The organism is Lysobacter sp. A378 (genome assembly GCF_054052125.1).
Genome location: NZ_JBSVRK010000002.1, coordinates 629706 through 1091078, shown reverse-complemented (window position 1 = coordinate 1091078; position 461373 = coordinate 629706). Strand labels below are relative to the sequence as shown.

Annotated in this window: 383 protein-coding genes, 9 tRNA genes, 1 other RNA gene and 6 pseudogenes (2 of these 399 running past the window's edge); 225 read left to right on the top strand and 174 right to left on the bottom strand. The window is 64.3% G+C overall.

Annotated features, from left to right (window positions below; genetic code table 11):
* The 8 genes and pseudogenes from ACW7G1_RS10840 to radA form a co-directional block, all read left to right on the top strand.
* A protein-coding gene (locus tag ACW7G1_RS10840) for a hypothetical protein (RefSeq protein WP_456979721.1) crosses the window boundary here: on the top strand, nt 1-1366 show its 3' portion. Its footprint begins 344 nt before the window's first position; 1366 of the gene's 1710 nt are visible here — the last part of the coding sequence; its start codon lies beyond the left edge, outside the window; the stop codon is at nt 1364-1366.
* 229 nt (nt 1367-1595) lie between these two features.
* Nucleotides 1596-1838: pseudogene (ispH, locus tag ACW7G1_RS10835) on the top strand (4-hydroxy-3-methylbut-2-enyl diphosphate reductase); the annotation flags it as partial.
* Between the two features lie 36 nt (nt 1839-1874).
* Nucleotides 1875-1950 (top strand) — tRNA-Thr (locus ACW7G1_RS10830).
* 292 nt (nt 1951-2242) lie between these two features.
* Nucleotides 2243-3529 (top strand): Vi polysaccharide biosynthesis UDP-N-acetylglucosamine C-6 dehydrogenase TviB, encoded by a 1287-nt coding sequence (gene tviB, locus ACW7G1_RS10825; RefSeq protein WP_456979720.1) that lies wholly within the window; start codon nt 2243-2245, stop codon nt 3527-3529.
* Nucleotides 3530-3593: 64 nt separating this feature from the next.
* Nucleotides 3594-4604: an NAD-dependent epimerase gene (locus ACW7G1_RS10820; protein WP_456979719.1), complete on the top strand. Its 1011-nt coding sequence runs from the start codon at nt 3594-3596 to the stop codon at nt 4602-4604.
* The gene (cysD, locus tag ACW7G1_RS10815; protein ID WP_456979718.1) at nt 4597-5508 is read left to right on the top strand and encodes a sulfate adenylyltransferase subunit CysD; all 912 of its coding nucleotides are present in this window, start codon (nt 4597-4599) and stop codon (nt 5506-5508) included. Before ACW7G1_RS10820 ends, cysD begins: the two co-directional genes overlap by 8 nt.
* A complete protein-coding gene (gene cysN / locus ACW7G1_RS10810; protein WP_456979717.1) occupies nt 5508-7394 on the top strand; it encodes a sulfate adenylyltransferase subunit CysN in 1887 nt (628 codons plus the stop codon). Before cysD ends, cysN begins: the two co-directional genes overlap by 1 nt.
* A gap of 77 nt (nt 7395-7471) precedes the next feature.
* A complete protein-coding gene (gene radA, locus ACW7G1_RS10805; protein ID WP_456979716.1) occupies nt 7472-8899 on the top strand; it encodes a DNA repair protein RadA in 1428 nt (475 codons plus the stop codon).
* A 34-nt stretch (nt 8900-8933) separates the two neighbouring features.
* Here the strand turns inward: radA and ACW7G1_RS10800 are convergent, their stop codons facing one another.
* Entirely contained in the window at nt 8934-9725 is a 792-nt protein-coding gene (locus ACW7G1_RS10800; protein ID WP_456979715.1) for a cytochrome C assembly family protein, read from the bottom strand.
* Nucleotides 9722-10849 carry a tellurite resistance/C4-dicarboxylate transporter family protein gene (locus tag ACW7G1_RS10795; protein ID WP_456979714.1) on the bottom strand — a complete coding sequence of 376 codons (1128 nt, stop codon included), beginning with the start codon at nt 10847-10849 and terminating at the stop codon, nt 9722-9724. The genes ACW7G1_RS10800 and ACW7G1_RS10795 overlap by 4 nt, the downstream gene beginning before the upstream one ends.
* A 106-nt stretch (nt 10850-10955) precedes the next feature.
* On the opposite strand from ACW7G1_RS10795, the gene ffh reads away from it, so the two are divergent.
* The 6 genes from ffh (at nt 10956) to ACW7G1_RS10765 (ending at nt 15201) form a co-directional block, all read left to right on the top strand.
* Nucleotides 10956-12320 (top strand): signal recognition particle protein, encoded by a 1365-nt coding sequence (gene ffh / locus ACW7G1_RS10790; RefSeq protein ID WP_456979713.1) that lies wholly within the window; start codon nt 10956-10958, stop codon nt 12318-12320.
* Between the two features lie 172 nt (nt 12321-12492).
* Nucleotides 12493-12777 carry a 30S ribosomal protein S16 gene (gene rpsP / locus ACW7G1_RS10785; protein ID WP_456979712.1) on the top strand — a complete coding sequence of 95 codons (285 nt, stop codon included), beginning with the start codon at nt 12493-12495 and terminating at the stop codon, nt 12775-12777.
* Nucleotides 12778-12815: 38 nt separating this feature from the next.
* Complete coding sequence (rimM, locus tag ACW7G1_RS10780) at nt 12816-13331, top strand: ribosome maturation factor RimM (RefSeq protein ID WP_456979711.1); 516 nt, start codon at nt 12816-12818, stop codon at nt 13329-13331.
* Between the two features lie 85 nt (nt 13332-13416).
* On the top strand, nt 13417-14196 hold the full coding sequence (gene trmD, locus ACW7G1_RS10775) for a tRNA (guanosine(37)-N1)-methyltransferase TrmD (RefSeq protein ID WP_456979710.1): 780 nt from the start codon (nt 13417-13419) through the stop codon (nt 14194-14196).
* 77 nt (nt 14197-14273) lie between these two features.
* The gene (gene rplS / locus ACW7G1_RS10770; protein ID WP_456979709.1) at nt 14274-14702 is read left to right on the top strand and encodes a 50S ribosomal protein L19; all 429 of its coding nucleotides are present in this window, start codon (nt 14274-14276) and stop codon (nt 14700-14702) included.
* Between the two features lie 94 nt (nt 14703-14796).
* Nucleotides 14797-15201, top strand: a complete 405-nt coding sequence (locus ACW7G1_RS10765; RefSeq protein WP_456979708.1) for an RNA-binding S4 domain-containing protein — start codon at nt 14797-14799, stop codon at nt 15199-15201.
* Nucleotides 15202-15270: 69 nt separating this feature from the next.
* On the opposite strand, the gene ACW7G1_RS10760 is transcribed toward ACW7G1_RS10765, so the two are convergent.
* Both ACW7G1_RS10760 and mutS read right to left on the bottom strand, forming a co-directional pair.
* Nucleotides 15271-15870: a DUF937 domain-containing protein gene (locus ACW7G1_RS10760; protein ID WP_456979707.1), complete on the bottom strand. Its 600-nt coding sequence runs from the start codon at nt 15868-15870 to the stop codon at nt 15271-15273.
* A gap of 59 nt (nt 15871-15929) precedes the next feature.
* Complete coding sequence (gene mutS, locus ACW7G1_RS10755) at nt 15930-18497, bottom strand: DNA mismatch repair protein MutS (RefSeq protein ID WP_456979903.1); 2568 nt, start codon at nt 18495-18497, stop codon at nt 15930-15932.
* Between the two features lie 326 nt (nt 18498-18823).
* On the opposite strand from mutS, the gene ACW7G1_RS10750 reads away from it, so the two are divergent.
* From ACW7G1_RS10750 to ACW7G1_RS10710, 9 genes are all read left to right on the top strand, one after another.
* Entirely contained in the window at nt 18824-21460 is a 2637-nt protein-coding gene (locus ACW7G1_RS10750) for a TonB-dependent receptor (protein ID WP_456979706.1), read from the top strand.
* Nucleotides 21461-21567: 107 nt separating this feature from the next.
* Nucleotides 21568-22071: a CinA family protein gene (locus ACW7G1_RS10745; protein ID WP_456979705.1), complete on the top strand. Its 504-nt coding sequence runs from the start codon at nt 21568-21570 to the stop codon at nt 22069-22071.
* Between the two features lie 77 nt (nt 22072-22148).
* Nucleotides 22149-22817, top strand: coding sequence for a transcriptional repressor LexA (gene lexA / locus ACW7G1_RS10740; RefSeq protein ID WP_456979704.1), 669 nt, complete (start codon nt 22149-22151; stop codon nt 22815-22817).
* A 176-nt stretch (nt 22818-22993) separates the two neighbouring features.
* Nucleotides 22994-24100: a recombinase RecA gene (recA, locus tag ACW7G1_RS10735; RefSeq protein ID WP_456979703.1), complete on the top strand. Its 1107-nt coding sequence runs from the start codon at nt 22994-22996 to the stop codon at nt 24098-24100.
* Nucleotides 24101-24120: 20 nt separating this feature from the next.
* A complete protein-coding gene (locus ACW7G1_RS10730) occupies nt 24121-24663 on the top strand; it encodes a regulatory protein RecX (protein ID WP_456979702.1) in 543 nt (180 codons plus the stop codon).
* Nucleotides 24664-24853: 190 nt separating this feature from the next.
* Complete coding sequence (gene alaS / locus ACW7G1_RS10725; protein WP_456979701.1) at nt 24854-27523, top strand: alanine--tRNA ligase; 2670 nt, start codon at nt 24854-24856, stop codon at nt 27521-27523.
* 128 nt (nt 27524-27651) lie between these two features.
* The gene (gene csrA, locus ACW7G1_RS10720; RefSeq protein WP_456979700.1) at nt 27652-27876 is read left to right on the top strand and encodes a carbon storage regulator CsrA; all 225 of its coding nucleotides are present in this window, start codon (nt 27652-27654) and stop codon (nt 27874-27876) included.
* A 63-nt stretch (nt 27877-27939) separates the two neighbouring features.
* Nucleotides 27940-28031, top strand: a tRNA-Ser gene (locus ACW7G1_RS10715).
* Nucleotides 28032-28096: 65 nt separating this feature from the next.
* A tRNA-Arg gene (locus ACW7G1_RS10710) sits at nt 28097-28173 on the top strand.
* A 63-nt stretch (nt 28174-28236) separates the two neighbouring features.
* On the opposite strand, the gene ACW7G1_RS10705 is transcribed toward ACW7G1_RS10710, so the two are convergent.
* On the bottom strand, nt 28237-29910 hold the full coding sequence (locus tag ACW7G1_RS10705) for a GMC oxidoreductase (RefSeq protein ID WP_456979699.1): 1674 nt from the start codon (nt 29908-29910) through the stop codon (nt 28237-28239).
* A 177-nt stretch (nt 29911-30087) separates the two neighbouring features.
* Between ACW7G1_RS10705 and ACW7G1_RS10700 the strand changes: the two genes are divergently transcribed.
* Genes ACW7G1_RS10700 through ACW7G1_RS10690 form a run of 3 tightly spaced genes read left to right on the top strand, consistent with a single transcriptional unit; the run spans nt 30088 to nt 33361 of the window.
* A complete protein-coding gene (locus tag ACW7G1_RS10700; protein WP_456979698.1) occupies nt 30088-31482 on the top strand; it encodes a TIGR03013 family XrtA/PEP-CTERM system glycosyltransferase in 1395 nt (464 codons plus the stop codon).
* A 26-nt stretch (nt 31483-31508) separates the two neighbouring features.
* The gene (locus tag ACW7G1_RS10695) at nt 31509-31793 is read left to right on the top strand and encodes an acyl carrier protein (RefSeq protein WP_456979697.1); all 285 of its coding nucleotides are present in this window, start codon (nt 31509-31511) and stop codon (nt 31791-31793) included.
* A complete protein-coding gene (locus tag ACW7G1_RS10690; protein ID WP_456979696.1) occupies nt 31790-33361 on the top strand; it encodes a class I adenylate-forming enzyme family protein in 1572 nt (523 codons plus the stop codon). The genes ACW7G1_RS10695 and ACW7G1_RS10690 overlap by 4 nt, the downstream gene beginning before the upstream one ends.
* Nucleotides 33362-33379: 18 nt before the next feature.
* On the opposite strand, the gene ACW7G1_RS10685 is transcribed toward ACW7G1_RS10690, so the two are convergent.
* Genes ACW7G1_RS10685 through ACW7G1_RS10655 form a run of 7 tightly spaced genes read right to left on the bottom strand, consistent with a single transcriptional unit; the run spans nt 33380 to nt 41247 of the window.
* Nucleotides 33380-34486 carry a hypothetical protein gene (locus tag ACW7G1_RS10685; protein WP_456979695.1) on the bottom strand — a complete coding sequence of 369 codons (1107 nt, stop codon included), beginning with the start codon at nt 34484-34486 and terminating at the stop codon, nt 33380-33382.
* 8 nt (nt 34487-34494) lie between these two features.
* Nucleotides 34495-35445: a hypothetical protein gene (locus ACW7G1_RS10680; RefSeq protein WP_456979694.1), complete on the bottom strand. Its 951-nt coding sequence runs from the start codon at nt 35443-35445 to the stop codon at nt 34495-34497.
* Nucleotides 35442-37145: an HAD-IIIC family phosphatase gene (locus tag ACW7G1_RS10675; protein WP_456979693.1), complete on the bottom strand. Its 1704-nt coding sequence runs from the start codon at nt 37143-37145 to the stop codon at nt 35442-35444. Before ACW7G1_RS10675 ends, ACW7G1_RS10680 begins: the two co-directional genes overlap by 4 nt.
* A 29-nt stretch (nt 37146-37174) precedes the next feature.
* A complete protein-coding gene (locus ACW7G1_RS10670) occupies nt 37175-37474 on the bottom strand; it encodes a hypothetical protein (RefSeq protein ID WP_456979692.1) in 300 nt (99 codons plus the stop codon).
* Nucleotides 37475-37520: 46 nt separating this feature from the next.
* Nucleotides 37521-39449: an asparagine synthase (glutamine-hydrolyzing) gene (asnB, locus tag ACW7G1_RS10665; protein WP_456979691.1), complete on the bottom strand. Its 1929-nt coding sequence runs from the start codon at nt 39447-39449 to the stop codon at nt 37521-37523.
* Nucleotides 39450-39451: 2 nt separating this feature from the next.
* Nucleotides 39452-40216, bottom strand: coding sequence for a J domain-containing protein (locus ACW7G1_RS10660; RefSeq protein ID WP_456979690.1), 765 nt, complete (start codon nt 40214-40216; stop codon nt 39452-39454).
* Nucleotides 40213-41247 (bottom strand): polysaccharide deacetylase family protein, encoded by a 1035-nt coding sequence (locus ACW7G1_RS10655; RefSeq protein ID WP_456979689.1) that lies wholly within the window; start codon nt 41245-41247, stop codon nt 40213-40215. Before ACW7G1_RS10655 ends, ACW7G1_RS10660 begins: the two co-directional genes overlap by 4 nt.
* 274 nt (nt 41248-41521) lie before the next feature.
* On the opposite strand from ACW7G1_RS10655, the gene ACW7G1_RS10650 reads away from it, so the two are divergent.
* Genes ACW7G1_RS10650 through ACW7G1_RS10640 form a run of 3 tightly spaced genes read left to right on the top strand, consistent with a single transcriptional unit; the run spans nt 41522 to nt 46389 of the window.
* A complete protein-coding gene (locus ACW7G1_RS10650) occupies nt 41522-44284 on the top strand; it encodes a right-handed parallel beta-helix repeat-containing protein (protein ID WP_456979688.1) in 2763 nt (920 codons plus the stop codon).
* A gap of 33 nt (nt 44285-44317) precedes the next feature.
* On the top strand, nt 44318-45388 hold the full coding sequence (locus ACW7G1_RS10645; protein WP_456979687.1) for a Gfo/Idh/MocA family protein: 1071 nt from the start codon (nt 44318-44320) through the stop codon (nt 45386-45388).
* Nucleotides 45385-46389 (top strand): NAD-dependent epimerase/dehydratase family protein, encoded by a 1005-nt coding sequence (locus ACW7G1_RS10640; protein ID WP_456979686.1) that lies wholly within the window; start codon nt 45385-45387, stop codon nt 46387-46389. The genes ACW7G1_RS10645 and ACW7G1_RS10640 overlap by 4 nt, the downstream gene beginning before the upstream one ends.
* Here ACW7G1_RS10640 and ACW7G1_RS10635 read toward each other — a convergent pair.
* The gene (locus tag ACW7G1_RS10635) at nt 46368-47588 is read right to left on the bottom strand and encodes a glycosyltransferase (protein WP_456979685.1); all 1221 of its coding nucleotides are present in this window, start codon (nt 47586-47588) and stop codon (nt 46368-46370) included. The two genes, ACW7G1_RS10640 and ACW7G1_RS10635, sit on opposite strands and share 22 nt — an antisense overlap.
* Before the next feature lie 251 nt (nt 47589-47839).
* On the opposite strand from ACW7G1_RS10635, the gene ACW7G1_RS10630 reads away from it, so the two are divergent.
* The 11 genes from ACW7G1_RS10630 to ACW7G1_RS10580 all read left to right on the top strand — a co-directional run bounded on the left by ACW7G1_RS10630 (nt 47840) and on the right by ACW7G1_RS10580 (nt 60851).
* A complete protein-coding gene (locus ACW7G1_RS10630; RefSeq protein ID WP_456979902.1) occupies nt 47840-49351 on the top strand; it encodes an oligosaccharide flippase family protein in 1512 nt (503 codons plus the stop codon).
* Nucleotides 49352-49366: 15 nt separating this feature from the next.
* Nucleotides 49367-50485, top strand: coding sequence for a glycosyltransferase family 2 protein (locus ACW7G1_RS10625; protein ID WP_456979684.1), 1119 nt, complete (start codon nt 49367-49369; stop codon nt 50483-50485).
* Between the two features lie 121 nt (nt 50486-50606).
* Entirely contained in the window at nt 50607-51881 is a 1275-nt protein-coding gene (locus tag ACW7G1_RS10620; protein ID WP_456979683.1) for an O-antigen ligase family protein, read from the top strand.
* Complete coding sequence (locus ACW7G1_RS10615; RefSeq protein ID WP_456979682.1) at nt 51878-53101, top strand: glycosyltransferase; 1224 nt, start codon at nt 51878-51880, stop codon at nt 53099-53101. Before ACW7G1_RS10620 ends, ACW7G1_RS10615 begins: the two co-directional genes overlap by 4 nt.
* A gap of 112 nt (nt 53102-53213) precedes the next feature.
* A complete protein-coding gene (locus ACW7G1_RS10610) occupies nt 53214-53462 on the top strand; it encodes an acyl carrier protein (RefSeq protein WP_456979681.1) in 249 nt (82 codons plus the stop codon).
* An 8-nt stretch (nt 53463-53470) separates the two neighbouring features.
* Nucleotides 53471-55045 (top strand): class I adenylate-forming enzyme family protein, encoded by a 1575-nt coding sequence (locus ACW7G1_RS10605; RefSeq protein ID WP_456979680.1) that lies wholly within the window; start codon nt 53471-53473, stop codon nt 55043-55045.
* The gene (gene nadE / locus ACW7G1_RS10600) at nt 55042-56034 is read left to right on the top strand and encodes an NAD(+) synthase (RefSeq protein ID WP_456979679.1); all 993 of its coding nucleotides are present in this window, start codon (nt 55042-55044) and stop codon (nt 56032-56034) included. Before ACW7G1_RS10605 ends, nadE begins: the two co-directional genes overlap by 4 nt.
* Nucleotides 56024-57109, top strand: coding sequence for a hypothetical protein (locus tag ACW7G1_RS10595; protein WP_456979678.1), 1086 nt, complete (start codon nt 56024-56026; stop codon nt 57107-57109). Before nadE ends, ACW7G1_RS10595 begins: the two co-directional genes overlap by 11 nt.
* 15 nt (nt 57110-57124) lie before the next feature.
* Nucleotides 57125-58342 (top strand): GNAT family N-acetyltransferase, encoded by a 1218-nt coding sequence (locus ACW7G1_RS10590; RefSeq protein ID WP_456979677.1) that lies wholly within the window; start codon nt 57125-57127, stop codon nt 58340-58342.
* Nucleotides 58339-59604: a glycosyltransferase family 4 protein gene (locus tag ACW7G1_RS10585; RefSeq protein WP_456979676.1), complete on the top strand. Its 1266-nt coding sequence runs from the start codon at nt 58339-58341 to the stop codon at nt 59602-59604. The genes ACW7G1_RS10590 and ACW7G1_RS10585 overlap by 4 nt, the downstream gene beginning before the upstream one ends.
* Nucleotides 59601-60851 (top strand): pyridoxal-dependent decarboxylase, exosortase A system-associated, encoded by a 1251-nt coding sequence (locus tag ACW7G1_RS10580; RefSeq protein ID WP_456979675.1) that lies wholly within the window; start codon nt 59601-59603, stop codon nt 60849-60851. Before ACW7G1_RS10585 ends, ACW7G1_RS10580 begins: the two co-directional genes overlap by 4 nt.
* Before the next feature lie 27 nt (nt 60852-60878).
* Here ACW7G1_RS10580 and ACW7G1_RS10575 read toward each other — a convergent pair whose 3' ends face one another.
* Genes ACW7G1_RS10575 through ACW7G1_RS10555 form a run of 5 tightly spaced genes read right to left on the bottom strand, consistent with a single transcriptional unit; the run spans nt 60879 to nt 66036 of the window.
* On the bottom strand, nt 60879-61703 hold the full coding sequence (locus ACW7G1_RS10575; RefSeq protein WP_456979674.1) for an acyltransferase: 825 nt from the start codon (nt 61701-61703) through the stop codon (nt 60879-60881).
* 48 nt (nt 61704-61751) lie between these two features.
* Nucleotides 61752-63074, bottom strand: a complete 1323-nt coding sequence (locus ACW7G1_RS10570; RefSeq protein WP_456979673.1) for a hypothetical protein — start codon at nt 63072-63074, stop codon at nt 61752-61754.
* Nucleotides 63061-63825 (bottom strand): polysaccharide biosynthesis protein, encoded by a 765-nt coding sequence (locus ACW7G1_RS10565; RefSeq protein ID WP_456979672.1) that lies wholly within the window; start codon nt 63823-63825, stop codon nt 63061-63063. The genes ACW7G1_RS10570 and ACW7G1_RS10565 overlap by 14 nt, the downstream gene beginning before the upstream one ends.
* Before the next feature lie 7 nt (nt 63826-63832).
* Nucleotides 63833-65416: an XrtA system polysaccharide chain length determinant gene (locus ACW7G1_RS10560; protein ID WP_456979671.1), complete on the bottom strand. Its 1584-nt coding sequence runs from the start codon at nt 65414-65416 to the stop codon at nt 63833-63835.
* Nucleotides 65416-66036 carry an XrtA/PEP-CTERM system exopolysaccharide export protein gene (locus tag ACW7G1_RS10555; protein ID WP_456979670.1) on the bottom strand — a complete coding sequence of 207 codons (621 nt, stop codon included), beginning with the start codon at nt 66034-66036 and terminating at the stop codon, nt 65416-65418. The genes ACW7G1_RS10560 and ACW7G1_RS10555 overlap by 1 nt, the downstream gene beginning before the upstream one ends.
* Nucleotides 66037-66216: 180 nt before the next feature.
* On the opposite strand from ACW7G1_RS10555, the gene galE reads away from it, so the two are divergent.
* On the top strand, nt 66217-67317 hold the full coding sequence (galE, locus tag ACW7G1_RS10550) for a UDP-glucose 4-epimerase GalE (RefSeq protein ID WP_456979669.1): 1101 nt from the start codon (nt 66217-66219) through the stop codon (nt 67315-67317).
* 52 nt (nt 67318-67369) lie between these two features.
* Here galE and ACW7G1_RS10545 read toward each other — a convergent pair whose 3' ends face one another.
* The 6 genes from ACW7G1_RS10545 to ACW7G1_RS10520 all read right to left on the bottom strand — a co-directional run bounded on the left by ACW7G1_RS10545 (nt 67370) and on the right by ACW7G1_RS10520 (nt 72334).
* Nucleotides 67370-68203 carry an alpha/beta hydrolase family protein gene (locus ACW7G1_RS10545; RefSeq protein ID WP_456979668.1) on the bottom strand — a complete coding sequence of 278 codons (834 nt, stop codon included), beginning with the start codon at nt 68201-68203 and terminating at the stop codon, nt 67370-67372.
* Nucleotides 68203-69045, bottom strand: a complete 843-nt coding sequence (gene thiD / locus ACW7G1_RS10540; protein ID WP_456979667.1) for a bifunctional hydroxymethylpyrimidine kinase/phosphomethylpyrimidine kinase — start codon at nt 69043-69045, stop codon at nt 68203-68205. Before thiD ends, ACW7G1_RS10545 begins: the two co-directional genes overlap by 1 nt.
* A 60-nt stretch (nt 69046-69105) precedes the next feature.
* Entirely contained in the window at nt 69106-69777 is a 672-nt protein-coding gene (locus tag ACW7G1_RS10535) for a YoaK family protein (protein WP_456979666.1), read from the bottom strand.
* Nucleotides 69778-69781: 4 nt separating this feature from the next.
* The gene (locus ACW7G1_RS10530) at nt 69782-71179 is read right to left on the bottom strand and encodes a PhoH family protein (RefSeq protein WP_456979665.1); all 1398 of its coding nucleotides are present in this window, start codon (nt 71177-71179) and stop codon (nt 69782-69784) included.
* A 76-nt stretch (nt 71180-71255) separates the two neighbouring features.
* Nucleotides 71256-71729, bottom strand: coding sequence for a peroxiredoxin (locus ACW7G1_RS10525; RefSeq protein WP_456979664.1), 474 nt, complete (start codon nt 71727-71729; stop codon nt 71256-71258).
* A 44-nt stretch (nt 71730-71773) separates the two neighbouring features.
* A complete protein-coding gene (locus ACW7G1_RS10520; RefSeq protein ID WP_456961771.1) occupies nt 71774-72334 on the bottom strand; it encodes a glycine cleavage system protein R in 561 nt (186 codons plus the stop codon).
* 197 nt (nt 72335-72531) lie between these two features.
* Between ACW7G1_RS10520 and dapA the strand changes: the two genes are divergently transcribed.
* Together dapA and ACW7G1_RS10510 are read left to right on the top strand one after the other, a co-directional pair.
* Nucleotides 72532-73434: a 4-hydroxy-tetrahydrodipicolinate synthase gene (gene dapA, locus ACW7G1_RS10515; RefSeq protein ID WP_456979663.1), complete on the top strand. Its 903-nt coding sequence runs from the start codon at nt 72532-72534 to the stop codon at nt 73432-73434.
* A gap of 14 nt (nt 73435-73448) precedes the next feature.
* A complete protein-coding gene (locus ACW7G1_RS10510) occupies nt 73449-73991 on the top strand; it encodes a hypothetical protein (protein ID WP_456979662.1) in 543 nt (180 codons plus the stop codon).
* 36 nt (nt 73992-74027) lie between these two features.
* Here ACW7G1_RS10510 and fdxA read toward each other — a convergent pair whose 3' ends face one another.
* The gene (gene fdxA, locus ACW7G1_RS10505) at nt 74028-74351 is read right to left on the bottom strand and encodes a ferredoxin FdxA (protein WP_456979661.1); all 324 of its coding nucleotides are present in this window, start codon (nt 74349-74351) and stop codon (nt 74028-74030) included.
* 78 nt (nt 74352-74429) lie between these two features.
* Nucleotides 74430-74505: transfer RNA gene (locus ACW7G1_RS10500), tRNA-Glu, on the bottom strand.
* A 132-nt stretch (nt 74506-74637) separates the two neighbouring features.
* Here ACW7G1_RS10500 and pcnB point away from each other — a divergent pair.
* The 5 genes from pcnB to panD all read left to right on the top strand — a co-directional run bounded on the left by pcnB (nt 74638) and on the right by panD (nt 78748).
* The gene (gene pcnB / locus ACW7G1_RS10495) at nt 74638-75987 is read left to right on the top strand and encodes a polynucleotide adenylyltransferase PcnB (protein ID WP_456979660.1); all 1350 of its coding nucleotides are present in this window, start codon (nt 74638-74640) and stop codon (nt 75985-75987) included.
* Entirely contained in the window at nt 75984-76517 is a 534-nt protein-coding gene (gene folK, locus ACW7G1_RS10490; RefSeq protein WP_456979659.1) for a 2-amino-4-hydroxy-6-hydroxymethyldihydropteridine diphosphokinase, read from the top strand. Before pcnB ends, folK begins: the two co-directional genes overlap by 4 nt.
* Nucleotides 76518-76532: 15 nt before the next feature.
* Nucleotides 76533-77360, top strand: coding sequence for a 3-methyl-2-oxobutanoate hydroxymethyltransferase (gene panB / locus ACW7G1_RS10485; RefSeq protein ID WP_456979658.1), 828 nt, complete (start codon nt 76533-76535; stop codon nt 77358-77360).
* 15 nt (nt 77361-77375) lie between these two features.
* On the top strand, nt 77376-78251 hold the full coding sequence (gene panC / locus ACW7G1_RS10480) for a pantoate--beta-alanine ligase (protein ID WP_456979657.1): 876 nt from the start codon (nt 77376-77378) through the stop codon (nt 78249-78251).
* A gap of 113 nt (nt 78252-78364) precedes the next feature.
* On the top strand, nt 78365-78748 hold the full coding sequence (panD, locus tag ACW7G1_RS10475; protein WP_456979656.1) for an aspartate 1-decarboxylase: 384 nt from the start codon (nt 78365-78367) through the stop codon (nt 78746-78748).
* Between the two features lie 33 nt (nt 78749-78781).
* On the opposite strand, the gene queG is transcribed toward panD, so the two are convergent.
* Entirely contained in the window at nt 78782-79888 is a 1107-nt protein-coding gene (gene queG / locus ACW7G1_RS10470; protein WP_456979901.1) for a tRNA epoxyqueuosine(34) reductase QueG, read from the bottom strand.
* Between the two features lie 52 nt (nt 79889-79940).
* Between queG and ACW7G1_RS10465 the strand changes: the two genes are divergently transcribed.
* The 6 genes from ACW7G1_RS10465 (at nt 79941) to ACW7G1_RS10440 (ending at nt 87462) form a co-directional block, all read left to right on the top strand.
* Nucleotides 79941-81434, top strand: coding sequence for an NAD(P)H-hydrate dehydratase (locus ACW7G1_RS10465; RefSeq protein WP_456979655.1), 1494 nt, complete (start codon nt 79941-79943; stop codon nt 81432-81434).
* Nucleotides 81431-81889 (top strand): tRNA (adenosine(37)-N6)-threonylcarbamoyltransferase complex ATPase subunit type 1 TsaE, encoded by a 459-nt coding sequence (tsaE, locus tag ACW7G1_RS10460; protein ID WP_456979654.1) that lies wholly within the window; start codon nt 81431-81433, stop codon nt 81887-81889. The genes ACW7G1_RS10465 and tsaE overlap by 4 nt, the downstream gene beginning before the upstream one ends.
* Nucleotides 81890-81995: 106 nt before the next feature.
* Complete coding sequence (locus ACW7G1_RS10455; RefSeq protein ID WP_456979653.1) at nt 81996-83510, top strand: N-acetylmuramoyl-L-alanine amidase; 1515 nt, start codon at nt 81996-81998, stop codon at nt 83508-83510.
* Nucleotides 83511-83603: 93 nt separating this feature from the next.
* The gene (gene mutL / locus ACW7G1_RS10450; RefSeq protein ID WP_456979652.1) at nt 83604-85475 is read left to right on the top strand and encodes a DNA mismatch repair endonuclease MutL; all 1872 of its coding nucleotides are present in this window, start codon (nt 83604-83606) and stop codon (nt 85473-85475) included.
* A 1-nt stretch (nt 85476) separates the two neighbouring features.
* Nucleotides 85477-86436 carry a DUF1684 domain-containing protein gene (locus tag ACW7G1_RS10445; protein ID WP_456979651.1) on the top strand — a complete coding sequence of 320 codons (960 nt, stop codon included), beginning with the start codon at nt 85477-85479 and terminating at the stop codon, nt 86434-86436.
* 30 nt (nt 86437-86466) lie between these two features.
* Nucleotides 86467-87462, top strand: a complete 996-nt coding sequence (locus tag ACW7G1_RS10440; protein ID WP_456979650.1) for a TraB/GumN family protein — start codon at nt 86467-86469, stop codon at nt 87460-87462.
* On the opposite strand, the gene rnfB is transcribed toward ACW7G1_RS10440, so the two are convergent.
* From rnfB to ACW7G1_RS10425, 3 genes are all read right to left on the bottom strand, one after another.
* On the bottom strand, nt 87416-87847 hold the full coding sequence (gene rnfB, locus ACW7G1_RS10435) for an Rnf electron transport complex subunit RnfB (RefSeq protein WP_456979649.1): 432 nt from the start codon (nt 87845-87847) through the stop codon (nt 87416-87418). The genes ACW7G1_RS10440 and rnfB overlap by 47 nt on opposite strands.
* Before the next feature lie 19 nt (nt 87848-87866).
* Nucleotides 87867-89969: a methionine--tRNA ligase gene (gene metG / locus ACW7G1_RS10430; RefSeq protein WP_456979648.1), complete on the bottom strand. Its 2103-nt coding sequence runs from the start codon at nt 89967-89969 to the stop codon at nt 87867-87869.
* 171 nt (nt 89970-90140) lie between these two features.
* The gene (locus tag ACW7G1_RS10425; protein ID WP_456979647.1) at nt 90141-90572 is read right to left on the bottom strand and encodes a DUF2147 domain-containing protein; all 432 of its coding nucleotides are present in this window, start codon (nt 90570-90572) and stop codon (nt 90141-90143) included.
* A gap of 560 nt (nt 90573-91132) precedes the next feature.
* Here ACW7G1_RS10425 and ACW7G1_RS10420 point away from each other — a divergent pair.
* Nucleotides 91133-93223: an alpha/beta hydrolase family protein gene (locus tag ACW7G1_RS10420; protein WP_456979646.1), complete on the top strand. Its 2091-nt coding sequence runs from the start codon at nt 91133-91135 to the stop codon at nt 93221-93223.
* 500 nt (nt 93224-93723) lie between these two features.
* Here ACW7G1_RS10420 and ACW7G1_RS10415 read toward each other — a convergent pair whose 3' ends face one another.
* Nucleotides 93724-96543 carry a TonB-dependent receptor plug domain-containing protein gene (locus ACW7G1_RS10415; protein WP_456979645.1) on the bottom strand — a complete coding sequence of 940 codons (2820 nt, stop codon included), beginning with the start codon at nt 96541-96543 and terminating at the stop codon, nt 93724-93726.
* Between the two features lie 272 nt (nt 96544-96815).
* On the opposite strand from ACW7G1_RS10415, the gene apbC reads away from it, so the two are divergent.
* Both apbC and dcd read left to right on the top strand, forming a co-directional pair.
* The gene (gene apbC, locus ACW7G1_RS10410) at nt 96816-97829 is read left to right on the top strand and encodes an iron-sulfur cluster carrier protein ApbC (RefSeq protein ID WP_456979900.1); all 1014 of its coding nucleotides are present in this window, start codon (nt 96816-96818) and stop codon (nt 97827-97829) included.
* A 72-nt stretch (nt 97830-97901) separates the two neighbouring features.
* On the top strand, nt 97902-98474 hold the full coding sequence (gene dcd / locus ACW7G1_RS10405; RefSeq protein ID WP_456979644.1) for a dCTP deaminase: 573 nt from the start codon (nt 97902-97904) through the stop codon (nt 98472-98474).
* 14 nt (nt 98475-98488) lie between these two features.
* Here the strand turns inward: dcd and ACW7G1_RS10400 are convergent, their stop codons facing one another.
* Together ACW7G1_RS10400 and ACW7G1_RS10395 are read right to left on the bottom strand one after the other, a co-directional pair.
* A complete protein-coding gene (locus ACW7G1_RS10400) occupies nt 98489-98914 on the bottom strand; it encodes an HIT family protein (protein WP_456979643.1) in 426 nt (141 codons plus the stop codon).
* Nucleotides 98911-99573: a dienelactone hydrolase family protein gene (locus tag ACW7G1_RS10395; RefSeq protein ID WP_456979642.1), complete on the bottom strand. Its 663-nt coding sequence runs from the start codon at nt 99571-99573 to the stop codon at nt 98911-98913. Before ACW7G1_RS10395 ends, ACW7G1_RS10400 begins: the two co-directional genes overlap by 4 nt.
* A gap of 96 nt (nt 99574-99669) precedes the next feature.
* Between ACW7G1_RS10395 and rimO the strand changes: the two genes are divergently transcribed.
* Together rimO and ACW7G1_RS10385 are read left to right on the top strand one after the other, a co-directional pair.
* Nucleotides 99670-101016, top strand: coding sequence for a 30S ribosomal protein S12 methylthiotransferase RimO (gene rimO / locus ACW7G1_RS10390; RefSeq protein ID WP_456979641.1), 1347 nt, complete (start codon nt 99670-99672; stop codon nt 101014-101016).
* Nucleotides 101017-101127: 111 nt separating this feature from the next.
* On the top strand, nt 101128-101805 hold the full coding sequence (locus tag ACW7G1_RS10385; RefSeq protein WP_456979640.1) for a hypothetical protein: 678 nt from the start codon (nt 101128-101130) through the stop codon (nt 101803-101805).
* A gap of 66 nt (nt 101806-101871) precedes the next feature.
* On the opposite strand, the gene greB is transcribed toward ACW7G1_RS10385, so the two are convergent.
* Nucleotides 101872-102375: a transcription elongation factor GreB gene (gene greB / locus ACW7G1_RS10380; protein WP_456979639.1), complete on the bottom strand. Its 504-nt coding sequence runs from the start codon at nt 102373-102375 to the stop codon at nt 101872-101874.
* A complete protein-coding gene (locus tag ACW7G1_RS10375; protein ID WP_456979638.1) occupies nt 102375-102497 on the bottom strand; it encodes a hypothetical protein in 123 nt (40 codons plus the stop codon). The genes greB and ACW7G1_RS10375 overlap by 1 nt, the downstream gene beginning before the upstream one ends.
* Between ACW7G1_RS10375 and ACW7G1_RS10370 the strand changes: the two genes are divergently transcribed.
* Nucleotides 102496-103986, top strand: coding sequence for a rhomboid family intramembrane serine protease (locus ACW7G1_RS10370; RefSeq protein WP_456979637.1), 1491 nt, complete (start codon nt 102496-102498; stop codon nt 103984-103986). The two genes, ACW7G1_RS10375 and ACW7G1_RS10370, sit on opposite strands and share 2 nt — an antisense overlap.
* Here the strand turns inward: ACW7G1_RS10370 and ACW7G1_RS10365 are convergent.
* The 3 genes from ACW7G1_RS10365 to ACW7G1_RS10355 all read right to left on the bottom strand — a co-directional run bounded on the left by ACW7G1_RS10365 (nt 103976) and on the right by ACW7G1_RS10355 (nt 107436).
* Nucleotides 103976-105271 (bottom strand): tetratricopeptide repeat protein, encoded by a 1296-nt coding sequence (locus ACW7G1_RS10365; protein ID WP_456979636.1) that lies wholly within the window; start codon nt 105269-105271, stop codon nt 103976-103978. The two genes, ACW7G1_RS10370 and ACW7G1_RS10365, sit on opposite strands and share 11 nt — an antisense overlap.
* Nucleotides 105272-105328: 57 nt before the next feature.
* The gene (locus ACW7G1_RS10360) at nt 105329-105835 is read right to left on the bottom strand and encodes a copper resistance protein NlpE (protein WP_456979635.1); all 507 of its coding nucleotides are present in this window, start codon (nt 105833-105835) and stop codon (nt 105329-105331) included.
* 71 nt (nt 105836-105906) lie between these two features.
* Nucleotides 105907-107436, bottom strand: coding sequence for a helicase HerA-like domain-containing protein (locus ACW7G1_RS10355; protein ID WP_456979634.1), 1530 nt, complete (start codon nt 107434-107436; stop codon nt 105907-105909).
* Between the two features lie 130 nt (nt 107437-107566).
* On the opposite strand from ACW7G1_RS10355, the gene ACW7G1_RS10350 reads away from it, so the two are divergent.
* Nucleotides 107567-109138 (top strand): transglycosylase SLT domain-containing protein, encoded by a 1572-nt coding sequence (locus ACW7G1_RS10350; protein WP_456979633.1) that lies wholly within the window; start codon nt 107567-107569, stop codon nt 109136-109138.
* A gap of 7 nt (nt 109139-109145) precedes the next feature.
* Here the strand turns inward: ACW7G1_RS10350 and asd are convergent, their stop codons facing one another.
* Nucleotides 109146-110006 carry an archaetidylserine decarboxylase gene (gene asd, locus ACW7G1_RS10345; RefSeq protein ID WP_456979632.1) on the bottom strand — a complete coding sequence of 287 codons (861 nt, stop codon included), beginning with the start codon at nt 110004-110006 and terminating at the stop codon, nt 109146-109148.
* A 3-nt stretch (nt 110007-110009) separates the two neighbouring features.
* Nucleotides 110010-110657 (bottom strand): SCO family protein, encoded by a 648-nt coding sequence (locus tag ACW7G1_RS10340; RefSeq protein ID WP_456979631.1) that lies wholly within the window; start codon nt 110655-110657, stop codon nt 110010-110012.
* Nucleotides 110658-110742: 85 nt separating this feature from the next.
* Here ACW7G1_RS10340 and prmB point away from each other — a divergent pair, with 85 nt between their 5' ends.
* From prmB to pnp, 36 genes are all read left to right on the top strand, one after another.
* The gene (prmB, locus tag ACW7G1_RS10335) at nt 110743-111705 is read left to right on the top strand and encodes a 50S ribosomal protein L3 N(5)-glutamine methyltransferase (RefSeq protein WP_456979630.1); all 963 of its coding nucleotides are present in this window, start codon (nt 110743-110745) and stop codon (nt 111703-111705) included.
* A gap of 3 nt (nt 111706-111708) precedes the next feature.
* Nucleotides 111709-112812: a chorismate synthase gene (gene aroC / locus ACW7G1_RS10330; protein ID WP_456979629.1), complete on the top strand. Its 1104-nt coding sequence runs from the start codon at nt 111709-111711 to the stop codon at nt 112810-112812.
* A 28-nt stretch (nt 112813-112840) separates the two neighbouring features.
* Complete coding sequence (locus ACW7G1_RS10325; RefSeq protein ID WP_456979628.1) at nt 112841-113884, top strand: aspartate-semialdehyde dehydrogenase; 1044 nt, start codon at nt 112841-112843, stop codon at nt 113882-113884.
* 95 nt (nt 113885-113979) lie between these two features.
* Nucleotides 113980-115764 carry a type IV pilus assembly protein FimV gene (locus ACW7G1_RS10320; protein ID WP_456979627.1) on the top strand — a complete coding sequence of 595 codons (1785 nt, stop codon included), beginning with the start codon at nt 113980-113982 and terminating at the stop codon, nt 115762-115764.
* A gap of 23 nt (nt 115765-115787) precedes the next feature.
* Nucleotides 115788-116582 (top strand): tRNA pseudouridine(38-40) synthase TruA, encoded by a 795-nt coding sequence (gene truA, locus ACW7G1_RS10315; RefSeq protein ID WP_456979626.1) that lies wholly within the window; start codon nt 115788-115790, stop codon nt 116580-116582.
* A 10-nt stretch (nt 116583-116592) separates the two neighbouring features.
* Complete coding sequence (locus ACW7G1_RS10310; RefSeq protein WP_456979625.1) at nt 116593-117252, top strand: phosphoribosylanthranilate isomerase; 660 nt, start codon at nt 116593-116595, stop codon at nt 117250-117252.
* 111 nt (nt 117253-117363) lie between these two features.
* Nucleotides 117364-118650, top strand: coding sequence for a tryptophan synthase subunit beta (gene trpB, locus ACW7G1_RS10305; protein ID WP_456979624.1), 1287 nt, complete (start codon nt 117364-117366; stop codon nt 118648-118650).
* The gene (trpA, locus tag ACW7G1_RS10300) at nt 118647-119459 is read left to right on the top strand and encodes a tryptophan synthase subunit alpha (protein WP_456979623.1); all 813 of its coding nucleotides are present in this window, start codon (nt 118647-118649) and stop codon (nt 119457-119459) included. Before trpB ends, trpA begins: the two co-directional genes overlap by 4 nt.
* Nucleotides 119460-119536: 77 nt before the next feature.
* A complete protein-coding gene (gene accD, locus ACW7G1_RS10295; RefSeq protein WP_456979622.1) occupies nt 119537-120427 on the top strand; it encodes an acetyl-CoA carboxylase, carboxyltransferase subunit beta in 891 nt (296 codons plus the stop codon).
* A gap of 27 nt (nt 120428-120454) precedes the next feature.
* Complete coding sequence (gene glmM, locus ACW7G1_RS10290) at nt 120455-121837, top strand: phosphoglucosamine mutase (protein WP_456979899.1); 1383 nt, start codon at nt 120455-120457, stop codon at nt 121835-121837.
* A gap of 44 nt (nt 121838-121881) precedes the next feature.
* The gene (locus tag ACW7G1_RS10285) at nt 121882-122829 is read left to right on the top strand and encodes an isopenicillin N synthase family dioxygenase (RefSeq protein WP_456979621.1); all 948 of its coding nucleotides are present in this window, start codon (nt 121882-121884) and stop codon (nt 122827-122829) included.
* Between the two features lie 106 nt (nt 122830-122935).
* Nucleotides 122936-123688: a triose-phosphate isomerase gene (gene tpiA / locus ACW7G1_RS10280; protein WP_456979620.1), complete on the top strand. Its 753-nt coding sequence runs from the start codon at nt 122936-122938 to the stop codon at nt 123686-123688.
* 43 nt (nt 123689-123731) lie between these two features.
* Nucleotides 123732-124172 (top strand): preprotein translocase subunit SecG, encoded by a 441-nt coding sequence (gene secG / locus ACW7G1_RS10275; RefSeq protein ID WP_456979619.1) that lies wholly within the window; start codon nt 123732-123734, stop codon nt 124170-124172.
* 131 nt (nt 124173-124303) lie between these two features.
* Nucleotides 124304-124388: transfer RNA gene (locus ACW7G1_RS10270), tRNA-Leu, on the top strand.
* A gap of 90 nt (nt 124389-124478) precedes the next feature.
* Nucleotides 124479-124835 (top strand): NADH-quinone oxidoreductase subunit A, encoded by a 357-nt coding sequence (locus ACW7G1_RS10265; protein ID WP_456961725.1) that lies wholly within the window; start codon nt 124479-124481, stop codon nt 124833-124835.
* Nucleotides 124826-125404 (top strand): NuoB/complex I 20 kDa subunit family protein, encoded by a 579-nt coding sequence (locus ACW7G1_RS10260; RefSeq protein WP_456961724.1) that lies wholly within the window; start codon nt 124826-124828, stop codon nt 125402-125404. The genes ACW7G1_RS10265 and ACW7G1_RS10260 overlap by 10 nt, the downstream gene beginning before the upstream one ends.
* Nucleotides 125397-126125, top strand: a complete 729-nt coding sequence (locus tag ACW7G1_RS10255) for an NADH-quinone oxidoreductase subunit C (protein ID WP_456979618.1) — start codon at nt 125397-125399, stop codon at nt 126123-126125. The genes ACW7G1_RS10260 and ACW7G1_RS10255 overlap by 8 nt, the downstream gene beginning before the upstream one ends.
* Nucleotides 126126-126223: 98 nt before the next feature.
* The gene (locus ACW7G1_RS10250) at nt 126224-127453 is read left to right on the top strand and encodes an NADH-quinone oxidoreductase subunit D (RefSeq protein WP_456979898.1); all 1230 of its coding nucleotides are present in this window, start codon (nt 126224-126226) and stop codon (nt 127451-127453) included.
* Nucleotides 127454-127481: 28 nt separating this feature from the next.
* Complete coding sequence (nuoE, locus tag ACW7G1_RS10245; protein ID WP_456979617.1) at nt 127482-128009, top strand: NADH-quinone oxidoreductase subunit NuoE; 528 nt, start codon at nt 127482-127484, stop codon at nt 128007-128009.
* An 8-nt stretch (nt 128010-128017) separates the two neighbouring features.
* On the top strand, nt 128018-129373 hold the full coding sequence (nuoF, locus tag ACW7G1_RS10240) for an NADH-quinone oxidoreductase subunit NuoF (RefSeq protein WP_456979616.1): 1356 nt from the start codon (nt 128018-128020) through the stop codon (nt 129371-129373).
* The gene (gene nuoG / locus ACW7G1_RS10235) at nt 129370-131631 is read left to right on the top strand and encodes an NADH-quinone oxidoreductase subunit NuoG (RefSeq protein ID WP_456979615.1); all 2262 of its coding nucleotides are present in this window, start codon (nt 129370-129372) and stop codon (nt 131629-131631) included. The genes nuoF and nuoG overlap by 4 nt, the downstream gene beginning before the upstream one ends.
* A gap of 5 nt (nt 131632-131636) precedes the next feature.
* Nucleotides 131637-132698 carry an NADH-quinone oxidoreductase subunit NuoH gene (gene nuoH, locus ACW7G1_RS10230; RefSeq protein WP_456979614.1) on the top strand — a complete coding sequence of 354 codons (1062 nt, stop codon included), beginning with the start codon at nt 131637-131639 and terminating at the stop codon, nt 132696-132698.
* A 9-nt stretch (nt 132699-132707) separates the two neighbouring features.
* Entirely contained in the window at nt 132708-133196 is a 489-nt protein-coding gene (nuoI, locus tag ACW7G1_RS10225) for an NADH-quinone oxidoreductase subunit NuoI (RefSeq protein ID WP_456979613.1), read from the top strand.
* A gap of 8 nt (nt 133197-133204) precedes the next feature.
* Nucleotides 133205-133858, top strand: a complete 654-nt coding sequence (locus ACW7G1_RS10220) for an NADH-quinone oxidoreductase subunit J (protein ID WP_456979612.1) — start codon at nt 133205-133207, stop codon at nt 133856-133858.
* A 5-nt stretch (nt 133859-133863) separates the two neighbouring features.
* Entirely contained in the window at nt 133864-134181 is a 318-nt protein-coding gene (gene nuoK / locus ACW7G1_RS10215) for an NADH-quinone oxidoreductase subunit NuoK (RefSeq protein ID WP_456979897.1), read from the top strand.
* Between the two features lie 13 nt (nt 134182-134194).
* Entirely contained in the window at nt 134195-136252 is a 2058-nt protein-coding gene (gene nuoL, locus ACW7G1_RS10210; protein WP_456979611.1) for an NADH-quinone oxidoreductase subunit L, read from the top strand.
* A 40-nt stretch (nt 136253-136292) separates the two neighbouring features.
* On the top strand, nt 136293-137792 hold the full coding sequence (locus tag ACW7G1_RS10205) for an NADH-quinone oxidoreductase subunit M (protein ID WP_456979896.1): 1500 nt from the start codon (nt 136293-136295) through the stop codon (nt 137790-137792).
* A 53-nt stretch (nt 137793-137845) separates the two neighbouring features.
* A complete protein-coding gene (gene nuoN, locus ACW7G1_RS10200; protein ID WP_456979610.1) occupies nt 137846-139288 on the top strand; it encodes an NADH-quinone oxidoreductase subunit NuoN in 1443 nt (480 codons plus the stop codon).
* Nucleotides 139289-139503: 215 nt separating this feature from the next.
* Nucleotides 139504-139580: transfer RNA gene (locus ACW7G1_RS10195), tRNA-Met, on the top strand.
* A gap of 216 nt (nt 139581-139796) precedes the next feature.
* The gene (locus ACW7G1_RS10190) at nt 139797-140423 is read left to right on the top strand and encodes a ribosome maturation factor RimP (RefSeq protein ID WP_456979609.1); all 627 of its coding nucleotides are present in this window, start codon (nt 139797-139799) and stop codon (nt 140421-140423) included.
* Between the two features lie 4 nt (nt 140424-140427).
* Nucleotides 140428-141915, top strand: coding sequence for a transcription termination factor NusA (gene nusA, locus ACW7G1_RS10185; protein ID WP_456961713.1), 1488 nt, complete (start codon nt 140428-140430; stop codon nt 141913-141915).
* 122 nt (nt 141916-142037) lie between these two features.
* On the top strand, nt 142038-144614 hold the full coding sequence (gene infB / locus ACW7G1_RS10180; protein ID WP_456979608.1) for a translation initiation factor IF-2: 2577 nt from the start codon (nt 142038-142040) through the stop codon (nt 144612-144614).
* A 4-nt stretch (nt 144615-144618) separates the two neighbouring features.
* Nucleotides 144619-144984, top strand: a complete 366-nt coding sequence (rbfA, locus tag ACW7G1_RS10175; protein WP_456961711.1) for a 30S ribosome-binding factor RbfA — start codon at nt 144619-144621, stop codon at nt 144982-144984.
* 32 nt (nt 144985-145016) lie between these two features.
* Nucleotides 145017-145955 (top strand): tRNA pseudouridine(55) synthase TruB, encoded by a 939-nt coding sequence (truB, locus tag ACW7G1_RS10170; protein WP_456979607.1) that lies wholly within the window; start codon nt 145017-145019, stop codon nt 145953-145955.
* Nucleotides 145956-146143: 188 nt separating this feature from the next.
* Nucleotides 146144-146404 carry a 30S ribosomal protein S15 gene (rpsO, locus tag ACW7G1_RS10165; RefSeq protein ID WP_456961709.1) on the top strand — a complete coding sequence of 87 codons (261 nt, stop codon included), beginning with the start codon at nt 146144-146146 and terminating at the stop codon, nt 146402-146404.
* Between the two features lie 137 nt (nt 146405-146541).
* Nucleotides 146542-148650 (top strand): polyribonucleotide nucleotidyltransferase, encoded by a 2109-nt coding sequence (gene pnp, locus ACW7G1_RS10160; protein WP_456979606.1) that lies wholly within the window; start codon nt 146542-146544, stop codon nt 148648-148650.
* Nucleotides 148651-148794: 144 nt separating this feature from the next.
* Here pnp and ACW7G1_RS10155 read toward each other — a convergent pair whose 3' ends face one another.
* From ACW7G1_RS10155 to dinB, 5 genes and pseudogenes are all read right to left on the bottom strand, one after another.
* Entirely contained in the window at nt 148795-152076 is a 3282-nt protein-coding gene (locus ACW7G1_RS10155; protein WP_456979605.1) for an error-prone DNA polymerase, read from the bottom strand.
* Nucleotides 152077-152239: 163 nt separating this feature from the next.
* Entirely contained in the window at nt 152240-153664 is a 1425-nt protein-coding gene (locus ACW7G1_RS10150) for a Y-family DNA polymerase (protein WP_456979604.1), read from the bottom strand.
* 315 nt (nt 153665-153979) lie between these two features.
* Nucleotides 153980-154585 (bottom strand): annotated as a pseudogene (gene imuA / locus ACW7G1_RS10145) (translesion DNA synthesis-associated protein ImuA); the annotation flags it as partial.
* Complete coding sequence (gene lexA, locus ACW7G1_RS10140) at nt 154585-155217, bottom strand: transcriptional repressor LexA (protein WP_456979603.1); 633 nt, start codon at nt 155215-155217, stop codon at nt 154585-154587. The pseudogene imuA and the gene lexA (ACW7G1_RS10140), both read right to left, overlap by 1 nt.
* A gap of 359 nt (nt 155218-155576) precedes the next feature.
* The gene (dinB, locus tag ACW7G1_RS10135) at nt 155577-156668 is read right to left on the bottom strand and encodes a DNA polymerase IV (protein ID WP_456979602.1); all 1092 of its coding nucleotides are present in this window, start codon (nt 156666-156668) and stop codon (nt 155577-155579) included.
* A gap of 228 nt (nt 156669-156896) precedes the next feature.
* Between dinB and ACW7G1_RS10130 the strand changes: the two genes are divergently transcribed.
* The 6 genes from ACW7G1_RS10130 to ACW7G1_RS10105 all read left to right on the top strand — a co-directional run bounded on the left by ACW7G1_RS10130 (nt 156897) and on the right by ACW7G1_RS10105 (nt 160964).
* On the top strand, nt 156897-157517 hold the full coding sequence (locus tag ACW7G1_RS10130) for a CDP-alcohol phosphatidyltransferase family protein (protein ID WP_456979601.1): 621 nt from the start codon (nt 156897-156899) through the stop codon (nt 157515-157517).
* A 60-nt stretch (nt 157518-157577) separates the two neighbouring features.
* Complete coding sequence (gene phaE, locus ACW7G1_RS10125) at nt 157578-158954, top strand: class III poly(R)-hydroxyalkanoic acid synthase subunit PhaE (protein WP_456979600.1); 1377 nt, start codon at nt 157578-157580, stop codon at nt 158952-158954.
* A 1-nt stretch (nt 158955) separates the two neighbouring features.
* Nucleotides 158956-160062 carry a class III poly(R)-hydroxyalkanoic acid synthase subunit PhaC gene (locus ACW7G1_RS10120; RefSeq protein ID WP_456979599.1) on the top strand — a complete coding sequence of 369 codons (1107 nt, stop codon included), beginning with the start codon at nt 158956-158958 and terminating at the stop codon, nt 160060-160062.
* Nucleotides 160063-160141: 79 nt separating this feature from the next.
* A complete protein-coding gene (locus tag ACW7G1_RS10115; protein WP_456979598.1) occupies nt 160142-160345 on the top strand; it encodes a PspC domain-containing protein in 204 nt (67 codons plus the stop codon).
* Nucleotides 160346-160383: 38 nt separating this feature from the next.
* Nucleotides 160384-160812 carry a hypothetical protein gene (locus ACW7G1_RS10110; RefSeq protein WP_456979895.1) on the top strand — a complete coding sequence of 143 codons (429 nt, stop codon included), beginning with the start codon at nt 160384-160386 and terminating at the stop codon, nt 160810-160812.
* 65 nt (nt 160813-160877) lie between these two features.
* Nucleotides 160878-160964: transfer RNA gene (locus tag ACW7G1_RS10105), tRNA-Leu, on the top strand.
* A gap of 73 nt (nt 160965-161037) precedes the next feature.
* On the opposite strand, the gene ACW7G1_RS10100 is transcribed toward ACW7G1_RS10105, so the two are convergent.
* The 12 genes from ACW7G1_RS10100 to ACW7G1_RS10045 are packed head-to-tail and all read right to left on the bottom strand — an operon-like array spanning nt 161038 to nt 170164.
* On the bottom strand, nt 161038-161631 hold the full coding sequence (locus ACW7G1_RS10100) for a cysteine dioxygenase (RefSeq protein ID WP_456979597.1): 594 nt from the start codon (nt 161629-161631) through the stop codon (nt 161038-161040).
* Nucleotides 161632-161684: 53 nt separating this feature from the next.
* Nucleotides 161685-162818, bottom strand: coding sequence for a homoserine O-acetyltransferase MetX (metX, locus tag ACW7G1_RS10095; protein ID WP_456979596.1), 1134 nt, complete (start codon nt 162816-162818; stop codon nt 161685-161687).
* 19 nt (nt 162819-162837) lie between these two features.
* A complete protein-coding gene (locus ACW7G1_RS10090; RefSeq protein ID WP_456979595.1) occupies nt 162838-163848 on the bottom strand; it encodes a tetratricopeptide repeat protein in 1011 nt (336 codons plus the stop codon).
* Nucleotides 163842-164282 (bottom strand): cytochrome c-type biogenesis protein, encoded by a 441-nt coding sequence (locus ACW7G1_RS10085; RefSeq protein ID WP_456979894.1) that lies wholly within the window; start codon nt 164280-164282, stop codon nt 163842-163844. Before ACW7G1_RS10085 ends, ACW7G1_RS10090 begins: the two co-directional genes overlap by 7 nt.
* 14 nt (nt 164283-164296) lie before the next feature.
* Nucleotides 164297-164869, bottom strand: a complete 573-nt coding sequence (locus ACW7G1_RS10080; RefSeq protein ID WP_456979594.1) for a DsbE family thiol:disulfide interchange protein — start codon at nt 164867-164869, stop codon at nt 164297-164299.
* Entirely contained in the window at nt 164866-166815 is a 1950-nt protein-coding gene (locus ACW7G1_RS10075; protein ID WP_456979593.1) for a heme lyase CcmF/NrfE family subunit, read from the bottom strand. Before ACW7G1_RS10075 ends, ACW7G1_RS10080 begins: the two co-directional genes overlap by 4 nt.
* Before the next feature lie 2 nt (nt 166816-166817).
* Entirely contained in the window at nt 166818-167306 is a 489-nt protein-coding gene (ccmE, locus tag ACW7G1_RS10070) for a cytochrome c maturation protein CcmE (protein WP_456979592.1), read from the bottom strand.
* Nucleotides 167303-167494, bottom strand: a complete 192-nt coding sequence (gene ccmD / locus ACW7G1_RS10065; protein WP_456979591.1) for a heme exporter protein CcmD — start codon at nt 167492-167494, stop codon at nt 167303-167305. The genes ccmE and ccmD overlap by 4 nt, the downstream gene beginning before the upstream one ends.
* Complete coding sequence (gene ccmC, locus ACW7G1_RS10060; RefSeq protein WP_456979590.1) at nt 167491-168264, bottom strand: heme ABC transporter permease CcmC; 774 nt, start codon at nt 168262-168264, stop codon at nt 167491-167493. The genes ccmD and ccmC overlap by 4 nt, the downstream gene beginning before the upstream one ends.
* 5 nt (nt 168265-168269) lie before the next feature.
* Nucleotides 168270-168959 (bottom strand): heme exporter protein CcmB, encoded by a 690-nt coding sequence (ccmB, locus tag ACW7G1_RS10055; RefSeq protein ID WP_456979589.1) that lies wholly within the window; start codon nt 168957-168959, stop codon nt 168270-168272.
* On the bottom strand, nt 168956-169615 hold the full coding sequence (gene ccmA / locus ACW7G1_RS10050; RefSeq protein WP_456979588.1) for a heme ABC exporter ATP-binding protein CcmA: 660 nt from the start codon (nt 169613-169615) through the stop codon (nt 168956-168958). The genes ccmB and ccmA overlap by 4 nt, the downstream gene beginning before the upstream one ends.
* Nucleotides 169616-169654: 39 nt before the next feature.
* On the bottom strand, nt 169655-170164 hold the full coding sequence (locus ACW7G1_RS10045) for a DUF3293 domain-containing protein (protein WP_456979587.1): 510 nt from the start codon (nt 170162-170164) through the stop codon (nt 169655-169657).
* A 161-nt stretch (nt 170165-170325) separates the two neighbouring features.
* Here ACW7G1_RS10045 and ACW7G1_RS10040 point away from each other — a divergent pair, with 161 nt between their 5' ends.
* From ACW7G1_RS10040 to ACW7G1_RS09995, 10 genes are all read left to right on the top strand, one after another.
* Complete coding sequence (locus ACW7G1_RS10040; protein WP_456979586.1) at nt 170326-171495, top strand: pyridoxal phosphate-dependent aminotransferase; 1170 nt, start codon at nt 170326-170328, stop codon at nt 171493-171495.
* Between the two features lie 152 nt (nt 171496-171647).
* Entirely contained in the window at nt 171648-172946 is a 1299-nt protein-coding gene (locus ACW7G1_RS10035; protein ID WP_456979585.1) for a serine hydrolase domain-containing protein, read from the top strand.
* Between the two features lie 20 nt (nt 172947-172966).
* Nucleotides 172967-173764, top strand: a complete 798-nt coding sequence (locus tag ACW7G1_RS10030; protein ID WP_456979893.1) for an amidohydrolase — start codon at nt 172967-172969, stop codon at nt 173762-173764.
* A gap of 178 nt (nt 173765-173942) precedes the next feature.
* Nucleotides 173943-175502: an NfeD family protein gene (locus tag ACW7G1_RS10025; protein ID WP_456979584.1), complete on the top strand. Its 1560-nt coding sequence runs from the start codon at nt 173943-173945 to the stop codon at nt 175500-175502.
* Nucleotides 175499-176263, top strand: a complete 765-nt coding sequence (locus ACW7G1_RS10020) for a slipin family protein (RefSeq protein ID WP_456979583.1) — start codon at nt 175499-175501, stop codon at nt 176261-176263. Before ACW7G1_RS10025 ends, ACW7G1_RS10020 begins: the two co-directional genes overlap by 4 nt.
* A gap of 31 nt (nt 176264-176294) precedes the next feature.
* Nucleotides 176295-177014 (top strand): hypothetical protein, encoded by a 720-nt coding sequence (locus ACW7G1_RS10015; protein ID WP_456979582.1) that lies wholly within the window; start codon nt 176295-176297, stop codon nt 177012-177014.
* Between the two features lie 56 nt (nt 177015-177070).
* On the top strand, nt 177071-177400 hold the full coding sequence (locus tag ACW7G1_RS10010) for a thioredoxin family protein (RefSeq protein ID WP_456979581.1): 330 nt from the start codon (nt 177071-177073) through the stop codon (nt 177398-177400).
* Between the two features lie 201 nt (nt 177401-177601).
* A complete protein-coding gene (locus tag ACW7G1_RS10005) occupies nt 177602-178174 on the top strand; it encodes an OmpA family protein (RefSeq protein WP_456961680.1) in 573 nt (190 codons plus the stop codon).
* 171 nt (nt 178175-178345) lie between these two features.
* The gene (locus ACW7G1_RS10000) at nt 178346-178678 is read left to right on the top strand and encodes a YnfA family protein (RefSeq protein ID WP_456979892.1); all 333 of its coding nucleotides are present in this window, start codon (nt 178346-178348) and stop codon (nt 178676-178678) included.
* 79 nt (nt 178679-178757) lie between these two features.
* A complete protein-coding gene (locus ACW7G1_RS09995; protein WP_456979580.1) occupies nt 178758-179336 on the top strand; it encodes a COG4315 family predicted lipoprotein in 579 nt (192 codons plus the stop codon).
* A 189-nt stretch (nt 179337-179525) separates the two neighbouring features.
* Here ACW7G1_RS09995 and ACW7G1_RS09990 read toward each other — a convergent pair whose 3' ends face one another.
* On the bottom strand, nt 179526-180134 hold the full coding sequence (locus ACW7G1_RS09990; protein WP_456979891.1) for an FMN-dependent NADH-azoreductase: 609 nt from the start codon (nt 180132-180134) through the stop codon (nt 179526-179528).
* A gap of 153 nt (nt 180135-180287) precedes the next feature.
* On the opposite strand from ACW7G1_RS09990, the gene ACW7G1_RS09985 reads away from it, so the two are divergent.
* Nucleotides 180288-181211 (top strand): LysR family transcriptional regulator, encoded by a 924-nt coding sequence (locus tag ACW7G1_RS09985; protein ID WP_456979579.1) that lies wholly within the window; start codon nt 180288-180290, stop codon nt 181209-181211.
* Between the two features lie 56 nt (nt 181212-181267).
* Here the strand turns inward: ACW7G1_RS09985 and arsH are convergent, their stop codons facing one another.
* Nucleotides 181268-181993, bottom strand: a complete 726-nt coding sequence (gene arsH, locus ACW7G1_RS09980) for an arsenical resistance protein ArsH (RefSeq protein WP_456979578.1) — start codon at nt 181991-181993, stop codon at nt 181268-181270.
* Nucleotides 181994-182035: 42 nt separating this feature from the next.
* On the opposite strand from arsH, the gene ACW7G1_RS09975 reads away from it, so the two are divergent.
* The 5 genes from ACW7G1_RS09975 to dsbG all read left to right on the top strand — a co-directional run bounded on the left by ACW7G1_RS09975 (nt 182036) and on the right by dsbG (nt 185713).
* On the top strand, nt 182036-182374 hold the full coding sequence (locus ACW7G1_RS09975; RefSeq protein ID WP_456979577.1) for an ArsR/SmtB family transcription factor: 339 nt from the start codon (nt 182036-182038) through the stop codon (nt 182372-182374).
* Nucleotides 182371-182883 (top strand): arsenate reductase ArsC, encoded by a 513-nt coding sequence (locus ACW7G1_RS09970; protein WP_456979576.1) that lies wholly within the window; start codon nt 182371-182373, stop codon nt 182881-182883. The genes ACW7G1_RS09975 and ACW7G1_RS09970 overlap by 4 nt, the downstream gene beginning before the upstream one ends.
* A complete protein-coding gene (gene arsB, locus ACW7G1_RS09965; protein WP_456979575.1) occupies nt 182876-183958 on the top strand; it encodes an ACR3 family arsenite efflux transporter in 1083 nt (360 codons plus the stop codon). Before ACW7G1_RS09970 ends, arsB begins: the two co-directional genes overlap by 8 nt.
* Nucleotides 183959-184049: 91 nt before the next feature.
* Nucleotides 184050-184946 carry a redoxin family protein gene (locus tag ACW7G1_RS09960; RefSeq protein WP_456979574.1) on the top strand — a complete coding sequence of 299 codons (897 nt, stop codon included), beginning with the start codon at nt 184050-184052 and terminating at the stop codon, nt 184944-184946.
* Nucleotides 184946-185713, top strand: coding sequence for a thiol:disulfide interchange protein DsbG (gene dsbG / locus ACW7G1_RS09955; RefSeq protein WP_456979573.1), 768 nt, complete (start codon nt 184946-184948; stop codon nt 185711-185713). The genes ACW7G1_RS09960 and dsbG overlap by 1 nt, the downstream gene beginning before the upstream one ends.
* A gap of 65 nt (nt 185714-185778) precedes the next feature.
* On the opposite strand, the gene ACW7G1_RS09950 is transcribed toward dsbG, so the two are convergent.
* The gene (locus tag ACW7G1_RS09950) at nt 185779-187182 is read right to left on the bottom strand and encodes a GntP family permease (RefSeq protein WP_456979572.1); all 1404 of its coding nucleotides are present in this window, start codon (nt 187180-187182) and stop codon (nt 185779-185781) included.
* 172 nt (nt 187183-187354) lie between these two features.
* On the opposite strand from ACW7G1_RS09950, the gene ACW7G1_RS09945 reads away from it, so the two are divergent.
* Both ACW7G1_RS09945 and ACW7G1_RS09940 read left to right on the top strand, forming a co-directional pair.
* Nucleotides 187355-189604 (top strand): TonB-dependent receptor, encoded by a 2250-nt coding sequence (locus tag ACW7G1_RS09945; RefSeq protein ID WP_456979571.1) that lies wholly within the window; start codon nt 187355-187357, stop codon nt 189602-189604.
* 101 nt (nt 189605-189705) lie between these two features.
* Entirely contained in the window at nt 189706-193080 is a 3375-nt protein-coding gene (locus tag ACW7G1_RS09940) for a PAS-domain containing protein (RefSeq protein WP_456979570.1), read from the top strand.
* Between the two features lie 33 nt (nt 193081-193113).
* Here ACW7G1_RS09940 and ACW7G1_RS09935 read toward each other — a convergent pair whose 3' ends face one another.
* A complete protein-coding gene (locus ACW7G1_RS09935; RefSeq protein ID WP_456979569.1) occupies nt 193114-193779 on the bottom strand; it encodes a response regulator transcription factor in 666 nt (221 codons plus the stop codon).
* A 119-nt stretch (nt 193780-193898) separates the two neighbouring features.
* On the opposite strand from ACW7G1_RS09935, the gene ACW7G1_RS09930 reads away from it, so the two are divergent.
* Nucleotides 193899-195719 (top strand): 3-hydroxybutyrate oligomer hydrolase family protein, encoded by a 1821-nt coding sequence (locus ACW7G1_RS09930; protein WP_456979568.1) that lies wholly within the window; start codon nt 193899-193901, stop codon nt 195717-195719.
* 64 nt (nt 195720-195783) lie between these two features.
* On the opposite strand, the gene ACW7G1_RS09925 is transcribed toward ACW7G1_RS09930, so the two are convergent.
* The 3 genes and pseudogenes from ACW7G1_RS09925 to ACW7G1_RS09915 form a co-directional block, all read right to left on the bottom strand.
* Nucleotides 195784-197316: a pseudouridine synthase gene (locus ACW7G1_RS09925; protein WP_456979567.1), complete on the bottom strand. Its 1533-nt coding sequence runs from the start codon at nt 197314-197316 to the stop codon at nt 195784-195786.
* Nucleotides 197317-197479: 163 nt separating this feature from the next.
* Nucleotides 197480-198041 (bottom strand): annotated as a pseudogene (gene scpB / locus ACW7G1_RS09920) (SMC-Scp complex subunit ScpB); the annotation flags it as partial.
* 66 nt (nt 198042-198107) lie between these two features.
* Nucleotides 198108-199013, bottom strand: a complete 906-nt coding sequence (locus tag ACW7G1_RS09915; protein ID WP_456979890.1) for a segregation and condensation protein A — start codon at nt 199011-199013, stop codon at nt 198108-198110.
* Nucleotides 199014-199382: 369 nt separating this feature from the next.
* On the opposite strand from ACW7G1_RS09915, the gene ACW7G1_RS09910 reads away from it, so the two are divergent.
* From ACW7G1_RS09910 to ACW7G1_RS09865, 10 genes are all read left to right on the top strand, one after another.
* Nucleotides 199383-199682, top strand: a complete 300-nt coding sequence (locus tag ACW7G1_RS09910; protein ID WP_456979566.1) for a YciI family protein — start codon at nt 199383-199385, stop codon at nt 199680-199682.
* A gap of 100 nt (nt 199683-199782) precedes the next feature.
* The gene (locus ACW7G1_RS09905) at nt 199783-202797 is read left to right on the top strand and encodes a TonB-dependent receptor domain-containing protein (protein ID WP_456979565.1); all 3015 of its coding nucleotides are present in this window, start codon (nt 199783-199785) and stop codon (nt 202795-202797) included.
* Nucleotides 202798-202800: 3 nt separating this feature from the next.
* The gene (locus tag ACW7G1_RS09900; RefSeq protein ID WP_456979564.1) at nt 202801-204549 is read left to right on the top strand and encodes a glucoamylase family protein; all 1749 of its coding nucleotides are present in this window, start codon (nt 202801-202803) and stop codon (nt 204547-204549) included.
* A 25-nt stretch (nt 204550-204574) separates the two neighbouring features.
* A complete protein-coding gene (locus tag ACW7G1_RS09895) occupies nt 204575-205927 on the top strand; it encodes a sugar ABC transporter substrate-binding protein (RefSeq protein WP_456979563.1) in 1353 nt (450 codons plus the stop codon).
* Nucleotides 205924-206802: a carbohydrate ABC transporter permease gene (locus tag ACW7G1_RS09890; RefSeq protein WP_456979562.1), complete on the top strand. Its 879-nt coding sequence runs from the start codon at nt 205924-205926 to the stop codon at nt 206800-206802. Before ACW7G1_RS09895 ends, ACW7G1_RS09890 begins: the two co-directional genes overlap by 4 nt.
* 19 nt (nt 206803-206821) lie before the next feature.
* Nucleotides 206822-207643 (top strand): carbohydrate ABC transporter permease, encoded by an 822-nt coding sequence (locus ACW7G1_RS09885; protein ID WP_456979561.1) that lies wholly within the window; start codon nt 206822-206824, stop codon nt 207641-207643.
* Between the two features lie 14 nt (nt 207644-207657).
* Complete coding sequence (locus ACW7G1_RS09880; protein ID WP_456979560.1) at nt 207658-210963, top strand: discoidin domain-containing protein; 3306 nt, start codon at nt 207658-207660, stop codon at nt 210961-210963.
* Between the two features lie 107 nt (nt 210964-211070).
* The gene (locus ACW7G1_RS09875) at nt 211071-212222 is read left to right on the top strand and encodes an SPFH domain-containing protein (protein ID WP_456979559.1); all 1152 of its coding nucleotides are present in this window, start codon (nt 211071-211073) and stop codon (nt 212220-212222) included.
* 17 nt (nt 212223-212239) lie between these two features.
* Nucleotides 212240-213547 carry a TFIIB-type zinc ribbon-containing protein gene (locus ACW7G1_RS09870; RefSeq protein WP_456979558.1) on the top strand — a complete coding sequence of 436 codons (1308 nt, stop codon included), beginning with the start codon at nt 212240-212242 and terminating at the stop codon, nt 213545-213547.
* 2 nt (nt 213548-213549) lie between these two features.
* On the top strand, nt 213550-213819 hold the full coding sequence (locus ACW7G1_RS09865; RefSeq protein ID WP_456979557.1) for a hypothetical protein: 270 nt from the start codon (nt 213550-213552) through the stop codon (nt 213817-213819).
* Nucleotides 213820-213834: 15 nt separating this feature from the next.
* On the opposite strand, the gene ACW7G1_RS09860 is transcribed toward ACW7G1_RS09865, so the two are convergent.
* Complete coding sequence (locus ACW7G1_RS09860) at nt 213835-215193, bottom strand: GH1 family beta-glucosidase (protein ID WP_456979556.1); 1359 nt, start codon at nt 215191-215193, stop codon at nt 213835-213837.
* Between the two features lie 143 nt (nt 215194-215336).
* Between ACW7G1_RS09860 and ACW7G1_RS09855 the strand changes: the two genes are divergently transcribed.
* The 7 genes from ACW7G1_RS09855 (at nt 215337) to gyrA (ending at nt 228409) form a co-directional block, all read left to right on the top strand.
* Nucleotides 215337-216440 carry an ABC transporter ATP-binding protein gene (locus ACW7G1_RS09855; protein ID WP_456979555.1) on the top strand — a complete coding sequence of 368 codons (1104 nt, stop codon included), beginning with the start codon at nt 215337-215339 and terminating at the stop codon, nt 216438-216440.
* Between the two features lie 274 nt (nt 216441-216714).
* Nucleotides 216715-220218 (top strand): chromosome segregation protein SMC, encoded by a 3504-nt coding sequence (smc, locus tag ACW7G1_RS09850; protein WP_456979554.1) that lies wholly within the window; start codon nt 216715-216717, stop codon nt 220216-220218.
* 51 nt (nt 220219-220269) lie between these two features.
* Entirely contained in the window at nt 220270-221022 is a 753-nt protein-coding gene (zipA, locus tag ACW7G1_RS09845) for a cell division protein ZipA (RefSeq protein WP_456979553.1), read from the top strand.
* 37 nt (nt 221023-221059) lie between these two features.
* Complete coding sequence (ligA, locus tag ACW7G1_RS09840; protein WP_456979552.1) at nt 221060-223462, top strand: NAD-dependent DNA ligase LigA; 2403 nt, start codon at nt 221060-221062, stop codon at nt 223460-223462.
* A gap of 7 nt (nt 223463-223469) precedes the next feature.
* Nucleotides 223470-224453 carry an EF-P lysine aminoacylase EpmA gene (gene epmA, locus ACW7G1_RS09835; protein ID WP_456979551.1) on the top strand — a complete coding sequence of 328 codons (984 nt, stop codon included), beginning with the start codon at nt 223470-223472 and terminating at the stop codon, nt 224451-224453.
* A 7-nt stretch (nt 224454-224460) separates the two neighbouring features.
* Nucleotides 224461-225519 carry an S-methyl-5-thioribose-1-phosphate isomerase gene (gene mtnA, locus ACW7G1_RS09830; RefSeq protein ID WP_456979550.1) on the top strand — a complete coding sequence of 353 codons (1059 nt, stop codon included), beginning with the start codon at nt 224461-224463 and terminating at the stop codon, nt 225517-225519.
* Nucleotides 225520-225751: 232 nt separating this feature from the next.
* Complete coding sequence (gene gyrA, locus ACW7G1_RS09825; RefSeq protein WP_456979549.1) at nt 225752-228409, top strand: DNA gyrase subunit A; 2658 nt, start codon at nt 225752-225754, stop codon at nt 228407-228409.
* Between the two features lie 115 nt (nt 228410-228524).
* Here the strand turns inward: gyrA and ACW7G1_RS09820 are convergent, their stop codons facing one another.
* The gene (locus ACW7G1_RS09820; protein WP_456979548.1) at nt 228525-229004 is read right to left on the bottom strand and encodes a redoxin family protein; all 480 of its coding nucleotides are present in this window, start codon (nt 229002-229004) and stop codon (nt 228525-228527) included.
* Nucleotides 229005-229142: 138 nt separating this feature from the next.
* On the opposite strand from ACW7G1_RS09820, the gene ACW7G1_RS09815 reads away from it, so the two are divergent.
* Nucleotides 229143-230063 carry a DnaJ C-terminal domain-containing protein gene (locus tag ACW7G1_RS09815; RefSeq protein WP_456979547.1) on the top strand — a complete coding sequence of 307 codons (921 nt, stop codon included), beginning with the start codon at nt 229143-229145 and terminating at the stop codon, nt 230061-230063.
* 50 nt (nt 230064-230113) lie between these two features.
* On the opposite strand, the gene ACW7G1_RS09810 is transcribed toward ACW7G1_RS09815, so the two are convergent.
* The 10 genes and pseudogenes from ACW7G1_RS09810 to purB form a co-directional block, all read right to left on the bottom strand.
* Nucleotides 230114-230479, bottom strand: coding sequence for a response regulator (locus tag ACW7G1_RS09810; RefSeq protein WP_456979546.1), 366 nt, complete (start codon nt 230477-230479; stop codon nt 230114-230116).
* A gap of 58 nt (nt 230480-230537) precedes the next feature.
* Nucleotides 230538-231530 (bottom strand): YhdH/YhfP family quinone oxidoreductase, encoded by a 993-nt coding sequence (locus ACW7G1_RS09805; RefSeq protein WP_456979545.1) that lies wholly within the window; start codon nt 231528-231530, stop codon nt 230538-230540.
* Between the two features lie 71 nt (nt 231531-231601).
* Entirely contained in the window at nt 231602-232195 is a 594-nt protein-coding gene (locus tag ACW7G1_RS09800; protein ID WP_456979544.1) for an LOG family protein, read from the bottom strand.
* An 88-nt stretch (nt 232196-232283) separates the two neighbouring features.
* The gene (lpdA, locus tag ACW7G1_RS09795) at nt 232284-233714 is read right to left on the bottom strand and encodes a dihydrolipoyl dehydrogenase (protein WP_456979543.1); all 1431 of its coding nucleotides are present in this window, start codon (nt 233712-233714) and stop codon (nt 232284-232286) included.
* 17 nt (nt 233715-233731) lie between these two features.
* Nucleotides 233732-234964 carry a dihydrolipoyllysine-residue succinyltransferase gene (gene sucB, locus ACW7G1_RS09790; RefSeq protein ID WP_456979542.1) on the bottom strand — a complete coding sequence of 411 codons (1233 nt, stop codon included), beginning with the start codon at nt 234962-234964 and terminating at the stop codon, nt 233732-233734.
* A gap of 72 nt (nt 234965-235036) precedes the next feature.
* Nucleotides 235037-237853 carry a 2-oxoglutarate dehydrogenase E1 component gene (locus tag ACW7G1_RS09785; RefSeq protein WP_456979541.1) on the bottom strand — a complete coding sequence of 939 codons (2817 nt, stop codon included), beginning with the start codon at nt 237851-237853 and terminating at the stop codon, nt 235037-235039.
* A gap of 176 nt (nt 237854-238029) precedes the next feature.
* The gene (locus tag ACW7G1_RS09780) at nt 238030-238470 is read right to left on the bottom strand and encodes a GNAT family N-acetyltransferase (protein WP_456979540.1); all 441 of its coding nucleotides are present in this window, start codon (nt 238468-238470) and stop codon (nt 238030-238032) included.
* Nucleotides 238470-239663 (bottom strand): annotated as a pseudogene (locus tag ACW7G1_RS09775) (JmjC domain-containing protein); the annotation flags it as partial. The pseudogene ACW7G1_RS09775 and the gene ACW7G1_RS09780, both read right to left, overlap by 1 nt.
* Entirely contained in the window at nt 239660-240580 is a 921-nt protein-coding gene (gene bla / locus ACW7G1_RS09770) for a subclass B3 metallo-beta-lactamase (RefSeq protein ID WP_456979539.1), read from the bottom strand. The gene bla and the pseudogene ACW7G1_RS09775, both read right to left, overlap by 4 nt.
* Before the next feature lie 3 nt (nt 240581-240583).
* Entirely contained in the window at nt 240584-241960 is a 1377-nt protein-coding gene (gene purB, locus ACW7G1_RS09765) for an adenylosuccinate lyase (protein WP_456979538.1), read from the bottom strand.
* Nucleotides 241961-242050: 90 nt separating this feature from the next.
* Between purB and ACW7G1_RS09760 the strand changes: the two genes are divergently transcribed.
* Nucleotides 242051-243442 (top strand): class II fumarate hydratase, encoded by a 1392-nt coding sequence (locus ACW7G1_RS09760; RefSeq protein ID WP_456979537.1) that lies wholly within the window; start codon nt 242051-242053, stop codon nt 243440-243442.
* A 76-nt stretch (nt 243443-243518) separates the two neighbouring features.
* Here the strand turns inward: ACW7G1_RS09760 and ACW7G1_RS09755 are convergent, their stop codons facing one another.
* The 7 genes from ACW7G1_RS09755 to ACW7G1_RS09725 are packed head-to-tail and all read right to left on the bottom strand — an operon-like array spanning nt 243519 to nt 248230.
* Nucleotides 243519-244124 (bottom strand): DUF2884 family protein, encoded by a 606-nt coding sequence (locus tag ACW7G1_RS09755; RefSeq protein ID WP_456979536.1) that lies wholly within the window; start codon nt 244122-244124, stop codon nt 243519-243521.
* A 27-nt stretch (nt 244125-244151) separates the two neighbouring features.
* A complete protein-coding gene (locus ACW7G1_RS09750; protein WP_456979535.1) occupies nt 244152-244931 on the bottom strand; it encodes a DUF4097 family beta strand repeat-containing protein in 780 nt (259 codons plus the stop codon).
* A gap of 47 nt (nt 244932-244978) precedes the next feature.
* Nucleotides 244979-245605, bottom strand: a complete 627-nt coding sequence (locus tag ACW7G1_RS09745; protein ID WP_456979534.1) for a DUF2884 family protein — start codon at nt 245603-245605, stop codon at nt 244979-244981.
* A gap of 40 nt (nt 245606-245645) precedes the next feature.
* Nucleotides 245646-246707, bottom strand: a complete 1062-nt coding sequence (locus tag ACW7G1_RS09740) for a hypothetical protein (protein WP_456979533.1) — start codon at nt 246705-246707, stop codon at nt 245646-245648.
* Nucleotides 246704-247615, bottom strand: coding sequence for an ABC transporter ATP-binding protein (locus ACW7G1_RS09735; RefSeq protein WP_456979532.1), 912 nt, complete (start codon nt 247613-247615; stop codon nt 246704-246706). The genes ACW7G1_RS09740 and ACW7G1_RS09735 overlap by 4 nt, the downstream gene beginning before the upstream one ends.
* The gene (locus ACW7G1_RS09730) at nt 247612-247986 is read right to left on the bottom strand and encodes a GntR family transcriptional regulator (protein ID WP_456979531.1); all 375 of its coding nucleotides are present in this window, start codon (nt 247984-247986) and stop codon (nt 247612-247614) included. The genes ACW7G1_RS09735 and ACW7G1_RS09730 overlap by 4 nt, the downstream gene beginning before the upstream one ends.
* A 4-nt stretch (nt 247987-247990) precedes the next feature.
* On the bottom strand, nt 247991-248230 hold the full coding sequence (locus ACW7G1_RS09725; RefSeq protein WP_456979530.1) for a hypothetical protein: 240 nt from the start codon (nt 248228-248230) through the stop codon (nt 247991-247993).
* Between the two features lie 195 nt (nt 248231-248425).
* Here ACW7G1_RS09725 and ACW7G1_RS09720 point away from each other — a divergent pair, with 195 nt between their 5' ends.
* The 5 genes from ACW7G1_RS09720 (at nt 248426) to ACW7G1_RS09700 (ending at nt 252696) form a co-directional block, all read left to right on the top strand.
* Nucleotides 248426-249394: an FKBP-type peptidyl-prolyl cis-trans isomerase N-terminal domain-containing protein gene (locus ACW7G1_RS09720; protein ID WP_456979529.1), complete on the top strand. Its 969-nt coding sequence runs from the start codon at nt 248426-248428 to the stop codon at nt 249392-249394.
* Nucleotides 249395-249520: 126 nt separating this feature from the next.
* On the top strand, nt 249521-250306 hold the full coding sequence (locus ACW7G1_RS09715; RefSeq protein ID WP_456979528.1) for an FKBP-type peptidyl-prolyl cis-trans isomerase: 786 nt from the start codon (nt 249521-249523) through the stop codon (nt 250304-250306).
* 45 nt (nt 250307-250351) lie between these two features.
* Nucleotides 250352-251731, top strand: a complete 1380-nt coding sequence (locus tag ACW7G1_RS09710) for a UDP-glucose dehydrogenase family protein (RefSeq protein WP_456979527.1) — start codon at nt 250352-250354, stop codon at nt 251729-251731.
* Nucleotides 251728-251970: a SlyX family protein gene (locus ACW7G1_RS09705; RefSeq protein ID WP_456961615.1), complete on the top strand. Its 243-nt coding sequence runs from the start codon at nt 251728-251730 to the stop codon at nt 251968-251970. The genes ACW7G1_RS09710 and ACW7G1_RS09705 overlap by 4 nt, the downstream gene beginning before the upstream one ends.
* A 39-nt stretch (nt 251971-252009) precedes the next feature.
* Nucleotides 252010-252696: a DUF2058 domain-containing protein gene (locus tag ACW7G1_RS09700; RefSeq protein ID WP_456979526.1), complete on the top strand. Its 687-nt coding sequence runs from the start codon at nt 252010-252012 to the stop codon at nt 252694-252696.
* A 209-nt stretch (nt 252697-252905) separates the two neighbouring features.
* On the opposite strand, the gene metH is transcribed toward ACW7G1_RS09700, so the two are convergent.
* The 3 genes from metH to ACW7G1_RS09685 are packed head-to-tail and all read right to left on the bottom strand — an operon-like array spanning nt 252906 to nt 257721.
* Nucleotides 252906-255596 (bottom strand): methionine synthase, encoded by a 2691-nt coding sequence (gene metH, locus ACW7G1_RS09695; protein ID WP_456979525.1) that lies wholly within the window; start codon nt 255594-255596, stop codon nt 252906-252908.
* Between the two features lie 20 nt (nt 255597-255616).
* Complete coding sequence (locus ACW7G1_RS09690; RefSeq protein WP_456979524.1) at nt 255617-256723, bottom strand: homocysteine S-methyltransferase family protein; 1107 nt, start codon at nt 256721-256723, stop codon at nt 255617-255619.
* A complete protein-coding gene (locus ACW7G1_RS09685) occupies nt 256720-257721 on the bottom strand; it encodes an ArsR/SmtB family transcription factor (protein WP_456979523.1) in 1002 nt (333 codons plus the stop codon). Before ACW7G1_RS09685 ends, ACW7G1_RS09690 begins: the two co-directional genes overlap by 4 nt.
* A 130-nt stretch (nt 257722-257851) precedes the next feature.
* Between ACW7G1_RS09685 and ACW7G1_RS09680 the strand changes: the two genes are divergently transcribed.
* The 4 genes from ACW7G1_RS09680 to ACW7G1_RS09665 all read left to right on the top strand — a co-directional run bounded on the left by ACW7G1_RS09680 (nt 257852) and on the right by ACW7G1_RS09665 (nt 266102).
* On the top strand, nt 257852-259033 hold the full coding sequence (locus ACW7G1_RS09680) for an acyl-CoA dehydrogenase family protein (RefSeq protein ID WP_456979522.1): 1182 nt from the start codon (nt 257852-257854) through the stop codon (nt 259031-259033).
* Between the two features lie 214 nt (nt 259034-259247).
* On the top strand, nt 259248-264275 hold the full coding sequence (locus ACW7G1_RS09675; RefSeq protein WP_456979521.1) for an NAD-glutamate dehydrogenase: 5028 nt from the start codon (nt 259248-259250) through the stop codon (nt 264273-264275).
* Between the two features lie 106 nt (nt 264276-264381).
* Nucleotides 264382-265155, top strand: a complete 774-nt coding sequence (locus ACW7G1_RS09670) for an NAD kinase (RefSeq protein ID WP_456979520.1) — start codon at nt 264382-264384, stop codon at nt 265153-265155.
* A 41-nt stretch (nt 265156-265196) separates the two neighbouring features.
* Nucleotides 265197-266102, top strand: coding sequence for a 5'-nucleotidase (locus ACW7G1_RS09665; RefSeq protein ID WP_456979519.1), 906 nt, complete (start codon nt 265197-265199; stop codon nt 266100-266102).
* 31 nt (nt 266103-266133) lie between these two features.
* On the opposite strand, the gene ACW7G1_RS09660 is transcribed toward ACW7G1_RS09665, so the two are convergent.
* From ACW7G1_RS09660 to asnS, 14 genes are all read right to left on the bottom strand, one after another.
* Nucleotides 266134-266691: a DUF2939 domain-containing protein gene (locus ACW7G1_RS09660; RefSeq protein WP_456979518.1), complete on the bottom strand. Its 558-nt coding sequence runs from the start codon at nt 266689-266691 to the stop codon at nt 266134-266136.
* Between the two features lie 3 nt (nt 266692-266694).
* Nucleotides 266695-267381 (bottom strand): DUF2461 domain-containing protein, encoded by a 687-nt coding sequence (locus tag ACW7G1_RS09655; protein ID WP_456979517.1) that lies wholly within the window; start codon nt 267379-267381, stop codon nt 266695-266697.
* Nucleotides 267378-268853: an exodeoxyribonuclease I gene (gene sbcB / locus ACW7G1_RS09650; protein ID WP_456979516.1), complete on the bottom strand. Its 1476-nt coding sequence runs from the start codon at nt 268851-268853 to the stop codon at nt 267378-267380. The genes ACW7G1_RS09655 and sbcB overlap by 4 nt, the downstream gene beginning before the upstream one ends.
* Nucleotides 268854-268857: 4 nt before the next feature.
* Nucleotides 268858-270267, bottom strand: a complete 1410-nt coding sequence (locus ACW7G1_RS09645) for an FAD-dependent oxidoreductase (RefSeq protein ID WP_456979515.1) — start codon at nt 270265-270267, stop codon at nt 268858-268860.
* A gap of 103 nt (nt 270268-270370) precedes the next feature.
* The gene (kynU, locus tag ACW7G1_RS09640) at nt 270371-271645 is read right to left on the bottom strand and encodes a kynureninase (RefSeq protein ID WP_456979514.1); all 1275 of its coding nucleotides are present in this window, start codon (nt 271643-271645) and stop codon (nt 270371-270373) included.
* Nucleotides 271646-271685: 40 nt separating this feature from the next.
* Nucleotides 271686-272696 (bottom strand): amidohydrolase family protein, encoded by a 1011-nt coding sequence (locus ACW7G1_RS09635; protein ID WP_456979513.1) that lies wholly within the window; start codon nt 272694-272696, stop codon nt 271686-271688.
* A 22-nt stretch (nt 272697-272718) separates the two neighbouring features.
* Nucleotides 272719-273264 carry a 3-hydroxyanthranilate 3,4-dioxygenase gene (locus tag ACW7G1_RS09630; protein WP_456979512.1) on the bottom strand — a complete coding sequence of 182 codons (546 nt, stop codon included), beginning with the start codon at nt 273262-273264 and terminating at the stop codon, nt 272719-272721.
* A gap of 3 nt (nt 273265-273267) precedes the next feature.
* Nucleotides 273268-273693 carry a RidA family protein gene (locus ACW7G1_RS09625; RefSeq protein WP_456979511.1) on the bottom strand — a complete coding sequence of 142 codons (426 nt, stop codon included), beginning with the start codon at nt 273691-273693 and terminating at the stop codon, nt 273268-273270.
* A gap of 1 nt (nt 273694) precedes the next feature.
* On the bottom strand, nt 273695-274357 hold the full coding sequence (can, locus tag ACW7G1_RS09620) for a carbonate dehydratase (protein ID WP_456979510.1): 663 nt from the start codon (nt 274355-274357) through the stop codon (nt 273695-273697).
* A gap of 6 nt (nt 274358-274363) precedes the next feature.
* Nucleotides 274364-275788 (bottom strand): aldehyde dehydrogenase, encoded by a 1425-nt coding sequence (locus tag ACW7G1_RS09615; protein WP_456979509.1) that lies wholly within the window; start codon nt 275786-275788, stop codon nt 274364-274366.
* Nucleotides 275789-275818: 30 nt separating this feature from the next.
* Nucleotides 275819-276607, bottom strand: coding sequence for an SDR family oxidoreductase (locus ACW7G1_RS09610; RefSeq protein ID WP_456979508.1), 789 nt, complete (start codon nt 276605-276607; stop codon nt 275819-275821).
* A gap of 1 nt (nt 276608) precedes the next feature.
* Nucleotides 276609-276917: a hypothetical protein gene (locus tag ACW7G1_RS09605; protein WP_456979507.1), complete on the bottom strand. Its 309-nt coding sequence runs from the start codon at nt 276915-276917 to the stop codon at nt 276609-276611.
* The gene (locus ACW7G1_RS09600) at nt 276914-277219 is read right to left on the bottom strand and encodes a hypothetical protein (protein ID WP_456979506.1); all 306 of its coding nucleotides are present in this window, start codon (nt 277217-277219) and stop codon (nt 276914-276916) included. The genes ACW7G1_RS09605 and ACW7G1_RS09600 overlap by 4 nt, the downstream gene beginning before the upstream one ends.
* Nucleotides 277220-277248: 29 nt before the next feature.
* Nucleotides 277249-278649, bottom strand: coding sequence for an asparagine--tRNA ligase (gene asnS / locus ACW7G1_RS09595; protein ID WP_456979505.1), 1401 nt, complete (start codon nt 278647-278649; stop codon nt 277249-277251).
* A gap of 141 nt (nt 278650-278790) precedes the next feature.
* On the opposite strand from asnS, the gene ACW7G1_RS09590 reads away from it, so the two are divergent.
* The 6 genes from ACW7G1_RS09590 (at nt 278791) to ACW7G1_RS09565 (ending at nt 283021) form a co-directional block, all read left to right on the top strand.
* Entirely contained in the window at nt 278791-279129 is a 339-nt protein-coding gene (locus ACW7G1_RS09590; RefSeq protein ID WP_456961592.1) for a HesB/IscA family protein, read from the top strand.
* Between the two features lie 172 nt (nt 279130-279301).
* Complete coding sequence (gene rpsF, locus ACW7G1_RS09585) at nt 279302-279775, top strand: 30S ribosomal protein S6 (protein ID WP_456979504.1); 474 nt, start codon at nt 279302-279304, stop codon at nt 279773-279775.
* 26 nt (nt 279776-279801) lie between these two features.
* Entirely contained in the window at nt 279802-280032 is a 231-nt protein-coding gene (gene rpsR, locus ACW7G1_RS09580) for a 30S ribosomal protein S18 (protein ID WP_456961590.1), read from the top strand.
* Between the two features lie 63 nt (nt 280033-280095).
* The gene (rplI, locus tag ACW7G1_RS09575; protein ID WP_456979503.1) at nt 280096-280548 is read left to right on the top strand and encodes a 50S ribosomal protein L9; all 453 of its coding nucleotides are present in this window, start codon (nt 280096-280098) and stop codon (nt 280546-280548) included.
* A gap of 223 nt (nt 280549-280771) precedes the next feature.
* Nucleotides 280772-282196, top strand: coding sequence for a replicative DNA helicase (locus tag ACW7G1_RS09570; RefSeq protein ID WP_456979502.1), 1425 nt, complete (start codon nt 280772-280774; stop codon nt 282194-282196).
* Between the two features lie 123 nt (nt 282197-282319).
* A complete protein-coding gene (locus ACW7G1_RS09565) occupies nt 282320-283021 on the top strand; it encodes an OmpA family protein (protein WP_456979501.1) in 702 nt (233 codons plus the stop codon).
* 130 nt (nt 283022-283151) lie between these two features.
* Here ACW7G1_RS09565 and ACW7G1_RS09560 read toward each other — a convergent pair whose 3' ends face one another.
* Together ACW7G1_RS09560 and ACW7G1_RS09555 are read right to left on the bottom strand one after the other, a co-directional pair.
* Nucleotides 283152-285620, bottom strand: a complete 2469-nt coding sequence (locus ACW7G1_RS09560; RefSeq protein WP_456979500.1) for a membrane-bound PQQ-dependent dehydrogenase, glucose/quinate/shikimate family — start codon at nt 285618-285620, stop codon at nt 283152-283154.
* A gap of 77 nt (nt 285621-285697) precedes the next feature.
* Nucleotides 285698-286954 (bottom strand): carbohydrate porin, encoded by a 1257-nt coding sequence (locus ACW7G1_RS09555; protein WP_456979499.1) that lies wholly within the window; start codon nt 286952-286954, stop codon nt 285698-285700.
* A gap of 258 nt (nt 286955-287212) precedes the next feature.
* Here ACW7G1_RS09555 and prpB point away from each other — a divergent pair, with 258 nt between their 5' ends.
* On the top strand, nt 287213-288097 hold the full coding sequence (prpB, locus tag ACW7G1_RS09550; protein WP_456979498.1) for a methylisocitrate lyase: 885 nt from the start codon (nt 287213-287215) through the stop codon (nt 288095-288097).
* A 51-nt stretch (nt 288098-288148) separates the two neighbouring features.
* Here the strand turns inward: prpB and ACW7G1_RS09545 are convergent, their stop codons facing one another.
* Nucleotides 288149-289039: a LysR substrate-binding domain-containing protein gene (locus ACW7G1_RS09545; protein WP_456979497.1), complete on the bottom strand. Its 891-nt coding sequence runs from the start codon at nt 289037-289039 to the stop codon at nt 288149-288151.
* A 113-nt stretch (nt 289040-289152) separates the two neighbouring features.
* On the opposite strand from ACW7G1_RS09545, the gene ACW7G1_RS09540 reads away from it, so the two are divergent.
* From ACW7G1_RS09540 to ACW7G1_RS09485, 12 genes and pseudogenes are all read left to right on the top strand, one after another.
* Nucleotides 289153-290181, top strand: a complete 1029-nt coding sequence (locus tag ACW7G1_RS09540; protein WP_456979496.1) for a glutathione S-transferase family protein — start codon at nt 289153-289155, stop codon at nt 290179-290181.
* Between the two features lie 16 nt (nt 290182-290197).
* Nucleotides 290198-290815, top strand: a complete 618-nt coding sequence (locus tag ACW7G1_RS09535; protein WP_456979495.1) for a LysE family translocator — start codon at nt 290198-290200, stop codon at nt 290813-290815.
* Between the two features lie 48 nt (nt 290816-290863).
* Complete coding sequence (locus ACW7G1_RS09530; protein WP_456979494.1) at nt 290864-291571, top strand: NADPH-dependent FMN reductase; 708 nt, start codon at nt 290864-290866, stop codon at nt 291569-291571.
* Nucleotides 291572-291646: 75 nt separating this feature from the next.
* The gene (locus ACW7G1_RS09525; protein WP_456979493.1) at nt 291647-291793 is read left to right on the top strand and encodes an arylamine N-acetyltransferase; all 147 of its coding nucleotides are present in this window, start codon (nt 291647-291649) and stop codon (nt 291791-291793) included.
* A gap of 19 nt (nt 291794-291812) precedes the next feature.
* Nucleotides 291813-292425: pseudogene (locus ACW7G1_RS09520) on the top strand (arylamine N-acetyltransferase family protein).
* A 272-nt stretch (nt 292426-292697) separates the two neighbouring features.
* Nucleotides 292698-295004, top strand: a complete 2307-nt coding sequence (locus tag ACW7G1_RS09515) for a hypothetical protein (protein ID WP_456979492.1) — start codon at nt 292698-292700, stop codon at nt 295002-295004.
* 146 nt (nt 295005-295150) lie between these two features.
* Complete coding sequence (gene sigJ, locus ACW7G1_RS09510; RefSeq protein WP_456979491.1) at nt 295151-296092, top strand: RNA polymerase sigma factor SigJ; 942 nt, start codon at nt 295151-295153, stop codon at nt 296090-296092.
* Nucleotides 296089-296562, top strand: a complete 474-nt coding sequence (locus ACW7G1_RS09505) for a carboxymuconolactone decarboxylase family protein (protein WP_456979490.1) — start codon at nt 296089-296091, stop codon at nt 296560-296562. Before sigJ ends, ACW7G1_RS09505 begins: the two co-directional genes overlap by 4 nt.
* A gap of 147 nt (nt 296563-296709) precedes the next feature.
* On the top strand, nt 296710-297354 hold the full coding sequence (locus ACW7G1_RS09500) for a hypothetical protein (RefSeq protein WP_456979489.1): 645 nt from the start codon (nt 296710-296712) through the stop codon (nt 297352-297354).
* A gap of 60 nt (nt 297355-297414) precedes the next feature.
* Nucleotides 297415-298215 (top strand): hypothetical protein, encoded by an 801-nt coding sequence (locus ACW7G1_RS09495; RefSeq protein ID WP_456979488.1) that lies wholly within the window; start codon nt 297415-297417, stop codon nt 298213-298215.
* 83 nt (nt 298216-298298) lie between these two features.
* Nucleotides 298299-298565, top strand: coding sequence for a hypothetical protein (locus ACW7G1_RS09490; RefSeq protein ID WP_456979487.1), 267 nt, complete (start codon nt 298299-298301; stop codon nt 298563-298565).
* Complete coding sequence (locus ACW7G1_RS09485) at nt 298558-299382, top strand: arylamine N-acetyltransferase family protein (RefSeq protein WP_456979486.1); 825 nt, start codon at nt 298558-298560, stop codon at nt 299380-299382. Before ACW7G1_RS09490 ends, ACW7G1_RS09485 begins: the two co-directional genes overlap by 8 nt.
* A gap of 14 nt (nt 299383-299396) precedes the next feature.
* On the opposite strand, the gene ACW7G1_RS09480 is transcribed toward ACW7G1_RS09485, so the two are convergent.
* Nucleotides 299397-300518, bottom strand: coding sequence for an alpha/beta fold hydrolase (locus tag ACW7G1_RS09480; RefSeq protein ID WP_456979485.1), 1122 nt, complete (start codon nt 300516-300518; stop codon nt 299397-299399).
* Between the two features lie 190 nt (nt 300519-300708).
* A complete protein-coding gene (locus tag ACW7G1_RS09475; RefSeq protein ID WP_456979484.1) occupies nt 300709-301575 on the bottom strand; it encodes a helix-turn-helix domain-containing protein in 867 nt (288 codons plus the stop codon).
* A 125-nt stretch (nt 301576-301700) separates the two neighbouring features.
* On the opposite strand from ACW7G1_RS09475, the gene ACW7G1_RS09470 reads away from it, so the two are divergent.
* Complete coding sequence (locus tag ACW7G1_RS09470) at nt 301701-302570, top strand: NAD(P)-dependent oxidoreductase (RefSeq protein ID WP_456979483.1); 870 nt, start codon at nt 301701-301703, stop codon at nt 302568-302570.
* Nucleotides 302571-302727: 157 nt separating this feature from the next.
* On the opposite strand, the pseudogene ACW7G1_RS09465 reads toward ACW7G1_RS09470, so the two are convergent.
* From ACW7G1_RS09465 to ACW7G1_RS09445, 5 genes and pseudogenes are all read right to left on the bottom strand, one after another.
* Nucleotides 302728-302902, bottom strand: a pseudogene (locus ACW7G1_RS09465) (DUF2268 domain-containing putative Zn-dependent protease); the annotation flags it as partial.
* A gap of 109 nt (nt 302903-303011) precedes the next feature.
* Nucleotides 303012-304817: an efflux transporter outer membrane subunit gene (locus tag ACW7G1_RS09460; RefSeq protein ID WP_456979482.1), complete on the bottom strand. Its 1806-nt coding sequence runs from the start codon at nt 304815-304817 to the stop codon at nt 303012-303014.
* Nucleotides 304810-307980: an efflux RND transporter permease subunit gene (locus ACW7G1_RS09455; RefSeq protein WP_456979481.1), complete on the bottom strand. Its 3171-nt coding sequence runs from the start codon at nt 307978-307980 to the stop codon at nt 304810-304812. The genes ACW7G1_RS09460 and ACW7G1_RS09455 overlap by 8 nt, the downstream gene beginning before the upstream one ends.
* 168 nt (nt 307981-308148) lie before the next feature.
* A complete protein-coding gene (locus tag ACW7G1_RS09450) occupies nt 308149-309420 on the bottom strand; it encodes an efflux RND transporter periplasmic adaptor subunit (protein WP_456979480.1) in 1272 nt (423 codons plus the stop codon).
* Complete coding sequence (locus ACW7G1_RS09445) at nt 309417-310226, bottom strand: SDR family NAD(P)-dependent oxidoreductase (RefSeq protein WP_456979479.1); 810 nt, start codon at nt 310224-310226, stop codon at nt 309417-309419. Before ACW7G1_RS09445 ends, ACW7G1_RS09450 begins: the two co-directional genes overlap by 4 nt.
* A gap of 375 nt (nt 310227-310601) precedes the next feature.
* Here ACW7G1_RS09445 and ACW7G1_RS09440 point away from each other — a divergent pair, with 375 nt between their 5' ends.
* Nucleotides 310602-311636 carry a LysR substrate-binding domain-containing protein gene (locus ACW7G1_RS09440; RefSeq protein ID WP_456979478.1) on the top strand — a complete coding sequence of 345 codons (1035 nt, stop codon included), beginning with the start codon at nt 310602-310604 and terminating at the stop codon, nt 311634-311636.
* A 50-nt stretch (nt 311637-311686) separates the two neighbouring features.
* Here ACW7G1_RS09440 and ACW7G1_RS09435 read toward each other — a convergent pair whose 3' ends face one another.
* The gene (locus tag ACW7G1_RS09435) at nt 311687-312112 is read right to left on the bottom strand and encodes a hypothetical protein (protein ID WP_456979477.1); all 426 of its coding nucleotides are present in this window, start codon (nt 312110-312112) and stop codon (nt 311687-311689) included.
* 98 nt (nt 312113-312210) lie between these two features.
* On the opposite strand from ACW7G1_RS09435, the gene zwf reads away from it, so the two are divergent.
* From zwf to tkt, 5 genes are all read left to right on the top strand, one after another.
* Nucleotides 312211-313617 (top strand): glucose-6-phosphate dehydrogenase, encoded by a 1407-nt coding sequence (gene zwf, locus ACW7G1_RS09430; RefSeq protein ID WP_456979476.1) that lies wholly within the window; start codon nt 312211-312213, stop codon nt 313615-313617.
* 72 nt (nt 313618-313689) lie between these two features.
* On the top strand, nt 313690-314802 hold the full coding sequence (tal, locus tag ACW7G1_RS09425) for a transaldolase (protein ID WP_456979475.1): 1113 nt from the start codon (nt 313690-313692) through the stop codon (nt 314800-314802).
* Complete coding sequence (gene pgi, locus ACW7G1_RS09420; protein ID WP_456979474.1) at nt 314799-316460, top strand: glucose-6-phosphate isomerase; 1662 nt, start codon at nt 314799-314801, stop codon at nt 316458-316460. Before tal ends, pgi begins: the two co-directional genes overlap by 4 nt.
* Nucleotides 316460-318112: a phosphoglucomutase (alpha-D-glucose-1,6-bisphosphate-dependent) gene (gene pgm, locus ACW7G1_RS09415; RefSeq protein ID WP_456979473.1), complete on the top strand. Its 1653-nt coding sequence runs from the start codon at nt 316460-316462 to the stop codon at nt 318110-318112. The genes pgi and pgm overlap by 1 nt, the downstream gene beginning before the upstream one ends.
* A gap of 20 nt (nt 318113-318132) precedes the next feature.
* Complete coding sequence (gene tkt / locus ACW7G1_RS09410) at nt 318133-320181, top strand: transketolase (RefSeq protein WP_456979472.1); 2049 nt, start codon at nt 318133-318135, stop codon at nt 320179-320181.
* 233 nt (nt 320182-320414) lie between these two features.
* Here the strand turns inward: tkt and ACW7G1_RS09405 are convergent, their stop codons facing one another.
* From ACW7G1_RS09405 to ACW7G1_RS09385, 5 genes are all read right to left on the bottom strand, one after another.
* Nucleotides 320415-321206: a DUF6491 family protein gene (locus ACW7G1_RS09405; RefSeq protein WP_456979471.1), complete on the bottom strand. Its 792-nt coding sequence runs from the start codon at nt 321204-321206 to the stop codon at nt 320415-320417.
* A gap of 140 nt (nt 321207-321346) precedes the next feature.
* Entirely contained in the window at nt 321347-322111 is a 765-nt protein-coding gene (gene pgl / locus ACW7G1_RS09400; protein ID WP_456979470.1) for a 6-phosphogluconolactonase, read from the bottom strand.
* Nucleotides 322108-323013: a phosphogluconate dehydrogenase (NAD(+)-dependent, decarboxylating) gene (gene gnd / locus ACW7G1_RS09395; RefSeq protein WP_456979469.1), complete on the bottom strand. Its 906-nt coding sequence runs from the start codon at nt 323011-323013 to the stop codon at nt 322108-322110. Before gnd ends, pgl begins: the two co-directional genes overlap by 4 nt.
* Nucleotides 323010-324497: a mercuric reductase gene (locus ACW7G1_RS09390; RefSeq protein ID WP_456979468.1), complete on the bottom strand. Its 1488-nt coding sequence runs from the start codon at nt 324495-324497 to the stop codon at nt 323010-323012. The genes gnd and ACW7G1_RS09390 overlap by 4 nt, the downstream gene beginning before the upstream one ends.
* A complete protein-coding gene (locus ACW7G1_RS09385) occupies nt 324494-325801 on the bottom strand; it encodes a glucoamylase family protein (protein WP_456979467.1) in 1308 nt (435 codons plus the stop codon). Before ACW7G1_RS09385 ends, ACW7G1_RS09390 begins: the two co-directional genes overlap by 4 nt.
* Before the next feature lie 87 nt (nt 325802-325888).
* Here ACW7G1_RS09385 and ACW7G1_RS09380 point away from each other — a divergent pair, with 87 nt between their 5' ends.
* Nucleotides 325889-329917 (top strand): GH36-type glycosyl hydrolase domain-containing protein, encoded by a 4029-nt coding sequence (locus ACW7G1_RS09380; RefSeq protein ID WP_456979466.1) that lies wholly within the window; start codon nt 325889-325891, stop codon nt 329915-329917.
* Nucleotides 329918-330040: 123 nt separating this feature from the next.
* Nucleotides 330041-332452 (top strand): catalase, encoded by a 2412-nt coding sequence (locus tag ACW7G1_RS09375; RefSeq protein ID WP_456979465.1) that lies wholly within the window; start codon nt 330041-330043, stop codon nt 332450-332452.
* A gap of 70 nt (nt 332453-332522) precedes the next feature.
* On the opposite strand, the gene ACW7G1_RS09370 is transcribed toward ACW7G1_RS09375, so the two are convergent.
* Nucleotides 332523-334256 (bottom strand): sulfotransferase, encoded by a 1734-nt coding sequence (locus tag ACW7G1_RS09370; protein WP_456979464.1) that lies wholly within the window; start codon nt 334254-334256, stop codon nt 332523-332525.
* Between the two features lie 394 nt (nt 334257-334650).
* Between ACW7G1_RS09370 and ACW7G1_RS09365 the strand changes: the two genes are divergently transcribed.
* Nucleotides 334651-346824, top strand: coding sequence for an autotransporter-associated beta strand repeat-containing protein (locus ACW7G1_RS09365; protein WP_456979463.1), 12174 nt, complete (start codon nt 334651-334653; stop codon nt 346822-346824).
* Nucleotides 346825-346862: 38 nt separating this feature from the next.
* Nucleotides 346863-347630, top strand: a complete 768-nt coding sequence (locus ACW7G1_RS09360; protein ID WP_456979462.1) for a SapC family protein — start codon at nt 346863-346865, stop codon at nt 347628-347630.
* A gap of 95 nt (nt 347631-347725) precedes the next feature.
* On the opposite strand, the gene ACW7G1_RS09355 is transcribed toward ACW7G1_RS09360, so the two are convergent.
* The 9 genes from ACW7G1_RS09355 to ACW7G1_RS09315 all read right to left on the bottom strand — a co-directional run bounded on the left by ACW7G1_RS09355 (nt 347726) and on the right by ACW7G1_RS09315 (nt 357747).
* Nucleotides 347726-348208 carry a type II toxin-antitoxin system HicB family antitoxin gene (locus ACW7G1_RS09355; protein WP_456979889.1) on the bottom strand — a complete coding sequence of 161 codons (483 nt, stop codon included), beginning with the start codon at nt 348206-348208 and terminating at the stop codon, nt 347726-347728.
* Nucleotides 348205-348393, bottom strand: coding sequence for a type II toxin-antitoxin system HicA family toxin (locus tag ACW7G1_RS09350; protein ID WP_456979461.1), 189 nt, complete (start codon nt 348391-348393; stop codon nt 348205-348207). Before ACW7G1_RS09350 ends, ACW7G1_RS09355 begins: the two co-directional genes overlap by 4 nt.
* A 287-nt stretch (nt 348394-348680) precedes the next feature.
* Nucleotides 348681-349019 carry a hypothetical protein gene (locus ACW7G1_RS09345; RefSeq protein WP_456979460.1) on the bottom strand — a complete coding sequence of 113 codons (339 nt, stop codon included), beginning with the start codon at nt 349017-349019 and terminating at the stop codon, nt 348681-348683.
* A 164-nt stretch (nt 349020-349183) separates the two neighbouring features.
* Nucleotides 349184-349423 (bottom strand): TraX family protein, encoded by a 240-nt coding sequence (locus tag ACW7G1_RS09340; RefSeq protein WP_456979888.1) that lies wholly within the window; start codon nt 349421-349423, stop codon nt 349184-349186.
* A gap of 79 nt (nt 349424-349502) precedes the next feature.
* On the bottom strand, nt 349503-350342 hold the full coding sequence (locus ACW7G1_RS09335; protein WP_456979459.1) for a DUF4238 domain-containing protein: 840 nt from the start codon (nt 350340-350342) through the stop codon (nt 349503-349505).
* Between the two features lie 385 nt (nt 350343-350727).
* Nucleotides 350728-352968, bottom strand: coding sequence for a DEAD/DEAH box helicase (locus ACW7G1_RS09330; RefSeq protein ID WP_456979458.1), 2241 nt, complete (start codon nt 352966-352968; stop codon nt 350728-350730).
* 6 nt (nt 352969-352974) lie between these two features.
* On the bottom strand, nt 352975-354273 hold the full coding sequence (locus ACW7G1_RS09325) for an ATP-binding protein (RefSeq protein ID WP_456979457.1): 1299 nt from the start codon (nt 354271-354273) through the stop codon (nt 352975-352977).
* Nucleotides 354270-356714, bottom strand: coding sequence for a tellurite resistance TerB family protein (locus ACW7G1_RS09320; protein ID WP_456979456.1), 2445 nt, complete (start codon nt 356712-356714; stop codon nt 354270-354272). The genes ACW7G1_RS09325 and ACW7G1_RS09320 overlap by 4 nt, the downstream gene beginning before the upstream one ends.
* 136 nt (nt 356715-356850) lie before the next feature.
* Nucleotides 356851-357747 carry a BRCT domain-containing protein gene (locus ACW7G1_RS09315; RefSeq protein ID WP_456979455.1) on the bottom strand — a complete coding sequence of 299 codons (897 nt, stop codon included), beginning with the start codon at nt 357745-357747 and terminating at the stop codon, nt 356851-356853.
* A gap of 451 nt (nt 357748-358198) precedes the next feature.
* On the opposite strand from ACW7G1_RS09315, the gene ACW7G1_RS09310 reads away from it, so the two are divergent.
* The 6 genes from ACW7G1_RS09310 (at nt 358199) to ACW7G1_RS09285 (ending at nt 364097) form a co-directional block, all read left to right on the top strand.
* Nucleotides 358199-359128 (top strand): DUF6216 family protein, encoded by a 930-nt coding sequence (locus ACW7G1_RS09310; RefSeq protein ID WP_456979454.1) that lies wholly within the window; start codon nt 358199-358201, stop codon nt 359126-359128.
* Between the two features lie 504 nt (nt 359129-359632).
* Nucleotides 359633-360403 (top strand): SDR family NAD(P)-dependent oxidoreductase, encoded by a 771-nt coding sequence (locus tag ACW7G1_RS09305; protein WP_456979453.1) that lies wholly within the window; start codon nt 359633-359635, stop codon nt 360401-360403.
* Between the two features lie 60 nt (nt 360404-360463).
* Complete coding sequence (gene wrbA / locus ACW7G1_RS09300) at nt 360464-361066, top strand: NAD(P)H:quinone oxidoreductase (RefSeq protein WP_456979452.1); 603 nt, start codon at nt 360464-360466, stop codon at nt 361064-361066.
* A 150-nt stretch (nt 361067-361216) separates the two neighbouring features.
* Nucleotides 361217-362104: a DUF2306 domain-containing protein gene (locus ACW7G1_RS09295; RefSeq protein ID WP_456979451.1), complete on the top strand. Its 888-nt coding sequence runs from the start codon at nt 361217-361219 to the stop codon at nt 362102-362104.
* Nucleotides 362105-362232: 128 nt separating this feature from the next.
* Entirely contained in the window at nt 362233-363315 is a 1083-nt protein-coding gene (locus ACW7G1_RS09290; protein WP_456979450.1) for a sensor histidine kinase, read from the top strand.
* On the top strand, nt 363315-364097 hold the full coding sequence (locus ACW7G1_RS09285) for a LytR/AlgR family response regulator transcription factor (protein ID WP_456979449.1): 783 nt from the start codon (nt 363315-363317) through the stop codon (nt 364095-364097). The genes ACW7G1_RS09290 and ACW7G1_RS09285 overlap by 1 nt, the downstream gene beginning before the upstream one ends.
* A gap of 140 nt (nt 364098-364237) precedes the next feature.
* On the opposite strand, the gene ACW7G1_RS09280 is transcribed toward ACW7G1_RS09285, so the two are convergent.
* Nucleotides 364238-365134 carry a LysR family transcriptional regulator gene (locus ACW7G1_RS09280; RefSeq protein WP_456979448.1) on the bottom strand — a complete coding sequence of 299 codons (897 nt, stop codon included), beginning with the start codon at nt 365132-365134 and terminating at the stop codon, nt 364238-364240.
* 252 nt (nt 365135-365386) lie between these two features.
* Here ACW7G1_RS09280 and ACW7G1_RS09275 point away from each other — a divergent pair, with 252 nt between their 5' ends.
* The 3 genes from ACW7G1_RS09275 to ACW7G1_RS09265 all read left to right on the top strand — a co-directional run bounded on the left by ACW7G1_RS09275 (nt 365387) and on the right by ACW7G1_RS09265 (nt 367392).
* The gene (locus tag ACW7G1_RS09275) at nt 365387-365992 is read left to right on the top strand and encodes an isochorismatase family protein (protein ID WP_456979447.1); all 606 of its coding nucleotides are present in this window, start codon (nt 365387-365389) and stop codon (nt 365990-365992) included.
* 66 nt (nt 365993-366058) lie between these two features.
* Complete coding sequence (locus ACW7G1_RS09270; RefSeq protein WP_456979446.1) at nt 366059-366946, top strand: pirin family protein; 888 nt, start codon at nt 366059-366061, stop codon at nt 366944-366946.
* A gap of 8 nt (nt 366947-366954) precedes the next feature.
* Nucleotides 366955-367392: an OsmC family protein gene (locus ACW7G1_RS09265; protein WP_456979445.1), complete on the top strand. Its 438-nt coding sequence runs from the start codon at nt 366955-366957 to the stop codon at nt 367390-367392.
* A gap of 376 nt (nt 367393-367768) precedes the next feature.
* On the opposite strand, the gene ACW7G1_RS09260 is transcribed toward ACW7G1_RS09265, so the two are convergent.
* Together ACW7G1_RS09260 and ACW7G1_RS09255 are read right to left on the bottom strand one after the other, a co-directional pair.
* The gene (locus tag ACW7G1_RS09260; protein WP_456979444.1) at nt 367769-368074 is read right to left on the bottom strand and encodes a GNAT family N-acetyltransferase; all 306 of its coding nucleotides are present in this window, start codon (nt 368072-368074) and stop codon (nt 367769-367771) included.
* A gap of 171 nt (nt 368075-368245) precedes the next feature.
* Nucleotides 368246-368980, bottom strand: coding sequence for a hydrolase (locus ACW7G1_RS09255; RefSeq protein WP_456979443.1), 735 nt, complete (start codon nt 368978-368980; stop codon nt 368246-368248).
* A gap of 311 nt (nt 368981-369291) precedes the next feature.
* Here ACW7G1_RS09255 and ACW7G1_RS09250 point away from each other — a divergent pair, with 311 nt between their 5' ends.
* The 4 genes from ACW7G1_RS09250 to ACW7G1_RS09235 all read left to right on the top strand — a co-directional run bounded on the left by ACW7G1_RS09250 (nt 369292) and on the right by ACW7G1_RS09235 (nt 372319).
* Complete coding sequence (locus ACW7G1_RS09250; RefSeq protein ID WP_456979442.1) at nt 369292-370191, top strand: LysR family transcriptional regulator; 900 nt, start codon at nt 369292-369294, stop codon at nt 370189-370191.
* Nucleotides 370192-370592: 401 nt separating this feature from the next.
* Entirely contained in the window at nt 370593-370844 is a 252-nt protein-coding gene (locus ACW7G1_RS09245; RefSeq protein ID WP_456979441.1) for a pirin-like C-terminal cupin domain-containing protein, read from the top strand.
* A gap of 164 nt (nt 370845-371008) precedes the next feature.
* Nucleotides 371009-371749 (top strand): SDR family NAD(P)-dependent oxidoreductase, encoded by a 741-nt coding sequence (locus tag ACW7G1_RS09240; protein WP_456979440.1) that lies wholly within the window; start codon nt 371009-371011, stop codon nt 371747-371749.
* Between the two features lie 219 nt (nt 371750-371968).
* Nucleotides 371969-372319, top strand: coding sequence for a nuclear transport factor 2 family protein (locus tag ACW7G1_RS09235; RefSeq protein ID WP_456979439.1), 351 nt, complete (start codon nt 371969-371971; stop codon nt 372317-372319).
* 110 nt (nt 372320-372429) lie between these two features.
* Here ACW7G1_RS09235 and ACW7G1_RS09230 read toward each other — a convergent pair whose 3' ends face one another.
* The gene (locus ACW7G1_RS09230; RefSeq protein WP_456979438.1) at nt 372430-373059 is read right to left on the bottom strand and encodes a CGNR zinc finger domain-containing protein; all 630 of its coding nucleotides are present in this window, start codon (nt 373057-373059) and stop codon (nt 372430-372432) included.
* 194 nt (nt 373060-373253) lie between these two features.
* Between ACW7G1_RS09230 and ACW7G1_RS09225 the strand changes: the two genes are divergently transcribed.
* From ACW7G1_RS09225 to ACW7G1_RS09215, 3 genes are all read left to right on the top strand, one after another.
* On the top strand, nt 373254-374108 hold the full coding sequence (locus tag ACW7G1_RS09225) for an alpha/beta fold hydrolase (protein ID WP_456979437.1): 855 nt from the start codon (nt 373254-373256) through the stop codon (nt 374106-374108).
* 121 nt (nt 374109-374229) lie between these two features.
* On the top strand, nt 374230-374805 hold the full coding sequence (locus ACW7G1_RS09220; RefSeq protein ID WP_456979436.1) for a TetR/AcrR family transcriptional regulator: 576 nt from the start codon (nt 374230-374232) through the stop codon (nt 374803-374805).
* Complete coding sequence (locus tag ACW7G1_RS09215) at nt 374802-375779, top strand: NAD-dependent epimerase/dehydratase family protein (protein ID WP_456979435.1); 978 nt, start codon at nt 374802-374804, stop codon at nt 375777-375779. Before ACW7G1_RS09220 ends, ACW7G1_RS09215 begins: the two co-directional genes overlap by 4 nt.
* A 19-nt stretch (nt 375780-375798) precedes the next feature.
* On the opposite strand, the gene ACW7G1_RS09210 is transcribed toward ACW7G1_RS09215, so the two are convergent.
* Nucleotides 375799-377232 carry an aldehyde dehydrogenase family protein gene (locus ACW7G1_RS09210; RefSeq protein ID WP_456979434.1) on the bottom strand — a complete coding sequence of 478 codons (1434 nt, stop codon included), beginning with the start codon at nt 377230-377232 and terminating at the stop codon, nt 375799-375801.
* A 56-nt stretch (nt 377233-377288) separates the two neighbouring features.
* Nucleotides 377289-378935 (bottom strand): acetolactate synthase large subunit, encoded by a 1647-nt coding sequence (locus ACW7G1_RS09205; RefSeq protein ID WP_456979433.1) that lies wholly within the window; start codon nt 378933-378935, stop codon nt 377289-377291.
* A 195-nt stretch (nt 378936-379130) separates the two neighbouring features.
* On the opposite strand from ACW7G1_RS09205, the gene ACW7G1_RS09200 reads away from it, so the two are divergent.
* Genes ACW7G1_RS09200 through ACW7G1_RS09190 form a run of 3 tightly spaced genes read left to right on the top strand, consistent with a single transcriptional unit; the run spans nt 379131 to nt 382522 of the window.
* Entirely contained in the window at nt 379131-379757 is a 627-nt protein-coding gene (locus ACW7G1_RS09200; RefSeq protein WP_456979432.1) for a glutathione S-transferase family protein, read from the top strand.
* The gene (locus ACW7G1_RS09195; protein ID WP_456979431.1) at nt 379754-380710 is read left to right on the top strand and encodes a DUF5996 family protein; all 957 of its coding nucleotides are present in this window, start codon (nt 379754-379756) and stop codon (nt 380708-380710) included. The genes ACW7G1_RS09200 and ACW7G1_RS09195 overlap by 4 nt, the downstream gene beginning before the upstream one ends.
* A 3-nt stretch (nt 380711-380713) precedes the next feature.
* The gene (locus ACW7G1_RS09190) at nt 380714-382522 is read left to right on the top strand and encodes a monovalent cation:proton antiporter-2 (CPA2) family protein (RefSeq protein WP_456979430.1); all 1809 of its coding nucleotides are present in this window, start codon (nt 380714-380716) and stop codon (nt 382520-382522) included.
* 47 nt (nt 382523-382569) lie between these two features.
* On the opposite strand, the gene yedA is transcribed toward ACW7G1_RS09190, so the two are convergent.
* Nucleotides 382570-383487: a drug/metabolite exporter YedA gene (gene yedA / locus ACW7G1_RS09185; RefSeq protein ID WP_456979429.1), complete on the bottom strand. Its 918-nt coding sequence runs from the start codon at nt 383485-383487 to the stop codon at nt 382570-382572.
* A gap of 173 nt (nt 383488-383660) precedes the next feature.
* On the opposite strand from yedA, the gene ACW7G1_RS09180 reads away from it, so the two are divergent.
* Nucleotides 383661-384695: an NADP-dependent oxidoreductase gene (locus ACW7G1_RS09180; RefSeq protein WP_456979428.1), complete on the top strand. Its 1035-nt coding sequence runs from the start codon at nt 383661-383663 to the stop codon at nt 384693-384695.
* Nucleotides 384696-384819: 124 nt separating this feature from the next.
* A complete protein-coding gene (locus tag ACW7G1_RS09175; protein WP_456979427.1) occupies nt 384820-386481 on the top strand; it encodes a c-type cytochrome in 1662 nt (553 codons plus the stop codon).
* On the opposite strand, the gene ACW7G1_RS09170 is transcribed toward ACW7G1_RS09175, so the two are convergent.
* The 5 genes from ACW7G1_RS09170 to ACW7G1_RS09150 are packed head-to-tail and all read right to left on the bottom strand — an operon-like array spanning nt 386468 to nt 391568.
* On the bottom strand, nt 386468-387496 hold the full coding sequence (locus ACW7G1_RS09170) for a hypothetical protein (protein WP_456979426.1): 1029 nt from the start codon (nt 387494-387496) through the stop codon (nt 386468-386470). The two genes, ACW7G1_RS09175 and ACW7G1_RS09170, sit on opposite strands and share 14 nt — an antisense overlap.
* Before the next feature lie 17 nt (nt 387497-387513).
* Nucleotides 387514-388626 (bottom strand): GNAT family N-acetyltransferase, encoded by a 1113-nt coding sequence (locus ACW7G1_RS09165; protein ID WP_456979425.1) that lies wholly within the window; start codon nt 388624-388626, stop codon nt 387514-387516.
* Nucleotides 388627-388640: 14 nt separating this feature from the next.
* On the bottom strand, nt 388641-389849 hold the full coding sequence (locus ACW7G1_RS09160) for a hypothetical protein (RefSeq protein ID WP_456979424.1): 1209 nt from the start codon (nt 389847-389849) through the stop codon (nt 388641-388643).
* Nucleotides 389842-390726 carry a ThiF family adenylyltransferase gene (locus ACW7G1_RS09155; protein ID WP_456979423.1) on the bottom strand — a complete coding sequence of 295 codons (885 nt, stop codon included), beginning with the start codon at nt 390724-390726 and terminating at the stop codon, nt 389842-389844. Before ACW7G1_RS09155 ends, ACW7G1_RS09160 begins: the two co-directional genes overlap by 8 nt.
* Nucleotides 390723-391568 (bottom strand): hypothetical protein, encoded by an 846-nt coding sequence (locus ACW7G1_RS09150; protein ID WP_456979422.1) that lies wholly within the window; start codon nt 391566-391568, stop codon nt 390723-390725. Before ACW7G1_RS09150 ends, ACW7G1_RS09155 begins: the two co-directional genes overlap by 4 nt.
* A gap of 634 nt (nt 391569-392202) precedes the next feature.
* On the opposite strand from ACW7G1_RS09150, the gene ACW7G1_RS09145 reads away from it, so the two are divergent.
* The 4 genes from ACW7G1_RS09145 to ACW7G1_RS09130 all read left to right on the top strand — a co-directional run bounded on the left by ACW7G1_RS09145 (nt 392203) and on the right by ACW7G1_RS09130 (nt 395965).
* A complete protein-coding gene (locus ACW7G1_RS09145; RefSeq protein WP_456979421.1) occupies nt 392203-393588 on the top strand; it encodes a M28 family metallopeptidase in 1386 nt (461 codons plus the stop codon).
* Between the two features lie 25 nt (nt 393589-393613).
* On the top strand, nt 393614-395053 hold the full coding sequence (locus ACW7G1_RS09140) for an RNB domain-containing ribonuclease (protein ID WP_456979420.1): 1440 nt from the start codon (nt 393614-393616) through the stop codon (nt 395051-395053).
* Between the two features lie 100 nt (nt 395054-395153).
* The gene (locus ACW7G1_RS09135) at nt 395154-395375 is read left to right on the top strand and encodes a hypothetical protein (RefSeq protein ID WP_456979419.1); all 222 of its coding nucleotides are present in this window, start codon (nt 395154-395156) and stop codon (nt 395373-395375) included.
* Nucleotides 395372-395965: a DNA-3-methyladenine glycosylase gene (locus tag ACW7G1_RS09130; RefSeq protein ID WP_456979418.1), complete on the top strand. Its 594-nt coding sequence runs from the start codon at nt 395372-395374 to the stop codon at nt 395963-395965. The genes ACW7G1_RS09135 and ACW7G1_RS09130 overlap by 4 nt, the downstream gene beginning before the upstream one ends.
* A 15-nt stretch (nt 395966-395980) precedes the next feature.
* Here ACW7G1_RS09130 and ACW7G1_RS09125 read toward each other — a convergent pair whose 3' ends face one another.
* The 4 genes from ACW7G1_RS09125 to ACW7G1_RS09110 form a co-directional block, all read right to left on the bottom strand.
* On the bottom strand, nt 395981-397363 hold the full coding sequence (locus tag ACW7G1_RS09125) for a replication-associated recombination protein A (RefSeq protein WP_456979417.1): 1383 nt from the start codon (nt 397361-397363) through the stop codon (nt 395981-395983).
* A gap of 81 nt (nt 397364-397444) precedes the next feature.
* Nucleotides 397445-398182 carry a hypothetical protein gene (locus tag ACW7G1_RS09120; protein WP_456979416.1) on the bottom strand — a complete coding sequence of 246 codons (738 nt, stop codon included), beginning with the start codon at nt 398180-398182 and terminating at the stop codon, nt 397445-397447.
* 139 nt (nt 398183-398321) lie between these two features.
* Nucleotides 398322-398942: an outer membrane lipoprotein chaperone LolA gene (gene lolA / locus ACW7G1_RS09115; RefSeq protein WP_456979887.1), complete on the bottom strand. Its 621-nt coding sequence runs from the start codon at nt 398940-398942 to the stop codon at nt 398322-398324.
* Between the two features lie 113 nt (nt 398943-399055).
* The gene (locus ACW7G1_RS09110; RefSeq protein WP_456979415.1) at nt 399056-401419 is read right to left on the bottom strand and encodes a DNA translocase FtsK; all 2364 of its coding nucleotides are present in this window, start codon (nt 401417-401419) and stop codon (nt 399056-399058) included.
* Nucleotides 401420-401638: 219 nt separating this feature from the next.
* Here ACW7G1_RS09110 and trxB point away from each other — a divergent pair, with 219 nt between their 5' ends.
* From trxB to infA, 4 genes are all read left to right on the top strand, one after another.
* On the top strand, nt 401639-402595 hold the full coding sequence (trxB, locus tag ACW7G1_RS09105) for a thioredoxin-disulfide reductase (protein ID WP_456979414.1): 957 nt from the start codon (nt 401639-401641) through the stop codon (nt 402593-402595).
* A 9-nt stretch (nt 402596-402604) separates the two neighbouring features.
* The gene (locus ACW7G1_RS09100) at nt 402605-403807 is read left to right on the top strand and encodes a GNAT family N-acetyltransferase (protein ID WP_456979413.1); all 1203 of its coding nucleotides are present in this window, start codon (nt 402605-402607) and stop codon (nt 403805-403807) included.
* Nucleotides 403776-404519 (top strand): leucyl/phenylalanyl-tRNA--protein transferase, encoded by a 744-nt coding sequence (aat, locus tag ACW7G1_RS09095; RefSeq protein WP_456979412.1) that lies wholly within the window; start codon nt 403776-403778, stop codon nt 404517-404519. Before ACW7G1_RS09100 ends, aat begins: the two co-directional genes overlap by 32 nt.
* Nucleotides 404520-404633: 114 nt before the next feature.
* Nucleotides 404634-404852, top strand: coding sequence for a translation initiation factor IF-1 (gene infA / locus ACW7G1_RS09090; protein ID WP_036193457.1), 219 nt, complete (start codon nt 404634-404636; stop codon nt 404850-404852).
* A gap of 73 nt (nt 404853-404925) precedes the next feature.
* On the opposite strand, the gene clpA is transcribed toward infA, so the two are convergent.
* Both clpA and clpS read right to left on the bottom strand, forming a co-directional pair.
* On the bottom strand, nt 404926-407205 hold the full coding sequence (clpA, locus tag ACW7G1_RS09085) for an ATP-dependent Clp protease ATP-binding subunit ClpA (RefSeq protein WP_456979411.1): 2280 nt from the start codon (nt 407203-407205) through the stop codon (nt 404926-404928).
* A gap of 74 nt (nt 407206-407279) precedes the next feature.
* The gene (clpS, locus tag ACW7G1_RS09080; protein ID WP_456961486.1) at nt 407280-407606 is read right to left on the bottom strand and encodes an ATP-dependent Clp protease adapter ClpS; all 327 of its coding nucleotides are present in this window, start codon (nt 407604-407606) and stop codon (nt 407280-407282) included.
* Nucleotides 407607-407711: 105 nt separating this feature from the next.
* On the opposite strand from clpS, the gene ACW7G1_RS09075 reads away from it, so the two are divergent.
* The 4 genes from ACW7G1_RS09075 to acnA all read left to right on the top strand — a co-directional run bounded on the left by ACW7G1_RS09075 (nt 407712) and on the right by acnA (nt 412857).
* Nucleotides 407712-408191, top strand: a complete 480-nt coding sequence (locus ACW7G1_RS09075; protein ID WP_456979410.1) for an NUDIX hydrolase — start codon at nt 407712-407714, stop codon at nt 408189-408191.
* Complete coding sequence (gene mnmA / locus ACW7G1_RS09070; protein ID WP_456979409.1) at nt 408188-409306, top strand: tRNA 2-thiouridine(34) synthase MnmA; 1119 nt, start codon at nt 408188-408190, stop codon at nt 409304-409306. The genes ACW7G1_RS09075 and mnmA overlap by 4 nt, the downstream gene beginning before the upstream one ends.
* Nucleotides 409303-409929, top strand: a complete 627-nt coding sequence (gene hflD, locus ACW7G1_RS09065; RefSeq protein ID WP_456979408.1) for a high frequency lysogenization protein HflD — start codon at nt 409303-409305, stop codon at nt 409927-409929. Before mnmA ends, hflD begins: the two co-directional genes overlap by 4 nt.
* 159 nt (nt 409930-410088) lie before the next feature.
* On the top strand, nt 410089-412857 hold the full coding sequence (acnA, locus tag ACW7G1_RS09060) for an aconitate hydratase AcnA (RefSeq protein ID WP_456979407.1): 2769 nt from the start codon (nt 410089-410091) through the stop codon (nt 412855-412857).
* Nucleotides 412858-412904: 47 nt separating this feature from the next.
* Here acnA and ACW7G1_RS09055 read toward each other — a convergent pair whose 3' ends face one another.
* The 5 genes from ACW7G1_RS09055 to ACW7G1_RS09035 form a co-directional block, all read right to left on the bottom strand.
* Nucleotides 412905-414659, bottom strand: coding sequence for a serine hydrolase (locus ACW7G1_RS09055; RefSeq protein ID WP_456979406.1), 1755 nt, complete (start codon nt 414657-414659; stop codon nt 412905-412907).
* The gene (locus ACW7G1_RS09050) at nt 414619-416199 is read right to left on the bottom strand and encodes a serine hydrolase domain-containing protein (RefSeq protein ID WP_456979405.1); all 1581 of its coding nucleotides are present in this window, start codon (nt 416197-416199) and stop codon (nt 414619-414621) included. The genes ACW7G1_RS09055 and ACW7G1_RS09050 overlap by 41 nt, the downstream gene beginning before the upstream one ends.
* Nucleotides 416192-417421 carry a dipeptidase gene (locus ACW7G1_RS09045; RefSeq protein ID WP_456979404.1) on the bottom strand — a complete coding sequence of 410 codons (1230 nt, stop codon included), beginning with the start codon at nt 417419-417421 and terminating at the stop codon, nt 416192-416194. The genes ACW7G1_RS09050 and ACW7G1_RS09045 overlap by 8 nt, the downstream gene beginning before the upstream one ends.
* A gap of 121 nt (nt 417422-417542) precedes the next feature.
* Nucleotides 417543-420560, bottom strand: a complete 3018-nt coding sequence (locus ACW7G1_RS09040; protein ID WP_456979403.1) for a TonB-dependent receptor — start codon at nt 420558-420560, stop codon at nt 417543-417545.
* A gap of 35 nt (nt 420561-420595) precedes the next feature.
* Nucleotides 420596-422134, bottom strand: coding sequence for a transglutaminase-like domain-containing protein (locus tag ACW7G1_RS09035; RefSeq protein ID WP_456979402.1), 1539 nt, complete (start codon nt 422132-422134; stop codon nt 420596-420598).
* A 179-nt stretch (nt 422135-422313) separates the two neighbouring features.
* Here ACW7G1_RS09035 and ACW7G1_RS09030 point away from each other — a divergent pair, with 179 nt between their 5' ends.
* The 4 genes from ACW7G1_RS09030 to ACW7G1_RS09015 all read left to right on the top strand — a co-directional run bounded on the left by ACW7G1_RS09030 (nt 422314) and on the right by ACW7G1_RS09015 (nt 427506).
* The gene (locus ACW7G1_RS09030; RefSeq protein WP_456979401.1) at nt 422314-423777 is read left to right on the top strand and encodes a C40 family peptidase; all 1464 of its coding nucleotides are present in this window, start codon (nt 422314-422316) and stop codon (nt 423775-423777) included.
* A gap of 22 nt (nt 423778-423799) precedes the next feature.
* Nucleotides 423800-424912 carry a dipeptide epimerase gene (locus ACW7G1_RS09025; protein ID WP_456979400.1) on the top strand — a complete coding sequence of 371 codons (1113 nt, stop codon included), beginning with the start codon at nt 423800-423802 and terminating at the stop codon, nt 424910-424912.
* A 3-nt stretch (nt 424913-424915) separates the two neighbouring features.
* Nucleotides 424916-425767 carry a MurR/RpiR family transcriptional regulator gene (locus ACW7G1_RS09020; RefSeq protein WP_456979399.1) on the top strand — a complete coding sequence of 284 codons (852 nt, stop codon included), beginning with the start codon at nt 424916-424918 and terminating at the stop codon, nt 425765-425767.
* 65 nt (nt 425768-425832) lie between these two features.
* Nucleotides 425833-427506 (top strand): long-chain fatty acid--CoA ligase, encoded by a 1674-nt coding sequence (locus ACW7G1_RS09015; RefSeq protein WP_456979886.1) that lies wholly within the window; start codon nt 425833-425835, stop codon nt 427504-427506.
* Nucleotides 427507-427597: 91 nt separating this feature from the next.
* Here the strand turns inward: ACW7G1_RS09015 and lysS are convergent, their stop codons facing one another.
* The 3 genes from lysS to ACW7G1_RS09000 form a co-directional block, all read right to left on the bottom strand.
* Nucleotides 427598-429136 carry a lysine--tRNA ligase gene (lysS, locus tag ACW7G1_RS09010; RefSeq protein WP_456979885.1) on the bottom strand — a complete coding sequence of 513 codons (1539 nt, stop codon included), beginning with the start codon at nt 429134-429136 and terminating at the stop codon, nt 427598-427600.
* Between the two features lie 56 nt (nt 429137-429192).
* Nucleotides 429193-430321 (bottom strand): peptide chain release factor 2 gene (prfB, locus tag ACW7G1_RS09005; protein ID WP_456979398.1). Its coding sequence is split into 2 segments (ribosomal slippage): nt 429193-430245 and nt 430247-430321, totalling 1128 coding nucleotides; the frame shifts between segments, so codons are not numbered across the junction.
* Nucleotides 430244-430471: a hypothetical protein gene (locus tag ACW7G1_RS09000; RefSeq protein WP_456979912.1), complete on the bottom strand. Its 228-nt coding sequence runs from the start codon at nt 430469-430471 to the stop codon at nt 430244-430246. The genes prfB and ACW7G1_RS09000 overlap by 78 nt, the downstream gene beginning before the upstream one ends.
* Before the next feature lie 26 nt (nt 430472-430497).
* Between ACW7G1_RS09000 and ACW7G1_RS08995 the strand changes: the two genes are divergently transcribed.
* Nucleotides 430498-431787: an O-acetylhomoserine aminocarboxypropyltransferase/cysteine synthase family protein gene (locus tag ACW7G1_RS08995; protein ID WP_456979397.1), complete on the top strand. Its 1290-nt coding sequence runs from the start codon at nt 430498-430500 to the stop codon at nt 431785-431787.
* Nucleotides 431788-431817: 30 nt separating this feature from the next.
* On the opposite strand, the gene recJ is transcribed toward ACW7G1_RS08995, so the two are convergent.
* From recJ to grpE, 9 genes are all read right to left on the bottom strand, one after another.
* A complete protein-coding gene (gene recJ, locus ACW7G1_RS08990; protein WP_456979396.1) occupies nt 431818-433542 on the bottom strand; it encodes a single-stranded-DNA-specific exonuclease RecJ in 1725 nt (574 codons plus the stop codon).
* Complete coding sequence (locus ACW7G1_RS08985) at nt 433539-434492, bottom strand: phosphoglycerate mutase (RefSeq protein ID WP_456979395.1); 954 nt, start codon at nt 434490-434492, stop codon at nt 433539-433541. Before ACW7G1_RS08985 ends, recJ begins: the two co-directional genes overlap by 4 nt.
* A 1-nt stretch (nt 434493) precedes the next feature.
* Nucleotides 434494-434970, bottom strand: coding sequence for a transcription elongation factor GreA (gene greA, locus ACW7G1_RS08980; protein WP_456979394.1), 477 nt, complete (start codon nt 434968-434970; stop codon nt 434494-434496).
* A 107-nt stretch (nt 434971-435077) separates the two neighbouring features.
* Entirely contained in the window at nt 435078-438329 is a 3252-nt protein-coding gene (gene carB, locus ACW7G1_RS08975) for a carbamoyl-phosphate synthase large subunit (protein WP_456979393.1), read from the bottom strand.
* 1 nt (nt 438330) lies between these two features.
* Nucleotides 438331-439482 (bottom strand): glutamine-hydrolyzing carbamoyl-phosphate synthase small subunit, encoded by a 1152-nt coding sequence (gene carA / locus ACW7G1_RS08970; RefSeq protein ID WP_456979392.1) that lies wholly within the window; start codon nt 439480-439482, stop codon nt 438331-438333.
* Between the two features lie 168 nt (nt 439483-439650).
* Entirely contained in the window at nt 439651-440382 is a 732-nt protein-coding gene (dapB, locus tag ACW7G1_RS08965; RefSeq protein WP_456979391.1) for a 4-hydroxy-tetrahydrodipicolinate reductase, read from the bottom strand.
* A 46-nt stretch (nt 440383-440428) separates the two neighbouring features.
* Nucleotides 440429-441556: a molecular chaperone DnaJ gene (dnaJ, locus tag ACW7G1_RS08960; RefSeq protein ID WP_456979390.1), complete on the bottom strand. Its 1128-nt coding sequence runs from the start codon at nt 441554-441556 to the stop codon at nt 440429-440431.
* 128 nt (nt 441557-441684) lie between these two features.
* A complete protein-coding gene (dnaK, locus tag ACW7G1_RS08955) occupies nt 441685-443616 on the bottom strand; it encodes a molecular chaperone DnaK (RefSeq protein WP_456979389.1) in 1932 nt (643 codons plus the stop codon).
* Nucleotides 443617-443768: 152 nt separating this feature from the next.
* Nucleotides 443769-444296 (bottom strand): nucleotide exchange factor GrpE, encoded by a 528-nt coding sequence (gene grpE / locus ACW7G1_RS08950; RefSeq protein ID WP_456979388.1) that lies wholly within the window; start codon nt 444294-444296, stop codon nt 443769-443771.
* 192 nt (nt 444297-444488) lie between these two features.
* Here grpE and recN point away from each other — a divergent pair, with 192 nt between their 5' ends.
* A complete protein-coding gene (recN, locus tag ACW7G1_RS08945; protein ID WP_456979387.1) occupies nt 444489-446171 on the top strand; it encodes a DNA repair protein RecN in 1683 nt (560 codons plus the stop codon).
* A 36-nt stretch (nt 446172-446207) separates the two neighbouring features.
* Here the strand turns inward: recN and fur are convergent, their stop codons facing one another.
* Nucleotides 446208-446609, bottom strand: a complete 402-nt coding sequence (gene fur, locus ACW7G1_RS08940) for a ferric iron uptake transcriptional regulator (RefSeq protein ID WP_456961460.1) — start codon at nt 446607-446609, stop codon at nt 446208-446210.
* Between the two features lie 146 nt (nt 446610-446755).
* On the opposite strand from fur, the gene ACW7G1_RS08935 reads away from it, so the two are divergent.
* Nucleotides 446756-447139 carry an outer membrane protein assembly factor BamE gene (locus tag ACW7G1_RS08935; protein ID WP_456979884.1) on the top strand — a complete coding sequence of 128 codons (384 nt, stop codon included), beginning with the start codon at nt 446756-446758 and terminating at the stop codon, nt 447137-447139.
* A 12-nt stretch (nt 447140-447151) separates the two neighbouring features.
* Here ACW7G1_RS08935 and ACW7G1_RS08930 read toward each other — a convergent pair whose 3' ends face one another.
* Together ACW7G1_RS08930 and ACW7G1_RS08925 are read right to left on the bottom strand one after the other, a co-directional pair.
* Nucleotides 447152-447472, bottom strand: coding sequence for an RnfH family protein (locus ACW7G1_RS08930; RefSeq protein WP_456979386.1), 321 nt, complete (start codon nt 447470-447472; stop codon nt 447152-447154).
* Complete coding sequence (locus tag ACW7G1_RS08925; RefSeq protein WP_456979385.1) at nt 447469-447900, bottom strand: type II toxin-antitoxin system RatA family toxin; 432 nt, start codon at nt 447898-447900, stop codon at nt 447469-447471. Before ACW7G1_RS08925 ends, ACW7G1_RS08930 begins: the two co-directional genes overlap by 4 nt.
* Before the next feature lie 58 nt (nt 447901-447958).
* Between ACW7G1_RS08925 and smpB the strand changes: the two genes are divergently transcribed.
* A complete protein-coding gene (gene smpB / locus ACW7G1_RS08920; protein ID WP_456961457.1) occupies nt 447959-448468 on the top strand; it encodes an SsrA-binding protein SmpB in 510 nt (169 codons plus the stop codon).
* A 49-nt stretch (nt 448469-448517) separates the two neighbouring features.
* Here the strand turns inward: smpB and ACW7G1_RS08915 are convergent, their stop codons facing one another.
* Nucleotides 448518-450647 (bottom strand): CHASE domain-containing protein, encoded by a 2130-nt coding sequence (locus ACW7G1_RS08915; RefSeq protein ID WP_456979384.1) that lies wholly within the window; start codon nt 450645-450647, stop codon nt 448518-448520.
* Between the two features lie 187 nt (nt 450648-450834).
* Here ACW7G1_RS08915 and ssrA point away from each other — a divergent pair.
* Nucleotides 450835-451188, top strand: a transfer-messenger RNA (tmRNA) gene (gene ssrA, locus ACW7G1_RS08910).
* A 179-nt stretch (nt 451189-451367) separates the two neighbouring features.
* Here ssrA and ACW7G1_RS08905 read toward each other — a convergent pair.
* The 4 genes from ACW7G1_RS08905 to ppsR form a co-directional block, all read right to left on the bottom strand.
* A tRNA-Glu gene (locus tag ACW7G1_RS08905) sits at nt 451368-451443 on the bottom strand.
* A 64-nt stretch (nt 451444-451507) separates the two neighbouring features.
* Nucleotides 451508-451583 (bottom strand) — tRNA-Ala (locus ACW7G1_RS08900).
* A 44-nt stretch (nt 451584-451627) separates the two neighbouring features.
* Nucleotides 451628-452134, bottom strand: a complete 507-nt coding sequence (locus ACW7G1_RS08895) for a DUF1249 domain-containing protein (protein ID WP_456979383.1) — start codon at nt 452132-452134, stop codon at nt 451628-451630.
* A 23-nt stretch (nt 452135-452157) separates the two neighbouring features.
* Nucleotides 452158-452979: a posphoenolpyruvate synthetase regulatory kinase/phosphorylase PpsR gene (gene ppsR, locus ACW7G1_RS08890; RefSeq protein ID WP_456979382.1), complete on the bottom strand. Its 822-nt coding sequence runs from the start codon at nt 452977-452979 to the stop codon at nt 452158-452160.
* Nucleotides 452980-453112: 133 nt separating this feature from the next.
* Between ppsR and ppsA the strand changes: the two genes are divergently transcribed.
* On the top strand, nt 453113-455491 hold the full coding sequence (ppsA, locus tag ACW7G1_RS08885; protein ID WP_456979381.1) for a phosphoenolpyruvate synthase: 2379 nt from the start codon (nt 453113-453115) through the stop codon (nt 455489-455491).
* 95 nt (nt 455492-455586) lie between these two features.
* Nucleotides 455587-456459 carry a mechanosensitive ion channel family protein gene (locus ACW7G1_RS08880; RefSeq protein WP_456979380.1) on the top strand — a complete coding sequence of 291 codons (873 nt, stop codon included), beginning with the start codon at nt 455587-455589 and terminating at the stop codon, nt 456457-456459.
* Here ACW7G1_RS08880 and orn read toward each other — a convergent pair.
* Nucleotides 456426-457007, bottom strand: a complete 582-nt coding sequence (gene orn, locus ACW7G1_RS08875; RefSeq protein ID WP_456979379.1) for an oligoribonuclease — start codon at nt 457005-457007, stop codon at nt 456426-456428. The two genes, ACW7G1_RS08880 and orn, sit on opposite strands and share 34 nt — an antisense overlap.
* 60 nt (nt 457008-457067) lie before the next feature.
* Here orn and ACW7G1_RS08870 point away from each other — a divergent pair, with 60 nt between their 5' ends.
* Nucleotides 457068-457559 (top strand): DUF2721 domain-containing protein, encoded by a 492-nt coding sequence (locus tag ACW7G1_RS08870; RefSeq protein ID WP_456979378.1) that lies wholly within the window; start codon nt 457068-457070, stop codon nt 457557-457559.
* Between the two features lie 18 nt (nt 457560-457577).
* Here ACW7G1_RS08870 and tadA read toward each other — a convergent pair whose 3' ends face one another.
* The 4 genes in view from tadA to folD are tightly spaced (at most 34 nt apart) and all read right to left on the bottom strand, a layout consistent with a single transcriptional unit that may run on beyond the window.
* Nucleotides 457578-458045: a tRNA adenosine(34) deaminase TadA gene (gene tadA, locus ACW7G1_RS08865; RefSeq protein WP_456979377.1), complete on the bottom strand. Its 468-nt coding sequence runs from the start codon at nt 458043-458045 to the stop codon at nt 457578-457580.
* The gene (gene guaA / locus ACW7G1_RS08860) at nt 458042-459610 is read right to left on the bottom strand and encodes a glutamine-hydrolyzing GMP synthase (protein WP_456979376.1); all 1569 of its coding nucleotides are present in this window, start codon (nt 459608-459610) and stop codon (nt 458042-458044) included. The genes tadA and guaA overlap by 4 nt, the downstream gene beginning before the upstream one ends.
* Before the next feature lie 34 nt (nt 459611-459644).
* A complete protein-coding gene (gene guaB / locus ACW7G1_RS08855) occupies nt 459645-461102 on the bottom strand; it encodes an IMP dehydrogenase (RefSeq protein WP_456979375.1) in 1458 nt (485 codons plus the stop codon).
* Between the two features lie 27 nt (nt 461103-461129).
* Nucleotides 461130-461373: the 3' portion of a bifunctional methylenetetrahydrofolate dehydrogenase/methenyltetrahydrofolate cyclohydrolase FolD gene (folD, locus tag ACW7G1_RS08850; protein WP_456979374.1), read on the bottom strand. 671 nt of this gene lie beyond the right edge of the window; 244 of the gene's 915 nt are visible here — the last part of the coding sequence; the start codon falls outside the window, past its right edge; the stop codon is at nt 461130-461132.

Sequence of the window (461373 nt, the reverse complement as noted above, 5' to 3'; positions counted from 1 at the left end):
CGCGTTCATTCGTCCGGCGGGGTTTAGTCGATGGAACGCCAGACGCTTCATTGAAACATTATACCGAGCCATTCTTAAGGGCTCCCCGGAGGAGCTTCCGGAAATCGCCGACGAGTTGACCCGTTCCGCTAAGTCCCTGATCCGGCATTCTTGGCAAAGTTGGGAGCTAAGAGCGTATCACGACCACCGAAAGGGGCGGAAGGAATCTGCGCAAGATCGCATCCTCAGAGTGCGCTGTTACGCCTACGACGTGTTGCTGATGATTGCAGATAGGAAGTTCTGTCGGCATGTAGTTCAATCTTCACCGATTATGGCGCTTGCCCTATTCGAGGAAATCGCGGCACAGGAGAAGTTCGATCTCCCCCTCGATACGTTTGCCAAGAACATCACCTCAGAAGCTATAGCTAATCGGGATTCGTTTGCTTATCACGAGGTTGAGGGGTACTACACGGGCTACGTTGGCTATCACAAGCCGCTAACTAAGGCGTTGTATGGAAACTACGCAGTTGTCGACTCGCTCGGCCGAGTGTTTGATGTCGATTATCGGGAGAGGGGCCGCTGGGATGCAGATCAATGGAAAACGTTCTGCCGCCTGGTCCTGGTTACCTTCAAGAGTTACATCGAGAGTGGTTCCGGGAATCAACATTCTTCCGTGCTCTCCGGAGTGGTTCGTGAAATTCAGAGCTCACTTGGTGGTCTATACAAGCTCAACGGAGCAAGTTCCGATTGGTGGACGGAAGATAGCATCCAGCAGCTAAACGGGACTGTGGATTTTGCTATCGAGGCGATAAAGATCCTCGACACCAGAAATGATGCTGTTTACACAACCCTTCGGCGTAGAAAGGGAGACCACCACCGAGACGTCTATGACCTTATTGCCGGGCTAGTGTTTGAAGTGGTCTTCGAGGCATCCTCGATCAAGGAGCCACAGGACTTGTGCTGGGCTGTGCAACACAACGCAGTATGGAGCAAGTTCTTTGAATCATTTTCTCCGGATGGGCCTGCCGCTAGGATTGTCAAGCACAAGGTGCGCCGGCTGATCTATGACGAGATCGCGAGGATGGGCGATTGGCCAAATTTCAAAGGGGCCAGGGTACTTAGCATGGCTTTGAATGTGCTGGGTTTAACTGATCATGGCAGTGATTTTGGGAAGCCAGCCAAAGCTCTGCGCAAAGCAGTTCTAAGGTGGACCAAGGAGCACTACGCGCAAATTGCAGCAGAGAGCCCGCGCGTCGCAGCATCCTGCCTTGTTGACGGCTTGACCTATGACGCCGAGGGGCCGCGGCTTATCAAGATAGGCATGCAAATACTGGATAGGGAGCCGTCGCGGCAGGTGTTGGAACTGAATCCGGCTCCCGTTACGTAAACAGTCATTGGGCATGCCCAAACGGCAACGGCGACTCCAGCCGCTAGCCCCGCGACAGCTTGATCCGGCGTGCTGCGAACGCGATCCGGCCGTGTGGTGCCACGGATGCGGACCGTCCGCACTTGTCGACTTCGACCCGCAGCGACCGGCTTACCAGGCACTTAGCACAGCAGGCGGGCTTGTCCTCGCGCGCTGTAGTCGCGGATCATCCGTATCGGCCCAACATGTGGCCGAGCGCGAGGGCGTCCAGTCCCACCTGATCGACGGCGCCGACGAGATCGACCCGGCCTGGCTGGTCGGTCGCCAGCAGATCGGCATCACCGCTGGCGCCTCCGCCCCGGAAATACTGGTGCAAGGCGTCATCGAGCGCCTGCGCCAGTTGGGTGCCGGCAACCTCAGCGCCTTGCGCGGCGAGCCGGAAAACATGGTCTTCGCCCTGCCCAAGGAGCTGCGGCTCAAACCTGTTGATTGACCCTGCAACCCCGGTAACACTACAATCCAGCCCCTTGCCGGAATAGCTCAGTTGGTAGAGCGGCGCATTCGTAATGCGTAGGTCGTAGGTTCGATTCCTATTTCCGGCACCATGTTGTTGCCGCGGCTTTTTCGGCCGTCGGTGAACGATCCGAAGGCTGCGGCCTTGCCGGATCCCAAGACCCGCTGCGGCGGGTCTTTTCGTCGAGGGCGTGCTTGGCGCCCACTGGAAAATGTCCCTGCCATCATCGGCCTGACGCCGAGCCGACAGTCGAATCAAGATGCGTTGCTTTCTTGGCGGTGCCAGGTTGGCCGGGGTCGGGACGATCATGCCGTTTGTGAAGTAACGCATAATCGATCGTGGCGCAGCCTGCGTCACGGCATGCGGCCGAACGGGGACAGACCATGCAGCACCGCTTCGCGCTGGACACAGCGAACATCGCCATCGTCGGCCTGGGCTACGTCGGCCTGCCGCTTGCGGTGGAGTTCGGCAAGCAGTACGACACGGTTGGGTTCGACACCAACGGGGCGCGGGTGGATGCGTTGGCTGCTGGTCACGACAGCACGCTGGAGGTGGAGCCGGAGCTGCTGGCATCGGCCACGCGGCTGGGCTTTACGTCGCAACTTGACGGTATTGCGCGCTGCAGCGTCTACATCGTCACCGTGCCGACCCCGATCGACGCGGCCAAGCGACCGGACCTGACGCCGCTGATCAAGGCCAGCGAGGCGATCGGCAGCGTGCTGCGCGACGGCGATACCGTCATTTACGAGTCCACCGTCTTCCCCGGCTGCACCGAGGAAGTCTGCGTGCCGATCCTGGAACGGGTGTCGGGGCTGAAGTTCAACCAGGGCTTCTACTGCGGCTACTCCCCCGAGCGTATCAACCCCGGCGACAAGGCCCACCGCGTCACCAACATCCTCAAGGTGACCTCCGGTTCCACGCCCGAAGTCGCCAGCTTCGTCGACAGCCTGTATGCCAGCATCATCACCGCCGGCACCCACAAGGCCAGCAGCATCAAGGTCGCCGAGGCCGCCAAGGTCATCGAGAACACCCAGCGCGACCTCAACATCGCGCTGGTCAACGATCTCGCGATCCTGTTCAACAAGCTCGGCATCGACACGCTGGAGGTGCTGGAGGCGGCCGGCACCAAGTGGAACTTCCTGCCGTTCCGGCCCGGCCTGGTCGGCGGCCACTGCATCAGCGTCGACCCGTATTACCTGACCCACAAGGCGCAGGAGGTCGGCCACCATCCGCAGGTGATCCTGGCCGGTCGCCGCACCAATGACGGCATGGGCGGCTACGTGGCCGACCAGGTGATCAAGTTGATGGTGCGCAAGGGCATCAACCCGGTGCGCGCGCGGGTGCTGGTGCTGGGGTTGGCGTTCAAGGAGAACTGCCCGGACCTGCGCAACACCCGGGTGGTCGACATCGTGGCGGCGCTGCAGGACTACAGCGCGCAGGTCGACGTGTTCGATCCGTGGGTGGATGCCGCCCAGGCGCAGCACGAATACGGCCTGACGCCGGTCGCCACCCCAGAGCAGGGTGCCTATGACGCGGTGGTGCTGGCGGTCGCCCATGATGAGTTCCGCGCGCTCGGAGCCGACGGCATCCGCGCACTCGGGAAACCCGGTTCCGTCGTCTACGACGTCAAATACGTGTTGCCGCGCGAATCGGTCGACGGCCGTCTTTAAGGACCCGCACCGGTAACCGGGATGCCGGGGCGGTAAACAAACCAATGAAAAAGAGTGGATTACATTGAAAATTCTGGTCACCGGAACCGCCGGCTTCATCGGCTCGCACGTTGCGCTCAAATTGCTTGAACGCGGCGATGAGGTCATCGGCATCGACAACCTCAGCGACTACTACGACGTGACGCTGAAGCAGGCGCGGTTGGCGCGGTTTGCCGACCACCCGCGCTATACCCACATCCAGGCCGACCTGGCCGACCGCGAGGCGGTCGAGGCGGCGTTTGCGACCCACAAGCCGCAGCGGGTGGTCAACCTGGCGGCGCAGGCGGGCGTGCGTTATGCGGCGCAGAACCCGCACGTGTACGTCAGCAGCAACGTCACCGGGTTCTTGCACATCCTGGAAGGTTGCCGGCATCACGGCGTCGAGCACCTGGTGTTCGCCTCGACCAGTTCGGTCTACGGCGCCAACACCACGATGCCGTTCTCCGAAGACCAGTCCACCGAGCATCCGTTGACGCTGTATGCGGCGACCAAGAAGGCCAACGAGATGATGGCGCACAGTTACGCGCATCTTTATGGCATCCCGAGCACGGGGCTGCGGTTCTTCACCGTGTATGGCCCGTGGGGGCGGCCGGACATGGCGCTGTTCCTGTTCACCAAGGCGATCCTGGCCGGCGAGCCGATCAAGGTGTTCAACCACGGCCACCACAAGCGCAGCTTTACCTACGTCGATGACATCGTCGAGGGCATCGTCCGCGCACTCGACAATCCGCCCGTGGCGAATCCCGATTGGAATGCCGCCGCGCCGGACCCGGCGACCAGCAACGCGCCGTACCGGTTGTTCAACATCGGCAACGAGGACACCGTCGAGTTGCTGCGCTATATCGAAGTGCTGGAGCAGTGCCTGGGCCGCAAGGCGAAGATGGAATTGCTGCCGTTGCAGGCCGGTGACGTGCCCGACACCGAAGCCGATGTATCCGCGTTGGTCCAGGCCGTGGACTACCGGCCGCAGGTGTCGGTGGAGGAGGGCGTGGCCAATTTCGTGGAGTGGTATCGGGGCTATTACACCCATGCCTGATGCACCCGGCCTCTCCCATCTCGACCGGCTTGAGGCCGAAAGCATCCACATCCTTCGTGAACTGGCTTCGGAGTTCCAGAATCCGGTGATGATGTATTCGGTCGGCAAGGACAGCTCGGTGCTGTTGCATTTGCTGGTCAAGGCGTTCCATCCGGCCCGGCCGCCGATCCCGCTGCTGCATGTGGATACCGGCTGGAAGTTCCGCGAGATGATTGCTTTCCGCGACCGTCGTGTGAGGGAGGCAGGGATCGAGCTGCACGTGCATACGAACCCCGACGGGGTCGCCCAGGGCATTGGTCCGATCAGCCACGGCGCGACCGTGCATACCGACGTGATGAAGACCCAGGCGCTCAAGCAGGCGCTGGATAAATGGGGCTTTGACGCGGCCATTGGCGGTGCCCGCCGGGACGAGGAGAAATCGCGCGCCAAGGAGCGGATCTTCAGCTTCCGCAACCGGCAGCACTACTGGGACCCGAAGAACCAGCGCCCCGAGCTGTGGAACCTTTACAACACCCGGATCCACAAGGGCGAGTCGGTACGCGTGTTCCCGATTTCGAACTGGACCGAGCTGGATGTCTGGCTGTACATCTTCCGCGAGAACATCCCGGTGCCCTCGCTGTATTTCGCCCGGGAACGTCCGGTGGTGGAGCGCGATGGCGCGCTGATCATGGTCGATGACGACCGGCTGCCATTGCGGCCCGGTGAGACGCCGATGACGAAGAAAGTCCGGTTCCGGACCCTTGGCTGCTACCCGCTGACCGGCGCGATCGAGTCCGAGGCCACCACGCTGGAGGCGATCATCGCCGAGATGCTTGTGTCCATCACCTCCGAGCGCCAGGGACGGGTGATCGATCAGGACCCATCGGCCTCGATGGAGAAGAAGAAACAGGAGGGCTACTTCTGATGAGCCTGCCTGACCGCGACCAGGCCGCCATCGCCGCCTACCTGCAACAGCACGAAACCAAGAGCCTGCTGCGCCTCATCATCTGTGGCAGCGTCGATGATGGCAAGAGCACGCTGATCGGGCGACTGTTGCATGACACCCGGTGCCTGCTGGACGACCAGGTGGCCGCGCTGGCCGCCGATAGTCGCAAGTTTGGTACCCAGGGCGAAGGGGTCGACTTCGCGCTTCTGGTCGATGGCCTGGCCGCCGAGCGCGAGCAGGGCATCACCATCGATGTCGCGTACCGGTTTTTTTCCACCGACCAGCGCAAGTTCATCGTTGCCGACTGCCCCGGCCACGAGCAGTACACCCGCAACATGGCCACCGGCGCGTCCACCGCCGACGTGGCGATCATGGTGGTGGATGCGCGCAAGGGCCTGCTGACCCAGACCCGTCGACACAGTTATATCGTTTCGCTGCTGGGCATCCGCCACGTCGTGCTGGCGGTCAACAAGATGGATCTGGTGGATTACGACCAGAAGGTCTTCGATGAGATCGCCGCGAGCTATCGCGTGCTGGTCGGTCAATTGGGCATTCCCGATGTCACCTGCATCCCGCTGTCGGCGCTCAACGGAGACAACATGCTGGAGCGCTCGGCCGCGACCCCGTGGTATCAGGGCAGTCCGCTGTTGCCGCACCTGGAAACCGTCGACGTCAGCGACGTGACCCGGACCGGCGGCTTCCGCTTGCCCGTGCAATGGGTCTGCCGCCCGGACCAGAACTTCCGTGGATTTGCAGGCACCGTGGTTTCCGGCCCGGTGGTGGTGGGTGACGAAATCGCGGTGTTGCCCTCTGGCCAGCGTTCGCGGGTGGCCGCGATCGTCACCGCGGGCGGCGACCTGGATTTCGCCCGGCCCGGCCAGGCGGTGACCCTGACCCTGGCCGACGAGATCGACGTGAGCCGCGGCGATGTCATTGCGGCGGCCGGCAACCTGCCGGAGGTCGCCGACCAGTTCGCGGCGCACATGCTGTGGCTCGGCGAGACGTCATTGTTACCGGGTCGGCGTTATTGGTTGAAGATCGGCACCCGCACGGTTGGCGCCCAGGTCACCGGGATCAAGCACAAGGTCGACGTCAACACCCAGGAGGAGCTGGCTGCGAAGACGCTGGAGCTGAATGAAGTGGGCTACTGCAATCTTTACCTTGACCAGCCGATCGCCTTTGAAAGTTATGCCGACAGCCACGAGTTGGGTGGCTTCATCCTGATCGACCGCCAGAGCAATGCCACGGTCGCTGCGGGGACGCTCGCCTTTGCGCTGCGACGTGCTTCCAACATCCACTGGCAACACCTCGACGTCGACAAGTCGGCACGTTCGCGGATCAAGGATCAGCAATCGCGGTGCGTCTGGTTCACCGGACTGTCCGGATCCGGCAAGTCCACGATTGCCAACCTGGTGGAGAAGCGCTTGCTGGCGATGGGTCACCACACCTACCTCCTGGATGGGGACAACGTCCGCCACGGCCTCAACAAGGATCTGGGCTTTACCGATGGGGACCGGGTCGAGAACATCCGCCGGGTGGCGGAAGTGGCGAAGTTGATGGTCGATGCGGGCCTGATCGTGCTGGTCAGTTTCATCTCGCCGTTCCGTGCCGAACGACAGATGGCCCGCAGCATGTTCAACGAAGGCGAGTTCCTGGAGGTGTTCGTGGACACGGCGCTGGAGGTCGCGGAACAACGCGACGTCAAAGGCCTGTATGCCCAGGCGCGCGCGGGAAAGATCCCCAACTTCACCGGGATCAGCTCGCCCTACGAGCCGCCCGCGCGGCCGGATGTCCACTTGCATACCGCGCAGATGGCCCCCGAGGCACTCGCCGAGGGCCTGGTGGCGAAGATCGTCGAGGAATGAAGCGGCGGGCCCCCAATCTCATACCTTGCGACGCGTGCAGGCTAAAGTAATGGCCGGTCCATCAGGTCTTCGCGTCCATGTCCTCGTTCCCCAGTAAGTCATCTGCCAAGCAGGCTCCCAAGGCCAAGGTCGCCTACGTGTGTTCCGAGTGCGGGGCCGACCACAACAAGTGGCAGGGGCAATGTGCGGCGTGTGATGCGTGGAATTCGCTGAGCGAGTTCGTGATCGAGTCGGCGGCGTCGTTGAAGGGGGCGGCCTCCGCACCTTCGCGGCGCAGTGGCTGGGCGGGCAAGGTCGATCCGCCCAAGGTGACGGCGTTGAAGGATGTCAGTCACACAGGCGAGGCTCGGGTCTCCACCGGAATCGTCGAGCTGGACCGGGTGCTGGGCGGCGGGATGGTGCAGGGGTCGGTGGTGCTGGTCGGCGGCGACCCGGGTATCGGCAAGTCGACCCTGCTGCTGCAGGCGGTTTCAAAAATGGCCGGGTCTTTGCCGGCTTTGTACGTCACCGGCGAGGAGTCGCTGGCCCAGGTGGCAGGCCGTGGCGCGCGCCTGGGCTTGTCGCTGGACGGGGTGTACGCGTTGGCCGAAACCGGGGTCGAGCGGATCCTCGAGCAGGCCGTGGAGACTCAGCCCAAGCTCATCGTCGCCGACTCGATCCAGACCTTGTGGACCGAGTCGTTGAACGCCGCGCCCGGCTCGGTCAGCCAGGTCCGCGAAAGTGCGGCGCGACTGGTGCGCTATGCCAAGGAGACCGGCACCGCGGTATTCCTGGTCGGCCACGTGACCAAGGAGGGCGGCATCGCCGGCCCGCGGGTGCTGGAGCACATGGTCGATGCGGTGCTGTACTTCGAGGGTGAGTCGGGCAGCCGGTTCCGGGTCCTGCGCGCGTTCAAGAACCGCTTCGGTGCGGTCAACGAGCTGGGCGTGTTCGCGATGGGCGACAAAGGCCTGCGCGAGGTGTCCAATCCTTCGGCGATCTTCCTGTCCGGCAGCAGCACGCCGCAACCCGGCAGTTGCGTGATGGTCACCCGCGAGGGCACGCGGCCGTTGCTGGTGGAGGTGCAGGCGCTGGTGGATGCGTCGCCGTTGTCGAACCCGCGGCGGGTCGCGGTCGGCATGGACCAGAACCGGATGGCGATGCTGCTGGCGGTGCTGCACCGGCACGGCGGAGTGGGTGTGGGTGACCAGGATGTGTTCGTCAATATCGTCGGCGGCATCCGCGTGCAGGAGACGGCGGCGGACTTGCCGGTATTGCTCGCGGTATTGTCCTCGTTGCGTGACAAGCCGCTGGCGGAGCAGACGATTGCCTTCGGCGAGGTCGGCCTGTCCGGCGAGATCCGCCCGGTGCCCAATGGTGAGGACCGGCTGAAAGAAGCCGCCACCCACGGTTTCAAGCGCGCGATCGTGCCCAAGGGCAACGCGCCCAGGAGCGGCAAGATCGGCGGCATGCAGGTGGTTGCGGTGGAGCGGCTGGCCGAGGCGGTGGACGCGGCAACAACGTAGGGTGCAATAGCGAAGCGCATTGCCCCGCCCTGCCTTACGCGCCCACAACCCCCAATACCAACTCCAGCACGAACTTGCTGCCAAAAAACGACAGCACCAGCAACACCATCGCCGTCAATGTCCAGCGCACCGCGACCGCGCCACGCCAGCCATAGCGCCAGCGGCCCATCAGCAGGCCGCCGAAGGCCACCCACGACAGCACGCTGAGCACGGTCTTGTGGACCAGATGCTGCGCAAACAGGTTGTCGACGAACAGCACGCCGGTCAGCAAGGTCGCCGAAAGCAGCACGAAGCCCACCTTGATGGTGCGGAACAACAGGATCTCCAGCTCCGCCAGGGGCGGCAACGCGCGCAGCAGGCCATGGATCCTGCGCCGGCGCAGCGCGCGTTCCTGCAACCACAGCATCACTGCCAGCAGCGCGGCGATCGCCAGGGTGGCGTAGGCGAGCAGGGCGGTCCAGGCGTGCAGTTGCAGGCGCCAGCCGAGCGGTTCCGGCGGCCGATGTCCGTGGAGGTGGTACCCGGTCAGGACGATCGCGGCGAGCGGGAAGACCACCACGCCGAGCGCGGCCATCCGCCCCTTCATGCCGACGATGACGGTCAGCGCCGCCATGCCCAGGCTGACCAGCGACAGGGCGGCATAAAAATGCATGTCCGCGCCGCCGGTGCCGCGCCACGCCAGCAGGTGCGCGCTGGCATGCAGTGCCACGGCAACGATGGCCACCCACCACCAGCTGTTGCCCGGCCGTTCGCCATGCCTGATGCCGATCACCAGCAGCCCGGTGGCGATGAAGTACAACACGACGGCGATGAGAACGATTGTCATCGCGGAAGTGTCGCATAGCCATGGCGGCGGCGTACCAGCAACCGGTGCAATACGCCGACGAATGCCGCCGCCCATGCAAACAGGGAAATGACCATGAACGTCATCGGCAGCCAAGCCAGGAATTGCAGGTCCAGCGCGAGGATCATCTCGTGGGTGCCGGCGGCGTACATGCCCAGCGGGAACACAGCGCCCCAGTACAGCGGGTCATAACGCAGCGAGGTCCGGTTGATGACGTAGCGCCACACCCCCAGCACCAGCAGCATCGGAATCCACCAGGTGCCGGTGGCCCAGTAAAACACCGTGAACCCTTTCAGGAAGGGCAGCATCGACAGCAGCAGGGGCGCGTCGGTTGCGTTGACCACCAGCAGCGAGCCGGCCAGGGTCGAGATCGCCATCGCGCCCATGTTGATCCAGTACGGCGGCTCCAGGTCGGTGGGTCGCAAGGCAAAGAATGTGTAGCGATAGAAGATCAGCGACATCATCCAGATGTAGAGCATCCCGCCCCACAGCCACATCGACAGGGCCAGGAAGTTGAATTCCAGTTGCCACGGCGGCCCGATGTAGCCGGCGAGCAGGGCGCTGAGCACGGCCACCGACTGGGTGGCCACCACCGCCAGCAGCCAGCCGCCATTGATGCCGCGATCCAGGGTCGGCTTGGCCTTCTTGACCGTGAGCAGCGCGAAGATCGTGTAGGTGAAGCCCAGCCACAGCAGGCACGCCAGCGCCCACGCGAGCAGCCCGCCGATGATGCTGTTGCCGATGACCAGGCATTGGCTACCCAGTACGCTGGTCGCCGCGATGATGGTGAAAAATCCGGGCCCGCGAAGATGGTCGCCCAGGTCGCGACGGAAGGCTTGCGGGTAACGGGCCAGCCGGGTCAGGTACAAGCACCACAACACGACGTAGAGGATCGCGTTCAGCGCGAACAGCCCTTGGCCGATGCGCGGCAACCCAAGCAGGTGGCAAGCCAGCGAAACGATGCCGGTCGCCATGACCATGCCGAAGTAGGCGGGCGACAGGCCTGCCAGGCCGGTGGCGCCGGTCAAACCCGCCGGTGGCAGGGACGGGTCCGGGGCGGTGGGCAAACCGGGCGTGACCGGGGGAGTGGGTGGGGTCGGGTCCATCGTGATGCCTGCGGGATACCCGTTTATGTTCGCATGGCGCCGGGAGATCCGCCCCTCGGGCTATACTTTCGGCCCGCTTTTGTTTCCTTTCCGCAGGTAGTGCCGCATGTTCGAATCCCTGACCCAGCGCCTGTCCGGCACCATCGAGCGCTTGCGTGGCCGCGGCCGCCTGTCCGAGGAGAACATCCGCGAATCGCTGCGCGAAGTCCGCATCGCGTTGCTGGAAGCCGACGTTGCGTTGCCGGTGGTGCAGGCGCTGATCGAGCGGATCAAGGTCCGCGCGGTCGGCCAGGAAGTGCTGAAGTCGCTGACTCCGGGCCAGGCCCTGATCAAGGTCGTGCGCGATGAGATGACCACGGTGATGGGCTCGCAGGCCAGCGAACTCAACCTCAACGTGCCCGCCCCGGCGGTGATCCTGATGGCCGGCCTGCAGGGCGCGGGCAAGACCACCACCGTGGCCAAGCTCGCCAAGCACCTCAAGGACAAGCGCAAGAAGAAGGTGATGGTGGTGTCGGCCGACGTCTATCGCCCGGCAGCGATCGAGCAGTTGAAGACCCTGGCCGAACAGGTCGATGTCCTGTTTTTCGCGTCCAGCGCCGACCAGAAGCCCGAAGCGATCGTGCGCGCGGCGATGGAGGACGCACGCAAGTCCTACGCCGATGTGTTGATCGTCGATACCGCCGGCCGGCTGGCGATCGACGAGGCGTTGATGGCCGAGATCAAGGCGCTGCATGCGGTGGCCAAGCCGGTCGAGACCCTGTTTGTGGTCGATTCGATGACCGGCCAGGACGCGGCAGCCACGGCCAAGGCCTTCGGTGAGGCGCTGCCGCTGACCGGCGTGGTGTTGACCAAGACCGATGGTGACGCGCGCGGCGGCGCGGCGTTGAGCGTGCGCTATATCACCGGCAAGCCGATCAAGTTCATCGGCGTCAGCGAGAAGCCCGACGGCCTGGACGTGTTCCATCCCGAGCGCGTCGCCAGCCGCATTCTCGACATGGGCGATGTGTTGTCGCTGGTCGAGCAGGTCGAGCAGCAGGTCGACCAGGACAAGGCGCAAAAGCTCGCCGAGAAGGTCGCCAAGGGTAAGAAGTTCAACCTGGACGACATGCGCGACCAGCTTGAGCAGATGCAGAATATGGGCGGCATCACCGGCTTGATGGACAAGCTGCCCGGCATGGGCCAGATCCCGGACTCGGTGAAGGCGCAGGTCACCGGCAAGGAAGTCCCGCGGCTGGTGGCGATCATCAACTCGATGACCAAGAAAGAGCGTCGCAACCCGGCGTTGCTGAATGGCTCGCGGCGCAAACGCATCGCTGGTGGTGCCGGAGTGACCCCGGCCGACGTCAACAAGCTGATGAAGCAGTACCAGCAGATGGAAAAGATGATGGGCAAGCTGGGCCGTGGCGGCATGAAAGGCATGATGCGCGGCATGAAGGGAATGATGGGCGGACGCGGCGGCATGCCCTTCTAAGCGCCGTACAAGCTTCTGATTACCTTCTCCCGTTTACGGGAGAAGGTGCCCGAAGGGCGGATGAGGGCTTGCGACAAGCAAGCAAAGACTTCCCCTGGCGCCGCAGACCCCTATATAATCGCAGGCTTACCTCGCCACCCTGGCGACTGGGCACCACAGGACACAACAGATCATGGTCAAGATTCGACTGGCTCGCGGCGGCGCCAAGAAGCGCCCCTTCTACCACATCGTCGTCACCGACAGCCGCAGCGCCCGTAACGGCCGCAACATCGAGCGCGTCGGTTTCTACAACCCGGTTGCTGCCGGTGGCGAGAAGCGCATCGAGCTGAACACCGAGCGCGTCCAGCATTGGCTGGGTACCGGCGCGCAGCTGACCGAAAAGGTCGCCGTGCTGTATCGCGAAGCATTGAAGTTGGCCGATGCGCCGGCCGAAGCGCCAGCTGCGACCGTCGCCTGAGTTGCAGGTCGCGCGTCCTGCGCGCGACCGCTTGAATGATGAACGACTCCGGGCGCCGCATCCTCCTTGGCAGGGTGCTTGGCGCCCTTGGTTTGCGCGGTGAAGTGAGGCTCGAGTCGTGGACCGAGCCACGGGCCGCAATCTTCGGCTATCAGCCCTGGACCTTGCGCGATGCGCATGGCAATGAGCGTGAGATCAGCGGTGTGCAAGGTCGCGAGACCGGCAAGCACGTGGTCGCGGTCTTTCCCGGTGTCAGCGATCGCGATGGCGCCGAACTGCTGAAGGGCCTGGAAATCCACGTTCCCCGCGACGCATTGCCGACGGCGAAACCCGGCGAATTTTACTGGGCGGATCTGGAAGGGCTGGGCGTCGTGACCGTCGATGGCGTCGACCTGGGCCGAGTCTCACACCTGTTCTCGACCGGCGCCAACGACGTCCTGGTGGCCCGCGATGCCGAGCGCGAACGGATGATCCCCTTCGTGCAACCGCAATACGTCACGGCGATCGACATCGCGGCGGGAGTGATCACCGTCGATTGGGACCCGGAGTTTTAACGCGATTCGTGGCCTCAACCACCCGCGAACCCCTTTCGCACGCCGCCGTGTCACACCGCGGGCCAACAACCCTTACGATCATTGCATGCGCATCGACGTCATCAGCCTGTTCCCCGACTTCATCGCCCAATGCGCCGCGTTTGGCGTGACCGGTCGGGCGGGAGAACGCGGCCTGCTATCGCTGCATGGCTGGAACCCGCGGGATTACGCCGAGGGTAGCTATCGCCGCGTCGATGACCGCCCATTTGGCGGCGGTCCCGGGATGGTGATGTTGATCGACCCGCTGCGCGCCGTCCTGCGCGCTGCTCGTGCCGCCGATCCGGCACCCGTCAAGACGATCTATCTGACCCCGCAGGGCGTGCCACTCACCCAGGCCAAGGTGCACGAGCTGGCTGAGCGCGACCGGATCGTGCTGCTGTGCGGGCGGTATGAAGGGATCGATGAGCGCGTGGTGGAAGCCGAGGTCGACGAGGAGATATCGATCGGCGATTACGTCCTGTCCGGCGGCGAACTGGCCGCGGCGGTGCTAATCGACGCGGTTGCCCGGTTGCAGGAAGGCGCGTTGAACGACGCCGAGTCCGCCGTCCAGGACAGCTTCGAGGATGGCTTGCTCGATTGCCCGCACTACACACGTCCGGTGGAGCATGAGTTGGGAGCAGTGCCGCCGGTGCTGTTGTCGGGCAACCACGCCCACATCGCCAATTGGCGACGGCAACAATCATTGTTGCGGACATTGCAACGCCGGCCGGAGTTGCTCGACAAGGCAGACCTGTCGCCGGCCGATCGACAGTTTCTCGCCACCTTGCGCGACCGTCACGGCCCTTCCCGCCATGGAGTGGCATCCGGGCGGAAATCCCCGCTATAATTGCGGGCTTAGCTGTTATCACGCCAGACGCGGGTCCACGTGCACTCGCGCTACAACTACTCCAACAGGCCAAGTCCATGAACAAGCCCTCGATCCATACGCTGCTGCAAGAGTTTGAATCCGAGCAGATCAAGCGCGAGCTGCCGGTATTCGGCCCCGGCGATACCATCGTCGTCAACGTCCGGGTCAAGGAAGGCACGCGCGAGCGCGTCCAGGCCTATGAGGGCGTGGTCATCGCGAAGAAGAACAACGGTCTGAACTCGGCGTTCACGGTGCGCAAGATCTCCCACGGCTTCGGCGTCGAGCGCGTATTCCAGTCCCATAGCGCGGTGATCGACTCGGTCGAGGTCAAGCGCCGTGGCAAGGTTCGCGCTGGCAAGCTGTACTACCTGCGTGGTCTGGAAGGTCGCAAGGCGCGCATCAAGGAAGATCTCGCTGGCGCTGCCAAGTTCAAGGCAGAGGCGAAGGCCGCTGCGGCCGCCGCCACCGCGGAAGCCGCCAAGTAATCCGATTCGGTCTCGTATCGATTCCCGGAAAAGCCACCTTCGAGGTGGCTTTTCTGTTTTTGGATCCGGCCTGTTTGGGCTACATTCGTCTGCGATGACCACTGATCAATCCGCTGCGACCGTCCGTCTCGACTTGTGGTTGTGGGCGGCCAGGTTCTACAAGAATCGCGCGCTGTCAAAACAGGCCGTCGAGACCGGCAAGGTCCAGGTCGATGGGCAGCGGGCCAAGCCGGCGCGTGCGCTACGGGTCGGCGACGCGCTGCGGATTACGCGTGCCGAAGAAACCTTCGAGGTGACGGTGCGGGCGCTGAGTGGCAAGCGTGGCGCGGCCAGTGTGGCGCAGGGTCTGTACGAGGAGTCCGAAGCCTCGCAACTGGCCCGGGCCGAACTCCGGGCCGTGCGAGCGGCGACGCGGACCGGCTACGAGGCGCCCAGGTCCAAGCCCGACAAACGCGCCCGGCGATTGATCCGGGCGCTGGGGGATATCGACTCGCTGTAACCCGCGTCGGGCGACACCACGCGGCGTGGTATCACGCTGGGCAATGTCGCGCCGGGTAACGTCGCGCCGTCAGCGCTTGCCGCCGAACAGCGAGCCGCCGATCTTCAACAGATCGGACAGGCCGGCTTGGCCATCGCCGTCCTGGTCAAGCACCGCTCCGAGCAGGCCGCCGCCGATGCCGCCCTGTTCGCGGATCTGCGCCTGTTCCTGGCCCAGCAGGCCCTCCAGTGCTTGTGGTGTGGCCGCCGCGTTGCCGCCGCTGCCCATCTGCTTGGCGAGGAAGGCCATCACCAGCGGGGCGAGCATCTTCAACAGCGATCCGGCGCGGTCGCCATCCAGTCCGGTGACGGCGCCCAGCCCCTGCGCGGCCGTCTGTTGGCGTCCGCCCAGTACGTGTCCGAGGATATCGCCGCCGTTGCCGCCTCCGCCCATAACACTGCCCAACACGCTGCCCAGGTCCAGCCCGCCGTGATCGCGTTGCAGCGCACCCAGCAGTTGTTGTGCGCCTTGTGGCTGGCTGGCATTGCGGCCCAATGCGCCCATCAGCAGCGGCAACGCCGCCGACACCGCGCTGGCAGTCTGTTCGGTGTCCAGACCGAGCTTCTGGCTCAACTGGGACATGGGCTGGCCTTGTAACTGCTGCAGGAGATCGTTGGTCAGGGTGGTCATGGGAGGGTTACCTGTGGGGTCGGAAGATCCATCCTAACGGCGAACGCATGCCCGCGACGTCACGTCAGCGACTTGATCCGGTACAACGCTTCGAGTGCCTGTTTGGGGCTCAGGTCGTCGGGATCGAGCGTCGCCAGCGCATCCAGGGCGGCCGAGCGCGGCGCGAACAAGCCGGCCTGTTGCGGCTGTTCAAGCGCGGCGGCGGACATCGAGGGCTTGGGAGCATCGCGACTTTGCTGTTCCAGCTCGGCCAACCGCCCGCGCGCCTGCTTGATCACCGATCGTGGCAGTCCCGCCAACGCCGCAACCTGCAAGCCGAAGCTGCGGTTGGCCGGCCCGTCCTTCACCGCATGCAGGAATACCAGCGTGTCGCCGCCATCGCGGTCGCGATGCTCGACCGCATCCAGGTGCACGTTGGCAATGCCGCTACCGCCGGTGTTGTTGGGCTCGCCGGCCAGGGCGGTCAACTCGAAATAGTGGGTCGCAAACAGGGTGTAGGCGCGGTTGTGGTGGGCGAGATGGCGCGCACAGGCCTCCGCCAGCGCCAGCCCGTCGTAGGTTGAAGTGCCGCGCCCGATCTCGTCCATCAGGACCAATGACTGGGCGCTGGCGTGGTGGAGGATGTAACTGGTCTCGCTCATCTCGACCATGAAGGTCGACTGGCCGCGAGCGAGGTCGTCGCCGGCGCCGATGCGGGTCAGGATGCGGTCGATCGGGCCGATCACGGCACGTGACGCGGGAACGAAACTGCCGATGTGGGCCAGCAGCACAATCAGCGCGTTCTGGCGCATGTAGGTGCTCTTGCCGCCCATGTTGGGACCGGTGATGACCAGCATCCGGCGGTCTTCATGCAGCATCAGGTCATTGGGCTCGAACGGCTCGCTGCGCACCGCCTCCACCACCGGGTGGCGACCGCGTTCGATGCTGATGCCGGGCTGGCTGGACAACTCCGGCTGTGACCAGTCCAGTGCCTGCGCGCGCTCGGCCAGGCAGGCCAGCACATCCAGCTGCGCCAACGCGGCCGCGCAGCGCTTCAGTGGTTCCAGTTGCCCGGCGAGGATGTCCAGCAGCTGCGCGTACAGCAATCGTTCGCGCGTCAACGAGCGCTCGCGGGCCGACAACACCTTGTCCTCGAACGCCTTGAGCTCCTCGGTGATGTAGCGCTCGGCGTTGGTCAGGGTCTGGCGCCGGGTGTAGTGGGTCGGTGCCTTGGCGGCGTGGGCCTTGCTGACCTCCAGGTAATAGCCGTGCACGCGGTTGTAGCCGACCTTCAGGGTCGGGATGCCACTGGCCTCGCGTTCGCGCGCTTCCAGGTCGACCAGGAACTGGTCAGCGGTCGTGGACAGCGTGCGCAACTCGTCCAGCTCGCTGTCATAGCCAGCAAGGAACACACCGCCATCGCGGGCCAGCACTGGCGGCTGATCGACGATCGCGGACTGCAGCAGGTGGGCGTGCTGGTCATGCTCGCCAAGCTCGGCGGTCAGCTCGTTGAGCAGCGGCGAGTCCAGCGGCGCGAGCACGCCGCGCAGCTCCGGCAGCAGGCCCAGTCCGTCGCGCAGGGTCGACAGGTCGCGTGGGCGCGCGCTGCGCAGGGCGATGCGGGTGAGGATCCGTTCCAGGTCGCCAAGGGCGCGGAACCGCTCGCGCACGGACTGATCGGTTGCTGATTCAACCAGCGTCTGGATGGCCTGGTGGCGGTGGCGCAGGGCAGGGTGGTCGCGCAACGGACGGTGCAGCCAGCGTCGCAGCAGACGCCCGCCCATCGGGGTGACGGTGGAGTCGAGCACGCCGAGCAGGGTGTGTTGGTTGTCGCCATCAATGCGCGAGTCCAGCTCCAGGTGACGGCGGGTCGCGGCATTCATCGCGATGGCGCCGTCGCCGGACTCGACCGCTATCGATGTCAGGTGCGGCAGGCGCTGCTTCTGGGTTTCCTCGACGTAACCGAGCAGCGCGGCCGCGGCGGAGATCGCCAACGGCCTGTCTTCCAGTCCAAACCCGGACAGGTCATGCACGGCGAAGAACTTGAGCAACTGGCGACGGCCACTGTCGGTATCGAACAGCCACGGGGCTCGCAGGCGCATGCCGCGACGCCCGGTCACGAATTCCGGCCAGCCATCTTCGTCGGGACACAGGGTCTCGGCGGGATCCAGCCGTGCCAGCTCGGCTTCCAGGGCGTCCGCCGTGGTGACTTCGTTGACCAGGAAACGGCCGCCGGCGAGATCGGCCCAGGCGACCCCGTAGCCGTGCTTGTTGCGTGACACCGCCAGCAGCAGCGTATCGCGACGCTCGCTCAGCAACGCCTCATCGGTGACCGTGCCGGGGGTGACGATGCGCACGACCTTGCGCTCTACAAGCCCCTTGCTCGCCGCCGGGTCGCCAATCTGCTCGCAGATGGCCACCGACTCGCCCAATGCCACCAGCCGCGCCAGATAACCTTCGGCCGCATGGTGGGGCACGCCGGCCATCGGGATCGGCTGGCCGGCCGAGTTGCCGCGCTGGGTCAGGGTGATGTCGAGCAGCCGCGCCGCCTTGCGGGCGTCGTCGTAGAACAGCTCGTAAAAATCGCCCATCCGGAAGAACAGCAGGACGTCGGGATGCTCTGATTTCGCGCTGAAAAACTGGCGCATGAGCGGTGTGTGGGCGTCGTTGTCGCGGGCGGTTGCGGTGTTCGAGATGGGCACGGATTTCCGGGGTCTGGCGGTGGGGCCGGATGGCGCTCGAGGTAATCGGCCATGGGTTGGCAAGTATGCCAGCCGGTGGTCGCCAGCCGCCGCCAAGACTCGTTATGTGACACCGTTCCGTTGCGTATGGAACGTGCTACGGTTCGCCTGCGGGCTTCCATCACGCCGCCATTGGCCAAGTCCCCCACGTGGCCAGTGGTGACAGTGGCCCGTACATTGCCGCCGCGAAGACGGCGCGCACTTGACTTGATCGCCGTTTGGGAGGGGACACCATGGGAACTGCAAGGCCTGCACGTACGTTGCTTGCCACATCGGTTTTAGTAGCGCTGGCGACACTGGCCAACGCGCCGGTGATGGCGCAGGAAGCACCAGCCGAACCGGTTTCGGCCACGACGACGACCAACGACGAACGCGCCACTACGCTGGCCGGTATCACCGTCACCGCCCAGAAGCGCGAGGAAGCCCTGCAGGACGTGCCGATCGCGATCACCGTGTTGCCCGAGCAGTTGCTGCAGGACACCGGGGTGCGCGATATCAAGGACCTGCAATTGCTGGTTCCCGGTCTGACCGTCACCAGTACCCAGAGCGCCGTGCAGACCACCGCGCGGATCCGCGGCATCGGCACGGTGGGTGACAACCCGGGGCTGGAATCGTCGGTCGGGGTGGTGATCGATGGCGTGTACCGGCCGCGTAACGGTGTCGGTTTTGGCGACCTCGGCCAGATCGAGCGCATCGAGGTGTTGAAAGGCCCGCAAGGCAGCGTGTTCGGCAAGAACACCTCGGCTGGTGTGATCAACGTGATTACCCGCCGGCCCAGCTACACCACCGAGGTCGAGGGCGAGCTGACCTTCGGCAACTACAACGCGCTCGGCGCGGCGGCCTCGTTCAACTCGCCCATTGGTGAGAACGCCGCGTTCAACATCTATGCCGCCAAGCGCAAGCGCGACGGGTTCATGGACGTGCACACCGGCGGCGGTCCGCGCACCGAGACCGAGGACTACGACCAGAACTTCCACTCGTTGCGCGGCCAGTTGCTGTTCGAGCCGAGCGACACCTTCGACATCAACTTCATCGCCGATTTCACCAGTCGCGAGGAAAACTGCTGCACCGGCGTCACCATCGCCCGCAATCCCACCCCGGGACTGCCATACAACGCGCCGATGCAGGTGATCAATGCACTGGCCGGCGGCGAAGGTGTCAGCCCGACCGTGGATCCGTTCGCGCGGGTCGCCTACAGCAACCGCAGCACCGAGCAGGACATCAAGGACAAGGGCATCTCGGCCGAGGCCAACTGGGTGACGCCGTGGGCCGGCGGCGCCGAGTTGACCTCGATTACCGCCTTTCGCAGCTGGGAGGCGATCAACGGGCTGGACTTCGACTTCAGCAGTGCCGACATCCTGTATCGCAAGGCCGACCCGGACGAGTCGTTCACCGGCTTCGAGACCTTCAGTCAGGAATTTCGCCTGACCGGCGCGACCGACAGTGTCGACTGGATGGTGGGGCTGTTCTATGCCAACGAGGACCTGGACCGCAACGACTCCTACCGGATCGGCGCGGCCTACGAGCCCTACTTGTCGACCCTGGTGGGCAGTCAGGTATTGGGCGCGGTCGCTGCCGGCCTGGCGCCGATGGGGCTGACGGTGGACATGTCGAACCCGGCGTTGTTCATGTCGCAGGTCAGCGGCCAGCCATTCGGGACCAACTTCGCCGGTCTTGGCGCGCTGGACCTGTATGAGCAGGAGTCGCGTGCGCTGGCGTTGTTCACCAACAACACCTGGCACGCCACCGACGCGTTGGACCTGACCCTGGGCCTGCGCTACACCCGCGAGGAGAAAGACCTTTCGTCGATCTACAGCAACCCCAATGGCTCCGTGGGTTGCGGCGCGGCCCTGGCCAACCCGGGTGGGCGCGTAGGCGCTGCGATCGCCTCGCGCATCAACGGCTTCGCGAGTTTGCCGCCGGAAACCCAGGCGGCGTTGCTGGGTGCCGTGGTCCCCGGCGCGGCGCCGCAGGTCGCCGGTTACATGTGCCTGCCCTGGGCCAATGCCCTGCATAACGGTCGGGTGACCAATCAGTCGCGTGACGAAAGCGAATGGTCCGGAACGGTGAAGGCCGCTTATCGCTGGAACGAGCAGGTGATGACTTACTTGTCGGCCGCGCGCGGCTACAAGGCCGGCGGTTTCAACCTGGACCGGGTGCAGTCGTCCAATGGCCTGTCCAGCGGCACCAATGGGATCACGCCGGTCGACGACACCTCGTTCCCGGGTGAGTTTGTCGACAGCTATGAGTTGGGTGCACGTACCACCTGGGCCGGCGGCGACCTGTTGCTCAACGCGACCTTGTTCCATCAGACCTACACCGACTTCCAGCTCAACAGCTTCCTGGGTACCAGCTTCGTGGTGCGGGCGATTCCGGAAGTCGTGTCGCAGGGCGTCGACGCCGAGATGATCTGGCAGACCGGCATTGACGGGCTGCTGTTGCAGGGCGGGTTGATGTACGCCGATACCCAGTATGGCAACCATCCGCTGCCGGATGACGACCTGGCCTTGTTGCCCGGCAGTCGTGCCAGCTTCGCGCCGCTGTGGTCGGGCACGGCCTCGGTCACCTACGAGCAGGATATCGGGGCCAACCTGATCGGCCGTTTCAACATTGGCGCCAAGCACACGTCCGACTCCAACACCGGCTCCGACCTTGATCCGCAGAAGGTGCAGCGCGCCTACACGACCGCCAACATGCGCGTGGGCATCGGTGCCAGCGACCGCAGCTGGATGCTGGAGCTGTGGGCGGACAACCTGACCGATGAGGACTACATCCAGGTCGGCTTTGACGCGCCCTTGCAGGCGGACGCGTGGAACGCCTTTCCCGGGGCACCGCGCACCTACGGCATGACCTTGCGCGTACGTTACTGACAGGAGTGACTGACCGGCGGGGTTGATTTGAACCCGCAGGAGCGGCTGATCGCGCTCCTGCGGCTTTTTGTTACGTGGCGATGGCGTCCGCCCGCTATAGTCCGTCCATGAGCAAAGACGCCTCCGACGCCGCCCTTCATCGACTCGCCGGGAAAGTTGCCGCGGCGGCACGCCAGCATCACCATCGACTGGTGACCGCCGAGAGCTGTACCGGCGGCTGGATCGCCAAGACCCTGACCGATATCCCGGGTTCCTCGGAGTGGTTCGAGTGCGGCATTGCCGCCTATAGCTACGAGGCCAAGCAGGCGATGCTGGGAGTGCAGGCCAGCACCCTGGAGGAATATGGTGCGGTCAGTCGCGAAACCGCGATCGAGATGGTCTCCGGTGCCCTGGTGCATTCCGGAGGAAGTCTTGGCGTGGCGGTGACCGGCATTGCCGGCCCTGGCGGCGGGATCGAGGACAAACCGGTTGGAACAGTCTGGATTGCCTGGAAGCGCCGGGGCGGGTATCCGACCGCACTGGTGTTCCATTTCGACGGCGACCGCGAGGCGGTGCGTCGACAGACCGTCGCGGCGGCGCTGCACGGGCTGCTCGACCTGGCTGCCGCCTGACCCGTCGCGCCGCCGGCAACGCCGGATATCGGGCAACGCTTGCATCGTCATGATCATCGTTAGTAGTATTACTGCTAATGAACGCGCTCACTGAAACCCAGCAAGCCATCCTTGCCTTGATCGTCGATAGCATCGCCGAGGAAGGGGTGCCGCCGTCACAAGTCGAAATCGCCCGGGCGATGGGTTTTGCCGGCGTACGGGCGGCGCAATACCATCTGGACGCTCTGGAGCAGGCAGGGGCGATAAGCCGGTTGCCTGGCAAGGCCCGCGGGATCCGGGTGCTTGGCCCGGCCGTGCCCGAAGGCAGCGATAACAGCGGCAACGGCAATGCCAGGGGCATGCCGGGGCCGGCGGTGGAAGAAGCGTTGCGGCTGCCGGTGCTGGGACGGGTCGCCGCAGGCACACCGATTGGTGCGGATATCGGGTCCGATGACTACGTACTGATGGATCGCAACATTTTCTTCCCGTCGCCGGACTACCTGCTCAAGGTCCAGGGTGACTCGATGCGCGACGAGGGGATTTTCGATGGCGACCTGATTGGCGTCCATCGCACCCCGGAGGCGCGAAACGGGCAGATCGTCGTTGCCCGCATCGACGATGAAATCACGGTCAAGCTGCTGAAGGTCGGCAAGGACCGGATCCGGCTGTTGCCACGCAATCCCGATTACCAGCCCATCGAGGTCCAGCCGGACCAGGACTTTGCCATAGAGGGGCTGTATTGCGGATTGGTGCGTCGTGGCAGATAAACCACCGCTGATTCCGAGCCGGGGCGCGGCGCTTTCCGACCCGAAGACGGCGCCGGGGATGATAGGCCGGTACCGCGAACCAATCTTAGTGTCGTAGTCGTGGCTGTGTCGCAATCCGTGCGACCGGCCCCACGTAGTCTGGATCCACTCAACTGATGGCAGCAAGGAAACCCACAATGGACGAGAACAAGAAGCGAGCTCTTTCCGCGGCACTGGGGCAGATCGAGAAGCAGTTCGGCAAAGGCTCGGTCATGCGCATGGGCGACCGGGTGGTCGAAGCGGCCGAGGTGATCGGCACCGGCTCGTTGATGCTGGATATCGCGCTTGGCATCGGCGGCCTGCCCAAGGGACGGGTGGTTGAGATCTACGGCCCGGAATCCTCCGGCAAGACCACCTTGACCCTGCAAGCGATCGCCGAGTGCCAGAAGGCCGGCGGCACCGCTGCGTTCATCGATGCCGAGCACGCACTCGACCCGATCTATGCCGCCAAACTGGGTGTCAACGTCGACGACCTGCTGCTGTCGCAGCCCGACACCGGCGAGCAGGCGCTGGAAATCGCCGACATGCTGGTACGGTCGGCGGCGGTCGATATCGTGGTGGTCGACTCCGTCGCCGCGCTGACCCCTCGTGCCGAGATCGAGGGCGAAATGGGCGCCCAGTTGCCCGGCCTGCAAGCTCGTCTGATGAGCCAGGCATTGCGCAAGCTGACCGGCAACATCAAGCGTTCGGGCACGTTGGTGATCTTCATCAACCAGTTGCGTATGAAGATCGGCCAGATGATGCCCGGCCAGAGCCCCGAGGTGACCACGGGTGGCAACGCCCTGAAGTTCTACGCCTCGGTGCGCCTGGACATCCGCCGCATCGGAGCGGTCAAGAAAGGCGATGAGATCATTGGCAACCAGACCAAGATCAAGGTGGTCAAGAACAAGCTGGCACCGCCGTTCAAGCAGGTATTCACCGAGATCCTGTACGGCGAAGGCATCTCGCGCGAGGGCGAGTTGATCGAAATGGGCCTGGAGGCAAAGCTGGTCGACAGGGCGGGCGCCTGGTACAGCATGGGTGAGGAGCGTATCGGCCAGGGCAAGGAGAACGCCCGTCAATACCTCAAAGACAACCCGGCACTGGCCGAGGGCCTGGAGGCGGCGCTGCGCAAACTACTGGTGCCGGCGGAGGCCAACCCGGCGTTGGCTGATGCGGGATCGGACGATAAGGCGGACGATGCCGTGAGTCGCAAGCCGGCGAAATCCGCCAAGGCCGGTAAAGCGGAGAAAGCGGAGGCCTGATCGCCTCTTACGACAGAATCATGCAGGACGAACGCCCTGACGACGATGGCCGCGATGGCGGCCTGTTTGACACCGGCACCGGCTCGGCGGCTGGAGCGGGTCGAGGCCGCAAGCGCCCGCCGGCCAGCGTGACCGACCGGGCGCTTGGCCTGTTGACGCGCCGCGAGCACTCGCGCAAGGAGCTGATCGCGAAGTTGACCTCGCGAGGGCTTGATGCGGACGAAGTCCTGGTCGTCGTGGACAAGCTCACCGAGGCGGGCTGGCAGGATGACGGCCGCTTTGCGGAAAGTCTGGTCCGGGCTCGCGTTGGGGGGAGCTACGGGCCAATCCATATCCGCGCCGAACTGCGTACGCACGGGCTGGACAGCGATGCCATCCTTACGGCGATGGATACCTTTGAAGGCGACTGGACCGAAAATGCCCGTGACCTGGTCCGTCGCCGCTACGGCGATACGGTCCCGGAGGACCTGTCGCTACGTCGCAAGGCAGCGGACATGCTGATGCGCCGCGGATTCCCCGGTGATGTGGTGAGGGCGGCGACTCGTTACGATCCAGACGATTAGGTGCAGTGCCCGATGCGCGCTGGCTGGCGGCTCACCGTCGCAGGGCAAGGAGAGGCCATGTTCGTGTCGAGGTTCGGCCCCTGATACGCTTGGCGGCTTCGCGCAGTTGTCTCTGCGGCCCGGAGCCCTCATCTTGCGGGGACCGGCGCAGCGCCAGCGTGCCCAGCCCTTCGACAGCCGTGGCAAGTTAATGAATAACGCTACCCATCCCAGTACCAACGATATCCGTCGCGATTTCCTCGAATTTTTCCGCGAGCGCGGACATACCATCGTGCCCTCCGCGCCGCTGGTACCCGCCAACGACCCGACGTTGTTGTTCACCAACTCCGGCATGGTCCAGTTCAAGGACGTGTTCCTGGGAAGCGAAAAGCCCGGTTACGTGCGTGCGGCCGACGTCCAGCGTTGCCTGCGTGCCGGAGGCAAGCACAACGACCTGGACCAGGTCGGCTACACCGCGCGCCATCACACGTTTTTCGAGATGCTCGGCAACTGGTCGTTCGGCGATTACTTCAAAGAAGACGCGATCAAGTGGGCCTGGCAGCTGTTGACCGAAGTCTGGAAGCTGCCGCCGGAGCGGCTGCTTGCGACCATCTATCACACCGACGACGAAGCGTTTGAGATCTGGAACAAGCAGATCGGCCTGCCGCCCGAGCGGATCATCCGGATCGGCGACAACATGGGTGCGCCGTTCGCCTCCGACAATTTCTGGCAGATGGCCGATACCGGCCCGTGCGGCCCCTGCACCGAGATCTTCTACGACCACGGCCCGGCGCACTTCGGCGGCCCCCCGGGCTCGCCCGACGAAGACGGCGACCGCTTCATCGAGATATGGAATCTGGTGTTCATGCAGTTCGACCGCCAGCCCGACGGCAGTCTCGCCCCGCTGCCGGCGCCCTGTGTCGACACCGGCATGGGCCTGGAGCGCCTGGCCGCGATCCTGCAGGGCAAGCACGGCAACTATGAGATCGACCTGTTCCAGCACCTGATTGCCGCCGCTGGCCGACTGACCGGCACGACCGACCTGGACAACAAGTCATTGCGGGTGATTGCCGACCACATCCGGGCCTGCAGCTTCCTGATTGTCGATGGCGTGCTGCCATCCAACGAAGGCCGCGGCTACGTGCTGCGCCGGATCATCCGGCGTGCCCTGCGCCATGGCTGGATGCTCGGCCAGAAGGAGCCGTTCTTCCACCGCATGCTCGGCCCGCTGATCGAGGTCATGGGCGACGCCTACCCGGAGCTGATCCGGGACCGGGTGTTGATCGAGCGGTCGTTGCTGGCCGAGGAGGAGCGTTTCGCCGAGACGCTGGACTCGGGCATGCGCATATTCGATGAGGTTGCCGCGCGCTCCACGGACGTCATCCCAGGCGCCGATGCTTTCCGCCTGTATGACACCTACGGATTCCCGGTCGACCTGACCGCCGATATCGCGCGTGAACGCGGCTTGACGATCGAGATGGCGGGTTTTGATGCGGCCATGGCGCACCAACGCGAGATGGCGCGTGCGGCGGGGAAATTCGGCAATGCCACCACATTGCCAGCCGAGCTGGCGGCGCGTCTGTCGGCCACCGAATTTCTTGGCTATGACCGTCTGGAGGAGCGCGATCTGGAAGTGGTCGCGCTACTCAAGCAGGGCCGCCCAGTGGAATCGATCCAGGCTGGCGACGACGCCGTGGTGATCCTGGGCCGTACACCGTTCTACGCCGAAAGTGGTGGACAGGTCGGTGATGCCGGTGCTCTGGTCCTCGGCGATGCCCTGTTCGACGTGCATGACACGCTGAAGTTTGCCGGTCAGTTCCACGGACATATCGGCACGCTTGCGGCCGGTACCCTGGTGCGCGGTGACAAGGTGGCCGGGTCGGTCGACCAGGCCCGTCGCGGCGCGACCGTGCTCAACCATTCCGCCACTCATCTGTTGCACGCCGCGTTGCGCAATGTGCTGGGCACCCACGTGGTGCAGAAAGGCTCGCTGGTGGCGCCGGAGCGGTTGCGCTTTGACTTCTCGCACATCCAGCCGGTCACCAACGACGAGTTGGCCGATATCGAGCGGCGGGTCAATGCCGAGATCCGCGCCAACCATGAAGCGGAAACCCACCAGATGGACATGCAGTCGGCATTGGATTTCGGTGCCATGGCGTTGTTCGGCGAGAAATACGGCGATCAGGTGCGCGTGCTGCGGATGGGCGATACCTCAACCGAACTGTGCGGCGGGACCCATGTGTCGCGTACCGGCGACATCGGTGTGTTCAAGATTGTTTCCGAAGGCGGGGTGTCGTCCGGCGTACGTCGGATCGAAGCGCTGACCGGGCAGGGCGCGCTGGACCACATTGCCGGTGAAGAGCAACGTCTGGGTGATCTGGCCCACCTGCTGGGCGGGAGTCCAGCCGAGCTGGCCGACAAGGTGCGGCATTTGCTGGAGCGGCAGAAAAAGCTCGAGCGCGAACTGGACGCAATCAAGGCCAGCGCCGCTTCGGGCGCAACCGCCGACCTGGCGGGATCGGCCGTGGACGTGGTGGGGGTCAGGGTCCTTGCGGCGCGGCTGGAGGGCTTTGATGCCAAGGCATTGCGCGACGCCCTGGACCGGTTGAAGAACCAGCTGGGTGACGCGGTGATCGTCCTGGCCGGTGCCAAAGGCGGCAAGGCGGCATTGGTGGCGGGCGTCAGCGGCAGCGCGTTGGGCAAGGTCAAGGCGGGGGAACTGTTGGGGCATATCGCGGGTCAGATCAATGGCAAGGGCGGCGGACGGCCAGACATGGCGCAGGGCGGGGGCGAGGACAGCCCGTCACTGGCCGCGGCGCTTGCGGGTGTACCCGTATGGGTCGGTACGCGTTTGGGACTGAACGAATCCCTCGACCCATGACTTTCTTCGCTTGCGGACTTTGTCCGGTCAAGCAGATAATTTCCGTTTACTGAAACTGGAAGCGCCTGGCGTAATTGCGTAGGCGTAACCTACCGGGCACGATGTACCGGTACAAGGAGACTTTACCCATGCTAATTTTGACCCGTCGCGTCGGTGAGACCCTGATGATCGGCGACTCGGTGACTGTCACCGTGCTCGGGGTGAAGGGCAACCAGGTGCGAGTCGGCATCACCGCTCCCAAGGATGTTGCAGTCCACCGCGAAGAGATCTACCAGCGCATCCAGCGCGGCGAAGAGCCCGAGGTGCGTGGCGAAGAAGCCGAGGTGGATACGGGGAAAAGCGAAACAGACTGACAAAAAGTTTGCCCCCGGTTGGGTGAGCCGTTATGCTTCCCGCCCGCACATCGTGTGTGTCGCGGAGAGTTGCCCGAGTGGCTGAAGGGGCTCCCCTGCTAAGGGAGTATGGGGGTTAAACTCCATCGAGGGTTCGAATCCCTCACTCTCCGCCAATTTGCAAAAGCAGCGCCGGAAAATTTGACGAGATTGAGAATGATCGTCATAATTCTCCGACTGCGCGCCCGTAGCTCAGCTGGATAGAGCACCAGGCTACGAACTTGGGGGTCGGAGGTTCGAATCCTTCCGGGCGCACCATACAAAACGGACAAGGGCCGATGAGTGTTGACTCATCGGCCCTTGTCCGTTTTGCCTCGTGGATCACGCAAGCGCAGCTTCGGGACGCGTGGCCAGTTGGGTGTGCAGGTGCTCGGCCAGGCGGACCGCCAGGGCGACGATGGTGAACGTCGGGAATGCCCAGCCGCCGGTGGGGAATACCGAACTGCCCGCAACATAGAGGTTGTCTATTCCATGGACGCGGCATTGGCGATCGACCACGCCGCGCCGGGGATCGTCATCCATGCGGGTTGTGCCCAGGTGGTGGGCCGAGCCGGACAACGGTAGACGCGGCGGGGCGTGGCCCGGCTTTAGCCACGGCTCCATCTCGAACACGCCACCGCATGCCTTGGCAAGCGTGTCGCCAAACAACGAGGCCGCTATTTGGTAAGTACGGATGTCCAGCTCGGTCAGCTGCCAGTCGACACAGACCTTGCGTTGATTGAGGGCGTCGAGGTCCGTCCCCAGGGTGATGCGGCTGTCGGGGTTGGGGGCTTGTTCAAAGAATCCGATCAGGTCCACGCGGCGACTGGGGACGGTAGCGCGCCGACTCGCCTTGCGTATCAATGCGGCGGCAATGTCTTTACTACCCAGTGCCGTCCGTATCGCCAGCCGCGGGAGGCCGTGGGTTGGTTTGGTACGGAAGATGGGCTCCTCGCCGTTGTTGCGGGAAGATAGTCGCCTGCCCAAGGCAGTGCTTTCATCTTCCGGCTGCGGGTGCAGAGCAGCGCGAAACTCGCGTAGCGCCTGGATCCCGGCGGGCACGGACTCTTCTACTGCAAAAGGCCGTACCCGCGCGCCGAGGATCCGGTGGTCACGCTGGGCCTGTCGAGACAGGCATATCTCCGGGTGAGCCGGCACGGCGGTCTTCGACGGAGACGAGCTGTTGTAGGGACGGGTCAGGATCTCCGGCGTGTCGGTGCGGATCGTCCCCAGTTTTCCGCTGGGATGATCCATGAAATAACGGCCGACAAGATCGTTCTGGTTACCCAGTCCCGATGGCATTACGGAGTCTGACAACAACAGCAGGCGCGCGTTCTCGATGCCGCCGCAGGCCAGGACATACTGGCGTGCGCGGATCCGCGTGACGTGGCCGTTCAACGAAGCAACTCTTGCCACCTGGACCTGCTTTGCTTCGTCGTCGGTTTCCAGTTCCAGCAAGTTCGCGTGCAGCAGCACCCGGATGTTGTCCGCCTGCTCGAACTGGCGCCGGTAGGACTCCCCCGGCAGGACCGGGCTGATCGTGTATATCTGGTTGGCGAGTACGTCCGGGTCAAACGGCAGGGGTGGAACCTTGGGCTGGCTCAGGAAGCAGGCCTCTGCCAGATCCTGATTGTCGAGCTGGCAGAACGAACGTGCCCGCATGAAATAAGGCTCAAGATCGGCATGCGAGACAGGCCAGCCGCTGTGGGCCATCCATTCGCGCGCGTCCATCCCGTCCATGGGAATGCAGCCGCCGCCCCACAGGGTGCAACTTCCGCCGAATACCCGCATCCGGCCGCTGGCTGGATCGAGCTCCGGATTGCCGACTGACGAGCCGTCGTACAGCGCCTGATTGCGTTCCGTGCCCTCCAGTCCGCCGCTTTCGAGCACACACACTTGCAGTGGGGTGCCAAGGAACTCACGTGCGATCGCGAGCCCGGCCGCACCACCACCAACAATGCACAGGTCGGTCTCGACGTGTTCCGGACACGTCCCAGTGTTGAAGTCGATGATCATGCAGCGTCTCGTCGTAGTGGCCTCCCAGAAAAACGCGGGTCGACGTCGGTAGCGGCCAGTCCGGCAGCGCCCCTTGCGTCGGTGACCGGACGCCGGCGCCATTGGCGTTGGTTGAAGGTGAGTCGGGACAGTCGATGCGATGTTGCGGGGGAAAACCATGAAGCGGACATCTGGGTAATGAAGAGCGTATCGGCAAGCCGTGCCCGGCTGGTGATTCGGGGCCTGTGGCTGATGGAGCTGTCAATCTTGTTGCTGTCGGTCAACGCAGCGGTCTGGTTGCGCTTCATGGACGAGCCTGAAAGCCGTGCGATGTTCGTGCAGACGGCGCCATTTCGGACCTTGCTGGTCGCCATCGTGCTGACCGCGTCGATGGCGGCATTTGCCCTGTACCGCGAGCACGGACGGCTCAACCGAAAGGAGTTCGGTCTGCGTCTGGTGGCGTCGTTCGCATTCGGTGGCGTTGCGTTGCTGGTGCTGTACTACGCCGTGCCGCGTACGTACATCGGGCGCGGCGTGCTGACCATCGCGTTGATGCTGGGCCTGGTCACCATCTACGCGTTCCGCATGTTTACCCGGTACCTGTTTGGCGCCGAGTTGTTCAAGCGGCGGGTACTGGTGCTGGGTGCGGGGTACAACGCCCAGCTGATCAACACCAGCATGCGTCGGCGCAGCGACCGCGAGTCGTTTGCGATTGAAGGATTCGTGCCGCTACCGGGACAGCCACTGGTGGTGCCCAAGGAACTGCGGATCGACGTGGGCAATGTGCTGTGGGAAACGGTCAAGGCACTGAACGTGCACGAGATCGTGATCGCTCCGGACGAGCGTCGCGGCGGGTTGCCCATGGATGACATGCTCGCTTGCGCGCAACGGGGCGTGAGGTTGACGGCCTTGCCGGATTTCTTCGAGCGCGAGGCGGGCCTGCTCAATTTGAACGTGGTTGATCCTTCGTCATTGATCTTCTCCGGTGGGTTCGACCACTCACTGCCGCGACGGCTGAGCAAGCGGTTCTTCGATCTGGTGGCGGCGACGTTGCTGTTGCTGGTGGCCTGGCCGGTGATGCTGGTCGTTGCAGTGTGCGTGTGGCTGGAGTCGGGCTCGCCGATCCTGTACCGGCAGACCCGGGTTGGAGAGGCCGGCCGGAGTTTCCAGCTGGCCAAATTCCGCAGCATGCGCGCCGATGCCGAAGCCGATGGTGTCGCCCGCTGGGCCACCACCAATGACAGCCGGGTCACGCGGGTAGGGGCCTTTATCCGCCTGACGCGACTGGACGAGTTGCCGCAGTTGTTCAATGTATTGCGCGGCGATATGAGCTTTGTGGGGCCACGGCCGGAGCGACCGCAGTTTGTCGAGCAGCTCGATGAGCAACTGCGCTACTACGCCGTGCGCCATTCGGTGAAGCCGGGCCTGACCGGCTGGGCTCAATTGCGCTATCCCTATGGCGCCTCGGTCCACGACGCGGGCGAGAAGCTCAAGTTCGACCTGTTCTACGTCAAGAACCAGGGCTTGTTGTTGGACCTGATGATCATGCTGCAGACCGTGGAAGTGGTGCTGTTCCGGCGTGGTGCCAGATAGATGGAACCCCGTTGAAATCCCGATACATGAATGAGGAATCCTGCGTGGAAGTTACCGAAAGTCGTGTCAGGCAGTTCGTGCACCTGTCGTTCCCGTCGGCACTGCCCGGAGAGGAATATTCATCAACGCAGAGCTTGATCGAGACCGGGGTCATGGACTCGATGGGCGTGCTGGTGATGGTCACCTGGCTGGAGGAGGAGTTCGGGATAGTCGTCGATGACGAGGATGTCATTCCGGACAATCTCGACAGCATCGCCAACCTGGGAAATTACGTGGACCGCAAGCTGGCCGAGATGAGCCTGGCCGGATGAGCCGGTACGAAGATCACCTGGCCCAGGCGGCGCGCGGCAATCCTGGCAAGGCGGCGATTATCCAGGGTGATCGCCGCATCGGGTACGCCGAGTTGGATATCGCGGCGGATCGATTTGCCGCGGCGCTGACCGGCGAGGCCACCATGGCCAACGGCGAGCGGTGCGTGATCTTCATGGATAACCGCATCGAGGCTGCGGTTGGCGTGTTTGGCACGCTGAAGGCGGGTGGCGTGTTTTGCGTCATCAACCCGACCACCAAGGCCGATAAACTCGGCTTCGTGCTGGCCGATTGCGAAGCCTCGGTACTGTTCACCCAGGCCAGTTTGGCGGCAACCGCGCTGGAGGCTGCCAGACAGGCCCCCAGCGTGCGCCGTGTGGTGGTCGTCAACGAGCCGGCGACGCAACTGCCCCCTGGCACGGTGGACTACGGCAGCTTTGTCTCGCGCGCAGCTGGGCGGCTACCGGGGTCGGCCGGCATCGACATCGATCTGGCGATGCTGGTTTACACCTCCGGGTCCACCGGCCTGCCAAAAGGCGTGATGATGACGCACAAGAACATCGATCACGCCGCGACTTCCATCACTACCTACCTGCAAGCGCGCAGCGACGACGTGGTGCTGAGTGTGCTGCCGCTGTCGTTCGATTACGGCCTGTATCAGCTGCTCATGTGCGTGAAGATGGGCGCGACGCTGGTGCTGGAGAAGTCATTCGCCTTTCCGCAGAAGGTCCTGCCACAACTTGCAAGCAGGCAGATCACCGGTTTCCCGATGGTGCCGACGATGGCGGCGTTGATCGTGCAATTGCGCAACTTCAATCCCGATTGGGCGCGCAGCGTTCGTTACCTGACCAACACCGCGGCGGCGCTGCCCCCCGCCCACATCCGTCGGTTGCAGGAGATCTTTCCGCAGGCGCGCATCTACTCCATGTACGGGATGACCGAATCCAAGCGCTGCACCTGGCTGCCGCCGGAGCAGCTCGCCGTCCGGCCCGACAGTGTCGGCATCGCCATTCCCGGCACCGAGGTCTGGGTGGCCGATGAGCAGGGCAAGGCGGTGCCGCGGGGCATGGTCGGCGAGTTGGTCGTGCGCGGCGGTCACGTGATGCAGGGCTACTGGAACAATCCGCAGGCGACCGCCAAAGCGCTGAAGCCCGGCCGCTACCCCTGGGAAAAAGTCCTGCACACCGGGGACTTGTTCCGCATGGATGCCGAGGGCTATCTGTACTTCGTCGGGCGCAAGGACGAGATTCTGAAATCCCGCGGCGAGAAGGTCAGCCCCAAGGAAGTGGAGAACGTGCTGTATGCGCTGCCGGGCGTGCGCGAGGCGGCGCTGGTCGGGGTGCCCGACGAGATCCTTGGCCAGTCGCTCAAGGCCATCGTGGTGACCGATGGGACGGATATCGATGCACGTGCAGTCATCGCCCATTGCCGCGCCCACCTCGAGGAGTTCATGGTGCCGCGTGAAGTCGAGTTCCGTGACGCGCTGCCCAAGACCGGTACCGGCAAGATCCGTCGCAGCGTGCTGCAGGCCGAGGCAGAAGGCACAGCGCTGCCGCTGGACGGCGAGTAAGGCTGCAAACCGTACCGGTCAGATGTGGATCGGGCCGTCGCCGTCGCCACGGGTTATGTGCACGCGGGCGATATTTTCGTTCCAAGGCGACAGGGCCGATGCCAGTGCCTTGGAGGCCAGGAATCCGTAGTTCGACGGCCCCGGGAGGAAACCGCGTGCGCGTAATGCCTTGCACCACGCTGCATGGCGTTGGTTGCTGACGATCAGGTCGACGCCGCGCGCCCGGAGGTGGTCGGTGGCGGCATGTACGACGTCAGTCTCCTCGCCCGGCAGCGCGAGACAGTCCACGATCGTTCCCAGCCGCATGTTGTCGAACTGCTTGTGGCCGGCCAGCTGGGTGTCGAAAACGATCGCCCAGCCCAGGTCGCGACCGGCACGTGACACTCGCAGGCGTATGGGCTTGGGATTGGTCGAGGGATACAGCGTGTTCAAGCCATCCGCATCGCGCAGTGCAATCAATGCGTAGTCGCCGCGTGCATGCCGCCAGATGTCATCGGCCCAGACATCGAAGTGGTCGACGACTTCGACCGTGCAGCGATGCCGGCCCGGTCTTGTCAGCACAAGGTGCAACAGCCTCAGCGCCACGCCACCGATGCCCGTAGCCGCGGCCAGGTCCAGCATCCGGCGGCGCGTGGTGGTTGTGCGCAGGATGCGGATATTGCGCAGGAACGACGACGGACGGATCACGCGGAAAAAGAACGGCACCAGTTGGCTGCTCCAGCCCATGCTGGCCAGCACCTTGGGCAGCGGCGTGTGGATGCCGCCCATGCCGAGCGCATAGAGGCGCTTGTGGCGGCGCGTTGCGGTGGTGAGGATCTCCACGCTGACACGGCTGAAGGTGGGATCGATGCTGCCCTCGGACAGGGGCAGCTGCAGGTTCTTGACGTCCTGAACCAGGGCGCCGTTGAGCACGAACGGCTGGTGTTTGATCAGGTATCCGCCACGGACGGTATCGTCTTCCACCACGACGAACCCTTCCATGTAGGTCGGCCCTCCGGGGGCCCGCGGCGGCCAGGGGATCCGGCACGACGCGGGAAACTGGAACGCCGAGCCACCGCGGCGCAAGCGCTTGTTGAATCGCGCGACGGCCGCCTGGTGATGCTCGTTGTAGGACTCGATGGTCACCAGCGCCCTCAGGACGTGCCGTGACTGAGCTTGTGCGCCAGCCAGCGACGCTCCAGCTGGCCACGTTGACGACGTGCCAGCGGGTGGATGCCGCCGCGGGTCGTGGCGATATGGTCGAGCAGGGTGGAGACGGGAACGAACCAGCCACCGCGCCGGGAAAGACGCGTAATCAATTCGACAAAGCGTGGGTTGAGTGCTCCGTCGCTGACGAAGCCCTTGCCGAAATGGGTGTACATGATGCAGGCGCCTCCTTCCTCCACCAGCTCGTCCTGGGCCCCCTCGGACAGGGCGTTGTTGAACAGCGTGACTTTTGCGCCCTCCGACGAGGCGAACCAGGCCTTGACCCAGGGCCGATCGGCGTCGAAATAGGGCATCCACGGGCAGGTCTTCAAGGTGTTCAATCCCGGAAACGTGAAGTTGCGGACGTAGTCGACCTGCTCCAGGCACATATCGCCCCAGAAGTGCGGGTCACCCTGCACGTGGCCACCGAAGCCACGCTGGCGGAAGCGGGTCAGGGCGTCATACACCAGACGATGGGTATTGCTGACGCGGGCACTGCCCCAGTACATGCCATCACGGCAGTCGGTGTGGGTGGCCAGCGATCGCGGTGGGCCGCCGAAAAACTCCGAAAACTTCCCCAGCCCCGCGCGAACCTCTTCGCGTGTGGAGCTGTGGTAAGTGACGTTGTGCAGGCCGATCTCGAAGCCTTCGCGCTGCAACTGTTGCACCCAGGCCAGGTAGGCCGGGTCGGCGCACGTCGAGCCTCCGACGACACTGGGTTGGCGCGTGCCCTGCAGGGGCCACACCGACTTCGTCGTTCTCAGTCCGAGATCTCGCAGCAGCGCATAGACATGCGGCGCGTTGTCCAAGGTGCTTCGATCGGTGTCGTCAAAAATGCTGAACGCGAAACGGTATCCCTCCGGCCACTTGATGCGGGCGAGCTCGGATCCGGTATTCATTGCCTCGAAGCCTCCGGCCTACCGTGGACGAGCTTGACCGCATCGGGCTGCGGGTAGGCATCGCTGGTAGCAAACGTGAAGCGCGTTGTTCCGTGGCCATCGAGGCCGGATCTCCCGAGGAACTCCAGGCATGGAAGGTTCTTCGCAGTAGGCAGCAGCTCCAGGACGACTTTGGTTGCCCCCAGGTCACGGCCGCGTGCGACTACCCACGCCAGCAGCGTCTCCTCGATCTTGCGTCCCATGACCCTGCAGCTGAGGACATAGTCGGCAACCACGCAATTTTCGCCCTGCAACGAGAAGCTCGCGATGCCGGTGATGCCCGAGTCACCCAGCCGGTCGGCAACACGGAACGCCCACAGGTGGTTTCCCGGCTGTGCCGCCCATTGGCTGGTTTCGCGCTCCGTCAGGCGGCGGGTGCGCAGGTTCATCTGATTGGTCTTGTTGAGCAACTGCACCACCCGGGTCAGGTTGGCGTCGGTCAGGGGCTCGACGGTGACGGTGGTGTCGAGTCCACGCAGCCAGGTATCGATGTCGCCGGCCTCCAGGCGCTCGGCTTCACGGTGCCTCTGGGCCTGATAAAGCCCGGTGCGTGCCGAGTCCTCCACGGTATGGTGCAGCCGGTCAAAACAATCCAGCTTGCGCAGGGTGCATGCATACAACATGGGGTCCTTGGGCCAGTCCGGGACCAGTACCTCCGGCAGTGCAGTACGCACGCGCTCGCGTTCGACCGGGTTGTCGTCGAGGAACACCACCGATTGCAGGCCGATCCGGAGTTCGTTGGCGAGGTCGGCAATGTTCTGCGCCTTGTCTTGCCAGTTGATCCTCCAGCCGGCGAAATCTTCCAGCCCCAGGCGCATTTCCGGATGGTTGCCGATGGCCGCGAGCGCGACAGATTCGGTGTTCTTGCTGGCGATGCCGAGAACGATGCCGCGCCGGGTCATCGACTTGAGGGCCTGCTGGAACTCCACGAACGCCTCTCCGGCTGGATCGTGGCCACCGAGCAGCAGGTTCTCCCATCCAAGATCGCCGACGACACCGCCCCAGAGCGTGTCGTCCAGGTCGAGCACGATCAGTTTGCGCGTACCGCCATGCAGGGTGGCGAGCGCGGCGCGGATGTCCCGGGCCGCCTCCGCGAATACGTCGTTGCCGAAGGGAACCTTGCCCATGAACCACAGCTTCGGCGCATACGCGCGAGGTCCGGCGGCGAGTAGCCAGCGCTGCGCGTCGAGGACGAACACGTTGTCGTGAACCTCCAGGCGTTCGGCCAGGCGCAGGTTCATCCGTGCCAGCGTGGCCTGGATGCCGCGGTCGCTGCGATAGTCGAGCGGCCCCCAGCCTCGCTCCGCCGAGGGCGCCACCCATGTGGGCACGAGGATGATCCGGCTTCGTCCCGCCGAGCGCGCCACCAGCGCTGCGTAACGGTCCACCTCGGCGAGCAGTGCTTGCAGGGAGAAGCCGGCGAACGACAGGACGTCCGAAAACATCGGTATGACGGCCTGTGGCCGTGTCCAGATCACCGTGCATTCGGGCGTCGGTTGCCAAGCCGGACTGCGGACGTCGACGAGCATTTGCTCGACTTGCCCGAACGGCCCGGCGGCGGCGCTGAACGACGGCCAGCATTCCGCCGCCTCAAGGTAGTTGATGAGGATCTGGACGTTGAAGTCCGACAGCACCAGGCAGTGGTTCGTCTGGTCAGGCATGGCTCGTTGCTACCTCCATTATTGCGGGGTCACTGATGCTCAAGCCGCATTGCGATATCGCCTGCGAGGGTGTCCAGCGTCCGGAATGGGTTGCGCTCAAGCGGCATGCCGATCCCGTCGGCCAGCACGAACTCGACCCCGGTCTCATCGTGGATGCGCTCCTCAGCATCGACGATGAAGCTCATCAGGGTCAGTGATTCGACGGTGCTGTCGGGGCCGACGAGCGGGAAGTCCGGTGACTTCGACAATTGCCGGGTTTTCGGCAGCTGTGTGTTGATCGCATCGATGGAGCGATGGAGCAGGTCAACGATCGCTTCTTGGCTTCTCATGGTTTCTCATGCTGTTGGGGGAGTGGACGGATGTGGCGCGCAGGCATCACTTGCGTTGTGACAACAGCAATGTCGACACGATGCCGACGAAGGCCTGGTTGTCGGCGAAGCCGGTGACCTTGCCGGCGCGCGCCTTGGCATACAGGCGTGTTACGGCCGCGGTATCGAACAGTCCGGTGGACCTCAGGTGCGTGGGATCAAGCAGCGCGGCAACGTAGTCCAGCGGGCGGCCGTCGACGAAGAAACTCTGGCTGTCCGGTGCGCGGTAGGGTTGTTTGGTGCGGGCGAGGATGTTGGCTGGCAACAAGTCGCCGAGCGCTTTGCGCAAGATCGCCTTTTCGGTGAGCCCCTGGATCTTCCACGCTGGCGGCAGGCGGTTGGCGAATTCGACCAGCGTGTGGTCCAGGTAGGGGAAGCGGCCTTCGATCGAGCCGGCCATTGCCACCCGGTCGCCCTGGCTCGACAGCAGGTAGCCGGCGAGCAGCGTCTTGGCTTCGACGTATTGGTCGCGCGCCAGGGGCGCCCAACGCATCATGTTGTCGGGCAGCCGCGATTCGGCGAATCCGAGCGCGTCCCAGTCGCCGGCGCTGGCGCGTAATTCCGGCGAAAGAAACGACAGTGCGCGTTGCGAGGTGGTCCATCGCGGCACGTGGGCGAACACGGGTCGATCGATATGTTGCAGGCCCTGGCCGAAGAACGCCGCCGCCAGTGCCGGATTGGCGGCGGGCGAGTTCTCGAGATAGCCATACAGCCGGCCCAGCAGTTTGGGACGCAGTTTCGAATCTGGCTGGCGGGCCCAGAAGCGACGTACCTTGGCTTCCTTGAACAGGTCATATCCGCCGAACACCTCATCGGCGCCCTCACCAGTCAGAACGACCTTGTAGCCATGCTCCCGTACCGTTTTGGCGAGCAGCATCAGGGGCACCCCGGCGGTGCGCAGGACCGGCGTCTCGGTGTGGGCGATAAAGCGCGGGAACGCGTCCCCGATATCGCGCGCGCCCACCCGCAGCGTGGTGTGCTCGGTGCCCAGGTGTCGGACCATCGCTTGCTGATGGACGCTCTCGTCGAACTCGGGCTGATCGAAGGCGACCGAAAACGTGCGGACCGGGTTGTTGGTGAAGGTGCGGGCGAGGGCAACGATGCCGGACGAATCCAGGCCACCGCTGAGGTAGGCACCCACCGGCACATCCGCGCGCAGCTGCAGTCGGATGGCGTCGATCAGGCGCTCGCGCAGTTCCGCCGCAGCCTCGTCGATGCTGCGCCAGGGGACAGCGGGACAGGATTGTCCGGTCTCGGGGAATGTCCAGTCCCAGTAGCGGTTGAGGGAGCTTCGACCGTCCTGCTCGATGGTCATCAGATGACCGGGTGGCAGGCTGTGTACATCCTCGTACACGGTGTCCGGATCAAGCGGCGCCCAGTAGCTGAAGGTCTGGACAAGTCCACGTGCAGACAGTTGCGCCTTTTCGGGCACGGCGGCGAACAATGCCTTCATTTCCGACGCGAACCACAGCGCGTTGCGGGCACGGGTGTAGTACAGCGGCCGGATCCCGAAGCGGTCGCGAGCCAGCACCAGGCGGCGTCGCGTCGCGTCCCACAGTGCGATCGCGAACTGCCCATTGAGGTGCTGCACGAAATCATCGCCGTAGCGGTCGTAGAGGTGCACGATCACTTCGGTATCGGATCGGGTGTAGAAGCGATGACCCTTTGCTTCCAGCTCGGCGCGCAGTTCGAGGTAGTTGAAGATCTCGCCGTTGAAGACCGTCCACACCGTGCCCTGCGGGTTGTGGATCGGTTGCGCGCCGGTCGCCATGTCGATGATTGACAGTCGCGCGTGCGCCAGGCCGATCCCGGCGTCCACGTGATAGCCGAAGCCGTCGGGTCCGCGGTGGCGCAGGGTGCTGATCATGCCCTCGATCGTGGCGTGCTCCTGCCCGGCCGCAACCGGGTGACCCACGTATCCGGCCAGGCCGCACATCGTCAGGCGGTCCCGGAATGACGCGCAAACGACGCCGCGACCGGCAGCGCCGTGGACTTGTGTTGGAGCTCGACCAGGCAAGCGCCTGGTCGCCTGGTCAGCTGCTTGTCCTGGAGAGGCGCCGGCCGTGGGTGGGCGACCGGTAGCGGGTGCAGTGGGGAGCTGTACCAGTCGACCACCTGGCCGCACTCGAAGCGCACCCACGAGGGGCCATAAACCCAGTGCTCACCATGGCTGGTGTCAACGATGGGTGGGCCGGCGAGCTCGGTAACCGCGTCGGGCTCCATCCCCAATTCGACGAGGGTGGGGACGGGCGGGGTGGAATCCCCGCGGACGGAGGAGGAAGCCTGTCGGGCGGACGTGGTGCCCGTATCGAGGCCGGGGATCAGGTTCCACAGGGGGGTGATCGCCACCAGGCTGAGTACAAGCAGCAACCAGCGATTGGGCCGTTGGTGGAGCGCCACGGGCGGTCGTTCACGCCTGGCTTGGAGTACGCGTTGCGGATCGGCAGCCATGGTGGAAAAATCCGGCACTGCCGCGGGTGTCGTCCCCGGGAGCCGACCATGCCGGCGATAAAAACCGAGCGCTGCCGAGTAGTGCAGGTTCAGTGCCTTCAGTCCCTCGGAGTCATGCTCACCGTCGCCCATCCGGTCCGGGTGCAGTTCCGCGACCCGGCGACGATAGGCCTGCTTGAACGCCTGCAGCGTGCAGCCAGGCTCCACTCCCAGCTCCCGGTACAGCTTCAGGAAGTCGGTGTCGTCGCTCATAGCGGTCCCCGGAGATGATCGCGCGGGGCTTCGGTGCTTCGGCAAAATACCTGGGGCAGCGCCACCATGGCGTGGAACAGGCTGCTTTCCATGCCAGCCTCGATGGCGACGCGGGGCATGTCGTGCCGGGACGATTCGCGGGTGGCGATTCCGCCGTAGTAGGAAAATGCCAAACGCACCCCGGCCTCGTCCAGGCAGCGACGGGTGTGTTCATCGAATGCGTCCCGACCGCCTACCGGGTACGCAAAATAGTCCATGGGCTGGTCCAGCTCCTCGCGCAAGCGCGCGGCACAGCCAGAGATTTCCTCGCGTTGCTGCTCAAGTGGCAACCGCGACAAAACCGGGTGGTGCATGGTGTGGCCACCAATGGTCATCCCGTGAGCCGCCATGTCACGGATCATGTCCCAATCCATCCAATGGCCCGCCACCGGCCCTGCCGCGCTATTGCAGCCCGCCTGTTCGCGCAGCGTGGCCAGGAACCCCGCCGCGTCCTCGCCCTGCAGGGATTTGTAGGTCTTCAACAGCGTGCGGATGATGGCGTCATGATTACCGTCTTCCAGCGACAGCGGGCCCGGTAGCCAGTCACGCAGCTCCAGCTGCCGCGCGGGGGTGGTGCGGACCAGCATCGCGATTTCGTCCCACCACGGCAGGCAGGGGCGGTCGATGAAACCGGTGGCGATGAAGAACGCTGCCGGGAGCCCATGCTGGCGAAGCAACGGGTAGGCGAGCTCGTAGTTGTCGAGATAGCCGTCGTCGAAAGTGATGGCGACATGGCGGCCGCCGGGCTGTTCCAGCGCCGATTCGATCTCGTCCAGCGCGATGACGTCGCTATGGGTCTTGAGCAACGACAGCTGGTTATCGAAAGCGGTACAGGACGCACTCCACAGCGCGCGATCATGGACCGAGGCACTGCCGTCGCCAACACGGTGGTAGTTGAGTATCAGCACGCCCTCCCAGGGCAGCGCCGTGGACACCAGCCGCCGCAGGCCGGGGGCTGCCAGCAGTCTCGCCGCTTGAACTTTCTTTCCCATTGCACCCTCCAGCGCATGCGCGACTGTCCGGTGTCTGTGCCGTGTTGGATCGTCGTCATGAAGGTGGAACGGAAAAACGCGCAGATACCGGCAACATGTACCGGCACCTGTCGCCACGCGTGTCGCGCAGACACTACGAAGGCCGGTGCCGCCCGCGTTCGACGTTCCTGAAGCCATGCACAGAGCACACCAACCCACCAATCTCCGTTCGCTCCGATGGCAAGGCCGGCGCGGCCATCGTGGCTGGCGCGGATCGATACCCTTTCGCGCACTGTTGACCGGGTTGCTCTGCCTTGCAGGGCTGGCGGCAGGACCAGCGGCGGCGACCGAGTGGTTTGTATCCCCGACGGGTAATGACGCCACCGGCGACGGCCGCCTGCAGTCGCCGTTCCGGACCATCAAGCACCTGCTTTCGCAGAACGAAGGTATCGCGCGCCGGGGCGACACGATCATCCTGCGTGGCCCGCCGGGCAACAACACCTACAACGAGTGTGATGTGCGGTTACGGGTAACGCTGACGCTGCAGTCCTACCCGGGCGAGCGGGCGCATATCCATTGCGATATCCACACCCCCGACAGCGTGACCATCCAGATCGACCCGGACGCCTCGGGCAGTGCATTGAGAAACCTGGAGATCAGTGGCGGTAGCGTCTATGGCGTGATGATGCAGACCAACTGGTACCAGGGGGACGACGAGGGCGGGACCGGTGCTTCCCACATCGTGCTGGAAGACCTGGTGATCCACGATACCGGCCGCGACGGCATCAAGATCACGCCGAAATCGAACAACGTGACGATCCGGCGCACGGAGATCTACAACACCGGTGCGATCTATCCGCCGGGAACGCCGACCGACGACATGAACGCTGACGGCATCGACAATGTCAACGGTTCGGCGATGGTGGTGGAGGACAGCTACCTCCACGACATTGCCACCACCGGCCTGTACTTCAAGGGCGGCGCGGCGGACGTGGTAGTCCAGCGCAACCGGATCGAGGACACCGGCGCCGCGGGAATCCTGGTCGGCTTCGACACCAGTCCGGAGTACTTCGACATCAGCATCAACCCGCGCTATTACGAGTCGATTCGCGGGGTCGTGCGCAACAACGTCATCCGCAACACCGCCTATGCGGGCATCGGCTTGTATGCGGCCAAGGACGCGGTCGTTGCCAACAACACCATCATCGACGCCGCCCGTGTCGGCCATGCAGCGCTGTACTTCGGCATCAGCTTCCAGGATTGGGGGTCCCATGCCGGTCGCCCACCCAGTGTCAATCCGCGCCTGGTCAACAACCTGGTGCAGATGCAGGGGGGGAGCTGCATCGAGATCCGGCAGTCACGCGAGCTGGGTGGCCTGTCGGGACTGGAAGGCTCGCCGGGCAGCAACTGGAACGGGTTCGAGCGCGGCGGCTGCCGTTTTGTCGACAACCGCACCGGGTCGGGAGTGATGCAGGCGTCTACGGGCTCGCTGGCTCAATGGCGGGAGCGAACCGGCTCCGATACCGACAGCCTGCTGGCCAGCTTCCCGCTTGACCCCAAAGGCAAGCCATTGGCGGGCAGCGCCGCGGTGGACGCCGGCACCACCGTGGCGGAAGTTCGTGATGACATCGAAGGCGTCAAGCGCATGGCGCCATACAACATCGGCGCCTTTGAAAGTGTCGCGCTGGTGCCTGCCGGTGGGCCGCCCGTCGCCCGGGTACCCGCAGGGAGCAGCGCCGCACCCATGGCCGAGCCGCCACTTGCGGCGCTCGTAGCGCCCGCCGTGCTCGCGCCCAGGAAGCAGCGAAGTTTGATGTCCTTGTTGCCCTGGCTGTTGCCCTTGGGCCTCTTGCTCGCGTCCGTGGCATACGCCATCGGCCTCATCCGCAAGCGCAACGTCATGGGCTGGTTGCTGGCCTACCTGCGCCAGGACTGGCGCGAACCCGTGCCGGCCGGTACCACGCGGCACCTGCTGTTCTGCTTTGTCGACCATTACGAGCCGGCTTGGCAAAAGCCCGGCCTGGCGGTCGAGCGCGCGCGCGTTGCGCGTTGGCGTCAGGACCTGCCGGCGTTATGCGCGCATCATCGTGACGCCGATGGCAGGGCCCCGGTGCATACCTTCTTCTACCCCGAGGAGGAGTACCGGCCCGAACACATCAATGCCTTGGTGGAGCTGTGCCGGCAGGGACTTGGCGAGATCGAGATCCACCTGCACCACGATGACGATACCGAAGCCGGGCTGCGTGAAAAGCTGTCGCGATTCACCGAGGTCCTTGCCAGCCGGCATGATGCTTTGCCACGCGATCCTTTCACCGGCCAGCCACGCTGGGCGTTCATCCATGGCAACTGGGCGCTGGACAATTGCCACCCAAGCGGTCGCCATTGCGGTGTGGACAACGAGCTGGCGGTATTGCGCGAGCAGGGCTGCTATGCCGACTTCACCCTGCCGGCGGCGCCTGATCCCTGCCAGACCCGGACGATCAACCGGATCTATTACGCGAAGGGCGATCCGGGCAGGAAAAAGTCGCATGACACCGGCGTGCCGGTGCGGGCCGGGGGCGTGGAGCAGGGCGACCTGATGATCATCCAGGGACCGCTGGGGTTGCGTTGGAGGAGTCGCAAGTTCGGCATCTTCCCGCGCATCGAGAATGCTGACGTGCGCGCTGGTTGCCCGCCCACCCGTGAGCGCATCGACGGTTGGGTGAAAACCGGGATCCACGTCGTCGGCCGGCCCGAGTGGATCGTGGTCAAGGTGCACACCCACGGCGCCGAGGACGACGACATGGAGACCTTGCTGGGTAGCGCCATGGACGACGCCTATGCGTATATGGAGTCGCGCTACAACGACGGCCACCAGTGGAAGCTCCACTACGTCAGTGCGCGAGAGACCTACAACATCATCAAGGCGGCCGAACGTGGCCATCGCGGTGACCCGGGCCGCTATCGCGACTTCGAGATTCCACGTCCGGCGTACGGATCCGGCCAGGGCGAGGCCCGGCCGGCGGACGTTGCTCCGGCAAGCAACGAACGCTGCAGTGCTGCCGCCAGTGGGCATTGAATCGCACAAGGACCGGGAGCAGGGGAAGTGCGCATGAGGGTGGGAATCGTGGGCTGTGGAAAGATCGCCGACGGCCACGCAGAGCAGCTGCGGACGGTCGCCAGGGCGGATCTGGTCGCCGCCTGCGATCGCGAACCGTTGATGGTGGAGCAGTTTGCGCAGCGCTGGCCGGGGATTGCGCGCCACACAGACTTCGAGCGGATGGTCCGCGAGGAGCGACTGGACGTGGTGCATCTGGCGACGCCACCGGACTCACACGTGGCGCTGGCCTGCGCTGCGTTGGACATGGGCTGCCATGTGTTCGTGGAAAAGCCCTTTGCTCTGGATGCAAAAGGCGCGGCGCGCATCCTGGACGCGGCGCGTGCCGCAGGCAAAAAGGTCAGCGTCAACTACCTGTACAACTTCGAATCCCCGGCGCTGGAGCTGCACAAACTGATTGATGGCGGAGCGCTGGGCAGCGTCGTCCACCTGGAAACGGCCCTTGGCTACAACCTCGCCGGGGACTACGGCATCGCGGTGATGTCCGACCCGATGCACTGGGTCCACCGGCTGCCCGGCAAGCTGTTCCACAACGTGCTCGATCACGTGCTGGCCAAGCTGGTGGCACACATTGACGATGACTTCACGGTGCAGGCAACGGCCCTGAGACGGAGGGCGGCGACCGGTAACGAGGCCATTGATGCGATGCCCGACGAACTGCGCTTCCTGCTGCAAGGCAGCAACGGCGTTACCGCATCGGGCATGGTGAGCTCGCATGCCCGTCCGGTTTCGCACACGCTGAAGGTCTACGGCAGCCGCGACACGGTGGAGCTGGACTACGCGTGCCGCACCCTCGTGCGCAGCGCCCGCCAGACCCAGCCCAGCTCGCTTGGCCGACTGTTTCCGCCGTGGGTGCAAGCCGCGCGCTTCGGCGGTAATGCCACGCGCAACCTGGGGGCGTTCTGGCGTTATCAGTCCCATTATTTCCAATGCATGCGGGTTTTGCTGGAAGCGTTCTACCTCGCCATTGAAGACAACAGCGCCGATCCGATCGCGCATGCCGAGATACTGCGGGTGGCAAAAATGATCGACGCCATTGTCGCGGCGCTGGAGGTGCGCCCGTGAGGGTCCTGCTGACGGGTGCAGGCGGCTTTCTCGGGCGGCGCCTGGCGCGGAGCTTGCTGGAGGAGGGCATCACCGACCTGAAGGTCCACTTTCGTCATTCGGCGCCCGAGGACTTCGTCGCCGAGTTGAGGCAGGGCTACCCGGGTGCCCGCATCGACGTCGTGCTGGGCAACCTGCTCTACGGCCACGATGCCATCGGGCTGGTGCAGGACGTGGATTGCGTGGTGCATGCGGCGGCGGGGATGCGTGGTTGTCCGGCGGACATGTTTGCCAACACGGTGGTCGGCACGCGCAACCTGCTGGACGCTGCAGGCGTCGCCGGCGTGCAGCGCATCGTATTGGTCAGCTCCTTCTCGGTGTATCGGACCGAGGCCCTGGCGAAGGGTGCGGTGCACGACGAATCGGTGGAGGTCGAGACGGTCGGCATCGACAAGGGCCCCTACGCGTACGCCAAGACGCGGCAGGAGCACTTGCTTGCGGAGTACCGCACGCGCCAGGGCTTCAAGACCGTGGTGCTGCGCCCCGGGGTGATCTACGGCCCCTGTGGTGGCGCGCTGTCGTCGCGCATCGGGATCCGGGCGCTCGGTTTGTTCTTCCACCTGGGACGCAAGGCCACGTTGCCGCTGACCTATGTCGACAACTGTGCGGATGCGATTGCCCGGGCCACGGTGTCCGGCGTGGATGGATGTGCCTACAACATCGTTGACGACGAGCTGCCCAGTTGCAGCCAATACCTGCGCGCCTACCAGGCCGCCGTTGGCCGGATGCGGGTGCTGCCGGTACCGTACTGGCTGTTCATGCTGGGCTCGAAGCTGCTGGTTCGCTACAACCGGGCGTCAAAAGGACAGTTGCCGGCGGTGTTCACGCCCTACGTCGTGCGCTCCATGTACCGGGACTTCCGCTATCCGAATGCGGCACTGAAACGCCTGGGCTGGGAGCAGCGGGTCACGACCGCCGACGGGTTGCAACGCAGTTTCCGCTACTTCTCGCAACGCTCCTGATGGCCTGACGCCACGGTATAGAGATCGTCGTGGCTGCGGCGCATGGCCTCTATCGAGCCGCTTTCACGAACCCAGTCCCGCGCAGCCATGCCCAGGCGGGCGCGCAACCCGGGATCGCCAAGCAGGTCTTCCATGACGACGCGCGTCGCATCGCGATCATCGGACGGCACCAGGCGCCCGGTGTGCCCGTCGGTGATGATCTCCGGGTTGCCGCCGACTTCGGTGGCAACGATGGCCAAACCGGCCGCGCAGGCTTCCAGCAGCGCAATCGACAAGCCTTCGGTCAGCGAGGGAAGCGCGAAGATATCGAACGCGGGCAGCAGTTGGGCGACGTCGTTGCGGGCGCCGGGGAAATGCACGCGGTCGCTGATCCCGAGCGTGTCCGCAAGGCCCTCCAGCTCCGCCCGCAAAGGCCCGTCGCCCACCAGTGCCAACTGGAGCGCAGGGCAGGTCGCGGCCAGTGCCGGCATCAGATCCAGTAGCAGCCGGTGGTTCTTGAGCGCGACCAGCCGGCCTACCGAGCCGATCAGCATCGCATCCGGCGCAACCCCCAGGACCGCGCGCGCCGCGGCACGTGCGGCCGGCCCGGACACGTAACGTTTCGTGGGAATGCCGTTGAGCACGACGGCGCTGCGTTCAGCGGAGACGATGCCGCGATCGACGAAGCGCTCACGCACCTGCATGCCTACCATTGCCACCCGCGCGGTACGCAACAGCGACAGGCGGTACAGCCAGCGCAGGCGTCGGTTGGCCAGTCGCGAGCCCATGTTGTGACAGGTATTGACCAGCACCGGTCGACAATGACGACGGCGATGAGGCCATATCAGCGCCAGCGCGGCGTAGTAGTTGGGGACAAAGTTATGGGTATGGACGACATCGGCGTCGCAACCGTTCACGGCGCGACGCAACGCACGCAGTACGCCGATGTCGAATGTGCGTCGCTTGCCGGCAACGATGACCCGGACTCCGGCGGCATCCAGGTCGGCCTCGAAGCTCCCGCCGGCGGCGATGCTGAGTACGACGACCCGGTGGCCATGGGCAGCCTGCTCGATGGCCAGGTCGGTAACGACCCTCTCCAGTCCGCCCAGTTCCAGTGAATCCACGACGTGGACGATACCCAGAAGGCGGCCGCTGACCGCAGAATGGGCCGGGTCTGCGCCACCGACCACTGTCGGGGTCCGGTAGGCATCAATGCTCAATACATGCTCCGCGCGGTGAGGATCTGCGAAGCATAGCCAAATGCCGTTCGACGGCAACCAGTGCGGAACCGCGTGCGGCGGCAGCTGCGTTCCTGCGGTGCCTTCACGACGGGAGCGTGGCCGGCGGGGGCGTCGCCGTGCGTTTGTCACAGTAGGCTCCGCTTGAATTGCGATCACATCCCTTGTCGCACCAGCACATAAACAAGCAGACAAACCAGCAGTTCAGCGGTCTCGCCGCAATTCGCGGTGCGATGATGGTGATGGGGTCAACGTATGTCACCTACGCACTGGGGCTGCTGGCCAGCATCATCGTTGCACGGGTGCTGGGGCCCGACGATTTTGGGCGCTACGCCTACGTCGTCTGGTTGGCCGGTCTGCTGATCATGATCGGCAACAACGGCTTGAATGCTTCGACGATCCGCTTCGTCTCCGAAAGCCTGGGGCGCCAGTCACCCGGGTCGGCACGCGCCGTCCATGGCTGGGCACGGCGCCGCCAATACGCATGCCTGATGTTGGTTGCCGTGGCCTTCGCGGCGTTGTTTCCATTCTCGATGCCGGACGGTTGGGAAGGACACGCATGGGTCTTCGTCGCACTGACATTGTGTGCAGCGATCCCGAAGGCGCTGTTCCTGTTCGACGCCTCCGTTGGCAAGGGCTACGGCCGTTACGAGGTCGAGGCGCTGTCGGCCGTGGTGATGAGCATCATCAACATCATCGCCGTGCTGGTACTCATGCAGATGGGGGCCGGGCTTATCGGTTACATGGCGCTGTTTGCGGCGACCAGCGTGGGCTACGCGGTGTCGTCACGGCTACGGCTGCGTGCACGTGGCCTGCATCCCACCCGGGCCCCGGTGCCCCCCGAGTTGCTGGCGCGGTTGCGCCCCCATCTGTTCTGGACGTTGATCCTCGCGTTGGCCTACGCATTCAACAACAAGTCCATCGAGACCTATCTGCTGAACGATCTTGTGGGCGCGGCGGCGGTCGGCTATTTCGCGATTGCCGGTGCGCTGACCAAGGGGGGCATGGAGATGTTGTCCTCCGGTTTGTCGACGGTGCTGATGCCGATGATGGCGCACGCGTATGGACAGGGACGCGACGAGCGCGCCGGGCTGATCATGGCCAGCGCGATGCGCTATTTCTCGTTCATCGGTCTATTGCTGGCCGGCATCGGCGTGTTGGTGGCGGCACCCGCGGTCACGCTCCTGTACGGAGATGCCTACGCTGGAGTGATCCTTCCCTTCCAGATCATGATTGCGGTGGCCGGGCTGACGCTCGCCGATGGCGCTCTCAACGCACTGCTTTCCACCACCGACAACCAACGCATCCGCGTCGTCTTCGTCGCCGTGTCGCTGGGCATCACCGCTGCCCTGGCTTTCTGGTTGATTCCCCGTTTTGGGCTGATGGGCGCAGTGATCGCACACGCCGGCTCACGACTCATCGTCTTCATCGCCATTGCCTGCGGAATCAGCCGGATGATGCGCATGCATGTGCCGTGGCGCGAACTGGCCCGACTGCTGCTCGCCGCCGTGGTTGCCGCGATGGTCGCTGCGGTGCCGATGATCATGGTGCCGGGGCAATGGATCGGTTGGGTGGCAAGTGTCCTGTACGCCGTTGTTTTTGTTTCCGGCAGTGTTGTTTTCGGGGCGTGGCGGGCGCCCGATGCGGCGCAACTGCTTGGGTTCCTGGCGCAGTACCCGCGTCTGCACGCCCGCCTGGCGGGGCCCATTGGGCGCTGGGCGCAGGGGTTGCCGAATGGGCATTGACGGGAGCCGGAAGCGATGAGCATCGTCTTCTGGGGCTGCGCGGCGCTGATCACGTTCACCTATGTCGGATATCCCGCGTGGGTGCATGTGCTGGCAAAACTCCGGCCCCAGCCGGTGGCGAGATCGCCCATCACCCCGACTGTCACCGCCATTGTTTGTGTGTATGACGGTGAAAAACGGGTGCGTGCCAAGCTGGAGAACCTGCTGTCGCTGGATTATCCCTCGGCATTGCTGGATGTCGTGGTGGTCTGCGATGGCTGCACGGACCGGACGGCCGATGCCTGCCGCGCCATGGACGCCCGGCGCGTGCAGGTGCTCGAGTTCAGCCGTCGCCGTGGCAAGGCGGCGTGTCTCAACGACGCCGTCGCGGCGGCGAGTGGGGACATCCTGCTGATGGTCGACGTGCGCCAACGCATCGAACTGCTGGCACTGCGGGCACTGGTGGCCTGTCTGGCCGATCCCATGGTGGGTGCCGTGGGCGGGGAGTTGCGTTTCGAGCACCCCGGCACCGGGTTTGCCGCCAGCGTGGATGCCTACTGGCGCTATGAAAAGGCCATTCGGCATGCGGAAAGCCAGGCCGGTTCGGTGGTGGGAGTGAGTGGCGCGCTGTACGCGGTGCGCAGGGAGCTTTTCGTCCCGTTGCCCGAGGGCACGGTGCTGGACGATGTGCTGGTTCCGATGCAGGTGGTCCGGCAACGCCGGCGGGTGGTGTTCGAGCCGGGCGCGCGGGCCTGGGACCACGCCTCGGACTCGGTTGCAGACGAGCGACGGCGCAAGGTCCGCACGCTCGCTGGCAACCTGCAACTGGTACAACTGGCGCCATGGCTGGCCAACCCGCTGCAGAACCCGATCTGGTTCCGTTTCAGTTGCCATAAGCTGCTGCGCCTGGTGGCGCCGTGGGCGCTGTTGTTGATGCTGGTTGCGGTTGCTGCGCTGGCTTCGCAGCATCCGTTCTATCGGGCATGCCTGGTCGCCGCGGCGCTGGTTGCGGTGGTAGTGGCGGCGGCTCCGGCGGTACCGCGACTGGCGTCGATGTGGCCGGTCAGGCTGCTGGTTGCCTTCGTTCACATGAACCTGTATTCCGCGCAGGCGACCGTGGCATTCGTTCGCCGGCGGACGCTGCATCTGTGGTGACCCCGCGCGGCAGTCGCTTGCGTTGTCCCTGCGTGTCGATGGAGGTATCGCGTGCGGCGCGGCCCGATTCGGCGCGAGCCCGTGGAGTACGGGCGGATGGTTCTGCGGGAGACGCCTGACATTGGTTCCTTTCATTTTCATCGTGGCTTACCTGGTGCTCGTGCTGGTACGTCCCCAGGAGTATCCGCAATGGGCGCAGACGGGCATTCCGTTCCTGCCGATCGCGTTGGTGACGGCGCTGCTGGCATGGCTGCCGTCCAGTGACAAGCGTTTTGACGAACCCCAGTACGTGCTGCTGGCGCTGCTGCTGGTGGTCACCAGCCTGTCGGTTGCCATCAACGGCTGGACCGGCGGCGCGGTGGAGCATTTCAACGTGTTCGCCCCGACGCTGGTCGCGTTCGTCCTGCTTGCCAACACAACCCTGACCCGCAAACGGGTGGTGTTCGTCATTGGTGTGTTTACGGCCTGCGCCGTGCTGCTGGCAATACATGGCATCAAGCAGTCCGCGACCGGGCTGGGCTGGACCGGGATGCCGCTGGTCGATGACGGCCGCATCCAGTACGTCGGTATCTTCAGCGACCCCAATGATCTGGGCATGCTGTTTGTGATCTGCATGCCCATGGCCGTCTATCTCGGCGGCCGTGGCGGATTGTTGGGTTTGCGGCGACTGGTCTGGATGACGGCCGCGGGCTTGCTGCTGTACGGAATCTATCTCACCAACTCGCGTGGCTCGTTGCTCGCGCTGGTAGTGATGAGCGGGGCCTACCTGTGGCAGCGACGCGGGCCGGTCACCGCGTTGGTGCTGGCCGCGGTCTGCCTGACGCTGTTGAAACTGCTGCCGTCACGACTGGATCAGCTCGACGTTCAGGAGCAATCCGCGAGCGGTCGCGTGGAAGCGTGGTACGAAGGGATGCAGATGTTCATTGCCAACCCCGTGATCGGTGTCGGCACGGGTCGGTTTACCGATTTCAACGCGCTCACTGCACACAACTCGCTCATTCTGGTGCTGGCCGAGAACGGGTTCATCGGTTTCATCATCTGGTTTGCCTTCATGGGCTACTGCTTCTGGATGATGGTTCGGATCCTGCGTCACGTACCCGAGTTGGTAGACGATGAGGACGCGCTCGAGTGGCAGCGCGACCGCACGATTGCAATGACGTTGCTGGTGTCGCTGGTGGGGTATGCCGCCACCGCGTTCTTCCTCAGCCGCAGCTACGTCATGCTGCCGTACCTGCTGGCCGCGCTGGTCGTGGCGCATTTCACCGGCGTACGGGAGCGGTTCCCGGACATCCGGCCATTCCACCTCAGCCAGGACCTGCTTCGCTGGTTGCTGCTGGGCTGCGTCGCGGTCGTGGGGTTCTACGTGATGCTCAAGATACTGCTGGCAATGTCATGACCAGCGCACAGCGAGTGCCTGAGGCAGCGGCATCCCGCGACAAGCCGTCCACGCTTCGCATCGCCCTGGTGACGCCGATACTGCCGGTACCCCATGACAAGACCCGGGGCCGCTACATTCACGAGACCGCGCGCGCGCTGGCCCGGCTGGCCACGGTGCGGGTGTTCCTGCCACAGGTGCGCTATCTGCGCTTGCCCGGGCTGGCACCGCGCAGCTTCCTGCATGGCGAGGTTGGCGCGGACTACCAGCTCGATGGCATTGAGCTGGAACCCTATACCTACCCGGGGGTGCCCGGGCTTTCGCGAGCCACCAATGGCGTTGTCGGTGCCCATGCGCTGACCCCGCGGCTGCGTGCATTCCGGCCTGACGTGGTACTCGCGTACTGGGTATATCCCGATGGCTACGCGGCGCTCCACGCAGCGCGACGGTTGGGTGTGCCTTGCATCGTCGGCGCGCGTGGCTCGGATATCCACGTGCGATCGGGTGTCAACGCCTACCTGACACGCAAGGTGCTCGCCGGCGCGGACGCGGTGCTCACCGTCAGCCAGGCCATGCGCGCCGCTGCCATCGACACCTTTGGCGCGCCGGGCTCCAAGGTGCGCACGATCGTCAACGGCATCGATACCCAGGTGTTTCATCCCCGTGACCGCAGCACCATGCGCACGCGCCTGGGAATCGAGCCTGACGCGCGGCTGGTCACCTATGTGGGGAGGTTCGTCGAATCCAAGGGCCTCATCGAGCTGTTGCAGGCATTCGCCGCCATCGCCGGGCGCGATCCGCGCGTGCGCCTGGCGCTGGTCGGCGACGGTGTGATGCGGACACAGCTGCCGGAGCTGATCCGTGGCCATGCACTGGAGTCGCGCGTGTACCTGCCGGGCAGCATGGAGCCGACCGGCGTCGCGGAGTGGATCGGCGCCTCCGACGTGCTGACGCTGCCGAGTTGGTCGGAGGGCTACCCCAACGTGGTGGTCGAAGCCATTGCGTGTGGATGCCCGGTGGTGGTGAGTGATGTCGGTGGCGCGGGGGAGATCGTCAACCCGCGCAGTGGCATCCTGGTGCCGCCCCGCGATCCGGCGGCGCTGGAACGGGCGTTGGACACGGCATTGGCAAGCGACTGGGATCGCGCGGCAATGGCAGTGTCGATGCGACGTGGCTGGGATGACGTCGCCACTGACACCCTGGCCGCTTGCGAGCAGGTACTGGCCGGCCGCGGCCCCTGAGCGACGCGCTCGAGCGGCGGCAAACCCAAACGGCTGCAAATACGAGTGTCGGCCGGTTGCCGCAGCGGATGTCGTTCTACTTTGTACCTGATGCTGCGAGCCACCGACTGCAATGGACTTCAAGAGTACGATCAAGCCCTTCATCCTCGGCAACTTCCTGTTTACCGAGGACACCAGCGCCCTTGCCGATGACACGTCACTGATCCGTGGTGGAATCGTGGATTCGACCGGGATCCTCGAGCTTATCGAGTTCATGGAGACGACCTACGGCATCCGCGTCCAGCCTGCGGAGATGGTCCCGGCAAACTTTGATTCGCTCGACACCATCAGTGCGTTCCTGTCCCGAAAGATGGCGGCGTGAGTCACACGATGCAACCGCTTGCCTCACGCTTGCTTGCCACCGCCCGATCCGACCCGCACCGGGTTGCGATCGTGGATGGCGAGCGCCGGGTGACCTACGGGGAACTGGCGGATGGTGCGAAGCGTTTCGCCGGATGGCTGCGGGCGCGCGGACTGGGCGCCGGCGAGCGTATCGCCATGGCGCTGCCCAACTGCACCGAAGCCGTCATCGCCTGCTACGGCAGTTGGTTGGGCGGCTGTGTGGCGGTGCCGCTGAATGTGCAGGCCCGAGGACACGAACTGGGCGCCTGGCTCCGTCATGCCCGGCCGAAGGTGCTGGTTCACGAGGCCGGAAACAAGGAAGTCGATGCGGCGCTGGCTGCGGTCGGCTCTGCGCCATTGCGCATCGTATTGGGCGCGGGAGAAGTACCGGCCGGCGGCATCGTTTGGCAGCAGGTGCTTGAATCTGCACCAGCGCTGTCGACCGCACACATTGTCGAACCGGTTGCGACCATCCTGTACACGTCCGGCACTACCGGCTCACCCAAGGGGGTGACCCTGACCCACGCGAACGTGGCCGCCAATACCGGCGCCATCGTCAGCTATCTGGAGCTGACCCGACGCGACAGCACGGTCACGGTACTGCCGTTCTATTACTCCTATGGCGCATCGGTGCTGCACACGCATCTGGCGGTCGGCGGTCGCGTGGTACTTGAGCCGAACCTGGTGTTCCCGGTCGTGGTCGTGGAAACCATCGAGCGTGAGCGGGTCACCGGATTTTCCGGCGTCCCATCGACATTCTCGTTGCTGCTTGAACGGGTGCCCCTTGCCGAGCACGACCTGTCCTCATTGCGGTATCTCACCCAGGCCGGCGGGGCAATGCATCCGGCGCTCATCAAGCAGGTGCGCGAGGCTATCCCGCAGGCGCGATTGTTCGTGATGTATGGCCAGACCGAGGCCACCGCACGTCTGGCATGGCTACCGCCAGAGCGTCTGGATGACAAGCCCGGATCAGCCGGCAAAGCGATCCCCGGTGTGCAGGTTGAAGTGCGTGACGACGCCGGCCGGACGCTGCCGCCGGGTGCCGCAGGTGAAGTCTGGGCGCGCGGCGACAACGTCATGGCCGGCTACTGGAACGACCCGGTCGCCACCGCACGGGTACTGCGCGACGGTTGGCTGCGCACCGGTGACATGGGGCATATCGATGACGAGGGCTATCTGTACCTGGACGGGCGACGCAGCGACATGATCAAGACCGGGGCGCACCGCGTGCACCCGCTGGATGTGGAAGAAGTCGTGTGCGAGTTGCCCGGGGTCGTTGATGCCGCGGTCGTCGGCGTCGATGAGCCAACGCTGGGACAGGTCATCAAGGCCTTCATCGTGGTCGGTGACGGCGCGCGGGTGGATGCCGACCTGGTCCGTGGCCATTGCCGCCAGCGCCTGGCGACCTACAAGGTTCCCCGGCACGTGGAGTTTGTACCGGCATTGCCAAGGACTGCTTCCGGCAAGGTCCGGCGCGCCGTACTGGTCGATCCCTCATTGGCCGAGCGGTCATGGACGGGGCCGACATCAGCTGTGTCGTCCGCCGTGCAGGAGGTTCCGTGAAACCGCTGACTTTCGATGTGCTCAAGATCGACCTGGAGCGCGAAGCGGCGCGTATCGCCGCCCGCGTGCGTGAGGTTACCGCTGGCGTGTTGCACAAACGTGGGCTGGTGGTGGCGATTTCCGGTGGCATCGACTCGTCGTGCTGCGCGGCGCTGGCGGTGCGTGCGCTTGGACCGGAACGCGTGTTTGCGTTGATCCTGCCGGAGCGTGACTCCCATGACGACAGCGCCGTCCGGGCCGGCATCCTTGCCGGGCATCTGGGCATCCGCGCATTGACGGTGGATATTGCCCCGGCGCTGGAGGCCATCGGCTGTTACGCCGAGCGCGATGCCGCGGTGCGTCGTGCACTGCCCGCCTATGCGGATGGCTGGCGCTTCAAGATCGTGATCGATGGCGGAGTCGAGGGCCGCGTCAACATCTTCAAGCTGGTCGCCGAGGCACCGGACGGGACGATACATGAGTGTGCGCTCGGCCTCTCGGAATACCTGCAGATTGTTGCGGCGACCAACTTCAAGCAACGCATCCGCAAGACCCTGGAGTACTACCACGCGGACCGGCTCAATTATGCCGTGGTCGGCACCCCCAACCATCTGGAGTACGACCAGGGCTTCTTCGTGAAAAACGGCGATGGCTCCGCGGACATCAAGCCGATTGCCCACTTGTACAAGACCCAGGTCTACGCGATGGCGCGGCATCTCGGCCTGCCAGAGCGGGTCTGCGACGTGGTGCCGACGACCGACACCTACAGCCTCGCGCAGGGACAGGACGAGTTCTATTTCGCGTTGCCCTACCGGGAAATGGATCTAGCGCTTTGGGCGCGCGACCATGGCTATCCGGCCGGTGAACTGGGGCGTGCGCTGGACATCGACGTGGCACGGGCGGAGTCGATTTACGCCGACATCGACAACAAGCGCCGCACGACCCGCTACCTGCATGAGCCGCCGGTGCTGGTTGGCGCCATGGACGTGGAGCAAGGACATGGGCGTTGAGTGCGCCGTTGCGCCCCCGGCGTACTCGATATGTGCTGCCGACAGCGCCGATGATGCCCGCAGCGCGACGATCCAGGCCTGGCGCGGCAACCTCAGTGGTTGCGACGAGCTGCAGGGGGAACGCTTTGACGCGCTGTTCACCCGCTCGCCGTTTGGCGTGCCCGCGCTGCGCTTCATCGTTGATGGATCCAGCGGTCGCCGGGTAGGCGTGGCGGCTTTGGCGCCACGGCTGATGAGCCTGGGTGGCGACGAGGTCCGCGTAGGCGTGGTGTCCCATCTGGCCATCGATCCGGAGCACCGCTCGCTGGGCCCGGCCTTGATGCTGCTCGATGAACTGCTTGCCGTGGGAGCAGGGCGCTTCGACTTCATATATGGACTGCCGCGAAACAGTGAAGGCGCCGATGCCGCGCTGAGGCGGGCGGGGCTGAAGCCGGTCGGCGTGATGGAGCGGCATATAAAGCTGGTGCGGCATGGTTTCTATCTGGCGCGCCGGTTGCCGGCCCTGCTGGCTCCCGTGGCGCGCATTGTCGGTTGGATCGCCGATGTGGGCGATCGGTTCCGCGGGGTGTCGCCGGGGTCGACCCACGAGACCGAATGGGTAAAGGTCGTGGACGGACGCATGGACCAGATCTGGGCGACCTCCGGGCCCGGTACGGCGCTGACGGCCACGCGCGATGCCCGGATGCTGGGCTGGCGGTTTGACCAGTCGGCCGATCCCATCACGCGTTACCTTGTGGTCAGTGATGCCGTAAGCGGCGAGGCACGCGCCTGGTTCGCCTGTGACGTGGATCCCCAGTGGCCGCATATCCTGGATGTGCAGGACTTCTGGTCGGCGGAACCCGGCGGGACGCCGACGCGGGCATTGGTGGAGTCGCTGGTTCGCCAAGCGCGGCGTGACGGATATTCGGCGATCAGTATCCATATCTGTGGCCCGGACACTTCGATCAGTTCGTGGCGATCGGTGGGGTTTGTCGAGCGCGGGCGGCAACAGATCTTTGGTTGCTGGTTGAACCAGGGCTTGCGTGCAGGTGGGCCGCCCGATCTGCATTTCACCAATATCGACCTGGATGGTTAGGAGTATCGCCAGAGCATGGACATGTTGATTGCCAGCCGTCGTGTAGCACCTGCCCGGGCAAGCGTCGCCACTGCGTCGGCGGTGCGTGGTGAATTACTCGACGTGGACCGGTATCCGGGGCTCGCCGTCGATTGGATGCGTTTGGAGTCCCAGTGCGACGCTTCCCCCTTTACCTCCTGGGCGTGGGTATCGACGTGGCTCGCGATGCTGCCAGGCACCTGCCGCCCACTGGTGTTCCGGGCCTCCGACGAGACCGGGGTGTTTGCGCTGTGCTTGTTGGTGAAGGCGCCCGAGCGCGGCGTGGGTCGCTTGTTTGGCAGCCACTCGTTGTTGCTGCAGGAGACCGGCGATGCCCAGGTTGATCAGGTCACCATCGAGTACGCCGGCCTGCTGGTGCGCGCCGGCGCCGAAGCCCTCGGGTATGCGACGCTGTTCGAGTCCATCGAGCGCCTGGGTGGGAGCTGGCGTCGGTTGAGGATCAGTGCCACCGCCCAAGCCGACGCCATCCTGTCTGCGCTGCCGGCCGGCCTGGATGCGGCAAGTGTCGACGCACGCCCATCGTACTTCGTTGACCTGGCTGCGCTGCGGGCGTCGCAGCGCAGCTATCACGCCAGTCTCGGCGCCAGTACCCGCGGGTCGCTCAACCAGACCCGGCGGGGTTACCACGCACATGGCGAGTTGTGTGCACAGGTCGCGGGGGATGCGAATACCGCCCTGGCCTGGCTCGATGAACTCGCCGATCTGCACACCCGATACTGGAACACCCGGGGCAAGCCGGGTTCGTTCTCAAGCGCGTTCTTCTGCCAGTTCCATCGCGCCCTGGTGGGCGCTGGCACGGGCACTGGTTTCACCCGGTTGACCCGCGTCAGCGCCGGACCGCTCATCGTTGGTTATGTCTACAACCTCGCTTGGCGTGATCGGATTTATTACTACAACAGCGGCCTGAACTACGGCGCGCTGCCCAAGCACGACCGTCCCGGGCTGGCTGCATTGCACGCAACGATCGAGCAGGCGCTGGCCGAGGGATGGGATCAGTTCGACTTCCTCGCCGGTGCCCAGGAGTACAAGCGCCGCCTGGCCAGCGACGCGCGCAGGCTTCACTGGGTTGACATCCGGCGCCATGGCGCGCGGATGTCCGGTGAGCGCCTGACCGCGAGGTTGATGAAGAAAAACACATTTGGCAGGTCGCTGGCGAATGCGCGGGCGACAGATGCCGGGCAGCCGGACGCATGAATGACGCATTGGGCAAGAGCCAACAAGTTGACCAGCAGGAGATGATCATGCCGGACGGGGACAGGCAGCCGCGCGTACGCCGCGTGCTCTACCACCATCGCACCCAGGGCAAGGCCGTGGAGGGCGTGCACATTCGCGGCATCACCGATGCCTTGCGCGCGCAGGGGGTTGAAGTCGACATCATCTCGCTGCCGGGCGCCGATCCGTACTCGTCACCCAAGGCCATGTCGCCGACACGCCAGGGCAAGCCCTGGATGGGCGCGGTGACCCACTTGCCGGAGCCGTTGTTCGAGCTGGTCGAGATTGCTTACAACCTGGTGGCCGGGTGGCGGATCCGTGCGTGGCTGCGCCGCAACCCCGATGTGGACTTCATCTACGAGCGCTACTCGTTGTTCATGTTCGAGTCGATACGGATCGCCCGCAAACGCGGGATCCCGATCATCCTGGAGGTCAACGATTCGGCGACGGCGGTGCGGGTCCGTCCACTGTTTTTCCAGAAACTCGCCACCGCCGTCGAACGCTGGGTGTTGCGCAATGCATCGGGATTGGTGTTCGTATCGGGCATTTTCCGTGACCGCGCCCAGGCGGCACACGGTGAGATTGCGCCGGCCATCGTGACCCCGAATGCGGCCAACATCGACAAGTTCACCTTCACCGCGACCCAGCGGGACGAGGCGCGCAAGCGACTGGGACTGGAGGGGCACACGGTCTGCGGTTACCTGGGGGCATTCGTGCCGTGGCATGCGATCGATGCCTTCGTGCACCGTATTGCCGGCCGCCTTGCCGAGGCGCCGAGCCTGAAGCTGCTGCTGGTGGGTGATGGTGCGACCTATCCCGCGCTCAAGGAATTTGTCGATTCGCACGCGCTTGGATCGCAGGTGGTACTGACTGGCCGGGTCCCGCATGACGAGGTGCCGGGTCTGCTCGCGGCGATGGACATGGCCATCCTGCCCAGCGCTGGTGACTACACCTCGCCGGTCAAGTTGTTCGAGTTCATGGCTTGCGGCGTGCCGCCGGTAGCCCCGGACTTCGCGCCTATCCGTGAGGTGCTGGTCGAAGACAAGACGGGTTGGATGTTCAATGCGGGTGATCTCGACGCGGCCGTTGAACGGGTGCTGGTGCAGAGCCGTGACGCCGCCGGGTTGACGCGTGTCGGTGCGAATGCGCGTGCCTACGTCGCGGCCAACCGGCAGTGGCATCACAATATCTCCCAACTGCTCGACTTCCATGCCGCCCTGGCCGGCAAGGCCGTGTCCGCGTGACCGGCGCTTCCAGGAAACCCGACCCCGCGGACGAATGGCCTCGGGACAGCGCCGGGGAGCTGGTGCTTGCCGGTGGCCAGCCGCTGTCACGGGTGGTGGCAGCGGTCGGCGGAACGCCGTGCTATCTGTATGACCGGACGCGTTTGAGCGAGCGAGCAAACGGGCTGCGGGCGTTGCTGCCCCCGCAGGTGCAGCTGCACTATGCGATGAAGGCCAACCCGATGCCGGCGCTGGTGTGCCATATGGCGGGTCTGGTCGATGGTATTGATGTGGCCTCCGCCGGCGAGCTGCGGGTGGCGCTGGATTCGGGCATGTCCGCGCAGCACATCAGTTTCGCCGGGCCAGGCAAGTCCGATCGCGAGTTGTTGCAGGCGCATGCGGCCGGCATCCTGGTCAATATCGAGTCATTCCGTGAGGTCGGGATACTGGCGCGTGCCAGTGAGGCCGATGGACGACCGGCACGCGTCGCGGTGCGGGTCAACCTGCCGTTCGAGCTCAAGGCCTCCGGCATGAAGATGAGCGGCGGTGCGCGCCAGTTCGGGGTTGATGCGGAGCTGGTGCCGGAGCTGCTGGCCGAGATTGCCACCGCCGGACTGGCGTTCGAAGGTTTTCACATGTTTGCCGGCTCGCAGAACCTGCGCCAGGCGGCCATCGTCGAGGCCCAACTGCGTAGCTATGAGCAGGCTCTGGAATGGCAGGACTTGCTACCGGCACCCGTGCGCAGCCTGAACCTGGGAGGCGGCTTCGGCATTCCCTATACCGCCGGCGAATCTCCACTGGATCTGGCGCCGGTGATCGATAACCTGGCAACACTGGGTGCGCGCGCGGAAGCCGACATGCCTGGCGCTCACCTGGTCATTGAGTTGGGCCGTTACCTGGTCGGCGAAGCCGGGCTGTACGTTACCCGCGTGGTTGACCGCAAGATCTCGCGTGGCCAGGTGTTCCTGGTGGTCGATGGTGGCATGCACCACCATCTTGCGGCGTCAGGCAACTTTGGCCAGGTGTTGCGAAGGAACTATCCCGTCTCGATCAACCCCGTTTCGATCAAGGGGCAGGCTGGCGAGCGTGAAATCGCCAGCGTGGTTGGCCCGCTATGTACGCCGCTGGACCTGCTTGCCGATCGCATGGACCTCGCCGTTGCGCAGGTGGGTGATCTGGTGGTGGTGTTCCAGTCCGGCGCATACGGACGCAGTGCCAGCCCACGTGCGTTCCTGGGGCATCCCGACGTAGTAGAGGCGCTGGTCTGAGGAGCGAGTGGCAGCGTGGGTGGCGCGCTACGACGATTGCGCTGACGGCCGGCACAACGGCGCCGCTGGCGCCGCCGCACGGCCGGTAGCCGCTGTGGGCTTTGTCGGCGCGGTCGCGGGTACCAGATGCTCCCGCCCGGGCGGCGGCGCCAGCGTCGCGATGCGCCGGGCCGGATTGCCGGCGACCACCGTGTACGGGTGGATGACACCCGAGACCACCGATTGCGCCGACACGATGCTGCCCTCGCCAATCTCTGTGCCTGGCATCACCAGCACGCCGGTGCCAATCCAGACGTTGTCGTGGACCCTGATCGGCTTGACGTCGTCGAAGCTGGGCCCATCGCCGGCCTTGCGTTGACCCGGGTCGGACGGATGGCCACCGGAGTCCCGGAAGGTGACGCCGCCGGCAACCTGCACGTGTGAGCCGAGCCGGATCTCGCGGCCGACCACGAACAGGACGTCGTGTGACAGGTCGGTGTGGTCACCGATCACCAGCCGCGGCAGCTCAACGAAACTGGCTGCGAAATGGATGCCCAGCTTCCCGCTGACGTGGACATGATCGCCCAACACCAGCTCCCCGCTGCCCTGCACCCAGGGCACGAATATTCCCGCGGTGACACCCTTGCCCACGCGCGTGCAATAGGCCTTCAACAATGGCTCTGCGACAAGTACGCGTCGCAGGAAAAACACGCCGCCGCGCAGCATCAGGAACAGCCACAGATACGGTCGCACCAGCACCCGTGGAGCGGGCAGGGTGATGCGATGTGCGCGTCGACGCAGCGTCCGAAGTGTTGCCGCTGCCGGGTGTGGAGACTTCCTGACCCAGTGGCGAAACGAGGCAAGCGATTTCATGTTATTCCATCCTGCAGGCAGCTGTGGCGTGGCATCGAGGGAGCCCACCTACCGGTTGCGGTAGATGACCCTCAGGTACCAGACGTTCTGCTCCGCGTCGGCGGTCTCCACCGGGCTATTTCGCTCGTAGCGGTAATAGCTGAGGGCCGTGCTCCAGTGCCGCGACCACTGTTTGTCCAGGGTCAGTGAAAGATGGCGGGTGTCGTCGATACGGTCGATCTGACCATAGTCGACACGCTCGAAATTCACGTAGGACGACAGCGTCAGCGTGGGGCGGAAGCGATAGTCGACGCCGATCATGACGCCGCGGTTGTCTTCGTCATAGTTCAGCGCGTCGGGGTAGGTGATTCGCTCCGCGTAGGGCTCGATGAGGAACGTGGCACGGGTGCCATCGTAGGCATAACCCAACGCGATGCGTTGTTGCCGGTAGACCGCCGCGGTAATCGTGTCACCGTTGATCAGCACACGGTCCGGAATGGTTGTCCCACCGCCGATATCACCGATGGCGGCCGTGGCGGCGTCGGTAAACTGGTCGGCGGCAAACAAGGTGAAGCTGCTGCGCTCGCTCGGGTGCCAGGTGAGTTCACCGCGAGCCAGGGGGTTGGAGCGGTGGCCGGTGTGTTGATAGTCCAGGCGTGAGTAGCCCAGGTCCAGACCCAGCTCGACGCTCGGAAAGACACGCTCATAACGGACATACAGGTCGTTTCGCCTGTGGTCCAGGGCAGCAAGGTCGTCGTCGAAGTCGACATCCTGCGTCTGGGCGTTGAATGACAACGTACTGGCCGGACCAAGGTCCTTGGCAGCGCGCAGCGCCAGGCCCCAGCGCTGTGAGTTGAACTGGGGGGTGACTTCCGCGTCGGTATCGATGTAACGCGCTTCAAGCTGGCCCCGCATCGTCGGGCCGATGTTGAACATCAGGGTCGGACCCAGCGACAGGATGTTGACTTGCTGGCGGTTGTCGGGCGCGTCGGTGGCGAAGCGGTCGATCGGCTGCAGCTCAAGGCTGTCCTCAATGGTGAAGCTCAGGCGGTCCGGGATCATCAGCCAGTTCAAGCGGCCCGCCAGTATCCCTTCCACGCTGTCGGAATAAGCATGGTCCTGGAACATGCGGTAGTCGACACGACCGTCGAGGCTCGCCTGGATCGTCGACGTATCCTCCGTGGCCCGGAAGCCGATTCCGGTGCGCCAGATTTGCTGCTCGACCGGGTTCACTGCGTCCAGGCGCACGTTGTCGTCGTGCTCGATGCCAGCGTCGATGGCGTAGTCGACGCGTGCGGCATAAGCGTTGCCAGAGATTATCGCCACCAGGGCCGCGGCGATCACCCGGATCCGCATCCTGTGCTCCCCGGCCGAGCCGTCACGGCAGATCATTGAATACAATCCCGGCGAGCTTGGCCGGGTCGAAATTTGCGGCTGCCTCCTCGATGTTGCTGATGGTGACCTTGCCGTATCCCGCGACCAGTACCACCAGGTCGGCAAGCTCGGACAGGATCCGTGCATCCGGGGAGTTCAGGACCGAAGGGCCATCCAGGATGATGTAGCGATTGGGGCCGCTGCTACGCAACGAGTCGATCAGCGTGCGTGCGCGATGGGAGGTGAAATACTCGCCTGAAATCTCGTGTGTACCGCCGTTCGGGATCAGGTGCAAACGCGGGATCCCGGTCGGGTACTGGATCTGCGACAGCTCGGTGGCGCTGTCCTGGAGGTAGTCCATCAGCCCCCCGCTGGCGGCGCTCACGCCAAGAGCGGTGTGCTGGCTCGGATGCAGAGCGTCGCAATCAACAAGAAGAGCGGTCTTGGCCTCGTCGAACGCGAATGCCAGCGCCAGGTTGCGTGCCACGAAACTGCCGCCGCTGCAGCGGCCTACAGGCACCACCAGGGTGACGAAGCTCTGGTTGCCACCCAATGTCAGCAGGCGCGTTCGCAGATCGCGGAAGGCGTCCGCCTGGACCCGGATCGAATCCTGGCGATGGATCAGCCTGCGATCTTCCAGCGACCTGACGCTGAGGGGTTGTACCTCGGCGACTCGGGTGAGCGAGTGCAACTCGTCGTCGCCATCGCGGGCAGATACGAGCTCCTCGCGTCGTTTCACAGGCAGTTCCGGAGTATCGATGAAGTTCATTGCGATCTCATCCGTTGCTCATCTTGAAGGCATAGGTGGCGACATAGGCGAGCACCACGATCAGGATCATGGTCACGCTGCCAAATTGGCCGTAGAAATCATGGCGCCGCTCGCGAGGTGTCGGGTACGCCGGGATGGCGGTCAGCAGTGGGTAACGGCTGTACTTCTCGATCAGGTGCGCGGAGCGAATGCGCGGGTCGAAGCGTGCGAGCAGAAAGACCAGACCGATGGGCAGGGCGATGGCCAGCAGCAGGCCAGCGGCGGCGATATGCATGAGCCGCATGCCTGATGGCCGCAATGGCATGATCGCCGGATCCTGGACCTTCAGGGTCAAGCCGCGGTTGGCCTCGTCCAGGCCCATGGACACGCGGGCGTTCTCACGTCGACGCAACAGATCCTGGTAGATCTCGCGGTTGACTTCGTAATCACGGGTCAGCTCGGCCAAGGCACCCTCGGAGGCGGCAATGCGACGGCTGCGGTCCAGTTCTTCGGCGAGCATGGATTGGGCCGCGGTCAGGCGTGAGCTGGCCGCGGCACCTTCGCGACGTGCCTGTGCCAACTGGCTGCGCAGTTCCTGATAAAGCGGGTTGGCCTGGGCTTCCGCGGACTCGATGCCCGGTATCGGGGGATCCACGCGCATCTGCTCGTGCTCCAGGTTGCGCCGGATGTCGTCCATCTGGTGGGTGACGCGAACGACGTCGGGATGCTGCTCGGTGAAGCTCAGCATGAGTCGATCGCGCTCGGCTTGCAGTTCAATGAACTGGCTGCGCAGCAGGTTTGCACGGGTTTGTCCGGGGGTGACGGCGGACTCGCCCGACAGTTGCGAGACCAGCGACGCCTCCAGCGACTCCTGCTCCTGCAGGGCCATACGGGTCTGTTCCAGTTGGGTGCGCAGCGAGACAATTCGCGCGTTGACGTCAGTCGCGCTGCCAGGTTGCGCGTCGACGTTCCGCGACCGGTACTGCTGCAGGTTGTCTTCCGCGCCGGTGAGCTTGGCGTGGTAGTCCTGGACCTGGTTGTTGATGAATTCGTAAGCATCCCGGCTCTCGCGCGCTTTGGTGGCGAGTGCCTCGGTAATCAGCATCGAGCCGAACGCCTCGGTTACCTCGAACGCGCGCTGTGGGTCGGAATCCTGATAGGTGACCTCGACCAGGTCGGGACGCGGGCTTCCGATCAGGGTGCGCTTGCGGATCTCCTCCATCAGGCGCTCCTGCTCTACCGGACTGGGATTGGCCTGGTTCCAGTTGCCGACATCCAGGATCTGTTCCAGGATCTTGCGGCTGAAAAGGATCTGGCGTGCCATCCCGGCACGATCCGCAACGCCGGTCGACACCGCGCGTCCCTCCAGCAGCGGTTGGATGATGTCGCTGTCCTTGGCCAGGATGGTGACCGACGCCGAATAGTTCCTGGGGATCACGAAAAGCCCGACCACCAGGGTCAGCAGCGCGACCGCGGCGAAAATGGAAACCAGCAGTAGCAGACGCTTGCGCGCCTCCTTGAGCAGGATCGGAAGCAGTTCGCCGGGCGTGAGATCGCCTGGCTTGCGTACGGTTGGCGGGCGTCCGGGCCCGGAGAGTGCGCGGGTGGTCATCAGAACACCCGCTCCGGCACGGTGATGATGTCGCCGGGGGCCACCCGGTAGTTGGTCGTCAGGTCGCCACGGTTGAGGATGCGATCAAGGTTCACGTCATAGGCGATGCTGGTGTCGTCGCTGTTGCGCCGGTACAGCTCGGCACGGTCGGAGGCGGCGAATTCGGTGGTGCCACCGGCGGCAAGCACGGCGTCCAGCACGGTCATGCCTTGACGGTAGGGAATGGAGACCGGTTGGCGCACCGCGCCAGTCACGCGTACCCGTGAAAGGTATTCGTGGCTACGCAGGTCGGTCAGGATCACCGCCACTTGCGGTGTGCGCACGTAGGCGGCGAGTTTTTCCTCGATGTCCGCCGCCACGTCCGACGGGGTCCGCCCACCAGCGCGAACGTCGCCGACCAACGGCACCGAGATCTTGCCATCCGGGCGCACCGGCGCGGTAATGCCGAGCTCGGGATTGCGCCAGACCGTGACCTGGACGATGTCATCCACGCCGATCAGATAGTCATCCACGGCGGCCTGGGTGCGGTCGGGCGGTGGAGTGGGGTTGCCGCCTCCCGAGGCGCAGGCGGACAACACCGCGACCAGCAGCAGGACAAGGAAATGTCGAACGATCTGCATGTACGTTTCCAAAAGATCCGGTTATCAAGCAACAACGCCAATCAGGCGCCGGGCAGGTCACCGGTTTTCGCGCGGCAGTCGTGTTCAGGGGCCGCTGGACTGTGGCGGCGTCGCCGGTAGCCGCTATTTCCCGGGATTCGCGTTACTCCCGATACCTGCCACTAGCTCCAGGAAGTCCAGATGCGGATCCTCGTCTGCGGCGGCGCCGGGTATATCGGAAGCCACACCTGCGCCGTCCTCATCGGTCGCGGCCACGAGTTGGTGGTCGCCGACAGTTTCATCAACAGCTCGCCCCGGGTGCTGGGACGTTTGGGCACCATCGTCGGCAGTGCTCCGGCCTGCCACCGGGTCGACCTGCGCCAACGCGAGGCCGTCGCCGGGCTGTTTGCCACCCACCGTTTCGACGCAGTCGTCCACTTTGCCGCGCTCAAGGCCGTGGGGGAGTCCTGCGAGCGGCCGCTGGATTACTTCGACAACAACATCTGCGGCACGATCCACCTGTTGCAGGCGATGCGGGATGCCGGCGTCGGCCGCCTGGTGTTCAGCTCATCGGCGACGGTCTACGGCGACCCCGAGTCGGTGCCGGTCCGTGAGGACGCGCCGCTGCGGGTGACCAACCCGTATGGCCGCAGCAAGTTGGTGATGGAGCAGTTGATCGAGGACTTGTGCGAACGCGATTCGAGCTTCCGCGCGGTCAACCTGCGCTACTTCAATCCCGTCGGAGCCCATCCCTCGGGCCTGATGGGCGAGGATCCCGGCGGCGTGCCAAACAACCTGATGCCCTATATCTCGCAGGTCGCAGTCGGTCGACGCAAGCAACTGGCGGTATACGGTGGCGACTGGCCGACCATCGATGGCACCGGCGTACGCGACTACATCCATGTCATGGACCTGGCCCGTGCCCACGCCGATGCGCTGGAATTCATGGTCCGCGAGGACCGCAGCGCGACCATCAACCTCGGCACCGGCCACGGCATCAGTGTCCTGCAGCTGGTCAAGGCATTCGAGCGTGCATCGGGCAAGCGGGTTCCTTACCAGATCGTTGATCGGCGAATCGGAGACGTGGCCGAGGTGTATGCGGATCCGGGCCTGGCTCGGCAGTTGTTGGGTTGGCGCGCCGAACTCGGCGTCGACGCGATGTGCCAGGACGCCTGGCGCTGGCAATGGATGAACCCGGACGGCTATGCGGACAGTGATGCGGTAGCCCACACGGAACGGCTCGTGGTTGCACACCCCGCAATGGGGACGCCACGTCCGGTCGAGGTGGCATCGTTGCGCTGAGTTTCCGGGGTCGGATGTGGGTCGCCACGCCGGTTGCGGGCGGACACGTCGGTCAGTCGAGCAATGCGGACGCAACCGCGCCGGGCTGCTTCATCCACTGAAAATGGTCCGCGGCAACTCCGAGCGCCTGCTCGCCAAGTTTGTCGACCGTCGCGTCGGCCTGCGGCATCTTCGACAGCAGGAAACGCAGTGACGTGCACGGGGCCAGCCAGTCGTGCGTCAACACCACCGCGCGGATTCGTGGCGTGGAGATGGCCAGTGCCGTCTCCAGGTCAATGTCCAGGCCGCAAGCAGCATAACGTCCGCTGAGTGCGGACCGCGACCAGTCTGCGATTACGCCTCGGGCTTCCAGGCCGCCAAAACCGATGCGGCGACCGGGCAGGGCACCGCACCGGTCTGCCAGCCATGGCAGGAAGCGGTAGGCCAGCGGCAACCACCAACGCGTGGGCGGCGGGAATGCCCGCCAGTACGGTGCGCCGCTGGCAACCAGCCATAGTTGGCGCTTGACGTCCGGCGTCATCGCGATCCGGCAACTGGCGAGTTGACCACCGAGGCTGTGCCCGCCGATGATCGCCGGCAACCCGGTCGCCACGAGTTTCATCAACGCAGCCTCACTGGCGGGCAGGTCGCTATCGAGCAACTCCCGATAGCCCCAATCACACTTGTTTCCGGCGCGCCGGTTGCTGCTGCCGTGGCCACGCCACTCGTGCAGGAATACCGCGATGCCGCGCGTGGCCAGGGCTTCGGCCAACGGCAGGTAATGGCGCGTGGCCACGCCCAGTGCCGGCAGCCATAACAGGCTGGCGACCGGGTCGTCGGGGATGCGCGCCAGCAGGTTCCAGCGGTGGCCATCATCGGTCTGGACTGGCAGTTCCAGCGCCTGCATCAATGTCCACCGCCAGCATCGGCGCGATTGAATACGGTCGCGGTGAAGTGATCCAGCACCACGATATCGCTGTGCCCCGGCCGGTACCCGCCGCGCAGCGCGAGATGCACGTAGTCCGATGCATCGATGCACGCCTGGACCAGGGTCTTGCCCAGGGCGAGGTTGGCGGCGATCGCAGAGGCGAGCGTGCAGCCGGTGCCATGGGCTTCGAGCGTCAGGCGCGGGTGCCGGATCGGGGTGATGGTGTCGTTGGCGGCAAGCAGGTCGATGACATCGCCGCCGTCGTCCAGATGTCCGCCCTTGAGCAATACCGCGTTTGCTCCGGTGGACAACAACTCGTCGCAGGCCGCCCGCATGGCTTCCAGGGTGGTAATCGGGTGGCCGAGCAGCAGCTCCGCCTCGGGCAGGTTTGGAGTGATCAGGCTGGCGATCGGCATCAGCCGGTTATGCAGCGCGTCCAGGGCGGCGGGCTCCAACAGACGTGCGCCGGAGGTGGCGACCATCACCGGGTCCAGCACGATGTGCCGTGGGCGGTAGTGCTCCAGCGCATCGGTGACCGCGTGGATGACTTCTGCGTTGGCCAACATTCCCAGTTTGACCACGCCGATGCGGAAGTCATCAAAGCAGGCATCGATCTGGGCACGCAGGAAGCCGGTGTCGGGGACGTGTACCGCGGTCACTCCGCGGGTGTGTTGCGCCGTCAGCGCAGCGATCGCGCTCAGGCCGTGGACGCGGTGTGCGGCGAAGGTCTTCAGGTCCGCCTGGATGCCGGCGCCGCCGCCGGAGTCGGAGCCGGCGATCGTGAGTACGCAGGTCGGGCGAAGGTCTTGGTCGATGGTCATGGCGCCATTGTCGCGGATTCTGCCGCACGCGGCCGGGTGCGGGGATGGTGCGCCTGGTCGCTACAGCGCCGCGGGGGGATGGGTATGCCGGTAGATGGCATACGCCACGCCGGTGCAACCGGTCAGGATCACCGGCAAATACAGCGCGCCATAGTCGAATCGTGCGAACAACCATGCGCCCAGCAAGCCGCCGATGAAGAAAAAGCCGATGATCAGCACGCACAACGCCAGCCGCCGTCGACCCAGCGCGAGCCCGCGAATGGCATGGCCGAGCATGATTCCCAGGTCGGTAAACATCCCGCTCAGATGACTGGTCCGGATGAGCGCGCCGCTGTAGGTAGTCGTCATCGCGTTCTGCAGGCCGCAGGCCATGGCGGCCAGCAGGGGGCCAGCCAGGTGTTGCTGGCGGAACAGCGGGATCGCCGCAAGCAACATGACCGACTCGATCGTCAACACCACGCCGTAGCGCCGCCCCAACTGCAGGGTGCTGTCCTGGACGATCAGGCCACTCAACATCGCACCCACTACATAGGCGACGATCATGCCGGCCAGGTGGGTGGTGGCCAGGGTGTCGCCGGCGACCAGTGCCGCACCCAGCAACGAGGTGTTGCCGGTGAGGTGGGTGATGGCTTGCTGCTGGTAGCCCAGGAAGCCGATCACGTTGACGATGCCCGCCACGCAGGCCAGGGCCGCCGCGCCGACCCAGACCCACGTGGCAAATCGACTTGCCACCGGGCTACATCACCTCGGAGGCATAGTCGGCCAGCCGCGAACGCTCGCCCCGGCGCAAGGTGACGTGGGCGCTGTGCGGCCAGTGCTTGAAGCGATCCACCGCGTAGGTGAGGCCTGAGGTGGTTTCGGTCAGGTAAGGCGTGTCGATCTGTTCGACGTTGCCCAGGCAGATGATCTTGGTGCCCGGGCCGGCGCGGGTGATCAGGGTCTTCATCTGCTTGGGGGTCAGGTTCTGCGCCTCATCCAGGATCAGCCACCGGCTCAGGAAAGTGCGCCCCCGCATGAAATTCAACGAGCGGATCTTGATCCGGCTGGCAAGCAGGTCGTTGGTCGCCGCACGCCCCCAGCTGCCGCCTTCCTGGTTGTGCGTGAGCACTTCGAGGTTGTCGGTCAGCGCGCCCATCCAGGGCGTCATCTTCTCCTCCTCGGTACCGGGCAGGAAGCCGATGTCATCGCCGACGCTCACCGTTGCGCGGGTCATGATGATCTCCCGGTAGCGTTGCTGGTCCATTGTCTGGGCCAGCCCGGCGGCGAGTGCGAGCAGGGTCTTGCCGGTACCGGCGGTGCCCAGCAAGGTCACGAAGTCGATCTCCGGATCCATCAGCGCGTTGAGCGCGAAGTTCTGCTCGCGGTTGCGCGCGGTGATTCCCCATACCGCGTGCTGGCCGTGGCGGAAATCATCCACGATCCGCAGCACAACCTTGTTCTCGTCGACGCCGGTGACCTTGAGTTCGGCCTCGTCGTTGCCCGGCAGATGCAGGAACTGGTTGGGATACCAGTCATCACCGTCCACCCGGGATATCTCGTAATAGGTGCGGCCGCCGTCGGTCCAGGATCGCAGATCCTTGCCGTAGCGCTTCCAGAAATCCTCCGGCAGCTCGGTTGCGCCGGTGTAAAGCAGGCTGAAGTCATCCAGCGCGCGGTCGTTCTCGTAGTCCTCCGAGATGATGCCGGCAATGGCGGACTTGATCCGCAGGTTGATGTCCTTGGAAACGAACACCACCGACGCTTCCGGCTCGGCCTCGGTCAACGCCAGGATCGCGCCGAGGATCGCGTTGTCGGGTACTACCGCGCCGAAACGTTTGCCGGCATCGAAATTATCGGTCTGGAAGCGCAGGCATCCGATGTTGCCGGCGTCACGCAGCTTCAAGCCGTGCGGCTGTACCAGCGGGATCCCGGACGCAATCCTGTCGCTGCCTTCGGCTTCGATCAACTCGTTGAGGAAGCGGCTTACCTGGCGCGCGTTGCGGCTGGCGTCGGTGGTGCCCTTCTTGCCGTTGTCGAGCTCCTCGATGACCTGCATCGGAAGGTAGACGTCGTGTTCCTCGAACTTGAACAGCGCGGTCGGGTCATGCATCAGCACGTTCGTGTCGAGCACGTAGATCCGCTTGCCTTTTGTCATCGCGAGCTCCGGGTGGGAAGTAATGACGGCACACGCCCGCGAGGCGGGGTGGCGACGTAGCATGAAGCGGGACGGGTCACCGGGTGACGGCAGCCTTGAGCTCGTCGAGTACGGCCGCGGCGTGGCCCGGTACCTTGACCGGTTGCCATGACCGGGCGATGACGCCCTCCGGGTCGATCAGGTAGGTGCTGCGCACGATCCCCATCACCTTGCGCCCGTACATGTTCTTTTCCCGGATCACGCCGAACGCGTTGCACACGGCCTCGTCCTGGTCGCTGACCAGGTCGAACGTGAAACCCTGCTTGGCACGGAAGTTCTGGTGCGACTTCACCGTATCGCGCGACACTCCGAGCACGGTCGCGCCGAGCTTGGCGAATTCCGGCAGCAGTGCGGTGAAGTCGTTGCCCTCGGTGGTGCAGCCGGGGGTGCTGTCCTTGGGGTAGAAGTACAACACCAGCCACTGGCCCTGATACTCGGCAAGGCTCACGGTCTGGTCGTTGGACAGCTTCAACGGCAGGTCGGCGGGAACGTTGTCACCGGTATCAAGCATCGATGTGACTCCTCAGGATTTCATCGGGTCAGGACTTTATTGGGTCAGAACTTCATCGGATCGAGGATCGCATCAAGGTTCAGGTGATCGCAGAACTCCAGGAAGTCATCACGCAACGCGGCAATGTGCATGCTCGCCGGCACTCCGATGGTGATCTGCGCGGAGAACATCTCGGCGCCCGTTTGCATGGCCCGGTACCGGGTGCAATGCAGGCTCTCGATGGTGATGCCCTGGCGATCGAAGAAATCCGACAGTTGGAAGGTGATGCCCGGCTTGTCGGCCGCGACCACCTCGACGATATAAGGCAACAGGTTGGTCTGTACCTGCTTCTCGTCGGTGCGATACCAGACCAGTTTGATTTTCTCCTCACGCTCCAGCCGGACCAGCATCGCTTCCAGCTTGGCCACCGCATCCCAGGAGCCCAGCGCAAGCGCGGTCACCGATACGTCGCGACCCACGGTCGACAGGCGTGCATCGATCAAGTTGCAGCCGCTGTCGTTGATCCGCCGGGAGACCGGCAACAGGGGGGATTCCGGATGTGTCGACCAGGCATTGATCAACAGGTGGTTTTCGTTCGGTGACGGCCGGGGGTTGGGGTCGGTCAAGGCATCGCCTGCAAGGAAGGTGACTGGCTTCGGCGCGACGCGCGGACTGCATCGCCCGGAGGCTGAACGGCGGACCGCAAACGGGCCGTGGCTGGAAGCAGCATACTTGCCCGTGCTTTCGCGCCGCAAGTAACATCAATTTGCGACAGCCCTTTTTGATGGCACCTCGCCACTGGCCCATGACAGGACATCGAGACTTGCGACTTTCCGGCAGCATCACCGCGTTGGCGACACCTTTTGGCGCTGATGGCGAACTTGACCTGGATGCGTGGCGACGCCTTGTCCGGACGCAGTTGGAAGCCGGGACCCAGGCGGTCGTGGTGGCTGGCTCGACCGGGGAAGCGGCCGCGTTGTATGACGCGGAGTTCGACCTCCTGTTGCGCACCGCCGTGGAAGTGGTCGCCGGGCAAGTCCCGGTCATCGCGGGCACCGGGCAGTCCAACACCGCCAAGTCGATCGAGCAGACCCGGCGCGCCGGGGCATTGGGCGCCGACCTGGCATTGGTAGTGACTCCCCCGTACGTCCGTCCGACCCAGGCCGGCCTGGTCGCCCATTACCGTGCGATTGCCGACGACGGCGCCTTGCCGGTGATGCTCTACAACGTACCGGGACGCACCGGCAGCGATATGCTGCCCGAGACCGTGGCGGCGCTGGTCGGCCATTCGCGCATCATCGGCGTCAAGGAGGCACAGCCGGAGCCGGGACGCATGACGGACTTGCTGGCCCTGCAGTCGGCGGACTTCGTGGTGTTCAGCGGCGACGACCGGACCGCTTGCCGGGCGATGCTGGCCGGTGCCGACGGCGTTGTATCGGTCGCTTCCAATGTATTGCCGCGTGCCTTCCGGCGCCTGTGTGAGCTGGCGCGCCACGACAAGCAGGCGGCGGCGCAGGCCTGGGACGAGCGGATGGCGGCGGTGTACAAGTTCCTCGGCGTGGAGTCCAACCCGATCCCGATCAAGGCCCTGCTTGCCGCGCAAGGCGTGGGTTGCGGCCTGCGCCTGCCACTGCTGTCACTATCGCCATCCCATCATGAGACTGCAGCCAGGATTGCTGCGATCATCCGCGAACTTGAACTGGCCTGCGACCCCGTCGCGGACTGACCTGGAGATTGCCCATGCGTTCCACCATTTCGTTGTCCCAAGCCGCCGTCGCCGGCATTTTGCTGGTTGGCCTGGCCGCCGGTTCCGGCTGCAGCTGGTTTTCCAAGACCGATGAGCTGTATGCCCAGCAAACCCGTCCGTTGGAAGTGCCGCCCGACCTTGACTTGCCGCGTACCGGCGCGGCGGTGGACATGCCGGTTGGCTCGGCAACGGCGTCGGACACCGTCGCGGCAGCAGCCGCCAGTCCGGGCTCGACTGCGGCACCGGCACAGACGGGCTCGGTTGGAGCCGGGTTTGTGGTTCCGGGCAGTCGTGACGAGGTTTTCGCCCAGGTCGACGCGGCGCTGGCTGAAGTCGACGGGGTGACCGTTGCCAGCCGGGCCAAGTTGCTGGGGGCGTTTGACGTGAACTACCGCGACAGCAACTTCCTGGTCCGGGTGAGTGAAACCGAAGCCGGTGCGTATGTGTCCGCGGTTGATCCGCGTGGCATGCCGGCGGTCGACGAGGCGCCGGTAGCGCTGATCACCGCGTTGAAGGCGGCGTTGGGCGGCCAGTAACCGGGGCGCAAGCGGGGGCGGCGCTTGTTGGCCGCCTCAGCGCTCAAGCAGTGGCAGTTTGCCGGTCTTGTCGTCCCATTCGGCCGCGTCGGCCGGGGCGTCCTTGCGCTGGGAGATCACCGGCCATTGCTTGGCAAGCTCGGCATTGAGCTGCACGAACCCCTCCTGCCCACCGGGGACGTCGTCCTCGGGGTAGATGGCATTGACCGGGCACTCCGGCTCACACAGGGTGCAATCGATGCATTCGTCCGGGTCGATCACCAGGAAGTTCGGCCCCTCGTGGAAGCAGTCCACCGGGCACACCTCCACACAATCGGTGTACTTGCACTTGATGCAGCTCTCGGTAACGACGAAGGGCATTGGTCGGACTCCCCGTTTGGTCGGGCTCAAGGGCGGAAAAGAAGAAAGCCCGTACATCGCTGCACGGGCTTTCGGTATTGGTGCTCCCTACGAGATTCGAACTCGTGTTTTAGCCGTGAGAGGGCCACGTCCTAGGCCTCTAGACGAAGGGAGCAAGCCCGCACCGGACTCTCACCGTTGTGCGGCCTGCTAGTATATGGCGCGCCGTAGCCATCGGCAACGGCTATTCATGAAATATTTCCCGGATCCTCCCAACTGTCCTCCCAACTGCGGCGACGCCCGCCTGATGCCAGACAAAAATCAACTTCCCGTTCCCGCCCTGCGGGTCATCCCTCGCGATCAGCACAACGTATCGCGCAAGGACATCAGCCCCAATGCCCTGCGGGTGCTTTACCGCCTGCGCGACGGTGGTTTCGCTGCCTACCTGGTCGGCGGCGCCGTGCGCGACCTGTTGGCCGGCCGCGCGCCCAAGGACTTCGACATCGCCACCGCGGCGACACCCGAACAGGTCAAACAGCTGTTCCGCAACTGCCGCCTGATCGGTCGCCGGTTCCGGCTGGCGCATGTGGTGTTTGGTCGCGAGATCATCGAGGTCGCCACCTTCCGCGCCAACACCGACGATGGCAGCGGCGACCGCGAGCAACACGAAGGCGGCCGCCTGCTGCGTGACAACGTTTACGGCACCATCGAGGACGACGCGGTCCGCCGCGACTTCACCGCCAACGCGCTGTATTACGGCATCGAGGATTTTTCGGTGCGCGATTACACCGGCGGCTTCGAGGATGTGCAGAACCGCCTGATGCGGCTGATCGGCGATCCGGAAACACGCTACCGGGAAGACCCGGTGCGAATGCTGCGCGCCGTCCGGCTGGCCGCCAAGCTGGGCTTCCAGATCGAGCCCGCCACTGCTGCGCCGATCCGGCCGCTGGCACCGCTGTTGGCCGACTCGGCACCGGCGCGCTTGTTCGAGGAGTGCTTGAAGCTGTTCTTGTCCGGCCATGCGGTCGAGAGCTTCCTGGGCCTGGAAAAACACGGCCTGCTGCCGATGCTGTTGCCCGAAAGCGCTGCCGCACTGACGGCCAACCGCAGTGGCGCGCTGCGCAAGATGGTACTCGACGGCCTGCGCGGAACCGACCAGCGTGTCGCGGATGGCGAGCCGGTGTCGCCGGCGTTCCTGTTTGCCTTGCTTCTTTGGCCGGCGTATTGCCGGACACTGATGGCATTGCAGGCGCAAGGGGTGCAGGCGATCGAGGCCCAGCGTCGCGCCGCCGATCGGGTCACCGTGCACGAGCTGGCGATGGTCGCCTTGCCGCGCCGGTTCTCGATCCCGATGCAGGAAATCTGGCTGCTGCAGTCGCGCTTCTCACTTCGCCAGGGCAAGCGGGTGTCGCGGATGCTCTCCCACCCGCGTTTTCGCGCCGCGTTCGACTTCCTCACGCTTCGGCTCGGGGTGTCGGACGAGCACGCCGAGGATGTCGATTTCTGGCTCCAGGCCCAAAAGGAGTACGGGCCGTTGTTGGCAACCCAGCACGACGGGGACGACGAACCATACGCAGGTGACTCGGCCGACGCCGGCAAACCTTCCAAGCCACGGCCACGACGGCGCAGTCGGCGCACGGCGGCTGCCGACGAATGAACCCCGGCGTCGCGGTGTTCGTTGGCCTTGGCAGCAACCTGGGCGACAGCGCCGCCATCATCGGGTCCGCCCTGGGCGCGCTGGACGCCTTGCCCGGCACCCGTGTATTGAAGGTCTCGCGCCTGTATCGCACCCCGGCGTGGGGACTGACCGCGCAGCCGGATTTCCTCAACGCAGTGGCGTGGCTGGAAACCACATCGGCCGCGCAATCACTGCTGGCGGCGATGCTGGGCATCGAACGCGACGCCGGCCGGACACGCCGCGATGATGGCCGCGACCGCTGGGGCCCGCGCACACTGGATCTCGACCTGTTGTTATATGGCGACCAGGTGATCGATCAACCCGGCCTGCAGGTTCCGCACCCGCACCTGCATGAGCGTGCGTTTGCGCTGCTGCCGCTGGTGGAGATCGCGCCCGATGCCCGGATTCCCGGCCGGGGTCTGGCGCGTGAGCTGCTCGCCGTGATGGCCACCGACGACATCGAAGCGCTACCGTATGCACTCCCGCCGCGAACTGACGCGGCTCGTTAAGCGAAGAGCGCAATCATGTATACCTCCGCCGCCGTTCCGGCTGACCGCAAGCCCTGGACCGTGCCGTTGCTGCGCGCGGCCAAGAACGATGACCGCAAACTGGTGATGCTGACCTGTTACGACGCCGGGTTTGCCCGCGTGCTGGACGCCGCAGGTATCGACCTGGTGCTCATTGGCGACTCGCTGGGCATGGTCGTACAGGGGCAAGACAGCACCCTGCCGGTGACGGTCGATGACATTGCGTACCACACCGCCTGCGTCCGACGTGGTTTGGCGACCGCCTTGCTGGTGGCCGACATGCCGTTCCAGTCCGACGCCACGCCGCTGCGTGCGCTGGATGCGGCGACCCGGTTCCTGCAGGCCGGTGCGGCCATGGTCAAGATCGAAGGCGCCGGCCCCAAACTCGACGTGATCCGTTACCTGGTGGAGCGCGAGATACCGGTGTGTTCCCACCTCGGCCTGACCCCGCAGTCGGTGCTGCGGCTGGGCGGGTATCGGGTGCAGGGCAGGGATGACGCGGCGGCGGAGCAGTTGCTCGAGGATGCACGCGCCGTTGCTGCGGCCGGCGCGGAGTTGCTGGTGCTCGAGTGCGTGCCAACCCCGGTGGCGGCCCGCATCACCGCCGAGTTGGAAATCCCGACCATCGGCATCGGCGCCGGCCCGCAATGCGATGGACAGGTGCTGGTGCTGCACGACATGCTCGGCCTGGCCGGCGGCTCGCGTCGGCCCAAGTTCGTCAAGGATTTTCTCGCCGAGGGTGGATCCGTCCTCGGCGCGATGCAGGCGTATGCGGCCGCGGTACGCGAAGGTCGGTTCCCCGACGCCGCGCATTCCTACGCCTGACGGGTTGCAGACGCGATGATCGAGACCGTCACGGAACTGTCCGCGCTGCGCGAGCGCGTCGGTGAGTGGAAGCGCGCGGGCCTGCGGGTCGGCTTCGTGCCGACCATGGGCAACCTGCACCCCGGCCACCATTCGCTGGTGAAACTCGCCGGGCAGAGTGCCGACCGGGTGATCGCCAGTGTGTTCGTCAATCCGACCCAGTTCGGTCCCGACGAGGACTTCGATCGCTACCCGCGCACCGCCGATGCCGATGCGGCCGGGCTGGACGCCGCGGGCGCCGACCTGATGTGGCTGCCATCGGTTCCGACCATGTACCCGTATGGCGTCGAGGCCACCGTGCAGGTACGGGTACCCGGCGTGACCGAAGTGCTGGAGGGTGCGCGTCGCCCGGGCCATTTCGACGGTGTATCGACCGTGGTGTCGCGTCTGTTCAATCAGGTCCAGCCGGACGTGGCGGTATTCGGAAGCAAGGACTACCAGCAGTTGGCGGTGATCCGTTACCTGGTCCGTGACCTGGCATTTCCGGTCGAGCTGCTGGCGGCTCCCACCCTGCGTGAGACCGACGGGCTGGCGATGAGTTCGCGCAATCAATACCTGTCGGCCAGTGAGCGTCCGGTCGCGGCGCAGATCCAGTCGTGCCTGCAGGCCATGCGGCACGCCAGCCAAGCCGGGCAGGCTCGGGAAACGGTGGAGTCCGATGCCGTGCATCGCCTTGCCCAAGCGGGCTTCGAGGTGGATTACGCGGTCCTCAGGCGCCCCGACCTGACCGTGCCGACGCCCACGCAGTCGGCGCAGTCACCCGGTACCGATGACCCGGATGCCCGGGTCGCGCTGGTTGCCGCGCGCCTGGGCAGCACCCGGCTGATCGACAACCTCGAATTCAGGCGCTGATCGCAACCGCTGTTTGGCATGCAGTGTTTGGCGTGCACTCATGTTGCGCCGCGCCATCGACTGGTAAACTTCAATGCCCCGAAACACCTGCGCGCCGCGTTGGAGTCATCGCAATGCAACTGAACCTGCTCAAGGCCAAGATCCACCGTGCCACCGTCACCCATGCCGAACTGCATTACGAAGGTTCGTGCGCGATTGATGGCCGGTTGCTGGATATTTCCGGCATCCGTGAGTACGAACAGATCCACATCTTCAACATCAACAGCGGGCACCGCTTCATCACTTATGCGATCCGTGGCGAGGAAGGCAGCGGGGTGATTTCGATCAACGGTGCGGCCGCGCATCGCGCGAAGCCCGGCGAGCTGGTGATCATCTGTGCCTACGCCGAATTCGACGAGGCCGAAGCGGCAAAATACAAGCCGACCCTGGTCTATGTCGACAGTGACAACCAGCTGACCCATACCAACAACTCGATCCCGACCCAGGCGGTTGCCTGACCCGCTTGTCGGGTCGTTGGCAACCTCGTTCGATCAGTCCGGCGCGGCGGTCAGCGCTCGGGTGGCATGACGCTGCAATGCCCACTGGACGTGTTCGCGGATCAGTGGGTCTTCGCTGTCGCGGCGTGATTCCAGCGCGGCCAGCACCTGCGGTGTCGACGGTGCGTTGCCCAGCGCGACGGCGATATTACGCAACCAGCGCTGGTGACCGCTGCGGCGGATTGCCGAGCCTTCGGTGCGTTGCAGGAACTCTTCCGGTGTCCACGCAAACAGCTCTGCCAGGCTGGCCTGGTCCAGATGGTTGCGGGCGCGGAAGTCGGGCTCGTCGGTGCGCTTGGCGAACTTGTTCCACGGACACACCAGTTGGCAGTCGTCGCAACCGAAAATGCGGTTGCCGATCGGTTCGCGAAACTCCAGCGGGATCGACCCTTCATGCTCGATGGTCAGGTAGGAGATGCAGCGCCGCGCGTCGAGCCGGTAGGGCGCGGTGATCGCACCGGTCGGGCAGACATCGATGCAGCGCGTGCAGGTGCCGCAATGGGCGGTGGCCGGTTCGCCAATGGGCAGGGGCAGGTCGAGGTAGATCTCGCCCAGGAAAAACCACGAGCCGCCATTCTTGTCGATCAGGCAGGTGTGCTTGCCGATCCAGCCCAATCCGGCGTTCCGCGCCAATGCCCGCTCCAGCACCGGGGCGGAGTCGACGAACACCCGGTGGCCGAACGGGCCGACCAGCTCGGCGATCCGCGTCGCCAGCCGCTGCAGGCGTTGGCGCATGAGCTTGTGGTAATCGCGGCCCAGCGCGTAGCGGGCAACGTAGGCGCGCTCACCATCGTCCAGGGTCTGCCAGGCCTCTTCGTCGTCGCGACGTCCGTAGTCGAGGCCGACCGATACCACCCGCAAGGTGCCCGGAATCAGCTCGGCCGGGCGTGATCGCGCGTCACCATGGCGCGCCATCCATTCCATCGATCCGTACAGGCCCTTTGCGAGCCAGTCACGCAGGTGGGCCTCGTCATCGCCCAGTTCGATGCCACTGATGCCGCAGTGCTGGAACCCGAACTCGCGGGCAAGCTCGCCGATACGCTGGGCGACAGCGGAGTAGTCGGGCGCCGGCGCAGCGTCACTGGGCGTGGCCGGGGGCAGGGCGGTGGGCAGTCGGGTGCGGGTCACGGCTTGCCAAGTATAGAATCGCTGCATGCTTGCTGCCGCCGCCCTGTTTTCCGTCGCCGCCGTGCGCGAGGTCGAGGCCCGCGCGCTGGCCGGCTTGGGCGACAGTGCCGAGTTGATGCAGCGCGCCGGTCAAGGCGCATGGCGAGTGGTGCTGCAGCGTTGGCCGGCGACCCAGTTGTTGTTGGTGGTATGCGGCCCAGGCAACAACGGTGGCGATGGGTACGTGCTCGCCCACCATGCCAGGCAAGCGGGCAGGCAGGTCCAGGTGGTGCGGTTGCCAGGTCATTCGCCGAGGACCGATCCGGCGCGCCTCGCCAGCGCGGCCTATCTGGCCAGTGGCGGCAAGGTGGTCGAGTTTGAAGACGCGCTGCCGGCGGCCGAGCTGGTGGTGGATGCGTTGTTCGGAATCGGCCTGGCACGGCCGCCCGAGCCGCTGGCGGCGGCGTTGATCAGGGCGATCAACCGGCATCCGTCGACGGTGCTTTCACTGGACGTGCCCAGCGGTGTGGATTCAGCGACCGGCGCGGTGGAGGGCGAAGCGGTTGATGCCGCATGCACGCTGGAGTTCATCGCTTCCAAGGCGGGCCTGCGCACTGGTGCGGCACGTGATCACGTCGGCAAACTGCAACGCTTCTGCCTCGGGCTGGACGACGGATTGTTCGAGGGGATCACCCCGATGGCCGAGCGCCTGCAGGCCATCGATCTGCAACGATGGCTGCCTCCGCGCCGCCGCGACAGCCACAAGGGCCGCAATGGCCGGGTGCTGTGCATCGGCGGCGAGCACGGTCATGGCGGGGCGATCATGCTCGCCGCCGAGGCGGCGCTGCGCAGTGGCGCCGGCCTGGTCGACGTGGTGACCCGCAGCGCGCATGTGGCTGCTTTACTGGCGAGGTTGCCGGAGGCCATGGTCCACGGTCATGCCGATGATGCCGACGCGCTGGACAGCCATTTTATCGCCAGTGCCGACGTGGTCATGGCGGGTCCCGGCCTGGGGCAGGGCGACTGGGCGCGTGCGTTGCTGCAGCAGGTTCTGCAATCACCCAAGCCGTTGGTGCTGGACGCCGATGCGCTGAACCTGATCGCCGAGCAGTCGCTTGCGACCCCAGCCAATACGGTGCTTACCCCGCATCCGGGTGAAGCGGCGCGCTTGCTGGATTGCGATACCGCCGATATCCAGCGGGATCGATTTGCCGCCGCCACCGCGCTGGCGACGCAGTTCGACGCCGTGGTGGTACTGAAGGGAGCCGGCAGCATCGTTGCCGCACCAGGCCGGACGCCGCGCCTGATCGATGCCGGCAATCCCGGGATGGCAGTTGGCGGCATGGGCGATGTGTTGAGCGGGGTTATCGCCGCGTTGCGCGCGCAAGGCCTGGAGGCCTTCGATGCCGCCAGTTGTGGCGCGCTGCTGCATGCCGCTGCCGGAGATGCCGCAGCCGCCCGGGACGGTGAGCGCGGACTGTTGCCGAGCGACCTGATGCCCTGGTTGCGCGAGCTTGCCAACCCCGAGCTGACAAGATGAGCCTGCTCTGGTTGCCCAACCCGGCCAGTACCGATCAGCTTGGCTGGTCGCTTGCGGCGTCCCTGCCGCCGCAAGCGGTGGTGCACCTGCGCGGAGAGCTGGGTGCCGGAAAATCCAGTCTTGCCCGTTCCCTGCTGCGGGGGCTTGGCGTGCAGGGGGCAATCCGCAGCCCCACCTACACTCTGGTTGAGCGGTATCCGTTGCCTGGCGGCGGTGAGGCCTGGCACCTGGACCTGTATCGGATTGGCGATCCCGGCGAACTGGAATACCTGGGTCTGGATGGCGAAGACCCGGTGCTATGGCTGGTGGAGTGGCCGGAACGGGGCAGCGGTCACCTGCCGTCGCCGGACCTGTTGATCGAGTTGGCGGTGCAGAAAGATGGCCGGAGCGTGCAGTTGCTGCCGCAAACGCCGGTGGGGCAGGCTTGGCTGGATCGGATGGAAAAAAGCCCATGAACCCAGATCAACTCCTGAACGTTTCCACAAGAGTATGCGGCAGGTGTCGGATTCTTAAGGGAAAAAGTACTTGCAATCGTGGGGAAGCAGTGATTGACTAGCGCCCATGCGAGTCGATGGCGCCACCTTCAAGAATTTCCTGCTGGGTTTGACGCTGGTATCGGCGTCGGCTTGGGGCATCGCGGGCGCCAGCCAGGTTCAGGGCGTGCAGTTGAGCAATGGTGCGACCGGCACCCGTGCCGAGATCGCGTTGGACAAGGCAGGTGAGTTCAACATCATCAGCCTGGCCGGCCCGGACCGGCTGGTGATCGACCTGCCAGCCTCGTCGCTGTCGGCAAACCTGCAGGTTCCGGCCGGCACCGGCGTGGTCACGGCCGTCCGTACCGGTCAGCCGGTTCCCGGCACCGTCCGGATTGTCTTTGATCTTGGCCAATCGATTACCGCGATCACGCCACGGATTGAATCGGGTCCTTCAGGCCCGCGTTTGGTAGTGCAATGGCCGGGCGACGGTGCGGCAGCGCTTGCGTCTACTCCTGCGCCGATCAACAAGCCGGACGTCGCGCCGCAGGCAGTGGTCGACAATGTTGTCGTTGCCCAGGCTGTCGCCGCTCCCGTTTCCGACGCGCCAGCGGTAGACCAGACGGCAGCATCCGCCGAGGCGACCAGTCGCTTGATATCGCAAATTGCGGCGCGCGTCGCTGCTGCCGAACCGACGACCGCAGCCGCAGCCGCGGTTCCGACCACGGTTGCCACCGGTATTCCTACCCGGGTGGCCACTGGAAAACCTGCGGTCCCAGCGGCTCCCGCCCGAGCGGCGAGCGATCCGGTCAAGACCCTGGAGCAGATCATGCAGGGTCGCGGCATGCGCCCGCTGGTGATCGCGATCGATCCCGGGCACGGTGGCCAGGATCCCGGCGCGATCGGCAAGAATGGCACGCGTGAGAAGGATGTCGTGCTGGCGATCAGCAAGGAGCTGGCGCGCCAGATCGACGCCACGCCCGGCTTGAAGTCCTACCTGACCCGGGATAACGACGTGTTCATTCCGTTGAACAAGCGTGCCCGACTGGCACGCGCGGCCAAGGCCGACTTGTTCATCTCGATCCACGCCGATGCCGCGGAGAACCGCGGCGCTGACGGCTCTTCGGTCTACGTGCTGTCGCTGCGCGGTGCCTCTTCGCAGCGCGCACGCTGGTTGGCCGACAAGGAAAACTCCTCCGACTTGGTGGGCGGGGTGCGCCTGGCCCAGACCAACAATACTTTGGCTTCGGTACTGCTCGATTTGACCCAGAGTGGCCATATGAAGGCCTCCGCGGACGCCGCCGAGGAGATCCTCGATGGCCTAAAGCGGGTAGGCAACATCCACAAGCCGCACATCGAGCGCGCCAACTTCGCCGTGCTGCGGACCTCCGACATGCCGGCGATGCTGGTGGAGACCGCCTTCATCTCCAACCCGGCCGAAGAGATCCGTTTGCAGCAACCCGCGTTCCAGCGCAAATTGGCGGGCGCGGTGCTCGACGGCGTCAATACATTCTTCACCCGGCAGCCACCGCCGGGCACGATGTATGCCGCTCGGGCGGCTGTCACGACGGCTTCGGCAGGAGCCGCTGGCGGCAGTCCGTAGCGGGAGCCCGCAGTCCCAGCCGGGAGCCCGGTTGGCGACGACACTCGGTTATGATCGAAGGTCTGCCAGCCCACTCACGGACCCACCGCCACAGTGCCGATCCAGCCGCTTCCAGACACACTGATCAACCAGATTGCGGCGGGCGAGGTCGTCGAGCGTCCTGCCTCGGTGGTGAAAGAGCTGGTCGAGAACGCTCTTGACGCCGGTGCCCAGCGGATCGACATCGACCTTGAGGAAGGCGGTGCCCGGCTGATCCGGGTCAGGGACGACGGTGCCGGCATTTCCGCCGCGGAGCTGCCGCTGGCCATCTCGCGTCATGCCACCAGCAAGATCGCGTCCCTTGATGACCTGGAGCGCGTGTTGACGTTGGGCTTCCGCGGCGAGGCGTTGCCATCGATCGCATCGGTCAGCCGGTTCACCCTGATCTCCCGGACTACCGGGGCCGAACACGGCTCGATGCTGGAAGTCGACGGTGGCCGGGTCGGTGAAGTCGGCCCGAAGCCGCACCCGCAAGGCAGCACAGTCGAGGTCCGCGACCTGTTCTTCAACGTACCGGCACGGCGCAAGTTCCTGCGTGCCGAACGGACCGAGCTGTCCCATATCGAGGAGTGGCTGCGGCAACTGGCGTTGGCTCGCCCCGATGTCGAGCTGCGTGTATCACATAATGGCAAGCCGTCCCGGCGCTGGAAAGGCGACGTGGACATGCTCGACAAGGCAGGGCTGTCGGACGCACGTTTGCACGAGACCCTGGGCGAGGAATTTGCCAACAACGTCCTGCCACTGGACCATCAGGGGGCCGGTTTGCGCCTGCATGGCTGGATTGCGCAGCCGTCCTACAACCGGGCCAGTACCGACCAGCAATACCTGTACTGCAACGGTCGCGCGATCCGTGACCGCAGCATTGCCCATGCGGTCAAGCAGGGTTACGCCGATGTGCTGTTCCATGGGCGCCAACCTGCCTACGTATTGTTCCTGGAGCTCGACCCGGCCAGGGTCGATGTCAACGTGCACCCGGCCAAGCATGAGGTGCGTTTTCGCGATTCGCGACTGATCCACGATTTCGTCTACCGGACCGTGCAGACCGCCCTCGCCGGGACGCGTGCCGGTCTGGCAGGCTCGGCCATGACAGGAGCATCGGCGGGGGGCGATGGCACGGCGGCCGGTGCCCACCAAGGCCTGGGGTTTGCGCCGCGCTGGCATCCGCCGCAGGCACCGCTGGGGCTGCAGGTGGCCGAAGCGCGTGCCGGTTTCGCGACGCTTTATGGAAGCAGCGAATCAAGCGCTGCGTCGGCGTCGCCCGGTGCCCAGCTACCGGGGTCGGCATTCCCCGCCGGTGGTTTCCTGCCAGCCAGCAGTGAGGCGACGCTGCCACCACTGGGCCATGCGATCGCCCAGTTGCACGGGATCTACATCCTCGCCCAATCACGTGACGGGTTGATCGTGGTCGACATGCACGCCGCCCATGAGCGCATCGGGTACGAGCGGCTCAAGCGTGCGCACGATGGCGAAGGCCTGCGCAGCCAGCCGCTGCTGGTGCCTGCGACGCTGGCGGTATCGGAGCCCGAAGCCGATGTCGCCGAGAGCGAAGCGGCGACGCTGGACGCGCTCGGGTTTGAAGTGACCCGCGCCGGTCCGCAGTCGCTGACCTTGCGATCGGTGCCGGCGTTGCTTGCGCACGGGGATGTCGAGGCATTGTTGCGCGATGTCATCGGCGACCTGCGCGAGCACGGTGGTGCTTCGCCGCTGGGCGGGATACGGGTCGCCGCGGCGCGCGACGAATTGTTGTCGACCATGGCCTGCCACGGTGCCGTGCGCGCCAACCGGCGCCTCACCCTGCCGGAGATGGATGCGTTGCTGCGCGAGATGGAAGTCACCGAACGATCCGGCCAGTGCAATCATGGCCGGCCCACCTGGGCGGCGTTCAACCTGTCCCAGATCGATCACTGGTTCCTGCGCGGACGCTGAAATGCCAAAACTCCACCACATGTTCGTGCTGTTGTGCCTGACCACCCTGGGCGTGGCCCTGGGTGGTTGCGAGCGCAGTAATCTGTCTCCCACCAATGACGAGGTTTCGATGTCCGCCGAAGAGTTTGCCTTCAAGCAAAGCCAGCAAGCCTGGCGTCAGCAGCGTCGTGCCGGGTTGGTAGCGGCCGATGGCTGGACCAGTCTGGTGGGCCTGCACTGGATCGAACCGGGCGCGCACTACCTGGGCAGCGATGCGGACAACGGCATGCGCCTGGCAATGGGCCCGGAGCACATCGGCATGATCGAGTTGCGTGACGACCGCGTCCGCCTGGTGCCCGAGGCGGGGGTGGCATTGACGGTTGACGGTGAACCGTTGACCGGTGAGGCCTGGCTGCGCGCGGACGATGATCCTGCCGGCCCGACCACGCTGGGGTTCGACGAAGGTGATGGCCGCGCGGTGGTGATCAAGCGCAATGATCGTCTTGCGTTGCGCGTCCGCCATGCCCAGGCGCCCACAAGGACCGGGTTTGCCGGATTGGAGTATTGGCCGGCAGACCCCGAATGGGTGGTGCCGGCACGATTCGTTCCGCACCCGGCAGGACAGACGATGGAGATTGCCAACATCATCGGTGCATTCGATGAGGTGGCCAATCCGGGGCTGGTCGAATTCGAGCGTGACGGTGTGAGCTACCAGTTGGAAGCCATCGACGAGGGCGGTGACACATTGTTCCTGGTCTTCGCCGACCGCACCAACGGGCACGGCAGCTACGGCGCCGGTCGCTTTGTGTATGTCCCCAAGCCGGACGCTGACGGCCGACTGGTCGTTGACTTCAACCAGGCCTACAACCCGCCCTGCGCCTTCACCGCATTTGCCACCTGCCCGTTGCCGCCGCTGGAAAACCGGCTGGACCTGGCGGTGACCGCCGGGGAGAAATCCTATGTCGCCGGTGACGCTCCCTGAAACCCGCCGCGCCACAAGCCGAGTAGCGACATGCAACCATTGAAGACCGTGCTGGCCGGGCTGCTGGCGGTGTGCGCCACGGTGTCGGCGGGAGCCGTCAGTACCGTCGAGGTGCTGCCGGACACCTTGCCGCCGCCGTACAGCCCGCCCGTGCCGCTGCTGTGGAAAGTCTCCGACGCCGACAACGCGATCTACCTGCTTGGATCGTTCCACCTGCTGAAGCAGGATGACTACCCGCTGTCGGGCGATATTGATGCGACGTATGAGCTGGCGGACAGGATCGTATTCGAGGTTGCACCTGCCGAGCTTGATGACCCGACGACGGGGCAAAAATTCCTTGAGGCCGCCGGCTATGAGGACGGACGCGTGCTCGCCGACGTGTTGCCGCCGCGACTGCGCGAGAAGCTGCACCGATTGTTGGCCCGGCAGGGCAGCGGGCTCGAACAGGTAAACCAGTACGACCCCTGGTTCGTCAATTTGTCGCTGATGCTCGGCTTGTCACGATCGTTGGGCTTCAGCGCCGAGCTGGGGCTGGATCGTCATTTGATGGAGCGCGCGGCCAGCTCCGGCAAGCCGACCTCCGGGCTCGAATCGATTGATGACCAGTTGCAGGCACTGGACGCCGCGCCGATGCAAGAGCAGCTGATCGGGCTGAAGGATTTTCTCGACCGCCCGCAGGAGATGCCCGCGATGCTGGCCGATCTGCACCAGGCCTGGCGCGACGGCGACATGGAAGCGCTGGATGCCCTGACCCGGCAGGAAATGCTGGAAAAGACCCCGCAGACGTACCGGGCCATCAACCAGGAGCGCAACCTGTCGTGGCTGCCCCAGCTACGGCAGATGCTCGATGAGAATCATCATGATGATGTCATGGTGGTGGTCGGTGCCTTGCACCTGCTCGGGGACGATGGCGTCGTGGAGCTGCTGCGCGATCACGGTTACCAGGTCGAACGTATCTGCTCGGCTTGTGACGCCGCGCTCAGCGACTCGATTCCGCCGCCAGAGGGGCCACAAACTCCATCGTGATGCAATCCACCGGGCAGGCCGGCACGCACAATTCGCAACCGGTGCATAGCGGCTCGATCACCGTGTGCATGTACTTGGCGCCGCCCACGATCGCATCGACCGGACAGGCCTGGATGCATTTGGTGCAGCCGATGCAGTCGTCCTCGATGACCAGCGCGACCTGGGCCGGTGTGTGCTCGCCGCGATGCCGGTCGAAGGCCTTGGGCTCGACGCCAAGCGCCCGGGCCAGAGCCAGTGCGCCGGCATCGCCGCCGGGAGGGCAGCGGTCGATATCCGCATCGCCTGCCGCCATCGCCTCGGCGTACGGCCGGCAGCCCGGATAACCGCATTGGCCGCACTGGGTTTGCGGCAACAGGCGGTCGAGTCGCTCGGTCAGGTCGGCCATGGCGTTGCCTGGAACGTTATCAACGCACCGGCATGCCAGCCTGCGCGCTGCTGTCGGCATCCAGCAAGGCCAGCGCGTCGGCGTCGAAACCGGCGGAGAGGATCATGCCCTCGCTCATCCCGAACCGCATCTTGCGCGGCGCGAGGTTGGCGATGAACACCACGTTGCGGCCGACCAGTTTGCCTGGCTCCGGGTACGACGCGCGGATGCCGGAAAAGATCTGCCGGGTGCCCAGATCGCCGCTGTCGAGCTCAAAGCGCAGCAGCTTGTTAGAGCCTTCGACCAATTCGCAGGCCAGCACCTTGCCGATGCGCAGGTCGAGCTTGGCGAAGTCGTCGATGCCGATAGTCGCGACCTGCGCGGCGGCCTGCGATGCATCGGGCGTTGCCGGCTTCGCGGCAGCGGCCGGAGCGGGCTGGGCGATGGATGTCGGCGTTACGTCCGCCGGGGTTTGCGGCGCATCGGTCGCTTTCATGGAATCCTTGCTGGCTTCTGTCATGGCATCGATCAGCTTCGGGTCAATCCGGGTAAACAACGGTGAATAGGCGTGGATGCGGTGGCCGACAAGTGGCGCGTCCAGCGTGCGCCAATCCGTTACCGGTGCATCCAGGAAGGCTTCGGCTTGAGTGGTGACCCGGGGCAGCACCGGCTTGAGCGCGGTGTTGAGCACGCGGAACAGATTCAAGCCCTGGCTGCACACCGCCTGCAGTTGCGCGTCCTGCCCCTCCTGCTTGGCGATCACCCATGGCTTGTGGTCGTCGATATACCGGTTGGCCTCGTCGGCTAGGGCCATCGTCATCCGCAGCGCGGTGGCAGCTTCGTTGCGGTGGTAGGCGGCTGCGATCGGCACCAATTGCTCGACGAAACGCGCGTACATCGCCGGGTCGGGCAGGGCATCGGCGAGCTGACCGTCGAAGCGCTTGCTGATGAATCCCGCGCAGCGGCTGGCGAGGTTGACGAACTTGCCGACCAGGTCGGCGTTTACCCGCTGGGTAAAGTCGGCCAGGTTGAGATCCAGGTCGTCCACGCCGCCGGAGGTCTTGGTTGCGAAGTAGTAGCGCAGCGCTTCCGGCTCCAGGCCGACATCGAGGTAGGTACGCGCCATCACGAAGGTGCCGCGGGACTTGGACATCTTGGCGCCATCCACGGTCAGATAGCCGTTGACGTGCAGCCGCGTGGGCGCACGGAAGCCCGCGCCGTGCAGTACCGCCGGCCAGAACAGACCGTGGAAGTTGACGATGTCCTTGCCGATGAAGTGGTGCAGTTCCGATTGGCTGTCGCGGGCAAGATAGCTGAAGAAATCCAGCCCCTCACGCTCGCACAGCGCCTGGAAGCTGGCCAGGTAGCCGATCGGCGCGTCGATCCAGACATACAGGTACTTGCCCGGATGGCCGGGGATCTGGAAGCCGAAGTAGGGCGCATCGCGGGAGATGTCCCAGGCGCGCAGGCCGCCGTCGGCGTCCAGCCATTCCTGCAGCTTGGCCTTCACGCCCGGATTGGCGACATCCCCGGACAGCCAGTCGCGCAGGAAGGCATCGAAATCGCCCACCTCGAAGAAGAAGTGTTCCGACTCACGCAGCTCCGGCTCTGCGCCGCTGACCACCGAGCGCGGCTCCTTCAGCTCGGTCGGCGAATAGGTCGCCCCGCAGTGCTCGCAGTTGTCGCCGTACTGGTCGGGCGTATTGCAGTTGGGGCAGATGCCTTTGACGAAGCGGTCCGGCAGGAACATCCCCTTGACCGGGTCGTACAGCTGGGCAACCGAGCGCCGCTTGATGTGGCCGTTGTTGTCGAGCTTGGTGTAGATCGCCTCGGTCAAGGCGCGGTTGCGCGGGGAGTTGGTCGAGTCGTAATGATCAAAGGCCACCCCGAAATCCGCGAAGTCGCGCTCATGGCTGGCCTGGATGCCGGCGATGTAGGCTTCCGGCGTCATTTCGGCCTTCTCCGCGGCCAGCATGATCGGCGTGCCGTGGGTGTCGTCGGCACAGACGAAATGGGCGGTGCTCCCGGACAGGCGCTGCGCGCGCGTGAAGATGTCGCCCTGGATGTAACCAACCAGATGGCCCAGATGCAGGGGGCCGTTGGCATAGGGCAGGGCGCAGGTGACGAGGAGCTCGCGGGACATGGGCAGGGATGGCGGTGACGGAACCCTTATTGTCGCATGCGCCAGCGGTGACCCGACCGCTCGGCAACGGTCAGCTCACGCCGATCAAACCGGCGGCTGACCCAACGAAGACGGCCCGCAAGAGCGGGCCGTCGGGGTGTAAAGCGTGCGCGTAAACGCTTGCGATCTGCGTTACTTGCGGACCCAGGTCTGGGTGCGGCCAAGCAGGGAGAAGCCCATGAAGCCGCGGACCTCCAACTTGGTGCCGTCACCGTTGGGTTGCAACTTCAGCGAGTAGACCTTGCCCTTGGCCGGGTCGAGGATCTTGCCGCCTTTCCAGATATCGCCGTCCTGCTTGGCATCCCACAGGATCACCATTCCCTCGATCGGCTGGTTCTTGCGTTCGCCGTCGCACTCGCTGCAAATCGGGTTGTCGCCCTGTGCGGACTGCATCACTTCGAGCACCCGGCCGGAGAGCGTGCCATTGTCGGCCTGGTAAATTTCCACCGTCGACTTGGCCTTGCCGGTGTCATCGTCGATGGTCGTCCAGGTGCCGACCGGGCTTTGCTGGGCGAGAGCAGACAGCGGCAGTACCAGCAGTAACGCGAGCAACTTCATACGCATATTGTTTCCTCCGGAAGCAGGGGACAGTGCCGATCTTTATACCGCATCCGGTCGGAAGCCCGCGATAAGCAGTCGCTGCGGTTCATCAAGTGTCGCGATTGAAGGCGGGAAGCGGCACCGCCAGCGCCGAGCTGCTGCATCGGGGGGCGGATTCAACTTTGAAGTGCACGGTGATCGTGGTTGAAGAATATCTCGCTTGGCGTCAAGTAGCTCAGCCGCGGACTCCAGCCGATCCGGCAAAGCCGCTGCGACGGGCGACCAAGGTCACCCGCATGCCGGTTCCGCAAGACGAGCGTGGCTGTGAGCGATCGATCCGGCGTAAAGCGTGTCAGCCGCGATTGCGTCGCAGCTCGCGACCAATGGTGCTGGATGGCAGCTAATCGTCTCGGCGATGCATTTGTGTGAAATTTCCTGCGATGCAGGGCGGTGATCTGGTAGCGTTGCTCCAAGGTCAGGTATCAATAGCTCATGTGCAACTCCACTTGCCGGTGAAGTGGCGCAGGCTACGGCATCTGGCCCGCTTCAACTCAGGGGAGTTTCACTTCGCGGTTTAATTCACCGTGTGCGAGTTCAACGCGCGCGTCTTCCTGCGCAGCGTGACGCGGATGTTTGCTATGGCGCTGGGAAATCAGGTTCAAAAAACAGGGGAGAAAAAAATGATCAAGTCGTATCTGGCTATGCTGACGCTCGGGCTGGCTGCCATTGGTGGGCAGGCATTGGCCGCATCGCCGTCGATAGAGGATTTCGTGCGTCATCCGGCATACAGCGCCGTGAAGATATCGCCAACCGGTGAATACCTTGCCATGACGGTGGACCGAGGCGAACAGGACGTGCTTACGATCCTGCGCACTGGGGATCTTTCGCTTGTCCACGTCAACCAGCTGCCGAACGACAAGAGTGTTGGCAGTTTCTACTGGACCAGTCCCGAACGCTTGATGTTCAACGCGGTCCGCAAGGTTGGTAGCTACGCGCGGCCTTTCGGTACCGGCGAATGGTATGGCGTCGACGCAGACGGCAGTCGACCCAGGCCGCTGGTATTTTATGGCGCTCGCGACGTGACCCAGCGCGGGAAGCAGATCGGAAATAAACGTTTCAGTCTGCTTGATACCTTGAAAGCGAATGACGACGAAGTGTTGATGGAGGCCAATTACCAGCGTTCCGCGAACGGAGCGGGAACCGAGGTAGTGCTGTTTGATACCTTGTCGGGTCGCCACAAGACCATCGCTCGCGCGCCCCGGGAGAACTGCGGTATCGCACTGGATGCACAGGACCAGCCGCGATTTGCCGTTTGCTATGACCAGGAAAACGCGGCGGGGGAGTTCGATACCGAGACCGAGCTTTACAGATTGTCCGATGCGGGTGACTGGTCGCTGATCAATAGCTCCAAGGATTCGGGCAAGATGCTCACCATTGCGGGCACGGCCGAAGACGGCCGTGTCTATGCCTTCCAGCGGGAGGGAGGCGGAACGCAGGCGTTCGGAACCCTTGATACCGCTACTGGCGTATTTCATGACCTTTTTCACGATCCCGTATCGGACCCGGCGAAGTTTATCAGCGCTGCTGACGGCGACACCGTGATCGGGGTTGTTACTGAAGCCGGTGCGCCCAAGGTCGAATTGATCGACGAGGCGCACCCTGATGCAGCAGTTTATGCGTCCCTTGTGGCGGCATTTCCTGGTCAGTTTGTGGATTTTTCCAGCGCTACACAGGATGGCAAGCAGATCGTGGTTTCCGTTTCCAGCGACCGTAATCCGGGTGAGCTCTATCTTTTTGACCGCGACACAGGCAAGGCGCGTTTCCTCATGCAGGGTCGCCGCTGGCTTGACCCCGAGCAGATGGCCAGCGTCAAGCCGTTCTCGTTGACTACCCGGGACGGGCTGGAGATCTACGGGTACCTGACCATTCCAAACGGATCGGATGGCAAAAACCTGCCGATGATCGTGAATCCGCATGGCGGGCCGATGGGTCCTCGCGACAACTGGGGGTTCAACTCGGAGGCACAGTTGCTGGCGAGTCGGGGCTACATGGTCATGCAGATCAACTATCGCGGCTCCGGTGGGTTTGGCAAGGGGTTCGAGGATATGGCCTATGGCGAATGGGCCGGTGGCATCATGAATGACATCATTGACGCTACCCACTGGGTTGTTGAGCAGGGGTACGCCGATGAGGATCGCATCTGCATCTATGGCGGCAGCTTTGGAGGCTATGCGTCGTTGATGGCGCCGGTACGGGCCCCCGGATTGTTCAGTTGTGCCTTCGGCTACGTAGGTATGTACGACGCGCAGATCCAGATGACCAAGAGTGATACGAGTGAGCGTGAAGAAGGGCGCAAATACATGTCGCGTGCCTTTGGTGCGACCCGCGCGGAACAAGATGCCATGTCGCCGGTCAACCATGCCGAGGCGATCGATCTGCCGGTATATCTGGCCGCCGGTGCCCGTGATCCCCGTTGCCCGCCCGAGCACACCGAAGCGATGTATAAGGCATTGGTAAAAGCCGGCAATACCCCTGAGGGAATGATCATTCAATCAGGTGAGATGCACGGTTTCTACAAGGAAGAAAGCAATCTGAAACTATATACTGAGATGCTTGATTTCTTCGATCGACATATTGGAGCAGCCGGGGACGGAGTGGTCTCGACGGCCAACTAAGAAACCTGGCGATAAGCCCGAACAAAAAAAGCAAGCGTGAGCCTAATGCCAGTCAGCTAAGCTGACTGGCATTTTTCGTGGAGTACTTCTGGGGTCGGCGTTTGACTTCACGCGGGGAAGGTCGTCGTCGTCGTGGTGGCAAGAGATAGACGCGCGCTTGATGCCGGAATCGGGCCAACCGCTTGGGAAAGGCGCCGGAGGCTTCCAGCGGAACGTATCGCAGCTCGGCCTGAATCCCTGGAAGCTGATCCGGGTCGGCGGCACGCCAGCTCCTCTGTCGCCTGCTGTATTTCCCCGCTCGGTGGTATCGGACGTCGACCAGTGATCGAACGCGTCGGGAGACAGGTCACCCACCGCATCAAGGTGGGCTTGCAGGGCAGTCGTCAAGGCAAGAGGCTCATGGAAAACCATGAGCCTCTTGGGTCATTCCCGCTGCGTCAATGCCTTAACTTACTGGCATTAGGCGTGAGCCGGGCTTTTCTTTGTTGCGTCGAACGAAATCAGTTGAACCGGTAATCCAACTGGAAGAACACCTCGCGGCCAATTGGCTGGTAGGCACGCCAGAAGAACGGATAGCTGTTGTAGGTATCGTCTTCCGGGTGCAACTCGTCAAGCACGTTATTAACGAAGACGCCAGCAGTCAGGTTGTCCGTCAGCTTCTTCTGCACGTTCGCATTCCAGATGACATGCGAACCGATACGACCGGTCTCCGCCCAGTTCGGCAGTGATCCCCAGCGGTAGCCATACACAGAGGCATTCCAGTCATCCCGTTCCCAGCCAACCTGCCAATTCACCCGACTGCGGAAGTTGAAGAACTGGCGATGGTCACGTGTATTTCGCACATCGTCACCCGGGAACTCCTGGTCTTCCAGCTTCAGGACGTGGGTCCAACCAAGCTGCAGGTTCCAATCGCCGTGACGGTCGGTGTCAATCTGGTAACGCCATTTGGCGTCGATACCCGAGGTCTTGACGCGTGCCTGGTTGAACGGCACCGAACGGAACTGGTCGATTTCGTTGTCATTGACCGCATCGGTTCCGAGACGGTCGATCAGGCTCAGGTAGTAATTACAGCCCGTCGAGCCGCCATCCACGGGGGACCCGTCACGCGTCTCTCCGAGACGGCAATCCGCTTCGTTGCGCAGCAGGTAACCGGTGTCGATGTCCGAGACACCGCCTTCGAGGGTTATGTCGTACCAGTCGACGCTGATCGACATGTCGTCCACCACGTCCCACACGATGCCGATGGTGGTGGAGTCGCCCTCCTCCTCTTGCAATTCCGTACTACCGGAGCGTAGACCAAAGACCGAATAGGAATAGTCGTTGTCACCGGCGCAGGAGTTGTCCGCACTTGCGGGCGCGGTGGGATCCAACCCGTCCCGGCGGCAACGGTATTCATCAAGGACGGTCTGGTAGAAGCCCGACTCATCTGCGTAGACGTAATGCATGTCCGGCGCGCGGAAGCTGACGGCATGACTGCCGCGGACAAGGAAGCTCTCGAACGGACGCCATTCCAGGCCAGCTGACCACGTAGCCGCATCGTCGACGGCGGTCATGTCGTCGTACTTGTCGTAGCGACCTGCGAGGCTGGCTTTCAACGTACTGAAGATCGGCACGCTGAACTCCAGGCCCACCGCGTAGCGATCGCGCTCACCACCACCGCCGGTGCCGGTCAGGTTGTAGATGGGCTCATCACCGGCATAGTCCGGAGCGATACGCGCATCCGGCGTAACCCGGTATTCCTGCGAAGCGCCCTCGATGACTGCCGCCATTCCGAGTGGGCCGGCGGGGAGTTCAAACAGGTCTCCTGTAAGCACGAATGAGGCTTGGGTGACCTTGGACTCAGCGGCGGTCCTGACCCGGGTGTTCAGGGAATTGAAAGTCGCCGCGTCCATGGGGTTGAAATAACGATCCTGGTTCAGGTTGTAGATCGGGTATGCACCCAGGATCGGGTCCACCCCTGGCAACTGCTCGCCAAGGAAGTAGTCCCTCACGTTGTTTTCCAGGAAGCGCGGTCGGTCGATGTCGACCTCGTAGCGCGCATGGGACACTGTGGCATCCCAGTCGAACCGGCCGTCGAATATTGTTCCCCGCAGACCGGCAGCCAGGTCGATCGACCGCTCTTCGAACATGGTCGACTGGCTGCCAACTCCACCTACTTCATCGGGGGTGAATATGCGCTGGGTATTTACCAGCGTATCGAGGCTGGGATCGTAGAAGTAACCGCTTTGCCAGAATTGGGTGGAGCCGGCAACGATCGCGTCTGCGGAGTTGTAGCTGAGTTGGCCCCATGCCTGGAGGTCGTTGCCGAAGTCATAGGTGCCATACAGGTAGGCCGAGTAATTTCGGTCGGAGTTGCGGATTGCCTGCGTTGCCGGATATCCGTAGTAGTAGCAACGGTCCGGTGAATCGCTATTCAGTGCGAACGTCTCGAATTCGCTGAAACGGCCACAGGTCTCCTCGATGCCGGCCGGGAAGAGGTGTTCTCCGGTAAATCCGTCGACCAACTGCACGCCGGCGACTGCGGTGGCTTCGGACGGATCGACCGACGGGTCATCCCGGTACGAATCCATGAAGTCGCGCTGTGATGCGAAGATCGCTTCGCGCTCCAGGTACTCGAACGCATAGGTCAGACTCCAGGCATCCCCCAGCTTGCCACCCACCCACTGCACGCGGCCCGTATCACCACCACCCCGGGTGGTCGTGCCGCCGCGCACGGTTACGAGGTCTCCCTCGTAATTGGTCTTCATGATGATGTTGACCACGCCCGCTACCGCGTCGGAGCCATAAATCGCTGATGCGCCGCCGGAAAGGATTTCGATCCGTTCGATCGCCGCGGCGGGGATCGCATTGAGGTTCACTGCGTTGGATTGGCCGTTGTACGGCATCGGGTAGTCCGCTGCACGGCGACCGTTGATCAACACCAGTTGGTAGCCGGGCCCCAGGCCACGCAAGTTGAGGAAGCTGGCGTTGGGTGTGAAGCCGCTCTGGTTCAGTTCATTCTGGACGGAGCCGGTGAACTGGGTGAGCGTGCTCAATGCGTCGTAGACGGTGCTGAAGCCCTGGGTCTCCAGATCTTCGGCCGTGATAACCGTGACCGGTGCCGGGCCTTCGATGTCCACCCGTTTAATGCGCGAGCCGGTTACGACGACCGAGTTCAGTTGCACCGGGTCCTGCTCCGACACCGTGGTTTCCGCTGCTTGTTCGTTTTGATCCGTGTCGACGTCCTGGGCGGAAACCGCACCGGTGATCGGCATCAGCAGCGCAGCAAACAGCGCGGCGCTCAACCGGCTGCGTTGCAGCCTCGAGTTCTTGAATCGCATTCAACTTTCCCCTAAGTGGCTGTAATCAGTTGGTTTTATGCCGACTTCTCGTCACTGACCGGTCCCCCAAAGCACCGATGTCCGACCTTAACATGAGGTTAATAGCTCTGTCATGTAGCTGGTATATGGCCGGTGGGCGAGTGTCTACGCCGACTTGATCCATGTCAGCGCCCCTTTCGCGATGACTGTCACAATAGCGGGCCACCTGACTGGAGACCGCCGTGATTGACCAACTGCAGCGCTGCATCGCCGCGCTTCCGCTGCCAGGAACGATCGTGACACTTGAGAACACCGGCGTGCGGGTACGGGTCGCGCAGACCGACAGCAGCGTTGCGGTGGCGATCGACCTCGGGGTTCCGATCGCCTGGCTGCGCGATGAGCTGGAGGCGGCGGTCAAAGCGCTGCTGGCCGAGCAAGGCTTGTCCTTGACCCGGTTGGAGCTGACCCAGCGCATCAGCAGCCACGCCGTGCAGCCGAAGTTGTCGCCGTTGCAGAAGGTTCGCAACGTGATCGCGGTGGGTTCGGGCAAGGGCGGCGTGGGCAAGTCGACCACAGCGGTAAACCTGGCGCTGGCATTGGCGGCCGATGGCGCGAAGGTCGGGGTGCTGGATGCCGATGTCTACGGCCCCAGCGTGCCGATGATGCTGGGCATCAGTGGCCGCCCGGACAGCCCGGACGGCAAGTCGATCGAGCCAATGCGGGCCCATGGTGTAGAGGCGATGTCGATCGGCTTCCTGGTTGAGCAGGACACCCCGATGATCTGGCGCGGGCCGATGGCGACGTCGGCGTTGTCCCAGTTGCTCAACGAAACACGCTGGAGCGACCTGGATTACCTGATCGTCGACTTGCCGCCAGGTACGGGCGATATCCAGTTGACCCTGGCGCAGAAGATCCCGGTGGCTGGCGCGGTCATCGTTACTACTCCGCAGGATGTGGCGACGCTGGATGCCAAGAAGGCACTGAAGATGTTCGAGAAGGTCGAGGTGCCGGTGCTGGGCCTGATCGAGAACATGGCCGTGCACGTGTGCAGCAATTGCGGTCATGCGGAACACGTGTTCGGTGAGGGCGGCGGTCAACGCATGGCCAGCCAGTACGACGTGCCGCTGTTGGGCAGCCTGCCGCTGGAGCGCTTGATACGCGAGCAGGGCGATGCCGGCGTGCCCGTCGTGCTCGCCCAGCCGGACTCGGCGGCAGCGAAGGCCTATCGCGATGCGGCTCGCCAGATCGCGGTGCGACTGGCCATGCGGCCGCGGGTTACTCCGTCGATCTCGGCGTCGCTGTTGTAGGCCTTACAATCATCGGCTTTCGCCCGACGGGTTGCTCCGCGGGCTTGGCCCGACCGCACGGGGAAGTACTGCATGAGCATCAAATCCGACCGCTGGATCCGGCAGATGGCCGAGCAGCAGGCAATGATCGAGCCATACGAATCCGGCCAGGTGAAGCAGGTCAACGGCGAGCGCATCGTCAGCTACGGCACGTCGAGTTACGGCTACGACGTGCGCTGCTCGCGCCAGTTCAAGGTCTTCACCAACATCAATTCCACCATCGTCGACCCGAAGAACTTCGACCCACGCAGTTTCGTGGACATCGAAGCGGACGAATGCATCATCCCGCCCAACTCGTTCGCGCTGGCCAGCACGGTCGAGTATTTCCGCATCCCGCGTGACACCCTGGTGGTGTGCCTGGGCAAGAGCACCTATGCGCGTTGCGGGATCATCGTCAACGTGACCCCGCTGGAGCCGGAGTGGGAAGGCCACGTGACCCTGGAATTTTCCAACACCACCCCGTTGCCGGCTCGCATTTATGCCAACGAGGGCGTCGCGCAGATGCTGTTTTTCCAGGCCGACCCCGACGACGTCTGCGAGACCTCGTACAAGGACCGTGGCGGCAAGTACCAGGGCCAGCGCGGAGTCACCCTACCGCGCACCTGAGGGCTCGGCCGCGGTCAGTCCGGCAGGACGGCCTGCAATTGCCGGATTCGGGCAACCAGCTTTTCTGGCGAGTAGGGCTTTGCGCTGACCGTTCCCCAGACCGGCCGTGGCCACGCGATGTCGCTTTCAAAGCGTGCGACCACATGCACGTGCAATTGCGAGACCTGGTTGCCGAGGGCGGCGACGTTGAGCTTGTGGGGCCGGAAGGCCTGCTGCAGCGCCCGGCTGGCGAGGTCGATTTCGCGGGTCAGTTGGGCTTGCTGGTCGGCGTCCAGGTCGATCCACTCCACCATGTGTTCGATCCGTGGCACCAGGATCAGCCAGGGGTGGTTGGCATCGTCCATCAGGCGCAACTCGCTCAGCTCCAGCATCGCGACGGGATGGGTGTCATCGGCCAGCCGTGGGTCGAGCTGCCAGCCGTGGTCTTGTCGGTGGCTCATCGCAGGTTCTCCGCGAAAAATTCCGTGGTGCGTTGCCAGGCCAGGGTTGCGCTGGCAGGCTCGTGGTCATCGCGCATCTCGCAGTTGAAGCCGTGTCCGGCCGGGTAGACGTGGACCGTTGCGCCGGGATGCTTGTCACGGTGCAACTGCACGTCAGCGGCGGAGATGTTGCGGTCGCGCTGGCCGAAGTGGAACTGCATGGGCGCGCGTAGCGGCTCATCGAGGAACGGCACGTTGCGGGCCCCGTAGTAGCTGACCGCAGGCAGCCCGAGGCGGGTATTGGCGAGCAGGGCGACGGTGCCACCCCAGCAAAATCCCACCGCGCCGGTACGCAAACCCTCGCTCTGCAATTGGTTGGCGGCGGCGGCGACCATGTCGACTGCCGTCTCCATACCCACGGCATTGACCAGCTTTCGGCCACGGGCGATGCCCGCCGCGTCGTAATCCAGTTCCACCGATTTCTCGACCGGATCGAACAGCGCGGGGGCCACGGCGATGAACCCGGCCTGCGCTATTTGCTCGGCAACATGACGGATATGGCGGTTGACACCAAAGATCTCCTGAATCACCACCACCGCGCCGCGTGACGGTCCGGCAGGCTCGCAGCGCCAGGCACGTACGGGACCGTGGGTGGTTTCCAGATCAATCCAGCGGTTCATGTCGGCTCCGTTCAGCTTGGCTGGGTGGTCTTCCGGGTTGATTCTAACGCCAAGGTTATAATTCGCATCGGAAAACCCTCCCTACCTGGTCGCAACATGCCCCTGCAAGACACGCTGTCCAAAACCCCGAAAGTCGGCTTCATCAGCCTTGGTTGCCCCAAGGCGCTGGTCGATTCCGAGCGCATCCTCACCCAGTTGCGGGTGGAGGGTTACGATCTGGTGCCCAGTTATGACGATGCCGACGTGGTGGTGGTCAACACCTGCGGCTTCATCGATTCGGCCGTGGCCGAGTCGCTGGACGCGATTGGCGAGGCGATGGCCGAGAACGGCAAGGTGATCGTGACCGGCTGCCTGGGCAAGCGCGCCGAGGTGATCCGCGAGGCGCACCCGGGCGTGTTGTCGATCAGCGGCCCGCAGGATTACGACAGCGTGCTGACCGCGGTGCATGCCGTCGTGCCGCCACGTCACGACCCGTTCATCAGCCTGGTGCCGGACACCGGCATCAAGCTGACGCCGAAGCATTACGCCTACCTGAAGATTTCCGAGGGCTGCAACCACCGTTGCAGCTTCTGCATCATTCCCTCGATGCGCGGCAACCTGGTGTCGCGGCCGATCGACCAGGTGCTGCGCGAGGCCGAGAAGCTCGCGATGGGCGGGGTCAAGGAACTGCTGGTGATCTCGCAGGACACCTCGGCCTATGGCGTGGACGTGCGCTATGCCGAGCACGAGTGGCGCGGCAAGCGCTACCAGACCCGGATGAAAGCGCTGTGCGAAGGGCTGGGTGAGCTGGGGCTGTGGACGCGACTGCACTACGTGTACCCGTATCCGCACGTGGACGAGATCATTCCGCTGATGGCAGAGGGCAAGATCCTGCCGTACCTGGATATCCCGTTCCAGCACGCCAGTCCGCGGGTGCTGAAGCTGATGAAGCGTCCGGGAGCAATCGACAAGACCCTGGCGCGCATCCAGAACTGGCGCGAGGTTTGCCCCGAACTGACCATCCGCTCGACCTTCATCGTTGGCTTCCCCGGCGAGACCGAGGCGGAGTTCGAGGAGTTGCTGGACTTCCTCGACGAGGCGCAGCTTGATCGCGTTGGTGCGTTTGCCTATTCGCCGGTCACCGGGGCCAAGGCGAACGAACTGCCGGACCCGGTCGACGAGGACGTGAAGCAGGAGCGACTGGCGCGTTTCATGCAGCGCCAGGCCGGGATCTCCGCGCAGAAGCTGGAAGCCAAGGTCGGCAGCGTGCAGCGGTGCATCGTTGATGCGGTCGATGGCGAACTGGCCATTGCCCGCTCGATGGCCGATGCGCCGGAAATCGACGGCGTGGTGCAGATCCAGAACGGCTACTTCGCCGGCCTGAAGCCGGGTGATTTTGCCGATGTGGAGATCATGGGCAGCGACGAGCATGACCTGTTTGGCGAGGTTTCCTTCGGGGATTGAGCTACCGGTGGCCTGACACCGGCGCACACCGCGTATCTGCTTATGTAGGGTCGACAATGCACGCACCGGGCCATGGCCTGGCGCGTGCCGACCGCATGCCGTGGAGGCAGCATGAAGTGGTTGCTGGTGCCCTGTGTGGCCTGCTGTGCCGGTCTGCTGTGGCCGGCGCTGGCGTACGGCGCGGCGGCCATCGGCGATGAGGACCTTCGGGTTTATCTGGGCGCGTTGGAGCTGGGGGCGCGGCTGGACGTGGACCTCACTGGCGATGGGCGGGCGGAGCTGGTCTATGTCGCCACCGACAGCAACGAGCGGGTGCTGGGCGTCATCGATGGTCGCGGGGATCCCGCACGCCTGGGTGCGCACTTGCTGGGTGAGGCCCCGCTGGCGGCCACGCCACAATCCCCGGTGTCGCTCAGTGTCGATAACGGGCAGCTGCTGGTGGAGCAGTTCGCCGGTGAGGGCACCGTCAGCGTGAGCAGCTACCGCTATCGTTATGACGCTGCGGTGCAAAAGCTGCGGCTGATCGAGTTGGCCGTCGAGCAGTACGACGATGCAGCCAGGCAGGGAACCCTGCGTATCAGCTGGGACCTGGACGCCGGCGAGCAGGTGGTGGTGCACAGCGAGCCGGCGACGCTCGACAACGGCCAACAGGTCTATGTCTACGGCCCCGAATTGCGCTCTATCCGTCTGGCTGCGCCGATATATCTGTCCGGTACGCCGGACCCGCTGGCGTTGTTCGAGTTTGAGGGCCGGCGGGAAATGCTCGTGTCGAGCGACCGTAAGCATTGATGCGTGAAACACGCACGATGGTGCACGACGGGTAGCCTCCAGGCCGTGGGCGGGGAGCCGCTGCGGTCAGTCCGGGTACTGCACCCGTACGATCACCAGATGCTGCGGCCCCGCCGGTAGTTGCACCTGGATCTCGTCGTCCGGGCACTTCTTCAGCATTGCCCGGGCGAGCGGTGAATCGATGCTGATCCATCCCCGCTTCGCATCGGTTTCGTCGGGACCGACGACGCGGTAACGGAAGCTCTCGCCGCTGTCGGCGTCTTCGACATCGACCGTGGCGCCAAAGTACACCGCGTCCGGGTTGGATGGCGTGGATTCCACCACCCGCAGTGCCGGCAGTCGCTTGCTGAGGTAGCGGACGCGCCGGTCGATCTCGCCGAGCTGCTTCTTGCGGTAGGTGTACTCCGCATTCTCCGAGCGATCACCCTCGGCAGCGGCGGCCGCGAGCGCCCTGACCACCTCCGGGCGCTGGAATCGCCACAGCTGCTCCAGCTCGGCCTTGAGCCGATCATGGCCCTGGCGGGTGATCAGGGCAGTACTGCTTGCTGCGGGAGGACGCCAACGGCCCATCAGGACTCCATGCGGTCGGTGAAGAAGGTTGCAGGGCGGACGACCATCCCGGCGCGGTGGCTTGCGCTTTGACGGTTGAATCGCGGAATCTTGCGTCCTGCCCGGCCATTGTCGTCTTTCATGCTGATCCTGCCACTCCATCGCCCGCTCACCCGCGCCACGTTCCCGTTCGTGACGGTGGTGTTGATCGCGATCAATGTGCTGGTGTTCCTTGGTTGGCAAGTCGGCGACAACGCCACGATGCTGCGCGCGCAGCAACATTATCTGGATGCGGATCTCGGACGTTACGAAGTCCCGGCCTACGAGCGCCATTTACTCGCGACCAGCCAGGCGGATGCGCTGGCGGAATTCGAGCGGGTGTCGACATTGGCGCGACCGGCCTACGTGGCCAGGATCACGCTGCCCGACGTCGCATTTGTCGCCATGCTGCAGTCGGGCGAGGGGTTCGACCAGGTTGCCGACTTCCAGGCGTGGCAGCCGCTGCGGGTGGAGTACGACGCGTTGCTGGGCGAGGTATTCACCCTGCGCCACCTGCTGCGCAGTTCCGAGGTCGACCCGTGGCGGATGTTGAGTTCGGCGTTCCTGCACGGCGGGCTGATGCATCTGGTTGGAAACATGCTGTTCCTGCTTGCACTGGGATTGTTGGTCGAAGGTGCGATTGGCTCGGGTCGTTTCCTGGGTGTGTACCTGCTTGGCGCGCTCGCCTCCAGTGCAGTGTCGCTGTTGTGGCGCTGGGGCGAAGCCAGTGGCGGCCTGGGTGCATCGGGCGCGGTGGCGGCATTGATGGGCGCGTTCTGCGTGGTCTGGGGCCGCCAGCCGGTGCGCTTCTTCTACTGGTTCGGGGTGGTATTCGACTACGTGCGCGCGCCGGCAATCTGGTTGCTGCCGCTGTGGCTGGGCTGGGAGGTCTACAACCTGCTGGTCAATGAAGATCTCGGGGTCGGGTTCGACGCCCACGCGGGCGGGATCATCAGCGGCGCATTGATGGGGGTGGTGCTGGTGGGCCTGGGTCAGGTGCGCAACGGGTTCATCGGCAAGGATGATGCGGCCGCACTACCTGATGATCGCTGGGAGCGCGCGCAAGCCGATCTTGGCCGTATGCGATTGCTGCAGGCCGAAACGCTGCTGCTGGAGTTGACGCGGGAACAACCCGAACGGTTCGAGGTGCGGCTGGCGCTTTATCGAGTCGCGTGCAATGGCAAGCAAGCCGGGGCGGTGGCGCAACGCGCGACCGGGCTGCTCCAGCTCCCTGTTGTCGATGCCGATGAAGTCGCGGCGCAGCGCACCGTGCTGCTGGAATTGGACAGTGCCGGGATTGTCCTGGAGCAGGGTTTGCGCATGACGCTCGTGCGGCGCTGGCTGGAGGCCGGTGAACTCGACGCCGCCGAGGCGGGGCTGGCGCCCGTCGGCGTGGCCGAGGAGGCACCGGAGCACGCGCGGTTGTGGTTCCAGCTGGCACTGGCCCGGCGCGATGAGCATCAGGCCGAGGCCTATGTCCGGGCGTTGCAGGTGCTGGTGAAGCGTTACCCGCAACAGCCGCAGGCAACCAAGGCGCAGTTCCTGCTGGCCGGCTTGGCGGCGGGCAGTGGAGATGGGGCGTTCACGACATGACTGCGGAGCTGCCTTGACTGTTTGCAGGCACCTGCAAGGCGGTCAGCGCGGCCTCGATCCTGGTCAGCAACTCGTCGTCCCCGCTGTCCTGGCAGCGCTCGCGCGCCTGCTGCAGCAATGCGCGTGCCTCTTCGTCGCGGTCCATCCTGTCAACCATCAGCAGCGCCGAGTCCAGACCCCAGCGCGGTGCAGCCTGGTGCCGTGGATGGGCACGTAGCAGCGACTGCAGACAATCGAGCGCAAGCTGATTCTGGCCGGCGAGGCGGGCACGCTCAATCAGGTGCTCGGCATGTTCGACCTGCGTCGGCACGAAATCGGGATTGGCGTCGAGCGACTCGCGCAACAAGCCCAGTGCGCGCCGATCCTGTTTCTCCAGCAACAGCACATTGAGGTACTCGCGCGCATGCTCCGATACTGCGGCAGCATCGCCGTTGCCGAGCAGCAGGCGACGGTACAGATCGTGGGTTTCAATACTGACCGCACGGCTGCGAATCTCGCCACGCAGCAGTTCCAGCGCGGTGTCGAGTTGGCCGTCCTGCACGTAGCCTTCGGCCTCGGCCAGAAGGTCGGCGTCAGGGGTGTGGCGACCCGGCAGCGCCTGTGGGCCAACTGGCTGGTAGCCCAGTACTTCGTGGTACTGGTAGACCAGATAACCCATCAGGTGGAAGGCGGCGAACAGACCCCAGAACGCGACCGCAGTCGTCGCCAGGTCGACCAGCACCGGCGGCATTACTTTGGCGAGCCAGACGGTCGCGGTGAATTTGCTGGCCTGGATCACGAACAGCAAGCCGACCACCGCCAGGTATGGCCAGCCGATCCGCTGGACCAGGCGCAAGGGAGTCGCCGGGTTGAGTGCATGAGGCAGGCTGCCGTCGATGGCCAATGACATCACGCAACCGGGTTGCAGGAACGCGATGAAGGCGATCGTTGCCAGGCCGATGCCCGGGCCGCCAACCTCCATCGCGATCACGATTACCAGCAGGAAGACGAGGTGCATGAGCAGCAGTCGCAGGACGACGCCGTTGTCGACCCCGAGCATCCCCTCGGGCGCTTCCATGCGTCCGTCGGCAGTGGCCTGCAGGATCTCGAACGCGTACTTGTAGGCTCCAACCCAGACCAGGATCAGGACCACCCAGCCGATCACTGGGATCAATCCGAGCAAGCTGGCAAAGGTCAATGCCAGCAGGCTGTATAACGCGGCTCCGCGCACCGGGTACGAGCTGATTTCGCGCAGGCGATGCCAGAAGGGTACCGCGGGCGCGGGAGGGACGGGAGCAGGTTGCACGGGTTTTACTCCTTGGCAGGCGCTGGCATCAGCTGGTGTGGAAACACGCAGTCGCCGTCAGTTTGCGGCCTGGCGGTCGAGGCTGTAATCCAGTCCGCTTTCCGCCAGGTTGCCCGACGCATCAAGCAAGGTGATCTCCTGCTGCGAGGTGATCGCAAACAGCCGGTCCGGCTCGGACTTGCTGTTGGGATCCAGGCGGATCTGCTCGGCCAGGACCGTCCAGGTGCCATCCGTACTGACCGGTGCGCCGTCCTCGTCCTGGTAGGTCTCGCTCAACTCGTAGCTGCCGTCGGCGTTGAGCACCAGAGTGGTTTCGATGCCCGGGCAGCTGGCGCACGGCAGGGTGGCACTGAACGTGCCGGCAAAACCGCGCATGTCGAAGTTGGCGTTGTCGGAGGGCTGGTTGTCGGAGGGCATGTTGTCGCCGGTGGAAACGACATCGACTGCGGCCGGCGTGGTTTCGGTGACGGCGGGCGTGTCCGCGGCCGGCTCGGCCGACGGGGGTTTGCAGGCGGCGACAGTGAGCACGGTCAGGCAGGCGAGGGCAAGCAGCGACTTGGTCATGTAGTGACTCCTTTCGGTGGGAACTTGATGCGGGTGAACGTACTTGCGCGTAAGTGAATCAAACGCCGACGTCAGCGGCGGCCGCCGAAGATGCCGCCGAGCAGGCCACGCAGGATCTTGCGGCCGATCTGGTTGCCGACCGTGCGCGCGGTCTGCTTGGCCATGGTCTCGACCATGCCCTGGCGACGCTTGGTGCCGAACACGGCGTTGCGGATGGCCGTGCCGAAACCGCCTTCATCATCCTCGACCGCCTTGGCCGGCGGCGCCTCGGCTTGCTCGGTCGCCGCTTCCGCCTTGCCGGCCAGTATTTCCATCGCCGATTCGCGATCGACGCGCTGGTCGTACTTCGCGCCGACCGGGCTGCTGGCACGGACCTGGGTGCGTTCCAGTTCGCTGATCGCCCCCATGCGGCAGCGGGGGGGCGCGATCAACGTGCGTTCCACCGGCATCGGGATGCCCTTGTCCTGCAGCGTCGATACCAGTGCCTCGCCGGTGCCCAACTGGCCAATCGCCTCGGCGACGTCCAGCGCCGGGTTGCTGACGAAGGTCTGCGCCGCGGTCCGCACCGCCTTCTGGTCGCGCGGGGTGAAGGCGCGCAGGGCATGCTGCACCCGGTTGCCGAGCTGGCCGAGGATGTCGTCGGGCACGTCGTCGGGGAACTGCGAGCAGAAGTACACGCCCACGCCCTTGGAACGGATGATCCGTACCACTTGCTCGACCCGCTGCTGCAGCGCCTTGGGCGCATCCTCGAACAACAGGTGTGCCTCGTCGAACACGAACACCAGCTTGGGCTTGTCCAGGTCGCCGACTTCGGGCAACTGCTCGAACAGCTCCGACAACAGCCACAGCAGGAAGCTGGAGTACAGCCGGGGTTTCAGGATCAGGGTCTCGGCACACAGGATGTTGATCACCCCGCGACCGTCGGTGGTGGTGCGCATCAGGTCGCTCAGCTCCAGCGCCGGTTCGCCGAAGAACATCTCACCGCCGTCGGACTCCAGTCGCAGCAGCGCGCGCATGATCGCGCCAATCGACGCGGTGTTGACCAGCCCGTACTCGGTCGAGATGGCCTTGCGCTGCTCGGACACCAGGTTGAGCAGCGCACGCAGGTCGGGCAGGTCGAGCAGCAACAGCCCGCGGTCGTCGGCCAGCTTGAAGGTGATGTCGAGCACGCCCGACTGGGTGTCGTTCAGTTCGAGCATGCGCGACAACAGGGTCGGGCCGATCTCGCTCACGGTTGCCCGGACCGGATGGCCGGACTTGCCGAACAGGTCCCAGAGCACCGTCGGGTTGCCTTCGTTGACGTAACCGTCGATACCGATCTGGTCGAGCCGGGCCTGCAGCTTGTCGCTGGTCGTGCCGGGCATGGAAAGTCCGGCCACGTCACCCTTGACGTCGGCCATGAACACCGGCACCCCGATCCTCGAAAACCCCTCCGCCAGCGTCATCAGCGTCACGGTCTTGCCGGTGCCGGTCGCGCCGGCGACCAGGCCATGGCGGTTGGCGAGCCGTGGCTGCAGGAATACCTGGCCACGGTTTTCTGGCAATGAATCGGGCGTGGTGACGGCTTTGCCGACCAGGATCGGCGCGGGGATGGGTGGCATATCGACTTCCTTGGTGGATTGCGGTTGATTCTATGGCTTGCGGCGGGTCACCGGAATTGCTGTGTCCCTGCAATTGCGACATCCCATCGGCCCGACTACTCTGAAGCACGAATCCCTCTTGTTGCCATCCATGTCCGTGAATGCCTGTTTTCCGCGCGCTGCGGCGCTGCTTGTCGTCTCCTTGTTGGTGTTGGTCCCGTTGGATGCAGGCGCGATTTCCAGTCGGGACCAGGCGGCCGTTGATGACATCCATCAGCGCATGCAAGTGGCGGAGTCCGGCTACCGTGACGCGCTGGTCAAGATCGGCAACGCCGACCCGGCGGGTCCTGTACAGGCCAATACGGCGCTGGAAGACATGGAGGACGTGGTTGTGGCTTGCGCGGCGCAGCGGGGGTGCTCGGTGCCGTCGTTGCTGACGTCCTACGAGCGTCTGCTCAAGCTCAACGCCGACCTGGAAGCCGATGAGGACCTGCTGGTCGAGGAGTCTCTGGCGCAGCGGGAGGTCGGGCACCACATCGCCCCGTCGGTTCTGCCCACCGCCCCCGGCACGGTGTCCGGCGACGTGCCGGAAGCCGCCCGTGCTGCCAGCTTGCTGGGGGCCGACAATGGCCACCACTTCGACCGGATGGTCCAGTACAACCCGGCCGTCCAGGAGGGGATCCGACGCTGGTTGACCGACATGCGCGGCGCGTTCCTGACCAGTTTTGAGAATTACCAGTACATGCGCCACCTGATGTGGCCGCAGTACCAGCGTGCCGGACTGCCGGAGGCGTTGTTGTTCGGCATCCTGGCCAAGGAGTCCAACGGCCGCGTGCATTCCACCTCGCGCGCTGGCGCGGCCGGGCCGATGCAGTTCATGTACGCCACCGGCCAGCGTTTTGGCCTGGGCGACGACGGCACCGGCTTCGATACCCGCTACGACCCGTATGCGGCCTCCGAGGCCAGCGTCGCCTATCTCAACGAGCGGATGGGTGAGCTCAATCGTGATATCGAACTGGCGCTGGCGGCGTATAACGGCGGCGAAGGGCGGGCGCGGCGAATCCACCAGGCCAACCCCGGCAAAAGCTTCTGGCACGAGGATGTCTACCATCAGTTTCCGCCGGAGACACGGGACTACGTGCCGATGGTGATTGCGGCAGCCTGGCTGTTCCTGCATCCCAGGGAGTACGGGTTGACCTTGCCGAAGCTTGATCCGGAGCCCTCACAGCTGCGGCTGGAACAGCCTGCGTCGATCTACCAATTGACCATTTGCCTGGGCAATCGGCGCGCGCGCGAGGGCTACATGCGGGTATTGCGCAACCTCAACCCGCGTTATCGCGCCGATGACTGGCTGCCCGCCGGCACCGTCCTGGAGGCCACCAACCGGATCGTTGGCTTGTACAAGCGCCAGTGCGTGGATGGCCGGCTTGCGGACGTGGCGCGCGAACTGGTGGCCAGTGACCCGGCAATGGCCATCGTGAGCGGGCAGGTTGCGCCTGCGGCCCAGATGGGACCGTTGGTGCCTGCTGCGGTTTCGTCAGCGCTCCCGGTAGCGGCGGACGCGCCACGGCACTACCAGGTCCAGCGCGGCGAGACAGTGGCCTCGATCGCGAAGAAGTTCCAGTGTGACGTGGGTGAACTGGTGCGGGCCAACGACATCAAGGGTCCGCAACATCGGCTTCGTCCCGGGCAATCGCTCGCCCTTGCCGGTTGTCGCGGCTGACAGAAACTCAGCCGCGCAGGGTCGCCAGCCGCTGGCCAAGCCGTACCGGCGACTCCGCCAACAGCCCCGGCGCCAGTTCGGCGACACCGGGCGGCAGCAACACGATCACCGTTGAGCCGTAGTTGAACCGGGCCATTTCCTCGAAGCGTGCCACGGTAATGTTCTCGCCGCGGTAGTCCTTGTGCTTGATGGCGTGGCCGTAAGCCGGGATCTCCTCGCCGCTCCACACGGTCTCCACCCCCGACACCAGCATCGCGCCGACCATCACCATGGCCATCGGGCCGAACTCGGTGTCGAAATGGCAGGCCAGCCGCTCATTGCGGGCAAACAGGCGCGGCACGTGTTGCACTGCGGCCGGACCGACGCTGAACAACCGTCCCGGTACGTGCACGGTCTCGCGCAACTGCCCGCTCCATGGCATGTGCACGCGGTGGTAGTCCTTCGGCGACAGGTACACGGTCGCAAACAGGCCGCCGTCGTATGCCCGCGCCGCCTGCTCGTCACCCAGCAGTTCCGCGGCAGTGAAGGACTGGCCCTTGGCCTGGAAGATCCTGCCGGCATCCTCACCCGCGCTGCCGATTGGCCCGCATTGGCTGATGCGCCCGTCCGCCGGCATCAGCAACGCGCGCGGATCGGGATCGGCCACGCGGACCCCCGGCTTCAGGGCGCGGGTAAAGAATGCATTGAAGGTCGGGTAGGCACTCGGATCCGACTGCAGCGCCTCATCGAGATTGACCCCGAACCTGCGCGTTACCGTGTCGATCAGCCACTGCTTGGTGCGTGGATGGTCGGAGTAGGCGATCCGTCGTGCCAGCCCGGAAAGCAGGCGATGCGGCAGCAGGTGGGTGACGCGGGTGGCCAGGCTCATCGCTCAGGGTGCCGCGGCGCTGGTGAGCGCGGCCATGTCGGCGGCGATCGCATTGGGTTCGAAGGGTGGTTGCAGTACACCGGCCATGCGTCCCTGGGGATCCAGCACCGCCATCGTGGCGCTGTGGTCGACCGAGTACTGGTTGGAGGGCGCGCCATCTTCCGGTGGCACCTTGGCGAACACCAGGCTCAACGAGCGGGCGAAATTCTCCAGCGCCGGGATGTCGGCAGTGGCGGCAAGCGTGTCGCGGTGGAACGCATTGGCGTACTCGCCAATCCGGTCCGGGGTATCGCGCTCGGGATCGACCGAGATAAACAGCACCCGCGGGCGGATCGCGTCGGGGATCGACTCCCATTGCTGCTGCGCCTGCGCCATCTGGGTCAGGGTCAGCGGGCAGACGTCCGGGCAGTGGGTGAAACCCAGGAATACCAGGGTCCAGTGGCCCTTCAGTTCGCCGGGCACCAGCTGGGTGGCGTCGGACTGGCGCAGGCTGAAGTCGGGCAGGGTGCGTGGCGGATCGAACAGGCTCACCGCCCGGGTCTCCGGCCAGGACGGAGAACCCGACTGGCTGAAATAGCTTTGCGAGGCCCACAAGCCCAGCCCCATGGCGACTGCGATGACGAGGATGATGATGGTGTTGCGGTTGAACATGGTTGACCGTCTTGAGGCGAAGGCAACGCCCATGATAGCGGGCCGTAGCGGCTATAATTGCCCCCCATCCGTCGAACCCTTCGCCATGACCGTCGAACGCGCCGATTTCGGCTCCGCCTGCTTCGAGCAAGTCTCGATCATCGACCTGATCCGTTTTGGCGGTAGCCGCTTCGGCCACGCCGGCCTCGCGTTCGGCCACAGCTACGACAACGCCCTGGATGAGGCGACCCAACTGGTACTGCACGCGCTGCGGATGCCGCACGACCTGAGCCCGGTGTATGGCGCCTCGCGGGTGACCAGCGACGAGAAGCGCGAGGTGCTGGCGCTGTTCGAGCGTCGCATCAACGAGCGTATCCCGGCGGCCTACCTGACCGGTGAGGCGTGGTTTGCCGGGCTGAGTTTCAAGAGCGATCCGCGCGCGCTGGTACCGCGTTCGCCAATTGCCGAACTGATCGAGGCCAGCTACGAGCCCTGGTTGGGTGGGCGCGAGATCCATCGGGTCCTGGATCTGTGCACCGGCTCGGGCTGCATCGCCATTGCAACGGCCCACTACCATCCGCAGTGGCACGTCGACGGGGTCGACATCGACGACGACGCGCTGGCACTGGCGACCGAGAACAAGGCGCGCCTGCTGGCCGACAATGTCACCTTGCGCAAGTCGGACCTGTTCCGTGACCTGGACGGCGAGGTCTATGACCTGATCGTGACCAACCCTCCCTACGTGACCAACGACGAGACCGACGCGCTGCCGGCCGAGTACGTCCACGAACCCGAGCTGGGCCTGCGGGCCGGCGACGATGGGCTGGACCTGGTGCTGGAGATCCTGTGCGATGCGCCCAGACATCTTTCCGAAGCTGGCGTACTGGTGTGCGAGGTGGGGGAAGCGGAGCATGCCCTGGTGGCGCTGCTGCCGGAGTTGCCGCTGGCGTGGGTCGAGTTCAAGGTGGGCCAGATGGGCATCTTCGTGGCCGAGCGCGCGGATCTGCTCGCCCACCATGCGAGGATCAAGGCCTTGGCCCATGTCCGGCGTCGGGTCAGCACGGAGTAGCCATTGGCCAGCAACACCTTCGGGAAATTATTCGCGGTCACCACCTTCGGCGAGAGCCACGGGCCGGCCATCGGTTGCGTGATCGATGGGTGCCCGCCCGGCATCGCGATTGCCGCGGACGACTTCCGTCACGATCTCGCCCGTCGCGCCACCGGCAAGAGCCGCCATACCTCCGCCCGGCAGGAAACCGACGAGATCGAGATCCTCTCGGGCGTGCATGAAGGGGTCACCACCGGGACCCCGATCGCGCTGTTGATCCGCAACACCGATGCGCGCAGCAAGGATTACGCGAAGATCGCCGAGCAGTTCCGTCCCGGTCACGCCGACTACACCTACTGGCAGAAATACGGCATCCGCGACCCGCGCGGTGGCGGTCGCTCGTCCGCGCGTGAGACCACCATGCGGGTCGCCGCCGGGGTGATCGCCAAGAAGTGGCTGGCTGACCGATACGGCGTGCGGGTGCAGGGACTGCTGTCGCAGATCGGTGATATCACGCCCGACGCCATTGACTTGTCGGTAGTCGAAGACAACCCGTTCTTCTGGCCGGATGCCGCGCAGGTGCCGGCGCTGGAGGCGTACATGGACGCGCTGCGCAAGTCCGGTGATTCGGTCGGTGCGCGGATAGACGTCATCGCCGACGGGTTGCCACCGGGGTGGGGCGAGCCGATCTACGGCAAGCTCGATGGCGAGTTGGCCGGCGCGTTGATGAGCATCAATGCGGTCAAGGGCGTGGAGATTGGCGACGGGTTCGCCTGCATCGGGCAGAAGGGCACCGAGCATCGCGACGCCATCCGCCAGTCGGGGTTCGAATCCAACCACGCCGGCGGAATCCTTGGCGGCATCAGCACCGGCCAGCGCCTGCGTTGTTCGGTCGCGTTCAAGCCCACGTCCAGCCTGCGCCTGCCGGTGGACAGCGTGGACGTGCATGGCGACCCGGTGGAGGTGGTCACTACCGGCCGCCACGACCCCTGCGTCGGCATCCGTGCCACGCCGATCTGCGAGGCGATGGTCGCGCTGGTGCTGATCGACCAGGCGCTGCGCCACCGTGCGCAATGCGGCGATGTCGGCGATGTTTCGCCGCGCATCCCGGGCGCCGCGTCCGAATGATGTTCCTTCCTACTTCCCAGGTAATTCGATGAGCAAGACCGTGAACGTAGCTGTCGTTGGCGCCACCGGCGCTGTCGGCACCGCGATGCTGAAGATCCTTGCCGAGCGTCAGTTCCCGGTCGGTCAGCTGCATGCATTGGCCAGTGAGCGCTCCGCTGGCGAGAAGCTCGAGTACGGCGCCCGCCAACTGGTCGTGCAGGATCTGGCCACGTTCGATCCGGCCGGGGTGGATATTGCCCTGTTCTCCGCCGGCGGCGAGGTGTCGAAGCTCCATGCGCCCAGATTCGTCGCTGCCGGCGCGGTGGTGATCGACAACTCATCGGCATTCCGCCAGGACGACGACGTGCCGCTGGTGGTGTTCGAGGTGAATCCGCAGGCCGCGCGCAGCCGGCCACGCGGGATCATCGCCAATCCGAACTGCTCGACCATGCAGATGCTGGTGGCCCTGGCGCCGATCCACCGTGCCGTGGGCATCGAGCGCATCAACGTGGCGACCTACCAGTCGGTGTCGGGCACCGGCCAACATGCGCTGGAAGAGTTGGGCCGGCAAACCGCCGGGATGCTCAATTTTCGCGAGGTCGAGGCGAAGGTCTATCCGGTGCAGATCGCGTTCAACGTGATTCCACAGGGTGGCGAGTTCACTGACAACGGCTACACCACCGAAGAGATGAAGCTGGTCTGGGAAACCCGCAAGATCCTCGACGATGACTCGATCGGGGTGAACGCGACCGTGGCCCGGGTACCGGTCTTCTTCGGCCACTCCGAGGCCTTGCATATCGAGACCGGTTCGAAGCTGACGGCGGCAGATGCGCGCAAGCTGCTGCAAGACGCGCCCGGGATCGAGGTGGTCGACGAGCCGGTGGATGGCGGTTACCCGACGGCGGTGACCCACGCCTCCGGCACCGATCCGGTGTATGTCGGTCGCATCCGCGAGGACATGTCCCATCCGCGCGGGCTTTGCCTGTGGGTGGTGGCGGACAATATCCGCAAGGGTGCGGCGCTCAATGCCGTCCAGCTGGCCGAGTTGGTCATGGCCGAGTTGGCATCGGGCGAGCTGGCACAAGGTGAATAAGTTGGTGATCACGCGGCCATGCGCATTGCCGGCAGTGCGCGCGGCCGTTAGAGTCGCGATCAGCGGTTAGTCGGGGGGTGACGGTGAAGCGATTCATGCGCGTGGTACTGGTAATGATGCTGGCGCTGGCCAGCAGCTCGGTGGCTGCGCTGGGCCTGGGCCAGATCGAGGTGAAGTCCAAGCTGGGCGAGCCGTTGCTGGCGGAGATTTCAATCATCTCCAACGATCCGAGCGAACTGGAGCAGTTGCGGGTCGGGTTGGCGTCGCCGGAAACGTTTGCACGCGTGGGGCTCAGCCCGCCCGAAGGGGTGGTTGCGGGACTGCAGTTCGTGTCCGCGCTGGATGCTGCCGGCAACCCGGTGATCCGGGTGACCAGTACCCAGCCGATCACCGAATCGCTGCTGACTTTCCTGGTCGAGGTCGACTGGGGCCAGGGCCGGATGGTCCGCGAGTACTCGACGCTGCTGGACGCGCCGCGCACCGTGTCGGCACCGTTGCAGCCACAGGTCAACGCACCGGTGGTGACGCCGTCCAACACGATCTTGCGTCCGTCCGAATCCGCGGCACAGGGCGAGGCTCCGGATGCCGCCGCCAATGCGAATGCCACGGCCGCGGAGCCGGCAGAGCCGGCCAATGCGATCGCAACGACGCCCACGTCTGTCGCGACCACGGCCGTGCCCGCTGCGCCTGCGGCCAGACGCAACCCCGCCGAGGTCCGGGCCGGAGATACGTTGTCGGAGATCGCACAGCAGCTGGATCTTGGCGGCAATCTCAACCAGACCATGATCGCGCTGTTACGGTCCAATCCGGAGGCCTTCATCGGCGGCAACATCAACCTGCTCAAACAAGGCGTGGTGTTGCGGATCCCCGATGCCGCCGAGGTGTTGGACATCGACGCTGCCCAGGCGATGGCGAAGGTCCGCGAACAGACCCGGGCCTGGCGGATGGCCAGCCAGCCGGTGCCACAACCGACCCTGGTCGATGGTGAAGGCGAACCCGACCCGGCCTCCGCCGCGGAGGCAACGACGACGTCGGCCGCAGCCAGCGGTGCGCGGCTGCAAATCGTTCCGCCGGGCGCCAGTGACGCGACCCGGACGGGGCCACAATCGGGCATCAGTGCCGGAGGCGAAGGCGACATGGTGCGACAACAACTGCAACAGACAACCGAGACGCTGGCCGCACGCGATGCGCAACTGGCAGACATGGAGAGCCGGATCGCTGAACTCGAACAGCTTCAGGTCGACCAGCAGAACTTGCTGACCATGAAGGACAGCGAGTTGACCGCGGTGCAGCAGCAACTTGCACAGGCCCAGGCGGCCGAGGCTGGCGGTGCGGTTTCCGGGTTGCCCTGGATCCTGGCCGGCATTGGGTTGCTGGTGCTGGTATTGCTGGGCGCCTGGTGGTCGCGTCGGCGTGCCGTCGCGGTACCGAAGTTCCGTGTGCCTTCGACCACGGCCCAGGCGCCATCGACTTTGGCCAGCGGTTTCCCCGATAGCCGGAGTCCATCCCGGTCCGATAGTGCGCCGGACGAGCCGAAACCGCTGAACCACAATGCGGTCGCCGGTTCCCAGCCGTCGCCGCCAAAGGTGCCGGTGGGTTCAACTGACTCGTCATCGGTGGCCGGGGCCGCGGCAGTGCCGGTCTGGCATGCGGGGTCGGGTGATCAAAAACTGAATCGTCCTTCATCCGCGCCCGCTACCGACACGGATTTCGATGTCGATGCGCCCGGGTTGGAACGACTGGAGCTGGCTCGTGCCTACCTTGAGCTGGGTGACCGCGACAGCGCCCGCCAACTGCTGGACGAGCTGGTGCTCAGCGGTGACGAGGCTACCCGCCAGCAGGCGGCGCAACTGCTGCGCGAGATCGGCCAGGAGCGGTGATTCCGGAACCGTTACCGACCTCGTTGCAACGTTGGGCGCTGGGTCTCGAGTACGACGGTGGCGGGTTTTCCGGCTGGCAGCGGTTGAACAAGCCCGGCCAGCCCGAGCGACGTAGCGAGCCGACCATCCAGGCCGCGCTGGAGAAGGCCTTGTCGTTTGTCGCCGACGTGCCGATCACGGCGGTCTGCGCGGGCCGGACCGACGCCGGGGTGCACGCGTCCGCCCAGGTGGTCCACTTTGATGGTCCCGCGCAGCGCGAGCCCCGTAGCTGGGTGCTGGGCACCAGCAGCCGGCTCCCGCCCTCGGTCTGCGTACGCTGGTGCGTGCCGGTTCCGTTCGAGTTCCATGCCCGCTACTGTGCCCGCGCCCGGCGCTACCAATACCGGATACTCAACCGCACGATGCGGCCCGCCCTGCATCGCCAATACCTGAGTTGGGAGCGCCTGCCGCTGGACGCCGGGGCGATGCATGAGGCGGCCCAGGCACTGCGGGGCATGCATGATTTTTCTGCGTTCCGGACCGTGCACTGCCAAGCCCCGCATCCGCGACGTGATTTGCAGGACATCAGCGTCACCCGACACGGCGACATCGTGACGATCGAGGTGCAGGCGAATGGATTTCTGCACCATATGGTCCGCAATATCGTTGGCAGCCTGTTGCCGGTAGGCCGTGGCGAGCGGCCGGGAGAATGGATCGCGCAATTGCTGGCCGGCCGCGATCGCGCGCTGGCCGGCCCGACGGCCCCTTCCGCCGGGTTGGTTTTTCTCGGGCCACGCTACCCTGCACAATGGTTGCTTCCTGCCGAAGTCACATTGTGAGGGCCGTATCGTGAGCCGCATCCTGTTCCGCACCCGCGTGAAGTTCTGTGGCCTCACCCGCCCCGGTGACGTGCGGTTGGCGTGCGAGCTGGGTGCCGATGCGATCGGGTTCGTGTTTGCCAGCCAAAGCACGCGTCGGGTTGCGCCGCAGCAGGCGCGCGCGATGCGGCAGGCGCTGGCGCCGCTGGTCGATGCGGTCGCGTTGTTCAGTGACAACCCGGCCGATGAAATCCGCCAGGTCGTGCGCCAGGTCCGCCCGAGCCTGCTGCAATTTCACGGCAGCGAGGACGACGTCTTCTGCAGCGCCTTTGGCGTCCCGTACCTGAAGGCGATCCCGATGGGCAGTCCGATTGCGCGGGAGCATCCGGTGATGCTGCATCGCAGCTATCCCTCTGCCGCCGGCTTCCTGTTCGACAGCCACGACGTCGGCGGCGCCGGTGGCAGCGGCAAGGTATTTGACTGGCGGCGGATTCCGGCCGGTGTGCAGAAGCCATTCGTGCTCGCCGGCGGGTTGTCGGCCGACAACGTATTCGACGCGATCCAGGCCGCCTTGCCGTGGGGCGTGGACGTGTCCAGCGGCATCGAGAGCGCGCCGGGTGTGAAAGATGGCGACAAGATGCGACATTTCGTGGAACAGGTCCGGCGTGCTGACTGTTTCCAACCAGAGTGACCCAGCCAGAGTGACCAGCCAGGCTGATACCAGCCAGACTGACCTGCGCCAGCTGGCGCGGTGACCGATTACCCTCCCGGCGATGACGCCGGGCCTAAAGACGAGCGATAAATGCCCCTCCAATCTCCCCCAGGCCGGTTCGCTGCCATCGCGGCGATAAACCCTTCCAGCCCCACCTCTGCGGCGCCCCCTGACGCCGTTGATTACCACGCCTTTCCTGACGCATCCGGACATTTCGGCCGCTTCGGCGGGCGCTTCGTGGCCGAGACCCTGGTCGGTCCCTTGCAGGAGCTGGCAGCCGCCTATGACGCCGCCCGCATCGACCCGGATTTCGTGGCCGAGTTCGAGCGCGACCTGGCCCATTATGTTGGCCGGCCCAGCCCAATCTACCACGCACAGCGGCTGAGCCGCGAGGTCGGCGGTGCGCGCATCCTGCTCAAGCGCGAGGACCTGAACCACACCGGCGCGCACAAGATCAACAACACCATCGGCCAGGCACTGCTGGCCAGCCGCATGGGCAAGACCCGGATCATCGCCGAGACCGGTGCCGGCCAGCACGGCGTTGCATCGGCCACCGTGGCGGCCCGTCTGGGGCTTGAATGCGTGGTCTACATGGGCGCGACCGACATCGAGCGGCAGAAGATCAATGTCTACCGGATGCAGTTGCTTGGCGCGACAGTGGTGCCGGTGAGCAGCGGTTCGGCGACCTTGAAGGACGCCCTCAACGAGGCCATGCGCGACTGGGTCACCAACGTCGCCGACACGTTCTACATCATCGGCACCGTCGCCGGACCCGACCCGTACCCACGCATGGTGCGCGACTTCAACGCCGTGGTCGGGCGCGAGGCGCGCGAGCAGATGCTGGCCGAGTACGGTCGCCTGCCGGATGCCATCACCGCCTGCGTCGGCGGAGGCAGCAACGCCATCGGGATTTTCCATGCATTCCTGAATGACCCGGGGGTGCGGATCGTCGGTGCCGAGGCGGCGGGCGAGGGCATGGATACCGGTCGCCATGCCGCGTCCCTGGCGGCGGGACGGCCGGGGGTGCTGCACGGCAACCGCACGTATCTGTTGTGCGATGACGATGGCCAGATCATCCCCACCCATTCGATCTCGGCCGGCCTGGACTACCCGGGCGTCGGCCCGGAGCACGCGTTCCTGAAGGAAACCGGGCGCGCCGACTATATCGGCGTCACCGATGACGAGGCGCTGCAGGCCTTCCACCAGTTGATCCGTACCGAAGGCATCCTGCCGGCGCTGGAGTCCAGCCATGCGGTCGCCCAGGCGGTGAAGCTGGCGCGGGAGCTGCCCAAGGACGCGATCGTGCTGTGCAACCTGTCCGGTCGCGGCGACAAGGACGTGCACACCATCGCGGCGCGCGAGGGGATGGTGCTATGAGCCGTATTGCAAGCCGTTTTGCCAAGTTGAAATCCGACGCCCGTAAAGCGCTGGTGCCCTTCATCACCGCCGGTGATCCGTCGCTGGAGGCGACCTTGCCGGTGATGCACGCCCTGGTGGCCGCCGGGGCCGACGTGATCGAGATCGGCGTTCCATTTTCCGACCCGATGGCTGATGGACCGACCATCCAGCACAGCTCCGAGCGTGCGCTTACGCGTGGCGCCGGGATGGATTATGTCTTCGAGACGGTGCGGCGGTTCCGCGAAACCGATGATGAGACGCCGGTGGTGTTGATGGGCTACCTCAACCCGGTCGAGGTCCGTGGGCCCGAGCGCTACGCCGCCCAGGCTGTGAGCGCCGGCATCGACGGTGCGTTGCTGGTTGACCTGCCGCCCGAGGAGGCCGCCGAGTACCGGCTCGCGTTTGCGGCGTGCGGACTGGACATGATCCTGCTGGCGGCGCCCACGACCTCGCCGGCACGCATGGATCAACTGTGCGAGCTGGCGACCGGGTATCTCTACTACGTCAGTTATGCCGGCGTCACCGGGGCCGACCATCTGGATTCGGGCGCGGCCAGTGAACGCCTGGGTGCCATCCGGGCACGCGGCACGGTGCCGGTAGTGGCCGGCTTCGGCATCAAGGATGCGGCCAGCGCTGCGGCAATGGCGAGCCAGGCCGACGGTGTCGTGGTCGGCAGCGCACTGGTCGCGGCGATGTCAGGGGCGGACGACCCGGCCGACGCGGCGCGGCGCGCGGGCGCCTTCCTGGCGCCGTTGCGGCAGGCTATCGATGGATCGGGTCCGGCCTGAGGGCGCGCTGCGCTAAACTCGCATGTTGGCCGGCGACCCCGGCTCCCGCCACCCGCTACAGGAAATCTCGTAAACGCATGTCCTGGCTCAAGAAATTAATGCCGTCCGGCATCCGGACCGATGCCGCTGCTGCCAAGCGTCGCAGCGTGCCCGAAGGCTTGTGGGAAAAGTGCGACCGGTGCGGCGCGGTGCTGTACCGGCCGGAACTGGAGGAGAACCTGGAGGTCTGCCCAAAGTGCAACCATCACCGGGCGATCCGTGCCCGGGTACGGCTCAAGGCCTTGTTCGACCCTGGCAGCACCAGCGAGATCGCCGCCGAGCTTGCGCCGGTCGATGTGCTCAAGTTCAGGGATCAAAAGAGGTACTCGGACCGGCTCAAGGCCGCACACAAGTCCACCGGCGAACGCGACGCGCTGGTGGCCTTGCGCGGCACGCTCAAGCAGCGTCCGCTGGTCGCCTGCGCGATGGACTTCGCCTTTATGGGCGGCTCGATGGGCTCGGTCGGCGGTGAGCGCTTCGCCCGCGCCGCCGAGCAGGCGCTGGCCGATGGCTCGCCCCTGGTGTGTTTTTCCTCCAGTGGCGGCATGCGCATGCAGGAAGGCCTGTTCTCGTTGATGCAGATGGCCAAGACCTCCGCGGCGCTGGGGCGCTTGCGTGAAGCCGGGCTGCCCTACATCTCGGTGATGACCAATCCCAGCTTCGGCGGCGTGTCGGCGTCGTTCGCGATGCTTGGCGACATCAACATGGCCGAGCCGGAGGCGTTGATCGGTTTCGCCGGCCCGCGCGTGATCGAGCAAACCGTGCGCGAGACGCTGCCTGAGGGCTTCCAGCGCGCCGAGTTCCTGCTTGAGCACGGTGCGATCGACCAGATCTGCGACCGTCGCGAGATGCGCGACCGGCTTGCCGACTTGTTGGCGATGATGATGAAACAACCCCAGCCGCAGGACGATGCCGAAGTCGTGGCATGACGTCACATGGCATGACGTGAGTGAAATCTGATGAGTCGTAAATATTTTGGTACCGACGGCATCCGTGGCCGGGTCGGCGAGGGCGCTATTTCCGCCGACTTCGTACTGCGGCTGGGCAACGCTTACGGGTTTGCGCTCAAGCGCGCGGCGCAGGGCGAGCGCGCGTGGCGCAAGCCGGTGGTGATCATCGGCAAGGACACCCGGATCTCGAACTACATGTTCGAGGCCGCGCTGGAGGCGGGTCTGGTCGCGGCCGGCGTCGATGTGCAGTTGATGGGGCCGATGCCGACCCCGGCGGTCGCCCACCTGACCCGCTCGATGCGCGCTGACGGCGGGATCGTGATCTCCGCGTCGCACAACCCGCATTTTGACAATGGCATCAAGTTTTTCTCCGCACATGGCGAGAAGCTGGACGACGCGACCGAGTTGGCGATCGAGGCCTCGCTGGAGGAGCCCTTCAGTACCGTGCCCTCGGAGGAACTGGGCAAGACCGAGCGCACCCGCGACGCGATCGGTCGCTACGTGGAGGCCTGCAAGAACTCCGTGCCCAAGGGTTTCGACCTGGGCGGCATGCGCATCGTGGTGGATTGTGCCAACGGTGCGACCTACCAGCTGGCCCCGTTGGTGTTGCGTGAGCTGGGTGCCCAGGTTGACGCAATCGGGGTCGAGCCCAACGGCCTGAACATCAATGACGGGGTCGGTTCGACCCACCCGCAGGCGCTGGCCCGACGGGTGCGCGAGACCGGCGCGGTGCTGGGCATTGCGTTTGATGGTGACGGTGACCGGGTGATGTTCGTCGACCGCCAGGGCGAGGTTTGCGATGGTGACGACCTGCTCTACGTGTTGGCCAATGACTGGCGCCAGAGCGGTCGCCTGCGCGGCCCGGTGGTCGGTACGGTGATGACCAATTACGGACTGGAGCGCGCGTTCGAGAGTGAAGGGATTGGTTTTGTCCGGGCCAAGGTCGGCGATCGCCACGTACACCAGCAACTGGTCGCGCATGGCGGGGTGCTGGGCGGGGAAGCTTCGGGCCACCTGCTGTGCCTGGACCAGAGCGGTACCGGCGATGGCATCGTCAGCGCGTTGCAGGTGCTGGAGGTGCTGCATCGTCGTGGTGTCGAGCTGGCCCAAGCGTTGGCCGGGCTGGAAAAGGTGCCCCAGCGGACCGTCAATGTCCGCTTCAGCAATGGCACCCGTCCTGCCGAGGCGCCATCGGTGCAGGCGGCATTGGCCGACGCGCAGCTGGCGGTAAAAGGGCGCGGACGTGCATTCCTGCGGCCCTCGGGCACCGAGCCGGTGGTTCGGGTCACCGTCGAGGCCGATGGTGCCGAACTCGTGCAATCCACGCTCGACCGCCTGGCCGAGGCCGTGCGCCAGGCCGCGAAGCAGGGCAGCCCCCAGGAAAAGTAGTTCGCGCTGCGTTCCACACAGCGCTTCATTGCAATGGACAGGACATGAGCCAGACCCGCATCCCCGTTTTCGACATCCGACGCTTCGATGATCCGGCGCAACGTGACGGATTCGTCGCGCAGCTCGGCGATGCCTACCGCGAATGGGGTTTTGCCGGGATTCGCGGCCATGGCATCCCGGCTGACCGGATCGCCGAAAGCTACGACGTGTTCCAGCGCCTGTTTGCGCTGCCCGACGACGTCAAACGCGGGTATCACGTCGCGGGCGGCGGCGGCGCGCGTGGCTACACGCCGTTCGGCGTCGAGACCGCAAAGGGCGCCGTCCATCATGACCTGAAGGAGTTCTGGCATATCGGTCGCGAGATCCCGCGCGACTCCAGGTACGCAGGCGTCATGCCGCCCAATATCTGGCCGTCGGAGATTCCCGAGCTGCATCGGATCGCCTATGGCCTGTATCAGTCGCTTGACCGGCTGGGCGCGAAGGTGCTCAGCGCGTTGGCGTTGCATATCGACCTTCCGGCGGATTGGTTCGACGACAAGATCGACTCCGGCAATTCGATCCTGCGGCCGATCCACTACCCCCCGATCACCTCTGTCCAGGTGCCCAACGTGCGCGCGGGTGCGCACGAAGACATCAACCTGATCACGTTGCTGGTGGGTGCCAGCGCCGCAGGCCTGGAGGTGCTCTCACGCAGCGGGCAATGGGTGCCGTTCACCGCTGAGGCCGACACCATCGTGGTCAACATTGGCGACATGCTGCAGCGTTTGACCAACCACGTGTATCCCTCGACCACCCATCGGGTGGTGAACCCCATGGGAGAGGCGGCGCGCCAGCCACGCTACTCGGTTCCATTCTTCCTGCACCCGAATCCCGACTTCCTGATCGACGTGTTGCCCGGCACGATCAACGCCGACAACCCCAGCCGTTATTCCGAGCCGATCAGCGCGCAGGGTTACCTGGACCAGCGTTTGCGTGAAATCAATTTGAAGTAGTCCCGTCGCTGGCTGGTCCCGCAACCGGCGCAGTGGGTACTGGGGTAGAATCGCGTTCTTCAAAACCGCGGTTTTTACAATCGCGGCTTTCAACATCGGAGTTGGCATGGCTCGTCGCAAGATCGTTGCAGGGAACTGGAAGTTGCACGGTGATCGTCATTTCGCCGCGGAATTGCTGGATGCCATCAGCGCTGCGAGCGTGCTGCCCGGGGTCGAGCGGATCATCCTGCCGCCCATGCCTTATCTGGGTGAACTGGTGACTCGCTATGCAAGCCGCGGATTGGCATTTGGCGCACAGGACGTCAGTCGCAACCAGAAAGGTGCGTACACCGGTGAGGTTTCCGCGGCAATGCTGGTCGATGTCGGCGCGCGCTATGGCCTGGTGGGTCATTCGGAACGGCGCCAGTACCACAACGAAACCAGCGAGCTGGTCGCCGAAAAGTTCCTTGCGGCCAAGGCTGCCGGGCTTGCTCCGATCCTCTGCATCGGCGAGAGCCTGAGTGAGCGGGAGGATGGGCAGACCGAGTGGCGGCTGCAAGAACAGCTGGCCCCGTTGCTCACCGACGGTGCCGGTGCGTTCGATGGCGCGATCGTGGCCTACGAGCCGGTATGGGCCATTGGTACCGGCAAGACCGCGACTCCGGAGCAGGTGCAGGCGGTTCATGCATTCATCCGTAGCGAAGTCGCTGCCCACGATGTTAGAATCGCTGACTCGCTGCCGATCCTGTACGGCGGCAGCGTGAAGGCCGACAATGCCGCCGCACTGTTTTTACAGGCGGACGTCGATGGCGGCCTTATTGGCGGCGCCGCACTGGCAGCTGCCGACTTCAACGCCATCGCGGCTGCGTTGGTGCCCTGACCGGTTCCGGTTCACCCCGGACGATTGACTGAAGAGCTTTCCGATGCTGTTGTTCCTCAACGTCATCTATTTGATTATCGCGATCGCCATGATCGCCATGATCCTGATGCAACGCGGCGCAGGTGCGCAAGCGGGCGCAGGGTTTGGCGGCGGTGCGTCGGCGACCGTGTTCGGCGCGCGCGGTGCATCGAGTTTCCTGTCCAAGTCGACCAAATGGCTGGCCATCACGTTTTTCTGCATCAGCATGTTCATGGCGTGGCAGGCTACCAAGGTGCTCGGCCCGGCCGCGGCAAGTCAGGATCTTGGCGTGATGTCGCAGGTGCCGGTTGCGCCCGCACTGCCCCAGGAGAATGCGGCCGTTCCCGCGCCCATTCCCGCAGCGCCGGAGCAGGCGACACCCGTGCCCGTGCAGGCCCCGATCGATGCCGACGGCGTGCCAGCAGTCCCCGCCGACGCAGAGACACCGAAACCCGTCGGCAACTGAGGCAGCGCGATACAATTGGAGCAAAGTGACGTCCGGCATGGAGCGCCGGGTGTCCGGTCATGATGACCAAAAACCGTCGTTGCCCAGTGATGGGGCGCGGAGTCAGGGATGAAGGAGGTTTTGGAGATTGTGCCCAGGTGGCGGAATTGGTAGACGCACTACCTTGAGGTGGTAGCGGCTTAGGTCGTGGGGGTTCGAGTCCCCCCTTGGGCACCACTCCAGTTTGCATTAGTCAACGGTACCTACGCAGTCTGGTGCCGCCGAGCCAAGTCCGCGTTCGCGCGGCGTAGCCGAGAGAGAACGGAAGTGCTGGGCGAATATCTGCCGACCCTGTTGTTCCTTATTGTCGCCACCGGTATTGGCGTGGTGCTGTTGGTCGCCGGCTACGTGCTCGGCCCCAGGCGCCCGAGTCTGGCCAAACTGTCTCCTTATGAATGCGGATTCGAAGCATTCGAAGATGCGCGCATGCAGTTCGACGTGCGCTACTACCTGATCGCGATCCAGTTCATCATCTTCGACCTGGAGATCATCTTCATCGTGCCGTGGGCAACGGTATTCCGGGATCTTGGCCTGGTCGGCCTGGTCGAGATGGCGATCTTTGTCAGCATGTTGCTGTTGAGCTTCATCTATGTTTGGAAGAAAGGGGCGCTGGAATGGGAGTGAGTGAGACCATCTCGGGTCTGATGCACAATCCGGTACCGGTAGGGCGCCTGGATGACATCCTGCTCCCCGAGGCTGACAACCCGTTGATGCAGCAGGGTTTCGTCACCACCAACCTGGATGCGCTGTGGAACTGGGCGCGAACCGGGTCGATGTGGCCGGTGTCGTTCGGCCTGGCCTGTTGCGCGGTGGAAATGATGCACGCCGGCGCGGCGCGCCTGGACCTGGACCGTTACGGCGTGATCTTCCGCCCGTCACCGCGCCAGTCCGACGTGATGATCGTGGCCGGCACGCTGGTCAACAAGATGGCCCCGGCGCTGCGCAAGGTCTACGACCAGATGCCCGACCCCAAGTGGGTGATCTCGATGGGCAGCTGCGCCAACGGCGGCGGCTACTACCACTATTCCTACTCCGTCGTGCGCGGGTGCGACCGTATCGTGCCGGTGGACATCTACGTGCCGGGTTGCCCGCCAACGGCCGAGGCGCTGGTGTACGGCATCCTGCAACTGCAGAAGAAGATCCGTCGTGGCACCAACTTTGGTGGGGCCAAGCAGGGTGTGCGGGATGAATGAGTCCGTTGCAGCCTATGCCGATCGCTTGCGCGAGCGTTTCGCCGATGGCCTGGTGACGGTGGCGGAGCCGCGTGGCGAGATCACCCTGGATGTCGATCCGACCCAGTGGCTGGCGGCGGCGCTGGCGTTGCGCGACGAGTTCGGTTTCGAGCAGTTGACCGATGTCAGCGGCGTCGACTACCTGAGCTACGGCAGCGATGAGTGGAATACCGAAGCCACGTTCGAGGGATTCTCGCGCGGCGTCGAAGGCAAAGGCCCGGGGCGCTTTGTCTGGGGCGAGTCGCCCAACGGTGCGGCCGACGCGCCGGATCGCCGGTTTGCCGCGGTCGCCCACCTGTTGTCCTACCAGCACAACCGACGGCTCCGCCTGCGCACCTTTGCCGCGGACGACGCGATGCCGGTCGTGGACTCGCTGACCTCGGTCTGGGCGGGCGCGAACTGGTTCGAGCGTGAGGCGTTCGATCTGTTCGGCATCATTTTCGAGGGCCACCCGGACTTGCGCCGGATCCTTACCGATTACGGCTTCATCGGTCACCCGTTCCGGAAGGACTTCCCGCTGATCGGCAACGTCGAGGTCCGCTACGACGCGGAGAAGAAGCGCGTGATCTACGAACCGGTATCGATCGAGCCGCGGGTATTGGTGCCGCGGGTGATCCGCGACGACTCGCGCTACCAGACCGCTGTCAGTGAATCGGCGGCCCGTCGCGAGGTCAAGCCATGAGCACGCCCACCCACCAGATGCCGCTGGTCAACCAGACCCGACTCGACCCCAGCCCCATTTCCGGGTTGAAAGGCAGCCCGGAGATCCGCAACTACACCATGAACTTCGGCCCGCAGCATCCGGCCGCCCATGGTGTACTGCGCCTGATCATGGAAATGGACGGCGAGGTCGTGCAGCGTGTCGACCCGCATGTGGGCTTGCTGCATCGCGGTACCGAGAAGCTCGCCGAGTCCAAGCCGTTCAACCAGTCCATCGGTTACATGGACCGGCTCGACTACGTGTCGATGATGTGCAACGAGCACGCCTATGTGCGGGCGATCGAAACCCTGCTGGACATCGAGGTGCCGGAGCGCGCGCAGTACATCCGCACCATGTTCGACGAGATCACCCGGCTGCTGAACCACCTGATGTGGCTGGGCTCCAACGCCCTCGATCTGGGTGCGATGGCGGTGATGCTGTACGCGTTCCGCGAGCGCGAGGAGCTGATGGATTGCTACGAGGCGGTGTCCGGGGCGCGCATGCATGCGACCTACTACCGCCCCGGCGGTGTCTTTCGCGACCTTCCGGGGCAGATGCCGCGTTACAAGGAGTCGCCGTGGCGCAAGGGCGCCAAGCTCAAGCGCTTCAATGACTGGCGCGAAGGCTCGATGCTCGATTACCTGGAAGCGTTCTGCAACGACTTCCCGCATCGCGTGGACGAGTATGAAACCCTGCTGACCGACAACCGGATCTGGAAGCAGCGCACGGTCGGAATCGGCGTGATCAGCCCGGAGCTGGCCAAGGCCTGGGGCATGACCGGCGTGATGTTGCGCGGCTCGGGTGTTGCCTGGGACCTGCGCAAGAAGCAGCCGTACGCGAAGTATGCGGAGATGGATTTTGATATCCCGCTGGGCACCGAAGGTGATTGCTACGACCGTTACCTGGTCCGTATCGCCGAGATGCGTCAATCGACCCGGATCATTCAGCAGTGCGTCAAATGGCTGCGGGTGAATCCCGGCCCGGTGATGGTCGACAACTACAAGGTGCGGCCGCCAGAACGCGAGGAAATGAAGGAGTCGATGGAAGCGTTGATCCATCACTTCAAGTTCTTCACCGAGGGTTACTGCGTGCCCGCTGGCGAGACCTACTGCGCAGTGGAGGCACCCAAGGGCGAGTTTGGCTGCTACCTGGTATCGGATGGCGCCAACAAGCCTTTCCGGGTCAAGTTGCGCGCGCCTGGTTTCGCGCATCTGTCGTCAATGGACACGGTCGTCCGGGGCCATATGCTGGCCGACGCCGTGGCGATGATTGGTACCTATGACCTCGTGTTCGGCGAGGTGGATCGCTGACCGTGGCGATCGCTGAGGATTTGAAAGCATGAAAGCGACTGGAAATTTCGAGGCGTGCAAGAACGTCGACCCGATGGTTGCGTTGTCGGATGACACCCGCGCGCACATCGATCACTGGGTGGCCAAGTTCCCGCCCGAGCGCAAGCGTTCGGCCGTGATCCAGGGGTTGTTCGCCACCCAGGAGCAGAACCGCGGCTGGCTGAGCGACGAGCTGATCTGCGCGGTGGCCAAGTACCTGGGCCTGCCGCCGGTGCATGCCTACGAAGTGGCCAGCTTCTACTCGATGTTTGCCCTGGAGCCGGTGGGCCGCAACAACGTCGCCATCTGCACCAACATCAGTTGCTGGCTCAACGGCGCCGAGGACCTGGTTGCCCACGCAGAGAAGAAGCTGGGCTGCAAACTGGGCGAATCCACTGCCGACGGCCGCGTCTTCCTCAAGCGCGAGGAAGAGTGCGTCGCCGCGTGCTGTGGCGCACCGGTGATGCTGGTCAACGGCCATTACCACGAGAAGCTCGACGCGGAGCGCCTCGACGCACTGCTTGACGGGCTGGAGTGAGAGGCGGCATGGCACATCACGATTATTCCAAGGGCTACGGTCCGGTCGGTCCTGCTCCGCAGGAGCACAGTGTCGTTTACACGACGCTTCACTACGACACGCCGTGGTCGTATGACAACTACCTCAAGACTGGCGGTTACAGCGCCTGGCGGAAGATCCTCGATGAGAAGATCGCGCCGGCCGACGTGGTCGAGATGGTCAAGCAGTCCGGTCTGCGGGGACGCGGCGGCGCGGGCTTTCCGACCGGCCTGAAGTGGAGCTTCATGCCCAAGGGCGACGAGGTCCAGAAATATATCCTGTGCAATTCCGATGAATCCGAGCCGGGCACCTGCAAGGATCGCGACATCCTGCGTTTCAACCCGCATTCGGTGATCGAGGGCATGGCGATCGCCTGCTATGCGACCGGCTCGACGGTGGCCTACAACTACCTGCGCGGCGAGTTCCACCATGAGCCGTTCGAGCGTATCGAGCAGGCGCTGAAGGACGCCTACGACAACGGCTGGCTGGGCAAGGACATTCTTGGCTCGGGCATCGATATCGACATCCATAATGCCTTGGGTGCGGGTGCCTATATCTGTGGTGAAGAAACCGCATTGATGGAGTCGCTGGAAGGCAAGAAGGGCATGCCGCGCTTCAAGCCGCCATTCCCGGCCAACTTCGGCCTGTACGGCAAGCCGACCACGATCAACAACACCGAGACCTACGCCTCGGTGCCGACCATCATCCGCAACGGTCCGGAATGGTTCCTCAACCTGGGCAAGCCGAACAATGGCGGCGCCAAGGTGTTCTCGGTGTCCGGCCACGTCGCCAAACCGGGCAACTACGAGATCCGCCTGGGTACACCGTTCTCCGAGTTGCTGGAGATGGCCGGGGGCATTCGTCCAGGCCACAAGATCAAGGCGGTGATCCCCGGTGGCTCCTCGATGCCGGTACTGCCGGGCGAGACCATGATGGGTGTGACCATGGATTACGACGCGTTGCAGAAGGCCGGCTCCGGCCTGGGCTCCGGCGCGGTGATCGTGATGGACGAGACCGCCTGCATGGTGCGCGCCTGCCAACGCATCGCGCGGTTCTATTACAAGGAAAGCTGCGGTCAATGCACGCCATGTCGCGAAGGCACCGGCTGGATGTACCGCATGATCAGCCGCGTCGTCGACATGCGCGCGACCGTGGAGGATCTCCAGGTGCTGCGCGAATCCGCCGGACAGATCGAGGGGCACACCATCTGTGCATTCGGTGAAGCCGCTGCATGGCCGGTGCAGGGGTTCCTGCGCCATTACTGGGCGGAGTTCGAGTACGCCATCGTGAACAAGCGTTTCCTGGTGGATGACCAGCGCGACGGGCGCGTGGAGAAGGTGGCATGAGCGCCGAAGCGGAAAACACCAGCGTCGCCCCGGTAGTGCCGGAAGGGCATGTCGCGATCGAGATCGATGGCGTCGCGACCACCGCGCCGAAGGGTTCGATGATCATCCAGGCCGCGGACAAGATCGGCATTCCGATCCCGCGGTTCTGCTACCACGACAAACTGTCGATCGCGGCGAACTGCCGGATGTGCCTGGTGGACGTGGAGAAGATGGGCAAGCCCGCGCCGGCCTGCGCCACGCCGGTCATGGATGGCATGAAGGTCCGCACCCGCAGCGAGAAGGCGTTGAAATCGCAGCGCAACGTGATGGAGTTCCTGCTGATCAACCATCCGCTGGACTGCCCGATCTGCGACCAGGGTGGCGAATGCGAGTTGCAGGACCTGTCGCTCGGTTACGGCCGCTCGGTGAGTCGTTTTGCGGAACGCAAACGCGTGGTCGCCGATGAGGACATCGGGCCGCTGGTGGCGACCGAGATGACCCGTTGCATCCATTGCACCCGGTGCGTCCGATTTACCGCCGAGATTGCGGGGACCTACGAGTTGGGTGGCATGTATCGCGGCGAGGACCTGCAGATCGGGACCTACGATGGCAAGCCGCTGACCACCGAGTTGTCCGGCAACGTCATCGACGTGTGTCCGGTCGGTGCGTTGACCAACAAGCCGTTCCAGTTCCGCGCCCGCGCCTGGGAGATGCAGGCGCGCGAGTCGCTGGGTTACCACGACGCGCTGGGCAGCAACTTGTTCCTGCACGTGCGCCGTAGCGAGGTGATGCGCAGCGTGCCGCGCGACAACGACATGGTCAACGAGTGCTGGCTGTCGGATCGCGATCGCTATTCACATCAGGGCCTGTACGCGAGTGACCGCGCACTGGAACCGATGATCAAGGACGGTGGCCAGTGGCGTGATGCCACATGGGAGGAGGCGCTGGCGAAAGCCGCGACCATCCTGCGTGACAACGCGGCCGACCAGTTGGGGATGCTGGTGCACCCTGCGACCACCAATGAGGAGGGCGCTTTGCTGGCCCGTCTTGGCGACTTGCTCGGGACGGGCAATATCGATCACCGCCTCAGTCAACGCGACCTGTCCGACGCCGCGATCGCCGATGTCTTCCAGATGCAGGTCGCCGATGTCGAACAGGCCGACCTGGTGGTTATCGTCGGCGCCAACCTGCGGCACGAACTGCCGTTGGTGAACGCACGGGTTCGCAAGGCGTGGCAGAACGGCGCCAAGGTCCACGTGGTCAACCCGGTTGATTTCGACCAGACCTTCGACCTTGCCGGCAAGCAGATCGTGGCACCGTCCAGGCTGGCTGCAGCGCTTGCCGATACCGGGCTGCGCGATGTGGCCAAGGCGGCTTCGCGTGCGGTGGTGTTTATTGGCGCGCTGGCCGAGAACAGCCAGTACGCCTCCGCGATCCGGGCCGCCGCAGCCGATTTTGCGGCAGCGACCGGTGCGCGCCTGTGCCGGATTCCGCAGGGTGCCAATGCCGTCGGGCTGGCCGATCACGGCGTGTTGCCGACCGCACGCGACGCCGGCGCCATGCTGCGCGAGCCGCGTACCGCCTACCTGCTGTACGGGGTTGAGCCGGGCCTGGATTTTGCCGATACCGCCGCCGCCTTGAAGGCGTTGGGAAGCGCGCAGGTCGTCGCGTTCAGCCATTTTGCGTGCGAGTCGACCCGTGCGGTCGCCGACGTGATCCTGCCGATCGGTCTGTTGCCCGAAATCGACGCCACCCTGACCAACGTCGATGGCCGTGAACAAGCGGCGGTAGCGGCTGGCAAGCTCCCGGGCCAGGCGCGTGCCGGCTGGCGCGTGTTGCGTGCCCTGGGCGGTCAACTTGGCGGGGACTCGGTTGCGCAAGGCTTTGAATTCACTGATCTGGCTGGCTTGCGCGCGAGCATGGTCAAACGCGAGGTCAAGCCGGTTGCCGGCCAGGGCCTGTCCGTCGATGCTTCCGGTGAGGGTCTGGAGATTGCCACCAGTGTGGCGATCTATCGCTGCGATGCGGTCGTGCGCCGCGCTTCCGCGCTGCAGGCCCATCCGCTTAATGTGGGTCCGCGAGCGATGATCCATCCTTCCGACGCCGGGCAACTGGGACTGGAAGACGGTGCCACCGGCAAGTTCAACACCAATGCGGGCACGGCCACCTTGCCTGTGCTGGTCAGCGACCAGGTCGCGGCCGGCACGGTGTGGATTGAAAGCGGTTACGGCGCCACCGCACCCATGGGCGCCGGGCGCGCCAAGGTACGGGGAGCGTGAGCGTGATGAATGACCTGATCACTCCGTTCCACGGCTGGCTGAGTTCCTTCGGGGCGGTAGGGACCGTCGCCTGGCTGGTATTGATGATCCTGGCCATCACGGTGCCACTGATCATTGCGGTGGCGTTCTATGTGCTCTGGGAGCGCAAGCTGATCGGCTGGATGCATGTCCGTATCGGGCCCAAGTACGTCGGTTTCGGCGGTCTGTTGCAGACGTTCGCCGACGTGTTCAAGCTGCTGTTCAAGGAGTTGTTGCAGCCGTCAGCGGCCTCGCCGTTCCTGTACAAGTTGGCGCCGATGCTGGCGCTGATTCCGGCGCTGGCGGCGTGGGCGGTAATCCCGTTTGACGCCCAGGTCGTGCTGTCCAACGCCAACGCGGGCCTGCTGTACCTGTTGGCGATGACCTCGATGGGGGTCTACGGCGTGATTCTTGCCGGCTGGGCGACCAACTCGAAGTACGCGCTGTTGGGTGCGATGCGCGGCGCGGCGCAGATGGTCGCCTACGAGATCGCAATGGGCTTCGCGCTGGTCGGGGTGATGGTGGCCGCCGGGAGCTTGAACCTGACCGAAATCGTGATGGCGCAGTCCGGTAGTGCGGGCCTGTTCGAGTGGTTCTGGTTGCCGTTGCTGCCGTTGTTCGTGATTTATTTCGTGTCCGGCGTGGCCGAGACCAACCGGCTGCCGTTCGACATGGTCGAGGGCGAGTCGGAAATCACCGGCGGCCACCTGGTCGAATACTCCGGCGCCGGTTTCGCGCTGTTCTTTCTGGCCGAATACGCGAACATGATCCTGATCAGCTTCCTGGTCTCGATCTTCTTCGTTGGTGGCTGGCTGAGCCCGCTGCAGGGTCTGGGCATTCCGCTGTTGTCGGTGGATGGCTGGTGGTGGCTGTTTGCGAAGGTGTTCTTCTTTGCCAGCTGCTTCATCTGGTTCCGCGCCTCGTTCCCGCGCTATCGCTACGACCAGATCATGCGCCTGGGCTGGAAGGTATTCGTTCCGCTGGCGATCTTCTGGATCGTCGTGGTCGCGCTGATGGCGTATTTCGGCGTGTTCGTGCCGGGGCAATAAGGTAGAGCCATGACTCGCATCGTTTCCTTCTTCAAAAGCCTGCTGCTCATCGAGCTGTTACGTGGCATGGGATTGACCCTCAAGTACGCGTTCAAGACCAAGTACACGTTGATGTATCCGATGGAAAAGACGCCGCAGTCGCCGCGTTTCCGGGGCATCCATGCACTGCGCCGGTATCCCAACGGCGAGGAGCGTTGCATCGCCTGCAAATTGTGCGAGGCGGTATGCCCGGCACTGGCGATCACGATCGATTCGGAGAAGCGCGAAGACGGCAGCCGCCGCACCACGCGCTATGAGATCGACCTGTTCAAATGCATCTATTGCGGCTTCTGCGAGGAGTCCTGCCCGGTGGATTCGATCGTGGAAACCCATATCCACGAATACCACTTCGACCAGCGCGGCCAGAACGTCCTCACCAAACCGCAGCTGTTGGCCATCGGCGACCGGCTTGAAGCCGAAATCGCAGAACGTCGTGCCACCGACGCACCCTTCCGCTGAGTGCCCCCATGGATTTTGTCTTCATAGCCTTCATTGTTTTTTCCCTTGCGGCGATCGCGGCGGCAACCGCCGTCATCAGTGTCCGCAATCCGGTGCATTCCGCGCTGTCGCTGGTACTGACATTCTTCTCGGTGGCTTGCGTGTGGATCATCGGCGACGCCGAGTTCCTCGGTGTGGCGCTGGTGCTGATCTATGTCGGCGCGGTGATGGTGCTGTTCCTGTTCGTGGTGATGATGCTGGACATCGACATCATCCCGCTGCGCGAGGGGTACGTGCGCTATCTGCCGGTCGGGTTGCTGGTTGCGGTAGTGATGCTGGTGGAGATGCTGGTACTGATCGGTGCGAAAGCGCTGATGGACACGCCGTTCCCGGTCGATGGCGCGGCCGCCGCCGGCCTGCCCAATACCGAATGGCTGGCGCACGCGTTGTTCACCGAATTCCTGCTGCCGTTCGAAACCGCGGCGGTGATCCTGACCGTGGCGGTGATCGCGGCGGTAACGCTGACGCTGCGCCCGCCCCGTGAAGGCGGCAAGAAGCAGAACCCCGGCGACCAGGTGCGGGTGCGGGTTGCCGACCGGCTGCGCGTGGTCAAGATGGACGCGGTCAAACCGCGACCGCTGGATGACGTCGATAGCACGGGCAATCCCGGGGAGGGCAAGTAATGGATATGTTCGCTTCAGGCTTGGCGCTGGGCCACTTCCTCACTCTGGGAACCGTGCTGTTCTGCATCTCCGTGGCCGGGATATTCCTCAACCGCAAGAACGTCATCGTGTTGCTGATGTGCATCGAGCTGATGCTGCTTTCGGTCAACATCAACTTCGTGGGGTTCTCACGTGAGCTCGGTGACCCGTCTGGCCAGGTGTTCGTGTTCTTCATCCTGACCGTGGCCGCGGCAGAGGCCGCCATCGGCCTGGCGATCCTCGTCACGCTGTTCCGTAACCGGCGCACGATCAATGTCGCCGAAATTGACTCGTTGAAGGGCTGATCGGATGTCGGGTATGGAGTTCGCCATTTCCAAGTGGGTGCTGCTGGCCATCGCGCTGGCACCGCTGTTGGGCACGATCATCGCGGGCTTCTTTGGCCGCAGGATCGGTCGCACCGGTGCACACAGCGTCACCATTGCCGGGCTGGCGGTGAGTTGTGCGCTGTCGGGGTGGGTGCTGTGGCAACTGGTCGGGCAGGGCGCGGCGCCGTTCAACGAGAACCTCTACACCTGGTTCAAGGTCGGCGGGTTCGAGGCACACATCGGCTTCATGGTCGACACGCTGACCGCGATGATGCTGGTGGTGGTGACCTCGGTATCGCTGCTGGTGCATATCTACAGCATCGGCTACATGGCCGGCGACGACGGTTATCAGCGCTTCTTCAGCTACATCAGCCTGTTCACCTTCTCGATGCTGATGCTGGTGATGAGCAACAACTTCCTGCAGCTGTTTTTTGGCTGGGAAGCGGTGGGCCTGGTGTCATACCTGCTGATCGGCTTCTGGTTCAAGCGTCCCAGTGCGGTGTTCGCCAACCTCAAGGCGTTCATGGTCAACCGGGTGGGTGATTTCGGCTTCATCCTGGGTATTGCCGCGGTGGCGTGGCATTTCGATTCGCTCGATTACGCGACCGTGTTTGCCAACGCGCCAAGCCTGGTAGGGGAGTCCATTGCGGTCTTCGCCGGCCATGAGTGGTCGATCGCGACGGTGATCTGCATCTGCCTGTTTATCGGCGCGATGGGGAAATCGGCGCAGGTTCCGTTGCATGTGTGGCTGCCGGACTCGATGGAAGGCCCGACCCCGATCTCGGCGCTGATCCACGCCGCGACGATGGTCACCGCGGGCATCTTCATGGTGGCCCGGATGTCGCCGCTGTTCGAGTTGTCCGATACCGCGTTGCAGCTGGTCCTGTTCCTGGGCGCGACGACCGCGTTTTTCACCGGCCTGATCGGCATCGTGCAGAACGACATCAAGCGCGTCATCGCCTATTCGACGCTGTCGCAGCTGGGCTACATGACGGTTGCGCTGGGCGTGTCCGCCTACAGCGCGGCGGTGTTCCACCTGATGACCCATGCGTTCTTCAAGGCGCTGCTGTTCCTGGCGGCCGGTTCGGTGATCATCGGCATGCACCATCAGCAGGACATGCGCCGGATGGGCGGGCTGAAGAAGTACATGCCGATCACCTACTGGACCATGTTGCTGGGGACGTTGGCGCTGGTCGGTACGCCGTTCTTCAGCGGCTTCTACTCCAAGGACACCATCATCGAGGCGGCGCACCACGCCAGCCAGCATGGTGGATGGATTGCCCAGTACGCCTATTGGGCCGTGCTTGCGGGCGCATTCGTGACCGCGTTCTACAGCTTCCGTCTGCTGTACCTGACCTTCCATGGCGAGGAGCGGTTCCGTAATGCGCCTCCGGCGCACGAGGCCGGGCATGATGACCATGGCGAGGAGCACGGCAGCCACGAACCACACGAGTCACCGTGGACGGTGACCGTGCCGCTGATCGCGCTGGCGGTTCCTTCGGTGGTGATCGGATTCTTCACCGCGGGTCCGGTGTTGTTCGGGACCAATTGGAATGGGGATATCGGGCAGCTTCCATTCTTCCTCGGCTCGATCGACGTGGCGGCGGCGCGTGACGTGGTGGCAACGCTTGCCAGCCAGGTCTGGCACGGCCCGGTTGCATTCGCGCTGCACGGGTTCATGGCGCCGACGTTCTGGCTCGCGTTTGCCGGTTTCGCGCTGGCTACGGTGATGTATCTGTGGAAGCCCGAGCTGCACGCCAAGGCACGCAGGGTCTTTGCGTGGCCGGTCCGGGTATTGGAAAACAAATACGGTTTCGACACGCTGTGGATCAAGGGACTTGCCGGTGGAAGCGTCCAGTTGGGCAAGGCGTCACGAATGATCGACAGCCGGTTGATCGATGGCGTTGCCGTCAATGGCAGTGTTCGCGTAGTCGAGCTGATCGCCAACCTGAGCCGCCGGATCCAGTCCGGCTTCCTGTACCACTACGCTTTTGTGATGATTATCGGCTTGATCGTGTTGCTGGCCGCACTCATCCGCAACCTGATCTGAGAAGGACCGCGACGTGACCCCAGAGCCTTTACACAGCGCGCTGCCTTTGCTGAGCATGATTGTCTGGTTGCCGATCATCGGCGGCCTGCTGACCCTCGCATTGGGCAATGAACGCGCCAACGCCGCGCGCTGGTTTGCCACCGCGGTGGCGACCGTCACCCTGGCGTTGAGCGTGTTGCTGTTCACCGGGTTTGATGCTGGCACCGCTGCGATGCAATTCGTGGAGAACAACGCCTGGATCCCGGCTTTTGATGTGCGCTACCACCTCGGGGTTGACGGATTCTCGGTCCCGCTGATCGGATTGACCGCCCTGACATCGATGCTGGTGCTGGTCTATGCCTGGAGCGTGGACAAGCGCGTCAGCCAGTACTACGCATCGTTCCTGATCCTGGAAGGCTTGATGATCGGGGTGTTCAGCGCGCTGGACTCGATGCTGTTCTACGTGTTCTTCGAGTGCATGCTGATCCCGATGTTCATCATCATCGGCGTCTGGGGCGGGCCGCGCCGCGTCTACGCCGCGATGAAGTTCTTCCTGTACACGTTCCTCGGCTCGCTGTTCATGCTGATCGCGCTGATCTACCTGTACATGAAGGGTGGCAGCTGGCAGATCGCCGACATGGTCCAGTTGCAGCTGTCGGCGGGCGAACAGACCTGGATTTTCTTCGGTTTCCTGCTCGGGTTTGCGATCAAGATCCCGATGTTCCCGGTCCATACCTGGCTGCCCGACGCCCACGTCGAGGCGCCGACCGCCGGCTCGGTGATCCTGGCCGCGATCATGTTGAAGATCGGTGGCTATGGCTTCCTGCGTTTTGCCTTGCCGATCGTGCCCGACGCCGGCGCCGAGTGGGCCTGGCTGATGATCGCCTTGAGTCTGATCGCGGTAATTTATGTCGGACTGGTCGCCCTGGTCCAGGAGGACATGAAGCGGCTGGTGGCGTACTCGTCGGTCGCGCACATGGGCTTCGTGACCCTGGGTACCTTCATTGCCTTCGGACTTGTCCGCGACTTCGGCGACATGGACGCCGCGCGGCTGGGCCTGCAGGGCGCGATGGTGCAGATGGTCAGTCATGGCTTCATCTCGGCGGCCCTGTTTACCTGCATCGGCGTGCTGTACGACCGCCTGCACACGCGCAGCATCAAGGATTACGGCGGCGTCGCGGTGATGATGCCGATGTTTGCGGTGTTCTATGTGCTGTTCGCGATGGCCAACTCCGGCTTGCCCGGGACGTCGGCGTTCGTGGGCGAGTTCATGGTCATCCTGGCCAGCTTCCAGAGCAATCCGTTGATCGCGCTGGGAGCAGCACTGACGTTGATCATCAGCGCCGGCTACAGCCTGTGGCTGGTCAAGCGCGTGCTGTGGGGACCGGTGGTCAACGAGCCGGTCAAGACCATGAAGGACATCGGCGCCCGCGAGTTGTTCGTGCTGGGCGTGTTCGCGGCCGGAACCTTGTTTATTGGCGTATGGCCGAAGCCGTTGACCGACATGATGGAACCGTCCATCGCCAACCTGGCGATGCAGATCGCTGCCTCCAAACTGTAGACACGCCCAGTCGGGCGCTCGTGCCATAAGCACCGACCTATCAGAGATTGCCAATGATCCACGTACGCTCCGCCGCCGAATTGATGCCGTTGTTGCCGGAACTGGTGCTGGTCGGCGGCGCTTTCGCGCTGCTGATGCTCGACCTGTTCCTGTCCGACCGCCGCCGGGTGATGGTTCATGTCCTGGCGATGGTGTTGTTGCTGGTCACCGCTGGCCTGATCGCCTGCGGCGTCGGCGGCCACGCCACGGTGTTCAGTGGCATGTTCGTGCGCGACACCATGGCCGATGTACTGAAGGTCGGCATCGCCATTGCGACCGCGTTGTCGATGGTCTATCTGTGGCCCTACATGCGCGATCGCGGCATCTACAAGGGCGAGATGTCGGTGCTGATGCTGTTTGCAGCGCTGGGCATGATGCTGCTGGTCTCCGCCGGCAGCCTGGTGATGATCTACGTCGGGCTGGAAATGCTGGCGTTGTGCTCGTACGCGCTGGTGGCGATCGACCGCGACAACCCGCTGGCCTCGGAGGCGGGAATCAAGTACTTCGTGCTGGGTTCGCTGGCATCGGGCCTGCTGCTGTACGGCCTGTCGTTGATCTACGGCGCCACCGGCACGCTGGACCTGGATGCCATCGCGCTTGCCGCGCAGACCACCTCGTCGCAGACAATGCTGGTGACCGGCGTGGTGTTCGCGGTAGTCGGCATCGGTTTCAAGTTTGGCGCTGCTCCGTTCCACATGTGGCTGCCCGACGTCTACCACGGTGCGCCCACCCCGATCACCCTGTTCATCGGCTCGGCGCCCAAGCTGGCGGCGTTCGGGATGACCTTCCGCCTGCTGGAGCAGGGGCTTGGACCGGCAGATGACCACTGGCGGATCATGCTGGCCGCGCTGGTGGTGCTGTCGCTGGCGATCGGCAACCTCGGCGCGCTGATGCAGAGCAATTTCAAGCGCATGCTCGCTTACTCGACCGTCTCCCACGTCGGCTTCCTGCTGATGGGCTTTGCCGGGGCAGGGGCGATTGGCTTTGCCGCGGCGATGTTCTACGCGATCAGCTACGCGCTGATGGCCGCGGCGGCCTTCGGTGCGATCGTGGTGCTGTCCAGCCGTGGTTTTGAAGCCGATGAACTGGCGGACTACAAGGGGCTCAATGCCCGCAATCCGTGGATGGCCGGGATGGTCCTGCTGGTGATGTTCTCGTTGGCCGGCGTGCCGCCCTTCATTGGCTTCTGGGCGAAGCTGGCGGTGTTGCAGGCGGCGATCCAGGGCGACATGTTCTGGCTGGCCATCGTCGGCATCGTGTTTGCGGTGATCGGCGCGTTCTACTACTTGCACGTGGTCAAGATGATGTACTTCGATGAGCCGGTCGGCGAGATGCCGCCGCCGTCGCAGAACCGTCCGTTGCGGATCGTGTTTGGCGTCAATGCGGTCGCGCTGTTGGTGCTTGGCCTGGCTTGGAGCCCGATCATGGAGTGGTGCCAGCGCTCATTCGGGCCCTGATTGCCGGGGTTTGGCCGCGTTTCCGCACTTGCGGGACGCGCTTGTGCGACAAGTTTTGCAACAAGTGCGTGGGTCGGTTAAGCTCTGCCTCCCCCAACCGGGGCGAGGCCATGAAATGGGGCCCCGGGTTGGATCGGCGCTAGTAGTGTCGAGCAAAGAAAAAGCCTGATCGGGCTTGCGAAGTTCAAAGTCCGCCGCTATCATGGGCGGCCTGATGCGGGGTGGAGCAGTCTGGCAGCTCGTCGGGCTCATAACCCGAAGGTCGCAGGTTCAAATCCTGCCCCCGCTACCAGCTTCGGCCGGGACTGCAGTGTTTGGGCAGTTCGCTGAAAGCCTCGTTTAGAGGCTTTCTTTTTTGGCCAACAGCTCGGGCTTGGTGACGCGTTCTGCTCGCGCGTCACACCGACATCCAGCGGTACGGACAAGGGGCCCAATGGGCCCTTTGTTGCATTTGCAGTATTGACTCGCGGATCGACGCGCCAGTTGCCAATCGCAGGAGTAGGAACGCGTGACGGACAAAGCGGCCGAAATCTCTCAATTGCTGGCCCCCACGGTTGCTTCGTTGGGTGTCGAGCTATTGGGCATCGAGTACCTCCCGTCCCCGGGTGGGGCGGTTGTCCGGCTGTATATCGATTTGCCCGCGAGCGAGCTGGCCAGCGGTGACGCCCAAGCGGGTGACGATGGCACCGATGACGGTGCGCCACGAGCGGTCTCCATCGAAGACTGTGAGGCCGTCAGCCGCGAGGTTTCCGCCCAGCTCGACGTGGAAGATCCGATCAGCGGCAACTACACCCTGGAAGTGTCTTCCCCCGGGCTTGACCGGCCGTTGTTCACCGCCGCGCATTTCACCCGCTTTATCGGTGAAACTGCGAAGGTTACGTTGCGGCTGCCGCAAGACGGTCGTCGTCGCCTGACCGGTGTGATTTCACAGGTCACCGACGACGACATGACCTTCCTGGTCGACGGCGCGCCGCTGGTGATCCAGCAGGACAATGTCGACAAGGCTCGTCTGGTCCCGGACTGGGCGGCGTTGGGACTCGAGCCCAGCAAGCCCGGCTCCAAACCGGGACAGCGCAAGAATCCAACCAACACACCAACCAACAAGCCGGCGGCAAAGCCGTCCTCGGCGGAGTAAGCAGATGAGCAAGGAACTGTTGCTGGTCGTTGATGCGGTAGCCCATGAAAAGGGCGTGCCGGAATCGGTGATCCTCGAAGCGATCGAGGCGGCACTGGCGTCTGCGGCGAAGAAGCGTTACCACGATGAAGACGTGCTGGTCCGGGTCAAGATCAATCCCGAGGACGGCAGTTACGAAACCTTCCGCCGGATGGAGGTGGTTGCCGACGACGTGGTGATGGAGTCGCCTGACCGCCAGCTGCGCCTGATGGACGCCATCGACGAGGTCGAAGGGGTCGAGGTTGGCGACTACATCGACGAGCAGATCGAGAACCCCGGCTTCGGCCGCATTGCAGCCCAGGCCGCGAAGCAGGTCATCGTGCAGCGGGTGCGTGACGCCGAGCGCGCACAGGTCATCGATGCATGGAAGGATCGTGTCGGCGAGCTGGTGACCGGCATCGTCAAGCGGGTCGAGCGCGGCAATATCTATGTCGACCTTGGCGGCAACGCCGAGGCGATCATTCCCAAGGACAAGGGTATCCCGCGTGATGTGCTGCGCGCCGGCGACCGCGTTCGTGGCTACCTGTATGACGTGCGCCCCGAGCCACGTGGGCCGCAGTTGTTCATCAGCCGCGCGGCCCCGGAATTCATGATGGAGCTGTTCCAGCTGGAGGTTCCGGAAGTCGGCCAGGGCCTGGTGTCGATCATGGGTTGCGCGCGTGATCCAGGCGATCGCGCCAAGATCGCGGTACTCGCCCATGACAACCGCACCGATCCGATCGGCGCGTGCATCGGCATGCGCGGTTCACGCGTGCAGGCGGTGACCAACGAGCTCAACGGCGAGCGGGTCGATATCGTGCTGTGGTCGGACAACCCGGCACAGTTCGTGATCAACGCCATGGCGCCGGCTGAGGTGCAGTCCATTATCGTTGATGAGGACAAGCACTCGATGGACCTGGCGGTAGCCGAGGATCGTCTCGCCCAGGCGATCGGCAAGGGCGGCCAGAACGTACGCCTGGCCAGCCGCCTGGCGGGTTGGCAGCTCAACGTGATGACCCAGGACCAGGTCACCGAGAAGACCGAGACCGAGCAGGCTGTCGCGCGGCAGTTGTTCCAGAGCCGGCTGGAGGTCGACGAGGAAATCGCCGCGATCCTGGTCAGCGAGGGGTTCAACACGGTGGAGGAAATCGCCTATGTCCCGGTCGGGGAGTTGTTGGCAGTGGAGGGTTTCGACGAAAACATCGTCGAGGAGCTCCGCGCCCGCGCCCGCGATGCGTTGCTGAACGAGGCATTGGCGGCCGAGGAAGTACTGGACGAGCATCATCCGGCCGAAGACTTGCTGTCGCTGGAAGGCATGGACGACGAGTTGGCGTTCGCGTTGGCGGCGCAGGGCGTGGTCACGCGCGATGATCTGGCCGATCTGGCGACCGATGAGCTGGCCGAACTGGAAAACGTGGACGAGGCCCGGGCCGCGGCACTGATCATGGAAGCGCGCAAACATTGGTTTGAGTAGGACGGCCGAACAAGGCCGCCGAGTAGAACGGTAAAGGTTGTTGAACGGGTTCCAGAAACCCAGCCGTTAGAATGCATCATTACGCACGGGCATTGGTCCGTGCCACAGGACACGGAAACCGAATGTCGCAGGAAACCACTATCCGCAAGTTGGCCGCACTGGTGAACACGCCGGTCGAGAAGCTGCTGGAGCAGTTGGCCGAGGCTGGCATGCCCTTCGACGGGCCTGACCAGGCGGTCACCAGTGCCGAGAAGGGCAAGCTGCTCGGCTTCCTGCGCAGCGCCCATGGCAAGGGCAATGCGCCCCTCGCCGTTGGCGGCCCTGCCAAGAAGATCACTCTCAGCCGGAGCCGCAAGCAGGAGCTTACGGTCGGAGGCGGGAAAAGCCGTGCCACGGTTGACGTGGTGGTACGGAAGAAGGTCACCGTGATCCGCCCCGACGAGAAGCAGGGTGAGCCAACCGACGAGCGCGCCGAGATCCTGCGCAAGCTGGAAGCTTCCAGGCAGCGCAACCTCGCCGAGCAAAAGGCACTGGCAGAGGCCGACAAGCGCCGCGCCGACGAAGCCGAGCGGGTGAAGCGTGAAGCCGAGCAGGCCGCACAACTGAAGCTTGAGCAGGCTGCTGCGGCGGCGGCTCCCGCGGCTCCGGCAGCCGTGGAGGGCGAGCCCAAGCCCGCTGTGACCCATGGTCATGGCCATCCGAAGCCCGCCGCGCCGCGGGCTGGCGACGAGCGCGGGACTTCACGCCACAAGCGTGGTTCCAATGCCGCTCCCGCCAGCGCCGACGACGATGGAGGCAACAAGCGTTTCGCCGGGCAGATGCACTTGAGTGCGTCCGACCGTGCGCGTCGCAGCACCAACGCCCGTGGGCGCCCGGCGCCGCGGCGCCAGGGCAACCAGGCACGCAGCGGTACCGGGTTCAGCAAGCCGACCGCGCCCATCGTGCGCGATGTTGCGATTGGCGAGACCATCACGGTTGCCGACCTCGCCCAGAAGATGTCGTTGAAGGGTGGGGAGGTGGTCAAGGCGCTGTTCAAGATGGGCGTGATGGCCACCATCACCCAGAGCATCGACCATGACACCGCGGCACTGGTGACCGAGGAGCTTGGCCACAACGTCGTCCGCGCCGATGCAGCCGACGTTGAAAACGTCCTGTTGGCGCACGTGGAAAACAACGATGGCGAGCAGGTGGCCCGTCCACCGGTAGTGACCATCATGGGCCATGTCGACCACGGCAAGACCTCGTTGCTGGATCAGATCCGTCGCACCAAGATCGCCACCGGCGAGGCTGGCGGCATTACCCAGCATATCGGCGCGTACCACGTGCAGACCGACAAGGGCATCATCAGCTTCCTGGATACGCCGGGTCACGCGGCGTTCTCCTCGATGCGTGCACGAGGCGCGCAGCTCACCGATATCGTGGTGCTGGTGGTGGCCGCCGATGATGGTGTCAAGCCCCAGACCATCGAAGCGGTGCAACATGCCCGCGCTGCCAACGTGCCGTTGATCGTGGCGATCAACAAAGTCGACAAGCCCAGCGCCGATCCGTTGCGGGTAAAGAACGAGCTGCTGGAACAACAAGTCGTTGCCGAGGAATTCGGTGGCGAAACCCAGTTCGTCGAGTTGTCTGCCAAGACCGGCCAGAACATCGACGGATTGCTGGACGCGATTTCACTGCAGGCGGAATTCCTGGAGCTTCGCGCCGTCGCCGAAGGCCGCGCCAACGGTGTGGTGATCGAGTCCGCGCTCGACAAGGGTCGCGGCCCGGTGGCCACCGTGCTGGTCCAGCAGGGCGCGCTGAAGAAGGGCGATTACCTGGTCTGCGGCGTGCAGTACGGCCGCGTGCGGGCGTTGTTTGACGAGACGGGTGCCCAGGTCGATTCGGCCGGCCCCTCGATTCCGGTGCAGGTACTGGGCTTGTCGGGTGTTCCCGATGCCGGTGACGATTTCGTCGTGGTCGAGGACGAGCGCCTGGCCAAGGATGTGGCCGGCCAACGTGACGCCCAGCGTCGCGAGTCGCGCCTGGTTGCCCAGAGTGGCACCCGGATGGAAGACATCATGGCCCAGCTGGGCCAGGGTGGAGACCAGCTCAGCCTGCCGCTGATCATCAAGGCCGACGTGCAAGGCTCGGTGCAGGCACTGCGCGAGGCGCTGACCGCGCTGTCCACCAGCGAGATCCGCATCAACGTCATCGGCTCCGGCGTCGGCGGTATCAACGAGTCCGATGCGCAACTGGCATCGACCTCCAAGGCCACCATCATCGGATTCAACGTGCGCGCCGACGCGTCCGCCCGCAAGGTCATCGAGACCAACGGCGTGGACCTGCGTTATTTCTCGATCATCTATGACGTGATCGACCAGGTGAAGCAGGTTGCCTCGGGCATCCTGGGTGTGGAGATCCGCGAGGAAATCATCGGCAATGCCGAGGTTCGCGATGTGTTCCGCAGCTCCAAGTTCGGCGCCGTCGCCGGCTGCATGGTGGTGGAGGGCGTGGTCAAGCGGACCAAACCGATCCGCGTGCTGCGCGACAGCGTCGTGATCTTCGAGGGCGAGCTGGAATCGCTGCGCCGCTTCAAGGAGAACGTCGACGAGGTCCGGGTCAACACCGAGTGCGGTATCGGCGTGAAGCAGTACAACGACGTCAAGCCGGGCGACATGATCGAATGTTTCGAGCGCATCGAGGTCCAGCGCACGCTGTGATGCCATGAAGACTTTCCATCGTACCGATCGCGTTTCCGCCCAGCTCCGACGTGAGCTGGGCACCCTCGTGCACGAGGCCGTTCGCGAGCATGGCCTGCCGTCGGTGAGTGTGTCCGACGTTGAAGTCACCCGCGACCTGGCGCATGCCAAGGTATTCGTGACGGCATTGCAGCCAGAGCGTGCGCAAGAGGCGATGGAAGGGCTGAAAGAGCTGACCAAGCCACTGCGTTACGGACTCGGGCGCGCCATGCAGTTGCGCCACGTGCCGGAACTGCATTTCCATTACGACGACTCGGTGGATCGTGGTGAGCGCATCGAGAACCTGCTGCGCGAGAATCCGCCGGTGGGCGACACCGAAGACCCTGCCTGATTGATCCAGATGGATCGGAGCGGATCGGATCGATGAGCAAGCGTCGCCGTGCCAACTTCCGCCCGGTCGACGGGCTGTTGTTGCTCGACAAGCCCGCCGGACTGAGTTCCAACCAGGCCTTGCAACAGGTTCGCCGGTTGTTCCATGCCCGCAAGGCTGGCCACGCCGGCAGCCTGGACCCGCTCGCCACCGGCCTGCTGCCGATCTGTTTTGGCGAAGCTACCAAGATCGCGGGGTTGTTGCTGGGCTCACGCAAGGCCTACCAGACCACCGCGGTTCTGGGTTCCACCACCGACACTGACGACGCCGATGGCCAGGTGCTGCAACAGCGACCGGTGCCGTCATTGCACGCCGCCGATATCGAAGCGGCTTTGGCGCCGCTGCGTGGCGACATCCGCCAACGTGCACCCATCTATTCCGCCCTGAAGCAGGGCGGTGAGCCGCTGTATGCCAAGGCCCGACGTGGCGAGCCGATCGACGCGCCAGTCCGCGATGTCGAGGTACACCGCCTTGAACTGCTGGAGCACGACGGGCCGCGGCTGGTGCTGTCGATCGAATGCGGCTCGGGAACCTATGTGCGCAGCCTGGTTCGGGAGATCGGCGAATCGCTGGGGTGCGGTGCCCACGTGGAGGTCCTGCGGCGGCTCTGGGTTGAGCCGTTCACCGATCCCGGGATGTATTCACTCCCCGAGCTGGAAGCATTGGCAGGGCAGGGCGCGGACCTTCTTGATGCCTGTTTGTTGCCGATCGAGGCGGGGCTGGCCGCTTATCCCCGGATCACCCTGGACCCGGAACAAGCGCAATCCCTGGGCCATGGCCAGCCAGTCCGCCCGGACGTCACGCTGCCGGGCCCGGTGGTCGTCGCGGTTCACGATCAGGACGACCGGGTGCTGGGCCTGGGCCGAGTCGACGAGACCGGATTGCTGCATCCGCAGCGATTGTTCGCATGGGCCACGCCGGCGGCGTGCTGATTGCAACGGAAGCGCTGACGCGCCTTGTTGTCCCGGGGACAGAGGGCTACAATTTGCAGGCTTTCCCAAGCAAACCCACGTTTCATCATCCAATTCTGTAAACAAGCGGCGGACCAGGCGGTGCGCCGGTGCTGGCATTGCCCGGCATCGGACGCGTTCTGCGGGTCGCGCATCAACGAGGCAAACCCATGTCCATTGACACCAGCAAGATCATTGAAGACAACAAGCGCGGCGAGAACGACACCGGCTCCCCGGAAGTCCAGGTCGCCCTGCTCACCGGTCGCATCGAGCAGCTCCAGGGCCACTTCAAGGAGCACAAGCAGGATCACCACAGCCGTCGCGGCCTGCTGATGATGGTCAACCGTCGTCGCCGCCTGCTCGACTACCTGAAGCGCAAGGACAGCACGCGTTACAAGGCATTGATCGCGAAGCTCGGTCTGCGCCGCTGATCGAAGTATTCCCTCGCGGCGCAGTGATGCGCCGCGACTGTTTTCGGGGTCGCAAGACCCACCAGGTCGCGAGCCGGCGACCGACCGGGCAAGGCAAGGGCCATGACCGGATCGCACAGCACCGATAGGAAACCAACGTGGCGAAAATTACCAAGACCTTTCAGTACGGCAATCACCAGGTAACCCTGGAAACCGGTGAGATCGCGCGCCAGGCAGGCGGCGCCGTGATCGTTCGCATCGAGGACACCGTGCTGCTGGTCAGCGCCGTCGCCAACAAGACTGCGCGCGAGGGTCAGGATTTCTTCCCCCTGACCGTCGACTACCAGGAGAAGTTCTACGCCGGTGGCCGTATCCCGGGTGGCTTCTTCAAGCGTGAGGGCCGTCAGACTGAAAAAGAGACCTTGATCTCGCGTCTGATCGATCGCCCGATCCGCCCGCTGTTCCCGGACGGCTTCCGCAACGAAGTCCAGATCATTGCCACCGTGATGTCGATGAACCCGGAAATCGACGGCGACATCCCGGCGCTGCTGGGTGCGTCTGCCGCACTGGCGTTGTCGGGCGCCCCGTTTGATGGCCCGATTGCCGCCGCCAAGGTCGGTTACAAGGACGGCCAGTATTTGCTCAATCCGACCAAGACCGAGCTGGAGGATTCCCAGCTGGAGCTGGTCGTCGCCGGTACCGCCGACGCGGTGCTGATGGTTGAATCCGAAGCCGACGTGCTGTCGGAAGAGGTGATGCTCGGCGCGGTGATGTTCGGCCACAGGGAAATGCAGGTCGCGATCAACGCGATCAACGAGCTGGTCGCCGAAGCCGGCAAGCCGAAGTGGACCTGGGCCGCACCGGCCGCTGATCCGGCCCTGGTTGATGCGCTCAAGACCGCCATTGGCGATCGCCTGACCCAGGCGTTCGCGGTCAGCGACAAGCTGGAGCGCAAGGACGCCATCTCGGCGTTGAAGAAAGACGTGATTGCGTCACTGGCGCCGCAGGCGGAAGCCAACGATTGGAAGGCCTCCGACCTGTCCAAGCAGTTCAGCGTGTTCGAGTACGGCACCATGCGGGGCTCGGTGCTGAGCAGCAAGGTCCGTATCGACGGCCGTGCGCTGGACACCGTGCGCCCGATTTCCTCGCGGGTCGGCATCCTGCCCCGCGTGCACGGCTCGGCGTTGTTTACCCGCGGCGAGACCCAGGCCATCGTTGCGGTCACCCTTGGCACTGCGCGTGATGGTCAGGTCATCGACGCCGTCGCCGGCGAGTACAAGGACCACTTCCTGTTCCATTACAACTTCCCTCCCTACTCGGTGGGTGAAGCCGGCCGCATGATGGGCCCGAAGCGTCGCGAGATCGGCCACGGTCGCCTTGCCAAGCGCGGCGTGCTGGCAGTGATGCCGACGATGGAAGCGTTCCCGTACACCATCCGCGTGGTTTCGGAGATCACCGAGTCCAACGGCTCGTCCTCGATGGCCTCGGTCTGCGGTTCGTCGCTCGCGCTGATGGACGCCGGCGTGCCGATCAAGGCGCCGGTCGCCGGTATCGCGATGGGCCTGGTGAAGGAAGGCAACGACTTCGTCGTGTTGTCCGACATCCTGGGTGACGAGGATCACCTCGGCGACATGGACTTCAAGGTCGCCGGTACCAGCGAGGGCATCTCCGCCCTGCAGATGGACATCAAGATCCAGGGCATCACCGAAGAGATCATGAAAGCCGCGCTGGCCCAGGCCAAGCAAGGCCGCCTGCACATCCTTGGCGAGATGGAAAGCGCACTGACCGCCCCGCGTGGCGAGCTCAGCGAATTCGCGCCGCGCCTGATCACGATCAAGATCCACCCCGACAAGATCCGCGAAGTGATCGGCAAGGGCGGCTCGGTGATCCAGGCGATCACCAAGGAGACCGGCACCCAGATCGACATCCAGGACGATGGCACGATCACCGTTGCCTCCGTCAATGCGGCTGCCGGTCAGGCGGCCAAGGACCGGATCGAGCAGATCACTTCCGACGTCGAGCCGGGCCGTATCTACGAAGGCAAGGTCGCCAAGATCATGGACTTCGGCGCGTTCGTCACCATCTCCCCCGGAAAGGACGGACTGGTGCACGTCTCGCAGATCTCCAATGATCGCGTCGAGAAGGTCAGCGACGTGCTCAAGGAAGGCGACGTGGTCAAGGTCAAGGTGCTGGAAGTCGACAAACAGGGCCGTATCCGCCTGTCGATGAAGGCGGTCAACGACGGCGAGGGCACGCCGGCCGAGTAAGCCGCGCACGCATCAATCGTCATGAAAAAGCGGGCTTCGGCCCGCTTTTTCGTTGTGTGGAGCGTCTGCTTATGCGCTGAGACGGACCTGCGCATCCGGTAATACCTCTCGCCATTCGGCCGGCATGCCGGATCCGGTATCGGGTCAATGGAAATCGCGGGAGCGGGTGTCGAGGTCGCCGAGCAGGCCGCTCAGGTTCTGCAGCCGTTTCGCGACCAGGTGTTGCACGCCGTCCTTGCACTCCAGCCGGCCTTCGACCGCGAGCAGTCGCGATTCCAGCAACTCGCGGCGCTGGCGTTCGGCGAGGTCGCGCCAGACCACTACGTTGGTCATGCCGTCCTCGTCCTCCAGGGTCATGAAGATCACGCCGCTGGCGGTCTGCGGGCGCTGGCGCAGGGTGACCAGGCCGGCAATGCGGACGTGGCGGCCGTGCGGCATCGCCGCGACCTCGCCGGAACGACGGTAGCGGCGCGCCGACAGTTGCTTGCGGATCATCGCCAGCGGATGCCGGCCAAGGGTCGTGCCGGTCATCGCGTAGTCGGCGCGCATGTCCTCGTCGGCGCTGGGCAGCGGCAACACGATCGTCTCGCTTTCCCGCGTCGCCGGGGTGTCAGCGAACAACGGCAACTGCGGCTCGATCCCGGTGATCGCCCAACGGGCGCGATGGCGATGACCGGCGAGGCCGCGCAGGGCTCCGGCATCGGCGAGCAACGATTGCGTGCGGCGGTCGAGCGCAGCACGCGCGCACAGATCGGCGACATCGGTGAACGGACGCTGCTTGCGTGCGACCTCGATCCGTTGCGCCGCGTCGGGCTGGAAGCCACGGATCATCCGCAGGCCGAGGCGGATCGCGGGTTGTCGCGCGTCATCCCCGCGGAAGCGGGGATCCAGTGACTTTGGCGTATCTGGTGGACCCGCGGTATCCAAGTCGCTGGGTTCCCGCTTTCGCGGGAATGACGGTGCCGGGAATGACGGTGCCAATGACGGTGCCGGGGATGACGGTGTCGGGAGCGACGGTGACGGGAATGGCGGCATCGGGGGCTTGGAGATACCTTCCAGACTGCAATCCCGATCGCTGTGGCGCACGTCCACTGGCAACGTGCGGATGCCGTGCCGGCGAGCGTCCTGCAGTAACTGGTCGGGCGAGTAGAAGCCCATCGGCCAGGAGTTGATCAGCGCGCAGGCGAACGCCGCCGGTTCGTGGCACTTGAGCCAACTGCTGGCGTAGGCGATCAGGGCGAAGCTGGCCGCGTGTGACTCGGGGAAACCGTAGTCGCCGAAGCCCTTGATCTGCTCGAAGATACGCTCGGCGTACTCGCGGCTGTAGCCGTTGCGAAGCATGCCGGTCATCAAGCGCTCGCGGTGGGGCTCCAGTCCGCCGCGGCGCTTCCAGGCCGCCATCGAGCGGCGTAGCTGGTCGGCTTCACCAGGAGTGTAGTCGGCCGCGGCCATCGCGATCTGCATCACCTGTTCCTGGAACAGCGGCACGCCGAGGGTGCGTTCCAGCACGGCTTTCAGCTTTGCGGAGGGGTATTCGACCGGTTCCTGGCCGGTGCGGCGCAGCAGGTAGGGGTTGACCATGTCGCCCTGGATCGGGCCGGGGCGGACGATCGCGACCTGGATCACCAGGTCGTAGAACGTCTTCGGGCGCAGTCGCGGAAGCATCGCCATTTGCGCGCGCGATTCGATCTGGAACACGCCGATGGTGTCGGCGCGGCTGATCATCTCGTAGGTCTGCGGGTCTTCGGCCGGGATGTCGGCCAGCGCGGCGATGTCGCGGCGGCCGGTGTCGCGCAGCAGGTCGAGGGTCTTGCGCACCGCGGTCAGCATGCCCAGCGCCAGGCAGTCGACCTTCATCAGCCCGATCTCGTCGAGGTCATCCTTGTCCCACTGGATCACGGTGCGGTCGTCCATCGCCGCGTTCTCCACCGGCACCAAGGTGTGCAAGGGGTACTCGGAGATCACGAAGCCGCCGGGATGCTGCGACAGGTGGCGGGGCATGCCGATCAACTCGGCGGTCAATGCGATTACCTGGCGCAGCACCGGTGAGTCAGGGTCGAAGCCGCGTTCGCGCAGATGCTCGGCGAGGGGTGCGTGGCCGCCCCAGCGGTCCATCGTCGATGCCAGCTCGCCGACCACGTCGGTCGGCAGGCCGAGCGCGCGGCCGACATCGCGCACCGCGCCGCGGCCGCGGTACTGGGTGGCTACCGCGGTCAGTGCGGCGCGTTCGCGACCGTAGCGGTTGAACACGTATTGCAGGACTTCCTCGCGGCGCTCGTGCTCGAAGTCGATGTCGATGTCCGGCGGTTCGTCGCGCTCCTTCGACAGGAAACGCTCGAACAACATGTTCATGCGGACGGGATCGATCTCGGTCACGCCCAGCGTGTAGCAGATCACCGAGTTGGCGGCCGACCCGCGACCCTGGCAGAGGATGCCCTGCGAACGGGCAAAGCGGACGATGTCGTGCACGGTCAGGAAGTAGGACTCGTAGCGCTTCTCGGCGACGAGGGCGAGTTCCTTGTCGATCAATGCGCGGGCCTTGTCGTCCACACCGTCGGGCCAGCGCCAGCGCGCACCTTGCTCGACCAGGTGGCGCAACCAACTGCTGGCGTCGTGGCTGGACGGGACGAGTTCGTGCGGGTACTGGTATTGCAGGTCGTTGCGCAGGCTGAAACGGCAGCGATCGGCGATGTGCAGGGTTTCGGCGAGCAGGTCGGCTTGATCGTCGGGTCCGTAGATTGCGGCCAGCGCGCGACGGCTGCGCAAATGACGTTCGCCGTTCGGGAACAGGCGGTGGCCGGCTTCGGCGACGGTGACGTGGTGACGGATCGCGGTCATCGTGTCCTGCAACGCGCGACGGCCGCGCACGTGCATGTGGACGTCGCCGGCTGCGACCAGCGGCAGGCCGAGGCGGGCGCCGGCTTGCCTTAGCTGCGTTGACCGCGTCTCGTCGTCAGGGCCGCGGTGCAGCTCGACCGCGAGCCAGGCGCGGTCGTGGAAGGTGGTCTTTATCCAGTCTACGTGCGCCTTGTCGGGCTGCTCGCCGGGCAGCCAGAGCGCAAGCAGGCCGTCGGTGTCGACGAAGTCCTCGCGCAGCAATCGATACTCGCCCTTGCGCGCGCGGCGGCGGGCGCGGGTGATCAGGCGGCACAGCGCGGTGTAACCGGTGGCGTTCTCGACCAGCAGCACCAATTTGGGACCGTCCTCGATCTGCATTTCGCTGCCGACGATCAGCTTCACGCCGAACCGTTCGGAAGCTTCCAGCGCACGCACGATGCCGGCCAGCGTGCACTCGTCGGTGATCGCCAGCGCGGTGTAGCCCTGCTGTTTGGCGCGCTCGAACAGCTCGGGCGCGGTCGAGGCGCCGCGCTGGAAGCTGAAGGCGGACAGACAGTGCAGTTCGGCGTAGGCAGGTAAGGGGATCATGTGCGTGCGGACCCCCGTCGTTCCCGCGCTCCCCGTCGTTCCCGCGAAGGCGGGAACCCAGCGACGTTGGCCCTGCCGGCAACCGAGGCACTGGATCCCCGCGTTCGCGGGGATGACGTGGAAAGAATGGATCCCCGCCTTCGTGAGGATGACGGAGTCGCTCTCATCCGAACCACCCGTGCAGCATGAAGCCATCGGCGCGTCCGTCACTGGCGGCATCGCCGGCCTGCCGGAACGCCCAGGCGCGCTGGCCGTGGCTGGTCTCGACCTGGTAGTAATCACGGCGCACGTCGCCATTCCACCAGCCAGTCTCGATCCGCTCGGGGCCGGCGACGATGCGGACATGGCGGTCTCGCAGCGGTAGTGGTTTCGGCAGCAGCCAACCGGGGCGTGGCGTGGTGGGGGCATCAATCACGCGTGCCGACTCGGCCTGCCATGAGCGTTCCGGGCGGTGGTCGGCGCGCATGCCAAGGCCATGCACCGCCTCGTCGCCGAGGCGCGCACGCAGGCGTTCGCGCAGTTGCTCCCACGGCACCGCCTGCTGCGGCCGGGTGTCAAACAGATCCCGGCCGGCGGGCACGAACGGCGGCAGCTCGGATGCAACCAGTTGCAAGCCACGTACCGGGGCGGGCACCCGCATCTGCTCGAGCCGGCTGCGGGCCAGTTCAAACAGCATCGCCGGGTTGCGCTCGGGCGCGAGCAGGCCAACCACCAGCTCGCTGTCGGCGCAGCGTTCGTGTTCCAGCACCAGGGTGAAATGCTGCACGCCGCCGTCGCGACCGGCGAGGTAGGCGGCCAGGTCGCCGGTCAGCCGGCGCAGCGGGAACAGCAGCGCCTGGCTGGATTCGACGTCGTAGTTGAGCTCGATCCGTGAAGTGAACGAGTCCGGTGGCTGGTAGTAGCGCAACGGCGTCGGCAGCGCGCCGGTCAGCCGGTCCAGGTGCGCCAGTGCCTCCTTGCCGACCCGTTTGCCGAGCGCGGCGCGGGGCAGGGCGAGGACTTGCCGCAGCTTGCGCAGGCCCATGCGGGCGAGGCTGGTCGCCACTTCCGGGGCCAGTCCACTGCGTTCGACCGGCAACTGGCCCAGCGCGTTGTGCAGCGGCATGTCGTGGGCAATCGCCAGGCCGTCGTGCACGTTGGCCAGTGCGCGGGCGGCGTACGGATTGGGCGCCAGGGTGATGCGGTGGCGGAAGCCGAGTTCGGTCAGGTCCGCGCGCAGCTGGGTCTCGAACCGTGGCCACGGGCCGAACAGCTTGAAGCTGGCTTCGACCTCCAGCAGCAGCGCCGAGGGCATGGTGCGGTTGACCAGCGAGCTGTAGCGGTACGCCCAGGCGGCCAGGAAGTCATGCCAGCGCTCGACCTCGGCCGGATCATGCTCGGCGGCGGTGAATCGGCTGCAGAGTGCTTGCGCCGCGCCCAACGATTGGCCGGCGCGCAGACCGGCGGTTTTCGCCGCGGCGTTGACTGCGCGCAGCACGCGGCGTTGCGCCGGCCCGGTCACCAATACCAGCGGGGTGTCGGGGTCGGGGTGGCGGCGCAGGACGCCGTCGAGCGCCAGTTGCGGCAGGAGGATGCAGGCCCAGAGCATCGGCCTTGCTCACTGCGCCTGCGTCGGGAGGGCGCGGGGGCGGAAGGGAATGGGGGCCGGCATGGCTTGGTCGGGCAGGGGGCGGCCGGCGGGGATATTGCTCCGGCCCTTCGTCAGGTCCGCTCCGCGGTCCGGCCCGGCGCAGCGCGCCGGGCGTTCGCGCAAGCCGCGCGGCAGTGCCGCGCAAGCAGGCCTGCACTCACCCTGCCCTGAGGCGGGCCGCCGGCCATCCTTGGCCGGCTTCTGCGCAATACCCCCACCGGCCGCCCCCTGTCCGATTTTCGATGGCGACCGGACGGATAAAGCCGTGCTTGCCGCAAACGGGATGGCTCGCGTGGGCGGGTTGCCGCCGCGGCACTTGAGTACGCGCAGTTGCGACGGGTCGACGTCAATGGCGATCCGCAGTGCGGCTGGCGACGGGTTGGCAGCCGTCTTCATCGGTCGCATCGCGAAGCCTAGGCACTGGCCGGTTTCCGCGGCGACCTGCAGGCGGCGCAGGGCGCGGTCGTTGGCGTGTTGTGGCCAGCACAGCACGGCCGAGCAGGCGGCCGAGCGCAGGCATTGTTCGGCGGCCCACAGGGCGTTGCGCGGGTCGGTGCGGATTATTTGCAAGCGGTTGAGTTGCACGCCGGCGCTTGCCCAGGCGGCGGCAAACGGCAAGTACGGTGGTGCGATCAGGGCGACCATGCCGTCGGCGCGCGACAGCCGGGCGAGAGTGGGCCACAGCAGGCGTAACTCGCCGACGCCGTCGGCCGGCAGCAGCAGTTCGGTCAATGCGGTTTCGGGCCAGCCGCCGTCGGGCAGGACGTCGTCCAGCAGCGCGAAGCCGGTGGGATGTCGCGACGGTGCGCGCGGCGCTGGCTGGCCACGCCAGACCTGGCGCGATTTCAGCAAGGCATCAAGGGCGACCACGGCGCTCATCAGCTTGGCCTCACCAATCCGGCAAACAAGCCTTCGATCGCGAAATCGGTGACGCTCGCATCGATCTCGATCGGTGCATAGGCCGGATTGCGCGGCAGCAGGCGCAGGTGCCTGGCGCCGATCTCGGAGCCGCCGTTGTCCAGCCGTTTCACCGTCAGTTCGCCCTCGACCCGCGCGACCACGGTCTGGCCGTTGCTTGCCTGAATAATGCGATGCACCCCGATCAGGTCACCGGGCAGGATGCCGTCGAGCAGCATCGACTCGCCCTCGACCTCCAGCAGGTAGTCCGGACGCAGGCGGAACAGCGACGGGTCGAGGGTGACTTCACGCCGTATCTCGGGGTCCGAGCCGATCGGCGTACCTGCGGCGACCCGGCCGAGCAAAGGTACCTGCAGCAAGTCGGCGTTGAGGGAAGTGCGACGCGGCGATGTGAGCCGGATGCCGCGTGCAAGCCCGGCCGACAGTTCGATCAATCCCGCCTGGGCCAGTGCCTCCAGGTGATAGCGCGCCGAACGGTTCTGGCGGAACCCGAATGCCCGGGCGATGTCCATCTGCGACGGCGGATAGCCGTGCTCGGTGATGTGCTCGCGGAGGAAGTCGAGCAGGCGGCGTTGGGTGTTGGTCAAGTGCATGGTACTAATTCTAGTAACAATCAGGCGATAGAAGTAGAAGTTATTAAAATCAATTAGTTACGTATTAAAATTAATGGAAATTATGAACAGTGGCCATCATCCCCGCGAACGGGCTCTGGATTCCCGCCTTCGCGGGAATGACGGGAAAACTTCGCGGGAACGGACAACATCGCGGGAACGGGCAAACATCGCGGGAATGACGGGCAAAAGCCGAATGGTCCAGACGTTCCCGGTAGAAGCCGAAGACAGTTGCCTCCGCCAGTCCAGTATTTCCGTCGACCGTCCCAGTGCATGAGACCGCCGGGAATCGTCGTGCGCCACCAAAAACGGCGAAGACGAAAAACAGCGAACGGAGGAAGTCAGTCGTGCTCGAAAAGATCCGACTGGACGCGCACATCGTCCTGGTCGACGAAACCGGACAGTCCTACCCCCACCAGTCGATAGCGCGTACCCGCCGGCAATTCCACCCGCGTGCGCAACTCACAGGCGATGTCGGCCAGCGCTTCCAGTGTCGCCGGTTGCATGGCGGGGGTCAGGCTGCGGGTGAAGGTGCGGAAATCATGGGTCTTGAGCTTGAGCACCACGGTGCGGGCAAGCCGGCCTTGGTGCTGGGTGCGTTCGCGCTGGTAACCCGCCCAGGTCTTCTCGGCGAGGCGTCGGATGTGCGGTTCCAGTGCATCCAGCAGCAGGTCGTGCTCGAAGGTGTCTTCTGACGAGATCTGCATGGTCGGGCGCTCGGAGCGCACCGGGTTGTCATCGATGCCGAGCGACAGTTCGTGCAGGCGTCGCCCCCAGCGGCCGAAACGTAACTCCAGTTCGGCCGCCGGAAGCGAGCGCAACTGACCGACCGTGACGATACCCAGTTCGGCCAGCTTGCCCTGCATTACCTTGCCGACTCCCGGCAAGCGACCGACGGCCAGCGGCAACAGGAATGCATCGATCTGCCGCGGGCGCACCACGCAGATGCCATCGGGTTTGTTCCAGTCCGAGGCGATCTTGGCCAGGAACTTGTTCGGCGCAACGCCGGCCGAGGCGGTCAACCTGGTCTCCTCGCGGATTGCGGCGAGGATCGCCTCGGCGGTCGCGGTGGCCGAGGGCAGGCCGGTTTTGGTCTCGGTGACATCGAGATAGGCCTCGTCCAGCGACAACGGCTCGACCAGGTCGGTATGGCGGGCGAAGATCTCGCGCACCTGTTTTGATACCGCCTTGTAGCGCACGAAATCCGGCGGTACGAATACCGCCTGCGGACACAGCCGCTCGGCGCGGATCGCGGGCATCGCCGAATGCACCCCGAATTTGCGTGCCTCATAGCTGGCCGCGCACACCACCGAGCGCGCGCCGCGCCAGGCGACCACCACAGGCCGGCCGCGTAACGACGGCTCGTCGCGCTGCTCGACCGACGCGTAGAACGCGTCCATGTCGACATGCAGGATTTTGCGGGGTGGGGCCATCGCGATACTGTTTCCGGGTAGCGTCCTTCGGAACCTATTGTAGGAGCGGCTTCAGCCGCGATCGGATGGTGGATCGCGCGCACCGACTCCGCGATCGCGGCTGAAGTCGCTCCCGCAACGCTCGGGCCATACGGGTGGAGTGAGGGGATGCTTTTGCTTTCACTCGCCATTTGGCAGGCTGGACGCCTCGGTTTGCGCGATGATGGCGAACCACACTGGAGTCTGTGAATGCAGCAACGCCGCCATTTCTCGATGCTTCGCGAGTTCGCCCTCGCGGACTGGTTCACCCTCGGCAACGCCTTCTGCGGCACCGGGGCGGTTTTTGCCGCGATGCGCTTCCTCCAGGAAGGGATCGTGTTCGACTTGATGATTGGCATGGCGCTGATTCCGCTGGCTTTCATATTCGATGCGCTTGACGGTCGCATCGCGCGTTGGCGCAAGTCGGCCTCCACCCTGGGCCGGGAGTTGGACTCGCTGGCCGATGTGATCTCGTTCGGGGTCGCCCCCGCCGCGCTGGCTTACGCCTGTGGCCTGCAGGGTGGCTGGGACTGGGTGGTGCTGAGTTACTTCGTCGGTTGCGGGGTCAGCCGGCTGGCGCGCTACAACGTCACCGCCGAGCAGCTGTCCGGCGCCGAGGGCAAGGTCAAGTTCTTCGAGGGCACGCCGATCCCGACCAGCCTGGCGTTGGTGGTGGTGCTGTGGATCGCGGCCGGGCAGGGTGCAATCGGTGCCGACCTGTGGCTGGGCGTGGTCAAGCTGGGGCCGTGGCAGTTCCATCCACTGGTGTTGATGTTCGCGTTGTCGGGCACCTTGATGATCAGCAAGACGGTGCGCATTCCCAAGCCTTAGGTATCCACCACGCATCCAGGTGTCGCGTTGTTATGATCGAGCTCACGCTTGGAGGATGAAATGGCCAATCACGGGTTCGGTACGGGTGGCTTTCCGCCCGGGGGTTTTGGCAGTGGTGCCGGCGGCGGTTCCGGCAATGACGACTTCGAGTCGCTGGCGCGGCAGTATTGGAGTCGCTGGGGCGAGATGCTGCGTGCCGCGCCCGCGACGACGCCGTCGATGCCAGGAGTCTCGGCCGCCGGGTTTCCAGGCGGAGGTGTCCCGGGTGCCGGTTTCGCAGGCGCGGCGTCTCCGGGTGCGGCAGCCGCAATGCCGGGCTGGGAGGAGGCAACCGCATGGTGGTCGCAACTGGCCAGTGGCGGCAAGGGCCCGGCCGATGCGGCCGTCGAGCGCTTTACCGACCAGACACGCGGCTGGTTCGCGCAGATGCAGCAGTTGGCCGCCCGGTTCGCAGGTCAGGATGCGGGCGCGACGGAGATCGCGGAGGCCTGGAAAAGCATCCTCGGCGGCGCCGGTGGCAACCCGTTCGCCGATGCGTTGCGTGACATGCACGGACCGGGTCAGCAAGGCTTCGAGCAGTGGTTCGAGCAGGTGACTCCGTGGCTGGAGAAAATGCAGGCCGGTGGGCGAACCTGGCTGGGTACGCCCGCAGTGGGTTTCACCCGCGAGCACCAGCAGCGCTGGCAGCATCTTGCCCAGGCGCAGCAAGACCACCAGCAGCAGGGCCGGGCGTACCAGGCACTGATGGCGCAGGCGTTGCAGGATGCATTCAAGCGTTTCGAAGAAAAACTGACCGAGTGCAGCGAGCCCGGCAAGAAGCTTGAATCCGCGCGGGCACTGTTTGACCTGTGGATTGATGCCGCCGAGGAGACGTACTCGGAGATCGCATTGTCGCCGCGCTTCCGTGAGGCCTACGGCGCGATGGTGAACTCGCAGATGCGGCTGCGTACCGCGGTGCAACGCGAGATCGAACAGGTTGGTGAGGCAATGGGCGTGCCCACCCGCAGCGAGGTGGATGCGGTGCATCGCAAGATCGTCCAGCTGGAACGCGAGCTGCGTCGCTTGCGCGATCAGCTGGCTTCGGGCGCAACCGGGTCGCCACCGACAAAGCCCAGCCCCAATAGCGGGCGTGCGGCTTCGAAGGCGGCCACGAGCAAGGCCGCAAAAGCGAAGCCGGTAAAGAAGGTCGCGAAGAAGGCCGTGAAGAAGGCCGTGAAGAAGGCCGTGAAGAAGGCCGTGAAGAAGGCCGTGAAGAAAGCGGTGAAGAAAGCGGTGAAGGCACCGGCGAAGAAAGTCACGAAGGCACCGGCAAAGAAATCCACGGCCAGGAAACCGGCCGCGAAAAAACCGGCTGCGAAGAAAACGAAATCCACAACCGGCAAGCCCGCGTCCGCATCACGACGCGGGGTAGCCAAGTCCGCCGCAAAGGCACGCTGACATGGACAAGCCCACTATGTTCAACACCGGCCCGCTCGACTTCAGCCCCGAAACGATGGCAAAGGACGCGATCCAGATGCAGGCCAGGCTGCGCGCCGGCCTCGACACGCTGCATGAAGTGGGCGATATCAGCTATGGCGCAACGCCCAGGCAAGAGGTCTGGCGCGACGGCAAGGTGGTGTTGTACCGCTATCAGGGTGCCACGTTGGAGGGCGGGCGCGCGCCGACGGCAAAGGTGCCATTGCTGATCGCCTACGCGTTGGTCAATCGTCCCTACATGGTCGACTTGCAGGCCAATAAATCGATCGTGCGCGGGCTGCTTGAGCGCGGCGAGGACGTCTACATCCTCGACTGGGGTTACCCTGACCGCTCCGACCGTTACCTGGAGCTGGAGGACTACATCCAGCGTTACCTCGGTGGCGCGGTCGACCATCTGCGCACTGCGCACCAGCTGGATGCCATCAACCTGCTCGGCATCTGCCAGGGCGGTGCGTTCTCGTTGTGCTACGCCGCGCTCAACCCGGGGAAAGTGCACAACCTGGTCACCATGGTCACCCCGGTCGATTTCCACACCGACGACAACATGCTCGCCAACTGGGTGCGCGGGATCGACGTCGACGCGATGGTCGACGCGCTGGGCAACATCCCGGCCGACATGATGAATTCCACCTACCTGACGCTCAAGCCGTGGCGGCTGTTCGTGCAGAAATACGTCGGGTTGGTCGACATCCTCGATGACAGGGATGCGCTGGAGGATTTCCTGCGCATGGAGAACTGGATCTTCGATTCGCCCGACCAGGCCGGTGAGGCATTCCGCCAGTTCGCCAAGCAGTTCTACCAGGCCAACGGGTTCCTCAATGGGGGAATCAAGATCGGCGGAAAGGCGGTCGACCTGGCAGACGTCGACATGCCGGTATTGAATGTCTTCGCCCAGCACGACCATCTGGTTCCACCGTCGTCCTCCCAGGCACTGGGCGGCTTGGTCGGCAGCGACGATTACAGCGAGCTGTCATTCCGCGGCGGCCATATCGGCATCTACGTCTCCAGCCGGGCCCAGCGCGAGGTCCCGCAATCGATCCACGACTGGCTGGCGTCGCGCAGTGGATAGCGAACGATCCTCCGGCGCGACGCGGTCGTCACCTTGCCGCGCTAGACTCGTTTTACTCCTCCGCTGACCCCGAAATCGCATGGAATCTTCATCCCGTCCGTTCACCCGATCGCGTAACGACCGCATGCTGGCCGGCGTCATGGGTGGCATTGCCCAGCGCTTCGGCTGGAGCTCGATATTGGTGCGGGTCGTTTTCGTGATCGTCTCGATCGCCTCCGCGGCGTTCCCCGGCATCCTGGCGTACCTGATCCTGTGGCTGCTGATGCCCGAAGAGGCTGGCTGACGGAAGTGTCATGGCGGCGGGTGGCGCTGGTCCTGGGCATGGCGTGGACGTCGCCCAACACGCTGGTCGGATTACTGCTTGGTGTTGCGGGCATGCCGTTTGGCGCGCATGCGCATTGGCAACCTGCTGAGCTGGCGCTGGTATTCCATGGCTGGCGTTGGGGGCCGGGTGGCGCGCTCACGTTGGGCAATGTGATCATCCATACCGGCGGCAACCTCGACAGCACTTGTCGAACCTACGCCCATCGAGCCGGGTTGTGTGAAGACCCGCCGGTGCGTCTGGGCGATCACGAACGCGCCCACGTCTACCAGTACATGGCGCTGGGCGTGCTGTTCCTGCCGTTATACCTGTTGTGTGGCGCAGTAAGCGTGCGCAACCGGTTTGAGCGGGCGGCGGATCGCTACGCCATGAGCGGGCAGGGTTGGTGGCCCTGGCCGGCACCACCGCTGCCGCCGCATCGGACATAGATCTTGGACGCGGTGCGGCAAAAAGCTGGAGTGTGTCCCCATGCGTCCGTTATACTTCCGGGCTGGCCGAAGTGGCGGAATCGGTAGACGCAGCGGACTCAAAATCCGCCGCCTTTAAAAGCGTGGGGGTTCGAGTCCCCCCTTCGGCACCAGAGACAAACAAGAAAGGCCTGCGATCGTTCGCAGGCCTTTCTTGTTTGTCAGGCGGTAGCGCCGTGTTGGGTCTCAGCCGGCCTCGTCGGTTTCCAGTGCCTTCGCGGCGCGGGTGAACCACTCGCCTTGATCGGGCACGAACATCGAGCAAGCTTCCATCGGCGCCTTGTAGATGTGCACCGAGATCGCGACCTTGTCGTTGCTGGTATTGCGGATGGAATGGTATTCGTGGGGCGGGATCAGGCTGCCGGCACTGCCGGGCCCGGCGACCATACCGCCGGCGCCACGGAAGCGGAAGCGGTCGCCATCGCGCTCGAGCAGTTCGTACTGGGTGATTTCCAGCCCGCCGTCCCAGACACCCTCCACGCACCACAGGCCGCAGTGGTCGTGTACCGGTGTGCCCTGGCCGGGCCCCCAGGTCATCGCCACGACGCTGTAGCCATGCTCGGCGCTGCGGTAGATCTCGCGGCGGGCATAGTGGGACTCGATCGGTTCGAAGACGCATTCAGGCAGCTGGATATCGCGATCGCGGATCATCCGGCACAAGGTGTTGCGCAGTGCGGCGGTGATCTCGTGCTCGTCGCCGTGGGCCACGGCGGCGTCCAGGGCGGTAACGAGTTTGGCGCGGCCGGTGAAGGCGACGTCGGGCAGGGCTTGGCTGGTCATGGCATTGATTCTACGCAAGACAGGCGCGCGTGACAGGCGATGGCTGAATGGCCCTACAGGCTGTCGAGAAAATCGCGCACGGCGGGGCCATAACGGTCGAAGTCGACCAGGAAGGCATCGTGTCCCTGGGGCGAAGGCATCGGCAGGCAGCGCGCGTCGGCGCCACCGTCGGCCAGGCCGTCGGCGATCTCCTGCTGTTGTTGCAGGGGGAACAGGATGTCGCTCTCGGCGCCGATCGACAGCGCCTTGTCGATCCGGATCGCGGCCAGGCCGGCACGCGTGCGCGCCCGGTTGTCGCCGCTGGCGTGCGGGCAATGGTCGCCCAGGTCGAACCAGTCCATCGAACGGCTGAGGTACAGATAGCAATTGGGGTCGAAGTGGCGCACGAAACGACGGGCGTGTGCCTCCAGGTAGCTCTCGACCTGGAACTCGAGCCCGAACGGTTCGTCGCCGGTGTCATCGGAGTCCAGGCGCACGCGGCCGAACCGGCCATCCCATTCCAGCGCGGAACGGTAGGTGATCACGCCAAGTTTGCGCGCCATCCGCATGCCGGACTCGGGGTAGTGCTCATCGTCGTATGTGCCAAGGTTGAAGTTCGGATCCAGCCGGATGGCCTCGCGTTGCAGCGAGCGGATCGCGATCGACCAGGGCAACGCGCGGGCGGCACCGGAAATATTCAGGTGGGTGCGGGCGATGCCCGGTTGCAGGGCAAGCATCGCCAGTGCGGCCATCCCGCCCATCGAGTTGCCGACCAGACAGGCCAGTTGCTCGATGCCGAGCTGGCGAACCACGTGGGCCGCCGCCTGTGCGCCATCCTCGATCGACAACTCCGGGAAGTCGAAACGATAAGGTTCGCCGCTGTCCGGGTTGATCGACGCCGGGCCGGTCGAGCCTTTGCAGCTGCCCAGCGAATTGGTGCAGATCACGAACCAGCGATCACTGTCGATGGGTTTGCCCGGACCGACCATAGGCTCCCACCAGCCCGGTTCTGGATTGGCCAGGTTGGCCGCGGCGTGCGCGTTGGGGGACAGCCCGGGGACGATCAACACCGCGTTGTCGCGTGCGGCGTTGAGCGTGCCCCAGGTCTCGTAGGCCATGCGCGCGCCGTGCAACTCACCGCCACGCTTCATCGGAAACGGTGAGGGCAGGTCGATCCAGCGGGTACCTGGCGGGATGAATTCGGTCACGTCGGATTGCCTTCCCTGGTTATTTCACGACCTGGTCGATCAACAGCGCCGCGGCGGCTTCTGGCCCGGTATCGATGGTCACCGAGGCCGATTCGAAGTCGCCCGGCTGCGCGCTGGCATCACCGCTGGCGGAGATCCGCGCGCTGAGCTGGACCTGGTCGAGCTGCGACAGCTTCATCGTTGGCATCAGGCTGTCGTTGTCGTCAAGGACGATGGTGAACGGGAACTGCGTCGCCTGCAGTTTTTCCACCGCGACCGGCATTGGCGCGCCGCTGGCCTGGCGGGCGATCACGAACACGCTGGCACCCTGCGGATACTGCATTGCCAATGCCGGATCCAGCGACACGCTGATGGTGATCCGGACCGCGGACGCGTCCGCCACGGCCACCTCTGGCAGAGGGTCGAGTCCGGCATCGACCCGTGCCTGGTTGATCTGCGGTCGCAGGGTCGCCGCGGTCGCCGGGTCGACCTGGGTCAGCAATGGCGTCCAGGTGTTGACCGCCCCCGCCGCATCCCCGGCCTGGCGCTGGGAGATCCCCAGGAACCATCGCGCCCGTTGGTGGTTTGGCTGCAAGGACAGTGCGCGCTGCAGCATCGATACCGCCTGCTGGTCGAAGCTGCGTTCATCGGAGGCCAATGCGCGCGCCTCCGCGGCCTCGGTCAGGATGTCTGGATCATCCGGTGCGAGTTTCAGGGCGCGGCCGAAGGCATCGCCGGCTTCGGTCATGTCGCCCTGGGCCAGGTAGGCCCGGGCCAACAATCGCCAGCCCTCGACCTGGTTGGGGTCGCGGTCCAGTTCGGCCTGCAACTGGGTTATCGCATCGGCCAGGGTCTCCGGTATCGCCCGTTGTGCCGGGTCCAGCGCCCGCGGCGTGCCGACCACGGTGTACAGCAGGCCGACGCTGATGCCGATCAGCACGATCGCGCCGATCCCGGCCGCGGGCCGGGCCCGCCAGATGGGTTGCAGGACATAGCCCAGTACCAGCAATACCAGCACCACGCTGGCGATCACGAACACGGTGGTCACCATTCCTGGTCCTCGTTGATTGCCTCATTGGCGGTCTTGTTGCTGCCACTGCGTTTGCGCACCACGTTGGCGACCACCAGGCCGCCCAACAGCAGCAGTACCGCTGGGCCGAACCACAACAACCAGGTGCTGGCATCTACCTGGGGGCGGTAGAGCACGAACTCGCCATAACGGGCGACCAGGTACTGCTTGACCTCGCCGTCGGTCTTGTCCTGGCGCATCAATGTCAGCACTTCGTGGCGCAGATCGTGGGCGATCGGTGCATCGGAGTCCGCCAGCGACTGGTTCTGGCACTTCACGCATCGCAGTTCTTTGGTCAGCGCGTGGAAGCGGTCGGCCTCGGCCTGGTCGCTGAACTCCAGCGGCGCCCGGTCCCCGGTGGCCTGGGCGAGTGCCAAGGCCGGCAGCAGCGCAAGCAGGACCGGCAGGACGATCATCACCAGGTAGCGGTTCATTGCTCCGCCTCGATCCGGGCCAACAGCGGCACTATCTCGTCCTGGATGATCTCCTCGCTGACCGCGCCGACATGCTTCCAGCGCACGATGCCTTCGCCGTCGACCAGGAACGTCTCCGGCGCGCCGTAAATGCCCCAGTCGATCGCCTTCTCGCCGGTGTAGTCGGTCAGTACCAGCCAGTACGGGTTGCCGTACTGCTCCAGCCAGCGCAGCGCGTCGGCGTGTTCGTCCTTCAGGTTGTAGCCGATCACCCGCACCCGCTTGGTTTCGGAGAAGCGGGTCAGGATCGGGTGTTCGACCCGGCATTCCGGACACCAGCTGCCCCATACGTTCATCAGGTAGGGCTCGCCGCTCAATTCTTCCGACGATGCCAACCGGCCCGGCTCATGCAGCACCGGTAGCTCGAAGCTCGGCGCAGGCTTGCCGATCAACGCAGACGGCAGGGCGTCTCGGTTCTGGTTGCGGCTCATCTTCACCCCGGCCGCCAGCAGCGCGGCCAGCAGCGCGAATACCAACAGCGGCAGCCAGCGCATTGCCGATTTTTGCGTGCGCTTCGTCGTCGGGCTCATATGCCAGCCTCCGGTCCCGTGCGTTTCTCCGACGGTGGATTGGTGGTGCGGCGGAAGCGTTTGTCGCCCGCCGTCACCAGCCCCCCAAGCATCATCAGGATGGCGCCAGCCCAGACCCAGCGGATAAATGGTTTTACCTGCACCCGCAGCGCCCAGTTACCACCGCCCAACGGCTCGCCGATGGCGACAAAGACATCGCGGGTGACGCCGGCAATGATCGCCGCCTCGGTCATCACCTGGCCGCCGAGATAGGTGCGTTTTTCAGGGTGCAGCAGGGCCAGCGGCTTGTCGTCGACGAATACCTGCACGGTGGCGTAGCTGGCCTGAAAGTTGGGGCCATTGCGCTCTTCCACGCCATCGAAGCGGAACGAGTACTTATCCAGCTCGATGGTCTGGCCCGGCTTCACCGCAGTCTCGTGTTGCTGTTCCAGCCCTTCCACAAGCAAGGTGCCAACCAGGAATACCGCGACGCCAAGGTGGGCGAGCGTCATGCCCAACATCTCCGCGGTCATCCGCGTGCCGCTGCCTTTCAGCCGCGTCCACACGAAGCGCAACGTGCCCAGGGCCACCCAAGTGGCACCCACCACGCCGGCAACGACTTTCCAGCCACCTTGTGGGGCGAGGAAGAACGCGCCCACGCCCATGACCACGGCAACACCGGCCCACGGTGCCAGCATCGCCAGTGGCCGGGAGGCCTGGTCGCGTTGCCAGCGCGTCAGTGGACCGAAAGGCAGCAGCAGCACCAGCGGCGCCATCAGCAACGTGAACAACAAGGAGAAGTAGGGCGGGCCGACCGAGATCTTGCCCAGCTCCAGCGCATCGGCCAGCAACGGGTACAGGGTGCCCAGCAGCACCATCGCGCATGCGATCGACAACAGCAGGTTGTTGCCCAACAACAGGGTCTCGCGCGAGCACACCGCAAAGGGCTTGCCATCGGCCTCGCTCGGGGCCCGCAGTGCGTAAAGCACCAGCGAGCCACCAATCACGATGCCCAGGAAGATCAGGATGAACAGGCCGCGGGTCGGATCGGCGGCAAAGGCGTGCACGCTGGTCAAGACACCCGAGCGGACCAGGAAAGTGCCCAGCAACGACAGCGAGAAGGTCGCGATGGCGAGCAACAAGGTCCAGCCGCGGAAACTGCCGCGCTTCTCGGTCACCGCCTGCGAGTGCAGCAGCGCGGTGCCGGCCAGCCAAGGCATGAAGCTCGCGTTCTCGACCGGGTCCCAGAACCACCAGCCACCCCAGCCCAGCTCGTAATACGCCCACCAGCTGCCCAGTGCGATGCCGAAGGTCAGGAACGCCCAGGCCACGTTGGTCCACGGCCGGACCCAGCGTAGCCAGCGCGTATCGACCTTGCCGTCGAGCAGCGCGGCAATCGCGAAGGCGAACGGCACCGAGAAACCGACGTAGCCGAAGTACAGCATCGGCGGGTGGATCACCATGCCCGGATCCTGCAATAGCGGGTTGAGGTCGCGACCCTCGACGACCGCCGGCAACAGGCGCTCGAACGGGTTGCTGGTGAAGATCAGGAACGCCAGGAAGCCGATGCTGACAATGCCCATGACGCCGAGCACGCGGGCGATCACCGGGGTCGGCAAGCGCTGCGAAAACAGCGCGACTGCACCGCTCCACAATGCCAACACCGTCGCCCACAACAGCAGTGAACCCTCGTGCGCGCCCCACACCGCGGTATAGCGATACCCCACCGGCAACATTGAATTGGAGTTCTCGGCGACATAGCGCAGCGAGAAATCCTGGTTGACGAAGCCCAGGGTCAGGATCACGAACGCCAACCCGACCAGTAGCAACTGGGCGTAGGCCGCCGGACGCGCAACGGCCATCCAGCTACCAATGTCGCGATGGGCGCCGACCAGCGGCAGTGCCGTCTGCACCATCGCGACCAGCAGCGCCAGGAGCAGGGCGACCTGACCCAGTTCAGGCAACATCGTTATTGCCCCGCCGCGGGCGCGTCGACGTCAGGTTCGTCAACGTCATGCTTCTGGTGGGCGATGCCCATCTTGTCGGCAACCTCCTTGGGCATGTAGCTCTCGTCGTGCTTGGCCAGCACTTCCTCGGCGACGAAGCGGTTGCCGTCCATGCGGCCGGTCGCGATGACCGCCTGGTTCTCACGGAACAGGTCGGGCAGGATGCCGGTGTAGGTCACCGGCATCTGCGCATCGCCGTCGGTAACGGCAAAGTGCGATTCAAGCGTTCCTTCCTGGCGTTGCAGGGATCCCTCCGCGACCATCCCGCCCAGGCGGAACCGGGCTTGGCCAGAGGCGACCTCGGCACCGGCCTCACCGGTGATTATCTCGTTGGGCGTGTACAGGTAGGCCACGTTGCGCTGCAGTGCCATGGCGACCAGCGCGGTCGCAACGGCAGCCGCTGCCACCAGGGCCAGTATCCACATCAGGCGGCGACGTCTAATCGGATTCATCGGGTCAACTCATTGGAAATGGGGGATTGGCTGGTGGCTTGATCGCCGGGTCCTGCCGCCTGTCTGGCCGCGCGGCGACGGGCATTGCGCAGCTCCCGTCGCAACTGCCACGCGCTGGCCAGAAAATCCCAGCCAAGCACAAGCACGAACACCGCATAACCGGCAATGACGTAATTCAGGTAACTCACGATCCGGCTCCGCGCCTTATGGAAGGTTTTCCGGTGGCCAGCGCGGCCACCCAGGCCTTGCCGGATTCGCGGCGCAGGTTGTCCGCCCGGGCACGCACCAGCAGCGCGCCGACAAACCACAGTTTGGTCCCGACCAGCATCCAGATCAGCGGCTGGACCATGCTGGCGTCCATCGTCGACTCGCCAAACAGGCGGATCGTCTGGCCTTGGTGCAGCGAGTTCCACCACACCACCGAGTAACGGATCACCGGCAGCAACACCACCCCGACAATCGCCAACAGGCCGGCGGCGCGGGCGGCGGCGCGGCGGTCGTCAATCGCGTTGTACAGGCCGATGACGCCCAGGTAGAGGAACAGCAGGATCAGCTCGGTGGTCAGGCGCGGGTCCCAATCCCACCACGTACCCCACATCGGCTTGCCCCAGATCGCGCCGGTCAACAGGGTGATCAGGGTGAACCCGGCGCCGATCGGCGCGCAGGCCATGGCCAGGATTTCGCACAGCTTGATCCGCCAGATCAGTGCTATCGCCGAATAAATCGCCATCAGCCCGAATACCGCCAGGCTCATCCAGGCACTGGGCACGTGGATGTAGAGGATGCGGAAGCTGTCGCCTTGCTGGTAATCGGCGGGGACCACGAACAGCGCGCCGTACATGCCCCAGGCCATGACCGCCAGGCCGAGCGCATACGCCCATGGCGCCCAGCGCGCGGCGAACCGGTCGAAATTGGGTGGCGAGCCCAGTTTGTGGAACCACAGGATGATTGGATTCATATGCCTCAATTCAGAGCGATCCGGATCGCGGCTGCGGCGGTCAACGGCGCCAGTACCAACGCGACAACCAGTCCGGCGCCCAACAACAGTAGTGCGCCGACCGGATCCAATCCCTGGGTTGATGCGGCCACGCTGCCTGCGCCAAACACCAATACCGGCACATACAAGGGCAGTGCCAGCAGCGCAACCAGTATACCGGAGCGCCTCATGCCGACGGTCAGCGCGGCGACTACGGCGCCCAGCAGGCTCAACAGTGGCGTGCCCAATGCCAGCGAGGCCATCAGCACCGGCAATTGCTGGTGTGGCAAATGCATCAGTTCGGCCAGGAACGGCGTGGCCAGCAGCAGTGGCAACGCGGTGGTGGCCCAATGGGTGAAGGTGCGTACCGCGACCAACCAGCCCAGCGGCACCGGTGCCAGCATCCATTGCTCCAGCGAGCCGTCCTCGGCATCGCCGCGGAACAGGGTGTCCAGCGACAACAGGCCGGCCAGCAACACCGCGACCCAAAGCACCGCGGCGGCGACCCTGGACAAGGTCTCCGCCTCACCGCCCAACGCCAGTGCAAACAGCACCACCACCAACAGCGCGAACAGCGCCGGCTGCAACGCATCGCCCCGGCGCCGCCACAGCAGTCGCAGGTCACGCAGCAACAAGGCCTTGGCCGAACCGACCAGGCCGGGAGTAGCGATGCTCATGCCGCGTACTCCGCAACCGGCTTCAGCATGGTCAGCATCCGGGTGCGGACCGGCGGTGCCGCGTAGGCGCCGTGGGTGGTGACCAGCGCCGCGCCACCACCGCGCAGATGGGCCTGGACCATGCGGTTGACCAGTTCGATACCCTGCAAGTCCAGGTTGGCGTAAGGCTCATCAAGCAGCCACAGCGGTGCCGGCGACAACCACAGCCGTGCCAGCGAAAGCCGTCGCTTCTGGCCCGCTGACAGTTGCCGGGCCAGCGCATCCTCGTAACCTGACAAGCCGACGATGCCCAACGCGTTGACCGGGTTCTGGTTACGACGCCGGCCTTGCAAACCGCACAGGAACTCCAGGTTCTCCAGCGTACTCAGGTCGGCCTTGAAGCCGGGCAGATGGCCCATGTAGGCGATCGCCCGGGCACGTCGCGACACGCGTGCGCGTTGTCCGTCGATATCCACCTCGCCGGCATCGGCGCGCAACAGGCCCGAAAGTACCCGCAGCAGGGTGGTCTTGCCGGCGCCATTGTCACCTTGCACCAGCAATGCCTCGCCGGCGTCGACCGAGAAATCCAGCGGCCCGAAAACCGGTTCGTCATTGCGGGCAAAGGACAACCCGCGGGCTGCGAGCAGCGGCGGGGCGGATCGATCAGGAGGACTCATCGACAGGTGCAGGGACCAACGGGATGCCAAATGCCCATGTTACGCGGTCACCGCGCCATTCACCCGTTCGCCCATCCAGTCAATACACGAGTCGATCGCGTCCTTGGGGGCGTGGCCATCGGGGCGTTCGATCGACATCCGCAAGCGCACCGGTTCGCCGCGGCACCAGGCCAGTACGCCGGCCTGGCCGAACTCGCTGGCCAGGCGGTCGGCCGTGGGGTCGTCGATATCGGCCAACACCCAGCCCGGCTCTTGCCAGCGACCGTCCGGCGCCTCGGCCCAGGCGCGCTGGCGGGCGGCGCCGATAGCGTCAAGCCGAGCTTCCAGTACGGCGTCGGCAGCGGCATTGGCCGTGTCCGAGCGTGGCTCCGAGGCGGGATTCCAGGCCGTGATGAACAGGTAGCGCGTTGCGGGCCAATACGCTTCCAGGTCGGTCGCGGGCTGACCCACCTGCAGCGGCAGGCTATCGCCGTCCAGCTTGACCGTGTAACGCGCGGAAGCGTAGGCGATGGACAATTGGATGGCGTTGACGACGGTACGTTCCTGCATTTGTGCAGTGTCTGGGGCAGGCGGCCCGGATGCAAGTGTGGAGTCTTGTTTTTCCCTTGTATTTCAATGCCTGCGGTGAGCTGGAAGGCTCGCCGGAAGTCGGAATCCCCGGCGGCCGGGATTTCGTAGACTAGTGGGCCCACTCCACGGATCGAGTACCCATGACAGCTGATACCGCAACGCCACACCTGCAGACCAAGCTGCCGAAGGTCGGCACCACCATCTTTACGGTGATGTCGCAGCTCGCCACCGAACACGACGCGGTCAACCTCGGCCAGGGGTTCCCTGATTTTGATCCGCCGGAGCGCCTGACGTCGGCGTTGACCCAGGCCATGCGCGATGGCCGCAACCAGTATTCGCCGATGACCGGCATCCCGGCGTTGCGCGAGGCGATCGCGACCAAGACCGAGCGCTGCTACGGCTATCGCCCCGACGTGGAGGCTGAGATTACCGTCACCTCGGGTGGCAGCGAGGCGATCCTGGATGCGGTGCATGCGGTGGTGCGGCCGGGCGAGGAAGTGATCGTGCTCGACCCGTGTTACGACTGCTACGAGCCGGCGATCGAGCTGGCCGGTGGCATCGCGGTGCACGTGCCGCTGGACCCGCGAACTTTCGCCCCCGACTGGGATCTGGTTCGCGGCGCGATCACGCCGAAGACGCGGATGCTGATGATCAACAGCCCGCACAATCCTTCCGGGGCTACGTTCAGCGCCGATGACATCCGCCAGCTGACCGAGCTGCTACGCGACACCAGCATCATCCTGCTGTCGGACGAGGTCTACGAGCATATCGTCTACGACGGCGCCCGCCACGAGTCGGTGTTGCGGTATCCGGAGTTGCGTGAGCGTGCATTCGTGGTCTCCAGTTTCGGCAAGACCTACCACTGCACCGGCTGGAAGGCCGGCTACTGCATTGCACCGCCGGCCTTGAGCGTCGAGTTCCGCAAGGTCCACCAGTACAACACCTTCTGCACCTTCACCCCGGCGCAGTTTGCGTTTGCCGAGATGATCCGGGACGAGCCGGAGCATTACGAGGAGTTGGGCGCGTTCTACCAGCCGATGCGTGACCGTTTCCGCGAGCAACTGCTGACCACACGGTTCAAACCATTGCCGGTGCCGGGCGGGTATTTCCAGCTGGTCGACTACTCCGCCGTCAGCGATCTGGACGATGCCGAGTTCTGCCGTTGGCTGGCGGTGGAGCATGGCGTGGCTGCGATCCCGCTGTCGCCGTTCTACGGCACGCCGCCCAAGGGACAGCGTCTGGTCCGGCTGTGTTTCGCCAAGAACGAAGCGACCCGGGATGCCGCGATCGAGCGGCTGCGGCAGCTGTAAATTTTCTTGCGTCGCTCCTGCGGTAGTGCGGTGTCGCATCCGGAATATCGTCTCGTGGTTCCGTGACGATGGTTCAGTCCGGATCGGCACATGCTCCACGGCCCATTCGCCATTACCGTGAGACGTGACACCAATCGCAAGGAGCCTCCCTGATGAACTCCCGTCTCTTCACGCTGGCCATCGCTGTCCTCGCCTTGGCATGGGCGAGCCCCGCGCCCGCGGCCGACCTCCCTTCCGCTGCTGCTGAATCGGCTTTGCAACGCATCCTCGACGGGGGCCGCGACAGCCACAGCGATTCGGTACTGGTTCTCGCGGACGGGGTGGAACTCGGCCACTACTACCGCGACGACAAGGCTCCCGGGCCGATCGAGTTGATGTCGGCCACCAAGTCGGTGGTAGCGCTCGGCATCGGCCAACTGATCGGGCAGGAGCGGATTGAATCGCTGGATCAGCCGGTGGCCGATTTCTACCCCGAATGGAAGCAGGGGAAGAAACGCGATATCACCGTACGCATGCTGCTCAACCACACCTCCGGCCTGCAGAACGTGGCAAGGGCACCCGCCGAGATCTATCCCGCTCCGGATGTCGTCCAGCTTGCGCTGGCGGCGGAGCTCAGTGGCGCGCCGGGCGCGGGGTTTTCCTACAACAACAAGGCGACCAACCTGTTGGCCGGCATCATCGAGAAGGCATCCGGGCAGCCGATGGATGTGTTCTTCCGCGAAGGTCTGTTCGCCGAGCTCGACGTGACTCCCGGCGAATGGGGGAAGGACAAGGCGGGCAATCCCTATGTGATGGCCGGCTTGCCGCTCGACGCCACCGACGCGGCGAAGATCGGGCAGTTGGTGCTCGCGCGTGGCAAATGGCACGGCAAGCAACTGGTACCCGCCGGCTACATGGACGCCATGCTCTCTCCGGGGCAATCGCTGGAGCCGTCCTGCGGCTTGCTGTGGTGGCTACGTCCGGCCTGGATGCATTTCCATTTCGACCCCGACAGCCTGGCGATGTTACGGGAGAAGGGCGTGGCGGAGGACCTGATACAAACGCTTGAACAGGCACTGACGGGCGCTCGGTTCGATGGGTCGGGAGCGATGATGACGGGCTTGTACGAACGGTTGGGCGAAGACGTCAGCAGGGTCCGGGAAGAGCTGGTCGGCAAGCACGGTATCGGTCCGTCTCGACTGTTCACCATCGAGCAAGGCCCTGTCGCCGCCTACGAGGCCCAAGGTTATCTGGGGCAGTACATCGTGGTCGTGCCGTCGGCCAGGCTGGTTGCGGTGCGCCAGGTCGCGTCGCCGGCCGGCGACGAAACGCCGCCGGTGACTGATGGCTACGGCGACTTCACCCAGCGGGTGCTTGACCTGGCTCGCGCGATGGGCCGGCTGCCTCCCGAGCCGACAATGGCCGGGGTTTCGGGCAACATGAAGCAAAACACCGTGAGCCTATCGCCATGAGCGCAACCCCCTCCGTACCAATGAGCAACCTGCGTATCTCCCTTATCCAGGGTTCAACCCTGTGGCATGACCCGGCAGGTAACCGCGACTATTACGGTGCGCTGGCAGCGCCGTTGCGCGGACTGACCGATCTGGTCGTGCTGCCGGAGACCTTCACCAGCGGCTTCTCCAACGATGCGATCGGGGACGCCGAGACCATGGATGGCCCGACGGTCGCCTGGATCCGCGAGCAGGCCGCGAGCCTGGATGCCGCCGTAACCGGCAGCGTGCAGATCCGCGAAGGCGACCAGGTGTTCAACCGGATGCTGTTTGCCAAGCCCGACGGGCAATTGCACACCTATGACAAGCGTCACCTGTTCCGCTACGCCGACGAGCACAAACGTTACGCGCCCGGTCGCGACCGGATCACGGTGCAATGGAAGGGTTGGAGCATCTGTCCGCTGGTCTGTTACGACCTGCGCTTCCCGGTGTTCTCGCGCAACCGTTTCGATGTCGAGCGTCCCGGCCTGCCGGATTACGATCTGGTGTTGTATGTCGCCAACTGGCCCGCTGCCCGCGCCTACGCCTGGAAGACGTTGTTGCGGGCACGCGCGATCGAGAACCTGAGCTATGTCGCCGGCCTCAACCGTGTTGGCACCGATGGCAACGGCATTGCGTATGCGGGTGACAGCTCGGTGATTGATTTTGTCGGTGACGCGCTGAGCGAATGCACCGACTCGGAAATGACCACCACCACCACCTTGCTGGCCTCCGAGCTGCGGGCCCACCGCGAGCGATTCCCGGCAATGCTGGACGGGGACGCGTTCGAGATCACCTGAGCCGGGGCTTACGCAATACCGGTGCGTCTCGGCATGGCGCAATGCGCTGCGCTCTATTGCGCCCGACGCCTTGACTCGGGTGATCAGCGTCTCTGCATTCACGGCGTTGTCACGACCCTAACGTCTGGCAGTGTCTACTCGGGTCATGGGCGGAGTCGCGCCGCGGTTCGGGGGCGTCATGAGCTTGATCGCACGAGCGTTCTGGTTATTGATCTTCAGTGTTGGGCTGGCAGTCTCGCTGCCGGCATTGGCCGGAGCGTCCCAGTCGGCGGAGCCGACGCCTGCGCTCGATCCGGGCAACACGACACGCGCCGGGGTGGTGTTGCTGGAGATCCAGGGCGGCATTGGCCCGGCCACGCGCGACTACGTGAAGCGCGGTCTGGATCGCGCCGCCGAGCAGAACGCCGTCGCCGTGGTGCTGCGGATCGACACGCCAGGCGGGTTGGACCTGTCCACCCGCGACATCAACCAGGCGATCCTGGCGTCCGCGGTGCCGGTGATCGGCTGGGTCGCGCCCCAGGGCGCACGTGCCGCCAGTGCCGGCACCTACATCCTGTATGCCTGTCATCTGGCGGCGATGGCACCGGCGACTGCGTTGGGTGCCGCCACGCCGGTATCGATGGGCGGTGGTGGGCCGGACATCGTCCCCCGGGACAGGAATGGACAATCCGAAGACGAACCGTCAGCAGGTGCCGCCGGGAGCGACCCGGGTCGGGACGGTCCCGGCCAAGGTAATCCAGCTCAAGACAGTCCGACGGAAGACAATCCGGTAGACGGCGCCCCAGCCTCCGCCAAACCCGCCCCAGGTGCCGGCGGCGCGATGGGGCACAAGGTCGTCAATGATGCCGCCGCCTACCTGCGCAGCCTGGCCGAGTTGCGCGGCCGCAATGCCGACTTTGCCGAGCGTGCCGTGCGTGAAGCGGCCACCCTGACCGCCGAGCAGGCCCTGCAACGCAACGTGATCGAAATTGTCGCCAACGACCTGGACAGCCTGCTGGCCCAGGCCGACGGGCGCCAGGTCAAACTGCACCACGCCGCCGTCACCCTGGACACCGCCGGCCAGCCGGTTACCAGCATCGAGCCCGACTGGCGCTTCAAGTTGCTCTCGGTGCTGACCAACCCGACGGTGGCCTACATGCTGTTGCTGGCCGGGATGTACGGCCTGCTGCTGGAAGGCTACAGCCCGGGCGCGGTGCTGCCAGGCGTGGTCGGTGCGATCTGCCTGCTGCTTGCCCTGTATGCGATGCAGGTGCTGCCGGTGAACTACGCCGGGGTGGGATTGATCGTGCTCGGTGTCGTCTTGATGGGCCTGGAGTTCGCGATGCCGAGCTTCGGCGCGCTTGGCATAGGAGGTTTGATTGCGTTGATGATCGGCTCGCTGATCATGTTCGATACCGACGTGCCCGGGTTCGGCGTGCCCGGGCAGCTGATCGCCGCGATTGGCGTCACCAGCGGGCTGGGCTTCATGGGCCTGATCTGGTTTGCGATGCGCGCCCGCGCCAAACCGGTGACCACCGGCGCCGATGAGATGGTCGGCCACCACGCAACCGCGATCGCGGATTTTCACGACCACGGTCACGTGCGGATTCGCGGAGAGATCTGGCAGGCCGTATCAACCACGCCCGTCACCCGCGGCCAAACGCTGCAGGTACTCGCCCTTGATGGCCTGGTCCTGCAGGTCGCCCCGGTTGTCGAATCGCCCGCCATGCACACCCCAGAACCCGGAGTTCGTCCATGAACATGCTCGTGTTTCTCCCGATCCTGATCGTCATCGCGCTGTTTTTTTTCAGCGCCATCAAGATTCTGCGTGAGTACGAGCGCGGTGTCGTGTTCCAGCTGGGACGCTTCTGGAAGGTCAAGGGGCCGGGGTTGATCTTCCTGATCCCGATCGTCCAGCAGATGGTTCGGGTCGACCTGCGGACCATCGTCATGGACGTGCCATCGCAGGACCTGATCACCCGCGACAACGTCTCCGTGCAGGTCAACGCGGTGGTGTACTTCCGCGTGGTCGATCCGGAGAAGGCGATCATCGCGGTCGAACACTTCTACGACGCCACCAGCCAACTCGCCCAGACCACCCTGCGGTCGGTGCTCGGCCAGCACGAGCTGGACCAGTTGCTGGCCGAACGCGACAAGCTCAACCACGATGTGCGCACCATCCTCGACAGCCAGACCGATGCCTGGGGCATCAAGGTCGCCAACGTCGAGATCAAGCACGTCGATATCAACGAGACCATGGTCCGCGCGATTGCCCGCCAGGCCGAAGCCGAGCGCGTGCGTCGGGCCAAGATCATCCATGCAGAGGGCGAGCAGCAGGCCGCCGAGAAGCTGGTCGAGGCCGCCAAGTTGCTGGGTGCCGACCCGCGCGCGATCCAGTTGCGCTACCTGCAGACCCTGACCGAGATCGCCGGCGACAAGAGCTCGACGATTGTCTTCCCGCTGCCATTGGACCTGGTGGAACCGATGCTGGCACGCCTGAAAGCGCCACCGCGCGAATGAGAACCAACCAACCTTGAACCGGAGTCCCAACATGAGCCCGAGAACCGTCACAGCCCTCAGCCTTGCCGTCGCCGCGTGTCTGCTGTCTGCGTGCAGCCAGCAACCGGAAGCGCCCGCCAGTGCCAGTCCGTCCAGCAGCCCGTCCGCCAGCGAGCCCGTGAACCCTCCCACAAGCCCGCCAGACGACCTGACCGGCGCCAACTATGTCGCCAGCCTGCAGCCGATGAACTCCGGTGTGACCGGTGACCAGGCGACTGCGGAGGCAACTTTCACGGTGGATGGCGACAACATGGTCATCAGCATCGATGCCAAGGGATTGCCACCGGATATCGAGCACTGGCAGCATTTTCACGGTTTCACCGATGACAAGGTCGCGGGCTGTCCCACCAGTGCCGACGACACCAACGGCGACGGCATCATCGACCTGATCGAAACCGAAGCGGTCGCCGGCACCACGATGGTCCCGTTCGACACCGACCCGGTCGCGATGGATGTCGCCGAGGGCGAATACCCGCATGCCGACGCCGACGGCAGCTTCAGCTATCGCCAGAGCGTGTCGATGCCGGCGCTCAATGCCGCCTTCGCCGAAGCGTTCGCCGGCCAGGCACCCGACCTCGACCGACGGGTGATCTTCATCCACGGCGTGGTCACCGACGCCGAATTGCCCGAGTCGGTCGCATCACTCGGCCCGATCCCCGCCCACGTCACCTTGCCAATTGCCTGTGGGGTGATTGAACGCGTGCGGGAGTAGCCACCAGTCCGCGGCTGCAACACCCGCGAGCCAAACCCGCGACAACGGAGTCAACCATGGTGATGCAACACGATTACGCTTCCACCGCGCCCACCCGCGCCGATATCGACGCCATGCCCGGAGCCAGCGTCATCGAGTTCGGTACCGGCTGGTGCGGCCATTGCACTACCGCCCAGCCGCTGATCGCCACTGCATTTGAGGGCCATCCCGACCTGCGTCACTTCAAGGTCGAAGACGGCCCCGGTCGCCGTCTGGGCCGCTCCTTCCACGTCAAACTCTGGCCGACCCTGGTGTTCCTGCGCGATGGCGAGGAGGTCGCCCGGCTGGTGCGGCCGAGCGACGGCGCAGCGATAAAGCAGGCGATGGAAGCGATCGATGCGGAGTGATCCCAACAATTGCCGCCTTGCCCGGCGCTGCCAGCGATTTGCAAGGTCCTCCATCACGCTTCGTGACGACAAGGTGGCGTCGGTGCTCTCCGTTCACCTGACGCAAAGAGTCACCCGGCTAGCTTCGGTTCCGGCGCCATCCCCCGATTAGCGCGCGCAGTTCGCGCCAGGGCGCCACACCGAACCCAGGAGATTCAGATCATGGCCACTTCCCTGTCCCGTAAAGCCGTCCTTGCCGTCGCATTGGCAAGCGTGACCCTTGCCAGTTGCAGCAGCTTCATCAAACGCGATGAATTCGATGCCACCATCGCCGATCTTCGTGCCACCGATGCCCGGCTGGAGTCGCAGATCCAGACCCTTGGCCAGAAGTACGACGCCCTGGTGACCCAACTGGCCGGCCGTACCCGCGTGGATACCGCTGCCTACTTCGCCGTCGGTGATGCGACTCTCGGCGCACAGGCCGAGCCGTTGCTGAATGACTTTGCGCGTGCGATCAGCAGCAGTCATACCGATGCGTTGATCACCGTGGAGGGCTTCGCCGATCCGTCCGGCTCGACCGCGCTCAACAAGCGTCTCGGCCAAAGCCGTGCCGACGCCGTGCGTGACTACCTGGTCACCGCCGGCTTGCCTGCGGAACAGGTCCGTGCCGTGAGCTATGGCGAAGACAAGAACCGCCAGGTGCGCCCGGGTGCGACCGGTGATGCCGGCCAGGACAACCGCCGCGTCGCGCTGGTGGTTGACTACGCTGGTCCGAAGACCGCCTCGACGATGTAATTGGCGCGGCTTTAGTGGTGCCGGAAAGGACGCCCGATGGCGTCCTTTCTTTTCGCTCATTTTCCGTTGATGGCAGTCGGTCCGGAAACGGTTGGGATATCGTGGGTCCCACAGGGCGGCGTATTCCGACGCCCGTTTGCTTTCATCGTTGAGCAACGACTGATGCCGCTTCTGCAAACCCTTGGCCTGTTCGCCCTGACCGCCGTCGCCGAGATCGTCGGTTGCTGGCTGGTGCTGATGTGGCGCAAGCCTGAAGGCGCGGCGTGGCTGCTGGTGCCGGCGGCGCTCAGTCTGGCGGCGTTCGCGTGGTTGTTGACCCTGCACCCGGCGGCCTCGGGTCGGGTGTATGCGGCGTATGGCGGGGTGTATGTCGCCACCGCGCTGGTGTGGCTGTGGGCGGTGGATGGCGTGCGGCCGGGGATATTCGACCTGCTTGGCGGCGGGCTGATCCTTGCGGGAGCCGTAGTGATCATCAGCGGTCACTGGGTCTCGACCGCGTCTTAACGCCGGCCCGTCTATCACTCGATGCAACGACCGCAGTGTCGGTTGCAAGGCGGACGCGAGGTCCGCGCAAGGAGATGTCGTGACGATTTCACGCAAGGTGGATTGGCCCCGTGTGGGTCCGGCCGCGATGGCCGCATGGTTGAGCGTCGCGCTGGCCGGTTGCAACGAGCCCGGCGAAGGCAACTCGTTGGGGGATCCGTCGCCCGCACAGGCAACCGATGAAACCCCATCAATCGTGGGCGAGGGCGGCACCCTGGTGACCGATGCCGCGTCGGCCGCCGGCAGCTTGACGGTGATGTCCGTCGGCGGTCCCGCCGATTACGTGGCCGACGACGACCGTCGCGCGGTCTACCTGCTGGAAGGCGATACCGATGGCAACCAGTGCGTCGATGCCTGCCTGCGGCAGTGGGCGCCGTTGTTCCCGCCGACTACCGCGCCGACCGTCAGCGGCAACCTCGCACCGGTACTGGTCGGTACGATCGATCGCGCCGACGGGTCCAAACAGATCACCTACAACGGCCACCCGCTGTATCACTATGTCGGCGACACGCAGCCCGGCAGCACGCTGGGGCATGAGCGCGATGATGAGTGGGGCGAGTGGTATCTGGTCACGCCGCAGGGCAACGCGTTGGGCGAGGAGGTCGGCAAGCTGGATTGATCTTGCTAGAGCACCGTGTCCAGTCCCTTCCGATCGATCAGGCTGAGCAATTTCAGTGATGGCCCGCTGGGCTTCTTGTCGCCGATTTCCCACTTCGTATTCGGAAAGAGGGCGAGGTCGCGTCGCGCAGGACGGTTGCTACGTCAGCCTTGCTTTATGAGGTTCTGAAGAATCAACGGGCCGCTCATGTCAGGCTTTGATGGCCGCGATGTCTTCCAGAGCGCGTGCGACGGCGGCATCCCTGGCCTCCGGCCCGAACGCGATGCCTTCGGCGCGTACGACCTGCACGTCCGTCACGCCGAGAAAAGCCAGCACGCCGATGAGGTAGGTCTCCTGATGGTCGAATGCCGCCGTAGGGCTCCCCGCCGAGTACACGCCGCCCCGCGCCGACGCGATGAAGGCCCTTTTGTTCTTCAACAGACCCTCTGATCCGGTCGCGGTGTATTGGAAGGTCTTGCCGGCCACGGCGATGCGGTCAATCCACGCTTTGAGCGGCGTCGGAATTGAAAAGTTGTACATGGGCGCCCCGATGACCAGGATGTCCGACGCGAACAGTTCGTCCATGTAGGCGTTGCCCTTGACCAGATCGGAGTTGATGATCGCGTCCTCGCTGGCGGCGCCCTGAAAAGCAGCCAAGTGAGCGCCGGACAGATGCAATGCCGGATCGACAGCTAGGTCGCGGGAGACGACGCGGACACCCGGGTGCAGAATTTGTTGCCGTGCGACGAGTTCGGCGGAGAGCTGGCGGCTTACGGAAGCGGTACCGAGCACGCTGGAGTCCAGATGAAGGAGTTGCATGGTCAACCTCAAGGTTGTTGGGGAGGTGAGCCACCGGCGGCTTTCTACGGGCAGGTGGCTGCGTGGGTACGAATGGTGGTCGCCGGCGCGCCATCTGAGAAGACGGTATATTGCGATGCGAACCATCTGGTTTTGAGATGGAAGGACACTCGAATGCTCGACGGCGTCTCCCTGGATCAGCTCAGAACCTTCATCGCAGCCGTGGATGAAGGCAGCTTTTCGGCCGCGGCCAGGAAGCTCAACCGTGTTCAGTCGGCGGTGAGCGGCTGGGTCGCCGGGCTGGAGGCCCAAATCGGCGTCGTGCTGTTTGATCGTTCGGGCCGGTTCCCGAAACTCACGCCAGAGGGAGTGCTGTTGCTCGCGGATGCCCGCCATGTCGTGGCGGGGGTGGACACGATGAAGGCCCGCGCGAAGTTGATGGCAGCAGGCCTGGAGACGGAACTCCCGGTGGTGGTCGACGTGTTTTTTCCGACCGCTGCCGTCAGCGCGACCGCGAAGGCATTCGCGAGTCGGTTTCCGTTGACGCCATTGCGCCTCTTCGTTGAAGGCCTGGGCGCGGCTTATCAACCCATCCTGGACGGTCGATGCAGCTTGGGCATCCTGGCGACCTTGCCGTTGGCATTTCCGTCACTGGTCAATGAGCGACTGGGCGAAGTACCGCTGGTCGCGGTCGCTGCAGCAAGTCACCCCCTCGCGAACATTGGTCATCGGATACCGAAGCGCGAGCTGGTGAAACACGTGCAACTCGTGCTCACCGACAGGTCAGACCTCATGGCCGGTCGGGACTACGGCGTCGTGTCCGCGTCAACGTGGCGCCTGGCGGACCTCTCGACCAAGTACGCGTTCCTCATCGATTGCGTTGGGTGGGGTCGCATGCCCCTGCACATGGTCGAGAAGGACATCGCTTCCGGCGCTTTGGTCGTCCTCGATGTCGATGACCTGCCGCCGAGTGGCCTCAGTTTGACCATGTCGGCGTGTCACCAGGCTTCCGAACCGCCTGGCCCTGCGGGAAGATGGTTCATCGACCACTTGAAGGATTCATGGGGACGTCCGTCGGACGTCAAGCGCGAACTGTGAAATGGTCGGCGCGTGGACCTGTGGGTTTTCGTTCGTGATCGCGCGCCGCCCCGTTTTCACGAGGATTCGGTAACAGCTGCTTGCCTGGTCAACTCGCGCGCTGCGGCCGCGCCCTTGCGCTCGCTGTAACGATCCACCAGATAGTCGCTTCGCCCGCGCACCAGCAGGGTGAACTTGAGCAGCTCCTCCATCACGTCGACCACGCGGTCGTAGTACGGCGAGGGCTTCATGCGGCCATCGTCGTCGAACTCCTGCCAGGCCTTGGCCACCGACGACTGGTTGGGGATCGTCACCATCCGCATCCAGCGACCCAGCAGGCGCAGGCTGTTGACGACGTTGAACGACTGCGAGCCGCCGCAGACCTGCATCACCGCGAGGGTGCGGCCCTGGGTCGGGCGCACGCTGCCGTCTTCCAGCGGCAGCCAGTCGATCTGGTTCTTGAACACGCCGGTGACCGCGCCGTGGCGCTCGGGGCTGACCCAGACCTGGCCCTCGGACCATAGGGAGAGTTCGCGCAGTTCGCGGACCTTGGGGTGGTGCTTGTCGACGCTGTCGAGCAGCGGCAGGTCATTCGGGTCGAACACGCGGGTCTCGGCGCCGAAGCGTTGCAGGATGCGCTCGGCCTCCAGCGCCAGCTTGCGACTGTAGGCTTGCGGCCGCAGCGAGCCGTACAGGATCAGGATGCGTGGGGCGTGGTCGGCTTCGGTGGGCAGGCCGAGCTTGTCCAGCCCGGGCAGATCAATCGCATCGGGGGTGATATTGGGGAGGTCTTCGAAGGTCATTGGGACTTGCTTGTCGTTATTTGATTTGATTATTCTATAAGAATGGAAATGAACAACGCAATCCGTGCCCTGACGGCGCTTGGACACAACACCCGGCTGTCGGTATTCCGCCTGCTGGTGGAGGCCGGGCCGGCCGGGCGCATGGCCGGCGACATCGCCGAGGCGCTGGCGGTGCCGGCGGCGACGCTGTCGTTCCACCTCAAGGAGCTGTCGGCCGCGGGGCTGGTGCATGGCGAGCCGCAGGGCCGCTATGTCTGCTACCGCGCCGACTTCGGGGCGATGAACGCGCTGATCGGCTTCCTGACCCATAACTGCTGCGCGGGGTCGGGATCGGCCGACTGCGGGCCTCCCATTGCATCCACCCAGGGAAAATCCCCATGAGCCATCGCGTGTTGTTCCTGTGTACCGGCAACTCCGCCCGCAGCGTGCTCGCCGAAGCGACCCTGCGTGCCTGGGGCGGCGGACGTTTCGAGGCCTTCAGTGCCGGCAGCCAGCCGACCGGCAAGATCAACCCGTTCGCGCTTGAACAGTTGGCGGTCGAGGGCATCCCGACATCGGGTTTGCGCAGCAAGTCGTGGGACGAGTTCTCCGGTGACGACGCACCGTCAATCGAGGTGGTGGTGACGGTCTGCGACAGCGCCGCGACGGAGACCTGCCCGGTATTTTTCGGTGACTTCGTGCGCACCCACTGGGGCCTGCCGGATCCGGCGGCGGTGGAGGGCAGCGATGAGGACAAGCGTGCGGCCTTCGCGGAGGCGCATGCAGTGATCCGGAAGCGACTGACGGCGTTCCTGACCCTTGCGCCGGAAAAGTGGAGCGACCGCGAGGCGCTGAAACAGGCGCTGGACCGGATCGGGTTCATCGAGTCGACGGATGGCGAAGATGTCTGATGCATCCGCCTGCGACATGCCGGCGCCGGCGCCGTCGCGTCCCGGTATCGGTTTCTTCGAGCGCTACCTGACCCTGTGGGTGGCGCTGTGCATCGTGGTCGGCACCGCGCTTGGCCACTTCCTGCCCGGCAGCTTCGCCGCGCTTGGCGCGATGGAGGTGGCCAAGGTCAACCTGCCGGTCGCGGTGCTGATCTGGCTGATGATCATCCCGATGCTGCTGAAGATCGACTTCGCCGCGATGCGGCAGGTCGGGCGGCACTGGAAGGGCATGGGCGTGACCCTGTTCATCAACTGGGCGGTCAAGCCATTCTCGATGGCGCTGCTGGCTTGGTTCTTCCTGCGCCACGTATTCGCGCCTTGGCTGCCGGCCGGACAGGTGGATTCCTACATCGCCGGGCTGATCCTGCTGGCGGCGGCGCCGTGCACGGCGATGGTGTTCGTGTGGAGCAACCTGTGCGATGGCGAGCCGAACTTCACCCTCAGCCAGGTGGCGATCAACGACGCGATCATGGTGTTCGCGTTTGCGCCGCTGGTAGCGCTGCTGCTCGGGATATCGGCGATCACCGTTCCGTGGGACACGCTGATGTTGTCGGTCGGGCTGTACATCGTGGTGCCGGTGGTCATTGCAGTGGTCGCGCGCAAGCTGATCATCGCGCGTGGCGGGCCGACGCTGTTGGACCGCTGGCTGGCACGGCTTGGGCCGCTGTCGCTGGCCGCGCTGCTGCTGACGCTGGTGCTGCTGTTCGGCTTCCAGGGGCGGCAGATCATCGAGCAACCGCTGGTGATCGCGATGCTGGCGGTACCGATCCTGATCCAGGTCTATTTCAATTCCGGACTGGCCTACCTGCTCAACCGTCGGTTCGGCGTGGCGCACTGCGTGGCCGGGCCGTCGGCGTTGATCGGAGCCAGCAACTTCTTCGAGTTGGCAGTCGCTGCGGCGGTGAGCCTGTTCGGCGTGCATTCCGGCGCCGCGCTGGCGACGGTGGTGGGAGTGTTGATCGAGGTGCCGGTGATGCTGTCGGTGGTGCGCATCGTGAACTCGAGCAAGGCCTGGTACGAAAGAAGCGCTCCTTGACGCGAGCGACACCGGGGTCGGGTCTCCGGCCGTGGCGTCATCTTGTCCTCTGGTTAATGCTCAGCTGATTGATTTGCGACACCATGGGCGGATGCTTAGTGTTGGTCCATTCCCCATATCGCTGGTCGTGTTGCTGGTTTCGCTGGTGGCAGCCGTACTGTCTGCGCGCTGGTTGCACTGCCGCACCGTCGATGGTGGCGAAGCGGCCGGTTCCGGATCAGCCGGCTCCGCATCAGCACGCCCAGGTTCGATCATCGTGGACATGGCCTTCATCGGGGTCGTCGTGGCCCGGGTCGCCTTCATCGTCCAGTGGTTGCCGCAATACCTGGAAGATCCGTGGTCGATGGTACGGATCGGCGATGGCGGTTTTACCCTCTGGGCCGGTATTGTCGCAGCGATCGGATGGGGTGTCTGGCGCATTCGAAAGCTGCCGTCACTGCGTCGTCCGCTGGCGGCCGGTGTGGTGGCGGGCCTGCTGTCATGGGCGTTCCTCGGCGGCGCCCTGACGCTGCTCCAGAATTCATCCGCCGCGCTGCCAACGACGGCGCTCTCTACCCTGGATGGTGAGCCGACCAGCCTGGAGGCGATGTCCGGCCAGCCGATCGTGCTGAACCTGTGGGCAACCTGGTGCCCGCCGTGTCGCCGCGAAATGCCGGTGTTGGCGCAGGCACAGCAGCAACACGCCGATGTCAGCATCATCCTGGTCAATCAGGGCGAAGGGCCCGACGAGATCCGGGACTATCTGAGCTCTGAAGGCCTGCTGCTGGATAACGTGTTGCTGGATCCTTTTTCATCGGTGATGCAGGAAGTGGGTTCGCGCGGATTGCCGACCACCCTGTTCTTCGATGCCAAAGGCGCCTTGGTCGATACCCACATGGGTGAGTTGTCCGCGGCGAGCCTTTCGCAAAAGCTCCAGCGTTTCGATCTTGCCCCGGCTGTCACCGGGTCACCCGCCACTGGTTCAACCACATCCACGGAGATGCCGTAATGGCTCGAATTACCCCACACTGGCTGTTGCTGTCTTCGGCCTTGTTGATGGCCACCGGTTGCAGTCAGGCGCAGGAGCGGCCGGCGCCGATCCAGGCGCTGGAGGCCCAGGGGCTCGAGGTCATCGGTGAATTCGACGCACCATCCGGGCTGAGCGGCTATGCGGGCCTGGCTGGCCAGAATCCCATCGCCGTCTACGTGACCGAAGATGGCCAGCACGCGCTGGTCGGCTCTCTGGTCAATGCCAAGGGTGAGGATGTCGGTGCGCAAGCGGTGAAGGAACTGGTGATGAAGCCGATGACCGAGCGCGCCTGGGACAAGCTGGAAGCCTCCACCTGGATCGCCGACGGCAAGGCGACGGCGCCGCGCGTGGTTTACACCTTCAGCGACCCGAACTGCCCCTACTGCAACCGTTTCTGGGAAGCCGCCCGGCCGTGGGTGGACTCCGGCAAGGTGCAACTGCGCCACGTCATGGTCGGCGTTATCCGCCAGGACAGTGCCAACAAGGTGGCCGCGATACTTGCCGCGCCTTCACCCGAAGCGGCATTGGTCAAGAACGAGCGCGCGTTCGCGAACGGTGGCATCGCGCCGGCCGCAACGGTGCCGGCAGCCGTACGCAAGAAGCTCGACTCCAACCAGCTGTTGATGCTTGAGATGGGTTTCCAGGGAACACCCGGCATCCTGTTCCTCGATGCCGAAGGGCTGCTGCAGCGCCGCGCCGGGATGCCACGCCCGGAAGACCTGGCCACCGTCCTGGGCCCGCGTTGATGAGTTGATATCACGTCGCTGGTACTTGCCAACAGCTCAAGTCCTGACTCTCAGATTGGCGCCGCTCAGACAATCCCGGTCGCATAGAACACGCCGATGATCACCATCACCGCCAGCGTCTTGATGATCGTGATCGCGAAGATGTCCTTGTAAGCCTGCCGGTGGGTCAGGCCGGTCACCGCGAGCAGGGTGATCACCGCGCCGTTGTGGGGCAGGGTGTCCATGCCGCCGGACGCCATCGCGGCGACGCGATGCAGCACTTCCATCGGGATGCCGGCGGAACTGGCATTGGCGATGAAGGTGTCGGCCATCGCCGCCAGGGCGATGCCCATGCCGCCCGATGCGGAGCCGGTGATGCCGGCCAGCGCCGTCACGGTAACCGCCTCGTTGATCAGCGGGTCGTCGATCGTGCTGAGCGCATTGGCGACGACCAGGAAGCCGGGCAGGGCGGCAATCACGGCGCCGAATCCATACTCCGAAGCGGTGTTCATCCCGGCCAGCAAGGCGCCGCCGATCGCATCCTTGGTGCCGGTCGCGAAGCTGGTAATGACCGGCTTCCAGGCGAAGGCGATCACGCTGATGATGCCGACCAGCAGGGCACCCTCGACCGCCCAGATCGCGGTCACCGAAGCGATGGTCTGCACGATGGATGCGGCGTCGCCGATTACTGCCGGGTCGAACGAATGGCTCTCGCCATAGAACCGCGGGATCCAGATCGTGAACAGCTTGTTGGCGACACCGACCAGCACCAGCGGCAGGATCGCGATGAACGGATTGGCGAGGTGGCCGCCGGTGAAGGGAACCGGCTCGTTGACCAGCACCGCATCACCCGCGTAGCCCTCGCCGGCCTTGAGCGCGACGCGCCGGCGCCAGTCGAGGTAGACCAGCCCGACGGCAAGGATGAACACGCCGCCGATGGTACCCAGCCACGGTGCGGCCCAGGTGTTGGTGCCGAAGAAGGTGGTCGGGATGATGTTCTGGATCTGCGGCGTGCCGGGCAGGGCGTCCATGGTGAAGGTGAACGCACCCAGCGCGATGGTGCCGGGGATCAGCCGTTTCGGGATGTCGCTCTGGCGGAACAGTTCCGCGGCGAACGGGTACACCGCGAACACCACCACGAACAACGACACGCCGCCGTAGGTCAGCACCGCGCAGACGACCACGATCGACAGGATCGCCCGGCCCGCGCCAAACATTCGGATGGTTGCCGCCACGATCGCCTTGGAGAAACCCGACAGCTCGATCACCTTGCCGAAGATCGCGCCGAGCAGGAACACCGGGAAATACAGTTGCAGGAAGCCGACCATCTTGGCCATGAACAGGCCAGTGAACATCGGCGCGACCAGGCTTGGCTCGGTCAGCAGTACTGCCCCCAGCGCCGCCACCGGGGCGAACAGGATCACGCTGTAACCGCGGTAGGCCACGAACATCAGGAACGCCAGTGCGCCCAGCACGATCAGGAAATCCATACGCCACACCCCAAGCCAGACCAATGGGGATGGAGTGTCCGCGTCGGGCCTCCATTGGGGCATTGTCCGAAGGTACAACTGTTCCGTCGGGCGTCCTCTCCTAATCTTGCTGCCATGACGGCATGGGTCCGTCACGCAATCCGTATCCGACAGTTTCCAGGGGAGACACCGCATGTACCGCAAGCAATTGACCGTCGCCATCGTTGCCGCATTGCTCGCGCCATGTGCCTGGGCGCAGTCGTCCACAAGCCCGGCGAGCGAGGATGCCGCACCGGACAACCAGGCGTTGACGCTGGACAAGGTTACGGTGACCGCGCGCCGGCGGGCCGAGTCGCTCCAGGACGTGCCGGTGGCCGTCACCGCCTTCACCGAGGATGCGCTGAAGGATCTGCAGGCCAGTGATGTGACCGGCCTGCAGGGAGCGGTGCCCAACCTCAATATCGTCCAGGGCCGCGGCTCGGCCAACAGCACCAACGTGTTCATCCGTGGCATCGGCCAGCCCGACGCGCTGCAGACCTTCGACCCGGGTGTCGGCATGTATGTCGACGACATCTACTACTCGCGCATCAACGGCTCGATGTTCTCGCTGTTCGATATCGCCCAGATCGAAGTGTTGCGCGGTCCGCAGGGCACGCTTTACGGCAAGAACTCCACCGGCGGCGCAATCAAGGTCACCACCAAGGATCCGTTCGACTACACCGGCGGCTCGGTCGAGCTGACGGCCGGTGACTACGGTCGCCTGGAAAGCCGCTTCTATGTCGCCCACCAGCTGAGCGATACGGTCGCCGCCAGTCTTGCCGGCGCCTTCGTCCGCAACGACGGCTACGTCCGCGACCCCGATACCGGCCGCGACTTCAACAACGATGACACCCAGTCGCTGCGCGCGAAGTTCGCCTTCCGTCCGAGTGACGGGTTCCGCGCCACGTTGTCACTGGACCACAGCAAGCAGGACGTTGCGCCGACCCTCGGCCGGCCGATGGCGCCGCTGATGCAGACTGACCTGGCGTTTGGCCCGGTCGTGCTGCGCCCGGCGGAGACGGATGAGTGGGACTACCGCTCCCGCACCTCGTTTGCCCCGCCGGGACACGGCCAGTCCCTCGAGCACTCCGGTGCGTCGCTGGCGATGGAGTGGGACCTGAACTCGCAGTGGCTGTTCAAGAGCATCAGCGCCTACCGCGAACTGTCGACCCATTCGTTCATCGATATCGACGCCTCCGAGTTCGAGCTCGGCGATGTACTGGTGGCGCTGGACCAGGACCAGGCCAGCCAGGAATTCCAGTTGCAGTACGACAACGGTGACAACCTGCAGGCCACTTTCGGCGCCTACTACATGCGCGAGAACGTGCCGTCGCACCAGGAGGCCTATGCCAATGACCTGTTTGCGCTGGCGGGCATGCCGATCAGCTTCCTGCGCACGATCGACGACGACCTGACCAGCACCAGCGTGGCTGCGTTCGCCCATGCCAGCTGGGAGTTTGTCCCGACCTGGTCGCTCGCCGCCGGGGTGCGCTGGACCCGTGACAACAAGGAATATGACCGCACCACCAGCACCTTCTGGGGCGCGCCGTTCCAGGCGCTCGATGAGACCGTTGCTTTCAGCGCGGAGGCGGACTGGACTGCGGTGACGCCGTCGCTGAGCCTGCAAAAGGCCTTCAGCGACAATGTCATGGGCTACGTATCGGCCAACCGCGGCTTCAAGTCGGGCGGCTTTAACGGCCGCGCCAACACCGTCTATGACACCTTGAACGCCGAATACGATCCCGAGTACGTCTGGACTTACGAGGTCGGGTTGAAGGCGAGTTCGGCCGACAACCGGTTGCGCGGCAGCGTGGCGGCATTCAAGAGTGATTACAGCGACTTCCAGGCGCGGGTCTCGCAGGACGTCGGCACCTTCCCGGTACTCAACGCCGCCGAGCTCGACATCAGCGGTATCGAGTTCGAGGGCATCGCGTTGCTGGGCGAGTCGACTACCCTCAGCGCGCAGCTGGGCTGGCTGGACGCGAAGTACGCACGCTTCGATGACTTCCGCCTGGATCCCACGTACCTCGGCTACGACCCGGCGCTGAACCATGACCACGTGCCGTTCTCGCCGGAGTTCACCGGGCGCGTCGCGTTGCAACATGGCTTCCAACTGGATGGCGCGGGCATGCTGACCCTGGGCGCGGACATCTCGTACCGCGCCGACACCTGGCTGTCGGTGGACAACCGCGACGTGCTCAAGCAGGACGCCTACACCGTGGCCGGCGCCTATGGCGTCTGGGATTCTCCGGCCTACGTGTGGCAGGTCCGTGCCGGCGTGCGCAACCTGACCGACGAGGTCTACATGACCGAGGGCCAGGAGTTCGCCAGCGTCGGCAACATCCAGACGGCCTACTACGGCCTGCCACGGAACTACTACCTGTCGGTGCGCTACAACTTCTGAGTTGCAACCCATCAGGCAACCCCGCTTCCGGCTGACCCCCGGTCCGGCGGCGGCGGGCTTCGGCTCGTCGTCGCTGTTTTGTTTTTGGGTATCCTCGCCGCATGCTGAGTCTGACCACTGTCGCACTGGCAAGCCTGGCCTGGCTTGCATTGATGTTCGGCGCCGCGCTGTACGGCGAGCGCCGTCCGGCCGTGTTCGCGCGGCACTGGCGGCATATCTACGCGTTGTCGCTGGCGGTGCACTGCACCTCGTGGACGTTCTACGGCACCGTTACCCAGGCCGCGCGCTACGGTTGGCCGCTGCCACCGACGTTCCTGGGCGCGATCGTGCTGTACGCGCTGGCGGTCGGTTTCATGATCAAGCTGGTGCGGCTGGCGCGCGAGACCAACGCCACCTCGATCGCCGACTTGATCGCCACCCGACTGGGCAAGGATGCATGGCTGGCAGCGACGGTCACCCTGGTGGCCGCGCTGGGCCTGATTCCCTACATCGCGCTGCAGTTGAAGGCGGTGGCGATGAGTTTTGCCTTGCTGACCACCAGCGATGCCGGCAGCACTGCGGCGGCCTGGCAGGACAGTGCGTTGTACGTCGCCTTGGCGATGGCGGTGTTCGCGATGCTGTTTGGTACCCGGCGCGCGAGCGCGACCGAGCACAATCGCGGGCTGGTGCTGGCGATCGCGTTCGAGTCGTTGTTCAAGCTGGCCGCGATGCTGGCCATTGGGGTATTCGTCTGGTTCGGCCTGGATATCGGCTCCGCGGCGGACCTGGAGCAATTGCAGGGTCAGCTACCTGCGGCGACCCCGGCCGAGCCATCCGGCGGCTTCGTGCCGCTGGTACTGCTGGGTGCATTGGCGATGTTCATCCTGCCGCACCAGTTCCATATCGGCGTGGTCGAATGCCGCGACGAGGACGACGTGCGCACCGCACGCTGGCAGTTCCCCTTGTACCTGGTGTTGATCGCTCTGCCGGTACTGCCATTGGCGACCGCCGGTGCGGCGCTGCTGGGCGATAGCGTGCCATCGGACATGTACGTGCTCGCGTTGCCGTTGTCGCAAGGCCACGAAGGCCTGGCGCTGTTCGCATTCCTGGGGGGGCTGAGCGCCGCCACGGGGATGGTTGTGGTCAGCACCCTGACCCTGGGCCTGATGATTGGCAACCACTGGTTCGCGCCGGGCTTGTTGCGTGGAGCGTGGTCGCGCAACGACGGCAGCGACCTGCGCGGCAGCGTGTTGCTGCTGCGTCGCGGCGGCATCATGGTGATCATGCTGCTGGCGTGGGGCTACAGCCGCCTGGTCAGTGGCAGCGAGGCGTTGGCGGACGTCGGTGCGGTGTCGTTCTCGGCGCTGGCGACGCTGGCGCCGGCGTTGGGGTTCGCGGTGTGGCGACCGCAGACGCCGCCGCGCGCCGCCGTGATCGGAGTGGCGGTCGGGTTTGCGGCGTGGGCCTGGGTGCTGCTGTTGCCGACGATGTTCGAGCTGGGCGGCAGGCCACCGGCGTGGATCGAGTCCGGACCTTTTGGCGTCGCCCTGCTGTCGCCCGATGGACTGTTTGGATTGACCGGCTGGAGCCGGCTGGGACGAGCCGTGGGGGCGAGCCTGTTCCTGGGAACGATCGCCACGGTGTTGGGCTGGATCTGGCGACGCGATACACCGCGTCAAAGCTATCGTGGGCTGGACGCGAAGACGCTCCGGGATGCGGGCATGCGTTTCCTGCCACGGGAAAGGGTGCTGCAGTTGTTGCATGGCGTGCCGGCGGTTGGCTCGGTGCCAGTGCCGATCGAGGCCGGGATCGAACGTGAGCTGGCGGCGGTGTTGGGTTCGGCATCGGCGCGGGTGTTGCTGGATGCGGCCCGCAGTGAGGGCGGCCGCGGCCTGGATACCGTCGCCGCGATCGTCGGCGAGGCTTCGGCCGACCTGCGCTTCAACCAGCGGGTCCTGGAGGCCGCCTTGCAGAACATGAGCCAGGGCATCAGCGTGGTCGACGCGCAGTTGCGTCTGGTGGCATGGAACCGGCGCTACGCCGAGCTGTTCCAGTATCCCGCCGAGCTGCTGCAGGTGGGCCGGCCAATCGCTGACCTGTCGCGTTGGGCGCTGGGAAAACTGCCTCCCAAGGGCGATCTCGAGCGGGCGCTTGAACGCCGCCTGGCGTTCATGCGCGCCCGTACCCCACACCTGAGCGAACGCGTACTGCCCGACGGCAACATCATCGAGATCCGCGGCAACCCGATGCCCGGCGGCGGATTCGTCGCGACCTTCACCGATGTCACTGATTTTCGCCATGCCGAGAGGGGCCTGTTGCAAGCCAACGAAACCCTGGAGCAGCGCGTGGCCGAGCGAACCGCCGACCTCCAGGTAGCCACCCGCGAGGCCGAGCGCGCCAACGATGCCAAGAGCCGCTTCCTCGCCGCCATCGGCCACGACCTGATGCAGCCCTTGCACGCCGCGCAGTTGTTCACCGACGCGCTGGACACCCAACTGGCCGGGCAAACCCAGCGTGAGGTGCTGGCGCAGATCGGCGGTGCGCTGGATTCCACCAGTGACCTGCTGACCGGCCTGCTCGACATGTCGCGGCTGGAGGCGGGTGGGCTGGTACCCGAGCTACGGGATTTCCCGTTGGCCGAGGTGCTCGAACCGCTGGCGTCGGAGTTCAGCGCGATTGCGGCGGCGCGGGGACTGCGGTTTTGCTTCGTGCGCACCAGTGCCTGGGTCCGCAGTGATCCACAATTGCTGCGCCGCGCGCTGCAGAACTTCCTTGCCAACGCGGTTCGCTATACCGACGTCGGTGGCATCCTGCTCGGCGTTCGCCGCGACCACGCCGGCCTGCGGATCGAGGTGCATGACACCGGGTCCGGTATCGACCCGGCGCTGCAGGATGCGATCTTCGAGGAGTTCCGGCGTGGCGAGAATGCCCCGGGGCAGGGTCTCGGCCTGGGGTTGTCGATCGCCGATCGGATCGCCCAGTTGCTGCATGCTCCGTTGACGTTGCGCAGTACGTTGGGCCGGGGCACGGTGTTCGCGATGCGGGTGGTGCAGGCCCCGACGCCGGCTGCGGTCGTCGCGCCCCGTGCCGCGCGCAGTCTCGCCAGCCTGCGGGTGTTGCTGGTCGACAACGACCCCCAGGCGCTGGATGCACTTGCCGGGGTGTTGCGCGGCTGGGGCTGTGAGGTGGCGGCGGCGGTGGATCGCGAGAGTGCGGAGCAGCGGATGGAGGAGGCTCCCGCGTCGCTGTGGTTGTTCGACTATCACCTGGACCACGGCGATACCGGTATCGCGCTGGCTGCCTACCTCGGTGAACGGCACGGTCCGCGTCCGACCCTGTTGCTCAGCGCCGATGGTACCCACGCGGTGCGCCGGGCCGTGCTGGAGGCCGGCTATTCGCTGCTGGCCAAGCCGCTCAAACCGTTGGCGCTGAAGTCGGTGCTGGACAGGCTGATTGCCGCCTCCGAGATACGACCCGCAACCGCCCCGCTGTTGTAGCCCGCAGGCCCGCGGATTCGTCGGGTTGGGGTGTCAGTCCGCGATTCGCCGCGACGGGTCGGTCAGCTCCAACTCGCGCAGCACCACGCCAGCCTGGGTCCGGTTGCGCACCCCGAGGCGTTCGAAAATGGCCGACAGATGCGCCTTCACCGTGCGTTCCTGTACGTCCAGCCGATCGGCGATCTGCTTGTTCAGCAAGCCCTGGGCGACCAGGGTCAGCACCCGGAACTGCTGCGGCGACAGGCTCGCCAGCCGCGCGGCGAGGTCGGCGTCGTCCCGGGAGCTTTGCGTCCGCGAGACAGCGGCCCGCAATGATGGCGGCAGCCATTGCTCACAGCCGAGCACGGCGCGGATCGCGTCGCGCAGTTCGTCCAGCCCGGAACTCTTTGGCAGGTAGCCCGCGGCGCCATGGTCGAGCGCGCGACGCACCACCCGTGGATCATCGTTGGCCGACACCACCACGACGGCGACGCCCGGGTACTGCGCACGAATCGCGGCAAGGCCGGCCAACCCGTGGTTGCCGGGCATATGCAGGTCGAGCAGGACCAGATCCACATCGGCTTGCGCTTCCAGCACGGCCAGCACGCCATCCAGCGATTCGGCTTCGTGTACCGTGATATCCGCGACGGCATCCACTGCCGCGCCGCGCAGTGCGGCCCGGAACAGCGGATGGTCGTCGGCAATGAGCAAGGTGGGCATCGGACGATTTGTCGGACAGGTAGTAGCCCAGCCTAGCAAGCGGCCGGGAATTGCGGACGGTACGAAAGTACGATGGCGGCGAGCATCGGTCTTGCTAAGGTCGGCAAATGAACCTTTCCATGCTTGAGTTATCCGTGGTTGCCGCCTTGGCCGTGTTGGCCGGTTGCGCGACACCTGCCCATCACACCGGGAGCACGCCAGTCGACGTCAGTTCCGCCAACCAGTCCGACGCGACGGCATTCGGACCGATACGGGTCAGCGAGCATCGTGGCCCCGATGATGATCTGCTGACCGCAGGACTCGGCCTGGACGGCTTGCGCGCGATGACCCCACCGGCATTCGCCGACCCGGCCGCGCCAACGGTCGAGGAAGTGCGCCGTCGTGCCACGTGGAGCAACTGGCGTGGCATCGCCGACCTGGCGCCGGGCGGCGGCTATGGCGAGCTTTACGGCAGTGTCGCGTCGGTACCGGGTCGCGAGTACCAGGCATTCGCACGGGTCGCCGGCGCGAGCCAGCCGCATCGCGTGCTGGTGCAGGTACCCGACAATTTCGACCACGAAGCCCGCTGCATCGTGGTGGCGCCGGCGTCGGGATCGCGCGGAGTGCTGGGCGCGATCGCGATTGCGGGGCCGTGGGCGTTGCCGAAGGGTTGCGCGGTCGCCTATACCGACAAGGGTGCCGGCACCGACTACTTCGATCTCGACGCGGGACTGGGCGCGCGTCTGGACGGCACCATGGGTGCACCGTCGGCGGACGAGCCACTGGCCTTCGTGCCGGAGCCGGCGACCGGCCACGGCGTCGCGGTCAAGCACGCGCACTCGCGTGACAACCCCGAGGCGGACTGGGGCCGGCACGTCAAGCAGGCCGCCGAGTTCGCCCTGCTGGCGTTGGACCGCGCATTCCCGGACTCGCCGGCGTTCCAGTTCGACAACACCAGGGTGATCGCGGTCGGCATCTCCAACGGCGGCGGGGCGGTGTTGCGTGCCGCCGAGCTGGACGGTGACTGGCTGGATGCGGTCGTTGCCGGTGAGCCGAACGTGCAGGTGGCAGGTGCGCGCCCGTTGTATGACTACACCACCGAGGCGGCGTTGCTGATGCCCTGTGCGTTGCCAGTGCTGGGCATCCCGCCGATGCCGACGGCCGCGGCCCAGTGCGCGGCGTTGGCCGAAGCCGGTCTGGTGACGGGCGCGACCATCGAAGAGCAGCAGAAGTCTGCTTACGACACCCTGCACGCGAACGGCTGGACCGACGCGGCATTGCGGGCCGGCTCAATCAGCGTGGCGTTCGATTTGTGGCGCTCGGTGGCGGTGACATACGCCTCCACTTATGGCCGCTACGGCGTGGCCGAGCATCCGTGTGGATATTCGTTTGCCGCGCAGACCCAGGCAGGCACGCCACGCCCCGCGACGGCTGTCGACCGCGCCGCCTGGTCGGCGGATGGTGGGGGTATCCCGCCCGGAGCCGGTGTCGCCATCATCGCGCCGGCGCTCGATCCCGACGCCCCGTTGGCCCAACTGCAATGCCTGCGCGGGTTGTGGGATGGCGAAGGTGCGGACGCCGAACGCGTACGCGAAGGCATCGCTGCCGTGCGCGCCAGCCTGCCGCGTACGGACCTGCCGATCATGGTGATCCACGGACTCGATGACGGCCTGATCCCACCGGCGTTCAGCAGCGCGCCGTATGTCGCCGCCGCGCAGGCCGCTGGCCGCGACGTGCACTACTGGCAGGTGCGCAACGCACAGCATTTCGATGGGTTCCTCGGCCTGCCGGTCTACGGCGCGCAGTACCTGCCGTTGCTGCCGTATGTCCATGAGGCGCTGGATCGGACCTGGGCGCACTTGCAAGCAGGTGCGCCGATGCCGGCAGACGCCGTGATCGAGACCATCCCGCGCGGCGCGGGGAATCGGCTGGAAGCACGCCACCTGGCGATTCCACGCTGATCACGCCGTTATCTCTCCCTGATCGAATACCGCCGTGCGGCATTCGATCAGGGATTACTGCGTATCAGGCGCCGCGCGAACCCCCGCGTCCGCCGCTACCTGGGCGTCCGCCACTGCGCGGACCGCCCTGACGCGGACCGCCTGGGCCGCCCGGGCCGCCGGAACGATTGCCACCGGGTTTATTGGCCGGTCGACCGCCGGGAGCGCGCGTGCTGCGTGACTTGTCGCCGTAGGGATTGAACCCGCCCGGATTGGCATGGTCGGACGGAAAGCTGGGCGAGCTGGCTGGACCGCGATCGTTGCGTCCCTGGCCACCACCCGGACGGCCAGCGCCCGGACGACCCGCGCCGCCCGGACGCCCGTGACCGCCACCCGGCTTGCCATACGGCTTCGGGGTGCGGCCATCCGCGTTGCGGTGACCGGTGGGGCCGGTATTCACGCCGTCAGGCACGTACCAGCTGCGGAATGCGGCGGGGTTGCCGTCCGGTAATGGCTGCTGGCCCTTCGGGGCGCGCTGCTTGAACGGCTTTTGCGACTGCTTGGCGGCGGCTTCACCGCTGACGGTCAGTCCGCCATGCCGCTTGGGCGCACCACGGCCGCGACCACGGTCCTCCCGAACATTGTCGAAACGGCGCAACTCGCGGCCCTCGTCGGCCGAAGTGACATGGCCACCGACGTAGCCGGGACTCTGTGCCCTGCCAGTGAGGTTGATGGTCGAACGGGCCGCCTTGCGTTGGCCAATCACCGGCTGCAGGGTCAGCGCCGACGGTGCGCCATCTTCCAGTCCCAGGCCCTTGCGCAGACTCTCGACACGCTCGGTCGTCAGCTCCTGCGACTGGCCGCGCAGCAATTCGCGGGGCAGGTCGACCGAGCCGTATTTGATCCGCTTCAGGCGGCTGACCTGACAGCCTTGTGATTCCCACAGGCGACGGACTTCGCGGTTGCGTCCTTCCTTCACCACGACCCGGAACCAGTCGTGCGAGTCCGCACCGCCGATGCGCTCGACCTCATCGAACTTCGCCGGGCCGTCCTCCAGTGTGACGCCGCGTTTGAGGCGGTCGGCAATGGCATCTTCCACGTGGTCCTGGCCTTCGGGCGCACGCACCCGGCAGACGTACTCGCGCGACACCTCGAAGGAGGGGTGCATCAAGGTATTGGCCAACTCACCATCGGTGGTCAGCATCAGCAGGCCGGTGGTGTTGATGTCCAGCCGGCCGATCGCGATCCAGCGCGCGCCCTTCAGCGCCGGCAGGGCGTCGAAGATGGTCGGGCGACCTTCGGGGTCCTCGCGCGTGGTGACCTCGCCTTCGGGCTTGTTGTACATCAACACCCGGGACGCTTCGGTCAGCGCGCTGGCGATGAAGTGGCGGCCGTCGATCTCGACCTTGTCGCCACTGCCGATGGATACGCCGACCTGGGCGACCTCGCCATTGACCTTGATCAGGCCATCGGCGATGCGTTGTTCCAGTGCCCGGCGCGAGCCGAGACCAGCCTGCGCGAGCACTTTGTGCAGGCGTTCCTGCATGCGCACAGCGGGGTTGTCACCGGCGTCGTTGCCGTGCTTGAGGGAAAGCTTGCCGCGGGTTTCTTCAGTCATTTCTGTTGCTCCGACGAGACCAGCGAGGCGTCGTCTTCTTCGAGTGGTGCGGTTCCCGGCATCGCGTCGATGGCCGGGTTGGCGGTGGTGGGTTCGTCTGCATCGACACCGATGCTTCCGGCGTCGATGGTCTGGGGTGGATCGGGCGCGTCCTTGTCGTTGAAGCGCAGTTGTGGCTCCAGCTCGCCGATTTCCTTCAGCTCCGACAGCGGCGGCAACTCGTCCAGCCGCTTGAGTCCGAAGTAGTCCAGGAAGCCCCGGGTGGTGCCAAACAAGGCCGGCCGACCGGGGACATCCCGATGGCCGACGACGCGGATCCATTCGCGTTCTTCCAGCGCACGGATGATGTTGCTGCTGACCGCCACGCCGCGCACCTGCTCGATCTCCCCGCGGGTGACCGGTTGCCGGTAGGCGATCAACGCCAGCGTTTCCAGCGTGGCGCGGGTGTAGCGGGTCTGGCGCTCGGTCCACAGGCGCGCGACCCAGGGGTGGACGTCGGCCTTGACCTGGTAGCGGAATCCCGACGCCAGCTCCACCAGTTCGACGCCCCGATCGGCGCAGTCGCCCTGCAGTGTTTCCAGTGCCTGGGCGACGCCGCCGGTCGGTGACGGTTCGCCGCTGGCGACGTCGGCGGCAAACAACTCGTTGAGCTGGGCCACCGTCAGCGGCTGGCTGGCGGCGAGCAACGCGGCCTCGACGATTCGGGTAATCAGGATTTGGTCCATGGATGATTCTATGGCGATGATTCTGTGGTGAAAAATAGCTTTGGGGCCGTGCGCGGGCGTTGCCGCTCAGGGTGTGGCGTCGTCGTTGGCCGCCTGGTCGAACTCGTCGCTGAGTTGGATCTCCGACGGGTCGGTACCAAGCGCCAGTGACTTGACATAAATGGGCGCCAATGCGGCTTCCTGGACGATGTCGACCAGTTGTTCCTTGGCCAGGGTGAGCAGGCCGAGAAACGTGACCACCACGCCGAGCCGGCCTTCGTGCACTTCAAACAGGCTCTCGAAACGGTGAAACGCGCCATCTTCCAGTCGCGCCAGAAGCTCCGCCATCCGCTGGCGCACGCTCAGCGCATCGCGCTTGATGGCATGTTCGGTGTACAGCTCGGCGCGTTTGAACACGTCGTGCAGGGCCAACAACATCTCGCGCAGGTCGACCTCCGGCGGTAGCTTGATTGATGCCCGATCCGGAACGAACGCGTTCGCAGGAGCGGTATCGCGATCCTGCCGGGGCAGGGCATCGATGTCTTCGGCCGCCTTCTTGAAACGTTCGTACTCCTGCAGCCGGCGTACCAGCTCGGCGCGGGGGTCGTCTTCCAGGTCCTCCTCGGCCATGGCGCGCGGTAGCAACATCCGCGACTTGATCTCGGCCAGGATCGCGGCCATCACCAGGTATTCGGCGGCCAGCTCGAAGCGCAAATGGTGCATGGCCTGGATGTAGTCGACGTACTGGCGGGTGATCTCGGCCACCGGGATGTCGAGGATCTCAAGATTCTGCCGGCGGATCAGGTACAGCAACAGGTCCAGCGGTCCTTCAAATGCGTCGAGGATGACTTCCAGCGCGTCCGGAGGAATGTACAGGTCCTGCGGAATCTGCAGTACCGGCTGGCCGTGCACCATGGCGAGCGGCATTTCCTGCTGGCGCGGTGGCGCCAACCGTGAGGCGTCCCCATCCTGGACCAGCGTCAAATTTTGCATGCTCGCGTCGGGCGCGGGATCGTTTGTCATGCGGGGCCGACCCCCTCTGGGTCGTGGCGCTGCAATATCGGAAGAACGGAACACGGCCGGGGAAATCGTTCCAGCGACCCCGGTAGTCGCACCACGTGGCAGCGTGGCGGCAACGCGTGGCGGCAAACGGTTTCAGAAATTCCAGGCTTGGAGTGTCGCGCTGTGGCGTTGAACGTGGACCGTGGAAGACGTAGTGCCATGCAGGGCGCTCGGACGTCTTCGGCAAACGGCTCAGTGGCCTCAGGTTGTTCGTAGGGTACGGGCTGGCGAAACCGCTGTCCAGCGGCTTCTGCGGGAGTGTGACCTACAATTCAGCGACATCCAGGAGGAATACAAGCCATGTGGTACGTGATCGAGGGGTATGACGGCGACGATGTGCTGGCGCGACGGAAGAAGGCGCGGGCGGAACACCTCGCCCGGCTGACGGCGCTGCGCGATGCGGGTCGATTGCTGCTGGCCGGCCCGTGTCCGGCGATTGATGCACAAGACCCCGGTCCGGCGGGCTTCAGCGGCAGCGTGGTGGTGGCCGAATTTGAATCCCTGGAGGCCGCCCGTGACTGGGCGCAAGCCGATCCCTACGTTGACGCGAAGGTCTACGTGCGCACCGAGGTGCGACCGTTCAACCCGGTATTGCCCTGACTCCGGGCGTGCCGATGGGATCGGTATTGCGCCGCATCGGGCGAAAACATCGGGTGTAAAACGGGTAGAGTCGATTGAACGCTGGATCGAGGAACTGCTAATGAAGCCGTGTCCGCATCGTCTCCGCCGTCCGACCCCGAGGCTGCTCGCCTGTGCATTGGCCTGTTGCCTCGCGTTCGCCGCCCCCACCGTACTTGCGCAGAGCACCGCCGCCACGATCCGTGGCCAGGTCACCCTTGATGCGGCGCCGGCCGACAATGCCCAGGTGACGGCGACCAACTTGGCCAGCGGACTGACCCGCAGCGTCCAGTCTTCTGCCGACGGCCGCTATTCGCTGGCAGGACTGCCACCGGGGAACTATCGGGTCGAAGTCACCGCCGGTGACCGCAGCAATTCCCAGGTGGTGACCGTGAGGGTTGGCCAGACGGCGACACTGGACCTGGCGGCAGGTGGGATGGCCGAGACCGGCCCGGTGGGCGAGGCTACTGAAATGGCGACGGTGCAGGTCACGGCGCACGCGCTGGTGGAGACCAAGACCTCGGAGGTGGCGACCTACGTCAGTCAGAAACAGATCGAGGCGCTGCCGCAGGTATCGCGCAACTTCCTGGCCTTCGCCGACACGGTCCCGGGCATGCAGTTCTCGGGCTCCGGGGAGAGTGGTTACACCAGTCTGCGCAGCGGCGCCCAGTCGTCCAACGGCATCAATGTATTCATCGATGGCGTCGGCCAGAAGAACTACGTGCTCAAGGGCGGCATCAGCGGGCAGGACAGCAGCCGGGGCAACCCGTTCCCGCAACTGGCGATCGGCGAGTACAAGGTCATCACCTCCAACTACAAGGCCGAATACGACCAGATCAGCAGCGCCGCGGTGACGGCGGTCACCAAGTCCGGCGGCAACCAGTTCGACGGCAGTTTCTTCTGGGACCGCACCTCGGACCAGTGGCGCGCGCCGACCGTGCGCGAGGACAAGGCCGGCGAGAAGGTACCCTCGAGCGAGGAGCAATACGGATTTGCCCTGGGCGGCCCCATCATCCAGGACAAGCTGCATTTCTTTGTCACCTACGAGGCCAAGGATTACTCCCAGCCGCGTGAAGTGCGTATCGGTGAGAACTTCACCGTGGACCAGTTGCCCGCGCACCTGCGCCCGCTGATTGGCAACAACCAGGCCACCTTCAACGAGGACCTGTACTTCGGCAAATTGAGCTGGCAGGCCAGTGACAGCCAACTGGTCGAGTTGACCGCCAAGCACCGGGTCGAGGAGGGCCTGCTGCTCGATAGCGGCGTCAATACCGCCAGCCGCGCCAAGACCGACAACAACGAGGAGACGCGGATCGACCTGCGCCACCAGTTCAACGCCGAGGACTGGCTCAATGACGTCCATCTCACCTATGAGGAAAGCTACTGGAGTCCACGCTCGAACGTGATCGCGCCCGGTTACCAGCTCTACACCTGGCCACTGGACGACGAGGGCAATCCACAGGAGCGGCTGGTGCTGGCCTCCGGCGGTGGCGCCGACTACCAGGACAAGGGCCAGGAAGGTTACGGGCTGCAAGACGATTTCACGTTCTTTGGCTGGGCCGGGCACACGGTCAAGGCCGGCATCAAGTTCAAGAGCGTCAAGGTCAGCTCCTTCGAGCAACAGCCGTACAACCCGCAGTTCCGTTACGACATCGCCGGCGACCCGATGCTGCCGTACCAGGTCAACTTCAATGCCAGCACCATTACCGGCGACCGCGCGATCAGTTCCCGCAACAAGCAGTTTGGTATCTATGTGCAGGACGATTGGGAGGTCAATGAGCACCTGATCCTGAACCTCGGCCTGCGCTGGGATTACGAGCAGACGCCGGGGTTCCTGGATTACCAGACCGATCCGGGCATCGCCGCGGCGCTGCGCGACTGGGCCAACCTCGACGGCGCCAACTACGACATCGAGAATTTCATCTCCACCGGCAGCAACCGCGAGGCGTTCAAAAATGCCTGGCAGCCACGGTTGGGGTTTTCCTACGACCTCAACGCCGACAGCCGTCATGTGATCTTCGGTGGCGCCGGCCGCTCCTACGACCGCAACCTGTTTGATTACCTGGCGCTGGAGCAAGCCAAGCACACCTTCCCCAGCTACCAGTACCGGTTCGACACTGCGCAACACGCCTGCGAGGTTGGCGTCGACAACTGCCTGGCGTGGGACCCGGCGTACCTGGATCCGGACCGGTTGGCGCAACTGGTGGCGGGAAATCCCAACCAGGGGGTGGAAATCAACTTGATCGACAACGACCTGAAGACGCCCTATTCGGATCAGTACAGCCTGGGCATGCGCAACATGATCACCCTGGGCGGCCACGACTGGGACAGCTCGGTCACCCTGGCCCATATCCGCAGCTACGACGGCATCTACTTCGCGCTGGGCAACCGGTATCCGAACGGTGACTTCCGCGACCCGGCCAAGCCCGACGCCACCTGGGGAAACAACCCGGAGAACAACCTGATCCCGGGTTACGGCAAACTGCTGATTGCCCGCAATGGTATCGAGACCAAGCTCAACAGCCTGCTGCTATCGATGAACAAGCCCTACACCCAGGACTCGGGCTGGGGGGTGACCATCGCCTATACCTACAGTGACGCCAAGGAGAACCGCCTCAACGCGGCCAATGCCGACGAGCATTATCTGTTCGACTACGGCGACCTGGTGGGGCAGCCATTCCTGCGCTCGGTGGGGATCGCCAAGCACCGCCTGGTGACCACCGGCATCTACGATGCACCGTGGGGGATCACCGTATCGGCGAAGCTGAGTCTGGCCAGTCCGGTCGCTCGCGATGCCACCAACTGTTACGCGGCGGCGACCTTCGACAATTGCTATTTCGATCCCTTCATCCCTGATGAGTCGATCGGGTTCAAGCAGTTCGACCTGGCGTTGCAGAAGGAATGGGATACCGGCAGCGAGCTGCGTTTGTGGGCGCGCGCCGACCTGATCAACGCCTTCAACTGGCGCAACTGGACCGACTACGACAACTGGCGTGGCGGGCCCGATGATCCCAACCTGACATTCGCTGAGCGCAATGGCGATGGGATTTTGTTGCCCACGCGCACCTTCAAACTGTCGTTTGGCCTGGACTGGTAACGCATGACGGTATCGCCCGTTTCGCCGCCGAGTGCCATAGAGCCACGTCGTGGCGGTGCGGGCCGGCTGGTTGCAGTGTTGCTGTGTTCGTTGTTGCTGTTTGCGTGTAAACCAGCGGAGCCGCCGAAGACCTCGGTCGAGGCGCGCCAGGAGCAGATCCAGCAGGCACAACAGACACAACAGGTACAGGTCACGCCGCCGGCCGAGCCGGTGGTGGAGGCGGTGCCGGAAAAGCCGGTGCTGCCCGAGCTGTTCGACGATATCGAGCGGCGTACGTTCCAGTTTTTCTGGGACACCACCAACGAGCGCAACGGCCTGACCCCGGACCGCTACCCGTCGCGCCCGTTTTCCAGTGTTGCCGCCATCGGGTTCGCGCTGACCGCCTACCCGATCGGGATCGAGAATGGCTGGATCAGCCGTACCCAGGCGCTCGACCGTACCCTGACCACGCTGAAGTTCCTGCGAGACATTCCCAGCGGCAAGGAGGCGACGGGCGACGGCGCATGGCACGGTTTCTTCTATCACTTCCTGGATATCGACAGCGGTGAGCGTTATTCCAGCTGGGTCGAGCTGTCCAGCGTCGATACCGGCCTGCTGATGATGGGCGTGCTGTTTGCACAGTCGTACTACGAGGGCGACGATCCGCGCGCGGTGGAGATCCGCGAGATCGCCGATGAGCTGTACCGCCGCGTCGAGTGGACCTGGCTGCAGCGCAACCCGCCGTTGATATCAATGGGCTGGTATCCCGAGAGCGGCTTCATCGAGTACGACTGGAAGGGCTACGACGAGGCGATGCTGTTGTACGTGCTGGCGTTGGGCTCGCCCACCCACCCGGTGGAGCCGGAGGCATGGACGGTCTGGACGCGGACCTACAATAACGTCTGGGGGGTTTACCAAGGCGAGGAATACCTGTCATTCGGGCCGTTGTTCGGCCATCAGTTCAGCCATGTCTGGATCGACTTTCGCGGCATCCGGGACGAGTACATGCGTGAGCGCGGGATCGACTATTTCGAGAACAGCCGCCGCGCCGCCTACGCCCACCGCGCTTACGCCATTGCCAACCCGATGGGCTGGAAAGGGTATGGCGAGAATGTCTGGGGACTGACTGCCAGTGACGGTCCGCAGAACACCTTGCAGGAGTATGCCGGTGAGCAGCGCCAGTTCCACCATTACACCGCCCGTGGCGCGGGGTTGAGCATCAACTTCGACGACGGCACGATTGCGCCGACGGCGGCGATTGCGTCGCTGCCGTTCGCGCCCGAGATCGTGATCCCGGCAACGGTGGAGATGCACAAGCGCTACGGGAGTTTCCTGTACTCCAGCTATGGGTTCCTGGATGCCTTCAACCCCAGCTTCAATTACGACATCCCGCTGAAGAACGGGCGCATCGTGCCGGGCAAGGGCTGGGTGTCCAGCGACTACATCGGGATCGATCAGGGGCCGATCCTGACCATGATCGCGAACTACCGCAATGATTTCGTCTGGGATGTCATGAAACGCAACAAGTACATCCGTGCCGGCCTGGAGCGCGCCGGGTTTACCGGTGGCTGGCTGGCACCGGAGCCGCAGCCGGAGTCGGAGTCGGAGTCGGAGTCGGAGTCGGAGGAAGGACAGGCGGAGGGGCAAGGCAAGAATCCTGCCCCGGCGCCAGCCGACCCGGAAGCCGCCGCTGCCCGTGCGATGGGGCAGGCCGAGGCACGTTCGCGGCAGCCACCCGCGGAACCCGCCCCGGTGCTGTTGCCGGTGCCGTGAGCGGCATGAAGATGCCAAGGTGAGCATGAAGCGGTGGATATCGGATACGGCCTGCGTCGGTGGCATTCTCTCGCTGGCCCTGTGCCTGTTGTTGCTGGCCGGCTGCTCGCGCGAGGACGACGGCAGTACCGTGGTCGAGTTCTGGGCGATGGGTTATGAAGGCGAAGTTGTCGCCGAGCTGGTGCCCCAGTTCGAGCGCGAACACCCGCACATCCGCATTGCGTTGCAGCAGCTGCCCTGGACCGCCGCCCATGAGAAGCTGCTGACCGCCTACGCGGGCGATTCCTTGCCGGACGTTTGCGCCATCGGCAATACGTGGATTCCCGAGTTCGCACTGCTGGGAGCGTTGACGGAGCTGGAACCGCACATCGCGGCGACCCCACAACTCGACCCGCAAGACTACTTTCCCGGCGCCTGGGACAGCGGCGTGGTGGACGGCCATACCTATGCGGTGCCGTGGTACGTGGAAACCCGCCTGCCGTTCTATCGGCGCGACTTGCTGCGCCAAGCCGGGTTCGACCAGCCGCCGACCACATGGGACGAATGGCGTACCGCGATGGCCGCGATCAAGCAGATGGTTGGCCCCGACCGGTACGCGATCCTGCTGCCGCTGAACGAGTTCGAGCCGCTGCTCAATTTGGCCATGCAACAGCCCGAGCCGCTGCTGCGCGACGGTGGCCGTTACGGCAACTTCCGCAGCCCGGGGTTCAAGCGTGCGCTGGCGTTCTACAAGGAGATGTTCGACAAGGGTTGGGCGCCGCAGGTCGCCAATACCCAGATCTCCAACGTCTGGGATGAGTTCGGGCGTGGCTTTTTCTCGTTCTACCTCAGCGGGCCGTGGAATATCGCCGAGTTCCGCAAGCGCCTGCCGGCCGAGCTGTCGGAGGCGTGGATGACCATGCCGCTGCCCGGCCCCGACGGCCCCGGTGCATCGGTGGCCGGCGGAACGAGCTTCGTAATCTTCAGCGACTCCCCGCACAAGGACGCGGCATGGGAGTGGATCAGTTTTTTGTCGCGCCCTGAGATCCAGGCCCGTTTCCATGCCCGCACCGGTGACCTGCCACCGCGACGCAGCGCATGGCAAAGCGATGCGCTGGTCGAGGATGTCTACGCGCGTGCCTTCCGCGACCAGCTGGAGCGCGCCAAACCCACGCCGAAGGTGCCCGAATGGGAGCGCATCGCCAACGAGATGCTGGTGGTCAGCGAACGCATGGTCGCCGGCCGGCTGAGCGTGGACGAAGCGGCCGCAGAGCTTGACCGTCGCACCGACGCGATACTGGAGAAGCGCCGCTGGATGCTGGACCGCGAAAGTGATCGCGACAACGACAGCGGCCGCGAAGTCGAGCCCGACAGCGACCCGGGGCAGGTTGCGCCATGAAGTCCTCAACCGCCGGCTGGATCTTCGCCGCGCCCGCACTCATCGTCATCGGCCTGTTTTTCGGGGTGCCGGTGTTCGCCGCATTTGCACTGAGCCTGACCGACTTCGACATCTACGCCCTGGCCGACATCGGCAACCTGCGTTTCGTGGGCCTGGGCAACTACATCGAATTGCTGCAAACGCCGCTGTTCTGGAAGGCGCTGGGCAATACGCTGTACTTCGTGGTGGTCGGGGTGCCGCTGTCGATCGCGGTGTCGCTGGGCGCCGCCTTGCTGCTGCACTCGAAGCTCGGGCTGCTGAAGCCGCTGTTCCGCACGGCATTTTTCGCGCCGGTGGTAACCACCGTGGTGGCGGTGGCGGTGATCTGGCGGTACCTGTTCCACACCCGCTACGGACTGGTGAACTGGGCGCTGTCGGGAGTCGGCGTCAACCCGGTCGACTGGCTCGGCGACCCGCACTGGGCGATGCCGACCATCATCGCGTTCGCGGTGTGGAAGAACTTCGGCTACAACATGATCATCTTCATCGCCGGCCTGCAGGCGGTCCCGGAGGATCTGTACGAAGCCGCGCGCATCGATGGCGCCTCGCGCTGGCGGCAGTTCTGGCATATCACCCTGCCGATGCTGGGGCCGGTGATGTTGCTGGTCACCATCCTGACCCTGGCCGGCTACTTTCAACTGTTTGCCGAGCCCTACGTGATGACCCAGGGCGGGCCGCTGCAGAGCACCGTCAGCGTGCTGTACCTGATGTACGAGGAGGGCTTCAAGTGGTGGAACCTGGGCAACGCATCGGCGGTCGCGTTTCTGTTGTTCGTGCTGATGACCACCATCACCAGCGCGTTGTTGTGGTTCGCGCGACGCAAGGGAGCCGAATGATGCGGGCCGGGGAGGGCGCATGAGCCCGCGCATCGCCCAGAGCATCGTCAACGGCCTGATGCTCGCGTTGGGCGTTTTGAGCCTGGCGCCGTTGCTGTGGATGGCGTCGGTGTCATTCATGCAGCCCGGGGAGGCCAGCAGCTTCCCACCGCCGTTGTTGCCGTCCGCGGCGACGTGGGGCAACTACCACGAGCTGTTCGCCAAGGCCGGGATGGGCCGCTACCTGTTCAACAGCTTCCTGGTGGCGACGTTGACCACACTGATCGCCGTGTTGCTCAACACCCTGGCTGGTTACGCCTTTGCGAAGCTGCGCTTTGCCGGTCGCGAGCCGGTATTCCGGGTGCTGCTGGCGGCGCTGGTGATCCCGGCGCAGGTGGCGATGATGCCGTTGTTCCTGATGCTCAAGCAGGTCGGGCTGGTGAATACCTATGCCGCGGCGATCGTGCCCGGCATGGCGGGTATTTTCGGCATCTTCCTGGTCCGCCAGTACGCGCGCTCGATCCCGGATGAACTTCTGGAGGCCGCGAGGATCGATGGCGCCGGCGAGTTCCGGATCTTCTTCCAGATCGTGCTGCCGGCGCTCAAGCCGATCCTGGTGACGCTCGCGATTTTCAGCTTTCTGGCCGCCTGGAACGACTTCATGTGGCCATTGATCGTGCTCAGTGATGCCGACCTGTACACGCTGCCGGTGGCGCTGGCGTCGCTGTCGCGCGAGCACGTGCAGGACAACGAACTGATGATGGCCGGCTCGGTGGTCACCGTGCTGCCGGTACTGGTGTTGTTCCTGGTGCTGCAGCGCTATTACATGCAGGGTTTGCTGGTGGGCAGCGTCAAGGGCTGAAGGAGGCACGATCAATGTATGCGTCCAGTCGTGTTGACCCGGAATTGACCGGCGGGAAGACCCGCGGTCGGGTCCTGCTTGCGTTCGGCTTGTTGCTGGTATCGGCGCAGTCGGTGCCGGTGCTTGCCCACGGCCAGGCGCGCACGCTGGATGGCTTCGACCATGCCGCCGACTGGAGCGTCGTCACCTCCGACCAGGTCAGCGGCAGCTTGCGCGAAGTCGATGGCATCCAGGGTCGCGCACTGTGTCTGGACTACGATTTCAATGGCGTCTCCGGTTACGTCGGCCTGCAACGTAAGCTGCCGATGGAATACCCCGCGGATTATCAGTTCTCGTTCCAGTTGCGCGGCGATGCACCGGTCAATGACCTGCAGTTCAAACTGGTGGATGCCAGCGGCGACAACGTGTGGTGGGTCAACCGGCCCAAGGTCGAGCTGCCGGCGCAGTGGACACCGGTGGTCTACAAGAAGCGCCACATCAGTCGGGCGTGGGGGCCGTCCCCCGATCCGGCAATGCACCGCAGCGCCAGCGTCGAGTTCACGGTCTACAGCAGCGCCGGCGGCGCCGGGGCCGTTTGTTTCGACAGCCTGGTGTTCCGGGAGCGGACGCCGGACGATGGCTCACCGTTGACTGCTACGGCGAGCGTCGAGGCGGGCGAGGGCGTGGGCGACGTCGAGGGCAAGGCTTCGGTCGACGCCGTTGCCGTGAGCGCCGTCACCGACGGTGACCCGGAAACCGTGTGGCGGGCGCGTTTCCAGGACGGCGCCGACCTGGTGCTGGACCTGGGCCGCCTGCGTGAATTTGGCGGACTGAGCCTGCAATGGGGTGACCGGCACGCCAGCGATTACGCCATCGCCTTGTCGAATGATCGCAGGCTATGGCGCGACGTCCGCCGGGTGACCGACGGCAACGGAGGTCGGGACTGGATCGCCTTGCCGGAGTCCGAGGCGCGCTACCTGCGTTTGCGACCGATGGGCGGCACGGACGCGGAGTTTGCGCTGGCCGGGATCACCATCGAACCACTCGGGTTTGCATCGACCCCGAACGACTTCATCCGCGCCATCGCCGCGACCGCGCCACGTGGCCATTACCCGCGTGGCTTCGTTGGCGTGCAGCCGTACTGGACCGTGGTCGGGACCGACGGCGGCGCCGAGCAGGGCTTGATCGGCGAGGACGGCGCGGTGGAAGTGGCACGCGGCGGCATCCGCATCGAACCGTTCGTGATCAGCGATGGCGAGCTGGTCAGCTGGGCGGACGTGGAGGCCAGCCAGTCGCTGCTCGATGGCTATCTGCCGATCCCGACCGTCGGCTGGCGTCATCCGCAGTTCGATCTGGCGATCACCCCCTTCGCCGAAGGCCGGCCCGGGCAATCGCAGCTGAGTGCCCGTTACGTGCTTACCAATACCAGCGGGCAATCCCGCGACTACACCCTGGCGTTGGCGCTGCGGCCGCTGCAGGTCAATCCGCCGTCCCAGTTCCTGAGCACGCCCGGCGGCGTCAGCCCGATCAACCGCTTGGCATTCGATGCTTCGGGAGGCTCGTTGTCGGCGCAGGCGGGCGTCTGGACCGTCAATGGCGAACGCAAGATTGCACCGTCACAAGTGCCCGATGCGACCATCGCCTCCACCTTCGATGCCGGCACGGTCGTCGAGCGACTCGCGGCAAGGGCGGCGACCGGATTCCAGGCCGATCCCGAGCCGCCCGACGATTTGGTCAAGGCCGGCATCCGTGCCCGGGTCGAGCACGACCCCACCGGCCTGGCGTCGGGCGCGATGTTGTACCGGGTCCGGCTGGCAGCGGGCGAGAGCCGCAGCTTCGACTGGCGCGCACCACTGACAGGCGATCTTGCGGTCGACGGCGTTCTGGCCGGCGATGCGGCGGCCCGGCAGGCCCGCGCAGCCATCGACTGGCACGACAAACTGGATCGGGTGACCCTGGAGGTGCCCGCTGCCGGCCAGCACGTGGTCGATACCCTGCGCACCGGATTGGCCCACATGCTGATCAGCCGCAATGGCCCGCAGCTGCGGCCGGGCACCCGCTCCTACGCCCGGACCTGGATCCGCGATGGCGCGATGATTTCCGAGGGCCTGTTGCGGCTGGGCCGCGGGGATGTCGCCGAAGCATTCGTGCGCTGGCACGCGCCGTATCAGTTCGATAGCGGCAAAGTCCCGTGTTGCGTCGACGACCGCGGCAGCGATCCGGTGCCGGAGAACGACAGCCACGGCGAGCTGATATTCACCATCGCCGAGGTCTACCGCCATCGCCGCGACCGGCAAGTGCTCGAAGACCTGTGGCCCCACGTGGCGGCTGCGGTGGCCTACATGGACCAGTTGCGCCTGAGCGAGCGCACCGCGGCCAACCGCGCCATCAACCCGGCGTTCTACGGCATGATGCCGGCCTCGATCAGTCACGAGGGCTACTCGGCCAAGCCGATGCACTCGTACTGGGACAACTTCTGGACGCTGCGCGGCTACAAGGACGCGGTGCTGATCGCGCAATGGCTGGGCCGTGATGCCGATGCCGAGCGGTTCGCGGCGTCGCGCGACCAGTTCCGCGCCGACCTGTACGCCTCCATCGAGGCGGCGACCGGGCAACACGATATCGACTACATCCCCGGCGCGGCCGAGCTCGGCGATTTTGACGCGACCTCGACCACCATCGCGCTGGCGCCGGGTGGCGAGCAGGGCCGGATGCCAACAGAGCTGTTGCACAACACCTTCGAGCGTTACTGGCGCGAGTTTGTCGGTCGTCGTGACGGCACCCGGGACTGGAAGGACTACACCCCGTACGAGCTGCGGACCGTCGGTACCTTCGTGCGCCTGGGCTGGCGCGAGCGTGCCCACGAAGCGCTGGCGTTCTTCTTCGCCGACCAGCAGCCGCCAGGCTGGAACCAGTGGGCCGAAGTGGTCTCGCGCACGCCGCGCAAACCGTTTTTCCTCGGTGACCTGCCACACGCCTGGGTGGCATCGGACTACGTGCGCTCCGCGCTGGACCTGTTTGCCTACAGCCGCGAGATCGACCAATCGCTGGTGATCGCCGCCGGCATCCCGGCCAGTTGGCTGGACGGGCAGGGAATTGTCATTGACGGTCTGCGCACGCCGTATGGCGAGTTGGGCTACACCTTGCATCGCGATGGCGACACGGTCCGGCTCAAGCTGCACCCCGGCATCCGGCTGCCGCCCGGCGGCGTGGTGCTGCGGTTGCCCAAGCCGATGACCGGCGGCAATGCACGCATCGATGGCGAGCCGCGTCCGTGGCAGGGGAGCGAGCTGCGAATCGACCGGTTGCAAGCCGACGTGGAGGTTGGGGTGTCGCCGTAACCCACGACCCGGAAGCCGCGGGGCTTCCTGATTGATAACTGTGCGCAGGTATAGTTGCCCGCAGCATGGCGGGTACAGTACCCGGTCACGAATCAGGGAGAGTTGGCATGGGGCTTGTTCAAGCAGTAGTGGGTTCGGTCAGTGGTGCGCTCGCCGACCAATGGAAGGACTTCTACACGGTGCCGGAGGGTTTGCCGTCGACCGCGGCGTTGTTCGCGGCGGTGCCGCATGGCACCAATGCAGGGCGCGGCTCCAATACCAAGGCGTCCTCGAACATCATCACCAACGGTTCGAAGATCATCGTGCCCGAAGGTTACGGGTTGCTGCTGTTCCAGGATGGCGCGATCACCGGTTTCGCGGCCGAGCCGGGCGGTTATGAATGGCGATCGGACGACCTCAACTCGAAGTCGGTTTTCGCAGGCGACGGACTTGTCTCTTCGCTGATCAAGCAGAGCTGGGAGCGCTTCAAGTTCGGCGGCCAGCCCGGTTCGCAGCAAGCCGCTTTCTTCGTGTCGCTGAAGGAACTGCCGAACAACCGCTTCGGCACGCAATCTGAAATCTATTGGGACGATGGCTTCCTGGGCACGCAGGTGGGCGCGGTGACGCGTGGTACCTACACGCTGAAGATCGTCGATCCGATCCTGTTCGTGAAGAATTTCGTACCGGCAGCGTATCTCCAGCCGGGCCAGGTCTTCGATTTCACCGACATCGACAATGCCGCCGCCAGCCAGCTGTTCAACGAAGTGGTGGGTTCGCTTGCGCCGGCCTTCAGTCTGTATACGAATGATCCGAGCAAGGGCAATCGCATCACCAAGCTGCAGCAGGATTCGATTGGCTTTGCCAAGAGCCTGTCCGACGCGGTGGAAAACGCCTATCAGTGGAAATCCGACCGTGGCCTGGCCATCTTCAAGACCGCCATCATTTCCATTGAATACGACCCCAATACGCGGGAACTGCTCAAGACCGTGCAACGCGCCGACGCACTGGCCGGTGCACGCGGCAATTCCAACCTGCAGGCCAGCGTCGCGCAGGGTATCCAGTCGGCGGGTGAGACCAGTGGCGCCGCAGGTGTCATGGGCATCGGGATGGCGAGCGGCATGATGGGTGGCCTGGGTAACTTGCAGCAACCGGTGGCACCAGCCGCACCCGCCGCGGCTGACCCGATTGCGAAATTGACCAAGGCGAAGGAAATGCTTGATCTCGGCCTGATTACCCAGGCTGACTACGACGCGGCCAAGGCCAAGGTACTGGGCCTGTAAGGCGGAGTCGCAGAACCATGCCGGATACCACTACGCCGCCGCGGGTGCCGCCTTACACCGGTCCCGGCTCGCCGCAGGATGTGCCGCCGCGACCGGGTAGTTTTCCTGTCGACCCGGACACGCTGCCCGAACCGATCCGCGACGAATTGCTGGCGCCCGATCCGGTCGCCATCGACACCTCTGCCACCGAGCTTCAGGACGGCCTCAACCGCTGCCCCAAATGCGGTGCCAGCGAGGTCCGGCAAAAGGCCGGCAGCGACCTGTTGGTCTGCCTCTTTTGCCGCCACCAATGGCAAGCCGAGCGGGTCGAGGAGGAATTCGGGCTCGGCGAAGGCCTTGACGAGCTCACCGGCACGGTGATCGCTTCGGGTGCGCGGGACATAGAGGCCGACGCCGCCAGCCTGATGAGCTTCAAGTGCACCGGCTGCGGCGCCGAGGTGACGATCAATACCGAAAATGCGATGACCGCGCGCTGTCATTGGTGCCGCCACGTTTTCGGCGTCAACGAGCAGGTGGCCAACGGCGCGGTGCCCGACGCGGTGCTGCCGTTCCACATCGGCAAGGACGACGCGGTCGCGCGTATCCGCCAGTTCGTGAACAAGCGACGCATGTTCGCGTTGAAGGAATTCAAGGAGCAGTTCACGCCCGAGAACGTTATCGGCGTCTACCTGCCGTACATGATCGTCGATGGCAACGCGAGCGCCGACGTCACCGGCCATGGCGAGATCCAGACGCGGCGTTACACGCGCGGCAGCGGCGACAAAAAAGAGACCTACTACGACGCCGACGTGTACCAGGTCGGCCGGCACGTGGACTTCACCGTGGACGACCTGCCAATGGAATCCTCCACTGAGCGCGGCAACCTCGACACGGGCAGCAACACCAACAACATCATCAACACGATCCTGCCGTTCGACACGAAGAACGCGGTGAAGTGGAACGCTTCCTTCCTGGCCGGCTTCAGCACGGAGAAGCGCGACCAGGATGTGGAGCACCTGCGCCCACGTCTGGAAGACCAACTGCTGTCGATCGCCCGCTCCCAGGTCGAAAAATCGGTGGACCGTTACGATCGCGGCGTGCGCTGGGAGCAGGAAGGCCTCACCGTTCACGGCACCCGCTGGGTGTCGATGTACCTGCCCGTATGGCTGTACTCGTACCACCAGCCGGGCAGCAACGGCGGCATGCTGCACTACATCGCGGTGAATGGTCGCACCGGCGAGACCATGGGCAGCGTGCCGGTGCAGCAATGGAAGCTCCTGCTGGCCGCGCTAACTGCCGGCAGCGTTCTCGAAGGCATTGCACTCATGATCATGATGGGGAATTAGTGATGGGCGACGACGGTGGTCTATGGCTGCTCCTGCTCGGTCCGGCAGGCGCCACCGGCCTGTACTGGGCCCTGTACCGGTATTACCGCAACACCGATAAATCCCATGCCTTCGAACGCGATACCGTCGTCGAAGCCAAGCAGGTGACCGGCACGGACCAGAAGGTCGACACGCTGAAAGGCACGCAGAGGAAGCGCATTGGTGGCGACAACGTCGCTGAGTACCGTAGGCGCGTGCAGCGTGTCGAGGACATTACCGAACAAGGGGAATAAGCATCCGGACGAGCGTTACGGCAACGGCTCATCCAGGTGCCGGCCGTGGCTGGCGATGACCTTGGCATACCAGCGCGCGCTGTCCTTCGGTGTGCGCTGCTGGGTGGCGTAGTTCACGTGCACCATGCCAAAGCGCTTGGTGTAGCCCAGTGACCATTCCAGGTTGTCCATCAGCGACCACAGCATGTAGCCGCGGATGTCGCAGCCGGCCGCTATCGCCTGGTGCACGGCGCCGATGTGCTTCCGCAGGTAATCGGTCCGCAACGGGTCGCGCACACGGCCATCCTCGGCGACCGGCGGGTCAAAGAACGCGGCGCCATTTTCGGTGATGTAGGTGGGGATATTGCCGTAGCGGTCCCTGGCCCAGGACAGCAGGTCGACCAGGCCCTGCGGGAACACTTCCCAGCCGGTCTCGCTGTAGGTGCCCAGCGGTTGCCGCACGGCGCCGGCGTTCAACGGGTAGCTGTCGTCGGCCCGGGTGACGCTGCGGGTGTAGTAGTTGATGCCGATGAAGTCGAGTTTCTGTTGGATCAGCTCGAGGTCCTGCGCCGGCCAATCCGGCCATGCGTCGCCGAATATTTCCTTCATCTCGGGCGGGTAATGACCGAGCAGGGCGGGGTCCAGGTACTGGCCATTCATATAGGCATGCGCGCGGGCGACGGCGGCATGGTCGTCGGGTGAGTCGCTCGCGGGGTACTTCGGCTCGATGTTCACCACCAGGCCGATCTCGTGTTGGCCGATGTCGCGGTAGGCCTTTACCGCCGCGCCATGGGCCCGCATCAGGTTGTGGCTGGCAATCGGTGCCTCGTAGCGGCTGCGGTGGCCGGGGGCGAGGGCACCGTGCAGGTAGCCGCCATCGGTGATCACCCACGGCTCGTTGAGGGTGACCCACTTCTTCACTCGGCCGTCGAGGGCGCGATACATGACGCTGGCGTACTCGGCGAACCAGTCGGCGCTGTCCGGGTTGAGCCAGCCCCCGCGGTCGTCCAGCGCCGCCGGCAGGTCCCAGTGGTAAAGCGTCAGCATCGGCTCGATGCCGTTGGCCAGCAGCTCGTCGACCAGGTTGGAGTAGAAGTCCAGCCCGGCCTGGTTTACCCGGCCGGTGCCGTCCGGCAGGATCCGCGACCACGACACGCTGAAGCGGTAGGCCGTCAGGCCCAGTTCGCGCATCAAGGCCACGTCGTCCTTCCAGCGCCGGTAATGATCGCAGGCAACATCGCCGGTGGCGCCGTCGACCGTCATGCCGGGGGTGTGGGCGAAGCGGGTCCAGATGCTTGCGCCGGCACCATCGGCCAGCGGCGAGCCTTCGATCTGGTGGGCGGCCGTGGCGGCGCCCCACAGGAAGCCGTCCGGGAAAACGCGTGCATCGCTCATGAATACTGGGTCTCTGGGAATTGACGGCCCGGCGACGGGGTCGACGGGTGGCGTGAGGGTGGTTGCGTGGCAGGATAGCCGAGGCAGGCGGGCCGCCGGCCGACCCATCGCGGTAACCTTGGGTCACAACCGCAGGAGAGTGCATGGCCAAGGTCAGCCTGGAGCGTGTGCGCAAGGTCTACCCGAATGGTCACGTTGGCGTTGCCGAGGCCAGCTTCGTGGTCGCCGATGGTGAATTGCTGGTGCTGGTGGGGCCGTCGGGCTGTGGCAAGTCAACGCTGCTGCGGATGATCGCCGGGCTGGAAACCGTGACCGCCGGACAATTGCGGATCGGCGAGCGCGTGGTCAACGACCTGCCACCCAAGGATCGCGACATCGCGATGGTGTTCCAGAGCTACGCGTTGTATCCGCACATGACGGTGGCGGAGAACCTGGGCTTCGGGCTCAAGCTGCGCGGGATGGCCAAGGCCGAGATCCGCGCCCGGGTCGGTGAGGCAGCCACGATGCTGCAGCTGGACGAGTTGCTGGAGCGCAAGCCGGCCGTGCTGTCGGGTGGCCAGCGCCAGCGGGTGGCGCTGGGACGGGCGCTGGTCCGGCAACCGCAGGTGTTCCTGCTGGATGAACCCTTGTCCAACCTGGACGCCAAGCTGCGCGCCGGGATGCGGGTGGAAATCGCGCGTCTGCATCGCCAGTTGGGTGCGACGATGGTGTACGTAACCCATGACCAGATCGAGGCGATGACGCTGGGGCAGCGGATCGTGGTGCTCAACGATGGCCTGATCCAGCAGATAGACACTCCGATGAACCTGTACGCCAAGCCGGCGAACCTGTTTGTCGCCACGTTCCTGGGCAGCCCGGCAATGAATGTGTTGCACGGCCGGCTGCAGCGTGACGACGACGGGTTGTCGCTGCACACCGCCGAAGGTGATCGCATCGGTCTGGACGGGGCTGTCAGTGAAGTCCCGGTGCCATGGCTGCAGCGCGAGGTGACGATCGGCTTCCGGCCCGAGCACCTGCAGCCGGCGACCGATGGAGCCAGCCCGAGTTTCGTGGCCGGGATCGAGATGCTCGAACCGGTCGGCAACGAGATCTTCGTCAACCTGCGCCATGGTTCCGACGCGCTGGTTGCGCGCTGTCCGCCCCAGGAGCTGCCCGGGGTGGGGGCGAAGCTGCCCTTGTCGCTTGCGGCGGGCAGCGTCCACTTCTTTGATCCCGACAGCGGCGAGCGCCTGGACGGTGATGGATGAACGTTCCTGGGGTCAGCGGCTTGAAGTCCATGGATCCCCGCCTTCGCGGGGATGACGGCTTGGTGTGGGGTGATGGTTTGTTATGGGGTGACGGTTAATTGTTCAGACCTTCCCCGGGTGATCCGGCAGTCCGCCTTGGCCCGTTATACTTGCCGATGGGCACAGGCTTCTTCAGGGTCTTGTTTCATAGGATTCAACAGCTTGGGCGATATAGTTAAACTCATTTGGCATTAATGGAAGCGCCCGTGTGGCGCTCAAGAGGTTCCCGCGACGCATGCGTCTGTCCACGATCAAGCTGTCCGGCTTCAAGTCCTTCGTCGATCCGACCACCCTGCACCTGCCGTCGAACCTGACTGCAGTGGTCGGGCCGAACGGCTGCGGCAAGTCCAACATCATCGACGCGGTGCGTTGGGTGATGGGCGAAAGCTCGGCCAGCCGGCTGCGCGGGGATTCGTTGACCGACGTGATTTTCGCGGGCTCCTCGGCGCGCAAGCCGGTGTCGCAGGCCACCGTTGAGCTGGTGTTCGACAACTCCGACCACACCATCACCGGTGAGTACGGCGCCTTCGATGAGATATCGGTCAAGCGCCTGGTCAGCCGTGATGGGGGCAGCCAGTACTACCTCAATGGCAGCAAGTGCCGCCGACGCGACATTACCGATCTGTTCCTGGGGACCGGACTGGGTCCGCGCAGTTATTCGATCATCGAGCAGGGAATGATCAGCCAGATCATCGAGGCCCGGCCCGAGGATCTGCGCGTGTACCTGGAAGAGGCAGCCGGCATCTCCAAGTACAAGGAGCGTCGCAAGGAGACCGAGACCCGCATCCGGCACACCCGGGAGAACCTCGACCGGCTCAGCGACCTGCGCGAGGAGGTCGGCAAGCAGCTGGAGCATCTTGCCCGCCAAGCCCGTCAGGCCGAGCAATACCAAGCCATCCAGGCCGACCGGAGAATCCGGGACGCGGAATGGAAGGCGCTCGAACATCGTGCGCTGGACCGCAAGCTGCAGGGACAACGCGAAAAACTGGCCCAGCAGGAGACCCGCCTGCAGCAGTTGATCGCGGAGCAGCGCGAGGCCGAGCGGGAAATCGAGACCGGCCGGGTACGACGGGAAGAAGCCGCCGAGGCGCTGAGCAAGGCGCAGGCGAACAGTTACGAGGTCGGCGGCGCGCTGGCCCGGATCGAGCAGCAGATCCAGCACCAACGCGAGATGTCGACCCGGCTGCAGAAAGCGCGCGACGAGGCGCAGACCCAACTGGCGCAGATCGCCGAGCATATCGGCAGCGATCAATCCCGCCTGGATGTGTTGGCTGCGGCAATCGAGAGTGATGAGCCACGGTTGGAGCAGATGCGCGAGGAGGATGTCGCCCGCCAGGACGTCCTGCGCGATGCCGAGACCGCGCTGGCAGCCTGGCAGCAGCGTTGGGATGAGCACACCCGTGCCCAGTCCGAGGCGACCCGTGCCGCCGATGTCGAACGTACCCGGATCGAGCATCTGGACCGCCAGGCGCTGGAGGCGGACCGCCGTCGCGAGGCGTTGACCGCCGAACGCGCCGGTCTGGACCTGAGCACGCTGGCCGCGACGTTTGCCGAGCTGGAAGAGCAACACGAGACCCACAAACTGTCGCTGGACAGCCTGACCGACGCTGTGGAGGGCCGGAAATCCAGCGTCGACGGATTGCAGGAGCAACAACGCGCCACCCAGTCCGGGCTGGCCGACGTGCGCAAACAGGCACAGGCGGCGCGTGGTCGCCTGTCGTCCCTGGAGGCGTTGCAGAATGCCGCGCTGGGCCAGGAGCAGGGCGCTGCGACGGCCTGGTTGCAGGCACGTGGGCTGGACTCGGCAACCCGTGTTGGCGAAGCGCTGGAGGTCGACGCGGGCTGGGAAAACGCTGTGGAAGACGCGCTGGGCCAGCTGATCGAAGGGGTGTTGGTCGAATCTCCCGAGGCGTTGGTGGCGGCGATTGGCGAACTGGGCGAGGGTCGTCTATCGCTGGTGTCATCCCAAGCCGATCCGCTTGATGTCGCGCCGACTTCGCTGGCGTCCAAGGTGCGTGGCCCGGTGGCGATTCGCCGCCTCTTGTCCCGATTGCATGTGGCCGAGGACCTGCAAGCCGCGCGTGCGCTGCTGCCTGGACTGGCTGCGGACGAGTCGGTCATCACCCGTAATGGTGAACGCGTGGGCGCCGGCTGGATGCAGGTGCTGCGCTCGGGCGCGGCCCAGCAGGGCGCGTTGCTCCGGGAGAAGGAGATCCAGTCGCTGCGTGAACAGATCGAGGTCTTGCAGGAGCGCGAGCGCGAGTTGGACTCCGGCCTGAGCCAGTTGCGTGATCGCCTGCTGGCGGCCGAGCAGCAGCGCGAAGACGCCCAGCGCAGCCTGTACACGGCCCATCGCAGCGTCTCGGAGATGGCGGGCCGGTTGCAGAGCCAGCAGGGCCGCCTGGATTCGGCGCGCGGCCGGATCGAGAAGATCGAGGTTGAATTGACCCAGTTGGCCGGGTCCCTGGACGACGCACACGAGCAGGGTCGCGAGTCGCGCAACCGCCAGGAAGAGGCGGTCATGCGGATGACCGAGCTGGAGGATGCGCGGCTGGTGCTGGATGGCGAGCGCCGCCACCTGATGGAAGCCCGCGACCAGGCCCGCAACCTGGCCCATGAGTCGCGCGACGCCAGCCATGCGCTGGCACTGACCCTGGAGTCGCAACGCGCCCAGGTCACCTCGCTGGCCCAGGCGCTGGACCGGATGGGCGGCCAACGCGGCGTGCTCGACCTGCGCCTGGGTGAACTGGCCAGCCAGCTGGTCGCAGGTGACGACCCGGTGCTGGAGCTTGAGCAGCAGCGACAAGCCACCCTGGAGCAGCGGGTTCAGGTCGAGCACAAGCTCACCGCGGCGCGTACTGCCGTGGACGGTATCGACAATGATCTGCGCCGGTTCGAGCAGACCCGCCAGCAGCGCGACGAGCAGGCATTGGCGCAGCGCGAGGCGATCGGCCAGCGCCGGCTGGACCAGCAAGCGATCGTGCTGAAGGCCGAATCCCTGGCCGAGGACGTGGTTGAGGCCGGTTTCGTGCTTGAGGATGTCGCCAATACCCTGACCGACGAGATGGAGCCTGCGGCATGGTCGAAGACGGTCAGCGAGCTGGACGCCAAACTGCGCCGTCTGGAGCCGGTCAACCTGGCCGCGATCGCCGAGCATGCCGAAGCCGCCCAGCGCAAGGACTACCTGGATGCCCAGGACACCGATCTGACCACGGCGCTGGAGACCCTGGAAGAGGCGATCCGGAAGATCGACCGGGAAACCCGGGGCCGCTTCAAGGACACCTTCGACCGTGTCAATGCCGGCGTCCAGCAGCTGTATCCGCGCCTGTTTGGTGGCGGGCACGCCTACCTGGAGCTCACCGGCGAGGATCTGCTCGATGCCGGCGTGGCGATCATGGCCCGGCCGCCCGGAAAACGGGTGTCGAATATCTCGCTGCTGTCTGGCGGCGAGAAGGCGATGACCGCGGTGGCGCTGGTGTTTGCGATCTTCCAGCTCAATCCGGCGCCGTTCTGCCTGCTCGACGAGGTCGATGCGCCATTGGATGAAGCCAATGTCGGACGATTGGCGGCGATGGTCAGCGAGATGAGTGAACAGGTACAGTTCTTGTTCGTCAGCCACAACAAGGCGACCATGGAAGCAGCGCATCAGCTGGCTGGCGTCACCATGCGCGAGCCCGGTGTCAGCCGTCTGGTATCGGTGGACCTGGCCGAGGCCACCCGTCTGGCCGGTGCCGCCTGATGGGCGAGGCACCATTGCCCTACAACCGCACCAGCAAGGAGTAGCGAAACAATGTCGGACATGACCCTGCTGCGGATCGGAATCCTGATCGCCGGCCTGATCCTGATTGGCGCGATCGTATTCTTCGGTCGTCCACGCAAACCCGGACAGGGCAGGCGGGTTCCCCGCGATGCCAAAACGACGGGCGAGCGTCGCGAGCCCACCTTGGGCGAGCAACTGGAGGATGAGCTGGCTGGTGAGCCGCCCGCCACCGGTGATGCCACCAGCCAGGCCGAACTGGAGCTGTTTGAGCGCAGCCTGGACGGCACGGCCGATATCGCCAGCGCCGAGCTGGGGCGCCGTGTCAGCGACGAGTTCGACAAGATCGTGACCGTTTACCTGGCGGCCCGCGCCGGCCACAAGCTCCGTGGTCCCGACATCGTGGTGGCGGCCGAGAAGGCCGGCCTGGTGTACGGCCACATGAGCGTGTTCCACCGGCTGCTTGATCAACGACCCGAGCGCGGGCCGGTGTTCAGCGTTGCCAATATCACCAAGTCCGGCAACTTCGACATGGCGAACATCCAGGAGCTGGAAACTCCGGCGATCGCGTTTTTCCTGACCCTGCCGGCACCGATTGCCGCGCTGGACGCCTGGGAGACCATGCTGCCGACCGCGGAGCGCATGGCCGAGTTGCTCGACGGCATCGTGCTGGATGAGCAACGCAACAACCTCGGGCGCCAGCGTATCGGCCATATCCGCGACGAGTTGCGCGCCTACGATCGCCAGCGCGAAGCCCCGCCATTGAGCAAGCCGACGCGCTGGTAAGCCGTGTCCCGGCACCGCCGTCCCGTGCATGAAAGTCATGTCCGCAGCCGCCACCGCTGAAGCCCGAAGCCGCGTCGACGAACTGCGCCGTCAGCTCGATGACGCCAATTTCCGCTACCACGTGCTTGACGATGCGGTGCTGGCGGATGCGCAGTACGACCGGCTGCTGCGCGAGCTGGAGGCATTGGAAGCGGAGTTTCCGGCGCTGGCGAGCGAGGATTCGCCCACCCAGCGTGTCGGGGCGGCACCGTCAGGCGCCTTTGCGCCGGTACGACACGCTGTGCCGATGTTGTCGCTGGCCAATGCCTTTACCGAACAGGAAGTGGCGGACTTCGTGCGCCGGATCGAGCACAAGACCGGCCGGGACAATCCGCTGTTTTCGGTCGAGCCAAAGCTCGATGGCCTGGCAATCAGCTTGCGCTACGAGCACGGCCGCTTCGTCCAGGGCGCGACCCGCGGCGACGGTGCCACCGGCGAGGATGTCACCGCCAACCTGCGCACGGTGAAGGCGATCGCGTTGCAGCTGCGTGGCGCGGGCTGGCCCGACGTGCTGGAAGTGCGCGGCGAGGTCTACATGCCACTGGAAGGATTCAAACGCTACAACGAACGCGCACGGGCAGAGGGCGGCAAGGTGCTCGCCAACCCGCGCAATGGCGCTGCCGGCTCGCTGCGCCAGCTGGATCCACGCATCACGGCGCGCCGCCCGCTGGCGTTCTATGCCTATGCGGTGGGCGTGGTGGAAGGCGGCGAACTGCCCGAAACCCACTCGGCGACACTGCAACGATTGCGCGAATGGGGCCTGCCGGTCAGTGCTGAAAGCGCGGTGGTGGCCGGCACCAGCGGCTTGCTCGACTACTACCAGCGACTGGGTGAGCGTCGTGCCGGATTGCCGTTCGATATCGACGGGGTGGTCTACAAACTCGACGATTACGCGGGACAGCGCGAGTTGGGCTTTGTCTCGCGCGCACCACGTTGGGCGATCGCGCACAAGTTCCCCGCCCAGGAGCAGTCGACCGTGCTTGAGGCGATCGATATCAATATCGGCCGCACCGGTGCGGCTACGCCACTGGCGCGCTTGCGGCCGGTGCAGGTCGCCGGCGTGGTGGTCAGCAAGGCGACCTTGCATAACGCCGACCAGATCGCGCGACTGGACGTGCGCATCGGCGATACGGTGATCGTGCGCCGCGCCGGTGATGTGATCCCGGAGATCGTCCGGGTCGTGCCTGACCAGCGCGCGCCCGGTGCGCCGGTATGGGTGATGCCAACCGAGTGCCCGGTCTGCGGCTCGCGGATCGTCCGCGAGGAGGGCGGTGTGGTTTGGCGCTGCTCGGGCGAGTTGACCTGCGCGGCCCAGCGCAAGGAAGCCATCGGGCATTTCGCCTCGCGCCGGGCGATGGACATCGATGGTCTCGGCGAGCGCTACATCGAGTATCTGTCGGATCTGGATTACGTCACGACCGTCGCCGATCTGTACAAGTTGACCCTCGATGACCTGCTGGAGATGAAAAGCCGCGGTGATGCCGCGCAGGACGCGCTGCCGGAAGCGCCGGCGGATGTGTCCGCGGCAAGCAACGGCAAGCCGGCCAAGGTCGCGACCAAATGGGCCGAGAACCTGATCGAGGCGATTGACCGCAGCCGCGACACCACGCTGGAGCGTTTTCTGTTCGGCCTGGGTATCCAGCATGTCGGCGAGAGCACCGCGAAGGCGTTGGCGACCTGGTTCGGCGACCTGGAAATAATCCGTCACTTGCCGTGGCCGTTATTCAAGCGGGTGCCTGATATCGGAGGGGAAGTCGCCCGCTCCATCGGGAACTTCATGGACCAGCCGGGCAACCAGCAGGTCATCGACGAGTTGCTGGCGCGCGGCGTCACCATCAACGATGCCCATGACCCGTCGCCGAAGCTGCGCGATGACCTGGGTTTGGCGACCCTGCTGGTCGACCTGGATATCCCGAAGATCACCCGCATTCGCGCCGAACAGGTGGCAGCGGCATTTCCGCTCGCGGATCAGCCCGCCGCTGCGGTGGCGCGTCTGCTGAAGGCGCCGCAACATGATTTTGTTACCGCCGGTTTGCCGAACGATACCGCGACGGCGCTGTTCGACTGGTTGCAGGATGTCGGCAACGCCGGGCTGCTGTCCGCGTCGGCTGCTGCGGTGGAACGATTGGAGGCGCGGGTTCCGCAGGACGAGACACGCGTTGCCGGTGCGCTGGACGGCCAGACCGTGGTGCTGACGGGGACCTTGTCGTCGATGACCCGCGATGAGGCCAAGGCCCGGCTGGAAGCCCTGGGCGCAAAGTCCGCTGGCAGCGTGTCGAAGAAAACCGGCTTTGTCGTCGCCGGCGAGGCTGCCGGCTCCAAGCTTGCCAAGGCCGAGGAGCTGGGCGTCGCAATCTGGGACGAGGCGAAGCTCATCGCCTTCCTGGCTGCACACGAATGAGATCGACATGACGTCGGACTGGCAGCCGACGGCGAGCTTCGATGCGCTGCGCCTGCGCGCCGCCCTCAACGCCTGCATCCGTGCGTTCTTCGCCGAGCGTGACGTCACCGAGGTCGAGACGCCGATGATGTCGGTGGCCGGCAACACCGAGCCCAATATCGCCTCGTTCTCGCTGCAGTTCAGCGGACGCACCGATGGCGCGCCGCGAACGCGATGGTTGCGTACGTCCCCCGAGTACCCGCTCAAGCGCCTGTTGGCGGCCGGCTTTGGTGATTGCTACGAACTGGGCCGGGTGTTTCGCGATGGAGAGGTCGGTGTTCGCCACAATCCGGAATTCACCATGCTGGAGTGGTATCGCCTGGGCTGGGACCATCGTGCGCTGATTGTGGAAACCGCCGAGGTGATCAATGCCGCACTCGCGCTGGTCGGCCGACAGGTTCCACTGGTCCAGGTTCGCTACCGTGACCTCTACCGCGACCGGCTGGGCCTGGACCCGATGACCGCCAGCGAAGACGAGCTGCGCCAAGCGCTGGGTGAGGCTGTTGTCGATCCGCGCGGGCTGGTGCGTGACGATTGGCTGGACCTGTTGATGACCCACCGGTTGCAGCCGGATTTCCGCGACGACCAGATGCTGGCGATCCACGACTACCCGGCCAGCCAATGCGCGTTGGCGCGGCTGCGCGATGATGGCACTGGCGAGCCACCGGTCGCCGAACGTTTCGAGTTGTATCTGGGGCCGCTGGAGCTTGCCAATGGCTATCACGAGCTGGCCGATGCGGTGGAGCAGACGACGCGTTTCCAGCGCGACCGGCAGGTGCGTGCGAGTCGTGGCGATATCGTGCCGCAACTGGACCAGCGCTTCCTGGCATCGCTGGCCGCCGGCTTTCCACATTGCGCCGGGGTCGCCCTCGGTGTCGACCGGCTGATGATGGCGATACTGGGCACCGACCGGATCGCCGACGTGCTGGCATTTGACTTCTTCCGAGCTTGAGAACGCCATGACCGATACCCTCGATTTCGACCGTTATGACCGGGTCCGGCCCATCCGCTGGACCAGTGACGCGCTGGAGCTGCTGGACCAGCGCAAGCTTCCCTTCCAGGTGGAATACGTCACCTGCCGCACCAGTGACGAGGTGTTCGACGCGATCCGCACGCTGGTCGTTCGTGGTGCTCCTGCCATTGGAATCGCCGCCGCCTGGGGCCTGGTGCTGGCGGCCCGTGAGATCACCGCGGCCGATGGCCCCGAGGCGGCCGCCAAGCTCACTCCGACCATCGCCCACCTCAATGCGGCCAGGCCCACGGCGGTCAACCTTGCCTGGGCATTGGCGCGGATGCGGCGCGTCCTCACCGGTGCCGGTGAGCAGTGGCGCGGGGCCCTCGCCGCCGAGGCGGAGGCAATCACCCGCGAGGATCTGGCGGCCAATCGCCAGATGGGCGTGCTTGGTGCGGCCCTGATCGCACCCGGCAGCAGTGTCTTGACCCATTGCAACACCGGCTCGCTGGCAACCGCCGGTTTTGGTACCGCGCTGGGGGTGATTCGCGCCGGCGTCGCCCAGGGGCGGGTCGAGCAGGTGTATGCGGGCGAGACCCGTCCGTGGCTGCAAGGCGCACGACTGACTGCGTGGGAGCTTCAGCAGGACGGTATTGCCCCGACCCTGATCGCCGACGCGGCGGCCGCGCACCTGATGAAAACCGGCAAGGTGCAATGGGTCGTGGTGGGGGCGGACCGCATCTGCGCCAACGGCGATGTCGCCAACAAGATCGGTACCTGCCAGCTCGCCATATCGGCATGGCATTACGGGGTCGGGTTCATGGTGGTGGCGCCGTCATCGACAGTGGATATGGACACTGCGTCGGGCGATTTCATCCATATCGAGGAGCGCGACCCCGACGAGTTGTTCGGCGTCGCCGGGACCCGTACGGCGGCCGATGGTATCCGTGCCTGGAACCCGGTGTTCGACGTCACGGCGCATGATCTGATCACCGCCATCGTTACCGAGCGTGGGGTGATCGAGCGTCCGGACGAGGCCGCGATGCGGATCGCATTTCCCGATTGAGAGGCGCGAGCCTCCATCAGCGTCCGATTCGACCGTAAAACCGCGCTAAGTCATTGTTTCCGGGGAAAATAGCGGGGCGTCAGAGCGCGTTTCGTGCTATGATTCAGTGTCTTTTTCATCTGCTTGTCGCGGATCGAGAAATCGCCGCGCAGGAAGAATTGCCTGGGTGGTTTCCGATAGGCGCGGGCAGCGATCGATATCGCTCTAACCCCTGTCAAAACACGGAAACCCGATGGCCGAATTTGCCAAGGAAATCATCCCGGTAAACCTCGAAGACGAGATGCGTCGCAGCTACCTCGATTACGCCATGAGCGTGATCGTCGGACGCGCGCTTCCGGACGTTCGGGACGGGCTCAAGCCAGTGCACCGGCGCGTCCTGTACGCAATGAGCGTTCTCGGCGCCCACGCCAACAAGCCGTATTTCAAGTCGGCGCGAATCGTTGGTGACGTGATCGGTAAGTACCATCCGCATGGCGACCAGTCGGTCTACGACACGCTGGTGCGCATGGCGCAGCCGTTCTCGCTGCGCTACATGCTGGTCGATGGCCAGGGCAACTTCGGTTCGGTGGATGGCGACTCCGCCGCGGCGATGCGCTACACCGAAGCGCGCATGTCCAAACTCACCCATGAGTTGATGGCGGACATCGAGAAAGACACCGTCGACTTCCAGCCGAACTATGACGAGAAGGAATTCGAGCCGACGGTCATGCCGACCCGGGTCCCGAACCTGCTCATCAATGGTTCGGCCGGTATCGCGGTTGGCATGGCGACCAACATCCCGCCGCACAACCTGTCGGAAATCATCGACGCGACGATCGCGTTGATCGAGAACCCCGAGATCGACATCGATGGGCTGATGGTGCACGTGCCCGGTCCGGACTTCCCGACTGCCGGTATCATCAATGGCACCTCCGGCATCATCAACGCGTACCACACCGGTCGCGGTCGCGTGCGCATGCGCGCGAAGGCGGATATCGAGGTGGCCGACAACGGTCGCGAAGCGATCGCTGTCACCGAAATTCCGTACCAGGTCAACAAGGCGCGGCTGATCGAGAAGATCGCCGAGCTGGTCAAGGAAAAGAAGCTCGAGGGCATCAGCGAGTTGCGAGACGAGTCCGACAAGGACGGCATGCGCATCTACATCGAGATCAAGCGTGGCGACTCGGCCGATGTGGTGCTCAACAACCTCTACCAGCAGACCCAGCTGGAGTCGTCGTTCAGCATCAACATGGTGGCGCTGGTCGATGGCCGGCCGCAGCTGCTGAACCTCAAGCAGATCCTGCAGTCGTTCGTTCGCCATCGCCGCGAAGTGGTGACCCGTCGCACCATCTTCGAGCTGCGCAAGGCTCGCGCACGTGCACATATATTGGAAGGCCTGACTGTCGCGCTGGCCAACATCGACGAGATGATCGAGCTGATCAAGACCTCGGCCAATCCCAACGAAGCCCGCGAGCGCATGCTGGCCAAGACGTGGGAGCCGGGGCTGGTCGGTGCGCTGCTGGGCGCGGTCGGGGCGGAAGACTCGCGTCCGGACGACTTGCCCAAGGGCGTCGGCCTGGTTGACGGCCGATACCAGCTGACTGAAATCCAGGCCCAGCAGATCCTGGAGATGCGCCTGCACCGCCTGACCGGGCTGGAGCAGGAGAAGCTGACCGACGAGTACAAGCTGCTGCTGGAGGCCATCCGTGGCCTGATCGAGATCCTGGTAGACCCCAACGTGCTGCTGGCGGTGATCCGCACCGAGCTGGACAACGTCAAGGTCGAGTTCGGCGATGAGCGCCGCACCGAGATCCGCGAGAGTGAGGAAGACCTCGATATCCTCGACCTGATCGCACCGGAGGACGTGGTAGTGACGCTGTCCCATTCGGGCTATGCCAAGCGCCAGCCGGTCAGCAGTTACCGCGCGCAGAAGCGCGGTGGCCGGGGGCGCAACGCGGCGGCGACCAAGGATGAGGACTTCATCGACAGCCTGTGGCTGGTGAACACCCACGACACCTTGCTGACGTTCACCAGTGCCGGCCGGGTGTTCTGGCTGCCGGTGTACCAACTGCCGGACGCGGGCCCCAACGCCCGCGGGCGGCCGATCATCAACTGGATCCCGCTGGAACCTGACGAGCAGGTCCAGGCGGTAGTTCCGGTGCGTGATTACGATGGTGGCCGGTATGTTTTCTTTGCGACCCGCAATGGCGTCGTCAAGAAGACGCCGCTGACGGAATATGCCTATCGCCTGCAACGCGGCAAGATCGCGATCAACCTTGACGAGGGCGATGCGTTGATCGGTGTCGGCCTTTCCGATGGCAGCTGCGACATCATGCTGTTCTCCAGTGCGGGCAAGGCGGTTCGTTTCGCTGGCAGCAACGTGCGCTCCATGGGGCGTACCGCCCGGGGCGTTCGCGGCATGCGCCTGGGTGAGGATGCCAAGGTGGTCAGTCTGATCGTGGTCGACGGCGATGGCGATATCCTGACCGCCAGTGAGCGTGGCTACGGCAAGCGCACCGAGCTGGAACAGTACCCTTGCAAGGGGCGCGGCACCCAGGGCGTGATTGCACTCAAGACCAGTGAGCGCAACGGCAAACTGGTCGGTGCGATCCAGCTCAGCGAAGACCACGAGGTATTGCTGATATCCGACGGCGGCACCCTGGTGCGTACCCACGCATCGGAGATATCCCAGGTCAGCCGGAACACCCAAGGGGTGACTTTGATGAAGCTGGCGGCCAACGAGACCTTGCAGGCCGTTGAACGTCTGGATGCATCACTGGACGACGAACTCGGTGACGGGACGGTCGACGACGAGGGGATTGCGGCGGCGGTCGACCCATCGTTGGCGGCTGGCGCGCGTGTAGACGATGCGCCTACCCCGGAGTCGCCGGACGGATCGTCGGCTGACTGACCGGCCACGCCGCACGGGTACATTCGCTGCGCGAGCGTGACAAAAAGTAACGCCGCCCCTTGAGGGCGGCGTTATTTTGTGGGTCTACCTACCGGCGCTCACGACTTCGTGCGTTTCAGGCCAGTTGGGAAAGCATGTGCTCGGCGGTGGATACCCGGTACTCACCCGGTGCCTCCACATACAGCTGCTTCACCACGCCGTCTTCGGCATATAGCGCGAAGCGCTTGGAACGCACGCCCATGCCGTAGGAGCTGGCATCGAGTTCCAGACCCAGGGCGCGAGTGAACTCGGCGTTGCCATCGGCCAGCATCATCAGTCCTTCTGGCACGTCCTGGCTTTTTCCCCAGGCTTGCATCACGAACGGGTCGTTGACCGACACACAGGCCACATCGATCCCCTTGTCGCGGAACTGCTGGTAATGCGCGACAAATCCCGGGAGGTGCTTCTCCGAGCAAGTCGGGGTGAAAGCGCCGGGGACGGCGAATATCACCACCTTTTTCTGGTTGAACAGTACCGAGGCATCAACGGTTTCAACGCCATCGGCAATACGTTGCAGCGGAGCTTCCGGGAGGTGTTCTCCCACCTGGATGGTCATCTTGTTTCCTTGTCTGGCGCGCGGATTGGCGCATGTACGCAGTGACAGTGTAGGGCTACGCTTCTAGAATGCACGTCAACGCTCATTGAAATTCATACGCCCCGCAACGCTGCGATCAAGGGCATTTCCGGAGTATTCATGCATTTCAAGGACTATTACCAAACCCTCGGCGTGGAACCCAGCGCGGGCGATGCCGAGATCAAGACCGCCTACCGCAGGATGGCGCGAAAATACCATCCGGACGTCAGCAAGGAGGCGGGTGCGGAGGATACGTTCAAAGCCGTCAACGAAGCTTACGAGGCCTTGCGTGATCCGCAGAAGCGGGCGGCTTACGACCAGTTGCGCACGCGGGGGTATCGTCCGGGCGATGAGGTGCATCAGCCAGCCGGCGGCTTTGGCGGGCAGGGCGGCTCGGGGGTCGATTTCGAGGAGATATTTGCCGGCGGCGGCGCGGGCGGTGGTTTCAGCGACTTCTTCGAGACACTGTTCGGACGCGGTCGTGGACCGGGAGGCCCGGCGGGCGGCAATGGCGGATTCGCCCCGCACCCTGGTGCAAATTCACACGCCGATACCCGTGCCAAGCTCTCGGTTCCACTGGAGACGGTGTACTCCGGTGCAAGCGTCAGGGTCGGTATCAACGGCAAGACCCTGGATGTGCGCGTGCCCAAGGGCATCCGCGAAGGGCAATCGATCCGGTTGGGTGGCCAGGGCAGCAACGGTGGTGCGCTGCTGCTGGAAATCGATTACGCGGCCCATCCACAGTTCGAGGTCGACGGCCGCAATGTGATTCATGTCCTGCCGATCGCGCCGTGGGAGGCGGCGTTGGGCGCGACGATCAGCGTGCCGACCCTGGGTGGGTCAGTGGAATTGAAGATCCCGGCCAACTCCGAAGCCGGCAGCAAGCTTCGGCTGCGCGGCCGCGGCCTGCCGGCCAAGCCGGATGCCGGAGACCAGATCGTGGAGCTGGAAGTGCTGGCGCCGCGACCACATACCGATGCACAGACCGACGCTTATCAGACCATGCGCGACGCGTTCGGCGAGGATTGGCGCCGGGAGTAGCGCTCGGCGCGGGGCTTGCTGCAACCGGGCTTGGTTCAACCCGGCTTGCTTCAACCCGGCAATAGCTGGCCGAGCACTTCGGCCAGGTCGGCCTCGCTGAACGGCTTGGTGATGTAGGCCTTCGCTCCCTGGCGCATGCCCCAGACGCGGTCGGTTTGCTGATCCTTGGTGGTAACCAGGATGACCGGGATATGTTTGGTGTCGGCGTCCCTGCAAATCGCCCGGGTTGCCTGGAAACCATTGAGGTTGGGCATCACCACATCCATCAGCACCAGGTCGGGCAGTTCCTGCTTGGCCGCGGCGACCCCGGCGGCGCCGTCTTCGGCAGTCAGGGCTTCGTGGCCCAGTTTCTCGACGATGCGGCGGATGCCCATCAGTTGTGACGGTGAGTCGTCGACGATCAGGATGCGCGCCATGTATTTCCCCCAGGAGATCGGTTTGATTGTAGCTTCGTATGACGTCGCCGCAAATGGCTTATATAGTCACCAGCGTGCGCCCCAGCGAACCGCCGCCGAGCATGTTCGAAAATACCTGCGGCAACTCGGCCAAAGACACTTCGCGGGTGCAGATGCGATCAAGGTGCCTCGGCTTCCAGTCGCTGGCCAGATGTTGCCAGACCGCCTCACGGATAGCACGTGCGGTGCCGGCGGAGGCAACACCAAGCAGTGACACGCCGCGAATGATGAACGGCATCACCGTGGCATCGAGTCCGGCAGACGCGGCCAGCCCGGCGCTGGCGATATTGCCGTACGGCGCGCACTGAGCAAGCAGGCTGGTCAGCATCGGACCGCCGACGTTGTCCAGGCCACCGCCGAACCGCGCCGACTCCATCGGCCGGGTAGTGGCCAACGCGTCACGCCCCAGGACCTGGCTGGCACCAATCTCCCTCAGGTAGGCATGTTGGTCGGCCTTGCCGCTGATGGCATGTACCTCGAAGCCGGCGCGGCTGAAAATATCGACCGCCAGCGAGCCCACGCCGCCGGACGCGCCGGTTACCGCCAGCGGTCCCATATCGGGCCGCTGCCGGTTCTCGGTCATGCGGAACAGCGCCAGTGCCGCGGTAAAACCGGCGGTACCCAGGATCATGCTCTCGCGCAGGTCGAGGCCATCGGGCAATGCGATGGTCCACTTCGCCTCCAACCGGACGTACTGTCCGTAGCCACCGTCGCGGGTTTCGCTCAAGCCGCTGCCGGTCGCCAGCACGGCGTCGCCTTCCTTGAACGACGGATCGGTGGAGGCCACCACATGGCCGGCAACATCGATCCCGCCGACCAGCGGAAATCGCCGCAGGATCTTGCCCTTGCCAGTGCCCGCCAACGCGTCCTTGAAGTTGACCGAGGAATGCACGGCCTTGACCACGACTTCGCCGGGGGCGAGGTCATCCAGCGAGATCGACTCGATGCCGCTGCGATAGCCGGCCTCGTCCTCATGGATGCGAAAGGCGTTGAAGGTGGCCGGGATCGTCATGTGGTTCTTTTCCTTCCGGCAACCGCCGGCTACTGCGTGGGACAGATCTCCCGGATCATATCCCGATGGGGCTAGCGCAAGGCGCTGCGGCGTTTCGCTTCCAGCCACTTCTCTGCATGGGCGGGCGTATAGGCGCGCATCCAGTCCAACATCATGTCGATGTCCTCGCCATGCCACAGGTCCTGTCGCTGCCCGGGGTGGACGAAGCCTTCGGCGACCATGCGATCCATCATGGCGATCAACGGAGCGAAGAACCCATCCACGTCCAGGAAGGCGCATGGCTTGTCGCCAATGCCGAGCTGTCGCCAGGTCAGCATCTCGAACATCTCGTCCATGGTCCCGAAGCCGCCGGGAAGGGCGACGAAAGCATCGGACAGGTCGAACATGCGCTTCTTGCGTTCGTGCATGTTGGCCACGACGTCGAGCCGGGTCAGGCCGCGATGGGCGACCTCCAGGTTGACCAGTTGCTCGGGGATCACCCCGATCACCTCGCCGCCAGCCGCCAGCGCGGCATCGGCGACGATACCCATCAAGCCGACATCGCCACCACCGTATACGACCGTCAGGCCCTGGTTACCCAGTTGGGTGCCCAGCAGTGCGGCGCGCTCGGCATAGATGGGGCGAGCGCCGGGATTGGACCCGCAATAGACGCAGATGGACTGCATGGTGGTAGTTGCTCCGAAGTGGGGGCTTCCAAACCAGAACGGCGCACCTGGGTGCGCCGTTCTGGTTCGCAGATCAATGATGACGCGATCAGTTTGCCTTGTGGATGGCGCGCTTTTCGACCGCCATGGCAGCCTCATGCACGACTTCACTCAGCGCCGGATGCGCGAAGCAGATCCGTGCCAGATCATCGGCCGCGCCATTGAACTCCATCGCGATCACGCCGCTGTGGACCAGCTCGGACACACTCGGGCCGCACAGGTGCATGCCCAGGATGCGGTCGGTTTCCGCATGGGCGATCACCTTGACCAGGCCGGCGGGTTCATTCATCGCCACGGCACGGCCGTTGGCGGCAAACGGGAAGCTGCCGGTCTTGTAGGGAATACCCTCGTCCTTGCACTGGGCCTCGGTCTTTCCGACCCAGGCGATTTCCGGCTCGGTGTAGATGACCCACGGTACGGTATCCAGGTTGACGTGGCCGGGCAGGCCGGCGATCAGCTCGGCGACCGCGATGCCTTCCTCGGACGCCTTGTGCGCCAGCATCGGGCCGCGGATGCAGTCGCCTATCGCCCAGACGCCATCGACGCCGGTGTGGCAATGCTCGTCGACCTCGATCTGGCCGCGCTCGTTGACCTTGACCCCGGTGCCGTCGGCCAGCAGGCCCTTGGTCGCGGCGCGGCGGCCAACGGCCACCAGCAGCTTGTCGACCACCAGTTGCTGGTCAGCCTTGCCGTCGTTGTAGGACAGGTGGACACCGTCCTTCTTGATCTCCGCCTTGCTGACCTTCGCACCGAGCTTGATATCCAGGCCCTGCTTCTTGAATTCACGCGCAGCGACCTTGCTGATGTCGGCGTCGGCGGCCGCCAGGAAGCCGGGCAGGGCTTCCAGGATGGTGACTTCCGAGCCCAACCGCTTCCAGACGCTGCCCAGCTCCAGACCGATCACACCGGCACCGATCACGCCCAGGCGCTTGGGTACCTTGTCGAAATCCAGGGCTCCGACGTTGTCGACGATCTTGTCGCCGTCGAACTTCGCGAACGGCAGCTCGATGGAGTCCGAACCGGCGGCGATGATGACGTTGGCGGCCTTGAGCTCGACCTCCGACCCGTCGTGCTGCTTCACCTTGACCACGTTGCCCTTGTGCAGGGTGCCGAAACCGTAGAACGGGGTGACCTTGTTGGCCTTGAACAGCATCGTGATGCCGCCGGTGAACTGGCTCACGATCTTGTCCTTGCGACCCACCATGACGCCGACATCGATCTTCGGCTTGTCGGCCGAGATACCGTGGTCGGAAAACATGTGGGTCAGATTGTGGAACTGGCGCGAGCTGTCCAGCAATGCCTTGGACGGGATGCAACCCACCCTCAGGCAGGTGCCACCCAGCGCGGGCTTGCCGTCCTTGCCCACTCCGGCGTCGATGCACGCGGTCTTCAGGCCGAGCTGCGCGGCGCGGATCGCGGCCACATAGCCGCCGGGACCGGCGCCAATCACCACGACGTCGAAATTCTGTTGTTCGCTCATCTCAAATGATCCTTTTGTTACATGCCCAGCAGCATGCGGTGCGGGTTCTCGAGCTGGTTCTTGATGTCGACCAGGAACAGCACCGCATCCTTGCCATCGACAATGCGGTGGTCGTAGCTCAAGGCGATGTACATCATCGGCGCGGCGATCACCTGGCCGTTCTCCACGATTGCGCGCTCCTTGATGGCATGCATGCCCAGGATGGCGCTTTGTGGCGGGTTGATGATCGGGGTCGAGAACAACGAGCCGAACGTGCCGCCATTGGTGATGGTGAAGGTGCCGCCCTGGAGGTCCTCCAGCTTCAGGCCACCTTCGCGGGCGGCCTTGGCGTAACCGTCGATGGCCTGCTCGACTTCGGCGAAGCTCATCGACTCGGCATTGCGAAGCACCGGCGTGACCAGGCCCCGGTCGGTCGACACTGCGATCGAGATATCCGCGTAACCGTGATAGATGATGTCCTTGTCATCCACCGATGCGTTGACCAGCGGATAGCGCTGCAACGCGTTGGCGGCTGCCTTGACGAAGAAGCTCATGAAGCCCAGCTTGATCCCGTAGGCGCTCTTGAACGCTTCGCCCTGGGATTTGCGCATGTCCATGACCGCCTTCATGTTGACCTCGTTGGAGGAGGTCAGCATCGCGGTGGAATTCTTTGATTCCATCAGGCGCTCGGCGATGCGTGCGCGCATCCGGGTCATGGGCACGCGCTCTTCCGGACGCGCACCACCGGCCTTGCCGACGCCGGCATTTTTGGCGTAGTTGAGCAGGTCTTCCTTGGTCACGGCACCACGGCGGCCGGTGCCATCGACATTGGCCGGATCGATGCCTTCCTTGTTCGAGGTGAAGCGCGCACCGGGAGGCAGGTCCGCGGACTTGCCGGCCGCCGCAGGAGCCTTGGCCGCCTTGGGTGCCTCGTCCCTGGGTTGTACCGGTTGGGCCACGTCGGTCGCAGCGGCATCATTCTTGCTGTCGACTTTCGCGGCTTTCTTGTCGCCGACGTCGGCTGCCGGCGCCGCGGCGTCGTCGATGATTGCCAGTACCTGCTCGCTGGTCACCGTCGCGCCCGTGTCGAACTTGATTTCCTTGAGCACGCCGTCAATCGGGGAGGGGACCTCCAATACAACCTTGTCGGTTTCGAGGTCGACCAGGTTCTCATCACGCTTGACCGCATCGCCTGGTTTCTTGTGCCAGGTAGCGATAGTGGCGTCGGAGACGGACTCGGGCAGGACCGGAACTTTGATCTCGGTGCTCATGGAAAGACATCCTGGGTAACTTGAAAGTGGGACGAATGGCGAAGGGTTGAGAGTAGCGGAACAAGCATGCGGTTATTCGGGAGCCGGGTTGCCCTGGGCGGGGTTCACCAACGCGTCGGCGACCAGCTGGGCCTGTTCCGCGAGATGATCGCTCATGTGGCCGACCGCCGGTGAGGGCGAGCGCAGGCGACCGGCATAGTGCAAGGTCTGTTTCGGTGCCAGGCAGAAGGTCAGGTGATGGCCGATCTGATACCACGCGCCCTGGTTCTGCGGTTCCTCCTGGCACCAGATCACTTCCCGGGCCGATGGGAAGCGCTTCAGTTCGGCGGCCAGTGCCTCGCGCGGGAACGGGTACAGCTGCTCCACGCGGATAATGGCCACGTCATCGGCGCCGCGCTTGGTCGCATCTTCCAGCAGGTCGTAATAGACCTTGCCGCCGCACACCACGACCCGCTTGACCTTCTTCGGGTCGGCCTTGGCATCCGGGATCAGGGTCTGGAAGCCACCGGTGGCCAGCTCGTCCAGCGACGATACCGCCAGCTTGTGGCGCAACAGCGACTTGGGCGTCATCACCACCAACGGCTTGCGGGTCTGCATGCGCATCTGGCGACGGATCATGTGGTACGCCTGCGCCGGCGTAGTCGGCGTGCACACCATCATGTTGTCCAGGGCGCACAGTTGCAGGAAGCGTTCAAGCCGTGCCGAGCTGTGCTCCGGGCCTTGGCCCTCGTAGCCATGTGGCAGGAACAGCGCCAGGCCGCACAGCCGGCCCCACTTGGCTTCGCCCGAGGACAGGAACTGGTCGATCACCACCTGGGCGCCGTTGGCGAAGTCGCCGAACTGCGCTTCCCAGATGGCCAGGGTGTCCGGGTCGGCCGTGGCATGGCCGTACTCGAACGCCATCACCGCCTCCTCGCTGAGCAGCGAGTCGATGATTTCCACGTCCAGCGGGTTCTGCACCAGCTCGCGCAGCGGCAGGTAGGACTCGTCGCTGGTCTGCTCGTGCAGGATGGCGTGCCGATGGAAGAATGTGCCGCGCCCGCAATCCTGGCCAACCAGGCGCAGCTTGTAACCCTCGCTGAGCAGTGACGCGTAGGCCAGGTTTTCGGCAAAGCCCCAGTCACCGGCTTGCTCGCCGGCCGACATCTTGCGACGGTCTTCGTAGATCTTGGCCACGCGCGCGTGCAGCTTGACGTCGGCGGGGATGGTGTTGATCCGCTTGGCCAGCTGGTTGAGGTTGTCGCGGTCGAACGTGGTGTCGACGATGTCGGCCAGAGTGCCCTTGAGGAACTTGGTCCAGTCGACGGTGAACTCATCGGGCTTGACGGTGACCAGGTCGGTGGTGACCTCGCCGGCATCGAGCTTGTCGCGGTACTGGTCGACCACGGCTTTGGCATCGTCGGCGCTCAACAGACCTTCGGCAATCAGCTGGTCGGCGTACAGCTCACGCGGTGTCTTGTGCTGGCGGATCGCCTGATACATCACCGGCTGCGTGGCGGCTGGTTCGTCGGCCTCGTTGTGACCGTGGCGGCGGTAGCAGACCAGGTCAATGACCACGTCCTTGGCGAAGGTGTTGCGGAAGTCGAGCGCGAGCTCGGCGCAAAATGCCACCGCCTCGGGATCATCACCGTTCACGTGCAGGACCGGCGCGCCGACCATCTTCGCCACGTCGGTGCAGTACAACGTGGAACGCGCGTCTTCGTGGTCACTGGTAGTGAAGCCGATCTGGTTGTTGATCACGATGTGGACGGTGCCGCCGACTCGGAAACCACGGGCCTGCGACATCTGGAACAGCTCCATCACCACGCCCTGTCCCGCAAACGCGGCGTCGCCGTGGATCAGGATCGGCAACACCTGGGTGCGGCCGGTGTCGCTGCGGCGGGTCTGGCGCGAGCGGACCGAACCGACGACCACCGGGTCAACGATTTCCAGGTGCGACGGGTTGAACGCCAGCGCCAGGTGCACCGGACCGCCGGGAGTCGCGACGTCGGCACTGAAGCCGAGGTGGTACTTCACGTCGCCGGTGTGGGCGAGCTCGACATGGTCGAACTTGCCTTCAAACTCGTCGAACAGCTTGCGCGGGGATTTGCCCAGCGTATTGATCAGCACGTTCAGCCGGCCGCGATGGGCCATGCCGATCACGACGTCCTGGGTGCCTTGCTCGCCGGCACGACGGATGACGGTGTCCATCAGCGGAATCAGCGCGTCGCCACCTTCCAGCGAGAACCGCTTCTGGCCGACGTACTTGGTATGCAGGTAACGCTCCAGCCCGTCGGCGGCGGTCAACCGCTCCAGGATGCGCTTCTTGTCTTCGGTACTGCGGTGGTACTTGCCGGCGGCTTTTTCCAGGCGGCTGTACAGCCAGCGCCGTTGCTCGGCATCGGCGATATGCATGAACTCGCTGCCGATCGAGCCGGTGTAGGTCGCCTGCAACAGGCTGAGCAGGTCACCCAGCTTCATCCGGTCCTGACCCGCCACGCCGCCGGTGCTGAACTCATCGGCCAGATCGCTGCCGGACAGGCCATGGAAGCCGAGGTTCAGATCGGGCGCGTCGGGCTTTTGCAATAAGCCGAGCGGATCCAGGTTCGCACCCAGATGGCCGCGCGAGCGATACGCCGTGATCAACTTGCCTACGAAGCGTTCGCGCTCGTCCGCAGTGCCGGTGGCGCTGGACTTGCCGGCGTGTCGGGCGGCCTCGGTGATGCTGGCGATGACGGCCGAATGTGGAACGTCGCCCGCCTGGCGACCCTCAAAGCCGTCGAAATAGGCTTTCCAGCCAGGCTCGATGCTGTCGGGTGAGACCAGGTACTGCTCGTAGAGGTCTTCGATGTAAGCGCCGCTGGCGCCCAGTTGTGATGACTGCGAGAACTGCTTCAGGAGATTGGCCACGATGGCGTCGCGAAACTCGTCAGGGAGGGAAGTTTAGAGCGCCGGATTGGCCTGATTGCGGCTGTTCAGACACCCAAGGCTTCGAATTATAGCCGTTCGAACCCGCGGGGAGGCGCTTGACACGCGCGAAAAAGACGCGGTGTTGCCGATAACGCAGGCTCTGGGTTCGCCCCTGTTCAGTTAGCGAGAGTGACGCGCATCGCCTGATGCTCGATGCCGGCCTCCTGGAATCGCTCGCCATGCGGCAGGAAACCGTGGCGCGCATAGAAATCGATCACCTGTACCTGGGCATGCAATGACAGTTCGCGCCAGCCCAGGCGCCGGCCTTGCTCGATCAGGGCGGATAACAGTGCGTCACCAACGCCGCATCCGCGCCAGTGTTTCAACACCGCCATCCGGCCGATGCAATGATCCGGGGTGAGCCGGCCGGTGCCGATCGGCCTGCCTTCCAGGTCACGGGCGATGACATGGTGGCAGCGCGCGTCCAGCTCGTCCCATTCCAGCGACAGCGGAACGCCCTGTTCGTGCACGAACACGGTTTCCCGGACGGTGCGCAGGTCGGGCAGGCCGCTGGCGTAATCGATCGCCTCGACGTGGAAAGCGGGTGTCGGGCTCACTCGCTTTCATCCTCGTCGAGCGCGAGGTGGTAGTGGCCGGCTTCCATCAGGCCGAGGACGCAGTTGCGACCGTCCTCCGACAGTGCGGCATACGTCGCGCCATCCAGGGCGGTGGTGTTGGCAATCCGGCTTGCATCGGCCGCCGGCAGCGAGTGGCCTTCGCCGTTGGCATGCAGTCGTGCGCCGCCGGTCGCCTTGCGCCAGGCCATGCGCGAGTAGGGGTGCCGATGCAGGGTGGCGCCGTGCTGAAGGTCCCATTCGATCTCGATGCGCGAGCGGGGGAGCTCGCCCGGCGGCAGTTGCGCCGGGACCACGTCGACAGCGTTGCGGTACACGGTGATGAAGTTTCCGAACCAGTCGCCCAGCCGCTCGGGATCGTTGGTGCGCAGTTGGTCAAGCGCCGCCAGTACCCGCGCCATCGCGGTCGCATCGATCTCGCCGGGGTCATCGGCGGGTGCAAGGTCGGGGTCGCGGTAGCGCAGAGACTCGTCCGCATCCACCGTCAACGTGTCGGCCAGGTCGCCCAGCAGCTCCGAGGCCGACGGGGCGCGCATGCCAAACGAAAACGTCAGGCAGGCATCCTCGGCGACGCCGTGATGGGGCACTCCCGGTGGCAGGTAGAGCATGTCGCCGGGGCCAAGTACCCAGTCGTGGTTGGGCGTGAACTGCTGCAACAACCGCAGCTCGACGTCGTCGCGAAAGTCCATCGGCGGGCGCTCGCTCGCATCGATCTGCCAGCGGCGGTGGCCAACTGCCTGCAGCAGGAACACGTCGTACTGATCGACATGCGCGCCCACCGAACCGCCCGGCGCGGCAAACGACACCATCACGTCGTCGATCCGCCAGCGCGGCAGGAAATTGAAGTGGCCGATCAGTTCGGCGACGTCCGCATCCCACTTGTCCACGTCCTGTACCAGCAAGGTCCAGTCCTGGTGCGGCAGGCCCGGGAACATCTCCTCCGGAAATGGCCCGTGGCTGACCGTCCACCGGTCATTGGGCTTGTCGTGGGAGATGAGCCGCGACAAGGCACCGTCCTCGCACGCCAGGCCAGCGAGGTCATCGGGCTGCATCGGCGAGTCGAAATCCGGAAATGCGTTGCGGATCAGCAGCGGCTTCTTCTGCCAGTACTCACGCAGGAACTTCGCTGGCGGCATACCGAGGAAATGCTTTGCGGTGGCGTGGACTTCGATCATGGGACGCTGTGTTTTCTTTCGTCTTGCAGGCGTTGTTCGAGGTTGGTGCGCGCGTCGCCGGCGTAGCGCTTGCATGCGTCGGCATCCATCAACGGCGCCTTGCCGTCGAAGCGTGCGAACAGGTCGGAGACCAGTGGGTGCGGGGAAATCAGGATGTCGCAGGGCAGTGACGCAACCGTGTCGATGCTGCGGTGGAACGCGGCGAGGTAATCCTTGTGATCGGAAAAACGGTAGGTCTTATCCGAAGCCGCGCTCAAGCTGTCCGCATAAACCATCCGCAGGCAATGCGAGCTCTCGCAGGAAACCCACGTCCAACTGGTGCTGCCCGGTGCGTGGCCAGGGGTGGCGTGTGCGGTCAGCGCAAGATCGCCGATGCGGACGGTCTGGTCGTCGGGCAGCACTTGCACGTTCGCCACCGGCGGGAATTTGTCCAGCACACCGAACTGAGGATCGCCGCGATCGCTCGCTCCGCGTCCCAGCGTCGCAGCGGACGGCTCGCGCGCCAGAACCGACGCATCGGTGACGCGTTGCAGATAGGCGAGGCCGCCAGCGTGGTCGGAATGCTCGTGCGAGTTGATGATGAATTCTATGTCCGCGAGCTTGAAGCCCAGCGCTTCGATGTTCGCGGCAATCGCCGGGCCGCCTGGCTCGGTGGCGCCGTCGAGCAGTATGTGGCCTTGCGACGAAGTCACCAGTAATGCAGTGATGCCGCAGGTTCCGACGTAATACGCGTTTCCGAAAATCTTGCGTGGTGGCGCACGGTCGTTCCAACCGTCCATCACGCCGGCATCGGCGGGGCATTCCGGAACATCGACTGGTGCAACAGCCGGCAGCGCAGGTTCGGCTGCAGGGCGCGGTGAGGAATCTGCGCAGGCGGTCAAAGCGAGCAGCGCAGCAAGGGCGAATGCAATGCGCATGGGTCAGATTTCCCTTGCGAGCTTCTCGGCGTGGCCGATGTAGCTGCCCGGCGTCATGTCCAGCAGGCGTTGCCTGGCATCGGCCGGCAGTTCGAGACCGTCGATGAATTCGCGCATCGAGGCCTCGTTGATGCCGTGGCCGCGGGTGAGCGCCTTCAGCTGTTCGTAGGGATTGGGCAGGCCGTGACGGCGCATCACCGTCTGTACGGCCTCGGCCAGCACTTCCCAGCTCGCATCGAGGTCGGCGGCGAGACGCTCCGGATTGGTGGTCAGCTTGTCGAGGCCGCGCAGCAATGCGTCGTAGCCAATCAGGGCATGGCCGAACGCGGTGCCCAGCGCGCGCAATACGGTCGAGTCGGTCAAGTCGCGCTGGAAGCGGCTGATCGGCAGCTTGACCGCGAAATGCCCGAACAGGGCATTGGCGATGCCGAAATTGCCCTCGGCGTTCTCGAAATCGATCGGGTTGACCTTGTGCGGCATGGTCGAGCTGCCAACTTCGCCGGCCTTCACCGATTGCTTGAAATAGCCCAGCGAGATATAGCCCCAGATGTCGCGGCACAGGTCGATGGCGATGGTGTCGATGCGACGCTGGGCATCGCAGATTTCGGCGATGCCGTCGTGCGGCTCGATCTGGGTCGTGTAAGGCTGCCAATTGAGGCCCAGCGAGTGCACGAAGTGTTGCGAGAACGCGGGCCAGTCGACGTCCGGGTACGCGGCGACGTGGGCGTTGTAGTTGCCGACCGCGCCGTTGATCTTGCCCGGCATCGGCGCGGCAGCGAGAGTTTCGCCCTGGCGTCGCAGGCGGGCGACGACGTTGGCCAACTCCTTGCCAACGGTGGTCGGCGACGCCGTCTGGCCGTGGGTGCGCGAGAGCATCGGCAGCGCCGCGTGTTCGTGCGCCATCGCGCGCAGCTTCTCGATCAACTGGTCAAGCCTGGGTAGCAGCACCGTCTGCCGCGCCTCGTTCAGCATCAGCGCGTAGCTGAGGTTGTTGATGTCCTCGGAGGTGCAGGCGAAGTGCACGAACTCCAGCGCCGGGCCCAGTTCGACGTCGTTCTTCAGTCGCTCCTTGATCAGGTACTCGACCGCCTTGACGTCGTGATTGGTGGTGCGTTCGATCTCCTTGACCCGCGCCGCGTCCTCCACCGAAAGCCCGTCGGCGAGCTCGCGCAGCCGTGCGGTGGCTTCGGCCGAGAACGGCGCGAGTTCCTCGATGCCGGGTTCATCGGCCAGTGCCAGCAGCCATTCCACCTCGACCTTGACCCGTGCCTTGATCAGGCCGAACTCGGAGAATATCGGCCGCAGCGCATCGACCTTGCCGGCGTAACGGCCATCGAGCGGGGACAGGGCGAGCAGCTGGGATTCAACGTTGGCGGGCATGGCTTTGGGGCGTGTGGGAGGCAGTCACGCATTCTAGCGCGAGGCGGGAGTCGCGGCGGCGTATCCTCGGCTTCTCATACGGAGGACGTCATGGCCAAGCAGGATTACCGCATCGAACACGACAGCATGGGTGAGCTCCAGGTGCCCGCCGATGCCTTGTGGGGCGCGCAGACCCAGCGCGCGGTGGAGAACTTTCCGATCTCCGGCCGGCCGATGCCGCGTGGATTCATACGCGCACTGGGGCTGGTCAAGGCGGCGGCGGCGCAGGTCAACGGTGATCTGGGCCTGTTGCCGAAGGGGCGTTCCGCGGCGATCCGCAAGGCGGCCCTGTCGGTGGCCGGTGGCGAGTTCGATGCCCAGTTTCCGATCGACGTGTTCCAGACCGGCTCCGGCACTTCCAGCAACATGAATGCCAACGAGGTGATCGCAACGCTCGCCTCGCGTTCGGTGCGTGGCAAGGCGGTGCATCCCAATGATGACGTCAACCTGGGCCAGAGTTCGAACGACGTGATTCCGACCGCGCTGCGGGTGTCGGCGCAGCTGGCGGCGGTCGAGTCGTTGCTGCCGGCGCTCAAGCACCTGCGACGGACCATCGACCGCCGCGGCAAGGCGTTGGGCAAGGTCACCAAGACCGGCCGCACGCATTTGATGGACGCGATGCCATTGACCTTCAGCCAGGAATTCGGCGCGTGGTCGGCGCAGCTGGCCTCGGCGCAGGCGCGGATCGAGGACGCGCTCAAGCGTCTGCGACGGCTGCCCATCGGTGGCACGGCCATCGGCACCGGCATCAATGCCGACCCGCGTTTCGGCAAGGCGATGGCGAAGGCATTGTCATCGCTGACAAAAACCCGGTTCGAGTCGGCCGAGAACAAGTTCGAAGGGTTGGCATCGCAGGACGATGCAGTGGAATTGTCCGGGCAGCTCAGTGTGCTGGCGGTGGCGGTGATGAAGATCGCCAATGACCTGCGCTGGATGAATTCCGGCCCGCTGGCGGGCCTGGGCGAAGTCGAATTGCCAGCTTTGCAGCCGGGCAGTTCGATCATGCCGGGCAAGGTCAATCCGGTGATCCCGGAAGCGGCCTGCATGGTCTGCGCGCAGGTGATGGGCCACCACACCGCCATCACCGTGGCCGGGCAGAGCGGTAACTTCCAGCTCAACGTGATGCTGCCGCTGATCGCACTGGACTTGCTGGACTCCATCGGGCTGCTGGGCAACACGATGCGGTTGCTGGCCGACAACGTGATCGCCGGCCTGCAGGTGCGTCGCGACGTCGTCGCCGACGCGCTGCAACGCAATCCGATCCTGGTCACCGCGCTCAACCCGGTGATCGGTTACGAGAAAGCGGCGGCCATTGCCAAGCAGGCTTACAAGCAACAGCGTCCGGTGCTGGAGGTGGCGATGGAAGTCACCGGCATGACCGAGCAGGCATTGCGCCGGCTGCTGGATCCGGTTGCGCTGACCCGTGGTGGCATTGCAGAGTGAATGGGCCCGCGGCTAATGGCCTGAGTTTCGACGACGCGCTTGATGGCCTGCTCGGTCGCGCCGTTGAAAACGCTTTTTACCGTTTCGCTTCGCCCATGGACTTCATGGCCAGATCCGCGCCCTGTAGATCGAGATCGTCCGGAGTGCTTTTGGATCTGCAGTCGGCCGCAACCGCATCGGTGATGGTGGCGTAAGGCGCGAATGCAGGGAGCGATTGGGCCAGGGCATCCTGGCTCTCCTGCAAGACGTTGAGGCGTTGGCACAGCGCCATCGCACCGGTCTCGATTTGCTTGGCGTCGGCTTCGATCTTCGTGCCGATGCTGTCCGGATCTCCACTCGCGAGTCCGGATGCCACTGCGCCGATCGCCTTGCCGGCCAGTTTGGCGCTGGATTTGGCGACGGCGACGCCATCGGCTTTCAGGCCCATGGCCTCGGCGCGGTACTGCAAGGTCAGGGCACGTTGCTCAGCAGTCAGCGCTACGTTCTTGCCGTCGATCTGGAGCGATCCGGAGGCATCGATCCACGCGGTAGTGCCGTCGGGACTATTGGCACCCACGCGATCGCCGTCCACGCGAACGTGCTGCATCACCGAATGATTGTGGACACGGTCGGTCGATTGCTGGCAGCCAACCAGGGTGGCGGCAAGGACCAGTCCGCAAGCGATTGCATGAAGGGGTTTCATCGATGTCTCCTGGAGGTGGGAGGGGTATCAGCGACGTGGGAGGTCGACCGTGCCTTTGACGCCCCGGTGATCGACGTCGCCGCTGCCGATGCTGCGTACGCGCAGGTCGCCGCTGACGGTATCGACGTCCAGGCTGCCCGAGCCGATCGTGCCGACCTGGACGCTTCCTTTCACCCGGGCCAGGCCGATGTCGCCGGAACCGATGCTGCCGATCCTGACGTCGCCGGCCACGTCGCGGGCCTCCAGGTCGCCCGATCCCACCGATCCGACTTCCAGCGGCCCGATGTCGGCCAACTCGGCATCGCCGGAGCCGACCACCACGCTCACCGGCCCGGGAACGCGGCGCACCTCGGCGTCGCCGGAACCGACCACCAGGTCGAGGCTGGCCACGCCGTCGATCTCGGCATCGCCGGAACCGGTGTCGACCTGGACAGCCACATCGTCGGGCAGGGTGGCCGTCAGCTGCATGTAGGCGTAGTTGTTGCCGAACAGGCTGAGCTGCCAACCGTCGCTGTCACCGCTACCGTCACTGTCCATCGACACCACCAGCCGGTCGCCGTGGCGCTGGTGCCGGAACTGCAACTGCTCCAGTTTCTTCGCGCTGGATGCGCAGGCCTTGCCCTGCAGTTGCGCCGACGCGCCGGTCGCGGCCTTGACGTCGAGGTCGAAGGCACCGACCTCGAACACGACCGTCTCGATGCCAGCGAGGTCGGGGCTCAGTTCGAACGCCCGTGTGTGTTCGCACTTCTGTTGGGCGAACGCCACCAGGGGCAGCATCAGCACACAGCCAAGCAGGATCTTGCGCATGATTTTATCCTTTGGAGTCAAAGTGGGGATGGAAGACAGGGCGGGCTTCATTGGGTGCTGAAGTGGCCGTCGCCGTCGCGGCAGTCGTCAATGTCGGCCTGGGTGATGTCGGCGTACGGAGCGAACTCCGGCAGCGACGCGGCCAGTTGCTGCTCGGTCTGCATCAAGGCGGGCATCCGTCCGCACAGCTCGGTCACTGCCTGCTGCGCGATCTTTTCCGCCTTGGCCTCGATTTTGGCCGACACCTTGTCGGTGTTGCCGGACAACACGCTGGCAAAGACCTGGCCGATCGCATCGGTGGCCAGGCTAGCGCCTTGCATGCCGATGGCAGCACCGGTCTCGGCCATGTAGGCAATCTGGCCCCGGTATTCCAGCAGCAATGCGCGCTGCTCGGCGGTGATGTCGACCGGACGGCCGTCGATCAGCAGGTCGCCCTGGGGCGTGATCTCGGCGGGCGTTTCGCCGTTGTCGGCGATGTCGATGTTCTCGGTGGCCATCGCCTCGCGTACTTCCCGGGAGACGCCCTGCATCTCCTTTTGGATCTCCGAGCTGACTTCGGCGAATACGCCGGTCGTGGATTGCGTCGGCTCTTGCGCCGGCTCGTCCTTGCCGCACGCGCTCAACCAGGGCGTGCACGCGAGCAGAACCAGGGTTGGAAGAAGTTTTCTGTTCATGTCAGGTCTCGGCAGGTGATGGATTGCGACGTGTTCATGGTCAGCCTTCATCGCGCCAGCGGCGCAGGCGGATCGCGGCGAAGATCATGACCGCGCCGGCGATCACGCCGATCCACAACCCGGGCATGGACAGGCTGGACAGGACGCTCTGCGCGGAGAAGGCATGCAACAACGCCTGGGCGCCGTCCGGCCCGGAAACATCGAGCACATTGTTGCGATAAGCCAGGTCAATACCGGGGATCGTGCCCAGCAACATGCGGCTCACGATGCTGGACCAGAACCACGAGCTGTCCAGGTCGAACAGTTCCATCAGGTCGAACCAGCTGACGAAGATGCCCGCGAACAGCGGAATCATGATGGCCCACAGGAACGGCTTGGTGCGGGCCCATGCCGAGCACAGCAACAGCCAGCCGACGGTCGGCATCGCCCACAAGGCGTAGACGGGCAGGGCGGCGAACAGGCTTGCGCTGACCGACAACGGGTTGGCCGGTCCCCACAACAGGGTGATCGGGTTTCCGCCGTGCAGCAGCACCAGCGCGCTCACCAGCACCATGAACCCGACCATCGTGGCAAACGCCATCACGATGGCCAGCAGCGGGGCGACGACCGTGGCGCTGACGACTTTGGACAACACTGTCTGGGTGTCGGACAGCGGCAGCGACTTCCAGAACAGGACGCTGCGATCCTTGCGGTCGTCATAAAGCGCGCCCAGGCAGTAGAAGAACACCACGAACGCCAACACGAGGAACGGCCAGAACGACGACAGCAGCAATGACAGGTCCAGTCCTTCGGCCAGTTGTTGCATGTGCCCGGCGTCGAGCTTGCCGGTCAGCGCGCCAATGTCCAGCCCGTTGACGACGATACCGCCGTCAATCGTCAGGTCGCCCCGGCCCAGGGCACGTCGAGCGGCGACCTCGGCGACGATGACCGCCATCAACGTCAACAACAACGAGATGCCACCGGCGATCAGCGGAGCCCAAAGGAATCCGCCCTTGTGTTCCCAGAACTCGCGCCGCAACAACAGCTTGAATTTATGGGTGGTGTGGGACGCCGCTACCGGCGGGTTGGGCCGGGCTGCTTGGGTTTGGACGACAGCGTTCATTCGTAGGTCCCCTTCATGGTGGCGACAAACAGGTCGGCCAGGCCCGGAGTGCGGGTCTCGCCGAGGCCGGCCAACTGCTCGCGTGGTACGCCGTCGAACAGCATCACGGTCTTGCCAAACGGCAGGGAGCGTTCATCCAGCGGCGTCAGCGCGCGGGCCGCATCGGCATGGTCGGCGTTGACCAGCACTTCGGTGAAGCGCTCGCCGACGGCGTCCATTTCGCTGCTCAGCACGATCTTGCCGTCACTGATGAACATCACGTCGGTCAGGATGTGCTCGACCTCCTCGACCTGGTGGGTGGTGATCAGGATGGTCTTGTCCTCGTCGAAGTAGTCCTCCAGCAAACGCTGGTAGAACTGCTTGCGGTAGAGGATGTCCAAGCCCAGGGTTGGCTCATCCAATACCAGCAGCTTGGCGTCGATCGCCATCACCAGCGCCAGGTGCAGCTGCACGATCATGCCCTTGGACATTTCACGCACGCGCATCTTCGGCGTGAGTTGGGTGCCTTTCAGGAAACGCTGGCAGCGGGCGCGATCGAAGCGCGGATGCACGCCAGCGACAAACTCGATCGCCTCGCGCACCCGGATCCAGCGCGGCAACACGGCAACGTCGGCGATGAAGCAGACATCGCGCATCAACTCGTCACGCGAGGTGCGGGGGTCGCGGCCGAGTACGGTCATCTGCCCCTCGAACGGGATCAGGCCGAGCATCGCCTTGAGTGCGGTGGTCTTGCCGGCGCCGTTGGGGCCGATCAGGCCGACGATGCGTCCGGCCGGGATCTCGAACGTGGTGTCGTCGAGGGCGAGCTTGTTCTTGTAGGCCTTGCGCAGATTGCGTGCGCTGACCACGGTGCCGGCCGGCGTCGGCTCGGTCGTTGCCACAGTCGAGTGAAGGGATGAGGGGTTCATTGCGCTTTCTCCTTGGACAGACCTGCGCTCAGCAACTCTTCCGCACCCAGTCCCAGGCGCGCGATGCGCTCCAGCACCAGGGGCCATTCTTCGGTAAGAAAGCGATCCCGCTCGCTTGCCAGCAGTTTTTTTGCCGCACCTTCGGTCATGTACATGCCCAGACCCCTGCGTTTTTCGACGAGTGCCTCGTCCACCAACTCCTGGTAGGCGCGCGAGACGGTGATTGGATTGAGCTGGTACTCGGCGGCGACCTGCCTTACCGAGGGCAGGGCGTCGCCGGGCTTGAGCACGCCGTCGAGCATCATTGCCACGACGCGTTCTTTCAGCTGGCGATAGATCGGAGCGCCATCGCTCCATTGGAATGCGGTCATTGGGTCAACCCCGCGGGATAAATGAGAAATAAGGCATTGCGAACATCCGCAGGTGATTGGATTCGGTGGTGCTGGTACGCGACGCATCGCCGTCCGTCTGTACCGTGACGGCGGGATCGGGCGTTGACGTCGCGTTTTCCGACGCCTCCGGCTGCATCACCGGCGCCATGGCAATCAGTCCCGACACCAGCAACGCAGCACTGGCCGTCAGCGCGGGGAGCGTGTTGTGAAGCTTACGGTTCATGGGACACTGCCTTTGGTCAGTCGGTGTTGTATGCAACTATAACACCAGAACACACCTTGTCAACAATGTTTTTCGGGAGGGGAGCGTGGATCCGTTTATCGTTCACGATTGCGGGTATCGTCTCCGGCCGCGACAATGGCGTCTTTGCGTCGCCACCTTCGCCACCATTCTTGCGATTCGACAGGAGCACACCGGATGACACCCTTCGTACGCGGCGTTGCCGTGTTTTTGACCACAGCGTCGCTGTCCTGTGTTGCGATGGTTTCCGCCACCACCGCCCATGCGCAGGGCGTCTCAACCCAGGATAACGCCGTGCTCAATACCGATCGCGAAAAAGCCAGTTACATGGTTGGCCATGACATTGCCCGCTCCATTACCCCGGCCGCACCGGACATCGACCTGACGGCATTCGAGCGCGCCATTGGCAATGCCTTCCAGGGCAAGGAGCCGCTGATCGACCAGGGCGAGGCGCAGGAGACCGGGCGCGCACTGATGATGCGTATCGCTTCGCGGGCAGGCAAGGCGCCGGCGGATGCGACGATCCCCGAGGTCGACAAGCAGAAGGTGGCGTACCTGGTCGGTGCCGATGTCGGCCGCTCGCTGGTGACGATCAAGGACGAGCTGGACCTGCCGGTGCTGCTGCAGGGCGTGCGCGCCACGTTCTCCGGTGAAACGTTGTTGCTGGACGAGGGCCAGCTCACCGGCGTGCGCGACGCGTTCGCGCAGCGGATGCAAGGTGAGATGGCGGCACGCACGGAGCAACAGGCAGGCGCCAACCAGGCTGAAGGCGAGAAGTTCCTGGCCCAGAACAAGCAGGTCAAGGGGGTTTTCAGCACCCCGTCCGGTTTGCAGTACATGGTCCTGCGCCAGGGCGCGGGCCCGCGGCCGAAGCCGACCGACCGGGTACAGGTCAACTACGAGGGCAAGCTGCTTGACGGCACGGTATTCGACAGCTCCTACGAGCGCGGCGAGCCGACCCAGTTTGGCCTTAACCAGGTGATTCCGGGTTGGACCGAGGGATTGGGCCTGATGCCGGAAGGTGCGAAGTACCGCTTCTGGATTCCCGGCAACCTGGCTTACGGCAGCAAGGGCACGCCCGGTGGTCCGATCGGCCCGAATGCGACCCTCGTGTTCGATGTCGAGTTGCAGTCGATCCTCGACTAGTAAACTCAGGTATGACAACGCGGTCGTCCGATGGGACTTGTTCAGCCCCGGGGCGACACAGTACGACGCTTACGCGCGTCGGCGACAACGCCGCCCGCGCCTTTTGACACCAGGAGTTACGACCCGATGATGCGATTTGCCCGTCCCGCCACAGCCCTGCTGGCCGCCGCCAGCCTGACCCTCGCCATTGCCGCGTGCCAGCCGGAGGACAAGACCACCGCCGAGACCGCTGACAAGGCCGTCGATGGCGCATCGGCTGAGACACTGGAGATCAAGGGTCTGCCCACCCAGAAGGACCAGGTCAGCTACATGATCGGCATGGACATGGCCAAGTCGCTGGAGCAGATCAAGGACGAGATCGACGTCGACACGCTCGCCAAAGCGATCAAGACCCATCTGGATGAGGGGCAATCGCTGATGACCGACGAGCAGGCAAGTGAGGTTGCCGCGGCGTTCGGCGAGCGCCTGCAGGCGCAACGTGAGGCGGAAGCCGCTGCCGCAGCAGAGAAGAACAAGACCGAGGGCACCGCATTCCTGGCCGCCAACGCCAAGAAGCCGGACGTCAAGACGACCGAGTCGGGCTTGCAGTACCAGGTGTTGACCGAGGGTACGGGTCCGAAACCGACCGTTGATGACCTGGTCAAGGTGCATTACAAGGGCACCTTGCTGGATGGCGAGACTTTCGACAGTTCCTACGATCGTGGTGAGCCGGCCGTCTTCCCGTTGCAGCAGGTGGTGCCGGGTTGGCAGGAGGGGATCGCATTGATGCCGGTGGGCAGCAAGTACCGGTTCTGGATTCCCGGTGAGCTGGGCTATGGCGCTACCGGCACCCCGGGTGGCCCGATTGGCCCGAACGCGGTGCTGGTGTTCGAGGTCGAGCTGCAGGAAATCGTCCAGGCACCGACCGAATAAGATGAGCCACCACCGCTGCGGTAGCGGTGTCGAACGGGTGCTTACATGAAGATCAGTATTTTCGGGACCGGTTACGTCGGATTGGTAACCGGTACCTGCCTGGCGGAGGTGGGTCACGACGTGGTCTGCGTCGACATCGACCAGTCCAAGGTGGACGGGCTGAACCGCGGCGAGGTATCCATCTTCGAACCGGGCCTGACCCCGATGGTGCAGGCCAACCACGCGGCTGGCCGGCTCCAGTTCACCTCCAACGCGATCGAAGCGATTGCTCATGGCGAGGTGATATTCATCGCCGTGGGCACGCCGCCCGACGAGGATGGCAGCGCGGATCTGCAATACGTCCTGGCAGTGGCGGCGACCATCGGCCAGCACCTGTCGCAGTCGACGTTGGTGGTCGACAAGTCGACCGTCCCGGTAGGCACCGCGGACACCGTGCGCGCGACAATCGCGGCCGAGCTGGACAAGCGCGGCGCCCGGATTGATTTCGAGGTGGTGTCCAATCCCGAGTTCCTGAAGGAAGGCGATGCCGTCAACGACTTCATGCGGCCGGACCGGATCATCCTGGGCACCGATGATCTCGGTGCCGTGGAGAAGATGCGGCACCTGTATGCGCCTTTCGTGCGCAGCCGCGACCGCTTTGTCGTCATGGACGTGCGCTCGGCCGAGCTGACCAAGTACGCCGCAAACGCCATGCTGGCGACCAAGATCTCCTTCATGAACGAGATCGCCCACATCGCCGAACGGGTCGGTGCGGATGTCGAGATGGTGCGCCAGGGCATCGGCTCGGACCCGCGCATTGGTTGGCAGTTCATCTATCCCGGGGCCGGTTACGGTGGCTCGTGTTTCCCCAAGGATGTGCAGGCATTGGCCCGCACTGCCCACCAACATGGTCATGAGCCTCGGCTGCTGAATGCGGTCGAGAAGGTCAACGAGCGCCAGAAAGATCATCTTTTCGAGCTGATGCAGCGTCATTACGGCGATGCATTGGCGGGCAAGACCGTTGCGGTATGGGGATTGGCGTTCAAGCCCAATACCGACGACATGCGCGCCGCGCCCAGCCGTCGATTGCTGGAACAGCTGTGGTCGGTCGGCGCGAAGGTGCAGGCGTTCGATCCCGAGGCGGGTGCCGAAACCCGCCGCATCTTCGGCGAGCGCGCCGATTTGTTGCTGTGCGATTCGGAATACGCCGCGTTGTCCGGGGCCGATGCGCTCGTGGTGGTGACCGAGTGGAAGCAGTTCCGCAGCCCGGACTTCTTCCGCCTCCGCCAGGAGCTTGCCGACGCGGTCATGTTCGACGGGCGGAACCTGTATCCGCCAGACGAAGTGGAAGCTGCGGGTATCGCCTATTACGGCATTGGTCGTGGCCGCTCGATCCTGGCGACGGGCGATCATGATGCCGTTCCGGCGGGCAGGGTGCCTCGATGAGCGATCGTCCTGGCACCAGTGTCGAGCAACGGCTGGTCGAGCTGGAAACGCGGCTGTCGTTCCAGGAGCACAGCATTGGCGAGCTCAGCGATGCCCTGGCGGCGGCTCGCGACGAGGAAGCAGGCAATGCGCTGTTATTGCATCGTGCGTTGCAGGAGCTGCGGCAATTGCGGGTCTCGGTTGCCGCCAATCCGCTTTCGGCTGATCCATCCAGCGAACCACCCCCACCCCATTATTGAAGGCCGCGTCCGGGCTTCCGTCCGGACCCGACGACCACTATGAACGACACTCTTCGCGATCAGCTGCTGGGGCTGGGCTTCAAGCCTGCGCCCGAACCCAAGCGTCCCACGGGCCACCCGCGTGATGGCCGTCCGGATCGAAAAGGATCGGACGCCCGTGGGCGGCGTCCAGGTTCGCCGAACCGCTCGGGCGCCGCCGCGAACCGCTCTGGGAAGCCGGGCAGTCCGCCTCCTTCCGGAGCAGTCCGTCCGGGGCAATCCCGTGGCGGGCAAGGTAAACCGGGCAGCCCGCGCTCGCGCGAGGACATCGATCTGGCCAAGGCGTATGCCATCCGCGCCCAGCGCGAGAAGAACGAGCGTATCGCGGCGGAAAAAGCCAAGCAGGACGAAGCGCGCCAGCGGCGTGAGGCGCGCGCGAAGCTGGCCGAGCTGGTGAAAGGAAAAGCCCTCAATGCCGAAGCGGCCGACATCGCCCGGCACTTCCCCTACGGCGGCAAGATCAAGCGCATCCACGTCACCGCCGACCAGCTCAAGGCGCTGAATGCCGGTGAGCTGGGGGTGCTGCAGATGGACGGACGTTACCTGCTGGTTACCGCCGAGTTGCTGGCACAGGCCGAGCAGGTCTTCGCGCCTTCGGTCGCCCTGAAGGTCGATCCGGATGCGCCTGTTGCCGACGGTTCCTACGCCGACCCGCAGTACCAGGTGCCTGACGACCTGGTCTGGTGATACTTCAGCTCCGGTTCGATCCATCTGCGGGGTGGCGGGGGCGCCGGGAACGAATGCCCTTGGGTGCGAATGTCCCCTGGCACCGATGAGGCCGGTGCCTCCTCCTTTATTTCACACCCAAGGGCATTCGCACCCGTCGTTCCAGCGTGGCGGTGGTTCCAGAAGCGCAGGGCCGTCTTCCCGACTTCCCCGGAGTCGGGCGAGGAACCTCACTCCGGGTCGTAATCCAGGTTGGATGCCAGCCAGCGTTCGGCTTGGGCCAGGTCGACGCCCTTGCGGCGGGCGTAATCGACTGCCTGTTCCTTGGAGACGCGGCCGACCACGAAGTATTGGCTGCGCGGGTGGCTGAAGTAGAAACCCGAAACCGCCGCGGCCGGGGTCATCGCGAAGTTTTCGGTCAAGGTCATGCCGGCGTTGGTGGTCGGGTCGAGCAGGCGGAAGATCGTCGCCTTTTCGCTGTGCTCGGGGCAGGCCGGGTAGCCGGGGGCAGGGCGGATGCCGAGGTATTTCTCGTCGATCAGCGCTTCGGCATCGAGTGACTCATCGGGCGCGTAGCCCCAGAATTCGGTGCGCACCCGCTGGTGCAGGCGCTCCGCGAGGGTTTCGGCGAGACGGTCGGCGAGCGCCTTGAGCAGGATCGCGTTGTAGTCGTCGTGGTCGGCCTCGAAGCGCTGGATATGCGGTTCGATCCCGATCCCAGCGGTCACCGCGAAAGCGCCGATCCAGTCCTGTTTGCCGCTGTCTTGCGGGGCGATGAAATCGGCCAGGCAGAAATCCGGGCGCTCAACGGGCTTGTCGACTTGCTGGCGCAGGCAATGGATCGTTTCCGGCTTGCCGTCGACCTGGGCGATGACGTCGTCACCGTCACTGTTGGCTGGCCATAGCCCGAACACCGCCTTCGCGGTCAGCCATTTCTCGTCGATGATGCGCTTGAGCATCGCCTGCGCATCGCGGAACAGGTCGCTGGCGGACGCACCGACCACCTCGTCGGTGAGGATGGCCGGGTAGCGGCCGGCCAGCTCCCAGGCTTGGAAGAACGGGGTCCAGTCGATCAAGTCCACCAGCTCGGTCAACGGGTAGTCGTCGAATACATGCAGGCCGGGCTGTTTCGGTGCGGGCGGGATGTAGTCGTCCCAGCCACCCTGGAAACGCTGGCTGCGCGCCTTCTCCAGCGATACCAGCCGTTTTCCGTTGCCACGCTTGCGATGGCGCTCGCGGATCTCCGCGTAATCGGATGCGGTGGTGGCCACGAAGGCAGCGCGTTGTTCGGCGCTGATCATGGTCTGGGCCACGCCGACCGCGCGCGAGGCGTCTTTCACCCAGATCGTGGCCGGCTTGTAGAACGGGTCGATCTTCAACGCGGTGTGCGCCCGCGAGGTGGTCGCACCGCCAATCAACAGCGGCATGGTGAAGCCCTGGCGCTGCATCTCGCGGGCGACGTGGCCCATTTCCTCCAGCGACGGGGTGATCAGGCCGGACAGGCCGATCATGTCGGCGTTCTCGGCGATGGCGCGATCCAGGATGACCTGCGAAGGCACCATCACACCCAGGTCGATCACCTCGAAGTTGTTGCACGCCAGCACCACGCCGACGATGTTCTTGCCGATGTCGTGGACGTCGCCCTTGACCGTGGCCATCACGATCTTGCCGTTGGTCTTGCCGGTGTCGCCGGTGCGCAGCTTCTCGGCCTCGATGAAGGGCAGCAGATAGGCCACGGCCTTCTTCATCACCCGCGCCGACTTGACGACCTGCGGCAGGAACATCTTGCCGGCGCCGAACAGGTCACCGACCACGTTCATGCCATCCATCAACGCGCCTTCGATCACGTCCAGCGGACGGGTGGCTTCGGCGCGCGCCTGCTCGGTGTCCTCCACGATCCACTGGTCGATGCCCTGCACCAGCGAATGACTCAGCCGCGCGCGTACCGGTTGCTCGCGCCAGGACAGGTCCTCGACCCGCTTCTCGCCCTTCTTGCCGCGATAGCGTTCAGCCAGCGCCAGCAGCGTCTCGGTGGCCTCCGGATTGCGGTTGAGCACGACGTCCTCGACCGCATGACGAAGTTCGGCGTCGAGGGTGTCGTACAGCGGCAGCGCGCCGGCGTTGACGATGCCCATGTCCATGCCGGCCTTGATCGCGTGGTACAGGAACACCACGTGGATGGCCTGGCGCACCAGCTCGTTGCCGCGGAACGAGAAGCTGACGTTGGAGACGCCGCCGGAGATGTGGCTGTATGGGAAACGGCGCTTGATCTCACGGGCGGCTTCGATGAAGGCGACCCCGTAGTCGTTGTGCTCCTCGATGCCGGTGGCGATCGCGAAGACGTTGGGATCGAAGATGATGTCCTCGGGTGGGAATCCGACCTGCTCGGTCAGCAGTTGGTAGGCGCGCGAACAGATATCGACCTTGCGCTGCACGGTGTCGCCCTGACCCTCCTCGTCGAACGCCATTACCACCACGGCCGCGCCGTAGCGACGCACCAGCCGCGCATGGCGCAGGAACTCGTCCTCGCCTTCCTTCATCGAGATCGAATTGACGATGCCCTTGCCCTGCAGGCATTTCAGTCCGGCCTCGATCACGCTCCACTTGGAGCTGTCGACCATCACCGGGATGCGGGCGATGTCGGGCTCGGCGGCAATCAGGTTGAGATAGGTGACCATCGCCTGCTCGGAATCCAGCAGGCCCTCGTCCATGTTGACGTCCAGTACCTGGGCGCCGTTTTCGACCTGCTGCCGGGCGACGGCGACCGCCTCGTCGAAGCGGTCGTCCTTGATCAGTTTCTTGAACTGCGCGCTGCCGGTAACGTTGGTGCGTTCACCGACGTTGATGAAGTTGCTTTGCGGCGTGATCGTCAGCGGCTCCAGGCCGCTGAGGCGGGTCTGGCGGGCGATGGTCGGGTTCATTCCAGCTGCCTCGTGGGTCGTCATGCCGGGATGGCCGCGTCGGCCAGGCTCGGCAGCCGCCGCGGTGCAACGCCGCGCACGGCCTCGACGATCGCGGCGATGTGCGCCGGAGTGGTGCCGCAACAGCCGCCTACCAGGTTCAACAATCCGGAGCGCGCAAACTCGCCCAGCATCCCGGCCATGTCTTCGGGCGTCTGGTCGTAACCGCCGAACGCATTCGGCAACCCGGCATTGGGGTGGGCACTGACACAGGTGTCGGCGATCCGCGACAAGGTATCGACGTGGGGGCGGAGCTCCTTGGCGCCCAGGGCGCAATTCAAGCCGATGGACAGCGGTTCGGTATGACGCAACGAGTACCAGAACGCTTCGGCGGTCTGGCCCGAGAGCGTGCGCCCGGAGGCATCGGTGATCGTGCCCGACACCATCACCGGCAGGCGGGACCCACGAGCCTCGAAGGCCTCGGCAATCGCAAACAGTGCGGCTTTGGCGTTGAGGGTGTCGAACACCGTTTCCACCATCAGCACGTCCGCGCCACCGTCGATCAGGCCATCGGCGGCTTCGCGGTAGGCGATCCGCAGGTCGTCGAAGCTGACCGCGCGGAATCCGGGACGATTGACGTCGGGGCTCAAGGACGCGGTGCGACTGGTCGGTCCGATTACGCCGATGACGAAGCGTGGCTGTTCCGGCGTCGTTGCCTCGGCGGCGTCGCAAGCGTCACGTGCCAGGCGCGCGCCGGTCTCGTTCAGCTCGCGGGCAAGGTGCTGCAAGCCGTAGTCACCCAATGAGGTGCTGGTCGAGTTGAAGGTGTTGGTCTCGACCAGGTCGGCGCCGGCGTCGAGGTAGTCGGCATGGATTGCTCGGATGAGATCCGGCCGGGTCAGGCTCAGCAGGTCATTGTTGCCGCGTTGGTCGCGGACGCAGCCGCAATCGGGGCCATGGGCGTGGCCGTCAATCGAATGATCGCGGTCGAAGCCCTCGACGAAACGCTCGCCGCGGTAGTCGGCTTCCTCCAATCGGTGTTGCTGGATCATCGTCCCCATCGCCCCGTCGATCACCAGGATGCGTTCTTGCAACATCCGTTGCAGGGTTTCAGCGCGGTCGGGGTTGAGCCAGGGCAGGGTTGTCATCGCGTTGTCTCGCTGGGCTGACGTTTGGCGGGCGTGGTGGTTCTGGGCGACTTGGATTTTTTCCCGTCGGCAGGCTTTCGTCCCAGCAACGCAATCACTTCGAAATGTGGCGGGCGGCGCTCTCGGGTCACTGATTCGCAGCTCTCGATCGTGAAGCCGGCCTTGCTCGCGAACCGGCTCAGCTCCTTCTCGCTGAAACCCAGATTGACGTGGCCATAGGCGTCCACCACCGAGCGATGCTCGTGGCTGGCCAGGCTGGTCAGCAACAGCCGACCGTTGGGACGCAGCACCCGCGCGGCCTCGGTGACGGCGTGGGCGGGATGATCGGCGTAGGTCAGTGCGTGCATCAGTACCACCAGGTCGAAGCTGGCATCGGCAAACGGGAGTTCGTGCATGTCGCCTTCCTGCACCTCCACGTTCTCAAGCCTGCGCAGCCTTTCGGAGGCGGCAAGCACCACTTTGGTGCTGGAGTCCAGACAGACGTAGCGATTGGAGTGCGGCGCCAGCAGTTCGGCCAGGACGCCATCGCCGGAAGCGACGTCGAGCACGTCGCCGGGCTCCAGCAGCGGCAACGCGGAACGTGCCATGGCCTCCCAGGTCCGGCCCGGCGAGTAATGGCGCTCCATGTCACCGGCCACGGTATCGGCCCAGTTCTGGTCGGCCGCGCGCATCGCCAGCACATCCGCAACCCGTTCCGCGTCCTGCCGCAGCAGCGGGTCGTCGCTGCCCTCACGCAGGGTCGTCCACAACGCGCGTTGCGCCGGGTCCAAAGCCGGTCCGTCGAACCGGTAATACGCCGACACCCCGGCGCGGCGATCACGCACCAGGCCGGCTTCCTTGAGCTTGGCCAGGTGGGTGGAAACGCGCGGCTGTGCCAGCCGGGTGATGGCCGACAGTTCAGCGACAGTCAGCTCCTCGCTCTCCAGCAGCGCCAGCAGGCGCACCCGGGTGGCGTCGGCAAATACCTTGAGGCGTGATGACCAGCCTTCCAGATCCATACGTATGCACCTATCGCGATATAGCGATAAGTTTGCTTCCGGGGCGGGGCCCGGGTCAAGCACGGCACGCGTCGACGGGTTCGGTCGCGGGTTCGGTTAATTCTCGCGCAGGGCTACAATTGCAGCATTCGTGACCAGCAGAGGTATCAGCGTGGATTTTCGTTTCAGCGAAGAGCAGTTGATGATCCAGGACGTCGCGCGGCGTATCGCCCGCGAAAAGATCGCACCCAGCGCGGAGCACCACGACCGCACCGGCGAATTTCCACTGGACAATATCCGTACCCTCGGCGAGAACGGCCTGATGGGCATTGAGGTGCCAACCGAGTACGGCGGCGCCGGCATGGACCCGATTTCCTATGTGTTGGCGATGATCGAGATCGCCGCAGCCGACGCCGCGCACTCCACCATCGTTTCGGTCAACAACTCGTTGTTCTGCAACGGCATCCTCAAGTTCGGCACCGAGGAGCAGAAGCAGCTCTACGTGCGGGCGATCGCGGAGGGTAAGGAGATCGGCGCGTTCGCGCTCACCGAGCCGCAGTCGGGCTCCGATGCCACGGCGATGCGCTGCAAGGCGACCAGACAGGCCGACGGCAGCTTCGTGGTCAACGGCAAGAAGAGCTGGATCACCTCCGGGCCGGTCGCAAAGTATTTCGTGCTGTTCGCGATGACCGATCCCGACAAGGGCGCGCGAGGCATCACCGCTTTCATGATCGATGGCGAACGTACCGGCTTCCATCGTGGCAAGACCGAGCCGAAGCTGGGCATCCGCGCCTCGGCCACCTGCGAGATCGAGTTCAACGATTACGTAGTCCAGGCCGACGAAGTGCTGGGCGCGGAAGGCGAAGGCTTCAAGATCGCGATGACGGTACTGGACGCCGGTCGCATCGGCATCGCCAGCCAGGCGATCGGTATCGCCCGCGCGGCGTACGAGGCCACCCTGGACTACGTCAAGGAGCGCAAGGCATTCGGCCAGCCGATCGGTGCCTTCCAGATGACCCAGGCGAAGATCGCCGACATGAAATGCAAGCTCGACGCCGCCATGCTGCTGACCTTGCGTGCGGCGTGGCAGAAGGGCGAGTTTGACAATGGCGGGGCGCGCTTCAGCAATGAGGCTGCGATCGCCAAGCTGACCGCGTCCGAGGCGGCGATGTGGATCGCCCACCAGGCGTTGCAGATCCACGGCGGCATGGGCTACTCCAAGGAGATGCCGATCGAGCGTTATTTCCGCGACGCCAAGATCACCGAAATCTACGAGGGCACCAGCGAGATCCAGCGCCTGGTGATTGCGCGCAACGAGACTGGCCTGCGCTGACATGCAGACCCGGCATTTCCATAACTGTCGTTTGATCGCTGCCTTCCATGGGCAGCGCGGCTGCGATCGCCGCGATATCCCGATCGTTGCAGCTGGCAATGGGGTCCGTTTACGGGTCCCGGACGCTGCCTGCATGCCATTTTCTGTCTACTGATTCCCGAGCCTTGGCCCACGCAATTGCGTGGGCCTCACTGCATTTGGACCCAAAGATCGCATGAGCACTCAACGAAAATCCCCCGCGCGCGCCACGCCCGGCAAGACCTCCACCAGCAAGAAGGCCGTCGCGACCAAGACCGCAAAGACCGCGCCGCGCAGCCCTCGCGACAAGAGCGACGGCGTGACGCTGGAGCCCATCCTGGCTGCAATCCGCAAACGCTTGCCCAAGGCGCAACATGCCGAGGGCGAGGCCTTCGCCAAGGCCTTCTACCAGCGAATGGGTGATGACGAGCTGCCCAAACATACTGCTGAGGGCTGGGCGGCACTGGCTGCCGACATGCTCGATTTCGTGCGCAAGCGCAAGCCTGGCGTGGCGTTGGTGCGCCTGTTCAACCCGACCCGGGCCAGTCATGGTTGGGAATCGCCGCACACGGTGCTGCAGATCGCCAATGACGATATGCCGTTCCTGGTCGATTCGGTGACCATGTCATTGGCCGAGCAGAACATCGGCTTGCATGTGCTTGGCCATCCGGTCATCCAGGTCTCCCGTGACAAAACCGGCAAGCTGGTGAAAGTGGGCGAGGGCGAGCCGGAATCAATGATGCACCTGGAGCTCGACCGCCTGCCACCCGAGGCGATGCCGGAGATCGAGAAGGCGGTGCAAGGGGTGCTTGCCGATGTGCGGGCAATCGTCAGCGACTGGGCCGAAATGCACGGCAAGATGGTGTCGGTCGCCGACGACCTGACGGAACGAAAGCTTCCGGTCAGCGAGGCCGGTCGCGAAGAAGGCCAGCAGTTCCTGCGCTGGGCCGCCGACGACCACTTCATTTTCCTGGGTTACCGCGAGTACGACGTGGTCGACCAGGGCGGCGAGGACCTGCTGCGCGCCGTCAAGGGCAGCGGGCTGGGCCTGCTGCGCGGCAAGGACACGGGCAAGCCACGTGCATTGGCCACCCTGGCCGCGCATTACATGCCCCATTCCGGATCGGTCGATGCCCTGATCCTGACCAAGACCAATGCGCGCGCCACCGTGCACCGTCCCGGGTACATGGACTATATCGGCGTGCTGAGCTTCGACGACAACGGCAAGCCGACGCGCGAAGAGCGCTTCCTGGGCTTGTATACCTCCAGCGCGTACACCCGTCGGCCGTGGGACATCCCGCTGGTGCGCGAGCGCCACGAATACGTGATGAAGCAGTCCGGCCTGGCCGAAGACAGCCACAGTGGCAAGGCGCTTCGCCACATCCTGGAAACCCTGCCGCGCGACGAGCTGTTCCAGTCCTCTGGAGAGGAGCTGCTGAAGACCGCCCAGGGCATCCTCGGCTTGCAGGAGCGCGTGCGCAGCAAGCTGTTCCTGCGTCGCGACCGTTACGGCCGGTTCTTCTCCGGACTGGTCTACATTCCGCGCGAGCGTTTCAACACCGATGTGCGCCTGCGCATCGAGGCGATGCTGAAACGCGTCCTGCACGGCGAGCGCGTCGACACTACGGTGCTGCTGGGCGAATCACCGCTGGCCCAGTTGCACTTGCTGGTACGACCGAAGACCGGCCAGTCCGGTCCGGGTGGAATGGTGAAGGTCGATAACGCGGCGATCGAGGTCGAGTTGGCGGAAATCGTGCGCAACTGGCGCGACGACCTGGCCGAGTTGCTGGTGCAGCGCCACGGCGAGGAACGCGGCCTGAGCATCGCCGAGACCTACGGACGAGCGTTGCCGGCAGGCTACATCGAGGACGTGTCGGTGGCGGTCGCGGCGGACGACGTGGAGCACCTGGCCGCGCTGGACGGTCCCGACGACCTGCGCCTGAGCCTGTATCGTCGCAGCCCGGGAGCTGGCGGGTTGCGCTTCAAGTTCTACCGTCAACGCGAGGACATCTCCCTTTCCGATGCCCTGCCGCTGATGGAAAACATGGGCCTGCGGGTGATCTCCGAGCACCCCTACCGGATGTATGCCGGCAGCAACCTGATGTATATCCAGGATTTCGAGGTCGAGACCAGCAACCCCAATACCGATATCGAGGGCGTCGGTGAGAACTTCGAGGATGCATTCGGGCGGATCTGGCGCGGTGATGCCGAGAACGACGGCTTCAACCGCCTGATCCTGGCCGCTGGCCTGACCTGGCGCCAGGTGTCGGTATTGCGTGCCTACAGCAAGTACATCCAGCAAGTGGGCGTGCCGTTCTCACACAGTTACGTGGAAGAGACCTTTGCCCGCTATCCGGCCCTGGCGCGCTTGCTGGTGGAGTTGTTCGAAGCCCGCTTCGATCCTTCCACCGGCCGCGAGTCCAAGGCCGAAGTCAAGGCCGGGATTGAGCGGTTCAAGGACCAGCTCGGACGCCTGTGCGGGGATGACCAGGCCTTGCGCGCCGCGTTGGAGCCGGTTGTCAGCGCACGAAGCGGCAGCCGGGACGTCCAGTTGGACGCCACCAGGACGGCCCTCAAACTGCTGCTGGACCAGGTTTCCAGCCTTGATGAGGACCGCATCCTGCGCAGCTTCATGGGCGTGATCGAAGCAACCCTGCGCACCAGCTATTACCAGGATGGTATTGGCGGCGCCGATTGTGGCTACGTCGCCTACAAGTTCGATTCCGCACTGGTCCCCGACCTGCCCAAGCCGGTTCCGTATCGCGAGATCTTCGTCTACGGTCCGCGCGTGGAAGGCATCCACCTGCGCTTTGGTCCCGTGGCCCGCGGTGGCTTGCGCTGGTCGGACCGTCGCGAAGATTTCCGTACCGAGGTACTGGGCCTGGTCAAGGCGCAGATGGTCAAGAACACCATCATCGTGCCGGTCGGTGCCAAGGGCGGTTTCATCGTCAAGCGGCCGCCGGCCGATCGCGCCGAGCTGCAAGCCGAAGGCGTGGCCTGCTACAAGATGTTCATCAACGGTTTGCTCGACATCACCGACAACCTGGTGGACGGCAAGGTCGTGCATCCCGATGACGTGGTGCGTCACGATGATGACGACCCGTACATGGTGGTCGCCGCCGACAAGGGCACCGCGCGTTTTTCCGATACCGCCAACGCCATCTCCGCCGACCATCACTACTGGATGGGCGATGCATTCGCGTCCGGCGGTTCGGTGGGTTATGACCACAAGGGCATGGGCATCACTGCCCGCGGCGCGTGGGAGTCGGTCAAGCGCCACTTCCGCTCGCTCGGGGTCAACACCCAGAAAGAAGACTTCGTCGCGGTGGGTATCGGCGACATGTCAGGTGACGTATTCGGCAACGGCATGCTGCTGTCCAAACACATTCGCCTGGCGGCCGCGTTCGACCATCGCCACATCTTCCTTGATCCGGATCCGGTGGCTGCGACGTCGTTCAAGGAGCGCCAGCGTTTGTTCAAGCTGCCCGGCTCCAGTTGGGATGACTACAGCCGGGACCTGATCAGCAAGGGAGGCGGCGTGTTCCCGCGCAGCGCCAAGTCGATTCCGCTGACCGCGCCGGTCAAGGCCGTGCTTGGCATCGACCCGGACGTCGATGCAATGAGCCCCAACCAGTTGATGAGCGCCATATTGAAGGCGCCGGTCGACCTGCTGTGGAATGGCGGCATCGGCACTTACATCAAGGCCAGCAGCGAGTCGCATGCCGATGTTGGCGACCGCGGCAATAATGGTTTGCGTATCGACGGTCGTGATGTGCGTTGCAAGGTGATCGGCGAGGGCGGCAACCTGGGCATGACCCAGCTGGGGCGGATCGAAGCGGCCCATGCCGGCACCCTGCTCAATGCCGACTTCATCGACAACTCGGCCGGAGTGGGGACCTCGGATCGCGAAGTCAATATCAAGATCCTGCTCAACGAGCTGGTCAAGTCGAAGAAGCTGACCCTGCCGGCGCGCAACAAGTTGCTGGCCTCGATGACCGAGGAGCTGGCCGGGCTGGTGCTGGTGGACAACTACCGCCAGAACCAGGCGATCAGCCTGATGGAGCGCATGAGCGCGCCACGGCTGGGCTCCAAGCAGCACTTTATCCAGACTTTGGAGTCGCAAGGCCTGCTGGATCGGCAGATCGAGTACCTGCCTTCGGATGCGGAACTGGCCGAACGTAAGGCACGCGGACAGGGCCTGACCCGGCCCGAGCTGGCCGTACTGTTGTCATACAGCAAGCTGGTGTTGTTCCAGCAATTGGTCGACTCCAGCGTGCCGGAAGACAAGTACCTGTCCAAGGAGCTGGTGCGCTACTTCCCGGTGCCACTGCAGGACAAGTACGCCAAGGCGATGCAGGACCACCGCCTGAAGCGCGAGATCATCGCCACTGCGGTGACCAACTCGATCGTCAACCGCATGGGCGCCACGTTCACCTTGCGCATGCAGGAAGACACCGGTCGTTCCGCCGGCGAAGTGGCCGAGGCTTACACCATTGCCCGCGAGGCGGTGGATGCGCGGGCGTTGTGGGCAAAGATCGACGCGATGGACGGCAAGGTCATGGAATCGGTCCAGATCGATGCCTTGCAGACGATCTGGCAATTGTTGCGTTCGGTGTCGCGCTGGCTGCTGTCCCGTCCCGGCCCGATGCCCGAGATCACCACGGCGATGGCACGTTTTGGCGACGGCTTGAAGGCGGTGCATGCGGCATTGCCCGATACCATGTCCCCGGTTCGCCAAGAGGCGTTCAACACCCACCTGGCCGAGTGGAAGGCCAAGGGCGTGCCGAACGCGTTGGCGGCACAACTGGCGGCGCTGCCGGCACTCGAGTTTGGTTGCGACATCATCGAGATCGCCAACGCACGCAAGTTGTCCCCGGTGGAGGCGTCGCAGGCGTACTTCGACCTGGGTGCGGCATTGAACCTGCCCTGGTTGCACGAGCAGATCGATGCGTTGCCGGTGGACGGTCGTTGGCAGGCGCTGGCGCGGGGGGCTTTGCGTGACGAGCTTGCGACCCAGCAACGCGTCCTGGCCAGCCAGATTCTTGCCAGTGGCGGCAAGAAGCCGGCCGCATCGAAAGTGGCTGCCTGGCTGCAACGCGACGACGCCAGTCTGCGCTTTGCCCAGTCGATGCTGGATGAGTTGACTACCCAGAAGACCCTGGATTACCCGACCGTCTCGGTCGCGGTACGTCGGCTGGCGCAGGTAGCCGCAGCCGGCGCGTAAGCGGTTCGTTTGATGATGCACACGCAGCGGCGGCCCCAGGGCCGCCGTTTTTTCTGGTCATGACACCACTCGCGCTATCCTGCAGGCGATCCTTCCGGAGCCGCCGATGACCGCGACATCCCGCATTGCGTTTCTTGCCAGTCCTACCGCCGAGGCGCAAGCGGTGTGCAAACGGCTGGCCGCGATTCACGGCGACCATCCGCCCGAGCAGGCCGACACGCTGGTGGCCCTGGGCGGTGACGGCTTCATGCTGCAGACGCTGCATCGCCACGGCGGACTGGACAAGCCCGTGTACGGGATGAAACTGGGTTCGGTCGGCTTCCTCATGAACCATTGCCAGATGGAGCGGCTGATCGAGCGTATCCATGCCGCCGAGCCTGCCGTGCTGCGGCCGCTGGAGATGGTTGTGCACACCGAGTCCGGCGTATCGGTGGGCTCGCTGGCCTATAACGAGGTATCCCTGTTGCGGCAGACCCGGCAAGCCGCGCACCTGTCGATCGAGCTCAATGGCCAGATTCGCCTGGAGGAGCTGATCTGCGATGGCGTGCTGGTAGCAACCCCGGCGGGGAGCACCGCCTACAATTTTTCCGCGCTTGGGCCGATCCTTCCGCTGGGGGCGAACGTGATGGCGTTGACCCCGATTGCCGCGTTTCGGCCGCGGCGCTGGCGAGGCGCGGTGCTCAAGGCCGATACCGAGGTTCGCTTCCGGGTGCTGGACCCGTACAAGCGGCCGGTCAGCGCGACCGCGGATTCGCACGAGGTCCGCGACGTGGTGGAGGTGACCATCCGCGAATCGCACGACCGCACGGTCACGCTGCTGTTCGACCCCGAACACAACCTTGAGGAGCGGATGCTGGCCGAGCAGTTCATCAGTGGATGACGGTCTCATCGGTTGCGACGGGGATCGCGCACAATGGCGTCATGCCAGACCATGTAGACCCGTTGATCGTTGCCATCTCCTCGCGGACCCTGTTCGACCTGGAGGATAGCCACGCCCTGTTCGAAAGCCAGGGCCTGGATGCCTACGCCACGTATCAGCGCAGCCACGAAGACGATCTGCTGGAGCCCGGCGTCGCGTTCCCGCTGGTGCGCAAGCTGCTGGGGCTCAACGATGGTTCACCACCGGAGGCGCCGCGGGTCGAGGTGATCCTGATTTCGCGCAATTCGGCCGACACCGGACTGCGGATCTTCAACTCCATTGCGCACCACGGCTTGGCGATCCAGCGTGCGGCATTCAGCAATGGTGCGCCGCCGTTTCCCTATATCCGCCCATTCGGGGCGGACCTGTTCCTGTCCACCCACGCCGAGGATGTGCGCAATGCGCTGGCCGCAGGTGTGGCGGCGGCGACCTTGTTGCCGGCCAAGGCGTTGTTGCAGCGACAGGACCAACTGCGCATCGCGTTTGACGGTGATGCGGTGATCTTCGGCGACGAGGGCGAACGCGTTTCGCGGGAAGGAGGCCTGCTGGCGTTCGCCGAGCATGAGCGCAGCCATGCCGGGGAGCCATTGTCGGGTGGGCCATTCCGCGGTTTCCTGGATGCCCTGCAGCGCTTGCAGAAGGCCTTTCCGGCGGGAGAAGACGCGCCGATCCGGACCGCACTGGTAACGGCACGCTCGATACCGGCGCACGAACGGGTAATCCGCACCCTGCGCGATTGGGGTATCCGTCTTGACGAAGCCCTGTTCCTGGGTGGTCGCTCGAAAGGACCTTTCCTGGAAGCCTTCGGCGCCGACATTTTCTTCGACGATTCCGAGCACAACATCGAGTCTGCGCGTGGACTGGTGACCGCCGGTCACGTTCCGCATGGGGTTGCCAACCCGTACTGACGGCAGTTCGCCTGCGCGCGGACTGCGTCGTTCAGTAGTGCCGCATTTCCGCACCGTCCAGGGGCAGGCGGATATCGGTCAGCTTCCAGCGCAGTCCATCCCGGGTGAGGACAAACCGGATGGGCTCGCCGTCGTCCGAGCGGATGGTGGCAGTGAAGCGTGATGGCGACTGGAACCGGTAGCTGGGTTCGCGCAGCGGGTTCGCCGGTGGCTCCGGGGTGAAGGCATTGTCGCCGGTATCGCCGACGATCCGATGCCAGGTGCTGCGGCCCTCAAGCAACGCCGCCAGTCCCGCCGGGCTGACCATGGTGTCGACGGCCACCCCCGCCATGCCGCTGGCCATGCGTGTGGCGACCGCGCCCAGCAGGCTGGACTGCAGGTCCGGTCCGGCCCGACGCACCACGTAATCATCGATTTGCAGCTTGAGGTTGCCGCGCAGGACCGGGAAGTCGACATGTTTGTCGAGCTTTGCCATGTTTTTGGTCTCCACCGCGTCGCGGATGGCGCTATACGCCAGGTACGGGCCGGCGGCGACATAGCCCAGCAACACAATCGCGAGCAGACCCGCCAATACAAGCAGCTTTCTCATGACTCAGAACTCCAGGTCGACGGCGGCGCACAGGTAATCGGTGAAGCCGGCCAGGCCGGTGAGGTCGGTCTTGAGGGTTTCCAACAGGTCTGGGCCCGTGACCACGCTGTCCTCCAGTGCCCGCGAACCGATGAAATTCTTGCGCCGCAGGTCTTGGGCAAACTCGAACTCGGCGGGGAAACCGCGCGGCATCCGTATCAATATCTCGCTGTCGTCCAAGGTGAATCGCTTGCGGAAGCTTGTACCGTGCGCGGCGGTCTGCCAGCCGGCGGGATTGTCGAGGATAAAATTGCGCACGCGGCGCAAGGTGTCCGACTCGGGGTGCCACAGGCCACTGCCGACGAAGCAGCGGCCGGGCTGTATGTGGATGTGGAACGACGGCGCTTCGATCTGGCGGCTGCGTTCGTGGAACAACTTCACCCCTTGCCAGGTCTTGTAGGGCGACTTGTCATTGGCGAAGCGGGTGTCGCGGTGGATGCGAAACAGCGAGCCGCCGACTTTCCGGCTTTCGGCGCGGTAATGCGGACTGATCTCGGCCAGCACGGGTTGCAGATCGTCCAGCAGGCGCTGGAACGGCTCGCGTACATGCTTCTCGTAACGGGCCTTGTTGGCATGGAACCAGTCGCGTGAGTTGTTGCGTGCCAGACCACGGAAAAACGTGAAGGTGGCGGGACTGAAATAGGCGTTCATGGGGGTGCGGTGGGCGGCGGCGTGCCGGCAGGCGACAAACTGCGTTCGATATCCTGACGCCACTGGTCGATCTGGCCCAGCAACGCCAGTCGAGCTGGATCAGCCGAGTGCTGATCGCGCAGGCTTGCCAGCTCGGCATCAAAACTGGCGAAGCTGTATTCCGACAATCCCGACCCCGATTGCAGGCGAGAGCGGCGATAGTCGTCCCAGCGGATGCGTTCTTCGGCATCGAGATGCTCGGGGAAGTTGCGGGCGCGGTAGCGGAACAGCAATTCCGGCAGACGTGGGTCGCGGAAGTCGAACCTGCGCGCGCCCAGCGCTTCCGGGGCCGTGTTGCGGATGTCGGAGAACAGCCGTTTGTCGGCGCCATCGACAAACCCGGCGTACAGGCTGGCATCGACGTCAGGGGTGTCGAACTCGCGTTCGCGCGAGAACACGGCGCGTACCTTCTCCACCAGGTCCGGGCCGGCGTCGCGCAAACGCCGGGCCCGCTGCTCGGCCAGTTCGCGGTCGATGCCCAGGCGCTCGAAGTCGGTCGGCCGCAGGTGATCCCAGGCCGACAGGGCCGGGCTGCGGTTGAGGTGGATCTCCTTCAGCGCGATGCGCTCCACCCCCTCGGGCAGGTCCGCCGCACGTACATACAGCCGTGCGGCAATCGTGTCCGCATCCAGCGTGAGCAATGGCTCGGGGTCCTGGGTCAGGTCGAATACCAGGACCCGGTTGTCGATATGCGGATGTCGCGCGAGCGGGATCACCGGTGCGGCGCACAGGCGGCTGGCGGGGAAGCGCTGGGATACATTCAACACCGGCGTCATCGCAACCACGTCGAGCAGGCTGGCGGCATGGCGCTTGTCGCGCAAACGCAGTGCGTAGTCCCACAGCCGGGGTTGGGCGGTCTTGAGTTTGCGGGCCAGGCCGATCAACGCGCGCACGTCTGACAGTGCCTCGTGGGCATCACCCTCACGGACATGGTTGGCTTCAGCCAGGTGCTCCAGTTTGAACGAGGTGGCGCCGTCCTCGCGCTTTGGCCAGACCAGGCCTTCGGGGCGAAGTGCGTGGGCGAAGCGGAACACGTCAAGTAGATCCCAGCGCGAATTTCCGCCGCGCCATTCGCGCTCGTAAGCGTCAAAAAAGTTCCGGAAAAAGCCGTGTCGAACGAACTCGTCATCGAAACGCAGCGAGTTGTAGCCGAGCGTGCAGGTTTCCGGGCGCGACATTTCGTCGGAGATCAGTGCCAGCGCATCACATTCGCGCATCCCTTCATGCAGCGCTTGCTGTGGGGTGATGCCGGTGATCAGGGTTGCGATGGGGGAGGGCAGCAGGTCGTCCGCGGGCTTGACGAAGATACTGATCGGCTCTTCGACCGGGTTGAGGTCGGCGTCGGTGCGGATCGCGGCGAACTGGGCGATACGGGTCCTGCGAGGATCGGCGCCGAAGGTTTCCAGGTCGTAGAACAGGAACGTCGCGGGCATCGAGTCAGTCTTCCGGCGGCAGTGGGGGCAGGCGTGCAACGACGGCGGCATCGACGACGTCCCAGTCCAGGCCTTCGAGGTTTTCGCGGCCGCGGGTCAGTTCGACCAGCAATTCGCGTTGCAGGTTGCCGCGTTCCAGGGCCAGTGCGTAAGGCATGTGGCGGAAGGTGACCATCGCGTAGCGGGGCACGAAGCGGGTGGGGTGGCGCTCGGCCAGCCGGTGTTCGAGCTGGCGCTGCAACAGGTAATCCTCATCGTCGACGCGGTCGCGCATCTCCAGATAGTTTTCCAGTGCCATGTGCTGGATCGCGCGGGCATTGGGCAGGCGTTCGGCCTGGAAGCCGGCGAAGGCCTCGGCACGGTCGTCGGTTCCAGTGAGGTGTTGCGCCAGGGACACGCAGTCCTCGAACGCGCAGTTCATGCCCTGGCCGTGGAACGGGACCATGGCGTGGGCGGCGTCACCGATCAGCACCGCTCGGCGGTCCAGATGCCACCGGTCGAGATACAGGGTGCCCAGAACCCCAGTCGGGTTGTTCTCGAAATCGTGTTCCAGCTTCGGAATCAGGGCCGAGGCATCCGGGAAATCACGCTCGAACAACGCCCGGGCATCGGTGCCGGTACGAATGGTGTCGAACCCGGGAACCTCGCTCACCGGGTCGGCCGGGTCGGCGGCAGCGCGGTTAGGCAGGAACAAGGTCACGGTAAACGTGGACTCGCTGTTGGGCAGCGCGATGCACATGTAACGCCCACGCGGCCAGATGTGCAGTGCGTGGGGTTCAATCTGGAAGCCCTGGTCCGGACCGGGCGGGATTTCCAGTTCCTTGTAGGAATGGTCGAGGAACTCGCTGCGCTCGCCCAGGTCGGTGGCAGCAGCCATCGCCTGTCGCAACGATGAGCCGGCTCCATCGGCACCCACCAGGGTCTGGAACGGGATCTCCCGGACGAGGTCACCACGATCGTCGCCAAACCGGGCAACGCGGTTGTCGAAGTCGACGCTGTCGAGCCGATGGTGGAAGTGGATACGGGCGCCGGCCTGCTCGGCGATATTCAGCAGGACCTCGTTGAGCTGGCCACGATGGACCGACCAGATCACCTCGCTGTCGTCGCGACCATAGCGCTGCAGGTCGACGTGACCATCGGCGAAATGGACCATGCGCCCGCGCATCATCACCGTCTGCGCCATTACCGCGTCGTCCGCATCGGCTTGTCGAAGCGCATGGCGTCCGCGCTCGGCCAAGGCGAGGTTGATCGACCGGCCACGCTCGTAGCCCAGTTCGCGCAGGTCGCCGCGCTTCTCGTAGACGTCGACTTGCCAGCCGCGCCGGGCGAGCAGGGTGGCGAGAAGGGCTCCGGCAAGGCCGGCGCCAACAATGCTCAGGTGTCTTGTGGAGTCGGGCTGGTCGAGGTCTGACATTGGGGAATGCTGCCTTTCGAAGCGGTCTGCCGTGATTGAGTCGCGGGGATGGCGAGTTGGATAATGCCGGCCCGGGGTATGGGAAATGCGCTGGTTTTTTTGGTCAGCGTGTTTGCTGCCAGGCGTGCACGCCCTGGGCAAACCGAAAGACGTCCTGATGGGTGTTGTAGAGCGGCGTCGGCGAGATACGGATGACATCCGGCTCGCGCCAGTCACCCAGCACGCCGTTGGCGGCCAGATGATCGAACAATGCGCGGCCCTGTTCGCGACCCCCGCGGACGCGGATCGACAACTGGCAGCCGCGCTGCGCGGGGTCGGTGGGGGTCAGTATCTGCAACACGTCGCCAAGGCCCTGGTTGATCAGCGACTCCAGGTAGCCGGTCAATCGCTGCGATTTTTCGCGCAATGCGCGCATGCCGACCCGGTCGAACAGATCCAGCGACGCGCGCAGCGGCGCCAGGGCCAGGATCGGTGGATTGCTCAACTGCCAGCCCTCCGCGCCGGCCGTGGGCACGAACCGCGGACCCATCTGGAAGCGTGTCGAGGCCTCATGGCCCCACCAACCGGCCATACGCGGAACGCTCGCGTGGGCGTGGCGCTCATGGACGAAGCAGCCGCCGACGGCCCCAGGGCCACTGTTGAGGTACTTGTAATGGCACCAGACTGCGAAATCGACCCCGCTGTCGTGCAACGCCAGCTCGACATTGCCGACCGCGTGAGCCAGGTCGACTCCACACATCGCGCCCGCGGCATGGCTGAGACGGGTGATTTCGCCGATGTCGAAAGCCTGGCCGGTGCGGTATTGCACGCCGGGCCACAGCACCAGCGCCAGGCGATGGCCGTGCTGGGTGATCGCACGTTCAATAGCCGCCATGGAGAACACGCCGCCGGGCTGGTCGGCCTCCAGTTCGATCAGCTCGGTTTCGGGAGCAAATCCGTGCAGTTCAATCTGCGAGGACACTGCATAGCGGTCCGATGGAAACGAGCCGGCCTCGATCAGGATTGCCGGTCGCTGCCGCGTTGGCCGGTAGAAGCTGGCCATCATCAGGTGCAGGTTGGCGGTCAGCGAGTTCATCGCGACCACTTCCTCGGGCTGGGCGCCAACGATGCGCGCCAAGGGCTCACGCATCAGCTGGTGGTAGCTCATCCATTGTGAATTGCCGCGAAAATGGCCTTCGACCGCTTCCATCGACCACTTGTCCAGCACGTCATCGACCTGGGCGCGCACGCCTCGCGGCTGCAGGCCAAGTGAGTTGCCCACGAAATAGGCCTGGTCACCGCCTTCGTGCTGCGGGATATGGAACTCGTCGCGCAGGCTGGGCAGCGGATCGGCGGCATCGAGCGCCCGGGCATGGTCCGGGGATTGGATATCGGTCACTTGGTCAGGGTCCTTGAAGAAGGAAGGCGGGCAGCGGCGGTCATGCAAAACGCGACTTGGGCAGTCCCAGCCATTCCAGCGCGGTGCCGTGGTACAGCCGGGCCTGCTGGACTTCATCCAGCCCCAGCGCATCGATGCCCGCGCCGGGTGTTTGCTCGCCCAGCGGGAACGGATAGTCGGTGCCCAGCATCACCCGGTCCGCGCCGCAGGCGTCGAGCAGATAGCGCAAGGCGGCATCGTCGGCGACCCAGGAATCGAAATACAGCCGGCGCAGGTATTCGCGGGGGTTGCGCGGGTTGTCGGTGGCGACAAGATCCGGGCGCATGTTGAAGCCGTGTTCGATGCGGCCGATGGTGTACGGGAAGCTGCCGCCGCCATGCGCCAGACAGATTTTCAGCTTCGGCAGTCGTTCCAGCACGCCGCCAAAGACCAGGCAACAGGCCGCGCGTGATTGCTCCGCCGGCATGCCGACCAGCCACGGCAGCCAGTACTTGGGCATGCTGTCGGTGCCCATCATGTCCCAGGGGTGCACCAGGATGGCCGCACCCAGCTCGCTGGCAGCCTGGAAAAATTCAAACAGCTCCGGCGCGTCCAGGTTCCAGTCGCCCACATGGCTGCCAATCTGCACGCCCTGCAGGCCAAGCTGGTCCATGCATCGCTCCAGCTCCTGGACCGCCAGCCGCGGTGATTGCATCGGTACCGTGCCGATGCCGGCGTAATGCCGCGGATAGTCGTGGCAGGTCAGGGCCATGTGGTCGTTGAGCGCCTGGTGCAGCTCCAGCGCGTGGTGCGGCCGCGCCCAGTAGCAGAACATCACCGGCACCGTGCTCAGTACCTGCACCTGCACATCGAACTTGGCGTAGTCCGCCACGCGCTCCTGCGGATCCCAGGTGTTGGACCAGATCTCGCGGAAAAACTTGCCATCCTTGTAGATACGGTGCCGTCCGTCTTCGGTGTGGTGGATCACCGGAAAACGCAGATCGCCGTACTTGCGCGCCAGGTCGGGCCAGTCGCGTGGCAGGTAGTGCGCATGGGTATCGATCTTGAGCATGGGTCCAGTCTATCCGCGCAGGTCAGGTGTCGGCCATGACGTACTTGTCGGGCGCCGGGTTGAGGTGGCCGCACTGCTTGCAGCTACGGTGCTCGCGGGAGGCATAGAAGCGCTCGAAGACCGGCGGGAAATCGGTCTCGATGTCCTCCAGGTGGAAGAATTCCTCATACAACTTGTGGTTGCAGCGCTCGCAGAACCACATCAGGCCGTCGTCCTCGTGGGCCAGGCGCTTGCGCTCGACCACCAGCCCGATCGAGCCGCTCATGCGTTGTGGCGAATGCGGTACCCGAGGCGGCAACAGGAAGATCTCACCAGCGCGGATCGGGATGTCGCGCACCGCGCAAACCCCGTCCGCGCCAGCCTCCTGGATCCGCAGGATCATCTCGCCCTCGATCTGGTAGAACCATTCCGGTCCCTCGTCGAAGTGATAGTCGCTGCGTACGTTGGGGCCACCGACCACCATCACGATAAAGTCGCCATCGTGGACCACCTTGTTGCCGACCGGCGGCTTGAGCAGTTGGCGATGCTCCTCGATCCAGGCGTGCAGGTTGAGTGGGTTGGGCAGCATGGCTTACTCCTTCAGGGCAGCAATACACTTCAGTTCGATGGCGATCGGCGTCGGCAAGGAGTTGATACCCACGGTGGTGCGGCATGGCGCGGTATCGATGTCGGGGAAGTACTCGGCCCAGACCGCGTTGTAGCGTGGGAAGTCGGCGGCCATGTCGGTCAGGTAGACGGTCACGTCGACCAGATCCTGCCAACGTGCGCCGCTGGACTCCAGTACCGCACGGACGTTGGCGAACACCGCACGGGTCTGGGCGTCGATGTCGTAACTGAGCAGGCGATCTTCGGCATCATGCACGTTGCCGACAATCGCATTGCTGACGGGATCGCGCGGCCCGATGCCCGACAGCAACAGCAGGTGGCCGACACGGCGGGCGTGCGGATACAGGCCAACCGGCCGCGGCGCGCCGGCTGCGCGTATTGCGTCGCTCATCTCATCGATCCTCCCGGTCGGCGCGGATGCGCGCCAACGCTTCGGTATAGATGGAGGACAGGCTCTTGGCTGCGGCTACGTCAACGCCGAGGTCGTGCACGCGGCCATCGCGCAGGGTATAGACCCAGCCGTGTACCGACACCGCCTGGCCGCGTGCCCACGCGTCGCGCACGATGGTGGTGTGGCAGACGTTGACCACCTGTTCCAGTACGTTCAACTCGCACAGGCGGTCGTGCTTGAGCTCGTCGTCGTCGAACGCGAGCAGGCTGGCCTCGTGCTTCTCGGCGACGTCGGCGACGTGTCGCACCCAGTTGTCGGACAGCCCCAGCCGCTGGTCGTGCAGGGCCGCGTGCACGCCCCCGCAACCGTAGTGCCCGACCACCAGGATGTGCTTGACCTTGAGAACGTCGACCGCGAACTGGATCACCGACAGGCAGTTGAGGTCGGTGGTGACGACGACATTGGCGATATTGCGGTGGACGAACACCTCGCCCGGTGAGACGTCGATGATCTGGTTGGCCGGCACCCGCGAATCCGAGCAGCCGATCCAGAGGAATTCCGGCGCCTGCTGGCGCGACAGGCGCTCGAAGAACCCGGGGTCCTCGGCACTGACGCGGTCGGCCCATTCGCGGTTTTTGTGGAGCAGGTCTTTCAGAGAGTTCATGCAGGGTTATCCGATGTGGAGGCCGACGTTTTTGGCGTCGGTGAAAAATTGCATGGCCTCAAAGCCGCCTTCGCGGCCGAGCCCGGAGTTGCCGATGCCGCCGAACGGCGTGCGCAGATCGCGTTGCAGCCAGGTGTTGATCCAGACCATGCCGACCTGCAGCCGGGCGGCCAGGCGATGGGCGCGGTTGAGGTCGCGGGTCCAGAGCGAGGCGGCCAATCCGTAGTCGCCCGCGTTGGCCAGGTCCAATGCCTGCTGGTCATCGTCGAACGTCTGCAGCGTGACGACGGGGCCGAAGATCTCCTCGCGGTTGCTTGTGCAATCGGGTGGCAGGCCTTCGATCACCGTCGGGCTGACGAACCAGCCGGGGCGGTCGAGCGCATGCCCGCCGCACAGGATCGAGCCACCTTCCTGGCGTGCGCATTCGATCGCAGCGACGACCTTGTCGAAATGGGCCTGGGAGACCAGCGGGCCAACCTGGGTGTCCCGGGCAGCCGGTTCGCCGATCCGCAACTGGCTTACACGCTCGACGAAGGCATCGCGAAACTCGTCGTGGATCCCGCGCTCGACCAGTATCCGCGAACCGCACAGGCAGATCTGGCCGGAGTTCTGGAACGCGGAGCGCACCAGCAGGTCCAGGTCCTCGCGCCAGGAGCTGTCGGCGAACACCAGCGTTGCGTTCTTGCCGCCCAACTCCAGTGAGGTCTTCTTCAACAGGGGTCCGGTCAAGCCGGCGAGCCGGCGCCCGACCGCGGTACTGCCGGTGAACGATACGGCCTTGACCCGGGGGTCGATCACCAATGGCTCGCCAACTGCAGTGCCGTGTCCGTGGATGATGTTGAGCACACCCGCAGGAAAGCCGATCTCCGCCGCCAGCTCGCCCAGCATGCTGGCCGTGACAGGCGTGATCTCCGAGGGCTTGGCGACCACGGTGTTGCCCGCGGCCAGCGCCGGTGCAATCTTCCAGGTCAGCAGGTACAGCGGCAGGTTCCACGGTGAAATGGTCGCCACCACGCCCAGTGGCGGGCGCAGGGTGTAGTTCAATCCGGCCTGGCCATGGTGGGACTGGCTGGCGAACTGGGTCGCGGTATGCGCAAAGAAGCGCAGGTTGCTGATGGCCCGTGGGATTTCCACCTCGCGTGCCAGCGAGATGGGTTTGCCGGCATCGCGTGACTCGGCCAGCGCAAAATCCCCGGCGCGCGCTTCCAGCGCGTTGGCGAGCTTTTCCAGCCAGCGTGATCGTTCGGAATTGGGCAGGCTCGCCCAACCGGGGAACGCGGTTTGTGCGGCGCTGACGGCGGTGTCTACCACCGCGCTGTCGCCGCCGGCAACCGTAGCGAAAACCTGTCCCGTTGCCGGATCAAACACATCGATGTCGCCATCGCCAGCAGGGCCGGATGGTTTGCCGTCGATCCAGTGGGTCAGGTGCATCGGGCTAGCTTACCGCCAGCGACAGCCGGGTTACAGGGACCGCGTGCGGCCGCCGTCCACGGGCAGGTTGATGCCGGTGATGTAGCTGGCCGCCGGAGAGCACAGGAACGCAATTGCCGCAGCCGTTTCCTCCGGCCTGGCAAAGCGCCCGATCGGGATGGCAGCGACCATGTCGGCGACGACTTCCTCGCGGTTGCGGCCGCTACGGGTCGCGGTGGCGTCGATGATCTGCTCGATACGCGGCGTCTGGGTCGAGCCGGGCAACACGTTGTTCACGGTAATGCCGGACGGAGCCAGCTCACCGGCCAGGGTCTTGGCCCAGCTGGCGACGGCCCAGCGGGTGGTGTTGGATACACCCAGGCCCTTGATCGGTTCCTTTACCGAGGTCGAGATCACGTTGACGATGCGGCCGAACCCGTCGCGTTGCATGCCCGGGATCACCGCCTCGGCGAGCACATGGTTGCCGAGCAGGTGTTGGCGCAGTGCCGACTCGAACGCGGCGACGTCGGCGCCATGCACGGCTCCGGGCGGCGGCCCGCCGCTGTTGTTGACCAGGATATGCACCGGCTTGGCGGCAACCAGTGATTCGACCTGGGCGCGCAGTTGCCGGGTCTCGGCGGCGTCGACCGCGATCCAGCCATGCTGCTGGCTGCTGCGAGGCATGGGTAGTTGTGCGGTCAAGTCGCGTAACAATGGCTCGCGGCGCGCCAGCAACGTGACATCGGCGCCCAGCTCCGCCAACGCCTTGGCGGTGGCCCATCCGATGCCCTGGCTGGCACCGCACACCAACGCGTGCTTCCCGCCGAGATCCATGTCCATGTCAGTTCCCCTTTGGTCTGGATGCGAGCGTCTGCACCATCCGCGCGCGCAATTGCTCGTCATCGTCGGCCTGGGGCGCAATCAGCTCGGCAAGCATGAAGCCCCGTGAGTTGGCATCGTCCTCGTCCATGCCGGACAGCTCAGCGAACTCGGCATCCATCAACGTCGATCGGGCGGAGTCCTCACTGTCGAAGGGCAGGGTATTGCCATCGCTGTCGAGTATCTCGGCGGTGCCGGCCTCCAGTACCCGCATCCGGGCCCAGACCACCGTGCGTCCTAGCGTCGCCAGCCACCACTGTCCGGCGCTCATGACGCGGCCTTGGCGATCAGCGTCAACACGCCGGAGCTCAGCAATCCGCCGACGATGGTCAGCAGTGCGATCCGTGCCGGGGTGGCAAGGCCATTGAGGTTGTGGTCGGCGGCCGAGCGATAGTGGCCGCGCAGCAACCACAACCACGCCGGCGGACGGGCAAACGCGTTGGGACCGAGGCTTTCCAGCAGTTCTGGCTGGCGATCACGCATGTGCACCAGCGTCAGCGGCCAGAAGATGACGAACGCAGTTGCGCCGGCGATGGCGACGGCAAGGCAAAGCAGGGCAAAGAACAGGATCACGAATCACCACCTCGACGGGTCATTGGCATTCAGTACTCGGCGTTGCCCGGCGCGCGCGGGAAGGCGATCGCGTCGCGGATGTTGCTCAGTCCGCAGACGTAGACCACCAGCCGCTCGAAGCCGAGCCCGAAGCCGGCGTGCGGCACCGAACCATAACGACGGAAGTCGCGGTACCACTGGTAATGCTCCGGATCCAGCCCGAACTGGCGCATGCGCGCGTCCAGCACGTCCAGCCGTTCCTCGCGCTGGCTGCCGCCGATGATCTCGCCAATGCCCGGCGCCAGCACGTCCATCGCCGCGACCGTCTTGCCGTCGTCGTTCAGGCGCATGTAGAAAGCCTTGATGTGCTCGGGGTAGTTGGTGACGACCACCGGCCGGCCGACGTGTTGCTCGGTCAGCCAGCGCTCGTGCTCGGTCTGCAGGTCCAGGCCCCATTCCACCGGGAACTCGAACTTGTGCCCGGAGTCCTGCAGCAACTTGATTGCGTCGGTGTAATCGATCTGCTCGAACGGCGCGTTGATGAACCCTTCCAGCCGATCCACTGCCCCTTTCTGCACACGCTGGTCGATGAAGGCCATGTCGTCGGCGCGCTCGTCCAGCACCGCGCGGAACAGGTACTTGAGGAAGTCCTCGGCGACCCGGGCGTTCTCCATCAGGTCGGCAAACGCGATCTCCGGTTCGACCATCCAGAACTCGGCCAGGTGGCGGGTGGTGTTGGAGTTCTCGGCACGGAAGGTCGGCCCGAACGTATACACCTTGCTCAGCGCCAGCGCATAGGCCTCGGCATTGAGCTGGCCGGACACGGTCAGGAAGGTCTCCTTGCCGAAGAAGTCGCGGCTGAAGTCGACCGCACCGGTCTTGTCGCGCGGCACGTTGGCCACGTCCAGGGTCGAGACCCGGAACATCTGCCCGGCGCCCTCCGCATCGGAAGTGGTGATGATCGGCGTACTGATCCAGAAGTAGCCGTTCTCGTGGAAATACCGGTGCACGGCCTGGGCCAGGCAGTGGCGGATGCGGGTGACGGCGCCAAACAGGTTGGTGCGTGGGCGCAGATGGGCGACCTCGCGCAGGAACTCCAGCGAGTGGGCCTTGGGCTGGATCGGGTAGGTTTCCGGGTCATCGACCCAGCCGACAACCTCGAGTTTGTGGGCCTGGATCTCGAACCCCTGGCCCTGGCCCTGGGAGGCGACCAGTTCACCGGTGGCGATCACCGAGCAGCCCGCGGTCAGGTGCTTCACCTCGTCCTCGTAATTGGACAAGGTGGCGGGCGCGACGACCTGGATGGGTGCGAAACAGGAGCCGTCACTGACATTCACGAAGCTCAGGCCGGCCTTGGAGTCACGCCGGGTGCGCACCCAGCCGCGGACGGTGATTTCACCACCGACCGGCAGTTGGCCTGCGAGCGCGTGCTGGACGCTGGTTATCGTCATGCGCAAACCGCCGTCATGCCTTGATTCCTTGCCCTTGAGGGCCGATATGGTTGGGAGTTGGAGTTTACGGGTGGGCCGGCGTGCTTGCGAGGCATCGCGTTGCCGTTCACCTATAATGGCAGCATCAACGGAGGTTTTTTTATGAGCGTCACCATGACCCCGGCCGCGCTGGCTCGCGTGCAGCGCTTCCTCGGCGACAGCCCGGATGCCATCGGCCTGCGCTTCGGGGCCGCCAAAACCGGGTGCTCGGGTTGGCAGCATCATGCCGACCTGGCCACCGAAGAGCGTCCCGGCGACACCGTGTTCGAGCAGGACGGTGTGCGCGTCTACGTGGACATGCTCAGCCTGCCGCAAGTCGATGGAACCCAGATTGACGTGGTCAAGCAGCGCCTGGGCGAGCAGTTCCTGTTCCGCAACCCCAATGCCAGTGCCGAATGCGGCTGTGGGGAAAGCTTCACCACCAGCGCCGACCTCGCCTAGGCGGAACCGCGCGCGCCGCGAGAAGCGCGCCTATGGTTCCCATGCCGGAAAACTGCGATAATCACCGGCTTCCTTCGGCATCTTGCCGCAGGAACCTTGCCCCACCGCGTGTCGAGCCACGGCCACGGGGGGCTGACCGGCCAACAAGGCCGATATCCACAAGGACAACACCATGCGTCATTACGAAGTCGTGTTCCTGGTCCATCCCGACCAGAGCGAGCAGGTGCCGGCCATGATCGAGCGCTACAAGGGCTTGATCGAGGGCGGCGAAGGCAAGATCCATCGCCTCGAAGACTGGGGTCGGCGTCAGCTGGCGTACCCGATCGCGAACCTGGTCAAGGCCCATTACGTACTCATGAACATCGAGTGCAACCAGACTGTGCTGGCCGAGCTGGTCGACAGCTTCCGCTTCAACGACGCGATCCTGCGCCACCTGGTCATCAAGCGTGACGAGGCGGACACCGAGCAGTCGCTGATCATGAAGTTCAAGGACGAGAAGGGTGACAAGCCCGACCGCGGCGACCGTGGCGATCGTCGTCGCCGCGACGACGAAGGCAGCAGCTCTGACGGCGCCGGCGACAAGCCCGCCGCCCAGCCTGAAGCCGCGCCGGAAGCCACGTCCGACGACAGCACCGAAACCGCCTGATCACGCCCTCCCGGAGCAGCGTACCCATGTCCAAATTTTTCCGCCGTCGCAAGTTCTGCAAATTCACCGCCGAAGGCGTCAAGGAGATCGATTACAAGGATCTCAATACCTTGCGCCAGAACGTTTCCGAGACCGGCAAGATCGTCCCCAGCCGGGTCACCGGCACCAAGGCGAAGTACCAGCGTCAGTTGGCGACCGCGATCAAGCGCGCCCGTTTCCTGGCCCTGATCCCGTACACCGACAACCACCACGCCTGAGCCCATTCGGACAGCCATCAGTTGCGGGGCCTCACGCCCCGCTAACGAATACGGAGCAACACCATGCAATTGATCCTCCTGCAAAACGTGCAGAACCTCGGCAGGCTCGGCGACAAGGTCGACGTCAAGCCGGGCTACGCGCGCAACTTCCTGGTCCCCCAGGGCAAGGCCACGCCGGCTACCGCCGCCAACCTGGCCGAGTTCGAGACCCGTCGTGCCGAGTACGAGGCCAAGGCCAAGACGCGCCATGACGACGCCGAAGCCCGTCGTGCCGGCCTCGAGGACGTGTCCATCACGATCCACGCCAACGCCGTCGCCGAAGGCAAGCTGTACGGCTCCATCACCAGCAACGATATCGCCGCGGAGCTGACCAAGCTGGGCCAGCCGGTCGAGAAGTCCGAGGTGATCATGGGCAAGGGTCCCATCCACCACACCGGCACCTACGAAGTCGTGGTGCACCTGCACACCGATGTCGAAGCCATCGTCAAGGTGATTGTCGAAGGCGACGTCAGCTGATTGCTACCGGGCCGGGGTTCGCCCCGGCCTGCACGCTGGGCACGTTTGTCTGATAAAGCGAAGGGCGCCGCGAGGCGCCTTTCGTGTTTTTGCTGACTTGTCCCGCGCTATCCACCAGTTATCCACAGACTTGTCTGCAACCCCCACGCGCATCCCGCACTAGGATGCGTGTTCGACCTGCGCGCGTCCCTGCCGCACGGCCACTGCCAGGAACCTGTCCTTGATGAGTGCACGCCCCGGCTTTCACGGTGAACAGCGCAGTGATTCGCGCTTCGAGACCCGATCCGAACAACGATTGGACCAGTTGCGGATTCCGCCACAATCGATCGAAGCCGAGCAGGCCGTGCTGGGCGGCCTGATGCTGGCCCCGGACGCTTATGACCAGGTCGCTGACAGCCTCGCCGAGCATGATTTCTACCGGCGCGACCACCAGTTGATCTTCCGTGCGATCCGCGAGCTGGCCGAAAAGAACAAACCCTTCGACGCGGTCACCCTGGGCGAGTGGTTCGAATCGATGGGGGAGGGCGAGCAGGTTGCTGGCGGTGCCTACCTGATCGAGCTGGCCAGCACCACGCCGTCGGCTGCCAACATCAAGGCCTACGCCGAAATCGTCCGTGACAAGGCCGTCCTGCGCAAATTGATCGAGGTCGGCACCACCATCGTCAACGATGGTTTCCAGCCCGGGGGCCGTGAGAGCAGCGAGCTGCTGTCTTCGGCGGAGCAGCAGGTATTCGCGATCGCCGAGGCCGGTGCGCGGGGCCGCACCGATTTCACCGCCATCAACTCCGCGTTGTCGGAAGCCTTCGATGTCCTGCAGACGCGCTACGCCGCCGGCGGCACGGTCACCGGCCTGCCAACGGGCTACACCGAACTGGATGAGATGACCGCCGGACTGCAGCCGACCGACCTGCTGATCCTGGCAGCGCGTCCGGCGATGGGCAAGACCACGCTGGCGCTGAACATCGCCGAGTACGCCGCGATCAAGAGCAAGAAGGCGGTCGCAGTGTTCTCGATGGAAATGTCGGCCAGCCAGCTTGCGTTGCGCCTGATTTCCTCCAACGGGCGCGTCAATGCCCAGCGTCTGCGCAGTGGCCAGTTGGAGGACGAGGACTGGAGCCGGGTCACCAGCGCGATCCGGATGTTGAAGGAATCCAAGATATTCATCGACGACACGCCCGGCCTGTCGCCGGACGCACTGCGCGCCAAGGCCCGTCGGCTCAAGCGCGAGCACGACCTGGGGTTGGTGGTGGTCGACTACCTGCAGCTGATGGCAGTGCCGGGAAATACCGAAAACCGTGCCACCGAAATCTCCGAGATCTCACGCTCCCTGAAGCACCTGGCCAAAGAGCTCAACGTGCCGGTGATCGCGCTGTCGCAGCTTAACCGCTCGCTGGAAACCCGCGCCGACAAGCGTCCGGTGATGGCTGACCTCCGGGAGTCCGGCGCGATCGAGCAGGATGCGGACGTCATCATGTTCATCTACCGCGATGACTACTACAACAAGGAAAACTCGCCCGACAAGGGTCTGGCCGAGATCATCATCGGCAAGCAGCGTAACGGCCCGACCGGATCGCTGAAGCTGAAGTTCTTCGGTGAGTACACGCGATTCGACAATCTGTCGCACGACTCCATCGGCAGCTTCGAGTAACTTGTCGGCAGGCAATGCCTGCCGAAAGCTGAACAGGTAAAATTCGCCATCACCTTGTTCATACAGCAACGTGGTTAGCTTCACTTGATGTTTCTCAGGCCCACTGTCAGGAAGGACGCTCCCATGAAAAACCCAGTCAAAATCGTACTCGCCGTTGCCATGACGACCGCGTTGCTCGGTGGTTGCGCCACCGGCGGCGGGTACTATGGCCAACCGCAGGACCCGTATGGGCAGCAGCCTGACCCCAGCAATGACCGCACCAAGAAGGGCGCGATCATCGGTGCGGTGGCGGGCGCGGTTGCGGGCCTGCTCAGCGGCGGCGACGCCACCGAACGCCGCCAGCGTGCGCTGGTCGGCGTTGGCGTTGGCGGCCTGGCTGGGGGCGCTATCGGCAACTACCAGGATCGCCAGGAGCGCGCATTGCGCGACCAGATGGCGGGCACCGGCGTGGATATCGTGCGCCAGGGCGACAACATCACCTTGAGCATGCCGGACAGCATCACCTTCGGTTTTGACAGCTCATCGCTGCAGTCCCAGTTCTATCCGGTGCTCAACAATCTGGCCGGCACGTTGACCCAGTACAACCAGACCATCATCGAGGTCGCCGGTCATACCGACAGCAAGGGTACCGATGCCTACAACCAGCAACTGTCCGTGCGTCGGGCGGACGCGGTGGGCGATTACCTGATGGCCAGGGGCGTGGTGCGCGATCGCTTCATCATCACCGGTGCCGGCGAGAGCCGTCCGGTGGCCAGCAACGATACCGACGCGGGTCGCGCGCAGAACCGCCGCGTCGAGATCACGCTGGTGCCGCTGCGCTCCTGACCGATCTAACGGGCGTGTCTACCGGGCTTGTCCCGGACAGCGCAACTTCAAACGGGCTCCCCAGGGAGCCCGTTTTTGTATGTGAGGGGTCGAGGATCCATGACACCCGGACGGACCGGGGTTCATGGGTTCATTGAGCAGACGGCAGCGCGTAGGCGATCACGTAATCACCCGGCGTGGTGCCCAGCGAGCCGTGCCCACCGGCGACCACCACCAGGTACTGGCGCCCATCCGTCCCGGTGTAGGTCATCGGCGTGGCCTGTCCGCCGGCGGGCAGGCGCTGCTGCCACAACTGCTTGCCGGTGGTGACGTCGTAACCGCGCACGTAGTCATCCAGGCTGCCGGACAGGAACGCCACGCCGCCGCCGGTCATGATCGGACCGCCAATGCCGGGCACGCCCATGCGGAAGGGAAGCGGCAGCGGTGAGAGGTCGCGCACGCTGCCGTTGCGGTGCTGCCAGATGACCTCGCCAGTGGTGAGGTCGGCGGCGGCCACGTAGCCCCATGGCGGCTGCTGGCAGGGCAGGCCGATGGGCGACAGGAATGGCCCCATCTCGACCGCGAATGGCGCGCCGAAGTTTTCGTTCAGGCTCGGTAGCGCGCCGTGTGGAGGCGCGCCGCCGGGCTGCACGTATAGCGTTTCGTCGTCGTCGCGCGGAACCAGGGTGGAGGTGAACGCCAGGTAGGTCGGCGTGGTGAATGCGATTTGGCGCACCGGGTCCACCGCTATGCCACCCCAGTTGAAGACCCCGAAGTTGCCCGGGTAGATCAGCGATCCCTGCTCGGACGGCGGGGTGTAGCGACCCTCGTAACGCAGCTTGCGCAGCGCGATCCGACAGGCGAGCTGGTCGAACAGGGTCGCGCCCCACATGTCGGCGCCGGTCAGTGGCCGCGGGTTGAACGACAGCGCCGACACCGGCTGCGTCGAGGCCGTCCAGTCGCCTTCGGCGGCACCTTGCGGCGCGGGCGTCTCGGTGACAGGCAACAATGGCTCGCCAGTGCGGCGATCGAGCACGAACAGCTCCCCCTGTTTGGTCGGTTGCACCAGCGCCGGGACCGTGCGGCCATCCACGGTGAGGTCGATCAATGTCGGCTGGGCCGGCACGTCGTAGTCCCACAGGTCGTGGTGCACGGTCTGGAATACCCAGCGCACCTGTCCAGTAGCGAGATCGAGCGCGACGACGGCGGAGGAGAAACGCTCGACCGACTCGCTGCGATCACCGCCCCACTGGTCGGGCGGTTGGTTGCCGAGCGGTACGTATACCAGCCCCAGTGCCTCGTCGACACTGGAGATGGACCAGCTGTTGGGCGAGGAAGGCGTGTAGGTCTCACCGGGGCCCAGCGGCGCGGTGTCGTCGGGGTTGCCCGAGTCCCAGTTCCACACCAGCTCGCCGGTATCGACATCGAACGCGCGGATCACGCCCGACGCCTCGTTGACGCTGACATTGTCCAGCACCGTGCCGCCGACGATGACCAGTGAGTCGGTCACCACCACCGGCGAGGTGGAGTAATAGGAGCCCGGGTTGACGTTCGGCATGTGCTGCCACAGGTCGATCTGGCCGTCGCCGTTGCCGAAGTCCGGACAGACCTTGCCATTTTCGGGATTGATCGAGATCAGGCGCCCATCCGCAGTGGGCATGAATAACTGAGCGCTGCAGCTGTCGGCGATCGGCAGGTCGGTGACGGCGACGGCGACGGGCGCGCCGGAGGACGTGCGCTGCGACGCGTTACCCGCATCATCTCCTGCGTCAGCGGGCCGGGCAGCGTACGACAGCCCTCTGCAGGTCAGGTGCTGCAATGCGAGTTTGCCCTGGATCTTCGGGTCCAGCCGCCATACCTCCTCGCCGGTGGTGGCGTCCAGGGCAATGACGGACTGATGCGGCGTGCAAAGGAACAGGCGATTGCCAACCTTCAGGGGCGTGACCTCGAAGGTGGTTTCCACCGGGTCGCCGGGCTGGCCCCGAAAATCGCCGGTGCGGTACGTCCAGGCGACCTCCAGGTCGGCCACGTTGGCCGGGGTGAATTGGGTCAGTGGCGAGTAGCGCTGGCCCTGCCGGGTACGCCCGTAGGCATGCCATTCGTCGGTGGGAACGGCCTCGGTAATGGCGCCGGTCGCGGGTCGCGGACCGGGTGCATTGCCCTCGATGCGATGCGGATCGTTCCACCACGAGGCAACCGACAGCAACAAGGTCGCGATGACGACGGCCGCCAGGGGCATCCAGGAGCTGCGTGCAGCCGGTTGCCGGCGCGGCGTGGCGTGGTGCTGATCCAGCCCGCGGCGGACCCAGGGCAGCAGCAGCCAGACACCGAGCAGGAATGGCACCCCGAGCCGGCTGGCCAATGGCCACCAGTCCAGCCCCGACTCCCACAACGCCCACACCAGCGTGGCCAGCAGCAACAGGGCATAGAGGATCAGCGCCATCCGGCGGCGCATGCACAGAAGCACCCCGACCAATGCGAAACCCAGGCCGGCCAGCAGGTAGTACCAGGACCCGCCAAGCAGCACCAGCCACCCACCGCAGCCCAGAAGGGCCAGTCCGATCAACAGGAACACGGCGCCGGTGATCATGGGGGCGCGATACGACTGGGTATCTGGCACGGTGATTTCCTCCGGTGATGACCCTGCGACCTTCCCGCAGCGGACGTTTGTGAAATGTATACAAGCGCTCGACGCTCTCAGAAGACCAGGCTGCTTTTGAGTCCGACCACCAGCGCGTCGCTGTTGCGGCTGCTGCCGCCCGGATGGACGACGTACTGGAGGTTGGGCCGCAACGTGAGTCCCGGGATGGGACGCCAGGCGTAGATCAACTCGGCTGCATACTCGTTGCCATCCAGCACCAACCCCGGATCCTCCGGGTGCAGTTGGTTGTGTAGCTGTTGATGGTCGGCGGCGCGACCGTTGGGATGGGTGGCGCCGATGGCGAAACCGACCGTATCCTGCTCCCGGCCAAATGGCCCGGCATATTGCACGCCCAATGCGATCTGCCGGTCGGTGGCCGCTGTTGCGCGATCGGCTTGCGTTGCATTGAGGAACACGGTCGCCCCGGACTGGCCGCTATCGCCACTGATCTGTTGCTCGACGTTGATGTAGCCACCGTAACGCGCGTCGCGATGCAGGGGAGCACCAGAGGTGATCGCAAGCGGCTGATGCCTGGTATCCAGGAACAGGTCCGGACCGCCGGACGTGTCGTACCAGAGTCCAATTTTGTAGCTGCCGGGTCGACCATCGGTCGTCGGCAACCAGCCAAACTCCAACGGAACCAGTGCGCCGGTGGTACCGCCGGGGAAGTCGAGCTTCCAGCCGTTCTCGCGCGCGTACTGGTCATCGATATATTTTGGATTGACCTGGTACGCGCCCACCTGCAGGTACATTTGCTTGCTGATGTCGAGCTTGAGCCGCGTGGCCCACTGGCTGGTGGGCCAGTTGACCCAGTAGTCGCCCACCAGGTTGCCCGGCTGCGAGCCACAGAAGGTGAGATTCTGGAAGTCACAGGAGAACGCCGCAAAGTCGCCGCCCACCGTCATCCGGCCAATGCGCCACTGCAACCGGTTGGCGAGGAACGACTGCTCCAGCGCGAAAACGGTCAGGTGCCAGGTCTGGCCGCGGCCGTAAACCTCCTGCAATAGCTGGTTGTTGCCTATCCCGGCGTCGCTGCCAAGGTCATTGCCGCTGCGGTGGGTCATGACTACCTGGAAGCTGGCACCATTCCAGCCCCAGAGTTTTTCCAGATCCAGGTCGGTGCCGAATTTCCACTGGTCGGCGTGACGCGTGATCTGTCGCTCGCCACCGCTGAAGTTGTGCGCCAGCTCACTGTCGTATCCGATGTCGAAGGTGATACCGATATCGGCGAGGCGGCCGCGCGCGCCGTCCCAATCACCCAGCAGGTAGTGATCGTCAGCAGCGCTCGCCTGTCCGGCAAAGCACAGGGCCATTGCCGCCAAAGCCCATGACACTGCTCGATCGCCCTTGTGCCGGATGTACACGATTACCGCCCTCCATGCGGGCATCTTCCATGAACGATGTGATGGGGCGGTGGACTCGCCACATCAGCGTCAATCGGCTCGCCGCGTTGACGCTCCCCGTTTTTGATCGGGTGCCTGACCCCAAGCGAGGTATTCTTCAACCATGATCAGCGTGCACTTCAAAGTTGAATCCGCTGACTTCATGAGCATTTTACAAGGACACCATAGATGTCGATCCCAATTTCTGCAGGCGCACGTTTCCGCGCAGCCGTTTCCGAAGAGTCCCCGCTTCAAGTGATGGGTGCCATTACCGCCTACGCCGGCCTGATGGCCAAGCGTACGGGCTACAAGGCGCTGTATCTGTCCGGTGGCGGTGTCGCAGCCAACTCTCTGGGCATACCCGATCTGGGTATCAGTACGATGGAGGATGTGCTCACGGACGCGCGTCGCATTGTCGATGCCACGCAGATGCCGTTGCTGGTCGACATTGATACCGGCTGGGGTGGCGCCTTCAACATTGGCCGCACCATCCGCTCTTTCATTAACGCCGGCGTCGCTGCGGTTCATATGGAGGATCAGGTCGGCCAGAAACGCTGTGGCCACCGTCCTGGCAAAGAAGTCGTGACGAAACAGGAAATGGTCGACCGGATCAAGGCCGCGGTGGATTCACGCACAGACGATGGGTTCGTGATCATGGCGCGCACCGACGCAGCGGCAGCCGAAGGGGTTGATGCGGCGATCGAGCGTGCGACGGCCTACGTCGAGGCCGGTGCCGACATGATTTTCCCCGAGGCAATCAGTACGCTGGAGGACTTTGGCCGGTTCAAGGCGGCGGTGAAGGTGCCGGTGGTAGCGAACCTCACCGAGTTTGGCGAGACTCCGTTCTTCAGCACCGGCGAACTTGGGGATGCCGGGGTCGACATTGCACTCTACTGTTGCGGCGCGTATCGAGCGATGAACAAGGCCGCGCTGAACTTCTATGAGATGGTACGTCGCGAGGGCACGCAGAAGAGCATCGTAGACACGCTGCAGACGCGGACCGAACTCTACGATTTTCTCGACTATCACGCGTACGAGGACAGACTCGACCAGTTGTTCGCGCAAGGCCGGTAGGATGCCGCTGGATGTCGACCTCGGCGCGTTCCGGGGGACTACCGGTTCGCCTCATCTGTTTGGCAACTCTCCGTCGTTTCGCGCGGTCTGATGCTTGAGCCATTTGATGACGTCGAGCGTCCCGGCCCGGATGCGTCCGTGCCGGGGAAGCACGATCCAGTAGGCGGGTTCAAGCGTCACGCCGAGATTTTCGATTGGTCTGACCAGTGCGCCGGAGGCCACGTCGTCGAACGCAAGCCGGTGGCGGGCGAGGGCGACGCCTTGGCCCTGAATCGCCGCCCGCAGCACAAGGTCGGATGACGCGAAACGGGGTCCGGCCAACACATCCAGTGATTCAGGTCCGTGCGCCTGTCGCCACGTCTCCCACGACGCCTGTGGATCGCGGTCGTGCAGCAGCCGCATGCCGAGCAGGTCTTCTGGTCGACCGGGATGACCAGAAGTCTCGAACAGCGCCGGACTCATGACTGGATACAAGATGTCGTCCATCAGTGGCTCGCAGCGAACCTCAGGCCAGGGACCGCGCCCCATCCGGATCGCGAGGTCGATGCCGCCGGCCGCCATGTTGTCGATTTTCTGATCCACGACCACCGACACTTCCAGGTGCGGATGGGATTGTTCCAGCCTTGGCAGGCGTGGCAGCAACCAGCGTGCCGCGAAGGAAGGTGTCGTCGATACCGTCACCGAACGGCTCGACCGGGTTTCGCGCAGTGACGTTACGGCGTGCTCGATGTCGCGAAAGCCGGCCAGCGTTGCCCTGCCCAGCGCCTCGCCCTGCGGCGTGAAAGAGATGCCACGCCGGCCAGCGGACTGATTGATCAAGGCAACGCCCAGCCAGGCATCCAACTCCGCCAGATGCCGGCTGACCGATGAATGCGCGATGCCAAGCTCACGCGCGGCCGCACGCACCCCGCCTTGGGCATAGACGGTGGCGAAGGCGCGCAAGGCGTTGAGGGGGAGTTTCATAATGGACTGGATAATAGACCGTAAATTGCGTTCCTGAGACCGCATTTCGCTTGCAGTATGTCCCCACCGACTTTAGGGCAAAGGGACGAGTCATGGGAATGCTGATTGACGGCCGCTGGACGAACGCTGATTCAAACATCGTTGAAGGTCGCTTTATAAGACCAGATAGCGCGCACTCCTTGCCGCTTGATGACGTCGCCGGACGGCTGCGTTCACAGCCCGGCCGCTATCACCTGATCGCCTCACTGAGTTGTCCCTGGTCCCATCGCACCTTGATCGTGCGCGCACTCATGGGGTTGGAGAGCTGTGTGCCGGTGCAGATCGCGGGTGGGGCCCGGAGCGAGGGCTATGCGATTGATGGCGGTGAGCCTTGGTTGGTTCCGGGATGCGGTCGGCGCATTCGGCACGTGCATGAGCTTTACAGCTTGTCAGATCCGGTCTACTCCGGCCGAGCGACGGTTCCCGTGCTCTGGGACAGTCACGCTGGGCGGATCGTCAGTAACGAGTCGGCGCAGATCATGCGTGCGTTCGACGCGGCGGACGCGGACATGAAGGGTGCGTTCACGCTCACCCCGCCGGTTCTGCGCGACCGGATCGACGCCCTCAACACCGACCTGCAGACTGAGCTCTCCAACGCCGTCTACCGTGCCGGCTTCGCGCAGCGCCAGGACGCCTACGACGAAGCGGTGGAGAGTGTGTTCGTGATGCTCGACCGGCTCGAGCACCGTCTGGGGAAGGGTCGCTACCTGTTTGGCCAGACGAACACCGAGACCGACTGGAGGCTGTTCCCGACGCTGGTGCGGTTCGACGCGGTTTACCACGGCCACTTCAAGTGTGCGCGCCGGCGCCTGGTCGACCTTCCGCATCTTTGGGCCTATGCGCGTGACTTGCACGCGTGGCGAGGCGTGTCCGCCACGGTCGACTTGGCCGCGATCCGCGCGGGCTACTACGTCCACGATCGCAGCATCAACCCGTTCGGCATCGTCGCGACGCAGCCCGATGCCAACTGGTCTGCAGCGCATGGTCGCGAGCGGTTCGGCCCGGCCCGGGTAGCGCTGGTTTCGGGGCGTGAGGTCGAGATCGAGCCCACCACGCTGCAGCTTTGCTCGCGGCGGGACTGAACCGATGGACGCACTGATGATCGGTGCCGCCGGCCTCATCGCCGTGGCGGCCATCACGCCAGGGCCGAACAACCTCATCGTCATGCGTGCCGCCTCCCAGTCCGGGTTCATGGCGGCGTTGCCGGCAATCACCGGCGTCGTGGCCGGTGGACTGGTCATGCTATTGCTGGTGATGGCCGGTGCCGGCGTGATGTTCGCGGCCGAACCGCGACTGCAGCGCGTCATTACTGTCGGCGGCGCGGCGTATCTGTGCTGGCTGGGGGCCAGCCTGGTCATGGGCAGCTTCGCCAGACACGGAGCCAACGGCGTGGCCCCGGTCCGCGCGCTGCCCATCGGCGCCGCGGCGCTGTTCGGCTTTCAATTCCTCAATCCAAAGAGCTGGGTCATGGTGCTGACGGTGACCGCGGCGGTTCGCAGCGGCGCGGAGGCATCGCAGGTGCTCTTGCCGTTGGCAGCATTGTTCACGGTCATCCCCGCGCTTTGTCTGGCGCTCTGGTGCGCCCTCGGCGTCCTGATGACGACCTATTTCGATCGACGGCGTGTCCGCAGTTGGCTGGACCGAGTGATGGGCTTGCTCCTGTTCGTGTCGGCACTGCTGCTCGTACTCGTCCCGGTCGATGCACCGCTTCCGTAGTGGCGGTGCCAACGCTTGCAGCTTCAAACACCACAAGGGCTCACAACGATGACAAATATCTTCGTTCCCCCCGGCCACCCGGATCTTGTCCGCTTGGTGAAGTGCGCGATTCTCTCAACGAAGACAAGTGTTTCCGTTCCTGTCGACTTTCCAGGCGAGTCTGTCCGCGACTCCTCCGATGCCGGGCAGCCCGGCAAACGCATACTCGCCATCGCCGGCAGCCTCCGTCGTGGCTCCTGGAATCTGCGCCTGCTCGAAGCTGCCGCCGAAAGCGCACCCGCCGGAATGACCGTCAGTGTTTACTACGATCTGGCGTCCATTCCGCTGTTCAACGAGGATCTCGAGCAGGAGACCGATGGCGGACCGGAGGTCGTTCAACGAATTCGCCGTGACGTCGCCGCCGCCGATGGCTTGTTGATCGCGACGCCCGAATACAATCAATCCATCCCCGGCGTACTGAAGAACACGCTCGATTGGCTGTCGCGGGCCGCACCCGACGAAGTACTGGCCGGCAAGCCGGTGGCGATCATCGGCGCATCGGGCGGACGCTGGGGCACGCGTCTTTCCCAACAGGCTTTGCGCCAGACCTTGTACGCCACCGAATCACTGGTCATGCCGGCGCCAGCGCTGTTCGTCCGGGACGTGACTGGAGTGTTCGACGCCACTGGTCGGTTGACGGATATCCCGACGCGCCGGGCGCTTGAAGAGGTGCTGGCATCGTTCGCGAACTGGATCGACCGGGTTGCCCCGCCGTAGTCGACAGGATATCCAGGTACGCCGCCTTTGCAGGATGCCGCCACTGTTGAAACGGGAGAAGTCATGAATCAGTCGATGAGATATCAACTGCGACACACCGGTGCGATCGCCTTCGAGACGCTGGCTACGATGCTGCATTCGCCGGTGCCGATCGATCTCGCGTCGCTGCAGCGCAAAGTCCTGCACAACGGTCGCGGCGGATATTGCTACGAGCTAGCTTAACCTGCTGTTTCTGGCCCTGTTGCAGGAACTCGGCTTCGATGCCCGTGGCCTGACCGGACGGGTAGTGATGGGTGGTCCGAAGGACGCGCTGACACCGTGAACGCACATGCTCGTGCTGGTCACTCTCCAAGGTCGCCGCTACATTGCCGACATCGGCTTCGGCGGCATGGTGCCGACCGCGCCGCTGCTGCTCGACTCGAACTTGGCCCAGATCACGCCGCACGAGCCGTATCTGGTGGAGCATCGCCGCCTGGAACAGCGCGATGATCATTACCTGCTGCGTGCGCAGGTAGCAGGCGTCTGGCAGGCGCTGTACGCCTTTGACCTGGTACCGCCGGCCGATCGACTACGAAGTCGGCAACTGGTACGTGGCGACGCATCCGGACTCGCCTTTCGTTGGCCAGTTGGTGGCCGCCCGTACTAGAGAAGGCTGGCGCAAGACCTTGCGCAACGGTGATTTCGCCCTGCACCGGATCGGCGTCGGCACGGTGCGGCGGCGTCTGGCCGAACCCGACGCCGTCATCGCGGTGTTGCGCGACGAGTTCGGCATCGAGGTGCCGGAGCATCCGCGATTGCGCACCACGATCGAGCACCTGCTTGCCGGCGAAGACGCGGGCAATTCAATGGCCTGAACGTGGCCCCGTCACGATTTGGCATTGCGCGGATAATGGACTGAATAATAGACCATAAATTGCATTCTTGAGACCACATTCCAGTTGCAACATGTACCCCCTCGACTTCAAGAGGTAGGAACTGGTTATGGGAATGCCGATTGAAGGGTGCTGGGCAAGCGCCGATTCAACCAGCGTCAAAGGTCGCGTTTCAAGGCCAGTTAGCGTGGACTCCGCGACCGCGGGCCCCATCCCCCGACCTGTCTTGCGGAAATATTTTGCCGGGGCACGCCATGCGCTATTCCACAGATGAGCAGACGCGACGCAGCCGCTGGCGACGATGGACGATTGATCGGCTCGATTCCCTGCGGCGCCGGATCACGCGCGCGGCGCAGGTGCTGCCGTCGGCTTCGCCGCACTGGCGCGACGCGGCGTGGGGCGTCATCGGCGTCGGGATTGTGGTTCTCGTGGTCTTCGTCGTGCCGCTGTCGCTGGGGACGTCGGCCACCGATTGGCGTGCTCTGCTGTACATCGCGAGCCTGGTCGCGGTACCAGTGCTCGTCGCGCTCGCACTGCTGTTGTCGGCACGCCTCCTGCTCGCGTTGCCGGCGTTGTACCGGCGCAGCTTCGTCGTGGTTGTCATTGCGGCGGTACCGCTGTTCGACTTCTATGCCACCCGGCGCGGCGCCATCATGGGAGCGATCGTGGTCGTGCTGGCGGCCTCCCTGTTTGCCAGTGGTCTTGGTGCCATCGTCAGGCAGCGAACTGTCCGCACTGCGAGACGGGGCAAGGTCGTTGCCTTCGCCGCGGCGATTGCGGGCCTGGCGTTCTTCGCCTTCGCGGCATGGTGGCTGCTCACGCCCGGCAAACCGGCCCAAGGGCGCACCATCACCGCATGGGCGGCCGGCGCCGAGTCGTTGGATGCGCCCGATCCATCGCTTCATGGCCCGCACCGCGTCGTGACCTGGACCTATGGGAGCGGCACGGACCGGTATCGCCCGGAGTTCGCGGCTGACGTCGACGTCAAGACCCGGTCCGTGGACGGTTCCAAGCTGGTGTCCTGGAGTGGTACACCTGCCCGCATCCGCGCGGCCTACTGGGGGTTCGATACCGATGCGCTGCCGCTGCAGGGCAGGGTATGGCAGCCAGACGGAAACGGCCCCTTCCCGCTCGTGCTCGCGGTTCACGGCAACCATCTGATGGAGGACTTCTCGGATGCCGGCTATGCCTATCTTGGCGAGCAGATGGCCAGCCGCGGCTTCATCTTCGTGTCGGTGGACCAGAACTTCCTCAATACCGGTATTGCCGACTTGCCCACTGGTACTGCCGACGAAAACGACGCGCGTGGCTGGCTCCTGCTCGAGCACCTGCGGCTCTGGCACGAGTGGAACGCCGATCCGGATCGTCTCTTCTTCAGGAAGGTGGACACCACGCGGATCGGCCTGGTCGGCCACTCGCGCGGCGGCGAGGCGGTCGCAATCGCTGCCGCGTTCAATCATCTGCCGTTGTACCCCGACGACGCGACCCTGAGCTTCGACTACGGCTATGACATCAGGGCCGTCGCGGCTATCGCCCCCGTCGACGGCCAGTACCGCCCCGCGCGGGTCGGGACGCCGCTGCGCGACGTGCACTATTTCACGATGCAGGGCGGCCATGACGCCGACCAGACCTCGTTCGAGGGGATCAAGCAGTTCGATCGCGTCGCATTCTCGGACGATTTTGACGGGTTCAAGTCGGCGCTCCATGTCGCCGGGGCAAACCACGGCCAGTTCAACACCGATTGGGGTCGGCTAGATATCACCGCGCCCTTTGGCTGGCTGCTCAACGTCAGACCGCTGATCCCGGCACAGGAGCAGCGCCGCGTCACCCAGGTTTACCTGGGTGCATTCATGGAGGCCACGCTGCGCGGGGATGCGCGGTACGTTCCATTGTTCCAAGAGCCGCGTCTGGGTGCGGACTGGCTGCCCGAAAACGCCTACGCCGCAGAGTTCGTCGCTACTGGCGAAGTCGTCGTGGCGTCGTTCGCCGAAGACCTTGATCTGAGCACTGCGACCCTGCCTTGTGCCGTGATTTCGCAGACGGGACTGAGTGACTGGCGCGAGCAGCGTATCGGGATGCGTCATGGTCAGCGCGACACGAGCGCGGTCTATCTCGGTTGGAGCACAACCGGCCCGTCGGCCCACTATGCAATCACCTTGCCTGATGCCGCGATCGACGGAGAAATGGAAGCACTGGCGTTCTCGATGGCCGACACCGGGCAGGGCGCCGCGACTCCAGACGATGATGACGCCGTGGACGACCCTTCCGGGGTCGACCTCACTGTGCGCCTGACCGACGCGGCCGGTAATACGGCGGAGCTAACGCTGGGCAGCCAGGCGATGCTGATTCCCGCCGAGCATCCGGACCTGTTCAAGTCGGCACTGGTGCGTGCCCGGGTGGATCCCGAACCCGCGTTCCAGACCTACGTCTTCCCGCTCGACGATTTCGTTGCCGTCAATCCCGACTTCGACCGCGACGGCGTCCTTGAGATCGCATTCGTGTTTGATCGCACCCGCGAAGGCACCGTGGCGCTGAGCAGGGTGGCGTTCGTACCTGAGTGAAATCACGCCCTATCGTCGATATGCAGGAGTCCAGCGTCCGAGCAACTGGCTATTCCTGCGGCATCGCTGGCGACAGGAACCACGGATGGGCGGTCACGAATCCAGCCGCCCCCGCGTCCTCGCCCTATGTGACCGAGAATCTCACCATGGACCCGACCACCGCGCTGTTCGAACATCATCGGTCCCGGCTGTTCGGCCTGGCCTATCGCATGCTCGGCACGCCGGCCGATGCGGAGGATGTGTTGCACGATGCATGGCTAAGGCTCCACGTGCAGGACGTGGCTACGCTCGACGACCCGGAGGCCTGGCTGGTCACCGTGACCACGCGCCTGGCGCTGGACCGCCTGCGCCAGGCACGGCACGAACGCGAGCACTACACCGGCCCGTGGCTGCCCGAGCCGCTGGTGCCGGATGCCGAGCACCCGGATGCCGCGCTCGAGCGCAGCGAATCGCTGACGCTGTCGTTCCTGCTGCTGCTCGAGCGCCTGGGCCCGGAGGAGCGTGCGGCGTTCCTGCTCCATGAGGTATTCGATTACAGCCACGCCGAGGCGGCGGCGATCCTGGACATCGCGGAAGACGCCTGCCGCCAGCGCGTGCACCGCGCCAAGGCTCGCCTGCGCGAGGGGCGGCCGCGCTTCAGCGTGGATGAGGCCGCACAGCGCCGTCTGCTGCAGCGCTTTGTCGACGCGATGGCGGAACCCACGCTCGATTCGCTGCGCGCGCTGTTCGCCGAGGACGCCATCCACATCAGCGATGGCGGTGGCGTCGTGCGCGCCACGCTGCGACCGCTGCACGGCGCCGATCGCGTCGCCCGGCTTTACCTGCAGGTGGCGCGCAACCTCGGCGGCCCGGACACGCGCTACGTGCCGGCCACCCTCAATGGCGCGCCGGCGCTGCTGCTGCGGGACGGTGAGGCGCTGCTGGCGGCGATCTGGATCGAGTGCGACGGCGGCCGCATCACCGCGATCCACGCACTGCGGCATCCGCGCAAGCTGGCCCGCTGCTGGCTGTCACGAAACCGGCGGCGGCTGCGTCCTTGCTTTGACGTGGCCGAATCGCGACCACCCGATCGAGGAGCATTGCCGTGACCCGTTTTTCCGTGCAGAAGCACTACGCCGCCCTGCAGCCGCTGATCGCCCTCAATGATGCTATCCACACCGCTGGCTGGCTGGAGCCCGCCCTGATCGAACTGGTGCTGATGCGCGTGTCGCAGATCAACCGCTGCGCCTACTGCCTCGACATGCACAGCAAGGATGCCCGCGCCGCCGGCGAGACCGAGCAACGCTTGTACCTGCTGCCGGCATGGCGTGAGACAAAGCTGTACAGCGAGCGCGAGTGCATCGCCCTGGCCTGGGCCGAGGAGCTGACCGAGCTCGCCTCACCCGAAGCGGTGTCCGACGCGCTGTACGAACGGGCGCGCCAGCACTTCAAGGAGCCCGAGCTGGTCGACCTGACGCTGCTGGTGGTCGCGATCAACGGCTTCAACCGCATCAACGTCGCCGCACGCAGCATCGGGGGCCACTACAAGCCGGAGGCGCGGCACGCACGAACGTCTTAACCGTTCATTCGCAAGTTAGAGCGCACTAATACATTTACGACATTTTGGAGCAATCGATGACTCCTTACGCTGTTGCTGTGATACGCGAAACCCGGTTTGGTGACGAGATCAGCGTTAGACCCTTAATCATTGCCTGAGGAGTTGTGGATGACAAATAACGAGAATACCAAGATTGCCCGTGACGTCCGCTGGCTCAAAGTTTATGCCGTTTGCACAACCCTCGCACTTACAGTTATGGCGCTCACTGCGGCCAAGTCTCCGCGCGATCAAGCTGAACTAACTGTCGAGCGAATCAACATCGTTGACCCTTCGGGAGTATCACGCCTAGTGATCTCCAACGCCGAGCGTTTCCCCCTGCCGAAGCTCAACGGAAAAGAGTACCCCCGCGCTGTGCATCCAGCCGGCATCGTCTTCTATGATGCCGGGGGTAGCGAGATGGGCGGCCTGGCAATTACCGACGCCAGCATCGGTAAAGTTTCAGCACTTGCGTTTGACTACCCAAACTATGATGCAATGGGAATGGTCACCCGCGTAAGCCCGGACGGAAAGAGCGCTCTGACTGGATTGCATATCAACTCGCGCCCTCCTGCCGATCTAGACGTTATTGGAGCCAGCAAGGTCGTACAGCGGCGCATTGCGATCCACAACGAGAATGAAGACGCTGAAATCTTACTGGCTGACCCACAGGGCCGAGATCGCATTCGCTTGAGAGTGGATCATTCCGGGCAGGCTCGAATCGAGGTGCTTGGTGCAAACGGCAAGGTAACATTCAGTGCTCCAGACGGGGCCTAACAATTCATTCAAGCCGAACTGCTTCGCCAGTCGGCTTAATTCCGGCGTTAGGTGTCTGCAATGTTGCTGCTGAAGCTTTTAATAGTCCCTCTCTTTCTCGCCGGCATCTCCGTCGCGGCTCGCCGCTGGGGGCCCCAAGTGGCTGGACTGCTTGCCGGCTTCCCTGTGGTTACAGGCCCAATCCTCTATTTTCTATCCCAAGAGCAAGGGGCACTTTTTGCGGCCAAGGCGGCACAAGGCTCATTGCTTGCCGTGATTGCCTGCGTCGTTTTCGGCATCGCCTATTCTCATGGCAGCCGCAAGCTCGGGTGGCCCCTCACAGTCGTTCTGGGCCTTTCAAGCTGGGTTGTTGTCGCGTTTGTCCTCTCGCACCTGCCAGCGAGTCTTCCCTTGGCAGCCGGCTTCGCATTGCTAGCCTTGGTGACAGGCCCGTTCTTACTGCCGGCCATACTTGATACGGCGCAACCCGCGCAGCCCCTTCCCACGACGGAACTCGTCGCCCGCATGGTCGCTGGTGCGGTCCTGGTCGTCGCCGTCACGGCGGTCGCAGGGGCTGTCGGCACTCGCTGGTCAGGCCTCATGGCCATGTTTCCGGTACTGGGAACGGTGCTTGGGCTGTTCTCGCATAGACGTAGCGGGCCGCTGTTCGTCGCCCGGCTTTTCCGCGGTATGTTTCGTGGTTTCTATTCGTTCGCCACATTCTGTATCTCGCTTTCACTGCTCCTACAACTCCTGCCTGTCGCGGGCGCATTTTTGGCATCGGTAGTGATGGCGATGCTCGTGCAGGCCGGTGTTCACTGGGTCACGACGCCCAACAATTCGTTCAAGCCGAAACCGAAGCCGCTTGGCGGCGCGACTTGATTCAGGCGGTGGGCAAGCACCGGGCAACTTCCGCACAGCGGTACTTTGAAGGCGTCTGCGGTGCCCCGAAAGGATCCTGCCCCATGACATTCATTCGTCGTCATCGAGAAACCCACTGGCCGGAAATCCGGCCCCTATCGCACGTCACCGTCGCGGCGGGCGAGGCCACGGCTGCAAAACGGTTCGAGGCCAGCGGCTGGCAACCGTCATGCAACGAGGCGACGCTCCACGACGCCGACACCATCCATCAGATCAGCTCGAACAGATGGATGTACCTGGGGGTCAGGGTAGCGGGCAACCTGCCCGAATCACCCATTTCCATGTTCCACGGATGGCGCTCGCATGGATAACGATCCCATCGACGTCACTGCGTACTTGCGACGCATCAACTACACAGACGCGACCATACCGACCGTGGACACGCTTCGTGCGCTGCAGCTGCACCATGTCGCGGCCATCGCGTTCGAGACCTTGTCCCCGATGCTGCATGACCCGGTGCCACTCGACCTGCCGGCGTTGCAGCGCAAGGTGTTGCACGGGGGCCGGGGTGGCTACTGCTACGAACTCAACCTGCTGTTCATGCAGTTGCTGCGCGCGCTCGGATTCGACGCGAAAGGACTCACAGGACGCGTTGTCATGGGCGGGCCGGAGGATGCGGAAACACCGCGCACGCACATGCTGCTGCTGGTGACGATTGCCGGCACGCGCTACATCGCCGATGTCGGATTCGGCGGCATGACGCCTTCGGGCCCGCTGCTGCTGGACAGCGAAGACGTCCAGGCCACGCCGCACGATCCCTACAGGGTGACGCGGGTCGACGGACGTTACACGCTGCGCGCGCAGGTGCGTGGCGAGTGGCGTGCGCTCTACGTCTTCGACCTGCTCCCGCCGATGGACGTCGATTACGAGGTCGGCAACTGGTATGTGGCCACGCACCCCGATTCGCCTTTCAGAGGGCAACTTGTCGCGGCTCGTGTTGAATCGCAGGCGCGGCACACCTTGCACAACGGCGATTACGCGATCCACCGCCTCGGTGCCGCCAGCGAGCGACGGCATCTCGACAGTCCGGATGAGGTGATCGAGCTGCTGGGCACGGTGTTCAAGCTGCGTGTTCCGGAAGCTCCGCGCCTGCGCGCCACTCTGGAGCACTTGATCGCACAGACGTGAAACCCGCATGCGATTCAAGGTGGTGCGTCGCCTGCACGCTCGGCGATCGGCCTGACCTGTTGCACCAGGGTGACCAGCGTCTTGCCCGGCTCTTCATTCATGACTTCATGAGCGGACTGTTCGAACCAGACCAGTTGCTTCTGCGGTGCCTGCAGCGTCTCGAACCACTCGGCAGCCAGCGCGGATGACACGTTGTGGTCATGGCGACCCAGGAACAGGAACAGAGGCGTCTCGATCTTGCGCACCGTCGTCATGTTCAGCGTCAGGACGTCGGCCAACAGGTGCTCCATCGAGAACGCGTTGCCTTTCCAGATGCCGGCCACGTCGAGGTCCGAGTACTCGGGTGACAGTTTCACCGCAGCCGCTTCGGCATCGCCACCTCTCCGGTTGTGGACCATGCCACCGTAATGATTCAGCCATTTGCGCTGTTTGAAGAGGCTGTCGAGTGCAACAGGCGCGCTGCCCTGCGCATAAGGCGCGAGCGCTTCGAGTTCGGCCACTGCCTGCGCGTTACCGTCCCGCTGCGCCTGCTGCAGGGCCCACGACCAGCCGCGACGCTCACTCTCGGGCGCATTCGTGATCTGCCCGATGCCGATGTACGCGTGCAGCCACTCGGGCCTGCGCTGCGCCAGTTCAAGCCCAAGATAGCTGCCCCAGGATTGACCGAGCACGAAGATCTTGTCTTTCTGGAACTCCTTGCGCAGCCAGGCGACCATCTCTTCGGCGTCAGCGACCATGCGCTCGCGCGTCATGGTCGGTGCGACCGTGGCCGGATCGTTGGCGACATAGGTCTTTCCAGCGCCGCGCTGGTCCCATTGCACGACAGTGAAGTACTCCTCCCAGCCTCGCTGGAAGTACCAACTGGTCGGCATCGCGACCCATCCCGGACCACCGTGCAGCATCAGCAGCACCGGATTGCGACGATCGCTGCCGCGAATCGATATCCACTGGTCGATGCCGCCGATACGGATCTTCTCGAGTCGCTCGACGCCGTTGTCGGTCACGACCCGGCGCATGTCCGCAACGATGCGCACAGCGTCCGCGCGATTGTTTGGCGCAGCCGTTTCGGCGGCGGGTGCCGGCATGCACAGGCCTGCGATGGCGATGGATAGCAGTCCAGAAATCAGCATTCTCATCGTCAGCATCATTGAGTGGGAACCATGCGGTGATTTCGGATTTTGTCACGTCCTGCCACTGGCGGCTTCATCCTCCTGTTCGCGGCGCCGGCTAAAGTTGCGGTCCGCAATCGCGAGACTGGCGATCGCGTTTTCGTCACCTTTGTCGACGTGGCGGCGCTTAACATCCAACCCAGCCAGCGCAGGCAAATCAGGCCCGGCCGCGTCGCAGCAGCATCGACGCTTCCGCGCCGAGCACGCGTCGCATGCAGCGCACCATATGGCTCTGGTGGGAAAATCCCGCTTCCAGTGCGACCTGACTGGCGGGAATACCCCGCGCCAGCAGCAAGCTCCGGGCGCGCTCCACTCGGCGCTGGACAACATACGCATGGACCGGCAGGCCCATCGAGCGCTTGAACAGCGTCTTGAGGTGCGAAGTGCTGATACCGGCTACCCCTGCAATGCGTGCCAGGGACAGATCCTGGTCGAGGCCAGACTCGATGTAATCGGTGACTCGTCGCAACTGCGGTTTTGACAAGCCTCGTAAGGGCGGTTGTGGGGCGCGGTGGCGGCTGACCAGGTATGTCGCCAATGCTGTGGTGAGGCTATCGACATACAACCTCCCGCCAGGGTTCCCCGCCTCGCGGTCGGCATCCAATGCCCAGGCAATGTGCTCGATCTGTGAGTCGCGCAACTTGTGCCGCGGAATGAGGCCCACCCGCGATCCGTCCAGGCCCAGTTCGTCGGCGACACCCACCAGCAGCGACGGTGGGAGTTGCAACATCACCGATGTGCTGCCGGTGTCCTCCTCCCAAAGATCCGAACTGCCTGCAGGAAGCAGGTCGATGTCACCGTGGTCGTAGCGAAATCGGCTGCTGCCGCAACTGCCGGTGACGGGCGCACCGGTATGGACCTTAACCCTGTGGTATGGGACGGCCGCCAGGACTACTTGGCCTGGCTGGGTGACGTGGCGTCCGATCCGCATCGCACTTGCGTGGATCGGGCTTGAGACGGAGAGGTCTGTGGTTGCCATCGGACGGGGCCGCGCTCGGAATCTGCACTGATTGTCGGTGTTCAATTGGCCCATGGGGACGAAGACAGCATCCCATTGTCCGAACGTGCTCCAGCCGCGGCCGATTTGGAGCGACCCCGATTGCCGACCACCGCAGGATGGCTCCTCCAATCCAACGTGTAGGAGGAATCATGAAAAGTGCAACGGTGATCGGACTCGGGCAGATGGGCAGCACGTTGGCCCGGCTGTTGCTGGACAGCGGCTATCGGGTGAGCGTGTGGAACCGGACCGCGGCGAAAGCGGAACCACTGATAGCCCGGGGTGCGGTGCTCGCACCCACCGCGCTGGCGGCGGTGTCGGCCAGCACGGTCGTGGTGGTTTGCGTGCATGACTATGCGGCGACGCACGAGATACTCGGAACGAGCGAGATTGCTGCCGCCTTGGCAGGAAAGCTACTGTTGCAATTGACTACCGGCAGCACCGGCGAGGCGCGCGAAAGTGACGCCTGGGCACGTGGGCATGGGAGCGCCTATCTAGATGGTGCCATCCAGGCTGCGCCAAGTCAGATGGGACGACCCGATACGCCGATTTTGGTGTCCGGCGCGGAAGCAACCTACCGCGAACATGAGGCGCTGTTGCGGGTGTTCGGTGGTGAAATCAGCTACTTGGGCGACGACCCGGGCGCGGCTTCCGCGATGGACATGGCGACGCTGTCGTACATCTATGGTGCCTCGATCGGATTCTTCCATGGCGCGCGCATCGCCGAGGCCGAAGGCTTCCCGGTGGGCAAGTATGGTGCGCTGGTCGCAGGCATCGGCCCGACCTTCGCCGACTTTCTCAAGTATGAGTCCGAGGTGGTCCAATCCGGGGACTTCAGCGTCGGAGAGAGCCCGCTGAGCATTTCGGTCGAAGCCACCGAACGGATCGCACACGCCGCGCGCGCGCGCGGCATCAACGACGAGTTCCCATCCTTCGCCTCCGGTCTATTCAAGCGCGCCGACGAGGCTGGACTTGGAGGCGAGGAGGTAGCGGCGATCATCAAGGTGCTGCGCGCTAGATAGACGCCGCCCAGTGGTCCCGGGGACTTGGTGGTCCAGCAGATGGACCAGCGAGTCCCGCTTGCGGCGTGTGGCAACGAGGCGCGGCCGCCCCGGGATGATCAGACCGACAGCGTATGAGGAACTCCCGTTCCAGCGCGCATTCGCGGCCGATCGTTCAGGGTTGCGAGTGGGCATTGGCCACATGACCCGATATCAGTTCACCGATATCCTCCGCCCCGCCTTCCAGCAGTACTTGGTAGACAAGCGCGGAGCACGTCAGCCTGCATCCAGTCCACGCTGCATAACGTCTCCAGACCGATAATCACCCCTGCCGGCGTGGTGACCCCACCCGTGGCGAGGAAGTCCGGCCAGCAGGTGTCGGCGTTCATGGGTGCACCGAACTTCGATCGCCACTTGTAAAACGTGGTCGAACTGAAGCTGTGCTCGCGGGCGCGAAGGGACTCAGTCCGATTTTGCCACATCCTCCCGCAACGGAATGCGGCTCGGCCAACCCCCGGCCATTGCCTTGTAGAGTGCCACCGCACTGGTAGCAGCCCGGGTGCGAACGTCGGCCAGCGCGTCCTGTGCCTGCAGTTTCGTGCGTTCCGCGTCCAGCACCTCCAATAGACCGGTCGCGCCGGCGTCGTAGCGGACGTGGGCCAGTTCAGCGGCGCGGGCGCTGTCTTCGGATGCCTGTTGCAGGTGCTGGTCCTCGGTGCGGGTGCGGGAGTAGCGGACCAGCGCGTTTTCGGTTTCCTCCAGCGCCAGCATCACCGTCTGCTGGTATGCCGCCAACTCACCGGCGGCATCGGCATCGGCGGCGGCCATGCGGGCGCGGACGCGGCCGATGTCGAGGAACGACCAGTCGATGCCCAGTGCAATCAGGCTGGTTTCACTGTCGCGTTCGAACAGGTTGCCGCTGTCGATGGCCTGGCTGCCGATCAGCCCGCCCAGGGTGAAGCGTGGAAACAGGTCGGCGGTGGCGACGCCGATGCGCGCAGTGGCGGCGTGCAGGCGCTGTTCGGCGGCGGCGATGTCGGGGCGACGGCGCAGCAACTCGCCGGGGGTGCCGGGATCGATCGGGGTGGGCAGGGCGGGGAGGTCGGCGGGTTGTTCCAGTTCGACGACGAGGGCGCCCGGTGCCTTGCCGGTCAACACCGCAAGTCGGTGCATCATTACTGCGGCGTCGGCCTCCAGCGCCGGCACGCGGGCGAGGGTCGCCTGCAACTGCGCGCTGGCGCGGGCGCGATCGAAGCCGGTGGCACTGCCTGCATCGAGGCGGACCTGCACGATGCGCAGGGTCTCGCGCTGGTTGTCGGCGTTCTCCCGGGCGACATCGAGGCGCTCCTGCAGGCCACGCAGATCGATGTAGCTGCGCGCGACCTCGGCGACGATGGCGACCTGCAGCGCGGCGAGGTCGGCAGCGGTCGCGGCGGTTTCGGCGCGTTGCGACTCGACCCCGCGGCGGATGCGGCCGAACAGGTCGAGTTCCCAGACCACGTTGATACCTGCCGAGTAGCTTTCGCTGTCGCGTTGCTCGCGCGACAGGCCCGGCGCCTGGTCGGCGCTGGCGCGTCCATCGCTCGCCTCGGCGCCGACGGTAACGGTAGGTAACTGGTCGAAGCCGGAGCCGCGCAGCAGCGCATTGGCGCGGTCGAAGCGGGTCAGGGCGATGCGCAGGTCGTAGTTGGCCACCAGCGCCTCGTCGACGAGCCGGGTCAGCATCGAGTCGTCGAAGGCGTTCCAGAAGTCCGCATCGGGCTGGGGCTGTGGCGCGACCGCGACGGGATTGGCGTCATCGCGGACGAACTGCTCCGGCACCGACAGGGTGGGGCGGACATGGTCGGGACCGACCATGCAGGCGGCGAGGGCGATTGGCAGCAGCGCGATGGCGAGGAAGCGCGTGGCGATTCGCGCAGATCGGATTCCCGCAGCTCCGCTCCCTCCCGTCACCCCGCCGCCTCCCGTCGTCCCGCCGCCTCCCGTCACCGCGCGGCGTCCCGTCACCGCGCGGCCTCTCGTCACCCCCGCGAAAGCGGGGGCCCAGTGACTTCGTGGGGCAGCGGCAAGTCGCTGGGTTCCCGCTTTCGCGGGAATGACGTTGCGGAGAGCTTCCGCTTTCGCGGGAATGATGTTGCGGAGAGCTTCCGCTTTCGCGGGAATGATGTTGCGGAGAGCTTCCGCTTTCGCGGGAATGATGTTGCGGAGAGCTTCCGCTTTCGCGGGAATGACGGTGGTGGGGGAGACGGCTGTCGTGAGGTTACGCATGGGTGATCTCCTTCATTTCGCTGTGCGCCCGCTTGCCGGCACGTCGCGACACCAGCTTGCGCAGGGCGACGTAGAACACCGGAGTCAGGAACAGGCCGAACAGGGTGACGCCGAGCATGCCGGCGAAGACGGTGATGCCGGTGACCGAGCGGACTTCCGCGCCGGCGCCGGTGGCCATGACCAGCGGGATGGTGCCGGCGATGAAGGCGATCGAGGTCATTACGATCGGGCGCAGGCGCAGGCGGCACGCTTCCAGCGCGGCCTCTACGATCCCCATGCCCTGCATCTCCAGCTCGCGGGCAAATTCGACGATCAGGATCGCGTTCTTGCACGCCAGCCCCATCAGCACGACCAGTCCGACCTGCACGAACACGTTGTTGTCGCCGCCGGTCAGCCACACGCCGACCAGGGCCGACAACAGGGTCATTGGCACGATCAGGATCACCGCCAGCGGCAGCGTCCAGCTCTCATACAAGGCCGCCAGCACCAGGAAGGCGAGCATCACCGCCAGCGGGAAAACGATCAGTGCCGAATTGCCTTGGGTCGCCTGCTGGTAGCTCAGGTCGGTCCACTCGATCTCCATGCCATTGGGCAGCACCTGCGGCGCCATCGCCGCCACGGTCGTCATGGCTTCACTCGACGACAGCACGCTCGGGTCGGCATCGCCCAGCAGGTCGGCCGCCGGATAGCCGTTGTAGCGGATTACCGGGTCCGGTCCGAAGGTGCGACTGAGCTTCACCATGCTGCCGATCGGCACCATCTCGCCGTTGTTGTTGCGCGTGCGCAGGTCGGCGATGTCACCGATCTCGTCGCGGAACTGGCCATCCGCCTGCGCGATCACCTGGTAGGTGCGGCCGAAGCGGTTGAAGTCGTTGACGTACGCCGAGCCCAGATAGGTCTGCAAGGTGTCGAACAGGTTGGTCAGCGACACGCCCTGCGCCTTGGCCTTGACCCGGTCGACCTCGACGTCGAGTTGCGGCACGTTGGCCTGGTAGCTGCTGATCGGGAAACTCATGCCCGGGGTCTGGGATATCGCACCCTGGAAGCCGTTGACCGCATCCTGCAGCGCCCCGTAGCCCAGTCCCGCGCGGTCCTGAATGAACAACGAGTAGCCCGAACCGGTGCCCAGGCCGAGGATCGGCGGCGGCATGATCGAGAAACCGAAGCCTTCCTGGATGCCGGCGATCTTCTGGTTGATCTCGGCGTTGATCTCGGTGGCAGTGCGGTCGCGCTCACTGAACGGCTTGAGGCCAAAGAACACGGTGCCGGTGTTGGGCGTGTTGGTGAACTGCAGCGCGTTGAGGCCGGGGAATGCGATCGCGGAATCGACGCCTTCGGTCTCCAATGCGATCTGGCTCATCTTGCGGATCATCGCGTCGGTACGCTCCAGTGATGCGCCTTCGGGCAACTTGGCGCCACCGAGCAGGTACAGCTTGTCCTGGGTCGGGATGAAGCCACCGGGCACCGCCTGGAACATCAGGCCGGCGGCTACCAGCAGCACCGCATAGACCGCGAACACCGCACCACGCTTGTTGAGCGAACGTGACACCGCGCTTTGATAACGCTCGGAACTCTTGCCGAAGAAGCGGTTGAATGGCCGGAAGATCCAACCGAACAGCCGGTCGATCAATCGCGTCGGCGCATCCTTGGCCGCGTCGCGCGGCTTCAACAGCAAAGCGGCCAGCGCCGGCGACAACGTCAGCGAATTGATCGCCGAAATCACCGTGGAGATCGCGATGGTCACCGCGAACTGCTTGTAGAACTGGCCGGTCACGCCTGACAGGAACGCCATCGGCACGAATACCGCGCACAGCACCAGCGCGATCGCAACGATCGGGCCGGAGACCTCCCGCATGGCCTGGTGCGCGGCTTCAAGTGGAGTCTTGCCTTCCTCGATGTTGCGCTCGACGTTCTCGACCACCACGATCGCGTCATCGACCACGATGCCAATGGCCAGCACCAAGCCAAACAACGTCAGCGTGTTGATCGAGAACCCCAACAGGTACAACGCAGCGAAGGTGCCGACGATCGACACCGGTACCGCCAGCAGGGGGATGATCGAGGCGCGCCAGGTCTGCAGGAACAGGATCACCACCAGCACCACCAGCAGCACCGCTTCAAGCAGGGTGGTGACGACCGATTTGATCGAGTCGCGCACGAATACGGTGGGGTCGTAGACGACCTTGTATTCCATGCCCTCGGGGAAGCGCGTCGACAATTCGGCCATCTTCGTGCGCACCGCGTCGGACAGCTCGATGGAGTTGGCGCCGGGTGACTGGAAGATCGGGATCGCGACCGCGTCCTTGTTGTCCAGTTGCGCGCGCAGGGTGTAGTCGCCGGCGCCCAGTTCGATACGGGCGACATCGGACAACCGCACGATCTCGCCGTCGTTGCCGCTCTTGATCACGATGTTGCCGAATTCCTGCTCGGTTTGCAGGCGGCCACGGGCGTTGATCGAGATCAGGAAGTCACTGTCGTTCGGGGTCGGCTCGGCGCCGAGCTGGCCGGCCGAGACCTGCACGTTCTGCTCGCGTACGGCGTTGACCACGTCGCTCGCGGTCAGGCCGCGCGAAGCGACCTTGTCGGGGTCCAGCCACAGCCGCATCGCATAGTCACCGGAACCGAACAACGCGGCCTGGCCGACACCGGGAATGCGTGCCAGCTCGTCCTTGACCTTCAGCGTCGCGTAGTTGCGCAGGTACAGGGCGTCGTACTTGCCGTCGGGCGAGACCAGGTGCACGACCATGGTCAGCGTCGGCGACTGCTTCTGCGTGGTCACGCCTTGCCGACGAACGTCCTCGGGCAACCGCGCCAGCGCCTGGCTCACCCGGTTCTGCACCTGTACCTGGGCCTGGTCGGGATCAGTGCCGGGACGGAAGGTGACGGTGGTGACGAGCACGCCGTCGGAGCCGGCGATCGACTTGATATACATCATGTTCTCGACGCCGTTGATCGCCTCTTCCAATGGCGTTGCGACGGTCTCTGCGATCACCTTCGGGTTGGCGCCGGGGTAGACCGCGCGCACCTGCACCGAGGGCGGCACGACGTCGGGGTATTCGCTGATCGGCAGCAACGGGATCGCGATCAGGCCGGCGGCGAAGATCACGATCGACAGCACCGCGGCGAAGATCGGCCGGTCGATGAAGAACTTGGAGAAATCCATGGGGGATGTCCTGTTTCGGCTTGTGGTGTCAGCGAGGAGCCGTCGTTGCGAAAGGGTCGTCATTCCCGCGAAGGCGGGAATCCAGTGCCACGTCGAGCGCCAAAGTCACTGGGTCCCCGCCTTCGCGGGGATGACGTTGAGGTGTTGGAAGTCAGGTGGGTGAAGGCGTCATTTCGAACCGGCGGTGGTGGCCACCTGGTCGACCGGCAGTTCCACGGCCGGCGGCTCTACGACCGGCGGCTCCACTACAGGCTTTCCGGCCGGTGGCCCGCCCATTGCGATAGTCTCCGGGTCGACCTGCATGCCCGGGAAGAACACCTTCTGCACCCCGTGCACGATCACCTTGTCCTCCGCAGTCAACCCAGCCGTCACCACGCGCAGGCCCTCGGCCTTGTCGCCCAGTTGCACGTCCTTGCGCACGGCCTTGTTGTCCTCGCCCAGCACGTAGACGTACTTGCGGGTCTGGTCGGTCATGACCGCCTTGTCGTCGATCAGCAGCGCCTCGGACTTGTTGCCGCCGGCCAGTTGCACGCGGGCGAACAGGCCCGGGGTGAACACGTGCTCCGGATTGGGCAGCACCGCACGCAGGCGGATGGTGCCGGTGGCCGGGTCGACCTGGTTGTTGACGAAGTCGACCGTGCCCTCATGCGGGAATCCGGTCTCGTTGGCCAGGCCGACCCGGACCGGGTTGCTCGAATCGGCGCGGTCGCCGTTGCGGGTCAGCTCGCGATAATTCAGGTAGGTCTGCTCATCACCCTCGAAATACACGTGGACCGGGTCCAGCGAGACCACGCTGGTCAGCACCGTGGCATCAGCTTGGGCGAGGTTGCCGGCGGTGATGAGCGCGCGCCCTGCGCGGCCGTCGATTGGCGATCGAACTTCGGTGAACTGCAGGTCGAGCCGCGCGGTGGCGACCGCCGCCTCGGCGGCGCGCACCGCGGCATTGCCCTGGGCTGCACCGGCCTTGCGGGCTTCGGCTTCCTCGCGCGAGATCGCCTTGGCTTCCACCAGCGTCTGGGCGCGCTTGCTCTGTGCCCGGGCGAGTCCGGATTCGCTGCGCGCGCGTTCCAGATTGGCCTGGGCCTGCGCCAGCGCCGCCTTGTACGGGCGCGGGTCGATCACGAACAACAGGTCGCCCTTGGCGACTTCCTCACCCTCGTCAAAAGCAACGCGTTCGACGTAGCCGCTGACCCGCGGGCGCAACTCGACCGATTTCACCGCTTCGATCCGGCCGGTGAATTCGTCCCATTGCTGGACGGGTTTCTCGATCACCTGGGCGACGCTGACGGCAGGCGCTGGCATGGCGTCAACAGGGGCGGCCTGGCTGCCGCAGCCGGACAGGCCCAGGGCCAGCAACGCGGCGACGATGGCGAGGGTGAGTTCGGGCAGGACGCTGCGGTTCAACCGGGCGGCGTGCTTTTTGATCAGGGGGGAGCTCATGGCGAAATATCCTTTTTGGAACCAGTGGAAGAAAAGCGGCCCAGCAGCGCGCGGACGGCGACGAGGGAGGGGCAGCTGTCCGGTGGGGGAGGTGCGCTGTCCGGGCCAAAGAGAGAAGAGGTTTCGGGTGATGGTGCGTAACGCACCACTGGGGTGTCGGGCGGGGACCGTTCGATCAGCGCCACCGCCTGCTGGCCGATCGCCAGCGCGCTGGGCCAGCGATCGCAGGCGTGCTTGCGGTTGGCGCCGGTGCAGACCGGCATGTCGACGGTCAGCAGTTGCACCCGCACATCCAGTGCGCGCGCCTCGTCGTGCAGGACTCGTGCGAGCATCTGCAACGCCGCTGCGCCGATCGAGCGATGGCCGTAGCCAGCCCAGGGGTGCTCGCTGCCAGGGCCGCCGATCAGCAGGTAATTGCCGCGCCCGGCCTCGGACAGCAATGGCAGCAGATGCCGGGCTGCGGCGAGGTGCGGCAGCAGGTCCTCGTCGAGCTTGCGGCGCAGGAAATCGGCGGGCTGGTCGAGTACCCGGCCGCTGCTGGCGCTGCCGCAGACCGAGGCGACGATGCCGGCGAATGGGCGTTGGAGCTCACGCAGCCGATCGGCCAACGTGGCACCTTCGAGATCGCTGGCAACCGAGCCGGGCAGGGTGGTGAGGTCGGCGCCGGGGTTTTCGAGCGCCAAAGCGTCGAGGGCATCTACGTGGCGCGCCACTGCGATCACCGGATGCTTGCGCTCGAGCGCGGCCTGGACCACACCCCGGCCGATGCCACCGCTCGCGCCAAGAATGACGAAGGCTGGTCTCATTGTCCCATTCCCGGGATTTTCTCTCCCAAAATTGACGTGGAATATTTCGTCGGCAGGTGATTCGGCAGGTACAAAAGACCAAACCCTCCGCGGTCGAACAGCGGCGGCGCTGTGCGCCACTGACCCCCGCCGGGGGCGGCAGAACCCGCGGCTGGCCCGTTCCAGCGTTGGCCAACGCGCGCAACGAGCTCCGCCTGCATCGAGCCGGTGGGGGCAAACTGGTTGATCGGGATAGGGTTCACGAGACGGCCTGCGGCGCTTCCTGTTTGGATGCAACACAGACTAGGGGTGAACCCGGCACTTGATTAGTCAGCAAATCGGGGAATAATTGTCCCGACTGCGGGCCAATGCCGGCGCGTATCACTGGAGTCCCTCATGGCCCGCGATCTCAACGACACCCTGATTTTCGTTCAGGTGATCGAGCACGGCAGCTTCATCGCCGCGGCCCGGTCGCTGCGCCTGCCCAAGACCACCGTCAGCCGCAAGGTGCAGGAACTGGAATCCCGTCTTGGTGCGCAGCTGCTGCACCGCACTACCCGCAAGCTTGGCCTGACCGAGGCCGGCAACATCTATTACGAACACTGCAAGCGCATTGCCCAGGAGCTGGCCGATGCCGAGAACGCGGTCGGCCAGTTGCAGGATGGCCCGCGGGGCTGGTTGCGCATCACCGCGCCGTACTCACTGGGCATCGAGCACATCGCGCCGCTGCTGGGCGAGTTCCATGCGCGCCATCCCGAAGTGCGGGTGGAGATGCTGCTGTCCAACGAATCGCTGGACCTGATCGGCAAGGAGATCGATGTCGCCCTTCGGGTTGGCACTCTCCCCGACTCCAACCTGGTTGCCCGGCGGCTTGCGGTGTTGCGCACCCAGGTTTACGCCAGCCCCTCTTATATCGAGCGCCACGGCGAACCGCTGCATCCCGACGACCTGCAGCACCATCGGACCTTGGGGATGCAGAAGTTGCGTCGCAACGGCCACTTTTTTTGGCCGCTGAGCGACGGCGAGGACAGCGTTGAGTACCGGATCGATCCGATCATGGTTGCCAACGATCCGGCTGGCGTGCGCGGTGCGCTGGTGTGCGGCGAAGGCCTGATGCTGGCCAGCGACATCATGGTCAAGGCCTACGCCGAGAAGGGATACGTGCGCCGGGTTCTGGCCGGCTGGACCGGCCCGGAACTCGAATTCAACGCCGTGTTCCCGCGTGGCCAGGTGACCTCGCCGAAAGTCCGTGCATTCGTTGACTTCCTGGTCGAGCGGCTCAACCTCGACGCCGACTACATGCAGACTTTGTGTCCCAACCATCGCCACTTTGAGGAAGCCAAGGCGACCGATCCGGTGGAGGCGGAGCAGAGGAAAGCCGCATCGATGGCGTCAGCCGACGAGGATGAGGAGCAGGCGGTCACTGCCTGACGTGTCTCGCCGGGCGGTGCAGGCCGCGTAGCTTCCGCTCGGGCCGGACTTCAGTGGGCCGTGGATCCGGATTGCCCGGCTGTCACCGCCGGCGCGCTGCCGGTCATGTCGGCGTCCAGGTGTGCCTCGAACTGCTCCAGGCTCAAACCCTGCGCACGCGCCTCCTCGTTGGCGGCGTCGCGCAGCGCATCGGAGAAATTCAGGGTGACCTGGGTGCCGGTGCGCTCAAGCATCGCCGCGGCCCGCTTGATCATCGCCAGGATCGTGGCGGCGCTGCTGGAGCCGCCGACCATCTTGCCGTCCAGCCCAAGCTCCCAATCGCCATCGCGCTTGGCAATGCCGCCCAGCAGGGTGCCGTCTTCGTGGCGCAGCTCGGCATGTGCCTCGATCGCCGGGCGCAGGGTGCCGGTAACCACCCGCTGGCGAGTTGCCTTCTTCCGGTTCGCATCACGTTTGGCTTTGGACTGGATCGACATGCGGGCTCCCCCTTCTATCAATGGATATTTTTTCGGACTTCATCACGCGGCAACGGGCAGACTGTAGTTCGCGTCAGCCAACTATCAGGTGAACCGGTATGACGATACCCAGCTCGGATGCCTTCGTGTTTTTTGGTGCCACCGGCGATCTTGCCTACAAGAAGATATTCCCGGCGTTGCAGGCGATGATCAAACAAGGTGGCTTGTCGATGCCGCTGATTGGCGTGGCCCGGGGCGACTGGACACTGGAGAAGCTGCGCCAACGCGTGCATGACAGTCTGCGTGACAACGGCGGCGTGGATCCTGCGGCGTTCGCCCAGCTGTCCGCACAACTGCAATACATCAACGGCGACTACAACGATGCGTCGACCTTCGTCCGGATCAAGCAGGCACTGAAGGACGCGGCGCGGCCGATCCATTATCTGGCGATTCCGCCGAGCATGTTCGGCGCCGTGGTCAAGGGTCTGGCCCGGGCGGATTGCACCAGGGATGCGCGGGTGATCGTGGAGAAGCCCTTCGGGCGCGACCAGGCCTCCGCCGCGGCCCTCAACCACACCTTGCATAAAGTGTTTCCGGAGTCGTCGGTGTTCCGCATCGACCATTACCTGGGCAAGGAAGCGGTGCGGAACCTGCTGTATTTCCGTTTCGCCAACACCTTCCTGGAGCCGATATGGAACCGCAACTATGTCGCCAGCGTCCAGGTCACCATGGCCGAGTCCTTTGGCGTGCAAGGCCGGGGCAGCTTCTACGATGAGGTCGGTGCGGTCCGCGACGTGGTCCAGAACCACCTGCTGCAGGTCATTGCATTGCTCGGGATGGACGCGCCCGTCGGCGGCGACCCCGACTCCATGCGCACGGAAAAGCTGCGTCTGTTCCGCGCCATCCGGCCGCTGGAACCGGACGAGGTGGTGCGCGGTCAGTTTGCCGGCTACCGCGATGTAGCGGGTGTCGCGCCTGATTCGCAGGTGGAGACCTTTGTCGCACTGCGGCTGCATATCGACAACTGGCGCTGGGCCGGGGTGCCGTTCTACATCCGTGCCGGCAAGCACCTGCCGCTGACCAGCACCCAGGTGGTGGTGGACCTGAAGCGCCCGCCGTTGCCGATCTTCGATGACATCTCGGCCGAGCAGTCGAACTACTTCCGCTTCCGGCTTGGCCCGGAGGTGGTGATCGCCACCGGTGCCCAGGTCAAGAAGACCGGTGAAGCCATGGTCGGCGAGCAAGTGGAGCTGGTCGCGCGTAGCCGCTCCGATGCGGGCAAATCACCGTATGAGCAGTTGCTGGGCGATGCGATCCGTGGCGATGCGTCGCTGTTTACCCGCGATGACTCGGTCGAGGAAGCCTGGCGCGTGGTGGGTCCGGTGTTGTCCGGTTCGCACGGCGATCACGCCGCCCCGATCAATATCTATGAGCCGGGCAGCTGGGGTCCATCGAGTGCATCGGACATTGTTGTCGGCGACGAAGGCTGGCATGACCCCAAGCCCGAGACCAGCCATCCCTGCTGATGGCCTGGCGCAACCTTCCAGTCGTCATTGCGTGATCTACCATGGGTCCGGACGGCATCTACCGGAGGACACATGAGCACGATCACCGCACCCACCACTACCACCGAACAACTGCACCAGTTGGGCCAAAGCCTGTGGCTGGACAACATATCCCGCGAGCTGCTCGATAACGGCGGATTGGCCGACTACATCGAGAACTTCTCCATTACCGGCCTGACTTCCAACCCGAGCATCTTCAACCAGGCAATCGGCGGCGGCGATAGCTACGACGAGGGAATCCGGTCGAAGGTGGCATCGGGGAAATCCGGCGAGGCATTGTTCATCGAGCTCGCGCTGGAGGACCTGCGACGGGCCGCCAAGCTGTTCCAGCCGATCCACCAGTCGACCAACGGCGTTGATGGCTGGGTCTCGATGGAGGTCTCGCCGCTGTTGGCCGCCGACACCCAGGGCAGCGTCGCCGCCGCGCGCAGGATCCACGCCGACGCGGCGTGCGAGAACCTGTTCGTCAAGATTCCGGGCACACCGGAAGGCGTCCCCGCCATCGAAGAGTCGATCTTCGCCGGGGTGCCAATCAACGTGACCCTGTTGTTCTCGACCGAGCAGTACCTGGCGTCCGCCGAGGCGTACCTGCGCGGCATCGAGCGTCGACTCCAGGCCGGTCTCGACCCCAAGGTCGCATCGGTCGCATCGTTGTTCGTCAGCCGGTGGGACAAGGCGGTGGCCGACCAGGTCGATGACAGCCTGCACAACAAGCTGGGCATCGCGGTCGGCCAACGCACCTATCGCGCCTACCGCGAAATGCTGGCATCCGATCGCTGGCAGCGGTTGGCCGGGCAAGGCGCGTTGCCGCAACGACTGTTGTGGGCGAGCACCGGAACCAAGGATCCGAAGGCGTCCGATACCCTGTATATCGAAGCGCTCGCCGCTCCGGACACGATCAATACCATTCCGGAGAAGACCCTGCGCGCGTTCCAGGATCACGGCACGGTCGGCGGCGAGATGGCCATGGATGGCGGCGATGCGGAAGCGACGTTGGCGGAGTTCACCAAGGCCGGGGTCGACATCGACGCCCTGGCAACGCAATTGCAACACGAAGGTGCGCAATCGTTCGTCGACTCATGGCAGGAGCTCATGGGCTGCATCGAATCCAAGGGCCAGGCATTGGCGGGGAAGGGCAACGCGTGACACCAGTCCCACTTACCGCGCGACCGCAATGGGCGGCGCTGAAGCAGCATCTGGCGCAGGTCCAGCCCCGGCACCTGCGCGAGCTGTTTGCCCAGGATCCACAGCGTGGCGAACGCATGGCGGCCGAGGCGGCCGGACTGTACCTGGACTATTCCAAGAACCGGATCACCGACGAGACCCTGGACTTGCTGCTGCAGCTGGCGAGCGCCTGCGGTGTGGCAGAACGCCGCGATGCGATGTTCGGCGGTGAGGTCATCAACGCCACCGAGCAGCGGGCCGTGCTTCATGTCGCCCTGCGCGCACCTGCTGATGCGAGCATCGATGTGGACGGTCACGACGTGGTTGCCGACGTGCACGCGGTGCTGGAGCGGATGGCAGGGTTCAGCGACAAGGTCCGCAGCGGCGAGTGGACCGGACACACCGGCAAGCGCATCACCCATGTGGTCAACATCGGCATCGGAGGCTCGGATCTCGGGCCGATCATGGCCTACGAGGCGCTGCGCGATTACAGCCAGCGCGATATCGACTTCCATTTTGTGTCCAACGTCGACGGCACCGACTTCGTGGAAGCGACCCGCGGTCTCGACCCGGCGCAGACCTTGTTCGTGGTGTGTTCCAAGACCTTCACCACGCTGGAGACGCTGGCCAACGCGCATGCCGCGCGCCGGTGGTGCCTGGAGGGTTTGGTTGACGAGGCGGCAATCGCGAAACATTTTGTCGCCGTATCCACCAACGCCGACGGTGTGCAGGCATTCGGCATCGACACCGCCAACATGTTCGAGTTCTGGGACTGGGTGGGCGGGCGCTATTCGATGGATTCGGCAATCGGCCTGTCGACGATGCTGGCCATCGGCGCGGATGGATTCCGGGACATGCTGGCCGGGTTCCGCGCCATGGACGAGCATTTTCGCGATGCACCGCTGGAACGCAACCTGCCTGTGTTGATGGGTCTGTTGGCGATCTGGAACAACAACTTCCTGGGCGCCGATACCGTCGCGGTGTTGCCGTACGAGCAGTACCTCAAGCGCTTCCCCGCCTATCTGCAGCAGCTGACGATGGAAAGCAACGGCAAGCACGTCACCAACGATGGCCGGCAGGTGGATTATCAGACCGGCCCCATTTACTGGGGCGAGCCGGGGACCAACGGCCAGCATTCGTTCTATCAGCTGATCCATCAGGGCACGCGGCTGATCCCCTGCGATTTCATCGGGTTCTGCCAGCCGCTCAACCCGCTGCCGACCGCCCAGGGCGATCAGCACGACATGCTGATGGCCAGCCTGTTCGCGCAGAGTGAGGCGCTCGCATTTGGCAAGACCGAAGCCCAGGTGCGCGCTGAAGGCACCGAGGAATCCGTGGTGCCGCATCGGGTGTTCGAAGGCAACCGGCCGAGCAACACGATCCTCGCCGAACGGCTCACGCCATTCTCGCTGGGGACGCTGGTCGCGCTGTACGAGCACAGTGTTTTCGTGCAGGGCACGGTCTGGAACATCGATTCATTCGACCAGTGGGGTGTTGAGCTGGGCAAGCAGCTGGCGAAGGCGACGGCGGCCGAGCTGACCGCCGCGGATGAGCCCGAGCTGTCCCATGACAGCTCCAGCAACACCTTGATCCGCCGCTATCGAACATCCCGCTATAGAGCATCGCGGAGGCCGCGCTGATGGGCACCGATGTCAGCCCACGTGCCGGCACTCCCGCGCGCCCGGAAGACCTGGTCGATATCGGCAAGCTGGTGGATGCCTATTACCAGGTGAAGCCCGACCCGGGGACTGCCGCCCAGCGAGTGTCGTTTGGCACCTCGGGGCACCGGGGCTCGTCGCTGGATGGCAGCTTCAACGAGGACCACATCCTCGCCATCACCCAGGCGATTTGCGCGTATCGCGTTGGCCAGAAGATCGATGGGCCGTTGTACATCGGCATCGACACCCATGCATTGTCGGGGCCGGCATTGGACACGGCGTTGGAAGTGCTGGCTGCCAATGAGGTCGAAGTCCGCCTCTCTCAGGGCGGCGAGTATGTGCCGACGCCCGCAATCTCCCACGCGATCCTGTGCCACAACCTGGGACGCACGAGCGGGCAGGCCGACGGCGTGGTGATTACGCCCTCGCACAACCCGCCCGCCGACGGTGGGTTCAAGTACAACCCGCCCAACGGTGGCCCGGCCGACACCCAGGTGACCGGCTGGATCCAGCAGCGCGCCAACGCCATCCTGGAAGCCGGGCTGAAAGACGTGCGACGCATCCCGGTAGCCAAGGCACGGGGTGCATCCAGCACGCGCGAACACGATTACCTCGGCGCCTACGTAGCTGACCTGGGCAACGTGATCGACTTCGACCTGATCCGCGCATCCGGCCTGCGCATGGGCGTGGATCCGCTGGGCGGGGCAGGGGTGCACTACTGGGCCCGCATCGCCGAGCACTACCGGATCGACCTGGCGGTGGTCAGCGAGCAGGTCGACCCGCAGTTCGGCTTCATGAGCCTGGACTGGGATGGCCGGATCCGGATGGACCCTTCATCGACGTATGCAATGCAACGTCTGATCGGTATCAAGGATCACTACGACATCGCGTTCGCCTGCGATACCGACCACGACCGCCACGGCATCGTCACCTCCGAGGGTGGCCTCATGCCGCCCAACCACTACCTCAGCGTGGCCGTCGACTACCTGTTCCGGCATCGGCCGCAGTGGAGCGACAACGCCGCGGTCGGCAAGACGGTGGTCAGCAGCGCGATGATCGATCGGGTCGCGGCTGGCCTGGGTCGCCGGCTGCACGAGGTGCCGGTGGGGTTCAAATGGTTCGTGGACGGATTGTTCGATGGCTCGCTGGGCTTTGGCTGCGAGGAGAGCGCCGGTGCCACGTTCCTGCGTCGCGACGGCCGGACGTGGACGACCGACAAGGACGGCATCGCCGCGGCATTGCTGGCCGGCGAGATCACCGCCGGCAACGGCGCGGACCCTGCGATCGGCTACCGGGACCTGTGCAATCGCTACGGCGAGGTGTTCGCAGACCGGATCGAAGCGGCTGCGAACCCGGCCCAGAAACGCGTATTGGCCAACCTGGCCCCCGCGCAAGTCACCCAGACCGAACTGGCAGGCGATCCCATCGTCGACGTGCTGGACAAGGCGCCGGGCAACGACGCGCCGATTGGTGGCATCAAGGTCACCTCCGCCAATGGCTGGTTCGCCGCGCGCCCCTCGGGCACCGAGGACATCTACAAGATCTACGCAGAAAGTTTTCGTGATGAGGGTCATTTGCAACGCCTGTTACAGGAGGCCCAAGCGATCGTGGACGCTGCACTGGCCAACACGTAACCACACAAGAGGATTCCGCCATGTCCGCCGAACTCGACCAGCTTTGCATCAACACCCTGCGTTTCCTGTCCGTGGACATGGTGCAGAAGGCGGAAAGTGGGCATCCCGGATTGCCGCTGGATGCCGCGCCGATGGCCTACGTGTTGTGGACACGGTGGCTCAAGGACAATCCGCGCAATCCGGCCTGGGCCGATCGCGATCGCTTCGTGCTCTCGGCAGGACACGGCTCGGCATTGCTTTACAGCCTGCTGCACATGAGTGGCTACGACTTGTCACTGGATGACATCAAGACCTTCCGCCAATGGGGCAGCAAGGCGCCTGGTCACCCCGAGCGCGAGCACACGCCCGGCGTGGAAGTGACCACCGGGCCGTTGGGGCAGGGCTTCGCCAACGCAGTCGGCATGGCAATTGCCGAGGCGCAGTTGGCCGCTCGCTACAACCGTCCAGACCACACGGTCGTTGACCACCGCACCTATGTCCTGGCCAGCGACGGCGACATGATGGAGGGTGTGGCGTCAGAGGCGGCCTCGCTGGCCGGGCACCTGGAACTGGGCAAGTTGACCTGTCTGTATGACGACAACCAGATCACCCTTGCCGGCGGCACGGACATCACTTTTTCCGAGGACCGCGCGGCGCGCTTCCGGGCGTACGGATGGCATACCGTGTCGGTCGCCGATGGCAACGACGTGGCCGCGATCGATGCCGCACTGAAGGCGGCGCACGAGGAATCGGCGCGCCCATCACTGATCCTGGTGCGCACCGTGATCGGCTACGGCTCGCCCAACAAGCACAACACTTTCGAGGCGCACGGTTCACCGCTGGGCGAGAAGGAAGTGCGCCTGACCAAGGAAAACCTGGACTGGCCGACCGAGCCGCCATTCCTGGTACCCGACAAGGCGTTGGCGCACATGCGCCAGGCGCTGAAGATCGGCGCGGCCGAGGAGGATGCATGGAACCGGCGCATGGAGGCCTACGCGGAAGCGTTTCCCGAGCTGGCGAAGGAACTGCAGGGCAGCTTGCGCGCCCAATTGCCCTCGGGTTGGGATGCGGACATTCCGGTGTTTCCAGCCGACGCCAAGGGCATGGCGACTCGTGCGGCCAGTGGTAAGGTCATGAACGCCATCGCCCCCAAGCTGCCTGCCCTGAGCGGCGGTTCGGCGGACCTGGACCCGTCCACCAAGACCGCGCTCAAGGGCTTGGGCGACTTCAATCCGCCTGCCACCACAGGCGAGGACCTGCAGGGGTCGGACGGTGGTGGTTGGAGTTATGCCGGTCGCAATGTCCACTTCGGCGTCCGCGAACATGCGATGGGCGCCATCGTCAATGGCATGGCCGCCCATGGTGGGTTCATCCCGTATGGCGCGACCTTCCTGATCTTCTCCGATTACATGCGGCCACCGATCCGGTTGGCGGCGCTGATGGGCTTGCACGTCATCCACGTGTTCACCCACGACAGCATCTTGCTCGGCGAGGACGGCCCGACCCACCAGCCGGTCGAGCAACTGATCGGCTTGCGCGCCGTGCCCGGCCTCACCTTGATACGACCCGCGGACGCCAACGAAACCGCGGTGGCCTGGCGGGTCGCGATAGAGACGAAGGAACGCCCAGTACTGCTGGTGCTGACCCGGCAGGACGTGCCTACCTTGGACCGCGACCAGTTCGCATCCGCCGACGGCTTGCGGCGTGGCGCCTATGTGTTGAGCGACCCCGTCGATGGCAAGCCCGAGTTGATCCTGATCGCCAGCGGTTCGGAAGTCGGCTTGATCGTGGAAGCGGCCAGCCGACTGAGCCAACAGGGCATCGCGGTGCGCTGTGTGTCGATGCCCAGCTGGGATCTTTTCGATGCGCAGCCGCAGGACTATCGCGACGGTGTACTGCCTCCGGCGGTCACCGCGCGATTGGCGGTCGAGGCAGGCAGCTCCCTCGGCTGGCACCGCTACGTGGGTGATGGTGGCGATGTGATCGGTGTCGATCGCTTCGGAGCCTCGGCACCGGCTGCGGACATTGCGCGCGAGTACGGGCTGACCGTGGACAACGTCTGCCAGCACGCGTTGACGCTGCGGCGCTGATCGGGGACGAATTGCCGTCATTCCCGCGTCCGACTGGACTTCCTGCGGTCGAAGGCGGGAACCCATGGACGTTACGTGCGTGACTATCAAAGTCCATGGATCCCCGCCTTCGCGAGGATGACGAGCAAAAGCCGAGTTGTTGTCGTCCTTAAGCGGTCCTTCCTGCAGACCCCATAGACGGAGCTAATCGCTGTCAATGTCAACAACACCGCGCCGAGTGCAGACCGCTCGAGTCAGTGGGCATCCATAGGGTAGACGGACCGGACAGGGCATCCAAACTTTGCCCCCAATATCTGCAGTCGGTCGCTTCCCGTCATAAGGAAGTCCGGCGGCCTACCGCCGGCAAACCCACGGGTTCCAGTCTGGATCGTGTCCCCCGGGTTTCCGCAAACCAGACCGATACCCATGCCAGAACGCATGGACATGGCGCTTCCGCCTGACAGTTGAGGGCATGAACCGGTCAGTTCCACCCGATAGAATCGGTTACCGCCGGAGCGGCGTGGGTCCATTTCCACCACTACGCCTTCAGGGTCTTCCGACCAGCCCCGTATATATCGCGGGTTGATGCAGTAGTTGGAAGAAGCTGCGAACCCACGTCGCCGTTCGCCCTGTACCCGGACGGTGGACAGCGTTACGGTGCCGTCCGCGCTGGTATGACTGGCCCGGGCGTGCTCGGCATACTCGGCAGCACTGATCCTGGCGACACTGTCTACTGGGCAGAGACGATCGTTCATCGCGATGAACTCGTTGCCGGTGCCGCACATCCACCCATCCTTGGCCAGCATCTTCGCGTCGGAGGCGGTCGTGACGTCACCGCAAGCATCCGCGAAGCTCAATCGATAACGCAGCCCGTCGGATGCCGCCACGGCAAGAGTGCGCTCATCCGCTTGGAACACTTCGTTGACCAATCGGGTATCCAGGCAGTTAGCTGCAGGCGCTGTTCGCTCGGATCCGAAGCTTGGTGCAGCTAACAACATGCCTAATGCCACCGGCAGGAAGAACTGGTTGTTGCTGACATTACCCATGCATCACTTGTCCGTCTTATTTGCTTGCAATCGACAGGGCGGTCTCAGGAATCAAGTGCGACCGAGCTCCTGACTGCATGAATTCCTGCCGCCCCTCAGGTACGACCATACTGCCGATCGCGCCTTGACCAACTGACAGCTCAGGCCGGATATCCCGTCGACGGCAGCAACGACGCGTCCAGCAGTACATCGACTCCGGCGGGTGGGCAGATGGCTGCGACCGGCAAGTCATTGCCGGTCCGCCACTGGGCCACGGCATCGCGCTTGGAATCTCCCTCGATCAGGAACAGAACCTCGCGAGCCCGGCTCAAACGGGCGGCGCTGAGCGACACCCGCTGCGACGGCGGTTTGGGCGAGTCGAAGACGGCCAGTACGTCGTCGGCATTGTCCGGTACTCCCCAGTCGTGCCCCGGGAACAGGCTGGCGGTATGCCCGTCCTCGCCGACGCCCAGCATCACCAGATCGAATGGCTCGGTACTGGCCGGCGGCGATCCGTTCGGCCCTGGCGCTTTCAGTGCTTCGGCATAGGCATCCGCGGCGGCCTCGGCACCCAGTTCGGCCGGCATCACATGGACCTGGCTCGCTGGTATCGGGACGTGCGCGAGCCAGGCGTCACTGGCCATGAGACTGTTGCGCCCCGGGTCGTCCACCGGCAGGCAGCGTTCGTCGCCAAACCAGATTTCCCAGCGTGACCAGTCGGTGTCGGCGCTGCGCAGGAGCGCATGGACATCCTGCGGCGTGCGGCCCCCGGACAGGACGAGTACGAACCGCCCGCGCGCGGCAATGGCGCGCTTCGACGCGTCCAGGACCCACAAACAAGCCGCTTGCGTGAGTACCGCCAAACCCTCGACTTGATGCCAGCGCACCCGCTGGGGCAGGGGACCGGCTGCATCGACGATGCTCATTCTTTTTTCACCGCGTGACCGCCGAACTGGTGGCGCATCGCGGCCAGCAGTTTGTCGGAGTACGAGTCGGTATCGCGCGAGCGCAAACGCTGCAACAGCGACAAGGTGATGACCGGTGCGGAGACGTCCAGGTCGATGGCTTCGGCCACCGTCCAGCGTCCCTCGCCGGAGTCGTCGACCCATGGTGCGATCCCGTCCAGGCTCGGGTTCTTGTCCAGCGCGCGGGCGGTCAGGTCCAGCAGCCAGGAGCGCACCACACTGCCGCTGCGCCAGATCTCGGCCACCTGGTGCAGGTCCAGGCCGAAATCCTTCTTGTGCTCCATGATCGAGAAGCCTTCGGCGTAGGCCTGCATCATTCCGTACTCGATGCCGTTGTGGACCATCTTGGTGAAATGGCCGGCACCAACCGGGCCGACGTGGCCCCAACCCTGGTCCTTGCCCGGTGCCAGCACTTCGAACACACCTCGCAATCGCTCGACCGGCTCTTTCTCTCCGCCGATCATCAGGCTGAATCCTTCCGCCAGCCCCCAGACCCCGCCGCTGGTACCGCAGTCGACGTAGTGGATCTGCTTGTCGGCCGTCAGCTGGCCGCGACGCAGGGTGTCCTTGTAATTGGAGTTGCCCCCGTCCACCACAATGTCGCCAGCCTGCAGCAGCTTCAACAGGGCAGTGACAGTGGTTTCGGTGACGTCGCCGGCCGGCACCATCATCCACACGGTCCTGGGCGCCGGGAGTTTTTCGACCATCTCCTTCAGCGAGGCCGCCGACTGGCCACCCTTGCCCTCCAGTTCGGTGCGCGCCTCGGGTCTGGGGTCGAAGCCGACGATTTCATGGTCACCGTGCATCAGCCGTTCGGCCATGTTGGCGCCCATTTTTCCCAATCCGATCATTCCAAGTTTCATGATTGTCTCCTTGTCGATGTGGTGGCCAGGCCGGCGACGTAGGCCTGGGCGGCCTTCCTGATCGCGTCGGCCTGGGTGGGGTAGGCGTGGATGACCTGGGACAGCGTGCCCAGGCCGATCCCGGCCACCATGGCCAGGGTTATCTCGCTGATCATCTCGCCGGCGTGGCGGGCGACGATGGTCGCGCCGATAATCAGGTCGCTGCCGTCCCGGACGTGGATCTTCACGAAGCCGACCTCCTCGTTGTCGGTAATCGCGCGGTCCACATCGTGCATCGGGACGGTGAAGGTGGTCACCGGGATGCCAAGCTCGCGGGCATGGCGCACGTGCAGGCCGACGTGGGCGATCTCCGGATCAGTGTAGGTGCACCAGGGGATGACCAGCCCGCTCAGCTTTTCGCCGGCATCGAACAGGCCATTGTGCAGCGCGATCCGCCCCGAAGCCTCGGCGACATTGGTGAACTTGTGCTCCAGGCAAACATCACCGGCCGCATAAACCAGCGGGTTGGTGGTCTGCAGGAAGTCATCGACATGGATCCCCCTGTCCGGGTCGTATTGAACCCCGGCGGCTTCCAGCTCCAGGCCTTCGACGTTGGGCGCGCGGCCGGTGGCGGTCAGGATGGCATCGGCCTCCACCGTGCTTTCAAAATCGTCGCTGACCAGGTCGATGAGCTTGCGTCCCGCCTCCACCCGGACCCGGACGGCGCGGGTATTGAGTCGGATCTCCAGCCCGTCACGGGCCAGGACGCTGGACAGTACCTGCGCGGCGTCACGCTCCTCCCTGGGCAGAAACAGCGGCCAATGCTGGGCAATCGTGGTCCGGCTGCCGAAGCGGGAGAACGCTTGCGCCAACTCGCAACCCAACGGGCCGCCGCCGATGACCAGCAACCGGCGCGGCAGTTCGGTGATCTCGAACGCATCGTGATTGGTCAGGTAACCGGCCGTCGCGAGACCCGGAATGTCGGGGATCAGCGCATGAGCGCCGGTTGCGATCAGCGCCTTGCGGAACCGCAATGTCGCCCCGGCCACCTCGACCGAGTCGTTGCCACGAAAGCGTGCCTGGCCAAAGAATACATCGATGCCGGCATGCGCCAATCGGTGCGCCGAGTCGGCACGACTGATGCGCGCGCGAACCCCCCGCATGCGCTCCATCAATGCCGCAAAATCGACCGGCATCTCCGGTGGCACCTGCGCGCCATATCGGGTCGCCTCATGCATCTGTGCGTACACCCGCGACGTACGCAGCATTGCCTTGGACGGCACACAACCGGTATTCACGCAGTTGCCGCCGAGCATTTCGCGCTCGACCAGGGCGACCCTCACCCCGAGTCCCGCGGCTTCCTGGGCGGCAACCAGACCGGCGGGTCCCGCGCCGATCACCACCAGGTCATACCGCGTCGCCGGTGGGGGATTACGCCAATCCGGCGGGCGCAGGTTGTCGAGCCGATCGCGTTCGTTGACGCTGGGCGTCTGCATCGTGCTCATTCCAGCCAGCCTCCACGGTATCCGGCATGGCGCAAGCCGGCCTGGAGATAGTCGCAGTCGCGCATCAGCCGCCAGGGCAGGCCGGTACGATAATTCTCGATCATCAGCACCACGATGCCCTGATCAAGTCCGAAGTACCCATCCGATGTCCACGCTGGCGGCTGCTCACCGCCCAGGGTCGGGTTGAAGCTGCTCGCGTACTTGCCCTGCGTCAGCATCTCCGGATAGCGTTTCAGCATATGACGAGCCGCGGCCAGCGAGGCGGCGGGATCGAAGGGCATGCAGGCGATCGCCGCCCAGCCACTCAAGGTGCCGTCGTCAGGGCCATAGGGCACGGCGCGGGCAGCATAGCCGTACAAGCGTTGCACTCCCTGGACGACCGCCGCGGTGCCCTCGTTGGGTCCATCGCAAGCGGTCAGGCCCCAACAGTCCCTGTCGTAGCCGCGGAACCAGCGCGGGTTGCGCCATGCGTACTCACGCTGGACCGCCACCGCTCGTCGCGTGTTCTCGAAGTAATCACAGTTTTTCTGGCGCATGAACTCGTCCTGGATGCCGCGAAAATCGATCCAGGTGTGGGAGAACTGATGCACGAACAGCGGCCCGGCGAACAGGAACTCGTGGCCGTAGAGGTTCTCCCACTGGTAGGTGGCTGTCCACGCGTCGTAGTGCTTCGGGTCAATGGGATGCGTGGGCGATCCGAGTGCGAGGACATACAGGATGATGCCTTCGTCATAACCATCCCAGCCGTAATGAAGGAACCCGCATTCGGGTTTCCAGCCATGCCGGATGGTGGCCTTGCCGCCTTGTGCCCAAGCCCAGTCCACGCGCCGATACAGGGTGTCGGCGAGCTGCCGCAATTCGGTCTCCTCCGGATTGTCCGCATCGAAGTACTCCGCTACCAGCAATACCCCGGCCATCAGCAATGCGGTGTCGATGGTGGACAGTTCCGAGCGCCACATGCGGGCGCCGGTATCCATGTGAAGGAAGTGGTAATAAAAGCCCCGGTAGCCGGTGGCCGTTTCGCTCCCGCTCTGGTCGCTGCCAGCGAAAAACCGTAGCGACGCAAGGCAGCGGTGAGCGGCTTCGCTGCGGTCCATCCAGCCACGTTCGACCGCAACCGGGCAGCACGAAAGCATGAACCCCACGACGGCGATGCTGCAGGGAGAGCCGGGCCGCGATGTGTCGGCCACCAATCCGTTGATCGGATTGAAGGCTTGCTGGAAGTAGCCGAACGCCGCGTGTTGCAACTGGTCCAGTAATGCATCGTCATCCAATGCATCGTCATCGGGAGCAAAGTTCTCCATCCACGGAGCGTAGCGGACTGGCGTGCAAGGAATCGTCACGGTCGAAGCGTAGGATGAAAAGTCAGGTTCCGTAGAGGTCCGATTGCCATGCCAACGACGCCGCTTGCCGCCGCGCCGCGCGCCAACCTGCTATCCAACGGCCGTTACACGGTGATGGTCACCGACGCCGGGTCGGGTTTCAGTCACTGGAATGGGACGGCCGTCACCCGTTGGCGGGAAGACCCGACCCGCGACCCGTGGGGCAACTACATCCTGTTGCGTGATGTCCGCAACGGCGCCTCATGGTCGGCCGGCTTGCAGCCTTGCGCGAGTCGACCGGATAGCTACGAGACGTTCGCGGAAGATGGCATGTTCCGCATTGAACGACGCGATGGGAGCCTGGACACGATCCTGCAGGTTGCCGTCGTGGGCAGCTTCGATACGGAAGGTGTCGATGCAGAGCTGCGACGCATCACGCTGGTCAATAGCAGCGATCAAGCGCGCGTTGTCGAGCTGACCTCCTATGCGGAACTGGTCCTTGGCTCGGCGGCGGGAGACGCGTCCCACCCGTCTTTTTCCAAGATGTTCGTGCAGACCGAATGGCTGCCCGATGCCGGCATCCTGTTGGCGACCCGGCGTCTACGCGATGCCGGCGAGTCGCAAACCTGGGCGGCACACGTGGCAGTGGTGGAGGGACAGGGCAGCACGACCAGTGAGTACGAGAGCGATCGCGCCCGGTTCCTCGGCCGCGGCCGGACATTGCGCAACGCGGCAGCGATGCAGGATAGCGTGGCTTTGTCGAACACCGCCGGCTCGGTGCTGGACCCGGTATTCAGCTTGCGCCGACGGGTGTGCGTCGACCCGGGCTCCTCGGCGCGGATCGCGTTCTGGACCTGCGTCGGACCGAGCCGGGACGCGGTGCTGGAAACCGCGCGCAGGCTTGCCGATGGCCTCGGCAGCTGTCGACAATGCGAACAGGTCCTGGAGGCGGCAGCTACCCAGGCCAGCAAGCAGCGCGAGCGGTTCGGTATCGATGATGCCGCCAGCGACCGGAGCCGGGAGCTCGCGTCGCCGTTGCTGTATGCCGATCCGGCATGGCGTGCGCCGGCGCAGCAGATCGAGCGTGGCGCCGGCGGTCAACCGAGTCTGTGGCCGTTGGGCATATCCGGCGACCGGCCCATCGTGTTGTTGCATGTTTCCAGCGCGGCCGATCTGGACGGGATCGACCAACTGCTGCGGATACAACGCTACCTGCATTGGCAGGGGCTCGGCGCCGACATCGTGCTGTTGAACGACCTGCTGTTGAACGACGCGCTGTTGAACGACGCCTCCGCCGATGACGGCGACACGCTGCACGAGTCGCTCGCCAGCAGGATCGAGACGCAAACCGCAGCTTTGGCATCCGATGCCACGGCGGCGGGTCGCGGCGTCGATGCCAGTGTGTTCCTGGTGCGCGGCGACCAGACCGAGCAGGCCCAGCGCGACAACCTGGCAACGGCTGCGCGGGTCGTCCTGGACGCCGGTACGGGTGGCAGGCATCAAGGTGCGACCAAGAAGGGTCGCGCCGAAGCGAGTCAGGTCGAAGTGGGTCACGATGAAGCGCAGGGCGCCCCAGATGTTGAACGGGGCACGCATGCCGCCGGCCAACGTCAGACCGCCTCGGGGCCTGGCACCCAACCCGTGTTGGTGTCGGCTCCCGCGCCGATTGCAGGGATCGAGTTCGACAACACATACGGTGGATTCACCGGCGAGGGTCGTCACTACACAATCCGTCTGTCCGGCAGCCGGTGTACGCCGTCACCGTGGACCAACGTGATCGCCAACCCGGACTTCGGCTTCATGGCAACCGCCGAGGGGGGCGGGCACACGTTCTCGGGAACCAGTCAGTTGAACCCGCTGACGCCGTGGCCGAACGACCCGGTCAGCGACATGCCAGGCGAGGTGCTGTACCTGCGTGATCTGGATAGTGGCGAGCTGTGGAGCGCGACGCCGTCTCCGATCCGGGTGCCGGGTGCGGACTACACCAGCGAGCACGGCAAAGGCTGGACCCGCTACGAACATGCTGCCCACGGACTGGAGATCGAACTGCTGCAATGCGTGCCGACCGCAGACCCGATCAAGCTGTCGCGCTTGCGCATCACCAACCCATCGGGCAATGCGCGGCGATTGTCGATCACCGCTTATGTCGAATGGGCGCTGGGGCCGAACGGGAAAGTGCCGGCACCGTACGTGGTCACCCGCCACGACGACGAGACCGGCGCGGTGTTTGCCTGCAACCGCTGGCGCGCCGAGTTTGCCGAACGCGTTGCCTATGCCGACCTGGGCGGCCGGCAGACATCGTGGACCGGCGACCGCGGCGAATTCCTCGGACGGCTGGGATCGGTAGAGGCGCCCGCCGCGTTGATGACCGATGCGGCGTTGTCGGGTCGCGTGGGCGCCGCGCTGGATCCTTGTGCCGCGCTGCAGACCGACATCGAGCTGGCCCCTGGCGAGCAGGTCGATGTCATGTTCCTGCTCGGCGACGCGCCCTCGGCCGGCGCGGCGCGGCGGTTGTTGGCCCGCTACCGTGCCCAGGACATCGAACGCGTGCTGGCGGACGTCACGGCATTGTGGGACGGCGTCCTGGACCAGGTGCAGGTGCAGACGCCGGACCGGGCGATGGACATCCTGCTCAACGACTGGTTGCTCTACCAGACCCTGTCGTGCCGGATGTGGGCGCGCACGGCGTACTACCAGTCCAGCGGCGCCTATGGGTTCCGCGATCAATTGCAGGATGTCACCGCGCTGTGCATCACCCGGCCGGATATCGCGCGCGAACAGTTGTTGCGCGCCGGCGCCCGGCAGTTCGTGGAAGGCGACGTGCAGCATTGGTGGCTGCCACCATCGGGGCAGGGTGTACGCACGCGGATGACCGATGACCGCATCTGGTTGCCGTTTGTCGCGATGCATTACATGGACACCACCGGCGATACCGGCGTGCTTGATGAGGACTTGCCTTTCCTGGAAGGGCCGCTGCTGGAAGAAGGCCAACACGAGGCGTTCTTCCTGCCCAAGGTGTCCGACCAGCACGGCAGCCTGTACGAACATTGCGCACTGGCACTGGATGTCAGCCTGTCACTGGGCCCACACGACCTGCCACTGATCGGCACCGGCGACTGGAACGACGGCATGAACCGGGTGGGCGAGCAGGGCAGGGGTGAGAGCATCTGGCTGGCGTGGTTCTTGCTGGACAATATCCAGCGTTTTGCGCCGATCGCCGAAGCACGTGGCGACCATGAGCGGGTTGCACTCTGGCGTGGTTGCGCTACGACCGTCAAGGCCGCACTGGAAACCGCAGGTTGGGACGGGCAGTGGTACCGCCGCGCGTACTACGACGACGGCACGCCGTTGGGTTCGCACACCAGCAAGGAGTGCCGGATCGACACCATCGCCCAATCGTGGAGCGTCATCTCGGACATGGGTGACCTGGCCCATGCCGCGCAGGCCATGGCGTCGGTGGACAAGCACCTGGTCGACCGGGAGCACCAGGTCGCGATGCTGTTCACCCCGCCATTCGACAAGTCCACGCATGACCCCGGCTACATCAAGGGCTACCTGCCAGGCATCCGTGAGAACGGCGGCCAGTACACCCACGGCTCGCTGTGGGCGATCTTTGCCTGGGCGAAGCTGGGCGACGGCAACAAGGCCGGCGAGTTGTTCGACATCTTCAACCCGATCCGCCACAGCGAAACCGCGGCCGCTGCCGAGCACTACAAGGTCGAACCCTACGTGTCCTGCGCCGATGTGTACTCGGTTGACGAGCTGGCGGGGCGTGGCGGTTGGACCTGGTACACCGGCTCGGGTGGATGGCTGTACCGCGCTGGCCTGGAAGCGATCCTGGGCATCCATCTGCGCGGCGACAAGTTGCTGATCGACCCGTGCATTCCCGCCGCATGGCCGGGTTTCACCATCCGCTACCGGCGTGGCGCGTCGCGGTATGTCATCAACGTGGAGAACCCGGATCGGGTCAGCCACGGCGTTGCCACGGTGGAGCTTGATGGTGTCGGCGTGCCATCGCAACAAGACGGTCAGCGGGGTGGGGTGATCGCCCTGATGGACGACGGCGCGGAGCACCGGGTGCGTATTCAGCTGGGCTGAACTGCCCGGTTCATTTCACCCAGGATAATGGGGCATGCCTGCGGTCGTTATCCCGTGGCAATGCTTCGCGTTGGCGTCACGCCCAGCCGCTCAAGTTGAGTGCACGCGCAAAGGACCAATCCAATGACCACTTCGAAGCGTACCCGTTCCAACGGCAAGGCGAAGAAGGTTGCCGGAAAATCGGCAGCGCGAGCGTCCGATAGCGGCGCCTCGACTGCGCCACCTTCTGGCACCGGCGACGCGCTCGCCCAACGGGCGGCAGATGTCGAGGCCACCGTCGCGGCTGTGCCGCACAACGCCAACAAGGCTGCCGAACACGGTCACAAAAATGCACTCGCGCCACCCGAAGGCCTGCACGTCCAACCACCATCCGACCTCGTCGGCGCCAGCACGCTAGCCGAAGCGAACCGCTCCAGCAAGACCGGCAATCCGGCGGTAGCGGGCAGCAACCCGACCGTCGGTCCGCTGGATCGCGTGCGCGTGGATGGCAGCGGCCAGCGCCTGACCACCAACCAGGGCGTGGCGGTCGCCGACAACCAGAATTCGCTCAAAGCCGGCCTACGTGGCCCCGCGCTGCTGAAGGATTTCATCCTGCGCGAGAAAGTCACCCACTTCGACCACGAACGCATCCCAGAGCGCGTCGTGCATGCGCGTGGGTCGGGTGCGCATGGGGTGTTCGAGTGCTACAAGCCGCTGACCAGACTCACTCGCGCGGCGCCGTTCCAGACCGCTGGCAAGACCACGCCGGTGTTCGTGCGTTTCTCCACCGTGGCCGGCGAACGCGGCTCCAAGGACACGGCGCGCGATGTGCGCGGGTTCGCGGTCAAGTTTTATACCGACGAAGGCAACTGGGACCTTGTCGGCAACAACATGCCGGTGTTCTTCATCCAGGACGCGATGAAGTTCCCCGACCTGGTGCACGCGGTCAAGCCCGAGCCGAACAACGCGATGCCACAGGCCGCCTCGGCCCACAACACGTTCTGGGACTTCGTCGGGCTGATGCCCGAGTCCATGCACACGATCCTGTGGCTGATGTCCGACCGCGCAATCCCGCGCAGCTTCCGGATGATGCAGGGTTTCGGCGTGCACACGTTCCGGTTCGTCAACGAAGCCGGCGAGTCGGTGTTCGTGAAATTCCACTGGAACCCACTGCTCGGCACCCACTCGCTGGTCTGGGACGAGGCGGTCAAGATCGCCGGCGCCGACCCGGACTACAACCGCCGCGACCTGTGGGAAGCGATTGAAGCTGGCGAGTACCCATCGTGGGAACTGGGCGTGCAGGTATTCACCGAGGAACAGGCCAACAAGTTCAGCTTCGACGTGCTCGACTCGACCAAGATCGTGCCTGAAGAGCTGGTGCCGGTGACGCCGATCGGGCGCATGACGCTCAACCGCAATCCCGACAACTTCTTCGCCGAGACCGAACAGGTCGCGTTCTGCAGCGCGCACGTCGTGCCCGGCATTGATTTCACCAACGATCCGCTACTGGCCGGTCGCATCCACTCGTATGTCGATACCCAGTTGACGCGACTGGGCGGGCCGAACTTCCACGAGATCCCGATCAATGCGCCGATCGCACCGGTGCAGAACAACCAGCGCGATGGCATGCATCGGCAGGCGATCCATCGTGGCGCTGCCGCTTACGAGCCCAACAGCCTCGGCGGCGGTTGTCCATTCCAGGCGGGTACCGCGGGTTTCGTGTCGTTTCCGGAGCCGGTGCAGCACGATGAGGTACGCGGCAAACCGGAGAAGTTCGCCGAACACTACAACCAGGCGGCGTTGTTTTATAACAGCCAGAGCCCGCCCGAGCAGGCGCATATCATCGCCGCGTTCCGTTTCGAGCTGAGCAAATGCACCGTGCCGGCGATCCGTGAGCGCGTGGTGTCGATGTTGCGCAACGTGTCCGAGCCCCTTGCGAATGGTGTCGCGCAGGGCCTGGGCATGGCAATGCCGGCGCCCATGCCGCGAGCACTGGCCAAACCGCCCAAGCCCGAAGTGGATCGGTCGCCCGCGCTGTCACTGCTGGCGCGCCCGGGCGATGGCGGCATTCGAACCCGCAAGATCGCGCTGCTGGTCGCCGACGGCGTTGACGGCGAGGCCGTGACCGCAGTGCAGGCGGCATTGCTTGCGGCCGGCGCGGTGCCGCGTCTGGTCGGCAGCCGCATCGGTCCATTCAAGACCGCGGCGGGCGACATGCTCGACGCGGATGCATCAATGGAGAATGAGCCGGCGGTGTTGTTCGACGCGCTGGTGCTGCCCGACGGTGCCGCCGGGCTGGCAGCGTTGAAACAGGACGGGCACACGGCCGAATTCATCAAGGACCAGTACCGTCACGGCAAGGCGATCCTGGCATTGGGTGAATCGCTGGCGCTTCTCGAAAGCGCCGGAGTGCCCCATACATTGCCGACAGGTGAAGACGATCCCGGGATTGTGATCGGGGGTGTCAAGAAGCTTGGACGAAGCATTGAAAGCTTTGTCAGCGCCGTTGCCGGCCATCGCCACCCAGAGCGTGAGACCGATCCCCCCGTGGTGTGATCGCCTCCTTCGGTAGCCGAAGCTGCGGTGGATGCGCTTGTCATACAGAGACGGATTGTTGGACTCTGTCTTACCGGACTGATGCGAGGCCATTGATCAACGGCGAGAGCCACGGTTCGTAATTGCGCCAGCGATCCAGTCCAGACCGATTGATCGGGAGCCGGACCTGCTGGGCGCTCGGAGTGTGAACTGGTCGGCGATTCTCGTGGAAACGGAGGCAGGACTGGTCGAAGTCCAGCCCAATATAGTTGAGAAGACGGCGAATCTCCGCATCTGGGTTTTCCACCAGCGATTCGTAGTGCAGTCGATAGACATGCCCTGGAAGGATCGCGTCGATATAATCCATCATTCGAATGTAGTCATTATTATATCGGGCCAGATCGTGCAGATTGGCAGGCAAGCTGCTTTCCCGATTGAAATAAGTGAAGTAAGTCGAAAGACAGCACGACAAGGGGTCTCGCCTGACGTCCACGATCCTGGCGTTCGGCAGGATCAGCCGGATAAGCGCGATGAATCGCCAATTGGCCGGCATTTTGTCGGTGAAATAGCGGCGGCCGCTTCTTCTGTGTCGACGCGTTGCGTCAAGATAGCGTCGCCCCAGTGCCTCCAGTTCGCTCGGTGTGAGCCTGGCCATGGCGCCGGGCAGGGATTCCCCTGTCGTATCGGTGCCGGAGATCGAGGCCGCAATGTCCTGAAGCTCGGACAACTCCCCCGCACCCTCCACCATCGGGTGGCTGGCAAGCATCTGTTCGACGAGCGTAGAGCCGGAGCGGGGCATGCCGACGATGAAGATCACATCGTCGGCGGGATGTCCGCAACCATGGCGTTCGGAAAAGAATGAAGGAGAAAGTGCTTCTTCATGGGACACAACCAGCTCCCGGATCTTTCGTGGATCGTAAGGGACGAGCGCTCCACGCAGAGCATTTGCCTGTTGGTAATGGCCGAAGGATTGCTCGAACCGCCCACGGTCGGCGAACGCCTTTCCAAGCGCGAACTGGAACTGGACTTTCTGAAACGGATCGCTGGCCTCCGGCAATACCTGTTCCATCATCCGGATGTCGTCCGCGCCCAGCGGGATCGTGCGCAGATTGGCAAGGTTCCACCATGCAGCGCCATTTGCGGGATCCAGCTGCAATGACCTGCGATAGGCCGCTACGGCCTGTTCGGTCTGGCCCATGGTTTTCAGGGCGTATCCATAGTTCATCCACAACACGGACGAGTCCGGCGCTCGCGCCACCAGTTCCTCGTGGACGTGAAGGGACTCCTCGATCCGGCGCGCGGCCGAGAGTACGCCCGACTTGATCGACAGCGGCCAGATGCTGGCCGGGTGCCGGACTATTTCGAGGTCGAGAAGCACGAGTGCTTCATCGTCCCGCCCCATGCGACAAAGCAGCGATGACAGATCCGCATGACCGAGGATGAAATCCGGTCGATAGGCGATGGCGCTTCGCAGCAACCGTTCCGCATCCGCGGCACGTCCGGTTCTGGCTGCGATCATGGCGAGCAGGCGCAAGGCTTCGACGTCATCGGACGCCTCCGCCAAACGGGAGCGGACGAGCGCCTCGGCTTTTGCCAGTTCATTGGATTGCAAGGCGTGTAGAGCTGCTGTCAGGGGCGTTTGTGCGGTGGTCACGAGTGGCCTGGATGGATGTTGGTCACGATGGCGGTTGTATCGGGATGCGCTCGAGATTGGTCGGATCCCATTGTGCTCGCTGTCGCGAGTGTGCCGTGTTCCGGCGAAAAGCGGTAATGCGGCCCAGCGTTTTACGAACGAAATGATCTGGAATGGAATTTTCAGGGACATCTGCGAGTTCTCATTGATTCTAATCATGGGAAAGAATCACCATTTATTTCGAAAACTCATCATTGATTTAGAACATTCACCATGTCCACGTCCAGGGGGGTTGCGGAGTGTGACGCCAGACAAACACCCAGCTAAGGCGATCGGTTAACGTAGAAAAACGTCGACGACGATGGAATACCCAGCTCGACTTTTGTCCGGGGATCGGCGATGGTGGTATGCGGGGAAAAATGGGAACGATAGAAATCGTCACAGTCGCCGGCCTGATGAGGGCCGGCGCGATTGCTTTCGACAGTCGAACTGATCCAGTTCATCTCACCTAGATGGTGAGCATTACCAATCGCGCCATCATGCCCACTCGTGGAATGAGGCTTGCAGCACTACTAGGGGACAATCCATGGCCGACAGAACGAAGCAGTTTCAACGCACTCGTGGTTCGAGAACGCTTTCGAAGAGCCTGCTGTGCACTGCGCTGGCGGCGGTCCTGGCTGCCGGTGTTCCAACGGTCACCCATGCGGAAGACCGTTACTGGGATGCGAACGGCACGGCTGTCGGTTCCGGTGGTTCCGGAACGTGGAACCTGAGCAACCTCAACTGGAGTCCCAACGGCGACGGCGTCAGCGGTCCTTTCGCGCTTCCCTGGAGCAACGCGCTGCTCGACAACGCGATCTTCGGCGGCACCGCCGGAACCGTGAACCTGGGTGACCCGATCGCGGTTCACAACCTCACTTTCAATACGGCAGGGTATGTCCTCACCGGCAATACGCTGACGCTCGGCGGCGCTTCGCCCACCATCACCGCGGCCGGCAGCGCTACGATCAATTCGATCATCGCCGGCACATCGGGTCTCACCAAGGCCGGTGCCGGGACGCTGCAACTGTCAGGCGCAAATACATACAGCGGCGGCATCTCCCTTCTCGGCGGCACCCTGTATGGCGTCACCGACGGTGCGCTCGGTGCGGCGGGCAACGACATCACTACCGCGGCAGGCACCACTGTCGGCCTCAGAATAGACGGCGCGGGAACCGCGAGGTCGATCACGATCGGAGATGGCGGCACCCTGACCGTGAGTGGTGCCGGCGTCGGCTCGGCCCTTATCAGCGGGAACGGCAGGGTCAATGTCGCGCCTTCCAACAATGCACTCAGCATCGTCCAGCTGACGAATGACGCCAACAGCTATACCGGCACAACGATCTTCAACGGCTGCAACGGCGTTTGCAGCGCCTATTTCTCCTCGATCGCCGATCTCGGCCAGGCAAGCTCGCTCGGCGCACCGACGACCGTAGTCGACGGCACGATTGTCTTCAACCAAGCCAGCCAGTACAGCGACAACGTCATCTACATCGGCGACGGCGACAGTTCGAACAGGAACTGGGATATCAATGGCGGTGCTGCCCAGATCCGGAATCGCGGCACGGGCACCCTGACGATCACGGGCGATGTCGACGTTTCCGCGGGCGCAGCGTTCAGCGCGGAAGATGCGGACATCGAACTGCTGGGTGTCCTGAGCGGGGCCAACTACAGCTTCATCGCGAATCCGGATCGTACCATCACGCTGGCCGGTGCGAATACGTTTTCCGGCACGGCGGGCATCGGCGGGCTGGTGCGGGCATCGGTGCTGGCGGACGTCGGCAGCGCCAGTTCGCTGGGCATGGGGACAAGCATCAACCTGAGCAACGGCATCCTCAGCTATACGGGAGGCGGTTCGAGCAGCAACCGGACATGGGGCGTCAACGGTGCCAACAGCATCCTCAACGATGGCAGCGGCGCGCTGGCACTGAGCGGGGGTCTTGCCTTCAATCCCGGCAATCCAGCCATCGACACCCTGACACTTGGCGGCAGTTTTGCGGGCGTCAACAGCTTTTCCGGGGTCATCTCGGGCAACGGCCATCTGATCAGCGATGGGTCGGGAAGCTGGAACCTGGATGGTGCGAACACATTCGTTGGCTCGGTCACCGTCAACAACGGCGTCCTGCGTGCCGGCAATGCCTCGGCGTTCGGAGAGGCGACGGGCTTCACCGTCAACGGCGGCACGCTGGATTTGAACAGCTTCGATCTCATTGCACCTTCGATCGCCGGAACCGGCGGGTCGATTGCTTTGGGCAGCGCCACCCTGACCGTCAAGGCGACCACCGCGCAGAGCTATGCAGGCAGCATCGCTGGTAGCGGCGGTCTCACCAAGAGCGGTGCGGGCACGCTGACCCTTACCGGCGCCAGCACCTACAGTGGCGCCACGACGATCAACGGCGGCAGGCTCGCGCTTGACTTCACCGGCGCCGGCGGCCCCGCCAACAACATTCTTTCGGCATCGTCGCCCCTGGTCCTGTCCGGCGGCGTCCTCGACGTCCTGGGCGCGGCAGGGGAAAACAACAGCCAGGCCCTCAACGGGCTGACGGTGAACGCGGGTAGCAACACGGTGCGCGCGATCGCGGGCGCGGGCGGGTCGGTGGACCTCAGCCTCGGCGCGATCACCCGCGCCGGCGGACTCGTCAACTTCGTACTGCCGACCGCGGGCGCCATCTCGACGACCAATGCCGACGGCCTGCTTGGCGGTTGGGCGACCATCGCCGGAACCGACTACGCCAAGGTCGTGGGCGGGGACATCATCGCGTTCGACGAGACCGACTACACCGACAAGGACGATGCCGGCACCTGGCTGACCGGCGAGATCATCAGCGACACCGAAGGCCTTGCCGATACACCTTTCTTCGGCACCGTTGGCGGCAACGTTTCCCTGGGCGGCCTGCGCTATACCGCGGCTGCGGACTCCACCGTCACGATCGGGGCAGGAAACACGCTCGGCGTCGACGGGACGATCATCGTCGCGCCCAGTGTGGCCGACAATGATCAGACCATCACCGGCGGTTCCCTGACCAGTGGCATCGGTGGGGGTGCGCTCGGGCTTCAGCAGAACGGCGAGGGCACCTTCACGATCGGCTCGACGATCGTCGACGGTACGGGCGTCACGTCTTTCGCCAAGGGCGGCGCCGGCTTGGCCGTGTTGACCGGTGCCAACACCTACACCGGTACGACGACGCTGACCGACGGCACCCTCCGGGTCGGCAGCGTCGGCAACGGCGGCGTCGCGAGCAGTATCGGCGCGTCCACGGCGGCATCGTCGAATCTCGTCCTTGAGGGTGGAACCCTTCAGTACGGGGGAGCGACCGCCACCACCGACCGCGGGTTCACGCTCGTCAACGGCAGCCCTTCCAGGACGATCGAAGTCTCCAATGGCGCGACCGACCTGACGTTCACGGGGCAGGTGACCAGCCCGGACGACGCCGGCTTCATCAAAACCGGCGCGGGGACGCTGACGCTCGCCAACGCCGCGAACGATTACGTCGGCGTGACCACGGTCACCGGCGGCACGCTGGCCGCGACCACGCTCACCGACGGTGGAGTCGCCAGCAGCATCGGCGCGGCGTCGAGCGATCCGGCCAACATCGTGCTGGCGGGCGGAACGCTCGCCTACACCGGTGCCACGACCGGCAGCGACCGGGGGATGACGTTCGGGGCCGGCGGCGGCGGGATCGGCGTGACCGATGCGGCCACCGCGCTGACGCTCTCCGGCATCCTGACCGGCACCAGCCTGCGCAAGGAAGGCGCGGGCACGCTCGTGCTCAGCGGGGCGAATACCTACACGAACGGGACGTCGGTCAACGAAGGCACCCTGCGCGCCGGGGCCGAGAACGTCTTCGGTGGCGGCGCCATGAGCGTCGCCGCGGACACGTTGCTCAACCTGGACGGCTTCGACAACGCAATCAGCTCGCTGAATGGGGCCGGAGACATCGATCTCGGCTTGGCCACCCTGACCGTCAACAGTGGCGGCACGTTCACCGGCACGATCAGCGGCAGCGGCGGACTCACGCGCTCGGGAACCGGCCAGTTCACGCTCAGCCTGAACGGCTGCAACAATACCTACACCGGTGCCACCACGGTCACCGGTGGCACCACGCTCGCCACCGATTGCCTTGCCGATGGCGGTGCGGCGAGCGGCATCGGCGCGTCCAGCAACGCACCGTCCAGCCTTGTGCTCAGCAACGGAATCCTGAACTACACCGGCGGCACCGTGATCACGGATCGCGGCTTCACGGTGGCCGGCACCGGCGCCATGCGCGTGGATTCCGCCGCGACGACGCTCGAGTTCACCGGCGACATCGTGGGTACGGGCGGTCTGCGCAAGGACGGTCCCGGCACGCTCGTCCTGTCGGGCGTAAACAGTTCGACGGGCAATGCCACCATCACTGGCGGCACATTGCGCGCAGGGTCGGCCACTGCGCTTGGCAGCGGTGCACTCACGCTTACCAATACGGCGGGCGTCTTGCTGGATCTCGATGGTTACGACAACAACGTCGGTTTTCTTGCCGGCGGTGGCGCGAACGGCGGCAACATCGAGCTGGACGGCGCGACGCTCACCATCAATGCCGGCAGTAGCCTCGCCAGCGCCAACTACGCGGGCGCGATCACGGGCAGCGGCGACCTCGTCAAGAATGGCGGAGGCATCCAGCAGCTGTCGGGCTGCGCCAGCAGCTACGACGGCGGCACCACCATCAATGGCGGCACCCTCGCAGTGGCATGCCTGGATGATGGCGGGGCCAACAGTTCGATCGGGTCGTCCTCGGCGGCGGCGAGCAATCTCGTCCTCAATGGCGGCACGCTGCAGTACATCGGCGCGGGCGGAAGCACCAACCGGCAGTTCACCCTTGGGCCGTCGGCTACGAGCGGGCTCGACGCATCCGGAGCCGGAGCGATCGCCTTCACCAATACATCGGCGATCTCGTTCTCGACCCCGAACACCGCGCAGGCGCTGACGCTCGGTGGCGCCAGCACCGGCGACAACACGCTCGCCGCCCAGATCACCGACAACGGAACCGGCGTCACCCGCCTGGCCAAGACCGGCGCGGGCACCTGGATCCTGACCAATTCCGCAAGCGACTATACCGGCATCACCACGATCAGCGGTGGCGTCCTCGGCGTCGACAAGCTCTCCGACGGCGGCGTTGCCAGCAGCATCGGCGCGTCCTCCGCGGACGCGGCGAATCTGGTCATCGGCAACGGCTCGACCTTGCGCTACACGGGCTCCGGCGACACCACCAACCGTCTGTTCACCCTCTCGTCGGGCGTGACCTTCATCGAATCCTCCGGTACCGGCGCGATCGTCTTCACCGACACCGGCCCGGTAACGCTGCAGAACAACAACCAGGCGCGCACGATCGCGCTGGGCGGAACCAACGCCGGCCTCAACACGCTTGCCGGCTCGATCGGCGATGCGGGGACCGGCGTCACCACGCTGGCGAAGAACGACAGCGGCACCTGGGTGCTGACGGGAAACCACAGCTACACCGGTTCGACCAACGTCAACGACGGCATCCTGTTCATCGGCGATGGCGGCACGACCGGTTCGATTGCCAGTGCCACGGTCAACAATTTCGGCATGCTGGGCTTCAACCGCAGCGACGCGATCGCGTACGACGGGACGATCGTCGGCACCGGCTCCCTGCTGCAGGCGGGTGCGGGCACGACCACGCTTGTCGGCACGAACACCTATTCGGGCGGCACCACGATCGACGCCGGCACGCTGCAACTCGGCGACGGCGGGACGACCGGCAGCATCGTCGGCGATGTCGTCAACAACGGCACGCTGGTCTTCAACCGCAGCAACGGCTACACCTTCGGGGGCCTCATCTCCGGCGGCGGCAGGGTGGTCCAGGACGGTCCGGGTACGACGGTACTGTCCGGCACCAACACGTATGCCGGCGGCACCGTGATCAACGCCGGCACGCTGCAGATTTCGAGCGATGCCAACCTGGGTGATGCGACAGGCGGTGTGACTTTTGACGGCGGCACGCTGCGCAGCACCGCCGACATCGCCAACGGCCGCGATGTGACGCTGGCCGGTGACGGCACGGTGCTGACCGACGCCGGTACAACCTTCGAGCTCGGCGGCTTGGTCTCGGGCGCGGGCGCGTTCACCAAATCCGGTGCCGGCACGCTGGTGCTGACGGCCGACAACACCTACACCGGCGGCACGACGATCGCCGGCGGCACGCTGCAGCTCGGCGATGGCGGCACCAGCGGCTGGATCCTGGGCGATGTGGCGAACAACGGTGTGCTCGCGTTCGACCGCTCCGATGATGTGACCTTCGCCGATCTCGTGACCGGCAGCGGCAGCCTGGTCCAGAACGGCCCGGGGGTGCTCACGCTGACCGGCGACAACGGCTATGGCGGCCCGACCGTGGTCAACGCCGGCACCTTGCTGGTCAATGGCAACCAGGCGACGGCGACGGGGCTGACCACGGTCAATGCCGGTGCCACGCTGGGCGGTATGGGCACGATTGGCGGCGACGTCCTCGTCAACACCGGCGGCACGCTGTCGCCGGGCGTGAGCGTGGGCACGCTGACGATCGGCGGGGACCTGTCGCTGTCCACCGGTTCGTCACTGGACTTCGCGTTCGGCCAGGCCAACGTCGCCGGCGGTCTGCTCAACGACCTGGTCGATGTCGGCGGCAATCTCGTGCTTGACGGCACGATCAACGTCAGCGTTCCGACCGGCGGCAGTTTCGGCGGCGGCATCTACCGCGTCTTCAACTACGGCGGCGCGCTGACCGACAACGGGCTCGATCTCGGCACGCTGCCCACCGGCGCCAGCGTCACGGTGCAGACCTCGGTGGGAGGGCAGGTCAACCTGGTCAACTCGACCGGGCTGGAGTTGAGTTTCTGGGACGGCGACGCCGGTCCGAAGTTCAACGATTCGGTCGACGGCGGTGCGGGCGTCTGGCAGCTCACGGGCAGCGGCAACAACTGGACCGACCCGGACGGCAGTATCAATGCCGCCTATGCGGATGGCAGCTTCGCGGTCTTCGCGGGCCTCGGTGACGTCGTCACCGTGGACAACGGCAATGGCGCGGTCACGGCCTCGGGCATGCAGTTCGCGAGCGACGGTTATCTCGTCACCGGCGACGCGCTGGCGCTGACCGACGCCGAGTCGGTGATCCGCGTCGGCGACGGCACCGCGGACGGGGCGGCGTTTACCGCGACCATCGGCAGCGAGCTCACCGGCAATGCGCAGCTGGTGAAAACCGACCTGGGCACGCTGGTGCTGACCGGCACCAACAGCTACTCCGGCGGCACCAGGATCAGCGAGGGTACGCTGCAGATCGGCGACGGCGGCAGCACGGGTTCGCTCCTCGGCGATGTCGCCAACGACGGCACGCTGGCGTTCGACCGTTCGGACGACGTGGCCTTCATCGATGCCATCTCGGGCGGCGGTGCAGTGGTGAAGCAGGGCGTCGGTGCCCTCACGCTCGGCGGTGCCAACAGCTACGCGGGTGGCACGACGATCGAGGACGGCACGTTGCGGATCTCGAGCGACGCCAACCTCGGCGCCGCCAGCGGCGCGCTGGTCTTCGAAGGCGGCACGCTGAACACCACCGCCGACATCGCCAGCGGCCGCGACGCGACCCTGGTGGCCACCGGTACCGTGCTGACCGACGCGGGCACCACCTTCGCCCTCGGCGGCACCGTCGCGGGCGCCGGCGGCCTCGCCAAGTCGGGTGCGGGCACGCTGGTGCTTACCGGCACCAATACCTACTCCGGCGGCACGACGATCGGCGCGGGCCTGTTGCAGGTCGGCAATGGCGGCACCACCGGCTCGATCACCGGCAACGTCATCAATGACGGCACGCTGGCGTTCAACCGTTCGAACGACCTGGCGTTCGCCGGCGTCGTCTCCGGCAGCGGCACGCTGGTGAAGCAGGGCGGCGGAGTCCTCACGCTGGGTGGCACAAACGGCTACACGGGTGGCACGACGATCGAAGATGGCACGCTCCGCATCTCGAGCGATGCCAACCTGGGCGCCGTGGTCGGCACGCTGACCTTTGATGGCGGCATGCTGAACACCACCGCTGACATCGCCAGCGGCCGCGATGTGACACTGGCCGCCACCGGCACCGTGATGACCGACGCGGGCACAACCTTCGAACTCGGCGGCCTGGTCTCGGGCGCCGGCGCGCTCGCCAAGTCCGGCGCGGGCACGCTGGTGCTCACCGGCGCCAACAGCTATGGCGGCGGCACGAACATCGACGCCGGCACGCTGCAGATCTCGAACGACGCCAACCTGGGCGATGCCGCAGGCGACGTGACCTTCGACGGCGGCACGCTGCGCACGACCGCCGACCTTGCCAGCGCTCGCGACATGACGCTGGTCGGCGCGGGCACGGTGTCGACCGACGCGGGCACCCTCTTCGAACTCGGCGGTACGGTCTCGGGCGCGGGCGCGTTCACCAAGTCGGGCGCCGGCACGCTGGTGCTGACGGCCGACAACACCCACACCGGCGGCACGACGATCGCCGGCGGCACGCTGCAGCTCGGCGACGGCGGCACCAGCGGCTGGATCACGGGCAACGTGGCGAACGATGGCGTGCTGGTGTTCGACCGTTCCGACGACGTGAACTTCGTCGGTCTGGTCTCCGGCAGCGGCGCCCTGGTGAAGCAGGGCAACAACGCCCTCACCCTGACGGCCGACAACACCTACACCGGCGGCACCACGATTGCGGGCGGCACGCTGCAGCTCGGCAATGGCGGCACCAGCGGCTGGATCCTGGGCGACGTCGCCAACGATGGCTCCCTGGTGTTCGCCCGCTCCGATGACGCGACCTTCGACGGACTCGTATCCGGCAGCGGCGGACTGGTCCAGAACGGTGCGGGTGTCGTCACGCTGACGGCGGACAACAGCTATGGCGGCACCACGGTACTGAACGCCGGCACGTTGCTCGTCAACGGCGACCAGTCGGCGGCGATCGGCGCCACGACGGCAAACGGCGGCGCGACACTGGGCGGCGGCGGCATCATCGGTGGCGATGTCGCCATTGCAAGCGGGGCCAGCATCAACCCCGGCTTCGCCGGCGCGACGCCCGGCGTGCTCACGATCGGAGGCGACCTGGCGCTGGCCAACGGAGCCACGCTCAACTACGACTTCGGCGAAGCCGATATCGTCGGCGGCGCATTCAACGACCTGATCGCCGTCGGCGGCGATCTGGTGCTCGACGGCACACTCGACGTCGCCACGAGCGCCGGCGGCAGCTTCGGGCCGGGTATCTACCGCGTGCTCAACTACGGAGGCGCGCTGAGCGGTCCGGGCCTGACGTTGGGCACCCTGCCGTCGGGCACGGATTTCTATGTGCAGACGTCAGTCGCTCATGAGGTCAACCTCATCAACACCAGCGGCCTGGCACTGCGCTTCTGGGACGGCGCCGCAGGTGGGCGCAACGACGGCACGATCACCGGCGGCGACGGCATCTGGCAGAACACGGCCGGCAACGACAACTGGACGCTCGACGACGGCTCGATCAACGCGCCGTTCCTCGACAGCGCGTTCGCGATCTTCCAGGGGACGGGAGGCACCGTCACCGTGGACGACAGCCTGGGCGCCATCAACGTCGCCGGCATGCAGTTCGCGGCCGACGGCTATGCGATCGAGGGCGACCGTATCGATCTGGTCGGGTCGCAGGCGATCGTCCGTGTTGGCGACGGCACCGTCCCGGGCGGCGACTACATCACGACCATCGCGTCGGAACTCGCAGGCGCGGCGCAGCTGGTGAAGAGCGATGCCGGCACCCTCGTGCTGTCGGGCGCCAACAGCTACACCGGCGGCACGCTGGTCGACGGCGGCACGCTGCAGATCTCGAATGATGCCAACCTCGGCGCGGCGGCGGGCGGGCTCGGGTTCGATGGCGGCGTGCTGCACACCACAGCCGACGTGACCTCGGGTCGCGCCATCGTGCTCACCGGCGCTGGCACGGCCGATGTCGATGTGGATACCTCGCTGGTGCTCTCCGGGACGTTGTCGGGTGTCGGCGGCCTCACCAAACTCGGCGACGGCACGCTGGTGCTGTCGGGCACGGGTGGCAATGACGGCGGCATGTCCATTGACGCCGGAACCCTGCTGCTCAACGGCGACTACTCGGCCGCGGCAGGCCCGACCGGCGTTTCGCTCGGAGCGACGCTGGGCGGCACCGGAACGATCGGCGGCGACGTGACGCTGGCCGATGGCGCAACGCTCACCCCGGGTGCGGGCGGGCCGGGCACGCTCAGGATCGACGGCAACCTGTCGCTCGCCTCGGGCAGCCTGCTCGCCTTCGAGTTCGGCGAGGCCAACGTGGCGGGCGGCGCACTCAACGACCTGGTTGAAGTCGGCGGCGACCTCGTGCTCGATGGCACGCTCGACGTAAGCGTGCCGGTTGGCGGCGCCTTCGAACCCGGTGTGTACCGGGTGTTCAACTACGGCGGTGCGCTGACCGACAACGGGCTCGAGCCCGGCACGCTGCCGGACGGCAGCGACGCCACGGTACAGACCTCGATCGCCGGACAGGTGAACCTGGTCAACACCGCGGGCCTCACCCTCAACTTCTGGGACGGGGCGGCCGGTCCGAAGAATGATGGTGCCGTGAATGGCGGTGACGGCTTGTGGCAGAGCAGCCTCGGCAACGGAAACTGGACCGATGCCAACGGACAGGTGAACGCGCCGTACACCGATGCCGCATTCGCGATCTTCGCCGGCACCGCCGGCACCGTCGAGGTCGACAACAGCGTCGGCGCCGTTTCCGCGAGCGGCATGCAGTTCGCGACCGACGGCTATTCGATCGTCGGTGACGACCTCACCCTGGTCGGACCGGACGCGACGATCCGGGTCGGCGACGGCTCCGCAGCGGGGGCGGGCTTCACCGCCACCATCGGTGCGGTGCTGGGCGGTGACGCGCGATTGGTGAAGACCGATGCCGGCACGCTCGTACTGAACGGAGACAACACCTATACCGGCGGCACGCGCATTGCCGGCGGCACGCTCCAGATCACGGGCGATGCCAACCTCGGCGCCGCCGCGCGCGGCGTCACGCTCGATGGAGGCACCCTGGCCACGAGCGCCGACCTGTCGAGCGAGCGTGGCATCGAACTCGCGGGCAACGGAGCGATCGCGACCGCGACGGGCACGACCTTTACCTTCGAAGGCCTGTTCTCCGGTGCGGGCACGCTGACCAAGGCCGGCGCGGGCACATTGCTCGTGGCCAGCGACAACGACAGCTACGTCGGCACCACGTCGGTCTCGGACGGCACGCTGGATGTCCGCGGCCGCCTCGGCGGCGCCGTGAACGTCGGCACCAATGGCCGCCTCGAAGGAATCGGCCGGATCGGCACCCTCACGAACGCGGGTGTCGTCGCACCAGGCGGCAGCGTCGGCAGGCTGACTGTCGCGGGCAATTACCTGGGCAGGGACGGCACGCTGGAGATCGAGGCCGCGCTTGGCAACGATGACTCGGCCACCGATCTGCTGGTGGTGCAGGGCGCCACCTCCGGCAACACCCGGGTCAGCGTGATCAATCGCGACGGGCTTGGCGCGCAAACCGTCGAAGGCATCAAGATCGTCGACGTCGCCGGTGCCTCGAACGGCGCGTTCACGCTCGATGGCGATTACATGTTCCAGGGCGAACAGGCGGTGGTCGCCGGCGCCTATGGCTATCGCCTCTACAAAAACGGCGTTGCCGAGCCCGGGGACGGCGACTGGTATCTGCGTTCGTCGCTGCTCGACGGTTCGTCGCCCGACGATCCGGATACGCTCTACCAGCCTGGCGTCCCGGTGTATGAAGCCTATTCGCAGACCTTGCTTGCGCTCAGTAACCTTTCGACCCTGCAACAGCGGGTCGGGAACCGCTTCTGGGGGGTGGAGCTCGTCGGAGCCGGCGTGGGTATCTGGGGCCGGGTGGAGTCCAGTAATCAGCGCCCGGAGCCCATCTCCTCGACCAGCGGTGCCGATCGGAACATCGACAGCCGGCAAATTCAGATGGGCATCGATGCGCTCGTGTCCGAGCGTGAGGATGGCTCGGTGCTGATTGGCGGGGTCAGCGTGCACGATGGCAGGGCCGATGCCAGCGTCACTTCGATCTTCGGCAACGGTTCGATCGATACCCACGCCCATGGTCTTGGCGCAACGCTCACATGGTATGGCCCACAGGGGTTCTACCTGGATGCCCAGACGAAGCTCAGCTGGTTCGCAAGTGACCTGAACTCAGCCACGCTTGGTAATCTCGTCAAAAGCAACAACGGCAAGGGCGAAGCGGTCAGCGTCGAGGTCGGCAAGCGGTACGCGGTGAGCGACGCGCTTGCGCTGACGCCGCAGTTCCAGGCGATCTATGCCCATGTCGATTTCGATCGCTATGCCGATCCGGCGGGTGCACTCGTTTCGGCGGACAAGGGCACCAGCCTGAAGACCCGCGGGGGTGTCTCGCTCGATCACCAGACGAGTTGGAGCAGCGCCTCGGGCGACGTCCGTCGCACGCATCTGTATGGCCTGGCCAATCTGACGTACGAATGGCGCGACGGTACCGGCGTCGATGTCTCCGGCACGTCGATCGGCAGCCGCGATCGCAGGATGTGGGGCGAACTGGGCCTCGGCGGCAGCTATAACTGGGGCCGCGGCGCATACACGATTTACACTGAAATCTCTGCCGACACGCCCATCGCCGACTTCGGTAACGCATACGGCTTCAAGGGAACCATCGGCATCAGGGCCAGCTTCTGACCGAGCGCCTGAAGCACTCAACATCTACAGGAGACATCATGACCACCGGTTTCGCCAACACTACGGATACACCCGCGGCATCAGCACTGCCGCTGTTCTACCGCAAGCCCGCGGTTCTTCACTCGGAAGCGCACGCAAGCTGGCGGTTGAAGGACGGTGATACGGCTTTTGCCGCCAGCACGCCGTATGTGCCGGTCGTCATAGGCGAAATCGGCGAGGCCAGCCGTAGCTATCCGGTGGTCTTTGCCGGCGACACACTCCTTCCCGCCGTGATCCTCGGGCTCTGCGAAGGAGAGAATCTCTTTGTCGAGAAGGGCGCGTGGGCCACGGAACATTACGTTCCGGCTTACGTGAGGCGCTATCCATTCGGCTTTGTTTCGATCCCGGAATCGGAGCGCTTTGCGCTGGCCATGGATACCGCGTCCGAGCGCGTCGTCCGCGAGGGTACGGAGGGCATGCCGCTGTTCGAGGAGGGCGGACCCAGCCATCTGACTCGTCAGGCCTTGCAGTTCTGCGAGGCTTACCAGGTTGAGTTTGTGAGTACGCAGTCCTTCGTCGCCGCGCTTCGGGAACACGATCTTCTGATCGACAAGCGGGCGGACGCGACGCTTGCCGACGGTCGGCGCTACGCGCTGGACGGATTCCAGGTTGTCGATCCAGATCGTTTCAGGGATCTCGATCAGGCGACGGTCGTGGATTGGCATCGCAAGGGCTGGCTTTCGCTGGTCAATCTGCATCTTGCCTCCCTTGGACGGCTGTCGGCTCTCATGGAACGGCAGGTCCGTCGCGTGGCGCAAGGCAGCTAAGTCCCCAGACACCTGACTCCGTAGCAGATGCGATTATTACATAATATGCATTATGCGAAGTATGAGATCTATGCGGCGATGGGCCCTCTTGCTGTTCAAACGATGCTTTGGCGCTTCCTGCGGCTCTTATTCGGTTGCCCCTCTTGGATGGTGTACTTGACCGGAAACTCGGAACCAGACAACGCCATCTCGCGTTGCGCCGCGCGGACCAGGAAGCCCGAGCGGCTTTCACCGTGCGTCTGTGCGTACTGATCGATGCGATGCAATACCAGCGCCGGCACTGTGATGTTGATCTTCGATGCCGGACCCAAGTACTTCTCCACGGGCGCATCGATCACCACCCACACGGCGCCAACGAGGTCGGGGTTCGCCTGGTGCTCGGCCAGCAGCCGGGCGTCCGGCAGCTGTTCGCCATCTTCCAGCATGGCTTCGACATGTAGGTCAATCGCCTCGTACGCGTTGGCCACGGCCTCATCGAACGTGTCACCGGCGGAAAAACAACCCGGAAGATCGGGCACGGTCACGCCGTAGCTCACGCCGTCGTCGGTATGCAGGGCAAGAACGAATCGCATGGTCACCTCCAAGGCCAATCGGCCTGACGGTAGATGCTGCGCAAAGTTGGCAGCGGAATATCGGATTTTGGATGCGGTACGGTCACCCGCCCCGCCCGTCCAGGACGTTTGAAATGGTGGTGTGAGCCCTTCACCCGGACACACTCCCAACCTTCGCGTTCCAATCGCCTGATCACGTCCGCGCTCCTCATGGTGGGTATCATACCCACTATCCGCAAGCTGACGCGCCCGGCCACTTGGCCGACTTGATGGATCAACGCAATGCGCCCTCCCTGCTGGCCTGCTGACTCACCCTGTCCGAACAACTGCGCCGCCCAGCGCTACCGCCGATTGATCTACAACGAAACGCCCCTATACGGAGCGTGGAGTGGCTGGCGGCTTGCTGGTGCGCGGCTGATATCGCCCCCGAGGGACTGGATAGCGCCTCACATGCTAGATCGCTGGCTCTGGCGGCACGGAAGGCTGTTCGAACGGTGAACTATTGCGAGCTGGCCCGGCACGGCTGCGGACGATTATTTTTCAGGGATTGCGCCCAGCCGTTGCCGCTTCGATCAAAGACGGTACCATTGATGCAGGCCCGGCTGATGCCACGTGCTCGCGCCGTGATTGGCCCCTGGTAAGCCGGTAGCTCGACCGGCGCAGATCGTGCCGTAACGCGCTCGGTGACCTTCCCCGGATTGCTTGTGTTGAAACCCCACGCACCGACGAGCGAGCTGATAGTAAGGGCAATCCATGCCATCCGCACCAGATCGGCGACGAGTACGCCCAGGGCAACACCAACAACGAGCTTCCACAGCGGTAACGCTTCGCGGTCCATAGACACGCCCTCCCCCTTTGAGCGAGCAGCGTAGTGCAAAAGCAGTTTGCCATGAGGAACATTCCTCAATCGGTGATTTTACGCAGCGCTTGCCAGCACTACCGCTCCGGGGAACACTCTCGCAGAAAGCGGTTGCCGTGCATTCGAGCTCGCCGGGTTTTGCTTTACGGCACCAGCACGGCAACGACGGCGAACGCGACCAGATGCACCGGGTAGAACAGCCAGAACGCCCAGCGAAGGCGCGGGATCGAAAGGTCAGATCGTGAGGCAAGCCAGACGATGGGCAATGCGAGCAGCGCCCAAGCGTTGAGGTTGACTAGGCACAACGCGAACAACGATCCGACAAGCGCGACGGCGGTTCCCGGTTGCGGACGGCTGAAATACAGCCATGCGGCGATGACCAGGGCAACGCCCGGCCCCGTAGAGGGGTACGGCCCTTCCCGCTCGCCAGCTATCGTTACCGCGTCAAGCTGCCGGCAATCGTTAGAGAATCCGTATCCGCTCTGGACGCGGCTTACGCATGCCCAGCTTCAGCGCCCAAGGCACGGGTTGCTCCGAGTACATAAACCGCCTGGCGTTATGTGCAGTTCGACGATTGAGTTGGACAACCCTACTCGCGCGGGCTTCTCGGAATTGTCGTGACTGTGCGCCCTGTCGATGAGCCAGCAGAGTGATTGAAGTGGAAAGCGGAACGCTCAGCTCAGAGTTGACCCTGCCGATGCCAATGCCGCGGAAGAAGAACAGTGGATCGTCGCAAGTGAGGTACGGGTCGGAGGTGCTGACCAAGAACGTCCAGTCCATGCTGCGAAGCGCTGACATCATCTTGGGAGTAGCGCCGTCCCGGAGCATGTGGTGCCAGTAGTGGTCAGGCGGTCCATCGGCTAGACCATCAAGGATGTCCGATACCCGCTGTTTTCCCTCGGCCGCCACTTCTGCTGGCAGGGTGCCGTCAGCGACCATTTCTTCGATTTGGAAAAAGTACCCTTGCTTGTGCTCCCTAGCGAGTCCGGGAATGTGTGAGGCTGTCCGATCACGACCTGCCGGCACTCGCTTCCACATCGTGAGCAGATAGGTGGCGAGCACTTCTCTCTCGGACTCTTCTATCGGCTGGAACTGACGTATGCGATCGATGGTGTCTTGAGCCGGCCCTTCAATCTTCTCCGCCAGATGCCGTTCCAGCTCATCGGGCCACAGTCCGTTGACGTTGGCTTCTGACTTCGGTTGGCCACGGCGTGTGCGCTGCTGTTCCAAGTCGTGGACCCAGAACCGCTCGTCTACCGCAAACCCATTGAGGTAGTGCTGGGGCAGGTAGTGATCTCCCATACTGTTCGGCTCAATTGGCGTCTGAGACAGTCTTCTCTAAGTGGTGCCGGAGGATCTCATGCACTTTGTCAGCAGCTCCCACAGTAGATGGTCTGCGGTTCAGGGTCCGGGTAATCATGAAGGCTGCGCTCATGGGCGACTCCAAGGTCAAGATATCGAGAGAATCAGCGACTGTCGCAGGCTTGTTGAGCCAAGAAGCGCGGCTAGATAGTGCCCCGATTGGACGCATCCTGCGGGTGCCCCCAAGGTAGGAAAATTCGATGTGTTGAGGTCGTTTGGCCGGCGTCTCCAGGCTATCTCGCTGCGGGAAGCGCGGGGAGGCGATCCACAGTCCCTACCCCGATAAACATCCCTAACTGCCGTGCTCTGGGGCGGCTGCTTTCGGCTAGGAGTGGGTATTAGACAGAATATTCTCCCGAGAAGTTGTCGTTTTCCGAGCAGAGGCCAGTCGAGCAAGCCAAGCCTGCGCCTCGTCGAGATCGAGGTTAGAGCTCGCGTAGGTTTCTCGCAGCAGCTTGGGCGAAAGCAGTTCATCCCATTTTTGTCTGGCCAAGTTGCCGGCGTTAGCCAGCAACTCATCGGCTGTCGGGGTATCGTCCAGACCGATGTCGGCCAATAGATCCTCGAGTTCCTCCAGACTCCGCTCGGCGCGCTGGATCTCGACCCCCAGCCTGCCAGCCGCTGCGCTCACGCCTCTTGCCATCAACAGGCACGCTATGGCCTCGTTGGCAGGATCACCCAACCAGGTCAGCAGAATCGCTTGGCTGCCCTGATCAAGGAGCACACGATCTTGCATCCCTATATCTTGGAAGGCCATACGTCCTTCATCAAGAAAGCGTTGTGCCTCGGTGTCCAGATAGCCTAAGACTTCGGTATGCAAATAGAGTTCGCGCATGCGTTGTCGCACGCGGGTGTGAACTTGGCCGGCGCCACCATTGAACAGCGGTGGGGCGCCTGCCCGAGCGGGCACGACATGGATCGTCTTGTGCGCCTCATCGATGTCCTGGACTTCCCAAGTGCGACCCCCAAACAGGATTCGCTGGCCGGGAACGATCATCTGCGAGACCGGCAGGGTTCCGAGCGTCTTCCCTCCAGAGACGATGCGAAACTCCTTATCGCTAGTGAAGGCCGCATAGAACGAATGGTGGTTGACGATCTTGTCGCCGATCCGACCATGAAGCAGCAGGCCGGAGTGATCTTGGGTCAGGATTTCCTCGTTCCCCAATGTTCGAAGGAGGTCGGTGAAGCTTTCCTTGGACACGCCCTCAAACGGACCGGATGAGGCGCACAGCAGCCGGTAGGCCTGTCCAGCTTGCAACCCACCGTATTGCGCGATCGCCGAGAGCAACTGCTGGATCAGGGTGGAGTAGTGCGCTCCGTGCACCGCAGGCGGCTCGAACCAGTGTTCCAACAGCAAAGAGATAACCGCTGCCGTGTGGACGGTGTTCAATCGAAGCCGCGTCTGCAGGTCGGCTTTCTCGTCCTGCGCGTCTTCGATGACGTAGCCGCGCAGGATGGCCGGCTCGCCCTTACGCCGACCTGATCGGCCCAAGCGCTGTCGCAAGCTAGCAACCGACGGCGGCCTCCCGATCTGGACCACGCTTTTGACCGCGCCGATGTCGATGCCGAGCTCCAAAGTGCTGGTGCACACCGCCGAGGCCGGTCGCTCTCGCTGTTTGAGTGCCGCTTCAGTCTCGTAGCGGATCTCCTTGGACAGGTTGCCGTGATGCGGCCAGAACTCTCGCGGTAGCTGAGCTTGTTCGCACAGCGTGTTCAGAATATGCGTGTATCGCTCGACTTCCTGGCGGCTGTTGGGAAAGATGAGATTGTTGGATCCACGTAGCACCTTGAACATGTGCTCGGCAATCGCCAGTGGAGCTCGATCGGGCGTAGGGCCGTTGTTTCGTGACACGCCAACGGGGGGCAGCGGTTCCTCGAACCCTTTGACCTTGATGAGTAGTTGCCCACCGCTGGAGTCGGCATTCACGATGGATACGGCTCGATCGGCCCGCAAGAACCGGGCTGCCAAGCTCATGTCGCCAAGTGTGGCCGACAGTCCTACGCGCGGAACTCTGCGCCCAAGCGTGATCTCGATACGATGCAGGAGCGACTGCAGCTGTTTCCCTCGTTCTGAGCCGATGAAGGCATGAAGCTCATCGACGACAAAGAATGCCGTTCGCTTGAACAAGCCAGCAACACTGGTGCCCCGGAGGCACAGCGTGGCCTCCAATGACTCGGGCGTGATGAGCAGCACGCCGTGCGGCTTGGCCAGGAACTTGCGCTTGCTAGTGACCGTAATGTCCCCGTGCCATGGCCACACCGGGATCTCCAGGTTCTCGCAGAGGCGATCCAGACGCCCGAACTGGTCATTAATCAGCGCCTTCAACGGACTGACATACACGATCAGTCCCCCGTCGGGCTGCTGGAGCAAGTGCGTCAAGGCCGGAAGGAACGCGGCCTCTGTCTTCCCCGAAGCGGTACTGGCCGCAACGATGACATCCTGGTCACCCGGTAGGATCAGCGGGATGGCCTTCTCCTGAACCTCGCGCAGCTCACCCCACCCCTCGGCCCACAGGTAGTGCTGGATGCGAGGATCCAGCTGCAGGAAGGCTTGGGAAACCGACATCGTCGATCAGAGCTTGAAGGACGCTAGTTCGTCATCCGGGTCGACTGCAAGGTCGCCCTTGCCACCTTGGTCGGTCTCAACCGCGACCTCGCCTATCAGGCTCTTCCAGTCCGTATCGGGATTTTGCTCCAGGATGGCGAGCAGATTGATGAAGGAAGTGATCGTCGTGCGCGGGGTGCGGAAGAAGCTGTCGCCGATGCGATTGGCACAGTGCTCCATGAAGCTGGCGATTGCCGAGTCCGGTAGCAGGTAGCGCTCCGCGTCGCCCCCGGCATAGACATGGCGGATCTTGCCCAGCAGCAGGTAGAAGTCCTCAAGGGTCAGACTGGAAAGGCGAAGGATTGGGCCGGTAAAGTCGACCAGTTCGCCCGTTGCGAAGGCATTCTGGGCCAGGCGACTCTGGAGCGCTGAATAGCTGTAGACGCCACGCCGCGGATCCATGAGGAACTCTGGGGTGCCGCCCAAAACGAAGCCCAGACCTACAGCAGTGCCCTGCAGTGAGTCATTGAGCATGCGCAAGATTTGCTCGTAGTTGGAACTGCGCGCCTGTGCGTTGGCGAGCTTGTAAAGATTGACTAACTCGTCGAGGCACACGAACAGCCCAGCGTAGCCGGCTAAGCGTACAAAGCGGGCCACGAGCTTGAGTTGGTCGTAGACGGACGCGTCATCCACGATGGTCCTGACGCCCAAAGCCGCCCGTGCATCGGTCCGGGTTGAGAACTCGCCCCGCAGCCAGCGGATGGCATCGGATTTCAGCTGCTCGTTGCCTTCCTCTGCTCCACGACAGTAGGCGGCTATGACATCGGCGAAGTCATAGCCGTTGACGAGTTCGGTCAGCTGTCCCAGCTTCGAGCGAATGACCTGCTCGGTCGTCATGCCCTGCGCTTTGGCCTCCGACTTGGCCGTGCCGATGAATTTCTCGACCACTCCGGCCAAGGCGCCACCTTCGGGTTTGGTACGTGTGGCCAGATTGCGCATGAGCTCGGCATACAGCGAGCGAGCTTGTCCACCCGAGGCGTGCAGTCGACGATCGGGGTTGAGGTCCACATTGGCCACAACGAGCTTGCGCTCCATGGCAATGGCACGGATCAGGTTCAGGAAGAATGTCTTGCCGGCGCCGTATTCGCCGATGACGAAGCGGAATGAGGATCCGCCGTCGGCGACCCGGTCGATATCCGCGACCAGCGCCTCGATCTCCCGGCCGCGAGCGACCTGAATCAGGTGTTGGCCTGCGCGAGGCACGACGCCCGCGCGGAGAGATTGGATGACGGCATCGCGATCTTTGGGACGGATTAAGGCACTCATGCTTCGATTTTCTCAAGTAGTTCGGTATTGACGGTCACGGGATCATCGCCTTCGCACACAGGCTCGTCGAACGCATCGAACGCCGCTTCATTGATCTGCTCCAAGACACCATCGAGCATGAGGTCGAGATCAGCGGCCACATCCTCCAATTCCAATCGCGACCATTCCGGTCGTGACAGCAGCAGGCGCAAGAAGGCGGCATGGGCGTCGTCCAAGCCAAGCAGCGGAGATGCCTCGCATTCCGGCTCTGGCTCGGGCTCTGGCGCAGATGTCGGCGGTGGTGCGCTGGCAGCTTCATCAGTGAAGATCTTCGACAGCAACGCCGAAACCCTGGCGGTGTCTTCCTGCAAGGCGGCGATGCGGTCGGCATCCAGTCGGAACCCTTGCTCTTTGGCCTGCGCTGTCGATAGAGGTGCGCCACCAGCGCCGACGGCATGGACATCGCTGAACACGCGCTTGGAGTCAACCCCAAGCGCCTTGTACACCTTCTCCAGGAACTTGACCTCGTCCGGGGACACGAACCCATCGGATTGGGCCAGTGTGACCATGAAGGCTGCAAGCATCTCGCGCGCAGTGACGGGAAGCGGTTCCAGCTTCTTCTTCAGGCCGGCCAAAGTCGGCGGGGCCGCCGTCAGCCATTGCAAGTGAGCTTGGAGCCGGCGGCGTTCGGCGGGTGTCAGGTGCGCCCACCCCGTAATCTCGGCCCGCAGGTGCGAAACCTCGTGTTCGTTGAAATCGCCATCGGCGTTCGCCATAGCGACGGCCAGCTGCAGAGTCAGCGCGGCGGTCTGATACTCGGCTCCCGAACCAACAACTGCGTCCAGCAATGGCTGGGTAAATAGGACCACTGTGTCCTGCTCTCTGGGTGCTTTCGCATCGGCCAGTACATGTGGCTCGAAGCCGATCTCGTCCCCTTCCAAGGCACGGGCAAGCCCACGGACGCGGGCCCGATTGATCGGCAGCCCGGCTCCGTCCAAGGCTTCCAGCAACTCTTGCAGCGGCAGCGAAAGGCGACCGTCGCGCATGCGGCTAGTCAGCCCCTGCAGCTTGGCTTGGGCGGCGGGCGGCCACAGCGTGGCGGGCAGCAACAGAAGTCCTTCCAGGCTGCTGGCGGCCGCAGGGTCTCTACCCATCAGCCGACTGTAGGATCCGAGTTCGTCTGTGCACTGGCTGGCGATCTCGCCCAATTTCTTGATCGGCGTGGTGAGAGCAGTGACATCCGGAATGTCACCGAACCCCATGGTGATGGTGGCGCCGCGGAGTCCGGCCGAGGCAGCTTGGTAGACGAACTTAAGCTTGGTCCGGTTCTTCGGCAACACCAGGCCCGATCCAAGGGCTTCGTGGTATCGCTGAATGAACAAACGCTCGAACTCATCAGGACAGCGGGTGGCGGCTGTCCGCAAATTGATGTCTGGGTCCAATCGCACCCATGCCAGCGCAAGATGCGCGGGAACCGGTGCACGATCGACCGCAGCCTGCCCAAGCGCCAAGCGCAAGTAAGGGGGCAGTTCGTAAGTCCTCGGTAGATCCGGCACGGGTTGCCCGTATAGCTGGCCCGAAGCGCCATTGAGTTCGATCCAACTCACTAGCTCGCCGGCGTAGCGCTTGAACGATCCCGATTTCTCCCCGTAGATCAAAAGCAGCCGCCGTAACTCGGCAATGATGGCTGGCCATTCTTCTTTCGCCGAAGGATCATCGCGCGAATCGATGATGACCCGTCGCTCAAGACCATAGAAGAACAAGAAGACGTAGCCGATATCACAGTCAGGGTGCGAGCGCCCTTCCGACAACCAGTTCAGATAGGCTCGCCGCTCGTTCGGTGACGCGTCAGCGTAGCTAGGCCAGTAGCTCATCTGGCGGGAGCGGTAGTCTCCCACGCGCGCCACATTGAGCTGACCACTAATTAGGCAGGGGGCGGTGATGCCGCTGGGTGCCCGCAGGCGTCCGCCGACGTAGATCATACCGCCCGGTAAATCCACACCGGCGACTATGACGTTCTCGCCAGGTGGCACCCAGCGTCCATCCCCAAAGCCCGAAGGCGCCTTCGGGATAGCATAGGAGGAGCCGGATTTTTGGGCAGGGACCGGAGCGGAATAGAACTCTTCGGTCCGCGCCGGTGTGGAAGCAGATGCGCTATGGCTTGGAGTGCTTGGCGGTGCCGTGCTGGCTGCGAGCGTGGTCCGCATCCGAGGCGACAAAGAGGACCGGATCCCGCCGTCCGTCAACTCTGCCAAAGTCGGTTGGTGTTGGGTTTGGAACTCTTCGGCGGCAACCGCGGCCGAGTTGGCCTTGTTGTTCAGGTGTTTGATGACGAGATACGCCACCAATCCGACACCACCGAGTACCCCGAGCCCGATCCAGGCTTCCTTGGGCACCGCTGCAATCAGGACCAACGCCCCCAAGAACAGCCACAAACCACCCCCAGACGAACGTTTTGCCACCTCGGTTTCTCCTCTCCTGCGACCCGCGCTCACCTCGCGCGTATCCCCAGTCCGGAGCATACGCCACGCCACAACGAGCATCCCGACAGCAGGCGCTCTATCAATGCCCCTCGGAAATTTTTCCGGAAACGGTGAGCTAGCTTAGCTCTGCTATCGCGTCATGAAAGTCATGCTCATGGACGATGAGCAACATGGAGCCTGCCTTCCGTAGCTCGATGGCCTTCTCAACCTTGCGGCCGTAGCAGGCATAGGCCCAGCACGGATTTCCGTCGGCTCCAATGACTAAATAATCCACCTTCTTGGAGAGATTCGGCGCGAGTTGGCCGCCCAATGCAGTAATTGTTTCTGCAATCTTCGCTCTGGGGTACCGACTGGAAGCACCCGTGAAAACGAAGTGCTTCCCGTCGAATATGATTTCAGGACAGACGGCACAGAGGCCGACAATCGCCTGATTCTCGTCCCTCAGCACGGGACTAGTGAGGGTTCGGTCATCGGCTAGTGAAATAAAGTCAGAGAAGAACGAGTGCAGCAATTGGTGCTCGCGCTCATCGATGCGTCGGTCCTTGAGCACCGAGGTGATCAGGCTCCCGACCTCTTCAAAGGGCCAGCACCTCTTGAGGTGATCATGATCGTCCATCCACTCAGCCAGCCCGCGTAGCTCCTCCTCGGTGATACGCGTGTCCGCAATGATCCCGCCGAGAACCGCATGAAGTCGCTGTAGATCGGCGGTGATCCTGTCGAAGAACTCAGAGGATCGAAGCCGCTCGCACAGCCAAGTCAACTCATCATGCTCTTCCGCCGTAAGGACTCCGTCCCCTATGGCGGCTTCCACGACCAGTATCAACTCGTTGAACGGGTGTCGGTTCCTCAACTCCTGATGCTCGGAGAGCCACAGGCTTAGGAACCCGAGTTCGACATCATTGATGGCGCCATCGATGGCTATGCCTTCGACGATCCCCATCAGTGAATTTACAGCCTTGTCGAGGCGAGCCTTGCCGTTGAATTTCAGGTAAGGCAGGTGATCTGTATGCATGGCGTCGCTCCCCAACGAATCGTCCAACCCCAGAGTAGCGCTTTGCGATCAAGCTCACACTGCGCGACGTTGAGACACGAAAAAGCTCCAAGGCTCCCCTGAGGCTTCTCTTCAGGCGTCCTAGCGAGCCCCTAATCCTCCGGCTCTTCCTTCCATAATTTACTGATCTAAAAGGCGACACGGCCATTGGTTCCGAAAAATGGATTGGCACCATTGAACGACCGCCTAGGGTCGGAAGCTGCCCTTCCCTACCCCCCTCCCGATAACGCTCCCTAACCGCCTTTTGTCAAGGATGGTTCTGCTGTCGGAAAGAAGCGGACACCCATGGCCGCGACTTCGATAGGAAGGCTATCCACGCCACTAGGGAACTGCGTCATGGTAAAGGTTGGCAGTTCTTAGTCGTTAAAACGGACTGGCACCTCTACTCAGGACATCCTGACTTCATATGAACATGAACATGAACATGAGCTGGGAAAGCATCATTGCCGGCATCCCTGCCCTCGTATCATTGGCAGGCTTCTTGCTGGCAGCACTACATATTTGCTGGCGAGCAGGATCCCTGCACCCGCTCAACAATCGACTTCTACGCCTTTTCATTAGCAGGGACGACATTCAAGACGAGCTCGTCAGGAAGAACCTATCAGATTACTCTGCGCTTGCCGTCTTTCGGATGACCTATGGCATTCCAGCCCAGACCCTAAAGGACGCTAAGGAGATCATCGGCAAGGCCGAGTCTCGCAACATACCCCTTGATCTTGTGGGCAGAGCACGGAGTGCTTTTGAAACTACCAGCTTTACGATCAACCCTCGAAAGCGGCCTCACCCTGTAGGTATCGCTCTCTCGGCATTCCTGCTCTTTGTCATTTTCTGGTTCGCTGCGGTTTTGGGGCTGGGCGCTATGGAAGACAGGCTGCTCGCATCATTGAAGGCGACCGGAACTTGGGTTTGGCTGGACGACGGCGAGGCACAGCTGGTGCTCCCCTTGTCTTCCGAGCAGCGCACGATCCTGTCGGCTGCCTCATGCTTAGGAGATCCTGGGGCGCCGCATAAAGAGGCTCCAACCGGATTTCACGCGAATGATCCGGCCATTCTCTGCGATATCTGGCGAGACCCGTCAGTTAAAGCTGAACTCACCAAAGCAGTTCGCAAGCAGCGGCAGACGGTCTCATTTGCAGCCATTTTCTTGTTTTGGACCTGCTTCGTGTTGTACAGCCTCATAAGGCGAGCCGTAGCCATTCGGATCCTTGACCGTCTTGTGATGCCGCAGTCAGCCATACCCCCTGTGATCGGCAAGCACGAACGCTACCGAATTCTTCTTCTCGTCAGGCTAGGAACGCGGCTCGATTGGCGCTTGCGAGTGCCGCGAAAGCGCAGTTCATGAGTGCGGGTCGCGAAGAGGAAATGGCGCCCTGCCGCTGCAGCCGCCATCGGCGCGTTACCAACGACGTTTGGCCCGCTGCCGTTGAGCGCTGGTGACCTTGTTGGCTATGTACAGGGATACCCTGCCCGCGATAACGCTCCCTAATCCCCTAGCCTGCTCCGCCCTGCCATGGTCGACGTTTGCATCCTGCATCCGACCAGCCGCACTGCTCCTCGGCAGCGCGGCCATCATTGCTTTGGCCAGTCCAGTCCAACAGTTGCTCCTTGCAGGCCATGTCGGCGGGTGCGCGGCGATGGTCGTCATCGGAGCCGGCGCCTTCTCGATCGCTGCTCGGCGTCACGGGCGTCGCGTCATCCGTCTCCAGCCCCACACCCCGGATCGAGGGAGCGACGACTGACCCGTATGCGGATGTCGTGTGTACTGGAACGCTGTCAGTCTCCAATGACGCGGCAGCTGATCGCAATAAGACCGTCTGCTCCGGCGAATCGGAGAAAGGAGACCAATATGAGAGGCCTCAAGAACAAGGTTGCAGTCATCGCGGGCGCGGCGCCAGGCAACATCGGCGGCGCGACCGCCATCCGCCTTGCTGCAGAGGGAGTGAAGGTGGTGGTGGCCGACTTCAACGCACCCGCTGCCTCTGCCGTTGCCGACGAGATCCGCGACAGCGGTGGGATCGCACGGGATCGCGCGTTCGACATCACCGACGAAGCGTCGGTGAAATCCCTCATCGACCATGCAATCGACGAGTTCGGCCGTATTGACGGCCTCTTCAACGTCGCCGCCGATTTATCGGCCCGGACGTTTGGAAGCGACAGCGACGTCATGTCGGTACCGCTCGACGTGTGGCGCCACACCATCGACGTGAACCTGTCCGGCTACATGTACGGCATCCGCCACGCCATGCCCATCATGATCAGGCAAGGCGGCGGCGCGATCGTCAACACGATGTCGAGTTCGGTCTGGATGGGTGAAACCAACCACGTCGCCTACCAGTCGTCGAAGAGCGGGCTGATCGGGTTGACGCGGCATTCGGCGAGTGTTGGGGGGAAGCATGGTGTCCGCACCAACCTCCTGTCGCCGGGCGTCATCCTGACCCAAGCAGCAATGAACGGTACATCCGAGGAATGGCGCGCGGAGATCCTGAAGGGCGTCCGTTCCCCTCGGCTGGGCCACCCCGACGACATCGCATCGATGGTCGCCTTCCTGTTCTCCGATGACGCGTCCTACGTCAACGGCCAGTCCATCCTGGTCGATGGCGGCGCGAACTTCACATGATTACCACCCAGAGGACATCGCCATGATCCAAGCCACCGCCACACCACTGGAGCAACGAAAATGAGCAAGATCCTGGTCCTGTACTACTCCGCTTACGGTCATGTAGAGCGCATGGCACAAGCGATAGCCGAAGGCGCACGCGAAGCCGGCGCGGCGGTGGATATCCGTCGTGTGCCTGAAACTGTTCCAGAGAACGTCGCCAAGGGTGCGCACTACAAGCTCGACCAGGAGGCACCGATGGCCAGTGTGGACGAGCTTCCCCAATACGATGCGATCATCATCGGGACCGGGACGCGCTACGGCCGCATGGCCTCGCAGATGGCGAGCTTCCTCGACCAGACCGGTGGTTTGTGGGCGCGTGGAGCGCTGAACGGGAAGGTGGGCTCAGCCTTCACCTCCACCGCGACCCAGCACGGGGGACAGGAGACCACGCTCATGGCCATCCACACGAACTTGATGCACTTTGGCATGGTCTGCGTTGGTTTGCCCTACAGCTTCCAAGGGCAGATGCGGCTCGACGAGGTCACGGGCGGCTCGCCTTACGGTGCGTCGACCATTGCCGGCGGCGACGGCTCGCGCCAACCCAGCGAGAACGAGCTCGAAGGGGCTCGGTTCCAAGGTCGTCTGGTCGCCGACGTCGCCTCAAAGCTTGCTGCTACCTGAGCTACCTGGCTGACAGATAGCGCGAATCCCGCCATTCGTCGGGGCCTGACGTAGTTCAACACCTTCATTACGCCAATCATCGGGATGCCCTCTACCCGGGCCCAATCCGTCCGCGAGACTGTGCTGGTCAGTCATCAAGGAGGCCGTCTCATGAATACGTTTTCCCGTGCTGCTGCCACCGCGGTGGATCACAGCAACGCGTTAGTTGAAGCGGTGCAGGTTTCCAACGCGCTGCGGCGGGAACGATTCGCGGGCGCTGCATTGCGCGCAACCGCTACATTCTGGTTCGGCATGGCGGTACTGGGCCAGCTGGTGTTCGCGACCTATGTGGTGGGCTTCTATGGACGCGTAACGCTGCAAGGTCAACCGGAACGCTGGAACCAGGTGATGCCGCACGGTTACGTCGCAGGCGATACGTTTTTCAACCTCGTTCTTGGCCTGCACTTGTTGTTTGTCGTGGCGATCATCACGGGTGGAGTGTTGCAGCTGATTCCGCGAATCCGCCGCAGCGCGCCGGCGTTCCACCGCTGGAACGGGCGCGCCTACCTGCTTGCCGCTGCGATCCTCAGCGTGGGCGGTCTGGCTATGGTGTGGCTGCGGGGTGGCATGGTCGGCGACCTGCCGCAACACTTGGGAGTCAGCCTCAACGCGTTGCTGATACTTGGCTTCGCCGCCACCGCCTGGCGTCATGCGCGGGCACGCCGATTCGATCTGCATCGTCGCTGGGCGCTGCGTCTCTTTCTGGCGGTAAGCGGAGTCTGGTTCTTCCGCATCGGCCTGATGTTCTGGATCGTGGTGAACCAGGGACCAGTCGGTTTCGATCCGGAATCGTTCACCGGGCCATTCCTGAGCTTTCTGAGTTTTGCGCAGTACCTGCTGCCGCTGGGCGTGCTGGAACTCTACTTTCGGGCGCAGAAACGCCGCGATTCACGCGGCCAGCTCGCCATGGCGGCAGATCTTGGCGTGCTTACGCTGATGATGATGGTCGGCATCGGCGCCGCTACCGCGATCATGTGGTTGCCACATTTACACGCATAGTCGGCGAGCCTTGTTGCTATTGTCGTTGCGGACGGGCACAGGCTGGCACGCGTCGGATTCATCGCCCATCACGTGCAAATATCCCGCGACGCGCTGCGGCGCGCGCCTTACCGGATTATTCTCACGCCATGCTCTCTTCCGCCATTCCCGCAAAAAAGCATGGTCTGGCATTGCTGCTCGGATGGCGGCGCCTGCGATTTACGCTGTCCGCATCGATCGCCCTCGGTTTGTTGATCAGCGTGGGCTTTACCTCAACACTGTTGTCGGTACTCGCCCGGGCCGTCGCGATCGGACTGTTCGCGATGCTGGTGTTCGGGTTGTTCGAGCAATGGCCCACGCGGCTGCCGGTCTGGCTTGCGCGCTGGGTGTTGCAGGTGCTTGGCGTGGCGATGGCCATGCCGCTCGGTACGTACATAATCTACATACTCATGACCGACACCGGTGCACTGCCGTTCTGGCAGGATGAGGAACGCCTGAGTGGCTTTGCGATGTTCAGCATTCTCGGGGTGCTGGTGGCGCCTTGGGCGGCACTCGCGGCGTTGGTGTGGCAGAAGGATGCGCTGGCGCGCCATCAAGCCGTCGCCTTTGAATTGGAACGCAGCGAACTCGAGCGCCAGGCGCTGGATGCGCGCCTTCATCTGCTGCAGGCACAGGTTACCCCGCACTTCCTGTTCAATACGCTGGCCAACGTGCAGGCGCTGGTTAACACCGGATCGCCGCGGGCTTCTGCCGTCCTGGACAGTCTGGTCGCGTACCTACGCGCAGCCGTACCCCGCCTGCACGATCCGGCGACCACACTCGGTCAGGAGCTGCAGCTGGTTCGGGCCTATCTCGAATTGATGCACATGCGCATGCCCGATCGACTGCAGTTCGCCCTGCACGTGGATGAGTCAGCCCTGAGGCTGCGCTGCCCGCCGATGACGCTGCTGACGCTGGTGGAAAACGCTGTGCACCATGGCATAGACCCAAGCGAGGAAGGTGGCCGCATCGATATCTATGTACAACGACGCGGCGGCCGCTGCATCCTACGAGTTACGGATACGGGCGTCGGCCTGCAAGCTTTGGGCAACGGGCTGGGCACCGGCCTTTCGACGCTGCGTGAGCGCCTGCGGTTGATTTTCGCAGGTGCGGCAGAGCTGCGGGTGAGTGCGCAGACGCCGCACGGCGTCTGCGCCGAACTGGATATCCCGGCGCTTGGAATGAACGACTGATGCCTCCACACCCAACTGCATTGATCGCCGACGACGAGCCACTGTTGCGCGACGCCCTGGCGCACCAACTGGGTCAGGCATGGCCGGAACTGGAGGTGATTGCGCAGGCACGCAATGGCCGCGAAGCGATTGGGCACTTCGAAGCCCGACGCCCCGACGTGTGCTTTCTCGACGTACAGATGCCGGGCCTGTCCGGCGTGGAAGCCGCACACCATATTGGGCGTCGCGCACATGTGGTGTTCGTCACCGCCCACGACGAATACGCCGTACAAGCCTTTGCCGCAGGCGTACTCGACTACTTGGTGAAGCCGGTGCAATCGGCGCGGCTGGTCGAGACGGTGGCACGCCTCAAGGAGCGCTTGCAGGCGGCGCAGCCGGCGTTGAACACCGAGGTGCTGCTGCAACAACTTGCCGCACAGTTGCAACGCGACGCGACGCCGGCACCGTTGCGCTGGATTCGCGCACAGGTCGGGCAGACCCTGCGCCTGATACCGGTCGAGGACATCGACTTCCTGCGCGCCGATGCCAAGTACACGCTGATCGCCTGGCGCGGCGATTCTGGTCAGCCCAGCGAGGCCCTGATAAGCACCGCCCTGAAGGAACTGGTCGCACAGCTCGACCCCGCACACTTCGCGCAGATCCACCGATCCGTCGTGGTCAATCTCCGGGCTATCAGCCATGTCGTCCGCGGCGATAACGAAACCGCCGGCATCCACCTGAAGGGGCGCCGTGAGGTGCTACCCGTCAGCCGCAGCTATCTGCACCTGTTCCGTACGATGTGAACGGTCTGTCTCGCTGGTATCCCTCAATCCTCTCTTGAAACATCGCCGTCACTTCAAAGCTGCAGATCAGGTTTTGGTCGCACTAAAGAACACATGCGTATCTCCGGCATCGACGCAGTCGGCCTGGTGCATCGCACCGCTCAGACAGGGGCGGTTTCCGGCACCAGCGACGCTTGATCAAAGCACTCGATGAGCAATTCGGTCAGTGCCCGTACTTTCCGTGCTGGATGCTTGCCTGGTGGGCGGACAACAAAAATGCCTGCCGGAGGCAGCGGATAGCGCGTCATGATCCGGACAAGCCTGCCGGACGCCACATACTCACTGATGATCGCATCGGGTAGCCACGCGATACCGAGTCCTGCTACGGCGGCGGTAACGAGCGCAGTCGCGTTGTCGGCCTTGAAACGCCCCCTTGGATGCACCGTGACGAGCTCGTCGCCATGCATGAACTTCCAGGCTTCGGTTCCCTTCATGAGTGCCTCGTGGGCCAGGATCTCGTCCGGCGCCTCAGGGGAACCGTGAGCTTTGAGGTACTCAGGGCTCGCCACAAGGCTTCCATAAACCGGCCCGACGCGTCTTGCGATCAGGTTGGAGTCCGGGAGATAGCCAACCCGAATGGCGCAATCGAAACCCTCGGCGACAAGATCAACCATCAGATCGGTGTAGCTGGTATGGATGTGGAGCAGCGGGTGGTGTTGCGCCATCTGCGCGAGCACCGGCGCGAAATGCGCCGGGCCAAAAGAAAGCGGCGCGGCGACGCGCAAACGCCCGAACAGGTCCCCGTCGGGCAGGATGGTTTCCCTGGCCAGGTCGATCTCGCTGCAGGCTTTGGCCGCAGCATCGCGAAACGTACTCCCGGCTTCGGTAAGCGCCGCGCCACGCGTGGTGCGTGCTAGCAGCTGGATACCAAGTTCCGCCTCAAGCCGGACCAATCGCCGGCTGACGATGGACTTCGAGACTCCAAGCCGGCGCGCTGCTGGGGAAACCCCTCCCGCATCGGCGACTTCCACGAATGTCCTGAGATCTTCAATGTCCACCTCGGTTCTCTCGATCTCGCGACACAGCCTGACATGGATAGTACCAGCCCAGTGTTCCGGCTTATGCGACACAGCATGACGCGAGAACGGGCTACCGATCCACGCAGGGGAGTGACAACGTATCTCCTCTGAGGCAGCGCACCAGTCCGCGCACGCCTTGGGGAAAAATCAGTCTCCCCTACTCTACCTGCAGAGGATGTAAGCATGCCCTTCCGTAACGGTCTTGACTCTCTACTTCGTCCTGAAGACTCGGTGCTCGTTCTGATCGACCATCAGCCCTTCCAACTGGCGAACCTCAACAGTCACGACCCGCACATGGTGGTCAACAACTCCGCGGCACTCGCGAAGTCCGCCAAGGCGTTCGGCGTGCCAACCATACTGACCAGCGTGGTCGGGGACCGTGGCGGCCACATCTTCCCCCAGATCACCGATGTGTTCCCCGGCCAGGAGGTGATCGATCGCACCACCCTCAACACCTGGGAAGACAAGAAGGTCGTCGATGCCGTGAAGGCGACCGGCCGCAAGCAGCTGATCATCGCAGGCCTCTACACCGAGATCTGCGTCGCGATGCCGGTGATCCACGCGCTCGGCGACGGTTGGGACGTGACGGTGGTCACCGATGCATGTGGCGGGGTTTCCGTCGAGTCCCATGAGGTGGCCATCCAGCGCATGATCGCCGCCGGCGCCAATGTGATGACCTGGCTGGCGCTTGCGTCCGAATGGTATCGAGACCACGCACGAACCGAGCACGCCGCCGAGTTCGTGAAGGTGCTCCAGCATCACGCCGCGGGTAGCGGCATTGCGTTCCTGTGGGAACAGCAGCTGCTCGATACGCCCGTCGCTGGCAGCGCGGGATGACCTGAGCAGGTACGAGGAGCTGGCGAGGCCGGTAGGTAGCCGGCGACGTGCGAACGGAGACACGACATGATTGAACTGATCATCGAACAACGGCGCCGGCAGCTTGGTGGCGGCATGGAGGTCGGCCGCGTGCTGCCCTTCGCCGAACGCCGTATGGTCGGACCGTACATCTTTTTTGACCATATCGGTCCCATGGACATCCCGGCCGGTGTGGACCGCAGCGCCGACGTGCGTCCACATCCGCATATTGGCCTGTCCACCGTCACCTACCTGTTCTCCGGGGAGATGATGCATCGCGACAGCCTGGGGTATGAGCAGGCGATTCGCCCCAGGGAGGTCAACTGGATGACCGCCGGCCGCGGCATCACGCACAGCGAACGGTTCGAGCGCGCGCGGGCGCAGGGCGACCACCTGCACGGCATCCAGGCCTGGGTCGCGCTGCCGGCCGAGTACGAAGAGATGGATCCTGGCTTTTCGCACCACGCCGGCGACGACCTGCCGCAGTGGAGCGACGGCGGTGTGCACGGGCAGCTCATCGCAGGCACCGCCTACGGCCTCACCGCGGCCGCAGCGACGCATTCGCCGCAGTTCTACGCGCACCTCGACATGGACGCAGGCGCGACGGCGGAAATCCCCGCCGGTTATTCCGAGCGCGCCGTGTACATCGCCACCGGTGCGGTGGAATTCGACGGCGTCACCTATACCGCCGGCAGGATGCTGGTCCTGGGCAAGGACGCATCACGGCTGCGGGCCGTCGAGCATTCGACGGTGATGGTGCTCGGCGGGGAGCCCGTCGGCGAGCGCTTCCTCTACTGGAACTTCGTGTCGTCATCGAAGGAGCGGCTGGCGCAGGCTGCAGCGGACTGGAAGGCCGGCCGCATGAAGTTGCCCGACGCCGACGATGCCGAGTTCACCCCCCTGCCCAACGATCCCGCGCCCGCCGCCATTTCGTGAGGCCTGCGATGAAAGACGACACAAAACGGCATGCCAGCCTCACCCTCGGTCGGGCACAGGCCCATATCGGTGATGTGCCCTATGCGGTGACGATGCGTATCGATGGGCACGCGATTGTCGCCGACGAACCCGAGGCGTTGGGCGGGCACAACGCTGGCCCCCGACCGTTCGGGCTGCTGCTCGGCGCGCTTGGCGCATGCACGTTGATGACGCTGCGGATGTATGCCGAGCGCAAACAGTGGCCGCTGGTCGCGCTGGACGTGCAACTGCGCTACCTGCGGCCTCGCGAGGACGGTGCGGATCGTATCGAGCGGGTGCTGGAGATCGTCGGACTGGACGACCCACAACGGACGAAGCTCGCCGATATCGCCGAACGCACGCCGGTGACGCTGGCGATCAAGAGTGGTGTCGCGATCGACACGCGTCTTGCTGCAGAGGCGGCATAACACGCACCTCCGCTGGTTGTTGCCGATCGGCAGCTTCGGGGTGGCAGGCACACGGTCACAACCAACTGACATCGATGCGGGCTGCCGATTACCCCTCCCCCGTACAGACCTGACGGAGTTCACCATGAATACGCTCACAAAAGCCCAGGCGACCGTCGCCAAGATACGCACGTTTGACCGCGCAAGGGGTCGAAACGCCCCAGCAATGAGTTTTTGTCCCTGAACGTTTGGACCACAGTTGCCCTGCACTGCGCGACCAACTGGATTCGGAACCGCTCTCCGACGGGCTCGCCGCCAGGAACCATCACTCGCCGCAGAGTGTTCCGAGGCGCGCACGCGCGAGGAATAGCATCACGATCGAAAGTGCGTCACCCACCTAATGCTGGATGACATCGGCCCACTCCGGATGCTTCAGCGACTGCGCTCGCACGTAGGGGCAGAGCGGTATGACGCGATAACCTTTGGCGCGGGCATCCGCGATCAGGGCCTCGACCAGCGCCAAAGCGGCGCCCGTGCCGCGGAGCGTATCGGGCGCCAAGGTGTGATCTGCAATGACAAGCACATCCGAAACTTTCGAGATGGTCAGTTCGCCCTCTCCGTCGATACCAGTGATACGGGCGACAAAGCGACCCTTGTGGCCTTTATCCTCGTATGAAATCAGAACCGCAGGTTTCTCAGTCATTTCAGCCTCTGTGAACATGATGGATAGGATGACTACACACCCGACCGGCACACGCCACCGCGGGACCGGCTCAGAGCGATGAATAGTTCGCTCTTTCGCATTTCTCCTTGCAGGCTGCTTGGTGGTAGTCGAAGTAGCGACAACTACCACCAGCAGATGTCAGACGTTCGCCTACCTCTTGGCTGATTCCTCGGCCGCCTTTTCGGCGTTGAAACCACCGAAGTTCTCGAAAACACCCATGAAGCCCGGGACCGTCGCCTCACGCGACCAGTCGCGTTGCAGCTCACAGTACATCTGTACCCGGCTGATAAGCTTCACACCCGCCTGCTCCATGCGACGTAGCGCCGCCTCATGCGCAGCCAGAGAAGTGCCGCCGACCGCATCGACAGGCACATAGACCTCATAACCTTCCTGGATCGCGTCGAGTGCAGGAAAGATCAGGCACGCTTCGGTCCAAAGCGCGGTCATGATGAGCTTCCGGCGGCCAATCGCCTTGACCGCCTCCTTGAACCCCGTGTCCTCCCAGCTGTTGATCGACGTGCGGTCGTAGGTCGGCAGGTGTCCGAGCACCTCCTGCAGTTCTGGAATCGGCGGCTTGTTGCGACCCGTCGCGATATTGACGGTCGAATGAATGATCGGAAGGTTGTAATTCACCGCCGCCTTGGCGGTGCTCACGATGTTGAACACCAGTTCGTCGCGCGGCATCGAGCGAATCGACGAGACCTGGACAGGTTGGTAGTCGATGATGATGAACGCCGAGTTCTCGGGTGTCAGTAGTTGGTCGGTCTGGGGATTGCGAATCGTTTCACTCGTCATAGCATTCTCTGGTGTTGTACGGGAGATTGGTTCTGCGGCAACAAACGCCTGCGGCGACGTAGACGGGAAACAGAATTGTGTTGTTTCCATGCTTGCTACGGTAGTCGTGTTCTGTGGCGAGCTCCGTCGCAAAAAGAGGAACACCAACGCGGACATCGAAGAACTGCGGACGTTCGTGCTACTGGCGCTTATCACCCATCAGGTGACTTGGCCGCCGTCAACGTCCAGCTTCAGCCTTGGCTCATTCACGTCGATGGCGGAGCGGACAGACTGAGCGGATCATCGGCGGTCTCCGTCGGGAAGTTGCCTGGGTCTGTAGGCTGTGCTGGCGCAACCTTTCGCTGAGGTTAGCGATTCTGTAGCGTTGCACCAGCCACATAATCTGGAAACTGGAGTTGCTGATGTCGGAACGCGTGCCCATAGACTTGCTGGATGTAATCGCGTTCGTTGAGGTGGTCGAGACGGGAAGCATTACCAATGCTGCCGCGCGCCTTGGCATCGCCAAGTCCATCGTCAGCCGCCGCGTCAGTCGCCTGGAGGCCGCCCTCGGCGCTCAATTGCTGATCCGAACGCCGAGAGGTACGACCCTGACCGACATCGGCCGCGAGTACCATGTCCGCGCTGGCGCCGGCCTGGCTGAACTGGAGTCGGCGCAGGAAGTTGTCAACAAACTGACAAGCGAGGTTTCCGGCAACCTCCGCATCCTGGTCCAGACCGCATTCGGCGAGTTTGTGGTTGCACCGCTGCTCGCCGAGTTTGCGCGGCTCCATCCGCGCGTCCAGTTCGACATCCGCTTCGAGGATCGTCAGGTGGACATGAACACTGAAGCCTATGATCTCTTGCTCTGGGTGGGTCCTGTCTCGGACCAGGCACTCATCACGCGCAAACTGGCCAGCGTCCATTGGGTCATCGTCGCCAGCCCGGACTATCTGGATACACAAGGACGACCAAATACACCCGCTGAAATGACCGCGCACGATGCCCTGCTCCATGCCATGGACACCGGTCATTGGCGTTTCCAGGGTCCCGGAGGCTGGGAACACGTACGCATGAACTCCAGCTTCCGCACCACCAACGGGCATATGCTCCTGGCTGCGGCGCGTGCGGGTCTGGGGGTGACCCTCGTCCCGAGGTTCATGGTTGCCGATTTGCTGGCGCGGGGTGAACTGGAAGCGGTGCTGCCTGCCTATCCGCACGAAGGCGCCGATCTGCATATCTTCATGCCAGCTGCCCGGTCCCGTATCGCCAGGGTGCGAGCGTTGGTGAACTTCCTGTACGACAGGATCACCCCGGAGGTCTGAGCAGGTCGACTGTGCTTGAGGCCGGCAGGTGCCAAGCTGCCACAACCAGCGCAACACCAAGCAATGCAAGGGCGGTAAACGCGACGGCAGAAGCGCTACTGGGGCCAGGTGGTCGCCAGCGGCTGTCGATCGACTGGGCAATGGGCGTGGCTACACTACGCCGATCGCGAATGCCTGTTCTGCCAATACAATCCGCGCCATGAATATTGCTACGGCGAAGCGCGCGACGTCTCCACGCCCGAGCCAACGAAGGTTCAACAGGGGCGTCTGGCGGGGCGTCTCAATCGCACCTGCTACCACCAACGCCGGTATGGCGATGAAAAGCGACGCGACTATCCACGGAGCCTGAAACCAGCCCACAACGTTGCCTCAAAGCCCGGACGGTGGGCTGGACGCGACCCATGGGCGACGGCGACGGCGACAGCCTGCTTGCGTTGCGGGCAGGTGAAGGTGGCGCTCGGGTATTGCTCTACGCCGGCCAGCCACAAAACATTTCGGTGGTTGCAAAGGGACCGTTCATCGCCGGGTCCCAGGAGGAACTGGCCGGCTACTATTCCGCCTATCGCCAGGGGAAGTTCCCCCACGCCGGCACGATGCGTCCTGTCACCTACTCCAGGGATGGCAGTAGTTCGACTACTCGGGACCCAGTCTGACAAGTCGTTGTTCGTTCCAGCGTTCCCATTCGTGCAACACAGCCTGACGAGAGACAGGGCTACCGCGCACAGCAGCTGGATGAGAAGGTTCACCCATCAACCTTCCCACAGCGAGAACAACTCACGTGGGTCCTTGAACCAACCATGTTGAAAAGGACGAACCTATGATCGATTTGAATGGGAAGCGTGCATTGGTAACCGGTGGGTCACGGGGCATCGGTGCCGCGATCGCGCTGGGGCTCGCAGAGAACGGCGCCGACGTCGCCTTCACCTACCAGAGCTCGGCCGAAAGAGCTGAAGCGCTGGCCAAGTCCATCGAGGGCACCGGGCGGCGCGCAATCCCCATCCAGGCCGATAGCGCCGATCCGGACGCCATCACTCGCGCCGTGAGCGAAGCCGTCTCAGCGCTCGGCGGGCTCGATATTCTCGTCAACAGCGCGGCCATCGGCCACAACGGAATGATCGCCGACCTTGATGTGAGCGAATATCAGGCCGTGATGGATGTCAACGTACGAGCGCCAGTGCTGTTTGCGAAGGCAGTAATCCCGCACCTCTCCGAAGGGGGACGCATCGTCACCATCGGTTCGGCCCTGGGTGAGCGGGTCCCCTTCCCGGGCATCACACTTTATGCGATGTCCAAGGCGGCACTTACCTCCTTCACCCGCGGCCTTTCGCGCGAACTCGGTCCCAGTGGCATCACCGTGAATCTCGTGCAGCCCGGGGCGACCAATACGGAATCAAATCCGGCTGACGGCGCGGCTGCCGATCTCCAGCGAAGCCTGACGTCGTTGGGGCGCTATGGCGAGCCGCGCGAAATCGCGAACGCCGTAGTCTTTCTTGCAAGTCCCGCGGCGAGCGTGATCACGGGCGCCATCCTGACCGCCGACGGTGGCGCAATCGCCTGATCGGTCCTGATATTCGCCAAGACATTTGTCCCCAACGACCGGCTGCGCGGCGAGAGCCCGCCGCCGTTTCTGGCCTGGAACCCGAGGCCTGCCCCAGCGTTTAAAGCGGTGCCGCAATGCGTAGGCGCCCGCGCAGGCCGCCCGCCGGCAGGATGTCTTCACGCTTCTGCCGCCAGACAGCAGTTGGTTCGTACATCAACGCAATCCGTGAGAATGCCCGTGTTCGATAACAAGATCGTATTGAAGACAGCCAACGAAGCCATTTCCGCAGGAGATATCGAAGGTTTTCTTTCCTTCTGCGACGACGATATCCACTGGGTGACGATCGGTGGGGACGCCCTTCAAGGAAAGGAGTCGGTCCGCGAGTGGATGAAGATCGAGTATGTCGATCCCCCTCGATTCTCCGTCACGGACCTTGTTGCAGAGGGTGATCTAGTTGTTGCCATCGGGCAGATCGAGACCAGGGACTCTGATGGAAAAACTGACTCATCTTTCTACAGCGACGTCTGGCGTTTTCGGAATGGCAAGATGGTCGAACTCCGTGCGTTCGTAGTTGGCAGGCCCGCGTGACTACGCAGACCAAGTATCACGCCTCCATGCACCGAACTTGAAGCCAAGTTCACGGCCAGGGGCCTGAGCGCGGACGAGTTGGAGCCGACGGACTACGACGTCTCGGGTCATCATGATTGGACTCCTTCGATAGAAGGTGATTCAGCGACCCTCTTCCTGAAGCGGGATGCCTTCTGACGATTGCCGCACAGCGCCATGCTGCACCAGCGGCGCCTGTGCGCCCGCGTGCGGTCGTAGAACCACAGGATGCATTCGGGATGCTCGCACTGTTTCACGAGCGAAAAATCGCCTTCGACGAGAAGCTCTGCCACCGCTTCGGCTACGGGACCGAGCCGGGATGCCGTGGTGTCGCTGCACGCAATGCGGGCCAGGATCAGGTTTCCTTCGCCATCGCGCTCAAGGTGTGGTGCGCTGCGGTAGGCGTGCAGGTACTCATTCAGGCCGTTGGGATCTGCTGTCCCCCCGCCCTCCTTGCGCTGGACGATCAGTAGACGCGCCAGTGCCCGTAGCGCCTTCGCCTGTGAAAGCAAGGCGCCATGGTCCACGGCGGCGCCAGCGAGTGTCGAAATAACACCTTGCTGTTCCAGCCATCGAAGCACGTCGCCGCCGCTGTGCCAGTACTCGATCGCTTCGCCGCTGGGGGTGCGGGCCTGGGTATTGAGTACGTCCAGCGCTAGATGTTCGCCCACCATCGGCGCTTCAACGGAGTTGCCTTGGGATGGGGCTTTGAGGTCTGTCATGTCGTAACCAGTAAACAAGCTGTTGACAGGTTACGCCGAAAGGGGAGATGATGCAACTCGTAACCGGTGTTAACCGTTTAGTCCGGTTACGACCCCCGTGACTACTCAGGATCCTCATGAACATCTCCAATCTGTTACTTGGCCTCGCAACGCTCGCTGCGCCTGTTGCCCACGCGCGGGACGCACCGATCCATGTGCACCACCGCACCACAACCGTCGAGGACGTCAGCGTGTTCTACCGGGAGGCCGGTCCGGTGGAGGCGCCAACCATCCTTCTGCTGCATGGATTCGGCGCGTCTTCGTACATGTTCCGCGAGCTCATTCCCGAACTGGCGCGGGACTATCACGTGGTGGCCCCTGACCTCCCCGGTTTCGGCCAGACAACGGTCATGCCAGGGGTGGAATTCGACTACACCTTCGACAACCTGACATCGGTCATCGATGCGTTCACCGAGGCGAAGGGACTGGATCGCTACGCCGTGTACGTGTTCGATTTCGGCGCTCCGGTCGGCTGGCGTCTGGCTGTGAAGCACCCCGAAAAGATCACTGCAATCGTGAGCCAGAACGGCAATGCCTACGAGGAAGGGTTGAGCCCCGGCTGGGCTGACATGCGCAAGGCATGGGCCGAGCCCACCGCAGAAAATCGCGAGGCGCTACGCCGGTTCAGCTCACCAGAGGTGGTCAAGTGGCAGTACGTCGAGGGCGTCAAGGACACCTCGTTGATCGCCCCCGAGACTTGGCAGCTCGCGTCCGCGGCAATCGAGCGTATCGGCGTCGAGGTGCAGATGGATCTGCTACTGGACTATCGCAAAAATATCGAGCAGTACCCGCAACTGCACGAGTACTTCCGGCGCCACCAACCGCCGACGCTGGTGATCTGGGGCGACAGTGATCCGTTCTTCCTACCTGCCGGCGCTGAAGCGTTCAAGCGCGACAACGTGAATGCAGAAGTGCAATTTCTCGATACCGGCCACTTCGCCATCGAAACCCATGGAGCTGAAATTGCGGCGGCGATGCGGGAGTTCCTGGGGCGTAGCGTCACGCCCTGAAGCGAGGCCTTGGCAGGCTGTCGGAGTAACGGCTCACCGTGTCCGCCAGCATCCGGTGGCCTATCGACACCAGTATAGCATCGCTATAGACATTCAAATATAGCGGTGCTATATTGCCTGCATGGATACACGCACCGCCCTACTCGTTGCTGCCCTCAAGCTTCTCGAGGAAGAAGGCGAGGCACAGTTCTCGACGCGCAGCGTCTGTGCGATCGCGAACGTCACCGCGCCCACGCTTTACCATCATTACGGCAGCGCCGACGGCCTTCTGAGCGCCGCGATCGCGAAGGCGTTCGCACAATTCCTCGAAAGCAAAAGGTCGGCGGTCCAATCCGCCGACCCGGTGCTGGCGCTACGCGAGGGTTGGGACGATTACGTGCGCTTTGCGGCGGCGCGCCCGCGGGTCTACACGGCGATGTTAAGCCGTGTTCTCGACGGTGCCACCATCCCCGCAGCCGAGCAGGCCTTCACGCTCCTGATCGAGCAGGTCTCGGCCATAGCCTCCAGCGGACGGCTCGCGCTTACCGTCGAGGCCGCTGCCGATGTGATGTGGGCGTCTGCCAACGCCGCGTCCCTGCTCCACGTAACGACTCAACTCCGCAAAGCGCCGCCGCCTTCATCCGCCGTTCTTGGGCAGATCCGCGAGAACGCCATACGCACCCTTCTGAACTCGGAATCAAAAGGTCTTTCCCAATGAAAATTCTTGTCACGGGAGGCACCGGCCTGCTCGGCGGCCGCCTGATCCCGAAACTCGTGGAGGACGGCCACCAGATATTCGCCCTCACGCGGTCCGCATCGTCTCACGACAAACTGAAGGCACTAAGGGCATCGCCGGTCGATGCCGATCTGGAAAGTAGCGCACCTCTGTCGTTGCCGGCGATCGACGCCGTCGTGCATGCCGCCGCCCTGTTTCGCTTTTCGGGGCCACGCGCGCCCTTCTTTCGCACCAACGTCGACGGCTCTGTCGCGCTCCTCAAGGCCGCCGAGAATGCCGGAGCAAAGACCTTCGTCTATATCAGCGCGGCGGGTATCGTCATGGACGATGCCGGCACACCTGTCCGCAACGCCGATGAAAGCGCGCCCACATTCCCGAACCACTTCTCCGCCTACCTGGCGAGCAAGGCGCGGGCTGAGCCGCTGGTGTTGTCGGCCAACAAGCCCGGCTTTCGCACGATCGCGCTTCGCCCACCAGCGATCTGGGGGCCGGGTGACCCGTTCAGTCGGGCGCTTCCCGAAGCAGTCAAATCCGGCCAGTTCGCCTTCATCGACCGCGGGGACTACGCTTTTTCGACCTGCCATGTGGACAATGTTGTCGAAGCCATACAGTGCGCTCTTGAACGCGGAGAAGGCGCCCGCGCCTACTTCATCAAGGACCAGGAAGGCCAGACCTTCCGCGAGTTCGTCGCGGCGCTCGCGAGCTTGCAGGGTTTGTCCATCGACAAGCTGCGCTCGATGCCCTACTGGCTAGCATCCGCCATGGGCCGATTGCTGGATGCGGTCTGGCTCGTCACGCGGAAACATGGCGACCCGCCTGTCTCGCGCTCGATGATGCGCATGATCGGGCGCGAGTTCACCATCAACGATGCCGCTGCACACCGAGAGTTGGGCTATGTCGGAAGAACGTCGCGCGCCGCCGGCTTGCAAAGCTACGGGGAGCCGCTCGACGCGTGACACAGCACCGTGTGCTTCCTTACGGTCGGCGAATCACCAGGTTGCGGATTTCGGTCATGTCTTCCATCGCGAAACGCACACCTTCGCGGCCCAGGCCCGAATCCTTGACCCCGCCATAGGGCATGTTGTCGACGCGATAGCTGGGCACGTCGTTGATCACTATGCCGCCGACATCGAGATGATCCCAGGCGTCGAACATCTTGAACAGGTCGCGGGTGAAGACGCCCGCCTGCAATCCGAATTTGGAGGCGTTGACCTCGGCGAGTGCGGCAGTGAAATCGGTGAAGCTTGACAGCACCGCGACCGGGCCGAATGCCTCTTCGATGACAATCTTGGTGTCAGCAGGCACGGCTTCGAGCAGGGTGGCGTCGAGCATCGCGTCGTCGCGGCTGCCGCCGCAGAGCAGAGTGCCGCCGGCGGCGACCGCCTCGTTGATCCAGGTCTCGAGCCGTGTCGCTTCCTTGACATCGATCATCGGGCCGATGAACGTGTCGCGCAGCTTGGGGTCTCCCGCCACCAGCGTCTTCGTCCTGGCGACCAGCATGTCGCGGAAGCGGTCGTAGACATCGGCGTGAATGATGATGCGCTGCACCCCGATACAGCTCTGCCCGGACTGGTAGAAGGCGCCGAAGATGACGCGTTCGAGCGCATCGTCGAGATCGGCATCGGCATCGACGATCACCGCGGCATTGCCGCCGAGTTCCAGCACCACCTTTTTCTTGCCGCTGCGCGTCTTGAGGTCCCAGCCGACATCGGGCGATCCGGTGAACGAGAGCAGCTTGAGCCGGTCGTCGGTGGTGAACAGGTCGGCACCGTCGCGGCTGGTGGGCAGGATCGAGAATGCGCCTTTGGGCAGGTCGGTCTCGGCAAGCACTTCGCCGATGATGATCGCGCCCAAGGGGGTCCGGCTCGCCGGCTTCATCACGAACGGACAGCCCACCGCGAGCGCCGGGGCGATCTTGTGCGCGGCCAGGTTGAGCGGGAAGTTGAACGGCGAGATGAAGGAACACGGCCCGATGGGCACGCGCTTCCACATGCCCTGATAGCCCTTGGCGCGCGCCGAGATGTCGAGCGTCTGGACCTCGCCGTTCATCCGCACCGACTCCTCGGCGGCGATGCGGAAGGTGTCGATCAGTCGGGCGACCTCGCCCTCGCTGTCCTTGATCGGCTTGCCCGCCTCGACGCACAGCGCGTAGGCGAGCTCGTCGAACCGCTCGGTGAAGCGGGTGACGCAATGGGTGAGCACCGCCTGGCGCTCGTAGCTCGCCATCCGCGCCATCGGCTCTGCCGCCTCGACCGCACCCGCGATCGCCGTATCGATCGTCGCGACATCGGCCCGCGCGACGCGGAACGCGACCTCGCCGGTGAACTTGTCGGTCACTGCGAGATCGGTGTTCGGCTGCTGCGCGACGTTGTTGAGATAGAGCGGATAGACGGACTTGAGCCTGGTCATTCGAAACTCCTGGGCTGCATCCCGCTTCCGGCAAAATCCGGGGAACGGGACAGCGATTACAATTCGTTCGACAGCTTTTTGATGTCGTTGTGGAGGATCTGGTCGTTCTCCGAATAGTCGACCGGGCACTCGATCAGATGGACGCCAGGCGTGTTGCAGGTTTGCGCGAGCAACTGCTTGAGATGCTCGGCGCTTTCGGCGCGATGGCCGAACGCGCCATAGCTTTCCGCGTACTTGACGAAATCGGGGTTGCCATAGGTCAGCCCCCAGTCCTTGAAGCCCATGTCCGCCTGCTTCCAGCGGATCATGCCGTAGCTGTTGTCGTTGAGGATCAGCACGGTGAGGTTGAGCTTCAAGCGAACGGCCGTCTCCATCTCCTGGCTGTTCATCATGAAGCCGCCATCGCCGCAGATCGCCATCACCTTGCGATCGGGATAGACCATCGCCGAGGCCATGGCCGAGGGCAGGCCCGCGCCCATCGTGGCGAGCGCATTGTCGAGCAGCGCCGTATTGGGGCGGTAAGCCGGATAGTCGCGCGCGAACCAGATCTTGTACACCCCGTTGTCGAGGCAGATGATGCCGTCTTCGGGCATCGCCGCGCGGACCTGTTCGACCAGAAAGGGCGGGAAGATGGGGAAGCGTGCATCGCCCGAGATCGACGCGGTGTGCGCGACCTGGCGCTTGCGCGCCGCCAGCATCGCGTCGAACTTCCAGCCCCCATTGGGAACGATGTCCTGCTTGATCTGCCAAATCGCGTTGGCGATGTCGCCGATAACCTCGATCTGCGGGAAATAGACCGGGTCGACCTCGGCGGTCTTCGACGAGACATGGATCACCTGCGCGCCGCCCGCATGCATGAAGAACGGCGGCTTCTCGATCACGTCATGACCAATATTGACGATCAGGTCGGCGGACTCGACCGCGCGGTGGACAAAATCGCCCGCTGACAGAGCCGCGCAGCCGACAAACCTGGGGTGACGTTCGTCGATCACGCCCTTGCCGAGCTGAGTGGTAAGGAACGGGATGCCGGTCTTCTCGACGAACTGGAGCAGCATCCGGCTGGTCATGGTGCGGTTGGCGCCTGCGCCGATCACCAGGATCGGCGACTTGGCGTTTTCAAGCGCAAGCACCGCAGCGCGGATCGACTTCACATCGGCCGTGGGGCGCCGCGTGTGGCTGCGTTTGAGCGGCAGGGATTCGGTCTTCTCGTTGGCGACATCCTCGGGAAACTCGATATGCGTCGCGCCTGGCTTCTCTTCTTCGGCGAGCCGGAAAGCCTCGCGCACCCGGCTGGGGATGTTGTCGGCGCTGGCGAGTTGATGGGTGAACTTGGTCAGCGGCTTCATCATGCCGACCACATCGAGGATCTGGAAGCGGCCTTGCTTCGACTTCTTGATCGGCTTTTGCCCGGTGACCATCAGGATCGGCATGCCGCCAAGCTGCGCATAGGCAGCGGGGGTGACCAGATTGGTCGCGCCCGGCCCCAGGGTCGCCATGCATACCCCCGCCTTGCCGGTATGCCGGCCATAGGTCGCGGCCATGAAGCCTGCGCCCTGTTCGTGCCGGGTAAGGATGAACTGGATACTGGTCGAGCGGCTGAGGCTGTCGAGCATGTCCAGGTTCTCCTCGCCGGGAACCCCAAAAATGTACTCCACCCCCTCTTCCTCCAGACACTGGATGAAGAGATCGGATGCTTTGGTCATGATGGGATTCCTCCGGAGCAGGCTGCTTATCAGGATAAAGTCTTGCACATCATTGTCTGTTCCAGTGTTCCTGCGTGTGCAACACAGCTTGACGCGAAACAGTGCTACCGCGCACAGCAGCCGGATGAGAAGTTACACACTTCGGTTCGGCCCACTCAGGGCCGCCGACTGCTCACTCGCTTGAGGAGATAACCCATGCCGACACTCTATACGATGCCCGAAACCTGTTCGCTGTCGCCGAACATCGCCGTGGCTTGGCTCGACGCGCCGATCGAGGTTCACAACATCGCCTACGGCGATCAGAAGAAGGACGACTATCTCGCCATCAACCCAAAGGGTCAGGTTCCGGCCGTGCGGTTCGATGACAGCGACGTACTGACCGAAGCGGCGGCAATCCTGGCGTGGCTCGGCGCCACCTACGAAAGCGAAGGCTATGCCCGTGACACGCGACTCGCCCGCAAGGAAGCCGAAGCCTTGGCCTTCATGACCTCGGAAGTGCATGCAGCCTATGGCGGTCACTTCAATACCAGGAAGTTCGCCCAGAGCGCAGCAGCGCAGAAGGAAGTCAAGCTCAAGACCTATGAGAAGCTCGCAGGTCATTACCAGAGGATGGATGACACACTCGGTGAAAACGGCGGCGAATGGTATCTGGGGCAACGTTCCTTTGCCGACACTTTCCTGTATGTGTTGACCCGCTGGATCGAGAAGACACCGCTGGCGATCGACACTTACCCGGCGTTGAAGGCGCACCGTGCACGAATGGAAGCCGATGAAGGCGTGAAGCTGGCACTCGCGCGCCAATCGATGGAGCCGATCGGATGACTGACGATACCGGCAACAGGAACGACTGGCCTTCCCTACCCTACGACGTCTGGGCTGAAACCTGTACCGCCCTGCATCTGTGGACCCAGATCGTCGGCAAGTACCGGTTCGCGCACACGCCGTGGGTGAATCACTCCTGGCACGCCACGCTCTACGTCACGCCGCGCGGTCTTACGACGGGTGCCGTTCCCGACGGCGAAGGAGGCGTCACGCTGACCTTCGACTTCCACGAGCACGTGCTTGTGGGTGAAACGCGCGATGCGCGCGAGAGCTTCCCGCTGGAGGCGATGAGCGTGAGCGAGTTCCTGGAGCGCACGTCCCGCATGGTGGAGCGGCTTGGTGGGCGGATGGACATCCATGGCGCTCCCAACGAGATCCCGGATGCGAAGCCGTTTGCTCAGGACACCGCGCTCCGGCCATACGACCGGGAGGCGGTCCGTCGGTTCCACAAGGCCTCGTTGCAGATTGAGCGGGTCTTCACGCGGTTTCGCACCGGCTTCCTTGGCAAGGTTTCGCCTGTGCATTTGTTCTGGGGATCTTTCGATCTGGCCGTCACCCGGTTCTCAGGCCGCAAGGCGCCCCTTCATCCGGGCAAGGTTCCGGCGCTTCCCGATGACGTTACGCGGGAGGCCTATAGCCATGAGGTGTCTTCCGCCGGGTTCTGGCCAGGCGGTGGCGGTGTGGACGAGGCGATGTTCTATTCCTACGCCTATCCAGCGCCCGACGGCTTTGCCGACCATTCCGTCGAACCGGCGGCGGCGCGCTTCGACAAGAAGCTTGGCGAGTTCGTGCTGCCCTACGAGGCAGTGCGAACCAGCGCTGATCCCGAGGGCGACCTGATGCGCTTCCTGCAATCAACCTACAAGGCCGCCGCGGACCTGGCCGGATGGGACCGGCAGGCGCTCGAATGCGATGTCGGCATCCCGCGGGTACCTCGCAAGGTGCACGTCTGAACAATGGATATCGCGACCATCGAAACCGGCCACAGCGCGGGTGACCTGATCCGCCTGGTCTCGCTGCTCGCCGCAGCAGTGATCGCCGTACCACTGTTTCGTCGAATCGGCCTGGGGTCGGTGCTGGGATATCTGGCAGCCGGCCTCGCCATTGGCCCCTTCGGGCTGGCGCTGTTCTCCGATCCGGGCGCCATCCTCCACATCGCCGAACTGGGGGTGGTGATGTTCCTGTTCGTCATCGGGCTGGAGATGCGTCCGAGCCACCTGTGGCAGCTGCGGGGACAGATTTTCGGATTGGGTACCCTGCAGATCGGCGCGGCCGTTGCCGCGCTGTCTGGCGTAGGCATGGCGTTGGGGTTCCCCCCGGCAGTCGCTTTCATCAGTGGGGCCGGCTTCGTGCTGACCTCGACCGCCATCGTCTTCCAAGTGCTGGGCGAGCGCGGCGACCTGGCCACCCCTGCTGGCCAGAAGATGGTTTCGGTGCTGCTGTTCGAGGACATGCTGATCGTGCCGCTTCTGGCACTGGTGGCGTTCATGGCGCCCGCCGCGCCCGAAGCTTCAGCGGGAGCCCGGTGGATGGAGGTGCTTTGGGGGCTCGGTGCCATCCTGGCGCTGATTGTGGCCGGGCTATGGCTGCTCAATCCTTTGTTTCGGATCCTCGCGGCCTCAAAGGCGCGCGAGGTGATGACCGCCGCGGCGCTGCTGGTCGTGCTGGGCTCTGCCCTACTGATGGAACTGGGCGGGCTGTCGATGGCAATGGGTGCGTTCCTGGCGGGCGTGCTGTTGTCGGAGTCGACGTTTCGGCACCAGCTCGAAGCCGACATCGAGCCGTTTCGTGGCCTGCTGCTGGGGCTGTTCTTCCTGGCGGTGGGCATGTCGCTGGACCTGACGGTGGTGACAGCCAACTGGGTTCTGATCGCAGTTGCGGTACCGGCAATGATGCTGGCCAAGGGTGTGTGCATCTACCTTGTGGCACGGTTGCTGCAAAGTTCGCATCATGAAGCGCTCGACCGCTCGGTGCTGATGGCCCAGGGCGGTGAGTTTGCCTTCGTGCTTTATGCGGCGGCCGCCGGGGTCGGACTGATCGATGCGAGCGTCAACGCCAACCTGACCGCGATCGTCGTTCTGTCGATGGTGCTCACCCCGATGATGCTGATTGTCGTTCGACCTCTGCTTCGTCGCGGGGGGGCTTCGCTCGATGGCATCGACCCGGCGAAGAGTCTGCGCGCCAGCGTGCTGGTCATCGGGTTCGGGCGCTTCGGCCAGGTCGCCAGCCAGTCGTTGCTGGCCGGCGGCATGGACGTGAGCATCATCGACAACGACGCGGACAGGATCCGCAATGCCGAGCGCTTCGGCTTCAAGGTCTACTACGGCGACGGATCGCGCTTGGACGTGCTACAGGCTTCCGGCGCCGAAAAGGCACGTGCCGTTCTGGTCTGCATCGACGACCCGAAGGCCGCCACGCGCATCACCGAACTGGTGCGCTCGGCATTTCCGAACACAATCCTGATGGTCCGTGCCTACGACCGGGCGCACGCCCGCGAGCTGGTCCACGCCGGAGTCGACGTGCAAGTCCGGGAGGGTTTCGAGTCGGCGATGCTGTTTGGGCGCCGTGCGCTCGAGTTGCTTGGAGTGAACGTGCTCGCGGCCCAGACCGTATCCGATGACATCCGTGCACGCGATGCCGAACGCTTCGCCCTGGAAGTGTCGAGCAACGACGATCGGGCCGGGATGGACAAGCTTTTCCAGAACCGTGAGGGGACCCGGGTGGAGCCGGTCCCCTTCGTCGAACCCGAGCGTCAAGCACCGTGACTCCAAGTGCGGAGCGCCTCCCCTTGGCCACGGCCTCATCGAGCGTGTCATCTTCTCGCTGTCTTCGACAGGGTAATGATGACCACACCGGCCAGGATGATCGCCATCCCGACGAGGTCATACCGGCCGACGTGTTCGCCGGCAAGCAACACGCCGAACAGCACCGCCACCGGCGGGTTGACATAGGCATAGCTGGTGGCGACCGCCGGTCGTGCGTGTTTGAGCACATACAGGTAGGCGCTGAAGGCAATGATCGAGCCGAATACCCCCAGGTAAACCAGTGCCAACGTCGCGCGAAGGGTCGGCGCGGCCGGCAGCGTTTCGCCACTGGCAAAACCCACGCCAAGCAGGGCGACGCTGGCGCACAGCATCTGCGCTGCGGTGTTCATCGGTCCGACGGGCATGTCCTGGCGGCGACTCCAGACCGAGCCGAACGCCCAGCACGCCGCCGCGGTCAGCAAGGCAATCGCTCCCAGGCGCGCACCGGACAGACCGCTGCCCATGTTGAGCACGATCACGCCGGCGAAGCCGACCAGCAGGCCAATGGTTTCCCGGCGGGTCGGCCATTGCCCGTACATGCCGGAGAACGCCGCCGCGAACAGCGGCATGCTGGATACAGCAACCGCCGCGATGCCCGAGCTCACCCGCTCTTGGGCGAAGCACACCAGGCCGTTGCCAAACCCGAGCAACAGCAGACCGGTGATCGCCGCATTGCGCCATTGCAGGCGGGTTGGCGTGGCGTGTCCGCGCCAGCGCAGGAACGCGTAGAACGCTGCGCCGGCACCCAGGAATCGCAAACCCGCCAGCAGGAACGGCGGATAGCTTTCCAGCGCAAAGTGGATGCCGAGGTAGGTGGAACCCCAGACCACGTATAGCGTGAACAGGGCTAGCGGGATCAGCACGCGCGGCTCGAGGGCCGACGAAGCCGGCGATGCCGTTGTGGCGGGGGTGGAGCGATCAGACATGGGGGCGTGCCGTTCCTGGGTGCCGCATTATCCGTGAGTCATCGAACGGGCACGAGTGCCACCGGCGGAACTATCACCCATCGTTTCTTCATGGTTTGCTCTGAGCCGATGCAGGAGAATCTACTCCGGCCTCCTTTTCAGTCCCAGTCTCGCCCCCCCCCGAGGTAAGCACCATGTCCAACTCCAAAACCGTCAATCGCCAGATCACACTGGCCTCGCGTCCGGCCGGCGCCCCGACCGTCGACAACTTCAAGACGCTGGAAACTCCCGTGCCGACGCCTGCCGAGGGCCAACTGGTGTTGCGCAACGTATATCTGTCGCTGGATCCCTACATGCGTGGCCGCATGAGCGACGCCCCGTCGTACAGCGCGCCGGTGGGCATCGGCGAGGTGATGGGTGCCGGCACCGTGGCGCGGGTGGAAGCCTCGCTTCACCCCGATTACCGGGTCGGAGACCTGGTGCTGGCCCAGGGCGGTTGGCAGGATTACGCGTTGTCCGACGGCAGCGACCTCAACCGGCTTGATGCCGACATGGCGCATCCTTCGCTTGCTTTGGGCGTGCTGGGCATGCCCGGCTTCACCGCCTACATGGGCCTGCTCGACATTGGCCAACCCAAGGCCGGCGAGACCGTGGTGGTGGCCGCTGCCAGCGGCGCGGTCGGCTCGGCGGTCGGCCAGATAGCCAAACTCAAGGGCTGCCGCGTGGTGGGCATCGCCGGTGGCGCGGAGAAGTGCCGCTACGTGGTCGACGAGTTGGGCTTCGATGCCTGCATCGACCATCGCGCGACGGACTTTCCGCAGCAGCTGGCATCGGCTTGCGCGGACGGCATCGATATCTATTTCGAGAACGTCGGCGGCGCAGTATTCGATGCGGTGTTGCCGCTGTTGAATACCAAGGCCCGGATCCCGGTGTGCGGACTGATCGCGCATTACAACGACACCGAACTACCGCCCGGCCCGGATCGCCTGGGCCTGCTGACCCGCACGTTGCTGACCAAGCGCATCAGGATGCAGGGCTTCATCATCTTCGACGACTACGGCGACCGCTACGGCGAGTTCCTCAAGGAAATGAGCGGGTTGGTCAAGCAAGGGAAGATCAAGTTCCGCGAGGACATCGTCGATGGGCTGGAAAACGCGCCGCAGGCGTTTATCGGCCTGCTGGAAGGCCGCAATTTCGGCAAGCTCGTGGTTCGCATTGCCCCGCAGTGAACCACCTGCAGAGAACCCGCGATTCCCCGCGCCCGCCAACGACCACGCGCACGTATCAATCACCCTTGTTCGAGGCTAAAACACGCCTGTGGTAGCTTGCGCATCGCACCATTACGGAGTTGCCATGAGCTCACCCCACCGTTCTCGCCTCGTCATTTTCTCCCTAGTCATTGCGGCCTTGTTCGCTGCTGGCGGCTGCGACCTGTTTGACTTCGGTGGGCGTGGGCATGAGATCGGAAAATACGAAAGCGTGCCGGAGCTGGGTACGGAGGAGATCGGTGCAGCCCGTTTCCTGTTCGGCGATTTCAATGGCCTCAGCACCGAAACTCTGGAAGCCAGTGCGGTGCCGTGGAAACTGGCTGCGACGGTTCTGCTTCTCAACGAACATCCAGGCGAAACGCCGAGCCAGGATGCATTGCGGGCGCAGCTCCAACGCTACGGCTTGTTCAAGCCTGTTGCAGTACGTAACTGGCCATTGAAACAGCCACCGGAATTCGCGTGGCCAATGGGCTTGGTCGTGGGCGCAATCGAACGTCGAGTGCCTCCCATCGAACTCGAAGTGGCCACAATTGGTTGCGCAAGTTGCCACGCTGGCACTCTTTATGATGCACAAGGTGCACCCACCTTCGAAGCTTGGCTCGGCACGCCCAATACCTCACTCGATATCGATGGCTATGCCGACGCGGTGTTCAGCGGCCTGCGCGCATATCGCAAACAACCTGAAGTGGTGCTCACTGCTTTGCGCACACTGTTTCCGCAAACCAGTGACCGCGAAATCACCACCCTGCGTCGTTTTGTATGGCCACTTCTAAACCGGCGCATGGTTGAACTCGAGCGGGAGGGTGCCGCGCTACCGTTTCGCAACGGTGGGCCAGGACGCAGCAACGGGATCGATGCGCTGAAGCTGCGATTGGGCATGCCGGTGCATGACGCGGGGGATTCCGCCACCGTGAGCATTCCGGGCCTGGGTGATCGTGTACTTCGAAGCTCGCTGTTGGTCGATGGCCTGTATGCGACAAAAGGCGGTCAACGTTTCGTCGGCCATGAGCGTGCGGGTGTCATCGAAACCGCTGAACGGCAGTCGACGATCGTCGGCTTCTTCACCGTGACGACCATGGGGGTCCCGCATCGGCAGGCACCTGAGGGAATGCCACGAATTGCCGAGACGCTGCAGTTCCTTGATCGGCACGCAGCGACGCCACTCTTTCCAGGCGCACTCGATATGCCTCTCGCTGCGCGCGGCGCCGCGCTGTATGCCGAGCGATGCGCCAGCTGCCACGGTCGGTACGTGGAAGTCGATGGCAGGCCGCGGCTGCAGGAGTTTCCAAACCGGTTAGTGACCCTTGCTGAAATCGGCACTGATCCTGACCGTTCGCGCGCGGTCGATGAAGCACTGCTGAAGCGTATCCGTGCGTCTACGCTCAACCGCTACCTTGATGCCGAAGCGACAGACGGGTATGTCGCGCCGATCCTGACCGGCGTGTGGGCTACTGCGCCCTACCTGCACAATGGATCCGTGCCTACGTTATGGCATCTGTTCAATCCTGCCCAGCGGCCGCAACGCTTCATGGTTGGCGGCCATCGTCTCGATCTGCACAAAGTCGGCATCGACGGTGTCGACGGGATCGGCGGCCGGCACTATCCCCCCGACTATGTACCGTGGGCGGATGCGCAGTGGTACGACACCGCTCTGCCGGGACGGGACCGTCGTGGACACGAGACGGAGGTGCTGGGGCTGGATGCTGAGCAACAAATGGCCCTGATCGAATACCTCAAGCGCCTGTAAGCGCGGAGTAATCCTGCTCAGCATCATCCGCCGCGATGATGAGTTCATCCACCGGCAGGCGTGCACTGCGTGGCAGCGACGCTGACGGCGAGGGACCGATGCGCATGACGTTGAGGTAACGCTGCCCGACCCGCAAACGGTGCAGCCTCTCCAGTGCGGCGCGTCCCGCGTTGGTATCCACCAGGGCCGACATCGGGACCGCAGCAAAGCCCGCCGCAGTGAGCCGGAGCCAGAAGCGATACCACAGCCGACCGGCATGGAAATCGTCGATTTCAGCATCGGCTGCAAGCACCACGATGGCGGTTGCTGAAAGTACTTTTTCGCGTTCCTCCACCAGCAGGCCGCCAAGTCCCGACGCAGCCAGGAATGACGCCAAGGCGGGCCGCATCAGGCAGTTCGCACCCCAGGCTTCGAACGCGTTCAACTCCAGACAGGCCGCATCGAGTCCATCGCGGTGTGCTTGCGGATGTCCTGCGGACAGACGCAGCCAGCCGTACAGTTCCGCCCCCATGGCACGATCACGCAGCAGCGCGATGCTCGCTCCTTGTTGGGCGATGGCCACGCCGGCGATGTGTGCGGCATCGACTGGCTGCGCAATCGCGTGATGTTCAGCCAGGCAGGCCAGAAACCGTTCGCGTTCGGGCTGTGTTGCTGGCCGGAATGGTTTCCGGCAAGTATGGCGATCTGATTGCATTGCCGCCAAAGGATCGACAATGCCACCCCGGTGCAGTCTGGCCCTCGCCCGACGACGTGGCCCTGGCGCAGGCGGATAGCTCGCTTCGTCGAGTATGGGCGCATCGAGCAGGTAGCCATCGCGTGATGCCGCCAGTTGCAAGCCTTCCCAAGCCATTCCCAGAACGAGAGTGTTGTCGCGGCCGCTGCGGTCTCCCACGGCCAACCAGCGCGCCGTGTCTTCCCACAGTTCAAGCTGCTCCTCCCGCAGGCGCCAGCGCGCCGGTTGGCAGTTGTGTGGACTGGGCGCACGTGCGGCTTGCGCGACCCAGTGCCTAATCAAGCCAGATGCGACGCCTCTCATGCCAGCGACTTGCTGAACAGATGCAGGCGGTGCAAGGGCCGCGCATCGAGCTTCTCCATCTGCCGGAGGCTGGCCAAGTTGTCGTCGGAGACCCAGCTGATGCCGAGCCGCTCGTATCCCCCATCGCACATCGCAGTGAGCACACGTTGCAACATCACGCCGTTTACGCCCAGATTGTGGTGGGAGCGCCGTACCGAGTAGAACAGCAGCGCTGCGCGGCGTGGCCGGCGATGACGCAAGTAGTGCCACGGCGCACTCCAGCCGAGCCGGTAGTGCATTGCGTGCAGCAAGGGATTGAGATCGGGAATGCAGAGTATCGCGCCGACCGGCACGCCGCGATGGCGCGCCATGCAGGACAAGCGCTCGTCCATCACAAGCCCCAACCCTTTGCTTGGAAAGATGAACTCCTCCTCAGTCAACGGCACGAACATGGGGTTGTCGGCAAAACCGTCGTTGAGAACGCCGCAGGCCGCCCGCAAGCTTGCCTCCAGTCCACGCTTGGGAATAGGCCGGAAGCTCCAGTCCGGATCGGCGAGCAGCATGCGCTGGCGAGACCCCAGCAGCACCTCCTCGTCGACGGCATCCGTGTCGATTTCAAAGGTCCGCATCGGGTACGTACGCTCAAAACCGCAAGCTTCCAGCAGGCCTGGCAGGTACGGAGGCGACCAATCCTGGTATGTGTAGGGCCGGTGCTCATGGCCGCCGGTGAGGGTGCCGACCATCTGGGTGATCGTGAGATTGAAGTTGCCTATCAGCTCGTTGCAACCGCGCGAACGTCCCCAATCACCGCACGCCTCAAGCAGTGCGGCGGCCACAGCCTGATCGTCGACGCAATCGAGCATCCCGAAGTAGCTGCGGCGTAAACCATGCAAACGGTTGGAAACCTCGTGGATATGTGCAGTGATGCGGCCAACGACTCGATCACCGCGGTGCGCTGTAAACCAGGTCAGGCGCGCGCGCCCCTGCTGCAGGAGCGGATTCCGCTCCGGCGCGAAGGCGGCACGAAGATCCGATTCCAGCGGCGAGGCAAGGTAGGCATCGCGCCCGTACACCGCAAAGGGAGCAGCGAAGAATGCAGCGAAATCCCCTTCGACGATGTGTACATCCATGTTGATGAACCTGTTTATGGGCCAATGGCCAGGCGCTGGGCGAGACGCTGGATGATGCCTGCACGCAGATGCGACACACTTTCGCTCGACGAGGAAGGCATTTGCAGGAGCACCAGTAACGGGGGATACGCGCGTATCGGCAACGCGTAGTTCATGCGGTGCCGCTCGAGGAGATCGAGCCACTGTTCGCCTGCTTCGGACAACAGCGGATCTTTACACCCGGCAGAGACGCGCGCCTGGGAAAGCGAAACGGGCGAATCGGCAAGCCGCCACAAGACAGACGCGTCGTAATCATCAAGGTCCGACTCCTGCAGGCGCAGATGGCTCTGCGTTTGCGGATAGTTACGCAATCCGGCGAGCAAGGTTTCGGCATCGTCGAGCGGAGTCGCTTGCAGCCAGCGCAGGAAGTGATTTTCCGCGCTCGACACCGACAATGCGCGGCTGCTGGCCACGATGGCGCCGAACATCAGTAGCGCAATCGCTACCGGCCAGGCACTCAGAGTCCGATGCCACAGGGCTTCTCCAGCGAACCCCAGCACCCACGCGAACAGTCCCGCGAGAACCAGTCCCAGTGCCACCCATACGAGTACACGTGTGATCAGTTCCCGGACGATGCTCAAACGCGCCTCGGTCGCGAGCATCACATGGATGAACAGCATCGCCGCCAAGCTTCCCAGACGGACTGGCGGGTAGCCGATCAGTGTGCGGAAGTCGCTGACCAGCAATGGGGTGGCCAGTAGCGCGACCAGAACCAGCGCGCTGACCAGGCGACGCTCCTCGACACCAAGCGCATCGTGACCACGTAGCAACAAGACGCCGTTGCAGCTCACCACTGCGGCGAGCACAAGCGCGAATGCCACCGGCCACAATGGTTGGTGCGCCAGTGGAACAAGTAGATTGAGGACGAAGAAAGCCAAGGTCACCGTCAGCGTAAACAGCTTGACCCACAGTGGATGGTGCCGACGCAGTATCCTTTCGCAGAACAGGGTGATCGCGAGCGGCAAGAGCGTTGCCGCGGCAAAAGTGAGGCGATTGAGCCGGACGCCATCGTTCATCCAGTCGATGCCGCGCAAGACCATCAACGCGCCCAACATGGCGACCAGAAATATTGCCGCGCGTCCGCCGGCTGGTGCTTCCGACTTCCATAGAAATCGCAGATACGGTACGCAGGCCGCGGCGGCGATCAAGGACAGCGCGGCGTCGACACTGATTGCGCTATCCACGCATCAGCCTCGCCATGAAGCGGCGCACCATGAAGCGCCGCAGCGCAGCCACCGGCTTCGGGCGCGGTCGCTCCACCTGCATCGTCCACGGATTAAAAAAGTATCCTCGCGCGTCTGCCATCGGCGTACGACCGAGCAGACACTTGACGACTTCGAATGCCATCATGTTGCCGGTAGTGATTACCATGGGCGCGAACGACATGCGTTTGCGCGTCCCCGCGATCAGTTCGCGCCCGAGTTCAAAATCGATGTGGTTCGCGGAACTGGAATGCACCATCACGTACTCCAGCTCGCGACCGAAGCAGGCCTGCAGCAACTCCGGTGTGAATTGCGCAGGTTTGACGCCTAGCGATGGGTAGCCCAGGCGCTGTTCGGGTCGCAGGTCCTGTGGCGATACCGCGATAACCGATGGCAACGGCGAAGTGTACGCGTCGATCACAGTGGCACCGTGCACGGCGGCGCGGCGATACAGGTGGATGCCCATCGCAATGTCGTCCATGCCATTGATGACGATGCGATGTCGATCGAGCAATTCGTCGAGTTGCTGCGGCCATTCGCGCCCGAGCACCTGCAGGTGGAGTTGCGGATTGATCCGCTGCAGCGCCGACGCCGTGGCCTGCGCCTTGTCGCTGCCTATGGTGTCGATGTTTGCGAATACCTGGCGGTTGAGATTGGATAGCTCAAAGGTATCAATATCGGCCAGAGTCAGTGCGCCCAGGCCCAACCTCGCCAATGCCTGTACCGCTGCCCCGCCCATGCCGCCAACGCCGATCACCAGCACGCGGCCTTCCCGCAACTTTTGCTGCTCACTGGCGTTGACGAATCCAAGATTGCGGTCGACGAACTCCGCGTAGTCGAAAGCCGAATCCAGACTCATGCAGCGCTCCGTGCGCGCAGCTCACCCATCGCTTCGCGTGGATTGAGCCAATGAACCAGCGGCAGCAACACCCAACCCAGCAGCAGGAATGCCAACTGCCACGAAAGCCCCAGCAATGAATTTCGTGGTACGTCACGCAGCAGATATCGGCGGGCTGCGGTGAGATCGAAACGCGCGACCTGGAGGAAGTCGTCGCCGCGAGCGTAGTCCAAGTGCTCGCGGCAGACTTCGTTGGCGCGGTCGTCGCGATGCTTTTGTGCCTGGTCGAAGGTTTTTTTCAAGTTGTCGGAACCACCGGTATAGGCATTGGCGATGACGAATTGCGCCTCGTCGAAACTGGCTTCGGCGCCCACACCAAAAACACCCCGGTGTCGACGCATGATCTCGCGTGCCACGCTCAGGTGATCGAAACTGCGCCGAACCTGCGAGAAAGGATTGGGCCAGGCCGTGGGGAACGCTTCTGCGACCTTGCCGATAATGGCTGGCACCTGGGTGACGTTGCTGATCCACAGTGGTCGCAAGCCACGACGGAAGAAGATCAGGATGCAGGTCAGCCCATAAAGCACCCATGACAATCCCTGGGTACGGAACTTTGGGTCGACCACCACCAGCCCGAGGTGGAGTGCGCGCGTGGGCACACCACGCACTTCGATGTCCATGAACGACAGGGCGTTGAATGCCACCGCTTCCCCGTTTTTGGCGTCGTAGAGCACGGTGATCACCGCTTGCTGCAGACGCACGGGATCGCCTGACACAACACCATAGTCGAGGTCATGGCCTATGCCGTGTCGGGTGATGCCACGCAGTTGCACCAGTAGCGCTTCGATTTCCTCCTCCCGCATCCACAGCCCCGGCCTTTCGATTACCCGTACTTGTACGCTGCGGCTGACTGACCAGCGCAGATCGAGAAACCGAATGTATCGAGTGAATCGCTGCCATCCCACCATGGGCCACCCCTGTCAAAACACGTGCATCCCGGACTCGAGACCTGGCCGACGCATCAATGATGAATTTTGAGCGCATGGTTGCCACTCATACATGAGCCATGCTCACCATTTCCACCGGTGCATTCAACGTTGAAGTGCACGGTGACCGTGGTTGAAGAATACCTCGCCTGGTGTCAGGTAGCCCAGTCGCTTCCTCGGTCGGTCATCCATCTGACCCACAGCCGCTTGCAGTTCCTTCTCCGTGATCGAGATGAAGTCACACGGGCGCGGCAAGCCGTTGAAGTTCTCGCGGCAGCCGCGTTGCCACGGGCTGTGGGGATCGGCGAACAGGTCAGGTTGTGCACGAAGCTGATGCGGCTCATTCGACCCGGGAGGCTCAGCGCCACTGTGCCGGCAGTGCTAGTAGCTAGGCGCAGGCGACGTTGCACCATGAGGTCGATCGGTGGCGCGCCGATTCGACCCGGTCCAGTCGACGGTCTCCGGTAGAGTGCGACACGTAGCCCATACATCCATCCACGGGACCCATTCCATGTATCGATACTTGCTTGCCGCCGCTGCCAGTCTCGCCTGTGCCCCAGCGATTGCCGCCACGGGTACGACTCCTCCGGCCACGGTCCCCGAATTGCACGACATCGCGCGATCGCCCTCGCCCACCCGGATCGAGGCCGATATCCGCACCCTGGTTGACTTCGGAACGCGTCACACACTGTCCGACACCGAATCCGACACCCGTGGCATAGGCGCCGCGCGGCGCTGGATCAAGGCCGAATTCGAGCGGATCTCGCGCGACTGCGGCGGTTGCCTGGAGGTGATGGTGGTTGGCGACACCGTATCGGGCGAGGAACGCGTCCCCGACCCGGTCGAGGTCGTCAGCGTGATTGCGATCCAGCGTGGCAGCAGCGATCCCAAGCGCGTGGTGATGATGTCTGGCGATATCGACTCGCGGGTATCGGACGTGATGGATTACACCTCCGATTCGCCCGGAGCCAACGACAACGCCTCGGGCATTGCCGGAACACTGGAAGCCGCCCGGGTGCTGTCGCAGTACGAGTTCAACGGCACGATTGTCTATGCCGCGCTTGCTGGCGAGGAGCAGGGCCTGTTCGGCGGCAAGATCCTGGCCGAGTACGCGCTGGAGAACGGCTGGCGGATCGAGGCCCTGCTCAACAACGACATGATCGGCAATATCGCGGGCGTCAACGGCGTCATCGACAACACCACCGCACGCGTGTTCTCCGAGGGCACGCGGGTCAACGAGACGCCAGAGGAAGCACGCGCGCGCCGCTTCACTGGCGGCGAGGTCGACTCGCCCTCGCGCAACCTCGCCCGCTACATCGACCGTATGGCCGACCAGTACGTGCCGAACCTGGACGTGATGATGGTCTACCGGCTCGACCGCTTCGGCCGCGGCGGCCACCACCGCCCGTTCAACGATATTGGCGCGCCGGCGGTTCGGGTGATGGAGACCAACGAGAACTACACCCGCCAGCATCAGGATCTGCGCGTCGAGGACGGGGTCACCTACGGCGACACCATCGACGGCGTCGACTTCGCCTATGCAGCCAAGTTGACTGCACTGAACGCGGTCAGTCTGGCGGGCATGGCCTGGGCGCCGCCACCGCCGGCCGAGGTCGAAATCGAGGGCGCGGTCAGCCCCGACACCACCTTGCGCTGGACCCGACCGCCTGCGAGCCAGGCCCCGGACCTCGCGGGCTACCGCATCCACTGGCGACTCACGACCGAGCCGCAGTGGAGCCACAGCATCTACGTAGGCAACGTCGCCGAGCACACGCTGGAGAACGTCGTCATCGACAACTATTTCTTCGGTGTCTCGGCAGTCGGCAAAAACGGGGCGGAGAGTCCGGTAGTGTTTCCGGGCGCGGCCGGAAGTTTTGGCGGCTACGTTGCGGACTGACCCTCACCAAGCAGAAGGATAATCGATGACGACAACACGCCGTTTACGCCTTGGCACACCGCAGGATCCAGCACTGGTCCGGGGCATGCGGATGCTCCAGCAAGAACTCGAGCTGCCCACCTCGTTCCCGCCACAGGTGGAGCGCGCCGCCGACATCGCAGTAGCCAACGCGCGACTGCCCGACGAGGACCGCACCGACATCGCGCTGGTCACCATTGATCCGCCCGACGCGATGGACCTGGACCAGGCGCTGTTTGTCGAGCGCAATGGCGATGGCTACCGGGTCCATTATGCGATTGCCGATGTCGCCGCATTTGTCAGCGCCGGCGATGCGATCGATCTGGAGGCCAACCGTCGCGGGGAGACGTTGTACGGCGCCGACAGCAAGATTCCACTGCACCCCAAGGCCATGTCGGAGGATGCCGCTTCGTTGCTGCCCGGACAGGTGCGACCGGCCTTGTTGTGGACGATCGACCTGGACGCAAGCGGCGAAGGCATCGGCGTGGACGTGCATCGCGCCCGGGTCCGCAGCCGGGCAAAGCTTGACTATGCCGGCGTGCAGCACGAGATCGACAGCGGCAAGGCTGACCCGATGTGGGCAGTCCTGCGTGAGATTGGCGAGTTGCGGGAGATGCGCGAGCGACGTCGTGGTGGCGTCAGCCTGCCACTGCCGGAGCAGGAGGTTCGTGTCGACGGCGGTGCGTGGACGATTGAGTTCCGCGCCCGCTATCCGGTCGAGAACTGGAACGAGCAGATCTCGCTGCTGACCGGCATGGCGGCCGCACATCTGATGGTGCAGGCCGGGGTCGGCTTGCTGCGCACCCTGCCCGATGCCGATCCGCGCGCCATCGCCCGGCTCCACCGTACCGCCGACGCGCTGGAGATCGACTGGCCCGAAACACTCTCCTACCCCGACTTCATCCGCTCGCTCGATCCACGCCAGCCACGCGATGTGGCAATGGCGACCGCGTGCACCTCGGTATTGCGCGGAGCGGGCTACCTCGCGTTCACCGGCAGCGTGCCCGAGGATTCGTGGCATTCGGCGCTGGCGGCGCAGTACACCCACGTCACCGCTCCGTTGCGACGGTTGGTGGATCGTTACACCGGCGAAACCTGCGTCGCGCTGTGTGCCGGCGTGCCGGTCCCGGAGTGGGTGCTGGATGCCCTGCCCGGCCTGCCGGCGACGATGCAGGAGTCCTCACGGCGCGCAAGCCGCTACGAGAACGCCGTGCTCGACCTGGCCGAGGCGACGGCGCTGGCGCCGCGCGTGGGTGAAACGTTCGCCGGCGCGATTGTCGAGGTCAATCCGAAGAATCCGGGCCAGGGTGATGTCATGTTGCGCGATCCGGCAGTGCTGGGACGCGTGAGCGCGGATTCCGATCTGCCACTGGGAGCCAAGGTACGCGTGCGGCTTGCCCAGGCGGACCCGGTGACGCGCAGGATCCGTTTTGAACTCGTGACCTGAGCCGCTCCCGGCCAGCGAACGCCGCCTTGCTGTCGCACCTTCACACCCGGGTTCCGGGAGCTGCCGTAAATTTCAATCGATTTCATTCGGGAGTTTTCCCATGAGCAATCGAGACCAGAAAGACCCGCCTGCCAGCGACCTCAAGCCGGGCCAGCCAAAGACGCCCGAATCAACGGCGGAGCGCCGGCAACGCGAGAAACACCAGAACGAGAACCAGGATGAGGCCCTGGAGGAAACCTTTCCCGCAAGTGACCCGGTCTCGCCATTCGTAGCGGCCAAGCGACCCGATCCGGCCGGGACCCGATCAAGCCCGCAAGATTGAGTGCCGCTGTCCGCCGCCGTACCGGGCTGCCGCGAAAATTCTACCGGCGCGACCCGCGCCAGGTTGCCCCGGAACTGCTCAACAAGGTTCTGGCGGGACCGGACGGGCGCAGCGGACGCATTGTCGAGGTCGAAGCCTATTGCGGCGAGGTGGATCCGGCCGCGCACACTTATCGCGGCCAGACCGCGCGCAACGCGACGATGTTCGGGCCGCCGGGGCACCTGTACGTGTACTTCACCTACGGCCTGCACTGGTGCGCCAACGCGGTGTGTGGCGAGCCGGGCGAGGGGGTCGCCGTGCTGCTGCGAGCGCTGGAGCCGCTGGAACGACTGGACCTGATGCATGCCGCCCGGCCGGCGGCGCGGCGCGAGCGCGACCTGTGCAGCGGCCCGGCCCGGCTCACCCAGGCCATGGGCATCGGCCAGGCCCAGGACGGCGACGACCTGTTGGCCGGGCCTTACCGGATACTGGACGACGGCATGCCCCCGCCCGACAACCCGTTCGTGACCACGCGCGTCGGCATCACCCGAGCCGTCACCGAGCCCTGGCGCTGGTATGTGCGCGGCAATCGGCATGTGTCGCGACGTTGACCGATCTTGCCCGTCTCAATCGTCGCTTTTGCCACCAGTAGCGGCCTTGCGCGCCGCACGCAGCCGGTCGAGTTTTTCCTTTAGCTTGACCTCCATGCCCCGCGCCACCGGCTGGTAGTACACGCGCTCGCCCATCGCATCGGGGAAACCGGTCTGGTCCAGCGCGATACCGCCTTCGGCATCGTGGTCGTACTGATAGCCCTTGGCGTAACCCAGCTCCTTCATCAGCTTCGTCGGTGCATTGCGAAGGTGCAGCGGGACGTCCTGGGTACCGTACTGGCGTACATCTTTTTTGGCCGTGTTGAAAGCGACATAAACCGCGTTGGATTTGGCGGTGCTGGCCAGGTAGATCACCAGTTGCGCCAACGCGAGGTCACCTTCCGGACTGCCGAGGCGGTCATAGGTGTCCCAGGCATCGATCGCCATCTGCTGCGCACGCGGGTCGGCCAGACCGATGTCCTCGGTGGCCATGCGGGTCAGTCGACGGGCGAGATAGGCCGGGTCGCAGCCGCCATCGATCATCCGGGTGAGCCAATACAGCGCGGCGTCCGGGTTCGAGCTGCGCACCGATTTGTGCAATGCCGATATCTGGTCGTAGAACTGCTCGCCGCCCTTGTCGAAGCGGCGGGTGCGGTCGGCCAGCACCTGGCTCAGGGTGGCGTCGGTAATCTCGCCCTGCTCGCCAGACGCAAGCTCGGCGGCGATTTCGAGCAAGGTCAGGCCACGGCGGACATCACCATCGGCGGCGCCGGCGATCTGCATCAACGCCTCGTCGGACACCTTCAGCCCCTGCCCGCCCAGTCCGTCCTCAGCGTCATCCAGGGCCCGCTGCAATGCGACAGCGATGTCCTGGGCGGACACCGCCTCCATCACGTGCACGCGACAGCGCGACAGCAATGCGGAGTTGAGTTCGAAAGACGGGTTCTCGGTGGTCGCGCCAACAAACAGAATAGTGCCGCGCTCGATGTGCGGCAGGAAGGCATCTTGCTGGGTCTTGTTGAACCGATGCACCTCATCGACGAACAGCACTGTGCGCCGACCCTCAGCGAATCGCTGTGCGGCCTCTTCCAGCACCACCCGGACCTGCGGCAAGCCGGACAGCACGGCGGATATCGCGCGGAATTCAGCGTCGGTGTACTGCGCGAGCAACAGCGCAAACGTGGTTTTGCCACAGCCCGGCGGCCCCCACAGGATCATCGAATGGGCGTGGCCGGACTCGACCGCCCGGCGCAGTGCGGAACCGGCGGAAAACAGGCGGCGCTGGCCGACCATCCCGTCAAGCGTGTTCGGTCGCATGCGCTCGGCGAGCGGTCGCATTGCCCGGTTTTCCACGCTGAGCAGGTCTGCAGGGGGACCGGCGAGATCGATTTTGGGTGAACGGATTCTGGGCAACTTCATGCCGCTCAAGTAGTCGGGTGAACGCCGCCCAGCGTAACAAAGGACGCGCGTCCCGCGGGCGCACTGGCACCCACCGTTGAGCTAGTTGCTGGCGACCGCGGGCTCGGCCTGTTCGGCCCAGTTTGAAGATGTACCCAACTCGTAGTCCACGCGCAACCATTCCCCGGTGTCGCGGTCGTACAACGCGGAAACCTGTGCCGGCGTAGTGCCTTCACCGGAAAATTCAGCGATACCCAGTGCCCTCAGCTGCACGAAACGTTGGTCGGAGGCGGTGGTGGTAACGCGTTCAATCAGCAATTGCACCGATTGCTGGGAAAATTCACTGGCCAGGGCGGAATTCACTTCCCGGTCCAATGCGCGTGCGAGATCGGAATCCAGTTGCAGCACTTCGCCGGCCTGACCATCGTTGAGCACCAGCACCGGACGGCTCACGCTTGCGGTAGCGGTGTCGTACAACGCGTTGAAGCTCATCGCGATCCAGTCGGGTGCATCGCCGATGCGCAAGCGACCGTTGCCGGACACACTGCGGTCGCGCACGCTCAGCGGTGCGACATGAACCTTGTCCAGGGTGACTTCAACCCGGCGCGCATCGAACTGATCGCTGATCGCGCCGATCAACGCCGCTGCCACCGCGCTGTCCATCGCCTGCCCGCCTTCCTCACGCGACTGGGGAGCCTGCAGCGCCTGCGCCTGAAGCTGGGGTGCAACGGACACCGGCACCGGGCGTTGGGCAAGGGCCGTGGCGAAGAACAACCCGGCGGCAGTCGTCGCGACGACCGCCAGCGGGCGGATAACAAACGGGATGGAGTGATGGCGCATCTGAACAGTTCCAGCGGCATCCGGCGGATACCTTGGAAGCCAGCATGGCGCCGGGGCCGTCGACAAATCGTGACGCCAAGCCCTTGAATCTGAACGGTTTACGCGTTCACGCCGGGCTCACGGGATAAGCGACGCTTGGTCAGCGCTCCCCAATGACATCCACGCCCTCCGGCGGCGTGTATCGGAAGGTGTCCGCCGGGAAACCTGGGTTGCGCTGCCACTGCTCGAAGGTGATCTCGGTGCGCTGGCCGACAGCGTCGTTCACTTCCATCTGCACCAGCTTGCCATCGTCAAAACCCAACCGGGCCGAGCGGAAACTGGCCTGGTTGTCGTCGTTGGGTGCCAGGCTCAACCACTCCAGGCCATCGGTGGCGCCGAGCTCCTTGACCACGAACTGCTTGTCCAGCTTGGCTGGCTCGAACAATGCCGCCAAGGGACTGCTGCGCTCTTCCACGCCTTGCGGACGCACTGTCACCTGCTCCAGGTCGGGGTCGTAGATCCAGACCTTTTCACCATCGGCAACAATCACCTGGGGATAGGGCTTCACGTATTCCCAGCGAAACAGATGCGGCACGGAGAGCTGCACGTGCCCGGTGGAGGTTTCCTTGAGCTTGCCCTGGGTGTCGTAAACCTGCTGGGTGAACTGGCCATCAAGCCCTTTCAAGCCCTTGGTGAACGTATCGAGATCATCGCGCGCGCCAGCCAGTGCACTGCCCGCGACGACGGTGCCCAGCAGCAAACCGGTACCCCAGCGAATCATCTGGTTCATGCAGTCGATCTCCAGTCGTAGTCTGGTTGCGAGTGTGTAGTGGTCAAGCTGAATGCGTGCTCGACGTGATCGTCAACATTCAGCGTGGCGCAGCCGGACGCAAGTCAATCGCGCGGCGGTGGCGGTGCCAGGACGCTGCGGTCGCCATTGTGCTCCGGCGGGGTGACGATGCCGGCCGCTTCCATGGCCTCGACCAGACGCGCCGCACGGTTGTATCCAATTTTCAGCCGCCGTTGCACGCCGGAAATCGATGCACGCCGGGTCTCGGTAACCACCCGTACGGCCTGGTCGTACAGCGGGTCGGATTCGTCCCCGCTGCTGGCGGTCTCGGGCAGCCCGGTGGCCCCCACCACGACGCCATCGCCCATCGTCTGCACGTCTTCCAGAACACCGTTGATGTAGTCGGTACGTCCAGTCTGCTTCAGGAACTCGACCACACGGTGTACTTCTTCATCGGACACGAACGCGCCGTGCACGCGCTCGGGCATCGCGGTCCCTGGTGGCAGGTACAGCATGTCGCCGTTGCCGAGCAGGGTTTCGGCGCCGGACTGGTCGAGGATGGTGCGCGAATCGATCTTGCTCGATACCTGGAACGCGATCCGGGTCGGGATATTGGCCTTGATCAGACCGGTGATGACGTCCACCGACGGGCGCTGGGTGGCGAGGATCAGATGGATGCCGGCGGCGCGGGACTTCTGCGCCAGGCGGGCGATCAACTCCTCGACCTTCTTGCCGACGATCATCATCATGTCGGCGAATTCGTCGATGAAGATCACGATGAATGGCAACGGCTCCAGCAGCGGCGCAACCTCGTTGATCTCCGGGTTGGGCTTGAACAGCGGGTCGCTCATCGGCTGCCCGGCATCGCTGGCATCGCGCACCTTCTTGTTGAAGCCCGCCAGATTACGCACGCCGACCGCGCTCATCAGCTTGTAGCGCCGCTCCATCTCGGCCACGCACCAGCGCAGGCCGTTGGCGGCCTCCTTCATGTCGGTGACCACAGGCGCCAGCAGGTGCGGGATGCCTTCGTATACCGACAGTTCCAGCATCTTCGGGTCGATCATCAACATCCGCACATCCTTGGCGGACGCTTTGTACAGCAAGCTCAACACCATCGCGTTGACCCCAACCGACTTGCCCGAGCCGGTGGTGCCGGCGACCAGCAGGTGCGGCATCCGGGCCAGGTCGGCGACCGTCGGACGGCCCCCGATATCCTTGCCCAGCGCGATCGTCAGCGGACTGCTTGCCTTGTCATATTCCTTGGAACGCAGCAGCTCGGACAGGTAGATCATCTCGCGTCGGGTGTTGGGCGTTTCCAGGCCAATCACCGCCTTTCCCGGGATGACGTCGACCACGCGCACCGACTTGACCGACAGCCCGCGAGCGATGTCCTTGTCCAGCGAACTGATCTGGCTGACCTTGATGCCCGGCGCCGGCTCGATCTCGAACCGGGTGATCACCGGGCCGGGATACGCACCGACCACGGTGGCCTCGATGCGGAAATCCTTGAGCTTGAACTCGATCTGCCGCGACAGGGTCTCCAACGTATCTGCGTTGTAGCCCTTGGGCTGCGGCTTGGGATCGTCCAGCAACGACAGCGGCGGGATGCCTGTGCCGTCGCTGACGTTGAGCAGCGGAATCTGCTGTTCGCGCTGGGCGCGGTCGCTACGTTCCACGGCAGCCGGTGCCGGCGGCTCGATCTTCACTGGCGCGCGCTTGGCCCGCAGCTCGCTGTCGACCTTGCGGACCTCACCGCGCTCCTCGCGCAGGGTCCGGGTCTGCTGCCACTCGCTGGCTTGTTGGCTGCCCCGGCGGAACAGGCGTGACAACACCGGTCCCAAAGCCAATACCCACTGGCCCACCCGGTCCATCACGCTCAGCCACGAGATCCCGGTCGCCAGGGTCACCGAGACCAGCAACAGGGCAAGCAGGAACAGATTGCCACCCACCGGGCCGAAGCCGCTGTACAACGAGCGCCCGACCAGTTGTCCGAGGATGCCACCGGCGCCGGCGGAAAAATCGATCACCGAACCCACGCGCAGTTGCAGCAGGCCCGTGGCCGACACCAGGAAGCCGACGATGCCGACCAGTCGCAACGCCGGACCGAGGTCGGCGTCGCCATCGCCATCCACGTCCATGCCGAACAAGGCGATCCACGCCACCAGGGCAAGCATCACCGGCAGCAGGAACGCGACGTAGCCGGTCAGATACAGCAACACATCGGCCAGCCAGGCACCGACCCGGCCGCCCAGGTTGTGCAGCGGTGCGGTGACGCTGCCGGACTGCGACCAGCCCGGATCGTTGGGCGAGAAGGTAACCAGGCTCGCCAGCAGGTACAGCAACAGCGGCGCGATCACGATCATCGCAATGTCGCGCATCAACCGCTGCCGCCGTGGCGACGGTGTGGCGTCCGCCCTCGGAGTGGTCTTCGCTTTTTTCTTGCCTGCTGCCGTGGACGCTTGCGCCACCGTGATGTTCTGCCTTAGCTAGGTTGTGTTAGCCATTGAATATACGCGAAAAGCCGTCGTCAACCGACCCCTGCCCCGCTCGACCGCACTGCAACGCTGCGTCCTCGTGTCCGCCTTGTGTTGCCGGGACGCCGCCTCCAAGCTATGGGCCATGCCGGTCGCAAATGCGACCCAGTCCTGCGCCGATGCGGCGCATTCCCAACCGTTGCGATTATACCCATGACCCCAAGCAAGCATGCCCGTCTCATCATCCTGGGCTCCGGCCCGGCCGGCTGGACCACGGCCGTCTACGCTGCCCGCGCCAACCTCAAGCCATTGTTGATCACCGGGTTGCAGATGGGGGGACAGTTGATGACCACCACCGATGTCGACAACTGGCCCGGTGATGCCCACGGCCTGCAAGGCCCGGATCTGATGACCCGGATGCAGGCTCATGCCGAGCGTTTCGATACCGAGGTGGTGTTTGACCAGATCCATTCGGCCGACTTGTCGCAGCGGCCGTTCCGCCTCATCGGCGACAGCGGCGAATACACCTGTGATGCGCTGGTGATCGCCACCGGTGCCAGTGCCAAGTACCTCGGCATCGAGTCCGAGACCAAGTTCATGGGCAAGGGCGTCTCAGCCTGCGCGACCTGCGATGGCTTCTTCTACAAGGAACAGGAAGTGGCGGTGATCGGCGGCGGCAACACCGCGGTTGAAGAGGCGCTGTACCTGTCCAACATCGCGCGCAAGGTGTATCTGGTGCATCGTCGCGACAGCCTGCGGGCCGAGAAGATTCTCCAGGACAAATTGTTCGCCAAGGCCCAGGCCGGCAAGATCGAACTGGTCTGGGATCACTCCGTCGAAGAAGTACTGGGTGATGACAGCGGCGTCACCGGCATGCGCCTGCGCTCGACCAAGGGCGACCAGAGCACCCGTGAGATCCCGGTCAACGGCTTCTTCGTCGCCATCGGGCACACCCCGAACACCTCGCTGTTCGAGGGCCAGCTGGAGATGAAGGGCGGCTATCTGCAGATCAAGTCGGGACTGGATGGCAATGCGACCCAGACCTCGGTCCCCGGCGTGTATGCCGCTGGCGACGTGGCCGATCAGGTCTACCGCCAGGCAATCACCTCGGCGGGCTTCGGCTGCATGGCAGCGCTGGATGCGGAGAAATTCCTCGACCAGGGTGAGTAGCCGAACGGCATGCTCGAAACACGGCTCTACAATCGGCTTGACGACATCCCTGCGGTGCAATGGGATGCGTTGCATGACGGGCGAAACCCGTTTGTTGCCCATGCGTTCCTGGTCGGCATGGAGCAACACGGGGTTGTGCGCCCGGAGTGGGGTTGGTCGCCCAGGCACCTGACGCTGTGGCAAGGCGATGAGCTGCTTGCCGCCGCGCCGGGATACCTGAAAGACAACTCCCATGGCGAATTCGTGTTCGACCATGCCTGGGCGCATGCCTACGCCCAGCACGGGCTGGATTATTTCCCCAAGTGGCTGTGCGCGGTGCCCTACTCGCCCGTCACCGGGCCGCGCCTGCTGGTGCGCGACCAGGCGCATCGGTCGTTGTTGCTGGAGGAGATGGTCGAACTGGCCGCTCACGAAGGCGTGTCTTCCGCGCACGTCAATTTCCACGACAAGGACGAAGATGCGGCGTTCGAGCCGGCAAGCTCCACGCCACCAGGTGCCAGCGGTGAGTGGTTGCAACGCATCGACATCCAGTACCACTGGCATAACCGCGCCGGCTGGTCCGATTTTTCGGACTACCTGTCCGCGTTCGATCACAAGCACCGCAAGAACATCCGTCAGGAGCGCGCCAAGGTCGTCCGTGCGGGCGTGACCTTCCGGGTGGTCAAGGGCGGTGACGCCAGTGCCGCCGACCTGGCCGACATCCACCGGTTCTACCTGTGCACGTTCGCCGAGTACGGCAACCACCCGACCATCACCCTGGCGTTCGTTCGCCACCTGGCGCAGGCCATGCCGCGCTCACTGGTGCTGTTTTTTGCCGAGCGCGATGGGCGTCCCGTGGCCGGCGCCCTGTGCCTGCGCGGTGGCGATACCTTGTACGGCCGGTACTGGGGCGCGACCGAGGGGATTCCCGGGTTGCACTTCGAGACCTGCTACTACCAGGGCATCGATTACTGCCTGCGCGAAGGGCTGACCCGGTTTGAGCCGGGCGCACAAGGGGAGCACAAGTTGGCGCGCGGGTTTCTGCCCACGCTGGTGCGCAGCCGCCACTGGATTGCCCATCCCTCGTTCCGCGACGCGCTGGGCCAATGGTGCGAGCAAGAGCGCGCCGTGATCAATCGCCATGTGACGACCCTGACCAGCCGTTCGCCGTTCAAGCAGCCATCCGGCGACACTACCGACCATGCCGATCCACCTGCCCCGACTGGCCACTGACCCCGGCTCACCCTTCCCCGACCCGCGCATGGCTTTGCGGGAGCCGGACGGTTTGCTGGCTATGGGTGGCGACCTGTCCCCGCAGCGGCTGCTCAACGCCTACGCGGGCGGGATATTCCCGTGGTACTCCGATGGCCAGCCGTTGCTGTGGTGGTCGCTGGACCCGCGCACCGTGTTCCGTACCGACGCGGTGCATTTGTCATCCCGGTTTCGGCGATCGTTGCGCCAGTCCGACTGGCAGGTCACCGCCGATGGCGCGTTCGACGAGGTAATCCGGGCCTGCGCCCTGGCGCCACGTCCGGGTCAGCCCGGGACCTGGATCACCGCCGCGATGTGCCAGGCTTACAGTGAGCTGCACCGCCTCGGCCATGCCCACTCCATCGAGGTGCGTAGCGGATCGGAGCTGGTGGGAGGGTTGTATGGCGTTGCGATCGGCCGGATGTTCTTCGGCGAAAGCATGGTCAGCCTGGCGTCGGGTGGTTCCAAGGTGGCCTTGGCCGCCCTCGCCGCCCGCCTGCATCAGTGGCATTGGCCGCTGTTGGATGCGCAGGTCGAGAATCCGCATCTGCTGAGTTTGGGCGGCATGTCGTGGCCACGCGAGCGGTTCCTCACCCAGGTCCGGTTGCTTGTCTCGCGCCCCGTGGCGGCGACGTCGTGGACGCAGCGGTTTGGCACGCTCCATGCTCGGGAGCTTGCGCTGCCATTGGCTTGAGACGCGCCGGGTACACTCACGACACCAAAATTTTGCCTCGACACGGCAACCGTGTCATGATGCTCGGCTTCGCGGCTGCATTTTTGCGCCGCCCGCAACAAACGCAGGAAACACATGGCAAAAGACGACGTGATCGAATTTGAGGGCACGGTGGCGGAAACCCTTCCGAACACCCTGTTCCGCGTGCGCCTCGAAAACGGGCACGAGATCATCGCCCACATCTCCGGGCGCATGCGCAAGAACTACATCCGCATCCTGACCGGCGACAAGGTCAAGGTGGAGATGACCCCGTACGATCTGACCAAGGGAAGGATCACCTACCGCAACAAGTAACCGCGGTGGTGCATGCGTTAAAAAAGGCGACCATGGGTCGCCTTTTTCGTTTGGCGGTCTGCTCCGTACCCGCCTATTCCACGGTAACGGGCAGCAGCTTTTCCGGCTCGGGCTGCGCGTCGATCACCAGCTCGTCGTCCTTTACCTGGACCGTTACCCGGCCACCAGCCACCAGCTTGCCGAACAGCAACTCGTCCGCCAACGGGCGCTTGATCTTGTCCTGGATGACCCGGGTCATCGGTCGTGCACCCATCAACGGGTCGAAGCCATGCTGGGCGAGCCATTCGCGCGCTTCGGGAGTCGCCGTCATGGTGACGCCCTTCTCGTGCAACTGGGCTTCCAGCTCGATCAGGAATTTGTCGACCACGCGCAGGATGTGCTCGAAACCGAGTGCGTCGAATTGGACCACGGCGTCCAGCCGGTTGCGGAACTCGGGGCTGAAGCCCTTGCGGATTGCCTCCATCGCATCGGTGCTGTGATCCTGCTTGGTGAAGCCGATCGTCCGCCTGGCGGCCTGGGTGGCTCCGGCATTGGTGGTCATCACCACGATCACGTTGCGGAAGTTCGCCTCCCGGCCGTTTGTGTCGGTCAGCGCGCCACGGTCCATGACCTGCAGCAGGATGTTGAAGATGTCCGGGTGGGCTTTTTCCACCTCGTCCAGCAGCAACACGCAATGCGGGGTCTTGACGATTTTCTCGGTCAGCAGGCCCCCCTGGTCAAAACCGACGTAGCCGGGAGGCGCGCCGATCAGGCGCGACACCGAATGCGACTCCATGTACTCGGACATGTCGAAGCGGACCAGCTCGATGCCCAACTGCAGCGCCAACTGCTTGGTCACCTCGGTCTTGCCGACCCCGGTCGGGCCTGCAAACAGGAAGTTGCCGATCGGCTTGTCGGGACTGCCCAGCCCGGAACGTGACAACTTGATGGCCGACGTCAGCGAATCGATGGCCGGATCCTGGCCGAAGATCACCATCTTCAGGTTGCGCTCAAGGTTGCGAAGCACGTCCTTGTCGGTAGCCGAGACCTGGCGGGCCGGGATGCGCGCCATCTTGGCGACGATCATCTCGATCTCCTCCACGTCGATGGTCACCTTGCGCACGCCTTCCGGCAGCAGTCGCTGGCGTGCCCCGGCTTCATCCATCACGTCGATCGCCTTGTCAGGCAGCAGCCGGTCGCCAATGTGCTTGACCGACAGATCTACCGCCGCCTGCAGCGCGTCATCGTCATAGGTGACCCCGTGGTGGGCCTCGTAACGCGCCTTGAGCCCTTGCAGGATCTCGACGGTCTCGCCAATGGTCGGCTCGACGATGTCGATTTTCTGGAAGCGCCGTGCCAGCGCCCGGTCCTTCTCGAAGATGCCGCGGTACTCCTGGAACGTGGTCGAGCCGATGCAACGCAGGTCGCCCGAGGACAACGCCGGCTTGATCAGGTTGCTCGCATCCATCGTGCCGCCGCTCGCGGAGCCGGCGCCGATGATGGTGTGGATCTCGTCGATGAACAGCACCGCGCCGGGATGCTTCTTCATTTGCGCAAGAACCGCCTTGAGGCGCTTTTCGAAGTCGCCGCGGTACTTGGTACCGGCGACCAGTGCGCCCAGGTCCAGCGCATAGATGGTCGCGTCGGCAAGAACTTCGGGCACGTCGCCGTCGACGATGCGCTTGGCCAGCCCTTCGGCGATAGCGGTTTTCCCGACGCCGGCCTCACCGACATACAACGGGTTGTTCTTGCGACGGCGGCACAGCACCTGGATGGTGCGTTCCACCTCGTCCATCCGGCCCACCAACGGGTCGATTTTGCCATCGCGGGCGAGCTGGTTCAGGTCGACGGCGAACTCGTCCAGCGCCTCGGCCTTGGCATCGGCCTCGCCGTCCGCCGGCCGGGCTTCGCCGTCGACCGGCTGGCTGTCGCCATCGTCGCCCTGGCGGGCAATCCCGTGGGACAGGTAATTGACCACGTCCAGCCGCGCGATGTCCTGCTGGTTGAGGTAGTAGACCGCGTGCGAGTCCTTCTCGCCGAAGATCGCCACCAGCACGTTGGCGCCGGTGACCTCCTTGTTGCCCGACGATTGCACGTGGTAAACGGCGCGCTGCAGTACGCGTTGGAATCCCAGCGTCGGCTGGGTGTCGCGATCGATCTCGTCAGGCAACACCGAGACCGAGGTCGCAATGGCCTGTTCCAGATCGCCGCGCAGTCGCGGAGCGTCCGCGTCGCACGCCTTGAGAACGGCCTCCGCAGAGGGGTTATCAAGCAGTGCCAGCAGCAGGTGCTCGACCGTCATGTACTCGTGGCGCGCCTCGCGGGCACGTTTGTAGCACTGGCCGATGCTGAACTCGAGATCCTTGCTGAACATGAAGCGATGCCTCCGAAAAGCTACTGCTACCCAAGATGGGGATGCCAGCCCGCTTTTCCATGCCGGCTAATCGGTTACGCCCTCTCCATCGTACATAGCAACGGGTGTTGATTCAGCCTGGAGAATTCGTTGACCTGCGCTACCTTCGATTCGGCCACTTCCCGGGTGAACACACCGCATACGCCACGGCCACGGGTGTGCACGTGGAGCATGATCTGGGTCGCGTTCTCGGCGGTCATCGGGAAGAACCGCATCAGCACCTCGACCACGAAATCCATCGGGGTGTAATCGTCGTTGAGCAGCATCACCGAGTACAGCGGTGGGCGGGCGGTTTCGGGCTTGGCGGCCTCGACCATCGTGCCGTGGCCATGGTCGTGTTCGTGTTCGGCGGGTCTGGACATGGCCGCATTGTAAATGCTCGCGCCCGCGGTGGGCGCACTGCCGGACGATGGACGCCCGGCCGGAGCACCGGCAAAATGGGCGAAACACCATTGGTTGAATGAATCTTGAGTTATCGCGAAGGCCGCTTCTGGCAACCCGACGTCACCGTGGCCACCGTCGTGGTCCGTGACGGGCAATTGTTGATGGTCGAGGAAGCCTCCCGCGGACGCCTGGTGCTGAACCAGCCTGCCGGGCATCTGGAGCCCGACGAGAGCCTGGAGGACGCCGCGCTGCGCGAGACACGCGAGGAGACCGGCTGGGACGTGCGCCTGACCTGTTTCATCGGCGCTTATCAGTGGAAAGCGCCACCCGGCCCAGACGGTGGCGAGGGCCGGCATTACCTGCGCTTTGCGTTTGCCGCGGAGCCGGTCTCACATGATCCCGACCGCGAACTGGATGTCGGTATCGCGCGGGCGCTGTGGTTGGCCCCGGCCGACCTGCAAAGCCAGCTGGACCGCCATCGCAGTCCGCTGGTCTGGCGCGCCGTTGTTGACTACCTGACCGGCCGCCGCCATCCGCTGTCCCTGGTGCAGCAGCTGGCGTGAGCATCCCCGGGACCATCGTGGGCATGTCCGGCGGTGTCGACTCGTCGGTGGCCGCATTGCTGTTGCGCGATGCCGGTGAGCCGATTGCCGGGCTGTTCATGCAGAACTGGGCAGAGGACGGCAGTGGCGATTGCCGGGCCGAGGACGACCGTCGCGATGCGGTCGCGATATGTGGCCGGCTCGGTATCCCGATCCACTTCCGCGATTTTTCCGGCGCGTACTGGGACGGCGTGTTCGAACATTTCCTTGCCGAATATGCCGCCGGGCGCACGCCCAATCCCGATGTGCTGTGCAACAGGGAGATCAAGTTCAAGCATTTCCTGGACGCGGCCCACGACCTGGGTGCGGACTTCATCGCCACCGGCCACTACGCCCGTATCACGCGCGATAACGGGCGCTGCCAGCTGTTGCGGGCGGTAGACCGCAACAAGGACCAGAGCTACTTCCTGCACCAGCTCGGACAGGCCCAGCTGGCGGCCACCCGCTTTCCGCTGGGTGAGCTGGACAAGACCGACGTGCGGCAGATGGCGCGCGATGCCGGCTTCGCCACCGCCGCCAAGAAGGACTCCACCGGGATATGTTTCATCGGCGAGCGCGACTTCCGTGAGTTCCTCGGACGCTATATCCCCGCCCGCACCGGCGAGCTGCGCACCCCTGCCGGGCAAGTCATCGGTCATCATCCCGGCGTGTTCTACTTCACCCTGGGCCAGCGCGAAGGCCTCAACATCGGTGGCGTACGCGGGTTTGCCCAGGCACCGTGGTACGTGGTGGGCAAGGACATCGCCAACAATATGTTGTATGTCGACCAGGGCAGCGACACGCCATGGCTGGCGTCGCGGTTGCTATGGTCCGAAGCCGCACACTGGATTGCCGGGAGCGCACCAGCGTCGCGGTTCACCTGCACCGCCCAGACCCGCTATCGCCAGGCCGAAGAGGATTGCGAGGTCACGGTAAACGAGGACGGCACCCTGGCGGTTTGCTTTGACCGGCCCCAGCGTGCGGTGACTCCGGGTCAGTCGCTGGTGCTCTACGACGGACAGGTCTGCCTGGGCGGTGCCATCATCGCGACCACTGACGCTCCACTTGAACAACGCCTGAGGGCCAATGCTGCATGACTGATCACCGTGACAACCCCCTTGGCGAACGCGTACTCGCGTTGGCCGGCATGCTCCAGGCGCTGGCCCAGGTGCGCCGCATTGCCGATACCGGCCAATCCAACGCCAACGTGGTCGACACCATGCTCGACTCGGTGTTCCGGATAGATGCCTCAACCACCGAGGAAGTCTATGGCGGACGCGCGTCGCTGCGTCCGGGTCTGACGTTGCTGCGCGACTATTTTGCCAAGAAGAAAAGCCACGATGAGCACCTGCCCCGGCTGGCGTTGGCCGTAATCCAGCTTGAACGCCGCTTTGTCGCCGACGGTGCCATGGCCCAGCGCGTGCAGCAGGGAATCCTTGTCCAGGCCGAAGCCGCGCAACGGCTTGGCCGCAGTCATCCCGATGTGTTGTCGGGACTGGGAAGCCTGTACGCCGACACCTTCAGCCACCTGCGTCCACGGGTCCTGGTGCAGGGCAATCCCCACTACCTGGGCCAGCCCGCTGTCGTCGCCGAAGTGCGCGCGGTGCTGCTTGCCGCGGTGCGCTCGGCCGTGTTGTGGCGGCAGCTGGGCGGCAGCATGTGGGACTTCCTGCTGCGCCGTCGTGACATGGCGGCACAGGTGGAAACGTTGCTGCGCTAGGCGATCATGGCCCGCTCCCAACGGGCCGCCGCAGGCGATAAATAGCGATTTCCGGCATAATAGGAGGATCGTACTGCGGCGGCTGTCCTGGGCGTGATCATTTCCCAAGGGCCTGTCGCGCTGCCCTCCCCCCATGTTTTTCCAGCTACGGAGCTCCTCATGGCCGACTCCTTCGCCACACGCGCGCAACTCGACGTCAACGGCAAGTCCTATACCTATTTCAGCCTGCCCACATTGGGCAAGCGCTTCGATCTGGCAAAGATGCCTTATTCGATGAAGATCCTGCTTGAGAACCTGCTGCGCAACGAAGATGGCGGGATCACTGTCGGCAAAGAGCATATCGAGGCAGTCGCGCAATGGGATCCGGCGGCGGAGACTTCCAGCGAGATCGCCTTCATGCCCGCCCGCGTGGTGCTGCAGGACTTCACCGGCGTGCCCTGCGTGGTCGACCTGGCCGCGATGCGCGATGCCGTCGCCAAGCTGGGGGGAAACCCGAGCCAGATCAACCCGCAGATCCCGTCCGAGCTGGTGATCGACCACTCCGTGCAGGTCGATGTGTATGGCCGTCCCGACGCGCTGGACATCAATGGCCGGATCGAATTCGAGCGCAACAAGGAGCGCTACGGCTTTTTGCGCTGGGGCCAGAAGGCGCTGGAAAACTTCAAGGTCGTGCCGCCCAGCACCGGCATCGTCCACCAGGTCAACCTGGAGAACCTCGCCCGCGTGGTGATGGGCACTGAGGTCACCAACGACCAGGGCGTGACCGAGTTGATGGCGTTCCCGGACACGGTATTTGGTACCGACAGCCACACCACGATGATCAATGGCATCGGTGTGCTGGGTTGGGGTGTTGGCGGTATCGAGGCCGAGGCCGCGATGCTGGGCCAACCGTCCTCGATGCTGATCCCGCAGGTGGTCGGCTTCAAGCTGACCGGCAAGCTGCCCGAGGGCGCAACGGCGACCGACCTGGTGCTGACCGTTACCCAGATGCTGCGCAAGCATGGCGTGGTCGGCAAGTTCGTCGAGTTCTTCGGTGAAGGCCTGCAGAACCTGCCGCTGGCCGACCGCGCCACCATCGGCAACATGTCACCGGAGTACGGTGCCACCTGCGGTATCTTCCCGATCGATGCCGAGGTATCGAAGTACCTGCGCCTGTCAGGCCGCAGCGAAGAGCAGATTGCACTGGTGGAGGCCTACGCCAAGGCCCAGGGCTTGTGGCACGAGGCCGGCCAGCCCGAGGCCGAATATTCCTCGGTGATCGGACTGGACATGTCCGAGGTCAAGCCGTCGCTGGCGGGCCCCAAGCGACCGCAGGACCGCGTGTTGTTGAGCGACATGCAGGAAAACTTCACCACCAACGTGAAGGGCTTCACCGCCAACCGAGTGGGTTGTGCGGTGCAGGAGTTGAAGGACGAAGGTGGTGCCCAGCCGCAGGCCGAACACCTGGCGGCAAAGCCGATCTCGAATATCCGCCTGGACGACCAGGACCATGCCCTGAGCGATGGCTCGCTGGTGATTGCCGCCATCACCTCGTGCACCAACACGTCCAACCCGGCGGTGATGCTGGGCGCGGGCCTGGTCGCACGCAAGGCGGCGGCCAGGGGCCTGAAGGCCGCACCCTGGGTCAAGACCTCGATCGGTCCCGGCTCGCGCGTGGTGACCGACTACCTGCAGAAAGCGGGCCTGCTTGAGGACCTGGAAAAAGTTGGCTTCTATGTGGTGGGCTATGGCTGCACCACCTGCATTGGCAACTCCGGTCCGCTGCTTGACGCCGTGTCCAAGGGCATCGCGGAGAACGACCTGGCCGTCGCGGCGGTGTTGTCGGGCAACCGCAACTTCGAAGGCCGCATCCACGCCGAGGTGAAGATGAACTATCTTGCCTCCCCACCGCTGGTCGTCGCCTACGCGATTGCCGGCAGCATCGACCTGGACCTGGTCAATGATTCGCTGGGCAAGGACCAGGACGGCAACGACGTCTACCTGCGCGATATCTGGCCGACCAACCAGGAGATCGGCGACATGATCGCCGCCACGGTCGGTCCCGAGCTGTTCGCGCAGAACTACGCCGACGTGTTCAAGGGCGACGCCCGCTGGAACGAGATCGAGTCGCCCGACGGCGAGTCCTTCGCCTGGGACGAGGCCTCGACCTACATCAAGAACCCGCCGTACTTCGATGGCATGACCATGGATGTGGCCGCGATCGATGACCTGCATGGCGCCCGTGTGATGGGCCTGTTTGGCGACTCGATCACCACCGACCACATCTCACCGGCCGGCGCGATCAAGAAGGACTCGCCTGCGGGGCGTTTCCTGCTGGGGCGCGGCGTCGAGCATGCCAATTTCAACAGCTACGGCTCGCGTCGCGGCAACGATGACGTGATGGTTCGTGGCACGTTCGCCAACATCCGCATCAAGAACCTGATGCTGGACGGCGTGGAAGGCGGCTTCACCAGGTACTTCGGTAGCGATGGTGGTGCCGGCGAGCAGATGGACATCTACGACGCGGCGATGAAGTACAAGGCCGACGGCGTCCCGCTGGTGGTATTTGCCGGCAAGGAATACGGCACCGGCTCCTCGCGTGACTGGGCGGCCAAGGGCACCATCCTGCTGGGCGTAAAGGCGGTCGTGGCGGAGAGCTTCGAGCGCATCCACCGTTCCAACCTGGTTGGCATGGGCGTGCTCCCGCTGCAGTTCAAGAATGGCGAAACCGCACGTACCCACGGCCTGGACGGCTCGGAGGTCATCGACGTGATCGGCCTGCAGGACGGCGCTTCCAAGACCGCTACCGTGGTCGCGAAGAAGGCCGACGGCAGTGAGAAGCGCTTCGAGGTCGACGTATTGCTGTTGACGCCGAAGGAAACCGAGTACTACCGCAATGGCGGGATCCTGCACTACGTGCTGCGCGACCTGGCCCGAAAGGCTGCATAAAGCCTTTCCGACCTGAAAAAAAAGCGGCTTCGGCCGCTTTTTTTTGCTTATCGCTTGAACAGCTCGGCAATTTCCAGCGCGGTCGAATACGGTTCGGGATCATTGCGGTTGCTGAGCAACACCACCGTCAGCCGCTGCTGTGGGTAACGCACGATCACGTTGCGGAAGCCCATGGTCTCCCCGGAATGCCACAGGCTGTCGTCGGTGATGCGCCAGCCGTAGCCGTATTCAACTGCGGGATCATCGGTCGGGGTCGCCGCGGTGAATGCGAGGCGGCGCGACTCGTCGCTGAGCAGGCGGTCGTCGTACAGCGCGGCGTCCCACTTGGCGAGGTCGTCGATCGACGAGTAGATGCCGCCGTCGCCGAGCACCGCGCTGGTCTGGCTCTGGTCGGTACGCGTCCACTGGCCGTCGACCTGGCTGTACCCGAAGGCGCGGTTGGGGACTTCCGGGCCGCCCTGCACGTAGGCCAGGGTGTCGTGCATGCCCAGCGGCAGGAAGATCCGCTCGCGCAGGAACGCGGGGTAGTCCAGGCCGGAAGCGCGCTCCACGATCAACGCCAGCAAGGCGTAGCCGCTGTTGCTGTAGCGGTAGTCGGTGCCGGGCTCGAAGTAGGTCTGGTCCTGGCCTTCGAGCAGGTGCAGCACGTCGGCGTCATGGACTTGCCCGGTCGTGTTTTCCGGGATCATGCCGTCATGAAGCAGGTCTTCGTAGTCGATCAATCCGGAGGTGTGGCTGAGCACGTGATGCAGGGTGATGCCGTCGGCGGCATCCGGCAGCGACGGCAGCCACTGCCGCAACGGGTCGTCGAGGTCGAGCGTGCCGTCCTCGGCCAGCAGCAGGATCGCGGCGGCGGTGAACTGCTTGCTGACGGATGCCAGCCGGTAGTTGGTCGTCGGGCCGGCCTCGGTGCCGCTCTCGAGATCGGACAGGCCGTAGCCGCGTCGCACCACCGGCTGGCCATCCTTGATTACCAGCAGCGATGCGCCGGGCACGTCGCCGTCATAGCGACCCATCAACTGGTCGGCCGTGGGTTGGGACACGGGTACGTCAAACATGAGCGTCGGGCTCGGCTCCGGTCGCAGCGTGTAGTGCCACCACTCCATCGGATAGTTGGCGAACCCGTGGCGCTCCATCGCCTCACGCAGGCGTTCGCGATTGGCGCGCTGGGCCGGTGTCGCCAACGACGAGTCGGTGTTGGCGATCGGGCCGAAGAAGTCGAAACCGGTACCCATGTCGAGCGGTTCGCAGGTCTCGCATTGCAGCAAGGTCAGGTCGACCGTTGCGCCGCGGCTGTGGCCGGACACCGCGGCGATGTAGCCGTTCAGCAGGTTGGGCTTGTCCATGTCGGGGTAGTAGTCGGCCTTGTTGCGCACGTCGTCGGGGTCGTTGGCCCAGCGGACGAAGTGCGCGACGGCGCGGGTGGGCCGGTAGCAGTCAAAGATCTTCAGGCGCAGGTCCTGTTGGCGCAGGTCCTGCTCGACCTTTTGCAAGGCCTCGGCGACAGGTTCCAGCAGATAGCAGCGCGGGGCCTCGTAACCATCGATCGGCACGCCGACGAAGTTCTCACTGCCGGCGTAGCGGATTTCCTGGACCATGTCGGGGACGAGGCTGCGGATGTCAACCAGACCGGCTTCGGCGTGGGTCTGCGCCGGTGACAGCTGCGGCGTCGACGCGTTTGAAGCGGTGGTTGAAGCGGTCGACGCGCAGGCGCCAACGAGCGTCGCCACCAAGGCCGCGGCGGCGAGTCGCAGTAGCGTTCTAGTCACAATCACCGGTGCGTTCAAAAGCGAGGTCCTCATAGTCGGAACTGAAATCGGCATTCGGATCTACCTTGGCCATCGAGAGCGCGGGCGACGCACCTGCATCGGCGAAGTCGAGCCAGGCTTCATCCAGGCCCGGACCGTCCCAATCGACCAGCAGTCGCCCCTCCACTTCCATCACCTGCCCGCGCAAGCGCGGCGACTTGACCGCGGTGAAGCGCACGTCACCCTCACCCTTGCATACCGCCACCTCGCCGAACCAGGGATCGGTGTAACGGCCCAACTGGTTGGAAAGCGCCGCGGCCGTGGCCGGGACACGGGCGGAGGTGTCAGGCATCTGTGAATCGCCGGCCGACGCCGGTTGGTTGGCGATGCGCGCCGCATAGTCAGCGACCGCAAGAGTCTCTTGCGGAGCCGTGAAGTGCTTCAGCAGCACTTGGTTGATCACCGTCCGGGCCTCGCCGGCATTACCGTTCATCAACACCACGAAGCCGGAATCCGAATCCGGCAACAGGGTCATCACCGAGTACATGCCCGACAGCGTTCCTGTATGCGAGACCGTCCAGGCGCCGTCGACATCGGCCAGGCGGAAACCGAACGCGTAGGCGTAGGCATGGGTGTTGTTCCAGTCGCGGCTGCGCTGTGAGATCGGCATCGGCGTGCGCGCTGTCCACATCGCCTTGCGCTGCTCCGGCGACAACCATTGCAGCTGCTGTTCGGTCGGCACCAGCCAGTTCCGTGCCCAGTCGAGCATGTCGCCGACACTGCAGCGGATGCCGCCAGCGGCCGCCGACGTGATCGCCGGGATGATCTCGTCGTCGACCGTGGCTGGAACGTTGCGGCCGTCCTCCCGGCGATGTGGCTGGGCGATATTGCCGACCGCCGCGCGATCGATCTCGCCGACCATGCAGCGGTCCAGTCCGAGCGGCTTGAACACCTCGCGCCGGACCAACTCCTCATAAGACGCACCACCCACCGCGGCCGCCACTTCACCGGCGACGACATACAGCAGGTTGTCGTAGGCATAGCCCGAGCGGAATCCGTAGGCGGGCTTGATATGGGCCAGCCCATTGATGATGTCGTCGCGATCGAACTGGTTCGGCTGCGGCCACAGCATCAGGTCGCCGCCGCCCTCGGGCAGGCCGCTGTTGTGAACCAGCAGGTCGCGGACCAGCATGTGTTGGGTGACCCACGGGTCGTGCATGCGGAACTGCGGCAGGTGCTTGACCACCGGGTCGTCCCAGCGCAGCTTGCCGGCATCGACCAGCCGCGCCAACACGCTGGCGGTCATCGCCTTGGTGTTGGAGGCGATCTTGAACAGCGTGTCGGGCGTGACCGGTTGGCCGGAGCCTTCGGCCAGCTCGCCGGCGGTGCGCATGTAGACGACCTGGCCGTCTTCAATGACACCCACCGCGATCCCCGGCAACTGGTACCGATCCATCACGGCATCAAATACGCGGTCGAACGCCGGCTGCGAGTCGTCCGTGGCAGCGGCGGCCGGCGATGCTGCAGCCACCACTAGTGCCACAGCCGACAACGCCCTCGCCCACGATCGCGAATGACGCACGGACTCAGTCATCCGTGGCCTTCATCCGCTGCGCAACCTGCTCGACATCGCTCCAGACCCGCAACAGGTTGCCGCCCCAGAGTTTGGCAACCTGCGCGTCGGTGAATCCACGACGACGCAACCCTTCCGTTACGTTCGCGGTCTCCGAGGCGTCGTTCCACCCGGTGATGCCGCCACCACCATCAAAGTCGGAGGCCAGTCCGACGTGGTCGATGCCGGCGACCTGGACGGCGTGCTGGATGTGATCCAGGTAATCGTCGAGGTCGGCTATCGGGAATTGCTCTTTGATACGTTGGATGCCGGCCATGTACGCGGGCAGGGATTCGTGCAGCTCACTGTCGAACTCCGCCGCGCCGGCCTGCTTGGCAACTTCCGCCTGGAGTGCGTCCTCGGCCTCCTCGCGTGCGGGGTCGGACTTCAGGAAGTAGGTGTAGGCAACGATGTCGGCGACGCCGTCATGGTCGGCGATCGCCAGCAACTGGGCATCGTCCAGGTTGCGCGGGTTGTCGGTCAGCGCGTTGACTGCGGAGTGGGATGCAATCACCGGCGCGGTCGATGCCGCCAGCACGTCACGCACGCAGGCATCCGAGGTGTGGGAAACATCGACCATGATCCCCAACTGGTTGGCGCGTTGCACCACCGAGCGCCCGAAGGTGCTCAAACCCACGTCCCCGGGCGGCGCATCGCCGAACTCCGGACGCCCACTGGAACTGGTACAGATGGCGTTGTGGCCGACGTGGGTCAAACCGAGATAACGCGCACCACGTGCATACGCTGCGTCGAGGTTGTCGAGCTCCTCACCCAACGAGTAGCCATTCTCGATGCCGATCATCGCCGACAGCAGTCCGTCGGCCTTGTGCTGGCGCACCTGTTCGGGCGTGGTCGCCAAGGCGATGCGGTCGGGATACCGCTCCAGCATCATCTCGATCGCCGAGTACTTGCGCTCCGCCTGCGCCATCGCGTCGGCATAGCCGGCGTCGGTCAATGGCCCCTGCTCGGTATAGATAACGAAGAACGCCGCATCCAGGCCGCCACGTTCCATCTTGCCCAGGTCGACCCGCAGCTCGGTGTCGGTGCCGACGTCGAAGCGCGGGTCGCGCATGTAGTCCAGCGGGATATCTACGTGGGTATCGATGGTCAGCGGACTGGGTGGCGCGGTAAAGACGGGCTGCTGAGCGCAGCCCGCAAGTGAGACGGCCAGCGCCGCGCAAACTATGCCAATGCGAGTATTCATATCTTCCTTCCGGCCTCGGCCGGGCGTTTGCCGATGCTCACTTGTCCGTAAGCATGGCGAAATAATTGGTGGCCTTGACCGGATGGCGGCCCGACAAGCGGGCCGCCGATTGGGGCGTGACTCAGAATGTGTAGGTCACGACCAACTGCGCGTAACGCGGCGACTGCCAGCCAAGCGCTTCCCCGAAGTACGGCATTTCGTTGCCCGGGGTGCTTTCGTAACGGGAATGCACCCGGGTTGCGGTCTGGCTGTTCAACAGGTTGAAGACGGAGAGGCGTGCCTTCAGGTCCATGCTTGCCGACGGCAGCGTCCAGGTCACGCTGGCACCCAGGTTGGTGACCCAGGGCATGCGGCCGAATGCACCCTGCTCGGTGAAGACCAGTTCCCGCGTCTCCCAGTTGTCACAGTTCGCCACGCACAGCCAGCCGGAACCGCCGCCGCTGTACTCACCGGGCCCGCCGGCACTGCGATCATCGTTGGGCCAGCTCACGCCGAAAGCGGTGATCGGACCGCCGGACCGTGAGGACAGTGTGCCGCCAAAGCTCCACATCTCATTGAGCTTGTAGCTGCCGCGCAGTTTGATCTGGTGACGGGAGTCGTTGAACAGGACGCCGTAACGCTCGTTGACGGCCGGGTGGTCGAAGTACTGCACCAGGTTGGTGTCATTGTAGCCGGTGTCCGAGTTGACCGGCCCTTCGATGTTGCCCTCGGACTTGGACCACAGGTAGCTGGCGTTGAATGCCCACTTGTCATCCCAGGCGCGGTCCAACTGGAATTCAAGGGCCTTGTAGGTGCGCTTGGGCTTGCTGTATCCCATGATGGCGCCGCTGCCGAGCGCCATGTAGCCGTCCTTGGAACTGTCAAATTCAACCCACTCCTCCGTGTCCGGGCACCACAGGGTATTGCTTTCGCCGGGGTTGATGATGGGCCAGTCACCGGAATACCACGGGCATCCTTCTACATGATTGATGCGCGCGTCTTCCACGGCGCGGGTCATCTCGCGGTAAGTGGCGCTGACGCCATACGACCAAGCGTTGTCGATCGCCTGCTGGAAGCCCAGGATGAACTCGTCCTGGAATACCTGCTTCAGGTCGCGGCTGACTGCCGTGCGGACGTCATCGGGCGCGGGAACGTTGCCCGTAGTGTTGACCGCACCGAGCTGGGCGCCAAGCTCCGGGGCCAGATAGGTGCCACCGGTGACCGGGTCGGTACGTTCGACCCATCCACCGAACTCGTAGTACGTATGCTCATCGGTGGTTCCGCCGCCGAAATAGTCGGTGAGCTTGTTGGTAAGTGGGGTGTAGTAGCGGCCCGCGTTACCGAACACCTTGGTCCTGCCGTCGCCCTGGACGTCCCAGCTGAAGCCCAGGCGTGGCGAGATCATGTCGCTGAAATCGGCCTTGGCGAAGGTCGCGCCCGAAGCCAGCGTGTTCTCGAACTTGTCGGCGCGCACACCGATGTTCAGCAGCAGGTTGGAGGTGACATTCCAGTTGTCTTCCACGTAGATCGCCTGCACCTTGGTCGAGACCGGGGCGCCGGTGATGTAGTGGCGGGCGTCGACATAGGCATGCATGTCGAGCGGAATCGTCGTGCCGTTCGGAAGCTGGCCGTTGCTTGTAGCGGGAACCCCATTTGCATCCGGCGGTGGTGTTTTGGCGCCGTTCACTATGTAACTTACGCCGTCACCCGGATATACCCTGGAACTGTTGGAATCCGAGATTTCCTGGTCGACGCCGAAGCGCAGCAGGTGGTCGCCCATCGTCCACTCGAAGTCCAGGCGCGCTGCCTCGCGCTTGTCAAACCGGCTACTGATGCTGCTGTTGCTCGGGTGACAGCCTTCCCGCGTGGTCTCCGGCCCGAATATCTCGGTGTATTCGCCAGTTCGGTCAACGATGCTGCAGCCCCCGTCCCATGGACTGCCGCCGGTGGCGCTACGCTCGTTCACGCCATACATCGCCTTGGCGACAAAGTTCTGGCCGAAGTGCCCGGTATAGGTCGCCGACCAGTTGTCGCCGCCGGAGCCGTCATAGCTTTCACCAACCTTTGCGCCACGCGTGGCGCTATCCCAGTCGTAATCATACTTGCTGGTAGCCGAGTCGGACTTGTCGGAGAAGGCCAGCAGTTCCAGCGAGTGATTGTCGTTGATCTGCCAATCGAGCTTGCCGCCCCAGAAGTCGTTGTTGCTGTCGGTGTACCAGGACTCGATCGTGTCGATGTCCCGCGGATTGCTGTCGCGCTGTTCATACATCGCGAAGAAGAACAACTTGTCCTGCACGAGGGCGCCGGATGCCCAGACGTTGGCCTTGTAGAACGACCCGTCGTCGCGGCTCATGCGATCGCGCTCATCGAGGGTGCCGTTTTTGTGGAACTCGTCCTTCTTCGAGGATGTCCAGGCCGCCGGTTCCATCGTCACCTCGGCGCCAGCCTTGAACTCGTTGCCTCCGGAGCGGGTCACGGCATTGATGACGCCGCCGGTGCTACGGCCGAATTCCGCCGAATAGCCGCCGGTCTTGACCTGGAACTCCTCATAGAACCCGAAGGGGACGGATGAAAATCCCTGGCGGCGATAGGGATCGGTAACGTTCAGCCCGTTGATGTAGGCGACGTTCTCCGCCACCGACGAGCCACCGAAGGACAGACCGCCGAAGCTGGCGCCCGATGAAACCACGCCTGGCGCCAACAGCGCAACGGCTCCCAGGCTCTGGTCCACCGGCAGCCGCGCAAGCTCCTCGCGGTTGACGTTGGTGGAGGACTCGGTGGAATTGACGTCCACGCGGTTGACCACTCTGGAACCGACCACCTGCACGGCGGCCAGGTTTACCGCGCCGCCGCTGGTCAGATTGACGGTCGTGGTCCCACCCAGGGAAACACTGACAGAAACCGGAGCTCCCGACCCGGATGTCAGGGTGTACTGACCCGGAGACAATTGGCCGATGCGATAACTGCCGTCTTCGCTCACCGTCGCGGAGCGCGACGCCCCCGTCGACGTGTTGGTGATAGTGACCTGCGTGCCAGCATCTGCACTACCCGCGACGGCACCGGTGACGCTCTGGGCCATGGCCACCGGAGCCAATGACGCCAGGCAAAGACCCAACGCGGCTACCAGTACTCTTGTTCGCAACACTTTCTTGTTATTCATGACCCCTCCGGCAAAAAGTTGTTTGTCAGGCGTATCTACGGGTTTGCATCAGGTTGCGGCAGCAGCTGTGCCTCAAAGCTGTAATCCCACTGGTCGAAGTACAGATTGCCTCCGCTCCACTCGACCTCCCCCCTTTGTGAGTCGACCGTTTCGGAGCGAAAAAACTGTTTTTCGGGATAGAAATCACCGCCAAAATCATCATTGAAGGCGATGCGGTAGGCGTCCAGGCCGCCAAGGTAGAACCACTCCAGGCTGTTGCCCTGGTCGTCGACGGCTCCCTGCAACCGCCCCGTGGTCACGTCCATGGGCACCCAGCCATACGGGGCCAGATACAGCTGGCCCCAGTCGTGCAGGTTCCAGTAGTCGTCGTCGGGGCCTTCGCCACCTTCGAACACCATCCCCGACTGCCAGCGCGCCGGAATCCCGTTGAGCCGCAGCAGGGTGATCAGCAACAGCGTCTGTTGCCCGCAATCGGCATGGCCTGCGTGCAGCGCGTAATCGCTGATGTTGGAAATGGTCGAGTATTCGCGTGCACCGGCCCAGGGAATCTCGTCGACGGCAGCAAACAGCTTCCGGGCGATCAGGTACGGGTTGGTCTCATCGCCAACGACCTTCTGCGAGAACTCGCGCAAGGCGGGGGTGAACACGATGTGCGGGGCGCGCTCACCCAGGTTTGCTGCCAGCTCGGTCGTTGCAGGCGCTGGCTGGACCTGGTCAGGGTCGATCGCGTGGTACTGCGCGTACAAGGTGAGCTCGTAGCTGATCGAGAAATCCGTCGACTCCCCGGCCCGTGCGGGCTTTTCCAGATGGACGGTGCGTTGGGCAACCGACTCGGGAGCGATGACCGCGTCGTCGGGCTCACTGTCCAGCAGGTCAATGGCTTCCTGCTGACCGGCAATCGCGCGTGGAAACGGGATCCAGGCACGAACCATCTCACCGGCTGGGACGGTATCGGCGGGCACGCTCAGTTTCTGGGTTACCCGTACCCGGCGTGGCAGCACGCTGGTCTGGTTGCTGGCCTGCGCCTGGGTACGAATGGCCTCGTGATGGGCGTTGGCCGATTCCATCGGGCCTTCGCTGAAGGGCTTGGGATTGGCGCGGCGCGCAGCCGCCTGGTCACTGAGCCGGAACAGGTTTGGCACCGCGCGGTCGAAGTACCAGGTCTCTGCGTCGATGACGCGGTGTTCAATCAGGTTGTCCTGCTTCCAGCCGGCGAATTCATCCGCTTGCAGGTCGGGTATCTGCTTGCGGAGGCGCTGCAATACTTGCTCCTCCTGCAGATGGAAGTCGATCAGGATGCGACGCATGCGCTCGCGTTCAAATTGCAACGCCTGCTCGGTGCCGGCGTCGAGGGAGTCGTCCCGAAGCGCTGCGACGATGGCGGCCTCGGCGTCGCGGAAGTGACCGTCATCGACCATCGCGATGACCGCGGGCAATGCCGATTTATCCTGCGCCTCGGCGGCGACACCCAACATGGGCAACACCGCCAGCAAAGCGAACAGCACGGCTCCCAGCCACGGCCCACAGGCTTGCTCCGTGCTGGTTGACGCGCATTTGTCCAGAACCTGACCCATCGCTCGAACCCCTCCTGCCGTGGCCCCCATGGAGAGCTGTTTAGCACGGCCCCCACCGATTAGCAATAATATATTCTCGACTATCGTGATATAAGAATGATGTATTCCGCAGTGCACAATAAGTGTTTGACGCGATCATCCCGACCCATTCACCCCGACCAGTCCATGAAGGTATGACGATGCGATTGCAGTCCCTTTCCCTTGCGCTCGGCGTCGCCATCGCGCTTGCTGCTTGCCCGTTGTCGGCACGCGAAGTTCACGCGCCAGCGGTTGCGCCGCTGACCGGCGACATCCCGGCCCACGGTGTAATCGGGGTTGAGGACGCCCACCTGGCCCCCGGATTCTGGGTCGCACGAATGGATCATCCCGACCGGGTACTGGGGGGACGCGATGCGATCAGCGCCCAGAACGATCGTTTGTTCAAGCTCGACCCGTCGATGCATGATTTGCGCGCCCTGCCCCCGAATCTGGACCAGGCGAAGGTGCGCGGCTGGATCGATGCCATATCGACCGCTCCCACCACGAGCCGCTGGGGTGTCGACGGCGCTCCGGTTGCCCCCACGACGCTGGAGGCGATGGTCGACAACCTCGCACTGGAGGCCATCGCGGAATCACAACAGACCCGTTATGGACTGGTCGTCCATCGTGCCGCATTGCGCGGCTTTCCCACCGCGCAGCGGATGTTCAGCCGCCAGGGTGATACCGATATCGACCGTCTGCAGGAGAGCGCGCTGTTCCCCGGCACGCCGGTCGTTATCGCCCACCAAAGCGCCGATGGCGACTGGCTGTTCGTCGTCAGCCCACGCTACGCGGCGTGGATCGAGAAGCGCCAGGTCGCCGAAGGCAGTGCCGCGGACGTGTTTGGCTATGTCGATGACACGCGGTACCGGGTCATCACCGGCGGCACCGAGCACACCGTTTTCACCCGCGAGGAGCCGCGGGTCTCCGGGCTGCAACTCGACATGGGGATTCGTTTGCCAGTAGCGGATGTGCCGCTGGACCAGCCCGTGAATGGCCAGCATCCGTACACCGCCCATGTGCTGCGCCTGCCGGTTCGCGACCCCGACGGCACGCTGGCGTTCTCCCCTGCACTGCTGCCAAAACGCGCCGACAGTGCCGCAGATTACCTGCCTTTGACGCAGGCCAACCTGGTGCGGCAGGGATTCAAGTTCCTGGGTGAGCGCTATGGCTGGGGCCACGCCTACGGCACCCGCGATTGCAGCGGCTTCGTGTCCGAGATCTACCGCAGCATGGGAGTACAGATGCCGCGCAATACCAGCGCGCAAGCCGTCAGCCCGGCGTTGCATCACGTGCTGTTCGACCAGGATGACAGCCGCGTCGACCGCATGGCCGCGGTGGCGGAACTGCAGGTCGGCGACCTGGTCTACATCCCCGGCCACGTGATGATGATGATCGGCCGCATCGACGGCGCGCCCTACATGATCCATGACACTCACGGCGGCAGCTACCTGGGCGCCGACGGCACATTGCAGTCGATGGCCCTCAACGGCGTGTCGGTAACCCCGCTGCTGCCGATGATGTTCAACAAAAACCAGGACTACGTCGACCGCATCACCAGCATCGTGCGTCCCCACGACGTGCGCGGCAAGCTGGCGCCGCCGCCGAAAACGAAATCCCACTGACCGGAACCAGGGCACGAACCCCATGAAGATCACTGAAATAAAGTTCGGCATGCTCCGCGTACCGCTGAAAACCCCCTTCAAGACCGCCTTGCGCACCGTGGAGCAAGTTGAGGACATCGTGGTGATGGTGCACACCGACACCGGCCATATCGGCTATGGCGAGGCGCCCGCGACGGCGGTGATCACCGGCGACACGCACGGCTCGATCGTGGACGCGATCCGCCATTACATTTCCCCGCGCGTGATCGGCGAGGACATCGCGGACCTCAACCGGATCACCCGCCTGATCCAGACCGCGATGGAGAAAAACTCCAGCGCCAAGGCGGCGGTGGAGATCGCCATCTACGACCTGTTCGGCCAGCTCTACGATGCCCCGCTGTACAAGATGCTCGGCGGCGGCGACCCGATGATCACCACCGACATCACCATCAGCGTCGACACCATCGACAAGATGGTCGCCGATTCCATCAGCGCAGTCGAACGGGGTTTCGACTCGTTGAAGATCAAGGTTGGCAAGGACATCGGCGTCGATATCGAACGGATCAAGGCAATCTACGCGGCGGTCGAGAACCGCGCCCTGCTGCGACTGGATGCCAACCAGGGCTGGACCGCGAAGGAAGCGGTGTACGCGATCCGCGGCCTGGAAGATGCGGGCGTGCGGCTGGAGCTGGTCGAGCAACCGGTCAAGGCTCGCGACCTGGAGGGGATGCGCTATGTCACCGAACGCGTGCACACGCCGATCATGGCCGATGAAAGCGTGTTCGGGCCGATGGAGGTGATCAAGCTGATCAACATGCGCGCGGCCGACATCATCAACATCAAGCTGATGAAGACCGGCGGCATCTCCAATGCCATCCGCATCGCCGATATCGCCGCGATGCACCAGATCCAGTGCATGATCGGCTGCATGTTGGAGACCAGCATCAGCGTGGCGGCGGCGGTGCATGTTGCCGTGGCCAAGGCCGACGTGATCACCAAGGTCGACCTGGACGGCCCGTCGCTGTGCCTGTTCAACCCGGTCGAGGGCGGCGTGATCTTCAACGAGTCGGAAATATCGATCACCGATGCACCCGGGCTGGGGATCCGTGAAATCCGCGGAATGGAGCCGATTGGCAGCGATGTCGTGGCGGCCTGAGCCGTGTCCGCCCTGCTGAAGATTCGTGCCGAGCGCGACCAGATGTCGGCGATCGAGCGTCGTATCGCCGACTTTGTCCTGGACAACGCGCAACTGCTGCGCGATTACTCGTCCCAGCAGATCGCCAACGCGCTGGGAATCAGCCAGTCCAGCGTGGTCAAGTTTTGCCAGAAACTGGGGTTCAAGGGTTATCCGGACCTGAAGTACTCGGTCGGGGAAGCCATCGTCCGGGCCAGCAATGGCGACAACCAGGTTGACGACCAGGGGAGCGATGCGGATCCCGACGGCTCGGCAGCGGGCGACCTGTGGCAGCGCAAGACCGAAGCGGAGCAGGAAACCCGCTCGATCAATCCGCCGCAATCGGTTGCTGCGGTGGCTACCGCAATAGCGGTCGCGGCCGAGGGTGGCAAGGTGTTCCTGATCGGATTGGGCGCCGACGATATCCGCGCTCGCGCGTTCGCCCTCAAGCTCTCCCTGCTGGGGATCCTTGCCGTACATAATTTTGACCCGGCCCACATGGCTGCCAGCGTTTCCGCGGCCGCACCCGGTGATGTGCTGCTGGTGCTTTCCGAGCATGGAAAGGCAGCGCCGCTATGCCATCTGGCCCGATGCTTCCGTGAGCGCCGGGGCACCGTGATCTCGGTAACCCGGCATACCTCCAACCCGTTGCGGGCGTATGCCGACCTGAGCCTGCTGGTGTCTGCGCACGATGATCGCGTGCACATCCAGCCCCTGCTCTATCAGTCGGCCTTGCAGCACCTGCTGGATCGCGTGTTCGTGCTGTTGTGCGAAAGCGGTCGTGAAGAACAGCTGCAAGCCAACCTGGAACAGATTCAACCGCTGCTGGAACTTTGACCCCCGTCATGCTCCAATCTTTGGACGACCAGTACCAACAACGCAGTGCAGACAAGGGGATCGCGATGAGTGTCGAACGTCCGTGGCTTGACCAGTATCCAGCCGGGGTTCCCGAGCAGATCGATGTTGACGAATACCCATCGATCGTGGCGGTACTGGATAACGCCATCGCCAATTTCCGCGATCGCCCCGCGTTCGCCAACTTTGGCAAGACGCTCACCTACGCCGAGATCGACACCCTCAGTGCACAGTTCGCCGCCTACCTGCTGGGTGAATTGAAGCTCAGGAAGGGTGACCGCGTGGCGATCATGATGCCCAACTGCCTTCAATACCCGATCGCGACCTTTGGCGTGCTGCGGGCCGGATTGACCGTGGTCAATACCAACCCCATGTACACCGCGCGCGAGCTCCGCCATCAGCTGGTGGACTCGGGTGCGACGGTGCTGCTGGTGCTGGACAACTTCGGCGACACCGTCGAGGAAGTGCTGAGCGACACCAAAATCACGACCGTCATCACCACCGGGCTGGGCGACATGCTTGGCCTGAAGGGGGTAATGGTCAATTTCGTGCTCAGGTACATCAAGAAGATGGTGCCCGAGTTCAACATCCCCGGCGCGGTGCGATTTGCCACGACCCTGAAGCTGGGCAAGAAGCACCCCCTGCCGAAGGTCGAAGTACAGTCCGGCGACATCGCCTTCCTGCAATACACCGGTGGCACCACCGGCGTGGCCAAGGGCGCAATGCTGACCCACCGCAACCTGGTGGCGAACATGCAGCAGGCCGCCGCGTGGGTTGGGACCAACGTGGTGCCGGGCCAGGAAGTCATCATCACCGCGTTGCCGCTGTACCATATCTTCGCGTTGACGGCGAACGGACTGGTGTTCATGAAGTTCGGTGGCTTGAACTACATGATTACCAACCCGCGCGACATGCCCGGCTTCGTCAAGGAGCTCAAGAAGGTATCGTTTACCGCCATCACCGGCGTCAACACGCTGTTCAACGGATTGCTCAATACGCCGGGTTTCGATGAGGTCGATTTCTCCAAGCTTCGCCTCACCCTTGCTGGCGGCATGGCGGCACAGCGTTCTGTCGCCGAGCGTTGGAAGAAGACCACCGGATGCACCTTGATCGAAGCCTACGGGTTGACCGAGACCTCACCGGCGGCCTGCATCAATCCGATGGACCTGAGTGAATTCAACGGCGCGATCGGCCTGCCGATCCCGTCCACCGACGCATCCATCAAGGACGAAGACGGCAACGCCCTGGCCACCGGCGAGGTCGGCGAGTTGTGTATCAAGGGCCCGCAAGTGATGAAGGGTTACTGGCAGCTGCCAGAGGAAACGGCCAAGGTGCTCGACGCCGACGGCTGGCTGCATACCGGCGATATCGCAAAGATGGACGAGAAGGGGTTCTTCTACATCGTCGACCGCAAGAAAGACATGATCCTGGTTTCGGGTTTCAACGTGTATCCGAACGAGATCGAGGACGTGGTTGCGATGATGCCCGGCGTGCTCGAAGTGGCTGCCATCGGCGTGCCCGATGAGCACTCCGGGGAGGTCGTCAAGCTGGTCGTGGTGAAGAAGGACCCGTCGCTGACCGCCGAGCAGATCACCGCCTACGCACGCGAGAACCTGACCGGGTACAAACGGCCCAAGGTGATCGAGTTCCGCACCGAGTTGCCCAAGTCCAACGTCGGCAAGATCCTGCGCCGCGAGCTGCGCGACGAGCCTGCCGAGTAGAATCGCCCCCTCACCCCGCCCACAAGGCGGGTGTGTAGGGTGTATTAGCCAAAGGCGTAATACACCATCCCTACAGGCGCTTCGCCCCCGATCACCCCTCCGGCCGCATGTACGGGAACAACAACACGTCGCGGATTGACGACGAGCCGGTCAACAACATCACCAGCCGGTCGATACCCACGCCCAGACCACCAGTGGGCGGCAAGCCGATCTCCAGCGCGCGGATGTAGTCGGCGTCGAAGTGCATCGCCTCGTCGTCACCGCCCTCCTTCGCCTCGACCTGCGCCTGGAAGCGCGCGGTCTGGTCTTCCGGGTCGTTGAGTTCGGAAAAGCCGTTCGCCAATTCCTTGCCGCCCACGAACAGCTCGAACCGGTCGGTCATGCCGGCATCGTCATCACTGGCGCGCGCCAGTGGACTGACCTCGACCGGGTGCCGAGTGATGAAGGTCGGCTGGACCAGCGTGTGCTCGACCGTCTTCTCGAAGATCTCCAGCAGCAGCTTGCCCCAGCCGTACCCGGGTTTCACTGCGACTTTCAACCGCGTGCAATGGGCGCGCATGGCGTCGATGTCACGCAGTTCCTCGCGTTTGATCTCGGGATTGTGCTCCAGCACCGCGTCGCTCATCGTCCAGCGCCGGAACGCCGGGCCGATGTCGATTGACTGGCCGTCCCAGTCGACCTGGGTGGTTCCCAGAACGGAACTGGCAATGTCTCGGATCATGGCTTCGGTCAGGTCCATGACCTCGTTGTAGGTGGCATAGGCCTCGTACAACTCGAGCATGGTGAACTCGGGGTTGTGCCGGGTCGACACGCCCTCGTTGCGGAAATTGCGGTTGATCTCGTACACCCGCTCCAGCCCGCCGACCACCAGCCGCTTGAGGTACAACTCGGGCGCGACGCGCAGGTACAGGTCGAGGTCCAGCGCGTTGTGATGGGTCGTGAACGGCTTGGCCGTGGCGCCACCGGGGATGTAATGCATCATCGGCGTCTCGACCTCGAGAAAGCGCCGGCTGTCGAGCCACTCGCGCATCGCACGGATGATCTTGCTGCGTTTGACGAACACCTCGCGCGCCTCCGGCGAGACAATCAGATCGACATACCGCTGGCGATAGCGCTGCTCCACGTCGGCCAGGCCATGGAACTTGTCGGGCAGCGGGCGCAACGACTTGGTCAGCAGGCGCAACTGGTCGACCTTGACCGACAGCTCGCCGGTGCGGGTACGGGTCAGGACGCCATGCGCGCCGATGATGTCGCCGACATCCCAGCCCTTGAATGCGGCATACGTATCGCCCAGCGTGTTGGCTTGCAGAAACAGTTGCAGCCGTCCGGACTCGTCCTGGATCTGCACGAAGCTGGCCTTGCCCATCACGCGCTTGAGCATCAGCCTGCCGGCAACGACGACGCGATGAGCCTTGGCTTCCAGCGCCTCGGCGGTCCATTGCCCGGCATCGGCGTACTCCGCCTGCAGGTCGCCGGCATAGTCCGCACGACGGAAGTCGTTCGGGAACGCGATCCCCTGCCCTCGTAGCGCGGTCAATTTCGCGCGGCGCTCGGCAATGAGCCTGTTCTCGTCAGACTTGTTCTCGTCCGGCCGGCTTTCGTCGGACTGGTGGTTTCCATCGTGCGGCATGGCAGGATCGGTCATGGTCATTTCAAGTCACGGATAAGGGAGCTTGCAGGCAGGCACTATCTCGCGTCGGTGCGTTTGGCGCCGACTTCGAGCCCCGCCTTCAGGCTGGCCGAGACAAATTCGTCCAGGTCACCGTCAAGCACGTTCTGGGTGTCGCTGCGTTCCACGCCGGTGCGCAGGTCCTTGATCCGGCTCTGGTCAAGCACGTAATTGCGGATCTGGCTGCCCCAGCCGATATCGGACTTGGTTGCCTCCACCGCATCGCGTACCGCATTGCGTTTCTGGATTTCCAACTCGTACAACTTGGCCGACAGCATCTTCATTGCGCGGTCGCGGTTGGCGTGCTGGCTGCGCTCGGTCTGGCAGGCGGCCACGGTTCCGGTGGGCACGTGGGTGATGCGCACCGCCGACTCGGTCTTGTTGACGTGCTGTCCACCGGCGCCGGAGGAGCGATACACGTCGGTCTTGAGGTCGGCCGGGTTGATGTCGATCTCGATGTTGTCATCGACTTCCGGTGACACGAACACCGAGGTAAAGCTGGTGTGGCGGCGGTTGTCGGAATCGAACGGCGACTTGCGCACCAGACGGTGCACGCCGGTCTCGGTCTTCAGCCAGCCGTAGGCGAAGTCGCCTTCGACCCGGAACGTTGCCGACTTCACCCCAGCGACATCGCCGCCGCTGACCTCCATCAGCTCCGCCTTCCACCCGCGCGACTCGGCCCAGCGCAGATACATGCGCAGCAGGATCTCGGCCCAATCCTGGGCTTCGGTACCGCCGGCGCCGGCCTGGATGTCGACGAATGCGGCGGCGTCGTCCATCTCCCCGGAGAACATGCGGTGGAACTCGAGCTCATCGACATCCCTGGCGCAGGCTTCGATGTCCTCAATCACCGCCTGGGCGGTGTCGTCATCGCGTTCCTGCTCCGCCAGTTCCAGCAGTTCCTCAGCGCCGGTCACGCTCTCGGTCAGGCGGCGGATGCCGTTGACAACCTTGTCCAGCGACGCGCGCTCGCGACCCAGTGCCTGGGCACGTTCGGCATCGTTCCAGACGTCGGGGCTTTCCAGCTCCCGGTTTACTTCTTCAAGACGCTCGACCTTGATGTCGAAGTCAAAGATACCCCCTGAGCGCATCCAGCCGATCCTTGAGATCGACGATGCGCTCGTGGACGGGATTCAGTTCGATCATGTCCGTGATTTCATTGCAAAAGATGACCGTTAATTCTAGCTGATCTGGCGCGACGGTTGGCGCGGGCAACGCTGTGTTTCCGCTGGCAGCACCAGCGCCGCCGACTTTCCCGCTATAAAAGATGATCGGATTCCCACCTGCTTGCGACAAGCGCCCACTTATATGGAATTACCTGCATGAAACCCGAGACGCTCGCTGTCCACGCCGGCTACACGCCAGACCCGACCACCCGTTCGTCGGCGGTGCCGATCTACCAGACGGTGGCCTACGCGTTCGACAACGCGCAGCACGGCGCGGATCTGTTCGATCTCAAGGTGCCGGGCAATATCTACACCCGCATCATGAACCCGACCCAGGACGTGCTGGAGCAACGCGTGGCGGCGCTGGAAGGCGGCGTGGCCGCGCTGGCAGTGGCATCGGGCATGGCAGCGGTGAGCTACGCCATCCAGACCATCGCCGAGGCCGGCGACAACATCGTCTCCACCGCCACGGTCTATGGCGGCACCTATAACCTGTTCGCGCACACCTTCCCGCAGCAGGGTCTGGAAGTGCGGTTCGCCGATGCGGGCAAACCGGAGAGTTTCGCGCCGCTGATCGACGCGCGCACCAAGGCGATCTTCTGCGAGTCTATCGGCAACCCGTTGGGCAACGTCACCGACATCGCCGCGCTGGCCGAGGTCGCCCACGCGCACGGCATTCCGCTGATCGTTGACAACACCGTGCCCAGCCCGTACCTGTGCCGGCCGTTCGAGCACGGCGCCGACATCGTGGTGCACGCGCTGACCAAGTACATCGCCGGTCACGGCAACAGTATTGGTGGCGCCATCGTGGACAGCGGCAAGTTTCCGTGGGCCGAGCACAAGGCGCGCTTCCGCCGCCTGAACGAACCGGACGTGTCCTACCACGGTGTGGTCTACACCGAGGCGTTCGGGCCGGCCGCCTACATCGGCCGTGCTCGCGTGGTGCCACTGCGCAACATGGGCGCGGCGATCTCGCCGATGAACGCGTTCCTTATCCTGCAGGGCGTGGCCACGCTCGGCCTGCGCATGGAGCGCACCTGCGACAACGCGCTGGCGATCGCCCAGCATCTCCAGCAGCACCCAAAGGTGGCGTGGGTGCGTTATGCCGGGCTGCCCGATCACCCCGACCACGCGCTGGCGCAGAAATACATGGGCGGCAAGGCCTCGGGCATCTTGTCGTTCGGCGTCAAGCAACCGGCTGGCAGCGACCCGCGTGCTGCCGGTGCGCGCGTGCTGGACGCGCTGCAATTGTTTACCCGGCTGGTCAACATTGGCGACACCAAGTCGCTGGCCACCCATCCGGCCTCAACGACACATCGCCAGCTCGACGCCGACGAGTTGGCCAAGGCCGGGGTCAGCGAGGACATGATCCGGCTGTCGATCGGCATCGAGCACATCGATGACCTGATTGCGGACCTGGACCAGGCGTTGGCTGCAAGCCCTTGAATCAGCGCGTCAAGCGGCGACCGATGTCGCTCAAGCGGCTTCGCGGTGCACCACGACCAACTGGATAGCGTCGCCGCCGCGGTAGTCGTCGGCTTCCAGCCGGTAGGCGATGCGGACTCGTGCGGACGGCGGCTCGCCGGTCCAGCCGCCAAATTCGATGGCGTTCAGGCGCGTGCGTCCGAGGCCGAGCTCCAGTTTAAGGTGGCGCTCGCCGACCACGCGCCAACGCAGCACGTCAAATTCGCCATCGAACTGCGGCTCGGCAAAGCCCTGCCCCCAAGGCCCGCCATCGCGCAATGCGTCGGCACTACGACGGGTGAACTCCTCGCCCGCCAGTTCGCCGTCGCTGAGGATCTCGGCCTGCAGCAGTTCGGCATCCAGGGTCGCAGCGACGCAGTCGCGGAATGCCTGCGCGAACGCCTCCATCGACGCGGCCGGCAAGGACAAGCCAGCCGCCATTGCGTGACCGCCGAAGCGCTCGACCAGACCGGGGTGGCGCGCATTGACCATCGCCAGTGCGTCACGGATATGGAAGCCGGGAATCGAGCGCGCGGAGCCGCGCAGGGTCGCGCCACCGGGCTCAGCCGGGGCGAACGCGATCACCGGACGGTGCAGGCGCTCCTTCATTTTCGATGCGACCAGCCCAACCACGCCCGGGTGCCAATCCGGGTCGAACAGGCAGACCGCAAGCGGTGTCACGGTGTCCAGCGTCACTTGGGCGAAGGCCACTTCCGCCTCTTCGGTCATTTGCTGCTGGACGGCGCGGCGCTCGGTGTTGATCCGGTTGAGGGTATCGGCGATCTCGCGCGCCTGGTTCATGTCGTCGGTCAGCAGGCATTCGATGCCCAGCGCCATGTCTTCCAGCCGGCCAGCGGCGTTAAGACGCGGCGCGACCGCAAAGCCGATGTCGCTCGCGCTCAGCCGGGCCGGATCGCGCTTGGCGACGTCGATCAGCGCACGCAAGCCGGGGCAGCCCTGCCCGGCGCGCAGGCGACGCAGGCCGGCGGCCACCAAGGCACGGTTGTTCGCATCCAGCGGCACCAGGTCGGCAATGGTGCCCACCGCGACCAGATCAAGCAGCCGGCTCAGATCGGGCCCTTTGCCGTCCATGCCGACATCCAGCTTTCCGGCATCGCGCAACCGCCGGCGCAGTGCGAGCAACACGTAGAACATCACCCCGACACCGGCCAGCATCTTGCTGGGGAAACCATCGCCGGGCTGGTTCGGATTGACGATGGCATCGGCCGGGGGAAGTGTGTCGCCCGGCAAGTGATGATCGGTTACCAGCACTTGCCAGCCCAACGCCTTGGCAGCGGTGATACCGGCGTGGCAGGCGATGCCGTGGTCAACGGTGACCAACAGGTCGGGCTTCAGCGCGGCCAGGTCGGCTACCAATCCCGGCGACAGCCCGTAACCATGAGTCATCCGGTTGGGCACGGCATGCGACACATGGCGGGCGCCCAGCATCCGCAAGCCGCGCACGGCAACGGCGCACGCGGTGGCGCCGTCGCAATCGAAATCCCCGACCACCAGTATGTGGCGGCCACCCGCAATTGCGTCGCCAAGCAGCGTGGTTGCCGCGTCCAGCCCGAGCAATGTATCGGGCGGCAGCAGGTTGGCCAGCTTTGGACGAGCCTGGTCAATGGAGGTTGCGCCGCGGGCACCGTAGATGCGCTGCAACAGCGGCGGGACCTGAGCTGGCCACAAGCTGGAATCCACCACCGGCCGGCGGCGCAATTTGCTGATAGGCGTCATTCCGACGCGGCCGGGATGGCCACGAACGAGCGCCAGGGACGGCGCCAGAACCGCCAGCGCTGCCGGGGTGTCAGCAGGAGCTGGTGGCCATCGGCGAAATCAATCGTGGCGCGCGTCAGCTTGCCGGCCTGCAGATCGACCAGCAGGGGCAACCACCAATCGCGATCAAACACGGCCAGGTCGCGCAGGTGACGCAGGTCGAACAGCTGCCCGCCCTCGCCCGCTTGCCAACACGACGGTAACGGCCCGTTGTGGGCACCGGCGGCGGTCGCAAAGGCGATCAGGGTGTCGTCGTCACTGAACAGGCTTGCGTGGGACGTTCGGACAGAATCCGGAACGCGACTCGCCCCCCAGAACCACAATGAGTTGACCGGTGCCAACCCCGCCGACACACGCTCGATGTTGCGTGGGTGATTGTGCAGGACTACCTGCGCTTCGCTCAGCAAGGCGCGCCAACGACGGCCTTCCGGACCTTCCGGCAACTGATCGAACAAGTCCGCACCAAGTGCCTGGTCCAGCGATGCCATCACCGGCAGCGGTGCGCCCGCTGGCATTTGCAGGTACCAACGGCCCGGATGCGGCGCATCGATCGGAAAACCGATGTCACCGAACAGTGGCTTGAGCGCCGGCAGGAACGCGGCGCTGTCGGCCGCGCTCAGCGACAAGGCATTCCCATGCGACAGCAGCCGGGCACCATTGATGTCGGGTTGGATGTAGACCGGGTCGGCCCGAAGCCATGCGGATCCGACTGCGTCGCCAGCGTCGAGCTGGCGGGTTACCGCTGCTACCGGCCAACCTCGCGGCAGGATGTCGAACTGGCGTGCCACCTGATCGGCCTCGACCCGCGACATGTCAGCACGCCCAAACCATCGCCCGGCGCTTTCCGACAACCGCTGGCCACCAAACCGGCTTCGTGTCGGCAGCAGCAAGGTGACCGCGTTGGTGGTCATCTCAATCGATGTAGCGCACGGCGGCGATCTCGTACTCCCGGGTGCCGGCCGGGGCCTCGATGCTGACCTCGTCGCCCTCGTTGCGCCCGATCAGTGCCCGCGCGACCGGTGAGGAGATCGCAATCAGGCCCAGTTTGATATCCGCCTCCAGGTCGCCAACGATCTGGTAGGTCTTTTGCTCGTCGGTATCCAGGTCCACCAGGTCGACCGTGGCCCCGAACACGATCTTGCTGCCCACGTTGAGGGCGCTGATATCGATGATCTGGGAGTTGGAGAGCTCGCCTTCGAGTTGCTTGATGCGGCCTTCGATAAACCCTTGCTGTTCACGCGCAGCGTGGTACTCGGCGTTCTCTTTGAGATCGCCATGGGCGCGTGCTTCGGCGATCGCATGGATCACGGCGGGGCGCTGGACCGATTTGAGCTGCTCGAGCTCGATTCGCAGGCGCTGTGCGCCCTTGCTGGTGATTGGTGGTTGCATTGATGGATCCTTGGCAGCCTTGGAGCTGCCCGTAGTTAGTACGACAATCGCTTGTATCCGCGGCAACGATTGTGCCCGGATCGCGCGAGTCAAAGCCAGATGTGTCGTCAGGTGGCGTCGACGGCCGCGCCATGCAGGTCTTGCAGCGACAGCACCGGACCGGTGTTGCGGTAATCAAGCGACAACAGCAATGCGCGGGCACCCGAGATGGTGGTCGAATAGGTCACCCGCTGCTGCAGGGCCTCGCGACGGATCGAGAAGGAATCGGCGATCGCCTGCCGGCCCTCGGTGGTGTTCACGATATAAACGATCTCGCCATTCTTGATCAGGTCGACGATGTGCGGGCGGCCTTCATTGACCTTGTTCACCAACTGGCACTCCATGCCCTGATCACGCAGGAACCGGGCGGTGCCACCGGTGGCCACCAGTGAATAGCCACGACGGACCAGGTCTTGCGCCACTGGAAGAACCCGCTGTTTGTCGGGGTCACGAACGGAAACAAACACCTTGCCGCTGCTTGGCAGCGCCTTGATGTCGCCAGCTTCCTGGGCACGTGCCATTGCCGCGCCAAAGTTGAGGCCGACACCCATGACCTCGCCGGTGGAACGCATCTCCGGCCCCAGGATCGGGTCGACGCCCTGGAACTTGGCAAACGGGAAGATGGCTTCCTTGACCGAGTAGTAGCCGGGAATGATCTCCACCGTTGTGCCCTGCTCGGCCAGCGTCTTGCCGGCCATGCAGCGCGCGGCGATCTTCGCCAGAGGCATGCCGGTGGCCTTGGACACGAACGGCACCGTACGCGACGCGCGCGGGTTGACCTCAAGCAGGTAGATCGTGTCCTCGCCCGCCTCGTTGGTCTGGATGGCGAACTGGGTATTCATCAGCCCGACCACGTTGAGCGCCCTGGCCAGAGCGATAACCTGCTCGCGTAAACGGGCCTGGGTATCGGCCGACAACGAGTACGGCGGCAGCGAGCACGACGAGTCCCCCGAATGCACGCCCGCCTCTTCGATGTGCTCCATCACCCCGCCAATCAGCACGTTGCCTTCCTTGTCCGCAATGATGTCGACGTCGACTTCGATCGCGTTGTCGAGGAAACGGTCCAGCAACACCGGCGATTTCTCCGAGACCCGAACCGCATCGCGAATGTAGCGCTCCAGGTCGGCGTCGGAATGCACCACCTCCATCGCGCGGCCGCCAAGCACGTAGCTGGGGCGGACCACCAACGGATAGCCCACTTCACCGGCCAGCAGCAAGGCCTCTTCGGAATTGCGTGCGATCCGATTGGGCGGCTGCTTCAGGCCGAGCTTGTCGACCAGTTGCTGGAAGCGCTCGCGATCCTCGGCCAGGTCGATGCTGTCCGGGCTGGTGCCGATGATCGGCACCCCGGCAGCCTCCAGGGCTTCGGCGAGCTTCAGCGGCGTCTGGCCGCCGTACTGGACGATCACGCCCTTCGGCTTTTCCAGGTCGCAGATCTCCAGCACGTCTTCCAGCGTCAGCGGCTCGAAGTACAACCGGTCGGAGGTGTCGTAATCGGTGGACACGGTCTCCGGATTGCAGTTGATCATGATGGTCTCGAACCCATCCGCGCGTAGTGCCAGCGCCGCATGCACGCAGCAGTAGTCGAACTCGATGCCCTGGCCGATCCGGTTCGGGCCGCCGCCGAGCACGATGATCTTGTCGCGGGCGGTCGGCTTGGACTCGCACTCGTCCTCGTAGGTCGAGTACATGTAGGCGGTCGTGGTGGCGAACTCGGCGGCGCAGGAATCCACGCGTTTGTAGACCGGCCGCACGCCAAATGCGCGTCGAAGGGAACGCACGGCGGTCTCGTCGGTGGCGGTCAGCTGTGCCAGCCGCGCGTCGGAGAAGCCCAGCCGCTTGAGCGCCCGCATGCGAGCGGCATCCAGCGCCGACAGGCCGGCCTTGGCGACTTCAGTCTCCGCGGCGATGATCTCTTCCATCTGGTCCAGGAACCACGGATCCACGAAGGACAACGCGTGCACGTCTTCCACGCTCATGCCGGCGCGGAACGCATCGCCAATGTGGAACACGCGGTCCGGGCCGGGCTCCTTGAGCTCACGGCGAACCTCCGCCATGCCTTCCGGACTGCTCAGATCCAGCCCGGTAGGGTCCAGGCCGACCTTGCCGGTTTCCAGGCCACGCAGTGCCTTCTGCAGCGATTCACCGAAGGTCCGGCCCATCGCCATTACCTCGCCCACGGACTTCATCTGAGTGGTCAGGTGGGAGTCAGCCTGGGGGAATTTCTCGAACGCGAATCGCGGAATCTTGGTAACGACATAATCAATCGACGGCTCGAACGACGCCGGGGTGGCGCCGCCGGTGATGTCGTTGCGCAGCTCATCCAGGGTGTAGCCAACCGCCAGCTTGGCCGCGATCTTGGCAATCGGGAAACCGGTCGCCTTGGAGGCCAGCGCCGAGGAACGCGACACACGCGGGTTCATCTCGATCACCACCACGCGGCCGGTCTGGGCGTTGATGCCGAACTGGACGTTGGAGCCGCCGGTGTCGACGCCGATCTTGCGCAGCACCGCGATGGAGGCATCGCGCAGGCGCTGGTATTCCTTGTCGGTCAGGGTCTGGGCCGGAGCGACGGTGATCGAGTCACCGGTGTGCACGCCCATCGCGTCGAAGTTCTCGATCGAGCACACGATGATGCAGTTGTCCGCGGTGTCGCGAACCACCTCCATCTCGAACTCTTTCCAGCCCAGCACCGACTCCTCGACCAGCACCTCGTTGGTCGGTGACAGCTCCAGGCCGCGCTTGATGATCTCCTCGAACTCTTCCTTGTTGTATGCGATGCCGCCGCCGCTGCCGCCCAGGGTGAAGGACGGACGGATGATGGTCGGATAGCCGACCGTCGCCTGGATCTCGACAGCTTCCTCGAATGTCCTGGCGACCGCGGCCTTCGGACATTCCAGACCGATCTCGGCCATCGCGACGCGGAACAGTTCACGGTCCTCGGCCATCATGATCGCGTCGCGCTTGGCGCCGATCAGCTCGACGTTGTACTTCTCCAGCACGCCGTGATCGGCCAGGTCGAGCGCACAGTTCAGCGCGGTCTGGCCGCCCATCGTCGGCAGCAGCGCGTCGGGACGTTCTTTGGCGATGATCTTCTCGACCGTCTGCCAGTTGATCGGCTCGATGTAGACCGCGTCGGCCATTTCCGGATCGGTCATGATCGTGGCTGGATTGGAGTTGACCAGCACGACCCGATAGCCTTCCTCTCGCAGGGCTTTGCAGGCCTGCGCGCCGGAATAGTCGAACTCGCACGCCTGTCCGATAACGATCGGACCGGCGCCGATGATCAGGACGGTCTGGATGTCGGTACGCTTTGGCATGTCAGTGGTTCTCGGCGTGTTGGTCTTGCATCAGCGCAATGAAGCGATCAAACAAGGGGGAGACGTCCTGCGGGCCGGGACTGGCCTCCGGGTGACCCTGGAAACCGAACACCGGCACACCGGGAATCTCGATGCCCTGGTTGGATCCGTCGAACAGGGAACGATGGGTGGTCCGGACGTGTTCGGGCAACGTCGCTTCGTCGATCGCAAAGCCGTGGTTCTGGCTGGTGATCATCACCCGACCACCCTGGCCATCGCCGCAAAGGTCCTGCACCGGGTGGTTGGCGCCATGATGGCCAAACTTCATCTTCATCGTCCGCGCGCCACTGGCCAGGCCCAGCAACTGGTGCCCCAGGCAAATGCCGAACATCGGGATCCTGCGCTGGATGAATTCGCGGATTGCATTGATGGCGTAGTCGCACGGCTCCGGGTCGCCCGGACCATTGGACAAAAAAATGCCGTCGGGTTCGAGCGCCAGCACGTCGGCAGCCGCCGTCTGGGCCGGCACCACGGTGATCCGGCAGCCGCGCTCGGCGAGCATGCGCAGGATGTTGCGCTTGATGCCGAAATCGTAGGCAACGACATGGAACCTGCCGTCGGTCTTCGAGAACACGTTGTTGTCGAGGTCGAGCTGGCCGTCGGTCCATTCATAGCGCTCGCGGGTACTGACTTCCTTCGCCAGGTCCATGCCCTTCAGGCCCGGAAACTTGCGCGCCGCTTCGATGGCCTGCTCGGCATCGATGTTGTCGCCCGCCATCACCGCACCGCTCTGGGCACCGTGGCTGCTGAGCATGCGGGTCAACTTGCGGGTGTCGACGTCGGCGATCGCGACCACGCCGCGCTGGGACAACCAGCTTGGCAGGGACAGCTGGCTACGCCAGCTACTCGGCCGTCGCGGCATGTTGCGAACGATCAGCCCGGCCGCCCAGATCTGGCTCGACTCGTCGTCCTGGTCATTGATGCCGGTATTGCCGATATGGGGATAGGTCAGGGTCACCAGTTGGCGCGCATACGATGGGTCGGTCAGGATTTCCTGATAACCGGTCATCGCGGTGTTGAACACCACTTCCCCGACCGACAGGCCGGGTGCGCCCATGGAAATGCCCTCGAAGATGGTGCCGTCTTCAAGCGCGAGAATTGCGGGTTGGGTCACGGTGATCGCCTTGGCTGCCAGGGGATGCTGATTCCATCAAGCGCGGCGCGGGTCGAAACTCAGGCTGCAGCAAAGCGCGGACGCGGCTGGGGACCGGTCCGACAAATGGAGTTCAGGCGAACGAGAATTCTAGCGATGAAGTGCGTCCAGCGCCAGCTTTTCGTCCGTTTACTGCCGTGCAGCACCCGGCAGCAGGTCACGCAGCGAATAGCGTCCGGGGCCTTGGCTCGCCAGCCACGCGGCGGCATGCAGCGCGCCCCGGGCGAAGACGTCCCGGTTGGTGGCGCGGTGGGTCAACTCCAGGCGCTCGCCAGATCCGGTGAATTGCACCATGTGCTCACCGATGATGTCGCCGGCCCTCAAGGAGGCATAACGAGGCTGTGCTCCGCCCTGCTCTGCGCGCGCTCCCAGGGCCAGTGCGGTGCCTGATGGGGCATCCAGCTTTTGCGCGTGATGGGACTCGACAATGTCGCAGCTCCAGTCCCCAAGGACCTGTGCAGCGCGTTCCACCAGCTCGGCCAGGACCGCTACACCAAGGCTGAAGTTGGCGGCCCAAAGTACCGGTACACGCGCCGCCGCCGCTTCCATCGCCTCGCGCTGCACCGGTTCCAGCCCGGTCGTGCCCGACACCAGCGCCGCACCACGGTCGGCGCACAGTGCCAACAAGGCGTCGAACCCGGCTGGCAGACTGAAATCGATGGCAACGTCGAAAACCGGCACACCGTTCAGTTCGTGAACCGAGAAATGCGGAATGCCATCGATCACCCGCTGACCAGGCTTGTCGGGTGCGACCGCGGCGACAACTTGCAACCGGTCATGACTGGGCGCCAGCCGCAACAAGGCCTGGCCCATGCGGCCGGACGCGCCGTGGATGAGGATGCGGACGGGGGTGTTGTTCATTACCGCAGGCTATCGGGCTGGCTGCGGGGCGACAAGTACTGATGACTCAGGAAGTCATGCGATCCCAGAAGCCCTTGACCCCATCCATGAATGTCGATGAGCGCGGCGAGTGGCGGCTGGCGCCCTCCCCGGTGAAGGTGGCGTCGAGCTTTTCCAGCAACTCGCGCTGCTCACCGGTCAGGTTGACCGGGGTCTCGATGACGACCCGGCAGTACAGGTCACCGGGACGACGGCTGCGCACCGACTGCACGCCCTTGTCGCGGACCCGGAACAGCTTGCCGGTCTGGGTCTCGGCCGGCACCTTCAGTTCCACCTCGCCGCCCAGCGTCGGCACCCGCACGGTGGCACCCAGGGCCGCCTGGCCCAGGCGGATCGGCAGGTCGCAATGCAGGTCATCGCCGTCGCGCTGGAAGATGTCGTGCTCACGCACGCGCACTTCCACGTACAGATCACCTGGCGGAGACCCGGCTGGGCCTGCTTCGCCCTCCCCGGCCAGACGGATGCGGTCGCCGTTGTCGACCCCGGCCGGAATCTTGACCTGCAGGTCCTTGGTGCTCTCGATCCGGCCCTGCCCGTGACAATCACCGCAGGGATTGGCAATGGTCTGGCCACGGCCGCCGCAATGCGGGCAACCCTGTTGCATCGAGAAAATGCCGCGCTGGAACCGAACCTGACCACGGCCACTGCAAGTGGCGCATGTTTCCAATTTGCCGTCGGCCGAGCCACTTCCGTTGCAGTGATCGCACTCGTCCAGGGTCGGGATCTGGATCTGCTTCTCAATCCCGCCGACCGCTTCCTCCAGCGACAACTCCATCACGTAGCCGATATCGGCACCGCGCCTGGGGCCGCGTGTACTGCCGCCGCCGCCAAAGATGTTGCCAAAGATGTCACCGAAAATATCGCCCATGTCGGCTTGGCCCGCACCGCCGCCACCGCCACCCATTCCGTGCTCGAATGCCGCATGGCCATGCTGGTCATACAAGCGCCGGCGGGAGTCATCGGAGAGGACCTCGTAGGCCTCCTTGCACTCCTTGAACGAAGCTTCGGCAGCGGCATCCCCCGGGTTCCGGTCGGGGTGATACTTCATCGCACACCGGCGATAGGCTTTTTTCAGCTCATCGCGATCGGCGTTGCGGGCTACACCCAGGGCTTCGTAATAGTCGCGTTTGCTCATTTTCTACGGCTTCCCCCACACCCGACGGCAACCCCGGGTACGGTATTGGTGAAACGAGAAGGGTCCGGAAACGCCTGGCGATCCCGGACCCTCACGCCAGACCCCTCAAGCGGAGGGGCCGGATCGACCTACTTCTTGTCGTCGTCGGTGTCGTTGACTTCGGTGAACTCGGCATCGACCACGTCGTCGGCGGCAGCGTTGGCGCCAGCAGCATCCGCGGCGGCGCCATCCGGACCGGGCTGTTGTCCCGGCACGGCGGCAAGCAATGCCTGGACCGACTCTTCCAAGGTCTTGCTCTTGGCCTCGATCTGGCCCTTGTCGTCATTCTTCATCGCCGTTTCCAGATCGGCGATGGCCGTCTCGGTGGCGCCCATCGCGTCACCCGGCAACTTCTCGCCGTGCTCCTTGATGGTGCTACGGGCCATGTGGATCAGGCCATCGGCCTGGTTGCGGGCCTGTACCAGCTCGTGGAACTTCTGGTCCTCCTCGCGGTTGACCTCCGCGTCCTGGACCATCTTCTGGATCTCTTCCTCGGACAGACCGGAGCCAGCCTTGATCTCGACCTTCTGCTCCTTGCCGGTCTTCTTGTCCTTGGCGGTCACATGGACGATGCCGTTGGCGTCGATGTCGAACGAAACCTCGACCTGCGGCATGCCGCGCGGCGCCGGCTCGATGCCCGACAGGTCGAAGCGGGCCAGCGACTTGTTGTAACGCGCCTGCTCGCGCTCGCCCTGCAACACGTGCACGGTGACGGCGGACTGGTTGTCGTCGGCGGTCGAGAACGTCTGCGAGGCCTTGGTCGGCACCGTGGTGTTCTTCTCGATGATCTTGGTGAATACGCCGCCCAGGGTCTCGATGCCGAGGCTCAGCGGGGTCACGTCGAGCAGCAGCACGTCCTTGACGTCGCCGGCCAGCACGCCGCCCTGAATCGCGGCACCCACGGCAACCGCCTCATCGGGGTTGACGTCCTTGCGCGGCTCCTTGCCGAAGAATTCGGTCACCGCTTCCTGGACCTTGGGCATCCGGGTCTGGCCACCGACCAGAATCACCTCGTTGATGTCGCTGGCGCGCAGGCCGGCGTCATTGAGCGCGATGCGGCACGGCTCCAGTGACTTCTTGATCAGGTCTTCCACCAGCGACTCCAGCTTGGCGCGGGTCAGCTTGATGTTGAGGTGCTTCGGGCCCGACGCGTCGGCGGTGACGTACGGCAGGTTGACCTCGGTCTGCTGTGCGGTGGACAGCTCGATCTTGGCGCGCTCGGCGGCGTCCTTCAGGCGCTGCAGGGCCAACGGGTCCTTGCGCAGGTCGATGCCCTGGTCCTTGTTGAACTGCTCCACCAGATAGTCGATGACGCGCTTGTCGAAGTCTTCGCCACCCAGGAACGTGTCGCCATTGGTCGCCAGCACCTCGACCTGCATTTCATCGTCGACCGAAGCGATCTCGATGATCGACATGTCAAAGGTACCGCCGCCCAGGTCATATACCGCCACCTTGCGGTCACCGCCCTTCTTGTCCATGCCGTAGGCCAACGCGGCCGCCGTGGGCTCGTTGATGATGCGCTTGACGTCCAGCCCGGCGATCTTGCCCGCGTCCTTGGTGGCCTGACGCTGGCTGTCGTTGAAGTAGGCCGGCACGGTGATGACCGCCTCGGTGACCGTTTCGCCCAGATAGGCCTCGGCGGTCTTCTTCATCTTGGCCAGCACTTCGGCGGAAATCTGCTGCGGCGCCATCTTCTTGTCGTCGCCGGTCTGCACCCAGGCATCGCCATTGTCATGCGCCACGATGCCGTAGGACACCAGGTCAAGGTCTTTCTGCACCTCGGCGTCGGTGAACTTGCGGCCGATCAGTCGCTTGACGGCATAAAAGGTGTTCTGCGGATTGGTGACGGCCTGGCGCTTGGCCGAGGCACCTACCAGGATCTCGCCGTCCTTGGTGTAAGCGACAACCGATGGCGTGGTGCGGTCACCCTCGGCGTTCTCGATGACCTTCGCCTTGCCGCCCTCCATGACTGCCACACATGAATTGGTCGTGCCCAAGTCGATACCGATGATCTTGCCCATGGTCTTGTTTCCTCTGGAATCCTGGATGTACTGCGAATGTTTTGTGGCGGTGATGCTGCCAATGACTGTTATCTGGGGGTTGCTGCGCGGCAGTTCAAGAACCGGACCGGCAACCATCGGACCCGGGAGTCAGGAACGGCGGCAAATGCTCGTCAACCCTGCTCGCTCACCACCACCAGGGCCGGGCGCAACAGACGCTCGTTAAGCAGCCAGCCTTTCTGGTAAACCTGCACCACGTGCCCCGGCGCGTGTTCATCGCTGCCGACCGTGCTCATCGCCTGGTGGTGCTCGGGGTTGAACGGCTGTCCGACCGGATTCACCTCGACCATTCCATTGTCGCTGGCGACCTTCAGCAGCTGCCTGAGAGTGAGTTCCATACCCTCGCGCAGTGCGTCGGCATCGCCATGGGCCGCGCCCAAACCGGCCTCCAGGCTGTCAATAACCGGCAGTAGCGCGGCCAGCAGACGCTCGTTGGCGAACTTGCGCGCCACCTCGATATCGCGGGTCAGGCGCTTGCGCTGGTTTTCGATATCGGCGCGGTCGCGTAACGTGCCCTCGCGCAGTTGTGCCAGCTCGGCTTGTGCGGCGGCCAGCTCGACGGCCATCGGATTGTCGCCGTCGATGGACGGGTCGGTTTCAGCGGCCTGGTTGGCCAGATCTGGATTGGGTTCAGTGGACATGCTTTGCTCTGGTCCTGGCGCCTTCGGGCGCGTTATCCGTGACTGCATCAGCAATTGGGGCCAGCGATTCGCAATTCAAGATGCTGGCAACCAAAATGCCGGTGGCTCAGCATGAGAGACCCGGTTCTGCCACGCTTTGTCCCTGCGCAACATCCCTTCACAACATTCCTTCACAACCAGATTGTTCGCCACATGCTCGCTCACCTCTCACTCAAGCACTTTGCCGTGGTCAGCCAGGCCGAACTCACCTTCGGCCCCGGGCTGACGGTCATTTCCGGTGAAACCGGCGCCGGGAAATCCTTGCTGGTCGATGCCCTGGGCTTGCTTTCCGGCCTGCGCGCGGACAGCGGCGTGGTCCGTCACGGTGCTCAGCGCGCCGAGCTGGTGGGCGAGTTTTCGCTGGATGACGTACCCGCGGCGGCGGACTGGCTGCGTCGTAACGAACTCGATGAGCCGTCCGATAACGAAAGCACGAACTGCCTGATCCGGCGCGTGATCCGCGCCGACGGCGGCTCACGGGCCTGGGTCAACGGCCATCCGGTGACATTGGGCCAACTGGGCGAGCTGGCCACGCTATTGGTTGAGATCCACGGCCAGCACGAGCACCAGGCGTTGCTGTCGCGGCCCAGTCAGCTGGCCTTGCTGGATGCCTACGCCAGTACCGGCGCCGAGCGACGGAAGGTGGTGGACACCGCCGGACGCTGGACCGACCTGCTGCGCGAGCGCGACCAGCTGTCGGCGCAAGGCGACCTGTCCGAGCGTATCGATTGGCTGGAACACCAGCACGACGAGCTGGACCGCGAGACCCTGGAGCCCGAGTCGATCGAGCAACTGTTGCTCGACCACCGTCGCCAGGCCCATGCCAGTGACCTGATCGATGCCAGCGACGCCGCGTTCGCGCAGCTCAGCGGCGACGATGGCGCATCGATTTCCCACGACCTGCAACAGGTGCGCAGCGAACTGCGACGCGTGGCCGAGCACGAGCCCCGGCTGAGCGAGGTCGACGCCATGCTGGACGCCGCCGCGATCCAGTTGGACGAGGCAACGGCGCTGCTGGACCGCATCCGGGGCGATCTGGATATCGACCCGTCCACCTTTGGCACCATCGAACAGCGTCTTGGCCGGCTGCACGAACTGGCGCGCAAGCATCGGGTGCAACCCGAGGAGCTTGCCGCCCGGCGCGAAGCACTGGGCATGGAGCTGGAGGAACTGCGCGGCGCCGGAGCGCGATTGGAGAAGCTCGATGGTGAAATCGACACCGTCCGCACCCACTGGCGCAAAGCGGCGGACGTGCTTGGGGACAAGCGCCGTGCGGCAGCGCTCACTCTGGCCCAGGCCACCACCGAGCTGATTGCCGAGTTGGGGATGGGTGGCGGATTGTTCGAGATCGGGATCGAAGCGGTCGAGGGCGACAAACCCGACCCGCAGGGCGGTGAGCGGGTCGAGTTCCTGGTCGCGGCCAACCCTGGTCAGCCGCCACGCGCCTTGCGCAAGGTCGCCTCGGGCGGCGAACTGTCGCGCATCTCGCTGGCGATCGAGGTGGCCGCGCTGGGCCTGGACGCCGTGCCCAGCATGGTGTTTGACGAGGTCGACTCGGGTATCGGCGGCGCCGTAGCCGATATCGTCGGCCAGAAGTTGCGTGCGCTTGGTGCCAGCCGCCAGGTGCTGTGCGTTACCCACTTGCCGCAGGTCGCGGCGCAGGGCCACGCGCACTACCGGGTCAGCAAGGCGGCGGCAGACGGCGTCACCCAGAGCCAGGTGCAGCTATTGGATATGGAGCAACGGCAGGAAGAACTCGCACGCATGCTGGGCGGGGTGGAACTGACCCGCGAAGCGCGTGCAGCGGCCAAGCGACTGCTCAGCGACGTGGTCTGACGCGCCGCTCAGGGTCTGCCGTTCGGGATCGGCCGTTCAGGGTTTCTTGCGGACGTACAACACCAGCGAGTGGTCTTCGATCAGGTAGCCGTAGCGCTCCGCAATGATGTGCTGGAGGCGTTCGATTTCTTCGCTCTCGAACTCGATGATCTTGCCGGTATCGACATCCACCATGTGGTCATGATGGCCACCACGGTCGAGCTCATAGACCGACTGGCCGGACTCGAAATTATGCTTGAGCACCAGGCCGACCGCCTCGAACTGGGTCAACACCCGGTAGACCGTTGCCAGGCCGATGTCCTCGCCCTGGTCGAGCAATAACCGATAGATGTCCTCGGCGGTCATGTGCCGGGGCCTGGCGCTGTCGAGCAACTGCAGTATCCGCATCCGTGGATGGGTCACCTTGAGTCCGACGTCCCTGAGATTTTTTGTTTCCATCGTGGGCTCCTGGCGGGGTCCGTTGCGATGCCACGCGTCCCGCAACACCGGCTGAACGCAGCAACGGGAACGGACGTACGGCAAGGTGTCAGTGTATCATCGCCGTCGTCATCCGCCTGCCGCAGAAACCGATGCCAAAGCACCCGATCCGTACTTTCCTCCTCGCTGTTTCCGTCGCCTTGATCGCCAGTGGTTGCGGCATCGTCTACCGCCAGCCGATCTACCAGGGCAACCTGCTGGAATCGACCGCGGTGGAGCAACTGCAAGAGGGCATGGGCAAGCAGCAGGTACTCGGATTGCTGGGCACGCCGTCCGTCCAGGACCCGTTCCACCATGACCGCTGGGATTACACATCCACCCAACGTCTGGACCGCCTGGCCCACACCCACGTCAAGAACCTGACCTTGTGGTTCGAGAACGACGCGTTGGTGACCTGGGAGGGCGAGTACTTCCCGGAACAGGACCTTGAGATCTCCCAGAACTCCCGCAAGCAGTTCGGGCCAAACCTGGCCAAGGACAAGAGCAGGTAACGAGTACCGGGGCTACTTTCCGGGCTCCTGCTTTCCACGGCCCTGCTTTCCACGGCCCTGCTTTCCACGGCCCTGCTTTCGACTGTCTTGGGCGCGACGTCGGCGTGACTGCTTTGGATCGATCAGCAACGGCCGCAGCAACTCGACGCGATCTCCATCACGCAGCCGCGAGTCTGGTTGTGCGTTGGTGCCAAATACCGCGTAAGCGCTGACGCCCTCGATGCGATCCATGCCTGCTGCCCGCACGGCTTCCGAAAGGCAGGCGCCGGGCGGCAGTTCGAGCGTCACCCGCTGGCACCGCTGCGGCCATGCGCACACGACCTCGACTTTCATTGGGCGCCGCGGTCCGCCGCACGGACGAAATCATCGACCATGCGGTCGGCGAGTTTCTGGAAGCCCAGCGCCATTGCCGGACCCAGCAAACGCACCGTCGGCTCGAAGCTCAAGGTCAGCCCGATCCTGCAGGCCGACTCGTCAAGGGCGTGGAACTCCCAGCGACCGGACAGCTTTCGGAACGGCCCGTCCACCAGGATCATGTCGATATGGTGTGGTGCCGAATAGGTGTTGCGGGTGGTGAACCAGGTGCTCAGCCCGCCCAGGCCAAGGTCCAGGCGCGCGACCATGTGGGTATCGGACGATTCCAGCACCCGGGCGTCCTTGCACCAGTCGAACCGGCGCGGATAGGCGGCCACGTCACTGACCAGCGCGAACATGCGGGTGCAGGAGTGATCGACGAGGGCGGAGCGCTGGATAGTGGTCATGGCATGCGACTGTCACCGATGTCGCCCGCAGCGCCCCGGATCGGACACAATAGGCGCAATGACAAAAAATAAAGACAACAAGGCTGGCAAGGATAAAGGAAAGGCAGGCGGGGGCACCATCGCGCTGAACAAGCGTGCCCGCTATGACTACCACCTTGAAGAGCGTTTCGAAGCGGGCTTGGCACTGCAGGGCTGGGAGCTGAAATCGATCCGTGCCGGGCGCGCCAACATCGGCGAGAGCTACGCGGTGATCCGCAGTGGGGAGATGTTCCTGTTCGGCGCACAGATGACTCCGGTGATCTCCACCTCAAGCCACGTCGTCGCCGAGGCCTTGCGTACCCGCAAGCTGCTGTTGCACCGGCGCGAGATCGACAACCTGATCGGTCGGGTCGAACGCGACGGGTACACGGTGGTGCCCACCTCGATGTACTGGAAGGGCAACAAGGTCAAGATCGAGCTCGCGCTGGCCAAGGGCAAGCAGGATCACGACAAGCGCCAGACCAACAAGGACCGTGATTGGCAGCGTGAGAAACAACGCACCATGCGCTCACACAACAAGAACGCTTGACGATCCCCCGGCCAGGGCGTCTGCACGGCATCAGCAGGCAGTAACGGGGCTATTCCGCAGTGGCGCCGGGCAAGGTGAAGTAGAAGCTCGCGCCCTCCCCTTCGCGACCCTCGGCACGTATCGTGCCGCCGTGGCGCTCGACGATCCGTCGCGCCGATGCCAGACCGATGCCATGGCCTTCGAATGCGGACTGGGCATGCAAGCGCTGGAACGGGCGGAACAGCTTTTGCACATAGGCCTGGCCGAATCCGACGCCGTTGTCGCGGACAAAGAACTCATCGCCTTCACGGCCGAACTGGATCCGGGCCAGGTCCCGGTTGCCGGTAAACTTCCATGCGTTCGCCAGCAGGTTGGTCAGCAGGTTGCGCAGCAAGCTCGGGTCGCCGTTGACGCGAAGTCCAGGCGTGATTTCAACCTCGACCTTGCGTTCCGGGTCCGCGCCCCGCAGGTCATCGACGACTTCCGCCGCCACCTGGCTCAGTGCTACCGGTTCAATTGTCAGCTCGCTGCGGCTCAGTCGCGACATGCGCAGCAGTGCGTCGATCAGCTCACCCATGCGACCGGCGGCATTGCGTGTCCGCATCAGGTAACCCTGCCCTGTCTCGTCCAGCTGGTCGCCATATTTCTCGGTCAGTATCTTGCTGAAACCGGCAATCGCGCGCAGTGGTGCGCGCAGGTCATGGGAGACGCTGTAGGCGAACGACTCCAACTCCTGGTTGACCTGGCTCAATTCGCGCGTGCGCAGGGCGACGCGTGATTCCAGGGTCCGGTTAAGCGCCCGCACCGAGGCTTCAGCACGCAAACGCTCCGTTACGTCCTCGGCCTGGGCCAGGCCGGCGATATCGGTGCCGACGCTGCCCGGTATCGGGGCGCGCGTCAGGTGGATATGGCGTGGTTCTCCGTCTGCGCGACGTACCAGACGCGTCTCACGGCGCACGCCACTTGCATCCCCACGATGTCGAGGCGTGGCGCCATCGCCCGATTCCACCTCGTCTTCCAGCAGGGACTCCAGCTTCGTGCCGACCAATTCCTCGGACCTGCGACCCACGATCGCGGCAAATGCCGCGTTCGCCTCGACGATGCAGTGGTGGCTATCCAGCAGGACCTTGCCGATTGCCGAATACGCCATCGCGGTACGAAAGCGCTCCTCGCTGCGCCGGAAGTCCTCGTTCAGCCGCAACGCAATCGAGTGAGCCCTCGACTCGGTCCGCGCCAGCATCCAGGCGACGCCATACATGAGCAAGGAAGCGAACAGGCCAAAGACCAGCATGTTCCGCAAGCCTTGCAGCCGCGGCACCGCCAGGGCCAGCGGTTCGGACTGGAATTCCAACCGCCACTGCCGTCCATAGCTCTCAATCGTGGTGTGATATCGGAACGCGGGTGCCTGGTCCGATAATTCTCCGGGTGTGACATACAGCAGTTCGACCTTCTCATCGGTGACGTCGAGTATCTGGAACCTCGATTGCCGATCGCCGACCGCCTCCAGCACCAGCGGCTCCAGCCGGAAGGGGATGTATACCCAGCCGAGCATGGAGTCACGTCGCGCAGCCGGCGTGTCGGGGCGCTGGACACCGCGATATACCGGCACGTACAGCAACAGGCCGACGTTCTGCGCCGCCCCGTCCTGGATCAGGTGTACCGGCCCCGACAATGCCGACTGGCCAGTCATCATCGCTTCGGTCATCGCGGCACCGCGGGTTGGCTCGGAAAACATGTCATAGCCAATGGCCGCCACGTTGGCAGCAGTGTGCGGCTCCAGAAACAGGATCGGCCCGTACTTCGTCCGGTCGCCATGCGGACGCACGTCCAGTTGGCCCCAACCTGCCTCTTGCCATTCCCGCTGCAGGTCAACCATGCGCGCCTTGCGCAGGTAGCCCGCAAAGCCCAGTCCGACGATACTGGGGAAGCGACGTGACAACTCCAGCCCCCCTACATAGCTGGCCCACTGCTCCGGTGTCGGCCGGGTGACCGCAAACAGCGAAATGCCGCCACCGGCAACCAACTCGTAGTTGATCATCCGTTGCTGCAGCAGCTCGGTGATATCGTCGCTTTCATCCCTGAAGGTGATCTCGCTGGTGCGCAACTCCCGCTCGTAGGCGGTCCGCCACAACACCAGCACCGACACCAGCGACGCCAGCAACACGACCAACGCCAGCAGGTGCCCGCGTAACGGTCTCAACCGGCTGGCAAAGGAGCGTTTGGGGCTATCACCGGGCGCATTATCCATTGTGGTCAAGCATACAAGGACGCCGTCGGCCCGTCGCTGCAGATGAGGCAGCTGAACGCGGCGGAGCAGATTTACGAGGAAACCTTGTGCAGCGACCTTTGCGCCTTATACTGCCGGTGTCAGCAATCTTGTAGTCCCCGGGGGTGCACTGGCTTCGACGGGGGTCGCGAAATCGCTTGGCGCATGCCGAGGGGGTAGCTTTCCTCGTAAATCCAGCTGCAAAACTCTAGTTGCGAACGACGACAACTACGCACTGGCCGCTTAAGGCCTAAGCCCCGAAATCGCTTGTGTCCGTGCTCGCGACGTAGGGTCATCATCACGGAATCGCCGGGAGTGGCTGCCTGCCAGCACCCGGTTAACCTAAAGCAGGCTGGTCCCCGGATGCGCTTTGTGCGCCGTGCTGTCCGGGGATGAGACTTAACGGAGCACTAAGCATGTAGGGCCGGGGATGGAGTGCCTTCGGACGGGGGTTCAATTCCCCCCACCTCCACCAATTCAGAAGTGCGAAACGACAACCCCGTAAGGCTCACGCCTTACGGGGTTTTCTCGTTGCGGGCCGGCATCAATTGGTCGTTTCTGGTTGTAAAGTCCATCTTGGCGTTGGACGCCAGCGCTGCCGACACGCCAACGCACAAGGCCACCCGAAGGTGGCCTTGTGCGTTGGGTAAAAAATGGTGTCCCCAAGGGGATTCGAACCCCTGTCGCCGCCGTGAAAGGGCAGTGTCCTAGGCCTCTAGACGATGGGGACACGCGGGAGCTTCGTACTTTTGCCGACCGCTTTCACTCGGTCGAGTAACGAAGAACCTTGAAAATGGTGGAGCCAGGCGGGATCGAACCGCCGACCTCCTGCATGCCATGCAGGCGCTCTCCCAGCTGAGCTATGGCCCCACGGGCTGGAAAGTCGATAAGCTTAGAGGCGACTGTTGAAACCGTCAAGCCATGTTTGCTACTTCGTGTGAATTCCCCTCACGACCGGCCGTAATTGCCGTCAGCGTGGCGATGCAATGACCGCGCTCGGCGAGGTACTGCAGCCACTTCCCCAAAAACGTATTCATCCGCATCCGGTGGCTGATCAATTCGGCGGGCAACGGATGCATGCCGATGACATCCTGCCAGCGACGCCCGATATAGCAATGCGTTGCCTCCAGCTGCCGGGCGTCATGGTACTGGCGCAGATAAGCCGACGGGTCGGGCTGCCCGGTCACCGGGTCCGGCATGCCGTAGGTCAGGCGCAGCTCGGTGGTGTAACGGTGCTGCTCCAACACGTCTACCTGCAGGTCCAGGCCGTCACCGACACTGGATATGTATCGCCCTACTTCCAGCTCGGCGGGCGCGATGACGCGTCCCAGCCGCACATGGTTTTCGGTGTACAGCCCCATCAACCAGCCAAAGCGGCTGAGCGTGGGGATGTGGGTGGTGCGGGTTGCCTGTGCGTCCATGCCCCGATGCTACACGTGGCAGGTCAGTACATCTCCCGCCGAATGCCCAATGTCGACATCACCTTGCTGGAGATTTCCTCGATGGAGGTATTGGTCGTGCTCTGGGTCGGGATGCGCTCCCCGCGGAACAGGGCCTCGGCGGCGGCCACCTCGCGTTTGCAGGTCTCCAGCTTGGCGTAATTCGAGTCCGGCCGGCGCTCCTGGCGGATCTGCTGCAGCCGTACGGGATCGATGGTCAACCCGAACAGCTTCGCGCGCGACGCCTTCAACTGGGCCGGCAGGCGATCGTGATCCAGGTCTTCGGCGGTCAGCGGATAGTTGGCGGCCCGGATGCCGTACTGCATCGCCAGATAGACACAGGTGGGCGTCTTGCCGGCGCGCGACACGGCAACCAGGATCACGTCGGCATCGCTGTAGTCGATGGCAATGCCGTCATCGTGGGTCAACGCGTAGTTCATGGCGTTGATGCGGCGGTGGTAGCTGTCGAAATCCACGATCGCGTGGGCACGTCCAACGTGGTGCTGGCGTGCGTGCCCCAACTCGCGCTCCAGTGGTTTGATGAACGGAGCGAATGCATCCAGCATCAGCGCGCCACTGTTGGCCAGGGTGGCGCTGACGGTCTCATCCACGCAGGTATTGATGACGATCGGCCGGGTGCCAGAACGCTCCGCTGCCCCACGGATACGTTCAACGGCGTCCTCCGCGCGCGCCACCGAGTCCACGAAGGAAATGCGTTCGCCTTCAAAGCGCGTCCCGTTGAACTGGGTCAGCAAACTGTGGCCGATTGTCTCGGCGGTGATGCCGGTGCCATCGGAAACATAGAAAACCGGTCGTACCTCTGCCATCACTCACCCTGCCGTTGTTGGTCATCCATACGAAAATGCCGGCCCGATCAACCTTGTGTGCATCCGGCGCAAGGGCGATCATAGCGGCTCCGCCGCGCCCTACGCGCTTCAAAGTCTACGGAGATACCCCGTTTTGAACGACAACATCCTGTGGTTGCATGCGCTGCGCCTTGACGACCTCGCCCGGGTGGGTGGCAAGAATTCGTCGCTGGGCGAGATGATCGGCAACCTGGCCAACCTCGGAGTATCGGTGCCAGGTGGCTTTGCGACCACGTCGGAGGCGTTCAAGGACTTCATCGCCCACAACGATCTGGAACAACGCATCTTCGACCGGCTGGCGCCGCTGGACGTCGAGGATGTGGGCGCGCTTGGCGAGGCCGGCAAGCAGATCCGCGATTGGGTGATCGGTGCGCCGCTGCAGCCATCGCTCGATGCCGACATCCGCCACGGCTATCGGCAATTGTGTTCCGAGAACGGTGGCGGCGATGTCGCCGTCGCGGTCCGCTCCTCGGCCACCGCCGAAGATCTGCCGGACGCAAGTTTTGCCGGGCAGCAGGAGACCTTCCTCAACGTCACCGGCGAGGACGATGTGGTGGTCAAGGTGAAGGAAGTCTTTGCCAGCCTCTATAACGATCGCGCGATCGCCTACCGCGTGCATCACGGCTTCAAGCACGAGGACGTGTTCCTGTCCGCCGGCGTGCAATTGATGGTGCGCGCCGATGTCGGCTCGTCCGGCGTGCTGTTCACCCTGGACACCGAGTCGGGTTTCCGCGAAGTGGTGTTCATCACCTCCAGCTTCGGGCTGGGTGAAATGGTCGTGCAAGGCGCGGTCAATCCCGACGAGTTCTACGTCTACAAGCCCACCTTGGCCCAGGGCAAGCAGGCGATCCTGCGTCGCTCGATTGGTGCCAAGCAGCTGCGCATGGTGTATTCCGACGAGCCCGGCGAGCGGGTACGTACCGAGGACACTCCCGCGGAGTTGCGCGGCACCTTCTCCATCAGCGACGAGGAAGTGCACGAGCTGGCCAAACAGGCACTGGTGATCGAGAAGCACTACGGCCGGCCGATGGATATCGAGTGGGCAAAGGATGGCGTCAGCGGCAAGCTGTTCATCGTCCAGGCGCGCCCGGAAACCGTGAAATCACGCGCGAAAGCCACCCAGATCGAGCGTTACCAGCTTGGCGAGCGCGGACCCGTAATCTGTGAAGGTCGTTCGATCGGCCAGAGGATCGGCAGCGGCGTGGCTCGCGTGGTGCGCTCGATGGAAGACATGGCCCGCGTACAGCCCGGCGACGTCCTGATCGCCGACATGACCGATCCGGACTGGGAGCCGGTGATGAAGCGTTCGGCCGCGATCGTCACCAATCGTGGCGGCCGTACCTGCCACGCGGCGATCATCGCCCGCGAGTTGGGTGTCCCCGCCGTGGTCGGCACCGGCAACGCGCTGGACACGATCAAGGACGGCCAGACGGTCACGGTGAGCTGCGCGGAGGGCGATACCGGCTTCATCTACGATGGCGCCCTGCCCTTCGAGCGCCATGTCGCCGATCTGGACAAGATGCCGCCAGCGCCGCTGAAAATAATGATGAATGTCGGCAACCCCGACCGTGCATTCGACTTCGCCATGTTGCCCAACGCGGGCATCGGCCTGGCCCGGCTGGAGATGATCATCGCCAGCCACATCGGCATCCATCCGCAGGCCTTGCTCGAATACGACCAGCAGGATGCGGAGACCAAGCGCAAGATCGACGACAAGATCGCCGGCTACGGTGACCCGGTCGAGTTCTACGTCGACAGGCTGGCCGAGGGCATCGCGACGATTACCGCATCCGTCGCCCCCAAACCGGTGATCGTGCGGTTGTCGGACTTCAAGTCCAACGAGTACGCCAACCTGATTGGTGGTTCGCGATACGAGCCGCATGAAGAAAACCCGATGATCGGCTTCCGCGGCGCTGCCCGTTACCTCGACCCAAGCTTCAGCGCTGCGTTTGCGCTGGAATGCAGAGCGGTGCTCAAGGTTCGCGAGCAGATGGGGCTGATCAATTGCTGGGTGATGATCCCGTTCGTCCGCACGCTGGATGAGGGCCGCAAAGTGGTTGAGGTCCTGCGCGCCAATGGGCTGGAACAGGGCAAGGACGGACTCAAGATCATCATGATGTGCGAGCTGCCGTCCAATGCACTGATGGCCGAGGAGTTCCTGGAGATATTCGACGGCTTCTCGATCGGCTCCAACGACATGACCCAGTTGACCCTGGGGCTGGATCGCGACTCGGGTCTGATCGCCCACCTGTTCGATGAGCGCGACCCGGCGGTGAAGAAGTTGTTGTCGATGGCGATCCAGACCGCGAAGGCCAAGGGCAAGTACGTTGGCATCTGCGGTCAGGGCCCCAGCGACCACGCCGACCTCGCCCAATGGTTGATGGAACAGGGAATCGATTCGGTATCACTGAATCCCGATACGGTCGTGGACACTTGGCTGCGCCTGGCCAAGGCGAAAGCCAAGGCCGGCTGAAAACTGACAGCCCGCTAACAGCGTAGCCGCTAGGCTTCAAGACGACACTGGACGCCCCGCTTGATGCGGGGCGTCGCACATGAGGAGACTGGTGTATGACCCCGACCGCCACAATCCAGGTATCCACCGGCTGGATCGCGCACGCACGTGCCGGCGAATGGACCCAGGCATTCGTCGGGATCGGCATCCGCATCGGGCTGGCACTGTTGCTGTTCCTGGCAGGGCGCTATCTCATTGCCTGGATCACCGCTGCAACAACACGCGGCATGAGTCGCACCCAGATGGACCCGACCGCGGCGATGTTCCTGAGCAAGGTCGCCTCAGTGCTGATGACGGTCGTCCTGGCGCTGGCATCGTTGCAGGTGATCGGCGTGCCGATGACTTCAATGATCGCGGTGCTCGGCGCCGCCGGTCTGGCGATCGGCCTGGCGCTGAAGGACTCGTTGTCGAACATCGCCTCGGGCGTGATGCTGGTGACGCTCAGGCCGTTCCGGGTAGGTCATGTGGTCAACATCAACAATGAAAGTGGCACGGTCGAGGCGGTCAGCATTTTCCAGACCCGCCTGCGCGGCGCGGACAACCAGACAATCATCCTGCCCAACAGCCTGATCACCAGCGAATCGATCATCAACTTCACCCCCGACAACATGCGCCGGGTCGAGTTGGTCATCAGCATTGGCTACACCGCCGACATCGATGTTGCACGTGATATTGCGCTGCGATTGATGCATGCCGACCAGCGCGTCTTTGCCGATCCCGAGCCCAGCGTGCTGGTGTACGCCCTGGGCGAGAACAGCGTGGATCTGGGAGTGCGCTGCCATACAAACAACGCCGACAACTTCGCGACCAGGTGCGAGCTGTTGGAGCTGATCAAGAAGGCCTTCGACAAGGCCGGTGTCAGCCCGCCATTCCCGCAGCGCGAGGTCCATCTCCATCAACGCGATGGCGAATCCAGACCGCCCAGCTGACCCATGAATGCGCGGTAGTGCTGCAACTCCGCGATGGAGTCATGAACGTCACTCAGGGCAGTATGGCGAGAGTGCTTGTTCAACCCGGCCAGCACCGTGGGCGCCCAGCGATGCGCCAGCTCTTTGAGGGTGCTGACATCCAGGTTGCGGTAATGGAAGTGCCGCTCCACCCGTGGCATCAGGCGATGCAGGAAACGACGGTCCTGGCAGATCGAGTTTCCGCAGATCGGTGATGCATTCGCCGGCACCCACTCGGCCAGGAAGGCGAGCGTGCGTTGTTCGGCCTCGGTCATTGACACACCCTGGTTCAGCACCCGATCCCACAAGCCGGACTTGCGATGCTGGTTGCGGTTCCAGTCGTCCATCGCTTCCAGCTGCGCCAGCGGGTGTCCGATCGCCAGCTCCGGGCCCTCGGCCAGTATGTTGAGCTGCTTGTCCGTCACCACGGTTGCGATCTCCAGAATGGAGTCGTTGTCGGTGTCCAACCCGGTCATTTCCAGGTCGATCCAGATCAGGTTTTCAGCGTTCGGGGAGCCGTTCGAGGTCATGCGCTCGTGTCATCATGAAGTGGCAGGCATCATACCGTCAGCCTGCTACGGACGCCCTTCATGACCCCTCCCCTCATCGCCGACCCGAACCATTACGCCGTCATCTCGGCGATGATCACCCCGGCGTTCTTCCTCACCGCGACGGGCTCCCTGCTGATTTCCTCCAACAATCGGCTCGCACGGGTGGTCGACCGGATGCGCAAGGAGATCGAGAACCTGAGGTCGACGGCGCGAGGCCCGCTCAGGACCGAGCTGGAGACCCGCATCGGCTTCCATCGAAAGCGCTCCTATCTGGTGTTGGCCGCGCTGAGGATGTTGTATGCCGCGCTGAGCGCATTCGTCTGCACGAGTATCGGAATCGCCGCGGATGCTTTCTTCGGCTATCAACTGGGATTCCTGCCGACCGTGCTCGCGGTGTTGGGCGTCCTGCTGATGTTTGCGGCGTCGCTTTGTCTCGGACACGAGGCCAGGATCAGCCTGCGCATGCTTGATCGCGAACTCAAAGCCGAACTGGACCGGGACGCTCCCGCCCCGGTCGTGCACAAGGGCTGAGGCACCGTCTCGACACACTCAGGCGGGCTTGCCCCGCTTGCGCCGGAAATAGCTGGTCAGCCGCATGCCAGCCTCTTCACCCAGCACGCCGCCGAGTACATCCACCCGGTGGTTGTGGCGCGGGTCGGCAAGCAGGTTGAAGACGCTGCCCGCAGCGCCGGTCTTGGGATCGCTGGCACCGTAGACCACCCGCGCGACCCGCGCATGCACCATCGCCATCGCGCACATCGCGCAGGGTTCCAGGGTGACGTACAGGGTGCTCCCGGTCAGGCGGTGGTTACCCAGGCGCCGACCTGCCTGCCGCATCGCGACGATTTCGGCATGCGCGCTCGGATCACGCTCGACGATGTTGCGGTTCCACCCTTCTCCGACGACAACACCGTCAGCCGAAACCAACACGGCTCCAACCGGGATTTCGTCGTCCTCACGCTCGGCCCGGTCGGCCAGCGCGAGCGCCTGACACATCCAGCGTTCGTCGTCGCTCATTCCCACTCGATCGTGGCGGGCGGCTTCCCACTGATGTCATAAACCACGCGAGAAACATTCCGTAACTCATTGATAATACGATTTGAAACTGTTCCCAAAAAATCGTACGGCAAGTGTGCCCAGTGAGCCGTCATGAAGTCGACGGTCTCCACCGCGCGCAGCGCTATCACCCACTCGTAGGCGCGGGCATCGCCCACCACGCCGACCGATTTGACCGGCAGGAACACCGCGAATGCCTGGCTGGTCTTGTCATACAAATCGGCCTTGCGCAGCTCGTCGATGAAGATGTGGTCGGCGCGGGCCAGCAGTTCGGCGTATTCGCGCTTCACTTCACCCAGGATCCGCACGCCAAGCCCGGGCCCGGGGAACGGGTGCCGGTTGACCATCACCGGCGGCAAACCGAGCTCGACACCCATCCGGCGAACTTCGTCCTTGAACAACTCGCGCAACGGTTCCACCAGCCCCAGCTTCATGTACTCGGGCAAACCACCGACATTGTGGTGGCTCTTGATCATGTGCGCCTTGCCGGTCGTGCTGCCGGCCGACTCGATCACGTCGGGGTAGATCGTGCCCTGGGCGAGCCATTTCGCGTTTTTCAGTTTGCTCGACTGCTCGTCGAATATCTCCACGAACAGGTTGCCGATGATCTTGCGCTTGGCTTCCGGATCGGTGATGCCCGCGAGCGCCGTGAAGTAGCGGTCGGCCGCATCGACCCGGATCACCTTGACACCCAGGTGCTCGGCGAACGTCGCCATCACCTGGTCGCCTTCCTGGTAGCGCAGCAAGCCGGTGTCGACGAAAACGCAGGTCAGTTGTTCGCCGATCGCCTTGTGCAACAAGGCGGCGACCACCGATGAGTCGACGCCGCCGGACAGGCCAAGGATTACCTCGTCGGTACCGACGGTATCGCGCACGCGGGAAATCTGGTCCTGGATGATCAGCGCGGGGGTCCACAACGCCTGGCAACCGCAGATTCCAGTAACGAACTGCTTCAGCAGCGCGCCACCCTGCTTGGTATGGGTGACTTCGGGATGGAATTGCACGCCGTACCAGCGCTTGCTGTCATTCGCCATCGCCGCGACCGGAATGCGGTCGGTCTTCGCGGTAACCACGAATCCTTCCGGGGCCCGGGATACGTGATCGCCGTGGCTCATCCACACATCGAGCCGCGGCGGAGAACCCGGATGGTCCTTCAGCCCATCCAGCAGGCGGTCATGGGAGACCAGGGCGACTTCAGCGTGGCCATACTCGCGCTGGTCGGCGGCCTCGGTTTCCCCGCCGAGCTGCTTGGCCATGGTCTGCATGCCATAGCAAATGCCCAGGATCGGCAAGCCGGAGTCGAATACTTCCTGCGGTGCGCGCGGCGAGTTTTCGGTCGTGGTTGATTCCGGCCCACCCGACAGGATGATGCCGTTCGCGCCAAAGCTGGCGATCTGGGTCGGGTCATGGTCCCACGCCCATATCTCGCAATAGACGCCCAGCTCACGGATACGACGGGCAATCAGCTGCGTGTATTGCGCGCCGAAATCGAGGATCAGGATCTTGTCGCTATGGATATCGGTCATCGTCTACTCGAAAAGGTCACTACCCGTGTTGGCGTCACACCGCCCGGTAGTTCGGCGGTTCCTTGGTGATCTGCACGTCATGGACGTGACTCTCACGCGAGCCGGCGGAGGTCACCCGCACGAACTGCGGCGTCCTGCGCATCTCCTCGATGGTCGCGCAACCCACGTACCCCATGGTGGCGCGCAGTCCCCCAACCAGCTGATGGACGACGCCGCGCAACGGCCCGCGGTAGGGAACACGGCCTTCGATGCCCTCGGGTACCAGCTTGTCCGCGTCCTCCGAGTCCTGGAAATAACGGTCCTTGGAGCCTTTCTCCATTGCGGCCAGGCTACCCATGCCGCGGTAGCTCTTGTAGCTGCGGCCCTGGAACAGCTCGCTCTCGCCCGGAGACTCCTCGGTACCGGCAAACAGGCTGCCGACCATCACGGTGGAAGCGCCGGCCGCGATGGCCTTGCCGATATCACCCGAATAGCGGATGCCGCCATCGGCGATCAATGGAATGCGGTCCTGCAGTGCTTCGGCCACCATGTCGATCGCGCTGATCTGCGGCACGCCGACGCCGGCGACGATGCGGGTAGTGCAGATCGAGCCGGGACCGATGCCGACCTTGACGGCATCGGCGCCGTGGTCCATCAGCGCCAGCGCGGCATCGCCAGTCACGATGTTGCCGCCGATGACCTGCAGTTGGGGGAAGTTTTTCTTGACCCACTTGACCCGATCCAGCACACCCTGCGAATGCCCGTGCGCGGTATCGACCACGACCACGTCGACGCCGGCCGCGGCCAGCGCCTCGATGCGCGCCTCGGTATCGCCACCGACCCCGACCGCCGCACCCACCATCAGGCGTTCGCTGCTGTCATAGGCCGCGTTGGGGTTGTCGGATTTCTTCTGGATGTCCTTGACCGTGATCAGGCCCTTGAGCTGGAAGGCATCGTTGACCACCAGTACCTTCTCAATCCGGTGCTTGTGCAACAGGCCCACGACTTCCTCGTCGCTGGCACCCTCGTGGACCGTGATCAGCCGATCCTTGCGGGTCATGATGTGGCGGACCGGGTCGTCGTGCTTGGTCTCGAAGCGCATGTCACGGCTGGTGACGATGCCGACCAGTTGGCCTTCGTCCACCACCGGCACGCCGGAGATGTTGCGCTCGCGGGTCAACTTGAGCACGTCGGCAATCGTGGTTTCCGGCCCGACCGTGAACGGCGACTTGATCACGCCGGCCTCGAAGGATTTGACCTGGGCGACGTGCGCAGCCTGCTGGGCGACGGTCATGCTCTTGTGGATGATGCTGATGCCGCCCAGCTGCGCCAACGCGATCGCCAGGCGCGCCTCGCTGACGGTGTCCATTGCCGCCGACAGGATCGGCAGCCGCAAATTCAGGTCGCGAGTCAGGCGGGTGGAGAGCGATACGTCCTTGGGCAGGACAATCGAATGCGCCGGAACGAGGGATACATCGTCGTAGGTGAGTGCTTCAGCCTGGATGCGCAACATGGGCGGGACCGGGGGGAGTGAAGCCCGTCATTGTACTGCGTTCCAGGCCGGCTGGCGCGATCCGGTGTCACTGGCTTCGGCTGCCTCCAGGGTGTTCTCCATCAGCGTTGCGACCGTCATTGGCCCTACCCCGCCGGGAACCGGGGTGATCCAGCTGGCGCGCTGGGAAGCTGCCGCAAAGCCCACGTCGCCCACCAGACGGCCATCATCAAGCCGGTTGATCCCCACATCGATCACTACCGCGCCAGGCTTGATCCATTCGCCGGGGATC

Bases quoted from the DNA above. Each gene is read 5' to 3' on its own strand.
- tadA (WP_456979377.1), bottom strand. From the start codon at position 458,045: ATGAGCGACGACGAACGCTGGATGTGTCAGGCGCTCGCGCTGGCCGAC.
- dnaJ (WP_456979390.1), bottom strand. From the start codon at position 441,556: ATGAGCAAACGCGACTATTACGAAGCCCTGGGTGTAGCCCGCAACGCC.
- prmB (WP_456979630.1), top strand. From the start codon at position 110,743: ATGACCGTCGAACGCGCCGATTTCGGCTCCGCCTGCTTCGAGCAAGTC.
- ACW7G1_RS10080 (WP_456979594.1), bottom strand. From the start codon at position 164,869: ATGAGCCCGACGACGAAGCGCACGCAAAAATCGGCAATGCGCTGGCTG.
- ACW7G1_RS09515 (WP_456979492.1), top strand. From the start codon at position 292,698: ATGCGCTATTCCACAGATGAGCAGACGCGACGCAGCCGCTGGCGACGA.
- ACW7G1_RS09265 (WP_456979445.1), top strand. From the start codon at position 366,955: ATGAAAGACGACACAAAACGGCATGCCAGCCTCACCCTCGGTCGGGCA.
- ACW7G1_RS09945 (WP_456979571.1), top strand. From the start codon at position 187,355: ATGTACCGCAAGCAATTGACCGTCGCCATCGTTGCCGCATTGCTCGCG.
- lexA (WP_456979704.1), top strand. From the start codon at position 22,149: ATGAACGCGCTCACTGAAACCCAGCAAGCCATCCTTGCCTTGATCGTC.
- asnB (WP_456979691.1), bottom strand. From the start codon at position 39,449: ATGTGCGGCCTGGCCGGATACGTGGGTCACCCGGTTGCGGCCGGGCAG.
- ACW7G1_RS10155 (WP_456979605.1), bottom strand. From the start codon at position 152,076: ATGATCCCCTTACCTGCCTACGCCGAACTGCACTGTCTGTCCGCCTTC.
- ACW7G1_RS08925 (WP_456979385.1), bottom strand. From the start codon at position 447,900: ATGACCACTATCCAGCGCTCCGCCCTCGTCGATCACTCCTGCACCCGC.
- ACW7G1_RS09615 (WP_456979509.1), bottom strand. From the start codon at position 275,788: ATGCACCTGACCCACTGGATCGACGGCAAACCATCCGGCCCTGCTGGC.
- ACW7G1_RS09750 (WP_456979535.1), bottom strand. From the start codon at position 244,931: ATGCGCAAGATCCTGCTTGGCTGTGTGCTGATGCTGCCCCTGGTGGCG.
- ACW7G1_RS10795 (WP_456979714.1), bottom strand. From the start codon at position 10,849: ATGGACCCGACCCCACCCACTCCCCCGGTCACGCCCGGTTTGCCCACC.
- dinB (WP_456979602.1), bottom strand. From the start codon at position 156,668: ATGGCCCCACCCCGCAAAATCCTGCATGTCGACATGGACGCGTTCTAC.
- ACW7G1_RS09250 (WP_456979442.1), top strand. From the start codon at position 369,292: ATGTCGGAACGCGTGCCCATAGACTTGCTGGATGTAATCGCGTTCGTT.
- alaS (WP_456979701.1), top strand. From the start codon at position 24,854: ATGAATAACGCTACCCATCCCAGTACCAACGATATCCGTCGCGATTTC.
- ACW7G1_RS10595 (WP_456979678.1), top strand. From the start codon at position 56,024: ATGGGCGTTGAGTGCGCCGTTGCGCCCCCGGCGTACTCGATATGTGCT.
- recJ (WP_456979396.1), bottom strand. From the start codon at position 433,542: ATGACGCCTATCAGCAAATTGCGCCGCCGGCCGGTGGTGGATTCCAGC.
- greA (WP_456979394.1), bottom strand. From the start codon at position 434,970: ATGCAACCACCAATCACCAGCAAGGGCGCACAGCGCCTGCGAATCGAG.
- pgl (WP_456979470.1), bottom strand. From the start codon at position 322,111: ATGAGCATCGTCGATGCAGCCGGTCCCCTGCCCCAGCGGGTGCGCTGG.
- ACW7G1_RS09525 (WP_456979493.1), top strand. From the start codon at position 291,647: ATGAGATATCAACTGCGACACACCGGTGCGATCGCCTTCGAGACGCTG.
- panD (WP_456979656.1), top strand. From the start codon at position 78,365: ATGCAACTGAACCTGCTCAAGGCCAAGATCCACCGTGCCACCGTCACC.
- asd (WP_456979632.1), bottom strand. From the start codon at position 110,006: ATGAGCCTGGCCACCCGCGTCACCCACCTGCTGCCGCATCGCCTGCTT.
- ACW7G1_RS09885 (WP_456979561.1), top strand. From the start codon at position 206,822: ATGAGCCCGCGCATCGCCCAGAGCATCGTCAACGGCCTGATGCTCGCG.
- ACW7G1_RS09670 (WP_456979520.1), top strand. From the start codon at position 264,382: ATGACCGCGACATCCCGCATTGCGTTTCTTGCCAGTCCTACCGCCGAG.
- trxB (WP_456979414.1), top strand. From the start codon at position 401,639: ATGACCCCAAGCAAGCATGCCCGTCTCATCATCCTGGGCTCCGGCCCG.
- dnaK (WP_456979389.1), bottom strand. From the start codon at position 443,616: ATGGGCAAGATCATCGGTATCGACTTGGGCACGACCAATTCATGTGTG.
- ACW7G1_RS10285 (WP_456979621.1), top strand. From the start codon at position 121,882: ATGAGCCAGACCCGCATCCCCGTTTTCGACATCCGACGCTTCGATGAT.
- ACW7G1_RS10630 (WP_456979902.1), top strand. From the start codon at position 47,840: ATGATGGTGATGGGGTCAACGTATGTCACCTACGCACTGGGGCTGCTG.
- ACW7G1_RS10045 (WP_456979587.1), bottom strand. From the start codon at position 170,164: ATGCAGGAACGTACCGTCGTCAACGCCATCCAATTGTCCATCGCCTAC.
- lexA (WP_456979603.1), bottom strand. From the start codon at position 155,217: ATGCACTTGACCAACACCCAACGCCGCCTGCTCGACTTCCTCCGCGAG.
- rpsR (WP_456961590.1), top strand. From the start codon at position 279,802: ATGTCCAAATTTTTCCGCCGTCGCAAGTTCTGCAAATTCACCGCCGAA.
- smc (WP_456979554.1), top strand. From the start codon at position 216,715: ATGCGTCTGTCCACGATCAAGCTGTCCGGCTTCAAGTCCTTCGTCGAT.
- smpB (WP_456961457.1), top strand. From the start codon at position 447,959: ATGACAAAAAATAAAGACAACAAGGCTGGCAAGGATAAAGGAAAGGCA.
- arsB (WP_456979575.1), top strand. From the start codon at position 182,876: ATGTCTGATGCATCCGCCTGCGACATGCCGGCGCCGGCGCCGTCGCGT.
- ACW7G1_RS09730 (WP_456979531.1), bottom strand. From the start codon at position 247,986: ATGACCGCATTCCAATGGAGCGATGGCGCTCCGATCTATCGCCAGCTG.
- ACW7G1_RS09030 (WP_456979401.1), top strand. From the start codon at position 422,314: ATGCGATTGCAGTCCCTTTCCCTTGCGCTCGGCGTCGCCATCGCGCTT.
- ACW7G1_RS10250 (WP_456979898.1), top strand. From the start codon at position 126,224: ATGAACTTCGGCCCGCAGCATCCGGCCGCCCATGGTGTACTGCGCCTG.
- ligA (WP_456979552.1), top strand. From the start codon at position 221,060: ATGTCCGCAGCCGCCACCGCTGAAGCCCGAAGCCGCGTCGACGAACTG.
- ACW7G1_RS09360 (WP_456979462.1), top strand. From the start codon at position 346,863: ATGACCACCGGTTTCGCCAACACTACGGATACACCCGCGGCATCAGCA.
- ACW7G1_RS09040 (WP_456979403.1), bottom strand. From the start codon at position 420,560: ATGAATAACAAGAAAGTGTTGCGAACAAGAGTACTGGTAGCCGCGTTG.
- ACW7G1_RS10530 (WP_456979665.1), bottom strand. From the start codon at position 71,179: ATGACAAAAGGCAAGCGGATCTACGTGCTCGACACGAACGTGCTGATG.
- ACW7G1_RS10425 (WP_456979647.1), bottom strand. From the start codon at position 90,572: ATGCGTATGAAGTTGCTCGCGTTACTGCTGGTACTGCCGCTGTCTGCT.
- ACW7G1_RS08995 (WP_456979397.1), top strand. From the start codon at position 430,498: ATGAAACCCGAGACGCTCGCTGTCCACGCCGGCTACACGCCAGACCCG.
- ACW7G1_RS10660 (WP_456979690.1), bottom strand. From the start codon at position 40,216: ATGAGCGACGACACCGACTTCCTGAAGCTGTACCGGGAGCTGGGAGTG.
- ACW7G1_RS09540 (WP_456979496.1), top strand. From the start codon at position 289,153: ATGGGAATGCTGATTGACGGCCGCTGGACGAACGCTGATTCAAACATC.
- ACW7G1_RS10510 (WP_456979662.1), top strand. From the start codon at position 73,449: ATGCGTTCCACCATTTCGTTGTCCCAAGCCGCCGTCGCCGGCATTTTG.
- radA (WP_456979716.1), top strand. From the start codon at position 7,472: ATGTCCTCGTTCCCCAGTAAGTCATCTGCCAAGCAGGCTCCCAAGGCC.
- ccmC (WP_456979590.1), bottom strand. From the start codon at position 168,264: ATGAATCCAATCATCCTGTGGTTCCACAAACTGGGCTCGCCACCCAAT.
- ACW7G1_RS09145 (WP_456979421.1), top strand. From the start codon at position 392,203: ATGTATCGATACTTGCTTGCCGCCGCTGCCAGTCTCGCCTGTGCCCCA.
- ACW7G1_RS09390 (WP_456979468.1), bottom strand. From the start codon at position 324,497: ATGAGCACGATGCAGACGCCCAGCGTCAACGAACGCGATCGGCTCGAC.
- ACW7G1_RS09100 (WP_456979413.1), top strand. From the start codon at position 402,605: ATGCTCGAAACACGGCTCTACAATCGGCTTGACGACATCCCTGCGGTG.
- ACW7G1_RS09895 (WP_456979563.1), top strand. From the start codon at position 204,575: ATGAAGCGGTGGATATCGGATACGGCCTGCGTCGGTGGCATTCTCTCG.
- ACW7G1_RS09625 (WP_456979511.1), bottom strand. From the start codon at position 273,693: ATGAGCGACGCAATACGCGCAGCCGGCGCGCCGCGGCCGGTTGGCCTG.
- ACW7G1_RS09205 (WP_456979433.1), bottom strand. From the start codon at position 378,935: ATGACCAAAGCATCCGATCTCTTCATCCAGTGTCTGGAGGAAGAGGGG.
- panC (WP_456979657.1), top strand. From the start codon at position 77,376: ATGATCGAGACCGTCACGGAACTGTCCGCGCTGCGCGAGCGCGTCGGT.
- ACW7G1_RS10115 (WP_456979598.1), top strand. From the start codon at position 160,142: ATGGAATCTTCATCCCGTCCGTTCACCCGATCGCGTAACGACCGCATG.
- accD (WP_456979622.1), top strand. From the start codon at position 119,537: ATGTCCTGGCTCAAGAAATTAATGCCGTCCGGCATCCGGACCGATGCC.
- bla (WP_456979539.1), bottom strand. From the start codon at position 240,580: ATGCGCATTGCATTCGCCCTTGCTGCGCTGCTCGCTTTGACCGCCTGC.
- nuoG (WP_456979615.1), top strand. From the start codon at position 129,370: ATGAGCGCCGAAGCGGAAAACACCAGCGTCGCCCCGGTAGTGCCGGAA.
- ACW7G1_RS09685 (WP_456979523.1), bottom strand. From the start codon at position 257,721: ATGGATCTGGAAGGCTGGTCATCACGCCTCAAGGTATTTGCCGACGCC.
- ACW7G1_RS09700 (WP_456979526.1), top strand. From the start codon at position 252,010: ATGAACGACACTCTTCGCGATCAGCTGCTGGGGCTGGGCTTCAAGCCT.
- ACW7G1_RS09590 (WP_456961592.1), top strand. From the start codon at position 278,791: ATGAGCGTCACCATGACCCCGGCCGCGCTGGCTCGCGTGCAGCGCTTC.
- ACW7G1_RS09325 (WP_456979457.1), bottom strand. From the start codon at position 354,273: ATGAGTGCCTTAATCCGTCCCAAAGATCGCGATGCCGTCATCCAATCT.
- thiD (WP_456979667.1), bottom strand. From the start codon at position 69,045: ATGACCATCGACCAAGACCTTCGCCCGACCTGCGTACTCACGATCGCC.
- ACW7G1_RS09120 (WP_456979416.1), bottom strand. From the start codon at position 398,182: ATGCGCCATCACTCCATCCCGTTTGTTATCCGCCCGCTGGCGGTCGTC.
- ACW7G1_RS09880 (WP_456979560.1), top strand. From the start codon at position 207,658: ATGTATGCGTCCAGTCGTGTTGACCCGGAATTGACCGGCGGGAAGACC.
- ACW7G1_RS10320 (WP_456979627.1), top strand. From the start codon at position 113,980: ATGCGCGTGGTACTGGTAATGATGCTGGCGCTGGCCAGCAGCTCGGTG.
- zipA (WP_456979553.1), top strand. From the start codon at position 220,270: ATGTCGGACATGACCCTGCTGCGGATCGGAATCCTGATCGCCGGCCTG.
- ACW7G1_RS09665 (WP_456979519.1), top strand. From the start codon at position 265,197: ATGCCAGACCATGTAGACCCGTTGATCGTTGCCATCTCCTCGCGGACC.
- ACW7G1_RS09215 (WP_456979435.1), top strand. From the start codon at position 374,802: ATGAAAATTCTTGTCACGGGAGGCACCGGCCTGCTCGGCGGCCGCCTG.
- ACW7G1_RS10325 (WP_456979628.1), top strand. From the start codon at position 112,841: ATGAGCAAGACCGTGAACGTAGCTGTCGTTGGCGCCACCGGCGCTGTC.
- ACW7G1_RS09480 (WP_456979485.1), bottom strand. From the start codon at position 300,518: ATGAGAATGCTGATTTCTGGACTGCTATCCATCGCCATCGCAGGCCTG.
- hflD (WP_456979408.1), top strand. From the start codon at position 409,303: ATGACTGATCACCGTGACAACCCCCTTGGCGAACGCGTACTCGCGTTG.
- nuoK (WP_456979897.1), top strand. From the start codon at position 133,864: ATGTTCGCTTCAGGCTTGGCGCTGGGCCACTTCCTCACTCTGGGAACC.
- ACW7G1_RS10130 (WP_456979601.1), top strand. From the start codon at position 156,897: ATGCAGCAACGCCGCCATTTCTCGATGCTTCGCGAGTTCGCCCTCGCG.
- trmD (WP_456979710.1), top strand. From the start codon at position 13,417: ATGCGCATCGACGTCATCAGCCTGTTCCCCGACTTCATCGCCCAATGC.
- ACW7G1_RS09760 (WP_456979537.1), top strand. From the start codon at position 242,051: ATGGCCAAGCAGGATTACCGCATCGAACACGACAGCATGGGTGAGCTC.
- ACW7G1_RS09125 (WP_456979417.1), bottom strand. From the start codon at position 397,363: ATGAAGTTGCCCAGAATCCGTTCACCCAAAATCGATCTCGCCGGTCCC.
- ACW7G1_RS09460 (WP_456979482.1), bottom strand. From the start codon at position 304,817: ATGCGTAACCTCACGACAGCCGTCTCCCCCACCACCGTCATTCCCGCG.
- ACW7G1_RS10005 (WP_456961680.1), top strand. From the start codon at position 177,602: ATGGCCACTTCCCTGTCCCGTAAAGCCGTCCTTGCCGTCGCATTGGCA.
- yedA (WP_456979429.1), bottom strand. From the start codon at position 383,487: ATGTCTGATCGCTCCACCCCCGCCACAACGGCATCGCCGGCTTCGTCG.
- folK (WP_456979659.1), top strand. From the start codon at position 75,984: ATGAACCCCGGCGTCGCGGTGTTCGTTGGCCTTGGCAGCAACCTGGGC.
- ACW7G1_RS09375 (WP_456979465.1), top strand. From the start codon at position 330,041: ATGACCACTTCGAAGCGTACCCGTTCCAACGGCAAGGCGAAGAAGGTT.
- ACW7G1_RS09630 (WP_456979512.1), bottom strand. From the start codon at position 273,264: ATGCTGCCCAACCCACTCAACCTGCACGCCTGGATCGAGGAGCATCGC.
- sigJ (WP_456979491.1), top strand. From the start codon at position 295,151: ATGGACCCGACCACCGCGCTGTTCGAACATCATCGGTCCCGGCTGTTC.
- ACW7G1_RS09800 (WP_456979544.1), bottom strand. From the start codon at position 232,195: ATGCAGTCCATCTGCGTCTATTGCGGGTCCAATCCCGGCGCTCGCCCC.
- ACW7G1_RS09635 (WP_456979513.1), bottom strand. From the start codon at position 272,696: ATGCTCAAGATCGATACCCATGCGCACTACCTGCCACGCGACTGGCCC.
- ACW7G1_RS10100 (WP_456979597.1), bottom strand. From the start codon at position 161,631: ATGACCAGCCAAGCCCTGCCCGACGTCGCCTTCACCGGCCGCGCCAAA.
- grpE (WP_456979388.1), bottom strand. From the start codon at position 444,296: ATGTCCACTGAACCCAATCCAGATCTGGCCAACCAGGCCGCTGAAACC.
- ccmE (WP_456979592.1), bottom strand. From the start codon at position 167,306: ATGAATCCGATTAGACGTCGCCGCCTGATGTGGATACTGGCCCTGGTG.
- ACW7G1_RS09690 (WP_456979524.1), bottom strand. From the start codon at position 256,723: ATGACAACCCTGCCCTGGCTCAACCCCGACCGCGCTGAAACCCTGCAA.
- ACW7G1_RS10525 (WP_456979664.1), bottom strand. From the start codon at position 71,729: ATGCTTGATACCGGTGACAACGTTCCCGCCGACCTGCCGTTGAAGCTG.
- ACW7G1_RS10010 (WP_456979581.1), top strand. From the start codon at position 177,071: ATGGTGATGCAACACGATTACGCTTCCACCGCGCCCACCCGCGCCGAT.
- ACW7G1_RS09960 (WP_456979574.1), top strand. From the start codon at position 184,050: ATGCTTAGTGTTGGTCCATTCCCCATATCGCTGGTCGTGTTGCTGGTT.
- fur (WP_456961460.1), bottom strand. From the start codon at position 446,609: ATGGAAACAAAAAATCTCAGGGACGTCGGACTCAAGGTGACCCATCCA.
- ACW7G1_RS09025 (WP_456979400.1), top strand. From the start codon at position 423,800: ATGAAGATCACTGAAATAAAGTTCGGCATGCTCCGCGTACCGCTGAAA.
- recN (WP_456979387.1), top strand. From the start codon at position 444,489: ATGCTCGCTCACCTCTCACTCAAGCACTTTGCCGTGGTCAGCCAGGCC.
- ACW7G1_RS09350 (WP_456979461.1), bottom strand. From the start codon at position 348,393: ATGAGGAGCGCGGACGTGATCAGGCGATTGGAACGCGAAGGTTGGGAG.
- can (WP_456979510.1), bottom strand. From the start codon at position 274,357: ATGAACTCTCTGAAAGACCTGCTCCACAAAAACCGCGAATGGGCCGAC.
- ACW7G1_RS09975 (WP_456979577.1), top strand. From the start codon at position 182,036: ATGGAAATGAACAACGCAATCCGTGCCCTGACGGCGCTTGGACACAAC.
- ACW7G1_RS09055 (WP_456979406.1), bottom strand. From the start codon at position 414,659: ATGAGGACCTCGCTTTTGAACGCACCGGTGATTGTGACTAGAACGCTA.
- metG (WP_456979648.1), bottom strand. From the start codon at position 89,969: ATGTCCCGCGAGCTCCTCGTCACCTGCGCCCTGCCCTATGCCAACGGC.
- cysN (WP_456979717.1), top strand. From the start codon at position 5,508: ATGAGCCTGCCTGACCGCGACCAGGCCGCCATCGCCGCCTACCTGCAA.
- ACW7G1_RS09295 (WP_456979451.1), top strand. From the start codon at position 361,217: ATGAATACGTTTTCCCGTGCTGCTGCCACCGCGGTGGATCACAGCAAC.
- ACW7G1_RS09610 (WP_456979508.1), bottom strand. From the start codon at position 276,607: ATGGACATGGATCTCGGCGGGAAGCACGCGTTGGTGTGCGGTGCCAGC.
- rplS (WP_456979709.1), top strand. From the start codon at position 14,274: ATGAACAAGCCCTCGATCCATACGCTGCTGCAAGAGTTTGAATCCGAG.
- ACW7G1_RS09735 (WP_456979532.1), bottom strand. From the start codon at position 247,615: ATGAACCCCTCATCCCTTCACTCGACTGTGGCAACGACCGAGCCGACG.
- ACW7G1_RS10705 (WP_456979699.1), bottom strand. From the start codon at position 29,910: ATGATCATCGACTTCAACACTGGGACGTGTCCGGAACACGTCGAGACC.
- ACW7G1_RS09740 (WP_456979533.1), bottom strand. From the start codon at position 246,707: ATGAACGCTGTCGTCCAAACCCAAGCAGCCCGGCCCAACCCGCCGGTA.
- ACW7G1_RS09135 (WP_456979419.1), top strand. From the start codon at position 395,154: ATGAGCAATCGAGACCAGAAAGACCCGCCTGCCAGCGACCTCAAGCCG.
- nusA (WP_456961713.1), top strand. From the start codon at position 140,428: ATGAGCAAGGAACTGTTGCTGGTCGTTGATGCGGTAGCCCATGAAAAG.
- rimM (WP_456979711.1), top strand. From the start codon at position 12,816: ATGAACGACTCCGGGCGCCGCATCCTCCTTGGCAGGGTGCTTGGCGCC.
- rpsF (WP_456979504.1), top strand. From the start codon at position 279,302: ATGCGTCATTACGAAGTCGTGTTCCTGGTCCATCCCGACCAGAGCGAG.
- ACW7G1_RS10675 (WP_456979693.1), bottom strand. From the start codon at position 37,145: ATGCCTGACCAGACGAACCACTGCCTGGTGCTGTCGGACTTCAACGTC.
- ACW7G1_RS10075 (WP_456979593.1), bottom strand. From the start codon at position 166,815: ATGTTGCCTGAACTGGGTCAGGTCGCCCTGCTCCTGGCGCTGCTGGTC.
- gyrA (WP_456979549.1), top strand. From the start codon at position 225,752: ATGGCCGAATTTGCCAAGGAAATCATCCCGGTAAACCTCGAAGACGAG.
- purB (WP_456979538.1), bottom strand. From the start codon at position 241,960: ATGCCCGCCAACGTTGAATCCCAGCTGCTCGCCCTGTCCCCGCTCGAT.
- tpiA (WP_456979620.1), top strand. From the start codon at position 122,936: ATGGCTCGTCGCAAGATCGTTGCAGGGAACTGGAAGTTGCACGGTGAT.
- lolA (WP_456979887.1), bottom strand. From the start codon at position 398,942: ATGATTCGCTGGGGTACCGGTTTGCTGCTGGGCACCGTCGTCGCGGGC.
- ACW7G1_RS09200 (WP_456979432.1), top strand. From the start codon at position 379,131: ATGCCGACACTCTATACGATGCCCGAAACCTGTTCGCTGTCGCCGAAC.
- ACW7G1_RS10670 (WP_456979692.1), bottom strand. From the start codon at position 37,474: ATGAGAAGCCAAGAAGCGATCGTTGACCTGCTCCATCGCTCCATCGAT.
- ACW7G1_RS09495 (WP_456979488.1), top strand. From the start codon at position 297,415: ATGTTGCTGCTGAAGCTTTTAATAGTCCCTCTCTTTCTCGCCGGCATC.
- ACW7G1_RS10765 (WP_456979708.1), top strand. From the start codon at position 14,797: ATGACCACTGATCAATCCGCTGCGACCGTCCGTCTCGACTTGTGGTTG.
- ACW7G1_RS09190 (WP_456979430.1), top strand. From the start codon at position 380,714: ATGGATATCGCGACCATCGAAACCGGCCACAGCGCGGGTGACCTGATC.
- ACW7G1_RS09450 (WP_456979480.1), bottom strand. From the start codon at position 309,420: ATGAGCTCCCCCCTGATCAAAAAGCACGCCGCCCGGTTGAACCGCAGC.
- ACW7G1_RS09870 (WP_456979558.1), top strand. From the start codon at position 212,240: ATGCCGGATACCACTACGCCGCCGCGGGTGCCGCCTTACACCGGTCCC.
- ACW7G1_RS09165 (WP_456979425.1), bottom strand. From the start codon at position 388,626: ATGGATGTACACATCGTCGAAGGGGATTTCGCTGCATTCTTCGCTGCT.
- ACW7G1_RS09210 (WP_456979434.1), bottom strand. From the start codon at position 377,232: ATGACCAGGCTCAAGTCCGTCTATCCGCTCTATCTCAACAACGTCGCG.
- ACW7G1_RS10025 (WP_456979584.1), top strand. From the start codon at position 173,943: ATGAGCTTGATCGCACGAGCGTTCTGGTTATTGATCTTCAGTGTTGGG.
- ACW7G1_RS09555 (WP_456979499.1), bottom strand. From the start codon at position 286,954: ATGGCCCTGTGCTTTGCCGGACAGGCGAGCGCTGCTGACGATCACTAC.
- ACW7G1_RS10110 (WP_456979895.1), top strand. From the start codon at position 160,384: ATGGCGTGGACGTCGCCCAACACGCTGGTCGGATTACTGCTTGGTGTT.
- ACW7G1_RS09445 (WP_456979479.1), bottom strand. From the start codon at position 310,226: ATGAGACCAGCCTTCGTCATTCTTGGCGCGAGCGGTGGCATCGGCCGG.
- ACW7G1_RS10455 (WP_456979653.1), top strand. From the start codon at position 81,996: ATGCGAGTCGATGGCGCCACCTTCAAGAATTTCCTGCTGGGTTTGACG.
- ACW7G1_RS10545 (WP_456979668.1), bottom strand. From the start codon at position 68,203: ATGCAGGCGCTGGAACTGCCAGTCCAGACCGATGATGGCCACCGCTGG.
- mtnA (WP_456979550.1), top strand. From the start codon at position 224,461: ATGACCGATACCCTCGATTTCGACCGTTATGACCGGGTCCGGCCCATC.
- ACW7G1_RS09370 (WP_456979464.1), bottom strand. From the start codon at position 334,256: ATGTCCCTGAAAATTCCATTCCAGATCATTTCGTTCGTAAAACGCTGG.
- ACW7G1_RS09230 (WP_456979438.1), bottom strand. From the start codon at position 373,059: ATGACAGACCTCAAAGCCCCATCCCAAGGCAACTCCGTTGAAGCGCCG.
- ACW7G1_RS09910 (WP_456979566.1), top strand. From the start codon at position 199,383: ATGTGGTACGTGATCGAGGGGTATGACGGCGACGATGTGCTGGCGCGA.
- ACW7G1_RS09820 (WP_456979548.1), bottom strand. From the start codon at position 229,004: ATGACCATCCAGGTGGGAGAACACCTCCCGGAAGCTCCGCTGCAACGT.
- nuoF (WP_456979616.1), top strand. From the start codon at position 128,018: ATGGCACATCACGATTATTCCAAGGGCTACGGTCCGGTCGGTCCTGCT.
- ACW7G1_RS09645 (WP_456979515.1), bottom strand. From the start codon at position 270,267: ATGTCAGACCTCGACCAGCCCGACTCCACAAGACACCTGAGCATTGTT.
- ACW7G1_RS09500 (WP_456979489.1), top strand. From the start codon at position 296,710: ATGACAAATAACGAGAATACCAAGATTGCCCGTGACGTCCGCTGGCTC.
- ACW7G1_RS10035 (WP_456979585.1), top strand. From the start codon at position 171,648: ATGAACTCCCGTCTCTTCACGCTGGCCATCGCTGTCCTCGCCTTGGCA.
- ffh (WP_456979713.1), top strand. From the start codon at position 10,956: ATGTTCGAATCCCTGACCCAGCGCCTGTCCGGCACCATCGAGCGCTTG.
- ccmA (WP_456979588.1), bottom strand. From the start codon at position 169,615: ATGAGTCCTCCTGATCGATCCGCCCCGCCGCTGCTCGCAGCCCGCGGG.
- ACW7G1_RS09655 (WP_456979517.1), bottom strand. From the start codon at position 267,381: ATGAACGCCTATTTCAGTCCCGCCACCTTCACGTTTTTCCGTGGTCTG.
- rplI (WP_456979503.1), top strand. From the start codon at position 280,096: ATGCAATTGATCCTCCTGCAAAACGTGCAGAACCTCGGCAGGCTCGGC.
- ACW7G1_RS10375 (WP_456979638.1), bottom strand. From the start codon at position 102,497: ATGAAAGACGACAATGGCCGGGCAGGACGCAAGATTCCGCGATTCAAC.
- infA (WP_036193457.1), top strand. From the start codon at position 404,634: ATGGCAAAAGACGACGTGATCGAATTTGAGGGCACGGTGGCGGAAACC.
- ACW7G1_RS10400 (WP_456979643.1), bottom strand. From the start codon at position 98,914: ATGAGCCACCGACAAGACCACGGCTGGCAGCTCGACCCACGGCTGGCC.
- rnfB (WP_456979649.1), bottom strand. From the start codon at position 87,847: ATGGCCGACCTGACCGAGCGACTCGACCGCCTGTTGCCGCAAACCCAG.
- ACW7G1_RS09985 (WP_456979579.1), top strand. From the start codon at position 180,288: ATGCTCGACGGCGTCTCCCTGGATCAGCTCAGAACCTTCATCGCAGCC.
- ACW7G1_RS10690 (WP_456979696.1), top strand. From the start codon at position 31,790: ATGAGCCGGTACGAAGATCACCTGGCCCAGGCGGCGCGCGGCAATCCT.
- ACW7G1_RS09315 (WP_456979455.1), bottom strand. From the start codon at position 357,747: ATGCATACAGATCACCTGCCTTACCTGAAATTCAACGGCAAGGCTCGC.
- ACW7G1_RS09045 (WP_456979404.1), bottom strand. From the start codon at position 417,421: ATGAATACTCGCATTGGCATAGTTTGCGCGGCGCTGGCCGTCTCACTT.
- ACW7G1_RS09940 (WP_456979570.1), top strand. From the start codon at position 189,706: ATGCTGAGTCTGACCACTGTCGCACTGGCAAGCCTGGCCTGGCTTGCA.
- panB (WP_456979658.1), top strand. From the start codon at position 76,533: ATGTATACCTCCGCCGCCGTTCCGGCTGACCGCAAGCCCTGGACCGTG.
- ACW7G1_RS10555 (WP_456979670.1), bottom strand. From the start codon at position 66,036: ATGCAGATCGTTCGACATTTCCTTGTCCTGCTGCTGGTCGCGGTGTTG.
- rpsP (WP_456979712.1), top strand. From the start codon at position 12,493: ATGGTCAAGATTCGACTGGCTCGCGGCGGCGCCAAGAAGCGCCCCTTC.
- ACW7G1_RS09970 (WP_456979576.1), top strand. From the start codon at position 182,371: ATGAGCCATCGCGTGTTGTTCCTGTGTACCGGCAACTCCGCCCGCAGC.
- ACW7G1_RS09855 (WP_456979555.1), top strand. From the start codon at position 215,337: ATGGCCAAGGTCAGCCTGGAGCGTGTGCGCAAGGTCTACCCGAATGGT.
- ACW7G1_RS08880 (WP_456979380.1), top strand. From the start codon at position 455,587: ATGACCCCGACCGCCACAATCCAGGTATCCACCGGCTGGATCGCGCAC.
- ACW7G1_RS09725 (WP_456979530.1), bottom strand. From the start codon at position 248,230: ATGAACCGTAAGCTTCACAACACGCTCCCCGCGCTGACGGCCAGTGCT.
- fdxA (WP_456979661.1), bottom strand. From the start codon at position 74,351: ATGCCCTTCGTCGTTACCGAGAGCTGCATCAAGTGCAAGTACACCGAT.
- ACW7G1_RS10610 (WP_456979681.1), top strand. From the start codon at position 53,214: ATGGACTTCAAGAGTACGATCAAGCCCTTCATCCTCGGCAACTTCCTG.
- gnd (WP_456979469.1), bottom strand. From the start codon at position 323,013: ATGAAACTTGGAATGATCGGATTGGGAAAAATGGGCGCCAACATGGCC.
- ACW7G1_RS08895 (WP_456979383.1), bottom strand. From the start codon at position 452,134: ATGGACGCACAGGCAACCCGCACCACCCACATCCCCACGCTCAGCCGC.
- ACW7G1_RS10445 (WP_456979651.1), top strand. From the start codon at position 85,477: ATGCCAAAACTCCACCACATGTTCGTGCTGTTGTGCCTGACCACCCTG.
- ACW7G1_RS09435 (WP_456979477.1), bottom strand. From the start codon at position 312,112: ATGTCGATCCAGTCCAAAGCCAAACGTGATGCGAACCGGAAGAAGGCA.
- clpS (WP_456961486.1), bottom strand. From the start codon at position 407,606: ATGTCCAGACCCGCCGAACACGAACACGACCATGGCCACGGCACGATG.
- tsaE (WP_456979654.1), top strand. From the start codon at position 81,431: ATGAGCCTGCTCTGGTTGCCCAACCCGGCCAGTACCGATCAGCTTGGC.
- nuoL (WP_456979611.1), top strand. From the start codon at position 134,195: ATGGAGTTCGCCATTTCCAAGTGGGTGCTGCTGGCCATCGCGCTGGCA.
- ACW7G1_RS10090 (WP_456979595.1), bottom strand. From the start codon at position 163,848: ATGGTGACCACCGTGTTCGTGATCGCCAGCGTGGTGCTGGTATTGCTG.
- ACW7G1_RS10150 (WP_456979604.1), bottom strand. From the start codon at position 153,664: ATGCTCTGGGCCTGCATCCTCCTGCCGCAACTGGCGCTCGACGGCGTC.
- sucB (WP_456979542.1), bottom strand. From the start codon at position 234,964: ATGAGCACCGAGATCAAAGTTCCGGTCCTGCCCGAGTCCGTCTCCGAC.
- ACW7G1_RS10030 (WP_456979893.1), top strand. From the start codon at position 172,967: ATGAGCAACCTGCGTATCTCCCTTATCCAGGGTTCAACCCTGTGGCAT.
- galE (WP_456979669.1), top strand. From the start codon at position 66,217: ATGCGGATCCTCGTCTGCGGCGGCGCCGGGTATATCGGAAGCCACACC.
- epmA (WP_456979551.1), top strand. From the start codon at position 223,470: ATGACGTCGGACTGGCAGCCGACGGCGAGCTTCGATGCGCTGCGCCTG.
- ACW7G1_RS09815 (WP_456979547.1), top strand. From the start codon at position 229,143: ATGCATTTCAAGGACTATTACCAAACCCTCGGCGTGGAACCCAGCGCG.
- lysS (WP_456979885.1), bottom strand. From the start codon at position 429,136: ATGCCGCACGATGGAAACCACCAGTCCGACGAAAGCCGGCCGGACGAG.
- ACW7G1_RS10395 (WP_456979642.1), bottom strand. From the start codon at position 99,573: ATGAACCGCTGGATTGATCTGGAAACCACCCACGGTCCCGTACGTGCC.
- ACW7G1_RS09335 (WP_456979459.1), bottom strand. From the start codon at position 350,342: ATGGGAGATCACTACCTGCCCCAGCACTACCTCAATGGGTTTGCGGTA.
- ACW7G1_RS09405 (WP_456979471.1), bottom strand. From the start codon at position 321,206: ATGGGTAATGTCAGCAACAACCAGTTCTTCCTGCCGGTGGCATTAGGC.
- ACW7G1_RS09915 (WP_456979890.1), bottom strand. From the start codon at position 199,013: ATGCAAAATTTGACGCTGGTCCAGGATGGGGACGCCTCACGGTTGGCG.
- dsbG (WP_456979573.1), top strand. From the start codon at position 184,946: ATGGCTCGAATTACCCCACACTGGCTGTTGCTGTCTTCGGCCTTGTTG.
- ACW7G1_RS09290 (WP_456979450.1), top strand. From the start codon at position 362,233: ATGCTCTCTTCCGCCATTCCCGCAAAAAAGCATGGTCTGGCATTGCTG.
- ACW7G1_RS09255 (WP_456979443.1), bottom strand. From the start codon at position 368,980: ATGGAAACAACACAATTCTGTTTCCCGTCTACGTCGCCGCAGGCGTTT.
- ACW7G1_RS10745 (WP_456979705.1), top strand. From the start codon at position 21,568: ATGAGCAAAGACGCCTCCGACGCCGCCCTTCATCGACTCGCCGGGAAA.
- ACW7G1_RS09875 (WP_456979559.1), top strand. From the start codon at position 211,071: ATGGGGCTTGTTCAAGCAGTAGTGGGTTCGGTCAGTGGTGCGCTCGCC.
- ACW7G1_RS09015 (WP_456979886.1), top strand. From the start codon at position 425,833: ATGAGTGTCGAACGTCCGTGGCTTGACCAGTATCCAGCCGGGGTTCCC.
- nuoE (WP_456979617.1), top strand. From the start codon at position 127,482: ATGAAAGCGACTGGAAATTTCGAGGCGTGCAAGAACGTCGACCCGATG.
- truB (WP_456979607.1), top strand. From the start codon at position 145,017: ATGAGCAAGCGTCGCCGTGCCAACTTCCGCCCGGTCGACGGGCTGTTG.
- ACW7G1_RS10260 (WP_456961724.1), top strand. From the start codon at position 124,826: ATGGGAGTGAGTGAGACCATCTCGGGTCTGATGCACAATCCGGTACCG.
- greB (WP_456979639.1), bottom strand. From the start codon at position 102,375: ATGGGCCGTTGGCGTCCTCCCGCAGCAAGCAGTACTGCCCTGATCACC.
- asnS (WP_456979505.1), bottom strand. From the start codon at position 278,649: ATGACGATAACCAGCGTCCAGCACGCGCTCGCAGGCCAACTGCCGGTC.
- aat (WP_456979412.1), top strand. From the start codon at position 403,776: ATGCCGATCCACCTGCCCCGACTGGCCACTGACCCCGGCTCACCCTTC.
- ACW7G1_RS09150 (WP_456979422.1), bottom strand. From the start codon at position 391,568: ATGCGGGAGGAGGAAATCGAAGCGCTACTGGTGCAACTGCGTGGCATC.
- ACW7G1_RS09930 (WP_456979568.1), top strand. From the start codon at position 193,899: ATGCTTGAGTTATCCGTGGTTGCCGCCTTGGCCGTGTTGGCCGGTTGC.
- arsH (WP_456979578.1), bottom strand. From the start codon at position 181,993: ATGACCTTCGAAGACCTCCCCAATATCACCCCCGATGCGATTGATCTG.
- ACW7G1_RS10570 (WP_456979673.1), bottom strand. From the start codon at position 63,074: ATGATCTGCCGTGACGGCTCGGCCGGGGAGCACAGGATGCGGATCCGG.
- trpB (WP_456979624.1), top strand. From the start codon at position 117,364: ATGCCCCTCCAATCTCCCCCAGGCCGGTTCGCTGCCATCGCGGCGATA.
- ACW7G1_RS09720 (WP_456979529.1), top strand. From the start codon at position 248,426: ATGACACCCTTCGTACGCGGCGTTGCCGTGTTTTTGACCACAGCGTCG.
- ACW7G1_RS10370 (WP_456979637.1), top strand. From the start codon at position 102,496: ATGCTGATCCTGCCACTCCATCGCCCGCTCACCCGCGCCACGTTCCCG.
- nuoI (WP_456979613.1), top strand. From the start codon at position 132,708: ATGACTCGCATCGTTTCCTTCTTCAAAAGCCTGCTGCTCATCGAGCTG.
- ACW7G1_RS09990 (WP_456979891.1), bottom strand. From the start codon at position 180,134: ATGCAACTCCTTCATCTGGACTCCAGCGTGCTCGGTACCGCTTCCGTA.
- ACW7G1_RS10750 (WP_456979706.1), top strand. From the start codon at position 18,824: ATGGGAACTGCAAGGCCTGCACGTACGTTGCTTGCCACATCGGTTTTA.
- ACW7G1_RS10465 (WP_456979655.1), top strand. From the start codon at position 79,941: ATGCTTGCTGCCGCCGCCCTGTTTTCCGTCGCCGCCGTGCGCGAGGTC.
- tkt (WP_456979472.1), top strand. From the start codon at position 318,133: ATGTCCGCCGAACTCGACCAGCTTTGCATCAACACCCTGCGTTTCCTG.
- ACW7G1_RS09305 (WP_456979453.1), top strand. From the start codon at position 359,633: ATGAGAGGCCTCAAGAACAAGGTTGCAGTCATCGCGGGCGCGGCGCCA.
- cysD (WP_456979718.1), top strand. From the start codon at position 4,597: ATGCCTGATGCACCCGGCCTCTCCCATCTCGACCGGCTTGAGGCCGAA.
- ACW7G1_RS10085 (WP_456979894.1), bottom strand. From the start codon at position 164,282: ATGATCGTCCTGCCGGTCCTGCTTGCGCTGCTGCCGGCCTTGGCACTC.
- ACW7G1_RS09905 (WP_456979565.1), top strand. From the start codon at position 199,783: ATGAAGCCGTGTCCGCATCGTCTCCGCCGTCCGACCCCGAGGCTGCTC.
- ACW7G1_RS10615 (WP_456979682.1), top strand. From the start codon at position 51,878: ATGACCAGCGCACAGCGAGTGCCTGAGGCAGCGGCATCCCGCGACAAG.
- recA (WP_456979703.1), top strand. From the start codon at position 22,994: ATGGACGAGAACAAGAAGCGAGCTCTTTCCGCGGCACTGGGGCAGATC.
- ACW7G1_RS10590 (WP_456979677.1), top strand. From the start codon at position 57,125: ATGGACATGTTGATTGCCAGCCGTCGTGTAGCACCTGCCCGGGCAAGC.
- ACW7G1_RS09565 (WP_456979501.1), top strand. From the start codon at position 282,320: ATGAAAAACCCAGTCAAAATCGTACTCGCCGTTGCCATGACGACCGCG.
- ACW7G1_RS10340 (WP_456979631.1), bottom strand. From the start codon at position 110,657: ATGTTCAACCGCAACACCATCATCATCCTCGTCATCGCAGTCGCCATG.
- ACW7G1_RS10800 (WP_456979715.1), bottom strand. From the start codon at position 9,725: ATGACAATCGTTCTCATCGCCGTCGTGTTGTACTTCATCGCCACCGGG.
- clpA (WP_456979411.1), bottom strand. From the start codon at position 407,205: ATGTTCAGCAAGGATCTCGAGTTCAGCATCGGCCAGTGCTACAAACGT.
- ACW7G1_RS10015 (WP_456979582.1), top strand. From the start codon at position 176,295: ATGAGCCCGAGAACCGTCACAGCCCTCAGCCTTGCCGTCGCCGCGTGT.
- tviB (WP_456979720.1), top strand. From the start codon at position 2,243: ATGCAGCACCGCTTCGCGCTGGACACAGCGAACATCGCCATCGTCGGC.
- ACW7G1_RS09470 (WP_456979483.1), top strand. From the start codon at position 301,701: ATGAAAAGTGCAACGGTGATCGGACTCGGGCAGATGGGCAGCACGTTG.
- ACW7G1_RS09310 (WP_456979454.1), top strand. From the start codon at position 358,199: ATGAACATGAACATGAGCTGGGAAAGCATCATTGCCGGCATCCCTGCC.
- ACW7G1_RS09805 (WP_456979545.1), bottom strand. From the start codon at position 231,530: ATGACGATCCCGGCCACCTTCAACGCCTTTCGCATCCATGAGGACGAG.
- ACW7G1_RS09365 (WP_456979463.1), top strand. From the start codon at position 334,651: ATGGCCGACAGAACGAAGCAGTTTCAACGCACTCGTGGTTCGAGAACG.
- metH (WP_456979525.1), bottom strand. From the start codon at position 255,596: ATGAACCCGACCATCGCCCGCCAGACCCGCCTCAGCGGCCTGGAGCCG.
- rimO (WP_456979641.1), top strand. From the start codon at position 99,670: ATGCCCCTGCAAGACACGCTGTCCAAAACCCCGAAAGTCGGCTTCATC.
- ACW7G1_RS10120 (WP_456979599.1), top strand. From the start codon at position 158,956: ATGGACAAGCCCACTATGTTCAACACCGGCCCGCTCGACTTCAGCCCC.
- wrbA (WP_456979452.1), top strand. From the start codon at position 360,464: ATGAGCAAGATCCTGGTCCTGTACTACTCCGCTTACGGTCATGTAGAG.
- tal (WP_456979475.1), top strand. From the start codon at position 313,690: ATGAGCACGATCACCGCACCCACCACTACCACCGAACAACTGCACCAG.
- ppsR (WP_456979382.1), bottom strand. From the start codon at position 452,979: ATGGCAGAGGTACGACCGGTTTTCTATGTTTCCGATGGCACCGGCATC.
- ACW7G1_RS09050 (WP_456979405.1), bottom strand. From the start codon at position 416,199: ATGACTGAGTCCGTGCGTCATTCGCGATCGTGGGCGAGGGCGTTGTCG.
- ACW7G1_RS10350 (WP_456979633.1), top strand. From the start codon at position 107,567: ATGTCCGTGAATGCCTGTTTTCCGCGCGCTGCGGCGCTGCTTGTCGTC.
- ACW7G1_RS09755 (WP_456979536.1), bottom strand. From the start codon at position 244,124: ATGAAACCCCTTCATGCAATCGCTTGCGGACTGGTCCTTGCCGCCACC.
- ACW7G1_RS10645 (WP_456979687.1), top strand. From the start codon at position 44,318: ATGAGGGTGGGAATCGTGGGCTGTGGAAAGATCGCCGACGGCCACGCA.
- ACW7G1_RS09345 (WP_456979460.1), bottom strand. From the start codon at position 349,019: ATGGACCGCGAAGCGTTACCGCTGTGGAAGCTCGTTGTTGGTGTTGCC.
- ACW7G1_RS08930 (WP_456979386.1), bottom strand. From the start codon at position 447,472: ATGAAAGTCGAGGTCGTGTGCGCATGGCCGCAGCGGTGCCAGCGGGTG.
- mutS (WP_456979903.1), bottom strand. From the start codon at position 18,497: ATGCGCCAGTTTTTCAGCGCGAAATCAGAGCATCCCGACGTCCTGCTG.
- ACW7G1_RS10440 (WP_456979650.1), top strand. From the start codon at position 86,467: ATGCAACCATTGAAGACCGTGCTGGCCGGGCTGCTGGCGGTGTGCGCC.
- guaB (WP_456979375.1), bottom strand. From the start codon at position 461,102: ATGTTGCGCATCCAGGCTGAAGCACTCACCTACGACGATGTATCCCTC.
- ACW7G1_RS09035 (WP_456979402.1), bottom strand. From the start codon at position 422,134: ATGGGTCAGGTTCTGGACAAATGCGCGTCAACCAGCACGGAGCAAGCC.
- ACW7G1_RS10585 (WP_456979676.1), top strand. From the start codon at position 58,339: ATGAATGACGCATTGGGCAAGAGCCAACAAGTTGACCAGCAGGAGATG.
- guaA (WP_456979376.1), bottom strand. From the start codon at position 459,610: ATGACCGATATCCATAGCGACAAGATCCTGATCCTCGATTTCGGCGCG.
- ACW7G1_RS10385 (WP_456979640.1), top strand. From the start codon at position 101,128: ATGAAGTGGTTGCTGGTGCCCTGTGTGGCCTGCTGTGCCGGTCTGCTG.
- ACW7G1_RS10605 (WP_456979680.1), top strand. From the start codon at position 53,471: ATGCAACCGCTTGCCTCACGCTTGCTTGCCACCGCCCGATCCGACCCG.
- secG (WP_456979619.1), top strand. From the start codon at position 123,732: ATGCTGTTGTTCCTCAACGTCATCTATTTGATTATCGCGATCGCCATG.
- trpA (WP_456979623.1), top strand. From the start codon at position 118,647: ATGAGCCGTATTGCAAGCCGTTTTGCCAAGTTGAAATCCGACGCCCGT.
- ACW7G1_RS09380 (WP_456979466.1), top strand. From the start codon at position 325,889: ATGCCAACGACGCCGCTTGCCGCCGCGCCGCGCGCCAACCTGCTATCC.
- ACW7G1_RS09950 (WP_456979572.1), bottom strand. From the start codon at position 187,182: ATGGATTTCCTGATCGTGCTGGGCGCACTGGCGTTCCTGATGTTCGTG.
- zwf (WP_456979476.1), top strand. From the start codon at position 312,211: ATGACGATACCCAGCTCGGATGCCTTCGTGTTTTTTGGTGCCACCGGC.
- ACW7G1_RS09715 (WP_456979528.1), top strand. From the start codon at position 249,521: ATGATGCGATTTGCCCGTCCCGCCACAGCCCTGCTGGCCGCCGCCAGC.
- ACW7G1_RS09260 (WP_456979444.1), bottom strand. From the start codon at position 368,074: ATGACTGAGAAACCTGCGGTTCTGATTTCATACGAGGATAAAGGCCAC.
- phaE (WP_456979600.1), top strand. From the start codon at position 157,578: ATGGCCAATCACGGGTTCGGTACGGGTGGCTTTCCGCCCGGGGGTTTT.
- ACW7G1_RS09140 (WP_456979420.1), top strand. From the start codon at position 393,614: ATGACGACAACACGCCGTTTACGCCTTGGCACACCGCAGGATCCAGCA.
- ACW7G1_RS09180 (WP_456979428.1), top strand. From the start codon at position 383,661: ATGTCCAACTCCAAAACCGTCAATCGCCAGATCACACTGGCCTCGCGT.
- lpdA (WP_456979543.1), bottom strand. From the start codon at position 233,714: ATGAGCGAACAACAGAATTTCGACGTCGTGGTGATTGGCGCCGGTCCC.
- ACW7G1_RS09455 (WP_456979481.1), bottom strand. From the start codon at position 307,980: ATGGATTTCTCCAAGTTCTTCATCGACCGGCCGATCTTCGCCGCGGTG.
- ACW7G1_RS09925 (WP_456979567.1), bottom strand. From the start codon at position 197,316: ATGACTGAAGAAACCCGCGGCAAGCTTTCCCTCAAGCACGGCAACGAC.
- ACW7G1_RS10655 (WP_456979689.1), bottom strand. From the start codon at position 41,247: ATGGGAAAGAAAGTTCAAGCGGCGAGACTGCTGGCAGCCCCCGGCCTG.
- ACW7G1_RS09660 (WP_456979518.1), bottom strand. From the start codon at position 266,691: ATGAGAAAGCTGCTTGTATTGGCGGGTCTGCTCGCGATTGTGTTGCTG.
- ACW7G1_RS10680 (WP_456979694.1), bottom strand. From the start codon at position 35,445: ATGAATACCGGATCCGAGCTCGCCCGCATCAAGTGGCCGGAGGGATAC.
- ACW7G1_RS09865 (WP_456979557.1), top strand. From the start codon at position 213,550: ATGGGCGACGACGGTGGTCTATGGCTGCTCCTGCTCGGTCCGGCAGGC.
- ACW7G1_RS10730 (WP_456979702.1), top strand. From the start codon at position 24,121: ATGCAGGACGAACGCCCTGACGACGATGGCCGCGATGGCGGCCTGTTT.
- ACW7G1_RS09175 (WP_456979427.1), top strand. From the start codon at position 384,820: ATGAGCTCACCCCACCGTTCTCGCCTCGTCATTTTCTCCCTAGTCATT.
- pcnB (WP_456979660.1), top strand. From the start codon at position 74,638: ATGCCAGACAAAAATCAACTTCCCGTTCCCGCCCTGCGGGTCATCCCT.
- ACW7G1_RS09535 (WP_456979495.1), top strand. From the start codon at position 290,198: ATGATCGGTGCCGCCGGCCTCATCGCCGTGGCGGCCATCACGCCAGGG.
- prpB (WP_456979498.1), top strand. From the start codon at position 287,213: ATGTCGATCCCAATTTCTGCAGGCGCACGTTTCCGCGCAGCCGTTTCC.
- rbfA (WP_456961711.1), top strand. From the start codon at position 144,619: ATGAAGACTTTCCATCGTACCGATCGCGTTTCCGCCCAGCTCCGACGT.
- ACW7G1_RS10760 (WP_456979707.1), bottom strand. From the start codon at position 15,870: ATGACCACCCTGACCAACGATCTCCTGCAGCAGTTACAAGGCCAGCCC.
- ACW7G1_RS09900 (WP_456979564.1), top strand. From the start codon at position 202,801: ATGACGGTATCGCCCGTTTCGCCGCCGAGTGCCATAGAGCCACGTCGT.
- ACW7G1_RS09440 (WP_456979478.1), top strand. From the start codon at position 310,602: ATGGCCCGCGATCTCAACGACACCCTGATTTTCGTTCAGGTGATCGAG.
- ACW7G1_RS10695 (WP_456979697.1), top strand. From the start codon at position 31,509: ATGAATGAGGAATCCTGCGTGGAAGTTACCGAAAGTCGTGTCAGGCAG.
- ACW7G1_RS10355 (WP_456979634.1), bottom strand. From the start codon at position 107,436: ATGCCACCCATCCCCGCGCCGATCCTGGTCGGCAAAGCCGTCACCACG.
- dcd (WP_456979644.1), top strand. From the start codon at position 97,902: ATGAGCATCAAATCCGACCGCTGGATCCGGCAGATGGCCGAGCAGCAG.
- ACW7G1_RS10560 (WP_456979671.1), bottom strand. From the start codon at position 65,416: ATGACCACCCGCGCACTCTCCGGGCCCGGACGCCCGCCAACCGTACGC.
- dapB (WP_456979391.1), bottom strand. From the start codon at position 440,382: ATGAACAACACCCCCGTCCGCATCCTCATCCACGGCGCGTCCGGCCGC.
- ACW7G1_RS09705 (WP_456961615.1), top strand. From the start codon at position 251,728: ATGAGCGATCGTCCTGGCACCAGTGTCGAGCAACGGCTGGTCGAGCTG.
- ACW7G1_RS09570 (WP_456979502.1), top strand. From the start codon at position 280,772: ATGAGTGCACGCCCCGGCTTTCACGGTGAACAGCGCAGTGATTCGCGC.
- ACW7G1_RS09745 (WP_456979534.1), bottom strand. From the start codon at position 245,605: ATGAACAGAAAACTTCTTCCAACCCTGGTTCTGCTCGCGTGCACGCCC.
- ACW7G1_RS09490 (WP_456979487.1), top strand. From the start codon at position 298,299: ATGACATTCATTCGTCGTCATCGAGAAACCCACTGGCCGGAAATCCGG.
- ACW7G1_RS09530 (WP_456979494.1), top strand. From the start codon at position 290,864: ATGACAAATATCTTCGTTCCCCCCGGCCACCCGGATCTTGTCCGCTTG.
- ACW7G1_RS10700 (WP_456979698.1), top strand. From the start codon at position 30,088: ATGAAGAGCGTATCGGCAAGCCGTGCCCGGCTGGTGATTCGGGGCCTG.
- ACW7G1_RS09860 (WP_456979556.1), bottom strand. From the start codon at position 215,193: ATGAGCGATGCACGCGTTTTCCCGGACGGCTTCCTGTGGGGCGCCGCC.
- ACW7G1_RS09240 (WP_456979440.1), top strand. From the start codon at position 371,009: ATGATCGATTTGAATGGGAAGCGTGCATTGGTAACCGGTGGGTCACGG.
- ACW7G1_RS09285 (WP_456979449.1), top strand. From the start codon at position 363,315: ATGCCTCCACACCCAACTGCATTGATCGCCGACGACGAGCCACTGTTG.
- ACW7G1_RS09220 (WP_456979436.1), top strand. From the start codon at position 374,230: ATGGATACACGCACCGCCCTACTCGTTGCTGCCCTCAAGCTTCTCGAG.
- ACW7G1_RS09270 (WP_456979446.1), top strand. From the start codon at position 366,059: ATGATTGAACTGATCATCGAACAACGGCGCCGGCAGCTTGGTGGCGGC.
- ACW7G1_RS09810 (WP_456979546.1), bottom strand. From the start codon at position 230,479: ATGGCGCGCATCCTGATCGTCGACGACTCACCGTCACAACTGATGGGC.
- acnA (WP_456979407.1), top strand. From the start codon at position 410,089: ATGGCCGACTCCTTCGCCACACGCGCGCAACTCGACGTCAACGGCAAG.
- ACW7G1_RS09385 (WP_456979467.1), bottom strand. From the start codon at position 325,801: ATGGAGAACTTTGCTCCCGATGACGATGCATTGGATGACGATGCATTA.
- ACW7G1_RS09330 (WP_456979458.1), bottom strand. From the start codon at position 352,968: ATGTCGGTTTCCCAAGCCTTCCTGCAGCTGGATCCTCGCATCCAGCAC.
- ACW7G1_RS09485 (WP_456979486.1), top strand. From the start codon at position 298,558: ATGGATAACGATCCCATCGACGTCACTGCGTACTTGCGACGCATCAAC.
- ACW7G1_RS09890 (WP_456979562.1), top strand. From the start codon at position 205,924: ATGAAGTCCTCAACCGCCGGCTGGATCTTCGCCGCGCCCGCACTCATC.
- ACW7G1_RS10360 (WP_456979635.1), bottom strand. From the start codon at position 105,835: ATGACCAAGTCGCTGCTTGCCCTCGCCTGCCTGACCGTGCTCACTGTC.
- ACW7G1_RS09245 (WP_456979441.1), top strand. From the start codon at position 370,593: ATGGGCGACGGCGACGGCGACAGCCTGCTTGCGTTGCGGGCAGGTGAA.
- ACW7G1_RS09710 (WP_456979527.1), top strand. From the start codon at position 250,352: ATGAAGATCAGTATTTTCGGGACCGGTTACGTCGGATTGGTAACCGGT.
- nuoN (WP_456979610.1), top strand. From the start codon at position 137,846: ATGATCCACGTACGCTCCGCCGCCGAATTGATGCCGTTGTTGCCGGAA.
- ACW7G1_RS10020 (WP_456979583.1), top strand. From the start codon at position 175,499: ATGAACATGCTCGTGTTTCTCCCGATCCTGATCGTCATCGCGCTGTTT.
- nuoH (WP_456979614.1), top strand. From the start codon at position 131,637: ATGAATGACCTGATCACTCCGTTCCACGGCTGGCTGAGTTCCTTCGGG.
- ACW7G1_RS08870 (WP_456979378.1), top strand. From the start codon at position 457,068: ATGACCCCTCCCCTCATCGCCGACCCGAACCATTACGCCGTCATCTCG.
- ACW7G1_RS09605 (WP_456979507.1), bottom strand. From the start codon at position 276,917: ATGAGCGCCGGACAGTGGTGGCTGGCGACGCTAGGACGCACGGTGGTC.
- rpsO (WP_456961709.1), top strand. From the start codon at position 146,144: ATGTCCATTGACACCAGCAAGATCATTGAAGACAACAAGCGCGGCGAG.
- ACW7G1_RS09155 (WP_456979423.1), bottom strand. From the start codon at position 390,726: ATGAGTCTGGATTCGGCTTTCGACTACGCGGAGTTCGTCGACCGCAAT.
- infB (WP_456979608.1), top strand. From the start codon at position 142,038: ATGTCGCAGGAAACCACTATCCGCAAGTTGGCCGCACTGGTGAACACG.
- ACW7G1_RS10040 (WP_456979586.1), top strand. From the start codon at position 170,326: ATGACAGCTGATACCGCAACGCCACACCTGCAGACCAAGCTGCCGAAG.
- ACW7G1_RS10575 (WP_456979674.1), bottom strand. From the start codon at position 61,703: ATGAAATCGCTTGCCTCGTTTCGCCACTGGGTCAGGAAGTCTCCACAC.
- pgm (WP_456979473.1), top strand. From the start codon at position 316,460: ATGGGCACCGATGTCAGCCCACGTGCCGGCACTCCCGCGCGCCCGGAA.
- ACW7G1_RS10220 (WP_456979612.1), top strand. From the start codon at position 133,205: ATGGATTTTGTCTTCATAGCCTTCATTGTTTTTTCCCTTGCGGCGATC.
- ACW7G1_RS10565 (WP_456979672.1), bottom strand. From the start codon at position 63,825: ATGAACTTCATCGATACTCCGGAACTGCCTGTGAAACGACGCGAGGAG.
- ACW7G1_RS08985 (WP_456979395.1), bottom strand. From the start codon at position 434,492: ATGACCACCAACGCGGTCACCTTGCTGCTGCCGACACGAAGCCGGTTT.
- ACW7G1_RS09935 (WP_456979569.1), bottom strand. From the start codon at position 193,779: ATGCCCACCTTGCTCATTGCCGACGACCATCCGCTGTTCCGGGCCGCA.
- ACW7G1_RS10625 (WP_456979684.1), top strand. From the start codon at position 49,367: ATGAGCATCGTCTTCTGGGGCTGCGCGGCGCTGATCACGTTCACCTAT.
- orn (WP_456979379.1), bottom strand. From the start codon at position 457,007: ATGACCTCGAACGGCTCCCCGAACGCTGAAAACCTGATCTGGATCGAC.
- ccmB (WP_456979589.1), bottom strand. From the start codon at position 168,959: ATGAGCATCGCTACTCCCGGCCTGGTCGGTTCGGCCAAGGCCTTGTTG.
- ACW7G1_RS09195 (WP_456979431.1), top strand. From the start codon at position 379,754: ATGACTGACGATACCGGCAACAGGAACGACTGGCCTTCCCTACCCTAC.
- ACW7G1_RS10255 (WP_456979618.1), top strand. From the start codon at position 125,397: ATGAATGAGTCCGTTGCAGCCTATGCCGATCGCTTGCGCGAGCGTTTC.
- sbcB (WP_456979516.1), bottom strand. From the start codon at position 268,853: ATGCCCGCGACGTTCCTGTTCTACGACCTGGAAACCTTCGGCGCCGAT.
- csrA (WP_456979700.1), top strand. From the start codon at position 27,652: ATGCTAATTTTGACCCGTCGCGTCGGTGAGACCCTGATGATCGGCGAC.
- ACW7G1_RS09675 (WP_456979521.1), top strand. From the start codon at position 259,248: ATGAGCACTCAACGAAAATCCCCCGCGCGCGCCACGCCCGGCAAGACC.
- ACW7G1_RS10415 (WP_456979645.1), bottom strand. From the start codon at position 96,543: ATGCGATTCAAGAACTCGAGGCTGCAACGCAGCCGGTTGAGCGCCGCG.
- carB (WP_456979393.1), bottom strand. From the start codon at position 438,329: ATGCCAAAGCGTACCGACATCCAGACCGTCCTGATCATCGGCGCCGGT.